General features: G+C 70.3%; 374 protein-coding genes, 2 tRNA genes, 3 rRNA genes and 4 pseudogenes (1 of these 383 only partly in view). 193 read left to right on the forward strand and 190 right to left on the reverse strand.

What is annotated here, in order from left to right; translation table 11 throughout:
• The first annotated feature begins 60 nt into the window (after positions 1–60).
• The gene (gene dnaA / locus ACX114_RS00005) at positions 61–1419 is read left to right on the forward strand and encodes a chromosomal replication initiator protein DnaA (RefSeq protein WP_459293441.1); all 1359 of its coding nucleotides are present in this window, start codon (positions 61–63) and stop codon (positions 1417–1419) included.
• Positions 1420–1425: 6 nt separating this feature from the next.
• Here dnaA and ACX114_RS00010 read toward each other — a convergent pair whose 3' ends face one another.
• Positions 1426–1866, reverse strand: coding sequence for a CBS domain-containing protein (locus ACX114_RS00010; protein ID WP_014392860.1), 441 nt, complete (start codon positions 1864–1866; stop codon positions 1426–1428).
• 183 nt (positions 1867–2049) lie between these two features.
• On the opposite strand from ACX114_RS00010, the gene ACX114_RS00015 reads away from it, so the two are divergent.
• Both ACX114_RS00015 and ACX114_RS00020 read left to right on the forward strand, forming a co-directional pair.
• Positions 2050–2865: a hypothetical protein gene (locus tag ACX114_RS00015; protein WP_459293443.1), complete on the forward strand. Its 816-nt coding sequence runs from the start codon at positions 2050–2052 to the stop codon at positions 2863–2865.
• 40 nt (positions 2866–2905) lie between these two features.
• The gene (locus ACX114_RS00020) at positions 2906–3637 is read left to right on the forward strand and encodes a hypothetical protein (RefSeq protein ID WP_459293445.1); all 732 of its coding nucleotides are present in this window, start codon (positions 2906–2908) and stop codon (positions 3635–3637) included.
• 9 nt (positions 3638–3646) lie between these two features.
• Here the strand turns inward: ACX114_RS00020 and ACX114_RS00025 are convergent, their stop codons facing one another.
• Positions 3647–4456 carry a hypothetical protein gene (locus tag ACX114_RS00025; protein ID WP_459300409.1) on the reverse strand — a complete coding sequence of 270 codons (810 nt, stop codon included), beginning with the start codon at positions 4454–4456 and terminating at the stop codon, positions 3647–3649.
• A gap of 144 nt (positions 4457–4600) precedes the next feature.
• On the opposite strand from ACX114_RS00025, the gene ACX114_RS00030 reads away from it, so the two are divergent.
• Positions 4601–6007 (forward strand): M16 family metallopeptidase, encoded by a 1407-nt coding sequence (locus tag ACX114_RS00030; protein ID WP_459300411.1) that lies wholly within the window; start codon positions 4601–4603, stop codon positions 6005–6007.
• A 2-nt stretch (positions 6008–6009) separates the two neighbouring features.
• Positions 6010–7515, forward strand: coding sequence for a M16 family metallopeptidase (locus ACX114_RS00035; RefSeq protein WP_459293447.1), 1506 nt, complete (start codon positions 6010–6012; stop codon positions 7513–7515).
• Between the two features lie 65 nt (positions 7516–7580).
• Here ACX114_RS00035 and ACX114_RS00040 read toward each other — a convergent pair whose 3' ends face one another.
• Positions 7581–7862 (reverse strand): hypothetical protein, encoded by a 282-nt coding sequence (locus ACX114_RS00040; protein ID WP_120589462.1) that lies wholly within the window; start codon positions 7860–7862, stop codon positions 7581–7583.
• A 457-nt stretch (positions 7863–8319) separates the two neighbouring features.
• Between ACX114_RS00040 and thrA the strand changes: the two genes are divergently transcribed.
• The gene (gene thrA, locus ACX114_RS00045) at positions 8320–10776 is read left to right on the forward strand and encodes a bifunctional aspartate kinase/homoserine dehydrogenase I (RefSeq protein ID WP_459293450.1); all 2457 of its coding nucleotides are present in this window, start codon (positions 8320–8322) and stop codon (positions 10774–10776) included.
• 36 nt (positions 10777–10812) lie between these two features.
• Here the strand turns inward: thrA and ACX114_RS00050 are convergent, their stop codons facing one another.
• On the reverse strand, positions 10813–11295 hold the full coding sequence (locus ACX114_RS00050) for a hypothetical protein (protein WP_459293452.1): 483 nt from the start codon (positions 11293–11295) through the stop codon (positions 10813–10815).
• A 60-nt stretch (positions 11296–11355) separates the two neighbouring features.
• On the opposite strand from ACX114_RS00050, the gene sitA6 reads away from it, so the two are divergent.
• A complete protein-coding gene (gene sitA6, locus ACX114_RS00055; protein ID WP_459293454.1) occupies positions 11356–12006 on the forward strand; it encodes a SitA6 family polymorphic toxin lipoprotein in 651 nt (216 codons plus the stop codon).
• Positions 12007–12012: 6 nt separating this feature from the next.
• Positions 12013–12738: a SitI6 family double-CXXCG motif immunity protein gene (gene sitI6 / locus ACX114_RS00060; protein WP_459293456.1), complete on the forward strand. Its 726-nt coding sequence runs from the start codon at positions 12013–12015 to the stop codon at positions 12736–12738.
• 5 nt (positions 12739–12743) lie between these two features.
• Here sitI6 and ACX114_RS00065 read toward each other — a convergent pair whose 3' ends face one another.
• From ACX114_RS00065 to ACX114_RS00085, 5 genes are all read right to left on the reverse strand, one after another.
• Positions 12744–14537, reverse strand: coding sequence for an alkaline phosphatase D family protein (locus ACX114_RS00065; RefSeq protein ID WP_459293458.1), 1794 nt, complete (start codon positions 14535–14537; stop codon positions 12744–12746).
• 49 nt (positions 14538–14586) lie between these two features.
• A complete protein-coding gene (locus ACX114_RS00070) occupies positions 14587–14988 on the reverse strand; it encodes a VOC family protein (protein ID WP_459293460.1) in 402 nt (133 codons plus the stop codon).
• 65 nt (positions 14989–15053) lie between these two features.
• Positions 15054–15911 (reverse strand): helix-turn-helix domain-containing protein, encoded by an 858-nt coding sequence (locus ACX114_RS00075; protein ID WP_459293462.1) that lies wholly within the window; start codon positions 15909–15911, stop codon positions 15054–15056.
• Between the two features lie 9 nt (positions 15912–15920).
• On the reverse strand, positions 15921–16940 hold the full coding sequence (locus tag ACX114_RS00080; protein WP_459293464.1) for an alpha/beta fold hydrolase: 1020 nt from the start codon (positions 16938–16940) through the stop codon (positions 15921–15923).
• A gap of 69 nt (positions 16941–17009) precedes the next feature.
• Positions 17010–17447 (reverse strand): SRPBCC domain-containing protein, encoded by a 438-nt coding sequence (locus tag ACX114_RS00085; protein ID WP_459293466.1) that lies wholly within the window; start codon positions 17445–17447, stop codon positions 17010–17012.
• 56 nt (positions 17448–17503) lie between these two features.
• Between ACX114_RS00085 and ACX114_RS00090 the strand changes: the two genes are divergently transcribed.
• Positions 17504–17839, forward strand: a complete 336-nt coding sequence (locus tag ACX114_RS00090) for an ArsR/SmtB family transcription factor (protein ID WP_459293468.1) — start codon at positions 17504–17506, stop codon at positions 17837–17839.
• Positions 17840–17851: 12 nt separating this feature from the next.
• Here the strand turns inward: ACX114_RS00090 and ACX114_RS00095 are convergent.
• From ACX114_RS00095 to ACX114_RS00130, 8 genes and pseudogenes are all read right to left on the reverse strand, one after another.
• Positions 17852–19131: pseudogene (locus tag ACX114_RS00095) on the reverse strand (MFS transporter).
• Positions 19132–19345: 214 nt separating this feature from the next.
• The gene (locus tag ACX114_RS00100; protein ID WP_459293470.1) at positions 19346–21418 is read right to left on the reverse strand and encodes a CapA family protein; all 2073 of its coding nucleotides are present in this window, start codon (positions 21416–21418) and stop codon (positions 19346–19348) included.
• A 111-nt stretch (positions 21419–21529) separates the two neighbouring features.
• A complete protein-coding gene (locus ACX114_RS00105; protein WP_459293472.1) occupies positions 21530–22036 on the reverse strand; it encodes a DoxX family protein in 507 nt (168 codons plus the stop codon).
• A 115-nt stretch (positions 22037–22151) separates the two neighbouring features.
• The gene (locus tag ACX114_RS00110) at positions 22152–22931 is read right to left on the reverse strand and encodes a tRNA1(Val) (adenine(37)-N6)-methyltransferase (RefSeq protein WP_459293474.1); all 780 of its coding nucleotides are present in this window, start codon (positions 22929–22931) and stop codon (positions 22152–22154) included.
• A gap of 2 nt (positions 22932–22933) precedes the next feature.
• Positions 22934–23887: a glutathione synthase gene (gene gshB / locus ACX114_RS00115; protein WP_459293476.1), complete on the reverse strand. Its 954-nt coding sequence runs from the start codon at positions 23885–23887 to the stop codon at positions 22934–22936.
• A gap of 110 nt (positions 23888–23997) precedes the next feature.
• A complete protein-coding gene (locus ACX114_RS00120) occupies positions 23998–25761 on the reverse strand; it encodes a serine/threonine protein kinase (protein WP_459293478.1) in 1764 nt (587 codons plus the stop codon).
• Between the two features lie 308 nt (positions 25762–26069).
• Positions 26070–26396 (reverse strand): hypothetical protein, encoded by a 327-nt coding sequence (locus ACX114_RS00125; protein ID WP_459293480.1) that lies wholly within the window; start codon positions 26394–26396, stop codon positions 26070–26072.
• Positions 26397–26405: 9 nt separating this feature from the next.
• A complete protein-coding gene (locus ACX114_RS00130; protein WP_459293482.1) occupies positions 26406–26732 on the reverse strand; it encodes a hypothetical protein in 327 nt (108 codons plus the stop codon).
• Positions 26733–26883: 151 nt separating this feature from the next.
• Here ACX114_RS00130 and ACX114_RS00135 point away from each other — a divergent pair, with 151 nt between their 5' ends.
• Entirely contained in the window at positions 26884–29058 is a 2175-nt protein-coding gene (locus ACX114_RS00135; RefSeq protein ID WP_459293484.1) for a tenascin-X, read from the forward strand.
• Positions 29059–29070: 12 nt separating this feature from the next.
• On the opposite strand, the gene ACX114_RS00140 is transcribed toward ACX114_RS00135, so the two are convergent.
• Complete coding sequence (locus ACX114_RS00140) at positions 29071–30009, reverse strand: hypothetical protein (RefSeq protein ID WP_459293486.1); 939 nt, start codon at positions 30007–30009, stop codon at positions 29071–29073.
• A gap of 70 nt (positions 30010–30079) precedes the next feature.
• A complete protein-coding gene (locus ACX114_RS00145; RefSeq protein ID WP_459293488.1) occupies positions 30080–30796 on the reverse strand; it encodes a DUF429 domain-containing protein in 717 nt (238 codons plus the stop codon).
• Between the two features lie 78 nt (positions 30797–30874).
• On the opposite strand from ACX114_RS00145, the gene ACX114_RS00150 reads away from it, so the two are divergent.
• Positions 30875–31894, forward strand: a complete 1020-nt coding sequence (locus ACX114_RS00150; protein ID WP_459293489.1) for an aldo/keto reductase — start codon at positions 30875–30877, stop codon at positions 31892–31894.
• Positions 31895–32325: 431 nt separating this feature from the next.
• Here the strand turns inward: ACX114_RS00150 and ACX114_RS00155 are convergent, their stop codons facing one another.
• Together ACX114_RS00155 and ACX114_RS00160 are read right to left on the reverse strand one after the other, a co-directional pair.
• Positions 32326–33048: a head GIN domain-containing protein gene (locus ACX114_RS00155; protein WP_459293491.1), complete on the reverse strand. Its 723-nt coding sequence runs from the start codon at positions 33046–33048 to the stop codon at positions 32326–32328.
• A 122-nt stretch (positions 33049–33170) separates the two neighbouring features.
• The gene (locus ACX114_RS00160) at positions 33171–36434 is read right to left on the reverse strand and encodes a protein kinase domain-containing protein (protein WP_459293493.1); all 3264 of its coding nucleotides are present in this window, start codon (positions 36432–36434) and stop codon (positions 33171–33173) included.
• 272 nt (positions 36435–36706) lie between these two features.
• Here ACX114_RS00160 and ACX114_RS00165 point away from each other — a divergent pair, with 272 nt between their 5' ends.
• The 5 genes from ACX114_RS00165 to ACX114_RS00185 are packed head-to-tail and all read left to right on the forward strand — an operon-like array spanning position 36707 to position 40581.
• Positions 36707–37693, forward strand: coding sequence for a hypothetical protein (locus tag ACX114_RS00165; protein WP_459293495.1), 987 nt, complete (start codon positions 36707–36709; stop codon positions 37691–37693).
• 34 nt (positions 37694–37727) lie between these two features.
• Positions 37728–39626, forward strand: coding sequence for a ribonuclease R family protein (locus ACX114_RS00170; RefSeq protein WP_459293496.1), 1899 nt, complete (start codon positions 37728–37730; stop codon positions 39624–39626).
• Between the two features lie 2 nt (positions 39627–39628).
• A complete protein-coding gene (locus ACX114_RS00175; RefSeq protein WP_459293498.1) occupies positions 39629–40063 on the forward strand; it encodes a hypothetical protein in 435 nt (144 codons plus the stop codon).
• A gap of 46 nt (positions 40064–40109) precedes the next feature.
• Complete coding sequence (locus tag ACX114_RS00180) at positions 40110–40388, forward strand: hypothetical protein (RefSeq protein ID WP_459293500.1); 279 nt, start codon at positions 40110–40112, stop codon at positions 40386–40388.
• Positions 40378–40581: a hypothetical protein gene (locus ACX114_RS00185; protein ID WP_459293502.1), complete on the forward strand. Its 204-nt coding sequence runs from the start codon at positions 40378–40380 to the stop codon at positions 40579–40581. Before ACX114_RS00180 ends, ACX114_RS00185 begins: the two co-directional genes overlap by 11 nt.
• Before the next feature lies 1 nt (position 40582).
• On the opposite strand, the gene ACX114_RS00190 is transcribed toward ACX114_RS00185, so the two are convergent.
• On the reverse strand, positions 40583–41320 hold the full coding sequence (locus tag ACX114_RS00190) for an FG-GAP repeat domain-containing protein (RefSeq protein WP_459293504.1): 738 nt from the start codon (positions 41318–41320) through the stop codon (positions 40583–40585).
• 39 nt (positions 41321–41359) lie between these two features.
• A complete protein-coding gene (locus ACX114_RS00195; RefSeq protein WP_459293506.1) occupies positions 41360–41851 on the reverse strand; it encodes a YkgJ family cysteine cluster protein in 492 nt (163 codons plus the stop codon).
• Positions 41852–42273: 422 nt separating this feature from the next.
• Here ACX114_RS00195 and ACX114_RS00200 point away from each other — a divergent pair, with 422 nt between their 5' ends.
• Entirely contained in the window at positions 42274–44316 is a 2043-nt protein-coding gene (locus ACX114_RS00200; protein ID WP_459293508.1) for a PilZ domain-containing protein, read from the forward strand.
• A gap of 21 nt (positions 44317–44337) precedes the next feature.
• On the opposite strand, the gene ACX114_RS00205 is transcribed toward ACX114_RS00200, so the two are convergent.
• Complete coding sequence (locus ACX114_RS00205) at positions 44338–45324, reverse strand: NYN domain-containing protein (protein WP_459293510.1); 987 nt, start codon at positions 45322–45324, stop codon at positions 44338–44340.
• 205 nt (positions 45325–45529) lie between these two features.
• Here ACX114_RS00205 and ACX114_RS00210 point away from each other — a divergent pair, with 205 nt between their 5' ends.
• Complete coding sequence (locus tag ACX114_RS00210) at positions 45530–45961, forward strand: hypothetical protein (RefSeq protein ID WP_459293512.1); 432 nt, start codon at positions 45530–45532, stop codon at positions 45959–45961.
• On the opposite strand, the gene ACX114_RS00215 is transcribed toward ACX114_RS00210, so the two are convergent.
• From ACX114_RS00215 to ACX114_RS00230, 4 genes are all read right to left on the reverse strand, one after another.
• Entirely contained in the window at positions 45958–46974 is a 1017-nt protein-coding gene (locus ACX114_RS00215; protein ID WP_459293514.1) for an ABC transporter substrate-binding protein, read from the reverse strand. The two genes, ACX114_RS00210 and ACX114_RS00215, sit on opposite strands and share 4 nt — an antisense overlap.
• Before the next feature lie 68 nt (positions 46975–47042).
• The gene (locus tag ACX114_RS00220; protein ID WP_459293516.1) at positions 47043–47804 is read right to left on the reverse strand and encodes an ABC transporter permease; all 762 of its coding nucleotides are present in this window, start codon (positions 47802–47804) and stop codon (positions 47043–47045) included.
• A 13-nt stretch (positions 47805–47817) separates the two neighbouring features.
• Positions 47818–48735 carry an ABC transporter ATP-binding protein gene (locus ACX114_RS00225; protein ID WP_459293518.1) on the reverse strand — a complete coding sequence of 306 codons (918 nt, stop codon included), beginning with the start codon at positions 48733–48735 and terminating at the stop codon, positions 47818–47820.
• 134 nt (positions 48736–48869) lie between these two features.
• Positions 48870–49415, reverse strand: coding sequence for a hypothetical protein (locus tag ACX114_RS00230; protein ID WP_459293520.1), 546 nt, complete (start codon positions 49413–49415; stop codon positions 48870–48872).
• A gap of 164 nt (positions 49416–49579) precedes the next feature.
• Between ACX114_RS00230 and ACX114_RS00235 the strand changes: the two genes are divergently transcribed.
• The 4 genes from ACX114_RS00235 (at position 49580) to ACX114_RS00250 (ending at position 54385) form a co-directional block, all read left to right on the forward strand.
• Complete coding sequence (locus tag ACX114_RS00235; protein WP_459293522.1) at positions 49580–50674, forward strand: glucose 1-dehydrogenase; 1095 nt, start codon at positions 49580–49582, stop codon at positions 50672–50674.
• The gene (locus ACX114_RS00240; RefSeq protein ID WP_459293524.1) at positions 50671–52524 is read left to right on the forward strand and encodes a glycoside hydrolase family 15 protein; all 1854 of its coding nucleotides are present in this window, start codon (positions 50671–50673) and stop codon (positions 52522–52524) included. Before ACX114_RS00235 ends, ACX114_RS00240 begins: the two co-directional genes overlap by 4 nt.
• 32 nt (positions 52525–52556) lie before the next feature.
• Positions 52557–53699, forward strand: coding sequence for an App1 family protein (locus ACX114_RS00245; protein ID WP_459293526.1), 1143 nt, complete (start codon positions 52557–52559; stop codon positions 53697–53699).
• 125 nt (positions 53700–53824) lie between these two features.
• A complete protein-coding gene (locus tag ACX114_RS00250; protein WP_459293528.1) occupies positions 53825–54385 on the forward strand; it encodes a hypothetical protein in 561 nt (186 codons plus the stop codon).
• 1 nt (position 54386) lies between these two features.
• On the opposite strand, the gene ppk1 is transcribed toward ACX114_RS00250, so the two are convergent.
• On the reverse strand, positions 54387–56552 hold the full coding sequence (gene ppk1 / locus ACX114_RS00255; RefSeq protein WP_459293530.1) for a polyphosphate kinase 1: 2166 nt from the start codon (positions 56550–56552) through the stop codon (positions 54387–54389).
• Positions 56553–56763: 211 nt separating this feature from the next.
• On the opposite strand from ppk1, the gene ACX114_RS00260 reads away from it, so the two are divergent.
• On the forward strand, positions 56764–57264 hold the full coding sequence (locus tag ACX114_RS00260; RefSeq protein WP_459293532.1) for a hypothetical protein: 501 nt from the start codon (positions 56764–56766) through the stop codon (positions 57262–57264).
• 14 nt (positions 57265–57278) lie between these two features.
• Here the strand turns inward: ACX114_RS00260 and ACX114_RS00265 are convergent, their stop codons facing one another.
• The 3 genes from ACX114_RS00265 to ACX114_RS00275 all read right to left on the reverse strand — a co-directional run bounded on the left by ACX114_RS00265 (position 57279) and on the right by ACX114_RS00275 (position 61961).
• The gene (locus ACX114_RS00265) at positions 57279–58487 is read right to left on the reverse strand and encodes a trigger factor (protein WP_459293534.1); all 1209 of its coding nucleotides are present in this window, start codon (positions 58485–58487) and stop codon (positions 57279–57281) included.
• 146 nt (positions 58488–58633) lie between these two features.
• Positions 58634–59647: a hypothetical protein gene (locus ACX114_RS00270; RefSeq protein WP_459293536.1), complete on the reverse strand. Its 1014-nt coding sequence runs from the start codon at positions 59645–59647 to the stop codon at positions 58634–58636.
• Between the two features lie 148 nt (positions 59648–59795).
• Positions 59796–61961, reverse strand: a complete 2166-nt coding sequence (locus ACX114_RS00275) for a tryptophan synthase alpha chain (protein WP_459293538.1) — start codon at positions 61959–61961, stop codon at positions 59796–59798.
• 270 nt (positions 61962–62231) lie between these two features.
• On the opposite strand from ACX114_RS00275, the gene ACX114_RS00280 reads away from it, so the two are divergent.
• Positions 62232–64502, forward strand: a complete 2271-nt coding sequence (locus ACX114_RS00280) for a sensor histidine kinase (RefSeq protein ID WP_459293540.1) — start codon at positions 62232–62234, stop codon at positions 64500–64502.
• Between the two features lie 7 nt (positions 64503–64509).
• On the opposite strand, the gene ACX114_RS00285 is transcribed toward ACX114_RS00280, so the two are convergent.
• The 4 genes from ACX114_RS00285 to ACX114_RS00300 form a co-directional block, all read right to left on the reverse strand.
• Entirely contained in the window at positions 64510–65409 is a 900-nt protein-coding gene (locus ACX114_RS00285) for an MBL fold metallo-hydrolase (RefSeq protein WP_459293542.1), read from the reverse strand.
• A 172-nt stretch (positions 65410–65581) separates the two neighbouring features.
• Positions 65582–66019, reverse strand: a complete 438-nt coding sequence (locus ACX114_RS00290) for a cupin domain-containing protein (protein ID WP_459293544.1) — start codon at positions 66017–66019, stop codon at positions 65582–65584.
• Between the two features lie 408 nt (positions 66020–66427).
• Positions 66428–68044, reverse strand: coding sequence for an ATP-binding protein (locus tag ACX114_RS00295; protein WP_459293546.1), 1617 nt, complete (start codon positions 68042–68044; stop codon positions 66428–66430).
• A 137-nt stretch (positions 68045–68181) separates the two neighbouring features.
• A complete protein-coding gene (locus tag ACX114_RS00300) occupies positions 68182–68664 on the reverse strand; it encodes a hypothetical protein (RefSeq protein ID WP_459300413.1) in 483 nt (160 codons plus the stop codon).
• A gap of 158 nt (positions 68665–68822) precedes the next feature.
• On the opposite strand from ACX114_RS00300, the gene ACX114_RS00305 reads away from it, so the two are divergent.
• Entirely contained in the window at positions 68823–69896 is a 1074-nt protein-coding gene (locus ACX114_RS00305; protein ID WP_459293547.1) for a hypothetical protein, read from the forward strand.
• Between the two features lie 50 nt (positions 69897–69946).
• On the opposite strand, the gene ACX114_RS00310 is transcribed toward ACX114_RS00305, so the two are convergent.
• Positions 69947–71383 carry a metallophosphoesterase gene (locus ACX114_RS00310; protein ID WP_459293548.1) on the reverse strand — a complete coding sequence of 479 codons (1437 nt, stop codon included), beginning with the start codon at positions 71381–71383 and terminating at the stop codon, positions 69947–69949.
• Positions 71384–71503: 120 nt separating this feature from the next.
• On the opposite strand from ACX114_RS00310, the pseudogene sitA5 reads away from it, so the two are divergent.
• Together sitA5 and ACX114_RS00320 are read left to right on the forward strand one after the other, a co-directional pair.
• A pseudogene (sitA5, locus tag ACX114_RS00315) lies at positions 71504–71997 on the forward strand (SitA5 family polymorphic toxin); the annotation flags it as partial.
• Positions 71996–72085, forward strand: a complete 90-nt coding sequence (locus ACX114_RS00320; protein ID WP_459293549.1) for an Imm52 family immunity protein — start codon at positions 71996–71998, stop codon at positions 72083–72085. The pseudogene sitA5 and the gene ACX114_RS00320, both read left to right, overlap by 2 nt.
• Before the next feature lie 5 nt (positions 72086–72090).
• Here the strand turns inward: ACX114_RS00320 and ACX114_RS00325 are convergent, their stop codons facing one another.
• Positions 72091–73023 carry a TIGR02266 family protein gene (locus ACX114_RS00325; protein WP_459293550.1) on the reverse strand — a complete coding sequence of 311 codons (933 nt, stop codon included), beginning with the start codon at positions 73021–73023 and terminating at the stop codon, positions 72091–72093.
• A 76-nt stretch (positions 73024–73099) separates the two neighbouring features.
• Positions 73100–74458 carry an RtcB family protein gene (locus tag ACX114_RS00330; RefSeq protein WP_459293552.1) on the reverse strand — a complete coding sequence of 453 codons (1359 nt, stop codon included), beginning with the start codon at positions 74456–74458 and terminating at the stop codon, positions 73100–73102.
• A gap of 235 nt (positions 74459–74693) precedes the next feature.
• Here ACX114_RS00330 and ACX114_RS00335 point away from each other — a divergent pair, with 235 nt between their 5' ends.
• Positions 74694–74975 (forward strand): hypothetical protein, encoded by a 282-nt coding sequence (locus ACX114_RS00335; protein ID WP_459293554.1) that lies wholly within the window; start codon positions 74694–74696, stop codon positions 74973–74975.
• Positions 74976–75212: 237 nt separating this feature from the next.
• Here the strand turns inward: ACX114_RS00335 and ACX114_RS00340 are convergent, their stop codons facing one another.
• Positions 75213–76295 carry a BTAD domain-containing putative transcriptional regulator gene (locus tag ACX114_RS00340; RefSeq protein WP_459293556.1) on the reverse strand — a complete coding sequence of 361 codons (1083 nt, stop codon included), beginning with the start codon at positions 76293–76295 and terminating at the stop codon, positions 75213–75215.
• Positions 76296–76541: 246 nt separating this feature from the next.
• Between ACX114_RS00340 and ACX114_RS00345 the strand changes: the two genes are divergently transcribed.
• Positions 76542–76868, forward strand: coding sequence for a pilus assembly protein N-terminal domain-containing protein (locus tag ACX114_RS00345; protein WP_459293558.1), 327 nt, complete (start codon positions 76542–76544; stop codon positions 76866–76868).
• A gap of 1 nt (position 76869) precedes the next feature.
• On the opposite strand, the gene ACX114_RS00350 is transcribed toward ACX114_RS00345, so the two are convergent.
• Positions 76870–77322: a PaaI family thioesterase gene (locus ACX114_RS00350; RefSeq protein ID WP_459293560.1), complete on the reverse strand. Its 453-nt coding sequence runs from the start codon at positions 77320–77322 to the stop codon at positions 76870–76872.
• Positions 77322–77771, reverse strand: coding sequence for a PaaI family thioesterase (locus tag ACX114_RS00355; RefSeq protein WP_459293562.1), 450 nt, complete (start codon positions 77769–77771; stop codon positions 77322–77324). The genes ACX114_RS00350 and ACX114_RS00355 overlap by 1 nt, the downstream gene beginning before the upstream one ends.
• Before the next feature lie 160 nt (positions 77772–77931).
• On the opposite strand from ACX114_RS00355, the gene ACX114_RS00360 reads away from it, so the two are divergent.
• Positions 77932–81375 (forward strand): amidohydrolase family protein, encoded by a 3444-nt coding sequence (locus ACX114_RS00360; RefSeq protein ID WP_459293564.1) that lies wholly within the window; start codon positions 77932–77934, stop codon positions 81373–81375.
• Positions 81376–81806: 431 nt separating this feature from the next.
• Positions 81807–82190 carry a hypothetical protein gene (locus ACX114_RS00365; protein WP_459293566.1) on the forward strand — a complete coding sequence of 128 codons (384 nt, stop codon included), beginning with the start codon at positions 81807–81809 and terminating at the stop codon, positions 82188–82190.
• Positions 82191–82194: 4 nt separating this feature from the next.
• Here the strand turns inward: ACX114_RS00365 and ACX114_RS00370 are convergent, their stop codons facing one another.
• Positions 82195–85563, reverse strand: a complete 3369-nt coding sequence (locus ACX114_RS00370) for a hybrid sensor histidine kinase/response regulator (RefSeq protein ID WP_459293568.1) — start codon at positions 85561–85563, stop codon at positions 82195–82197.
• A gap of 513 nt (positions 85564–86076) precedes the next feature.
• On the opposite strand from ACX114_RS00370, the gene ACX114_RS00375 reads away from it, so the two are divergent.
• On the forward strand, positions 86077–87591 hold the full coding sequence (locus ACX114_RS00375; RefSeq protein WP_459293570.1) for a M20/M25/M40 family metallo-hydrolase: 1515 nt from the start codon (positions 86077–86079) through the stop codon (positions 87589–87591).
• A gap of 8 nt (positions 87592–87599) precedes the next feature.
• Here the strand turns inward: ACX114_RS00375 and ACX114_RS00380 are convergent, their stop codons facing one another.
• Positions 87600–89498, reverse strand: coding sequence for a DHA2 family efflux MFS transporter permease subunit (locus tag ACX114_RS00380; protein WP_459293572.1), 1899 nt, complete (start codon positions 89496–89498; stop codon positions 87600–87602).
• Positions 89499–89600: 102 nt separating this feature from the next.
• Between ACX114_RS00380 and ACX114_RS00385 the strand changes: the two genes are divergently transcribed.
• The 4 genes from ACX114_RS00385 to ACX114_RS00400 all read left to right on the forward strand — a co-directional run bounded on the left by ACX114_RS00385 (position 89601) and on the right by ACX114_RS00400 (position 96330).
• Entirely contained in the window at positions 89601–91586 is a 1986-nt protein-coding gene (locus ACX114_RS00385) for a lysyl oxidase family protein (RefSeq protein ID WP_459293574.1), read from the forward strand.
• 101 nt (positions 91587–91687) lie between these two features.
• Entirely contained in the window at positions 91688–93703 is a 2016-nt protein-coding gene (locus ACX114_RS00390; RefSeq protein WP_459293576.1) for a lysyl oxidase family protein, read from the forward strand.
• Positions 93704–93855: 152 nt separating this feature from the next.
• The gene (locus ACX114_RS00395; RefSeq protein WP_459293578.1) at positions 93856–95082 is read left to right on the forward strand and encodes an ABC transporter permease; all 1227 of its coding nucleotides are present in this window, start codon (positions 93856–93858) and stop codon (positions 95080–95082) included.
• 21 nt (positions 95083–95103) lie between these two features.
• A complete protein-coding gene (locus ACX114_RS00400; protein ID WP_459293580.1) occupies positions 95104–96330 on the forward strand; it encodes an ABC transporter permease in 1227 nt (408 codons plus the stop codon).
• 87 nt (positions 96331–96417) lie between these two features.
• On the opposite strand, the gene ACX114_RS00405 is transcribed toward ACX114_RS00400, so the two are convergent.
• On the reverse strand, positions 96418–96591 hold the full coding sequence (locus ACX114_RS00405) for a hypothetical protein (protein ID WP_014392946.1): 174 nt from the start codon (positions 96589–96591) through the stop codon (positions 96418–96420).
• Positions 96592–96757: 166 nt separating this feature from the next.
• Positions 96758–97540 carry a hypothetical protein gene (locus tag ACX114_RS00410; RefSeq protein ID WP_459293582.1) on the reverse strand — a complete coding sequence of 261 codons (783 nt, stop codon included), beginning with the start codon at positions 97538–97540 and terminating at the stop codon, positions 96758–96760.
• A 210-nt stretch (positions 97541–97750) separates the two neighbouring features.
• Here ACX114_RS00410 and ACX114_RS00415 point away from each other — a divergent pair, with 210 nt between their 5' ends.
• On the forward strand, positions 97751–98995 hold the full coding sequence (locus ACX114_RS00415; RefSeq protein ID WP_459293584.1) for a phospholipase D-like domain-containing protein: 1245 nt from the start codon (positions 97751–97753) through the stop codon (positions 98993–98995).
• On the opposite strand, the gene ACX114_RS00420 is transcribed toward ACX114_RS00415, so the two are convergent.
• Positions 98976–99512, reverse strand: coding sequence for a DUF7919 family protein (locus ACX114_RS00420; protein ID WP_459293586.1), 537 nt, complete (start codon positions 99510–99512; stop codon positions 98976–98978). The two genes, ACX114_RS00415 and ACX114_RS00420, sit on opposite strands and share 20 nt — an antisense overlap.
• Before the next feature lie 132 nt (positions 99513–99644).
• Between ACX114_RS00420 and ACX114_RS00425 the strand changes: the two genes are divergently transcribed.
• The 3 genes from ACX114_RS00425 (at position 99645) to ACX114_RS00435 (ending at position 104421) form a co-directional block, all read left to right on the forward strand.
• The gene (locus ACX114_RS00425; RefSeq protein ID WP_459293588.1) at positions 99645–101606 is read left to right on the forward strand and encodes a DUF4091 domain-containing protein; all 1962 of its coding nucleotides are present in this window, start codon (positions 99645–99647) and stop codon (positions 101604–101606) included.
• An 875-nt stretch (positions 101607–102481) separates the two neighbouring features.
• On the forward strand, positions 102482–103006 hold the full coding sequence (locus ACX114_RS00430) for a GNAT family N-acetyltransferase (protein WP_459293590.1): 525 nt from the start codon (positions 102482–102484) through the stop codon (positions 103004–103006).
• 179 nt (positions 103007–103185) lie between these two features.
• The gene (locus tag ACX114_RS00435) at positions 103186–104421 is read left to right on the forward strand and encodes an AAA family ATPase (RefSeq protein WP_459293592.1); all 1236 of its coding nucleotides are present in this window, start codon (positions 103186–103188) and stop codon (positions 104419–104421) included.
• A 6-nt stretch (positions 104422–104427) separates the two neighbouring features.
• Here the strand turns inward: ACX114_RS00435 and ACX114_RS00440 are convergent, their stop codons facing one another.
• Both ACX114_RS00440 and ACX114_RS00445 read right to left on the reverse strand, forming a co-directional pair.
• The gene (locus ACX114_RS00440; protein WP_459293593.1) at positions 104428–105174 is read right to left on the reverse strand and encodes a hypothetical protein; all 747 of its coding nucleotides are present in this window, start codon (positions 105172–105174) and stop codon (positions 104428–104430) included.
• Positions 105171–106910, reverse strand: a complete 1740-nt coding sequence (locus ACX114_RS00445) for a PilZ domain-containing protein (RefSeq protein WP_459293594.1) — start codon at positions 106908–106910, stop codon at positions 105171–105173. The genes ACX114_RS00440 and ACX114_RS00445 overlap by 4 nt, the downstream gene beginning before the upstream one ends.
• Positions 106911–107180: 270 nt before the next feature.
• Here ACX114_RS00445 and ACX114_RS00450 point away from each other — a divergent pair, with 270 nt between their 5' ends.
• From ACX114_RS00450 to ACX114_RS00490, 9 genes are all read left to right on the forward strand, one after another.
• The gene (locus ACX114_RS00450) at positions 107181–107621 is read left to right on the forward strand and encodes a hypothetical protein (RefSeq protein ID WP_459293595.1); all 441 of its coding nucleotides are present in this window, start codon (positions 107181–107183) and stop codon (positions 107619–107621) included.
• A gap of 180 nt (positions 107622–107801) precedes the next feature.
• A complete protein-coding gene (gene mmsA, locus ACX114_RS00455) occupies positions 107802–109286 on the forward strand; it encodes a CoA-acylating methylmalonate-semialdehyde dehydrogenase (protein ID WP_459293596.1) in 1485 nt (494 codons plus the stop codon).
• A 73-nt stretch (positions 109287–109359) separates the two neighbouring features.
• On the forward strand, positions 109360–110613 hold the full coding sequence (locus ACX114_RS00460; RefSeq protein ID WP_459293598.1) for a GTP cyclohydrolase II: 1254 nt from the start codon (positions 109360–109362) through the stop codon (positions 110611–110613).
• Positions 110606–111814 carry a URC4/urg3 family protein gene (locus ACX114_RS00465; protein WP_459293600.1) on the forward strand — a complete coding sequence of 403 codons (1209 nt, stop codon included), beginning with the start codon at positions 110606–110608 and terminating at the stop codon, positions 111812–111814. Before ACX114_RS00460 ends, ACX114_RS00465 begins: the two co-directional genes overlap by 8 nt.
• 24 nt (positions 111815–111838) lie before the next feature.
• Positions 111839–112483, forward strand: coding sequence for a uracil phosphoribosyltransferase (gene upp, locus ACX114_RS00470; protein WP_459293602.1), 645 nt, complete (start codon positions 111839–111841; stop codon positions 112481–112483).
• A gap of 55 nt (positions 112484–112538) precedes the next feature.
• A complete protein-coding gene (locus ACX114_RS00475; RefSeq protein ID WP_459293604.1) occupies positions 112539–113312 on the forward strand; it encodes a serine protease in 774 nt (257 codons plus the stop codon).
• 357 nt (positions 113313–113669) lie between these two features.
• Positions 113670–114827 (forward strand): golvesin C-terminal-like domain-containing protein, encoded by a 1158-nt coding sequence (locus tag ACX114_RS00480; protein WP_459293606.1) that lies wholly within the window; start codon positions 113670–113672, stop codon positions 114825–114827.
• Between the two features lie 63 nt (positions 114828–114890).
• Positions 114891–115649: a class I SAM-dependent methyltransferase gene (locus tag ACX114_RS00485; RefSeq protein WP_459293608.1), complete on the forward strand. Its 759-nt coding sequence runs from the start codon at positions 114891–114893 to the stop codon at positions 115647–115649.
• Positions 115649–116923 (forward strand): CapA family protein, encoded by a 1275-nt coding sequence (locus ACX114_RS00490; protein ID WP_459293610.1) that lies wholly within the window; start codon positions 115649–115651, stop codon positions 116921–116923. The genes ACX114_RS00485 and ACX114_RS00490 overlap by 1 nt, the downstream gene beginning before the upstream one ends.
• Here the strand turns inward: ACX114_RS00490 and yjjJ are convergent.
• Positions 116908–118233 (reverse strand): type II toxin-antitoxin system HipA family toxin YjjJ, encoded by a 1326-nt coding sequence (gene yjjJ / locus ACX114_RS00495; RefSeq protein WP_459293612.1) that lies wholly within the window; start codon positions 118231–118233, stop codon positions 116908–116910. The two genes, ACX114_RS00490 and yjjJ, sit on opposite strands and share 16 nt — an antisense overlap.
• 532 nt (positions 118234–118765) lie before the next feature.
• Here yjjJ and ACX114_RS00500 point away from each other — a divergent pair.
• Both ACX114_RS00500 and ACX114_RS00505 read left to right on the forward strand, forming a co-directional pair.
• Positions 118766–118987, forward strand: coding sequence for a hypothetical protein (locus ACX114_RS00500; protein WP_459293614.1), 222 nt, complete (start codon positions 118766–118768; stop codon positions 118985–118987).
• A 34-nt stretch (positions 118988–119021) separates the two neighbouring features.
• Positions 119022–121325, forward strand: coding sequence for a membrane dipeptidase (locus tag ACX114_RS00505; RefSeq protein WP_459293616.1), 2304 nt, complete (start codon positions 119022–119024; stop codon positions 121323–121325).
• A gap of 7 nt (positions 121326–121332) precedes the next feature.
• On the opposite strand, the gene ACX114_RS00510 is transcribed toward ACX114_RS00505, so the two are convergent.
• On the reverse strand, positions 121333–122619 hold the full coding sequence (locus ACX114_RS00510; RefSeq protein WP_459293618.1) for a chloride channel protein: 1287 nt from the start codon (positions 122617–122619) through the stop codon (positions 121333–121335).
• Positions 122620–122846: 227 nt separating this feature from the next.
• Here ACX114_RS00510 and ACX114_RS00515 point away from each other — a divergent pair, with 227 nt between their 5' ends.
• The gene (locus ACX114_RS00515) at positions 122847–123932 is read left to right on the forward strand and encodes an SGNH/GDSL hydrolase family protein (RefSeq protein WP_459293620.1); all 1086 of its coding nucleotides are present in this window, start codon (positions 122847–122849) and stop codon (positions 123930–123932) included.
• Between the two features lie 72 nt (positions 123933–124004).
• Here ACX114_RS00515 and ACX114_RS00520 read toward each other — a convergent pair whose 3' ends face one another.
• Positions 124005–124601 carry a macro domain-containing protein gene (locus ACX114_RS00520; protein WP_459293622.1) on the reverse strand — a complete coding sequence of 199 codons (597 nt, stop codon included), beginning with the start codon at positions 124599–124601 and terminating at the stop codon, positions 124005–124007.
• Between the two features lie 852 nt (positions 124602–125453).
• On the opposite strand from ACX114_RS00520, the gene ACX114_RS00525 reads away from it, so the two are divergent.
• The 6 genes from ACX114_RS00525 (at position 125454) to ACX114_RS00550 (ending at position 131607) form a co-directional block, all read left to right on the forward strand.
• A 16S ribosomal RNA gene (locus tag ACX114_RS00525) occupies positions 125454–126991 on the forward strand.
• A 214-nt stretch (positions 126992–127205) separates the two neighbouring features.
• Positions 127206–127282, forward strand: a tRNA-Ile gene (locus ACX114_RS00530).
• A gap of 45 nt (positions 127283–127327) precedes the next feature.
• Positions 127328–127400: transfer RNA gene (locus ACX114_RS00535), tRNA-Ala, on the forward strand.
• Between the two features lie 292 nt (positions 127401–127692).
• Positions 127693–130659: ribosomal RNA gene (locus tag ACX114_RS00540) — 23S ribosomal RNA — on the forward strand.
• A gap of 181 nt (positions 130660–130840) precedes the next feature.
• A 5S ribosomal RNA gene (gene rrf / locus ACX114_RS00545) occupies positions 130841–130957 on the forward strand.
• The 16S, 23S and 5S rRNA genes sit together here with 2 tRNA genes alongside, the layout of an rRNA operon.
• 203 nt (positions 130958–131160) lie before the next feature.
• Positions 131161–131607 carry a hypothetical protein gene (locus ACX114_RS00550; protein WP_459293624.1) on the forward strand — a complete coding sequence of 149 codons (447 nt, stop codon included), beginning with the start codon at positions 131161–131163 and terminating at the stop codon, positions 131605–131607.
• A gap of 9 nt (positions 131608–131616) precedes the next feature.
• Here the strand turns inward: ACX114_RS00550 and ACX114_RS00555 are convergent, their stop codons facing one another.
• Complete coding sequence (locus tag ACX114_RS00555) at positions 131617–131817, reverse strand: SlyX family protein (RefSeq protein WP_014392968.1); 201 nt, start codon at positions 131815–131817, stop codon at positions 131617–131619.
• A gap of 31 nt (positions 131818–131848) precedes the next feature.
• Here ACX114_RS00555 and ACX114_RS00560 point away from each other — a divergent pair, with 31 nt between their 5' ends.
• Positions 131849–132148 carry a tetratricopeptide repeat protein gene (locus tag ACX114_RS00560; protein ID WP_014392969.1) on the forward strand — a complete coding sequence of 100 codons (300 nt, stop codon included), beginning with the start codon at positions 131849–131851 and terminating at the stop codon, positions 132146–132148.
• A 15-nt stretch (positions 132149–132163) separates the two neighbouring features.
• Here the strand turns inward: ACX114_RS00560 and ACX114_RS00565 are convergent, their stop codons facing one another.
• The 3 genes from ACX114_RS00565 to ACX114_RS00575 form a co-directional block, all read right to left on the reverse strand.
• Positions 132164–133132: a tetratricopeptide repeat protein gene (locus tag ACX114_RS00565; protein WP_459293627.1), complete on the reverse strand. Its 969-nt coding sequence runs from the start codon at positions 133130–133132 to the stop codon at positions 132164–132166.
• A gap of 9 nt (positions 133133–133141) precedes the next feature.
• A complete protein-coding gene (locus ACX114_RS00570; protein WP_120567845.1) occupies positions 133142–133486 on the reverse strand; it encodes a DUF7577 domain-containing protein in 345 nt (114 codons plus the stop codon).
• A gap of 100 nt (positions 133487–133586) precedes the next feature.
• Entirely contained in the window at positions 133587–134003 is a 417-nt protein-coding gene (locus tag ACX114_RS00575) for a hypothetical protein (RefSeq protein ID WP_459293629.1), read from the reverse strand.
• A gap of 217 nt (positions 134004–134220) precedes the next feature.
• On the opposite strand from ACX114_RS00575, the gene ACX114_RS00580 reads away from it, so the two are divergent.
• Positions 134221–134412 carry a hypothetical protein gene (locus ACX114_RS00580; RefSeq protein ID WP_459293631.1) on the forward strand — a complete coding sequence of 64 codons (192 nt, stop codon included), beginning with the start codon at positions 134221–134223 and terminating at the stop codon, positions 134410–134412.
• 55 nt (positions 134413–134467) lie between these two features.
• On the opposite strand, the gene ACX114_RS00585 is transcribed toward ACX114_RS00580, so the two are convergent.
• The 4 genes from ACX114_RS00585 to ACX114_RS00600 form a co-directional block, all read right to left on the reverse strand.
• Positions 134468–135298, reverse strand: a complete 831-nt coding sequence (locus ACX114_RS00585; RefSeq protein WP_459293633.1) for a hypothetical protein — start codon at positions 135296–135298, stop codon at positions 134468–134470.
• Entirely contained in the window at positions 135295–136041 is a 747-nt protein-coding gene (locus tag ACX114_RS00590; RefSeq protein WP_459293635.1) for a hypothetical protein, read from the reverse strand. Before ACX114_RS00590 ends, ACX114_RS00585 begins: the two co-directional genes overlap by 4 nt.
• The gene (locus ACX114_RS00595; protein WP_459300020.1) at positions 136041–138122 is read right to left on the reverse strand and encodes a TonB-dependent receptor; all 2082 of its coding nucleotides are present in this window, start codon (positions 138120–138122) and stop codon (positions 136041–136043) included. Before ACX114_RS00595 ends, ACX114_RS00590 begins: the two co-directional genes overlap by 1 nt.
• A 180-nt stretch (positions 138123–138302) precedes the next feature.
• Entirely contained in the window at positions 138303–138650 is a 348-nt protein-coding gene (locus ACX114_RS00600; protein WP_459293637.1) for a hypothetical protein, read from the reverse strand.
• A gap of 253 nt (positions 138651–138903) precedes the next feature.
• On the opposite strand from ACX114_RS00600, the gene glpD reads away from it, so the two are divergent.
• The 4 genes from glpD to ACX114_RS00620 all read left to right on the forward strand — a co-directional run bounded on the left by glpD (position 138904) and on the right by ACX114_RS00620 (position 143863).
• Positions 138904–140601, forward strand: coding sequence for a glycerol-3-phosphate dehydrogenase (glpD, locus tag ACX114_RS00605; protein ID WP_459293639.1), 1698 nt, complete (start codon positions 138904–138906; stop codon positions 140599–140601).
• A 273-nt stretch (positions 140602–140874) separates the two neighbouring features.
• On the forward strand, positions 140875–142686 hold the full coding sequence (locus ACX114_RS00610) for a S8 family serine peptidase (protein ID WP_459293641.1): 1812 nt from the start codon (positions 140875–140877) through the stop codon (positions 142684–142686).
• Between the two features lie 192 nt (positions 142687–142878).
• Positions 142879–143589, forward strand: a complete 711-nt coding sequence (locus tag ACX114_RS00615; RefSeq protein ID WP_459293643.1) for a hypothetical protein — start codon at positions 142879–142881, stop codon at positions 143587–143589.
• A 64-nt stretch (positions 143590–143653) separates the two neighbouring features.
• Positions 143654–143863, forward strand: coding sequence for a hypothetical protein (locus ACX114_RS00620; RefSeq protein ID WP_128794198.1), 210 nt, complete (start codon positions 143654–143656; stop codon positions 143861–143863).
• 10 nt (positions 143864–143873) lie between these two features.
• On the opposite strand, the gene ACX114_RS00625 is transcribed toward ACX114_RS00620, so the two are convergent.
• Positions 143874–144476 carry a CDP-alcohol phosphatidyltransferase family protein gene (locus ACX114_RS00625; RefSeq protein WP_459293645.1) on the reverse strand — a complete coding sequence of 201 codons (603 nt, stop codon included), beginning with the start codon at positions 144474–144476 and terminating at the stop codon, positions 143874–143876.
• Positions 144477–144669: 193 nt separating this feature from the next.
• Between ACX114_RS00625 and ACX114_RS00630 the strand changes: the two genes are divergently transcribed.
• The 8 genes from ACX114_RS00630 (at position 144670) to ACX114_RS00665 (ending at position 154965) form a co-directional block, all read left to right on the forward strand.
• Complete coding sequence (locus ACX114_RS00630; RefSeq protein ID WP_459300022.1) at positions 144670–145563, forward strand: DUF4846 domain-containing protein; 894 nt, start codon at positions 144670–144672, stop codon at positions 145561–145563.
• A 254-nt stretch (positions 145564–145817) separates the two neighbouring features.
• Positions 145818–149237: a PAS domain-containing protein gene (locus ACX114_RS00635; protein WP_459293647.1), complete on the forward strand. Its 3420-nt coding sequence runs from the start codon at positions 145818–145820 to the stop codon at positions 149235–149237.
• Entirely contained in the window at positions 149234–149698 is a 465-nt protein-coding gene (locus ACX114_RS00640; protein WP_207053556.1) for a response regulator, read from the forward strand. Before ACX114_RS00635 ends, ACX114_RS00640 begins: the two co-directional genes overlap by 4 nt.
• The gene (locus ACX114_RS00645; protein ID WP_459293650.1) at positions 149695–151269 is read left to right on the forward strand and encodes a PAS domain-containing sensor histidine kinase; all 1575 of its coding nucleotides are present in this window, start codon (positions 149695–149697) and stop codon (positions 151267–151269) included. Before ACX114_RS00640 ends, ACX114_RS00645 begins: the two co-directional genes overlap by 4 nt.
• Before the next feature lie 30 nt (positions 151270–151299).
• Complete coding sequence (locus tag ACX114_RS00650; protein WP_459293652.1) at positions 151300–151944, forward strand: EcsC family protein; 645 nt, start codon at positions 151300–151302, stop codon at positions 151942–151944.
• Positions 151945–152000: 56 nt separating this feature from the next.
• The gene (locus ACX114_RS00655; protein WP_459293654.1) at positions 152001–153284 is read left to right on the forward strand and encodes an ABC transporter substrate-binding protein; all 1284 of its coding nucleotides are present in this window, start codon (positions 152001–152003) and stop codon (positions 153282–153284) included.
• Positions 153281–154159, forward strand: a complete 879-nt coding sequence (locus ACX114_RS00660; protein ID WP_459293656.1) for a carbohydrate ABC transporter permease — start codon at positions 153281–153283, stop codon at positions 154157–154159. The genes ACX114_RS00655 and ACX114_RS00660 overlap by 4 nt, the downstream gene beginning before the upstream one ends.
• Positions 154156–154965 (forward strand): carbohydrate ABC transporter permease, encoded by an 810-nt coding sequence (locus ACX114_RS00665; RefSeq protein WP_014392992.1) that lies wholly within the window; start codon positions 154156–154158, stop codon positions 154963–154965. The genes ACX114_RS00660 and ACX114_RS00665 overlap by 4 nt, the downstream gene beginning before the upstream one ends.
• Before the next feature lie 2 nt (positions 154966–154967).
• Here ACX114_RS00665 and ACX114_RS00670 read toward each other — a convergent pair whose 3' ends face one another.
• The 4 genes from ACX114_RS00670 to ACX114_RS00685 all read right to left on the reverse strand — a co-directional run bounded on the left by ACX114_RS00670 (position 154968) and on the right by ACX114_RS00685 (position 157569).
• Complete coding sequence (locus tag ACX114_RS00670) at positions 154968–155285, reverse strand: type II toxin-antitoxin system RelE/ParE family toxin (RefSeq protein ID WP_459293658.1); 318 nt, start codon at positions 155283–155285, stop codon at positions 154968–154970.
• Between the two features lie 16 nt (positions 155286–155301).
• Entirely contained in the window at positions 155302–155526 is a 225-nt protein-coding gene (locus ACX114_RS00675; protein WP_459293660.1) for an addiction module protein, read from the reverse strand.
• 84 nt (positions 155527–155610) lie between these two features.
• Positions 155611–156267: an NAD(P)-binding oxidoreductase gene (locus ACX114_RS00680; protein ID WP_459293662.1), complete on the reverse strand. Its 657-nt coding sequence runs from the start codon at positions 156265–156267 to the stop codon at positions 155611–155613.
• 111 nt (positions 156268–156378) lie between these two features.
• The gene (locus tag ACX114_RS00685) at positions 156379–157569 is read right to left on the reverse strand and encodes a phospholipase D-like domain-containing protein (RefSeq protein ID WP_459293664.1); all 1191 of its coding nucleotides are present in this window, start codon (positions 157567–157569) and stop codon (positions 156379–156381) included.
• Positions 157570–157791: 222 nt separating this feature from the next.
• On the opposite strand from ACX114_RS00685, the gene ACX114_RS00690 reads away from it, so the two are divergent.
• The 5 genes from ACX114_RS00690 (at position 157792) to ACX114_RS00710 (ending at position 162762) form a co-directional block, all read left to right on the forward strand.
• On the forward strand, positions 157792–158142 hold the full coding sequence (locus tag ACX114_RS00690; protein ID WP_459293666.1) for a YciI family protein: 351 nt from the start codon (positions 157792–157794) through the stop codon (positions 158140–158142).
• Positions 158143–158146: 4 nt separating this feature from the next.
• Positions 158147–159385 carry an RNA polymerase sigma factor gene (locus tag ACX114_RS00695; protein WP_459293668.1) on the forward strand — a complete coding sequence of 413 codons (1239 nt, stop codon included), beginning with the start codon at positions 158147–158149 and terminating at the stop codon, positions 159383–159385.
• Between the two features lie 47 nt (positions 159386–159432).
• A complete protein-coding gene (locus ACX114_RS00700) occupies positions 159433–160752 on the forward strand; it encodes a hypothetical protein (protein ID WP_459293670.1) in 1320 nt (439 codons plus the stop codon).
• Positions 160753–160894: 142 nt separating this feature from the next.
• Positions 160895–162295, forward strand: a complete 1401-nt coding sequence (locus ACX114_RS00705) for a DUF2380 domain-containing protein (RefSeq protein WP_459293672.1) — start codon at positions 160895–160897, stop codon at positions 162293–162295.
• A complete protein-coding gene (locus ACX114_RS00710) occupies positions 162292–162762 on the forward strand; it encodes an NUDIX hydrolase (RefSeq protein WP_459293674.1) in 471 nt (156 codons plus the stop codon). Before ACX114_RS00705 ends, ACX114_RS00710 begins: the two co-directional genes overlap by 4 nt.
• Here the strand turns inward: ACX114_RS00710 and gor are convergent, their stop codons facing one another.
• On the reverse strand, positions 162763–164193 hold the full coding sequence (gor, locus tag ACX114_RS00715; protein WP_459293676.1) for a glutathione-disulfide reductase: 1431 nt from the start codon (positions 164191–164193) through the stop codon (positions 162763–162765).
• A gap of 260 nt (positions 164194–164453) precedes the next feature.
• On the opposite strand from gor, the gene ACX114_RS00720 reads away from it, so the two are divergent.
• A complete protein-coding gene (locus ACX114_RS00720) occupies positions 164454–167933 on the forward strand; it encodes a protein kinase domain-containing protein (RefSeq protein ID WP_459293678.1) in 3480 nt (1159 codons plus the stop codon).
• Between the two features lie 7 nt (positions 167934–167940).
• Positions 167941–168804: a methyltransferase domain-containing protein gene (locus ACX114_RS00725; RefSeq protein ID WP_459293680.1), complete on the forward strand. Its 864-nt coding sequence runs from the start codon at positions 167941–167943 to the stop codon at positions 168802–168804.
• On the opposite strand, the gene ACX114_RS00730 is transcribed toward ACX114_RS00725, so the two are convergent.
• Positions 168794–169627 (reverse strand): SDR family NAD(P)-dependent oxidoreductase, encoded by an 834-nt coding sequence (locus ACX114_RS00730; protein WP_459293682.1) that lies wholly within the window; start codon positions 169625–169627, stop codon positions 168794–168796. The genes ACX114_RS00725 and ACX114_RS00730 overlap by 11 nt on opposite strands.
• 55 nt (positions 169628–169682) lie before the next feature.
• A complete protein-coding gene (locus tag ACX114_RS00735) occupies positions 169683–170420 on the reverse strand; it encodes a 3-keto-5-aminohexanoate cleavage protein (protein ID WP_459293684.1) in 738 nt (245 codons plus the stop codon).
• A gap of 168 nt (positions 170421–170588) precedes the next feature.
• Here ACX114_RS00735 and ACX114_RS00740 point away from each other — a divergent pair, with 168 nt between their 5' ends.
• Positions 170589–171131, forward strand: coding sequence for a DUF2378 family protein (locus ACX114_RS00740; RefSeq protein WP_459293686.1), 543 nt, complete (start codon positions 170589–170591; stop codon positions 171129–171131).
• A gap of 14 nt (positions 171132–171145) precedes the next feature.
• Here the strand turns inward: ACX114_RS00740 and ACX114_RS00745 are convergent, their stop codons facing one another.
• Positions 171146–173413, reverse strand: a complete 2268-nt coding sequence (locus ACX114_RS00745) for a hypothetical protein (protein WP_459293688.1) — start codon at positions 173411–173413, stop codon at positions 171146–171148.
• 221 nt (positions 173414–173634) lie between these two features.
• Between ACX114_RS00745 and ACX114_RS00750 the strand changes: the two genes are divergently transcribed.
• Entirely contained in the window at positions 173635–174183 is a 549-nt protein-coding gene (locus tag ACX114_RS00750; protein WP_459293690.1) for a DUF2378 family protein, read from the forward strand.
• Here ACX114_RS00750 and ACX114_RS00755 read toward each other — a convergent pair.
• The 9 genes from ACX114_RS00755 to ACX114_RS00795 form a co-directional block, all read right to left on the reverse strand.
• Positions 174165–174917 carry a lysophospholipid acyltransferase family protein gene (locus tag ACX114_RS00755; RefSeq protein ID WP_459293692.1) on the reverse strand — a complete coding sequence of 251 codons (753 nt, stop codon included), beginning with the start codon at positions 174915–174917 and terminating at the stop codon, positions 174165–174167. The genes ACX114_RS00750 and ACX114_RS00755 overlap by 19 nt on opposite strands.
• Complete coding sequence (locus ACX114_RS00760; RefSeq protein ID WP_459300024.1) at positions 174914–175882, reverse strand: 3-oxoacyl-ACP synthase III family protein; 969 nt, start codon at positions 175880–175882, stop codon at positions 174914–174916. The genes ACX114_RS00755 and ACX114_RS00760 overlap by 4 nt, the downstream gene beginning before the upstream one ends.
• Positions 175883–175944: 62 nt before the next feature.
• Positions 175945–177672: a cyclic nucleotide-binding and patatin-like phospholipase domain-containing protein gene (locus tag ACX114_RS00765; protein WP_459293694.1), complete on the reverse strand. Its 1728-nt coding sequence runs from the start codon at positions 177670–177672 to the stop codon at positions 175945–175947.
• A 206-nt stretch (positions 177673–177878) separates the two neighbouring features.
• On the reverse strand, positions 177879–181076 hold the full coding sequence (locus ACX114_RS00770; RefSeq protein WP_459293696.1) for an efflux RND transporter permease subunit: 3198 nt from the start codon (positions 181074–181076) through the stop codon (positions 177879–177881).
• A 9-nt stretch (positions 181077–181085) separates the two neighbouring features.
• Positions 181086–182294 carry an efflux RND transporter periplasmic adaptor subunit gene (locus ACX114_RS00775; protein ID WP_459293698.1) on the reverse strand — a complete coding sequence of 403 codons (1209 nt, stop codon included), beginning with the start codon at positions 182292–182294 and terminating at the stop codon, positions 181086–181088.
• A complete protein-coding gene (locus ACX114_RS00780) occupies positions 182282–183904 on the reverse strand; it encodes a TolC family protein (RefSeq protein ID WP_459293700.1) in 1623 nt (540 codons plus the stop codon). The genes ACX114_RS00775 and ACX114_RS00780 overlap by 13 nt, the downstream gene beginning before the upstream one ends.
• 314 nt (positions 183905–184218) lie before the next feature.
• Positions 184219–184758, reverse strand: a complete 540-nt coding sequence (locus ACX114_RS00785) for a hypothetical protein (RefSeq protein WP_459293702.1) — start codon at positions 184756–184758, stop codon at positions 184219–184221.
• Positions 184759–184790: 32 nt separating this feature from the next.
• The gene (locus ACX114_RS00790) at positions 184791–185387 is read right to left on the reverse strand and encodes a hypothetical protein (protein ID WP_459293704.1); all 597 of its coding nucleotides are present in this window, start codon (positions 185385–185387) and stop codon (positions 184791–184793) included.
• A 131-nt stretch (positions 185388–185518) separates the two neighbouring features.
• Positions 185519–187570, reverse strand: coding sequence for a HEAT repeat domain-containing protein (locus tag ACX114_RS00795; RefSeq protein WP_459293706.1), 2052 nt, complete (start codon positions 187568–187570; stop codon positions 185519–185521).
• Between the two features lie 162 nt (positions 187571–187732).
• On the opposite strand from ACX114_RS00795, the gene ACX114_RS00800 reads away from it, so the two are divergent.
• Complete coding sequence (locus ACX114_RS00800; RefSeq protein ID WP_459293708.1) at positions 187733–188560, forward strand: alpha/beta fold hydrolase; 828 nt, start codon at positions 187733–187735, stop codon at positions 188558–188560.
• Positions 188561–188594: 34 nt separating this feature from the next.
• On the forward strand, positions 188595–188879 hold the full coding sequence (locus tag ACX114_RS00805; protein ID WP_459293710.1) for a DUF427 domain-containing protein: 285 nt from the start codon (positions 188595–188597) through the stop codon (positions 188877–188879).
• 2 nt (positions 188880–188881) lie between these two features.
• Here the strand turns inward: ACX114_RS00805 and ACX114_RS00810 are convergent, their stop codons facing one another.
• Positions 188882–189928 carry an oxygenase MpaB family protein gene (locus ACX114_RS00810; RefSeq protein WP_459293712.1) on the reverse strand — a complete coding sequence of 349 codons (1047 nt, stop codon included), beginning with the start codon at positions 189926–189928 and terminating at the stop codon, positions 188882–188884.
• 196 nt (positions 189929–190124) lie between these two features.
• Here ACX114_RS00810 and ACX114_RS00815 point away from each other — a divergent pair, with 196 nt between their 5' ends.
• On the forward strand, positions 190125–191138 hold the full coding sequence (locus ACX114_RS00815) for an ABC transporter ATP-binding protein (RefSeq protein ID WP_459293714.1): 1014 nt from the start codon (positions 190125–190127) through the stop codon (positions 191136–191138).
• Here the strand turns inward: ACX114_RS00815 and ACX114_RS00820 are convergent.
• From ACX114_RS00820 to ACX114_RS00830, 3 genes are all read right to left on the reverse strand, one after another.
• Entirely contained in the window at positions 191096–191860 is a 765-nt protein-coding gene (locus tag ACX114_RS00820; RefSeq protein WP_459293716.1) for a WG repeat-containing protein, read from the reverse strand. The genes ACX114_RS00815 and ACX114_RS00820 overlap by 43 nt on opposite strands.
• The gene (locus ACX114_RS00825) at positions 191857–194238 is read right to left on the reverse strand and encodes a glycosyltransferase (RefSeq protein ID WP_459293718.1); all 2382 of its coding nucleotides are present in this window, start codon (positions 194236–194238) and stop codon (positions 191857–191859) included. The genes ACX114_RS00820 and ACX114_RS00825 overlap by 4 nt, the downstream gene beginning before the upstream one ends.
• A 214-nt stretch (positions 194239–194452) precedes the next feature.
• Positions 194453–194650 (reverse strand): hypothetical protein, encoded by a 198-nt coding sequence (locus ACX114_RS00830; protein WP_459293720.1) that lies wholly within the window; start codon positions 194648–194650, stop codon positions 194453–194455.
• Between the two features lie 153 nt (positions 194651–194803).
• Here ACX114_RS00830 and ACX114_RS00835 point away from each other — a divergent pair, with 153 nt between their 5' ends.
• The 4 genes from ACX114_RS00835 to ACX114_RS00850 all read left to right on the forward strand — a co-directional run bounded on the left by ACX114_RS00835 (position 194804) and on the right by ACX114_RS00850 (position 198359).
• On the forward strand, positions 194804–195139 hold the full coding sequence (locus ACX114_RS00835; protein ID WP_459293722.1) for a DUF2171 domain-containing protein: 336 nt from the start codon (positions 194804–194806) through the stop codon (positions 195137–195139).
• A 178-nt stretch (positions 195140–195317) separates the two neighbouring features.
• Positions 195318–196418, forward strand: a complete 1101-nt coding sequence (locus tag ACX114_RS00840; protein ID WP_459293724.1) for a Kelch repeat-containing protein — start codon at positions 195318–195320, stop codon at positions 196416–196418.
• Between the two features lie 74 nt (positions 196419–196492).
• Positions 196493–196810, forward strand: coding sequence for a hypothetical protein (locus tag ACX114_RS00845; protein WP_459293726.1), 318 nt, complete (start codon positions 196493–196495; stop codon positions 196808–196810).
• Between the two features lie 106 nt (positions 196811–196916).
• Entirely contained in the window at positions 196917–198359 is a 1443-nt protein-coding gene (locus ACX114_RS00850; protein ID WP_459293728.1) for a M24 family metallopeptidase, read from the forward strand.
• 5 nt (positions 198360–198364) lie between these two features.
• Here ACX114_RS00850 and ACX114_RS00855 read toward each other — a convergent pair whose 3' ends face one another.
• From ACX114_RS00855 to ACX114_RS00865, 3 genes are all read right to left on the reverse strand, one after another.
• On the reverse strand, positions 198365–199528 hold the full coding sequence (locus ACX114_RS00855; RefSeq protein WP_459300026.1) for a cytochrome-c peroxidase: 1164 nt from the start codon (positions 199526–199528) through the stop codon (positions 198365–198367).
• A gap of 151 nt (positions 199529–199679) precedes the next feature.
• Complete coding sequence (locus ACX114_RS00860) at positions 199680–200084, reverse strand: hypothetical protein (RefSeq protein WP_459293730.1); 405 nt, start codon at positions 200082–200084, stop codon at positions 199680–199682.
• A 219-nt stretch (positions 200085–200303) separates the two neighbouring features.
• Entirely contained in the window at positions 200304–202058 is a 1755-nt protein-coding gene (locus ACX114_RS00865) for a S8 family serine peptidase (protein ID WP_459293732.1), read from the reverse strand.
• Positions 202059–202405: 347 nt separating this feature from the next.
• Between ACX114_RS00865 and ACX114_RS00870 the strand changes: the two genes are divergently transcribed.
• Positions 202406–204769 (forward strand): serine/threonine protein kinase, encoded by a 2364-nt coding sequence (locus ACX114_RS00870; RefSeq protein WP_459293734.1) that lies wholly within the window; start codon positions 202406–202408, stop codon positions 204767–204769.
• Positions 204770–204808: 39 nt separating this feature from the next.
• Here the strand turns inward: ACX114_RS00870 and ACX114_RS00875 are convergent, their stop codons facing one another.
• Both ACX114_RS00875 and ACX114_RS00880 read right to left on the reverse strand, forming a co-directional pair.
• Entirely contained in the window at positions 204809–205486 is a 678-nt protein-coding gene (locus tag ACX114_RS00875) for an RDD family protein (protein ID WP_459293736.1), read from the reverse strand.
• Between the two features lie 87 nt (positions 205487–205573).
• Positions 205574–206545: a PDR/VanB family oxidoreductase gene (locus ACX114_RS00880; protein ID WP_459293738.1), complete on the reverse strand. Its 972-nt coding sequence runs from the start codon at positions 206543–206545 to the stop codon at positions 205574–205576.
• A gap of 306 nt (positions 206546–206851) precedes the next feature.
• Here ACX114_RS00880 and ACX114_RS00885 point away from each other — a divergent pair, with 306 nt between their 5' ends.
• From ACX114_RS00885 to ACX114_RS00905, 5 genes are all read left to right on the forward strand, one after another.
• Positions 206852–207496, forward strand: coding sequence for a hemerythrin domain-containing protein (locus tag ACX114_RS00885; protein ID WP_459293740.1), 645 nt, complete (start codon positions 206852–206854; stop codon positions 207494–207496).
• Positions 207497–207622: 126 nt separating this feature from the next.
• Positions 207623–208372, forward strand: a complete 750-nt coding sequence (locus tag ACX114_RS00890) for an SIMPL domain-containing protein (protein ID WP_459293742.1) — start codon at positions 207623–207625, stop codon at positions 208370–208372.
• A 45-nt stretch (positions 208373–208417) separates the two neighbouring features.
• On the forward strand, positions 208418–209626 hold the full coding sequence (locus tag ACX114_RS00895) for a Tox-REase-5 domain-containing protein (protein ID WP_459293744.1): 1209 nt from the start codon (positions 208418–208420) through the stop codon (positions 209624–209626).
• On the forward strand, positions 209527–209916 hold the full coding sequence (locus ACX114_RS00900; RefSeq protein ID WP_459293746.1) for a Tox-REase-5 domain-containing protein: 390 nt from the start codon (positions 209527–209529) through the stop codon (positions 209914–209916). The genes ACX114_RS00895 and ACX114_RS00900 overlap by 100 nt, the downstream gene beginning before the upstream one ends.
• Before the next feature lie 12 nt (positions 209917–209928).
• Positions 209929–210675 carry an immunity 52 family protein gene (locus ACX114_RS00905; RefSeq protein ID WP_459293748.1) on the forward strand — a complete coding sequence of 249 codons (747 nt, stop codon included), beginning with the start codon at positions 209929–209931 and terminating at the stop codon, positions 210673–210675.
• 26 nt (positions 210676–210701) lie between these two features.
• Here ACX114_RS00905 and ACX114_RS00910 read toward each other — a convergent pair whose 3' ends face one another.
• From ACX114_RS00910 to ACX114_RS00935, 6 genes are all read right to left on the reverse strand, one after another.
• A complete protein-coding gene (locus tag ACX114_RS00910) occupies positions 210702–211598 on the reverse strand; it encodes an alpha/beta hydrolase-fold protein (RefSeq protein WP_459293750.1) in 897 nt (298 codons plus the stop codon).
• Positions 211595–212689: an FtsW/RodA/SpoVE family cell cycle protein gene (locus tag ACX114_RS00915; protein WP_459293752.1), complete on the reverse strand. Its 1095-nt coding sequence runs from the start codon at positions 212687–212689 to the stop codon at positions 211595–211597. The genes ACX114_RS00910 and ACX114_RS00915 overlap by 4 nt, the downstream gene beginning before the upstream one ends.
• Positions 212690–212709: 20 nt before the next feature.
• The gene (locus ACX114_RS00920; RefSeq protein WP_459293754.1) at positions 212710–213021 is read right to left on the reverse strand and encodes a PadR family transcriptional regulator; all 312 of its coding nucleotides are present in this window, start codon (positions 213019–213021) and stop codon (positions 212710–212712) included.
• A 98-nt stretch (positions 213022–213119) separates the two neighbouring features.
• Complete coding sequence (locus tag ACX114_RS00925) at positions 213120–213731, reverse strand: cysteine hydrolase family protein (protein WP_459293756.1); 612 nt, start codon at positions 213729–213731, stop codon at positions 213120–213122.
• 54 nt (positions 213732–213785) lie between these two features.
• A complete protein-coding gene (locus ACX114_RS00930; RefSeq protein WP_459293758.1) occupies positions 213786–214424 on the reverse strand; it encodes an SCO family protein in 639 nt (212 codons plus the stop codon).
• Entirely contained in the window at positions 214421–214957 is a 537-nt protein-coding gene (locus ACX114_RS00935) for a hypothetical protein (RefSeq protein ID WP_459293760.1), read from the reverse strand. Before ACX114_RS00935 ends, ACX114_RS00930 begins: the two co-directional genes overlap by 4 nt.
• 90 nt (positions 214958–215047) lie before the next feature.
• Between ACX114_RS00935 and ACX114_RS00940 the strand changes: the two genes are divergently transcribed.
• The 3 genes from ACX114_RS00940 (at position 215048) to ACX114_RS00950 (ending at position 217427) form a co-directional block, all read left to right on the forward strand.
• Complete coding sequence (locus tag ACX114_RS00940; RefSeq protein WP_459293762.1) at positions 215048–215467, forward strand: FixH family protein; 420 nt, start codon at positions 215048–215050, stop codon at positions 215465–215467.
• A 95-nt stretch (positions 215468–215562) separates the two neighbouring features.
• Positions 215563–216960, forward strand: coding sequence for a DUF2380 domain-containing protein (locus ACX114_RS00945; protein ID WP_459293764.1), 1398 nt, complete (start codon positions 215563–215565; stop codon positions 216958–216960).
• Complete coding sequence (locus ACX114_RS00950; RefSeq protein WP_459293766.1) at positions 216957–217427, forward strand: NUDIX hydrolase; 471 nt, start codon at positions 216957–216959, stop codon at positions 217425–217427. Before ACX114_RS00945 ends, ACX114_RS00950 begins: the two co-directional genes overlap by 4 nt.
• 15 nt (positions 217428–217442) lie before the next feature.
• Here ACX114_RS00950 and ACX114_RS00955 read toward each other — a convergent pair whose 3' ends face one another.
• Positions 217443–217883, reverse strand: coding sequence for a hypothetical protein (locus tag ACX114_RS00955; protein ID WP_459293768.1), 441 nt, complete (start codon positions 217881–217883; stop codon positions 217443–217445).
• A gap of 149 nt (positions 217884–218032) precedes the next feature.
• On the opposite strand from ACX114_RS00955, the gene ACX114_RS00960 reads away from it, so the two are divergent.
• Positions 218033–218854 (forward strand): DODA-type extradiol aromatic ring-opening family dioxygenase, encoded by an 822-nt coding sequence (locus ACX114_RS00960; RefSeq protein ID WP_459293770.1) that lies wholly within the window; start codon positions 218033–218035, stop codon positions 218852–218854.
• Positions 218855–218856: 2 nt separating this feature from the next.
• On the opposite strand, the gene ACX114_RS00965 is transcribed toward ACX114_RS00960, so the two are convergent.
• The gene (locus ACX114_RS00965; protein WP_459293772.1) at positions 218857–219573 is read right to left on the reverse strand and encodes a type 1 glutamine amidotransferase domain-containing protein; all 717 of its coding nucleotides are present in this window, start codon (positions 219571–219573) and stop codon (positions 218857–218859) included.
• Between the two features lie 103 nt (positions 219574–219676).
• Here ACX114_RS00965 and ACX114_RS00970 point away from each other — a divergent pair, with 103 nt between their 5' ends.
• Together ACX114_RS00970 and ACX114_RS00975 are read left to right on the forward strand one after the other, a co-directional pair.
• Positions 219677–220582, forward strand: coding sequence for a LysR family transcriptional regulator (locus ACX114_RS00970; protein WP_459293774.1), 906 nt, complete (start codon positions 219677–219679; stop codon positions 220580–220582).
• A 145-nt stretch (positions 220583–220727) separates the two neighbouring features.
• Complete coding sequence (locus ACX114_RS00975) at positions 220728–221261, forward strand: hypothetical protein (RefSeq protein ID WP_459293776.1); 534 nt, start codon at positions 220728–220730, stop codon at positions 221259–221261.
• Here the strand turns inward: ACX114_RS00975 and ACX114_RS00980 are convergent, their stop codons facing one another.
• The 4 genes from ACX114_RS00980 to ACX114_RS00995 all read right to left on the reverse strand — a co-directional run bounded on the left by ACX114_RS00980 (position 221262) and on the right by ACX114_RS00995 (position 228787).
• A complete protein-coding gene (locus ACX114_RS00980) occupies positions 221262–223520 on the reverse strand; it encodes a lamin tail domain-containing protein (RefSeq protein ID WP_459293778.1) in 2259 nt (752 codons plus the stop codon). It abuts the gene before it with no gap.
• A gap of 170 nt (positions 223521–223690) precedes the next feature.
• Positions 223691–225640: a lamin tail domain-containing protein gene (locus ACX114_RS00985; protein WP_459293780.1), complete on the reverse strand. Its 1950-nt coding sequence runs from the start codon at positions 225638–225640 to the stop codon at positions 223691–223693.
• Positions 225641–225783: 143 nt separating this feature from the next.
• Entirely contained in the window at positions 225784–227205 is a 1422-nt protein-coding gene (locus ACX114_RS00990; protein ID WP_459293782.1) for an IgA Peptidase M64, read from the reverse strand.
• Between the two features lie 43 nt (positions 227206–227248).
• A complete protein-coding gene (locus ACX114_RS00995; RefSeq protein WP_459293784.1) occupies positions 227249–228787 on the reverse strand; it encodes a PEGA domain-containing protein in 1539 nt (512 codons plus the stop codon).
• Between the two features lie 288 nt (positions 228788–229075).
• Here ACX114_RS00995 and ACX114_RS01000 point away from each other — a divergent pair, with 288 nt between their 5' ends.
• The 7 genes from ACX114_RS01000 to ACX114_RS01030 all read left to right on the forward strand — a co-directional run bounded on the left by ACX114_RS01000 (position 229076) and on the right by ACX114_RS01030 (position 236706).
• Positions 229076–230080, forward strand: coding sequence for an SDR family NAD(P)-dependent oxidoreductase (locus tag ACX114_RS01000; RefSeq protein ID WP_459293786.1), 1005 nt, complete (start codon positions 229076–229078; stop codon positions 230078–230080).
• Between the two features lie 85 nt (positions 230081–230165).
• Positions 230166–231167 (forward strand): diacylglycerol/lipid kinase family protein, encoded by a 1002-nt coding sequence (locus tag ACX114_RS01005; protein WP_459293788.1) that lies wholly within the window; start codon positions 230166–230168, stop codon positions 231165–231167.
• A gap of 67 nt (positions 231168–231234) precedes the next feature.
• The gene (locus ACX114_RS01010; protein WP_014393057.1) at positions 231235–231924 is read left to right on the forward strand and encodes an NUDIX hydrolase; all 690 of its coding nucleotides are present in this window, start codon (positions 231235–231237) and stop codon (positions 231922–231924) included.
• A 183-nt stretch (positions 231925–232107) separates the two neighbouring features.
• Positions 232108–232911 (forward strand): protein phosphatase 2C domain-containing protein, encoded by an 804-nt coding sequence (locus tag ACX114_RS01015; protein WP_459293790.1) that lies wholly within the window; start codon positions 232108–232110, stop codon positions 232909–232911.
• 4 nt (positions 232912–232915) lie between these two features.
• Positions 232916–234784 carry a hypothetical protein gene (locus ACX114_RS01020; protein ID WP_459293792.1) on the forward strand — a complete coding sequence of 623 codons (1869 nt, stop codon included), beginning with the start codon at positions 232916–232918 and terminating at the stop codon, positions 234782–234784.
• Positions 234785–234805: 21 nt separating this feature from the next.
• Complete coding sequence (locus tag ACX114_RS01025) at positions 234806–235873, forward strand: cysteine hydrolase family protein (protein WP_459293794.1); 1068 nt, start codon at positions 234806–234808, stop codon at positions 235871–235873.
• Between the two features lie 38 nt (positions 235874–235911).
• A complete protein-coding gene (locus ACX114_RS01030; protein ID WP_459293796.1) occupies positions 235912–236706 on the forward strand; it encodes a hypothetical protein in 795 nt (264 codons plus the stop codon).
• A gap of 10 nt (positions 236707–236716) precedes the next feature.
• On the opposite strand, the gene ACX114_RS01035 is transcribed toward ACX114_RS01030, so the two are convergent.
• On the reverse strand, positions 236717–237154 hold the full coding sequence (locus tag ACX114_RS01035; protein WP_459293798.1) for a tetratricopeptide repeat protein: 438 nt from the start codon (positions 237152–237154) through the stop codon (positions 236717–236719).
• A gap of 29 nt (positions 237155–237183) precedes the next feature.
• Here ACX114_RS01035 and ACX114_RS01040 point away from each other — a divergent pair, with 29 nt between their 5' ends.
• Both ACX114_RS01040 and ACX114_RS01045 read left to right on the forward strand, forming a co-directional pair.
• Positions 237184–238515 (forward strand): restriction endonuclease fold toxin 5 domain-containing protein, encoded by a 1332-nt coding sequence (locus ACX114_RS01040; RefSeq protein ID WP_459293800.1) that lies wholly within the window; start codon positions 237184–237186, stop codon positions 238513–238515.
• Positions 238512–239231: an immunity 52 family protein gene (locus ACX114_RS01045; RefSeq protein WP_459293802.1), complete on the forward strand. Its 720-nt coding sequence runs from the start codon at positions 238512–238514 to the stop codon at positions 239229–239231. Before ACX114_RS01040 ends, ACX114_RS01045 begins: the two co-directional genes overlap by 4 nt.
• Here the strand turns inward: ACX114_RS01045 and ACX114_RS01050 are convergent.
• The 9 genes from ACX114_RS01050 to ACX114_RS01090 form a co-directional block, all read right to left on the reverse strand.
• A complete protein-coding gene (locus ACX114_RS01050) occupies positions 239214–239972 on the reverse strand; it encodes a PIG-L deacetylase family protein (protein WP_459293804.1) in 759 nt (252 codons plus the stop codon). The genes ACX114_RS01045 and ACX114_RS01050 overlap by 18 nt on opposite strands.
• Positions 239969–241255: a glycosyltransferase family 4 protein gene (locus ACX114_RS01055; protein ID WP_459293806.1), complete on the reverse strand. Its 1287-nt coding sequence runs from the start codon at positions 241253–241255 to the stop codon at positions 239969–239971. Before ACX114_RS01055 ends, ACX114_RS01050 begins: the two co-directional genes overlap by 4 nt.
• On the reverse strand, positions 241252–242103 hold the full coding sequence (locus ACX114_RS01060) for a sugar phosphate isomerase/epimerase family protein (RefSeq protein ID WP_459293808.1): 852 nt from the start codon (positions 242101–242103) through the stop codon (positions 241252–241254). The genes ACX114_RS01055 and ACX114_RS01060 overlap by 4 nt, the downstream gene beginning before the upstream one ends.
• A 3-nt stretch (positions 242104–242106) precedes the next feature.
• Positions 242107–243582 carry a YcaO-like family protein gene (locus ACX114_RS01065; RefSeq protein WP_459293810.1) on the reverse strand — a complete coding sequence of 492 codons (1476 nt, stop codon included), beginning with the start codon at positions 243580–243582 and terminating at the stop codon, positions 242107–242109.
• Complete coding sequence (locus ACX114_RS01070; protein WP_459293812.1) at positions 243579–244412, reverse strand: MBL fold metallo-hydrolase; 834 nt, start codon at positions 244410–244412, stop codon at positions 243579–243581. Before ACX114_RS01070 ends, ACX114_RS01065 begins: the two co-directional genes overlap by 4 nt.
• Positions 244403–245437 carry a Gfo/Idh/MocA family protein gene (locus ACX114_RS01075; protein WP_459293814.1) on the reverse strand — a complete coding sequence of 345 codons (1035 nt, stop codon included), beginning with the start codon at positions 245435–245437 and terminating at the stop codon, positions 244403–244405. Before ACX114_RS01075 ends, ACX114_RS01070 begins: the two co-directional genes overlap by 10 nt.
• Before the next feature lie 41 nt (positions 245438–245478).
• Positions 245479–246411: a hypothetical protein gene (locus tag ACX114_RS01080; RefSeq protein ID WP_459293816.1), complete on the reverse strand. Its 933-nt coding sequence runs from the start codon at positions 246409–246411 to the stop codon at positions 245479–245481.
• Between the two features lie 4 nt (positions 246412–246415).
• Complete coding sequence (locus tag ACX114_RS01085; RefSeq protein WP_459293818.1) at positions 246416–247642, reverse strand: inositol-3-phosphate synthase; 1227 nt, start codon at positions 247640–247642, stop codon at positions 246416–246418.
• Between the two features lie 199 nt (positions 247643–247841).
• Positions 247842–249194 (reverse strand): MATE family efflux transporter, encoded by a 1353-nt coding sequence (locus ACX114_RS01090; protein ID WP_459293820.1) that lies wholly within the window; start codon positions 249192–249194, stop codon positions 247842–247844.
• Positions 249195–249372: 178 nt separating this feature from the next.
• On the opposite strand from ACX114_RS01090, the gene ACX114_RS01095 reads away from it, so the two are divergent.
• Positions 249373–250566, forward strand: coding sequence for a glycosyltransferase (locus ACX114_RS01095; protein ID WP_459293822.1), 1194 nt, complete (start codon positions 249373–249375; stop codon positions 250564–250566).
• Here the strand turns inward: ACX114_RS01095 and ACX114_RS01100 are convergent.
• The 4 genes from ACX114_RS01100 to ACX114_RS01115 all read right to left on the reverse strand — a co-directional run bounded on the left by ACX114_RS01100 (position 250497) and on the right by ACX114_RS01115 (position 254602).
• Positions 250497–251720: a glycosyltransferase family 4 protein gene (locus ACX114_RS01100; RefSeq protein ID WP_459293824.1), complete on the reverse strand. Its 1224-nt coding sequence runs from the start codon at positions 251718–251720 to the stop codon at positions 250497–250499. The two genes, ACX114_RS01095 and ACX114_RS01100, sit on opposite strands and share 70 nt — an antisense overlap.
• A 53-nt stretch (positions 251721–251773) precedes the next feature.
• The gene (locus ACX114_RS01105; protein WP_459293826.1) at positions 251774–252994 is read right to left on the reverse strand and encodes a hypothetical protein; all 1221 of its coding nucleotides are present in this window, start codon (positions 252992–252994) and stop codon (positions 251774–251776) included.
• 89 nt (positions 252995–253083) lie between these two features.
• Positions 253084–253839, reverse strand: coding sequence for a DUF5953 family protein (locus tag ACX114_RS01110; RefSeq protein WP_459293828.1), 756 nt, complete (start codon positions 253837–253839; stop codon positions 253084–253086).
• A gap of 1 nt (position 253840) precedes the next feature.
• On the reverse strand, positions 253841–254602 hold the full coding sequence (locus ACX114_RS01115; RefSeq protein WP_459293830.1) for a DUF5953 family protein: 762 nt from the start codon (positions 254600–254602) through the stop codon (positions 253841–253843).
• A 36-nt stretch (positions 254603–254638) separates the two neighbouring features.
• Here ACX114_RS01115 and ACX114_RS01120 point away from each other — a divergent pair, with 36 nt between their 5' ends.
• Complete coding sequence (locus tag ACX114_RS01120) at positions 254639–255460, forward strand: hypothetical protein (protein ID WP_459293832.1); 822 nt, start codon at positions 254639–254641, stop codon at positions 255458–255460.
• On the opposite strand, the gene ACX114_RS01125 is transcribed toward ACX114_RS01120, so the two are convergent.
• A complete protein-coding gene (locus ACX114_RS01125; protein WP_459293834.1) occupies positions 255461–256504 on the reverse strand; it encodes a pirin family protein in 1044 nt (347 codons plus the stop codon).
• A 276-nt stretch (positions 256505–256780) separates the two neighbouring features.
• On the opposite strand from ACX114_RS01125, the gene ACX114_RS01130 reads away from it, so the two are divergent.
• The 7 genes from ACX114_RS01130 to ACX114_RS01160 all read left to right on the forward strand — a co-directional run bounded on the left by ACX114_RS01130 (position 256781) and on the right by ACX114_RS01160 (position 262952).
• A complete protein-coding gene (locus ACX114_RS01130) occupies positions 256781–257773 on the forward strand; it encodes a hypothetical protein (RefSeq protein WP_459293836.1) in 993 nt (330 codons plus the stop codon).
• 32 nt (positions 257774–257805) lie between these two features.
• The gene (locus tag ACX114_RS01135; protein WP_459293838.1) at positions 257806–258774 is read left to right on the forward strand and encodes a hypothetical protein; all 969 of its coding nucleotides are present in this window, start codon (positions 257806–257808) and stop codon (positions 258772–258774) included.
• A gap of 32 nt (positions 258775–258806) precedes the next feature.
• Positions 258807–259781 carry a hypothetical protein gene (locus ACX114_RS01140; protein WP_459293840.1) on the forward strand — a complete coding sequence of 325 codons (975 nt, stop codon included), beginning with the start codon at positions 258807–258809 and terminating at the stop codon, positions 259779–259781.
• 61 nt (positions 259782–259842) lie between these two features.
• Positions 259843–260856, forward strand: a complete 1014-nt coding sequence (locus tag ACX114_RS01145; protein WP_459293842.1) for a hypothetical protein — start codon at positions 259843–259845, stop codon at positions 260854–260856.
• A complete protein-coding gene (locus ACX114_RS01150) occupies positions 260853–261527 on the forward strand; it encodes a hypothetical protein (RefSeq protein WP_459293844.1) in 675 nt (224 codons plus the stop codon). The genes ACX114_RS01145 and ACX114_RS01150 overlap by 4 nt, the downstream gene beginning before the upstream one ends.
• 13 nt (positions 261528–261540) lie before the next feature.
• Positions 261541–261954 (forward strand): hypothetical protein, encoded by a 414-nt coding sequence (locus ACX114_RS01155; RefSeq protein ID WP_459293846.1) that lies wholly within the window; start codon positions 261541–261543, stop codon positions 261952–261954.
• A 2-nt stretch (positions 261955–261956) separates the two neighbouring features.
• Positions 261957–262952, forward strand: coding sequence for a hypothetical protein (locus ACX114_RS01160; protein ID WP_459293848.1), 996 nt, complete (start codon positions 261957–261959; stop codon positions 262950–262952).
• Here the strand turns inward: ACX114_RS01160 and ACX114_RS01165 are convergent.
• Positions 262949–263335: a hypothetical protein gene (locus ACX114_RS01165; protein WP_014393086.1), complete on the reverse strand. Its 387-nt coding sequence runs from the start codon at positions 263333–263335 to the stop codon at positions 262949–262951. The genes ACX114_RS01160 and ACX114_RS01165 overlap by 4 nt on opposite strands.
• A gap of 279 nt (positions 263336–263614) precedes the next feature.
• Between ACX114_RS01165 and ACX114_RS01170 the strand changes: the two genes are divergently transcribed.
• The gene (locus ACX114_RS01170; protein WP_459293850.1) at positions 263615–265111 is read left to right on the forward strand and encodes a sensor histidine kinase; all 1497 of its coding nucleotides are present in this window, start codon (positions 263615–263617) and stop codon (positions 265109–265111) included.
• Positions 265112–265213: 102 nt separating this feature from the next.
• Complete coding sequence (locus ACX114_RS01175) at positions 265214–265825, forward strand: tudor domain-containing protein (RefSeq protein WP_459293852.1); 612 nt, start codon at positions 265214–265216, stop codon at positions 265823–265825.
• 13 nt (positions 265826–265838) lie between these two features.
• Here the strand turns inward: ACX114_RS01175 and ACX114_RS01180 are convergent, their stop codons facing one another.
• On the reverse strand, positions 265839–266204 hold the full coding sequence (locus ACX114_RS01180) for a response regulator (RefSeq protein WP_459293854.1): 366 nt from the start codon (positions 266202–266204) through the stop codon (positions 265839–265841).
• Positions 266205–266285: 81 nt separating this feature from the next.
• Positions 266286–266669: a helix-turn-helix domain-containing protein gene (locus tag ACX114_RS01185; protein ID WP_459293856.1), complete on the reverse strand. Its 384-nt coding sequence runs from the start codon at positions 266667–266669 to the stop codon at positions 266286–266288.
• 414 nt (positions 266670–267083) lie between these two features.
• Between ACX114_RS01185 and ACX114_RS01190 the strand changes: the two genes are divergently transcribed.
• The 3 genes from ACX114_RS01190 to ACX114_RS01200 all read left to right on the forward strand — a co-directional run bounded on the left by ACX114_RS01190 (position 267084) and on the right by ACX114_RS01200 (position 272181).
• Positions 267084–268475, forward strand: coding sequence for a GDSL-type esterase/lipase family protein (locus ACX114_RS01190; RefSeq protein WP_459293858.1), 1392 nt, complete (start codon positions 267084–267086; stop codon positions 268473–268475).
• Entirely contained in the window at positions 268472–270784 is a 2313-nt protein-coding gene (locus ACX114_RS01195; protein ID WP_459293860.1) for a serine hydrolase, read from the forward strand. Before ACX114_RS01190 ends, ACX114_RS01195 begins: the two co-directional genes overlap by 4 nt.
• Positions 270785–271296: 512 nt before the next feature.
• Positions 271297–272181, forward strand: a complete 885-nt coding sequence (locus ACX114_RS01200; protein ID WP_459293862.1) for a YIP1 family protein — start codon at positions 271297–271299, stop codon at positions 272179–272181.
• 16 nt (positions 272182–272197) lie between these two features.
• Here ACX114_RS01200 and ACX114_RS01205 read toward each other — a convergent pair whose 3' ends face one another.
• The gene (locus tag ACX114_RS01205) at positions 272198–273268 is read right to left on the reverse strand and encodes a hypothetical protein (RefSeq protein ID WP_459293864.1); all 1071 of its coding nucleotides are present in this window, start codon (positions 273266–273268) and stop codon (positions 272198–272200) included.
• A gap of 238 nt (positions 273269–273506) precedes the next feature.
• On the opposite strand from ACX114_RS01205, the gene ACX114_RS01210 reads away from it, so the two are divergent.
• Positions 273507–275063, forward strand: coding sequence for a serine hydrolase (locus ACX114_RS01210; RefSeq protein ID WP_459293866.1), 1557 nt, complete (start codon positions 273507–273509; stop codon positions 275061–275063).
• Between the two features lie 10 nt (positions 275064–275073).
• On the opposite strand, the gene ACX114_RS01215 is transcribed toward ACX114_RS01210, so the two are convergent.
• Both ACX114_RS01215 and ACX114_RS01220 read right to left on the reverse strand, forming a co-directional pair.
• On the reverse strand, positions 275074–275730 hold the full coding sequence (locus ACX114_RS01215) for a metallophosphoesterase (protein WP_459293868.1): 657 nt from the start codon (positions 275728–275730) through the stop codon (positions 275074–275076).
• 85 nt (positions 275731–275815) lie between these two features.
• Positions 275816–276676 (reverse strand): sigma-70 family RNA polymerase sigma factor, encoded by an 861-nt coding sequence (locus ACX114_RS01220; RefSeq protein WP_459293870.1) that lies wholly within the window; start codon positions 276674–276676, stop codon positions 275816–275818.
• Positions 276677–276994: 318 nt separating this feature from the next.
• Between ACX114_RS01220 and alr the strand changes: the two genes are divergently transcribed.
• A complete protein-coding gene (gene alr, locus ACX114_RS01225; protein WP_459293872.1) occupies positions 276995–278212 on the forward strand; it encodes an alanine racemase in 1218 nt (405 codons plus the stop codon).
• A gap of 6 nt (positions 278213–278218) precedes the next feature.
• On the opposite strand, the gene ACX114_RS01230 is transcribed toward alr, so the two are convergent.
• Positions 278219–279253, reverse strand: coding sequence for a lysophospholipid acyltransferase family protein (locus ACX114_RS01230; protein WP_459293874.1), 1035 nt, complete (start codon positions 279251–279253; stop codon positions 278219–278221).
• Positions 279254–279351: 98 nt separating this feature from the next.
• Between ACX114_RS01230 and ACX114_RS01235 the strand changes: the two genes are divergently transcribed.
• Complete coding sequence (locus ACX114_RS01235) at positions 279352–282105, forward strand: M1 family metallopeptidase (protein ID WP_459293876.1); 2754 nt, start codon at positions 279352–279354, stop codon at positions 282103–282105.
• A gap of 79 nt (positions 282106–282184) precedes the next feature.
• On the opposite strand, the gene ACX114_RS01240 is transcribed toward ACX114_RS01235, so the two are convergent.
• Together ACX114_RS01240 and ACX114_RS01245 are read right to left on the reverse strand one after the other, a co-directional pair.
• Positions 282185–282937 carry an enoyl-CoA hydratase gene (locus ACX114_RS01240; protein WP_120590073.1) on the reverse strand — a complete coding sequence of 251 codons (753 nt, stop codon included), beginning with the start codon at positions 282935–282937 and terminating at the stop codon, positions 282185–282187.
• Between the two features lie 11 nt (positions 282938–282948).
• Complete coding sequence (locus ACX114_RS01245) at positions 282949–283869, reverse strand: ribose-phosphate diphosphokinase (protein ID WP_459293878.1); 921 nt, start codon at positions 283867–283869, stop codon at positions 282949–282951.
• Positions 283870–284002: 133 nt separating this feature from the next.
• Between ACX114_RS01245 and ACX114_RS01250 the strand changes: the two genes are divergently transcribed.
• The 3 genes from ACX114_RS01250 (at position 284003) to orn (ending at position 285857) form a co-directional block, all read left to right on the forward strand.
• Positions 284003–284689: a phosphoribosyltransferase gene (locus ACX114_RS01250; protein ID WP_459293880.1), complete on the forward strand. Its 687-nt coding sequence runs from the start codon at positions 284003–284005 to the stop codon at positions 284687–284689.
• 54 nt (positions 284690–284743) lie between these two features.
• Positions 284744–285199 (forward strand): archease, encoded by a 456-nt coding sequence (locus ACX114_RS01255; protein ID WP_459293882.1) that lies wholly within the window; start codon positions 284744–284746, stop codon positions 285197–285199.
• A 106-nt stretch (positions 285200–285305) separates the two neighbouring features.
• The gene (gene orn, locus ACX114_RS01260) at positions 285306–285857 is read left to right on the forward strand and encodes an oligoribonuclease (RefSeq protein ID WP_014393105.1); all 552 of its coding nucleotides are present in this window, start codon (positions 285306–285308) and stop codon (positions 285855–285857) included.
• Positions 285858–285866: 9 nt separating this feature from the next.
• Here the strand turns inward: orn and ACX114_RS01265 are convergent, their stop codons facing one another.
• The 4 genes and pseudogenes from ACX114_RS01265 to ACX114_RS01280 form a co-directional block, all read right to left on the reverse strand.
• A complete protein-coding gene (locus tag ACX114_RS01265) occupies positions 285867–286235 on the reverse strand; it encodes a response regulator (protein ID WP_206786153.1) in 369 nt (122 codons plus the stop codon).
• A gap of 177 nt (positions 286236–286412) precedes the next feature.
• Positions 286413–286784, reverse strand: a complete 372-nt coding sequence (locus ACX114_RS01270) for a class I adenylate-forming enzyme family protein (RefSeq protein WP_459300028.1) — start codon at positions 286782–286784, stop codon at positions 286413–286415.
• Positions 286785–286912: 128 nt separating this feature from the next.
• Positions 286913–287974, reverse strand: a pseudogene (locus ACX114_RS01275) (AMP-binding protein); the annotation flags it as partial.
• 52 nt (positions 287975–288026) lie between these two features.
• A complete protein-coding gene (locus ACX114_RS01280) occupies positions 288027–289115 on the reverse strand; it encodes a hypothetical protein (RefSeq protein ID WP_459293885.1) in 1089 nt (362 codons plus the stop codon).
• A 218-nt stretch (positions 289116–289333) separates the two neighbouring features.
• Here ACX114_RS01280 and ACX114_RS01285 point away from each other — a divergent pair, with 218 nt between their 5' ends.
• The 5 genes from ACX114_RS01285 (at position 289334) to ACX114_RS01305 (ending at position 296761) form a co-directional block, all read left to right on the forward strand.
• Complete coding sequence (locus ACX114_RS01285; RefSeq protein ID WP_459293887.1) at positions 289334–290578, forward strand: HlyD family secretion protein; 1245 nt, start codon at positions 289334–289336, stop codon at positions 290576–290578.
• The gene (locus ACX114_RS01290; protein ID WP_459293889.1) at positions 290578–291321 is read left to right on the forward strand and encodes an ABC transporter ATP-binding protein; all 744 of its coding nucleotides are present in this window, start codon (positions 290578–290580) and stop codon (positions 291319–291321) included. The genes ACX114_RS01285 and ACX114_RS01290 overlap by 1 nt, the downstream gene beginning before the upstream one ends.
• A 19-nt stretch (positions 291322–291340) precedes the next feature.
• Positions 291341–293761, forward strand: coding sequence for an ABC transporter permease (locus tag ACX114_RS01295; RefSeq protein WP_459293891.1), 2421 nt, complete (start codon positions 291341–291343; stop codon positions 293759–293761).
• Positions 293762–293792: 31 nt separating this feature from the next.
• Positions 293793–295211, forward strand: coding sequence for a sigma-54-dependent transcriptional regulator (locus ACX114_RS01300; protein WP_459293893.1), 1419 nt, complete (start codon positions 293793–293795; stop codon positions 295209–295211).
• 239 nt (positions 295212–295450) lie between these two features.
• Positions 295451–296761, forward strand: coding sequence for a sensor histidine kinase (locus ACX114_RS01305; RefSeq protein ID WP_459300030.1), 1311 nt, complete (start codon positions 295451–295453; stop codon positions 296759–296761).
• Here ACX114_RS01305 and ACX114_RS01310 read toward each other — a convergent pair.
• From ACX114_RS01310 to ACX114_RS01330, 5 genes are all read right to left on the reverse strand, one after another.
• Positions 296730–297248, reverse strand: coding sequence for a hypothetical protein (locus tag ACX114_RS01310; protein WP_459293895.1), 519 nt, complete (start codon positions 297246–297248; stop codon positions 296730–296732). The genes ACX114_RS01305 and ACX114_RS01310 overlap by 32 nt on opposite strands.
• A gap of 143 nt (positions 297249–297391) precedes the next feature.
• Positions 297392–298669, reverse strand: coding sequence for a hypothetical protein (locus ACX114_RS01315; protein ID WP_459293897.1), 1278 nt, complete (start codon positions 298667–298669; stop codon positions 297392–297394).
• A 1-nt stretch (position 298670) separates the two neighbouring features.
• The gene (locus ACX114_RS01320) at positions 298671–301451 is read right to left on the reverse strand and encodes a TonB-dependent receptor domain-containing protein (protein WP_459293899.1); all 2781 of its coding nucleotides are present in this window, start codon (positions 301449–301451) and stop codon (positions 298671–298673) included.
• Between the two features lie 102 nt (positions 301452–301553).
• The gene (locus ACX114_RS01325) at positions 301554–302837 is read right to left on the reverse strand and encodes a hypothetical protein (RefSeq protein ID WP_459293901.1); all 1284 of its coding nucleotides are present in this window, start codon (positions 302835–302837) and stop codon (positions 301554–301556) included.
• A gap of 1 nt (position 302838) precedes the next feature.
• The gene (locus ACX114_RS01330; RefSeq protein ID WP_459293902.1) at positions 302839–305613 is read right to left on the reverse strand and encodes a TonB-dependent receptor domain-containing protein; all 2775 of its coding nucleotides are present in this window, start codon (positions 305611–305613) and stop codon (positions 302839–302841) included.
• 413 nt (positions 305614–306026) lie between these two features.
• Here ACX114_RS01330 and ACX114_RS01335 point away from each other — a divergent pair, with 413 nt between their 5' ends.
• From ACX114_RS01335 to ACX114_RS01355, 5 genes are all read left to right on the forward strand, one after another.
• A complete protein-coding gene (locus tag ACX114_RS01335) occupies positions 306027–307136 on the forward strand; it encodes a GRAS family protein (RefSeq protein WP_459293904.1) in 1110 nt (369 codons plus the stop codon).
• On the forward strand, positions 307133–307624 hold the full coding sequence (locus tag ACX114_RS01340) for a CinA family protein (RefSeq protein WP_459293906.1): 492 nt from the start codon (positions 307133–307135) through the stop codon (positions 307622–307624). The genes ACX114_RS01335 and ACX114_RS01340 overlap by 4 nt, the downstream gene beginning before the upstream one ends.
• Before the next feature lie 84 nt (positions 307625–307708).
• Complete coding sequence (locus ACX114_RS01345; RefSeq protein WP_459293908.1) at positions 307709–308107, forward strand: hypothetical protein; 399 nt, start codon at positions 307709–307711, stop codon at positions 308105–308107.
• A gap of 12 nt (positions 308108–308119) precedes the next feature.
• A complete protein-coding gene (locus ACX114_RS01350; RefSeq protein ID WP_459293910.1) occupies positions 308120–309424 on the forward strand; it encodes an AHH domain-containing protein in 1305 nt (434 codons plus the stop codon).
• Between the two features lie 161 nt (positions 309425–309585).
• Positions 309586–310683: an imm11 family protein gene (locus ACX114_RS01355; RefSeq protein WP_459293911.1), complete on the forward strand. Its 1098-nt coding sequence runs from the start codon at positions 309586–309588 to the stop codon at positions 310681–310683.
• Here ACX114_RS01355 and ACX114_RS01360 read toward each other — a convergent pair whose 3' ends face one another.
• Both ACX114_RS01360 and ACX114_RS01365 read right to left on the reverse strand, forming a co-directional pair.
• The gene (locus tag ACX114_RS01360) at positions 310684–311310 is read right to left on the reverse strand and encodes a hypothetical protein (protein WP_459293913.1); all 627 of its coding nucleotides are present in this window, start codon (positions 311308–311310) and stop codon (positions 310684–310686) included.
• Positions 311310–312227, reverse strand: coding sequence for a fatty acid desaturase family protein (locus ACX114_RS01365; protein WP_459293915.1), 918 nt, complete (start codon positions 312225–312227; stop codon positions 311310–311312). The genes ACX114_RS01360 and ACX114_RS01365 overlap by 1 nt, the downstream gene beginning before the upstream one ends.
• Before the next feature lie 105 nt (positions 312228–312332).
• Between ACX114_RS01365 and ACX114_RS01370 the strand changes: the two genes are divergently transcribed.
• From ACX114_RS01370 to ACX114_RS01400, 7 genes are all read left to right on the forward strand, one after another.
• Positions 312333–315170, forward strand: coding sequence for an FG-GAP-like repeat-containing protein (locus ACX114_RS01370; RefSeq protein ID WP_459293917.1), 2838 nt, complete (start codon positions 312333–312335; stop codon positions 315168–315170).
• A gap of 4 nt (positions 315171–315174) precedes the next feature.
• The gene (locus ACX114_RS01375) at positions 315175–315936 is read left to right on the forward strand and encodes a hypothetical protein (RefSeq protein WP_459293918.1); all 762 of its coding nucleotides are present in this window, start codon (positions 315175–315177) and stop codon (positions 315934–315936) included.
• A gap of 276 nt (positions 315937–316212) precedes the next feature.
• Positions 316213–317856, forward strand: coding sequence for a GH3 auxin-responsive promoter family protein (locus ACX114_RS01380; RefSeq protein ID WP_459300032.1), 1644 nt, complete (start codon positions 316213–316215; stop codon positions 317854–317856).
• A complete protein-coding gene (locus ACX114_RS01385) occupies positions 317853–319001 on the forward strand; it encodes a Rieske 2Fe-2S domain-containing protein (protein WP_459293920.1) in 1149 nt (382 codons plus the stop codon). The genes ACX114_RS01380 and ACX114_RS01385 overlap by 4 nt, the downstream gene beginning before the upstream one ends.
• A gap of 76 nt (positions 319002–319077) precedes the next feature.
• Positions 319078–319377: a hypothetical protein gene (locus ACX114_RS01390; protein WP_459293922.1), complete on the forward strand. Its 300-nt coding sequence runs from the start codon at positions 319078–319080 to the stop codon at positions 319375–319377.
• Positions 319378–319431: 54 nt separating this feature from the next.
• Complete coding sequence (locus ACX114_RS01395) at positions 319432–322761, forward strand: sacsin N-terminal ATP-binding-like domain-containing protein (RefSeq protein ID WP_459293924.1); 3330 nt, start codon at positions 319432–319434, stop codon at positions 322759–322761.
• A gap of 54 nt (positions 322762–322815) precedes the next feature.
• Positions 322816–322941 carry a hypothetical protein gene (locus ACX114_RS01400; RefSeq protein WP_459293925.1) on the forward strand — a complete coding sequence of 42 codons (126 nt, stop codon included), beginning with the start codon at positions 322816–322818 and terminating at the stop codon, positions 322939–322941.
• Positions 322942–322973: 32 nt separating this feature from the next.
• On the opposite strand, the gene ACX114_RS01405 is transcribed toward ACX114_RS01400, so the two are convergent.
• The 3 genes from ACX114_RS01405 to ACX114_RS01415 form a co-directional block, all read right to left on the reverse strand.
• Positions 322974–323840, reverse strand: coding sequence for a hypothetical protein (locus ACX114_RS01405; RefSeq protein ID WP_459293926.1), 867 nt, complete (start codon positions 323838–323840; stop codon positions 322974–322976).
• A gap of 78 nt (positions 323841–323918) precedes the next feature.
• Positions 323919–324302, reverse strand: a complete 384-nt coding sequence (locus tag ACX114_RS01410; protein ID WP_459293928.1) for a hypothetical protein — start codon at positions 324300–324302, stop codon at positions 323919–323921.
• A 43-nt stretch (positions 324303–324345) separates the two neighbouring features.
• Positions 324346–325401 (reverse strand): DapH/DapD/GlmU-related protein, encoded by a 1056-nt coding sequence (locus tag ACX114_RS01415; protein ID WP_459293930.1) that lies wholly within the window; start codon positions 325399–325401, stop codon positions 324346–324348.
• Between the two features lie 239 nt (positions 325402–325640).
• On the opposite strand from ACX114_RS01415, the gene ACX114_RS01420 reads away from it, so the two are divergent.
• The gene (locus tag ACX114_RS01420) at positions 325641–327080 is read left to right on the forward strand and encodes an MATE family efflux transporter (protein WP_459293932.1); all 1440 of its coding nucleotides are present in this window, start codon (positions 325641–325643) and stop codon (positions 327078–327080) included.
• Between the two features lie 3 nt (positions 327081–327083).
• On the opposite strand, the gene ACX114_RS01425 is transcribed toward ACX114_RS01420, so the two are convergent.
• Positions 327084–328190: a GNAT family N-acetyltransferase gene (locus ACX114_RS01425; RefSeq protein WP_459293934.1), complete on the reverse strand. Its 1107-nt coding sequence runs from the start codon at positions 328188–328190 to the stop codon at positions 327084–327086.
• A 95-nt stretch (positions 328191–328285) separates the two neighbouring features.
• Between ACX114_RS01425 and ACX114_RS01430 the strand changes: the two genes are divergently transcribed.
• From ACX114_RS01430 to ACX114_RS01440, 3 genes are all read left to right on the forward strand, one after another.
• Positions 328286–328546, forward strand: a complete 261-nt coding sequence (locus tag ACX114_RS01430) for a GlsB/YeaQ/YmgE family stress response membrane protein (protein ID WP_120567008.1) — start codon at positions 328286–328288, stop codon at positions 328544–328546.
• A gap of 208 nt (positions 328547–328754) precedes the next feature.
• The gene (locus tag ACX114_RS01435; RefSeq protein WP_459300034.1) at positions 328755–329582 is read left to right on the forward strand and encodes an FKBP-type peptidyl-prolyl cis-trans isomerase; all 828 of its coding nucleotides are present in this window, start codon (positions 328755–328757) and stop codon (positions 329580–329582) included.
• A 193-nt stretch (positions 329583–329775) separates the two neighbouring features.
• Positions 329776–330609, forward strand: a complete 834-nt coding sequence (locus tag ACX114_RS01440; protein WP_459293936.1) for a dienelactone hydrolase family protein — start codon at positions 329776–329778, stop codon at positions 330607–330609.
• A gap of 23 nt (positions 330610–330632) precedes the next feature.
• On the opposite strand, the gene ACX114_RS01445 is transcribed toward ACX114_RS01440, so the two are convergent.
• Complete coding sequence (locus tag ACX114_RS01445) at positions 330633–331241, reverse strand: CAP domain-containing protein (protein WP_459293938.1); 609 nt, start codon at positions 331239–331241, stop codon at positions 330633–330635.
• A 114-nt stretch (positions 331242–331355) separates the two neighbouring features.
• Here ACX114_RS01445 and ACX114_RS01450 point away from each other — a divergent pair, with 114 nt between their 5' ends.
• From ACX114_RS01450 to ACX114_RS01460, 3 genes are read left to right on the forward strand one after another with little or no spacing between them, the layout of a single operon-like run.
• A complete protein-coding gene (locus ACX114_RS01450) occupies positions 331356–331568 on the forward strand; it encodes a hypothetical protein (RefSeq protein WP_459293940.1) in 213 nt (70 codons plus the stop codon).
• Between the two features lie 8 nt (positions 331569–331576).
• Positions 331577–332254, forward strand: a complete 678-nt coding sequence (locus tag ACX114_RS01455) for a tetratricopeptide repeat protein (protein ID WP_459293942.1) — start codon at positions 331577–331579, stop codon at positions 332252–332254.
• A 59-nt stretch (positions 332255–332313) separates the two neighbouring features.
• Positions 332314–333270: a WD40 repeat domain-containing protein gene (locus tag ACX114_RS01460; RefSeq protein ID WP_459293944.1), complete on the forward strand. Its 957-nt coding sequence runs from the start codon at positions 332314–332316 to the stop codon at positions 333268–333270.
• On the opposite strand, the gene ACX114_RS01465 is transcribed toward ACX114_RS01460, so the two are convergent.
• The 4 genes from ACX114_RS01465 to ACX114_RS01480 all read right to left on the reverse strand — a co-directional run bounded on the left by ACX114_RS01465 (position 333264) and on the right by ACX114_RS01480 (position 339244).
• Positions 333264–333917, reverse strand: coding sequence for a CAP domain-containing protein (locus tag ACX114_RS01465; protein ID WP_459293946.1), 654 nt, complete (start codon positions 333915–333917; stop codon positions 333264–333266). The two genes, ACX114_RS01460 and ACX114_RS01465, sit on opposite strands and share 7 nt — an antisense overlap.
• 87 nt (positions 333918–334004) lie before the next feature.
• Complete coding sequence (locus ACX114_RS01470; RefSeq protein WP_459293948.1) at positions 334005–335330, reverse strand: DUF1552 domain-containing protein; 1326 nt, start codon at positions 335328–335330, stop codon at positions 334005–334007.
• Positions 335327–336970: a DUF1592 domain-containing protein gene (locus ACX114_RS01475; RefSeq protein ID WP_459293950.1), complete on the reverse strand. Its 1644-nt coding sequence runs from the start codon at positions 336968–336970 to the stop codon at positions 335327–335329. The genes ACX114_RS01470 and ACX114_RS01475 overlap by 4 nt, the downstream gene beginning before the upstream one ends.
• Positions 336971–337285: 315 nt before the next feature.
• Complete coding sequence (locus ACX114_RS01480) at positions 337286–339244, reverse strand: M3 family metallopeptidase (RefSeq protein ID WP_459300036.1); 1959 nt, start codon at positions 339242–339244, stop codon at positions 337286–337288.
• Between the two features lie 354 nt (positions 339245–339598).
• On the opposite strand from ACX114_RS01480, the gene ACX114_RS01485 reads away from it, so the two are divergent.
• The 5 genes from ACX114_RS01485 (at position 339599) to ACX114_RS01505 (ending at position 344620) form a co-directional block, all read left to right on the forward strand.
• On the forward strand, positions 339599–340495 hold the full coding sequence (locus ACX114_RS01485; RefSeq protein WP_459293952.1) for a hypothetical protein: 897 nt from the start codon (positions 339599–339601) through the stop codon (positions 340493–340495).
• A 22-nt stretch (positions 340496–340517) separates the two neighbouring features.
• The gene (locus ACX114_RS01490; protein WP_459293954.1) at positions 340518–340886 is read left to right on the forward strand and encodes a hypothetical protein; all 369 of its coding nucleotides are present in this window, start codon (positions 340518–340520) and stop codon (positions 340884–340886) included.
• Between the two features lie 12 nt (positions 340887–340898).
• Complete coding sequence (locus ACX114_RS01495; RefSeq protein ID WP_459293956.1) at positions 340899–341429, forward strand: hypothetical protein; 531 nt, start codon at positions 340899–340901, stop codon at positions 341427–341429.
• Between the two features lie 263 nt (positions 341430–341692).
• The gene (locus ACX114_RS01500) at positions 341693–343036 is read left to right on the forward strand and encodes a DHA2 family efflux MFS transporter permease subunit (RefSeq protein ID WP_459300038.1); all 1344 of its coding nucleotides are present in this window, start codon (positions 341693–341695) and stop codon (positions 343034–343036) included.
• Positions 343037–343168: 132 nt separating this feature from the next.
• On the forward strand, positions 343169–344620 hold the full coding sequence (locus ACX114_RS01505; RefSeq protein WP_459293958.1) for a sialidase family protein: 1452 nt from the start codon (positions 343169–343171) through the stop codon (positions 344618–344620).
• 122 nt (positions 344621–344742) lie between these two features.
• On the opposite strand, the gene infC is transcribed toward ACX114_RS01505, so the two are convergent.
• Positions 344743–345405, reverse strand: coding sequence for a translation initiation factor IF-3 (gene infC / locus ACX114_RS01510; protein ID WP_459293960.1), 663 nt, complete (start codon positions 345403–345405; stop codon positions 344743–344745).
• A 366-nt stretch (positions 345406–345771) separates the two neighbouring features.
• Between infC and ACX114_RS01515 the strand changes: the two genes are divergently transcribed.
• Together ACX114_RS01515 and ACX114_RS01520 are read left to right on the forward strand one after the other, a co-directional pair.
• Entirely contained in the window at positions 345772–346932 is a 1161-nt protein-coding gene (locus tag ACX114_RS01515; protein ID WP_459293962.1) for a S1 family peptidase, read from the forward strand.
• Between the two features lie 98 nt (positions 346933–347030).
• On the forward strand, positions 347031–347633 hold the full coding sequence (locus tag ACX114_RS01520) for a transglycosylase SLT domain-containing protein (protein ID WP_459293964.1): 603 nt from the start codon (positions 347031–347033) through the stop codon (positions 347631–347633).
• A gap of 103 nt (positions 347634–347736) precedes the next feature.
• Here ACX114_RS01520 and ACX114_RS01525 read toward each other — a convergent pair whose 3' ends face one another.
• Both ACX114_RS01525 and ACX114_RS01530 read right to left on the reverse strand, forming a co-directional pair.
• Positions 347737–348033 carry a hypothetical protein gene (locus ACX114_RS01525; RefSeq protein WP_459293966.1) on the reverse strand — a complete coding sequence of 99 codons (297 nt, stop codon included), beginning with the start codon at positions 348031–348033 and terminating at the stop codon, positions 347737–347739.
• 180 nt (positions 348034–348213) lie between these two features.
• The gene (locus tag ACX114_RS01530) at positions 348214–348729 is read right to left on the reverse strand and encodes a hypothetical protein (RefSeq protein WP_459293968.1); all 516 of its coding nucleotides are present in this window, start codon (positions 348727–348729) and stop codon (positions 348214–348216) included.
• A gap of 213 nt (positions 348730–348942) precedes the next feature.
• Between ACX114_RS01530 and ACX114_RS01535 the strand changes: the two genes are divergently transcribed.
• Positions 348943–349401: a DUF2267 domain-containing protein gene (locus ACX114_RS01535; RefSeq protein ID WP_459293970.1), complete on the forward strand. Its 459-nt coding sequence runs from the start codon at positions 348943–348945 to the stop codon at positions 349399–349401.
• A gap of 26 nt (positions 349402–349427) precedes the next feature.
• Here ACX114_RS01535 and ACX114_RS01540 read toward each other — a convergent pair whose 3' ends face one another.
• The gene (locus ACX114_RS01540) at positions 349428–350921 is read right to left on the reverse strand and encodes an HAD-IG family 5'-nucleotidase (protein WP_459293972.1); all 1494 of its coding nucleotides are present in this window, start codon (positions 350919–350921) and stop codon (positions 349428–349430) included.
• A 169-nt stretch (positions 350922–351090) separates the two neighbouring features.
• Between ACX114_RS01540 and ACX114_RS01545 the strand changes: the two genes are divergently transcribed.
• Together ACX114_RS01545 and ACX114_RS01550 are read left to right on the forward strand one after the other, a co-directional pair.
• Positions 351091–351723, forward strand: a complete 633-nt coding sequence (locus ACX114_RS01545) for an SRPBCC family protein (RefSeq protein ID WP_459293974.1) — start codon at positions 351091–351093, stop codon at positions 351721–351723.
• A gap of 39 nt (positions 351724–351762) precedes the next feature.
• On the forward strand, positions 351763–352602 hold the full coding sequence (locus ACX114_RS01550; RefSeq protein WP_459293976.1) for a DUF5131 family protein: 840 nt from the start codon (positions 351763–351765) through the stop codon (positions 352600–352602).
• On the opposite strand, the gene ACX114_RS01555 is transcribed toward ACX114_RS01550, so the two are convergent.
• On the reverse strand, positions 352580–353476 hold the full coding sequence (locus tag ACX114_RS01555) for a LysR family transcriptional regulator (protein WP_459293978.1): 897 nt from the start codon (positions 353474–353476) through the stop codon (positions 352580–352582). The two genes, ACX114_RS01550 and ACX114_RS01555, sit on opposite strands and share 23 nt — an antisense overlap.
• Positions 353477–353563: 87 nt before the next feature.
• Between ACX114_RS01555 and ACX114_RS01560 the strand changes: the two genes are divergently transcribed.
• Positions 353564–354397 (forward strand): oxidoreductase, encoded by an 834-nt coding sequence (locus tag ACX114_RS01560; RefSeq protein WP_459293980.1) that lies wholly within the window; start codon positions 353564–353566, stop codon positions 354395–354397.
• A gap of 908 nt (positions 354398–355305) precedes the next feature.
• Here the strand turns inward: ACX114_RS01560 and ACX114_RS01565 are convergent.
• The 3 genes and pseudogenes from ACX114_RS01565 to ACX114_RS01575 form a co-directional block, all read right to left on the reverse strand.
• Positions 355306–355455, reverse strand: a pseudogene (locus tag ACX114_RS01565) (GntR family transcriptional regulator); the annotation flags it as partial.
• 160 nt (positions 355456–355615) lie between these two features.
• Positions 355616–356092, reverse strand: coding sequence for a hypothetical protein (locus ACX114_RS01570; protein ID WP_459293982.1), 477 nt, complete (start codon positions 356090–356092; stop codon positions 355616–355618).
• A gap of 8 nt (positions 356093–356100) precedes the next feature.
• On the reverse strand, positions 356101–357879 hold the full coding sequence (locus ACX114_RS01575; RefSeq protein ID WP_459293984.1) for a serine/threonine protein kinase: 1779 nt from the start codon (positions 357877–357879) through the stop codon (positions 356101–356103).
• Positions 357880–358141: 262 nt separating this feature from the next.
• Here ACX114_RS01575 and ACX114_RS01580 point away from each other — a divergent pair, with 262 nt between their 5' ends.
• The 3 genes from ACX114_RS01580 (at position 358142) to map (ending at position 360568) form a co-directional block, all read left to right on the forward strand.
• Positions 358142–359173 carry a hypothetical protein gene (locus ACX114_RS01580; protein ID WP_459293986.1) on the forward strand — a complete coding sequence of 344 codons (1032 nt, stop codon included), beginning with the start codon at positions 358142–358144 and terminating at the stop codon, positions 359171–359173.
• A 157-nt stretch (positions 359174–359330) separates the two neighbouring features.
• A complete protein-coding gene (locus tag ACX114_RS01585; RefSeq protein ID WP_120552755.1) occupies positions 359331–359570 on the forward strand; it encodes a hypothetical protein in 240 nt (79 codons plus the stop codon).
• Positions 359567–360568, forward strand: a complete 1002-nt coding sequence (gene map / locus ACX114_RS01590) for a type I methionyl aminopeptidase (protein ID WP_459293988.1) — start codon at positions 359567–359569, stop codon at positions 360566–360568. Before ACX114_RS01585 ends, map begins: the two co-directional genes overlap by 4 nt.
• Positions 360569–360654: 86 nt before the next feature.
• Here map and pulA read toward each other — a convergent pair whose 3' ends face one another.
• The gene (gene pulA / locus ACX114_RS01595; RefSeq protein WP_459293990.1) at positions 360655–364068 is read right to left on the reverse strand and encodes a pullulanase-type alpha-1,6-glucosidase; all 3414 of its coding nucleotides are present in this window, start codon (positions 364066–364068) and stop codon (positions 360655–360657) included.
• A gap of 417 nt (positions 364069–364485) precedes the next feature.
• Here pulA and ACX114_RS01600 point away from each other — a divergent pair, with 417 nt between their 5' ends.
• From ACX114_RS01600 to ACX114_RS01645, 10 genes are all read left to right on the forward strand, one after another.
• Positions 364486–366060, forward strand: coding sequence for an alpha-amylase family glycosyl hydrolase (locus ACX114_RS01600; RefSeq protein ID WP_459293992.1), 1575 nt, complete (start codon positions 364486–364488; stop codon positions 366058–366060).
• 82 nt (positions 366061–366142) lie between these two features.
• Entirely contained in the window at positions 366143–367237 is a 1095-nt protein-coding gene (locus tag ACX114_RS01605) for an ABC transporter ATP-binding protein (RefSeq protein WP_459293994.1), read from the forward strand.
• Positions 367238–367257: 20 nt separating this feature from the next.
• A complete protein-coding gene (locus ACX114_RS01610) occupies positions 367258–368481 on the forward strand; it encodes an extracellular solute-binding protein (protein WP_459293996.1) in 1224 nt (407 codons plus the stop codon).
• A 13-nt stretch (positions 368482–368494) separates the two neighbouring features.
• The gene (locus ACX114_RS01615) at positions 368495–370543 is read left to right on the forward strand and encodes a carbohydrate ABC transporter permease (RefSeq protein ID WP_459293998.1); all 2049 of its coding nucleotides are present in this window, start codon (positions 368495–368497) and stop codon (positions 370541–370543) included.
• A 5-nt stretch (positions 370544–370548) separates the two neighbouring features.
• Positions 370549–371436, forward strand: coding sequence for a sugar ABC transporter permease (locus ACX114_RS01620; protein ID WP_459294000.1), 888 nt, complete (start codon positions 370549–370551; stop codon positions 371434–371436).
• A gap of 57 nt (positions 371437–371493) precedes the next feature.
• Positions 371494–372462 (forward strand): glucodextranase DOMON-like domain-containing protein, encoded by a 969-nt coding sequence (locus tag ACX114_RS01625; protein WP_459294002.1) that lies wholly within the window; start codon positions 371494–371496, stop codon positions 372460–372462.
• Positions 372463–372604: 142 nt separating this feature from the next.
• The gene (locus ACX114_RS01630; protein WP_459294004.1) at positions 372605–374806 is read left to right on the forward strand and encodes a hypothetical protein; all 2202 of its coding nucleotides are present in this window, start codon (positions 372605–372607) and stop codon (positions 374804–374806) included.
• Between the two features lie 125 nt (positions 374807–374931).
• Entirely contained in the window at positions 374932–376008 is a 1077-nt protein-coding gene (locus tag ACX114_RS01635; protein ID WP_459294006.1) for a glucodextranase DOMON-like domain-containing protein, read from the forward strand.
• 81 nt (positions 376009–376089) lie between these two features.
• The gene (locus ACX114_RS01640) at positions 376090–377451 is read left to right on the forward strand and encodes an AHH domain-containing protein (protein ID WP_459294008.1); all 1362 of its coding nucleotides are present in this window, start codon (positions 376090–376092) and stop codon (positions 377449–377451) included.
• 12 nt (positions 377452–377463) lie between these two features.
• Entirely contained in the window at positions 377464–378714 is a 1251-nt protein-coding gene (locus ACX114_RS01645) for an imm11 family protein (protein ID WP_459294010.1), read from the forward strand.
• Here ACX114_RS01645 and ACX114_RS01650 read toward each other — a convergent pair.
• Positions 378711–380375, reverse strand: coding sequence for an alpha-amylase family glycosyl hydrolase (locus ACX114_RS01650; protein WP_459294012.1), 1665 nt, complete (start codon positions 380373–380375; stop codon positions 378711–378713). The genes ACX114_RS01645 and ACX114_RS01650 overlap by 4 nt on opposite strands.
• A gap of 90 nt (positions 380376–380465) precedes the next feature.
• Here ACX114_RS01650 and ACX114_RS01655 point away from each other — a divergent pair, with 90 nt between their 5' ends.
• Positions 380466–381752: a DUF4032 domain-containing protein gene (locus ACX114_RS01655; RefSeq protein WP_459294014.1), complete on the forward strand. Its 1287-nt coding sequence runs from the start codon at positions 380466–380468 to the stop codon at positions 381750–381752.
• Between the two features lie 161 nt (positions 381753–381913).
• Positions 381914–382741: a hypothetical protein gene (locus ACX114_RS01660; RefSeq protein ID WP_459294016.1), complete on the forward strand. Its 828-nt coding sequence runs from the start codon at positions 381914–381916 to the stop codon at positions 382739–382741.
• A gap of 43 nt (positions 382742–382784) precedes the next feature.
• Here ACX114_RS01660 and ACX114_RS01665 read toward each other — a convergent pair whose 3' ends face one another.
• On the reverse strand, positions 382785–384617 hold the full coding sequence (locus ACX114_RS01665) for a metallophosphoesterase (RefSeq protein ID WP_459294018.1): 1833 nt from the start codon (positions 384615–384617) through the stop codon (positions 382785–382787).
• A 166-nt stretch (positions 384618–384783) separates the two neighbouring features.
• On the opposite strand from ACX114_RS01665, the gene ACX114_RS01670 reads away from it, so the two are divergent.
• Both ACX114_RS01670 and ACX114_RS01675 read left to right on the forward strand, forming a co-directional pair.
• Entirely contained in the window at positions 384784–385239 is a 456-nt protein-coding gene (locus tag ACX114_RS01670) for an acyl-CoA thioesterase (protein WP_459294020.1), read from the forward strand.
• Between the two features lie 92 nt (positions 385240–385331).
• Entirely contained in the window at positions 385332–386549 is a 1218-nt protein-coding gene (locus ACX114_RS01675; RefSeq protein ID WP_459294022.1) for a GAF domain-containing sensor histidine kinase, read from the forward strand.
• On the opposite strand, the gene pfkB is transcribed toward ACX114_RS01675, so the two are convergent.
• Positions 386546–387502: a 1-phosphofructokinase gene (gene pfkB, locus ACX114_RS01680; RefSeq protein ID WP_459294024.1), complete on the reverse strand. Its 957-nt coding sequence runs from the start codon at positions 387500–387502 to the stop codon at positions 386546–386548. The two genes, ACX114_RS01675 and pfkB, sit on opposite strands and share 4 nt — an antisense overlap.
• On the reverse strand, positions 387499–389994 hold the full coding sequence (ptsP, locus tag ACX114_RS01685) for a phosphoenolpyruvate--protein phosphotransferase (RefSeq protein WP_459294026.1): 2496 nt from the start codon (positions 389992–389994) through the stop codon (positions 387499–387501). The genes pfkB and ptsP overlap by 4 nt, the downstream gene beginning before the upstream one ends.
• Positions 389995–390183: 189 nt before the next feature.
• On the opposite strand from ptsP, the gene ACX114_RS01690 reads away from it, so the two are divergent.
• Positions 390184–390954 (forward strand): class I SAM-dependent methyltransferase, encoded by a 771-nt coding sequence (locus tag ACX114_RS01690; protein ID WP_459294028.1) that lies wholly within the window; start codon positions 390184–390186, stop codon positions 390952–390954.
• Here ACX114_RS01690 and ACX114_RS01695 read toward each other — a convergent pair.
• From ACX114_RS01695 to ACX114_RS01705, 3 genes are read right to left on the reverse strand one after another with little or no spacing between them, the layout of a single operon-like run.
• Complete coding sequence (locus ACX114_RS01695; RefSeq protein WP_459294030.1) at positions 390935–391153, reverse strand: hypothetical protein; 219 nt, start codon at positions 391151–391153, stop codon at positions 390935–390937. The two genes, ACX114_RS01690 and ACX114_RS01695, sit on opposite strands and share 20 nt — an antisense overlap.
• A gap of 58 nt (positions 391154–391211) precedes the next feature.
• Entirely contained in the window at positions 391212–392345 is a 1134-nt protein-coding gene (locus ACX114_RS01700; protein WP_459294032.1) for a hypothetical protein, read from the reverse strand.
• Positions 392346–392350: 5 nt separating this feature from the next.
• The gene (locus ACX114_RS01705; RefSeq protein ID WP_459294034.1) at positions 392351–393397 is read right to left on the reverse strand and encodes a hypothetical protein; all 1047 of its coding nucleotides are present in this window, start codon (positions 393395–393397) and stop codon (positions 392351–392353) included.
• A 219-nt stretch (positions 393398–393616) separates the two neighbouring features.
• On the opposite strand from ACX114_RS01705, the gene ACX114_RS01710 reads away from it, so the two are divergent.
• Positions 393617–393991: a DUF962 domain-containing protein gene (locus ACX114_RS01710; protein ID WP_121722863.1), complete on the forward strand. Its 375-nt coding sequence runs from the start codon at positions 393617–393619 to the stop codon at positions 393989–393991.
• Positions 393992–394013: 22 nt separating this feature from the next.
• Here ACX114_RS01710 and ACX114_RS01715 read toward each other — a convergent pair whose 3' ends face one another.
• The gene (locus ACX114_RS01715; RefSeq protein WP_459294036.1) at positions 394014–394859 is read right to left on the reverse strand and encodes a pirin family protein; all 846 of its coding nucleotides are present in this window, start codon (positions 394857–394859) and stop codon (positions 394014–394016) included.
• 21 nt (positions 394860–394880) lie between these two features.
• A complete protein-coding gene (locus ACX114_RS01720) occupies positions 394881–395969 on the reverse strand; it encodes an alkene reductase (RefSeq protein WP_459294038.1) in 1089 nt (362 codons plus the stop codon).
• A gap of 55 nt (positions 395970–396024) precedes the next feature.
• Here ACX114_RS01720 and ACX114_RS01725 point away from each other — a divergent pair, with 55 nt between their 5' ends.
• On the forward strand, positions 396025–396993 hold the full coding sequence (locus ACX114_RS01725) for an AraC family transcriptional regulator (protein WP_459294040.1): 969 nt from the start codon (positions 396025–396027) through the stop codon (positions 396991–396993).
• A 4-nt stretch (positions 396994–396997) separates the two neighbouring features.
• Here ACX114_RS01725 and ACX114_RS01730 read toward each other — a convergent pair whose 3' ends face one another.
• The gene (locus ACX114_RS01730) at positions 396998–398263 is read right to left on the reverse strand and encodes a Gfo/Idh/MocA family protein (RefSeq protein ID WP_459294041.1); all 1266 of its coding nucleotides are present in this window, start codon (positions 398261–398263) and stop codon (positions 396998–397000) included.
• A gap of 133 nt (positions 398264–398396) precedes the next feature.
• Between ACX114_RS01730 and ACX114_RS01735 the strand changes: the two genes are divergently transcribed.
• The gene (locus ACX114_RS01735; protein WP_459294043.1) at positions 398397–398921 is read left to right on the forward strand and encodes a hypothetical protein; all 525 of its coding nucleotides are present in this window, start codon (positions 398397–398399) and stop codon (positions 398919–398921) included.
• An 87-nt stretch (positions 398922–399008) separates the two neighbouring features.
• On the opposite strand, the gene ACX114_RS01740 is transcribed toward ACX114_RS01735, so the two are convergent.
• The 4 genes from ACX114_RS01740 to ACX114_RS01755 form a co-directional block, all read right to left on the reverse strand.
• On the reverse strand, positions 399009–407747 hold the full coding sequence (locus ACX114_RS01740; RefSeq protein ID WP_459294045.1) for an amino acid adenylation domain-containing protein: 8739 nt from the start codon (positions 407745–407747) through the stop codon (positions 399009–399011).
• A gap of 63 nt (positions 407748–407810) precedes the next feature.
• Positions 407811–408935, reverse strand: coding sequence for a hypothetical protein (locus ACX114_RS01745; protein ID WP_459294047.1), 1125 nt, complete (start codon positions 408933–408935; stop codon positions 407811–407813).
• Positions 408936–408963: 28 nt separating this feature from the next.
• Entirely contained in the window at positions 408964–411810 is a 2847-nt protein-coding gene (locus ACX114_RS01750; protein ID WP_459294049.1) for a non-ribosomal peptide synthetase, read from the reverse strand.
• Positions 411807–420503, reverse strand: coding sequence for an amino acid adenylation domain-containing protein (locus tag ACX114_RS01755; protein WP_459294051.1), 8697 nt, complete (start codon positions 420501–420503; stop codon positions 411807–411809). The genes ACX114_RS01750 and ACX114_RS01755 overlap by 4 nt, the downstream gene beginning before the upstream one ends.
• 184 nt (positions 420504–420687) lie before the next feature.
• Between ACX114_RS01755 and ACX114_RS01760 the strand changes: the two genes are divergently transcribed.
• Positions 420688–421761, forward strand: a complete 1074-nt coding sequence (locus ACX114_RS01760) for a cupin-like domain-containing protein (RefSeq protein ID WP_459294053.1) — start codon at positions 420688–420690, stop codon at positions 421759–421761.
• Positions 421762–421835: 74 nt separating this feature from the next.
• Here ACX114_RS01760 and ACX114_RS01765 read toward each other — a convergent pair whose 3' ends face one another.
• The 4 genes from ACX114_RS01765 to ACX114_RS01780 form a co-directional block, all read right to left on the reverse strand.
• The gene (locus tag ACX114_RS01765; RefSeq protein WP_459294055.1) at positions 421836–424385 is read right to left on the reverse strand and encodes a DUF5916 domain-containing protein; all 2550 of its coding nucleotides are present in this window, start codon (positions 424383–424385) and stop codon (positions 421836–421838) included.
• 54 nt (positions 424386–424439) lie between these two features.
• Positions 424440–425537: an ABC transporter permease gene (locus ACX114_RS01770; protein ID WP_459294057.1), complete on the reverse strand. Its 1098-nt coding sequence runs from the start codon at positions 425535–425537 to the stop codon at positions 424440–424442.
• Positions 425530–426402, reverse strand: coding sequence for an ABC transporter ATP-binding protein (locus ACX114_RS01775; RefSeq protein WP_233586025.1), 873 nt, complete (start codon positions 426400–426402; stop codon positions 425530–425532). The genes ACX114_RS01770 and ACX114_RS01775 overlap by 8 nt, the downstream gene beginning before the upstream one ends.
• Before the next feature lie 108 nt (positions 426403–426510).
• Positions 426511–427368 carry a class I SAM-dependent methyltransferase gene (locus tag ACX114_RS01780; RefSeq protein ID WP_459294059.1) on the reverse strand — a complete coding sequence of 286 codons (858 nt, stop codon included), beginning with the start codon at positions 427366–427368 and terminating at the stop codon, positions 426511–426513.
• Between the two features lie 46 nt (positions 427369–427414).
• On the opposite strand from ACX114_RS01780, the gene ACX114_RS01785 reads away from it, so the two are divergent.
• Positions 427415–428170, forward strand: coding sequence for a thioesterase II family protein (locus ACX114_RS01785; RefSeq protein WP_459294061.1), 756 nt, complete (start codon positions 427415–427417; stop codon positions 428168–428170).
• Positions 428171–428176: 6 nt separating this feature from the next.
• Here the strand turns inward: ACX114_RS01785 and ACX114_RS01790 are convergent, their stop codons facing one another.
• The 6 genes from ACX114_RS01790 to msrA form a co-directional block, all read right to left on the reverse strand.
• A complete protein-coding gene (locus ACX114_RS01790) occupies positions 428177–430489 on the reverse strand; it encodes a M20/M25/M40 family metallo-hydrolase (protein ID WP_459294063.1) in 2313 nt (770 codons plus the stop codon).
• 10 nt (positions 430490–430499) lie between these two features.
• Complete coding sequence (locus tag ACX114_RS01795; protein ID WP_459294065.1) at positions 430500–431759, reverse strand: ATP-grasp domain-containing protein; 1260 nt, start codon at positions 431757–431759, stop codon at positions 430500–430502.
• On the reverse strand, positions 431759–432841 hold the full coding sequence (locus ACX114_RS01800) for a cysteine synthase family protein (protein WP_459294067.1): 1083 nt from the start codon (positions 432839–432841) through the stop codon (positions 431759–431761). The genes ACX114_RS01795 and ACX114_RS01800 overlap by 1 nt, the downstream gene beginning before the upstream one ends.
• 48 nt (positions 432842–432889) lie before the next feature.
• Positions 432890–434413, reverse strand: coding sequence for an argininosuccinate lyase (argH, locus tag ACX114_RS01805; protein WP_459294069.1), 1524 nt, complete (start codon positions 434411–434413; stop codon positions 432890–432892).
• Positions 434410–434913 (reverse strand): aminoacyl-tRNA deacylase, encoded by a 504-nt coding sequence (locus ACX114_RS01810; protein WP_459294071.1) that lies wholly within the window; start codon positions 434911–434913, stop codon positions 434410–434412. The genes argH and ACX114_RS01810 overlap by 4 nt, the downstream gene beginning before the upstream one ends.
• Before the next feature lie 110 nt (positions 434914–435023).
• Positions 435024–435680: a peptide-methionine (S)-S-oxide reductase MsrA gene (msrA, locus tag ACX114_RS01815; protein ID WP_459294073.1), complete on the reverse strand. Its 657-nt coding sequence runs from the start codon at positions 435678–435680 to the stop codon at positions 435024–435026.
• 112 nt (positions 435681–435792) lie between these two features.
• On the opposite strand from msrA, the gene ACX114_RS01820 reads away from it, so the two are divergent.
• A complete protein-coding gene (locus ACX114_RS01820) occupies positions 435793–437421 on the forward strand; it encodes a Sapep family Mn(2+)-dependent dipeptidase (RefSeq protein ID WP_459294075.1) in 1629 nt (542 codons plus the stop codon).
• A 7-nt stretch (positions 437422–437428) separates the two neighbouring features.
• Here ACX114_RS01820 and ACX114_RS01825 read toward each other — a convergent pair whose 3' ends face one another.
• Positions 437429–439459: an ATP-binding protein gene (locus ACX114_RS01825; protein ID WP_459294077.1), complete on the reverse strand. Its 2031-nt coding sequence runs from the start codon at positions 439457–439459 to the stop codon at positions 437429–437431.
• Positions 439460–439727: 268 nt separating this feature from the next.
• Here ACX114_RS01825 and ACX114_RS01830 point away from each other — a divergent pair, with 268 nt between their 5' ends.
• Complete coding sequence (locus tag ACX114_RS01830; protein WP_459294079.1) at positions 439728–440690, forward strand: ornithine cyclodeaminase family protein; 963 nt, start codon at positions 439728–439730, stop codon at positions 440688–440690.
• A 23-nt stretch (positions 440691–440713) separates the two neighbouring features.
• Here the strand turns inward: ACX114_RS01830 and ACX114_RS01835 are convergent, their stop codons facing one another.
• From ACX114_RS01835 to ACX114_RS01845, 3 genes are all read right to left on the reverse strand, one after another.
• Positions 440714–441901: a tetratricopeptide repeat protein gene (locus tag ACX114_RS01835; protein WP_459294081.1), complete on the reverse strand. Its 1188-nt coding sequence runs from the start codon at positions 441899–441901 to the stop codon at positions 440714–440716.
• A gap of 112 nt (positions 441902–442013) precedes the next feature.
• Positions 442014–442952 carry a hypothetical protein gene (locus ACX114_RS01840; RefSeq protein WP_459294083.1) on the reverse strand — a complete coding sequence of 313 codons (939 nt, stop codon included), beginning with the start codon at positions 442950–442952 and terminating at the stop codon, positions 442014–442016.
• Between the two features lie 123 nt (positions 442953–443075).
• Entirely contained in the window at positions 443076–444605 is a 1530-nt protein-coding gene (locus tag ACX114_RS01845) for an FAD-binding oxidoreductase (protein ID WP_459294085.1), read from the reverse strand.
• A gap of 102 nt (positions 444606–444707) precedes the next feature.
• On the opposite strand from ACX114_RS01845, the gene ACX114_RS01850 reads away from it, so the two are divergent.
• A complete protein-coding gene (locus tag ACX114_RS01850) occupies positions 444708–445055 on the forward strand; it encodes a hypothetical protein (protein ID WP_459294087.1) in 348 nt (115 codons plus the stop codon).
• On the opposite strand, the gene ACX114_RS01855 is transcribed toward ACX114_RS01850, so the two are convergent.
• Complete coding sequence (locus ACX114_RS01855; protein ID WP_459294089.1) at positions 445056–445778, reverse strand: putative periplasmic lipoprotein; 723 nt, start codon at positions 445776–445778, stop codon at positions 445056–445058. It abuts the gene before it with no gap.
• A gap of 96 nt (positions 445779–445874) precedes the next feature.
• Entirely contained in the window at positions 445875–446801 is a 927-nt protein-coding gene (locus tag ACX114_RS01860; protein ID WP_459294091.1) for an NmrA/HSCARG family protein, read from the reverse strand.
• 159 nt (positions 446802–446960) lie between these two features.
• On the opposite strand from ACX114_RS01860, the gene ACX114_RS01865 reads away from it, so the two are divergent.
• Positions 446961–447566, forward strand: a complete 606-nt coding sequence (locus ACX114_RS01865; protein WP_459294093.1) for a hypothetical protein — start codon at positions 446961–446963, stop codon at positions 447564–447566.
• A gap of 10 nt (positions 447567–447576) precedes the next feature.
• On the opposite strand, the gene ACX114_RS01870 is transcribed toward ACX114_RS01865, so the two are convergent.
• The 8 genes from ACX114_RS01870 to ACX114_RS01905 form a co-directional block, all read right to left on the reverse strand.
• Complete coding sequence (locus ACX114_RS01870; protein WP_459294095.1) at positions 447577–447981, reverse strand: DUF2203 family protein; 405 nt, start codon at positions 447979–447981, stop codon at positions 447577–447579.
• 97 nt (positions 447982–448078) lie between these two features.
• Positions 448079–448843 carry a hypothetical protein gene (locus tag ACX114_RS01875; RefSeq protein WP_459294097.1) on the reverse strand — a complete coding sequence of 255 codons (765 nt, stop codon included), beginning with the start codon at positions 448841–448843 and terminating at the stop codon, positions 448079–448081.
• A 120-nt stretch (positions 448844–448963) separates the two neighbouring features.
• The gene (locus tag ACX114_RS01880) at positions 448964–451429 is read right to left on the reverse strand and encodes a hybrid sensor histidine kinase/response regulator (RefSeq protein ID WP_459294099.1); all 2466 of its coding nucleotides are present in this window, start codon (positions 451427–451429) and stop codon (positions 448964–448966) included.
• A gap of 102 nt (positions 451430–451531) precedes the next feature.
• The gene (locus tag ACX114_RS01885; RefSeq protein WP_459294101.1) at positions 451532–452257 is read right to left on the reverse strand and encodes a c-type cytochrome; all 726 of its coding nucleotides are present in this window, start codon (positions 452255–452257) and stop codon (positions 451532–451534) included.
• Positions 452254–453492, reverse strand: coding sequence for a YncE family protein (locus ACX114_RS01890; RefSeq protein ID WP_459294103.1), 1239 nt, complete (start codon positions 453490–453492; stop codon positions 452254–452256). Before ACX114_RS01890 ends, ACX114_RS01885 begins: the two co-directional genes overlap by 4 nt.
• The gene (locus tag ACX114_RS01895; protein ID WP_459294105.1) at positions 453489–454133 is read right to left on the reverse strand and encodes a hypothetical protein; all 645 of its coding nucleotides are present in this window, start codon (positions 454131–454133) and stop codon (positions 453489–453491) included. Before ACX114_RS01895 ends, ACX114_RS01890 begins: the two co-directional genes overlap by 4 nt.
• 2 nt (positions 454134–454135) lie before the next feature.
• Complete coding sequence (locus tag ACX114_RS01900; RefSeq protein ID WP_459294107.1) at positions 454136–455461, reverse strand: WD40/YVTN/BNR-like repeat-containing protein; 1326 nt, start codon at positions 455459–455461, stop codon at positions 454136–454138.
• Positions 455462–455584: 123 nt separating this feature from the next.
• Complete coding sequence (locus ACX114_RS01905; protein ID WP_459294109.1) at positions 455585–456376, reverse strand: hypothetical protein; 792 nt, start codon at positions 456374–456376, stop codon at positions 455585–455587.
• Between the two features lie 279 nt (positions 456377–456655).
• Here ACX114_RS01905 and ACX114_RS01910 point away from each other — a divergent pair, with 279 nt between their 5' ends.
• A complete protein-coding gene (locus ACX114_RS01910) occupies positions 456656–457834 on the forward strand; it encodes a cyclic nucleotide-binding domain-containing protein (protein ID WP_459294111.1) in 1179 nt (392 codons plus the stop codon).
• Positions 457835–457916: 82 nt separating this feature from the next.
• Positions 457917–457929: the 5' end (the start) of a cyclic nucleotide-binding domain-containing protein gene (locus ACX114_RS01915; protein WP_459294113.1), read on the forward strand. It continues 1157 nt past the right edge of the window; only the first 13 of its 1170 coding nucleotides appear in the window; it begins with the start codon at positions 457917–457919; its stop codon lies beyond the right edge, outside the window.

A 457929-nucleotide genomic window follows, 5' to 3' on the forward strand; every position in this document is an offset into this window, starting at 1 on the left:
GTGTTAGCACCGCCGAACGCCCGCGGGTTCCCTCCTTCCGCTGCGTTTCCGAGCCCTCAAGTGAACGCCCTCGCCCAAGCCCCTTCGCCTTCGCTTCCCAGTGCCGGCGTCATCTGGACCCGCACGCTGGAAGCCATCCGTCAGGAGGGGCTGCACTACGCCCTCACCTGGCTGGAGCGGATGCGCCCCATGGAGGTGCGCGAGAACGCCCTGGTCCTGGGCGTGCCGGACCGCTTCTTCCGCGACTGGGTGGATGACCACTACCGCTCCATGCTGGAGACGCACCTGGCCCGGCTGGAGCCATCCCTGGGCCGCGTCGCCTACGAGGTCGTCGTGGGCCCGCCGCCGTCGTCCGCGGACCTGCCGCCCACGCCCACCGTCAAGGTGAACTCGATGCGGCCCGCGCGGCTCAACCCGCGCTTCACCTTCGACACCTACGTCGTCGCGGACAGCAACCAGCTCCCCGCCGCCGCCGCGCAGGCCGTGGCCCACCGGCCGGGCCACAACTACAACCCGCTCTACATCTACGGCGGCACCGGTCTGGGCAAGACGCACCTGCTCCAGGCGGTGGGCAATCACATCTGGGAGAAGGACCCCACCCAGCGCATCGTCTACCTCTCCAGCGAGCAGTTCACGAACGAGTACGTGGAGAGCGTGCGCGAGCACCGCATGACGGACTTCCGCCGGAAGTTCCGCGAAGAGTGCGACGTGCTCCTCATCGACGACATCCAGTTCCTGGGCAAGCGCGAGGAGACGCAGAAGGAGTTCTTCTACACCTTCGAGACGCTCTTCGGCCTCAACAAGGCCATCGTGCTCACCAGCGACATGGTGCCCGCGGAAGTGCCCGGCATGGAGGACCGCCTGCGCAGCCGCTTCGCCATGGGCCTGATGGCGGACATCCGCGAGCCCACCTACGAAACGCGCGTCGCCATCCTCCAGAAGAAGGCGGAGCAGGAGGGCCTCAACCTGCCGGACCCCGTGGCGCACTTCATCGCGAAGCACGTGCAGAAGAACGTGCGCGAGCTGGAAGGCGCGCTCGTGAAGCTGTCCGCGATGCACAGCCTCACGAAGCAGCCGGTGACGGAGGAGTTCGCGTCCCAGGTGCTCCGCGACATCCTTCCCGCGCAGCGCACCGTGGACGTGGAGGCCATCCAGCGCGAGGTCGCCCGCTTCTACAAGGTGACGGTCGATGCGCTGAAGGAGGACCGGCGCCACAAGGCGCTCGCGCACGCGCGCCAGGTGGCCATGTACCTGAGCCGCAAGCTGACCAAGAGCTCCTTCCCGGAGATCGCCTCGCGCTTCAACAAGGACCACTCCACCGTCATCTCCGCCGTGCGCAAGGTCGAAGGCCTGCGCGAGACGGACGCGGCCGTGCACCGCGACCTGTCGGAGCTGGAGACGAAGCTCGGCGGCATGTAGCCCGCGTCAGGGCTGTGCCGGTTGTGACGGGGCGGACACCTCTTCCAGCGTCCTGCCGCTCTCCTGGTCGCTGAGTTCCGCCGAGACATCTCCCAGCGAGAGGATGCCCACCAGCCGCTTGGCCCGGTTCAACACCAGGATGCGGCGGATCTGCGAGGCCCTCATCTTCTGGGCCGCCTGGGTCAGGTCGTCATCGTCGTAGACGAACTCCACGCCCCGGGTCATCGCCTGGGCCACCTGGGTGCGCTCGGCGTCCAGCCCCTGCGCCACCGCGCGGATGACGATGTCCCGGTCCGTGACGATGCCCACCAGCTGGTCGCCGTCACACACGGGGATGGGGCCCACGTTCAGCAGGCGCATCTTCTCCGCGGCCATCCTCAGGGAATCAGACGGGCGGACGACCTCCACGTCGGATGTCATTACGTCACTCACTCGTTGCGTTGCCATGGCGTCTCTCCTGTGGGGTTCCTCCTCAGCGTGAGCACCGGCCTGTCCACTGGCATGAGCCGCCATCGCGCGCGTCTGTCCATTTCCCCAGGCCTCGGGCATGCTGGGGCTTCGCGAGTCCTTCGGGGCTCGCGCATCGGGACGCCCGGCCGGAGGCGCTCCCCCTCGTGCAGTGCTTCCGACATGCCCTCCATCCCCTGGTTGCGTGCTTCCGGCCTTGCTGTCGCCGTGCTGTGTCTGCCTGCCTGTGACAGCGGCTCGGACATCACCGAGCTGCGCTTCGGCATCAATCCGTCGATTTACACGCGTCCGCTGGCGGAGGAGTCCTCGCCATCCCGGCGGACGGCGATGGACGCCCCGCTCGCGGCGCCCACCTTCTCCTCGGATGACGGCCTCGTGTTCACGGTGGAGTCCGCCAACGCCACGCTGTTCGACGTGCGTCTGTATCTGCCGCCCGGGCGCGAGTGCTCGGACTACGAGGGCCAGCTGGATCCATTGGTCAGCTGCACCGACGCGGCGGACGGCAAGCCCGGGACGCTGAGCGTGCGGGAGCCCCTGGATGTGGATTGGATGAACGCCACCCTCCTTCCGGACTGGCCGCTCCGCATCCCCCAGGGGACCTATGGCTCCGTCGAGGCCCGCCTGGGCCAGAACACGCCCGCGCTCCCCAGCTTCAGCATGGCCGCGAGCTTCACCTGGAAGGACCAGCGCCATGTCCTGAAAGTGGCCTTCCCCTCCACCGCGGCCCTGCGCTTCGAAGCACGAGATCCCCTGGATATCCTCAGCGGGGGCGAAAGCGCGCTCGTGGTGGGCAGCCTGGATTTGACCACGTGGCTCGACTTCATCCCCGTGGAGGCCTGTCTGGAGTCGGGGGACCTGACCCTGGACGGCACCACGCTGCGCCTGGAGACAGGGAAGGGTGATTGCGCGGGCGCCGCCGAGCGGATGCAAGACCAGATCGAAACCAGCACCAGGCTGTTCCGCGCCTCCCACCGGTGAACCCATGCCCATGCCTTCCCGTTGGACGTGTCTGTCTTTGATGGCCCTGGGACTGTCCGGCTGCAACACCGGAACCCATACCCGGCTCGTCTTCTCGCTGAACTCGAACTCGCCAGGCGGGGCTTCCCTGGCGGTCCCGGCCTCCGGCGTCCGGGCCATGACGGATCCGGCCAGGCCTCCCGAATTCGGGTCCGGCGACGGCATGCGCTTCCAACTGCAGGACGCCAGCGTCCGGGTGACGGACATCCGTCTGGAATTGGCCGGGGGGCTCGGCTGCGACGACGTGCGCGAACAGCTCCCGGAGGGCACCGGGTGCGTGCAGCCCGAAGGTTCCCCGGCCACGGTCACGCTCGCGGGTCCGTTCAGCATCAACCTGGCATACGGGCAGGTCTCCCCCGGCGTGATGGAGCTCCCTCCCGGCACCTACCGGCGGATCGACTTCGTGTTGGGGGAGAACGGCTTCACGGCCCGGTGCCTCCACCTCGGGGATCGCTCCTGGGAAATGGACCTGGACCTGCCGGAAGGCACGGCCATGAGCTTCGAGGCCGCCTCTGACCTCAGGCTGCGGGAGGGCGGTTCCCTGCTTGTGATCTTCGACCAGGACCGCTGGCTGAAGGGGCCGCCGCTGTCCGCGTGCTACCAGAACGGGGACTGGCCCCATCCGGGCCCCAATCGGAGCCTGGACGAGGTGGGCGGCGCGTGCCAGGGCGCCGGGGACCAGGTGCGCGACGCCATCCGCACCCAGCTCAAGCTGCAGACCCGCTCCTTCTGAGCACCGCGGTCAGGTGTGGATCAGGCCGGACAGCAACGGCTCCAGGACGAGCCACCACAGCAGCGGGCTGGCCAGCCCCAGGACCAGGCCCGCGAGGGCCTGACCCCGGCGGCCGATGGGCGGCGTGGCCTCCGGGTCCACGCGCTGGAGCGCCACCGCGCCGCAAATCACCGCGAAGGGCGCGAGCAGCGGCATCAGCACCGAGCCAAAGCCATACCGCAGGGCCTGGTGCGCCATCGGGTTGTTGTAGCGCTGGTCCCACAGCGCCTTCAGCGCCCCGGGCGACACCGGCAGCCGGAAGAAGAGCTGGTTGCGCACGTCGCGGTGGATGCGCATCCCGGTGAGCAGGCCGGGGATGGCGCACACGAAGTAGAGGAAGCGCCCGTCCCGGTTCATGGCATCCGCCACCACGGCCATCACCAGCGGCGTCACCAGCATGGCGTGCCTCGCCCAGCGCTGGCCCAGGAAGAAGGCCACGCCCACCGGCACGGGCAACAGCAAGAGGAGCGTGAAGAGCGACTCCCGCTTCGCGCGCAGCCCCCACTGCGCCAGCGCGGCGGCGGTGGCCACGCAGAGCAGCAGCGTCACGCCCCCCACCACCCACGCCCACTCATCCCGCCTGCCCCAGTAGCGCTGGCGCAGGGTCTCCAGGTAGTTCACCTCCGGGCGCGCCGCGCAGGCCCGGCAGTACAGCCGGACGCCCAGGCCCGCCACGGACGTGGCGCAGTCCGCGCAGAAGAAGCTCCCGCAGCGGGAACACGTGCCGCCCGCGGGCAGGTCCGGGTGGACCGCGCAGCGGCCCTGCGAGGACAAGGGCACCTCCAGGCTCATGGCCGCAGTGTCGCACGGCGAGCAAGACCCGGCACCCCCAGGCCCACCCCGTCTCCTTCCGGCTTACAGGCCCTGGGGCGCGTGCTAAGCGCGCGACAGACCGTCCTGAACCGTGGAGGAACCTTGTCCCGATTGAAGGCCCTCGCCGCAGCGGCCCTGTTCGTGGGGCTTCCGGCGCTCGCGCAGACCCCCGAGGCGAAGCCGCTGGAGCCCGGCCGCGAAAACCTGGCCATCCCGTATGAGAAGTACACGCTGCCCAACGGCATGGAGGTCATCCTCTCCGTGGACCGCAAGCTGCCCGTGGTGGCCGTCAACGTCTGGTACCACGTGGGCGCCTACGACGAGCAGCCGGACCGCACCGGGTTCGCGCACCTCTTCGAGCACATGATGTTCCAGGGCTCCAAGCACGTGCCGGACGACGTGCACATCGGCCTGCTGGAGCAGGCGGGCGCCACGGACCTCAACGGCACCACCAGCTTCGACCGCACCAACTACTACGAGACCGTGCCCAGCAACCTGCTGGAGACGGCGCTGTGGTTGGAGAGCGACCGCATGGGCTTCCTGCTGGACTCTCTCACGGAGAAGAGCCTCCAGACGCAGAAGGAGGTCGTGAAGAACGAGCGCCGCCAGGGCGTGGAGACGGCGCCCTATGGCGAGGCGCAGGAGAAGGCGTGGCAGGCGCTGTTCCCCGCGCCGCACCCGTACTCCGGCAACGTGATCGGGTCCATGAAGGACCTGGACGCGGCCACGGTGGATGACGTGAAGGCGTTCTTCCGCAAGTGGTACGCGCCCGCCAACGCGACGCTCGCCATCGTGGGCGACTTCGACCCCGCGAAGGCCAAGGCGCTGGTGGAGAAGTACTTCGCCACGCTGCCCTCGGGGCCCAAGCCCCAGCGTCCGGACGTGAAGCCGGTGAAGGTCACGCGCGAGACGGTCATCCGCCACGACGAGAAGGTGGCCACGCTGCCCCTGCTCACCATGTCCTGGCTCACCGCCCCGTACCTGAAGCCCGGAGACGCGACGGCGGACGTGCTGGCCACCGCGCTGGGCACGGGCCGCGCGAGCCGCCTGTTCCGCCGGCTGGTGCTGGACAAGCAACTGGCGCAGACCGTGGAGGCCGTGCAGCAGAGCCAGGGTGCGCAGTCCGTCTTCTCCATCGAGGCGGTGGCCCGCCCCGGCGTCACCACGGACACGCTGAAGAAGGAGATCGACGCGGTGCTGGACGAGGTCCGCAAGAACGGCGTCACGCAGGAGGAGATCGTCCGCGCGCGCACCCGCTATGACACACGCCAGCTGGCCGGCCTCCAGGCCGTCGGCGGCTCCGGCAGCAAGTCCGACACGCTCCAGAGCTACAACCAGTTCGTGGGTGAGCCCAGCTACGTCGCGCAGGACCTGGCGCGCTACCAGGAGGTGACCCCCGACACGGTGAAGCAGTTCGCCAACGACGTGCTGCGCCCCGACGCGCGCGTCGTGCTCCACGCGGTGCCGTCCGCCGGCAAGGCCGCGCCGTCTTCCGCCCCGGGCAAGGAGGCCCGCTAGTCATGCACCGCCGAATCCTCACTGCCCTCCTCACGCTGTCCGTCGCCGGCTGTGCCACCACCAAGCCCGCGGAGACGCCGGCTGAAACGGCGCCGGCCGCGCAGCCGCAAGCCCAGACACCCGCTCCGGACGCGGAGGCGTTCCGCGAGCAGCAGCCCAAGCCCGGCAAGCCGCCGGAGCTGGTGCTGCCCACCTTCGAGCAGGCGAAGCTGGACAACGGCCTCACCGTCATCGTCAGCACGCGCAAGGAATTGCCGCTGGTGTTCGTGGGCATCGCCTTCGCCGCGGGCGTGTCGCAGGAGCCCGCCGCGAAGCTGGGCATCGCGGACCTGTCCTACCGCATGCTGTTGGAAGGCGCGGGCAAGCGCGACACGGTGGCGCTGGACAACGCGTTCGCGGACCTGGGCGTGTCGCCCGCGCTGTCGGTGGACCCGGACGGCGCCTTCGTGGGCGCGCGCGTGCTCACGACCAACGTGGACGCGGCGATGAGCCTGCTGTCGGACGTCGTCCTGCGGCCCACCTTCGACGCGAAGGCCTTCGAGCGCCGCAAGAAGCAGCAGCTGGGTGAGCTGGTGCGCCGCATGGGCGACCCGAACTTCCTGGCTCAGCAGGCCTACTACCAGGCCGTGTTCGGCGCGGACCACCCGTACGGCCACACGTCCGGCGGCACGCCGAAGACGGTGGAGTCGCTCACGCTGGCGGACGCGAAGAACTTCTACACGAAGAACACGGGCCCTCGCGCCGCCGCGCTCATCATGACGGGCGACGTGACGCTCCAGCAGGCGGTGGAGTGGGGGAAGAAGTACTTCGGCGGTTGGAAGGGCGGAGCCGTGGCGCCCAAGCCGCCGCCCGCGCCGCCCGCGCCGCCGCGTCAGCAGGTGCGCGTGGTGCCCAAGCCGGGCCTGGAGCAGACGGTGGTGCTGGTGGGCCGTCCCGGCCTCGCCGCGGGCCACCCGGACGAGTACCCGCTGGAGCTGGCCACCACGGTGTTCGGCGGCTTCTTCGGCAGCCGGCTCAACATGAACATCCGCGAGGACAAGGGCTACAGCTACGGCGCCAACGCGCACCTGGGCACGCGCCTGGGCGTGGGACCGCTCACCGCGTACGCGGCCGTGCGGCAGGACGTGACGGGTCCGGCGCTCAACGAGTTCATCAAGGAGCTGGCCGGCATCAAGTCCAACCCCATCACGGAGAAGGAGCTCGCCGCCGCGCGCGAGGGCCTCATCCGCGCGTTCCCGGGCGCCTTCGAGACGGTGGAGGGCCTGGGTGGCAGCGCCGCGCAGCTCTACTTCCACCGCCGGCCGATGGATGAGTTCAAGCGCACCGTGGAGGGGCTGGAGAACGCCAACGCCGCGGAGGTGCAGCGCGTGGCCGAGTCCTACCTGGATCCGGCCAACATGCAGGTGGTGCTCGTGGGCGACCCGCTGGTCATCCAGGAGCAGGTGACGCCGCTCAACCTGGGCAAGCTCACGCTGGCGGAGACGCCGGCGTCGGACGCTTCCAAGTAGGCGGGCGTTTCACTTCGAGGTTCTGAAGCCGGGGTCCCGACGTGGGTGTCGGGGCCCCGGTTTTTTCATTCCCGGGTGGGCTCGTTCTCTTCCTGGCGGGCTTCGGCCTTGAGGCGGCCGCGCTCCTCGCGCTCCTCGTCATCCACGTCGTCGAGGACGCTCTGGGGGTTGTTGCGGGGGCCGCCGACGGGGCCGTCGCTGTCGAGGGCGAACTTCTGCTCCTCGGTGGAGTGCTTGGCGTCGTCCGCGTACAGGGGCTTGGTGTCGTCCGCCTCCAGCCCCCGCTCCACGCGGTCCTTGGCGAAGCCAGGCTTGTGGGCGGTGTCGCTCTTCTTGCGGGTGGCCATGGGTTGCTCCGGAAGGTGGTGGGACAGCTCACACACGCTCAATGTCGGCAGCCCTGGCCATGAGCACCACGGTGGGGACCGTGGGGCAGGGGATTGGTTGCCTGCCCCCTGACCTCAGCGCGCGGAAGCGGCTAGGATGGGGACTCCATGGTCGGACGCAGCGGGAACAGCCAGCGGCACGAGGGGACGACGTCCTCCGTGGGCGCGCGCGTCCAGACCGTGCTGACCGAGACTTGCACTCGCACCGGCCTGACTCCTCGCGGAGCGCGGACCGCCTGACTTCCGAAGTGGACCTCCTGAAGGTCCCTCCTTCCGAACCCGGCCCCGCGCTCCTCCCGAGCGCGGGGCTTTTTCGTTGCCCCACCTGCCAGTCGCCAACCCCGAGGACCCGCATGACGCCGCTTCCGATGTGCCGCCCCAGCCACCGAGTCCCGCCGTTCCGGAAGGAGGCCGTGTCATGCGCGTGATGAAATTCGGTGGCACCAGTGTCGGAGATGCGGAACGGATGCGCGGCGTGGTGGCGCTGGTGGAGGAGGCGCGCAAGACCGAGCGGGTGATGGTGGTCGCTTCCGCGGTGTCGGGCATCACGAACCTCCTGGTGGAGGCGGCGAAGGTCGCGGAGGAGGGCGAGTCCGTGCAGGAGGCCTGCGCCCGGTTCGACGACACGCACTCCGCCATCGCGAAGGCGCTGAGCGTGGACCTGAAGCCCGCGCAGACGCGGCCTCTCGCTGAAGGGCTGGTGGCGCTGGGCGTCGAGCTGCGCGGGCTGTTGCAGGGCGTGGGGCTCCTGCGGGAGTGCTCGCCGTCGGTGCTGGCGCACCTGTCGGGGTTGGGGGAGCGGGCGTCGTGCCTGCTGCTCGCGGCGCTGATGGAGGCACGGGGATTGGCGCCCGTGAGCGTGGACCCGAGGCAGGTGCTGCTGTGCTCGGGGGATCCGCTCCAGGCGACGCCCCGGGCGGAGGAGATCCGCGCGCGGTTCGCGCCGCTGCGCGAGGACGGGCCGGGGCTGATGTTGATGCCGGGCTTCTTCGGTGGGGATGCGCGCGGCAAGACGATGTCGCTGGGGCGGGGAGGGTCGGACTACTCGGCGGCGCTGGCGGCGGCGGCGCTGGACGCGCGGCTGTTGGAGATCTGGACGGACGTGGACGGCATCTTCAGCGCGGACCCTCGGCTGGTGCCGGAGGCGTTCGCGCTGGAGGAGGTGAGCTTCGAGGAGGCGATGGAGCTGGCCTACTTCGGAGCGAAGGTGCTGCATCCAAAGACGATTGCCCCCGCGAGGGAGCGGGGCATCCCGGTGCGGGTGTGCAACAGCTTCCGGCCGGAGCACCCGGGCACGCGGGTGACGGCCACGGCGCCGGCTTCGCGGCACCCGGTGCGGGGGTTGTCGTTCCTGCCGGACATCGCGCTCATCAACATCGCGGGCGCGGGGTTGAAGGGTGTGCCGGGCACGGCCGCGCGCGTCTTCGAGGCGATGTCGCTGGCCTCCATCTCCGTGGTGCTGATCACGCAAGGCTCCAGCGAGTCCTCCATCAGCTTCTGCGTGGGGGAGGCGGAGGCCCGGCGGGCGGTGCTGGCACTGGAGGACGCGTTCGAGGTGGAGCGCGAGGCGGGGAAGGTAGACCCCATCGAGCACCAGCCGGGGCTCGCGGTGCTGAGCATCGTGGGAGACGGGATGCGGCACCGGGTGGGCGTGGCGGGGACGTTCTTCAGCGCGCTGGCGGACGTGGATTGCAGCATCGCGGCCATCGCGCAGGGGTCGAGTGAGCGCAGCATCTCCGCGGTGATTTCTCGCGAGGACGGTCCGCGAGCGATGGCCCACGTGCACCGCAAGGCCTTTGGCACCACGGAGGTGGTGGAGCTGCTGGTCGCGGGCGTAGGCACGGTGGGCGGAGAGCTGCTGCGGCAGATCCACCAGCAGGCGCCGAAGCTGCGGGCGCATGGATTGGATTTGCGGGTGTGTGCCATTGCCAATAGCAGACACAGCCTGGTGGCGCCGGAGGGCGTGGCGCTGGAGGGATGGAAGGCGCGGCTGGATGCGAGCGAGTCGGGTTTCACGCTGGACACGTTCCGGGCGTGGGCGAAGGCGAGGCGGCCGGGCCGGCCCATCTTCGTGGACTGCACGAGCAGCGAGGACGTGGCGCTGGGGTATCCGGCGTTGATGTCCTCCGGGCTGCATGTGGTGACGGCGAACAAGAAGGCCAACGCGGGGCGGCAGGAGCACTGGAAGGCGCTGCGGGAGACGGCGGTGCGGCACCAGCGCAGGTTCCTCTACGAGACGAACGTGGGGGCGGGGCTGCCGGTCATCGACACGTTGAAGAACATGCTGCGCACGGGAGACACGGTGCACCGGGTGGAGGGCATCCTGTCGGGTTCGCTGTCGTTCATCCTGGGGCTGACGGAGGCCGGGGTGCCGCTGTCGAAGGCCGTGGGCACGGCGATGGAGAAGGGCTTCACGGAGCCGGATCCGCGGGACGACCTGGAGGGCACGGACGTGGCGCGCAAGGTGCTCATCCTCGCGCGAGAGCTGGGGCGGTCGCTCGAGCTGGAGGAGGTGGCGCTGGCGTCGCTGTTGCCGGAGGAGTTCGACGCGAAGGGACCGCTGCCGGAGTTCCTGGCGCGGCTGCCGCAGGCGGACGAGATCTTCCAGAGGCGGGTGGACGCGCACCGGAAGGAAGGAAAGGTGCTGCGCTACGTGGGCAGCGTGGGACCGGAGGGCGTGCGCGTGGGCCTGGTGCCGGTGCCACTGGAGCATCCGCTGGCGGCGGTGAAGGGCGGCGAGAACGCGCTGAGCTTCCTGTCGGAGCGGTACAGCCCCACGCCACTGGTGATTCGAGGGTACGGCGCGGGCGCGGCGGTGACGGCGGCGGGAGTGCTCGCGGATGTGTTGCGATTGGTGGAGGGGCCGCTGCCCTGAGCGTTGGGCGGCGGCGTGCGCAGCCAGCACGCCGCTTTAATTTCGAAGGTCTTCGGCGGCTCGTGTGATCAGTATTTCCTGGAGCGTTCCAGGAAGGCGGACGAGGCCATGGTGCGTAAAGACGCGATAACCCGCGTTGGGCGCATAGCCTTCGGAGGAGATTCGTCCGGCTTCGATGGTGAAGGAGCCGATGATGTCCTCTGGAGGCACACGCTCCTGACCAGGAGGCAGCCGTTGATCCGAGATGACGAGCCACCCCCTGCCGAGACGTTGTGCCACGGCCTGGGCGGCTGGGTCGGCGGGCGCGCACTCCCGGACGACCTGGTGGAGAAGTGCCACGAAGGCTGGGTTCACCTCGAAGCCATCGGGCCCTCCGTGAGGGTCATGCAGCGTGCTCGCGATCGCGTGTATCGGGAGTCCTCCGGTCAGGACCCGCTCTGGAGGCAGCACGGAGATGACCCTCGAAGTCACCCGCTGCTCGTTGCTCTTCTTCCCGAATAGCGTCTTCCAGAAGCCCATGGGCTGACGTTACCACCGTGATTGGGATGCACTGTCAGGGGTATGAGTAGGCTTTCCTGCATGAGGAAAAGCCTGACGTTCTGTGCGCTGGCGCTGTGGTTGGGAGCGTGCGCGTCCAGCACGCCGCTCCAGCAGCGGTGGGACGAAGCCGAAGCAGAGTGCGGTGACGCGAGCAGCGACGCCTGCGTGACCCTCGTGTGCGGGGACACGGCCTGCGGCTTCTTCCGGTGTGAAGACGTGCACGGAGAGGTGGTGCTCGCACGCGGACTGCCACCCCGGCCGCCACCCGTAGCCGTGGCTCCCGCGCCAGGAAGCGGGCCCCGGCGCAACTGGGGCGGCAGCATGGGGCTGCCGGGCGATGCGGAGCCCGTGATGGTGTTCCCCTGGCACGGGAACCCCAAGCCCGTGCCTCCTCAGCGGCAGCTGCCAACGGGCAAGTTCGAGAAGCACCACATCTTCCCGCAGGAACGGCGCCTGGCTGAGTGGTTCAAGGAAAGAGGCATCGACATCCACCAGTACACGATCCCCATTCCCGTTCATGTCCACCGGCGCATCCACAGCAACGGCCCCAAGGGAGGCATGTGGAACGAAGCCTGGCGTGAGTTCCGAGAGACGAACGAAGCCGCCCAGGCTCAGGAGATCTTCAAACACGCCGGGGAACTCATCTACCGCTTCCAGCTTCTGGGCGGGCCCATCGAGAAGTACAACTGACCCTCCATGACCCGGTTTTTCCGCCTTCGCCACGACAAGACGGTCGATTTTCGCCGCAACGGCCTCGTCGATGCCACGCACAAATGGGGATTGCCGGGCCTGAAGAATTGTCCGGGATGTGGAGCCACCTGGGGCACCTCCGCTCAGTCCTATTCAGGGGTCGACCTGTCCGAACTGCCAGAACGGGCGGAGTTCGAAAAACCCCGCGCAGAGCCACTCCCCGAATTCATCCGTCTTCGTGAGTTGGTGCGTCCCCTGGTACCACCCAACATGCAACTTCCACCTGCCACCCACTTCGGCCCGCTGGTAGGCCGCGCTTCCGGTCAGTTCGAAGGCTTCGTCGGACTTGAGGATTGTCTGATCGTCTTGCGGCGCGACACGCTCGAAGCCCTCCAGGCCGCGGGCATCCGAGGACTTCTCGGCTGCAAGACGGAGCTGCACTTCCGTCAGAAGACACCCCCGGAAATCCTTGAGCTCCAACTCGAACTGCGCGGCCGGATGCACCGCGACTGCCTTCCTCCCGACCTGGAGCCGCCCTGTCCCACCTGTGGTCGCGTAGGCCTTCGCCTCCCGGAGGACCTCATCCTCGACGCGGCCTCGCTGCCCACGGACATCGACCTCTTCCGCCTGGGCGACTACGGCACCGTCCTCATCGGCACGGACCGCTTCAAGGACGCGGTGGAGCAGGGCGGTTGGACCGGTATCTCCTTCCGTGAGCTCCCGGTCCGCTGAAGCGCTCAGCCCACGGTGGGGAAGGGCGGTGGCTCCACCACCACCTCCATGGGCAGGTTCTCCTTCTCCGCGATCCACTTCACCCACAGCTTCGGGCGCGCGATCGTGTCCCGGTGCTTGGGCCGCTCCAGCCGGATGGACAGCCAGTTGCGGTCCCGCAGGTACAGCTCCTTGCCCACGGGCAACAGCTCCGTCTGCAGGAACCCTGGCAGGTCCTCCCTGGAATCCTCCGACATCGCCAGCATCCCCTTGAACGCGAGCCACCCCGGCGGCGGATGCACGATGGGCGAGGATGTCGCCTGTTCGATGAACACCTCGCCCACTGTTCCCAACGCGGGCACCAGGTGGTCCGGATTGCGTGAACGCACGCGCGCCCTCGCTCCCACGTGCACGTCCCCGGACAACACCGTCACCGCGCAGTAGGACTTCTTCGCCAGCGAGAACAGGTTCATCAACAACCGCGTGCGCTCGCCCCGGTGCACCGAGGACTCCCACTGGTCCAATAGGTCGTCGCGCAGCTCGATGCCCCCTCCGGTCATCCGCTCCATCGCTGGACCGAAGCGCAGGTGCACCAGGGGCACCGACGACACCACCAACACATGCCGCGCCTTCTTGCCGTTCTCCGGCCGCTGGCGGTGCTCCTCGCGCCATGCGTCGAAGGCATCCCACTGTGACCGGCTCATCACCGTGAACTCGGTCTGCGGGTGCGCGTCCCCGGTGTCCAATACCCGGCTGGTCCGGCCGCTCCTCAAGTCCAACAACACCACGTCCAGGTCGCAGTCCGCCGTGGAGAAACAGAACGTCTGGAAATAGTGCCGCGCGGGCTTCACCACGCCCCGGTCGTCCGGCTCGCGTGCCATCGCCGGCTGCTCCAAGAAGCCCCGCTGGAAGGCTTCGAATGCCCTCGCCGCCGCGCTGTAGAGCGCCCGGTACCAGGGCGCCTGCTGGAGGTCCTCGTGCGAACCCCACCCGTCGAAGATGTCGTGGTCGTCCCACATGAACAGGCCCGGCACCCGCCGCAGCACCGGCGCGATGCCCTGGTTCCCGCCCCACCGCTCCCGGTAGAGCCAGACGTATTCCGCGAACAGCTTCTCCGAGAGCCCGTCCGGCACCGGCAGCTTCAACCGCTCCGACCGGGGCAGCTTCATGAACGCGTTCAACACATCCAGCGTGTTGTGCAGCGAGTCCGCGTAGAGCTGATCGCCTCCCCCGAGCAGCAGTTGGAAGCCCGGCGTCTTCGCAGGATCCACCGGGTCGCCCTGATGCTGCTGGAGCATCCGCTCCCAGAGCGCGAAGGGCTGCGCCAGGTTGCTCCAATCACTCGCACGGCTGGCGCCGTTGCAGGAGAAGAACGCGATGTTCGGCGACACGCCCTTCGCGGGGACGACCACGTCGGACACCACCAGCGGCTCGGGCGGAATCACCTTCGTGGACCACGGCCGGTTGTCTCGCGGCGGGGGACGCTCGAAGGTCACCGGCTTGCCGGGCGTGTCGGGTGATTCGAAGTGATAGGACAACCGCTGGGCCACGTCCGTGCGCGGCAGGATGACCTCCCAGCGCCACACCACGCCCCGGGTGTCCTTGGGCAGGGCGGTGAGGTCCGCGGCGGGTTTCACCTCGTCGAAGACGGCGACCCGCTTGCCCTTCGCGTCCCGGAAACACAGCCTCAACGCCGGAGGCTTCCTCACCGACGTGCTGTCCAGGAACACGTTGACGAAGAAGCTCCACACGTCGTGGGACTTCGGGTCCGGCGTGGCCTGCGCCCGGGCGTACAGGATGGGTCCCAGCAAGAGCTTCATGGGGAAAGCCTTGCATGGACGCCCCGTCCCGTCGACGAAGGCACCCGGTTCACCCCTTCAGCGGCTGGTACGTGCCGAAGCTCCAGACATTCCCCTCGGGGTCCAGCGCGCTGAAGTCCCGCGAGCCGTAGTCCGTGTCGTGCAGCTCCATCGCGATGGCCGCGCCCGCTGCCTTCGCTCGCGCGTACAGCGCATCCGGGTCCGTCACCACCACGTAGATGCCCTGGTTCTTCAACGGCACGTCCTTCGACGCGGCCATCTTCAGCCGGCCACCCTCCGCGCCGCCGAACATCACGAGCCCGTGGCCCAGCGTCAGCTCCACGTGGGCGATGGCGCCGTCAGGCTTGCGGTAGACGACGCGCTCTTCACAGCCGAAGGCCTGCTTCAGGAAGCGCAGGGCGGACTCGGGGTCGGCGTAGTGGACGAAGGGATACAGGCTGGGCAGGGACATGGTGTGTCTTCCTTTCACCACGCATCCTGCCCATCCGCCCCCGGACCTTCTTGGACGGATTTTACCTACGCGCCGGATTCGAACCCGCCCGCGTCCGGCAGCGCCCTGCGCAAGAGGGCGGACGGCGGCCCGCCGGTGAACTGGCGGAAGTCCCGGTTCAGGTGCGCCTGGTCGAAGTAGCCCAGCTCCAGTGCCAGCTCCGCCCAGCGCACCGGGCCTCCGGACTTGATCCGCTCCACCGCCCGGTCGAAGCGCAACAGACGCGCGAGCCTGCGCGGAGGCAGCCCCACCTGTTCGTGGAACTGGTGGATGAGGTGCTTGTGGCTGTGGCCCAGCTCGCTCGCCAGCGTGGCGATGTCCACCTGGCCTCCCGTCCGCTGGATGCGCTCCACCGCCCACTTCACGCCCGCATCCACCGCCGGACCTCGCTCCGCGCGCTTGAGCAGGAACGCGTCCGCGAGGGCGAAGCGCGCCGCCCAGTCCCGCGCCTCCGCCAGGGACTCCACCAGCCGCCGCGCCTCGCCGCCCCACAGGTCCTCCAGGCCCGTCACCCGGTGGGCCAGCTCATGCATGGGCAGACCGAAGAGGCGCCTTGCTCCCAGCGGCGTGAGGTTCACCTGGAGCCCGTGGGACTCGCCGTTGTGCTCGGTGGTGCTCCAGCGCTCGTCCAGGTCCGCGACGAAGCCGGAGCGATGCCGCGTCACCCCGCCCGCGTCGTCCAGGTGCTTCAGCAGCGGACCGAACTCCAGGATGAGCACCACCTGCACCCCGGGCAGCTCCTGCCGGCGCATGGGCTGGGGCATGGCCTCGCGAAAGCCGCAGTAGTCCCGGATGAGCGGCGCCAGCGCCGGGGGCGGCGTGGCCAGCGCCATCTCCCAGCCGCCCCGCTCGGACGCGTGGCGCACCACGCGGATGCGATGCATGCCGCGAGGTTACTTCGAAACCTTCCGCAGGAAGTCCAGCAGGGCCGAGTGCCACTTCTCCGGCGACTCGAAGTGGGGGATGTGGCCCACGTTCGGAAGCTCCACCAGCGTGGCGCCCGGGATGGCCGCGGCGGTCTTCTTCCCCAGCGCCGGGTACTGCCCCAGCTTCGGCAACAGCGCGGGCGGCACGCTGCCCTTGCCCACCACCGTGCGGTCCTCCTGACCAATCACCACCAGCGTGGGGACCTTCACGAACGGGAACTCGTGCACCACCGGCTGCTCGTAGATCATCGTCTGCGTGGCGGCGGAGACCCAGGCCAGGCGCGGGTACTCACCGCTCAGCGTCTGGCGGTAGAGGACCTGGACGTATTCGTCGTACTCGGGCTTCCACTTCACGTAGTAGCCGCGCTGGTACTTGCGCAGTCCCTCCTCCGTGGCCTTCAGGTTCTCCTGGTAGAGGTCCTCGGTGGACTTCCAGGGGACGGACTCGCGGTAGTCCTCCAGGCCGATGGGGTTCTCCAGCACCAGCTGCGTCGTCACCTCCGGGTACATCAGCGCGAAGCGCGTCGCGAGCATGCCGCCCATGCTGTGGCCCACCACCACGGCCTGCTTCACGCCCACCGTGTCCAGCACCTGCTTCGTCAGCGACGCGAGCGTGTGGAAGCTGTACGCGATGGCCGGCTTGGACGACTTGCCGAAGCCGATCTGATCCGGCACCACGACGCGGTAGCCCGCGGCGGTGAGGGCGCGGATCGTGTCCTTCCAGTACGCGCCGAAGAAGTTCTTCCCGTGCAGCAGCACCACCGTGCGCCCGTTGGCGTTGCCCGTGGGCTTCACGTCCATGTACGCCATGCGCAGGTCCTGGCCCTCCAGCTTGACGGGCAGGAACTGCACGGGCGCGGGGTAGGGGTAGCCCTCCATGCCCAGGCCCAGCGCCTCCGGGGCGCGTTTGGATTCCTGCGCGTTCGCGGCGGGCGCGGAGAGCAGCAGGGCGGACAGGAGCAGGGCGGGGACGCGGACGGACGACATGGGGCTCCTTCGGCAACGGGACGCGAGGGAACGGCAGTCTGGCCGCGACATTCCCCCGCGTCGCGGATTTCAGAACGCCCCGCCCTCCCGAAGGTTGATTCCGTACTCCAGGTAGCCCTTGAGGCAGAGCATCATGTGCATCCAGCCACCCGCGTTACCGTAGGACGCCGCGATGCCCTTCTCATCCGGCCTCCAGCCGGACTCGCTGATCTTCACCATCGTGTTGCTTGCGTCCAACGGCACGAAGTTCATCTCCACGCGCGTGTTGTAGCCGTCCTCCGAGGGCCACTCGAAGACGATGCGCTCGTTGGGAGTCACCTCGCGCGCGATGACGTCGAACTCGCCCGGCGCCTCCGCGAAGCTCCACTTCACCGTGGTGCCCGCCGCCAGCGGACCGCTGCTCGTCTTCACGAAGTAGCCGCTCAGCTTCGCGGGGTTCACCACCGCCTCGAACACCTGCGCCACCGGCTTGCGGATCTTCAACTGCACCTGGAACTTCGGCTCCATGGGGCACCCCTGGGCGTGAACTGGTCCTGCCCGCAAATAGGTTATAGAAATATAACATGTCAAGGAGTGACGACCGGGACGACCTCATCTTCAAGGCGCTGGCGGACTCGCGCCGCCGGGCCATCCTGGACCTGTTGAAGGACGCGCCCCGGACCACCGGGGAGCTGTGCGAGCACTTCGAAAAGACCCTGGACCGCTGCACCGTGATGCAGCACCTCAAGGTCCTGGAGAAGGCGGAGCTGGTGCTGTCCCACAAGGAGGGACGCACGCGGTGGAACCACCTCAACGCGGCGCCCATCCAGGACATCCACGCTCGGTGGATCAGCTCCTACGCGACCCACGCGGTGAAGCTGCTGACGAAGCTGAAGCGGGACCTGGAGGAGGACGACTGACGGCGCGCGCGCTCAGTGCGCGCTGTCGGAGAACGGCTGGACGTCGGCCTGGGCCGGGGCCAGGGGCTCGTTCTCGAAGCGCGCGGGCTTGAGCAGGCGCGTGGTGAGCACCAGCGCGAGGAAGATGGCGCTGCTCCCGATGGTCACGAAGCGCAGGTGCATGCGGTCCGCGAGCGCACCCTGGAACCAGACGCCCAGCGAATAGCCCGCGCCCAGCACCATGCTGTAGAGGCTGCCCATGCGCGCCTGGAGCTCGCGCGGCACGCGGCCCTGGCAGGACGCGCTCAGGCTGCTCATCAGGATGAGGTAGTTGGCGCCGAGGAAGAAGATGCACACCGCCGCCACTTGCAGCGTGGGCGCCAACCAGTACACGCCCGCCAGCACCGCGATGGTCGTGGCCGAGTAGCCGCGCAGCTTGCGCTGCCCGAAGAGCTCCGCGAGCGTGCCCACGCACAGCGCCGCCGTCACCGCGCCCGCGCCCTGGCACGTCACCAGCAACGACGTGGCCGCCGCGCCCTGGCCCAGCTCGCGGATGGCGAACACCGGCACCAGGCCGATGAAGGGCGCCACCAGCGCGGCCACGAAGAAGGTGGCCACCAGCACCAGCGAGATGTCCTCGTCATCGCGCGCCACGGTGATGCCGCGGCGGATGCCATCCCAGAGGGGCTCGCGCTTCACGGAAGCGTCGCGCGCGGGCGGCACCACGCGCCACAGCGCCACCAGCACCGCGAAGAAGGACAGCGTGTTCGCGAGCAGCGCCCACGCGGGCCGCCCGCCTGCAACACCACCGCGGCCAGCGTGGGCCCCATGATGCGGCCCAGGTTGAACTGCGCGGAGTTGAGGCTGGTGGACAGGTGCAGGTCTTCCGGCGGCACCAGCTCCGCCAGCAGCGCGGAGAAGGCCGGATAGGTGAGCGTGCTCACGCATCCGTTGAGGAACGAGATGACGCCGATGGTGGACACCGTCAGCTGCCCGCGGAACGCCAGCACCGTCAGCACTGCCGCGAGCACTGCCTGGAGCAGCGCGCCCAGCCCCGCGTACGCGCGCCGGTCGAAGCGGTCCGCCAGCGCGCCGCCCACCGGCGCCAGCACCACCGCGGGTAGGAAGGACAGCGCGACGATGGCGCCCGTCCACTCCGCGCGGCCGGTGGTCTGCGTGACGTACACGCCCATCGCCACCGTCTCCATCCAGGTGCCGATGTTGGAGATGAGCGCGCCCAGCCACACGGCGAAGTAGCCGGGGTATTCGAAGGGGCGCAGCGAAGTCAGTCGTGGGAGTCGATGGGCAGGCACGTCGATGGCTGTCTTAGCGCACGTCGCCCACGCATGCCTTGCACGGCGCGGCACGCTTGGAGGCGCAATGAAGCGCACGGCAGCCGAGGCAGCAGCCCGGCTTCAACGAAGCGCGCATTCCCCGAGGGTGATGCGCGATGCGTGACATACAAAACACCCACGGAGGCCGTGGCGTCCGTGGGTGCGGGTGCGGCGTTGTCGTGAAGGCTCGGCGCTACGGCGCGGTGCTGGAGGCGGTGACCGGCGACTTGCGCGGAGAGAGGCGGCCGTCGTCGGCGATGCGGGCGCCCGTGTCGGGGAAGTCCTCGGTGGTGAGCTTGCGCACCAGTGAGACGACGTTGGCGGCCGGGTCCGGCTGGGTGATGCCTTCGCCAATCTGCTTCGTCGGCAGGATGCGGCCGTTGGAGAAGCCGCCACGGCCATCCAGCTCCACCTCCAGGATCATGCCCAGGCCCTGCGGGCCCTTGAGGTTGAAGCGGCCGTAGGTGGCGAAGTTGCCCATGGAGTAGGCGATGAGGCGGCCCTGGTAGAACTCCATGGCGCGCGCGACGTGCGGGCCGTGGCCGAGCACCAGGTGCGCGCCCGCGTCCACCACCGCGTGGGTGAAGACGCGCAGGTCGCCGCGGTCCTCGCCGAAGAACATCTCCTTGCCGGCCGGGACGTGCAGGGCCTTGCCGCCCTCGGCGCCGCCGTGGAAGGAGACGATGACGATGTCGTGCGTGGCGGCGGTCTGCTTCACCAGCGCGGTGGCGGTGGGCAGGTTGTTGAGGTGGTTGCAGCCCGCGGACGTGTGGAAGGCCACGAGTCCAATCTTCAGGCCGTTGCGCTCCACGGTGGCCACGCTGCCCGGCGGACCGCTCCAGGCGATGCCCAGCGCGTCCAGGGTGGACTCGGTGGCGCGGCGGCACTCCTCGCCGAAGTCACCGGAGTGGTTGTTCGCGGTGGAGACCACGTCCACGCCGGCCTCCTTCAGGTAGTCACCGAAGGACGTGGGGGAACGGAACGCGTAGCAGTTCGCGGGCGAGCGGCACTTGGTGGTCTTGCCGGTGTCGCAGAGCGGCCCTTCGAGGTTCACGAAGGTGAGGTCCGCGTCCTCCAGCAGGGGGCGCACGGCCGCGATGACGCTGCCGCCGCCCTCGGGGGGAAGGTAGCCCTCCGGCACGGTGGTGCCGAGCATCAGGTCACCGGCGGCGCGGATGCGCAGCTTCGCGCCCGGCGGCGGGGGAGGGCGGGGCGTGCCGTCCACCGGCTGCGCGAGCTTCGCCTGGAGCGCGGCCTGGTTGCGGGCCTGCGTGAGCGCGCCCTCCAGGTCCGGCTGGTTGGGATTGAGCGCGCGCACCTGCGTCCACTGCGTGAGGGAGTCCGCCCAGCGGCCTTCCACCGAGTAGGCCCAGCCGAGCTCCCAGCGGCAGTCAGCGCGGGACGGCGCGGCCTGCACGCACGCGGACAGCTCCGCGATGGCGGTGCGCGAGTCCTTGGACTGGAGGGCGGCGACGCCCCGGGCGTAGTGCTCGTCCGGGTTGCCCACGGCGGCGAGGCCGGACGCGCCGGCCTTGCCGTGCATCGCGAGGCCCGCGGCGCGCAGGGCACCAATGCTGGCCTCCACGGCGATGCGGCCCGCTTCGGAGAGGGATTCTGTCTGGCTTTGCGCAGCGCCCGTGGCTGGGACCGTGTTCGACTCGGGGGGCGGCGTGGGAATGGACTCCGCGACGCCCGCGGGCATCCGCACCGCGACGGGCGCGGCGGAGTCGCTGGAGGCCGAGCCATCCGCGAAGGTCACACCGCCGGACGCGCCCCGGGACGCGAAGCTCGCGGTGCTCGCGATAGCGGACCGGTTCCGCGTGGCGGCCGTCACGGACGCAAGGCCCGCCGCATCCAGCCGCTGCATGCCGCTCGGCTCTCCCATCGCGCCGCGCACGGACGCAAGGCCCGCCGCATCCAGCCGCTGCATGCCGCTCGGCTCTCCCATCGCGCCGCGCACGGACGCCAGGCCCGCCGCATCCAGCCGCTGCATGCCGCGCGGCTCTCCCATCGCGTCGCGCACGGACGCAAGGCCCGCCGCATCCAGTTGCCGCGTGCCACTCGACGTCCCCATCGCTCCCCGCACGGACGCGAGGCCCGCGGCTTCGAGCCGGCCGGTGCTCGCGTCCCGGATGACGGAGCGCACGGAGGCCATGCCCGCTGCGGTGAGGCGCGCGGTGCTGGAGGACTCGGCTGTGGAGAAGTTGGGGACAGACGCGGCGGGCGCGGCGAGCGCCAGCATCAGCAGGAGGGACGGGGGGGCCATGGCCCGCGCATCTTACGGGATGAAGCGGGGGCGGGGGCGCCACCGGCAGGCCCGGTTCGCTGGCAGCCGGGCAGGCGACACCCCCACACCCCTCGAAGCCCCTGGCCCCTGCTACCCGAGCGCGTCGAGCAGCACCGAGCCCCGGCGCTGACGCGGCAGCAGCCGGAAGTGCTTCAGCTCCCGGCGCTTCACCCGCCGCTCCAGCGCGCTGTGCAGGGACAACCGCCCCGGCCCGCGCATCAGCGTCCCGAGCGCGATGGCGATGAGCGCCACGTTGAACTCGTAGCCGCCCTTGGTCATGTCGAAGCCGTTCTTCCCATGCACCTTCGCGATGGCCATCGCCTGCGTGACGATGACCCCCAGCGCCGTGAAGCGCGTCGCGATGCCCAGGATGGAGCTCACCCCGGCCGCCAGCTCCGTGATGCCCGTGGCCAGCAGCCACACCTTGCCGGGCTTGATGCCCAGTTGCTCGAACATGCCCGCTTGCTGCTCCATGCCCTCCTTCTTCAGCTTCGCCAGGCCGTGATGAATCATCGTCGCGCCCAGCGACAGGCGCGGGGGCAGCAACGCGGCCGACTTCAGCAGCGACGGTTGTTCGTTGAGCAGGGTCACGTTCATGGAGCTCTCCTCGTCGGGACGCGGACGTCCGCTGGGTGAAGTGCCCCTTACGTTGTGACGCATCCGCCCATCCGGCCCCGACGCTCGCAGGGCCCCACGCCCGGCGGCCGGGCGCTCAACCCCCGTTCCGCTCCGCCAGCGGCACGTCCATCAGCGCCGCCACTTCCGCGCTGTACCCGCCGGGCCCCTCACCGTGCACGATGAGCGGCGCACGCACCGACAGGCCCCGGTCCTGGTCTCGCAATGCCTGCACCAGGAAGCGCGTGGCGGGCGCGTCCACCCGCGCGTGCACGGCTCGCAGCACCCGGGGGAACAACCGCGCGCTCGCGAGCACCCCCAGCACTTCCGCCAGCCGCGCCGCCGGATACACCAGGCTCACACCGCCCCCGGGCCGCAGGGCATGCCGTGCCGCCGCGACCACGGACGGCGCATCGCAGGCCACCTCCGACTTGGACACGGCCCGCTCGGCGTCCGGGCTCACCACGCCCGCCTCGGCCCGGCGGAATGGCGGGTTGGACACCACCTGCCCGTAGGCCCCGGGCGTGAACAACGACCGCGCCTGCCGCAGGTCCCCGAGCACCGGCCGCACCCGGCCCTCGCACCCGTTGAGCGCCACCGCGCGCGTCAGCCGTCCGTGCACCGCGGGCTGCAACTCCAGCGCATCCACCGGACCCGCGACGCCGAACTGCTTCACCAGGAGCAGCGACACCACGCCGCTGCCCGCGCCCAGCTCCAGCACGGTCCCGGGCAGGTCCTGTCCTTCCGTGGCCGCGAAGTGCGCCAGCAGCACCGCGTCCAACGTGAAGCGGTAGCCCGTGCGGCGCTGGAACACGCGCACGTCCGCGGTGCCAATGGAGTCCAGCGTCTCGCCGTCCTCCAGGGTGACGGGCTCCACGGTCAGCGCGCGCCGTGCATCCGCTCGGCGACTTCCAGCACGCGCGCCTCGCAGGAGACGCCGTCCAGGTGGCTGGCCTCCACCAGGCCCGTGGGGCTGGTGACGTTCACCTCCGTGAGGTAGTCGCCCAGCACGTCGATGCCCACCAGCGTCAGCCCCTTCTCCTGGAGTGACGGCTTGAGGCGCTTGCAGATGTAGAGGTCGCGCTCGGTGATGGCCGCCTTCATCGGCGTGCCGCCCGCGGCCATGTTGCCCCGGTGGTCCGCGTCCGAAGGCACGCGCAGCACCGCGCCCACCGGATCTCCATCCACCAGGATGATGCGCTTGTCGCCCAGGCGGCTCTCCGGCACGTACGCCTGCGCGAGGATGGGCTCCTTCCCGCCCTGCGTGAGCAGCTCCACCATGGAGCGCGCGTTGCGGTCCCCCGGCGCGAGGAAGAGGATGCCCTTGCCCCCGAACCCGTCGATGGGCTTGAGGATGGTGCCCTGCGCGTTCTTCGCCGCGAACTCCAGCACCACGGACAGCTCGCGCGTCACGCGCGTCTCCGGCATCAGGTCCGGGAAGTTCAGCGTGAAGAGCTTCTCGTTCGCGTCGCGGATGCCAGACGGGTTGTTGATGAAGATGGGGGCGCGGTCCGGACACAGCTCCACCAGTTGCGTGGCGTGCAGATAGTCCGCGTCCACCGGCGGGTCCTTGCGCAGGAAGAGCACGTCCAGCTTCGACAGCGGCCGCACGTCCTCGCTCAGCACGTCGAAGTGGTGCCCCACCTCACGCCGCACCTTCACCCGGCGCATGCGCGCCTCCGAGCACCGGCCGTTGAAGCGCAGCCAGCCCTGCTCGAAGTAATAGACGTCGTGCCCCCGCCGCTGTGCCTCCAGCATCAGCGAGAACGTCGTGTCGTGGTCCACCCGCACGCTCTCGAGCGGGTCCATCAGGAAGCCAAGGGAGAGGGCCATGTGGGGGCGGAAGATAGCGGACGCCCTCCGCCCGTGCCGCTCCTTCGAGCAGGTCCGTCCACGCCGGAACGGACACGGCCCCCTCCGTCAGGACAGGGGGCCTCGGGCCCCTAGCGGCCCGGCAGCTCCCTCAGCTTGAGGTTGAGGCGCACGGGCTTGCCCGCCTCCACCGGCACGGCGAGCACGCGGCGCTTCTTGTCCCCGCCCACCAGAACCAGCTCCGCCTGTCCCACCGGCAGGGAGTGCTTCACCAGCGGCGCGGGGCCCAGGGACTTGTTCTTGAAGAAGATCTCCGCGGGCTCATCCAGGAAGAGCGTCACCTCGCCCCGGGCCTTGCCCTTGCGGCTGCTCCGGCTGGCGGTGGCGTCGTCCCGGTCGTTGTCCCGGTCCTTCGTGCCTGCCCGGTCGCGGTCCTTGGTGTCCCTGGTGTCGCGGTCCTTGGTGTCCTTGTCCGCATCCACGACGGCCACGTCTCCGCCGGGCACGGGGGCGTTGGGCGGCCGGATGGGGACCATGGCGCCCAGGTTCATGGGCGAGGGTGGGGGCGCCTTCTCCTCGGCCTCCAGCAACTGGGTGAGCCGGAACGCGCCATAGGCCAGGCCCAGGAACAGCGACAGCGACAGGAGCGCCCACACCGCGCCCAGCTTCGAGCGCTTCACCGGAGGCGCGGTCTCGTCGCTGCCGGGGCTCTCCTCGCGCAGCTTCGCGATCTCCGCCTTCCTGCGCGCCTCCACCACGCTGAGCGCGGTGCTCTTGCGCTCCGGCAGATAGGGGCCGTCATCCTTCTGGAGCGCCCGCTTCGCCGACGCCAGCACCTGGCTGCTCGTGGTGACGTCCGCGCTCTCCAGCAGGGACCGCGTGGCCGCCATGCGCTCCGCGAACAGGCTCTTCATGAGCGCGGCGCGCTGGTCCGCGTCCATCAGCTTGCCGCCGGCCGCCTTCTCGATGGCGCGCGCCATGTCCCGCCCGGACGGGTAGCGGCGGTCCACGTTGCGCTCCAGCGCGCGCATCACCACGCGGGAGATGTCCTCGGAGATGTGCGGCAGCAGCACGGACGGCCACGGGATGGCGTCCTCGAGGATCTTCACCATCTCGTCGCGCTCGGTCTTGCCCGCGAAGAGCCGCTCGCCGGTGATGAGCTCGTGCATCACCACGCCCACGGAGAACAGGTCGCTCCTGCCATCCAGCGGATCGCCGCGCACCTGCTCCGGGGACATGTACCCGGTGGTGCCCTTCACCGTGCCCACGCTGGTGCGCTCCAGGCTGTTCTTCGCCTTGGCGATGCCGAAGTCGAGCAGCTTCACGGTGCCGTCGTACGTCACCATGATGTTCTTCTGCGCCACGTCGCGGTGGATGACGGGGCTGGGCTGGCCGCCGGGGGACGTGAAGGTGTGCGCGTAGTGCAGGGCCAGGCACACGTCGCGGGCCACGGACAGGGTGAAGGCCAGCGGCACCGGCTGGCGCTTCTTCAGGCACGCGCTGGTCACCTGGTTGAGGTTCTGCCCGCCGATGAACTCCATGGCCAGGTAGAGCCCGTCGTCCTCCTCCCCCAGGTCGAACACCTGCGCGATGTTCGGGTGGTTGAAGGCCGCGGTGATGCGCGCCTCGTCCAGGAACATGCGGACGAACTGATCATTGGAGCGCGCGTCCGGGAGGATGCGCTTGAGGACCACGTACTTGCGGAAGCCGCCCGGGCCCGACGTGTAGCCCAGGAACAGCTCCGCCATGCCGCCCACGGTCAACTGCGTGAGCACCTCGTACTTCCCGATGCGCTCGCCCCGATGGAAGTCGATGAGCTCATCCTCCAGCGCCTTCGGAAAATGGCGCCCGCGTCGTGAAGAAAGCCGGGCCGGACCATAACAGGGCTGTTGCATCCCGGGTCCTTCTTGCCGGCGTGATGCCTGCCAGGTCCCTGTGGATCACCTGTGGATGGTGTGGATGTCCCTGTGGACAACCGGGGGCCTGGAAGCCCCCCTGTGGATGCCCGGGGGAAACCGGCAATTTGCCCACATGTAGCAGATCGCGGATTCGTGAATGATTCCCGAAGCTTGCTGACTTGTCCCCAACTCGGCTTCCCCTACCTCTTCCACCAGTTGATCAACACTCCAATTAGACTGGTGAAAAGAAGCAGGGCCCGTGCACAAGTCGGAAACCGACAGGCATCCGGCGCAGGGACACGCTGCTACAGGAGCGTGGCGCGGAGCCGCTCCAAGAGCCCGGGCAGTTCCTGGAGCAGCTGCCGGTCCAGGTCCTCCAGCGCGGCGCGGTGCATGACCAGGTCCTCGGGCTCCCGGTCCGCGGCCATCATGCGCTGCAGGCCCCGCAGGCGCTGGTTGCGCATGACCAGGCGGGCCAGGGTGTCGTCCAGCTCCTCCGCCAGCGCCGAGTCCAGGTGCAGCTCCTGGCCCACCAGCTCCCGAAGCTGCTCCACGCGGTAGGTGAGCTCCCAGCTCTCCTCGTAGCCCGCGCGCCGGGGCAGCATCTGCCCATACGTCCACCGCTCGTTCACCAAGGTCCTCTAGTGCGGCCGGGGCCGGGTGAGGCCCGTCAGCGACAGCCGGGTGCGCATGGGGTCCAGCTCCACGTGTATCCGGCAGTCCGCCACGTCCAGGCGCAGGGTGTAGGGAGGGCAGGGCGTGTGCCCCGAGTGGTTCTCGGAAGCCTGGGTGCCCATGCGGAACAACTCGGCCAGCACCGCCCGCCGGACCTCCGCCGACAGCCCGTCCACGGTGGATTGCACACCCCGGGCGATGAGCACCGTGAAGGCCTGCAATCCTGGAGAATCGTGCGGCGGTCCGGCCAGGGTCATGTCCGCGCCCGTTGCCAGAACCGTACCCTGCGACATGCCTGTCGTTCCGGGGGGTTGGAAGCACTCGAAACCCTTGGGGCTGAAAAAAACTCAGGCACGGAAGTGCCCAATCCTGAAACCCCGGGGGGTGGGGTGCCGTGGGACACGGGGATGGAGAGGGGTGTAAAGGCAGGGGCAGGAGGGCTTGATGGCGCGCACGCGGACGGTGGGCAGTGGGGGCCGGATGGCCCTGGCAATGGCCCTGGCGGCCCTGGTGGCCTTCGGGAGCTCCTGCCGGGAGGAACCCCCGCTGACGGGCGCCCGGAGCCTTCTGAGGGTCTCCCAGGAGGCCGTGGCGTTCCCGCCCAGCTACCCCCAGGTGGAGCGGGTGGTGGAGCTCCGGGTGGTGAACGCGGGCCGGACGACGCTGGACGTGGAGTGGACGGCGCTGGCCGCCCCCTTCGCCGCGGACGGGCTGCCCACGCGGATGGCCCCGGGCGAGGTCCCGGTCCGGCTGTCCTACCGGCCGCAGGCCACGGGCGTGCTGACGGCCACGCTGGTGGGCCGGGCGCCGGGGGGCGGGGAGGTGCGGGTGGAGCTGCGCGGGGAGGCGAACCCGTACCCGGACTGCCCCACGCCGGTGGCCTGCCATACCTCCACGTTCGATGTGGCGACGGAGAAGTGCGTGGAGACGCAGGAGCCGGACGGCACGGCCTGCGACCCGGGCAACGCGTGCATCCAGGACGCCACGTGCGCGGCCGGGCGGTGCAAGGGGGCGGAGCGCGTCTGCGACGACGGCAACGCGTGCACCACGGACGTGTGCAACCCGCTGGATGGCTGCACGTCGGTGCCGGCGCCGCCGTGTCCGGGGGATGGGAAGTGCCAGGTGGGCGCGTGCGACCCGAAGGTGGGGTGCACGCTGGCGAAGGCGCCGGACGGGACGTTCTGCGGCCCGGAGCGCGGCTGTGACGCGGCGGACGTGTGCCTGGACGGGACGTGCCAGCGCCGCGACCCGCCGGACAACTTCACCTGCGCGCCGGCCAGCCCCTGCCAGGGGCCGGGCAGGTGCAAGGGCTCCGTCTGCGAGCGCCCCACCGCGACGGCGCTGACGCCGGACTGGACCTACGACGCGGCCTCCAACGGCGAGTCGCTGCACGACCTGTTGGTGGGGCCCACGGGGGACGTGACGCTGGTGGGCTTCTTCGTGCCGGCGCTGCTGGACGCGGCGGGTCCGGTGCCGGTGCGCGCGAGCGTGTCCGGGCGCCGGTGCATGCTGTGGAACGACCGGCTGTTGTGCATGGACCTGCCGCTGTCCGGGCAGGTGTCGCTGTTGGACCGGGTGACGGGCTCGCCCCGGTGGACGTTCGATTTGACGACGGCGCGGCCGGACTTCACGCAAGGGCTGACGACGGTGTTCATGGCGCGGCTGGGGGTGATGCAGCCGGACCGGCTGGCGGCCCTCTTCGAGGCGTACCCGGCGGGCACGTCGCGCGACACGCTGTGCCGGCAGTACTTCCTGGTGGTGTTGGATGCCTTTGGCGGCATGGTGTCCGCGCAGGCGTTGCAGGATCCGCTGCTCGCGGAGTGCAACCACCCGCATCCGTATGGCGTTGCCTCCGACGCGGCGGGGGACCTGTACGTGGCGTTCGGGCCCACGCAGAACGTGGGGGCGCCGCTGTATCCGGGAGCGCCGACGTTGTTGATGGCGTTCTCGCAGGACGGGGTGCCACGCTGGCGCAAGACGGAGGCCTTCGCCGCGGGCGAGCTGGCCATCGTGAACGGGGTGCTGCTCAACGAGCGCTCCACGCAGGCGCTGCGCACGCAGGACGGGCAGGCGGTGGGCTCACAGACCTTCCCGAGGACGCTGGGCCGCGCGCTGGCGACGTCCGCGCACGTGATCCCCTCGCCCTCCGAGGACGACACCGCGGGCGGGTGGACGCTGGAGGGCTACGCGTTGCCGGAGCTCACGCCGTCCTGGACGCACGGGTTCCAGGGGTGGCCGGGGCCGGTGGCGCCGGAGGTGCGGCTGGCGAGCTGGACGACCTGGCCGGGCCAGCCGCCGGAGACGGTGGTGGTGGGCACGGGCATGAACGCGACGGGGCCGGTGCTGTTCGCGGTGAGCGCGAAGGACGGCAGCGAGGTCTTCCAGTGCCCGATGCCGAACGCGGCCACGCCCGCGCAGTTCCTGGAGCTGGGGCCGGACAGCATCGTGATGATGGATGGAGCGGAGACGTGCGGCGATTGCGATCCGCCGTATGCCTACAGCCAGGGGCGCTTCCGGCGCTTCCCCATCCCCGGCCTGAAGCCCGCGGAGGAACCCTGGCCCGGGACCTTCGGCGGGCCAGGGCACGACCATCACGAGGACCCGGTGCGCGGGCGCTGAGTCCTCACGGGCTCACGGCGTGAGCGCGGTCCAGTCGCTGTTGGGCACGGCGACGGAGAAGTTGTACGTGCCGTTGGTCCAGCACAGGCCGTAGGGCCCCAGCTGGCTGCTGTTGCTCGCGTCCAGCGCGGGCCAGGCGCTCACGGTGTAGATCTGGATGCCGGAGGAGCGCACGCGCGGGAACGCGGGGCAGCGCTGCGCCACGTCCATCAGGTAGTGCGACTCCCACATCGTCCAGCCCGTGGCGAAGCCGGAGTTGCCGCAGATGGGCGTCAGCTTCTCCTCCCAGACCCCCAGGGTGAAGTTGTAGAGCAGACCGTGCGCGCAGCCGCTGCCGTCCTTGTAGGCCTCCGTGAAGTAGCGCTCCTCGCCGTCCAGCACGCGCACGTACTTGCCCTTCCACGTCGCGTCCATGCCCTCGAAGGTCTGCCAGCCGGTGGCGCCGTCGAAGCCGCAGTGGTCCCAGAAGCCGTGCGCGTGCGCCGTGGTCGCCATGCCCGTGTAGCGCCAGTGCGCCGTCACCGTCTCCACGCATGAGTAGTTCGCCGGCATGTGCGTGGGCGCATAGATGGTCGTCCCGATCGCGTTGTCCGGGATGACCAGGTCCGTCTGCGCGTCGTTGGCCGCGAAGATGCCCTGGCCCTGGTTCACCCAGAAGCCCCGGTCGCCGGAGCCCGGGAAGATGTCCGGGATGGGGTCTCGCGGACGCGGACGGCTGGAGCGCTCCGGCAGCCGCGCCGCCGCGCCCTTCAACACCTCGTTCGCCTGCGGCTGGGTGTTGGGAATCGCCTGGCCGTGCACCTTCTCGTCGAAGGGCTGCGGCGTCGCCGTCAGCTCCTGACCCTCCGGCACCGGCACGCCGTACGGCAGATGGGCCGTCTCCTCCGCCAGCACCGGCGCGCCCACCAGACCCACCACCACCGTCACGGCCTTCCACGACGTTCCACGCATGTGTTGTCCCTCTCCGGTTGGAGTTGAGAGGGATTAAAACAGCTTAAACAGTAAAATTAGCAATAGTGGATTACCGTCTACTGCTCAGGTCCAGGATGCGCCCCTCGCGCAATGTTCCATCCGCGTCGTGCGTGAGGGGCAGGCCCACCGTGATGACATGCTCAGGCCGTATGCGCGTGAGCCATCCCAGCCACGCGCAGAGTGCGGCATCCAGTTGGTCGTGCGTGCACGTCCCCGCGTCCTCGAAGCGCAGTCCGGATGCCTCCAGCAGGGCCTGTCTCCGGGCGCGTCCCTCCGGCGTGGACTTTGCCCCCAACTTCTCCACAGCCAGCGCGCGCCAGGTGGCACCGGGGAAGGCTTCGAACAGGCGCGCGTGTGACAGCGACGGCGTGTCCAGGTCCAGCATCGGCACCCGGGCCTGGGCCCGCAGCGCGGCGAACAGCAGCACGCTGCCGCGCACGAAGCCCGCGAAGGGCGCACCGGGCAGGGGCAGCACGTCCGGGGTCCGGCCCGGGGCGCGCAGCCGCGCTTCCGCGTCCCGCACCTTCGCGCCGGGGTTGGCCAGCGCCTGCGGTCCGTCCACTACCACCACGTCACCGGGTCCCACGGCGAAGGCCTCCGCGAGCGCCTCCGGGTCCAGCCCATGCCCGGCCCGTGCCGGGGGCCAGACGCGTTGGGAGAAGCGCACGCGGCCGTCACCGTCCACGAGGGCCTCGTCCACGGGGCGGGGAGAACGGGCGAAGGGGTCCGTCAGGTCCCAGCCCACGAAGCGGCGCGCGTGCGTCATCGCGTGCCTTCCTGCTGCGGGTTCGCGCACCGGACGTTAAGAGGGGCCGCCTTCACTTCCACCCAAGGTGACACGCACATGCACTACCGTCCGCTGGGCCGCACCGGCCTGTTTGTCTCTGAACTGTGTTTCGGCGCCATGACCTTCGGTGGCGAGGGCTACTGGAAGAACATCGGGCAGCAGGGACAGGCGGAGGCCGACGCGCTGGTGGGCCGGTGCCTGGACGCGGGCATCAACTTCTTCGACACCGCGAACGTGTATTCGTACGGGCAGTCGGAGGAGCTGCTCGGCAAGGCGTTGGCGCAGAAGCGTTCGCAGGTGGTGCTGGCCACCAAGGTGCGCGGCCGGATGGTACCGGGCCAGAACGAGACCGGCCTGTCGCGCTACCACATCTTCGACTCCGTGCACGCGAGCCTGAAGCGCCTGGGCACGGACCACATCGACCTCTTGCAGATCCACGGCTACGACGTGGCCACGCCGCTGGAGGAGACGCTGCGCGCGCTGGACGACCTCGTGCGCCAGGGCAAGGTGCGCTACCTGGGCGCGTCCAACCTGGCCGCGTGGCAGTTGATGAAGGCGCTGGGCATCAGCGACCACCGGGGCCTGTCCCGCTTCGAATCGCTCCAGGCCTACTACTCCATCGCCGGCCGCGACCTGGAGCGCGAGCTGGTGCCGCTGATGAAGGACCAGCAGGTGGGCCTGATGGTGTGGAGCCCGCTCGCGGGCGGCTTCCTCTCCGGCAAGTACCGCCGAAACGCCGAAGGCCCCGAGGGCGCGCGCCGCACCACGTTCGACTTCCCGCCCGTGGACCGCGAGCGCGCGTACAACGCCATCGACGTGATGGATGAGGTCGCGAAGGAGACGGGCACCACCGTGGCGCGCGTGGCGCTCGCGTGGCTGCTGCACCAGCCGCACGTGACCACCGTCATCCTCGGCGCGAAGACGCAGGCCCAGTTGGAGGACAACCTGGCCGCGTCCGAGCTGCGCCTCGGCGCCGAGCAGCTCGCGAAGCTCGACGCCGTCTCCAGGCTGCCCCCCGAGTACCCGGGCTGGATGGTCGAGCGTCAGAACGCGGACCGCTTCCCTCCGGCCCGCTGAACGGGTTGCTCTCGGACTCCCGCGCGTGCGGAGTTTTCCATTATCGCTGGATGGACCCGACCTGACGCGTCTCAACGACGCACCGTGTGATGGCGGTGCGTTCGTTTTTACAGTCCGTCAGGGACGGCAGGCGCGGCGGGACGCGGGTTCCCCTGCGAGTCTCGTGGCGAAAGCGACGCTGGGTGTTTGGGATTGGGACCGACTTCCAATATCTTGGGGACTGCGAAGCGTTCGGTCACTCGAGCGCGTTCCATGGGGCCCACGCGCCTGTCCGTCAGCACTCCGGTGCGGTCGGCATCCACGTGGAAGGTAGGACGGTCGCCCGGATGACCTTGGAGGTCCGGTGTGCGGCGTCTCTTTTAGCTTCGTGGGGGGCCTATCCGGGCCCCGGGTGTTCCCCGGGGCCCGGCTAACCTTTCCCGCTACCGCTGCTAGTTCGAGGCGTCGAGGCGCGAGCCGCCGCTGACCTCGACGCTGGCGTTCTGGGGCCGCTTCGACAGGCGGATGATGCTGCCGCCGGAGGCGTCACCGGAGACGCTGGCGGGGGCATCGGCCTCCACGATGGAGCCGCCGCTGGCCTCCACCTGGAGCGCGGAGAGGCCCTGGAGTTTCTGGGCATGCACCTGCGCGCCGCCGCTGGCCTCGGCGTCCAGATGGGTGGCGCGGCCGCTGAGGGTGATTTCGGAGCCGCCGCTGGACTCGGCCTCCACGTTCTTGGCGTCCACGCCGCTCACCCTGAGCACCGCGCCGCCGCTGGCCTCCGCGTCGAACTCATCGGACGCGGTGACCTCCGCGTTCATGTGGCTGCCGCCGCTGGCCTCCACGTGGTCGATGCGGGGCGAGGACACGATGAGCCTCACCGTGCCGTTGAGGCGGCTCCAGCCCTTGCGCTCGACGTTCGTGGTGAGGATGCCGTCCTCCACCTCCAACTTGATGCGAGAGAGGTTCTCGGGGGAGCCCTCCAGGCGGACGGACTTGGGGCCCACCTTCACCTCCGCGTGCATGCCGTGACCCACGGAGACGCCGTGGAAGTCCTCCACCTGGCGCGTCTCACCGGAGCCCTGGGAGGGCTTGACCGCGTCCTCCGCGTGGGCGGTGCAGGCGGTGGTGGCGAGGCAGCAGGCGGCGAGCAGGGACAGCGAGGACATCCTCATGGGCGGCTCCGGGCGAGGCGCGAGGACGTGGGAGCACGTCCCGGCGGAATGCCTCGGGTACGGAGGACCCCCGCAGTTGATTGCGTGAGGGGGGGCGAAACCTGTCCGGCAGCCGGACGGGTTCAGGGGTTGGCCAGCATCTCCAGGGGAACCCGGACGGAGGTGATGTCGTCGGGTTTGATCTCCACGAGGAGCTTCAGGGGGCGGCCGGTGCCATCCATGAGCTTCAGGGTGTGCCTGCCCACCGGGAGGGCGACCTTGGTGAGCGGGGTCTCGCCCAGGGAACGGCCGGCCAGGGACACGCGGGCGGAAGGTTCCGTGACGAGGGTGAGGAAGCCCTGGGGCGCGGCTGCTTCGGTGGCGCTCTCATCCGGGGCGGGGAGGTCGCCTTCCGAGTCGTCGGCGGGCGCGGCGGTGCGGGGCTTGCCGCGGACCGGGGTGGCCGCCGGGTCGCTGGCGTCGCGCTTGGCCTTGCGGACGGGGGTGCGCGTCTTGGCCTTCGGGGTCTGGGAGTCGTCGGTGTCAGCGCTGGGAGGCGACGGGTCCGAAGGAGCCTCTTCCGTGGGAGCCTCGGGTTCGGCGGGAGGCGTGGCCTGGGCGACCGCGGTGGAGGGTTCCGGCTCGGTGGGCGCGGGCTTCTGGGCCTCGGGCTCGGAAGGAGGCGGTGGAGAAGTTGTGGATGGGTTCGCGTCCGGCTTGCGAGAGAGCGCGGAGCTCCACAGCGCGGACACGCGGCCACCGTCGAGTCCCAGGGCGACGGTGGTGCCGAGGCCCGCGATGGCGAGGAACACGATGCCGGCCGCGATGAGTGCGCCCTTGCCACGGCGGGGGGCGGGGGCGTCGGCGAGGAAGTCGTGCGGCTCGGTGGGACGGCCGGAGGCGCGCGCCGGGGTGGAGCGGGAGGGAGGCGAGGACTGCTTGCGGGAGGACGGCGAGCGGCGGACCGCGGGAGTCTTCTCGGGGGCCTCTTCGGGAGGCAGGGACGGCACGCGGGAGATGGCCGTCTCACCGTCGTTCAGCAGGGCCTGCGGCGCGGTGTGAGGCTGGGTGACGCGGAGGCTGTCCTGCGTGGCGGACCGTGAGGGCCGGGGACGGGAGTCCTCGGCGCCGGTGTTCGAGGCGTCGCGAGGAGGGCGGGGACGGGAGTCTTCCGCACTGTTGTTCGAAGCATCGCGACCCGACCGGGCACGTGCGTCGGCGGATCCGTTCGCGGCATCACGGCCAGACCGGGCACGTGCATCGTCGGTGGATCCATTCGTGCCATCGCGGCCAGCACGGGCGCGCGCATCGTCGATGGATCCATTCGCGCCATCGCGGCCAGCACGGGCGCGCGCATCGTCGGTGGATCCATTCGCGGCGTCACGGCCCGAACGAGCGCGCGTATCGTCGATGGATCCATTCGCGCCATCGCGGCCAGCACGGGCGCGCGCATCGTCGGTGGATCCATTCGCGGCGTCACGGCCCGACCGGGCACGTGCATCGTCGGTAGGTCCATTCGCGCCATCGCGGCCCGAGCGAGCACGCGTATCGTCGGTGGGGCCAGCCGCGCCATCGCGAGAAGGACGGGAACGCGAGTCTTCGGCACCACCGTTCGCGGCATCGCGAGGCGGACGGGGACGGGAATCCTCGGCGGACCCATTCGCGCCATCCCGCGCGGACCGGGACCGCGCATCCTCACCCGACGTGCTGAAGGCCTCACGCGGCGGTTTGGGCCGAGCCTCCTCGGAAGGGGCGTTGAGGGCTTCACGCGGCGGACGGGGCCGCGAGTCCTCGGCCGCATCCCGTGCGTTGCGCTGCCGTGCATCGTCCGAGGCTCCAGACCGGGCACGGCCCTCCTCGGACTCCCGTCCACCCCGGGCGCGGGGCTCGTTGGACGGCGGCACGAAGGCCGGAGGCCGCGCCTTCGATTCCTCGGGAGGCTGCGTGCCCACGCGCGACAGCGGCGTGAGGATGGTCTCGCTCTCGATGTGGCCGGGGGACGCCGTCACGGGCGCCGTGATGCGCAGCGACGAATCCAGCATCACCGGAGGCAGCGCCGGCTGGGTGCGCACGCCCGGTTCGGAGTCCTCGGGCTGCGCCGACATCTCATTCGTGGGCGGAGGCGGCCGGGGCGTCTCCGCGGGAGGCGACACCCGGCGAGAAGACGGCAGCGGCGCGGGCTTGCGGACCGCCAGCTCCTCCGTCGTGTTGCGGCGGCCCCCCACTCCAGCAGCGGGAGCCGGCGGAGCCTTCGCCGGAGCAGGAGCCTTGGCGGGCGCCGCGGGCGCGCGAGGCGGCAGCGTGGAGGAGATCTGCGGCAGCCCCCCCGCGGGAGGAAGCGTGGCCGGCTCCGGAACGTCCCCGCCCCGGGCAATCGCCTGCGCCACCTGCGTCTCGCTGGAGGTGCCATCCCCGGACGACTGCGCGCTCATGAGCAGCAGGCGGGTCTGGTCGCGGCGCTCGGTGAACAGCCGCAGCATCAACTCGCTGCTCTGCTCGGGGTGCCAGATGCGCTGTCCCACGGCGCGCTCGATGGCGCGCGCGAACTCCAGCGTGGTGCCGTAGCGGTCCTCGCGACGTTTCGCGAGCGCCTTGAGGACGATGGCGTCCAGCTCCGGCGGCACTTCCTTGTTCACGCGCGAGGGCGGAGGCACGTCGCCGCTCAGCACGGCGTTCATCATGGCTTCGGCGCTCTTCGCGTAGAAGAGGCGCATGCCGGTGAGGCACTCGTGCAGCACCACGCCCAGGCTGAACAGGTCGCTGCGGGCGTCCAGCGGGTCGCCCATGATCTGTTCCGGGGACATGTAGCCGCTGGTGCCCTTCACCATGCCCACCTGCGTGCGGCCCGCGCGCGCCAGGCTCTTGGCGATGCCGAAGTCGAGCAGCTTGGTGACGCCCTCGTACGTCACCATGATGTTCTTCTCGGCGACGTCGCGGTGGACCACGGGCGAGGGCCGGCCCAGCGGGTCCGTGAAGCTGTGCGCGTAATTGAGCGCCACGGCCGTGTCGCGCACGGCCATCAGGCTCAGGCCCATGGGGATGGGCTCATGGGCGGTGCGGCACGCGCGGGCCACCTCCACCAGCGTGGCGCCCGGGACGAACTCCATGGCGAGGAACAGCTCACCATCCGCCACGTCCAGGTCGTACACGTGGGCGATGTGCGGGTGGTTGAACGCGGCCGTGACCTTGGCCTCGTCCAGGAACATCCGGACGAACTCCTCCTCGCCGCGGATGTCGGGGAGGATCTGCTTGAGCACCACCAGCTTGCGGAACCCAGCCGCGCCCTTCTGGGCCGCGAGGAAAATCTCCGCCATCCCGCCTGTCGACAGGCGGCAGAGCACCTCGTACTTGCCCAGCACCCGGCCGCGGAACCCGTCCGGGGTGAGCGTCAGCGTCGTCCCAGCCATTGAAGGGGTCCGACTCTACACCGGTGCAGGCACCGGCGCGAAAGGCCCGGGACCCCGTTTCTGGCCGGATGCCAGGGTTTACGAGGATGCGCCTCCGTCCAGGCGAGGACAGGGTTTCGGGAACCAGGGCGCGCGAACTGTCCGACACCGGAGGGCCGCCTCCGGGACGGAGGGACAGCGCGAGGGGCACCAGTACTGTGCGTGCCATGGGGCCGCGAGGGCATCAGGCAGGGACGTGGGGCCGGTGCGTGGGGGCGCTCCTGGGAGTGCTCATGGGGTGGGGTGGGGCGGAGGCGAAGGGGCTCCAGGTGGAGTACGACCTGCAGACGCCGCTGTTCCTGGACCGCACGTACCTGTTCGTGTCGCCCAACCGCATCCAGCGGCAGGGGGACCCGGACTCGCCCCTGCCGTTGGTCTTCGAGGGCCAGTTCGCGCCGAACCTCTTCCTGCCGCAGTTGAAGCTGGACGACTTCAAGCAGGACGGGCGGGAGACGCTGTTCTCGGCGGTGTTCACGCCGAACATCCGGCTGCGGATGGCGAACACGGACAGCAACCCCATCCTGCCGCCGTCGTACCTGATGAAGCTGACGCTCCAGGCGGCGCACCTGCGGCTCCTGCACGGCCCGGACAAGGACGCAGCGCCCCGGGTGCTGGCGTTGGGGTTGAACGTCATCGCGGGGCACTACTCCAACGGCGAGAACGGGTGCTTCTTCGCGAACCAGACGGGGACGGACCCGAACTGCGAGCCCGCGGAGGGGACGCTGCCGTTGAACGAAATCACGGGGAGCTTCTCCACGAACCTGCTGCGCTTCGAGCTGCACAGCCGCCTGGGGTTCGGAGTGGATCCACACCGGCTGAGCGCATGGCTGGTGGGAGCAAACGCCTTCTACGAATTGAACTCAGCGATTGGGCCCGGAGGGATGAGCCCGGCGCAGCGCCACGTGTATGGGAATGGGCACTGGGGAGTGGGGCTGGTGGGGGAGCGAGCGGTGAACGGGAACCGCTTCCGGCTGGAGGGGACGTTGTCGCATCCGTTCGGTGAGACGCCGGCACAGCGGAGCACGCTGAGCGTGGAGGTGGCGGCGAATCCCCGCTGGGCGGCCGGCTTCGGCGTGTTCGCCCGGTACGTGCGAGGGCAGGACTACTACAACATCCTCTTCCTGGAGCGAATCAGCCTCTGGCAGTTCGGCCTGGTCTTCGAACTGAACCCGGGCGCGAGGTTGAAGACAGACAGTGGGAAGCCCCCTGGCTTCCAGTGACGTTCGCCCCGCCGTGGGCTAAGCACGCGTCGACATGGACACCTCCGCTTCCCCGCGCACCGTCACCGGCCGCGTCGACGTGCATCCCCGTGGCTTCGGCTTCCTCACCGTGCAGAAGCCCGGCACCCCGGAGGTGCTGTCCGCCTTCATCCCTCCTCCGGACCTGAACCCCCTCTTCGCGGGGGACGTCGTCTCCGCCACCGTGACCGCGTCCGGCGAGGGCCGGTGGACCGCGTCCGGCCTGTCGCTCGTGGAGCGCACCCGCACCGTCGTCTATGGCGAGGTCGTGTCGCGCAAGGGCGCCTTCTTCCTGCGCATCGACAAGGAGGTCTCCAACACCGACTGGCCCCTGGACCCGGGCACCACCGCCGTCCAGCACAACGACGCCGTCGTTGCCCGCATCGCGGACGGCAAGGTCGTCCTCCTCTACAAGCTGGAGCCCGGAGCGGACCGTTCCCTGGAGCGCGTCATCGCCCGCCACGACCTCCACCGGGACTTCCCCGCGGAGGTCGTCCAGGAAGCCCTCCGCGCGAAGGAGACCCCTCACGCCCTGGGCGGCGCCCGGCGCGACCTGCGCTCCATCCCCACCGTCACCGTGGACGCGCCGTCCACCCGGGACATCGACGACGCCATCTCCGTGCTGCCCGCGGGCCCTGATGGCGCCGTGCGCCTGCTCGTGTCCATCGCGGACGTGAGCGAGTCCGTGAAGGAGAACACCCCCCTGGACCTGGAGGCCCGTGACCGCGCCACCAGCGTCTACCTGGCCGGCCGCGTGCTCCCCATGCTCCCGGAGGAGCTGTCCGCGCACTGGCTCAGCCTGGTGCCCAACGAGGAGCGCCACTGTCTCACCGTTGAATTGCGCATCGACCCCGACGGCCGTGTCACCGCCGCGGATGTCTATGAAAGCCTCATCCGTTCCTGGGCGCGGCTGAACTACGACGAGGTCGCGGCCTTCCTCGACGACAACTCCATCTCTCCCGCCATGGAGCCCGTGCGTGAGGCCATGCCCTGGTTCCGCCTGGCCTCCGCGCGGCTCGCGGTGTCGCGCGCGGCCCGAGGCGGCATGACCATGTCCCGTGACGAGGCGCGCTTCACCTTCGACACGGCCACGGGCGCGGTGTCCGGGCTCGCCGGGGAGAAGGACACCTCCGCGCACAACATGATCGAGCGCTTCATGGTCGCGGCCAACGAAGCCATCGCCACCTGGCTGATGACCCGTGGCGTGCCCACCGTGTATCGCGTGCATGAACAGCCGGATCCGCAGCGCGTGGCGGACGTGAACGCGTTCGCGTTGCACTCGGGGTTCGCGGCGGGCTTTGGCACGCAGATCACCCCGCTGGCGCTGGCCGCGTTCGACCGGCAGATCTCCGGAGCGAAGGCGGAGCCCGCGCTGCGCTCCGTGCTGCGCCGTTCGCTGGGTCCGTCCCGCTACACGGTGAAGCCGGGCCCGCACTTCGGGCTCGCGGCGCCGCTGTATCTGCACTTCACGTCGCCCATCCGCCGGTACGCGGACCTGGCCGTGCACCGGCTCATCAAGGCGTACCTCCACGGCCGGCGCGACTTCGTGCACGAGGACCCGGAGATTGAAAATCTCTCCCAGCACATCAACGTGCGCGCCCGCTCCGCCAGCCGCGCGGAGGTGGATCGTCACCACGAGCTGGAAGCGCGCTTCATGTCCACGCGCATCGGACAGCAGTTCCCCGCGCGCATCGTGCGTGTGAAGCCCTTTGGCCTCGTCGCGCAACTGGATGGCATGTGGGTGGAGGGCATGGTGCCGGCGGAGGGACTCGCCGGCGGCCCCTACCGTCCAGACACGCGCGAGCTGTCCATGGTGGGCAAGACGCGGACCTTCACCGTGGGCATGCCCATCAACGTGAAGGTCGTCTCCACGGATGAGCAATTGGGCCGGGTGGAGTTCGCCCTGGTCGAGTAGTCATGAGCGCGAAGACAGCCAGGGACATCAGTGGATACGAATTCGATTGGCTCGCGTGCGATGGCGTGGGCCACGTCGGATTCTTCAGCACCGCGGGTGGGGGCTATGCCCCCGAAGCATTTCTTCAAGACACGGACGCTCACGAAACCGCGATTGAAGCGATCCTTGCATCGCAGGGTTCCGCGGATGGCCAAACGAAAACACAGACACTTTCGCCGTTCCATCACACCTGGCAGTTGATGGCGGCGCGGGGCGTGTTCGCGTTCGACGCGGATCCGAATGGAGGTCCCTACCGGCTGGAGGCGGCACCAGCGAATCCTATTCGTGTCACGGACCTTCCCGAGCCTGTCGCCACGGTGGCGCGGCGAATCACCCTGGAAGGCCTCGACTTCTCCAGAGTGAAGGTGATTACTGAGGATACCCTCAGGCACGGATAACGCATTCCCAATGACTAGATTGGTCAAGCCTTCGGAAATACTGATCATGAAGTACGACGCTGTCATTGATTCCATTCGCCCGGACGTCCAGCGAGGCCTCTCCAGGGAGGATGCTGTCGTGGCGCTCCATGCCGCTGGGCTGAGCATTGTCTACAGCATCAAGGGGATCTCACAGCTCTATGGCCTGTCCATCAGTGATGCGAAATCCACGGTCGCGGGCCACCCTGTCTGGCGCGGCATCGTCAAGGCGACGGAGCCACTGCACCAGGACCTGGAGGACTACGCGGAGAAGATGAAGGGGGGCGGTAATCCCGATGATCTCTGAGACAAGCAAGGCCTGGATTCAAGCCGGGAAGATCCTCGCGGAGAATCCAGACGCGCAGGTCCGTTGCCCGGAAAAGGCAGACGGCTTCCTCTCCGTTCAGGATGTGACCGCTCCGACAGACCCGACCCGGTTCGAGCGGTATCTGGTCTGCGACGTCTGCGGCGCACGCAACGTGATGCTCATGCGGGAGTAGCTCACCCCGCGAGCGGCAGCCCGTCCGTGGACTCCACCAGCACGTTGCCGGGCACCCAGCCCATCAGCCCGGTGGACGACCTCACCAGGTACTGGACCTCTCCCTTCGCGGGGACGCTCGCGGCCAGCACCTTCACCTTCGTGCCCTGCGCCGTCGTGGCCACCACCGCGGAGCCCGTGCGGCTCTGCGTCAGCGGGAAGGACTTCTTCACCGTGGCCGTGACCTCTTCGCCGGGCGCGTACGTCACCGCGTACAGTTCCTGCGGCACGTGCACCAGCTTCCACGCCTTGCGGTCCAGCGTGTACTTGTCCCGCTTCTGCCAGAACCCCATCCACCGGTCGACCAGGACGATGCCGTTGCCCTTCGCCTCCGTCATCGCGTGCACGTCCCCCAAGAGCTTCACCGCCTTGCCGTCGTAGCCGTAGACGAAGTAGCGGTGACCGTCGTCCATCTCCCCCAGCGTCTGGACCAGCAGCTCCTTCCACTTGTCGCCCGTGTCCAGGTCCACCACCTGGAAGCCCGGGACCTCGTTGCCGGACGCATCGCCGTTCGACGTCGCGCCGCCCACCTTCAACGTGAACTTCCCGTCCTTGCCCGGCGTGAGCGACACCGCCTCCGGCTTGCCGTCCCCGTCCAGGTCCACCTGCGCGGACTTCACGAACTCACTGTTCTGAGCGGCGGCGGGCACACCCGCGAACAGGGCGGCGGACGACAACACGGTCAGCAGGGACGTCTTCACGGGAGCAGGACCTCGGTCGGAGAGCAGGACCCCGCCACGCTAGCCGCCCGAGCGGCGGAAGCGACCCCGGAAGTGCTGGTCCAGATACACCTCCGCGCGCGCCAGGGATTCTCGTGTCTCGGGAGCCAGGGTCAGCGAGGCCGCGGCCACCCGGGCCTGACGCATCGCGGGACCCCTTCCACCCTCAGCGGAACCCACATCGCGCACCACCGCGTCCACCTTCGCGTGCGCCGCATCCACCACGCCCTTCGCCTCCTCCAGGGACACCTCTCCCTCCGCCAGCGCGTTGAACAACTGGCAGCGGTAGCGGCGGCAGGCCTCCGGACGCTCCTCGTAGACGGTGCAACACAGGCCCTCCAGCGCGGCGCAGCGCTGGGGCAGCACCTGCGTGCCGTCCTCCTTCACTGACAGCGACAGGCCGCGCTGGCGCAGGGCTTCCGCCTCGGGGGGCTTGAGCGGCACCTGGGTGAAGAGGGTGCCGTCACAGCACATGCCGCAGTGGAGACAGAGGGTGGAGAGGGCGGAGGACATGGGGTGCCTGCGGGATAACGCCTCGCGGGGAGGCGAGTCATCCCCGACGTGTGTCGCGACGGCCTCCGTCCCTCGAAGGCAGGTCATGTGTCACCAGTAGACATGCGACAGTCCCTCATGTTCCATGTGTCGGAATCACCCTGAGTTTCCGGGTTCCGCACGACCCGAGGGGAGGGACAGGGCTGCACCTGTCTTGGAAGGCCATGCGCCTGTCCGTAAAGGAAATCCTCAAGTGGTGAGAAGCCAATTCGAGACAATCCAATGCGTGGCCGGCAATCCAGCCCGAAGGTCTAAGTGCACAAGGGATGAAGGATCTCCACTCTGTGGGAATCCGAGTTCCCCGGGTCGCGCGTAACTGGGGACAACACAGTTTCTTCGGACGTCGTAGGATCATGCCCCGTAGGACATCAGGGAGCCCCCGCATGCACACCGACACTCACGACGCGCCGGCCGGCCGCGAAGCCCTCCTCGGATACCGGGTGGGAACGGAACTCAGCGCGGCGGCTTCGTTTGGCGCGGACTTCTCTCCCGGCCGTCTGGTGCAGCTGTCCCTGGAGCACCTGACGCTCCGCCTGGAGTCGCGCGCGGTGCCCCGCAAGGGACAGGCCGCGTCCGTGGTGGTGGGTGAAGGCGAGCGGTGGGCCACCGCGCTGGACGCGGAAGTGATTGGCGTCAATGCCATGCGCCCGGAGGTGAGCCTGCGCTTCGTCGCGCCGCCGCTGGACGCGGGCCGCCGCATCGTGGGCCTGCTGGAGTCGCTGCGTGACAACGGCCTGCTGCTCACGCCGGAGACGCGGCCCGTGTGGCGCGAGCAGATCGACCACGCGGACCGCGTCGCGCGCATCTGCGAAGCGCTCGCGTCCCGCCAGGCCCGCGGCGTGCTGCGCTCGCGCGATGGCCAGGCCGTGGTGCAGGTCACCTGCGCTTTCTTCGAGCCGCTCCAGGACGCGTTCGGCTGGCAGTTGCACGGCACGCTTCCCCCCGGGCCCCTCACCCTGGAGGCGTTCGGCTACTCCAGCGTGGTGCACTTCAACGCGGACGCCGCGCGCGTGGAGGGTGGCCTGCTCCTGATGCCGGCGCCCACGTCGCTGGTGCGCTTCCGCCACCGCTGGCTGCGCCGCACGCAGGCCCACGCGTCCTGCACGGTGGAGTTCGACCATCCGCTCTGGCCCCAGGTGCACGTGCACCGCGGCCTGCTGGATGTCTCCTACGAAGGCCTGTCCTTCCTCACCGAGCCCGGCGAGGACCTGATGTACCCGGGCCTGCGCCTGCCGGTGATGGAGGTGGGGCTGGAGGGCCACGCGCCGGTGCGCCTGCGCGCGGAGGTGCGCAACATCTCCAGCACGCCCCATGGCCGCCGCTGCGGCGTGAGCGTCCGGCCCCTGGACGCCGAAGGGGCCCGCGCGTGGAGAGCGCTGGTGGAGGCCCAGGCCCATCCCACCACCAAGGTGGAAGGCGACTGGAACGACGCCACGTGGAAGCTCTTCGAGCGCTCCGGCTACTTCCGCCTCCCGGGCAAGGAGCCGGAGAAGTTCACCAGCCTGCGCGACCAGTTCGACCGCGCGCAGAACAAGCTCCAGGAGGCGCCGCTGATGGGCTACCGCGTGGTGCGCCCCGCGGACGAGGGCATGGAGGCCACGCTGTCCGTGCTCAAGCCATACGCGGGCAGCTGGATGGCGCACCAACTGGCGCGGCACCAGCCCCCGGGCAGCCGCTCCACCGCGCGCGAGGCCCTGCGCGACATCTACCTGCGCGGCTACGAGCCCACCCAGGCGGACCCGGAGGTGAAGTGGTTCTTCGCCTACTGCGAGGCGAACGTGCGCTGGGTGCGCTACACGAAGTTCGACTTCGCCACCTGGTACGCGCACACCGGCCAGACGTGCCTCGTGCCCTTCCGCCTGATGGAGGGCGAGGTGGACAGCACCTGGACCCGGCCCGCGAACATCACGACGGGCGCCCCCACCCAGGAGGAGCGCGCGAGCTTCTTCGCCCGCGTGGCCCACACCCGCCCGGAGGCTTATCGAGAGGCGCTGGACCTGGTGCCGGAGCGCTTCGACCTGGAGACCACGCGCACCGGCTGGGGTGACGCGGGCCTGTCCCGCGAGCGCGAGCTGGTGGTGGCCCGCCATGAGGGCCGCGCCGTGGCCTTCGCGGTGTTCGAGTCCGCGCAGCCGGGCCTGAACCTCTTCAACGTGCTGGACGGCGTGCGCCTGGTGCCGCTGGAGGACGACGCGCGGCCGGAGGTCCAGGACGCGTTCGTGGCGCTGCTGGGCCAGGCGGCGGAGTGGTACCGCGCGCGCGACCGCAAGGTGTTCGTCCACTACGTGGAGGCCACCTGCGTGGAGTACGCGGAGCGCGTGTCCCTGGCGGACCTGGGCGACGGCAAGCTGTGGGTGATGTCCGCCCGCCTGCTGCCGGAGTTCCTGGAGCACCTCTGTGAGTCCACCACGCCGCGCGCGGCGTAGTGGCTCACGAAGGCGGGGGGCCTACAGCCCCTCGTCGTCCGGGTCCGGATAGGACTCCAGCTCCTCTTCCTCCTCCTCCACCGGGGCGGGCGCCTTGCCGTGGCGCCCCTTGCCGCCCTTGCCCTCGGGCGCGGGAGCGCCGAAGTCCGAGTCCGGGCCCACGATGTAGCCCTGGCGCCCCTGCTGGATGCGGCGCAGGAGCCCCTCCTGCTCCAGCGCCTCCAGGAGCCGCGCGAAGGTGGAGAAGCCGTGGTCGCGCTCGTCGAAGTCGGGCTCCTTGCGGACGATGGTCTCCTTGATGAGCGACGGGTTGAGCGGGCCCGTGGCCCGGCGCAGCAGGCTCTGCACCACCTCGCGCGCGACGGCGGGCACCTCCGCCTTGGGCTTGCCGCCCTTGCCCTCGCCCTTGGACTCGGCCTTGGCGTCGTGGCCCTTGTCGTGGCCCTTCCCGCCCCGCTTGCCGCCCTTGCCCTCGTCGGACTTGGAGCCCCGGCCGCCGTGGTCCTTGTCCTTGTCCTTGTGCGAGGACTCGCCCCGGTGCTTGGGCTTCATGTAGATGAACTGGTCGCACGCCCGCACGAACATCTGGGAGCTGGCCTCGCGCACGGCCAGGCCAATGACGGTGCGGCCGTTCTCACGCAGCTTGTACGCCAGCGGGCAGAAGTCGCTGTCGCCGGAGGCGATGACGAAGGTGTCGATCTGCTCGCGCGCGTAGCACAGCTCCAGCGCGTCGATGACCAGGCGCATGTCCGCGCTGTTCTTGCCGGCGCGGGTGGAGGGGGGCACGTCCACCAGCTCCACGCCCACGTCGTGCAGGCGCTGCTTCGCGTCCTCGAAGCGCGACCAGTTGCAGTAGGCGCGGCGGAACACGACCTTGCCCTGCTCCAGGAGCTGGTCCAGGGCGGGCTGCAGGTCGAAGTTGTTGGCGCTGATGCCGGTGTTGGTGACCAGGTTCTCGAAGTCGATGAAGAGGGCGATGCGGTGCTGCTCGTCGGTACGTCCAGCCAAAGGTGCCTCGTAGTCATGTGCGAGCGGTCCTTGGCTCGCGTGCGCTCCACCCTACTGTGTGGACGCTGCCGCGCGCACGGTCCGTGTTCCGCCGCTGAACATTCAGTGCTGCCCACCCTACGTTTGAGCCTGAGCCCGGGGGCAGCGCCCCCGTGACACGGGAGGTATCACCATGATGCACGGATTCCCCAGACGTTGGCGAGCCATGGCGTGGACCGCGCCGACGCTCGGTCTCTTGTTGCTCGCGGGTCCCGCCCTGGCGCGCGAACCCACGGTCAGCAAGGGTGGCGACCAGTCCGGGAGCCAGCCGTCGACCAACATCGAGCCCTCGAGCACCAGCCCCTCGAACGTCGTGAGCACGGTCCCCACCACGTCGCCGGAGCTCATCTCCCCGGGCCAGTCCGTGCGGCAGATCACCCCGGACCCGGACAAGGTCCGTCAGGTCAGCGGGCCGGTGGTGAAGCGCTCCGGGATGATGCTGTACGTGAAGGACGTGACCGGGCCGGTGGTGCCGCTGGACATGAGCGCGCTGACCATCCTCAAGCAGCCCGAGAAGGGCCAGCAGGTCCAGGCCCTCTACCAGGTGGACGAGACGGACAACGTGGCCCTGTCCCTCCAGGGGGAGAAGCAGGACTAGTTCGGCTTCGCGCCGCCGCGCACCTCGTCCAGGACGCTCAGGTCTACGAGCCCCGTAAGGTCATCACTGGGGATGAACCCCAGTGACTTCGCGTGCTCCGCGGACGTCTTCAGCGCGGCGGGCACCGGGTCCAGGCCCGGCTCCAGGCGGGAGAACGCGTCCTGGAGCACGGGCGCGGGCAGGGGCTTGCGCGTGAGCTGACCGAAGGCGGCGTTGACGGACGTGGCGAAGGCCGCCGGGTCCGCGCGCCAGCGCTCGGTGAGGGCGACGTGGATGCGCAGGAGCGCCGCGATGCGCGGGCGCTGCGTCTCCAGCACCTTCTTCGTCGTCACCACCACCGTGGTGGGGAAGCGCTTGTCCGGCCAGAGGTCGCGCTCGTCCACCAGGATGTGGCCGCCCCCTTCGGCGAGCATGCGCGCGCCCCAGGGCTCGGGCACCCACGCCCCCTCGATGGCGCCCTGGAGGTACTGGGCCAGGATGTCCGGGTTGCTGATGGGAATCACCTGCACGTCGCCGCCCGCGTCCGCGGTGATGTTCAGCTTCTGCGCCTTCAGCCAGGTGCGCAGGGCGATGTCCTGGGTGTTGCCAAGTTGAGGGGTCGCCAGCTTCTTGCCCTTGAGCTCCGCGGCCGTCTTCACGTTCTTCACCACCAGCACCGCGCCGCCGTTCACCGCGCCCGCGATGATGCGCAATTCCTTGCCGGCCTTGAGGTACGTGTTGATGGCGGGGCCCGGGCCCACGTAGGCCACGTCCACGGATCCCGCCACCAGCGCCTCCATGGCCGCGGGGCCCGCGTTGAACTGCCGCACCTCCACGTGGCCCATGCCGGGCTGCGACCCGAAGAGCCCCTCCGAGTTCGCCACCAGCGCCTGCGCGTGCGTGATGTTGGGGAAGAAGGCCACGCGCAAAGGCGCGTTGGCGCCGGAGGGCGTGTCCTTCTTGCAGGACGTGACGCCCATCAGCAGGACGGTGCAGACACCCAGGAGCAGGGACAGCGGACGCGCGGAAGACATGGTGCGTCACGCTAATGGAGATTCCCCGGCTGTTATCAATGCCCGTGAGGGTAGAAGCGTCTTTCGGCTCACACGGACGCCGTCAGGCCCCACCGGCGCCTCAGGCGCGTCTCCACCGTCTGGAAGAGGACGCGGTCCACCGTGATGCCGATGAGGATGATGGCCAGCATCACCGCCATCACCTGCGACACGTCCATCAGCTCACGGCCCATGGTGAGCAGCTGGCCCAGGCCGCCGGAGACGAAGAGCAGCTCGCCCGCGAGCAGCGCGCGCCACGCGAAGCTCCACCCCAGCTTGAGGCCGGTGACGATGCCGGGCAGCGCGCCGGGCAGGAGCACGCCGAAGTAGAAGCGCAGGCCGCGCACGCCCAGGGTGCTGGCCACGCGGGCCAGCTGCGGGTCCAGGCCGTTGACCGCGTCCTCGGTGGCGATGGCGATGCCCAGCACGCTGCCCATCACCACCACGAAGAGGATGGCGCTGTCGTTGAGGCCGAACCACAGGAGGGCCAGCGGCAGCCAGCAGATGGAGGGCAGGGCCTGAAGCCCCATCACCACCGGCTTCACCGCGTTGCGGAAGAAGCCCAGCCGCGCGATGCACAGCCCCAGCGGCACGCCGATGCCCACGGACATGAGATAGGCGTGCGTCAGCCGGCCCAGGGAGCGCAGCGTGGCGCCGCCCAACTGTCCGTCGCGGGCCATGACGCCGAGCGTCCGGACCACCTCCAGCGGCCCGGGAAACAGGTGCTTGTTCCACACGCCCGAGCGCGACAGCCCCTCCCAGAGCGCGAAGAGCAGCGCGATCATCCCCAGCTTCTGCGCCCACTTCAGCATGGCGGTGTCCCCTCTAACGGCCGGTCACGACGCTCGGGCGAGGCAGGCTGGACGGCGTGCGCGTGCGGCGCTGCGCGGGCTCCACGGGCGGGGCCTCCTCGGCATGCCCCTCCGAGGCGCGCAGGCGGTGGCGGATGTCGCGCGCCATGGCGTCCAGGGACGGGTCCTCCAGCGAGCGCGGCATGGGCAGGTGGATCTCCAGGTCCTCCACCACGCGGCCCGGCCGGGGCGCCATCAGCACCACGCGGGTGCCCAGCATCAGCGCCTCCTGCACGTCGTGGGTGACGAAGACCACCGTCTTGCCGGAGCGCAGCCAGATGGCCTGTAGCATCTCCTGCATGTGCACGCGCGTCTGGGCGTCCAGCGCGCCAAAGGGTTCGTCCATCAAGAGCACGGTGGGGTCCACCGCGAGCGCCCGCGCCAGGCTGGCGCGCATCTTCATGCCGCCGGAGAGCTGGTGGGGCAGCGTGTCCTCGAAGCCCTCCAGGCGCACGCGCTGGATGAAGGCGTTGGCCCGGTCGCGGCGCTCGGCGCGGGGCACGCCCCGGGCGGCCAGCGCGAAGGTGATGTTGCCGCGCACGGTGAGCCACGGGAACAGCGCGGCCTCCTGGAACATCAGGAGCCGGTCCGGACCGGGCCCGTGGATGGGTTTGCCGTCAATGGCCACCCGGCCGCCGGTGGGCACCACGTGGCCGGCGAGCGCGTAGAGCAGCGTGGACTTGCCACAGCCGGAAGGGCCGAGCAGGCAGACGAACTCACCCGAGCGGACGTTGAGGTTCACGTCCTTCAGCGCCACGACCTTGTTGGCGTAGTGGTGGTCCAGCTGGGCGATGGAGATCTTCGCCCGGTCCGCTTCCACGTTCGCGGGCCGCAAGAGGTGCGGCGCCGCCCGGCGCAGGCCCCGCATCCGCTCGATGAGGCGTCGAAACATTCGCCACAACCTATTCACCTGCCCCGCGGTCGCACAGGAGGGGCCTGGAAGCGGGCAGGCGCCTTTCACTGTAGGACAGGAAGTGAAATCCGCGGCGCCCTGTCGGCTGCTTTTTCAGCGCGCTCCGTCGTCCGTCAGGAGACGGTGGCCCGCTCCGCCTTGCGGTGCGCCAGCGTGCGGGAGAGCAGCCACAGGCTGACGGCGAGCACGCCCAGGCCCACGACGGTGAAGGCGCCGCCCACGCGCAGCGACGCCTGCCGGTCGTCCTGGAACACCGCGAGCGCGTCCGTGCGGGGACCCGTGAGGTAGCGCCGCACGGTGTCCGCGAAGGCCTGGGCCTCCGGCTCGGACTCCGTCCACTGGTAGGCGAGCGGCTGGACGCCGGAGGTCGTCTGCAACTGGGCCCGGAAGATGGGCGCGGCGCCCCTGCGGGTGCTGCGGCTTCGGGCCACCTCCACGCCCTGGAGGTCCCCGGGCGCGTAGCGGCCCACCTCCTCCTGGCCCAGCCAGCTGGAGCGGCTGAGGACACACGGGCCCTGGGGCTCGCAGCGCAGGTCCATCCGCGCCTTCTGGCCGAGGAAGAACACCCCCAGCACCAGGAAGGGCAGGGCGAGCATCAGGAAGGCCGTGGCACCGATGGCGGTGGCGCGGCTGCGTCGGGAGGCGGGGGGCGCACGCACGGCCTGTTTCTATAGACCCGCGCGCACCCGGGGGGCAGCCCTTTCACGCGGTCCCAAGAGTGTCGACCTCCAGGCAGGCGGGCGGTCACTTGCGACATGGGGCCCAAGTCCGCACCCCTTGTCCTGGGACATTCAGCACTTCGCCCGGAAGGAGTCCTCCACCCATGAAGGCCGTGGCCGTCATGTTCCCCTCGCGCGAGGTGCGCGTCCTCGACGTTCCCGAACCGCGGCTGCACTCGCCCACCCAGGTCAAGGTGCGCACGCTGGAGGTGGGCGTGTGCGGCACCGACCAGGAGATCCTCAAGGGCCAGCACGGCGCGGCGCCCAAGGGGGAGGACCACCTCATCCTGGGCCACGAGTGCCTGGGCGAGGTGATGGAGGTGGGCGCGCACGTGCAGGGCCTGAAGCCGGGGGACCTGGTGGTGCCCCGGGTGCGCAGGCCCTGTCCGCACGCGCACTGCCCCGCGTGCAGCCATGGCTACCCGGACTTCTGCGTGACGGGGGACTACACGGAGCGCGGCATCCAGGGCGCGCACGGCTTCTGCTCGGAGCACTTCGTGGAGGACGCGGCCTACCTGCACAAGGCGGAGGACTCCCTGCGCGGCGTGGCCGTGCTCACCGAGCCGCTCACCATCGCGGAGAAGGGCCTGCGCTCGGTGGCGCACATCCAGTCCCGCCTGCCGTGGAAGGTGAATCCCGGCAAGGCGCTGGTGCTGGGCGCGGGGCCGGTGGCGCAGTTGGGCGCCATGGCGCTGATGCGCGCGGGCTTCGACGTGACGGTGTACTCGCGCAGCCCCAAGCCCAATGAGAAGGCCGCCGCGTCCGAGGCGGTGGGCGTGCCGTACATCTCCTCCAAGGAGGTGACGGTGGAGGCCTTGAAGAAACAGTTGGGCGGCGTGGCCGTCATCTACGAGGCGACGGGGGCGTCGAAGGTGGCCTTCGACTCGCTCCAGGTGCTGGAGGAGAACGGCGTGCTCATCTTCACCGGCGTGCCCGGACGCGAGGAGCCACTGGAGCTGAAGGGGGATGAGGTCCTGGGACAGCTCGTGCTGGGCAACCGGGTGATGTTCGGCACGGTGAACGCGTCGGACAGCGACTTCCGTGAGGCGCTGGAGGACCTGGCCCGCTTCCGCGCGAAGTGGCCGGGGAGGGTGGAGGCGCTCATCACCCAGCGCCACCCGCCGTCGGAGTTCGCCAGGGTGGTGGAGGCCAAGGGCGGCATCAAGCACGTCATCTCGTTCCAGGAGCATGCCCGGTGAATCCCCACCACGAGGACCTGAAGGGCGGCATCGCCATCGAGGACCACGGCATCATCGGCGACCTGCGCACGGTGGCGCTGGTGGGCAACGAGGGCACCATCGACTGGCTGTGCTTTCCGCACTTCGACAGCCCCAGCATCTTCGCGGCGCTCCTGGACCCGGAGAAGGGCGGGTACTGGCGCGTGTCCCCGGAGCCGGACGGGGTGATGAAGCGGCAGTTCTACTGGCCGGACACCAACGTGCTGGTGACGCGCTTCTACACGCCGGACGGCGTGGGGGAGCTCATCGACCTGATGCCCCTGGGCAAGGGGGCGAAGGCGGAGGGGCGCGAGGTGCTGCGGCGCATCCGCGTGGTGCGCGGGGAGATGTCCTTCCGCATGGAGTGCTTCCCGGCGTTCAACTACGCGCGGGACGAGCACGAGACGCACGTGGTGAAGGGCGGCGCGGCCTTCGTGTCCAGGGGCCTGAGCATGCAACTGGTGACGCCCATCCCCCTGAAGCAGGAGAAGAACGGCGTCACCGCGCATTTCACGCTGAAGGAGAGCCAGTCCGCGGTCTTCACCCTGCGCGAGGGCGGCGTGGAGGGCTGCCACCACCACCTGCACACGCACGACTCCGCGGAGAAGCTCTTCCGCGACACGGTGGACTACTGGCGCCACTGGGTGTCCAAGTGCAAGTACACGGGGCGGTGGCGGGAGATGGTGCAGCGCTCGGCGCTGGCCCTGAAGCTGATGACCTTCGAGCCGTCCGGGGCCATCATCGCCGCGCCCACGTGCAGCCTGCCGGAGTCCCCCGGCGGCACGCGCAACTGGGACTACCGCTTCTGCTGGCTGCGCGACGCGGCCTTCACCGTCTACGCGTTCATCCGCATCGGCTTCAACGAGGAGGCCGAGGCGTTCATGCGCTGGGTGGAGGCGCGCTGCGCGGAGAATGGAGACGGGCCGCTGCCCCTGATGTTCCGTCTGGACGGCACCCGGGTGCCGGACGAGCAGCAGTTGCATCACCTGCGCGGCTATGGCGGCGCCAGCCCTGTGCGCATTGGCAACGCGGCGGCGGACCAGCTGCAGCTGGACATCTACGGCGAGCTGATGGACTCCGTGTACCTGTCCAACAAGTACGCGGTGCCCATCTCGTATGACTTCTGGAGTCACCTGCGGCGGCTGGTGGATTGGGTGTGCGACCACTGGCAGCGGGAGGACGAGGGCATCTGGGAGATCCGCGGCTCGCGCCGGCACTTCGTCTATTCGAAGCTGATGTGCTGGGTGGCGGTGGACCGGGCCATCCGGCTCGCGGACAAGCGCAGCCTGCCGGCGGACCGGGCGAAGTGGCTGAAGACGCGCGACGCCATCTTCGAGGAGATCATGGACAAGGGCTGGTGCAAGGAGAAGGGCGCCTTCATCCAGGCCTATGGGTACGACGCGCTGGACGCGGCGAACCTCCTGATGCCGCTGGTGTTCTTCCTGTCCCCGGTGGATCCGCGGATGCTCTCCACGCTGGACGTCATTCGCAAGGCGCCTCGGGACGGGGGCCTGACGTCGGACGGCCTGGTGTTCCGCTACGACACGGACAAGGAGCTGGATGGGATTGAAGGCAGCGAAGGCACCTTCAACCTGTGCAGCTTCTGGCTGGTGGAGGCGATGACGCGCGCGAGCCCGGTGCGGCCGGACCTCCTGGACGAGGCGCGGCTCATCTTCGAGCGGATGCAGGGCTACGCGAACCACCTGGGGCTGTACGCGGAGCAGACGGGCATGTCCGGCGAGGCGATGGGCAACTTCCCGCAGGCGCTCACGCACCTGTCACTCATCAGCGCCGCATACAACCTGGACCGGACGTTGGGCCGCCACGATTGACGGAGGGGACGGTAGACTCGCGCGCACCCGCCATGCCCGACCTGTACCCGCTGCTGTTCCGTTTCGCCGTCAAGGCGGATGCCCACTACGACGTGCTGAGCCGCCGCGTGCGCAAGGGGCTGGGCATCGCCCCGCCGCTGCGCATCCTGCCGTACCGGGGCTACGGCACCCCGGAGCGCGTGGTCATCAAGGCGCGCGTGCTGGAGGAGCGCAAGGTGACGCCCCAGCGCCAGCGCCACACGCTGTGGAGCAGCGCCGTGGCCTCCTACAAGCGCTACATGACGCGTGAGATCTCCAGCGCGCACGTGGCGGTGCGCTGGGGGGACAAGCGCTGGGAGGGCGTGACGGACGAGGAGGGCTTCCTGGAGCTGTGGGTGCCGCCTCCTGAAGGCGTGCGCTCCGGCTGGCACATGGTGGAGCTGGAGCTGCTGTCCCCGGAGGCGGAGGGCGTGCCGCGCGTGTCCGCGCCGGTGCGGGTGGCGGGCACGAGCGCGGAACTGGGCGTCATCAGCGACATCGACGACACGGTCATCGCCACGGGGGTGACGGATCCGCTCAAGCGCGCGTGGGCGCTGTTCCTCACGGAGCACCGGGTGCGGCTGCCCTTCCCGGGCGTGGACGCGTTCTACGCGGCGCTCCAGGCGGGCGCGAGCGGCGGGGCGGACAACCCCATCTTCTACGTGTCCAGCAGCCCGTGGAACCTCTACGAGCACCTGGACGAGTTCCTCGCCATCCACCGCATCCCCATTGGCCCGCTGCTCCTGCGCGACTGGGGCCTGTCACGGCACGGCTTCGCGCCGGGCGGGGGGCATGGGCACAAGCTGGACAAGATTCGCGGCGTGCTGGAGACGCTGTCGCATCTGCCCTTCGTGCTCATCGGGGACAGCGGCCAGGAGGACGCGGAGCACTACCGCACCATCGTGCGCGAGTACCCGGGCCGCATCCGCTGCGTCTACATCCGCAACGTGCCGGGGCGCTCCAAGCGCGGCGAGGAGATGGAGGCCATCGCGAAGGACATCCGCGACGCGGGCAGTGAGCTGGTCGCCGTGGACGACACGGTGGCCGCCGCGAGGCACGCGGCGCGCGCCGGGTGGATCCGCTGGGAGGAGGTCCCGGAGGTGGAGGCCCACCGCCGCGAGGACGCCGCGCGCAGCGCCCTGGGCGAGCGGGGCTGAAGATTTCCAACCGCACGTGTCACGGCGCGGTGACACGTGCACAGGCGGCGTGTTGTGGCTTGAGGGCGGGGAGGGGGCTGTGGCAGACGCGGGCCTCCCTCGTTTCATCCCTTGAGGTCGTGAACATGTTCCGACACACCGTGCTGGCTTCCGCGCTGTTCCTGGCCGCGTGCAACAACGCGCCGTCCGAGCCGGCTCCCGAGTCCACCCAGTCCGTGCGCACGGTGGAGTCGAAGCTGAGCCAGATCGAGCTGGAGTGGGAGGGCCCCACGCCGCTGCTCGAGTCCATCATGGAGGCCGGCAACGACGAGTGCGACACGCACAACAACTGGTGTGACGGCACGCTGGACGTGTACGGCTTCCCGTGGTCGTCCCCGCAGGCGCCCACGCTGTCGGACGCGGTGGAGTCCGTGTTCGCGCTGTCGCAGGACTACGGCTACTACCCCTGGCAGGACAAGGGCACGGTGCCGTTCAGCACGCTGTCCGACCAGCTCTTCTTCTTCGACGCGCTGGACCCGCACCTGCTCACGGAGATTGGCAACGGCACGGAGCAGGTGCAGATCCGCTACTTCTACTCCTCCTACCTGGTGGCCGCGGGCGCGCACGACTGGAACCACCTGTTCATCGTGCTGTTCCCCCAGTCGCACCGCGTGGCGGTGTTCAACCTCGTGAACCACGAGACCTGATTCAGGCCACGGGGCGCCCGCTCTGCATCTGCACCATGCGGATGGCGCGCTCCATGAGCTCCCCCTGGGCGGAGCGCTTGTCGTTGGGCGTGGCGGCGGTGCGCCGCCGCCACGTGCCGTCCGAGCCCAGCTCCCACGCGCCGCTGGTGTCCACCATGCAGCGCTCCACCACGTCCTTCACCTGCGCGGCCAGGGTGGGGTCCTCCACCGGCGCCAATATCTCCACGCGGTGGTCCAGGTTGCGCGGCATCATGTCCGCGGACCCGATGTAGCACCGCGACGCCGCGCCCCGCTCGAAGGCGTAGATGCGCGGGTGCTCCAGGAAGCGGCCCAGGTTGGACACCACCCGGATGTGCTCCGACACGCCCGGCACTCCCGGCCTCAGGCAGCAGATGCCTCGCACGTTGAGGTCCACGCGCACGCCCGCGCGGGACGCGTCGTAGAGCGCGCGGATGATGCCCGGGTCCACCAGCGCGTTCATCTTCATCATGATGCGCGCGGGTGACTCCGGCGTGTGCGCCGCCTGGGTCTTCTTGATCTCCTCCATCAGCCCTTCGCGCATGGTCAAGGGCGCCACCAGCAGCTTGCGGAAGGAGCGCGGCCGGCCGAAGCCGGTGAGGAAGTTGAAGACGTCCGCCACGTCCGCGCCAATCTCCGGGTCCGTGGTGAACAACCCCAGGTCCGTGTAGAGCCGCGCCGTCTTCGGGTTGTAGTTGCCCGTGCCGATGTGCACGTAGTGCCGCACCCGCTCGCCCTCGCGCCGCACGATGAGGATGGCCTTCGCGTGCGTCTTCAGGCTGGGAATCCCATACACGACGTGCACGCCCGCCTCTTCCAGCGCGTTCGCCCAGCGGATGTTGGTGCGCTCGTCGAAGCGCGCCTTCAATTCCACCATGCACACGGCCTGCTTGCCGTGCTCCGTCGCGCGGATGAGCGCGGGCACCAGCGGGGAGCTGTCCGACGTGCGGTACACCGTCTGCTTCAGCGCCAGCACGTCCGGGTCCTCCACCGCCTCGCTCACGAAGCGCTCCACGGAGGAGGCGAAGGACTCGTAGGGGTGGTGCACCAGCAGATCGCCCCGGCGCATCGCGGACATCACCGTGCCCCCGCCGTCCGCGGACTCGTTGTCCGTGCGCAGCCGCGCCTGCGTCACCGGCGTCCACGGCGGGTCGCGCTGCTCGCTGAAGCCCGGCGTCATCGCCAGCGACATCACGTCCGCCAGGTCCAAGAGGCCGTGCTCCTCGTACACCTGCCGGGGCTCCAGCGTCAGCGCCTCCACCAGCGGCTCCAGCAGCTTCGCGTTCATCCCCGCCTGAATCTCCAGGCGGATGACGTCCCCGAAGCGGCGCTGGCTGATCTCCGTCTCCACCGCCTTGAGCAGGTCCTCCGCGTCCTCGGACACGGTGTAGTCCGCGTCGCGCGTCACGCGGAACAGGCTCCAGTTGAGGACCTCCATCCCGGGGAACAGGTCCCCCAGGTGCTGCGCGATGATCTCCTCCAGCGGCACGAAGAGCGTGCCCCCCTTGAGCGGCACGAAGCGGGGCAATATCTCCTTGGGCACCTTCACCCGCGCCACGCTCTCCTCCTCCGCCACCGGGTCGCGCAGCAGCACCGCGAGGCTCAGGGACAGGTTGGAGATGTACGGGAAGTGCCGCCCCAGCCCGATGGCCAGCGGCGTGAGCACGGGGAAGATCTGCTCGCGGAAGCGCTGCTCCACCTGCGCGCGCTGGTCCGCGTCCAGTTCCTTCATGGACAGGATGCGCAGCCCCTTGTCCGCCAGCGCGGGGCGCAGGACCTTCTCGAAGCAGTCCGCGTGGCGCCGGCCCTGCTCCAGGATGCCCGTGTGCAGCTTGTCCAGCGTGTCGCCCGGGGACGCGCCGTCCGGCACCAGGCGGCCCACGCGCGCGGCGATCTGCTCGTGCAGCCGCGCCACGCGGATCATGAAGAACTCATCCAGGTTGCGCGCGTAGATGGAGATGAACTTCAGCCGCTCCATCAGCGGCACCTCCGGCGACTCGGCCAGTTGCAGCACCCGGTCGTTGAAGGCCAGCCACGACAGCTCCCGGTTGAAGAACAGGTCGCTGTCCGGCACCTCCGTGCCCGGGGGAACGACGTCCCGGTCCAGGGTCTTCTGCGTGGTGCCCTTCGCGGCGGCGCGCTTCGCCATGATGTGTGACTCCTCGAGATGAGCCTCTGGGTGTGCCCTCTAGCAGTCCCGCAGCGCGCCGATTGTGAACTCGCACGCCTGGCCCGGAACCGGACATCCGGGCGTATCCCACCCTGAACGACCCCGTCAGTGGCCGGCGAGGCGTACGGGCTGTGGACTCCCCGGCAGTCCATCGCTTGAATCCGGCGCCCACTGACGGCATTCAAGAAGGGTGAGCACTCCCAATGCCTCCTTCCCGGTCACCCCGGACGGTGCCCCGGCGGACACCTCCCCGGACGCCCTGTTCACGGCCTTCCGCGAGGGGTCCAAGAAGAAGTCCAACCGCTTCACCTTCACCTGGTTCGTGGCCGCCGCGGTGCCAGTGGTGCTCGCCCTGGGCTTCTTCGGCCTTTGGCGTGCCAACGGAACGTCCTTCTCCGTCGTGACGCCGCACGGCATCAAGGTGGTGCGCGCGGGGATGACGACCCAGGAGGTGGGGGGCCTGCTGGGCCACCCGCTCACGCTCCAGAAGAAGGGCGAGCAGGACTGCTACCGCTACGGGCGGCCCAACTTCGTGAACGAGGTCTTCGTCGTGTACTCGGTCTGCTACGAGCAGGGACAGGTGCGTGACGTGCTCACGCACCAGTACTCGGCCTGGCAGATCGACCCCGCGACGGGGGCCTTCATCGCCCCCGGTCAGCAGCCGCCCGCGCCCAAGAACCCGGCGGGGTAGCCGCTCCCGGCGCCTTAAGCGAGCCCCGCCTCGGCGCCCTCGAAGGTCACCCGGGCCTGCGTCATCACGTGCTCCACGGCGAGCAGGTGCCACGCGACGTCCATCATCTGCGCGGAGGCGGCCGGGTCCAGCATGGACTCGCGCAGCTGCGCCTCGGTGATGCCGAAGGGCTCCGAGGACTCCTTGAGCAGCTCCAGCGCGTACTGCGGCGTGAGCTGGAGCTTGTCCCGCTGCGCGATGGCGCGCAGCACCAGGGCAATCTTGAGGCGGCGCTCCACGTCGTCGCGGATGCCCGGGTGGTGCAGCCAGCCGTCCAGCGCCTCCTGCTGCTCCTCCAGGCTGAAGAACTTCTGGGCCAGGATCTCGCCCTCCGCCTGGTGCCAGCGGCGGCGGATCTCCTCGTCCACCAGCGGCTTGGGCACGGAGACGTCGGCGCGGGCGATGATCTCGTCCAGCACGCGGTTGCGCGCGTCCACCCAGAGCATGTCGGCCATTTCGTTCTCCATCTCCTCCACGATGGAGCTCATGACCTCTTCATGCGTGGAGCCGCGGCCCAACTGCTGGAGGAACGCGTCCGACTCCGTGTCGGGCATGCGCACCTCGCGCGCGGCGCGCACGTCCACCAGGAAGCGCGCCGGCATGCCGCGCAGCTGCTCCGCCGGGTAGTTGTCCGGCAGCACCAGCCCCACCTCCACGCTGTCACCCACGCTGGCCTCCGCGATGACCTCCGCGAAGCCGGGCAGCATCACCTGGGGGGCCAGCTCCATCCAGTAACCCATGCGAGTGCTCAGCGGGATGAGGCGGCCGTTGGCGTAGCCCAGGATGTCCAGCCGCACGTCGTCGCCCATGGCCAGGGCTTCGCCTTCCGCGCGCTCGCGGACCTGCGCCTTCGCGCGGGCCAGCTCGTGGAAGCGCTCCAGCAGGTCCTCCTCCGTGAGGTCCTCGCCCTGGGGCACGCGGATGTGGAGGTTCTCCAGCGACGGGGCCTTCACCTGCGGCAGGTCCGCCTGGTGGCCCAGGCCGGGCGCCACGGGCAGCCGCTGCACCAACTGATGCACGGGAGCCTGCGGCGGGGCGGCGGGCGCTTCCGGGGGCTTGGGGCTGGCCGGGGACTTCGGAGTGGCGGCGGCGGACTTCGCCGGCTTCGCCGGGGCGGAAGACGGGCCGGGCGCCTTGGCGGCGGGGGCGGCGGGCTTCGCGGGAGGGTTCTTCTTCGTGGCCACCGGAGGGCCTCCTGGCAGGTAGCGACCGTGGTCCCAGAGGGGATTGAAACGTGCGCGTCTCACACGGCCACGGTTGCTACCAGAAAGGACCCCCCGGGGACATCCCCGGGCGTTCACCGCCCGGGGCCCTGCGTGACTTCAACGGCTCACCCGAACAGGCCGCCGACGAAGCTGGAGACCGCGGAGACGGCGGCGCCCACCTGGCTGACCACCGGGATGTTGGTGGCGGCGGCGATGGAGCCCACGGCGGTGATGACGCCCGTGACCTTCGCGGTGGTGCTGGCGTTCGGGTCGCGCAGGGTGGAGACCGCGTTCGCCGTGTCGAAGGCGGCGATGGCGATGTTCGCGCCCGGGGCGAAGCGGCCTGCGGCCTTGGCCAGGGTGCCCCCGGCGGCCTTGGCGGCGGCGGTCGCACCGGCCTTGGCGGCGGCCTTGCCACCCTCGGACAGCGCGGCCTTGGCGGCGGCGCGGGTCGCGGTGCCCGTGGCGGCCTTCAGGGCCACGCCGGACTCGCTGACGGCGGTCTTCAGGGCGGAGCGCACGCCGCTCTTGATGGCGGAGGAAGCGCCACCCTCGAAGGCGGCCTTGGCGGCGGCACCGGCGGCGGCGCGGGCCAGCTTGGGGCCGGCGCCCGGGACCGCGGCCTTGAAGGCGCCGCTGGCGGCCTTGTACGCGCTGCCGAACTTGTTCACGTCGCGGGCAATCTCCAGGCCGCCCTTGACGGTGCTGACCGCGGTCTTGCCGGCGGTGGCGACGGAGCCCAGCGCCTTGTTCCAGTCCTCGCTGCTGCCGGAGCGCACGGCGTTGCGCACGTCGGAGATGGCCGTGCCGGCCTGGCCCACCAGCTTGGTGGCGTTGGTGATGGTGCCGAAGGCCTTGCCCGCGATGCCCAGCTTGCCCTTGAGGTCGAGCTTGGTCTTCGGGTCCATGGCCTTGGAGACCATCTTGTCGACGTTGCCCTTCAACGTGGCCTTGAAGCCGTCCGTCTTCAGGCTCTTCACGTTGTCGAAGCCGTCCTTCACGGCCGTCTTCACCTTCGTGAAGGTGTCGTAGCCCTTCTTCGCCTGCGTCCCGATGTCCTTCGCCGCCTGGATGGGGTTCTGCTGCACCTGGCGGATGGTGTTGGAGACGGCACTGCGGGCGCGGTCGATGAGGCTCATGTGGGGCTCCCTCGTCGGAGTTCGAGGAAAGGATTTGGAAGGGCTGCGGACGACTTGCGGGGATTATCGCATCGGCCGTCGATCAGTTGCGTAGCACCTCACATGTAGTGAGAAGGTGGGTGTGTGGCGCTGGTTGTGGCACGGTGCGTCAGCGGCCGGCCTCGGCCGGGACCCACTCCGTGACGCGGAGGGTGTAGCGGATGGGGGTGTCCCGGTCCGGCCGGGCCATGCCGTCCACCACCACCAGCACCGACTGCCCCTGGGCCAGGGTGAGCTTCAGCGCCGGGGCATCCTTTGTCGTAGGATGTGGGTTCGCGGCGCAGCCCAGCTCCGTGCCCCGGCAGCCGGTGAGGAGGTACAGGGCGTGGCCGCCCGCGTCCGGGTCGTCGCCGGGCGAGGTGTCGAAGACGAAGGTGCCGGCCTTCGGCGCCGTCCACAGGTGGGCGCGGTCCTGCTGGAGCAGCGCGCCGCAGGTGCCCTGGAAGCCGTCGCCGGAGAGGGCCGTCTCGCCCTGGAAGGTGAGGGGCAGGGCGCTGCCCAGGTCGTGGTGGGCGCAGCCCTGGCCCTTGCAGCGGGGCTCGTCGCGGCACTCGGTGTCCGCGCAGTCCACCCAGCGGTCTCCGTCGTTGTCCATGCCGTCGAAGCAGGCGCCGGCCTCGGTGGCGCGCAACTCGTCGATGTGCAGCTCGAAGGCGCCCTGCGTGAAGGACCCGCCGGCCACGGCGTCCACCGTCACCAGGACCCGCTGGCCCTGCGTCAGCGCCACCGCCACCCGGGACCCGCCGCCGTAGCTGATGCCGCCCGTGGCGCACGCCAGCTCCTCGCCGCCGCAGCCGTCCGCGTACACGGCGATGACGGACCGGATTGCCGAGCGGGCCGTGTCGAAGGTGAAGGTGCCCGCGCGGGGTGCCGTCCACAGGTAGCCCCGGTCCGGCGCGCCCGCGCCTCCGCACGAGGCGGCGTGGTCATCCCGGGCCTCCACGGTGGAGCCCTTCAGTGACACCGGCAGCGCGCTGCCCAGGTCCCGGTCCACGCACACGGGCTCCGGGGGCGCGCAGACGTTGGGCACGCCCGTGCCTCCGCAGGTCTCCGGCGCCGCGCACGCGCCGCAGTCGAGCGTGCCACCGCAGCCATCCGCCACCGCGCCGCACGTCGCGCCCAGGAATCCGCAGGTGGCCGGCCGGCACCCGGGGACCGCGCAGACGTTGGGGACGCCGCCCGCGCCGCAGGTGAGCCCCTCGCCGCAGGCGCCGCAGTCGAGCGTGCCACCGCAGCCGTCCGAGACCTGGCCGCAGTCCTTGCCCAGGGCCTCGCAGGTGGACGGCGTGCACGCGGCCTTGCCACAGACGTTGGGCGTGCCCGCGCCGCCGCAGCTCTGGGACGCGAGGCAGCCTCCGCACTCCAGCACCGCGCCGCAGCCGTCCGACACGCGGCCGCAGTTCGCGCCCAGGGCCGCGCAGGTCGTGGGCACGCAGGTGCCGGCGCCGCAGACATTGGCCTCACCCGCGCCGCCGCACGTCGCGTCGGCCTCGCAGGCGCCGCACTCCAGGACGCCGCCGCAGCCGTCCAGCACCTCGCCGCAGCTCTTCCCCAATGCGGCGCAGGTGGCCGCCTGGCACAGCGGGGCCGCGCAGACGTTGGCCACGCCGCCCGCGCCGCAGGTGAGCCCCTCGCCGCAGGCGCCGCACTCCAGGACGCCGCCGCAGCCGTCGGACACGGCGCCGCAGTTCTTGCCCAGCGCCTCGCAGGTGGTGGGGACGCACGGCGCGCGGCCGCACACGTTGGCGGTGCCGCCTCCGCCGCACGTCTCGTCCGGCCCGCACGCGCCGCAGTCGAGCACGCCGCCGCAGCCGTCCGCGACCTGGCCGCAGTTCTTGCCCGCGGCCTCGCAGGTGGTGGGGACGCAGGCCGGGGGGCCACAGGCGTTGGGCACGCCGGCGCCGCCGCAGACCTCCGGGGTCGCGCACGTGCCGCAGTCGAGCACGCCGCCGCAGCCGTCCGAGAGCGGCCCGCAGGTGGCGCCCCGCGCCTCGCAGGTGCTGGGGACGCAGGGCCGGGGGCCGCAGACGTTGGGCATGCCGCCCCCGCCGCAGGCCTCGTCCTCGGAGCACTCGCCACAGTGGAGCGTGCCGCCGCACCCGTTGATGGCGTAGCCGCAGTTGAGCCCCTGGGACTCACACGTCATGGGCACGCAGGTGGACGGGGGCCTCCAGGCCATCCTGGCGGAAGCCGTGTCCTCCGGCAGCGTCTGGCCGCACGCCGCCCACAGCCCCAGAAGCAGCACCCAGCCTGGCCAAACACCCGTCCGCCCCATGCCCCGTTCCCGCCGCCCGTGAAGGCCCCACCCGCCATGGACCTGGGGACAAGGGTGGGGAGCGGTCGGGTCCTCGCGAAGCGGCGGCAAGCCCCGATGCGTCTCCAGCGGTCGGAAAGGCGTCACTGTCCCACCCCGCCCGACGGGAAGGCGCGCACTGGTGGACATCCGCCGGGCCAGGGAGGGGGGTGGGCGCGAGGGAGGCAGGGCCCCACCGTGAGGGGACGCGGAGGCGCGAACGGACACGTGCGTCCAGCGGGAAGGGGAGGCATGGCGGCAGGTCCCAGGCGTGCGCGGCAGGAGGAGGGGTGGGGGCTCGCGGCGAGCCTCCTGGTGGCGCTCGTCCTGCTGGTCCTGGCCGTGGTGGCGCTGCTCCTGACGCGCGCCTCCGTGCGGTCGCGGGTGATGGAGCGCTCGCTGGACCTGCAGGAGGTGGGGCTGCTGGGGCGGGCCTTCAGCGACAAGGTGTCCCTGGCCAACAGCGCGCTGCTGGCGGGCGGGCAGTCGCTCTCCCGGGACACGGCGCAGGCACGGCGGCGCTTCCTGGACGCCGCGGAACGCCTGGCCGCGCGGCTGGACATGCCCGAGGACGAGGAGCTGGTGTGGGAGGTGCGCGCCGCGGAGCAGGTGCATGAAGCGGCCCTGCGCGCGCTCATGGACACCCCGACACCCCAGGATCAGAAGCTGGCGCGCGAGCGGCTCGCCCGGGCCCATGGGCGGGTGCGCGAGGCGCAGGCCCAGTTGGAGCGCAAGGTGCAGGAGCGGCTGGCCGTGGAGAACCAGTCCTCGGTGCGGGTGGACCGGTGGGAGACGGCGCTCTTGCTGCTGGCCTCCCTGCTGGGGCTGGCGGTGGCGGGGGTGCTGGCGTGGGTGCTCCACCGCCGGCTCCACCCGCTCCGGCGCGAGGCCGCGGCCAGCGCGCACCGCTTCCAGGCGCTGGTGGAGGGCGTGCGCGACTACGCCCTGGTGCTGCTGGACACTCGCGGGCGGGTGGCCAGCTGGAACCCGGGCGCCGAGCGCATCAAGGGCTGGAGCGAGGCGGAGATCCAGGGCCGGCCCATCTCCGTCTTCTACACGTCCGAGGACGCGGCGGCGGGCAGGCCGGAGCGGGACCTGTCCCGGGCCCTCCAGGAGGGGCGGCTGCGCACGGAGGGCTGGCGGCAGCGCAAGGACGGCTCGCGCTTCTGGGCGGAGGTGTCCATCACCGCGCTGCGCGACGAGGACGGCGAGCCCCAGGGCTTCTCCGTGGTGACGCGCGACATCACCGAGCAGCGGCGCCAGGAGCGGGTGCAGGAGCTGCTCGCGGAGGCCGGCCGCGTCTTCCACCAGTCCCTGGACCCCGACCTGACGGCGGCGGAGGTGGCGCGGCTGCTGGTGCCGGAGGTGGCGGACGGCTGCATCCTCTACCTCCTCACGCCCGCGGGTGAGCTGCGGCCCCGCGCGGTGACGCACGTGCAGCCCGAACGCGAGGCGAGCCTGTGGGAGGCCCTGCGGCGCTTTCCGCCCCGCTCGGGCATGCCGTCGGTCGTCTGGGAGGTGATGCGCACCGGACGCTCGCGGATGGACGTGGAGGTGGAGATGGACGACCTGGCCGCCTATGCGGAGACCGACGAGCACCGGCTGCTCATGGAGCGCGTGGCCATTGGCTCCTCCATGGTGGTGCCCCTGCGCGCGGGCAGCGACACGCTGGGCGCCTTCGTGCTGCTGACGGCCCGGGGCCACCGCCGCTTCACGCAGGCGGACCAGGTGCTGGTGGAGGAGCTGGCCGGCCGCGCGGCGCTGGCCCTGGAGAACACGCGGCTTCTGCGCGAGGCGCGCGAGGCGGTGGACCTCATCGCCGTCACCGCGCACGACCTGGGCAATCCCTTGCAAGCACTGCAATTGCTGCTCAGCAAGGTGCAGCGCTCGCAGGCGGCCGGCCGCGACGAGGAGGTGCGTCAGGGATTGGTGGTGGCGCGCGGGCAGGCGCAGCGGCTGGGCCAGCTGCTCCACAACCTGTTGGATTTGTCCCGGCTGTCCTCCGGCAAGCGGCTCCTGGACGCGGCGCCCATGGACCTGGGAGAGCTGGCGCGCGAGGTGGTGGAGCGCTTCGCGGACGCCGCCGCGGAGGCGGGCTGCGACCTGCGGCTGCAGGTGGAGGAGGGGCAGGTGGGCCAGTGGGACCGCATCCGGCTGGACCGGGTGGTGACCAACCTCCTGTCCAACGCGCTGAAGTTCGGCCGGGGCCACCCGGTGACGGTGTCGGTCTGCGCGTTGGACGCGGAGCACTCCCGGCTGCGGGTGCGCGACGAGGGCGTGGGCATCGCGCCGGAGGCCCAGCGCCGCGTCTTCGAGCGCTTCGAGCGGGAGCGCGCCGCGCGGACGAAGGCCGGCTACGGGCTGGGGCTCTACATCGCCCGCCAGTTGGTGGAGGCGCACGGCGGCGTCATCCGCCTGGAGAGCATGCCGGGGCGGGGCGCCACCTTCACGGTGGACCTGCCGCGCGTGCCCCGGCTGATGGAGGAGACGTCCGTGGCGGAGTCGCCTCCCATCCATCAGTGACGCGAAGCTAGAGGTGCAGCGAGGGCACGGGGGCGACGAGGCCGGGCTGGATGGGGAAGTCCGAGGGCAGCTTCTCGCGCTCCTCCAGCCGCTCGAACTCCAGCGAGTCGTGCGCGCAGAACACCGTCACCTGTTCACCGTGGCGCTGCACCAATTCGCGCAGCCGGCGCATGTTGTACCAGCGCATCCACCCGTCCTTCTGCATCAGCTTCTGGTAGGCGCGCAGGCCGGCGGTGCACCGGTAGCGGTCCAGGTCCATCTCGCCGTGGTAGAAGTACGCGTCGCCCGCGTGCAGCAGCCACCCCTCCCCGGTGTCGATGGCCACGCCCGCGTGCCCCAGCGTGTGGCCCACGAGCGGCACCAGCAGGATTTCAGGCGGCAGCCCGGTGAGCTCGCGCACGCAGTCGAAGCCGAACCAGCCCTCGCCCCGGTTCGGGACGTACGTCTCCCAGCGCGTCTCCTTGGACCACTGCTGCGGGCGGAAGCGCGCGCGGTCCAGCCAGGTCTTCTGCGCGGTGGCCACGCGGTACTCGTCCGCCAGCACGTGCACGCGCGCGTGGGGGAAGTCATCCAGGCCGCCTGCATGGTCGAAGTCCAGGTGCGTGAGGACGATGTCGCGCACGTCGCTGGCCTGGAAGCCCATGCGCTCCAGTTGGCGGATGGCGGTGGACTCCTCCGCCAGGGCGGGGCGGCAGAGCATGTCGCGGAACAGGCCATTGAGCCGCACGCGCGGCGCGTACACGTCATTGAGGCCGAAGCCGGTGTCCACCAGCACCAGGCCGCGCGGCGTCTCCAACGCCAGACAGTGGCAGGTGAGCGCCGCCGGGCCGGTGAAGCCGCGCCGTCCGTCCATGAGCCGCCCGCCGGGCGGGCACATCGTGGTGCAGTTCAGGTGGTGGATGCGCATGGCGGCTCCCGCTCCTCGTGAAAGGCGGCGGCCGTCCAGCGGCGGATGAACCGACGCGGGAAGCCCCCTTTCCGTTCGTTCAGGGCAAAAGTGCGCCGTGGACTCCCTGGGAGGAATCACCGCGCCCGGGCAGGGCGGGGGCTCGCCCGCCCGGGGGGCGGCGGAACGCCGCTCAGGGGGCGGGAGACTGCCCGGCCGCCTCCCCCGCGAGCGATGGAGCCGACGTCAGCACCAGCGCCTCCACGTCAGCGACCGGCCGGTGCTCGACGCCCCGGGGGACGATGAGCAGCTCGCCCTCCTCCAGGTCCACGGCGCGCTCGCGCAACTCCACCCGCAGGGTGCCCCGGGTGACGAAGAACAGGGCATCGCCGGTGGTGTGACGGCACCAGGGGCCGGTGCCCGTCAGCCGCACCAGGTGCACGGGCTGGCCATGGAGCATGCCCACGGGCCGGGCAATGCCAGGCGCCGGCAGGTCGGTGGAGGCGTGGGCCAGGTTCACCTTCTCCACGCGAGGAAGGGACGCGGAGGCCTGCGCGGGGGGACGGCGGCGCGAATCCCAGCGAGGGGGGCGGCCACCGGCGAGGGGTGGGGTCCGGAGAATCGTGCTCATGCGACAGGGACTCCTTCAGGGGGGACGCGGTCCCACCCCCTCATGGGTTGTCTTGCTTTCTGCCAGAGACAGGGCCTGTGTTTCACCCCCTGCCACGGGGGCCGGTCCGGTATCCGACGGATGGCGCCGGTAAGATAGGGATTGCTCCGCCGGCATGCCGGAAGCCTGATGTCCAATGACGGAGAACCCACCGTGCGGTGACGAACGGCGGCCCTGGGGGGCGACATCGTCCCGGGCCGCAAGGTGTTCCGGGACCAGGCCGGGGCTCAACACGCTGCACCTGGCCGGAGACAACAGGCTGCGGGGAATCGTCGTGGAGCCGGTGCACGTGTACCGCGACACCTTCGAACTGCTGGGCATGCTGAGCTTCTGAAGGCCATCCGGCGCATGCTGGAGGAGCACCTGTCGTCAGCCCCTGCGCGTGGCCCGGTAGGCCTGGGCGGGATGCTTGGGGTTATCGGGGTGAGTCCGTTCGAGGAGACCCTCGTCGACCATGGCCTTGAGATGCCGCTCCGTCAGCTTGTCAGGACTGTAATGCAGCGTCCTGGCAAGCTCCGTGGGGGACCACGGTCGGAGCGAAGCGAGTGCCACGATGGCTTCGCGCAGGGCTGCTTTCCTGGGTCGGACGCCTATCTTTTCGATGATTTCACGCGTCTTCGCGTCGATTTCCTTGCGGTCCGGAACTCCCCCCAATCCGTCCGGAACTCCCCCCAATCCGTCCGGAACTCCCCCCAATCCGTCCGGAACTCCCCCCAATCCGTCCGGAACTCCCCCCAATCCGTCCGGAACTCCCCCCAGAACGGGCGCGAGCTCCCCCCAATCCGCTGACAGCTCCCCCCGATCCGCGGTCAGGGTCTGTCCCACATTCACCCGCAGCGTGACGACCACAGCGCCCGTGATTTCAGCGAACTCAGGGACGGAGAGCCCGGCGGCACGGCACATCTCGGCGACGCGGTTCGTGCCTCGACCCCATTTCTCGATGAGTCCGGCGCGGTGGAAGACCTCCGCAATGATGGGATTGCGCTGCACCGACAGATGCGGCCGTGTGAGCGATTCAGGCGTGATGCCTTTCGGATATCGCCCCGCGCTCCATATCTCCACGCGGTCGTCGAAGATGGCGAGCGACACCGCGCCACCCGCGATACTGTAGTCACGGTGGATGAAGGCGTTGACCAGGAGCTCGCGCATCGCATCCGGTGGGATGAGCGGACGGTCGACACGCTGCAGGCGGCCCGGTTCGATGCGGCCGGCCAACGGGAAATGCCGCTGACAGAACAGCTCGGCTTCCTCGAGCAGCCGGAAAGCCGGTCCGCGCACGTTGCGTTGGTCGAGGAACTCGGTCTTGTCGGTGCCTCGAAATCGGGCCATCCGTAGCTCGCATTGGGGATGGTGGGGAAGGAACGTCTTGCCAAAGAGCACGACCGCCGCGCGCAAGAGCCTGCCCTTGTGGCGTACGCCAAGGCGATCAAGCAACTCGGGCAGGCTCCGTCCCACCGGTCCCACGAGACGCCCCGCTGATCGCGCCGCCTCGACGATGCGCAGCACCTCCTGACGGTCGAGCTCCTGGAGCGGAACCTCATCGGCCTCCTGGTTCTCCCAGCGACGGCGGCTGTGCGCGCGTTCCAGCAACAGCAGCTCATAGCGCTCCTGCGCCATCTTGCGTGTCGTGTTGCCCACCCGCTCATAGGCGCGGCCGTCGAAGGTGTATGGCACGGAATCGCTGATACCGCCCACGGTGAGCACGAGCACGCTCCGCCCGGAAGCGACCTCCACGCTCTGGATGTGGAGGTCCAGCGGAGGCTCGAAGCGCTCCCGCGCGGTCGCGATGTCATGCAGGGTCTGTTCGCTCACCTGCTGGCCGATGAGCTCTCCGCCAGGCTTCACGCCCAGCAGTACCTGGCCGCCCTGTCCGTTCGCGAAGGCGCAGAGCGTGTGCATCGCTTCGCGCAATTCACCGCTCGAGCGTTTCAGCTCCAATGTGGCGGATTCACCGCTGGCGGCGAGGCGGGCGAGGTCTGGGATCATGGCGGGCCCGCCTCTGCACCATCCGGGCCCGCCATGTCCGGCGCTGTTCCCTCCGGACCGGCGCCTCTCCCGAGCGTGAGGCGTCCGGACCCGGACCCTGCGTTCACGCAGGGAGACGGTGCGCCGCCGTCCGCCGGCTACAAGCAGTCGACCAGGCCGTCGTAGAGGGTCGTGCTGGTGCCGGGCAGCGTGGCGTAGAGGGGCGAGGTCCCGGAGAGCGCCGTCAGCAGCGAGGTGATGGGGGTGCCGCTGGCCAGCGGGCTCTGGCAGGTCCAGGTCTGCGTCTGCACGGAGATTTCACCCGTGGACGGGTTGAGCTCCTCGTTGCTCGCGGCGAACACCCAGACGCACTGGCCAATGACACCCGTCGCGCTGTTCACGGAACACTGGAAGCGCAGTGACTGGATGTTGCTGTAGTCGCCCTCGCAGAACGTGTCCCCACAGATGTCGTCGAAGTTGTCCCTCAGGTTCGAGCGCAGCTCCAGCCACGACAGGTACTCCGGCTGGGACGACAGGTAGGACGTGGCATCGACATAGCTGGACCGGGGCCGCGCCTCGCCTGGCGGAGCGGACAGGACCCATCCCAGCATCGACAGCGCCAGCCACGAACGGATGTTCATCACGGAGCACCTTCCTGGAAATGACCGCCCCACGGACGGAACAGTCACCCGCAAGGCCATCCGGGTTTGACAAGAAGTTCAAGCAAACCTTCTTTCACAAAGATTTCACGGTGATGTCTGATGAGCGCCTTCCCCTCGCAAGGAAAGGCCGGTTCCCCATGCGGTCATCGCTGCGCCGTCTTCCCTCTGTCCTGAAGTTCACGGCGGTCACTACCGCCCTGACGTTGCTTTCCGCCTGCGGTGAGGGCGTGCTGGAAGAAGAGGAGCTGTTCGCGCAGGGCCGGCAGGCGCTGTTGAACGGCGTGGGTTCGTCCGCGGCGCGGGCGGCGCTGACGAAGCGGTGGGCGCCCATCCACTACCAGGATGTGGACGTCACGGGCTCGCACTCGCTCAGCGGCAGGTCCGACTTCATCACCCGCGTGGACTTCGACGGGGACTGGAGCGGGACGAACAACTGGGACAACACCGGCTCGCGAGCGCTCACCGCGCACGCCTACCAGTCGGTGGTGGAGACCTCCACGCACTGGTACCTGCTCTACACGTTCTTCCACCCTCGGGACTGGTCCGACTCCATCTTCGACACCGAGCACGAGAACGACGGCGAGGGCGTGCTGCTCATCGTGAAGCGCGACGGCAGTGAGTACGGCTCGCTCGTGGGCGCGGTGACGGTGGCGCACAAGGACTTCTTCTCGTTCGTGCCGTCGGGCAGTCCGCTCGGGTCGGGGACGGAGTCCATGGACGGCACGCTGTCCATGGCCTCCTTCGAGGGCGAGCTCCACCCCATCACCGCGCAGGAGGCCAAGGGCCATGGCCTCAAGGCGTGGCCGTACTACGACATCAATGGAGACGGCGTGAAGTACTACCCGTCGCTCACGCTGGCGGAGCAGCCGTCGTCCGCCACGGATCCGGACGTGCGCTACAAGCTGCTCGACATCTACAGCCCCACGGAGGGCCTGTGGACGCGCCGCGACCTGAGCTCGCTGTTCTCCTCCGATGGCACGTTCCGGGGCGATACCAGCGGCGGCTGCGGGCTGGTGGCGGGCAACTGCGGCACCAACTCCGCGAACGCGCCCTGGGGCTGGGACGACCAGAACGACGGCCCCATCCTGCGTGGAGAAATCGCCAAGGACCCGGCGAAGCTGGCCGCGTACTACTTCAGCCCGTCGTCGCAGTTCTCCACGACGTACACGTTCAATCCCTTCCAGAACATCGGCGATCCCAACCAGCCTTGAGCTGGCAGGGCCCGCTCCTTCGCCGAAGGAGCGGGCTCGCATGTCCCGGCTCAGCGCACCCAGTTCACGTTGCTGTACGCCTTCGCGCCGTCCGCCCGCTCCGTGTTCGTCAGCGGCGCGTAGACGCGCGTGCTGATGGTGTTGGCGGCGGTGTCCACCTCCACGAGCCGCGTCGGATTGGTGGTGCCGTCGTGGAACGTGTTGAGCATCTGGTAGATGGTGTTGCCGTTCACGCCGGTGTCGGTGCGGTAGGCGGCGTTGCCCACGTGGCCGGAGAAGACGAAGCGCACGTTGGCGTACTGCTTGATGAGGTTGTCGAAGACGTACTGGGGGCTGTTGTTGCCGTAGCCGCCGTTCGACTGCTCGATGCCGCCGCTGCCGTTCAGGTGTGAGTGGGTGATGATGATGACGTTGTGCTGGGGGAACTGGGCCAGCACGGTCTTCGCCCAGTTCACGGCGTTCGTGCGGGCCCACAGCTCCAGGTTCAACACCAGCCAGTTCAGGCCGCCGGCGTTGAACGTGTGGTAGGCGTTGTCACACTTGCCGGACTCGAACACGCCGCCCAGGGCCTTGAAGCGGGACAGCGGGAAGTAGGTGTTGAAGGTGGTGGTGTTGCGCAGGTTGGCGTTGACGTTGCCGGGGCACGCGCTGCCGCCCTGGCACACGGCCGCCGTGTCGTGGTTGCCCAGGGCGATGGCGTAGGGAATCTGGGCGGTGTCGAGCACCTGATACGAATCACTGGCGCGCTGGTAGTGGATGTGGTCGGGCGTGTCCCAGTCCATCAGGTCGCCGGTGTGCAGCACGAAGCGGATGTCCTGGGCCGTCTTGTTGTCGGCGATCCACTGCATGCGGTGGGTGAGCCGGGTGGGGGCGTAGACCGTCTCCTGCTGCGTGTCGGGGATGACGACGAAGGTGAACTTCGTGTCCACGGTGCTGGGCGCGGCGTAGAACTTGATGCCCTCGTTGGTCCAGCCCGAGGCGGTGAGCGCATCGCGCTCCGCCTGGGTGACGGCGTGGCGGTGTTTCTTCAGGCCCGGGTTGTCGAAGCGGTAGACGGGCACGAGGCACGTGTCCGCCGTCTTGGACGCATAGAAGCCCACGCCCTCGTCGGTGGTGAAGCCGGAGGCGATGAGGTTCGAGCGCTCGGTGGCGTCGATGGTGACGATGTGTTCACCCCGGCTGGGGCTGTAGAGCCGGTAGACGGGGGACAGGCCGGTGCCGGTGGAGCTCGCGGCCTTGAAGGGCGTGCCCCGGTCGTCGGTATAGCCGTAGGTGGTGGCCGCGTTGGCGGCCTCGTTCGCGTTGAGGGTGAGGAGGCTGTCGCCCGTGGACGGACGCACCCGGTGATACACGGGCTTGCTGAGCGCGGCGCAGTCCAGCGCCGCCGTGGTGCTGCCCAGATGCTGGGGTTCAGGCGCCTCGCCAGGACCGCAGGCGGACAGCACGCCGGCCAGGGCCAGGGCCGCGAGGAGGGAAGAAGGCTTCAAGATGTGCTCCCAGTGAAGTCAAGATGTTCAACTTAAAAATGAATTGCTGGGATGCGCATAGCATTGGAGGAAGGGCGGGAGAAGGCACCTGTCGAGGAGTGTCGCGAGTGTCACAGGGGCGTGGTGCGCACGGTCGCGAAGAAGGGGCGCAGCTGGACCTAGGGCTCGGGTTCATGCTGCGGGACGGATACGGGCGGTGGTGCCGCGCGCATGAGGCTTCCGGGGACTGTCTGTCGTTGCTGGAGGATGGGGCGGGTTTCGGTGAGCTGGACCGGCTGACGCTCGCGGTGGGCATGTCGCTGGACCCGTTGCGCGCGAGCATCGGCGCCGCGCTGCGGGACACGCTGAACCCGGAGTTCTTCGTGTCCGTGGTCTCGGGAGCGATTGCGTCCTGGGTGGTGCTGGCCGCGGCACCAGAGCCTGTGTTCACCAAGGCCGCTGCGGTGATTGCCGCCGTGTTCCTGGCCTACGTGGGCGTGCAGTCGTTCCTTGCGGTGGTCCGTGCGTGCGGGGCGCTGAAGGATGCGACGGACAGGGCGCGGACGTTCCAGGAACTGGAGGAGGCAGCGGAGGTCTTCGCTCAGGCACTGGGACGGGAGGTGGCGCGCGTCTATGCCGGCCCACGTCGCCCTGGCCGCGGACGTCCAGGCGCGCCTCCAGGACGCGGGGCTGCTCAGGCCCCTGCGCCCCTGGGGCACCTGAGCCCCTCAGTCCGGGTAGAACATCGGGTCGCGCGTCGCCACGAACGACGAGATGGCGTGCGCCACCTCCGGCGGCAGCGTGGTGAACTGCACGCCCACGCCCGGCATCAGGTCCGGCGTGCGGTCGTTGCCGTCGCGCGCCCAGCGCACCACGCCATTCACCGTCAGCGGCCGGCCTCCCGGCAGCGTGAAGTCCAGCTCCACCGGCGTGCCGCGCGGCACCGCCTCCACCGTGGCGATGAAGATGCCGCCCTCGCTGATGTCCATCGAGAAGCCGGTGAAGAAGTTGGAATCACTGCGCGTGTCGATGGTCGTGTGCATCCGCACCCGGCCCGCCTTGCGCGCGTCGCTCTTCGCCGGAGTGGCGGCCACGGGCGCGCGCGCCGGGAGCCGCTCCGCGCGCGTCGGCGCCTCGGTCGACAGCTTCTCCTGGGACGGCCGCAGGCCCGGGGGAGGGACGACCTTCTGGGTCTCCGCCTCCGCCGCGCGGCGGGCCTTCGCCTCGGCCTCCGCGCGGGCCCTGGCGGCCTCCTCCACGCGCTTCAGGTCGGACTCGGCGGACGTCAGCGCCTTCTCCACCCGGGCGGCGTCCTCCTGCTGCACGCGCAGCGCGGACTGGAGGTCCAGCCCGGCCTGGCGGCGCGTGTCCAGCGCGGCCTCGCGCGCGTCCAGGGCCTTCTCCCGCAGCCGTGAGAGCTCCGGGGACGGCTCGGGGGACTCGGTGTCCTCCAGGCGCATGGCCCACTGGGACAGGCGCGAGTCCCCGGCATGCTCCGGCCGGGCCAGGGCCTGGCGCATGCGGACCAGCCGCTCGCTCAACGCGGCGGCATCAGCGGCGGCGCGAGCCACCTGTTCGGCGAGCTGCGCTTCCAGCCGGGCCATGTCGGCTTCGGCGCGAGCGAGTTCGACTTCCCGGGAAGGAGTGGGGGACGGGGGCATGGGTGGGGCTCCAGGCTGGCGCCCACTCTAGCGCCGCCCGGCCTCCCCCACGAGTCCCCCTTCCAGGGATACCCCGTCAGTCCGCGCCCTTGATGCAGGCCACCGGCTTGAGGCGGTGGGCCACCCGGGCGAGTCCGGCCTGCTCCACCGTCTCCAGGACGTCGTCCAGGTTCTTGTAGCAGGGCCCGGACTCGTCCAGCGGCGTGGTGCGGGTGTTGAGCAGGATGCCGGCCTCCGCCATGCGCCGGTCCGTCTCCTCCTGCTGGAGCTGCCGGCGCGCCGCGGCGCGGGACAGCCGCCGGCCGGAGCCGTGGTTCACCGAGTAGATGGACTTCTCCGCCCCCGGCTCCGCGAAGAGGATGGCGCTGCCCGTCTCCATGGAACCCGGGATGAGGATGGGGTGCCCGGTGGCCTCCCACGTCGTCCCCTTGAGGGCCGGGTGTCCGGCGGGGAAGGCCCGCGTGGCGCCCTTGCGTGCGACGAACTTGCCGCCCTCGCGCTGGATGAGGTTGTGGCTGATCTCGTAGTAGATGTTCGCGGTGCCGCCGAACACGTCCTCGAGCGCCCCGCACACGGCCTCGCCGATGAGCAGCCGGTTGGCCACGGCGAAGTTGGCCGCCATGTTGTGCAGGTTCCAGTAGCTGCGGCCCAGGGCGCTGTCCGCGTCCAGCCAGACGAAGTCCTCGCTGCGGCTCTTGAGGCCCAGCTGCGCGGCGCCCGCCACGAAGAAGTGCTTGGCGATGTTCCAGCCGAAGCCCCGGCTGCCGGTGTGGAGCATCACCCAGACGCGGCCGGTCTCATCCACCTGCATCTCGGTGAAGTGGTTGCCACCGCCCAGGCTGCCCAACTGCCCGCGCTTGTCGAAAGCGCGCTCAGGAATGGACACACCGGTGTCCTCCACGGGGATGAAGTCGCGCTCGGTGACCGAGCGGCTCCGGCCCAGGGCCTTGGCGCCATGACGGAGCACTTCCTTGAGGGTGGGCTCGCTGAGCCGGCGCTGCTTGCGCGCCCGGGTGGCGCCCACGCCCACGGCGATGCGGTCGGTCACCTCGTCGATCCACTGGCGGCGCTTCGCGGGGTCGGCGACGTCCTCCACGGTGAGGGAGGTCTGGAGCTGCACCATGCCGCAGCCGATGTCGTAGCCGGCGGCGGTGGGCAGCAGGGTGCCGTCCGTCTCCACGATGGTGCCGATGGGGACGCCATAGCCCACGTGACAGTCGGGCGTGACGGCGACGCGGGTGACGCCGGGGAAGGTGGCGGCGTTGACGACCTGATCGAAGACGGCGTCTTCCAGCGGGGGGGCTTCCGGATTGCCTTCCTCCCCCCAGAGGAGCTTGTCGGAGAGGAACAGGTCCGCGTGCACGCGCATGGTCTTGGTGCGCGGCAGGACGTAGTGGCCCTCGGAGACCTTTTCCAGGTGTTGCTTCCAGCTCATGGTGAATCCCCCAGGTGGGTGAACCCGCGGCAGGGACGAAGCCCTCCCTCATCCCTGACGGTGCCGGTTTCCGGACACACGATTGGCTGCCTGCCTGGCGTGCGTCGAGAGGAAACCCCGTGAGGTGGACGGAGGGAACGGCCGGGAGTGCACGGAGCGGCATTCAGACAAGCCTGGGGGTTGCGGCAGCCGATCGGCATTCCCATTTCTGCAGCGTGCATCAAGGGGGTGGGCGATGGGGTTTTTGACGGGGATGGTGCTGGCGGTGGCGTTGCAGGCGGGGCCGGTGGAGATGAGCGCGGCTCCGGTGTTCAATCCCTCGCTGTGCGCCAAGAAGCGCGTGGATCCATGCGGGTGCCATCACGTGTACGGCATCCGGCACTGCCATCAGAACCGGAAGAGCAATCACTGCGAGGCGCAGGTCCGCGCCTACCAGCCGGACGTGGAGCAAGAGACGGCGGAGGCCACGAATCCGCTCCAGAGCCTCATCGACCCGGCGAAGTCCGTGTCCATGTAGGACGGAGCGGTTCCTGAGCGCAGTGGAATCACCGGGCGTCCTTCCCTGAAGAGGGGAGGGCGCCACGGTGCGTTGTGGGGACGGCTATCCCGGGTCCGGGTCCAGGGACCAGGTGCCTTCGTCCCAGCGCTTCAGTGCTTCCGAAGCTTCGAAGGGAACGAGTCCCTGACCCTTCGGGATGGTGAGTCGACGGAACGCGGCTCAACCACGAAGGCAGGCGGGAAACCCTATCCAAACTCAATGCGCGGCGGCGGGTTCTCCAGGGAGCTCCTCGGAACGGCTCACCTCGAGCTCGCTCTCCGAGCGGATGATGACCCAGCGTGCCTGCGGCGACACGCGCAGGGCCACCACGTTGGGAGCCAGGCGGCGCATCTCCGGCTTGTAGGGCATCACCGCGGACGGAGGCGGCGCCGGTGGGGCCGCGGGCGCGCGATTCATCAGCGCGAGGACCTTCACCGTGGGGCGCTCAGGTGTCGGAGCAGGCGGTCCGCTCGGAGAACTCCTGGGCAGCGCGGGCAGACCCAGCGGCACGGCCGGCAGGACCTTCTGGGGCACGTTCCTACCCACCGTGACGGGCGTGATGCGTGGAGGCGTATTCCCTCCCGGCGGATCTCCGAAGGCGGACACCGACACGATGACCTTCGGCAACGGCGCGGCCTCCGGCGCACCCGCCGCCACCTGCGACATGGAGCGCGACATCGTCTCCGTCGCTGAATCCCGCGCCGGCGTGGTGGGACGCGGATGGGGCAGCACCGCCTGCCGCCCTGGCCCCGGCATCGCGCTGGGGGTCCCACGGACGCTCACCGGCGTGATGGACGGCGGCACGTTGCGCATCCGCCCGGGCGGCGGCGTCGGCGGTGGCAGCCGGTCGAAACGGTAGAGCTCCTCGTCCTCCAGCGCCGTCGGCGTCACCGCGCCTTGGCCCATCCGCGCCAACTCCTGCTGCAACGTCGGGTCGCGCGGATCCAACTCCAGCGCGGCCTTCAGGGCGCCTCGCGCGCGGGACTCGCAACCCAGTGACAACAGCACCTGCGCGGCCTTGCGGTACGCGGCAATCGCTTGCTCCTTCTGCCCCGCGCGGCGGCAGGCCTCCGCCAGCCGGACGCGCACATTCGCGTCGCGTGGCAGCAGCTTCGCGAGCTGCGCGTACGTTTCCACGCACTGCGCATACCTCCCCCGCTGGTACAGCGCATGGGCGACTTCCTTCAACTCCCGCAGCTTCAACGACTCGCGTTCGCTCATGGGGGTCTCCGCGTCGGTGCCGCTCGCTTGAGCTAGCAGGCGACGTGCCGCGCCCCCGTGACGTGCGCTCGCGTTCACTGGCGCGCGCCCACCGCGCCCCCAGGCTGGAAACCCTGTCCTCCACCCGGCGGACCCCAAGGCAATCCACCGTGCCCCTGTTCACGCTGTTCGCTGAAGGACCCGGCAGGAACCCTGTAGAAATGGGAACCACGCTGTAACAAGGTCAGTGGCCGCAGCGCGGGGGCTCTCAGGAGACGTCGGATGCCCACGCATGGGACATTGGGGCAGCTCCGGACTCCCCGGAGTCACCCGGAGGTCGCATCCATGGCTTCACGCATCATGGCCCTGACGTTGGGAACCCTGCTGCTCAGCGCCCTGCCCGCGGGGGCCAGGGAGCCCGCCGCTCGCGCCGGGGACTCGAAGGAGCTTCCTGCCGCGGACGAGACGCTCACCCTGAAGAAGGGCGCGAAGAAGGTCCTCACGGTGCCGGGGATGAGCCGCGTGGCGCTGGGCGACCCGTCCGTCGCGGACGTGAAGACGACCGGAGCGGACGGCGTGGAGGTCTCCGCGCTGGCGAAGGGGACGACCACGCTCATCATCTGGGGCGGTGACGGCAAACGCCGCACGTACCGCATCGTGGTGGACGGCTAGCTCACGGCTCCGACAGCAGGAACAGCGCGTGCGAGCTGGCGATGGGCCGCGTGCGGTCGTCCTGCCAGGTCTCCACGCGCACGTTGGCCACGCGCCGTCCCTGCCGCGTGATGAACGCCTTCGCGAAGGTGTCCTGCGCCTTGCCCGAGCGCAGGAAGTCCACCGTGGTGGAGATGACCTTGGGCACGCGCTCGGTGTCCGTCTGGAGCAGCAACTCGAAGATGGCGCTCGACTCCAGGAGCGCCCCCAGCGTGCCGCCGTGCAGCGCGGGCAGGATGCTGTTGCCAATGAGGTGCGGCGCGTAGCGCATGCGGCAGAGCATCTCGCCGGCCAAGTTCTCCACGCCAATGCCCATGAAGCGCGTGTAGGGGATGGCGTCCGTGAGGCGGTGGTACTCGCGCGACTGGCGCACCAGGCGCACCAGGTCCGCGAGGGGAAGCGAAGGCGTGCTCATCAGCTCTCCACCCGCATGAAGGTGCCCTGTGATGAAGCCACCGGCGTCGCCGGGTCGCCCTGGTGCACCCGCGCGCGCACGAAGGCGACCATGCGGGTGACCTTGTAGCACTCGGCCTGCGCGGTCAGCGGCAGGCCCGGACGCGCGGGGCGCAGGTAGTCGATTCGCAGGTCCAGCGTGACGATGGCCGCGAACGCGTTCAGCGCCGCCATCACCGCCGTGCCGCTCGCCGCGTCGATGAGCGTGGTCACCGCGCCGCCCGCCACCACCCCCGTCTCCGGGTTGCCGACGAGCACGTCCGCGTAGGGCATCACCACCGTCGCGTCCGTGGCCCCCACCGCGTCCAGCCGCAGCCGGAGCGCGTGGTTGTGGGGCACCGCCTCGGTGAACAGCACGGAGAGCTGCTCGCGCCGCTTCTCCGGATCCGTGGGGAGACTGAAGTCCGACATGGGCTGGATGCAGTAGCAGATTCGGACCGCGCCGGGGGAACGCACCGCGGCACGCCGCGCCCAGGAACACGCCTGCCCGTCCGCGAGTTCACGGGCGCCCTGTGAGGGCATGCATCCTGGCAGGATGCCGCGCCCCGCGTCTTCCCCGAGGACACTTCCGGTGAACCGACCCCTCTCCTCCCTCTGCTTCGCACTGCTCGTCCCAGGCATGCTCCTGGCGGCGCAGCCCCTGCCCAAGCCCGCGAGTGCACCCGAGCCCGCACCCCCAGGGCAGGGTGAAGCGCCTCCGCAGGAACCGCCCAAGCCGCCCGCGCCCAAGGACACCGCGCGCGAGGCCGCCCGGGCGAGCGAGGGCGACGGCGGCACCCTGGCCCCCGTCGCCACGCCGGAAGCACCCGACGCGAAGAAGGACGAGTGGAAGGTGGACGCGCCCCCGGGCGTGGCCAGCAGCCAGGTCCCCATCGACGTGCGCGAGGGCACGTGGATGAACGTGGACGTGAGCCCGCGCGGGGACGAAATCCTCTTCGACCTCCTGGGGGACATCTACGCGCTGCCCATCGCGGGCGGCGAGGCGCGCGCGCTGACGTCCGGCGCCGCGTGGGACATGCAGCCGCGCTACAGCCCGGACGGGAAGTCCATCGCGTTCACCAGCGACCGGGGCGGCGGGGACAACGTCTGGGTGATGGACCGCGACGGCAAGAACCCGCGCGCGGTGACGCAGGAGAAGTTCCGCCTGCTCAACAGCCCGGCATGGAGCCCGGACGGGCAGTTCCTGGTGGCGCGCAAGCACTTCACCGGCCGGCGCTCGCTGGGCGCGGGCGAGGTGTGGATGTACCACCGCGCGGGCGGTGAAGGCGTGAAGCTCACCGAGCGCGCCAACGACCAGAAGGACCTGGGCGAGCCCGCGTTCTCCCCGGACGGCCGCTACGTCTACTTCAGCCAGGACGTCACGCCGGGGAAGTCCTTCGAGTACGACAAGGATCCGAACAAGGAGCTCTACGCCATCCAGCGGCTGGACCTGGACACGAAGGAGGTGGAGCCCTTCGTCACCGGCCCGGGCGGCTCCATCCGGCCCACGCCGTCGCGGGACGGCAAGCAGCTGGCGTTCGTGCGGCGCGTGCGCGGCAAGAGCGTGCTGTACGTGGCGGACGTGAAGTCCGGGGCGGAGCGGCCGCTGCATGACCGGCTCGACCGGGACATGCAGGAGACGTGGGCCATCCACGGTGTGTCCCCGGTGATGGCGTGGACGCCGGACAACAAGTCCCTGGTGTTCTGGGCGGGCGGGACGCTGCACCGCATCGACGTGGCGACGAAGAAGGTGTCGCCCATCCCCTTCCACGTGAAGGGCACGCGCACGGTGTTCGCGGCGGTGAAGGGCACGCGGCCCGTGGCGCCGGACCGCTTCGACGTGAAGATGCTGCGCTGGATGCAGGTGTCACCGGATGGCAAGAGGCTGGTGTACCAGGCGCTGGGCAAGCTGTACGTGAAGGACCTGCCGTCGGGGCAGCCCCGGCGGCTGACGCGGCAGAACGAGCACCTGGAGTTCCATCCGTCGTTCTCCCGGGACGGGCGCTCCATCGTCTACACGACGTGGGACGACGACGCGCTGGGCGCGGTGCGCGTGGTGGCGGCCACGGGCGGCGAGGGCCGCGTGGTGACGACGCAGCCGGGCTTCTACGTGGAGCCCGCGCTCAGCCCGGATGGCAGGTGGGTGGTGTACCGGACGACGGGCGACGGCTACCTGATGCCGGGCACGTGGAGCCGGGAGACGGGGCTGTTCGTGGTGCCGTCCACCGGTGGGGGCGTGGCGAAGAAGCTGACGCGGGACGGGGAGCAGCCGCACTTCGGCGCGAAGTCGGACCGCGTGTACTTCCTGCACGTGGAGTCCAAGGACGTGGAGGACGTGCGCACGCTGCGCAGCATCGGCCTGGATGGCGGCGAGCCGCGCACGCACCTGACGAGCGGGGGCGCGCTGGAGATGCGCGTGTCGCCGGATGACCGGTGGGTGGCCTTCCGCGAGGACTTCAACGCCTACGTGACGCCCTTCGTGCGCGGCGCGAAGGAGGCGCGGGTGGGGCCGTCCACCAAGGCGATGCCGGTGACGCAGGTGAGCCGTGACGCGGGCGAGTACCTGCACTGGTCCGGCACGGACGCGCGGCTGTCGCTGCACTGGGCGCTGGGGCCCAGGCTCTACACGCGGGCGCTGAAGGACGCGTTCACGTTCATGGACGGCTCTCCCAAGACGCTGCCGCCGCCGGAGGCGGACGGGGTGGAGGTGGCGTTCTCCCAGAAGTCGGACGTGCCGGAGGGGACGCTGGCGCTGGTGGGCGGGCGCATCGTCACGATGAAGGGCGAGCAGGTGGTGGAGGAGGGCGTGGTGGTGGTGAAGGGCAACCGCATCGTGGCGCTGGGCCCGGTGGGGAAGGTGAACGTGCCCGCGTCCGCGAAAATCGTGGACGTGAAGGGCAAGACGCTGATGCCGGGCCTGGTGGACGTGCACTGGCACGGGGCCATGGGCGTGGATGGGCTGATGCCGGAGCAGAGCTGGGTGCAGGCGGCGTCGCTGGCGTTCGGGGTGACGACGCTGCACGACCCGTCCAACCACTCGGAGACCATCTTCGCCGCCAGCGAGCTGGGCAAGGCGGGGATGCTCACGTCGCCGCGCATCTTCTCCACGGGCACCATCCTGTACGGCGCGGCGAGCGCGGACGCGCACGTGGAGATCGACACGCTGGACGACGCGCGCCGGCACCTGCGGCGGATGAAGGCGTTGGGCGCGTTCAGCGTGAAGAGCTACAACCAGCCCCGGCGCGACCAGCGGCAGAAGGTGCTCCAGGCGGCGCGTGAGCTGGACATGCTGGTGGTGCCCGAGGGCGGCTCGCTGCTCCAGCACAACCTGACCATGGTGGTGGATGGGCACACGGGGCTGGAGCACTCGCTGCCGGTGGCGCGCATCTACGACGACGTGCGCCAGCTCTGGAAGGGCACGCAGGTGGACTACACGCCGACGCTGGGCGTGGCCTACGGCGGGCTCATGGGGGAGAACTACTGGTACCAGAAGACGAACGTCTGGGAGGACACGCGTCTCTTGTCGTTCGTGCCCCGGCGCGTGGTGGACGGGCGTTCGCGTCGCCGCGTGATGATTCCGGACGAGGAGTTCAACCACCAGAACGTGGCGCGCGTGGCGAAGGAGCTGAACGACCTGGGCGTGAGCGTGCAACTGGGCGCGCACGGTCAGCGTGAAGGCCTGGCGGCGCACTGGGAGCTGGCGATGTTCGTGCAGGGCGGCATGTCGCCGATGCAGGCCTTGCGCGCGGGCACGCTCAACGGCGCGCGCCACCTGGGCATGGACAAGGACCTGGGCTCGCTGGAGGTGGGGAAGCTGGCGGACCTGGTGGTGCTGGACAAGAACCCGCTGGAGGACATCTCCAACAGCCGCACGGTGCGCTACACGATGGTGAACGGCCGGCTGTACGACGCGAACACGCTGAACGAAGTGGGCACGCGGCAGCGCACGCGCGCGAAGTTCTACTTCGAGAAGGACGGCAACGAGGGCTGGAGCCCCCGCGCCACCACGCACGCCACGGAGCAGGTCTGCGATTAGGCGTCGTCCTGATGTTGATTGGAGCGCTCGCGGGCTGCGCAGGCGGCCCGCGGCAGCTCCGTCAATCCCTGGGCCCGGGGCCGGGCCCGGGGTGTGTCAGCACGGTGGATTGCCAATGCAAGAGCGGCTCGGCGGCGGCGTGCGAGACGGTGGAGGCGATGAAGCCGCCCCGGCCCCGAAAGCCGAACCCGTTGCCTCCACCTGGGACGGCGGTGTGTCGACGCGGGTGGGGACGTCAGACCCGGACGCGTGAAGGGGGAAAGCGTGTGTGAGTCCTGCCGGGCCTACTGTGCTGCGAATGGTTTCTGGCCCGTCGCCATCTACAGCTGGACTGGGGTCCGAGAGCTATGTCGCGGAAAATGAAAGAAGCTTTCAAGGATCCCACCCTGCACGACCCGGCTTGGCGTGCCTTCATCGAGGATGTGTCGGGCGTGACTGGCCTCGCGCCCAGGGATTGGCCCCGCTTCCGCGCGGGCATCAAGCAGTTGGAGCGGCGTCATGCAGGGCGGGTTCCGGTGGCCTCGCTGCGTCGCCACCTTGCTGAATCGGTGTTCTTCTGCGCCGCGCATTGGGGGCAGACCCCACGGATCGTCAAAGGCGCCCTGCGTGCCTATTTGAAACACCCGCTGGACACCCGGATGTACTCGTACATGGCCGCGGAGTACTGGCAGTGGGCGCTCAAGGTCTCCCCCGAGGACCTGCCCGCAGCGGAGGCCATGCTCGCGGAGGTCCGCGAGTACCTGCCGTCCCTGGACGACCACGAGCGCCGCAACACGGAAGGCATGCTGGCCTTCCTGGAGCGCCAGCGCGGCTGAACCCTCAGCGGGCCGTCGCGGCCACCTGGGCCAGGGCCTGCTGGATCTGCGGCAGCGCGTAGGGCTTGGGCAGCACCACCACGCCCAACCACTGCTGCGGGTCTCCCTCCAGCGCCGCGCGACCGTGGCCAGACGCGATGATGATGCGCATCGCGGGCTTGCGCAGCGCCACCTCGCGCGCCAGGTCCACGCCGGACATGCCCGGCAGCGTGACGTCCGTGAAGAGCACGTCGAACCGCTCCGCCGCCAGCGCCACCCGCGCCTCCTCCGCGCTCGCCACCGGCATCACCGCGTGGCCCAGCAGCCCCAGCAGCTCACTGGCGGACGCGCGGATGTCCTCGTCGTCCTCCACCAGCAGCACGTGCATCCGCCTCGCGGCCTCCTGCGCCGCCGGCGTCTCCCCGGTGCGCGGCGCCTCCGGCCACTGGAGCTTCGGCGTCGCCATCCGCTGCTGCCGCTGGTCCAGCAGCGCCCGCACCTTGCGCGCCAGGTCCTCGCGCCGGTACGGCTTGGACAAGAGGTTCACGCCCGGGTCCAGCCGGCCGCCGTGCACGATGGCGTTCTCCGTGTAGCCGGACGTGAAGAGCACCTCGATGTCCGGCTGCAGCGCCTTCGCCTGCCGCGCCAGCTCCGGACTGCGCACCGGCCCCGGCATCACCACGTCCGTGAAGAGCAGGTCCACCGCCACGCCGCTCTTCAGGATGGACAGCGCGCTCTGGCCGTCCACCGCGCGCAGCACGCGGTAGCCCAGCTCCGTCAGCATCTCCACCACCGTCGCGCGGACCTCCGCGTCGTCCTCCACCGCGAGGATGGTCTCCCGCCCGCCCTCCACCGGCCCCGTCACCACCTCCGTCACCGGCGCCTCCGGCTGGAAGGCGCGCGGCAGGTACACCTTCACCGTCGTGCCGTGCCCCAGCTCGCTGTAGAGCTTCACGTGCCCGCCGGACTGCTTCACGAAGCCGTACACCATGCTCAGCCCCAGGCCCGTGCCCCGGCCCTCCGGCTTCGTGGTGAAGAAGGGCTCGAACGCGCGCTCCATCACCTCCGGAGACATGCCCCCGCCCGTGTCCGACACCGCCAGCAGCACGTATGCCCCGGCCAGCACCTCCGGGTGCGACTGCGCGTAGTGGTCATCCAGCGCCGCGTTGCTCAACTCCAGCGTCAGCTTCCCGGCGCCCCCCATCGCGTCGCGCGCGTTGATGGCCAGGTTGAGGATGACGTTCTCCAACTGGTGCGGATCCGCCAGCGTGTTCCACAGCCCGCCGCCGATGACCGTCTCCAGCTCCACGTCCTCGCCCAGCGCGCGGCGGAGCAGGTCGTCCATGCCCCGCACCAGCCGGGCCAGGCTCAGGGAGCGAGGCTCCAGCGGCTGCCGCCGTGAGAACGCCAGCAACTGCCCGGACAGCCGGGCCCCGCGCTCCACCGCGCTCAGCGCCGAGCGCACCCGGCTCAAGCCCCGCTCGTTGCCCGCTACGTCGCGCTGGAGCAGTTGGAGATTCCCGCCCACCACCTGGAGCAGGTTGTTGAAGTCGTGCGCCACGCCGCCCGTGAGCTTGCCCACCGCCTCCATCTTCTGCGCCTGGCGGAGCTGCTCCTCCGTCTGCCGCTGCGCGGTGACGTCACGCCCGGCGGCGTACAGCACGCCGTCCTCCGGCACCGGCACCGCCGTCCAGGAGATGCGCCGGTAGCCGCCGTGCTTGCACCGGTAGGCGCTCTCGAAGTTCAGCGTGGGATTGCCTCCCTCCAGGCGGTGCACCTCGGCGCGCGACCGCGCGTAGTCCTCCGGGCGCTCCAGCCACTCCGACGTGCGGCCCAGCAGCTCCTCCTCCGTCCACCCCAACATCCGCGTCCAGGCCGGGTTGACGCTGAGGAACTTCCCCTCCGACAGGCTGCCCACCACCAGCAGGTCCTGGGACACGTTCCACACGCGGTCCCGCTCCCGCGTGCGCTGCGCCACGCGCTGCTCCAGCGTCTCGTTGGCCTGCTTCAGGTCCGCCAGCGCCTTGAGCCTGGACAGCGTCGCCCACACGCGGTCGGCCACGTTGCGGCACAGCTCGATCTCCTCGTCCGTCCACGGGCGCGGCTGCACGTCGTGCAGGAAGAGCACCGCCACGAACCGGCCGTGCTCCAGGAGCGGGATGTTGAACAGCGCCCGGATGCCCACCTGCTCCAGCGTGTCCGCCTGGGGCGCCGTGCGCGGGTCCTCCCGCACGTCCGGGATGGCCACGACCTCGCCCTTCAGGAGGTCTTCCAGGAACACGCCGTAGTCGTGGAAGCGGTGCACGCCCTCCACCCGCACCACGTCCGGCGAGGCCACCCAGTTCGGGTGCATCAGCACCAGCGCGTGCGCCACGTCCACCGTGCCGTAGCCCGCGCGCGGGACACCCAGCAGCCGCCCCACCACCTCCATGGCCAGCTGCGCGGCGGCATCCGGGGACGAGGCCTCGCGCAGCCGGTCCGCCATCTCCAGCAGCGCCGTCTGCCGCAGCTCCGCCCGCTTGCGCGCGTCGATGTCCACCAGCACGCCGGGAAAGCGCAGCGGCGTGCCCTGCGCGGAAAGCTGGCAGTGGCCGCTGGCCTCCACCCACCGGTTCGCGCCGTCGGCGTGGAGCACGCGGTACTCGGCGCGGTACGGCCCCCCCGTCGCCAGCACGCGGGCGATGGCCGCCTCCACCCCGGGCCGGTCCTCCGGGTGGATGGCGGCCACGAACTGGGAAAGGGGTAGACCTTCGCGCGCCCGCACGGGGTCCAATGAGAAGGAATGCGCGAAGCGCTCGTCCGCGATGACGCGATCGCCGGGCACATCCCACACCCAGGTGCCAATCATTGCCTCGGCGTTGAGCGCCAATTGCACGCGCTCGTTCGCCTCGCGCAAGGCATCATCGGCCTGGTGGCGCTCGGTGATGTCCTGGGTGACGCCCACCAGTTGCACCGGCTTGCCGGCCGCGTCGTACACCAGCGACGCGCGCCGGTGGATCCACCGCACGGCCCCGGTGTCAGGACGGCGGATGCGGTACTCCACCGACGGCGTGACCTGCCCCGCGGCCCGCGTGCGCGCGTTGGACACGTGGCGCCGGTCCTCCTCCAGCGCGAGCGCCTCGATGACCGGCGCGGGCAGGTTCTCCGAGACCGGCACGCCGTACAGCCGGCAGAACTCCGGCGTCACCGTCATCTGGTTGGTGGCGATGTCCAGCGTGAACACGCCAATGCCCCCCGCCTCCTGGGCCAGCCGCAACTGCTCCTGCTTCACGCGCGCGTCGGCCTCGGGAGCCGCGCCAGCGCCGTCATCCAGACCCGCGGCGCGCAGGCGGAATCGCAGACGTTCGACCTCGGCCCTCAGGGCCTGTTCCGTTTCGGAAAGGGGCGCGCTCATGAGCGGGGGGGACCGCGGGTCGGGGGGACGACCTCCAACCGTGGCACTGTCGCCCGGGTCCTCCGGGGTGGGCAACGGAGAATTCCGAAGGAGTCATTCCCTCCGTCCCGACGCCTTGACGCAGGGCAGCCAGGGCGTCAGGAGCTGGGGAATACCGTCCGCGGCGGTATGTCCAGGGCTTGTAGAAACGAGAAGACGTCACGGGTTACCCAGGGCCCATGCGCGCCAGGGGACGTCCCGCGTAGCGGAGAGTCGTGAACACTCACATCACCCGCGGGTCGCAATGCTCACTTCCCGCCTTGACGCTGCCAGGAATTTCTTTAAAGAATGCACGCACGTCCTCTTCTTCTTGGAAGATGGCGTATGTACCGGGCCTCGCGTTCCCCAACCGCGGAACCGGTGCGTGACGTCCCAGTTGAGCCCCGCGCGCCGCGTTCCCCCTCTCGGCGCGCGGTGGCCCCTGGGACTTCCACCCCGCCCCTCATCACTCATCAGGTCCCCTCGAGGATTCGAGTGTCCACGTCCGCCTTCGTCCTGCCCGTCTCGCTGGCCCTGCAGCTGCTCACCTCGGCATCGCCTTCCCCCCAGAACACGGCGACCGCGCCCTCCCAGGAGCCCGCGCCGAAGTCCCCGGCCACCTCGTCCGTGAAGGCCACGCCCCCGGCCGTGACGAAGCTGAGCGCCGCGCAGCAGGCCACGGCGGCGAAGCTGGTGGGGCCCGCGCTCGCGGAAGGCCATGCGTACGCGCGGCTGGCGGAGCTGACGGACGGCATCGGGCCGCGGCTGTCCGGCTCCGAGTCCGCGGAGGCCGCGGTGCAGTGGGCCCTGCGCTCCTTCCAGGCGGACGGAGTGAAGGCGTGGAAGGAGCCGGTGAAGGTGCCTCGCTGGGTGCGGGGCGAGGAGCACGGCGAAATCCTCGCCTCCGAGCGCACGCGCGGCCTGCCCCTGGCGCTCCTGGCCCTGGGCGGCAGCGCCCCCACGCCGCCGGAGGGCATCACGGCGGAGGTGGTGGAGGTGGGCTCCCTGGAGGAACTGGCGGCGCTGGGCGACAAGGTGAAGGGCCGCATCGTGTTCTTCAACCACACCATGTCGGAGGCGGCGGACTACGGCCGCTTCGCGGGGCTGCGAGGCCGGGGCCCGGCGGCGGCGGCGAAGCAGGGCGCGGTGGCCGCGCTGGTGCGCTCGCTGGCCACGGCGTCGCTGCGCTCGCCGCACACGGGGTCCACGCGCTTCGATGAAGGCGGCCCGCGCCTGCCCGCGGCGGCGGTGTCGGTGGAGGACGCGCTCACGCTGCACCGGATGCTCCAGGGAGGGGCGGTGAAGGTGCGGCTGGTGCTGGGGTGCTCGGAGCTGCCAGACGCGGACTCGTCCAACGTGGTGGCGGAGGTGCGGGGCCGCGAGAAGCCGGACGAGGTGGTGCTGCTGGGCGCGCACCTGGACTCGTGGGACGTGGGCACGGGCGCGCACGACGACGGCGCGGGCGTGGTGATGGTGATGGAGGCCGCGCGGCTCATCGCGAAGCTGCCCCAGGCGCCCCGGCGCACGGTGCGCGTGGTGCTGTTCATGAACGAGGAGAACGGGCTGCGCGGCGGACGCGCGTACGCGCAAGCGCACGCGAAGGAGCTGCCCAAGCACGTGGCCGCGATTGAAATGGACGCGGGCGGCGGGCGGCCCCTGGGCGTGAGCCTGCACGCGGGGCCGGGCGGTGAGACGCTGCTGTGGCCGTGGCTGGCGCCCCTGGAAGGCCTGGGCGCGGCCAGGTTCCTGGTGGGGCACGCGACGGGCGCGGACCTGAGCCCCATGGAGCCCGCGCATGTGCCCTTCGTGGGCGTGCGCGTGGACAGCAGCCGCTACTTCGACGTGCACCACTCCATGGCGGACACGCTGGACAAGGTGGACCCCCAGGACCTGGCGCGCAGCACCGCCGCGGTGACGTGGGTGGCGTACGCGCTGGCGGAGTCACCGGGCACGCTCGCGCGTCCCACCGCGCCGGAGTCGGACGACCCGCCGGCGGCGAAGAAGAAGTAGGCCGCGGCTCAAGCCTCCGCGGCGGCCTTGCGTGGACCGCCCTTGCGCATCGGCAGCTCCGGCAGCAGCAGCGTGACGAGCAGGGCCGCCAGCGCGACGAAGATGGCGAAGCGGTACACCGCCATCGTCGCGCGGGTGAAGGACTCCTTCATCGCGCGCTCCACGCGGTCCACGGTGGACAGCGCGCGGGCCTCGTCCGCGTCCACGCGGGCGCGGGCCTCGGGCCCTTCCTGCAAGGCCTGCCGCCGCTCCTCGGCGAAGCCCTCGCGCATCTTCGCCTTCACCTGCTCCGGCTGGAAGCGCTGCCCCTGCGGCGCGCCTTCCTCTCCGCCCAGGCCCGCCGGCGCGGATGCGTGCAACTCCTGACGCACCTCCGGAGGCAGTCCGCGCGTGGCCTGTTGCGTGCGCACGTGCATCTCCCGGCCCAGCGTGCCCGCGAACACGGTGCCCAGAAGGGCCACGCCCACCGTCATGCCCAGTTGCCGGAAGAACGTCGCCGCGGACGTGGCCACGCCGATGCGTTGGGGCGGCACGGCGTTCTGCACGGCCACGGTGTAGAGCGGGATGGACGGGCCCAGGCCCAGGCCCACCAGCACCATCTTCACCGTCACCTCGGCTTGGCTGGAGTCGGGCGTCAGCGTGAAGCCCATCACCGCGAAGCCGCCCATGAGGAACAAGAGCGCCCCCACCATCAGCGCCTTGTAGCGGCCCAGCCGCGACGCCAGCTGCCCGGACAGCACGTTGCCCGCCACCACGCCCAGCGTCAGCGGCGTCAGCGTCAGCCCGGAGTGCGTCGCGGACAGCCCCACCACGTTCACCATGAACAGCGGCAGGAAGGTGACGGACGCCAGGAACACCGCGCCAATGATGAACACCGCCGCATTGCCCGCGGAGAACGCGCGCAGGCGGAACAGCGAAAACTCCAGCAGCGGCTCCTTCGCATGGCGCTCCCGCCACACGAAGAGCCCCACCCCCACCGCCGACAGCGCGAACAATCCCAGGATGGGCGCGGAGCCCCACGGGAACCCGCCGGCCCGGGGCGCCGCCGCGCCATGGCCCAGGCTGAGCGCGAGCAGGAGCGGCACCACGCCCACCGCCAGCGCCAGCGCGCCCCACACGTCCAGCTTCCCGCCGTGCACGCCCTCTGGCTTGAGCGGCGGCATGCGCAGGAAGATGAGCGCCAGCGCCAACGCGCCCACCGGCAGGTTGATGAAGAACACCCAGTGCCAGCCCAGCGAGTCGGTGATGAAGCCGCCGGCCAGTGGGCCAATCACGCTGGACAGGCCGAACACCGCGCCGAACAGGCCCTGGTACTTGCCCCGGTCTCGCGGCGGGAACAGGTCCGCCACCACGGCCAGCGAGCCGGTGAAGAGCGCCGCGCTGCCCAGCCCCTGCACCGCGCGGCAGAGGATGAGCACGAGCGTGGAGCGGGCCGCGCCGCACAGGAAGCTGCCGGTGAGGAACACGGCGATGCCCGCCACCAGCACCGCGCGGCGGCCCAGCAGGTCGGACAGCTTGCCCCACACGGGCACCATCATCGTGGAGGCCACCAGGTACGCCGTGGTGAGCCACGGGTAGTGCTCCGGCGCGATGTGGAGGTCCGCCTGGATGGTGGGCCCCGCCGTGGCCACGATGGTCTGGTCCAACGCCGCCAGCAGCAGCCCCAGCAGCGCCCCCGCCAGCGTGAAGGCCTTCTGGGAACGGCTGAACCGCTCGGACGCCGGTGCGGCGTGGGAGTCCAGGGCGGTGTCGGCGGCGGTGTCGGCCATGGCTCGGGCACGCGCCCGGGGCGCATGCACTCGCGCGAATCTGGGGACGGCGGTGGAGGCCTGCCACGTCCGCCTGCCCGCCCGCTCTCCGTCCCGGAGGCGATGCGCCGTCGGGCAGCCACCGGAAGTACGCTCCATCCGGCAAGGGGCTTTCGGGGAACGGGGCGCGCGGACCTATCCTGCGCACCCCTTCATGCCGGACGCGGACGCGCCGGGGATGCGTCCCGCCGAGGAGCGAACATGCGGATCCGTGGTGCGCTGACCTGCGCCGTGATGCTGTCCCTGACGGCGGGCTGCAAGGACGACCCGAAGCCCCAGCCCGACGCGGGAGTCCCGGACGCGGGCTCCTCCGACGACGCCGGCACCGCCGGGCCCATCATCTCCGAGACGCCGCGCTGGGAGGTCCAGGGGGATGGCCTCGACCCGAAGGAGTGCTTCGGCCGGGGCGTGGCGCTGGGCGACCTCAACGGGGACGGGCGCAAGGACCTGCTGGTCATCTCTCCGCCGTGCACCAGCGGCCCCACCAACCCCGGCCGCGTGATGGTGTACCCGGGCGAGGCGCCCTGGTTCTCCAAGACGCCCGTCACCTCCACGCTGTCGTGGGTGCACCCCAGCCCGCGCACGTCGGGCTACCAGATGCTGGTGGCCACGGGTGACGTCGACGGGGACGCGTACGCGGACGTGCTGGTGAAGAGCTACTACGGCGTCAGCGTCTTCAAGGGCGGGCCGGACCTGTCCCAGGTGTTCGCCCAGCCGCTGTTCCGCGTGCCGGACTCCTCGACCACGCGCTTCGGCAACGCGCGGCTGCTGGACCTGGATGGCGACGGGCTGGATGACCTCATCGTCTCCACCTTCACCGGGAGCACCACCCTCTACCGCGCGACGCCTGGCGGGAAGGAGGGGCCCTTCACCAACGTGCGCGTGCTGTCCGGCTACGTGCAGCCCGCGGGGGACACGGACGGGGACGGCGCCCAGGACCTGCTCATCACCCTGTTCGAAGAGGAGAACAGCCAGGGGCTCTTCCTGGGCTGCAAGGCGGACAGCACGCGCGTCTGTGATGGACCGCTCACCACGCAGCCCGTGTGGAAGGGCACCGCGGAGAGCATGCGGGGGGTTCCGGACCTGAACGGGGACGGCCGTCCGGAGGTGCTCGCGGCGCTCCGGGGCAGCGTGCGCCTGCACCTGTCCGACGCCTCCGTCCAGGGCTACTCCGCCGCGCCCGTGTGGACGTTGATGGACGACCCGGCCTTCCCCAGCGTGGCCGCCCAGAGCGCCACGGTGGGCACCATGTCGGTGGCGAGCAAGGGCCGCGACTTCGTGCTCGCCTCACTGGGGCGCGTATACCTCTTCCGCCCCCAGGAGAACGTGTCCGGTCCGCTGACGCCGATGTGGGCGTGGCCGCGCGCCAACCGCCTCCTGCCCCAGACGATGCTGGGCTTCGTCGTCCCCAGCGTGGCCAGCCCTGGAGACCTGGACGCGGACGGCTTCGACGACCTGGTGGTGGGCCTGTCGCAGGAGAACGACGGCACGCGCGCCCCGGGCCGGGTGGTGGTGTTCGGTGGCGGAGTGGATGGGCACTCGGAGGAGCCCGCGCCCCTGGTGCTACCCGCGAAGATGTGCAACCTCCGGTTGGATCCGGTGAACGGCAAGCCGGACCTCGTGGTGGATCGGGACATCATCGCGCGCACGCTCTACATCGAGCGGCGCTCCTTCGCGGCGGACTCCTGCGAGGTGCGTGAAGGCTGCGTGCCCGCGGGCGGCGAGCGGCGCCTCTTGCGCTTCACCACCTCCATCGTGAACCTGGGCACCGCGCCCGCGGTGGTGCCCTCGCCGCAGGAGCGCCCGGACCTCTTCGTCTACGACGAGTGCCACCAGCACGACCACCTGGTGAACTTCGCTGGCTACGACCTGAAGGACGCCTCCGGCAACTCCCTGGCCGTGGGGCGCAAGCAGGGCTTCTACATGGTGGACTTCACCCAGTACTGCGCGGATGGCACCCCGTTCGCCTGGTACGACCCGGGCACGGGCATCTCCCCTGGGTGGTCGGACGTCTACACCGCGGACACCGCCTGCCAGTGGCTGGACGTCACGGACACCCCGGATGGCGACTACACCGTGCGGGTGGGCGTGGATGAGAACCACATCATCGATGAGCTCGATGCGCTCCCCAACGAGGCCACCGTCAAGGTGCGCTTGAAGGGGGACACGGTGACCGTGCTGCCCTGAGGCAAAGGGGCCGCGCCGCGCGCATCGTTTCGCCGCGAGGGGACTCCTGGGAATGGGGCCGGTGGAAGGCCGGCCGGTCCATTCCCGGGGAGAACGACACGATGCGGATGCGATACGCGCGGGCCTGCGCGGTGGTGGGGCTCCTGGCCCTGACGGGCTGCAAGGATGATCCGAAGCCCCAGCCGGATGCGGGCACAGCGGATGACGGTGGCACCTCCACCGGTTCCACCCTCTCCGAAACGCCGCGCTGGCAGGTGACCGGCGATGGCGCGAACCCCCGCGAGTGCTTCGGTCGCACGGTGGCGCTGGGCGACGTCAACGGCGACGGGCGCAAGGACCTGCTGGTGTCATCCGCGCCCTGCGCGAGCTTCCAGCGGGACCCGGGCCGCGTGATGGTGTACGCGGGCGAGGCGCGCGACTTCTCGACGACACCGGTCGCCACCACGATGACGTGGGTGCACCCCAGCCCCCTCTCCTCCAGCTACAAGATGACGGTGAGCACGGGCGACATCGACGGGGACGCGTACGCGGACGTGCTCGTCGCCACCTCCTTCGGCGTCAGCGTGTTCAAGGGCGGGCCGGACCTGTCCCAGGTGCTGACGCAGCCGGTGTTCCGCGCGCCGGACTCCGCCACCCTGCGCTTCAGCGGCGCGCAGCTGCTGGACCTGGACGGGGACGGGAGGGATGAGCTCACCGTCTCCACCACGCCCACCAGGAACCTCACCGTGTACCGGGCGACGCCGGGCGCACCGGAGGGGGCCTTCACCGCCGTGCGCACGCTGACCGGCGTCCCCGTCCCCGCGGGCGACGCCGACGGGGACGGGGTCCAGGACCTGGCCGTGACCCACCCCGACGCCACGGTGGACCTCTACCTGGGGTGCAAGGCGGGCGGCGCTCGCGCCTGTGAAGGGCCGCTCACGGCGCAGCCCGTGTGGACCGGCCAGGCCGAGGCCTTCGCCGCGCTGCCCGACCTGAACGCAGACGGCCGCTCGGAGGCGCTCCTGCTCCTGAACGGCAGCCAGCGCCTGCACCTGTCCGACGCCGCCGGCCCGGGCTACGCGCCAGAAATCACCTGGCAGGTCATGGACGACGCGGCCTTCCCCCTCTTCGGACAGTCCTTCCTCACCTTCAGCGAGACCGTCGTCCCCGTGGGCTCCATGGTGGGGGGCGGCACGGGCCATGACTTCGCCATTGGCGCCATTGGCCGCGCGTATCTCTTCCGCCCCACCGCGAACGTGTCCGGCCCGCTGGAGCCGGTCTGGGCGTGGCCGCGCGCCAACCGGCTCGACCCCCGCACGTCCATGGGCACCGACTACCTGGGCATGGCCTCCGCGGGCGACCTGGACGGGGACGGGTATGACGACCTGGTGGTGGGCGTGGCCCGGGGACTCAGCGGCACGCCCTCGGGAGGCGACGGCACGCCCGCCCCGGGCCGGGTGATGGTGTTCGGTGGCGGCGCGGTGCCGGACCCGGCGGAGCCCGCGCCCGCGCTGGCGCCCACGAAGACGTGCGACCTCCAGGTGGATCCGGTGAACGGCAAGCCGGACCTCACGGTGGACCGGGACGTCCTCGCGCGCACGCTCTACATCGAACGGCGCGCCTTCACCGCGGACGCGTGCGAGGTGCGCGAGGGCTGCGTGCCCGCGGGCGGCGAGCGGCGCCTCCTGCGCTTCACCACCTCCATCATGAACATGGGCACGGGCCCGCTGGTGGTGCCATCACCGGAGGAGCGGCCGGACCTCTTCGTCTACGACGAGTGCCACGACCACCACCACCTGACGAACTTCGCCGGCTACGACCTGAAGGACGCGTCCGGCAACTCCCTGTCCGTGGGGCGTAAGCAGGGCTTCTACATGATTGACTTCACCCAGCACTGCGCGGACGGCACCCCGTTCTCCGTGTACGACCCGGGCACGGGCATCTCGCCTGGCTGGTCGGACGTCTACACCGCGGACCTGCCCTGCCAGTGGCTGGACGTCACGGACACCCCGGACGGCGAGTACACCGTGCGCGTGGGCGTGGACGAGAACCACATCGTGGACGAGGCCGACACGCTGCCCAACGAGGTCACCGTCAAGGTGCGCCTGACCGGTGACACGGTGACCGTGCTGCCCTGAAACGGGAAAATCCCGCTGTGAAACGCCGTCCGGTGAAGGCCGCGTGCAATGGGCGGCCCTCCTGGGCGTAGAGTGCCTGACGCGGCCCGTCCGCCGGGGACCCTCCCGGTGTGCGCCAGGCCGCGCGGCTTCCAGCGTGAAGGGGTGGTTTCGTGAACTTCCGGGTCGACGTGTGGGAGGGCGCGCGCATCGCGCTGACCTCGCTGCGCTCCAACCGGCTGCGGACGGTGCTCACCACGGTGGGCATCGGCGTGGGCGTGTGCACCCTGCTGGCCATCGTCGGCATCATCCAGGGGCTGAACAGCTCCTTCGCGGACCAGCTCAGCAAGATCGGCTCCAATACGTTGCAGGTGTCCAAGTTCCCCTGGGTGATGAACGGGGACTGGTGGGCGTACCGCAACCGCAAGAAGCTCTCGCTGGACCTGGTGGAGCCCATTCGCGGCGCCTCCGAGCACGTCATCGCCGTGGCCCCCATGATGTTCGTCAACGCGGAGGTGTCCTTCCAGAGCCGGAAGCTCGCCTCCGTGCAGACCATGGGCACCAGCCCCGACTACGCGATGACGTCCTCCGTGGAGATGGCGCAGGGGCGCTTCCTCACGCAGGCGGACGTGGACAACCGCTCCGCCGTCGTGGTGATTGGCGCGGAGATCGGCAAGGTGCTCTTCCCGGGCATCAACCCCGTGGGCCACCGCATCCTCGTGGACCGCCGCCCCTACCGCATCGCGGGCGTCATCGTGGAGCGCGGCACGCTGCTGGGGCAGAACGTGGACCTGGTGGTGATGCTGCCGTACACCGCGTTCCAGGGGCACTTCGGCACCCAGCGTGACGTGACCCTGGTGCTCGCGGTGGACCAGCAGGAGAACGTCCCCCGCGTGCAGGACCGCCTCACGGAGACGCTGCGCCGCGAGCGCAACACCAAGCCCGGCGCGCCGGACGACTTCGCCATCAACCGGCCGGACCAGTTGGCCAACATGTACGCGCAGCTCACCGGCGCGCTCTACGGCGCGGCCACCGGCGTCGGGCTCATCACCCTGCTCGTGGGCGGCATCGGCATCATGAACATCATGCTGGTGTCCGTGCGCGAGCGGACCCGCGAGATTGGCGTGCGGCGGGCGCTGGGCGCTCGCAAGCACACCATCATCCTCCAGTTCCTCATGGAGGCGGCCAGCGTGTCCGCGGTGGGCGGCGCCATGGGCACCGCGGTGGGCATGGGGCTCGCGTGGCTGGTGAACTACCTCACGCCCCTGGCGGCGGCGGTGCAGCCCATGACGGTGGTGCTGGGCGTGGGCTTCTCCGCGGTGGTGGGCCTGCTGTTCGGCATCTGGCCGGCGGCGCGCGCCGCGAACCTGGACCCCGTGGAAGCGCTCCGCCACGACTAGGCGCGAGCGGGAGACCTGACCATGTGGATGGCTTTCTGGGACACGGTGCGGCTGGCGTTCGGCACGTTCCGCTCCAACCCCCTGCGCTCCTTCCTCACGCTGCTGGGCATCGTCATCGGTGTCACCACCGTGGTGTCCATGATGGCCCTCATCGAGGGCCTCAGGAACCAGGTGAACGACCAGATGTCGGAGCTGGGCAGCGACTGCTTCCAGGTGCAGCGGCTGCCCTTTGGCCAGGGTGAGCTGTCCATCGCGGAGCTCGCGCGCCGGCCGCGCTTCACCTACGCGGACCTGGACGCCATCCGCACGCAGCCCTCCATCTCGCAGGCCGCCGGCGAGGACTCCAAGGGCGGCCAGAAGGCCTCCACCGCCGACCGCGAGTCGCGCCCCAACGTGAACGTCTGGGCCGGCACGGCGGAGTACTTCAACACCAACTCGGTGAGCCTCGCCACGGGGCGGCCCTTCACGGACGCGGAGTTCGTGGACGGCCGGCGCGTGGCGGTGATTGGCCAGGACCTGGCGGACACGCTGTGGCCCGGACTGGACCCCCTGAACCGCGAGTTCCGCCTCCTGGGCCGCACCTTCCAGGTGGTGGGCACGCTCAAGCGCCGGGGCGGGTTCCTGGGCGGCGGCAGCCAGGACAACCAGGCCATGATTCCGCTGTCCACCTTCGCGTCCATGTTCGGCGTGCGCGACTTCCGCATCAGCATCCAGGCGAAGTCCCCGGAGGTGCTCCAGCGGGCCCAGGACGAGGTGACGCTGCTCATGCGCCGCCGCCACGCGCTCAAGCCGGACGAACCGGACGACTTCTTCCTCTACAACAATGCGTCCGCCACGCAGATGTTCAACAGCCTCTCCGCGGCGGTGTCCGCGGCCAGCTTCGGCGTGTGCATCCTGTCGCTGCTGGTGGGCGGCATCGGCATCCTGAACATCATGCTGGTCGCCGTGACCGAGCGGACGCGGGAGATTGGCATCCGCAAGGCGCTGGGGGCCAAGCGCTACCGCATCCTCGCGCAGTTCGCGCTGGAGGCCGTGGTGCTGTCGCTGGTGGGCGGCGCGGTGGGCGTGGCGCTGGGCGTGGGCCTGGCGCACCTGGCGCGGTGGATGATCAACCTGCCCACGGAGGTCCCCATGTGGTCCGTCATCGTGTCGCTGGTGATGAGCTGCGGGGTGGGCCTGGCGTTCGGCATCTACCCGGCGGCGCGCGCGGCGAAGCTGGACCCCGTGGAGGCGATGCGCACGGAGTAGCAAGTGCTCATTCGCGCATGAAGAAGGCCCCGACCCGGCATGAAGCGGGTGGGGCCTTTTTTCATCACGGTCGTGGCCGGCCCGGAACTACGGGCAGGGGTACGTACAGGTGATCTGCCCGGTGATGGGGTTCTTGAAACACGTGGGCGTGCAGTCCTGCGCGTCGGCGGAGGACGGCGTGGCGGCGATGCCCAGGCCCATCACGGTGGCGGCGGCGGCGAGGACGAAGGCGATGCGACGGACGTTCTTGCGAGCCTGCATGGTGTCGTCTCCCTGCGATGTGTTGGCGCTGCACGGAGCACTCTAGGGAGCGGGGCTGACAACGCCACTGTCGAGATTGCAGGCACGCGCGCACGCGCGGAGGGCGGGGCGCCAAGGCGCCGCATGCGGGAAGAAATTTGAAACACCGATGCGGCGAAACGATGCGTCAATGCCTGGGAGTGGGGGTACGGCTCCACTGGTAGCCCACCGTCGCGCCGCTGCCGATGAGCGAGTACGCGAGGTATTCGCGCAGGAAGCTCAACCGTTCGCTGGAGCCGGCCAGGTGGCGCAGGCCTTCATGCGCGGCGAGGCCCAGCAGCATTCCCACGGTCGCGCCGCCGAGCGCGCCCAGGTACGCGTGGCCGCGATCCTGGCTGTCGCCGAAGGCAATCTCGCCCATGCCCCACGTGCCGAGCGCGGCGACGGGCGGCGTGACGACCATGGCGGCGCCGAACGCGCCCACTTCCAATTCCATCCACCGTCCTTGTGGATAGGAGGGATGCACGAAGAGGAAGCGTCCCGGAAGCGACGCGAGCACGGTGCCCGCGGCGGCCTCCGCGGCGGTGGCGCCCAGGCGCGTGTCACCGCCCACGCGAGTCGCGGCCCAGACGGTGCCCAGGGGCAGCAGCGTGACGCCGCCATGCGCGGCCCAGGTACCGGCGGACAGAGGGGCCTCCGTGTAGGGCTCGCCGTGCGGAATGAAGGGCCGCAGCGGGCGAGGCGGCACGGCGGGAGGCGGAGGATCCGCGTCCAGGAGCGGCGCATCCAGCACGGTGGGCTTCAGCGGCGGTGGTGGAGGTTCAGGCTCGGGTGACGCGGGCGTCTGTTCCTCTTGAGGCGCGGGTGAAACATCCCCCGAGGCAGGCACCTCCTGCATCCACACCGAGGCGGACGCGGCCGGTGCCCCCAGCAGGACCCCTGACAGGAGCGCCCCGCGCGTTGCCGCCATCCCCCGTCGCCCCATGCCGTGTCCGTCCTCCCGTGCACCCGGTGTCCGCACCCAGCAGTGCGCACGCGGCGCGTCCAGCACCACCGGCCTCTCGTGCCGTGGGGCTCAAGCGTCGGCGGGTGGACGGTGTCGCTGTCCATCCACGCGCTTCCTCGACTCCGGGACACACGGCGGATGCGGAAGGGCAGGGGCTGCCCTAGCTTCCGGACCGTGCGGCTGGTCTGGCCCATCCTGCTCGCCCTGCTCGCCGCGGGGTGTCCCTACCCGAACCACCGACAGGACCTGCGCCTGCGCGCGCTGCCGGAGGACCCGGCGGAGCGGGACCTCGCCATCGAGCAGACGATGGGCATCCCGATGGAGCCCGGAAACGGCGTGGAGTTGGTGCAGAACGGCCAGGTCTTCGACGTCATCGAGGAGGAGATCCGCGCCGCCCGCTCCAGCATCCACATCGCCAGCTACATCTGGCGTCCGGGCATCCCGTCGGACCGGTTGCTCATCGCGCTGCGCGAGCGGGCTCCTGGCGTGCAGTGCCGGGTCATCGTGGATCCGCTGGGCAGCGTGAACTTCGAGGTCGTGGCCCCGGTGCTCGCGGACGCCGGCTGCGACGTGCGCATCTACCGGCCCTACCAGGGCGCGGTGACGTCGCTGGACGCGGTGCGGATCCGCGCGCGCATGCACCGCAAGATGGTCATCCGCGACGGCGAGGTCGCGCTGACCGGCGGCTTCGGCATCTGGCGAAGCTGGCTGGGCAGCGGCGACGCGGCGGAGACCTGGCGCGACACCAACGTGCGCGTGCGAGGCCCTGTCGTGCGAGGCATGCAGCTCGCCTTCGCGCAGAACTGGCAGGAGTCCGGCGGCCCCTTCCTGCCCCCGGAGTCCTTCCCGGAGCTCGCGCCCGCGGGCAACGCGCGGGCCCTCTTCGTCGCCAGCACGGGGCACCGCTTCCTGTCGGAAGCCACGAAGATGTGGCTGCTGTCCATCGCGTCCGCGAAGCACCGGCTGTGGATCGCCAACTCGTACTTCATCCCGTCGGAGGCCATCAGCGACATGCTCATCCTCAAGGCGCGTGAGGGCGTGGACGTGCGGGTGCTGGTGCCGGGCCGCTACCACGACGTGAGGCCCGTGCTCAACGCGCAGCGGGCGTCCTACGCCCGGCTCCTGGAGGCCGGCGTGCGCATCTACGAGTACGAGATCTCGATGATGCACTCCAAGACGCTGGTCGCGGACGACGTGCTGAGCGTCGTGGGCTCCACCAACCTGGATCCGCTGGCGCTCAGCCACACCGACGAAGGCTCGGTGATGGTGGAGGACCCGGTGCTGGCGGAGGAGCTGGCGAAGTCCTTCGAGGCGGACCTCACGCACTCGGCGGAGGTCCACTGGCACGGCTGGAAGCAGCGAGGCCTGCTTCAGAAGCTGGGCGAGCAGTTGCCGTGGTTCATCGGCGACTTCCTATGAGCCGGCGCGTGCGGCGCGAACGGGCCCTCAGCCGGGCGCCCGCGGACATCCGGGGCAGGGGACCCGCTTCCAAAAGCCACGGCGGCGCCACGTCGCGCAGCGCGGCCAGGTACGCGGGGGAGCGCATGGGCGGGCACACCAGCACCGCCTTCACGAACTCGTCCGGTGGCGCGTAGCCGTGCGCATCCACGGAGTGCACCATCATCGACGGGGCGATGTAGAGCCGGTCATACGCGGGGATGAACAGGTTGCTGGTGCCCAGCTTCACGCGAGGGCCCTCTTCCAGCTCGAAGGTGCGGGGCCCCTCCGTGAACCGGCACAGGCCGCAGGCGTGCCACCCGAGCGAACGCCGGGGCTGCCACGGGTCCTCCAGCAGCTCCACCAGCCGCATCACGAAGCGCCGTGACGCGTGGCCGCGCGGATACGGGTGCAGGTGGTCGATCCACCCGACCGCGAGCACGGGCTTGCCGCCCTCGCCGGGGTCGGAACACGGGGTGAGGTCTTCGAACCAGGCCATGAGGCCGGAAAGCGTCTCACCGGGCTCGGCGTGGGAGCAAGCCAGCGCCCGGCTTCTGTCCGGCTGCCTGACAGGCTGACAGGGGCGCCCGGTGCGGGAAGGCAGGCAGGGCCGGGTCGCGTTGGTCTCTTCATGCCTGTGATTCGACCGTTCCGTGCCGCCGCCCTGTTGTCGCTGACCGTGGCCCTGCCGGTGTACGCGGCCGGGCCCGCCGTGTGGGGCGAGGGGATGATGGTGAAGGTGCGGCCGGGGACCGCCGCCCGGAGCGCCACCGAGGTGCGGCTCACCGCCGCGCGCAACGAGTTCGTCTCCTTCCAGGTCGCGCTGCAAGGCGGCGACACGGGCCTGAAGGGCGTGCGCGCGAAGCTGCCCGCGCTGGAGGGCCCGGGCTCCACGACGCTGACGGGGCCGGACGTGACGCTGTACCGCCAGGCGCTGGTCACCACGAAGCAGGCGTCGGTGGCGGGCGAGTCCGTGGGCGCATGGCCGGACGGGCTGGTGCCGGACACGGATGAAATCGCCGGTGAGACGCGAAGCGCCTTCCCCTTCGACGTGCCGGCGAAGGAGGCACGGGCGCTCTGGGTGGACGTGCACGTGCCGAAGGACGCGCCGCCCGGGGACTACACGGGCACGGTGACGGTGGAGGCGGACGGAGGCTTCCAGCGGCAGGTGACGGCCAGGCTGACGGTGGTGGACGCGGAACTGCCGAGCACGTCCTCGCTGTCCTCCGCGTTCCTGCTCTGGCCGCCGCACGTGTGCCGCGCGCACACGGGCCGCGAGGACTGCACGCCGGAGGAACTGCAGCCGCTGCTCGCGCGCTACCAGCGCATGGCATTGGAGCACCGCTTCACGCTCTCCAGCCTCTTCCCACGCAAGCCGTGGCCGCCGGAGTGGAGCAGCTTCGACGCGACATGGGGACCGTACCTGGAGGGCACGGCGCCCAACCGGTTGCAGGGCGCGAGGATGACGAGCCTGGAGTACGTGGGTCCGCTCGACGCGGCGAACCTGAAGGACTTCACGGCGCACATGAAGGCGAAGGGCTGGCTGGACCGGGCCTACGTGCAACTGGGAGACGAGCCGCCCTACGGCACGCCCTTCGCGCAGGTGCACAAGACGGGAGAGTTGGTGCGCCAGGCAGCGCCCGGGCTGCGCACGATGCTGACGACGAACTCGCGCGAACTGAAGGCCAACAACCTGGAGGACGCGGTGGACCTGGCGGTGCCGCTGGTGAACCACCTGGACGGCACGGACGCGAACTTCCGGGGCGATCAGCGGGGGACGTACACGCACTTCCTGGAGCGTCCGGGAACGGCGTTGTGGATGTATCAGAGCTGCATGAGCCACGGCTGTGCGTATGGAACCAACGCGCCGGAGAACAAGCCGGGCGCGGGCTGGCCGTCGTACATGCTGGACCGGTCGGCGGCGAAGGCGCGCGCGATGGAGTGGGTGACGTTCCTGCAGGGAGCGACGGGCGAGCTCTACTACCAGTCGGTCGGCATGCTCTCCACGGCATGGACGGACCAGTACCGCTTCAACGGCAACGGGGACGGGACGCTCTTCTACCCGGGCACGCCGGAGGCCATCGGCGGCAAGACGGACGTGCCGGTGGCATCGCTGCGGCTCAAGCTCATCCGCCAGGGCATGCAGGACTACGAGTGGCTCAAGGCGGTGAGTGACGCGGGAGACCCGGGCTTCGCGCGCAAGGTGGCCCGGGACCTGATCCCCGCCGCGTCGCGAGTGACGGACGACGGAGCCGCCTTCGACGCGGCAAGGCTGAAGCTCATCCAGCGTTACGAGGAGCTGACCGCGACCCAAACGCCGGACGCGGGAACGCAGCCGCCGGACGCAGGCACGCCGGCGGACGGAGGCACGGAGCCCCTGCCGGACGAAGCCGCGGGAGGCCCCTCGAAGGGCTCACCCGGCTCACCGTCCGACGTGACGCCGGACGCGCTTGATGACGCCGAAGCAGGAGGCTGCACCACGGGCGGAGGCGGAACGGCGGCGGTCGCTGGAGGCCTGCTCTTCGCGGCCTGGGCGCTCGGAGGCATGCGTCGTCGTCACGCTCGCGTGACCGTGCCCGCCCGGAAGAGGTAGGCGCAGGGCAGGACAAGCGCGCCTGCCGCAACGCGCCAGGGTGGAGGCCCCTGCCGGAGGCCCAACGCACGAACCTGCCCGACAGTTGGACAGGTTTCGGAAGACCGTCGCCCGGACCCCTTGGCCCCTTCGAGTTGGAGGCCCTTCGCGCGAACTTGTCCGACAGTCGGACCGGTTTTGAAGCGCTGCGGCCCAGGCTCCCGGGCCCGCCCTGCTGGAGGCACTCCAGATGAACCTGTCCGACAGTCCGACAGTCGGACAGGTTTCGGAAGACCGTCGCCCGGCTCAGGGCCCGCCCTGCTGGAGGCACTCCAGATGAACCTGTCCGACAGTCCGACAGTCGGACAGGTTTCGGAAGACCGTCGCCCGGCTCAGGGCCCGCCCTGCTGGAGGCACTCCAGATGAACCTGTCCGACAGTCCGACAGTCGGACAGGTTTCGGAAGACCGTCGCCCGGCTCAGGGCCCGCCCTGCTGGAGGCACTCCAGATGAACTTGTCCGACAGTCGGACAAGTTTGGAGCGTCGCGGCCCGACCTCTCGTCCCCGCCCTGCCGGAGGGACAACGCGCGAACCTGTCCGACAGTCGGACAGGTTTTTGGAAAACCGCGTCCCGGCCCCAGGCCTGCCCTGCCGGAGGCACTCCGCGCGAACTTGTCCGACAGTCGGACAGGTTTGGGACGCCCACGGCTCGGGGGCTCCCGGTCCAGCCGGCAGCGGAAACCTGTCCGACAGTCGGACAGGTTTTGGAGCGCCGCGTCCCGGACTCTGGGGCCTGGTCGCCGGGTCGGACCCATGTCGGACGAGGGAGGTACAACGCTGGCTGCCTGCCCGGAAGCGCCGCGCGGGCTCCGGGGCGTCATGCTAGAGGGCGGCGCATGAGCACGGACGTGGTGAAGCGAGCTGTCATCCGCGAGGCGCGGCCCGAGGACGACAAGGCGATTGGCGACCTGTTGGTGGACGCCTACGTCACGCAGTACGCGAAGAAGCTGCCGGAGGTCGTCTACTCCGAGGAGCGCAAGGCGTTCCTGCGCGACGTCGCCGCCAGGCGCAAGGTGTGCACCATCATGGTGGCGGAAGTGGACGGAGAGGTCGTGGGCACGGTGGCCCTGTACCCGCCCGGCGCACCCGGCACGGAGGCCTGGCTGCCCCGCACGGCGGACCTGCGCGCCCTGGCCACCTCGGTGCGCTACCACGGCCAGGGCCTGGCCCAGCCGCTGCTGGCGGAGGCGGAGGTCCTGGCGAAGCGCTGGGGCGTGGACGCCATCTCCCTCCACGTGCGCCGGGGCGCGGAGGGCGTCGCGCGCATGTACCAGCGCCGTGGCTACCAGCGTGCGCCGGAAGGCGACATGGACCGCCTCCCGGACGTGTTCCTGGAGGCGTACCTGCTGCCCCTGAAGTGACGCATGTCAGGCGGGAACGCGTTCATCCGTGGAGAGCGCATCCCGTCTGACGCCGGAGGGTCCGCGAACGCTCGCGTGACCCGGGCACCGGAAGGGATCGCGCGCTGGAGTCGTGGCGTGCGCCCTGCCCCGGAAGGGGCGCCGGTCGGCACGCCGACCCACACCCCGGTGTTCAAATCATGATGATTCCCATTCCCGAGCAGTCGCTCGTGCTGCTCCTGGGCCCCTCCGGCTCCGGCAAGTCCACCCTCGCGAACGCGCACTTCCTCCCAGAGGACGTGCTGCCCGGCACGGGCAACGAAACGAAGCTCCACGACGAAGTGGCCCGAAGGCTCACGAAGGGCACGCTCACCGTCATCGACGGAGTCCCGCTCAGCGCCGAGTCCCGCCGGCACTACGTGACCCTGGCGCGCGAGCACCACGTCGCCCTGGTCGCGGTGGCCATGGACACGCCGGAGGCGCTCTGTCTGGAGCGCAACCGCACGCGCTCCGGGTCGGCCAGTCCCAAGGCCCTGCGCAACCAGGTGCAGCAGCTCCAGAACGCGCTGAAGGGGCTGACCAAGGAAGGCATCCGGCACGTGCACGTGCTCACGCCGGAGACGGTGGGCGCGGTGGCCTTCGAGCATCAGCCACTGCGCTGCCATCGTCAGTACGAGCACGGACCCTTTGACATCATTGGAGACGTCCACGGGTGCTTCGACGAACTCAAGGCTCTGCTGACGAAGCTGGGCTACGTCATCGGGCCGCGCCTGGGCTATCTGCGCTACAACGAGGGCTTCGAGGTGGGGGGCAACGAAGGACGCATGGTGGTGTTCCTGGGCGACCTGGTTGACCGAGGGCCAGGAGTAGTGGAGGTACTGAAGCTGGTGATGGGGATGGGGTATGCGGGCAGGGCGCTATTCGTGCCGGGCAACCATGAAATCAAGTTGCTCAAGAAGCTGCGTGGCAAGGACGTGCGAGTGGGGCGCGGGCTCGCGATGACGCTGGAGCAACTGGAGCGCGAGCCTCCAGCTTTCGTCCAAGAAGTGGCGGATTTCATTGAGGCCGGACCTACGCACTACGTCCTGGACGACGGCCGCCTGGTGGTGGCGCACGCGGGCCTGAAGGAACCCATGCACGGCCGGGACACCCCGGAGGTGCGCGACTTCGCCCTCTACGGAGAGACGACGGGAGAAGCGGACGCCTACGGCCTGCCGGTGCGAGCCGACTGGGCGGCGCGGTACAGCGGACAGGCCACGGTCGTGTACGGCCACACTCCCGTGCCGGAATCCGAATGGGTGAACAACACCGTCTGCGTGGACACGGGCTGTGTGTTCGGAGGCAAGCTGACCGCGCTGCGCTATCCGGAGCGTGAGCTCATCTCCGTGCCCGCGCAGCGCGAGTACTGGAAGTCACGGAGCCACACGGCCCCGTGAGTCCCCTCAGGCGGCCGCCGCCGTGACGCCGCCCACGCTCCGGCGCGCCGCCTCCATGCAGTCGTCCAGGAAGCGCAGGTAGCAGTCCAGCCCGCGCGAACCGAACGACGCCAGCCGCCGGCCCTCCTCGGGATGGGTGCTCAGGAGCCCCTCCATCATCCGCTCGTTGAGCGCGGTGTGGCCCACGTCCACCTCCGCGTGCTCGCGCAGGAAGGTGAGCGTGTCCAGCGTCCCCTGTCCCAGCACCTCACGCACGCGCGCCAGGATGCGCGGCACCAGCACCACCGCCAGGTAGCCCACCTCGTACTCGATGGCGGCCTGACCCAGCGGCAGGTCACCGGTGATGGCCTCGTCGTGCACCTGCCGGTACTCGCGCATGGCGGCCGTGGGCGCCTGTGCGACCAGCGCATCCGCGTCCAGTGGCTGTGCGTGGCTCGCGTTCCACTGCGCCGTCAGCACGCGCGCGTCCTGAATGGTCATCAGGTGATGGCCGGCCTCGTGCTTCGCGTGGGTGATGAGCTGCCGGCCCACCTTCTCCTGGCCCAGCGCGATGCAGCGCTCACCGGCGCCGCGGATCCACCCGTCCACCGGCTCGGTCATGTACGCGCCCCGGGCGGACCACTCGATGAGGAAGCGCGCCATCAGGTCCGGCGTGATGTCCGGCGACAGGAGCGTGCGCACGACGGCGTCCGTGTCCAGGCGGGCGCGGGTTTCCTTCGTGTGCGGCAGGTAGTGGGTCTGGATGAGGGTCATGACAGCTCCTTCTGGGGATGGGAGAGCGGACGGGGAGCCGTCTGCTCGTGGATGTGCTCCAGGAATTCGGGAGCGAGCTCGGCGGGGATGAGCCACAGGTACGGCTTCGCGTCGGGCGCCGGGTCGTGCAGGCCCGAGGCCTCCACGTCACCAGCCTCTTCGGCCAGGAAGGTGAAGACGTCGCGGCCCCGGTCCGCGAACCAGCGGCGAGCCCCATCCATCAGCGCCGGATAGGCCTGCCGCGCACGCGGCGACAGCGCGAACACCCGCACGGAGTCCAGCAGCCCGAAGGGATTGGTACCGGGAGGCCCCGACTCCAAAACGGCCACCGCCACCGGCTTCGCGCCCTCGCGAGCGACCAGCAGGTGCCGCTCGCGCTCCAGGCCCACCGACTGCCAGGTCCGCGTCACGTCCCGCAGGTCCAGCGTCTCCAGGCGCAGGTCCAACGCCTCGGCGTAGCAGGCGGGCCGGGTGAGGGCGATCCGCTCCACCAGCAGCCGCCGCTCCGCCTCCGTCGCGGGGCCCAACTCCAGACCCGCCAGCGGCGGGGCAGGGGGATGGCCACACTCGACGTCAATCATTCGCATTGGCAGCATCAGCGTCCGGCCCGTCGCCGCCATGCGGTCGGCGAAGCCGACGTGCGAGCGGTACGTGAAGGGCACGGTCGATTCGATGTACGCCGCGAACCATCGGAACCCGCTGTCCCGCTGCGCGTGCTCCACGCAGTGCACGTACAGCTCACGCAGCATCTGGCCCCTGAGGCGCTCGAACCGCGTGGCGTCCTGGCGCCGCGCCAACTGGTGCACCATCCACACGGAGCGGTAGGGCTTCATCGCGGAGAGGGTCGCCTCCACGCCGCGCTCGGAAGGCCACACCACCTCGGTGAGGACCGAGCCCATCGAACCGGCCTGGCGGCCCAGCTCGATGAAGCTCCGCCGCCGCGACTCGAAGTCCTCCGCGGACCGGCCGGCCAGGTTGAAGTAGCCGGAGTCGATGAACAGCCGCCACTGCTCCTCCGCCCGCGCGCCATCGACACAGGTCGTCGGATGAAGGGCCCGAGCGACCAGCGCCTGCCATCGCTCGCCATCCTCGACGGACAGCGGCGTCACCTGGAGCCCGCACTGGAGCTCCCCATCGGCGCGGTCCGACACATGGCGCACCTCTCCGCGCAGAGACACGACCTCACCCGTCGCCGTGCGCAGCTCGATGGGCTGGAGCACCCGGCCCGGCGAGAGGCGTTCTCCGGTCCCCAACCGCAGCGCCATCCCATGCAGGGACACATCCACCGCGTCGCGCTCCCGGCCCAGCCATCCCGGCAGCGGCAGACGCAAGCGCAGGTCCGCGGGCGCGGGAGCACGCCGATGCGCCCGGCGGCGCACCTGGATCAACTGACGGGGCAGCGGCGTCACCCACGTCCCCGGCTCCGCTGTCTCTCCGGACAGGAGCATCCGGTAGACGCAGCCATGGCCAAACACCTCCACCTCCCAGGCGTCCGCGCCTGGATCCACCGTCAGCCCGGACCAGTGGAGGACTCCGCCTTCCCCCTCCAGCGTCTCCAGCCGCAGCGGCGACGCCATGTCTCCCCGTCGCAGCAATGCGGCCGAGCCCAGCGCGGCGGCGGTGGCGAGGATGATGCGGATGCGCTCGGAGTCGGTGATGTCCCACCGGATCTCCCATTCCAGGACCGGTGCCTCGGACAACGGACGCAGCTGTGCGCGAGCGAAAGGCGCTCCCACGGTGAACTCTCCAGATGAATGACGTCGGGGGGTGCGCGAATCACCCGGGACCGCCGTGGATCCGCGCTCGAAATGGATACGGAACCGGGCCACCCGGTTGGTCATCGAATCCCGGGGGGACACGAACACCGGCGGTGCGGTCCGCGGCTTTCTCGTTGTCTCACCTGACGGTGAAACCACGTGGAACCTCACGGGTTTCATGTGACAGGGGGGTGCCGTCACGGTGGGAAAGGTGCGTGCGCCCCAGGTCGGGCTTACCCTGTGGGGCCCATGTCCCTCCGCAAGGACTTCATCGAGCGCGCCGCCGAGCAGTTCGCCGCCGCCATCGCCAGCATCCTCAAGGCCCGGAAGGAGAAGCGGTACGGGGACGCACGCAACCACATCCGCGACACCGCCCTCACCGTGCTGGGCATGGAGTACGGCGCACTCACTCTCGCGGACGCCGAGTCCACCTCGCGCCTGCTCGGCACCGCCTCTCGCGTGCGGATGCTCGCGAAGCTGGTGCGCGAGGACGGCGAGCTGATGCGCGAGCAGGGCGACCCGCTCACCGCCGACTCGCGCTTCCTGCTGTCGCTGGAGCTGTACCTGGAGGCCATCTCGCTCGGCCTCAACCCGGACACCGAGGACGCCACCGCCATCGCGGAGCTGCGCGCCCTCACGGACCCCTCCGCGCTGTCGGAGCGGCACCAGCGGATGCTCTCCCAGGCCTGACGAAGCGCGGCGCGCACGTTCGCGCACCCACGCATCGGTCGGGTTTGCGACACAGCAACATGGGGAGATCCATTGCTTCCGATCAAGCAATGACACGGTGACGCCCCCCGCCTTGCCCTGGCTTCCGGGTTTGCGTCTATCCTTGCCGTCCATTCGTCACGCAACACCGGGGGGGTGCGCGTGTCCTTTGTTCGGTTACCCGAGAGCGTTGTCTCTTGTCGCAACCTCGTGGGCGGAGAGTGGGTCTCTCCCGCCGGAGCGTCCGCGCAGGAGGTCCGCAGTCCCTACACTGGCGCGCTCATCGGCCGCGTGCCGCTGACGACCGCCTCGGGTGTCGCCCAGGCCGTGGAGGCCGCGAAGGCCGCCGCGCAAGGCTGGCGCGTCACCCCGCTGCGCGAGCGCACCCAATTCCTGCAACGCTTCCGCACGCTCCTGGAGACGCACCTGGAAAGGCTCGCGCACCTGGCCGCGAGCGAATCCGGCAAGACAGTGGCGGAGGGCCGCGCGGGCCTGCTCAAGGGAATGGAGGTCTGTGATTTCGCCCTGTCGCTGCAGAACCTGGACAGCGGCGCGCACCTGGAGGTGAGCCGGGGCGTCACCTGTGAATACCGCCGCGAGCCCCTGGGCGTCGTCGCCGGCATCACGCCATTCAACTTCCCCGCGATGGTGCCCCTGTGGCTGTTCCCCATCGCCATCACGGTGGGCAACGCCTTCATCCTCAAGCCGTCGGAGAAGGTGCCGCTCACCGCGACCGCCATGGGCGAACTGATGGTGGAGGCCGGCTATCCACCCGGCGTCTTCTCCGTGGTGCATGGAGCAAAGCCCGCGGTGGACGCGCTCCTGGAGCACCCGGACGTGAAGGCCCTGGCCTTCGTCGGCTCGTCCCCCGTCGCGAAGCACGTCTATGTCGAGGGCAGCCGTCACGGCAAACGCGTGCTGGCGCTGGGCGGCGCGAAGAACCACCTCATCGTCGTGCCGGACGCGGACCCGGAGCTCACGCCGCAGGCGGTGGTGGACTCGTTCACCGGCTGCGCGGGCCAGCGCTGCATGGCGGCCAGCGTGATGCTCGCGGTGGGGGACGTGCAGCCGCTCGTGGACGACATCCTCCGGCGGGCCTCACGTCTGGAGGTCGGCCCGGGCATGGGCGCGCTCATCGACCGGGGCGCGGTGGATCGGCTGGAGACGGCCATCGCCAGGGCGCAGGCGGACGGGGCGCGGGTGCTCCTGGACGGGCGGGGCAAGCGGCCCGCGGGCGAGGCCTACGCGAACGGCCACTGGCTGGGGCCCACGGTGCTGGACCACGTGCGCCCGGACATGGAGGCCGCGCGGCGTGAGCTGTTCGGCCCGGTGCTGTCCATCGTGCGGGTGCCCACGCTGTCGGCGGCGCTCGCGGTGGAGAACGCGTCGCCCTATGGCAACGCGGCGTCCATCTTCACCACCAACGGCGCGGTGGCGCAGACGGTGGTGGAGGGCGCCAGGGCCGGCATGGTGGGCGTGAACGTGGGCGTGCCGGTGCCGCGCGAGCCCTTCTCCTTCGGTGGCACGGGCGAATCGAAGTTCGGCCACGGGGACGTGACGGGACCGTCGAGCCTCGACTTCTGGAGCCAGCTCAAGAAGGTGACGCGCAAGTGGTCCGCGCGCACCGACGGCTCCTGGATGAGCTGACACAAGCCGCTGCTTCGCCCCCATTCCCAGACATCTGTCCTTTCCCACGCGCCCCGCGAGGAGGGTGCACCCCATGGCTGACAAGAAGCCGGTCAATCACATCCGTCTCACGTCCCATCCCGATGGTCAGGCCCCCGGAGTCCCCCTGCGCTGGGGCGAGCCGGAGCCGCTGCGCCGGGGCCCGGTGGTGGCCACGCTCTCCGACCCCGCGAACCGGAACGTCATCGGCACGCACTCGGGCGCGTACTCCATCTACCGCGCGCTGGCGGTGTCCGCGGGCAAGCTGCCGCAGGACCACAAGGCGGACCTGACCAACACCTCGCCCGCGGCGCAGGTGGGGCCCCATCCGGCGTGGAGCGACCCCAAGCGCATCGTGTCGCTGGACCCCTGGGGCGCGGTGGCCTCGCAGGTGTTCCGCGCCTACGCCGAGCAGGGCGTGGACTACCGGCCCACCATCGCCGTCACCCGGGCCCACATCAACATGCCGGAGGTGCGCGAGGCCATGGCCGCCGGGCGCCTCAAGGTGGACGGCGACCTCGTCGCGGCGAACGGCGACGTGAAGGTCGTGAAGGCCGCGGTGGAGCCCGTCTGGTACCTGCCCGGCATCGCCGAACGCTTCGGCCTCACGGAGGGCGCGCTGCGCCGCGGCCTCTTCGAGCACACCGGAGGCATGTACCCTGAGCTCATCACCCGCCCGGACCTGCACGTCTTCCTGCCGCCCATCGGCGGTCTGTCGCTGTATGTCTTTGGCGACATCACCTCGCTCGCGGACCGGGACGTGCCGCTGGCGGCGCGGGTGCATGACGAGTGCAACGGCTCGGACGTCTTCGGCAGCGACATCTGCACCTGCCGGCCCTACCTGGTGCACGGCATCGAGGAGTGCGTGCGGATGGCGCAGCAGGGCGGGGTGGGGCTCATCGTCTACCACCGCAAGGAGGGCCGGGCGCTGGGCGAGGTGACCAAGTTCCTCGTCTACAACGCACGCAAGCGCCAGGAGGGCGGAGACTCCGCGGCCACGTACTTCCACCGCACGGAGTGCGTGGCGGGCGTGCAGGACATGCGCTTCCAGGAGCTGATGCCGGACGTGCTGCACTGGCTGGGCATCACGCGCATCCACCGCTTCATCTCCATGAGCGACATGAAGCACGACGCCATCGTGCGCTCGGGCATTGAAATCCTCGAACGGGTCCCCATCCCGGACGGGCTCATCCCCGCCGACGCGAAGGTGGAGATGGAGGCGAAGAAGGCCGCGGGCTACTTCACGCGCGGGCCGGTGGCGGACGCGGGGGAACTGGCGCAGGTGAAGGGACGGGACCTCGATGCTTGACGCGATCCGGGTACAGGAGGTGTCCCCCACGGTGGCCTGGCTGCGCAGCCCGGCGGCCATCCGCGAGCGCTGTCACCAGGTATTGGACCTGGGGCTCGCCGGCCGGCTGGAGTACTTCCGGGTGGAGCCGTCCCGGCTGCCCACGGTGGTGGACCGGGTGCTGGCGGTGACGCACGAGGCGTACCCCCGGCTGGACATCCCGGTGCACAGCCGCTGGAGGCACTTCGACGCGGGAGGCGTGCCCAGGCTCGCGCAGCTGGAGGCGCGCCTGGCCCCGCTGCCGCCGGAGGAACGCGCACGCGCCAAGGTGGACCTGGGCGTGGTGAGCGTGCTCCTGGACGCGGGCAGCGGCCCCGCGTGGCGCTACCAGGAGCCCGGAGGCGCGTCCTACGTGCGCTCGGAGGGGCTGGCGGTGGCGTCGCTGCGCATGTTCATGGCGGGCGGCTTCTCGTCGGATCCAGACCGGCCGCTGCGCGCGGACGCGGAGGCGCTGGGCCGCATGACGCGCGAGCAGTTGGAGCGCGGCTTCCAGGTGTCGGAGTCCAATCCGCTCCTGGGCGTGGAGGGGCGGCTGCACCTCATGCAGGCGCTGTCGCGCGTGCTGCCCAGGCCCGGGACGCTGTTCGACATGCTGGCCGCGCACCGCCGCAGCGTGAGGGCCGCGGAGGTGCTGGGCACGGTGCTGGAGGTGCTGGGCCCCATCTGGCCGGGTCGCACGACGGTGGACGGCGTGAACCTGGGCGACGTGTGGCCGCATCCGGCGCTCGGGCCGCCGGGCAGCGCGGACTCGCTGGTGCCCTTCCACAAGTTGTCCCAGTGGCTGGCGTACTCACTGGTGGAGCCGCTGGCGGAAGCCGGCGTGACGGTGACGGAGCTGGACGCGCTCACCGGCCTGCCGGAGTACCGCAACGGCGGCCTCTTCGTGGACCTGGGCGTGCTGGTGCCGCAGGACCCGCGCCTGACGACGGAGGTCTACGGCCCGGGTGACCCGCCCATCGTGGAGTGGCGGGCGCTGACGGTGGCGCTGCTGGACCGCGTGGCCGCGCTGGTGCGAGGGCGTCTGGAATTGAGCGCGGAGGAGCTGCCGCTGGCGAAGGTGCTCCAGGGCGGCACGTGGACGGCGGGGCGCCGGGTGGCGGCGGAGCTGCGCCCCGGGGGCGTACCGCCCATCCGCATCCGCAGTGACGGCACGGTGTTCTGAAACACAAATCCAAGAGGAGGACGCATGGACTTCCCGAACTGCACGGTGGTGGATCACCCGCTGGTGAAGCACAAGCTGACGGTGATGCGCAGGACGGACACGAGCACGGCGGCCTTCCGGGCGCTGCTGGAGGAGATCTCCCTCCTGCTCGGGTACGAGGCGCTGCGAGACCTGAAGCTGCGCGAGGAGGAGATTGAGACGCCCATGGCGCGCACCACGGGCTGGGCGCTGGACGGCAAGAAGCTGGTGCTGGTGCCCATCCTGAGAGCAGGGCAGGGCATCCTGGACGGCCTGCTCCAGCTCGTCCCGTCCGCGCGAGTGGGCCACATCGGCCTGTACCGCGACCCGGAGTCGCTCGGAGCCGTGGAGTACTACTACCGCGTGCCCGCCAACCTGGAGGACCGCGACGTCATCGTCTGCGACCCGATGCTCGCGACGGGCAACTCCGCGGTGGCGGCGCTCCAGCGGGTGAAGCGAAGCCGCCCGGGCTCACTGCGCTTCGTGTGCCTGCTCGCGTGTCCGGAGGGCCTGATGAACCTGCGCGAGCACCACCCCGACGTGCGCGTCTTCACCGCCGCCATCGACGAGAAGCTGGACTCGCACGGCTACATCCTGCCCGGCCTGGGCGACGCGGGAGACCGCCTCTTCGGCACGAAGTCGGTGGACTGACTAGTCGCGATTTACAGGATTGACGGTGAGACGTGAATCCTTCATGTCTCACCGCATGAAGACATCCCGTTTCGCGTCCGCGTTGATGGCATTGGGGTTCCTCGCCTGTGGAGGGGAGCCGGAAGAGGTCTCGGTCCCCGGCGTCCAGACCCAGGAGATCCTCGGCGGAGGCCTCGCGGCCCGGTACGAGCTGCCCCACCAGGTGCGCCTCCATGTGTCGGGCGCGTTCACCTGCGGGGGCACGCTCATCCGGGCCGGCTGGGTGGTGACGGCCGCCCACTGCGTCCAGGGCGTCACGCCCGCGTCCATGCGCATCTACGCGGGAGACCTGCGGTTGGGCACGGTGGAGGTGGACGAGCAGTACCGCGCGGTGTCGCGCAAGGTGCTGCACCCGTCCTATGACGGGTCGGCCCACGACGTCGCGCTCCTCCAGCTCGCCCAGCCCTTCAACCTCTCCCAGGCGATACAACCGCTGACGCTGCCGGACGCGCCCGCGCCCACGGGCGTGCCGTACGTCGCGAGCGGCTGGGGCCGCACCCCGAACGCGCCCACCTCCGATGGGCTCAAGCGCCTGAACCTGAGCATCACCTCCACGGCCACCTGCCGCGACCTGGTGGGAAGCGACTACGTCAACGGCGCGATGCTGTGCACGGCGCCGAGCGCCACCGCGAACGTCTGCACGAAGGACGACGGAGGCCCTCTGGCCTTCAACGGGAAGCTGTATGGGATTGTGAGCGGGTTCGGCTCCAGTCAGTGCAACACGTTCTCCGTGTTCACCAACGTGGCCACGTACACGCCGTGGATCCGCAACGTCATCAACGGGACGTGATGCACCGAGCCAACGCTGTTTCACGCCTTGGCTCTTGAGAACCGGGAAAGACGGATTTAAACGTTGAACGGTCTAAACGTTTTTGTCCATTTCCCGGGAGTCCAGGCATGCGCGCGTCGTGGCGGTCCACCCTGATGGCGGTGATGTTGGGCGCGGTCTTCGCGGAAGGAGCGGAGGCGGCGGAGCCCGGCGCGCAGCACTGGACGGAGAACCTCTCCGCCGGAACGGGCACGTCGGAGCTCGTGGGCACCCGGGACGGGCTGCTCTACGAACCCAACGCCGTGATGCGCCGCCCGGAAGACGCTGAGCCGGCTCACGGGCCTCTTCGAGTTCCCGGCGCGCACGCTCGAGCAGCCCGTGGACACCTTCCGCCCGCGCGTCCAGGCAGCCGTGGGCCTGGGGCAGGGTGTCGAAGTCGACGTGCGCGTGAGGACCCCCGGAGGCGCCTGGACCGAATGGCGCACCGCCACCGAAGGCGAAGCCGTGCGCCTGCCCCGCGCGGGCACGGAGGTGCAGGTCCGCCTCGCGCTCATCGCCGACGAGCGAGGCCGCGGTCCGGTGGTCCAGGAGGTGGGCCTGGAAGGCTGGCGCGAAGGCACCGGCACGGAGGAGGCGCTCCAGACGCTCGCGCCGCTGACCTACCGCGTCTACGCCACCCGTGAGGGCCTGGTGGGCGGCACGACGGCGAACGGCCACGTCATCAAGACCAACGACCGCTTCGTCGCGCTGCCTTCGCGGCGTGGCCTCGCGTCCAACGGAGGCTCCGAGTACCAGGTGCGCGTCTGTTATTCGAAGACGGCGAAGTGCACGACGACGTCCGTCTGGGACGTGGGCCCGTGGAACACGAAGGACGACTACTGGAACCCGTCCAGCGTGCGCGAGATGTGGAAGACGCTGCCGCAGGGCAAGCCGGAGGCGCAGGCGGCGTACCAGGACAACTTCAACGGCGGGTTGGACCAGTTCGGCCGCCGGCCGTCGAACCCCGCGGGCATCGACCTCGCGGACGGCACGTTCTGGCTGGACCTGGGCATGTCGAACAACGACTGGGTGGACGTGACGTACCTGTGGACGTCCGGCGGCGGCTCGTCGACGGGGCTGGTCATCGACAGCAACAACGCGAACAACGACCAGTCCAAGGGCTACATCCAGCTCACGGGCACCAGCTGGGCGTCCTCCACGAACGTGGCGGGCTACTACGGCACCAGCTACCTGGTGTCCCCGGGCGCGGCGGTGTCGGAGCCGGCGACGTTCTGGTTCTACATGGCCGCGGCGGGAACGAAGACGGTGGACGCGTGGTGGACGGCGGCGAGCGACCGCTCCACGGCCGCGCCCTTCATCGTCACGAACGCCTCCGGCACGCAATTGGCGAACGTGAAGGTGAACCAGACAATCAACGGCGCCAGGTGGAACACGCTCGGCACGTGGAGCTTCCCGGCGGGGTGGAACAAGGTCCAGCTGAGCCGCTGGGTGACGGCGGGGACCTACGTGGTCGCGGACGCCATCCAGGTCCGTTAGGCCTCATGGACGCACGGGTTGTCCGGGCGGTAGAACGGTGCCCCGTCTCCGAGGAAGTCATCCATGGCGTCGTTGCGCACCGTGCTCCCGCCCCCCGTGGAGGAGCCACAGCTCTACACCGACCTTGCCTCCTGGTGGCCGATGTTCTCGCCACCGGAGGAGTATGGGGAGGAGGCGGAAGACCTGCTCCCCATGCTGCGCCCGGAGGAGGGCCCGGCGCGCACGATGCTGGAGCTGGGCTCGGGCGGAGGCAGCCTGGCCTTCCATCTGAAGAAGCACTTCACGCTGACGTTGACGGACCGCTCGCCGGAGATGGTGGCGGTGAGCCGCAAGGTGAATCCGGAGTGTGAGCACCGCGTGGGGGACATGCGCACGCTGCGGCTGGGGCGCACGTTCGACCGGGTGATGGTGCACGACGCCATCATGTACGCGGTGGAGCGCGAGGACGCGCGGGCCACGGTCCTCACCGCGGCGGCGCATTGCCGTCCGGGAGGCCGGGTGGTGCTGCTGCCGGACTGCGTGCGTGAGACCTTCGAGCCCCTCACCGAGTCCGGAGGCCACGACGGTCCGGACGGGCGAGGAATGCGCTACCTCATGTGGACCTGGGATCCGGATCCGGACGACGAGACGTTCGAGACCGCGTTCGCCTATCTGCTGAGGGAAGCGGACGGGACGGTGAGCATGTCGCAGGAGCGCCACCGCTTCGGCCTGTTCCGTCGGGACGACTGGCTCGAATGGATGCGAGAGGCCGGCTGTCCCGCGACGACGCGCAGGGACCCCTGGAACCGGGAAGTCTTCATCGGAGTGCGGGAGCAGGACTGATGCGAGGGTGGGGGGCCCTGCTGGTGTTCATCCCGTTGTGGGGGATGGCCGCGCCCGCGCGAGTGGAGCTCGTCTTTGGCGGAGACGTGATTCCGCACGGCGAGGTGAAGTCCGTGGCGAAGGCCCACGCGCGTACTGGAAACCACGAAGGCTGGGACCACGTCTTCGGCCCGCTGTCGGACGTGCTGCGAACCGCGGACGTGGGCGTGGTGAACCTGGAGACGCCAGTCACCGCCAACACCAAGGCCTTCACGAAGGAGCTGGTCTTCAACGCGCCCCCATCCATGGTGCAGGCATTGGTGAACGCCGGAGTGAAGGTGGTCTCCACGGGCAACAACCACGCAAGGGATCAGCACGTGGAAGGCCTGGTGGAGACGCTGCGTCACCTGGACGCGGCGGGACTGCGCCACACGGGAACGGGAACGACAAGAGACGCGGCCTGGGAGCCGGTCTTCATGGAGGTGCGAGGCATCAAGCTGGGCTTCCTCTCCTTCACGAGGAGCCTGAACGGCTTCAGCAACCCGAAGGAAGCGGACGCGCCGCACGTGGCGCTGTTGCCCTATCCGGAGCACGCCTCGAGAAGGGGACTGAAACCAGAGGAGGCCCTGGAGCGGGTGCGAGCCGCGGCAGCGAAATGCGACGCGCTCTTCGTGATGGGGCACTGGGGGCGCGAATACACGGACACGCCGCACCCGTTGGACCGGGCCTTGGGTCAGTCCTTCCTGGAAGCAGGAGCCTTCGCGGTCATCGGCCACCATCCGCACGTGCTCCAGCCACTGGAGGCCTACACGACGAAGTCCGGGCGCCGGGGTTTCATCGCCTACTCCTTGGGCAACCTGGTGGCGAACCAGGCGCGCTTCTACCGGCACGTGAAGGGGCAACTGGGCAAGGACGGAGACAAGCGGGACACCCTGCTCCTGAGAGTCGGAGTGACCCGGGCGGATCCCGGAGCCCCGGTGTCCCTGGCGGATGTCTCCGTGTTGCCGGTCTGGATTGAAAACAACGCCCAGGGCCGCAAGGCGAAGGCGAAGCGGAACATCCAACCCGTGCTCATCGACCGTGAGATGGAGGAAGTCTCGCGAAGGTTGGCCGCCCTCACCCAGCGCACCGCGACGCCCGACAAGGCGACCCGAGCCGAGAAGGCCGCCCTGGAGCAGCGCCTGACCAACGCCCGTCACCGCCGCGAACGCATCCTGAGGATGCTGCCCGCGGAGTTCCAGGTGGCCACCCCGGAGCTGAGGCGAAGAGCGCTGACGGCTCAGACCGTACCCTGAGCCGGCACGCGGGCAATGAGTTCCGCGAGCTGTCCCCTGCAGGTCACACAGCGCTGACGGAACTCCTCGCTAAGGTCCTGGGAGGAAATGAGCGTGTCCCAGTACGCCAGCGCATGGCGGGAGGCATCGGCCCAGACATCCAGGGTGCCCAAGGTCGGAGGCGCGGGCTCGAATGGTCGAGAGACAAGGTGCGTCCCACCCGCGGGGGCGAACACCATGGGCAGCATGTCGTAGATGGGAGCCAGTCGGAAACGCCTCGGGGCGTCCATGAAAAAGGAGATGTTTCCGTTGTGCCGGTCGGTGTTTCCGATGAGCTGACCGAAAGTATCCAGCCATCGTATCCTTCGAGCATCCTCTGGCGTGATGAGCCGCTCGGCGAGAAGCCGTTGGGACACCGGGATCCATTTCCCGCCATCGCCAATGTGCTCATGGTCGATGGCGCCAAGCGATAGCAAGGGACGCCGGCCACGAGGGCCGACCCTGTCGAAGCGGTTGACCTCCAGAAAGCGCTGGGCTCCCACGGTGAACCATTCAGCTTCGGCGGCATCAAGACCCGCAGCGCGAACCGCTTCCAATGCGATGTACTCGCATACCAACAGGTCACACCAGCGTTGGCCGGCGGTGCCACTGCTCGCATCCGCGAACTTCACGAGAACGTGCCGGCCCTGCGAGTAGCCGGCGAACTTGGGCTGCTCGCCTCCTGCCGACGAACCCGCACCCGCTGCGAGATGATCAACCGCTCGCTGGGGATAGTCGTCCCGGTTGATTGGCTGGGGAACGGAGTTGAGGAAGCGGTTCAGTGACTCTTCGCCAAGGATGAGGTCTCCCGTGCAGTCATCACCACGCGCGCAGAGCGCGAGGAAGACTTGATCGTCGGTCCAGAATTCGGGGCGGGAAGGAAGTGCCAGATCCTGATGCCTTTGGAGGAACCCCTTCCCCATGTAACCCTGGGGTCTCATCTCTTCGGCAAAATGGGGACGGCCCTCGAAATGCTGACCCGGACCCGTCAGGCGCTCCAGCCATGCTCCCTGAGGCGATAGGAAGTGAAGGGTCCCTTCGGGCTGCCAGTTGCCTGCTTCGTCGACCCGGTGAACGGGGACCTGGCGGCCCAGGGATGGGATGACTCGAGTCAGGTGGTACTTCGCTCCCCGGGTTCGCCCCATCCGACAGACCTCGGTTCCCAACGCCTTGAGCCAGCGAGACATGGTTTGCTGGGAAACCTTGAAATGCTCCTTTAGAGCCTCCGCCGAAACGGGTTGAATCCGTCGGATGACCTCAAGGAGCTGTGCGAAGTCAGGGGGAGGAGCCATGAGTAGATACGTGAGTAGATAACTAGGGGTGTCCCTGCCTTCAACCTATTGATCTAGCTGCTGAAGACCCAGAGTAGACCCCGTTCAAGTGAGTAGATATCGCCCGGGGTTGACCCCCTGGACCTTGGGGGCCCTTTACCGTGTAAAGCCCGGTCCTTCCTTGGCTCGTAGGTGGGGCAGTTCTATGGGGGGCCCAAGGCAGGAAGAGGGCGTTTACCGCACGGTAAACAGGCCTGTTCTCGCCATCTTGCCACTTGGCAAATCCGCGCCAGCACGCTGGGAGTGCAATCGATTGCAGTCATGGATGGGTTCTTTATGACCCATGTCTTTTTTACGGCTTTGTCTTGAAAATATGGATTTATCTTTTGGGCTTGTTACCCCAGCGGGCGCCCGGACCCACGTCCTCCCCACCCCAGAGCCACCCCACGATTCCTCTTCTTCGCACCGCCGCAGCCGTCGCGCTGCTGGGCATCGCCACACCCCGGACGGCCAGAGCACCGGCCTGCCCAACCTCGACGCGCTGGCCTCCTCCGTGAAGAGCAACCTCATCGACGCCCACCTCACGGACGTGGACAGGCACGATCCCAAGGTGGTGAAGGCCGCGCACGCGAACGTGGATGCCGTCACCCGCCAGCTCACTGAACGCTCCCTGCTCCTCAAGGCGAAGGTCGACGCGGGTGATCTCGCGGTCGTCTCCGCCGACTACTCGAACGCACTCTGGGACACCGCGTCTTGCACGCGGCGTCCGGGCTGAAGCATGTGAACGCTCCCCTCATCCCGGAGCGTTCGTGTCCCATCCCCTCCCATGGTTCCGCTGGAGTCCCCTGGCCCTGACGCTGGCGGCCTCCCTCTCCTGTGCCCCCACCGAGGACCTGGAGCCCCCGCCACACCCCACCACCCAGAAGCAGGGCGTGGACGTGCCGGGCTTCGCCGAGCTGCACCACCACATGTTCGCCGAGGAGGCCTTCGGAGGCGGCTGGTTCCACGGCGGCGTCAACGGAGCGCTCGACACCTGTGACGGAGGCTGGCCCGAGAGCGACCACGCCCGCGTCCGCATGGACCTGAGCGGCCTGCTCAACCTGTGTCCCAACTCCGGAGGCGTGGACCTGAGCGGGGTCCCCGTCCTGTCCCAGCTCTTCGGAGTCGCGGGAGCGGTGGGCTCGGAGTTCATCGGGAAGATTGAAGGAACACAGGGGGACACCGGCCTGCACATGGGCCGCCGCCAGCCCGGCACGGAGTGGCCCCGCTGGGACACCATCGCCCACCAGCAGTCCTGGGGCGGGTGGCTCAGGCAGGCGCACCAGGGAGGCATGTCGCTGGTGGTGGTGTCCGCCGTGAGCAACGGCTTCCTCTGCGAAGCGCTGCCCCCGCAGAACCGCAAGCGCGCCTGTGACGAGATGATGGACGTGGAGGTCCAGCTCCAGATGGCCCACGCCTTCGACGCGGCCAATGACTGGGTGGAGATCGCACTGTCGCCTGCGGACGCGAGGCGGATCATCTCGCAGGGCAGGCTCGCCATGGTCCTCTCCATCGAGACCAGCAAGCTCTTCGGCGCGAAAGACTGGCGAGCGGAGCTGAACCGCTTCCACGCGCTGGGCGTGCGCACCCTCCAGCCCGTGCACCAGCTGGACAACCGCTTCGGCGGAGCGGCTCCGCACAACGCCATCTTCCAGGCCGCGCAGTTCTTGGAGAACTGCCACATCGACACCGACTGCGGCCTCACCGGCTCCGGCTTCACGCTGGGCTTCGACGTGGACGCCCAATGCCGCAACGTGAAGGGCCTCACCGCGGACGGCCAGCAGCTCCTCCAGGCGATGATGGACAAGGGCATGCTCATCGACCTGGCGCACTTGTCGGAGAAGGGCGTGCGTGACGCGTACGCCGTCTCCCAGGCGAACCGCTACTACCCGCTCTTCATCAGCCACGGCCACTTCCGCGAGGTGATGAACGGCAAGCTCGCCCAGAACGAGAAGACCACGCCCGCCTGGGTGGTGCAGATGCTCCGCCGCACGGGAGGCATGTTCGGCCTGCGCACCGCGCACGACGAGACGCGCACGTATACGCCCGCGAACATCGCCAACGACTGCCAGGGCTCCAGCCGCTCCTTCGCGCAGGCCTACGAGTACGGCCGCCAGGGACTCAAGGTCCCCATGGCCTTCGGCGCGGACTTCAACGGCTTCATCCAGCAGACCCGGCCTCGCTTCGGTCCCAACGGCGCATGCTCCGCGGGCTTCCAGGCGGAAGCGGACGCGCAGGCCCACCAGCAGGAGCTGGAGGCGCCGGGCCGGCTGGGCACGCCGTTCGACGAGCAGGGCCTGGCCCACGTGGGCCTCCTGCCGGACCTGCTCCGGGACGTGCGCAACCTGGGCGCGGACACCACGCCGCTGGACCGCTCGGCGGAGCTGTTCATCCGCATGTGGGAGCGCACCGTGAGCACCGCGCGCAACGGCGGCATGGCGGACCCGGCGCTGGACATCGACACGGGAGGCATCGCGCCGTGGGTGCCGCCGGAAGAGCGCGAGCAGGCGTACCCCACCGTCTGCGGCAAGGCCTACGCACCGGACTCCAAGACGCTGGGCCAGGGCTGCCGCTTTGACGACGAGTGCCAGAGCGAGCAGTGCACCTCCGTCCTCTGCGCCACCTTCGACGGCCGCTGCGTCTGCAATGACGACGGCGACTGCGGCACGTCCCGCTACTGCCAGAACGACATCCCGGCCAACCCCGGCGACAACGACTGCGTGGACCGCAAGACGGACGGCACGTCGTGCAGCCGCGACGGCCAGTGCCTCTCCGGAGCGTGCGGAGGCTGCTTCAACGCGGTGGGCTGGTGCTACACGCCGCGCTCCAAGGCCTACGGTCAGACCTGCAAGTCCGACCGCGAGTGCACCACCGACCGCTGCAGCGCGGACTGCTACGTGAATCCCACGGGCAGCTGCCTCTGCGACAGCGACTCGCACTGCGGAGCGAACCAGTTCTGCGGCTGGGGGCTCAACTCCGGCAAGTGCGTGAACAAGCGAGGCCGGGGCGCGGCCTGCTCCAGCGATCGCGAGTGCGCCTCCGGCACCTGCCGCTGGTCCTTCACCTGCAAGTAGCGCCTGCTTAGCGAGGCGCCTCGGGTTCCTTCCGGGGCGCCGAGTGCAGGTCGCGCAACGCGACGATGCGGTCCAGCAGAGGCCCGCCCAGCTTCCTCCGGGCGATGCGCTGCGACGGATAGATGCCCCGGTGGCCGGTGAGCAGGTACGCCACCGTGGCGACGATGGCCACATGAGGCAGCACGGAGGCGCCCACCAGCTCCACCGCCATCAGCGACAGCGCGAGCGGCGTATTGGCCGCCGCCGCGAACAGCGCTGCCATGCCCACCGCCGCGCCCAGGTCCACCGGCAGTCCCAACAGCCGGGCGAGGACATTGCCCAGCGCCGCCCCAATGAAGAACAGCGGAGTCACCTCTCCGCCCAGGAACCCCGCGCCCAGCGTCACCACCGTGAACACGAGCTTCCAGGCGAACGCGCCCCAGGGCAGTGACACATCCTCGAACGCGCGAAGGATGCCGGGTACGCCCAGGCCCAGGTAGTCGCTGGTGCCCGCGAGCTTCCAGAGCCCCACCACCCCCAGGCCGCCCAGGGCCATGCGCACGGGAAGCCACGGCACACGGCGCTCCAGGACCCGCTTCAGTCCATGCGTGCCCTCGATGAAGGCCACCGCCACGCCCGCGATACCCACCGCGAACACCAGCCACTTGCCCAGCACGGGCAACGTCAGCGCCAGCACCTGGGGCACCGGATACGCGGTGTGATGGATGCCCAGCCCGCGAGTCACCAGGTCACCCACGACGGCGGCCGTGAGCGCGGGCAGGAGCGCCTCGTAGCCCAGCCGGCCCACGCACACGACCTCCAGCCCGAACACCGTGCCCGCCAGCGGCGTGCCGAACACCGAACCGAAGCCGCCCGCGATGCCCGCCGCCAGCAGCTCGCGCCGGGTCTCCGGAGTCACGCGGAAGCGCCAGGCAATCTGGTCCGCCAGGCTCGCGCCCATCTGCACCGCGGTGCCCTCACGTCCCGCGCTCCCGCCGAACAGGTGCGTGAGCAGCGTGCCCAGCAGCACCATGGGCGCCATGCGCAGGGGAATCACCGCGTCGCCCGCGTGCACCGTGTCCAGCACCAGGTTGTTGCCGCCCCGGATGGACGCGCCCCACCGGCCGTAAATCGCACCCAGGACGAGTCCCGCCACGGGCAGCGCGTACACCAGCGATTCATGCGCCACCCGGAACTCCGTGGCCGCTTCCAGCAGCGCCAGGAACACCGCGGACGCCACGCCACACACGCCCCCCACGATGGCGCCCAACAGCAGCCATTGGCCCAGGGCTCGAGCACTCCCGGAGAGGTTCATTGCCGGACTCTAACCGTGAAACATCGCGTCAACCGGAAGCGCCGCGTCAGCGAAGAGCGAACAACGGCGCCACTCTGACGCACCATGGCGGAATTCATGTTCAACATGGAATACATACTGCGGGGTTAATTCAGGTCTGAGGAGTGATTCCAGAGTCAAACCCGTGTACCGTGCGCGGCCTCTCCCCATTGCCGGGGCGGGAACCCCCTACCTCTTCAGGAGCCGGTATGTCCGTTCGTCGCAGCGGGCTGTCCCTCGCCGCCGTCCTCGCCGCCACCACCCTCAGTGGCACCGCGATGGCCAGCACCATCAACCAGAACACGTCGTGGACCATCAACCGCTCGGCGTCGCAGACGTACCGGGTGGTGGCCTACGGCGACTCCATCTTCGCCGGCTACAACGGCGGCATCGGCAGCGTCGCGCGCCGTGCGGCCCCGGTGGTGGAGGGTGAGTACGCGGCGAAGAAGTGGGGCACCAACGTGGAGGTCATCCGCCGCACGAAGTCCGGCGCGAAGGCGGACGACATCTACAACAACAAGATCGTCAACGAGCGCTCCTACATGCAGGACTCCCGGACGCGCGTCGTGATGTTCGAGATGTGCGGCAACGACTACCTGCAGGCCCGCAGCGCGTTCACCGACCAGACGGGGACGTGCAACTACAGCGGCCTGCAGAACGCGCTGGCGACCTGCACCACGTACATGGAGCGGGCGATGCAGACCATCAACCAGTACGCGACCACCGCGAAGGTGAAGGTCATCTCCAACATCTATTACCCCGGCTATGACGCGGACAACGTGCTGACCTCCTGCACGGACTCGGCGACGGGCCAGAAGGTGAACAAGCAGCAGTACTTCCTGCCGCTGCTGGCGCGCAGCAACTGGCGCGCCTGTAACCTGGCGGCGAAGTACGGCTTCAAGTGCGCGGACGCCTTCGCGGAGATGATGGCCTCCGACTACGACCGCAACGGTGACGGCCAGATCGACTCCGCGGCCATTGCCTACCGCGCCGGCGAGACCGAGGACGCCTACGTGCAGCGCATCAGCGTCACCCTGCGCGGCACCCTGCGCGACGCGAACGGCCACCTGGCGAACAGCAGCACCAGCTACGACTACATCCAGTCGGATAACACGCACCCGACGTACACGGGCTCCACCATCAGCGTGAACATCTTCTCCGGCTCCGGTTCAGGCTCCGGGGCGCCGTCCTACACGGACGGCCAGGTCGTCAACGGCAAGAACCCGGACTGGAACAAGTTCGGCCACGAGCGCATGGGCTACAGCATCTCCACGTTCGACCCCGCGACGCCGTGACGTAAATCGGCATCCGTAGGGAGAAAGGGCCTCTGACCTGTCACCGGGTCGGGGGCCTTGTCGCGTCTGGACCTATCCGGTGCGCAGTGCCCGGTGGGTGAGATGGATGTCGCGGAAGGAGGGGATGCGTGCCGGCGCGAGCACATGCTTCAGCGCCAGCAGCATCTGTGTCGCGCACCGCCGGGCATCCATCCCGCCAATGCCGGTGCCCAGGCCGGGACACACCAGCGTCCGGATGACGGGAGCACCCGCGGCTTCGTTGTGCCGCTTCACCGCGAGAAGAGCGGCCCGGAACGCCAGGTACGCATTGACGGTCTGCGAGACGCTCTCCGGGATGCGCATGGTCGGCGCGGCAACGAGGAACGGCCAGCGGTCATGGCCCGAAGGCACGACCACGGCGGCGCCAACCGGGAGCTCACCATGATGGTGCTCCACGATGGACCGCTGGACGGCGTCTTGTACCTGGAGGCCCAGGGTGTCCCGGATTGCCAGGTCGAGCCCGCCATCCATGATGCCGAAGCTGTTGGCCGGGCTGACCATCGCGTCCGCGGGGACGGCGAAGAAGTCCTCCTTCCGCACGGAGACGAAGTCGAATGCGTCGAAGGCCTCGTCCCAGGCCCTCACCAGCTGAGGCTGAAGGTCGATGAGGTAGATCTTCTCGGGGAGCATGGTCCGACCCTCTAGCACCAGGGAAGGGAACACCCCGCTCAGCAGCCAGGCGTTCAGGCCTCCGCCCATCCGGCCACCCGAGAAGTCGGGACTCCAATGATCAGGCTCGGCGCAACGAGTGTTTGACGTCCTCGGCCCGAAGCGTTAGAGAGTGGACCCCCCGCGACGAACCGCTGGCCTCCGGGCCGTGGAAAGTCCGCAGGGGGAAGAAAAGGATCGACGAAGGGTGTTGATCCCGAACGCGGTGAAGAGGTAGAAGCCGCGCCCCTCACCTCGAAGCCCGCGCACTGGCGCGGAAGGCACTTCGGGGAGAGAGCAGCACCGAAAAGGAAATAGGGCAGTCAACGAGCGGGTTGACAGCGAACGCGGCGAAGAGATAGAAGCCGCGCCCCACCGAAGAAGCAGCAGTCCGGCAGGCAACACGACGGACGCAAAGCGGTGAGGGAAGCTGACAGCAGGCGGTTGACAGGGAACGCGGCGCTGAAGTAGAAGCCGCTCCCCTTCGAAAAGAAGCGGCGGAAGTCACTGGACGGCGCCGACGAACTTCGAAGCAGCCCGCAGGACGCAAAAGCGAAGTTGACGCTGACTGCGAACTGAAATAGAAGCTGCAACCCCGCCGGACGGAACAAGCCGGCAAGCAACAAAGTCGTAACAAGCGGCTCGGTCTTTGAAAACCAAATAGCAAGCCCAAGCAGTAATGGATTGCGGAAACCGCAGTCAATTTTTTGAGGGCATCTTCACCTCCAAGAGCAGCGCTGAAAAGCGCAGCGAGGAGGGGAGTGCCGACGAATCAGCGAGCCGAGACTCCTTAGCCGGGTCTCGGGGAACGCCGGTTCAAGCAAACCAAGAATACAATTGGAGAGTTTGATCCTGGCTCAGAACGAACGCTGGCGGCGTGCCTAACACATGCAAGTCGAGCGCGAATAGGGGCAACCCTTAGTAGAGCGGCGCACGGGTGCGTAACACGTGGATAATCTGCCTGGATGCCTGGGATAACCAGTCGAAAGATTGGCTAATACCGGATAAGCCCACGGTTTCTTCGGAGACTGAGGGAAAAGGTGGCCTCTGTATACAAGCTATCACAACCAGATGAGTCCGCGGCCCATCAGCTAGTTGGCGGGGTAATGGCCCACCAAGGCGACGACGGGTAGCTGGTCTGAGAGGACGATCAGCCACACTGGAACTGAGACACGGTCCAGACTCCTACGGGAGGCAGCAGTGGGGAATTTTGCGCAATGGGCGAAAGCCTGACGCAGCAACGCCGCGTGTGTGATGAAGGTCTTTGGATTGTAAAGCACTTTCGACCGGGACGAAACCGTAAAGCCTAATACGCTTTGCCTTGACGGTACCGGGAGAAGAAGCACCGGCTAACTCTGTGCCAGCAGCCGCGGTAATACAGAGGGTGCAAGCGTTGTTCGGAATTATTGGGCGTAAAGCGCGTGTAGGCGGCTTTGCAAGTCGGGTGTGAAAGCCCTCAGCTCAACTGAGGAAGTGCGCCCGAAACTGCAGAGCTTGAGTGCCGGAGAGGGTGGCGGAATTCCCCAAGTAGAGGTGAAATTCGTAGATATGGGGAGGAACACCGGTGGCGAAGGCGGCCACCTGGACGGTAACTGACGCTGAGACGCGAAAGCGTGGGTAGCAAACAGGATTAGATACCCTGGTAGTCCACGCCGTAAACGATGAGAACTAGGTGTCGTGGGAGTTGACCCCCGCGGTGCCGTAGCTAACGCATTAAGTTCTCCGCCTGGGAAGTACGGTCGCAAGACTAAAACTCAAAGGAATTGACGGGGGTCCGCACAAGCGGTGGAGCATGTGGTTTAATTCGACGCAACGCGCAGAACCTTACCTGGTCTTGACATCCTCGGAATCCTTCAGAGATGAGGGAGTGCCCGCAAGGGAACCGAGAGACAGGTGCTGCATGGCTGTCGTCAGCTCGTGTCGTGAGATGTTGGGTTAAGTCCCGCAACGAGCGCAACCCTCGCCTTTAGTTGCCACGCAAGTGGATCTCTAGAGGGACTGCCGGTGTTAAACCGGAGGAAGGTGGGGATGACGTCAAGTCCTCATGGCCTTTATGACCAGGGCTACACACGTGCTACAATGGCCGGTACAGAGCGCTGCAAACCCGCGAGGGGGAGCTAATCGCAGAAAACCGGTCTCAGTTCAGATTGGAGTCTGCAACTCGACTCCATGAAGGCGGAATCGCTAGTAATCGCAGATCAGCACGCTGCGGTGAATACGTTCCCGGGCCTTGTACACACCGCCCGTCACACCATGGGAGTCGATTGCTCCAGAAGTCATCTCACCAAGAGATGCCCAAGGAGTGCTCGGTAACTGGGGTGAAGTCGTAACAAGGTAGCCGTAGGGGAACCTGCGGCTGGATCACCTCCTTTCTAAGGAGACCGGGTGTTGGACTCAGCCTTCGGGCGAGTAGGCAACACCAGCAGCCTTCGGGCTGTCAGGTCATCTCTAGGTCAATGTTTCCGATAAACAATCCATTATGAACTTCGGGCTTGCTGTTTGGTTTTGAAGGACCGAGCGAAGCAGTGCTCGGCTCTTTGAGAATGAAGGACGCTGTAGGGTTCTGCCGATGCTTTAGCCCCGCTTGGGCCTATAGCTCAGCTGGCTAGAGCGCGCGCCTGATAAGCGCGAGGTCGGTGGTTCAAGTCCACCTAGGCCCACCATTCTCCCTCAACGGAGGGATGCGAATGGGAGCCGACGCGAAAGTCGGGGCTGTAGCTCAGCTGGGAGAGCGCCAGCTTTGCAAGCTGGATGTCGTCGGTTCGATCCCGATCAGCTCCACAAGTTTCCTGGAAGTCGCAGGGACGTTCTTTGACAAGTGCATACGAAGGGTAAGTTGCAATTTCTGCTGAGTGAAGTTCTCAACAGAAGTGCCGACTTCGAAATGAGTCTCACCTGGCGCCGCGAGGCAGTTGGGCGGGACAAAAGCGAAGTCTCCCACACAAGAAGAAGCAGTGAGAAACAGCAATAAAGAATGTCTTCCGGACCTGCTAGCGAAGAGCAGAGGTCTGGGCCTTGGTCTCCGAGTTTCGACAATCCGCCGGGAGGCGGGCGTTAGACAAGAGATTAGGGCAAGTAAGCTACTAAGGGCGTGCGGTGGATGCCTAGGTGCCAAGAGGCGATGAAGGACGTGGGTGGCTGCGAAAAGCTTCGGGGAGTTGCCAACCAAACGTTGATCCGGAGATGTCCGAATGGGGAAACCCAGCGCGGCGAATAGCTGCGTTACTGCAACCTGAATTCATAGGGTTTCAGAGCAAACCAGGGGAAGTGAAACATCTCAGTACCCTGAGGAAGAGAAAACAATGAGTGATTCCCAAAGTAGTGGCGAGCGAAATGGGAAGAGGCCAAACCAGCGCCATGCAAATGGCGATGGGGTAGCGGGTCCGCGGTAGGACTTTGAGAGGCTAGTGGAAGCGTCCTGGAAAGACGCACCAAAGAGCGTGATAGTCGCGTACACGAAAGCCTTTTGGAGCTGAGCGGGTTACCCAAGTAAGACGGGACACGTGCAATCCTGTCTGAATCTGCCGGGACCATCCGGTAAGCCTAAATACTCCTTGGCGACCGATAGTGAACAAGTACCGCGAGGGAAAGGTGAAAAGAACCCCGGTGAGGGGAGTCAAAAGAACCTGAAACCGCATGTCTACAAGCAGTTCGAGCACTACGGCGCAAGCCAGTGCGAGAGCGTACCTTTTGCATCATGATTCGGCGACTTAATATACGTAGCGAGGCTAAGCCGTTAGGTGGAGCCGGAGCGAAAGCGAGTCCGAATAGGGCGCTAAGTTGCGTGTATTATAACCCGAAGCGGGGTGATCTACACATGGCCAGGTTGAAGTGCGGGTAACACCGCATGGAGGACCGAACTCATGAAAGTTGAAAATTTCTGGGATGAGCTGTGTGTAGGGGTGAAAGGCCAATCAAACTCCGTGATAGCTGGTTCTCCCCGAAAGATATTTAGGTATCGGCTCGGGTAATTCAATGCCGGAGGTAGAGCACTGAAACGGCTAGGGGTCTCACCAGATTACCAAACCGTATCAAACTCCGAATGCCGGCAATTGTTATCCCGGGACGCAGTCAGTGGGTGATAACGTCCATTGGCAAGAGGGGAATAACCCAGACCGACAGCTAAGGCCCCCAAATCTAGTCTAAGTGAACACTAGAAAGGATGTGGCAGGTCATTGACAACCAGGAGGTTGGCTTAGAAGCAGCCATCCTTTAAAGAAAGCGTAATAGCTCACTGGTCAAGACAGACCGCGCCGAAAATGTAACGGGGCTCAAGACTAGTGCCGAAGCTTCGGGTCATGCATGTTTGGCATGCATGGCGGTAGGGGAGCGTCCCAGTTGCAGCGAAGGTGGACCGAAAGGGCCGCTGGAGCGACTGGGAGTGCTGATGCCGAAATGAGTAGCGATAAAGGGGGTGAGAAACCCCCTCGCCGTAAACCCAAGGTTTCCTGGGTCAAGTTAATCTTCCCAGGGTTAGCCGGGTCCTAAGCCGAGGCCGAAAGGCGTAGGTGATGGCAAGCAGGTTAATATTCCTGCGCCATCTTGCAGACGTTGAACTGAGGGAGGACGGAGAAAGCTAGGCGAGCTGACCGGTGGTTGTGTCAGTCTAAAGGCGTAGGGGTGTCGCGTACGAATAAAGGCGCGGCAGCTATCCCCGAGACCCCATGGCGCCCCGCAAGGGGTAAGTCGCTGATGCTCGGCTTCCAAGAAAAGTCCCGCAGGGAGTCTGCAGGGTGTCCGTACCGCAAACCGACACAGGTGGGTGAGGAGAAAATCCTAAGGCGCTTGAGAGAACTCTCCTCCAAGGAACTAGGCAAATTTCCACCGTAACTTCGGAAGAAGGTGGGCCTCTGGTAGGTGTAGGCGTACAGCCGAAGCCGAGAGAGGTTGCAGAGAAATGGCGGTAGCGACTGTTTACCAAAAACACAGGACTCTGCGAAGGCGACAAGCCGACGTATAGGGTCTGACTCCTGCCCGGTGCTGGAAGGTTAAGGGGATTCGTCAGCCGCAAGGCGAAGCGATGATCCGAAGCCCCAGTAAACGGCGGCCGTAACTATAACGGTCCTAAGGTAGCGAAATTCCTTGTCGGGTAAGTTCCGACCTGCACGAATGGAGTAACGACTTCCGCACTGTCTCGGAGAGGGACTCAGCGAAATTGAAATAGCTGTGCCGATGCAGTTTACCCGCAGCAAGACGGAAAGACCCCGTGAACCTTTACTACAACTTGACAGTGACACTAGGGATTGACTGTGTAGGATAGGTGGGAGCCTTTGAAGCCGGGCCGCTAGGTTCGGTGGAGGCAACGGTGAAATACCACCCTGTTGATTTCTGGTGTCTAACCACGTCTCGTCAGCCGGGACTGGGACACTGTCTGGTGGGTAGTTTGACTGGGGCGGTCGCCTCCCAAAAAGTAACGGAGGCGCGCGATGGTTCCCTCAGCCCGATTGGAAACCGGGCGTCGAGTGCAATGGCATAAGGGAGCTTGACTGCGAGACCGACAGGTCGAGCAGGTGCGAAAGCAGGTCATAGTGATCCGGTGGTCCTGAATGGAAGGGCCATCGCTCAACGGATAAAAGGTACTCCGGGGATAACAGGCTTATCTCCCCCAAGAGTTCACATCGACGGGGAGGTTTGGCACCTCGATGTCGGCTCATCGCATCCTGGGGCTGGAGCAGGTCCCAAGGGTTTGGCTGTTCGCCAATTAAAGCGGTACGCGAGCTGGGTTCAAAACGTCGTGAGACAGTTTGGTCCCTATCTGCTGTGGGCGTAGGATACTTGAGAGGCTCTGACCTTAGTACGAGAGGACCGGGTTGGAGGCACCGCTGGTGTACCAGTTGTCTCGCCAGAGGCATCGCTGGGTAGCCATGTGCCGATTGGATAACCGCTGAAAGCATCTAAGCGGGAAACCGACCTCAAGACCAGGTATCCCGGGCGCAAGCCCCTGAAGACTCGTGGAAGACTACCACGTTGATAGGCTGGGTGTGTAAGCGCGGTAACGCGTTAAGCTAACCAGTACTAATAAGTCGAGCGGCTTACTTCCCCCATTCTCTTGCATGCCCCCTCAAGGGGAGTAAGGGACTCGGGGCCAAGGCCGAGGCCAGGACGTCATGCACGTCCGCCCGGAAGGCAGCTGTTTCAATTGCTTCTTCGACTTCTGTCCAAGAAGCTTCACTCAAGCGGAAGCTTGCAACTTACCCTTCGTATGCACCGTCATTCGTTTTTCCGGTGGCAATGTCGGAGGGGTCACACCCGTTCCCATCCCGAACACGGAAGTTAAGCCCTCCAGAGCCGATGGTACTCCGCGGGAAACCGCGTGGGAGAGTAGGTCGCTGCCGGATTCTTTTTGAAAGCCCCTGGTGCCGCAAGGCGCCAGGGGCTTTGTCTTTGCGGGCTTGTGACACGGATCTCAGGCGTGCGCTTCTTCGTGGATTGATCCGACGGGATGCGAACGTACAGGTGCCTGGCTTTGAGGCTGGCCTGACCCTGGCTGGTTTTGCTTGAGTGGCGCTCCTTCCCCCCTCTCTGGACAGGAGCCTCTCGCATGCATCTGCTTCGAATCTACGCCGCTGGTCTGTTCGCGCTGGGGCTCCTGCTGGCGCCCGCGGAATCCAAGGCGCAGCAGTCCGGCGTACGCCTGGGCGTGGGCGCGGACTACTGGGTCGACACCAGCGCCGCGTTCAACTTCACGCTGGGCGTTGAAGGGCATGTCGCGGGTCCACTCTTCGTGGGTGCCCGGTTCGGCGCGGTGCTCGTCACCGACGGCAACATCATCGGCGTTCCGTTGGACATCTCGCTTCGCGCGACGGTGGGCCGGACCGTCTACATCGAGGGCCTCGCCGGCCCGTGGATCTTCTTCAAGGGTGACACCTTCAAGGTCCATGCGGCGTTTGGCTTTGGCCTCCAGGGAAAGGCCGCGAGCATTGGCGTCGAGGTGGGTTACCTCGATCCGAATCCCATCATTGGATTGCGGCTGGGCTACAAGTTCTGAGGCCCTGCCTCAGTAGTGCGGGGGACGCTCCTGCTGGCGGGCGTCCACCAGGCCCGGCTCGGCGTCCAGCTTGCGCTTGAGCTGGTCCAGCTCCGCTCGGAGCGCGTCGATGACGCGCCCCTGCTGATAGAGCACGTCACTGAGCTCCTGCAGCAGCTCCTGCTGCTGCGTGTAGCGGATTTCCAGCTCGACCAGGCGCTTGTCTTCCATTGCTGTCTTCTCCGCTCGGGGACCGTGCCCCATGAATACGCTTGAACACCTGCAGCGCGCCCGCGAGCTGCTTGGACGCGGACAGCCCGAGCTGGCGGAGTCCGCGCTGAGTGACGCCATTGATGCGGCCGTGGCGGCGGAGGACCTGGTCCTCCTCACCCAGGCGCGGTTCGCGCTGGGGGAGTTGCTCTTCCAGCAGGGCCGCGATGAAGAGGCAATCCCCTTCCTCCAGGCGGTGGTGCGCACCGAACGGGCTGACGGGTCCGTGGACGCGCCGGTCATCGCCTCCGCACGGATGCTTCGCCAGATTCGGGGGCAGGAGCCGCGCTGAGCGTCCCCCTGTGCCTCAGGGAAGCCGGCACTGCTCCCGGATGGCGTCCATCCGCTGCGGGAAGCGCCGCTCCAGGTCCGTGCGTGTCTGGCGTGCTCCCTCGAGCTTCCCTGCCTTCACCTGGAGGGTGCAGAGGGTGGCCAGCGCCCGCGTGTCGGACACGTTCAGCCGGTCCGCCTGACGGAGGGCTGCCTCGGCGGCGGTCTCGTTTCCCAACTGAAACCAGGCGATGCCCAACTGGAAGTGGCCTTCCGCGAGCTTCGGGTCCTTCTGCACCGCTTGCTGCAGGAGCCCTACGGCTTCGCGGCTCCGGCCTTCCTTGGTGAGCACCAGCCCTTGTTCCACCAGGAGCCGGGCCGCGGGGACCTTGCCCTCCAGGGAGGTGAAGACCTTCAGGGCGTCCTCGGGCCTTCCCATCCGGCTGAGCATCCGGCCGTAGCGCACGCCGATGAGGGGATCGCCTGGAGTGCGGCTGTAGGCCCGGGACAGGGCCTCCGTGGCGCCCTCGACGTCGCCCTTCTGTTCGCTCAGGTCCGCCCGGAGCAGCTCCGCCCGTGGGTCCGCCGGCGCGAGCCTTCCCGCCTTCGCGAGCGACTGGTCCACACAGCGGGACATCCGCTCCCGGTCGCAGATGCGCGCGAGCAGGAGCTGGGTCTCCAGGGCGTCCGGGTCCCGCCGCTCGGCTTCCAGGGCCAGGTCGTGCGCCTCCGCGGGTGCTCCTTCGCGCAGGAGCTCGGCCGCCTCGCGCAGGTCCGCCGCTGTCGCCTTGTCGTTGTGCTTCAGGGGCACCAGGAACCGCAGACGGCCTTCCACGTTCTCCGTGGCCCTCGCGATGGCCAGCTCCTGGTCGGGCATGTTTCGGGGCAGGAACAGGGGGATGACGTGGATGACGAGCGCCACTCCGCAGACCCAGAGGACGCCACGGAGCCCCTGGTTCCGGCGCTGGCCACTCCGCTCCCTGGGTTCAGTCGATGGGTCGCTCATGGGGCGTTTCTAAACGGCCCGGAGGTGTGGACGCAGCCCCGACGGAAGTTCCAGTTCACAGCTCCAACAGAGCTCGAAGTTGGCGGGGTTCTCTTCTCCACAGCGTGGACAGGTCACCGAACGGTTGGCGGCTTCCTGGTTGGCCTGGAGCTCCGCGAGGACCTGGCGCCCGGCCTCCAGTTCCTGGGGCCACAGCCACAGCTCCACCCAGGCCTCGGTGCTGGGAATCTCTCCGCTCAGCGGGACCAGGGACTCGCCTCGGATGTCGACCGAGAGCCCGGCCGATTCCAGGGCCCCCGCCAGCATCCGTGCCTCTCCGACCGTGCGGTGCACGGAGAACTGCACGCGCTTCATGCTTCTTGTCTGTCAGAACCGGGCCTCCAGGGCAACCGGCCCCGGCTGCTCCCCTGCTGTGCCCTGTCCGACGCGGCCTCCACGGACCGTACGGCCTCCGTCATTCGTCGTGACGGAGCTGGTGGGGCAGGACGGCGTGGGCGTGGCGGGGGGCTCGCGCGTGGAGCTCCGCTGAGAGCAGGGCATCCAGCTCCGCGAGCAGGCGATCATACCCGCCTCCCTTCGCGGGCAGCCGCTCGGTGGCGAGTCTCAACCGGGGTGTCTCCTCGTCCTCGAAGGCGAGGGTCACCGCCAGGATGTCCGGGCTTCCCGCCTGGGGCGCGAGGGCAGCGGGTTCGGGCTCCCGTTGCAGAGGTTCCAGCAAGGGGGCCAGCCGGTGGATCTCCTCCGGCGTCAGGTCCCGCTCCACCACGGGTTCGCCCTGTTCCAGGACGCGCAGGTGCTTGAGGCCTTCCACTCGCAGCGCCTGCGCTCCAGTGTTCGTATGCCCACTGCGCTCGTAGGTCACGGTCTTCACGCGCCGTACCTCCCCAGGGTCAAGGATTAGGCATTCGCCTCGTCCCTGGCATCCGTCGGCGTGCGCGGCGGGAGCTCCCGGTCCGAAGAGGACGGCCCGAGCGACCGGTGCCGGACATTGGGCAGCGCCCCCTGGGCCCCTGCGCTTCCCGGGGGCGTCTCCCTACCGTGCCTTCCGTCCGGGCGCCCATGTCCGGACACACGGAGGACGCAGAACGATGAGCAAGCACAAGAACCCGACCCCGAATGATCAGCGCTCCAACACGAAGAACCCGGAGCGCCCGGAGCACAAGTCCGCGCAGGACAACCGCTCCAACCAGATGAACCCGAACCGTCCTCCGAACACGCCGTCCAACATGCCCTCGCACGGCGGTGGGATGACGGGCGGGGACGATTCCTCGAAGCGCTGAGTGAAACAGGAGAGGCCGGCCGCGCGTTCGGGCCGGCCCCTCCGGGGTGTTTGTCCTAGCGGACGCGCGGCGAGCACTCGCCTTCGCCGCGGTAGTGGCCCACGGTGCGCACGAGCGCCGTCACGAAGTCGCGCAGCGTCCGCACGCTGCCCGCGCCTCCCGTGCCGTACTGGCCCGAGGGCAGCGACGTCAGGTTCACCAGCCCCAGCTCATCCAGGGTGATTTCGCCGTCCGGACCGACGATGCCCGTGCTGTCCGCCGCGGCGATGGCGTCGAAGCGCATCTTCGCGTCCGGCGACTGGAGGTCGTCGAAGAACAGGTGGTCGCCGTGGATGGTGAGCTGCACCGTCTCCGTGCTGCCCTTGGGCACCGTCACGCCGTTGCCGATGTCCTCGTTCTCGCAGTGCTCGTAGAGGGTGTTGGTGGCGAAGCCCCAGTGGAAGTTCTTCGTCACGGTGCCCTTGGTGGCCGAGCCCTCGACGTAGACGGACCAGCCTTCGGTGTTCATCCGCGTCACGTCCTCCGCGTCCGCGTTGCCGGCGGTGGCGTTCGTGACGGGGGCGATGGCGTAGCTCACCTCGTCCCATTCCTCCGAGGCCAGGTCGTTGAACGTCACGACGTCCACGGGGCCCGGACGGTGCACGTCGTACACCTTCGCCGCCGTCTGTTCGGCGGCGGTTTCTCCCTCGTGGTTGGCGACCTTCACCTCGCCCAGCTTCACGAGGAACCTGGTGTACTTCACCGTCCAGCCGTCCTCGAAGGCGCTGGCGGGGATCTCCTTCTCGATGAAGTCCTCTCCGTACGCGGTGAACGTCACGTTGCCTTGACCCGACGAGCAGGCGACCAGGGCCAGGCAGGACACTCCCATCAGCCAATGCTTCTTCATTCCGCTGCTCCTTCCACCCACGTCACGACGTAGGCGCTGGTGTCTTCCACGCCGCGCACCAGGCCGTTCTGGGCCTGGCTGCTGGCGGGGAAGGTGGAAACGCCAGTCGCGTCCGGAAGCGACGCGGTGGCGAAGTCGATGCGGTCCATCCATTTCCCCAGGTCCACCGCGATGCGCACGAAGCCGGACTCCTGCTGGAGGTCGCGCTCGAAGCGCACGCCTTCGATGGCCTTGGGCAGGTCCACCACCGCGTCGAAGCGCACCGTGGCTCCGGACGTGTGGGTCGCGGTGCCTCGCACGTGGGCCTGGTGGCCTCCGAGGACGTTCTGCGCATCCGTGCCCGCCGTGGGCGTCACGAGCGTCAGCTCCAGCGAGCCGTACGAACCGGTGACGGCGTTGGCGTTGCCCAGGTTGCCTCCCGCGAGCAGATCCACGGTCTGGGCGTTGAGCACCTCTCCCAATGCATCGCCGGGGACGTAGTGGCCGGGGTGCGCGTGCGCGGTGCCTCCGATGAGCGAGTACCAGTCGAAGCGTCGGGACAGCAGGACGCGGCCTTCGAAGAAGCGCACCGAGCCCACGGAGAGATGCGCGGCTTCGGGCGTCACCGTCCAGCCGTACTCGTTGGGGGCCGTGGGCGCTGTCGCCGTCATCGTCACGGCGAAGGTGCGGCGCTCGGCTTCGGTCTTGCCGCCGCAGCCCAGGCTCATCAGGGCCACGAACAAGGCCAGTGCAATCGGGTTCATCACAGGTGGACCTCCAGGGTGAGCGAGGCCACGCGTGGCGCCCCCGCGGTGAAATGTCTGGCTGGAACGAGGCTGGGCTGGGCGGTGGGGTCGAAGCGCGAGCTGTAGACGAACTCGCCGTCGCGCCAGCGCGTGTTGAGCAGGTTCTTCACGTCGAGCCGCAGCGCGAGCGCTCCCCGTCGCAGCGCGGCCTGCACGTCCGCGAGGAACACGGTGTGGCTGTATTCGCCGTAGGGCAGGGGCCTGGGGCCGATGAGCGTGAGGCCCGTGCCCAGGGACAGCACGGAGTCGATGCCAGGCAGTGGCTTCTCCCAGCCGAGGTCCGCTCGGGCCACCAGCGGCGCGAAGTAGGGGAGCTTCGCGTCCGTCCTCGTCACCGTCGCGTTCGCCACCGTGGCGCTCAGCGCGGCCGTGACGCCTTCGAGCGGACGCGCCTGGAGGGACGCGGAGATGCCGGTGCGCAGCGTCTCTCCCGTGAAGACGGTGGTGCCCACCGTGTGGTCGAAGAAGAAGTCGTCCGCCACCTGCGAGCCGAAGATGCTCGCCTGGAAGGACAGACGTTCTCCGTCCTTCCGCGTGCCCAGCTCCGCGCCGTGTACGTTGACGAAGGGGGCCTGCTCTCCCTCCGCGAGGCTTCGTGCCTGCGGCGAGCGGAAGCCGTCTCCGTAGCTGGCGAAGAGGGCCCAGGTGTTCGTGAGCGCGTATTCGATGCCGGCCTTCGCGCCCCAGTGCACCCCGAAGGCGCTGCGCGAGTAGCCCTGCCCGTCGTAGTAGCGCGGGTCCCGGAAGGCGAGCGCGTCGAAGACCTCCACGCCCAGCGCGTCGGCTCGGCCTCCCAGCCGGAAGGCCCAGCGGCCCAGCGGGAGCCTGGCTTCGGCGTAACCCCAGACGTCCGTCTGGGTGATGTCCGCGTCCACTTCGTCCGCGAAGAAGGTGCCGTCCGTTTCGCGGTAACGGCGTTGCGTCTGGTGGATGCCGTCACGCCGTGCGCCGAGGCCGAGCTCCAGCGCGACGGGACGGTCGAAGAGCGTGACCTGGCGGCGGTGCTCGGCTCGCAGGCCCAGCGTGGTGCCGTCGTGGGTCTGCTCCAGGCCGTCGCCCCGGTCGTCCACCCGGTAGCCCGTGAAATTATTGCGCAGGCGCAGGTCCGAGAGGATTCCGAAGGCCTCGAGGCGCGTTCGCGCGGTGCCCTCGCGTGGCAGGTCCACTCCGATGAGGAGCTGGTGCCTGGAGACCGTGCCTCCCTGACGGTCGAAGGAGCCGGAGTAGAAGGTGCGGCGGCCGGCTTCGAGGTCGTCCTCTCGCACCACTCCGGGTGAGTCGAAGCGCGTGACGTAGCTGCCTCCCAGGATTCGCGCGCTCACGCCCTGGCCCAGGTCCAGGTTCGCCTGGGCGAGGAGGGCGGCCCGGCCGTAGCCTCGCTGGGGGCCGAAGCCGTCGCTCTCGCTGATCTCCGCCGCCGCGAAGGTGCCGGGGTCTTCGCCCGGGCGGACCGTCACGACGAGGCGGCGCGTGTTGAACTGGCCCAGTGTGCCGGCGAACTCCACGCCCTTTTCGCGCGCGCCCAGGTCCATGCGCACTGTTCCCGCGACCGCGAAGTCGCCCTGGAAGGCTCGGTAGGAGCCTTCCGTCACCTCCAGGGATTGGACGAGCTCCGGGATGATGAAGTTGGTGTCCGCGTAGCCGAGCGCGTGGATGTGGCTCACCTCGTTCACGGGCAGGCCTCCGACGTTCAGCTCCACGTCCTGGCCGTGGAGTGCGTCGAAGCCTCGGAGGAAGAGCTGCTGCGCCTTGCCCTCGCCGCTGTGCTGTGAGGCCACCAGACCCGGGACGACTCGCAGCACGTCCGTCGCGTTCGTTCGCGGTGCCGTGTCGAGGATGTCCCGACCGATGGTGACCTCGGCGGCGCTCTGGGCCGGACGTGTGCCTCTCACGACCGTGGAACGCTGCTTCCCTTCAGCCTCCGTGGGCTGTTGCGGTTCGGGTTGCTGCTGTTCCTGTGTGGCTTCCGGCCCTTCCTGTGCCTCGGGCATGGCCGAGGGAAGACACGTCGAGAGCGTGGCGAACGCGATGAGCAACATGGTCACGGTGGGGAAGACATGAAGAGACGACGACACGTCCCCGGCTCGCGTCGGGACGCGTTCCGGGGCGTGCGGGTTGAAGGACGGATTCGGGACGCACGCTCACGCAGGCCCGTGCCTGGCGCTTGGGCCAGACGGTCCGCGTGCTCGCGAGTCTTTCTTACGGAGGTCCGAAGGGGCCTATGGGCCCTGCGGCATCGCCGCGGACCGCAAGCGCTGGCCCGGCGACCACTCCGGGCTTCGCTCCGGCTCCACGCGCCAGGACACCCAGCGCGGCTTCGGCGGCACGAAGATCGTCCAGCTCGCCGCCACCGCCAGCAGGTGCTCCACCGAGCCCGTCAGGTGCTGGTGGCCATGGCCCTGCTTCGGCTCCTTCGGACACGCGGCCTTCGTCGCGTCACATGCACCCTGGGTGCGGTGGACGTGGGTGCTGGCGCCGTGCTCGTGGCCGTGGCTTCCCAGGCTCCGCCGTGGCCCACCACCGCGTGCAGCACCGGCGCCACCGCGAGCCCGTACACCAGGACCCACAGTCCCAGGAACGCCAGGTCTCGTCGGTCTCGGGAATCCCACACGGCGATTCGGGGGTACGGCGGCGGAGCGTCCAGGACGGGGGAGGTGAGGCGGTCGCCTGCCTATCCGTCCTCCCCACGACACGCAAGGCCGCCTCCGCCGCCCGCTGCGAGACAGTTCCCTGCCGCCCGGTCCCATCACCCCGTGGACCTCTTGACGCATCGCAGCGGAATCCGCTGCGGCCACAGACTTCCCGTCATAGACTCGTCACGTGCGTTCCGAATCCGCCGCGCTTCGTTCCCTGCCTGCCTCCACGGAGGTTCCTGCCCCGCCCTCGCGCGCCGACCGTCTGCGTGCGCTGGGGGCTGAGTCCTTCGACCTGCTCGTCATTGGCGGCGGGGTGACGGGCGCGGGGGCTGCGCGGGACGCGGCGCTGCGGGGCCTGAAGGTGGCCCTGGTGGAGCGCGAGGACTTCGCCAGCGGGACGTCCAGCCGCTCGTCGCGCCTCATCCACGGAGGCCTGCGCTACCTGGAGCACGGCCACCTGGGGCTCGTCTTCGAGTCGAGCATCGAGCGGCGCCGCCTGCTCCACCTGGCGCCCCACCTGGTGCGCCCGCTGGCCTTCGTCTGGCCCGTCTATGAGGGGGCTCGCGTTCCGCGCTGGAAGCTCAACGCGGGCCTGATGCTCTACGACGCCCTGTCCCTGTTCCGGAACGTGAAGGCGTATCAGCGCCTGTCGCTCAAGCAGGTGGTGGAGGCCGAGCCCGGCATCAAGTCCGAGGGGCTCAAGGGCGGCGCCCGGTACTACGACGCGGCCACCGATGATGCCCGCCTCACGCTGGCCAACGCGCTGGGGGCGAGCGAGGCCGGCGCGGTGGTGCTCAACCACGCCTCCGTGAAGCGGCTGGTGCTGGAGGACGGCAAGGTGAAGGGCGCGGTGGTGGTGGATCACCTCACCGGCCTGGAGCACACCGTGCGCGCGCGCGCCGTCGTCAACGCGACCGGGCCCTGGAGCGATGAGATCCGCCGGCTGGATTCGCAGCAGGAGCGCACGGGGCCTTCGGTTCGCGGCAGCAAGGGCGTGCACATCGCCGTGCCCCGCTCGCGGCTGAACATCGGGGATGCGCTCACGCTCCTGTCGCCCGTGGATGGCCGCGTGATGTTCATCCTGCCCGCGGAGGCGTTCACGCTCATCGGCACGACGGAGACCGCCACCCGCGCCCACCCGGCCGAGGTGCGCGCGAGCGAGGCGGACGTGGCCTACCTGCTCTCCTCCGCCAATGCCTTCTTCCCCGAGGCGAATCTCACCCGCGAGGACATGGTCAGCGCCTGGGCCGGCATCCGCCCGCTCGCGGCGAGCGGCTATCACGGCAACAGCGACGCGGGCAGCGCGAGCCGCGAGCACTCCATCGACGTGAGCCCTTCCGGCGTGCTGGCCATCAGCGGCGGCAAGCTCACCACCTTCCGGGTCATGGCCCGCGACGTGGTCAACGCCGTGGAGCGCCACCTGTCCCTCCCGCACAAGAAGCCCGTCACGCACGAGCAGCCCCTTCCGGGCGGCGACATCCTCAAGCTGGACGCGGAGCTCGCGGCGGCGAAGCAGGAGGTGGGGGACGCGGCCACGGGTGAGCACCTGGTGCGCGCGTACGGCAGCCGCTGGCACGCGGTGTGGGCGCTCACTCGCGAGTCGCCCGCGCTGGCCGAGCCGCTCGTGGAGGGCCTGCCGTACCGCCGCGCCGAGGCCGTCTGGGGTGTGACCCACGAGATGGTCCAGACGCTGGCGGACCTGCTCATCCGCCGCCTCAAGGTCGCGTTCGAGACGCGCGACCAGGGCCGCGCCGCCGCCGTCCGCGCCGCGGAGGTGATGGCTCCTCGCCTGGGCTGGGACGCGGCGGAGACCGAGCGGCAGCTGGCGGCCTACGCCGTGGATGCCCAGCGCATCTTCGGCGTGGATCCCTCCGACGCCTGACGTCCTGCTGGGAGGACAGGCCCGGTGCGTCATGCCGGGCCGGAGGTCCTGCCGCGAACGAGGCGCTCGCCGTCAGCGTTGGGCGCCTCACGTTGGACCGGCACCGGATGGCCGTCGGGCGCACGACAGCCGCCCGAGCAGTCGTCCTGCGTCCATGCTTAAATCGTCGTGGGAACGGGATGCAGGGTCGGCCCGTTCTTTCCGGCCCCCCTTCCGGGGGCGGCGGGTCACGGCGCGGTATTCCACGTTGGCCGGGCGAAGGAGATACACCCCATGAAGCGTTGGCTTTGGCTTGGGCTCGGGTTGTCCGGACTGGTGGCGAGCGGCTGTGGCAGTGACCCCGATCCCATCGACGTCCTGCCCCAGGCGTGTCCTGGCACCGCGGAGGTGTCTCTGCCGAAGCCGGGGGTCTCCCCGCTGAGCACGGACGAGGCGCCGGACGGCGTCATCATCACCTACAAGCCGAAGGTGTCCGCGAGCGCGCTGGCCGCGTCGGCGGACATCGCGGCGGCCGTGGAGCGCGAGGGCGGCACGGTGAAGCGCCGCATCCCGAACATGAACGTGGTGTCCGCCCGGCTGTCGCCGGAGGCCATCTCCGCGCTGAAGCTTCGCCCGGACGTGCTCTCCGTGACACCCAACCGCCGCGTGCGCGCGCTGGGGCTGCCCACGCCTCCGCCGCTGGCGTCGTGGCAGGGCGCGTACAGCACGCAGGGGTCGGTGGGCGAGTACACGGAAGGGCTGAAGCTGATCCAGGTCCCGCAGGTGTGGGACGCGAACAACGACGGCGTCATCGACCCCGGCGCGCCCACGGGCGAGGGCGTGAAGGTGTGCGTCATCGACAGCGGCTGGGACAGCAAGCACCCGGAGCTGAAGGCGGCGTTCCTCATGGGCAAGGACTTCGTCGACAACGACGATGATCCGTCCGACCAGAGCGTGTCCCAGGGTGTGGTGACGGTGGGCGGCGGCCACGGCACGCACGTGTCCGCGACCATCCTGGCGCAGTTGGGCGCGGCCTCCGGTGCGCGCGTGGCGCCCGGGGAGGAGCCGAACGGCGTGGTGGGCGTGGCGCCGGGCGCGTCGCTGCTCGTCGCGCGCGTGCTGGACACGGACGGTGGTGGCAGCACGGACGACGTCATCGCGGCGGTGGACTGGTGCCACTCGCAGGGGGCGAAGATCGCCTCGCTGTCGCTGGGCGCGCCGGATCCGTCCGAGACCGAGCAGCTCATGTTCGAGAAGGTCTGGGAGAACGGCAACGGCATGCTGTCCGTCGCGGCCAGCGGCAACGACGGCAAGCGCGGCATCGCGTATCCGGCCGCGTACCTGCCGACGGTGATGGCGGTGGGCGCCGTGGACCTGCAGGGCGAGTACGCGCCCTTCTCGCAGTTCGGCCAGGAGCTGTCCGTGGTGGGGCCGGGCGTGAACGTGCTGAGCGCCACGGTGCTGGGGGCGGCGTCGCTGTCCTCGGTGACCGCGGCGTCGTCGCCCATCACCTCGTCGCCGCTCACGTACACCGCGCAGGGCACGTACACGGGCCGGCTGGTCAACTGCGGCCTGGGCGCGGACCGCGCGTCGTGCGGTGAGTCCGCCACCTGCGAGGGCTTCGTCGCCTACGTGGACCGCGGCGACCTGTTCTTCGAGGAGAAGGCGCGCAACGTCATCCAGGCCGGCGCTCGCGCGGTCATCATCGGCAACAATGTGGAGGACGACGGGGAGGGGACCTTCACGCTGGGCTCCGCGAACTCGCACTGGGTGCCCACGGTGTCCATCTCCATGGCGGCCGGCGCGTCCCTCAAGAAGATGGTGGGCCAGGAGGTCACGGTGTCCATCACCGGCCTGGACTACCAGCGCGAGTCGGGCACCTCCATGGCCACCCCGCACGTGTCGGGCGTCGCCGCGCTGGTGTTCAGCGCCCGGCCGGACCTGAGCGCCGCGCACGTGCGCGCGGTGCTGGAGAAGACGGCGAAGGACGACAAGACGACGCCGGGCCAGGACGAGAAGTACGGCTACGGCCTGGTGCAGGCGGCCAAGGCCGTGGAGCTGGCGAAGACGCTGCCCCAGGGCGGCGGTCCGCTCCCGCTGCCGTAACGGCCGCGCCTCCGCGCCCGTGGGCCTGACGCCCCCGTGTCCCTTCGTGGGACCGGGGGCGTTCCCTTTTCTTCCGAGCAGGCGCCGGGCCGTGGGTTGGTAGTCCGGACGGGCAGGCGAACGCCAGGCGTCCGGGCCGGTGGTTCGCGCCGCGTGCGCGTGCACCTTCCCAAGAAGGGAGGCGCGCGGCGCATGAGGCGAGACACCTGGCTGGGATTGGGGATCGCGGGTCTGGCCTGCCTGCTGATGTGCGCCGGGACCCAATCCGGCGGCATGGAGGATGACGCCGCGTCCGAGGAGACCCCCGCTCCCCCGGGCTCGCGGGTGATCACGCCGCAGGCTCCGGCGACGACACCCCAGCAGCAACCCGGGACGGGCGGCTCCGGGACGAACACGCAGGCCCCCGCTGGGACGGCTCCTGGCACCGCGCCCGCGCAGGGCACCGGGGGGAGCGCGGGGGAGATCCCGACGGATCCGAACAGCCCCAGCGCGGAGCCGAACCCCGAAGGACAGACGACTCCGCCCAACCCGGGCCCGGAGACGAACACGGGCACGGGGGGCACGGGCAACACGGGCACCGGGGCTCCCGCCGCGACGAAGCCTCCCGCTTCAGGTGCCCAGCAGCAGGGCGTCGCGGTGGTGGACGCCATCTACCGGGGAAAGGTGCGCTCGGTGTCCGACAAGGAGGTCGTCATCGACAACGACGGCTTGGGCCTGCCGCTGGAGATCAGCACCCAGACGCGCATCGTCCGCGACGGTGAGGACATTGGCGTGACGGAGCTCAAGGAGGGCGAGCGCGTGCGCGCCACCGTGAACCTGGTGGGCCGGAGCCACACGCGGGAGATCGCCGTGCTGACCGGCGACGAGGCCCGCCGTGACGCCGAGACGCAACGCCGCCGGTAGCCCAGGGCCCCTTGCCGTCAGCCGCATGGCCCCGTCCGCGTCTCCCGGACGGAGGTTTCCCATCATGACGGTCTACGACCGATACCGAACCCTGTTGCACAAGTTGGCCCTCGTCCGCGCCCGCGCGCCCGGCGGGGATTCACCCGAAGCGGATGCGCTGCTCGACACGATGGACGAGGTCTGGGACGCGCTGTCCGATGGCGAGCGCGCCGCCATGGAGCGCGAACGTGCCCGGTTGGCCGTCGCCGTGGACACGCGCGCCGTGCCCGCGTGAGGCGTTCAGGTCACTCGCGCACGGACCCCATGGGCGCACCCGTGGGCCCATGGGGAATGTGCGAGGACGGCCGGGACGGAGGCAGCTCCCGGCGCTGACGCTGACGCCACACCGCCCGCGTGTAGTCCACCACCGACGCCAGCGACAGCAGCGCGACGAACGCCACGAGCGGCCGCACCAGCGGCGGGTAGAGCAGGACGCACAGCAACACCGCGAGCTGCAACGTCGTGACGACCTTGCCCAGCATCCGCGCCTTGAGCTCGATGGCCCGCATGTCCGGCCGCACCCTGGCGACGATGAAGCCGATGGCCGTGCCGATGTCCCGCAGGAGCAGCAGCGTCAGCTCCACGGGGTCGATGAGCCCGTCCAGCAGACACACGATGAAGGCCGTCACCATGAAGGCGCGGTCCGCCACCGGGTCGATGAGCGCTCCCAGGCGCGTGGCCAGTCCCCGGTGCCGGGCAATCCAGCCGTCCAGGAAGTCCGTCGCCGCGGCCAGCACCACCAGGAACGCCCGGATGCGCAGGTCCGATACCGCGATGAACACCGCGGCGAGCGGCAGTCGCGACAGGGACAGCGTATTGAGCAGCACGAGGCTTGCCCGACGGTGCATGGCCTTCAAAAGGTAGTGCTCGCCCCCCGGGGCGCACCTGCCCGGCATGGCGAGCGTCCAGCGAAGAACTCCTCCGGTGCCCTCGTGGATCCACGCCCGGCGAAAGGACCCCGTGGCCCGCGTGCGGTGTCCCAGGGCAAGGTCCGGGATTGTCCCTGGCCCTGGTCCTCCTGGAGTCCGCCTCTTGAACGCGATGGCACCCTTCCGCCCCCTGCTGGCCCTGGCCACCCTGCTCACCGTGGCGCTGCCGCTGGTGAGTTGTGAAGCTGCCGGGCGGGCAAAGGTCGCGCCTCGCACCCCCACGGCGGAGGAGCGGACGCGCTACCCGTGGCTGACGACCTCCGCACGGGTGCGCTCGCTGGAGGAGACCTTCGCGCCTCCCGAGGGCTACACGCGCGTGACCCTGGAGGCGGGCTCCTTTGGCGCCTGGCTGCGCGGTCTGCCCCTGCGCCCGGAGGGAACGCCGGTGCGAGACTTCCAGGGCAACACCGTGCTGACGGCCTCCGACGCCCGGCTGGCGGCGGTGGGGGAGCTGGACGTGGGCACCGCGAACCTCCAGCAGTGCGCGGACTCCATCCTCCGGCTTCACGCGGAGTGGCGCTGGGCGTCCGGCCAGCCGGAGCGCATCGCGTACCGCTTCACCAGCGGCCATCTGGCGTCCTGGCCCCGGTACGCGGCGGGCGAGCGGGCGCGTGTCTCCGGCTCGAAGGTGACGTGGGTTCCGGGGAGCGCGGCGGCGGACAGCTCGCGGGCGGCCTTCCGGAGCTACCTGAACCTGCTCTTCACCTACGCGGGCACCCTGTCGCTCCAGGCGGAAGGCGCCCGCCCCACGCGGGAGCAGCTGCGGCCCGGGGACTTCTTCGTCCTGGGCGGCAGCCCCGGCCACACGGTGCTCGTGCTGGACGTGGCCACCAACGCGAAGGGGGAACGGCTGGCGCTCGTGGGGCAGGGCTTCACCCCCGCGCAGGACTTCCACGTCCTGGCGGGAAGGGACGGGCCCTGGTTCCCCCTGGAAGGGGAGAGCCTGGCGACGCCCTTCTGGGCGCCCTTCCCCATGACGTCCCTGCGCCGGCTGCCCTCGCCCTGATCGGCCTGGAAGCCTGAAACACCCACGAGGCACGGCCTGGGGTGGGGGCGCCCTCCCGGTACGTCTCCCAGCGGACGGGGAGGCGGTAAACGGAGGACTTCCGAGGGTTCTGCTGGAATCGACAGGGGGGAGGAGGCAGGTTGCGGCGTGGAGTGTTGTCCTGCCGTCACCGGGCACACTCCGAAGCCGGGCCCGTCCCCCACCGCGTGCCTGCCAGCCTAAAGGGAAGAGGAGCCCGTCCCCCGAGCCCCACCATGTCCTCCGCCGCCGTGTCCGCGCCCGCGTCTTCTCCCCGGGCCAGCATCCTCCTTGTCGACGACACGCCCGGGCACCTCCTGGCGCTGGAGGGCATCCTCACGCCCCTGGGGCAGCGGCTGGTGCGCGCCACCTCCGGACGCGAGGCGCTGCGGCGCGTGCTGGACGAGGACTTCGCCGCCGTCCTGATGGACATGAACCTGGGGGACATGACGGGCGTGGAGGTGCTGGGCCTCTTGCGCGAGCGCGAGCGCAGCCGGCGCCTGCCCGTGCTGCTGATGACCGCGGGCGACGGCGACGAGAAGGAGTGGCTGGCGGCGTACGCGCACGGCGCGGTGGACTACCTGCGCAAGCCGCTGCGGCCTGAAATCCTCCTGGCCAAGGTGTCCATGTTCGTGGAGCTGCACCTGGCGCGCGAGGCCGTGCAACGGCGCGAGGAGTCGCTGCGCGAGCGCGAGCGCCACGCCCTGGAGGCCGTCCACCGCGAGCGGCTGCACGCGTTCTTCATGCAGGCCCCGGTGGGCATCTCCATCACGCGCGGGCCGGACTTCGTCTTCGAGCTGGCGAACCCCTACTACGAGCTGCTGGTGGGCCGGCGGGTGACGCCGGGTCAGGCGCTGCTGGACGCGTTCCCGGAGATGGCCGCGCAGCCGGAGGTGATGGAGGTGCTGCGCGGGGTGGTGCGCACGAAGCAGCCCTTCGTGCGGCCGGAGTTCGAGGTGAAGCTGGAGCGCGACGGGCAGCTGGACTCCGTCTTCTTCAACGTCATCTACCACCCGATGATGGAGGTGGACGGCACCGCGTCCGGCATCATCACCCTGGCCACCGACGTGACGGAGTTCGTGCGCGCGCGTCGGCACACGGAGGCGCTTACCCAGGATTTGCGGAAGCAGCAGGCCGCGCTGGTGGACAGCGAGCAGCGCCTGCGCCTGGCGCTGACGGCCACCCAGCTGGGCACCTTCGACATGGACGTGGTGACGGGCGAGCTCAAGTGGGACGCGCGCTGCAAGGCGCTCTTCGGCCTGCCGCCCGACTCGGAGTCGTCCTACGACCTGTTCCTCGCGGGCCTGCACCCGGAGGACCGCGACGCCGTGCAGCGCGCCATCGCGCTCAGCTGGGACCCCACCGGCAAGGGCGACTACGACGTGGCCTACCGCACCGTGGGGCTGAAGGACGGCATGGAGCGCTGGGTGCGCGCCACGGGCCGCACGCACTTCCAGGACGACAAGCCGGTGCGCTTCGTGGGCACCGTGCAGGACATCACCGCGCGCAAGCGCGCCGACGCGGAGCGGGCCCGGCTGATGGCGGGCGAGTTGCGCCGCACGGAGCAGCTTCGCGGCCTGTCGCGCGCGAGCCTGGCGCTCAATGCGGCGGGCAGCGTGCCGGCCATCCTGGAGCTCGTGACGCTCAAGGCGCGCAAGCTGATTGGCGCGAACCAGTCCTTCGTGCAGGTGGCGGATGGCCGGGATGCTCCGCCGCTCGCCTCGCTGTCCGCGGTGGATCATGAGCCGCTGGCGCCCGGCGCCGCCCAGCCAGTCGTGGACGAGCGCGGCCTCTTCGCCCGGGTGTGCCAGGAGAACCGGCCGCTGCGCCTGACGCGCGCGGAGCTGCGCCAGTACCCGGACTACGCCGAAGCGCCCCCCGCGCCGCCGCCCGCGCTGCCCCTGAAGGGCTTCCTGGCGGTGCCGCTGGTGGGCCACGATGGCCGCAACCTGGGCCTGATGCAGGTGTCCGACAAGCTGGAGGGCGACTTCGACGCGGAGGACGAGACCATCGCCGTGCAGCTGGCGCAGATGGCCAGCGTGGCGCTGGAGAACGCGCGTCTGTACGAGACGGCGCAGGCGGAGCGGCGCAACCTGTTCGCGGTGCTCAAGCAACTGCCCGCCGCCATCACCGTGCTGCGCGGACCGGACCTGGTCTTCGAGATGGCCAACGACCTGCGCCTGAAGCTCACCGGGTCCCGGCCGCTGCTGGGCCTGACCGTGCGACAGGCGCTGCCGGAGCTCAAGGACCAGGGGCAGGTGGCCCAACTGGAGCACGTCTACCGCACCGGCGAGACCTACCGCGGCCACGAGGTGCCCATGCGCCTGGGCCGTGACGTGGGGCAGGAGGCGCCCGAGGGCTACTTCAACCTCACCTTCCAGCCGCTGCGCAACGCCGAGGGCAAGGTGGACGGCATCGTGTCCGTGTCCTGGGAGGTCACGGAGCAGGTGCTGGCGCGCCGGCGCATCGAGGCGCTGGCCGCGGAGCTGAAGGAGCGCGAGCAGCAGTTCCGCACGCTGGCGGACTCCATCCCCCAGCTGTCGTGGATGGCGGATCCGGACGGGCGCCTCTTCTGGTTCAACCAGCGCTGGTACGACTACACCGGGACGTCGCCCTCGCAGGTGGGGGAGACGGACTGGAACGCGCTCATCGAGCCGGAGGACGCCGGGCGCGTGCTGGAGCACTTCAACGCGGCCCTGCGCGAGGGGACGCTGTGGGAGGACCAGTTCCGCCTGCGCCGCGCGGACGGCAGCTACCGCTGGTTCCTGTCGCGCGCCATGCCCGTGCGGGACGGCGAGGGGCGGATCGCCCGCTGGTTCGGCACCAACACGGACATCGACGACGAGCGCCGCACGCTGGAGAGCCTCAAGCGGGCGGAGGAGGAGATCCGCCACCTGAACACGGGCCTGGAGAAGCGCGTGCGCGAGCGCACCGCCCAGCTCCAGGAGGCGAACAAGGAGCTGGAGTCCTTCAGCTACTCCGTGTCGCACGACCTGCGCGCGCCCTTGCGCCACATCACCGGCTTCGCGCAGTTGCTGGAGCGGCGGGCGGGAGCGAAGCTGGACGACGTGTCGCGCGGCTACCTCTCCACCATCGCGGGCGCGGCGAAGCAGGGCGGCACGCTGGTGGATGACCTGCTCGCCTTCAGCCGCATGGGCCGGGCGGAGCTGCGCCAGTCGCGGGTGGACCTGGGCCAGTTGGTGGAAGAGGCCCGGCGCGACCTGATGCCGGAAGCGAACGGGCGGCAGGTGGAGTGGCGGGTGGGGAGCCTGCCCACGGTGGAGGGCGACCCGGCGCTCCTGCGGCAGGTCATCCACAACCTGTTGGCGAACGCGCTGAAGTATACCCGTCCCAAGCCGGAGGCCCTCATCGAGGTGGGGGTCCGGGAGACGGACACCGAGGTCGCGGTGTGGGTGCGCGACAACGGCGTGGGCTTCGAGATGCAGTACGTGGACAAGTTGTTTGGCGTCTTCCAGCGCCTGCACACGGCCGAGGAGTTCGAGGGCACCGGTATCGGGCTCGCGAACGTGCGGCGCATCGTGTCGCGCCATGGTGGACGGACCTGGGCGGAGGGCGCCGTGGGGCAGGGCGCGACCTTCACCTTCACCCTGCCCCGGGCTTCTCCGTTGGAGAAGAAAGTCGAGACGCACGCGTGATCGAGCTGAAGCGGATCCTCCTGGTGGAAGACAGCGCCAACGACGTGGCGCTGACGCTGGCGGCGCTGGAGGAGGTGCACCTGGCCAACGAGGTCGTGGTGGTGCGCGACGGACAGCAGGCGCTGGACTACCTCTTCCGCAAGGGCGAGTACGCGGGCCGGCAGGACGGCCACCCGGCGGTGGTGCTGCTGGACCTGAAGCTGCCGAAGGTGGACGGGCTGGAGGTGCTGGAGAAGGTGAAGGGCGCCCCGGAGCTGAAGGCGGTGCCGGTGGTGATGCTTACCTCGTCGCGCGAGGAGCGAGACCTGGCGCGCAGCTACGGCCTGGGCGTGAACGCCTACGTGGTGAAGCCGGTGGCCTTCCCGGACTTCGTGTCCGCGCTGCGGGAGCTGGGGTTGTTCTGGGCGGTGGTGAACCAGCCGCCGCCGGGCTCGCCTGGCACGTCCGGAGCTCCCAAGTGAGCGCTCGCGGCGGTGCCGCATTGGACCTGACGCCCATGCCATCGGCGGAGCGGCCCCTGTCCATCCTCTTGCTGGAGGACAGCCCCCTGGACGCGCAGCTGGTGGCCGCGCAGCTGGAGGAGGGCGGGCTGCCTTCGACGCTGGAGTGCGTGCAGGGACGGGCGGCCTTCGTCGCGGCGCTGGAGAAGGGGAAGTTCGACCTCATCCTGTCGGACTACAACGTGCCGGGCTTCGACGGGATGAGCGCGCTGGAGGCGGCGAAGGCCGTGTGTCCGGACACGCCGTTCCTCTTCGTGTCCGGCGCGCTGGGCGAGGACCGCGCCATCGAGCTGCTCAAGCGCGGCGCCACGGACTACGTGCTGAAGGACCGGCTGGAGCGGCTGGGCCCCAGCGTGCGGCGGGCGCTGCGCGAGGCGGAAGGCGTGCGGCTGCGCAAGCGCACGGAGGAGGCGCTGCGCCGCTCCGAGGAGCGCTACCAGTTGGTGGCGCACGCGAGCTTCGACGCCATCTGGGACCTGGAGCTCCAGACGGACGCGATGCACTGGATTGGCGACGCGACGGAGGAGGTCTTCGGCTTCCCGCTGGAAGAGGTGGGCGCGGACGGGGGCTGGTGGCGCCGGCACATCCACGGCGAGGACCGCGAGCGGGTGCTGTCAGGGTTGCAGCGGGCGTTCGACTCGGACGACGACCGGTGGCAGGACGAGTACCGCGTGCTGCGCAAGGACGGGGACTACGCGTACGTGGCGGCGCAGGGCTCCATCCTGCGCGGAGAGAACGGGAAGGCGCGGCGCATCGTGGGCGCCATGCGCGACATCACGGAGCGGCGGCGGGCGGAGGAGGAGCGGCAGAAGCTGGTGCACGAGGCGCAGGCGCGGGTGGAGTTCGAGCAGCAGCTCATTGGCATCGTCAGCCACGACCTGCGCAACCCGCTGGGCGCCATCCTCACCGGCGCGTCGCTGATGCTCCGGCGCGACGACATCCAGCCGTGGCACGCGAAGGCGGCGGCGCGCGTGCTGTCCGCGGCGGAGCGGGCCACGCGGATGATCCGCGACCTCCTGGACTTCACGCAGGCGCGCATGGGCGGCGGCATCCCGGTGCACGCGGCGCCGTGTGACTTCCACGCGCTCACGTTGCAGGTGGTGGAGGAGGCGCGCACGGCGCACCCGGAGCGCACCATCCAGGTGGAGCAGGTGGGGGACGGGCAGGGGGCGTGGGACTCCGACCGGATGGCGCAGGTGCTGTCCAACATCCTGGGCAACGCGCTGAAGTACAGCCCGGAGGACACGCCGGTGCGCGTGGAGAGCCGCGGCGAGCCGGACGCCGTCGTGGTGCACGTGCGCAACGGGGGCGACCCCATTCCCCCGGAGATGCTCCCGCGCATCTTCGAGCCGCTCCAGCGCGGGACGACGGTGGGGCGCTCCGAGCGCAGCATCGGGCTGGGGCTCTACATCGTGCGGCAGTTGGTGCTGGCGCACGGCGGGACGGTGGACGCGCGGTCCTCCGCGGCGGAGGGCACGGTGTTCACCGTGCGCCTGCCGCGTTCATTCACCCGGGACACGGTGTCGCCGTAGGCCCTTGCCAGCCACGTGGAAGGTGGACGCATGTCGAAGCCGCTGGAAGTCGTGAACGCCGTGCTGGACGCGGGCTTCGAGGGCCTGGGGCCGCTGTGCAGCGCGACGGCGCTGGCGGACGAGTACCTGCGCGACACGCGCTACGCGCACCACGACGCGCGCGTCGATTCGCTCATCCACTGGGAGACGGGGAAGCTGTTCACCACGGGCTTCCTGTCCGGGCTGGGCGGCCTGCTCACGCTGCCCGTGTCGCTGCCCGCGGGCCTGGGCGTGTCGTGGGCGGTGCAGGCGCGGCTGGTGGGGGCCATTGCCCGCATCCACGGGCATGACGTGGAGGAGGACCGCGTGCGGACCCTCACGCTGCTGGCCATCGTGGGGGACATTGGCAAGGAAGTGGTGAAGCAGGCCGGCATCGAAATCAGCCAGCACCTGGGCATGCGCGCGCTGGAGGCCGTGCCGAAGCAGGCGCTGAGCAGCATCAACCGCGCGGTGGGCTTCCGGCTGGTGAGCAAGGCGTCGCAGAAGGGCGTCGTGAACCTGTCCAAGGTGGTGCCGCTGGCCGGTGGGCTGGTGGGCGGCGCGGTGGACGCGCTCGCGTGCCGCGCGGTGGGGGCCACGGCCCGGCGGTTGTTCGCGCCAGGACCGGGGGCCCTGGTGCCCGTGTCGCCTGGATGACCGGGCGCGGGGCTTGTCGTTGACGGTGGGCCTGCGCGCTGGAGTCATCCGGGCGCATGGGCCGCCTCCTTGTCCTCCTCGTCGCGCTGGGCCTCTGTGTTGGAGGGTGCCGGCGCTCGTCCGAGGAGTCGGGCACCGGAGGCCGCACCCGCATCGTCTTCAAGTTCCAGCCGCTGTGGGGAGACCCGAAGCCGTTCCGTGAGTTGCTGGCGCGGTACGAGCGCGCCAATCCGGACGTGGAGCTGGTGACGGAGGCGCTGCCGAACGCGTCGGACCTGGCGCACCAGTTCTTCCTCACGTCGTTGCAGGGCGGGGCCACGGACTTCGACGTGCTGGTGGCGGATGTCGTCTGGGTGCCGGAGTTCGCTCGCGCGGGCTGGGTGGCGGACCTGTCCGAGGAGTTTCCTCCCGAGCGCCTGCGCAAGGAGTTCCTGCCCGGGCCGGTGGACGCCGTCGTGATGAACGGGCGCACGTACGCGGTGCCCTGGTACGTGGACGTGGGCGTCCTCTACTACCGCACGGACCTGGTGCCTCGCGCGCCGCGCACCTACGAGGAGCTGCGGCGCTTCACCCGCGATGCGATGGCGAAGGCGCCCGGCATCCAGGGCTATGTGTGGCAGGGCCGGCAATATGAGGGCCTCACCTGCAACGTGTACGAGGCCATCTGGGGCCACGGCGGCCAGTCGCTGGGCGAGGACGGGCGCGTGCTCCTGGAGACGGAGCCCGCGCGCGAGGCGCTGGCGTATCTGCATGGGCTCATCGCGGACGGGCTGTCTCCCCAGACGGTCACGGGCTTTGGCGAGGAGGAGTCGCGGCGCGTGTTCCAGGAGGGGCGCGCGGTGTTCATGCGCAACTGGCCCTATGCGTGGAGCGAGGCGCAGGCGGAGGGCTCGCCCATCCGGGGCAAGGTGGGCATCGCGCCGCTGCCGACGAAGGATGGACAGCCGGGGTGGGGGACGCTGGGCGGGTGGCAGCTCGCGGTGAACGCGCATGTGTCGCCCGCGCGTCGCAAGGCGGCGGCCCGGCTCATCGCGCACCTGACGTCGCCGGAGGCGAACCGCGTGCTGGCGCTGCACTACGCGCGCAACCCGCCCCGCCTGGCGCTGTATGACGACCCGCAACTGCGCGCGGAGGAGCCGTTCATCGCGAGCCTGAAGGAGGCGCTGGTGCGGGCGCGCCCCCGGCCGGTGACGCCGTACTACCTGCTCATCGCGGACGTGCTCCAGAGCGAGTTCTCCGCCGCCGTGGCGGGCCTGCGGACTCCGGAGGTGTCGCTCACGCGCGCGCAGAAGCAGGTGGATCACCTGACCGGTGAGCAGCCACGGGAGGAGCCGGAGTGAGGGGCGTGGGTTCGCAGGCTCGGGAGCGGCGGCAGGCGTACCTGCTGGTGGCGCCGGCCGTCCTGGTGCTGGCCGTGGTGGCGCTGTACCCGGTGCTGGCCGCGATGTGGCTGAGCCTGCACCGCTTCATCCTGGTGTTCGGTGAGCGGCGCTTCACGGGGCTGGAGAACTACGTCTACCTGATGGGGGACTCGCGCTTCTGGTCCGCGCTGGGGAACACGGCGTACTTCACGGCGGTGGCGGTGACGGTGGAGTTGCTGCTCGCGGTGCCGCTGGCGCTGCTGCTCAACCGCGCGTTCCCGGGGCGGGGCCTGCTGCGCGCGTCGGTGCTGGTGCCGTGGGCGATTCCCACGGTGGTGAGCGCCCGGCTGTGGGCGTGGATGTTCAACCCGGACTACGGGCTCATCAACCGGCTGCTGGGGGGCGCGGAGATCAACTGGCTGGGAGCGCCGGGGTATGCGTTGCACGCGGCCATCCTGGTGGACGTGTGGAAGACGACGCCCTTCGTGGCGCTGCTGGTGCTGGCGGGGCTGCAGGGGATTCCGGAGGACCTCTACAAGGCGGCGCGCGTGGACGGGGCGTCGGGGTGGCGGCAGTTCCGGTCCATCACGATTCCCCTGTTGAAGCCCGCGCTGCTGCTGGCGGTGCTGTTCCGGTCGCTGGATGCGTTCCGCGTGTTCGACGCCATCTACGTGCTGACGGAGGGCGGGCCCGCGAACACGACGGAGACGCTGAGCATCTACGCGTACAAGACGCTGATGCGCTCCGGGGACTTCGGGTACGGCAGCACGCTGTCGGTGGCGACGTTCCTGGGCGTGGTGCTGCTGGCGGTGGTGTGGCTGCGCTGGCTGGGGCGCGAGGAGGGGCGGCGATGAAGCGGCCAGGGCTGGGCACGGCGCTGGCCGTGGTGGCGTTCCTCACGTTCTTCCTGGGGCCGTTCCTGTGGCAGGTGCTGACGAGCCTGTGGCCGGACGGCGAGCTGACCCGGCCGTGGCCTTCTCACCTGACGGGGGCGAACTACGAGAGCGTGTTGTTCGGGCGGCCGTTCCTGTGGGCGGTGTTGAACTCGCTGGTGGTGGCGACGCTGACGACGGTGTTCTGCCTCACGGTGGGCGCGTCCGCGGCGTTCGCGCTGGCGAAGCTGGAGTTCCGGGGGAGGGGGCTGCTGCTGTCCGCGGCGCTGGGCGTGTCGATGTTCCCGCCCATCGCGACGGTGAGCCCGCTGTACCTCATCCTCAACGCGGTGGGGCTGCGGGACAGCCTGGTGGGACTGGCGCTGCCGTACACGACGTTCGCGCTGCCGTTGACGCTGTGGGTGCTGACGTCGTTCTTCCGCCAGCTGCCGGACGAGCTGTACCGGGCGGCGCGGGTGGATGGGTGCACGCCGGTGGGCGCGTTCCGGAGGGTGCTGTTGCCCCTGGCGGCGCCGGGCCTGGCGACGACGGCCATCCTGGTCTTCATCTTCGCGTGGAACGAGTTCCTCTACGCGCTGACGTTCCTCTCCACGCCGGAGAAGCGCACGGTGCCGGTGGCCATCAGCCTCTTCGCCAGTGAGTACAAGGAACCGTGGGGAGAGATCGCCGCCGCGTCGGTGGTGGCCACGCTTCCGCTGGTGGTGCTCACCGTGCTGTTCCAGCGGCGCATCGTGTCCGGGCTCACGGCCGGCGCGGTGAAGGAGTAGGCCTACGGACGGCTTCGCGCGCGGGGCAGCCAGTAGTCGGGCTTGCGACGCAGGTGCGCGATGGCGAGCACCACCACGTCTTCGTCGTGGACGAGGTAGGGCAGGGCGAAGGGGTGGTCCGGAAGCAGGAAGCGGCGGATGGGTGGCGTGTGATGGAGCAGAGGCCAGAGGGGCCAGCGGTCTGGATGCGCGTGGATGGAGTCCATCGCCAGATACACGGTGTCGGAGAAGCGGTCACCGAGGCCTGTGCGCTGGTCGTCGTACCAGTCGATGACCTCGAGCAGCTCCGGTTCGGCAGCGCGATGCAGTCGGATGCCCATACGGGGTGGAGTGCACCTAGCGCTGACGTCGCCTCTGCTCGCGCCGCTCCTCTATTCTTTTTTTCACGTCGTCCCAGTCGAGAAGCTCCGCCGTCCCATCAAGGACTTCCTGGGCACGGCGGCTGATTTCCTCGCCCCAGGAAGCCTCGATGTCAGGGGCATCCGCGTCTGACACCTCACGCATGAGCCGGGCGCGGTCTTCCGGCGAAAGTTGCAAAACCTGGGCAATCAGCTCGTCCACGGTCGCCATCCACATCATTGTAGCTCCTCCATGCGTTACGTGCTCGTGCGGTGGAGGAGCCTTCCTACCTGGAGGGTCTGACAGTTAGCGGCCTACCGCCTCGACCTCCGCCCAGAGGCGCTTGTCCTCCAGCGCCGTGTCCAGCGGCGCCCGTCGCTCCGCGATTCGCAGGAGCACGGCGGCCAGCTGGTCCAGGTGCATGGGCTTCAGCTTGTGCAGCAGCGGCAGCTTGCCCAGCGTGTGCAGGATGCCGGGCGGCGCGTGGTATTCGCCCTCCAGCGCGGGGGGCCGCACCATCGTGTAGGGGAGGCCGCTCTCGCGGACGATGCGCTCCGCTTCCGCCTTGGCCTTGAGGTACGCGCCCACCGGGCTTCCCGCTCCCACCGACGTGAGCAGGATGAAGTGGTCCACCCCCGCGGCCTTCGCCGCGTCCACCAGCTGCCGCGTGGTGCCGATGTCGCTTGTCTCGTAGGTGTCGCCCGCCGCGAAGCGCTTGCGCATCGTGCCGATGAGCTGGAGCACCGTCGTGCTGCCCTTCATCGCCTCCACCAGCGCGGGCCCGTCCGCCAGCTCCAGCACCGCCTTCTTCGGCCAGTGGTTCGCGGGCTCCGTGTTCGCGCTCTTGGGGCGTACGTGCGGCGTCACGGAGACGCCCTGGGCCAGGGCCTGCCGCATCAGCGTGCGGCCCGTCGCGCCCGTGGCGCCCGCGACGAAGAGATGACGAGGCGCTGCACTGCTCATGGCGATGCCTCCCGGGCCCTGGCTGCACGGCCCTGGAGCACTTCTTGAGCACACAGCCCGTCCCTTGCCCACTGTTTCCAGGGGGCACGCGTGAAAGCGGACAGCCGGCCTTCAGCGCCCGGCGCGCTCGGCCTGGACCTCGCGCGCCTTCGTGAGGTCGTCCAGGAAGATGGCTTCCAACTGACGTGCCGCCTCCACGTCCTCCAGGACCAGCGAACCTTCCTCCAGCAGATTGAACGACAGCGCGTCGTAGTTGATGGACCCCACCAGCACGAGCCGGTCATCCACCAGCATCGTCTTCGCGTGCATCATCGACGGCTGGTACTCCCAGAGGCGCACGCCCGCCGCTCGCAGCGTGTCGTAGGTCTGGCGCTGGAGCACCGTGATGGCCCGCTGATCATTCTTGTCCCCCGGCGCCAACACCCGCACGTCCACGCCCGCGCGTGCCTTCTCCACCAGCAGCGCCGTCAGCGCGTCGTTGGGCGTGAAGTACGCCTGCGAAATCCACAGCCGCTTCTTCGCCGCCTTCACCATCAGCTGCGTCAGCCGCTCCGCGCGCGTCACCTCCGGGTTCGCCGTGCTGCTGACGAAGGCCGCCCAGCCTTCACCCGCGGCGTCCAGGCCGGGCTGCTCCACCGACAGCGTGGGGAAGTCCGTCTGGGGCAACAGCTCGCCCGTCGTCTCCTGCCAGTTCTCCGCGAACGCCTGCTGGAGTTGCGCCACCACCGGGCCCTGGACCCGCACGTTGGTGTCGCGCCATTCCTTTTCGTTGCGCGCGTCGCCCAGCCACTCGTCCTGGATGGCGAGCCCGCCGGTGACGGCCACCTTGCCGTCCACCACGAGAATCTTGCGGTGGTTGCGCGCCAGGTTCTCGTCCGCCGGCAGCGGGCGGAACAGGTGGGCCTCGCAGCCGGCCGCCTCCAGCCGGGGCTTCACCTCCGTCTCGAAGGGACCGCTGCCCAGCGGATCCACCAGGACGCGGCAGTGCACGCCCTTCTTGGCCCGCTCGGCCAGTGCTTCAATCATGCGGTCGGACGCACGGCCCGGCCGCCAGATGAACATCACGATGTGGATGGAGGCGCGGACCCGGCCGATTTCTTCCACCATCACGTCGAATACGGCGCCGTTGTTCGCCCACCGGATGCGGTTGCGCGGCTCCATCCGCACACCCGTCGTCTGGTACAGCGCCGATGCGAAGCCCGCCCCACGCGAACCCACCTGCCCCGTGAGCTGGAATGGACGGGACGACTCCTTCGTGTTGCACGCGGACGGACATCCCGCGAGCAGCAACGCCCCCAACATTCCCCCCAACCATCGCCCGCCCTTGCCCACGTCCGTTGCCCGCGCCTCCTGACCTTCAGGGGTAGGCACCCCCGGGTGACGTGTCACCCGTCAGCGCGAGACGAGTGTTCTCTGTCCACGGAGTGGGTGTGCGCACAGGGAGGTGAGGTAGGCATGTCGATCTCCGGCGACGTGGGCCGTCTTTTTCGACGAAACCCCGCTGTCCCCCGAAAGGTCCGTCCCATGGCCCGCTACCTGATGCTGCTGCACGAGAACCCCGCCACCTTCGCCGCCATGTCCCCCGCCGAGTCGCAGGCCATCGTGGAGGAGTACGCCCGGTGGAGTGACGGGCTGCTCCAGGAGGGCCGCCTGCTCCAGGGCGAGAAGCTGCGCGACGAGGGCGGCCGGCGCCTGAAGCCGCAGGGTGGACAGGTGCTCGTGTCGGACGGGCCGTACGCGGAGGTGAAGGACGTGGTGGGCGGCCTCTTCATCCTGTCCGCGGATTCGTATGACGCCGCCGTGGCCCTGGCCCGGACGTGCCCGCACCTGCGCTACGGCGGTGAAGTCGAGCTTCGCGCCATCGAAGAGGTCTGACGGCGTGTCCTCCGTGACGCAGGCGCTGGAGCTGGCCTTTCGCGAGTGGTCCGCGGGGCTCGTCGCGGCCCTGGCCCGGCGCGTGGGGCTGGGGCGGTTGGACCTGGCGGAGGACTCGGTGCAGTTCGCCATGCTCCAGGCGGCGCGGACGTGGGGCTTCCACGGCATCCCGGAGCAGCCGCGTGCATGGCTGCTGCGGGTGGCGTTGAACCGGCTGACGGACCTCTTGCGGCAGCGCGCGCCGGAGGTGCCGGAGGGCTCGGAGTCCGTGGAGGAGGCCGGGCCTCCGGAGGAGCCCACGCGCTTCGCGGCGGAGCTTCCGGATGATGCGCTGCGGTTGCTCTTCGCGTGCTGTCATCCGGCACTCTCCCGCGAGATGCAGGTGACGCTCACGCTGAAGGTGGCGTGTGGCTTCTCCGTGCGGGAGGTCGCGGCCGCGCTGCTCGCGGACGAGCCCACCGTGGCGCAGCGGCTGGTGCGCGCGAAGCGGACGCTGCGCACCTGCCGCGCCGCGCTGGAGGTGCCGTCTCCCGAGGAACTGCCGGAGCGGCTGGACGCGGTGCACGCCGCGCTCTACCTGCTCTTCAACGAAGGCTACGAAGCCTCCGAGGGGCATGACCTGTCCCGCGCGGAGCTGTGCTCGGAGGCGCTGCGGCTGGCGGAGGTGCTGCTGTCGCATCCGGGAGTCGTGACGCCGGAGGGCCATGCGCTGGCGGCGCTGTTCTGCTTCCGCACCGCGGGGCTTCCAGGCCGCGTGGATGCGCGGGGCGCGTTCGTGCCGCAGGAGGCGCGAGCCGGGACGGAGTCGTCGCCCCTGTTGATGGCGCGAGGGCTGTGGCACCTGCGCGCTTCCATGGGGACGGTGCTGACGCCGCTGCACCTGGAGGCGGAGATCGCCCTCGTGCACGCGAAGACGTCCACGCCGGGGCCGGAGGACAGCGCCCGGTTGCTGCGGCTGTACGACGCGCTGCTTGCGCTCAAGCCGTCGCCCATCGTCGCGCTGGGACGGGTGGTGGCGCTGTCGCGCGTGCGTGGGCCGGCCGAGGCGCTGGAGGCGTTGGGCCGCCTGCGCTGGGAACCCGTGCTGCGGCGGTATCCGTACCGCTTCGCCGTGGAGGGCATGCTGCTGGAGCAGGCAGGGGCGCGGAGCCGGGCGGCGGATTGCTTCCGTCAGGCCGCGGCGCTGGCGCGGACACCTCCGCAACGGGAGTACCTGCTCTCCCGGGCCCGAGCCTGCGAGTAGGAGGCCGCGTGCTACCGTCCTTCCCGGTCGAGATACCGGGAGCGGACATGGCGTTGAGCACGTCGGCGGAGTTCCAGGCGCAGCTGAGGCGGGAGGCCCATCCGCTGGCTCCCATCGCGTCGCGGCGGGATGAGTTCGTCCAGCCATTCTGCGCCGCGCTCGATGCGTTCCATGCGGACTGGAGCGGGTGGGGAAAGACGACGTACTACTTCACGGGGAAGCAGACGTGGGTGGACGCGAAGCTGAGGGCGCTCGATGCGGCGGAGCACCTGCTGTACCTGCTCTGCGACCTGGAGCAGGAGCGGCTCGCGGGTTCGAAGGCGTCCCGTCTGGTGTTGATGCGGCTGCTGGTGGAGATCCAGGAGAAGCACATCGAGATGGTGGACTACGTCCACACGAAGAACCTGAAGCTCTACACGCCGGACCGCGCGACGTTGGACCCCGACGAACTCGACCAATTGGACGAGGACTGGGACGCACTGCGGAACGGGACGGGCGCGGTGCGGCTGCCCGTCGGTCCCGAGTACGCGCGCGGCAACCGCGAGGTGCGTGCCATCCACGCCCGGCTGTTGTCGCGGCCTCATGGCCGGGAGTTGATGCGGTGGATCCTCGAGGACACGGAGGAACAGCCGGAGTGGCCGGTGACGCTGGTGCTCACCCAGGCCTTCACGCCCTCCGCCAACTTCCGGCAGAAGGTGGAGGTCAACAAGCTGCGACTGGCGGCGACGGCCGAGGAGCTCGAGCGCTTGAAGGCCGAATACGAGGAGATGGACCAGGAGCTGACCCGCCTGGAGGAGGCCGCGCAGCAGGACAATGAAAGCTGGGGCGAGCTGCGCAAACGTCTGATGTCGTCGTCGAAGCCCTACGCGGACCTGAGGACTCGACGCGATACCGTGGGCGCGCGCATGGGGGAGCTGGAGGTGGAGCTCGGTTGGTATGACGAAGACGGCCACGGCGAGGACTATCTGCTGAGCGAACCGGCGCCAGGGCTCGCGGGAAAGGGTTCCGGACGCGGCTCCCGGCTCAGCCTGCGCTCCGGGCTGCGCGACAGCACGCAGCGCAACTATTCCCGCGCCCAGCATCCCATCCCCGCGCCGGCGTTCATCGTCTACGGGCACGAGCTCATCCACGTCCTGCAGAACCGCTATCCGACACGGATGGTGCTGGAGCCCCAGGCGTACGCGCGCGAGCACACGAAGCACCGCTACAGCAACAGCACGGAGCACGAGACCATCCGCGCGCTGCGCAAGCTCCGCACGAATGCGCACCTGCCCTTCTACGAGAACAAGCTCCGTGAGGAGCACCAGCTCACGATGCGCAAGCACCACACGGGCACATCGGCTTTCGAGCTGGGCGAGACGGACTGAAGGGGCTGCTGCGGCCCCCAGCTATCGGAAATAGTGGGATGGCCTGCGGCGGCGCGACCGCTTGGTGCTCGTGGGGTTCTTGCTCTTTCCGCTCATCCCTGTCGTGGGGTGGTCCTTGCAGGGACGTCCTGGAGAGGTGCGCATGCGAATGACGTTGCTGGTGCTGGTTGTGGTGGTCGCGGCATGTGCATCCGAGCCGCGTGCGCGGAGCTTTGGCTACGCGCCGGGTGGAACGTCCGTCTTCTCTGGGGCGGAGCAACGACAACGACCCGTGCATCGCCAGGGCGCACGTGAAAGCGATGCACTGACGCGCGATGCGGTCCTCGCGGGCATTGCCGATGTGAAGGGCTCGCTCGGTAGCGTTGAGGCCGCGCTTTCCAAGCTGTCGAATCGTCCTCCGCCTCTCTTGGGATGGAGCCTCAAAGGCGTCTTCACCCGCTACCTCGACCACGGCTCCAGTCAGGTGACGTGGATGAAGGGTTCGCTTGGGAGTGCCGCCGGGCTGACTCGCGTGGCTTCGGAGGTGGAAGACGCGGACATGGAGCAGGGGCTCCTGCGCATGACGGGGCCGAAGCTCCAGGCGGCCATGTTCGGCACTCTGCTGCTGGCCACCTGGGTGGACTTCCTCCAGCTCGCGGACGCGGTGCTCCGGAACTGTCCGACGTGCAGTGTCGAGAAGCTTTTCGTCGACCTGTATCGCGTGCAGGAGTTGATGGATCCCGCGCTGGCGGACCTTGCATCCCAGGACCCGGCGCGGGTGGAAGCAGCGGCGGTGGCGATGCCCGAGTTGATGGGGAAGCTGACCCGTGAGTTCGACGCGATCCATCGGGAGACCCGCGCGAGCATGAAGCTTGGTGGGCAGGTCGTCGCGGCGGTGCGGGCGGTGGAGATGGTCGCGATGATTTCCATGCTGAAGGTGTCCCTGCCGCGGCTGCCTCCCTCAGCCCCCGCGACGCTGGGCGTGGGCTTCGTGATGAGCTCAGGCGGAGTCATGACGGGCTCACGGCTGGTGGTCTCCGCCGAGTGGGTGGAGATGATGCGAAGGCTGGTGCGGGCGGGCGTCATCTCCGTCCCCGCTGTCAGCTCGGCTGTGCTCATCCACGGTGGCCAGGTGCTGATGGCGCAAGCGCCTCGGGACCTGCCCAAGGGCGTGCGTGAAGCGCTGGGTGACAGCCCCGAGGTGCGCGGGATGCATCAAACCGGCAGGGCAGGGGCGGGGATGTCCGATGCCCCGAAACATCATGTGCTGCCGCAAGAGCACCGTGAATGGTTCGAGCAGCGCGGCTTCAAGGGAGACATGGACATCGACCAGTTCTGCGTTCGCTTGGAGCAGGCCCACCACGAAGCGATTCACGGCGGTGGTCACTGGGGGATGGGCCGCGAATGGCCCGGCGAATGGAACCGGATGATCATGCGGGCACTCAGCAGGGCTGAGAGCGAGACAGGACGGATGTTGACGCGAAATGAGATCCTGCAGATTGTCGCAAGGAACATGAGGACTCATAAGCTCCCGATGAACTTCGTTCCTGGGAGAAGGAGATGATCGGAGACCGTTCCTGGGAGGGCAATTGGAAGGCTCGGCTGTTCGAGCGGGTCCGCGAGCGTGGGTTCAGCTCAGTGACGGCCTTTGCCGAAGCGCGACCTGCCGTCCCGCTGTACCTCCTCGCCGAGGAGCTCGGGAAGGATGACATCGCAGGGGTTCAGGTATTGAGAGGGCTGCTCGACGAAGCGAAGCGTCGCAAGCAAGTCACGCGCTTTGTTCGTGATGTGCTCGTGCGCGAATTGTCCGAAGGGCTTCCTGACGGTTGGCCGCCCACGATGGACGACGAAAACCGCTTCCAGATCGCCCAGGCACTCGGCTGCTGGTACGGGCACATTCCAGAGACCCACCTGGAGCGTGCCGATCAGCTCATGGCAGCGCTTCGCGCCAATCCGCCCCCAGCGGGCTGGCGCCCGCTGGGCCCTGACGACGAACTGCTCCGCACGCTCCTCCCCGACGACGAAGCGTGATTACTTCCGAGTATCCCCCGGCGGCGTGGCCACCACCTCGCGTCCCAGCTCCAACATCGTGGCGCTCTCCGACGGATCCGGGCGCTTGTCTCGCAGGGTGACGAACTCCTCCGCCGCCGTGGGGTGGATGCCCACCGTGGCGTCGAGCTGCTTCTTCGTCACGCCGCACTTCAGCGCCACCGCGAGCCCCTGGATGATCTCCGGTGCGTCCGCTCCCACCATGTGGAAGCCCAGCACCCGCTCCGTGCCTCGCTCCACCACCACCTTCATCATCGACCGCTCATCCCGGCCCGTCAGCGTGTGCTTCATGGGGCGGAAGCTGGAGACGTAGACGTCCACCTTGCCGTACCGCTCGATGGCCTCTCGCTCCGTGAGCCCCACCGTGCCCACCGGCGGCTGACTGAACACGGCGGACGGGACGTTCTCGTGGTCCATCGTCACCGGGTTGTTCCGGTACAGCGTCTCCACCATCGCGCGCCCCTCCGCGATGGCCACTGGCGTGAGGTTCAGCCGGTCCGTCACGTCCCCCACCGCGTAGATGCTCTCCACCGAGGAGCGCGACTGCGCGTCCACCACCACGGCGCCGCGTTCGTTCAGCTTCACCCCCGCCTCCTCCAGGCCCAGGCCCTGCGTGTTGGGCACGCGGCCGGTGGAGTACAGCACCGCGTCCACCTCCAGCGTGTCCCCCATGCGCGTCAGCAGGCTGAGCGTGCCGTCCTCGCGCTTCTCGATGTCCTGCACGAAGGTCTCCGGGCGGATGTCCACGCCCTTCTTGCGCATCTCCTGCGTCAGCGCCGCGCGGATGTCGTTGTCGAAGCCTCGCAGCACCGTGTCGCCGCGAATCAGCATCGTCACCTTCGCGCCCAGCGCCGCGAAGATGCCCGCGAACTCCACGCCGATGTAGCCGCCTCCCACCACCGCCACCCGGCGCGGCAGCGCGGGCAACTCCAGCGCCTGCTCGGACGTGAGCGCGTGCTCGATGCCCGTCACCTCCGGCAGGTAGGGCCTCCCGCCCGTGGCCACCAGGATGCGCTCCGCCGTGTAGCGCTTGCCCGAGACCTCCACCGTGTGCGCGTCCACCACCCGGCCCCGGCCCTCCACCAGCGTCACGCCCGCGTCGCGCAGGAGCCGCCCGTAGATGCCCGTCAGCCGGTCCAGCTCCTTCGCCTTCACCGCCTGGAGCTTCTTCCAGTCCAGCGCGGGGCCGTTCGCCGTCCAGCCGTAGCCGGCCGCGTCCTCGAAGTCGTAGCGGTAGTGCGCCGCGTACACGAGCAGCTTCTTGGGCACGCACCCGCGCAGCACGCACGTGCCGCCCACGCGCCCCTCCTCGCAGATGGCCACCTTCGCGCCGGAGGCCCCCGCTCGCCGGCTGGCCGCCACGCCGCCCGACCCCGCGCCCACTGTGAACAAGTCGAAGTCGTAGCCCGCCATCCGGTGTCCTCCCTGCGTCAAAAGTGATGTTTCAGCGCTCCAGAGGGAAGGAACCCTGCCGGGCCCCGCCCGCCGGGCTGCTCCCCAGGGTCCGAAGCGCCTCCTGCTTCGGCTGCCCCCGATACATTCAATCCCCCTCTCGCACGAGAAGGGGGGATATCCTTACCCGCGCGTAAGGGCGGCTCCCCCTCATGTCTCACCCCCCCTCCTGTCAGACCTCCCCCAGGGCGGATGCCCTGGATGCCGACACGTCTCCGGGCATGGATCCCGAAGTCGTCGGGCGCAGGTACCGCATCCTCGACCTGCTGGGTCGCGGGGGCGCGGGCACCGTGTGGCGCGCGCAGGACGGACTGTCCGGACCGGTGGCCCTCAAGCGGCTGCACAAGACGGTGGCGGACCTGGCGCGGCGTCCCGGCCGGGGCACCCCTTCCGCCTTCGCCACGCAGGGTATGGCGCTGTCGCTGGCCCATGAGTTCCAGACGCTGGTGTCGCTGCGCCACCCGCACGTCATCCGCGTGCTGGACTACGGCTTCGACTCGGAGGGCCGGCCCTACCTGGCCATGGACCTGCTGGAGGACGCGCGCACGCTGGTGGAGGCCGGCACGGACGCGCCCCTGGCGGTGCAGGTGGGGCTGCTCATCCAGACGCTCCAGGCGCTCGCGTACCTGCACCGGCGCGGCATCATCCACCGCGACCTGAAGCCCGGGAACGTGCTGGTGGTGCGCGGCCAGGTGAAGGTGCTCGACTTCGGCCTGGCCGTGGGCCGCGACCAGCAGGGCCGCCGCGCGCAGCCCGCGGGCACCCCCGGCTACCTGGCCCCGGAGCTCTTCGAGGACCAGCCCCCGTCCGAGCTGACCGACCTGTTCGGCTTCGGCGCCATGGCGTGCCAGATGTTCTTCGGCCGGCTGCCCCACGCGGGCCAGGTGTTCGCGACGCCGGGCTTCCCGCCCGCGCTCAAGGCGCTGCTGGAGCAACTGGTGGCGCCCGAAGCGCACCGCCGGCCGCGCGACGCGGAGGCCGTCATCACCGCGCTGAGCGACGCCGTGGGCCAGCCCCGGCCCGCGGAGTCCGCCGCCACGCGCGAGAGCTTCCTCCAGTCCGCGCGCTTCGTGGGCCGCGTGGCGGAGCGCGAGCACCTGACGGACGTGCTCGACGCGGCGCTCGCGGGCCAGGGCAGCGCGTGGCTCATCGGCGGCGAGAGCGGCGTGGGCAAGTCGCGCCTCCTGGAGGAGGTGCGCTCGCTGGCGCTGGTGCGTGGCGCGATGGTGCTGCGCGGCCAGGCGGTGGACACCGGCGGCGTGCCCTATCAGGAGTGGCGCGCGGTGCTGCGCTGGCTGCCCATGCTCACGGAGCTCTCCGACCGCGAGGCGCGCGTGCTCCGGCCGCTGGTGCCGGACATGGAGGCGCTGCTGGGCCGCGAGGTGCCCGCCGCGCCGGAGCTGGACGCGGACATGGCGCAGCTGCGCCTGCACCAGACGGTGGAGGACCTCTTTGCCCGCCTGTCGCAGCCCACCGTGGTCATCCTGGAGGACCTGCACCAATCGCACGCCGAATCGCTCCAGCTCCTCGCGCAGCTCGCGGCCCGGGCGCCGGGGCTGCCGCTGCTCTTGCTCGTGAGCTTCCGCGACGACGAGTCCCCGCAGCTGCCAGAGCGCCTACCCGGCACGCGCGTGCTGCGGTTGCAGCGGCTGAACGCGGAGGAGATCGCCCAACTGGGTGAGTCCATGCTGGGCGCCATCGGCCGCCGGCCCGACGTGGTGGAACTCTTGCGCCGCGAGTCGGAGGGCAACCCGTTCCTGCTGGTGGAGGTGGTGCGCGCGCTGGCGGAGGACGCGGGCGGCCTGGACCGGCTGGGCGCCGTCGCGCTGCCCCAGCGCGTGTGGGCGGGCGGGATGCGCGCGCTGGTGCAGCGCCGGCTGGAGAAGGTGCCTCGGGACGCGCGGGAGCTGCTGGACGTGGCGGCGCTCCTGGGCCGGGAGCTGGACCTGGCGGTGCTGGAGCGGGCCGCGCCCGGCGTGGACGTGGAGGCGTGGCTCACCGACTGCGCGGCGGCGGCGGTGCTGGACGTGGCCGACGGCCGCTGGCGCTTCGCGCACGACAAGCTGCGTGAGCGGTTGCTGGAGGACCTGTCCCCGGCGATCCGCCCCGTGCTCCACCGGCGCGCGGCCCTGGCGCTGGAGGCGGCGCATCCCTTGGGGCATGCCGCCGCGCTGTCGTACCACTGGGGGCAGGCCGGGGACGCGGCCCGTGAGTCGCATCACGCGCGGATCGCGGGCGAGGAGGCGCTGGCGGTGGGGGCGTGCCGCGAAGCGCTGCCGCTGCTCTCGCGGGCGCTGGCCGTCGCGCCCCAGGCCACGCCGCTGGAGCGGGGCCGCGTGGAGGCGCTGCTCGCGGAGGCGCAGTTCCAACTGGGAGACCTGGAGGCCTTCCGCGCGCACGCGGAGTCGGCGCTCGCGCACTTCGGCTGGCGCGTGCCCTCGTCGCGCGTGGCGTGGGTGCTGGGCACGCTGACGCAGGCGCTGGCCCGGCTGGCGCAGAGCGCACGGCCGGATGCGTACGTGGATGACTCCCGGCGGCGCCGGGAGTCGCGGCGGGTGGCGGGCCGGCTGCTGATGCGGCTCACCGACGCGTTCATCTACGCGCAGGAGGCGCTGCCGGTGCTCTGGAGCGGCCTGCGCATGCTCAACCTGTGCGAGCCCGCGGGGCCCACGCCGGAGCTGGCGCGCGGCTACACGGTGATGGCGGTGGTGGCGGGCACGGTGCCGGTGCACCGCGTGGCGGACGCGTGGGTGAAGCGGGCGCAGGAGGTGGCCGAGAGCGTGGGCCGCCCGGCGGACCTGGCCTACGTGCTCAACCGCAACGCGGTGTGCGCGGTGTACCAGGCGCGCTGGCAGGACGTGGAGACGTGGCTCGCTCGGGCGACGGCCATCGTGGACTCGGTGGGGGACCTGCGGCTGGCGGAGGAGTGCCGCGCGCTGCTCACCGTGTCCGCCATGTACCGGGGCCAGTTCTCGCGGGGCCTGCCGCTGATGGACTGGCTGGAGGCGTCCGCGGTGCGCCGGGGCTCGGCGCAGACGCAGCACTGGGCCCAGCACTACCGCGCCCACATGTTGCTGCGGCTGGGGGAGCACGCCCGGGCCCGCGTGGCGCTGGAGCCGGCGCTCGCGTGGACGGACGCGCATGGCGGCGCCACCGACCGCATCATCACGGACGGCACGCTGGCGCTCCTGTGCCTGCGCGAGGGCGACGCGGCGGGCGCGCGCGCGGCGGCGGAGAAGGCGCTGGTGCAGCTGTCCGCGGGCAAGCCGGTGGCGCACTTCGTCTACTTCGGCGCGACGGCGGTGGCGGAGGTGCTGCTCACGCTGTGGGCGCGCGAGACGCCCGGGCCCGGCTTGCAGGCGCTCACGCACAGCGCGCGGGCCGCGCTCCAAGAAGTGGAGCGCTTCGCGAAGGTGTTCCCCTTCGGTGAGCCCGCCGCGTGGCTGTGGCGCGGCTGCGAGGCGTGGCTCGCGGGCAAGCCCCGCAAGGCCTTCCGCGCGTGGAAGCGCTGCATCGCGGAGTCGGGCGCGCGGGGCATGCCCTACGAGGCGGCGCGCGCGCGGCTGGAGTGGGCGCGGCACCTGCCCTCGGGCGACGCGGAGCGCGCGGAGTTGCTCAAGCGGGCAGCGGAGGACTTCACCCGGCTGGGGGCGCGCGAGGACCTGGCGCGGACCCTGGCCGAACAGGGGACGGCAGGGTGACGAAGCGATGATGTGGCTGCGGGATGTGGCGTTGCTGGCATGCCCGGACTGCCGGGGCCAGTTGGTGTGGCACGGGCAGAGCGAGGACGACCGGCTGGACGAGGGACGTCTGCTCTGCGGCGGCTGCGGCGAGACGTGGAAGGTGGAGGACGGGCTCGCCCGGCTGTACCGCGAGGACCGCGTCCAGGGCACGGACCGCCTGATGCGCCACATCTACGACGGGCTGCCCGCGCTGCACGACCCGCTGACCACGGTGCTGACGCCGCTGTTCCAGTCCGTCTCCGAGTCGCGGATGCGCGACGGGTACATGCGCAGGCTGGAACTGGGCGCGCTGAAGCCTCGCGACGACGGACAGCCCGTGCGCGTGCTGGAGGTGGGCGTGGGCGCGGGCGCGAACCTGCCGCGCATCCGGGGCGCGCTGCCGCCGGGCCTGCCCGTGGAGGTCTGGGGCCTGGACCTGAGCACCGGCATGCTGGCGCAGTGCGAGAAACGGCTGCGCAAGGGCCGCGGTGTGAAGGACACGCGGCTGCTGGTGGCGGACGCGCACTCGCTCCCGTTCAAGGACGGCCTGTTCGACCGCGTCTTCCACGTCGGCGGGATTGGGAGCTACCGCCAGCCCGCGGTGGCGCTGCGGGAGATGGCGCGCGTGGCCCGGCCCGGCACGCCGCTGGTGGTGGTGGACGAGCAACTGGACGCGGCCTTCCGTCCGTCGCTGTTCCAGCGCGCCGCCTTCCGCGCCCTCACGTTCTACACGCGCGAGGCGAAGAGCCCTCGCGACCTGCTGCCGCGCAACGCCGAAGACGTCATCGAGGAACAGGTGTCACCGTTCTACTACTGCCTCACGTTCCGCGTTCCGGCCGTCACGGGTTGAGCACCAGGTCCAGCAGCTTCAGCGTCATGCCGCCCGTGAAGTCGATGGTGGCGCCGTTGAACCACGCGGCGTCATCCCCCACGAGCACGGTGACGAAGCGGGCCACCTCGTCCAGCGTGGCCATGCGCCCCGCGGGGGTCATGGCCGCGTGGCGCGCCTCCAGGTGGGCCAGCGCCTCCGGCGAGTAGACGTGCCGCAGCGCGGGCGTCATCACCGTGCCGAACTTGAGCAGGTTGACGCGGTGGCCCTTCGGGCCCAGCTCCATGGCCAGGTGGCGCACGTACATCTCCAGCGAGGCCTTGGCGGCGCTGATGAGCCCGGTGTTGCCCAGGTGCGTCTCATCCAGCGGGTTCTGCAGCCCCAGCAGGCGCGCGTCCGGGGCCAGCAGGTCGCGTTGCACCAGCGCCTGCGTCCAGTACACGAACGAGTGCGCCATGCAGTCGAACGTGCGCTGGATGCGGCGCGGGTGCAGCCGGTCCGGGCCCTCGGAGAGGAAGCGCCCCACGGACGCACCGGCGATGGCGTGCACGAACAGCTTCACGCTGCGAGGCCCCGCGCGCTGGAGCAGCTCGTCCGCGCCGGCCTCGGCGGCCTCGGGCGTGGAGGCATCCGCCTGGCGCAGGTGCACGTCCCGGCCCGCGTCGCGCACGCGGGCCTCCAGCTCACGCGCGGTGTCCGGATAGCGGCCCCGGTGCACGCCGAAGACGTTCAGCCCCGGCTTGCGCGCGACGGCCTCCGCGATGGCCGCGCCCGACCCGGAAGAGGCGCCGAGGATGAGCGCCCACGCCGGAGAGGGTCCGCCTGCTGCTGGAGGCTCGTGCATGGTGCTTCCATCATAGGAACCCCGACGCGGCGGGGCTGGGAGATCACGCAAAGACTCACTGGCCGCGGAGGGTCCGAACGGCCTCGGCCACCAGCGCGGCGTTGTCCTCCGCGCGGCGTCCATCCCGCAGCGTGAGCGTGTCCTCCAGCCCGATGCGCGTGTCGAAGCCCTGACGCACGGCGTGGTCGAGCACGGCCCACGCGCCTCCTTCCGAGCCGTGGACGAGCAGGGGACGCGCAAGCCCCGTGGCGCGCAGCAGCTCCACCAGCGTCCGCGCCTCCCGGCACGCGGCCTCCGGTTGGGACGACTGCGTCTCCACGAGGATGCGCAGGCAATTCGAAGCCCGGGGCCACGCGGTCAGCCGGGGCACGTCCTCCGGGAACCACACCCCCGCCTCCACGCCGATGCCCGCGTCGAGCAGCGCGTCCGCGATGGATTCCCAGCCGGGCTCGGACAGGTTGACGGAGGCGAAGTCGGGCCGGGTGTCGGCGGACAGCGCCTTCCAACGGGCGACACGCGCGTGGCGGGCCTTCACGTCCGGGACCATCCACGCGCCGGTGCTGACGCCCACGGGCACGCCCGGACAGGCGTGGCGGATGGCGGACACCGTCGCGCCGATGTCCGCCGCGTCCAGGGACTCGCCGCCGTGCGCCGCGCGCGGATGCACGTGGAACGCTCCCGCACCGGCGGCGTGGCAGGCGGCGGCGTCCCTCGCGAGCGCTTCGGGGGTGACGGGCAGCCGGGGATGATCCGCGGCCGCGCGGGCTCCGTTGAGGCAGACCTTGAGCAACATGCGCGGGATGAAGCCACGGATGGCCCCGGGTCCACGGGCTTCGTGAAGTTGCTTCGTCCGCTGGTGGAAATCCCGCTGCACGAAGGGATGGGTGGGTTGTTCCCGGGTCCGTCCGGGTTTACCGAAGAAGGACGCATCCCCAGCGCCGTGGAGAAGGAGCTTCCCATCGTGCGTCCCCCGGAAAAGGTCGTGTTCGGCCACACCGTCGAAGGCCTGCTGGTGACCCTGGACGGGCATCTGGAAGGCCCGCTCCGGACGCGATTGAAGGCCGTGGGGCTGGACCTGGACCAGAAGCTGGCGCCCGCCTATCCCCGGGACCAGTGGCACCAGATGCTGCTTTTGGGCGCGCAGGTGCTCTTCCCCCACCACTCCGTCGCGCAGGCGCACTGGTACCTGGGCCAGCGCTTCGTCACGGCCTACTTCTCCACCCGCATCGGCCGCGCGCTGCAAGGCGTGCTGAAGTTCCTGGGCCCCGCGCGCACGCTGGAGCGCACCACGCGCAACATGGCCTCCGGCAACAACTACCTGCAGGTGGACGTGGAGCGCCTGGCCGCCACCGACTACCGGCTCCGGGTGAACGAAGGCGGCATCCACCCGGAGTTCATCGGGGCCCTGTGCCACTTCGGCACGCTGACCACCGGCGTGAAGGGGCTCACCACCGTGGTCGAGGGCCGCGAGGGGCCCGCCGCGACGTACCGGATGCGCTGGTAGCGGGCCCCCTTGCCTCAGCCGTGGGAGACGACGAACTCCTGGTCTCCCACGCGCACCTGGAGCAGGCGCTGGATGCCCGACCCCAGCTTCCACCGGACGGCGAGCTGATCCATCCACGCGACGAACGCGGTGACGCGGAAGTCGTCGCACGCCAGGTCATCCAGGGCCGTGAACACCTGCTGCACGGCGGAGGTCGAGTCGTTCTCCGCGATGACGGCCTCCGAATGGATGGCCTTGTTCAGCGCGATGAGCTTGTCGAGCAGGTCCTTCCAGAACACGTACACCTTCCCGTACGGCCGGCCCCCGATGTCGCCTCCGTAGCGCGAGGACTGCACGAGCACGTCCGCGAACGTGCCCGTGCCGCCGGTCTGCTCCCAGTGCGACGCGACGAAGCCGTCCGCTCCCGCCTGCGTCTTCAGGTGCCAGGCCACGCTCGCCTTCGCCCGGTCGAGCGTCCAGTCCTTCGCCCCGTCCTTGAGGTACGCGTCCCAGAGGGGCATGTAGAGCTCCTCCCGGCGCTGGAGTTGGGTGCGCACGGGCTGGTTGGCCCGGGGCAGGGCGCGCGCCAGGGCGCGTGCGAAGGCGTTGCGTTCGAAGGCGGGTTCGGAGCCCAGCTTCGCCAGCAGCCGCCGGAAGCTGGGGTTGTCCACGCGCAGGTCCAGCCGTGTTTCGGTCTTCGTGCCGGCGGGCGCCGCGCGGAAGAGCCGGTCCACCAGCGCTGGCGCGTCCTCCGGACGGACCGCGCCCCAGACGATGGCCCCGTCCACCGCGCGTTGGATGAGCTCCTTGGACAGGCCGTCCTCCACCTGGCTCTGGGCGAAGAAGGAGTACTCGAATTCGTCCGCGCTGGGCGTGAGGCTGAAGCGCGGCATCTGGGCGCTGAAGTCGAGCCCCCAGCGGGAGGTCTTCCCGTACAGCACCCCCGAGCTCGTGTAGCTGCGCGCCCCCAGGAACGCGTAGCGGCGCGGGCCCTGCCGGTGGTCGCGGGACGCGTGCTGGACCACGGCCTTGAGCTTCCGCCGGTCCTCCTGCGAGGCGAAGTTCACGTCGCGCCAGCCCAGGCCCAGGCCCCACACGCGCTGGGACTCCACGGACCTCATGTGGAAGTAGCGCCGCAGCCAGGCGTCATTCACCCGGCGCTGGATGGAGGCCAGGTCGCCGGAGACGAACGCGCCGTGCGTGCCCGCCAGCTCCTCCACGGGCACCTCCAGCTCCAGGAGCGTCGCGTCCTCGGTGCTGCGCGCGTATTCGTATTCGAAGCCGGCCTTGAGCGAGCCGCTCACCACGCTCTCCACGAAGTCCTTCAGTTCCTCATACGCGGCCGTCACCGCCGCGAGCGTGGGCTCCACCGACTTGAGGAACCCCAGTTGCTTCAGCAGCGCGGCGGCGACCTGGAGGAGCGCGGGTTGGAGCGAGCCCTGCTCCATGCCCTCCACGATCTTCAAGGCGTCCTGCACCTTGGCGTCCACGGCGCTCAGGATGGAGGCGAGCAGCGGCGACGAGTACTCCAGCGACACGCCCGCGGACACGTGGACCGCCGCGGCGTCCGAGGTGGCCTTGCGGACCGACACGCGGAACGCTCCGCCGTCCTTGGGCCGGGAGAAGACGATGCGGAACTCGTCCTGGAGCGACACGGTGCCGCCGATGGACGCGCCGGCTTGCGCCTTCAGCTCGAACACCAGCTGCCCGGCCAGCCGCTTCGCGAGCGCCGCCACCAGGGACGTGCTGATGGCGGACCAGGACACCTTCACCCCGGCCTTCAGCGCCACGCAGGTCTGGAACGACAGGGCGTCACCGGGCTGGAGCGCCTGCACATCCCCCAGCACGAAGGGCAGGCGCAGGGACTTCGCGTCCGAACCCAGCGCTGCCTCCAGCGTCTGGGTGGCGGCGTGGCGCCGGTAGTCCGCCACCTTCACCTGGAGTGATCCACCGCCGCTCAACTCGACGAAGGGGAAGTTCCCCTGGCCGTTGGCCTCCGCGCTCAGCTCCGCCGCGTACTTCAGCCAGCACGCGGCCCCGTCCGGGGAGAAGAGGGGCTCCACGGAGGAGCCGTCCAGCACCTTCGGGGGCACGCCGATGATGCCGTACGCATCCTTGTCGTTCCGGTCGTTGAAGAGCTCGACGGGGACCTTGAGTGTGCCCGTCAGGGCCACCTGGCCTCCCTGGATGGGGATGGCCTTGTTTCCGTTCAGCTCCGCGTGGCCCAGCGCCTGTTCGTGCGCGGCGTTGCCCAGCGCGAGCTTGAGCGTGTTCACCGCCGGAATCTGGATGCTCCAGCTCATGATGCTCCCCCCACCGTGGAATGCCCCCGTCTCAGGGACAGGTGAGCAATCATTGCCGTGGGGCCTGCCTGGACGCTTCTGACGACAGGGAGGTGAGACTGTCCTTGGCGTGAAATCGTCATCACCCCGAGGATGTAGGGGTTGTTCACAAGTCGGTATCCGGTCTAACCAGGGGGCACCCAAGCCACGTCATCCCCCGAGCCGTGGCGGAGGAGCCCCTCGTGTCGAACCCGTCGGAGATCGTCTTCGGCCATACGGTCGAAGGACTGTTGTTGGCCTTGAAGGGCCGGCTGGAAGGCCCCAGTCCGCTGCGCGCGAAGCTGAAGGAAGCCGGGCTGGACCTGGACCGGAAGCTGGAGCCCGCGTATCCCAACGCCATCTGGCAGAGGCTCCTGCAGATTGGCGCGACGGAGCTGTTCCCGAACGTGTCCATGAACGAGGCGCAGTGGCTGCTGGGTGAGCGCTTCGTCGCGGGCTACTTCGAGACGAACATGGGCCGCGCGCTGCAGACGGTGCTGAAGCTCCTGGGCCCCGCGCGCGCCCTGGAGCGCACGTCGCGCAACCTGGCCTCCGGCAGCAACTTCCTGCACGTGGAGGTGGAGCGGCTGGCGGACACGGACTACCGCATCAAGGTGAACGAGGGCGGGACCTACCCGGAGTTCATCGGCTCCATCTGTCACCACGGGACGCTGACCACGGGGGTGAAGGGCCTGACCACCGTGGTCGAGTCCCGCCAGGGCCGCGCCGCCATCTACCGCGTGCGCTGGTAGTCCCGCGCCGCGTCCAGCAGTCCCTGCACCGCGCCCGTCACCTCGCGGTGCACCGTGAGCAGGGCCTCCCGGTCCGCCGCGTCGAAGCCCGGGGTCAGGTGGGTTGTCAGGGGATTTCCAACCCATTGGGTCATCTTCACCGGGAAGGGGAGGGACAGGGGCCACAGGCCCGTGGCGCCTACGCCCAGCCATAGCGGCAGCCTTCCGGGCATCCCCACGCGCTTGCCCCACGCGTAGCCGTCGTTGAGGCCCACGTAGGCGTCGTCCATGCCGTGGCCCGCGATGGGGATGATGGGCAGGCCGTAGCGCACGGCCAACCGCAGGTAGCCCAGCCGTTCTCCCCAGTCCACGCGGTAGCGGTGCCGGAAGTCGCGGCAGCCCTCGCGTGTGCCTCCGGGCTGCACGAGGACGTGTTCGCCCTTCTTCACCGCTTCGGCCAGCAGTGGCCCGTCCCCGGTGACGAAGCCCAGTCCGTCCGCCACCTGTCGCATGCCCGGGATGCGGTCGAACGCGCCGTGCGCGATGCCGTGTGGCAGGTAGCCCAGATGGTCGTGCAGCGTCACCGTCAGCATGCACAGGTCCACCGCCAGGGGCCGGCCGTGGTAGCCCACCAGCAGCTTCGCTCCGGGGCGGAGCAGCGGCTCCAGGTTCACCACCTCGTAGCGGTGGTAGCGCTGGAGCAGGCGGAAGGTCGTCAGCCACGCGGCCCGGGCCGCTGACGCGGTGAGTGTCACCCGCCCACCCGGTACAGCACCGCGCCGTGCGCCACTCCCGCGCCCACGCCCACCATCAACACGCGGTCTCCCGGCTTCACCGGCCGCGTGCGCCACAGCCGGTCCAGCCCCGTGCCCAGCGACGCGGAGCCCACGCTGCCCACCGTGTCCACCACCGTGACGCTCTTCTGCTCCGGCACCTCCAATGCCTGGAGGATGGCCGCGAGCATGCTCCCGTTCGGCTGGTGCGTGAGCACCCACTCCACGTCCGCCACCGTCAGCCCCGCGCCCTGGAGCACCTCCGACGCCGCGCGCTTCAGCGCTCCCAGCGCCACGCGCGTCATGTCGCGCGATGGGGTGAGGAAGCGCATGCCCTCGCGCTGTCCCGTCTGGTGCGGGTTCTCCAGCACGACGTCCGGCGGCAGCGTGCCGTCGTTGCCGAACGCAGCCCCCAGCACGCCTTCGCCGGGCCGTGCCTCGCCCAGCACCACCGCCGCCGCCGCGTCACCGAGCACCAGGTAGGGACGCGGGTCTTCCGGCCGCGTGGTGCGCGACAGCAGCTCCACGGACACCACGCCGACAGGCCCCAGGCCCGTCGCCACCGAGCGCGCCGCCAGGTCGAACGCGCTCAGGAAGCCCATGCACGCGTTGCCCACGTCCATCGCATCGCAAGTGCCGGACAGCCCCAGCGCCGCCGCCACCCGGCTGCCGTTGGCCGGCGTGGTGACGTCCCCGCCCATGGACGACACGAACAGGATCCGCCGGAGCGCCGTCGCCGGAAGCCCCGCCGCCTCCAGCGCGCCCCGCAGGGCCTGGGCTCCCAGGTCCGCGGCGCGCGTCCCCGCCGGAGCGAAGTGCCGCGTACGGATGCCCGTCTTGCGTTCGACCTCCGCCGCGTCGCGGCCCACGCGCGCGCAGACCTCCGCCGTCGTCACGGCCGGACCGGGCAGCACGCTCGCGGTGCCGAGGATGCGGACGGGAATCACGCGGCCCTCCTTCCGCTGGCCGTGTTCCGGCATCCGCGCGGCGCCGTCCAGGCCCGTGGGACTCACGCGGCCCTCCGGCCACCGGCTGCGTTCCGGCGCCCTCGCAGTGCCTCCCAGGCCTGCTTGAGCTCCAGGAGCTTCTGCTCCAGGCCCATGTCTCGCGCGGCTTCGTCCAATACCTGATCCACGTGGGTGAAGCGCATGGAGCCGAGCAACGGATGCTCGCGCGTGCCCACGTCGTAGCGGAGGTCTCCTCTCGCGGACTCCAGGTCTCCGTTGCGGTGCAGGAGCAGGACTCCGCTGGCCAACAGGTCCTTGGCCCGCGCCACCGGGTTGAGCGCGGAGAGGAACAGCCCCACCGCTCCGGGCAACAGTGGCCGCGCGGCGTGATGATGGCCCGCGGGGAAGATGTTGCTGGAGAAGACCAGGTCCGCGCCCGCGTGGAGCAGCACGTCCACCGGCACCATGCTGGTGAAGGCCCCGTCCACGTAGCGCGCGGGCGGCTGGAGCGTGGGCGCCCACACTCCCGGCGCCGAGCCGCTCGCGCGCACCGCCAGCGCCAGCGGCCCCTTCTCCAGCACCACGCAGCGGCCCGTGGTCAGGTCCGTCGTCACCGGCAGGAAGCCCATCGGCAGCTCCTCCAACGCCAGGTCCCCCAGGTCGCCGCGCACCAGCCACTCCATGGCCTGTGTCGTCACCACCGAGGACAGCGCCGCGGCGGACAGGTGCCCGCCCCGCGCCCGGTGCTGGAGCCGGCGCAGGCCATCCAGGCCTTCACGCCCATCGCGCGCGGTGCCGCAGTAGTACGCGCCCACCAGCGAGCCCATGCTCGCGCTGCTGAGGAAGTCCACCGGCACGTCCAGCGCCGCCAGCCTCCGCAACAGGTGCACGTGGTAGAAGCCCCACACGCCGCCGCCGCTGAGCGCCAGTCCCACGCGCCGGCCGGTGATGGCGCGCGCCCACCGCGACAGCGCGTCCCGCGTCCCCGCGTCCAGCCCCAACGCCGCCAACGGCCGCGAGTCCCCGGGCCGCACCACCAGCCGCTCCCAATCCAGCCGCAGCCGGCACCCGGGTGGCGGCGCGTCCTCGTCCCAGCCGTCCTCGTCCGGCAGCGAGCGCCCCCGCAGGGTCGGGCTGCCCTGCGGCCGCCACGGCGACAGCAGCACGGTGGGCAGCACCGGCGTCCCCACGCTGTCCGCCTCTCCTCCCGGCGGAACGAGCCGCACCTCGCGCGGCGTCAGCGACTCCGGCACCGGCACGCCATCCACCAGCACGCAGTCGAAGTCCTCACCCTCGGGGAGAAGGGGCGCTCCCGGCGTCACCGTGCGGCGGAACACGCGGTCGGCTCCGCGCACCGCGCCCTCCATGCGCTTCGTCCCCGGGCGCACGAGCAGCACCCGGTCCCCGAAGTCGTGGACCATCACCTTCGCCACCAGCTCCACCAGCACGGACAGCATCGCGGGGGGCAGCTCCAGCCCCTGCTGCACGCGGAACGTCACCACGTCCAGCCGCGGCGCCGCGTTCCCTCCAGCGCTTCCGGGGCGGGGCACCACCGCCACCGACTCCAGCTCCTCGCGAGGAAGGAAGAGGGCCTGCGACGCGGACGCCGCCGTCACCGTGACGGGCCACGTGCCGCGCGCGAGCGCCTCCACGCCCAGCGACATCCCCGAGCGCAGGTGCAGGAGCACCGTCCCGCCCGTCGTCACCCGCCACTCGCCCGAGCGCAGAAGGTAGATGCCGTCCACCGGCTCGCCCTCGCGGCAGATGCCCTCGCCCGGCTGGGGCTCCACCGGCCGGCCCGCTCCAGCAGACGGAGCAGGGCGGACGCACGCGCGTGGCGCAGCACGGGGGCTTGCTTCAACGTGTACAGCCACCGACGCCGCTCATCGACAGTCAGAGGAGAAGGCATGCGTCGCTCAAGGATAACCAGGACGCTCCGGCGCGGGGTAGCGCGCCGGAGTGCCTGCCCGCTCCGTGCGGGTCCTTCGCGACGCGTTTACGCCGGCTGGGGTCGCGGCGGCTCCCCCTCGGGAGGGATGGACGGCGGCGGCGGATTCTGGGGTCCGCTTGGCGAATTGCCGTGCTTGCGGTCCTTCAGGAGCTTCGTGCGCGCGCCTTCCACCAGCGCGTAGAGCACCGGGATGAAGATGAGGTTCACGAAGGTGGAGAAGAGCATGCCGCCGAAGACGGCCGTGCCCAGCGACTTGCGCGCGGACGCGCCCGCGCCGGTGGCCAGCATCAGCGGCACCACGCCGAAGAGGAACGCGAAGGACGTCATCAGGATGGGCCGCAGGCGCGTCTCCGCCGCGTTGATGGCGGACTCCACCACGCCCTGACCCTGCGCGCGCAGCTGCTCGCCGAACTCCACGATGAGGATGGCGTTCTTCGACGCGAGGCCCACCAGCATCACCAGCCCCACCTGACAGAACACGTCGTTCACCAGCCCGCGCAGGTTCTGCAAGAGCAGCGCGCCCATCATCGCGACGGGCACCGCGAGCATGACGACGAAGGGCAGGGCGAAGCTCTCGTACTGCGCGGCCAGCACCAGGAACACGAACACGATGCCCAGCGCGAAGATGATGAGCACGGTGTTGCCCGCGCTCTTCTGCTCCTGGGACAGGCCCGTCCACTCGAAGGAGAAGCCCGGCGGCAGGGCCTGCTTCGCCACCTCCTCCATGGCGGTGAGGGCCTGGCCGGTGGAGATGCCGGGGGCGCCCTGGCCGTTGATGTTCGCGGAGCGGAAGAGGTTGTAGTGGGTGATGTTGGGCGCCGTCGTCATGGGCGTCACCTTCACCAGCGCCTCCAGCGGCACCATGGCCCCGGTGTCCGAGCGCACGTAGAGGCTGCCGATGTCCTTCGGGTTGTCCCGGAAGGGCGTCGCGGCCTGCACGAACACGCGGTAGACGCGGTTGGAGAAGGTGAAGTCGTTCACGTACTGGCTGCCCAGGTACACCTGGAGCGTGGAGAACAGCGAGGACAGGGGCACGCCCATGGCCTTGGCCTTCTCCCGGTCCACGTCGATGTTGAGCTGCGGCGAGCCCGCGGTGAACGCGGAGAACACGCCGCGCAGCTGCTGCTCCTGGCTCGCCTTGCCCACCAGCGCCTGCGTGGCCTGCGCCAATTCCTCCAGCGTGCGGCCGCCCTGCTGGTCCTCCAGCACGAACTCGAAGCCGCCCACGCTGCCCACGCCGCGGATGGCGGGCGGTTGCAGGGGCAGCACGCGCGCGCCGCCCACCTGGGACAGTTGGGGGCGCAGGCGCTCCACCAGGCCCGCGACGCTGGACTCCTTCGCCTTGCGCTCCTCCCAGGGCTTCAGGTTGATGAAGAGCGAGCCGTAGTTGGCGCCCGTGCCCAGCAGCGAGAAGCCGCCCACGGTGAAGATCTGCGTCACCTCCTCCTGCTGCTTGATGATGCCCTCCACCTGGATGAGGACGTTGCGCGTGTATTCCAGCGACGTGCCCTCCGGGCCCTGCACCGCGACGATGAGGTAGCCCTGGTCCTCGTCCGGGATGAAGCCCGTGGGCGTGGCCCGGTAGAGCAGGCCCGTGGCCACGAGGAACACCGCGAAGATGCCCACGACGACCCACCGTATCTTGCCCAGCATCAGGCGCAGGAGCTTCCCGTAGCCGCGCCGGAGCGCGTCCATGCCCTGGTCGAACTTGCGCGCCAGGACGAACTTCTGGCCCTCGTTGGGGCGCAAGAGGCGCGCGCACAGCGCGGGGGACAGGGTGAGCGCGACGAGCGCGGAGAGGCTGATGGAGAACGCGATGGTGAGCGCGAACTGGCGGTAGATGGCGCCCGTGGTGCCGGGGAAGAAGGACACCGGGATGAACACCGCGGAGAGCACCAGCGCGGTGGCCACCACCACGCCGGCCACCTGCTGCATGCCCCGGTGGGTGGCCTCCTTCGCGTCCACCTTCTCGTGCTCGATGACGCGCTCCACGTTCTCGATGACCACGATGGCGTCATCCACCACCAGGCCCGTGGCCAGCGTCAGGCCGAAGAGGGTCAGCGTGTTGAGCGAGAAGCCGAACGCGTTGACGAACATGAACGTGCCGACCAGCGACACCGGCAGCGTCGTCACCGCCACCAGCACGCTGCGCCAGCCGTGCAGGAAGATGAAGATGACCAGGACGACCAGGAGGATGGCCTCGCCCAGCGCCTTGAGCACCTCCTCGATGGAGGCGCTCACCGCGGCCGTGGTGTCGAAGGCCACCTGATACGTGAGGCCCGGCGGGAAGTTGGCGGACAGCCGCTGGAGCTCCGCCTCCACGCCCTCGCGCACGTCCAGCGCGTTGGAGCCGGGCAGCTGCGTGATGCCCAGGCCCACCGCGTCCTGGCCGTTGAAGCGCAGGAGCTGCTGGTAGTTCTCCGCGCCCAGCTTCACGTCGCCCACGTCGCGGATGCGCACCAGGGCGCCGTCCGCGCCGCGCTGGATGACGATGGCGCCGAACTCTTCCGGGGACGTCAGCTGGCCCTTCACCTGGAGGGACAGCTGATACGCCTGCTCCTTGGAGGACGGGGCCTGGCCCACCTTGCCCGCGCCCACCTGGACGTTCTGCTCCTGGAGCGCGTTGAGCACGTCCTGCGCGGTGAGGTTGCGGCGGGCCAGCTCCGTGGGGTCCAGCCACAGGCGCATGGCGAAGCGGCGCTCGCCGAAGATGCGCACGTCGCCCACGCCCTTCACGCGCAGGAGCGCGTCGCGGATGTAGACGTCCGCGTAGTTGCTGATGAACTCCGTGTCGTAGCGCTTCTCCTTGTCATAGACGCCGAAGGAGACGAGCAGCTGCGTCTGCGCCTTGCGCACGGTGACGCCCAGCGCGTTCACCTGCGAGGGCAGCTGCGGCGTGGCGGTGGCCACGCGGTTCTGCACGTCCACCGCGGCCAGGTCCACGTCGCGCGACGGGTCGAACGTCGCGGTGATGGTGGACTGGCCGTCGTTGGTGCTGGTGGAGGACATGTAGCGCATGCCCTCCATGCCGTTGAGCTGGCGCTCCAGCACGGTGGTGACGGCGCTCTCCACCGTCTCCGCGGACGCGCCGGTGTACGTGGCCGTGATCTGCACCTGCGGCAGCGCCAGCTCCGGGTACTGCTCGATGGGGAGGCTGGGAATGGAGATGGCGCCCACCAGCGTGATGAGGATGGACAGCACGCTGGAGAAGACGGGGCGCTTGATGAAGAAGTCGGTGAACATGGCAGCCCCCTACCGACCCGCGTCCGCGCCGCCGCCCATGCCCTGGGCAGGGGGGAGGGGCATGCCTTCGGTCTGGCCCTTCGCCCGCGGCGCGGGCTTCGGCTGGATGGGCATGCCGTCCCGCAGCTGCTGCACCCCGCTGATGATGACCTGGGTGCCCGCGTCCAGGCCCTTGAGCACCTCGTAGTCGTTGCCCTCCACCAGCCCCAGCGTCACGGGCTGGCGCTTCACCACGGTGCCGGCGTCGCCTTCGCCCACCACCATGGCGAAGGACTGGCTGCCCTGCCGCGTCACCGCGGTGGTGGGCATCTTCAAGGCGTCGCGCACGTCGTAGACGAGCTGCGCGCGCACCAACTGGCCGGCCCGCAGGCCCACGGTGTTGTCGAAGGCGGCCTGCACCTCCACCAGCTGCGTGTTGGGATTGGGGGTGGTGGCGACGAAGAAGGCGGGCGCGCGGACGATGGGCTCGCCGTCCTCGTTGAGGATCTCCAGCGGCGTCTCGCCAATCTTCACCCGCGCCGCCTGGTCCACCGGCACCTGCACGGACAGCTCCAGCGCGCGGCTCTGGTCCAGGATGGTGAGCGCCGTTTGCGGCGTCACATAGTCGCCCAGCTTCACCGGGATGTCGCCCACGACGCCGTCGAAGGGGGCGCTCACGTTGAAGAAGCCCAGCTGCACCTGCTGGTTCTGGATTTGTGCCTCCGCGGCCTGGGCCTGGGCTTCGGATTGCGCCGCCTGGGCCACGGCCTGTTCGTAGTCCTGGCGGCTGACGAGCCCTTCCTTGAGGAGCTGCGCGCTGCGCTCGCGCGTCCTGCGCGCGAACTCGCGGTTGGCGACGGCGGAGGCCTTCTGGGCCTGGGTGGCGCGCAGGGAGGCCTGCTCCTGGCGTGGATCCACCACGAGCAGCACCTGGCCCGCCTTCACCGTCTGGCCCTGGCGGACGGGAATCTTCTGGATGTAGCCGGCGACCTGCGGGACGACGGTGATGCTGCTGCGGGAGATGAGCGTGCCCACGTACTCGCTCGTGTCGCGCACCGGGCCGGGCTTCACCGCCATCACCTGCACGGGCGTGGGCTTGCCGCCGCCCTGGCTCTGCTGGCCCGACTGGGGGCCGCCTCCGGGCGCGGCCTGGCCGGGGTCCTTGCCGCCACTGCACCCGCCCGCCGTCAGCGCGAGGACGAGTCCCCACGCGCCCCAACCGCCCCTCACCAATCGCATGCCGCCTCCGACAGGAATGCATCCACCTGGGCCTGGCGGAACTGGAAGTCGCGGATGACGAGCTCCAGTTCCGCCTGCCGCAGGGCCCCGGCCGCGTCCACCAGCTCGAGGCTCGTTCCGGTGCCCACCTCGAAGCTGCGGCGGGTGAGCCGGTCATTCTCCTCCGCGAGTTTCCGCTCGCGGTCCGCCAGGTCGCGCGTCGCCTGGGTCACCTGCACGGCGCGCTTCGCCTGCGTGACCTCGATGACGACGTTGCGCTCCCGGTCGGTGTAATCCGCGCGGGCCTGCTCCAACTGGCCGCGGGCCTGGCGCAGGCGGCCCTCGCGCGCGCCGCCGTCCCAGAAGGGCAGCACCAGGCTGGCGCCGACGTTCCAGATGGGGACCTCCGCGAAGCCCGGGTTGACGGTGAGCGCGGTGGTGGTGCTGGTGACGTCCAGGGTGGGCGCGTACTGGCGATACACCTCGCCGATGGCGCGCTCGGCCACCACCTGGCGCGACTTCGCGGCGGCGATGTCCGGGCGGTTCTCCAGCGACTCCAGCGTGCGGCAGGCGGCCCTCGCGCCCTCGAAGAGGGTGGTGAGCTCCAGGCCCGGCTTGATTCCCACGGCGGACGGGGTGCCAAGGGCGAGGCCCAGCGCCTCGCGCGCCTGGCGCAGGTTCTCGTCGCCGGTGACGACGTTGCGGCGGGCGGTCTGGGCGTCCTGCTCCACGCGGACGACGTCCAGGCGGGTGCCGGCGCCCAGCTCGAAGCGGCGCTGCGCGAGGGCCAGCCGCTCCAGCGCGGTGCGCAGGTTGACGCGGTTGACCTCCGCCAGGCGCTCGTTGGAGGACACGGAGACGAGCGCCTGCGCGAGGCCCCGGGTGAGCTGCCGGCGCGTCTCCGCGAGCGACAGGGCGGCGGTGCGGCGCGACTCCTTGGCGCTGCCCAGGGCGTAGAGGCTGGCCAGGTCCACGACGGGCACGTTGGCGTTGAGCACGCCGATGCCCAGCAGCTCCGTGGGCGTGAAGCCCGCGGCGCCGCCCACGCCACCGCCCACGCCGCCGCCGATGCCGCCACCGACCGCGGGGACCGACGGGTTGAGGACGTTGTATTGGACGGACAGGGTGCCGGAGACGGAGGGCAGCAGGTTGGCGAGCGCGATGCGCCACGTGCCCGCGGCGACCTCCACCTGGCCCAGGACGGCCTGGAGGTCGGTGGAGCGCTGGCGCAGGAGCGTGAGCGCTTCGTTCCAGGACTGGATCTGCTGGGGCGCGGGAGGCGCGGGTGTGAGCAGCGGATCCGACACGTTCGCCTGGAACGGCGGTGGCACTTCGGGGACGTCGTCCGGGTTCTGGGCCGCGGGCGTGCTGGCGCGGCCGGGCTGGGGCGGAGCGGGAGCGCGGGGTGTGTTCGGAGCCGGAGCGTTGGGCGCGGGAGCGGCGGGCGCTTGCGAGGACGCGGCCGGCGGCGCGACGGAAGGCGAGGGAGGCGGAGGCGCGGGTGGAGCGCGCTGTGGAGGCGCGGTGTATTGCGCGAGGACGGGACGGAGGGGTCCGGAGCCGTGGGGCGCTGGCGCCTCGCCGGGAACTCCGGCGGGAACCAGCAGGGCTGCGAACACGAGCGCGTTCATAAGGGGTGCTCCCCAGGTAGGGGCGATGCCAGCCCCCGGCCACAGGTCGCGCCCCCCGGCGCTCCAATGGACAACACAGCAGGGCGAGGAAGTGCTCAGCAGTCGATGAACAGGCCTCCGGCCAGGGGCTGGAAGTCCGGGATTGCCCTTACGGAAGCAAGGGCAGGGAGGCTGGAGGGGCTCGTGGAGACATGGCGCGTCCTGACGCTGGCTGGGGAAAGGGAAGAGCCAACGTGCGTCGCGACCGCCGAGCAGGCGTCTGTCTTCAAGGGAGGGCGGGCGTTCAGCAGGCCACGGCCGTCATGACTGCCTGGTCAGGGGCCCTGAAGGAACGGCAGGGGCACGGAGCCATCGGGTGGCTCGAAGGACCGGCCGACTTCTGACGTAGGAACCAGGATGCCGGGCCCTGCATCCGTCGGCGCCAGCGATTCATCCGGCTCGCCATCCCGAAGGCGGCGGAGGATCCGGCCATCGCTGCCGACCGCGTACTGCGCGCCCGAATGCAGCGCGGGGACGGTCAGGCCGCAGGCCCGGGGATCCTCATCGATCCGGATGAAGAGGATGCCTTGCCGCTGAATGACCCTGTACCGGTGTGACTCGCGCCGGTCGACGCACGGAGTGTTGGCATCTTGTGGGCCCAGGAAGTCAGCGGCGGCGACTTCGAGCGCGCGCAGGACACTGCCGCTCAACTCGACCATTCCGCCATCCGCGCCTGCTTCCACGGCGGGCTGCTCGAAGAAGCGGGGAAACTCGATGGACGCGTCGTTCGTCCAGGCATCACGCGTTGGCGTGGACGACCGCAGGCAGCCCGCCAGGAGCAACGCTGCGGGAAGCAAGATGCGCTTTGTCGCCATGAGCCCTCTTCGTGAATGCGCCGACTCCGCGCCTAATGGCGGTCGACCCGGTAGTGCTGCGCGTCGATCCACTTCACGCTGCCAATGGACTTGTGGCGCCATTGATTCCGCTCCTGGGTCCACTTCGACAGGTCACCGGTGGTGGGCGTGTACTGGAAGAAGCCATCGCAGGTGGGATTCGCGGGGTCGCTCGATGCCGAGAAGAAGGCCACGAGAGACAGCCGCAGCATCCCCGCTTTCGTCTTCACCTCCCAGCCATGCTCCAGTCCCATGGCGACGATGTAGCGGATGTCCTGCTCCGTGAGCTCGCCTTCGTAGGGATGCGTGTGGAGCAGATACACGTAACCCAGGCTCTCGGGAGGATAGCGGGCGTCGTCCACCTTGGGCGGCAGGCGGCAGCTCCGTTTGCCACGCGAGTCCTGGATCGTCGTCACGGACATCATGCTCATCTCGAATCGCTCGTCGGGCGTGTAGTAGACCCATGCGCAGTACTCCTGCGACAGGTCCCACCTGAGCCGGAAGTTCACGTCCGACTTTCGTCCCGCCGTGGCATGCGGCTGCTTCAGCATCATCGAGCAGGCGGAGATGAGCGCATCCGAGTACGTGTCGAAGGGCCCGAAACCTGGCATCGGGCCTGGGATGTGCTCGGGAATGTCGCGCGCGTTGATCCGCACGACCCCGGGTGTCGCTGAGGGCTGGGCGCAGGCCAGCGCGAGGAGCAGCGGCGATACGCCCAGAACCCTCGCCCAGGCTCCCATCCCTACTGCACCGGCAACATGCCCAGCCGCTGCTTCGCGAACTTGTTCTGCGGATCAAACCGGAGCGCCTCCTCCAGCCGCTCGCGGCCCTTCGCCGGGTTGCCCTGCACCACGTAGAGGTCCGCCAGCCGCACCAGCACGTCCGCGTTGTAGGGCTGCAGGTCCAGCGCCTGTTCGAACTCGCGCGTCGCCGTGGTCACGTCCCTGCGGCGCATGGCCAGTTGCCCCAGCATCACGTGCGGCTGCACCAGCCCGCGCGTCTCCGGCTCCGTCGCCAGCGCCTGCAACGCGGGCATCGCGCGCGGGTCTCCGAACGCCGCCAGCGTCAGCGCCGCGCCCTGCCGCACCCACAGCGAGCCGTCCTTGAGCAGCGCCGCCAGGTCCTCCGTGGCCTCGCGCGCGTTCGCCGCGCCCAGCCCGTCGATGATGTCCGAGCGCAGCGTGGGGTCCGTCGTTCCCTTCAGCGCCGCCCGCAACGCCGGCACCGCGTCGTGCTTGAACCGGCGCGCCAGGAACTTCGCCGCCGCGCCCCTGAGCGTGCCCGCCTCCGACGTGTCCGCGAGCACTGCCTCCAGCGCCCCACGGCTCTGGGCCGCCGTCTTCTCGTCGAACGCGTCCGCCAGCCGCAGCCGCCGCGCCTGCCGCGCCTCCGCCTTCGGCCACCACTTCACCAGCGACGCCTGCATCGCGTCCGGCGTCTGCTTCGCGTGACAGCTGTTGCACGCGTTGGGGATGTCGTGGCGCGCCGTGTTCTGGGGCGCCGGCACGTCCAGCGCGTGGTCCGCGAAGTGGTCCAACACGCCCGACACCACCGGCGGCATGTGGCACGCCAGGCAGTCCTGCGCCGCCGCGGCCTTGTGGTGCGTGTGCTGCTCGCCCTGCGCCACCACCTCCTGATGACAGCCCTGGCACGTGGACGCGTTCACCGACGTGCGCGCCGCCACCGGCTTCTGCTTGCGCACCTCGTTGGGCGCGTTCGCGTCGTGCGGCGCCGTGTGGCACGTCAGGCACGTGGCCCCGCCCTTCATGTGGCACTGGGACTGGATGAGCGCCTGGTACTCGAAGCTGGAGGTGCTGGGACGGCCGTCCGCGAAGAAGTCCCCGGAGCGCTCGTTGCCCACCAGCAGCACCATGGGCTGATAGCTCGCGTCGTAGCGCTGGCCGGGCAGGAAGTGGTGCTTCGCGTCCAGCATGGGGAACAGCGTGCGGCGCGGCCCGTGGCACTGCGCGCACACCGCGAAGCCCTCCTCCTTCGACAGCTTCGCCGGCTGGATGATGTCCGCCGGCAGCTGCGACTCCGCGTGCAGGCCGCCGGGCCCGTGGCAGGACTCGCACGCGACGCCCGCGTCCGCGAACTTCGTCTCCCACTGGTGGCTCGCCCGGTCATAGCGCGCGTCCAGCCCCGTCACGTGGCAGTCCAGGCACGCGTGCTGCGCGCTGCGGCGGAAGTTCGTCCAGAAGAACGGGTGGTCCGGCGACAGCGCCCCCTGCTTCTTCTCCGAGTAGTCCACCCACTCGCCCTTGCCCGTGACGTGGAAGTACACCGGCATCACCTGCCAGCGGCCGTCCGGCAACAGCGTGATGGGGTCCTGCATCCGCTTGCCGCCCACCACCCACTGCACCGGCCACTCGCCCAGGTTCCCGTCCGCGCCCTTGGTGCGCATCAGGTACTGGCTCCCGTCGCGGCGCATCCACGCCTCGCTGGACTCGCCCTTGAAGTGCGTGCCCGCCGTGAACGTGCCCACCACGTACGGCTTCGCCGCCGGCGACAGCGCCCGCGCGTGCCAGTCGTGCTTCCAGCCCGTGTGCTGCTCCTCGTGGCAGTCCGCGCACACCTGCGAGCCCACGAAGTGATTCGGCTTCGAGGGCGGCGCCTCCACCGTCTTCACCGGCACGGGCGCGGCCACACTGCCCGCGTCCACGGGCGCCGCGGGAGCCTGCGTCACGGGCGGGGACGCGGCGGGCGTGGGCGCCGAGGGGCGCAGGAAGAAGAACAGGCCCGCCGCGAGAACCACCACCGCGAGGGCGACAAGGACAGGGCGAGAGGAGCGCATCCGGAAGGTACCCAAGTCCATGCTCCTCCCAAGCGCCGGGCGGCACAAGCGGCGCTCCGCGCAAGCCCGTCTCCTCCAGTGGACAACGACCTCCCAGGGAGGGCTGCGGTCCTGGCGAGCCATGGATTAGGGTCTCCCTGTAAGCGAAGGGAGGCCGTGCCCATGCCCATGCGGTCCGTGAATGGAACCCGGCTGTACTACGAGGACACCGGCGGCTCCGGAGACGTGGTCCTCTTCAGCCACGGGCTCCTCTGGAGCACCCGGCTGTTCGACCCGCAGGTGGAGGCCCTGCGCGGCCGCTTCCGCTGCATCTCGTACGACCACCGGGGTCAGGGCCAGAGCGACGTGCCCCCGGAGAAGGTCATCGACATGGAGACGGTGTACGCGGACGCGGTGGCGCTCATCGAGTCGCTGGGCGTGGCCCCCGTCCACTTCGTGGGCCTGTCCATGGGCGGCTTCGTGGGCCTGCGGCTCGCGGCGCGCCGGCCGGACCTGGTGCGCTCGCTGGTGCTCCTGGAGACGTCCACCGACCCGGAGCCCACCGCCAACGTGCCGCGTTACACCGCGCTCAACCTCATCGCGCGTTACGTGGGCCTGGGCCCCGTCACCGCGCCGGTGATGCGCATCATGTTCGGCACGTCGTTCCTCACCGACCCGGGCCGGGCGGAGGAGCGGGCGTTGTGGCGCACGCGCCTGAAGAACAACCGCCGCGACATCTACCGCGCCGTCAACGGCGTCATCCAGCGCAAGGGCATCCCGGAGGAGCTGCCGCGCATCCGCACGCCCACGCTCGTCATCGTGGGGGAGGAGGACCGCGCGACGGTGCCCGCGAAGGCGGAGCGCATCCACTCGCTCATCCCGGGCTCGAAGCTGGTGCGCCTGTCGCGCGGAGGCCACTCCTCCACCGTGGAGGAGCCGGCGCTCGTGAACGCGGAGCTCGCTCCCTTCCTCACCCAGCACGCGTCCAACCAGGCCGCGCAAGTGGGCTGACGCGCCGTTAACCCACACCCAGGAGGGTTTCCCCATGCCAGTCGCGAAGTGGAATGGCGTCGTGCTCGCGAAGAGCGACACCTACGAGACCGTGGAGGGCAACGTCTACTTCCCGCCGGACAGCCTGGCGCGCGAGCACTTCAAGCCCAGCGCCACGCACACCACCTGCCCCTGGAAGGGCGAGGCCAGCTACTACTCCGTGGAGGTGGACGGGAAGACGAACGCCGACGCGGCCTGGTACTACCCGGAGCCCAAGCCGGCCGCGTCCAACATCCAGGGCTACGTGGCCTTCTGGAAGGGCGTGACGGTGGAGCGCTGACGTCAGCGGCCGATGAGGTACTTGCCCCAGCGCAGGCTGTTGCGCAGTTGGGTGACGATGAAGGCGGGCACCCACTGGAGCAGGTTCGCCTCCGGCTGCACGTCGTAGCCGTTCCACAGGTCGTCGGCGATGCGGTTGGCGTCCAGCGTCGTGGGGTAGGGCGCGGGCATGCCGCCGAAGCACTCCCCTTGCGAGAAGAAGAGGTCCCACAGCGTGGCGGCCTCCGCGTGGTCGTCCGCGATGAGGCGCGTGTCCACGCCCAGCAGCGAGCCCAGCAGTTTCCAGAAGAAGTACCAGCGCTGCTCGTTGTACTCGTAGCCCTTGTCCACCCACGCCTGCGCGACGACGTACGCGAACGTCAGCAGCGTGAACGCGACCCCGCTCTGGTTGTAGCAATGCTGCCGCCCCGTATTGAGGGACCGGTAGTGGCCGAGCGCGGAGTTGTGCATCTGCGCCAGCAGCAGCGTGGTGGACAGGGTGCGCGTGCTGTAGAGGCTGCCCCAGCCCATGTTCATGTTGCCGTAGAGGATGCGCAGCATGATCTGCGCCGTCTCGATGACCCGGCGGGACACGATGGTCTTGAGCTTGCTGTGGGGGCGCTGCTCGAACAGCGACGACACGTCCTTGTGGTAGTACGTGGCCCGGAAGGACACGCCCGCCAGCTGGTTCACGGACGCGCCCTGGAAGAAGACGTAGAAGGCCTCGTCGCGCGCGGCCTCGAAGTCTCGCAGGAACTGCGCGGAAGACCCCACGCCCGTCACCGCCTGCGTGGCCACCGAGTGCGCCGGCCCGTAGAGCACCTTCGCGATGCGGTGGTCGCTGTACGTGTTGCCCCAGTAGCCCTCGATGGCGGAGAAGGCCTTCAGCGCGGGCCGCCACGCGGTGCCGTTCACGCCGGGCGTCTCGCGGATGTGCTTCTTCCAGTGCTGCCGCAGGTCCTCCATGAACTGCGGCTCCGCCGCGCTCATGATGCCGTACAGGCTGTTGGCCGCGTTGAGCGGGTCGCCCAGGATGGCGGTCAGGTTCTGACCACGGAAGGTGAAGGGCATGGGCGCGGGCTCTCCAGCGGACGGCGTTCCCGGCCCAGTCTAGAGAACTGTTGAACCTGTAACAAACCGTCCGCCCTGGAAAACCCGGCACGTAGGGGATGTGACGGGGCGGGGTGGACCGGACTTTCAGCGCGGACGCGAGCGGCGATGCTGGGGCTTTTCGCGAGGCGTGGCCCTCGCGTGGAGGAGCGGAGCCTTGGCGACGGTGTCCCTGCAGGACGTGCGCAAGGTGTACCGGGGTGGGGTGGCGGCGGTGAAGGGCGTGACGCTGGACATCGCGGACGGCGAGTTCGTGTCGCTGGTGGGCCCTTCCGGCTGCGGCAAGTCCACGACGTTGAACCTCATCGCCGGGCTGGAGGAGCTGTCCGGCGGCGAGCTGCGCATCGACGGGCAGCTGGTGAACGACCTGTCGCCGCGCGAGCGCGACATCGCGATGGTGTTCCAGAGCTACGCGCTCTACCCGCACCTGGACGTGGCGGGGAACCTGGCGTTCCCGCTGAAGGTGGCGGGAATGGACGCGAAGGACGTCGACGCGCGCGTGCGCGAGGTGTCCGGCGTGCTGGGACTGGAGGCACTCCTGTCGCGCCGGCCGAAGGAGCTATCGGGCGGGCAGCGGCAACGTGTGGCGCTGGGGCGCGCGCTGGTGCGCAGGCCCAAGGTGTTCCTCTTCGACGAGCCCCTGTCCAACCTAGACGCGGCGCTGCGCACGCAGATGCGCGGTGAAATCAAGAAGCTGCACGAACAACTGAAGGCCACGTTCATCTACGTCACGCACGACCAGGCGGAGGCGATGACGCTGTCGGACCGCGTGGTGGTGATGAGCCAGGGCGAGGTGCAGCAGGTGGCCCCACCGCGCGAGCTGTACGACGCACCGGCGAACCTCTTCGTGGCGGGCTTCTTCGGCTCGCCGCGCATCAACCTGGTGAAGCCCCAGACGCTCGGCCTGTCCGACGGGGACTCGGTGCTGGGCCTGAGGCCGGAGCACCTCCAGGTGGGGCAGGGCGCCCGTCCGGACGACGCGCGCGAGGGGCGCGTGTACCTGGTGGAGCCCATGGGCGCGGAGGTCTGGGTGACGGTGGAGACGGGCGGCGAGCGCATGGTGGCGCGGGCGCCCGGCGACTTCCACGCCGCGAGCGGAGACACGGTGTGGCTGCGCCACGACGCGCGCTACCTGCGCCGGTTCGACGCGAAGACGGGGCGCGCGGTGTGAGTCAGGGGCGGAGCCGCACGCAGCTCGCGCACGGTGACGCCCTGCTCGTCGATGACCTGGAGCGCGCCGTCCAACGTCTCCACGCGGGCCTGCCCGTTGTAGAAGGGCTCCACGTTGGCGAAGCGCAGGGGGTAGAGCGCGTCTCCCGCGGCGTCGACGTGATGCCAGCCGCCTGCGTCCCGCGCACGCGCGAAGCCCTTGTGGAAGACATCCAGGTCCAGGAACCGGCGCGCGTTCAAGGGGCGCCCCTGCTTGTCGATGTGCAGGTGGAGGCCCGAGGCCTCCTGCACCACCGCGTAGCCGTCCCGGAAGTCCCCCGCGTAGGCGTACCGCTCGTCGTAGATCGGCTCGCCCTGGCCCTGGATGTGGAAGTACCGGCCGTCCTTCGCCCGGACCGGGCAGCGCCCGTCCTGGAAGTTGCCGCACCACGCGTGGCGCTCCGACGTGAGCTCCTGCCCATCCACGCGCAGGTGGAACGCACCCTCCGCATCCACCACGGCCGCGAGCCCCTCATAGAACCCGAACGTCCGGATGAAGCGTCGGGAAGACAGCGCGTTGCCTCGCAGGTCGATGTGGAACGCGCCCGATGCGTCCCTCACGGCCGCGAGCCCTGGCTCGTGAAAGGAGAGGACCTCGATGAAGCGCGCGGCATAGAGCGGCTTGCCGTCCAGGAGATGATGGGTCCTGTCGGGCGCGACTCGCGTATTGGACCCGGGATTCAAGCGGACTCCTTCACCGGCTGACGCATGTTGCAGCCACGGCACAGGGGATGGTCCTGGTACGTGGTCAGCAGCCGTTGATAGGCCGGGCCCGTCCACACCTCCTGGATGCCCACCTCGTTCAGGTTGCCCAGATTCCCGAGCGTCCTGCGTTCCTTGTCGGGAGCGCAGCAGGGGTCGAAGCGGCCCACGGCGCTCACCCAGGCCTCCTTCCCCAGGAAGGGACAGCGCGCCCCGGGCGCGAGATCCGTGACGGCCTCCGCTCCCAGGGGATGGATGTTCTCCAGCAGCACCTTGCTCCCATCCGGCCGGCGGCACTCCTCCGCGACGGCATGGGCCTGCCGCGCGGCCTCGTTCCAACGCTGGATGGCGGAGGCGTCGCGCCTCATGGACAGGGGCTGGATGGCGGCGAAGTGGGCCCAGAGGTGATGCCCCTTCACCCGGTCCACGCCCATTCCGGCCGCGAGCCGCACGATGTCCGCCAGCTCCCCCACGTTCGACTCCAGGAAGGTGAGCTGGAGCGTGACCCGGCAGCGATGGCCTCCCTCGCGGGCATGCGCATCCCGCTCGGCCAGGAACTGGCGGAGGTTCTCCAGGACCTGCTCCCAGCGCGTCCCGGGCATCACCGCTTCATGGGTCTGCTTCGTGGCCCCGTTCCACGACACCTTCACGTCGGAGGTGATGGGGACCAGCCGGCGCGCCCATGCGCGGGCTCCTCGCCTGGGAAACGTCCCGTTGGTGGTGAGGTTCAGCCACACCCCGTGCGCCATGCACAGGTCGATGATGTCGTCGAAGTGGGGATAGAGCAGCGGCTCGCCCATGGTGGACGGAATCACCTCCCGCAGGGGCGTGCCGTCGCTGTCCTCCATGACCCTGCGCAGCAGCTCAAGGGGCATGCGCCGCTTCGGCTGGCCCGCCTCCCTGCGCAGCCGCTGGGTGTCGCTGTGGGGCGAGTGGTCCTCGCACATGATGCAGTGCAGGTTGCAGTCGTCGGGGTTGGTGTCGAAGGTGATGCGCCAGGGGCCGGGCCGGGTGGGGGCACGACGGGCACGGTGCTCCCGGATGGCGCGTGCATACAGGGCCTCCACGGCCTCCACGTGGGCCTGCATCCCCTGCACGTCGCCCCCTTCTCCAAAGAGGTGCCCGCGACCGCCCAGTCGCACCGCGAGGTCCGGCGCATCCACGAGTCGTTGCATGGCCCGGGCAAGCGACCCGGGGTCGCGGTGGGTGAAGAGCAGGCCGTTGTCTCCATCGTGGACGTACTCGCGCATCCCTCCCGCGTCCGCGGTGATGACAGGCACCCGCGCCTGGAGCGCCTCGTGGATGACCAGCGGAGAGTTCTCCACCCAGATGGAGGGCACGACGATGGCGTCTACGTGGTTGAAGACCTCCCGCACGATGTCCGCGTTGCGGTACTCGGGAAGCCACTCCACGCGCGTGCTGGCATCTCCCGGGAGGCTTCGGGCCAGGGCCTTGAGCGTCTCCGTGTGTTCGCCGCGAGGCCGTCCCCATATTTTCAGCCGCGCCTTGCCGCGCACCTGCCCGAAGGCCTGGAGGAGGTGGTGGATGCCCTTGGCCGGGATGTGGGTGCCGATGTAGCCGAAGACGACGTCGGGCTCGGGCGTTCGCTGCCGGTGGCGCAGGCGCTCCAGGTCGAAGCCGTAGTCCAGATACACCGCCTTGCTGGCGGGCAGCCCGAAGTCCCGCTGGAATCGCTCCAGCAGGTAGCGCGAGGGCGCGATGAAGAGGTCCACGTGCTCCATCATCCGGCGCACATGCGCCATCCGGTCGTGCACCCACTGACTCCAGTGCGCGACGTCCTGCTCCCGTGTTTCGGGAGCTCCAGAGAAGTAGCGCGCGTAGCAGCGCTCCGCGCACTTCCGGTCCTCCTGGCCCGAGCACGCGGACCAGGGCTCGCTCCCGGGAGCCGGATGCGTCTGCATGAACTGCCCCCGGGGACACATGAGCCAGTAGTCGTGCAGCGTGAAGACGATGGGGATGCCGCGGGCCGCGCCCACCTCCAGCAGGGACGTGGACAGGTGGTTCAGATGGCCCACGTGGATGACGTGGGGACGGAAGCCGTCCAGCACCTCCGCGAAGCGTTGATCCACCTCCTCGTGCCGGTAGCGGTCACGGCTGTTGGGGAGGTTGACCAGGTGGAGCAGGACACGCGGGTCATCTGGATCCCGCTCCTGCGTCAGCTCGTAGTCCGGGAGGAACGGGTCCTCGCGGCGGGTGAAGACCTGGACCTCGTGACGGTTCGACAGGCCTTGTGAAAGTGCCTGGGTATACACCTCCGAGCCCGCGTTGAAGCGCATGGGGTAGCCATGGATGACCTGAAGGACTCGCAGGAGTGGGGGCTGCTTCGAAGACCTGCTCATGGCAACTCCAGTGATGGATTTGCCGGCGGTGCATCGGGGTCATGCCGGATTCAACGGCCGACAAGGCCTCCGTCCAGACGGACGGCCACGGACCCCCGTGGAGCTTCCTGGCCAGGTCGGGTTGCTGCGGGACTGCATGTAAAGCCTGTGCGGACGGAATGTGAATGGCAATCCGGCGCGTGGAGCGCTGATGAGGGATTGGGCGGGGAGGTTGTCAGGCGTAGACCTGTTCGCTCTCCACCACGGGTTCCAGCCGGCGCTGGAGGGCGGCGAGCCGTTCGTAGCGCTGGTGCAGCGCTTCCTTGTGCTCGCGTTGATCCGCCCGGGCGATTTCAGCCAGCAGCGTTTGCAGCGAGGAATCCACGGCGTCCTTCAGTACGCGCGATTCGTCGTTCGACAGTTCCAGCAGCATGGGGGTCTCCTTGAGGCAACGTTAGGCACCGCGTGACGGGGCCGCGCGCAGGGCAGGCACACAGGCGTGGAAGAAGGCGGCCCGAGGGCCCACCGGGCTGCCTGCCACCTCGCGCACGGCGGCGGGAGCGACCCCACTCTTGGTGAGGACCCCATGAGCGCGAGGAGCGACGCGATGATTCACGCGGGAGAGGTTCGCGAGGGCATGTCGGTGCGCACCGCCGACGGACAGCAACTGGGCCGGGTGGCCGGCGTGGGCGACACGCACTTCGAACTGGAGCAGGGATTGGTGCCCATTCCCCGGCGCGACTACCTGGTCGAGTACAGCGACGTGGAGGCCGTGAGCGGGGATGAGGTCCTGCTCAAGCCGGCGGACCATCCGCAGCTCACGCTGGAGGAGGACGACGACGGCGGAGCCCTGCCGCCGCGCCACAGCGAGGGCCTGGAAGCGGAGCCCACGAACGACCCCGTGGGTCCCCCGCGGCACTGATGTGGAAGGGCCCTGCGCTGCCTCCGGGAGTTCGGGATTTCCAACCCGGAGGGCAGGGCAAGGCCCTGGAATCACAGGGCCTTGCGGTGGCTGGGGTGTCAGACCGGCGCGTTAAACGGACCCCTCGACCAGACGTCCCGGTGGGGCCATGCGACGGTTTTCGACTTCTTGCGTCACGATGATGTGGTTGGGAGTGGTGTTCGCGTGCGGCCCCGCGCCGCGAGCGGATGCGGGGGGCGTGGAGGCGCCGGTGCCGGGCGTGTTGTCCACGCCGAGGCGGCTGTTGCCGTACATCGCGTTGGAAGACGGGCGGGTGCTGGCGGCCGGAGGGCATGACGGCAACCGCACGCTGGGCAGCAGTGAGGTCTTCGATCCGGACACGGGGCGTTGGAGGTCCACGGGGGCGCTGCGCACGGCGCGGCGCAACCACGCGGCGGTGCGGCTTGCGGATGGCCGCGTGCTGGTGGTGGGCGGCTCCAACGGCGTGACGGTGGGTGCGCTGGCGAGCGCGGAGCTGTACGCGCCGGACACGGGGGCGTGGACGCAGACGGCGCCCATGAGCGATGCGCGCAACGACCCGGCGGTGGTGGTGTTGCCGGACGGGCGCGTGCTGGTGGCGGGAGGCACGGACGTGGATCTGCGGCCGGTGCGTTCAGCGGAGCTGTTCGACCCGGTGACGGGGACGTGGAGCGCGGCGGAGGCGCCCGCCTACGCGCGGGGCGGCGCGGGGACGGCGGTGGTGCTGCGCACGGGCAAGGTGCTCTTCGCGAGCGGCCTGCAGTCGGAGCTGTACGACCCGGTGACGGGCCACTGGGAGAAGGCGGGGGCGGTGGGCGGCGCGGCGGGGACGCACCGGCTGGGGCACACGGTGACGCTGCTCCCGGACGGGCGCGTGTTGGTGGTGGGCGGCACCACGACGCAGGCGGCGCGGACGGCGGAGGTGTACGTGCCGGAGCGAAACGACTGGGAGCTGGTGGAGGCGCCAGCGGTGCCGCGCGAGCACCACGCCGCGCTGCTGACGGCGGAGGGCGCGGTGCTGGTGGTGGGCGGCGAGCACTCCTCCAGAGGCACGCTGGACTCCGCGGAGCGCTTCGACCCGGCGAAGGGCCTCTGGACGCAGGCGCCCACGCTGCATGAGCCGCGAGGCGAAGCCGGAGCCCTGTGGCTGCGCCGGGGCACGGTGCTGGTGGTGGGCGGAGTGAACGAACTGGGCACCCTGGCCACGAGCGAGGAATACGTCCCCGCCCCCGCCGTGGCCCAGGTCGCGCCAGGAGAGTAGGGAAGGAGCCCGGCACCAAAGGGTGATGTTGATTCGAGAAGCATGGCAGCCGCGGCTCTGCTGATCTTCCATCCATGAACCCTGGCCCTCCGCAGCACGCGTCCATCAGCGACCCCGTGGCCGACGACTACTGGTCCTTCGAGGATGACCATGGCCGCCAGCATGTCTCCCGCGTCACCCTGGGGCGGCCCGCGCCCATCCCGCGGGATGCGAATGGGGACTGGTATTGCCCGCTGATCATCGGCCATGCGGTGCCCATTACCGTCAGCATGGTGGGCGTCGGCCCCGTGGATGCCCTGCTCAACGCCGCGCGGTTCGTCCGCGAGCACTTCCACGAGCTGCGCAAGGTCAGCCCCCGCGCTTCGCCCCCAGGCTCCACGAATTCGAAGTGAAGCCGGGACAGTGTGTCTGGCTTTTCCTTGAATGACTGACAACGGCGGTTCCTGGAGCCCTTTTGCTCCGCGCGGCGCGTCTGGGCGCGTGACAGACTGCGCGCCCATGCGCTCCTGGAAACACCTGCTCGTCGTCCCGCTCGTCTGTTCCTCCGCCTGCGCCACCGCGCCCGCCGCTCCCTCGAAGCCCGAGGCCCCGGCCGCCGCCGCTCCGGCCGCTCCCGCTGCTGTCGCCGCTCCCGTGGCTCCCGCCGCGCCCGTGCGCCCCTTCGGCACGCTGCGCGAACAGGCCGCCCGCCAGCAGGCGTGGCTCAAGGAGCGGCTGGAGACCGGCGTGCCCCAGCTCATGCGCAAGTACGGCGTGCGCATGTGGGTCGTCCCCATGCGCGAGTACAACGAGGACCCCGTCTTCAAGGCGCTCGTCGCCCCCACCACCTTCGCCGCCCGCCGCCGCACCATCTACGTCTTCTTCGACCGTGGCGCGGACAAGGGCGTGGAGCGGCTGGCGCTGGGCGGCAGCACCCAGGGCGGCCTCTATGAGGCCCGCCGCGCCCCCATGATGGTGGACCGCGGCGGCTCGCAGCGCGCCGCGGAGCTCCTGGGCCCCGAACAGTGGCAGCTCCTCAAGCAGGTCGTGGAGGAGCGCAAGCCGGACTCCATCGCCATCAACGTGTCCCCCGCCATCGCCTTCGCGGACGGCCTCACCCACGGCGAATACGAAGGCATGACCCAGGCCCTGGGCCCCACCTGGACCAAGCGCCTCAAGCCCGCCGGCGGCCTGCCCCTGGACGTGCTCGGCTGGCGCGGCGCCGACGAGGTCCGCTTCTACGAGGACCTCACGAAGTACGCCTGGAACCTCATCCAGACCGCCTTCTCCAACGCCGTCATCACCCCCGGCACCACCACCACCCAGGACGTGGAGTGGTGGATGCGCCAGCGCCTGGCCGACGAAGGCCTGGACACCTGGTTCCAGCCGGACGTGGACGTGCAGCGCCAGGGCGCCACCGAGGAACAGGTGGGCGACAACCCCGTCATCCAGCGCGGCGACGTGCTCCACTGCGACTTCGGCGTCACCGCGCTGCGCCTCAACACCGACACCCAGCACATGGGCTACGTGCTGCGCGATGGAGAGACGGACGCCCCGGAAGGGCTCAAGGCCGCGCTCAAGGCGTCCAACCGGCTCCAGGACATCGTCACCGGTGAAATCAAGCCGGGCCGCACCGGCAACGAAGTCCTGCGCGCCTCGCTCGCGCGCATGAAGTCCGAAGGCATCAACGGCACCGTGTACTCACACCCCATTGGCCTGCACGGCCACGGCGCCGGCCCCATGATTGGCATGTGGGACCGCCAGGAGGGCGTGCCCGGCAACGGCGAGCACAAGGTGATGCCCGACTCCTGGTTCTCCATCGAGTTGCAGGCGACGAGCCCCGTGCCGGAGTGGAACCAGCAGCCCGTGCGCTCCGCCCAGGAGGAGGACGTCGTCGTGGACTCGCAGGGCGCCGTGCACTGGGCCTTCCAGCGCCAGACGACCTTCCACCTGGTGCGCTGAAGGGACTACTTCGCCACGCCGGTCATGGACTTGAGCAGCGTCACCAGCGCCTGCTTCTCCTCGCTGCTCAGGTCCAGCTTGACGATGGTCTCCGTGCGCACGCCCACGAAGGTGCCGTCCGGGTCGCCGCCCTCGTTGTAGAAGTCGACCACGTCCTCCAGGGTCTTCTCCGCGCCGGTGTGCATGTACGGCGCGGAGAGCGCCACGTTGCGCAGGGTGGGCGTGCGGAACGCGCCCTCCACCTCCGTGGGCTTGCTCTGCGCCTGCGCCTTCAGCGTGGACAACCGCGCCGCGTCGATGCCGGACGGCGCGTCGCTGTAGGCGCCCGCGGCGTTGAACGGCCAGGACACCAGCGCGTCCACCGCGTCCGCCTGCCCGCGCCGCCCCGCGCCCGAGTCCTTCAGCCCCAGGTTGTGGAACTTGTCGTCCGACAGCGAGCGGCCCTTGTGGCACACCACGCACTGGCCCTTGCGCACGAACGTCTTCAGGCCCAGGTACGCCGGGTCCTTCTCCTGCGTGCCCGCCTCCACCGCCGCCAGGAAGCGCCGCACGTCCGCGTCGAAGGGCGCGTCGGTGCGGTTGAGCGTGCGCTGGTACGCCGCCAGCACCTTGCCCACGTTCGCCATCAGCCGGTCCGGATCCGACTCGTCCGCGGGCGCCTTGCCGAACAGCTGCGCGTACGCCGCCGTGTACGTGGGCTCCGCGGACAGCCGCGTGCGCACCACCGTCGCGTCCGAGTCCATCTCGATGGGGTTCGTCAGCGGCAGCACCGCCTGCGACCAGAGCCGGTCCGCCCGCCCGTCCCACATGAACCAGCGGCTGTAGCCCACGTTCAACAGGCTGGGCGGGTTGCGCTCGGACTGGTGGCCTCCGCAGCCCTCCGCCGTCGCCGTCTCCACCGTGTAGGACTCACCCGCGTGGCAGCTCTTGCAGGACACCGTCCCGCAGCGCGACAGCCCCGGGTCCTCGAACAGCCGCTGCCCCAGCGCCGCCGCGTCCGCGTTGTCCGCCCACTTGTTGGTGGGGTCCGCCTCCGGCTTCACGCTCTGCGTGTGCAGGGCGCTCAGCTGGTCCAGCTCGTCTTCGGTCGGAAAGGGCACTTCGGATTCGCAACCCGCCCCCAGCAGGGCCAGGGCGAGCACGGCGGTACGCGGACGGAAGACGGTCATGGGCCGGAGCAGCTTCGCGCCCTTGTGTTCAGCAATCAATGGTCCCTGTCCCCCCGCCGGGCATGCGGCCATCCACGCACGAAGGCCGGGGACCCACCTGGGTGCGCCCGGCCTTCACGGCGTGAAGCACTTCAACAGGACTTCGGGAGCGCTACTCGCAGGCCAGCTTGAAGCTCACCACCGGCGCCGCGAACTTGGCGATCTTCATCTTCGTGGGGCCCGGGGTGACCGTGGGCGCCGCGCCGTTGGCGCACTTGAGGCCCGCGTCCACCATCAGCTCCACGTTCAGCTCCTTGTCCTCCGGCAGCGAGCCGACGGTGTAGCTGCAACGGTTGTTGCGGCTCTGCTTCACCTCGCCCCGGCCCAGGGCCACGGCGTCGCTCTCCGTCACCTTCACCCCGACCGACGTGCACGGATCACCCTGCAGGCCGCTCGCGGGGTACGCGATGCTGCCGGTGACCGTGGCGTTGCCCCCGCGACCCGCGGCCGCCGCGCCACTCGAAGAGGCGCAACCCGTGGCGGCAACGACGAGGGCGGCAACAGCAATTCGCAACATGGATATCCTCAATTCAAGAATGAGATGGTTTTCGCGCCGGTCTGGCCGCCTTCCCGGCGGCCATCGGCGCGCGCCACGTACAATTCCGGCGCGCATTCATTCCACGCAGCAGCGCATTCTCGATTTCGTCACGCGGAGCATTTTTTCGTACTCCAACAGCCACGCTCCGCGTCCGTGATGCGCTGCTTACGGTTCCCATGAATTGAGAAGCGAGATGCGTCACGGCAGCCGCTGCAGGGCGTCCTTCGCGTGCACCAGCCCGCGGCCGAACACGGGGTCCCGGCCCGCGGTGCCCAGGTCGCGCGCGGAGTCCTCCAGGGCGTCGCGCACCTGCTGGGGCGTGAGCTCCGGCCGGGCGCTCCAGAGCAGCGCGGCCACGCCGCTCACGTAGGGCGCGGCCATGGAGGTGCCGGAGACGTGGGTGTAGTCCACGGGCACCAGGGACAGCCGCGCGTCCGCGCCCAGCCGCTCGCGCAGCATGGTGCTGGCGGCCTGGTTGATGCTGACGGCGGGAGCCCAGCGGCCGATGCGGGGCAGGGAGAGGATGTCCACCGCGCCGCCCGCCGGGCCGTCGTCGGAGCCGAAGACGACGGCGCGCGCGCCCTGCATCATCACGTTGGCCATGGCCTCGGACACCGGCACCGCGCCCGGCCGCACGTAGGCGACGAAGCCGTCACAGGTGGCCTCGAAGCACGACGCCAGCGAATCCCCCAGGCCGCAGTCCACCAGCCGCCCCGCGGTGTCGCCCGTGGGCGAGTACAGGAGCGAGCGCGACATGGGGGACGTGCCGTCCAGGGACATCTCCGCGAAGGCGCCCATGCCCCGGGGGAAGGTGGACAGCACGTCCACGCCCGGCGCCACCAGCGCGAGCTCCGGGCCCGCGTTGGAGAAGCCCGCGCGCCGCTCGTTCGCGTCCACCGCGCCCACCGCGAGCACGGACGGGTCGGACGCGGGGTACAGCACCGGGCCGCCCTGGTTGCCCGCGGCCGCCACCACCAGCAGGCCGTGCTCCTCCAGCGCGCGGAACGCCTCCACCGTGCTGCGGGTGGCGTTGCCTCCGCCCAGGGACAGCGACACGACGCGCGCGCCCTGGGACTCGCACCACTCCATGGCGGAGAGGACCACGCTCATCTGCGTCTGCCCGGACAGGTCCAGCACGCGGGCGATGAGCAGCGACGCGTTGGGCGCCACGCCCACCATGCCGCCCGGCGTTCCCCGGGGACCGGTGTCGGCGCCGTGGCCCATGCGCGCCGCGATGATGCCCGCCACGTGCGTGCCGTGGCCCTGGCCCCACTGGCCCTGGGGGCCGCGGTCATTGGCGTCGTCGTCTTCATCCAGGAAGTCGTGGCTGCCCACCACCGCGCCCTGGAACTCCGGGTGGTCCATGTCCAGCCCGCTGTCGATGACGCACACCCGCACGCCCTCGCCCGTGGGCGCCCCCACGTCCAGCACGCCGTCCCGGTCCGTGTCCCACACGTCCGGGGTCTGCACCAGGCGCAGGCCTTCCGTGTACTCGTCCTCCGGCGTGGGCGTGGCGGCCGTCACCTGGCGCGGCAGCGGCGCGAGCAGTCCGGGCGTCACGCCCTGGGCGAACCAGATCTGGTCCACCTCGATGCTCTCCACCAGGCTGCTGCGCTCCAGCATGAGCCGCTCCTCGGGCGTCACGCGCGCGGCCACCGCGGGGATGTTGCGGTAGACGGCGCCCACCTTCGCGCCGGTGCTCGCCGTGAAGCTGGCGCCCGACGCCGTGACGCTCGAGGCCTGGGTGCGGTCGCCCCGGCGGAAGCGGATGATGACCGGCTCGCGCCCATCCGCCTGCACCCGGGAGGGCTGGTTTGAATCCAGTCCCTGACGGGCCGTCATTCCTCCGGCGACGACACCCGGGCACACCTGCCCCTGTGCGGCGGTGCGCGAGGACGACTCCGGCGCACACGCGGCCAGCGCCAGCAACCCGACGAATGCCCAATGCCTCATGATGCGACTCCTTCCAAGCAGGACGCCCCTCCAGAGGGCGGTCCCCCCACATGGCGGAGGACCGGGAGGTGCCCGCCCCCCTCACAGAGGAAGGAAGCGGCGTGCTTCGATGAGGGAACGCATCGCCGCGCGGACTCGCATCGTCCCCAGGCCCCAGGTGCATCCCGGACGTGCGGGGGTGCACAACAGACCTGTTGTCCGTCGGAACACAGGGTCGGGAATTCCGTTATCCCCGGGACTTTCTCTTTTTCGCGCCAGGGGTGTCCGAAGGCTGGCAAGGAGGGGTGGCGCGAGGTGCGCGGCTTGATTCCATGGGGGAGTCCATGCTGCGCTCCGGAGCCGAAGCCATGAGCACCGCACCCACAGAGTCCCCCCGTTTCTTCGGGCGCTACGAGCTCGTCCACCTCCTGGGCCAGGGCGGCATGGGAGAGGTGTACCTGGCGAAGCTGTCCGGGGCGGCGGGCTTCGAAAAGCCCTGCATCGTGAAGACCATCCTGCCGGGGCTGGTGAAGGACCGGCAGTTCCTGGACCGGTTCCACCACGAGGCCAAGGTGCTGGTGCACCTGGTCCACTCCTCCATCGCCCAGGTGTACGACATGGGCGAGGCGGACGGCACCTACTACATGGCCCTGGAGTACGTGGCGGGCGTGGACCTGGGGTACCTGCTGGAGCAGGCCCGGGTGCAGGGGCGGGCGGTGCCGGCGCCGGTGGCGCTCTACATCGGTCAGCGCATGGCGGAAGGCCTGGGGTACGCGCACCGCAAGACGGGCACGGACGGCGAGCCGCTGGGCATCGTCCACCGCGACGTGTCCCCGCACAACGTGATGGTGTCGTACGAGGGCGAGGTGAAGGTCATCGACTTCGGCCTCGCGAAGTCCACCGCGCGCAGCAAGTACACGCTGCCGTCCACGGTGATGGGGAAGCTGGGCTACATGTCCCCGGAGCAGGTCCGCGCGGAGCCGCTGGACCACCGCAGCGACATCTACTCCTGCGCGGTGGTGGTGTGGGAGATGCTGGCGGGCCGTGGGCTGGTTCCCCACGGCACCGTGGGCGAGATGATGGCGGCGATGTCGCACCCGGTGGTGCCGCCGCTGACGGAGTTCCGTCCGGACGTGGAGCCGTCGCTGGAGGCCGTGCTGCGCCGCGCGCTGGCGCCGTCTCCGGCGGACCGGTACGCGCGGGCGGATGAGTTCGCGCGGGCGCTCAACGCGGAGCTCCTGCGCTCGGGGAATCCCATCGGGGCGGAGGAGGTGGGCGAGTTCGTGCGCGCGCTCTGCCCGGAGGCCTTCGCGGAGCAGCGCAAGCTGACGTCCAGCGTGCACGGGGAGCGGCGCACGCCGTCGCCCGCGCCCCGGAGCGGTTCGGGCACGGGGCTGTATGGCGGATCCGGAAGCGGTGCGACCCCGGGCGCGGCGGCCTCTCCGGAGGAGGCCGGGAACAGGCCCAACACCGGGCGCATCGACGTGGGGGACCCGGCGCTCGGGCCGGGGGGCACGTTCGTGTCCCATCCCTCGGGCTCCGGTGGTGTGCCGGGCACGCCGGGCTCCGGTGGCGTGGCCCTGCCCACGCCGGGCGCTGCCTCGCCCGGCTCAGGCGGTGTGGCGCGGAGCACGTCGGGATCCGGTGGCGTGGCGCGGAGCACCGACGAGGTGGACGCCGCCGCGCTGGGCGCGACGGCGGTGCACCTGTCGCCCGCGCCGCCCAAGGGCGCCGTGGTGGCGGGCACGTCCGGACAGCTGCCTGCGCAGCCCGAGCCCCGCAGGCCGGTGGCGCGGATCGCCGTGGCGGCGCTGCTGCTGGTGGGCGCCTCCGTGGGCATCACCGCCTACGTGCTGCGCCCGCGCACGCCCGAGCAGCGCCTGATGCCCCGGCCACTCCCGCCGTCCGAGCCGGTGGTGGCCGCCGCGCCCCCGAAGGTGGAGGAGCCGCCTCCCGCGGCGGTGACGCCTCCCGAGGAGCCCCCTCCCGAGGCGGCGGTGGACGCGGGCGTGGTGGCGGGCGCGGGGGAGCCGGAGGTGAAGCCGGTGACGAAGCCCGTCCCCGGACCGAAGCGGCCCGCGCAGCCCCAGGTCGAGCTGGTGCCCGCGCATCTGCCCGTGGCGAAGATCGGCGTAACGGGCGGCGGCCAGCGCGTGGTGAACGCGTCGGTGCCGTCCGGCATCAACGCGGGCACGGTGTTCAAGGTGGTGGGCCCGCCGCAGAAGGGGACCCGCAAGCGTCCGGTGCTGGGGACCGCGACCGTGGAGTTCATCAACCCGAACCGCGAGCGCATGACCCTGCGGCTGGACGCGGACGCGGACGCGGCGAAGGAGCCGCGCTTCGTGCTGATGGCCATGCGCCCGTCGGGGCCGGCGCTGCCCACGTCCGCCTCCGTGCCCGAGGTCCCGCAGGCCGCGCCGCCCGAGGAGAAGCCCGTGGAGCGCTCACGCCTCCTGGGACAGGCGGAGATCGACGGCATCCTGGGGACCGGCTTCAACAGCACCCTCTATGTGATCAGCTCCGACACCCGGACCTGGCACAACTGCGCCATCGTCCTGAACGGACGCAAGGAAGCGCGGATGGCGCGGCTGGAGCCCTACCAGACACACAAGGTCCCGGTGGAGATGCCCAAGTACTTCCGGGTGAACAACAAGGCGCCCGCGGTGGGAGAGAAGGCCGTGTGGGTGAGCTGCGACGAGGGCGAGGACATCTTCGCGCTGCGCAAGCGCTGAGGCACGAGGACGCGAGCCCAAGCCGGCTCGCGTGACGCCTCAGGGCTTGAGCCGCGTGGCGGCCACGGGGCACTCGTTGCGCAGGAACTCGGAGACCTCCGAGTCTCCGCCGTTCGCGTTGCGCACCGCGCGGGACAGGGACGTGCGGCATTGCCAGGTGACCTCGCGTGTTCCGTGGCAGCAGTGCCACCCGGTCAGCGTGCGGTCCAGGTACTGGAGCATCTCGTCGCGCGTGGGCGTGACGATGCTCCACACCGCTCCCACCAGCAGCACCAGCCCCACCAGCGGCAGCGGCAGGCGCCGCGCCCAGCCCCGAAGTCCGCCCGGAATCACGGCCGCGTGCACGCCCAGCTGCGCATCCAGCGGCCGGCGTTGCAGGACCACCTGCAGCAGCAGCTCCACCGGCGCGGTGAGCGCGCGCAGGAGCCCCGCGCCCAGGCCCGGCACCTGTCCTTCCGCTCGCTCCAGCTTGAGCCCCAGCGCGTGACGGCCCGGGGTGAGCCCCGTCAGCCCGCCCACGCAGGACAGCACCACCCAGGCGGCCCCCATGGCGAACCCCAGCAGCGCCGGCGTGGACACCCACTCCGCCGCGCGCACCGCCCCCCAACCCACGAGCGCCGCGCCCGTGAGGTCCAATGCATCCGCCACCCAGAGCCGGTTCTGGAACCGGGCCTCGGTGGGCGGAGTGTCCATGGAGAACAACGTCCCGTCGCTCATCAGCCTCTCTCGTGTACGAGCGGGGCGCGAGCATAGGCGGCCCGCCGCGCACAGGCGCGCTTCAAAACGCCGTGCCCGGGGGTGTCACTACAGATCCAGCACCAGCCGCTTGGACCGGGCGCGTGACACGCAGACCAGCATCCGCTCATTTCCCGCGGGCTCTTGCTGGAAGAACGTGTCACGGTGCTCCGGAGTTCCCTCGCAGACGCGGGTGACGCAGGTTCCGCAGGAGCCTGCCTCGCAGTCGCTCTCCACCTTCACGCCGTGGGTGCGAAGCACGTTGAGCACGCTCTTGCCGGCCGGCACGCGCAGCACCTGGCCGGTGCTCTTGAGCGACACCTCGAAGTCCTCCTCCGGGGTCGCGTGGGTGGCGGACGTGCCCTCCGCGGTGAATGCCTCGAAGTGCACCTTCTCCCAGGGCCACTTGTGCAGGGTGGCCGCCTCGCGCACGGCCTTCATCAGGCCCGCCGGGCCGCAGCAGTACAGCCGGGTGCCCGGGCCGCGCGTGGCCAGCAGCGCCCGCACGTCCAGCCCCTTCGTGGGGTCGCCCCCGTCGTGGTGGATGTGCACGCGGCCCGCGAAGGACGGCGTGGACAGCAGCTCCCGGAAGGCGGTGCGGTCCGCGTCGCGCGCGCAGTAGTGCAGCACCCACTCCGCGCCGGTGCGCTCCAAGAGGCGCGCCATGGCCAGCAGCGGCGTGATGCCGATGCCGCCCGCGATGAGCACGTAGCTGCGCCCGTACAGGAGGGGGAAGTCGTTGACGGGCTCGCTCACGGTGAGCACGTCGCCCTCGTGGACGTTCTCGTGCATCGCCTTGGAGCCGCCGCGGCCGTTGGCGTCGCGCTGCACGGCGATGACGTAGCGGTGCGTCTCGCTCGGGTCGTTGCAGAGCGAGTACTGGCGCATGCCGTCGAGGCCCGGCACCTGCACGTCCAGGTGGGCGCCGGCTTCGAACTCGGGCAGGGCGCCGCCGTCCTGGGAGACCAGCTCGTAGGACTGGATGCCTTCGGCTTCACGGGTGATGCGCGCCACCCGGAGGCGCAGCGTGTTCGTCGTCACGGTATTGCCCCTGTTCCCTTGCCCGCCGCCCGCGCGAGACCGATCTGGCCGCGCACGGTGTGCACTCCCGGGCCACCCGGGGAGTGGGGCCGGGTGCGGTTTTTCCGACCGGTTCTGGACAGAAGGGGCCCTCCGCCCGGCTGCCCTCCGTCCTGACGCGGAGGCCAGGGCGGCGGGGGTGGGCACGGCCGGGAATCCATCCCCACCCTTCACCCCGTGCCGCGCTGCGCCAGGGCCCTCCTGGGCCCGAGCGGCTTCGCGATGGGGGAGGCGCGGCCCCCCGATTCGATGGAAGGGAGACGGCCCATGGATGCCATCACGTTGCTGAAGGCGGACCACAAGACGGTGGAGCAGCTGTTCCGCAAGTTCGAGAAGGCGGGGGACCACGCGCTGGCGCACAAGCGCAAGCTGGTGGACGAGATGGTGCGCGAGCTGTCCATCCACGCCGCCATCGAGGAGCAGGTCTTCTACCCCGCCGTGCGCGCGCGTTCGGAGGACCTGTCCCCGGACGTGCTGCGCGCGCTGGAGGAGCACCACGTGGTGAAGTGGGTGCTGTCGGAGCTGGACACGCTGCCGCCGGAGTCCGAGCGCTTCGACGCGAAGGTGCACGTGCTGATGGAGAACGTGCGCGCGCACGTCACGGAGGAGGAGCAGTACCTCTTCCCTGAGGTGAAGAAGGCCTTCAAGCCGCAGGAGCTGCGGCAGGTGGGCGAGGCGCTGGAGCTGGCGAAGAAGGGCGCGCCCACGCACCCGCACCCGGCCGCGCCGGACACGCCGCCGGGCAACCTGCTGACGGGCGCGGTGGCGGCGGTGATGGACATGGGCCGGGACGCGCTGCGCACGGCGCGCCGCAAGGCCGTCACGCAGGTGCGCAAGTCCGCGCCGCGCCCCCTGCGCAAGCCGTTGGAGTCCATGATGTCGCTGGACCAGACGGGTGAGTCGCTGCACTGAGCGAGCGTCCGGCGCCGGACGCCTCGGGCCCGGTGAATGTCCGCCGGGGCTGGGGCGTCCGAAGGGGCATGAGAGGCTTTCGCGCCAGGAAGCGCGAAGGTTCTCCCGCCTTGGGAAGGAGGCGCCATGTCCGCTGTTCGCAGGATGTTGACGACGCTGGTGGTGCTCGCGGGGTTCACGGCCGCGGCGCAGACGCAGGGCCCGGCCGGTTCACCGCAGCCCCGGCCGCCGGTGGATCCGCAGGTGCGCACGCTGCGCGTGGAGGGCACGGGCGAGGTGAAGGCGCAGCCCGACGAGGCCTTCATCGACGTGGCGGTGGAGACGTCCGCCCAGAACGCGAAGGCGGCGGGCGAGGAGAACGCGAAGCGGATGGAGAAGGTGCTCGCGGCGCTCACCGGTGCGGGCATCCAGAAGCGCGATTTGCAGACGCGCAACTACAACGTCTATCCGGAGTACACGCCGTCGCCGCCGCAGGGCGGTGAGCCGAAGCTCAAGGGCTACCGGGTGAGCAACCTGGTGAGCGTCCACGTGACGGACCTCTCCAAGGTGGGGAGCCTGTTGGACAAGGCGCTGGCGGCGGGGGCGAACCGGGTGGACTCGGTGCGCTTCGGGCTGAGCCGCCAGGACGCGGTGCAGGGCGAAGCGCTGCGGCAGGCGGTGGCGCGAGCGCGCAAGTCCGCGGAGGTGCTGGCCGCGTCGCTGAACGTGAAGCTGGGAGCAGTGCTGGACGCGAGCACGGTGACGGAAGCCCCGCGCCTGTACCCGGCCACCTTCGCCATGGACATGGCGGAGTCGCGAGCCGCGCCCACCACGCCCATCCAGCCGGAGGAGCAGACGGTGCAGGCGAAGGTGACGCTCATCTTCGCCATCCAGTAGGCCATGCGAGACACTCCAAGCCGCGTCCGGGCTTGGAGTGTCTCCATGCGTACAGGTGTCCTGGTGTGTTGCGCGGTCCTGCTCTTCACGGGCTGCGCGCCGGCTGTCTCCAGCAGGACCCTGCGCTATTCGCCTCGGGACTCCGCGAGGGCGCGAGCTCCCGGAACGAATGCCGGCCGCGCCATCGCGAGCTCCGGCGTGCGCACGGATGCCTGGGAGCAACTGCTGACGGACGCGGGATTGGACGCACGGGACGAGCAGCCCCTCTGGGGAAGCACGCTCACACCCACGCAAGCCGTGCGGCTGCTGGACGTCCTCTTGCGCAAGCCTGTCACGCTGGATTCGCTGCCGCCCCGCATGGTGGCGGGCTTCCTGCTGCGAGAGGTGCTGGAGCGAGGCGAGACTTCGCGCGAGGAGTTGCTGCACCGGGTGGAGCGCTTCTCCCGGGAGCAGGTCGCGGTGTTGCGGCCGGATGGTTACCTCGCCTGGGCACTCACCGGCCGCACCCAGCAGAAGGTGGCACCCGTCGAGTGGAGGGACGGAGCCTTCCGCGCGCACGGCTTCGAATTGGGGCGCTTCTACAGCGGCAGGGGCGGTGTCTTCCGCGCCATGGATGCGCGGCTCCAGGTCTCGGATGGGCGTCCCCTGGCCGAGGTGTACGACGACGCGGACGTCATCGGCCGCACCCTGGATGGAGCCGAGGATGCCTTCGTGGAGCTGTACCACGCGCTGGGACAGGTGCTCACGCGGCCCGCGGACAGCATCGCGGGACTGAGGCATCTGCCAGCGGGCGTGGCGGCCCTCATCACGTCATCGCCCGCGTACTGGGAGCGCTTCCAGTCCATGACGCGTGGCGAGCAGATCCGCGAAGTGTCCCGGCTGACGACGGGGATGCTCGTCACCTGGGGAGCGGCCTCGGCCACGACGCGGACGCTGAAGGGGATGGCCGTGGGCGCGGAAGCCACGGTGCCGGTGCTCTCGCTGTCGGCGGAGGGCGCGCTGGCGCTGGAGCGCGTCTCGGTGCCAGCAGGGCGCGCGGCGGCGGTCCTCAGCGGAGGGCCTGGGGCGGCCATCATCCTCCAGCGGGCGAGCACGACTGGCAGTAGCGCGGCTCCGTCCAAGGGCCCCGGGCAGTGGGGACCGCGAAGGAGTCGATGTCCACGCGTGCCCGGCGCTACCAGGAGCAGATCACCGGGCACACGGCGGATGAGGCGTACTGGGTCGGAGGCACGAGTCCGAAGGATGGTGGCGTGAAGTTCGACGGCTTCAAGGACGACCTGCTGCTGGAGGCCAAGGGCCCCGGCTACGCTGAATTCTTCGAGGACAACCTCGACCCCAAGAGCTGGTTTGAAGCGTCAGGCAAGCTCCAAGACCTCGTGGATCAAGCCGAGCGGCAACGCCGCGTCGTCCAGGGCATGGGCATCCGCATCGAATGGCACATCGCCGAGAAACATGCAGCCGATGCGATGCGGAAGCTGCTTGAGACCAGGGGCTTCACGGAGATTACCGTCATCCATACCGCGGCCCGCTCCCTGGTACGCTGATCCGTGCGCGTCATGACTACCCAGCCCACAGCTGCGCTCCATCCTGACTCCTTCTTCGCGGGTGCCTACTGGGGGCCCCGGAAGGAGTCTCCCGAGGAGTGTGCCCGTCGAGCGGCGGCATTCCTCGACTTGCTGGCCGCGTGTGACCCCCTGCTGGCGCACTGGAACAAGATCCCCAAGCCTCGCGGCAAGGGACGCAAAACCCCACTCATGCCGCCCTCGCTCCCTGCTTTGACGGAAGCATTCCGGCGCGGTGTGAATCGGGAGCCCGGTGGGCCTCCCATCGAGGATCTGGGCTTCCGCGTCGGGGCATACAACGACGGCACCGGCCCGGACTTCGCCTCCGTCAATATGAAGTGCGGAAGTGACGCAGCGTTCCGCGTTGCCAATTCGTGCGTCCTGTCGCTACCGGCCAAGGGGGCGAACGCGGAGCGAATATTCACGGCCTCCGTGTTGATCCAGGTGGTGCGCGCCATGGCACTGACCTGGGAACCTGATTGGGCGGTGGCCATGTCTCGTACGCATCAGGAAATGGATGACGAGGACGGCAAGGCTGATATGTGGCTCGGCTGGGTGACGTACCTCCCCAGTCACCGGGGCACGGTGCCTCCGCTTCCCGCTCCGGTGCGCATCGAGCCCGTGGAGGACAGGGGCACCCTGATCATCCTCACCCCCGAGCGCTTCACCGTGGCCAACCCCGAGCACATCGCGCTGGCGCGACGTGTGCGCGAACTGTTGGCCCGAGCAGGGCTCCTGTAATCCGCGTCACCCCACGGTCCCGGCTGTCATTTCACGAGGAAGTCGGCCAGCGAAGCCACGTCTGATGCGCAGTGGCCGCCATAGAGCGGGTGCCACTCGGTCCTGACGCCACGCTGACGGGCAAGGTGGGCGAGGCGCTCGGTGCCTTCGTAGTTGCCGTAGGCATCGTAGAGGCCGCAGGAGAGATAGAGCTCCGGATGGTCCGGCCCCGCCTGCGCGACCAGGTGCAGGGGCGAGACGCGGCGCCATTCAGCTTCGTCGGCCACGTACTTGCGCGCCATCAACCAGACCCCGAACACGATCTTGGGATCGGCTCCGGTGCGCTCCATCGAGGCGTTGATTGTGTCGAAGGAGGAGAACGGAGTGTCGGTGTAGACGCCCGGGCAGAGCGCCGCGACCTTCGCGAACTGCTCCGGATGGGAGAGGCCCGCGACCAGGACATTGAGCCCACCCATCGATTCCCCCAGCAGCATCCGCCGCCGGGGACGCCCGGCCTTCGCTTCGATCGCGGGCAGGCGTGCCATGAAATCATCGAGCAGTCCGCTGTCCTCCTGCTTGCCCTTCGGCGTCAGGATCCAGGTCGGTCCATAGGAGATCGTGACGACCGTGGGAGGGAGGACTCCAGCGGCTCGCCACTGCGCCTGCACCATGCCGGTGAAGTAGGTGTCGTCGTTCCAGATCGTCTCGTCGAGATTGCGCCCGTGGTGGTGATAGACGATGTCGCCGTTGGTGCCGCTAGCGGCCTTGTTGATGCAGTAACGCAGGGGGCCCTGCGCGTCGCACTGCTGACTCGCGGGCGTGAACGAAGCCCGCTGGTCGCCGCGGCTGCGCGTGAGCCGCGTCCACGTGAACCAGAGCCCGAGTGCAAGCAGTACCACCGGCAGCAGGTATCGAACCCGCCGTCCTGGACGAGGCAGGGTCATGGCCGGGCGAGCGCGATCCTGGAGTGGAGGTCGTGCGAATCCAGCGGCGCGTCGGGCGGGGCGGTCACCAGGCCGGCCCGCGATTTCACCGGCCTCGGCAGGGTCGCGAGGCTCAGGACATAGCCGAGGATCGCGCTGCCGCCGTAGCCCACGACCGGCGTCGGATGATGGCCAAACGCGGCGGCCAGGGTCGCCGTAAGCCACGCAGCCCCGAATGCGAGGGAGGTCGCGCGGCTGTCCTCGTCACCGGACGCACCGATGAGCACGGGGACGAGCAGCATGGCAGAGCCGGCCACGACGGCCAGCCCGGCAAGGGCATGGACCTGGAAGGACGAAATGAGGACCTGGTCGACGAAGGGCGCGGCTGGAAGCGAGTCGGGCCGCAGCAGCGTCACCCCGAACGCCACGAGGCTGGCCGTGAAGGCCAGGGACGCCGGCCGGTCCGCGCGCGTCGCCGCGACGGTCGCCAGCGCCGCTGTCATCATGGCCGCCATCGCGCGATCGGGCTGGAGCGCCAAGGCCAGCGCGGCAACGACCATCCCCATCGCCGCGAGCGGGGTGCGCGTCCGGGAGAATCCGGCAAGCATGAGCGGCAGAAGGACCAGGCTCGGTTGCACGCTCACGCCGCCGAGTCTGGCCCAGCGAGCTGCCCCCTCGACGCGGAGGCCGGCGAATGCGGTGGCGAGCAGGAGGACCGAGAGGCCGAAAATCAGGGCTCCGGACATGCGCTCACCCGCCTCCGGGATGCGGCTGACGAGGGCCAGCAGGATGAGACCGAGGACGAGCGCGCCAGCGTTGATGCCGAGGTAGCTGACAGGCGCGCCGGCAAGCGTCATGTAGACGAGCCCCATCGCGACCGCGCCGGCCGCGCAGAGCGCACCGACGGCACGCGGGCTGTGCAACGCGCCGAAGGGCTGCATCAGGAGCATTCCGAGGGCACGCGGCGCCAATCCACGGACGCTCGCGAGCGCGAACAACAGGGCCTGGGTGTCATCGGGGATCTCCGCTGTCTCGTGGCGGATGGCCAGCCCCCAGTCGCGCAGCTGCGGGGGCAGGATGGATTGCAGGGCGCGGCACAGCAGGTTCGCCACACGGCGTTGGACTCGGACGCTCATGTCGGTACCTCGCGAAGGCCGGAGCGAGCCGCCACCTTGCCCTCTGGCGGGTTTTCGCGCGCGAGCTGGACCCCGGTCCTGGTCAGGCGATAGGCGTGCCTGGGCGGCCGCCCACCCTCCGTCGGCTGCTGCCACTCGGCTTCGAGATAGCCCTGGGCTTCCAGGCGGATCAGCAGCGGATAGAGCGTGCCCGACTTCACGTCCGCGATGCGGCACAGCTCATACCCGTGCGACCAGCCCGTGCCGGCCTCCAGCAGTGCGGCAAGAACGGAGCGGGCGTGGTTCGACAACGCACGGGTGCGTGGCATGCCTATAAATCTACCTATGTAGATTTAAAGTCAAGGCCTCCTGAACGCGGAAGAAAGCGGGCCCGTCCTGTGCGGCGAGCCCGCTGACTTCCGTCACGTCAGCGGACGTTCAGGTTCACGATGGCGTTGGTGCCCATGACGGCGCCAAAGGTGTCCGCGATGGTCACCAGCGCGGACTTGTGCAGCACATCATGGGGAATGGTGCCGCCGCCGGGCGCATCGATCTCCCGGGTGGCCGAGGCGTCTTCCGCCACGATGACGTTGTAGCCGAGGGGAACCGCATCCCGCGCCGCGCCGGACACGCAGGCGTGGGTCATCAGGCCGGAGATGATCAGCGTCTTGATGCGGGAGATTTGAAGCTCGTGATGGAGCTCCGTGCCCTGGAACACGCTGATCTGGTTCTTCTTCACCACCTTGTGGTGGGAGGCCGGCTGGAGCTCCTTGTGGCAGAAGACCGTCGCGCTGTCGTGCGCGAAGACGGGAGCGCCGGACGGGCTCACGTGCCACACGTGGAAGACGGGCAGCTTGTGCCGATCCGCGAAGGCGATGAGCCGCTTGGCGTTGTTCAGCGCGCGCATCCCGTCCGGGATGGGGAGCTTTCCGCTGAAGTACTCCTCCTGGAAGTCGATCACCAGCAGTGCGGTGCTGAAGGGGTCAAGCGAGTCCGGGGCGGATGCGCCGAGGATGGTGCGGATCGTGGGGTGCGACACTCTGTTCTCCGGGTCGGGGATGGACGGCCGCACGAGTCTATATTTCCTGAATTCCTAGTTGTCACTCCGGGCCTGGGCCAGCAGCGCGGCGTCCCGGAGCAGGGCTTCCAGGCCCCCTTCGCCCTCGGTGACCCGGTAGTAGCCGCGGAGCTGTCCCCGCGCGTCCACGAGGACGAAGTGCTCTCCGTGGAAGACGCTGAAGAAGTCGTCCTCGCCCGCGTCGGCGTCGCGGCCCATCATCACCCGGAAGCCCTCCAGGACGGTCGTCTCCACCTGGTCCAGGGGGCCCGTGAGCAGCGTCCAGTTGGACGTGTCGATGCGGTGGTCGCGCGCATAGGCGGTCAGCCGCTCCGGCGTGTCGTGGCGCGGGTCCACGCTGAACGAGGCGAAGCGCACGTCCAATCCCTGCTCCCGGGCCTGTCGCTGGACCCGCAGCATCTTCTCCGTGAGCAGCGGGCACACGGTGGGGCAGCGGGTGAAGAAGAAGTCCGCGACGTAGAGGTGGCCCCGCATGTCGGCGTCGGAGAAGGGACGTCCCGTCTGGGCGGTCAGCTCGAAGCGCGGGAGCGGCCCGTACTGGGGAAGGTTCTCCGCGGCGACACGCGCGCGTTCGCGTTGAATGTGGGGCCACGCGGTGAACAGCAACGCGACGATTCCTGCTCCGGCGAGCACGAAGAGGGATGGGGTCTTCATAGAGGGGGGCAGGAGCGCAGGCAGCGCGCGTCCGTGATGACGCGTTCGGAGGTGGATGGCGCCTGGCTCGAGTCGTAGACGCCCCGGACCTGGAGGCGTGGGTCCACCAGCAACAGGAGGCGTCCGCGGTCCCGCAGCGGCTGCCAATCCGGGTGGAGCACCGTGGAGTCGCGCGACGTCGCGATGACGACCTGGACGGGAACACCGTCGATCTCCAGCCGTTCCTGGACCTGTCGCAGGAAGGGGAGAGGCTCCAACGCGAACTGGAGCAGGGTGAGCTGTCCCTGAAGCTGCTGGGGCTCCAGCGGCTGTCCTCGCGCATCACGAAGGGTGAGCGCGGGCAGCGGGCCATACACCGGGGGCGGTACCTCCAGCTCCCACGAGGCGTTCGAAGGGGGCGCCTCCGACCAGGCGAAGTCCAGCACCAGCACGAGCGCCGCGCAGGCCAGCGCGGACACGGTCAGCCCCGCGGCTCCCAGCACCACGAACACCCACGAACGCGGCTGTGCCGAAGAGGACGAAAGGGCGGACATGACAGCGGCACCCTCTCGCATCCGGACCGCATGCGCGATGCGACACCTTGTCGCAGAACCCAGGCGGGCCTCTTCCGGTACACGGCAGGGATGATGAAGGCACTGCTGATGGGAATGCTGTTGCTGGGCGCGACGCCCTCCGTCGCGCCAGACGCGGGGCAGGTGAGCGCGGCCACCTCCGTGGGGACCGTGGCCAGCGCCTCCGGGCGGCTCCGCGTCGAGGTCCTCTCTTCAACGACACCGCTCCGAAGAGGCGTCCAGACGTTCCAGGTGCGAATCACCGACGCCGCGTCGGGAAAGCCGGTGTCCGGAGTCGTGCTGTCCGTCCATCCCTGGATGCCCGCCATGGGCCACGGCATCTCCGACGTTCCCCGCGTCACCGCGCGAGAGCCAGGGAGCTTCGAGGTCTCCGACACGGACCTCTTCATGCCCGGCGTCTGGGAGCTGCGCTTCACGTTGAAGGGGACGGTCGAGGACTCAGCGACCGTGACCCTCAAGCTGGGACGGTAGGTGGGCCATCCAGAATCATGAAGCACGGCCGGCGAGGCTGAACGTCAGACGCGTATCCTTTGCCACGCTCGCTAGGGCATTCCTGGGAGGCGCGGATGCGAATGACATTGCTGGTGGTTGTCGTGCTGCTGGCCACGGGATGTGCCTCCGCGCCACATTCGCGGGGCTTGCGCTACGCGCCGGGTGGAACGTCCGTCCTCTCCAGGCCGGAGCAACGGCTGCCGCGCCAACAGGGCGCACGTGACAGCGATGCACTGACGCGCGATGCAATCCTCGCGGGCATTGCCGAAGTGAAGGGCTCCCTGGGCCGCGTTGAAGCCGCGCTGTCAAAGCTGGCGGACCGTCCTCAGCCACTCATGGGATGGAGCCTCAGCGGCGTCTTCACCCGCTACCTCGACCATGGCTCCAGTCAGGTGAAGTGGATGAAGGGCGCGCTTGGGAGTGCCACGGTGCTGACGCGCGTGGCTTCGGAGGTGGAGGACTCGAACATGGAGCAGGGGCTCCTGCGCATGACGGGGCCGAAACTCCAGGCGGCCATGTTCGGCAGCCTGCTGCTGGCCACCTGGGTGGACTTCCTCCACCTCGCGGACGCGGTGCTCCGGAACTGTCCAACGTGCAGCGTGGAGAAGCTCTTCGTCGACCTGTATCGCGTGCAGGAGTTGATGGGGCCCGCGCTGACGGAGCTCTCATCTCAGGACCCGGGGCGGGTGGAGGCGGCGGCGGTCGCGATGCCCGAGTTGATGGGGAAGCTGACCCGTGAGTTCGACGCGATTCATCGGGAGGCCCGCGCGAGCATGAAGCTTGGCGGGCAGGTCATCGCGGCGGTGCGGGCGGTGGAGATGGTCGCCATGATTTCCACGCTGAAGGTGTCACTGCCAAGGCTGCCTCCCTCGGCACCCGCGACACTGGGCGTGGGCTTTGTGATGGGCTCGGGCGGAGTCATGACGGGCTCCCGGCTGGTGGTCTCCGCCGAGTGGGTGGAGATGATGCGGAGCCTCGTGAGGGCGGGCGTCATCTCCGTCCCCGCTGTCAGCTCCGCGGTCCTCATCCACGGTGGGCAGGTGCTGATGGCTCAATCGCCCAACGACCTGCCCAAGGGCGTGCGTGAAGCACTGGGGGACAGCCCCGAGGTGCGCGGCATGCATCAGACCGGCAGGGCAGGGGCGGGGATGTCCGATGCCCCGAAGCACCATGTGTTGCCGCAAGAGCACCGTGAATGGTTCGAACGGCACGGCTTCAAGGGCGACATGGACATCGACCAGTTCTGCGTCCGGTTGGAGCAGGCCCACCACGAAGCCATTCACGGCGGTGGCGACTGGCGCTTGGGGCGCACCTGGCCCGGTGAATGGAACCAGATGATCATGGGAGAGTTGCGGAGGGTCGAAGCCAGGACCGGCCGGGCGTTGACGCGCAATGAGGTCCTGGACATCGTCGCGGCGCGGATGCGGGCCTATGAAATCCCGCCGCGGTTCACCAAGGGGAGTAGCCGATGACCGATGGACGCTCATGGCAGGGAAACTGGAAGGCCCGCCTGTATGAGCGCGTCCGGGAGCGCGGTTACGAGTCGCTGACTGCCTTCGCGGAGGCGCGGCCCAGCGCATCCCTGGTGGCGCTGGCCGAGGAACTCGGACCCGATGACGTCGCTGGAGTGCAGGTGTTCAGCGGACTGGTCGCCGAAGCAGAGCGCACCCACCGGGTCACGCGCCTGGTGCGTGGACAGCTCGTACGCGAACTGAGCGAGCATCTCCCGGCCGGCTGGCCGGCCGAACTGGATGACGCGAACCGCTTCAAGGTCGCCCGCGCACTCGCCGGTTGGCACTCCTTTACTCCGGAGACCCACCAGGAGCGCGTGGACCGGGCCGGGGATGTGCTCTTCGCCAGTCCCCCTCCCGCGGGTTGGCGCCCACTCGGGCCGGACGATGAGCTGCTCCGCACGCTCCTGCCCGACGAGGAGGTCTGAACAGGAGCGTGGGGCTCAGGACTTCATTGCCGCGCGCGGCATCAAGCCGCTGAACTCGTAGATGAACGCGCCGTTCTCCGTGACGTCCACGGTGCAGGCGCCCGCGCGGGAGAGCTCCTCGAGCACCTCCTTGGCTTCGGTGAAGGAGAGGTGCGTGCTCGCCGCTACCTCGGCGATGGTGACGCGGCCCCCGTGCTCCTTCGCGCAGGCGAGCACGGCCCGCTCGACGTCGCGGGAGTCCAGCGCGGACCGCACGATGGGCGCATCCCTCAGTTCAGGCGGCAGCTTCGCGCGTCGCGCGGAACGGACGAGCGCCAGGCCTCCGAGGATGAAGACGGCGCCGAGGATGATCCCCGCGATCGTGTGTTCCGCGGTGCCACTGATCAGCTTGTCGATCTCGCTGCCAATGCCAAAGACGCCGAACGCGGTGAGCGCCCAGCCGATGATGCTCTTCATGTCACCCCCATCGCGACGGGACCACGCCTCCGTCCCCCGCGCCGTTTCATAGCAGAAGCCGGCGTGTCTCAAGTGAACGGGATGCTCCACTCCGAGTGTGTTGGCGCGCCAGTCCACCCGTGGAGTTGAATGGCACCGAGAGGCCCCCCATGCCAACCGACACGTCCCATCCCTCCGCGCGCCTGCCCGTCGTCTTCATCCCGCACGGCGGCGGCCCCTGGCCCTTCGTGGACATGGGTTTTCCGAAAGCGGAGGTCCAGGCGCTCGCGACCTACCTTCGCCAGGTGGGCCAGCAGCTCGCGACGCCGCCGAAGGCGCTGCTCGTCATCTCCGCCCACTGGGAGGAGCCCGTGGCCACGGTGATGACGTCCGCCGCGCCCCCCATCCTGTATGACTATTACGGCTTCCCGCCGGAGTCGTACCGCATCCCCTGGCCGGCGCCGGGCAACCCACGGCTCGCCGCGCGCGTGCGCGAGCTGCTCTCCTCGGCGGGCTTCGCCACGTCGGAGGACCCGGCGCGCGGCTACGACCACGGCACCTTCATCCCGCTGAAGCTGACCTACCCGGAGGCGGACATCCCCTGCGTCCAGCTCTCGCTGAAGCAGGGGCTGGACCCCTCGGAGCACCTGGCCATGGGCCGGGCGCTCGCGCCGCTCCGAGACGAGGGCGTGTTCATCATCGGCAGCGGGATGACGTTCCACAACCTGCGCGCCTTCGGAGACCCTCGCGCGCATGAGGTCTCCGCGAAGTTCGACGCGTGGGTCCAGGACGCCGCGACCTCTCCCGCGGCCGAGCGGGACGCGAAGCTCACGCAGTGGACGCAGGCCCCCTACGCGCGGCTCGCCCATCCGCGCGAGGAGCACCTGCTCCCCTTGATGGTCGTCGCCGGTGCCGCCGGTGGGGACCGGGGCACCACCGCCTGGTCCGGGGCCATGATGGGGGCGCGCATCTCCGGCTTCCAGTTCGGCTGACCTCAGCCCTTGGGGGCCGGGGCCTGCTTCTTCTCCGCCAGGACCTTGAGGACCTCCTGCGCGGTGGCGGCGGAGGACGCCGGGTTCTGCCCCGTGACGAGCCGCCCGTCGCGCACCGTGAAGCTCTTCCACAGCGGGCCGGACTCGTAGCGCGCGCCCAGTTCGCGCATCCGGGTCTCCAGCGGGAAGGGGACGATGGCGTCGAACTTCGCCGCCTGCTCCTCCGCGTTGCTGAAGGCCGCCACGCGCTTGCCCGCCACCAGCGGCTTGCCGTCCGGCCCCTTCACGCCCACCAGCGCCGCCGGGCCGTGGCAGACCGCCGCCACCACCGCGCCCCGCGCGTAGCCCGCGGACAGCAACTGGTGCGTCGGCACGTGCCGCGCCAGGTCCCACATCACGCCGTGCCCGCCCACCACGAAGTACGCGTCGTAGGTGTCCTTCACCTGGGCGAGCACCTTCGTGTTCGCCAGCTTCTTCGTCGCCTCGGCGTCCGCGAGGAAGGCGCGTGTGTCCTCCGTCTGCTCCTTCTCGCTGCGCGGATCCACGGGCGCCTTGCCGCCCAGCGGCGACGCGATGTCCACCTGGGCCCCGGCCCGGGTGAACTGCTCATACGGCGCGGCCAGCTCCTCCAACCAGAAGCCCGTCTTCTCCCCGGTGTTCCCGAACTGCGAGTGGCTGGTGACGATGAGCAGCACCTTCACGGCGGTGAGCGCTTCCATGGGACGTCCTCCTTCGAGCCCCTCTCCATGGGGGCGATGGGCGATGAGATACGTCCCGGCGGTCCCCAAGAAAACCGAGAGCCCCTTCACATAAACTGAAGCCATGCTTGGCAATCACGAAGCGCTCTGGACGCTGTGGGAGGTCAGCCGGGCGGGCACGCACGCGGCCGCCGCCACGCGCCTGGGCATCACCGCGTCCGCCGTGGGCCAGCAGCTCAAGGCCCTGGAGCGGCACGTGGGCGTGGCGCTGTTCGAACGGGTGGGGCGCCGGGCCCGGCTCACTCCGGCGGGGGCCGCCCTTGTCGCTCGTCTGGGGGAGCACCTGCCCGCGGTGGACGCGGCGTTGGAGGCGGCCTCCGAGGCCCAGCGCGCCGTGCGCGGCGAGGTGTCCCTGGGCGGTCCCTGGCCCTTCTTCCGGTACTGGCTCCGCCCCCGGCTGCCGGGCCTGCTGGCGCGCCACCCCGAGCTGCGGCTGGACGTGCGCTTCGACGTGCCCAGCCGCGTGTCACGGCTGTTGCTGGACGGCGCGTTGGACCTGGGCCTCGTCGGGCTGTTGCCGGACGCTCCGGGCCTGGAGGTCCGGCCGGTGGCGCAGGAGGAGTTCGTCGCCGTGGGCGCGCCCGCGTACCTGAAGCGCTGGGGGACGCCGCGCGGGGCACGCGACTTCGGTGCGCACCGGTTCATCGCCTTCGACGCGGACCTGGCCATGCTGGCGCCGTGGTGGCGCGCCGCCTTCGGGCCGAAGGAACCCCTGCCCGCGCAGGTGGTGTGCCGCGTCGCGAACCTGGACGAGATGCTGGCCCTGGTGGAGGCGGGCGTGGGGCTGGCGGTGCTGCCCGACTACCTGGTGGCCCCCGCCTTGCGCGAGAAGCGGGTCGTGACGCTCACGCCAGAGCCGGGCCGGCGCTCCGCGCGAAGGCCTCGGGGAACGCTCTATGTCGCGTGGCGCAGGAGCGCGGCACCCACGGCCCGCTTCCTCGCGGTGCGTGACTGGCTCCTGGGCGGATAGGCAGCCAGGCCCCGGACGGAGCGTTCGTGGTTCCCGGCGGGGCAGGGTGTCCCCATCTTTACCGGGGGAGAGCGGGCCCGCGCGCCATGGAGGGGAACTCCGTTGGGATGCGGGCTCCTTCGCACGACGCGGGAGGACGTGGCCAATGCGAAGAACGCGCGGGACAGCGGGCCTGCTGGTGCTGGGCCTGGTGGCACTCGGGGGGCTGTCGGCGTGCAACGGCGGCGAGCCGGGCGCGGACGCCCCTTCCGCGAAGCACCGCGAGGGACGTTCGGAGGTGCTGCGCGGGCTGATGGCCTCCAAGGAGACCGTGGACCCCAAGGCCCTGAAGACCGCGGGCGCGGAGGTGAAGGGCGGACCCGCGCCCGCACCCGAGGGAACGGGCGGCTCCGGTCAGCAGCCGCGGCCCATGGGCTGGACCGCGGGCCGCGTGTCCTGGGTGGGCGACGACGAGCTGCTCTTCGTGGACGGCCACGGCCAGGAGCAGGAGGTCGTCGTGGACGAGGCCACGCGGCTCAAGCGCGCCGACGAGAACGTGCAGCTGCGCGACATGTCCGAGGGTGACGAGATCCGCGTCACCTACGAGGACCATGGCCAGGAGTGGATCGCCCGGGACGTGGAGGCCGTGCCCGTGGTCAAGGAGCCCGGGCCCAACCCGCAGTCCCCGCCGCTGCGCTGACTAGAACGCGCCTCCGTCCGCGCGCCGGCCCGGCGAGGACTGCAGTCCGGGCGTCAGCGTGGTGTGCAGCACGAAGCCCGCGTCCGGCGTCAGGTCCGGCGAGCGGTTGATGGACACCGCGTCCACGGTGCTGAAGTACTCCACGCGGTCCACGCCGCCGCCGTCCGGGAGCTTGAGCTGCACGGTGTCCGACGCGTTGTTGAGCGCCAGCGTCCCGCTGGAGGCCGCGACGGTGTCGGGCGTGCCGGCCGGGAAGCCCGCGGGCCCACCGAAGACGACCAGGGGCCGGCCCGGTTGCAGCACCGTGCCCGCGGCGAAGACGTGCTGCGGGTTCAGGGCATCCCACAGGGTCCAGCCGGACAGGTCCATGGGGGCGGTGCCCGTGTTGTAGAGCTCCACGAACTCGTGCGCGGTGCCGCCGGGGAGCGCGGGCTCGTTGGCGAGCACCTCGTTGATGATCACCCGGGGCGCCGTGCGCGTGAACCAGACGCGGCCGGGGATCATGTCGAAGCGCGACGCGTTGGCCGTGTCCACCACGCGCACGCGCACCAGGTCGCTCTCCACGTCGGGCACGGTCCACGTGAAGGTGCCCGCGCTCGCGCTCACGGAAGGGGCCACGACGTTCCAGAGGTCGCCGCCGTCGTAGGTGGCCTCGATGCGCACGGTGCTCATGCCCGCCGAGCGCCACGTGAGCGTCAGCGGGGTGCCCACGATGAACGTGCCGCCCAGGGGCGCGGTGACCCGCACGCGCGGACCGGGAACGCCGCTCAGGTCGTAGCGGGTGAGGACGGGGTAGTGGTCGCTGACGGTGTGGGCGTAGTCCGGAATCGTCGCGTCGGGCCGGAGCACCTGGACGCCGCCGGGCACCGCGTCCACGGCGACCTCGTCGGTGACGAGCGTGTGGTCGATGACGTCGTTGTACTCCGTGGTGGTGCGGATGGTGGCGTCGGTCAGCACCTTCGTGAGGAAGGTGTAGTGCGTGGGGTCGTCCAGGAAGTTCTGGTAAGGCGTGGGCAGCGCGACGCCGTTCTGCGTGGAGATGGAGTGGTCCAGGTCATCGTTCCAGTCGCCGATGACGAGCACGCGCGCCTCGGGCAGCCACTGGTCCAGGTAGCTCTTGAGGGCGGTCGAGGAGCGCTGGCGCTGGCCATAGGACGTCATGTCCTCGAAGGCCTTCATGTGCGTGACGATGACGACCAGCGGCGCGTCCTCGCCGTGGATGCGGGTGGTGAAGTCCACGCGCAGCGGCGGGCGTCCGCCGAAGTCGGCGGCCTGCGCGGTGAGGATGACCTGGGCGCTGCGGTAGGTGAGCGAGCTGTCGTAGACGATGCCGGGCTTCTGCTCGCCCGCGGAGTACAGCGACGCGCCGCTGAGGACGTAGGTGGTGTTGTTGGCGAGGAAGCCGCTGTAGCCGCCGGGCAGCCCTGCCACGAGCGTGTTGAAGTCCGCGGTGTCCACCATCTCCACCAGGCCCCAGACGTGGGCCCCCGCGTCGCGGAGGACGCTCGTCGCTCCCGCGACCTGGAGGTCGTCGGCCACGCCGCCATCGGAGGTGGAGTTGGCCGGGCCCTGGTTGGGCGCGCCGAACCACTCCAGGTTCCAGTGGCCCACGGTGAACAGCGAGAGGGGCGGCTGCACCAGCACGATCAGCCGCGCGGACGCGGTCCGGCCATCCGCGTCGCGCACGGTGGCGGTGAAGAGCGTCGAGCCCGCGGCGGTGGGCGTGCCGGACAGGGCGCCGTTGGTGGAGAGGGTGAGCCCCGCGGCCAGCGTCCCGGTGAAGCTCCAGGTGAGCGGCGCTCGCCCGCCGGAGGCGGTGAGGTTGAAGGCATAGGGCTGTCCCACGCGCCCATCACCGAGCCCCAGGGACGTCACGGTCAGCTCCGCGATGCTGCCTGCATCCGGCGCTCCCGCATCGGGGGGCATGCTGCCGCCATCGGAAGGCACACCGCCGTCATCCGACGCGCCGCCATCGCCGGAGGTGCCACCGTCCCCGGACGCACCCGCGTCGCCAGGCACACCGCCATCGACGGGCACGCCACCATCGTCAGGCTCACCGCCATCCGCGCTGCCACCGTCGGAAGACAGGCCGCCGTCGCCCTGCTCGCCGCCATCGGCTTGCGTACCCCCACCGTCGGACGCGCCGGCATCGGCTTTCACCCCGCTGTCGGAAGGCTCGACCGGCGTCGGCGGCGTGGAGCCGGGACACGCGGTGAGCAGCAGGGCGACGAGGGGCGCGACGATTCGAGGAAGAGCCATGGATGCCATCCGGTCCGGACGCCGGAAGGAAAGCACGACCCACCGCGATGACGGGCGGTGCCTCCCCCTGTCTCCAAGAGTGACACATCCCCCTGTCATCCAAGAAGAAGGGCCGCGCTCCCCGGTGGGGAACGCGGCCCTGAGTCACATCAAGGTGCCAGACGCGGCGACTACGGCGTCGGCGCGCCCGGGGTCAGCGTGGTCACGAACGCGAAGTCCGCGTTGTTGTTGTTCGTGTCGTTGCCGTTCGGCGAGCGCTGCAGGGAGCCCACGGCGCCGTTCGAGTCCGAGGCGGAGGTGCGCGTGCCCTCCTCGAAGTTCAGCGACTTGGCGCCCGCGGCCGTGGTGATGGTGAACGTGGCGTTCTGGGCGCCCGGCTCGTAGAACACGCTGTCGAGGAGCGTGCCCGCCGCGTCGTCGACCAGGCCCACGCCGTCACCGCTGCCGTTCTGGATGATGTCGGTGTTCGCGTTGGAGGCCGACTTGATGATCAGCCGCAGCGTGCCCGCCGGCAGGGTCGCCGTGGTGAAGTACGGCTCGGGCGCCGCGACGATGTAGCCGCCCGCGGGCAGCGACGTGACCGCGTTGCCCTGCGCGTCCTTGACGTCGGACAGGTTGAACTTCAGGTACTCGATGCGCGGGTTGGCGGTGGAGTCGCCGTTGACGAACACCAGCTTGACGTTGGTCAGGTCCGCCGCCGCGGTGCCGCGGTTGTAGATCTCCAGGAACTCCGCGTTGTCGGTGCCCTGGTTGTCATAGTCGATCTCATTGATGACCAGCGACGGGCCCGTCGGAGGAGGCGTCAGGCCGGTGAAGGTCGCGGTCTTGGCGTTCGCGTCCACGGCCTTGCCGGCCAGGTCCGTCACCTCGCCGTTGACCGTCACCGTGTACTGCGTGCCAGCCGCCAGGTCTCCCGTGGTCAGGGCGACCTGGTTGCCCGTCGCCGTCGCCGCGGACACGGCCACGGTCGGCGTGATGCCGAAGTCCGCCGCCTGCACGCTGGACGCGTTGAGCTTGCGGTCGAACGTCAGCCGCACTTCCGTGCCGCTCAGCGGACGCGCCTCGGTGAGCTTCGGCGCGGGGCAGGAGGTGACGGTGAGCTGCTCGGGCGCGAACACGGACACCTGCGGCTGGGCGTTGAAGCGCCAGACCACGCCGGTGGGCACGGTCACGTCGCAGCCCAGGACCAGGTCCAGGTCCGTGGACAGCGTGGTGGGCACGCGCAGGCGCAGGGGGCTGGGGGACTGCTCACCCGTGGTGATCAGCGGGAAGGCGGTGAAGGCCGCGCCGCTGCCAGCGCCCGCCTCCAGCGTGCCGGACACGGTGACCAGGCGGCTCTCGTAGACGCCGGTCGTGCCGCCGTCCTCGAAGGTGCTGACGGTGTTCGCCTCCACCTTCAGGCCCGCGGGCGTCGCGGTGCTCAGGTTCCACACGCCGTGGTTCTTGCTCACCACGGTCAGGTCCGTGACGGTCTTCGCCACGTTGAGCCCGCTGATGATCTCCTTCTCCGTGACGTTCAGCGTCACGCGGTCACCCACGGCGACCGCCGTGGTGGACGCGGAGTCGCGCACGAACATCGCCGGGCCGTTGGCCTCGGCCTGGAGGAAGAAGCCGGAGGCCTCCGTGGCCGCGCTGCCCGCCACCGCGGGCTTGATGAAGGTCACGAACGCGCCGCTCACGATCTGCGGCGTGGTCAGCGCGCCCGCCGGGGCCGAGATGAACGCGGCGATCTGCGCGCTCGTGTCCGCCAGCGGCGTGGTGACGCTGGACGGCGTGCAGGTGTTCGCCGCGATGTCGCAGGACTCAGTCAGCGCGCAGGCCGGGTTGCACGCCTGGGGACCCGTGCCGCCGTCCGTCTCCGTGCCGGCGTCGGTGCCCGCGTCCACGTCCGTGCCCGCGTCCTCCTCCGTGCCCGCGTCCTCCTCGGGAGGAATGTTCAGGTTGCGCAGCTCGCACTTGTTGTCCGCGTTGCAGGTCCACGTCTGGCCCGCGGGGGCCGCGCCCTTGTCACGACAGTCGAACTGATCGACACACTCGTCGCCGCAACCCGTGCCGACCGTGACGAACACGGTGGTCACGAGCGCCGGCAGCCAGCTCCGCTTCAGGCTCTGCTTCAGCATGTGAATGCCTCCCAGATGGGGTGGTCCAGATTGCAGGTGCGGTCCCCCTTACACCCGAAAACAGAGGGGCGTCCATTTGCCCAACCACCTGCCACGTCCCTGTCACGCGAAAGGACGCCCAGGGGCCTGGGAATCGAAGGAAGTCAGGGAGTCTTCCGTGCAGGGGTGGACGCTGGACCCGCGTACAGGTCGATGACCTCGTTGATGCCGCGCTGGCACACCGCGCAAAAGGGCACCCGGTCGCGGGTGAACATCACGCAGTCCGTCTGGGGCCGGAAATAGCCCTTCGCCTCGTAGTGGGCCCCCTCGAAGGCCCCCACCTTCCCGGAGACCTTCTGGGTGCCCAGGAATTTCTCCTCCCAGTTGCGCTGCTCCGTGAAGAGCGCGTCCATCTCCGCCTCGGGTTTACGCTCCGCGCGAATCTTCTGCCGGCGTTGCTGCACCTGCAGGGCATGCGCGTCATAGGTGGGCTGATTCCAGGGCGTGGGCAGCGGGGTCCCCGGCGCCACCAGGTCCTTCCACTTGAGCTGGGCGGGGTCGTGGAGGGCGGTGACGTTCTTCTCCCAGGGCTCCATCCGCTCGGAGGGCGCGGCGCCGTAGACGGGGGCGGACGTGTAGTACTCGTCCGCCAGCCCCGCGAAGTGGTGGCCGAACTCGTGGACGAAGACGTACGGGGCCCAGAGGCTGTCGGAGGCCACGGTGCTGAAGAGGTTGAAGATGCCTCCGCCGCCGTAGGTGTTGCCGTTGGACAGGATTTCGATGAACTCGTAGGGCGCGAAGGCGGCGGTGTCACGCAGCGCGGCGTTGTCGAAGGTGAGGATGTAGCGCTCCGCCCCGAAGGCGTCGTAGGTGGAGCCCAGGGGCGGGCGGCGGTGGACGCCGGTGGAGGGCCGGGAGATGCCGGACTCGGCCGCCGCGGGCATCAGGCCCCAGACGTTGAAGTCCGCCTTGCGCTCCTTGAAGGGGGAGAAGCTGAAGAGGGTGTCCACCAGCTTGCGCGCGTCCTTCTCGAACTTGGCGCGCTCCGCCTCCGTGTAGCCGTCCCCCAGGATGAGGAAGTCCACCTTGTCCTGCGGCGGCCCGTTCTCCAGCAGCTTCAGCAGCGGGCCCGGCGCGGGCGGCGAGGACGGATCCACGGTGGGGTCCTTCGGATCCACCACCAGCGACCAGATTTCGCGGAAGGCGTTCTGCGCGTCGCGCTTCTTCAGGATGACCTGGACGGGGCTGGCCGGCGCGGGGAAGCGCAGTGATTCGCTGAAGGTGCGGTGGGCCTGCTTCGCCTCGTCCGTCAGCTCCCACTCGCCGAAGATGGAGGCGAAGCCGCGCGAGAACAGGAGCCGGTTCGTCTTCCGGTCCCGCACCTCGTAGAGGTACTTGCCCAGGTTCGTCTCGTCGAGGGCCCGCGCCGGGTGGCCCGGCCAGGGCAGGGGCTCCACCACCAGCCGCTCCAGGCTGAAGCGCTCCTCGGTGGCGTTGCCGGTGTGGAAGTAGTCGACGCGGAACGTCCGGGGCGCGGCGAGGGCGGTGCTCGCCGTGAGCAGCAACAGCAGGAGGGAAGCGCGCATGGGGCGCGACTCTACGCGCCCGGCGCCTCCCGGCCAGCAACGGTCAGAACGAGCCCGACACGCTCGCGGCCGCGCCCGTCTCGTCCGCCGTCACGCCCAGCGTCACGGGCGCGGGCTTCGACGGTGAGGAGACGAGGAAGAGCACCGCGCCGGTGACGACCGCCGCGCCTCCGCCCACGAGCAGCCCCGTCATGGCGTGGCTCTTGCCCACCAGCGAGTCGCGCAGCGCGACGGCCCGCGCATCCGTGCTCACCAACTGGCCGCCGTTGGCCGCGCGGCGGTCCTCCAGGCCGTTCAGGTCCTTTTGGGCCAAGAGCCGCACCACGCCCGCGCCGCCCAGGGCCGCCACGCCCGCGCCCATCGCCACGTACGACGCCGTGCGCAGGCCCGCGCTGGGGGCGCCGCCGTCGGAGACGTCCTCCGACAACAGATTCGGCGCGGTGAGGTCCGCGCCCGTGCCGGAGGCGCCGGCCGTGGTCCGCGCGCTGCTCGCGTCCCAGGGCGCCTTGCCGTTGGCGTTGTTCATCACCACGAGGTTGGAGGGCGAGCGCCCGGTGGTGACGAAGTCCACCAGCGCGGAGAGGGCCTCGCCGGGCGCGTCCAGGCCCTGCGTCTTGAAGCCGCCCTCGCGCAGCTTCTGTCCGCCGTCCACGTTGAGCACCGTGGCGGCGAACCACTTGGGCCCGCTGCTCGGGCGCTCCAGCCGCACGACGATGACCTCCTCCACGCCCAGCGTGCCGCCCAGGCGCACCGCGTGGCTCCAGGTGCGCTCCTCGTTGCCGTCCGTAGCGGAGAGGCACGGGAAGGGCGCGGCCGTCACCGACCCCTCGTAGGCCAGGTCCACCAGCAGCGGCGTGTCCGCCCCCTGCGCCTGCACCTGCCGGGGGAAGCTCACCGCGTCCCCCTTCACCATCGTCAGCTCGTACGCGCCCGCGGGCAGCTCCAGCGTGAGCGGCGTCTGCCCCACGCCCAGGCCCTCCAGGTACACGTCCGCCGCGGGCAGCGTGGACTTGAGGGACAGCTTCACCTTGGGCGTCCTGGAGAGGTCGCGGCGCAGCTTCTCGAAGGCCTGCCGGATGGAGGGGGCGTACTGGTCCGGGTCCAACTGGTACTTCGGCTGGAGGCGCAGCACCTGGAGGAAGGCCGCGTCGCTGTCCTTCGTCTTCCCCTGCGCCCGGTGGTTGAGCCCGTGCAGGAGCTGCGCGTGGGCGAAGAGCTTCCAGCGCGGCTCGCCCGGCGGCAGGCGGCGGATGTCGCTCAGGGCGTCGTCCAGGAGCTGGGACGCGCGGGCGTTGCGGCCCTCGTAGAACTGGTCCTGCGCGGCGTCCAGCTGGCGCTGGAGGTCCTCGAAGGAGCGCGAGGAGGCGGGGAAGAGGCGCTCGGCGAACTCGGGCGCGCTCAACACGCGCTGTTCGGGGCGGGCGCGGAGCGCGTCGTAGAACGCCTTGGACTGGCCGCTCAGCTCCGCGTCCCGGCAGTCACCGCTGGAGACCACCAGCCGGTGGGGCGCGGCCCCCGAGGCGGAGGCGCACAGCAGGCACAACAGCAGCGCGAACGCGGACGGCTTCGGACGGAAGGGCATGGTCACGTGGGAGTGAAAGGGATGGCCGGACCGGCGATGCAGGCCGCGTTCCGTCCTCTACCGGACTGTCCACCCTCCAGGCCAGCGACCCCCGGCCCCTGACTCCCGGTCCCGCGTGTGGACCCCCGTCCGGATTCGGAGGCCCCCTGCCTCGCTGGCTGCCCTCCGGGTGAGTCACCGGCGGCCCGGGTGCGACGCCCGGCGTCATCCCCACCTTTCCGTGCACGAACCCTTTCTCAACGCTCGGGCCGTCCAGAGCCGGCGGGCCCGCCAACAAGGACCCACTCCATGGATCGCATCTGGAAGAAGAAGGTCATCGTCATCACGGGCGCCTCCAGCGGCATCGGCCGGGCCACGGCGCTGCTCCTGGCGAAGAAGGGCGCCCACGTGGTCCTCGCCGCGCGGCGGGAGGAGCCCCTGGAGGAGCTGGCGGCCGAGTGCGAGTCCCACGGCGTCCAGGCCCTGATGGTGCCCACGGACGTGTCGGAGGCGCCGGCCGTGCGGATGCTGGCGGAGGCCGCGGTGGAGGCCTTCGGCCACTTCGACGGCTGGGTGAACAACGCGGGCGTCTACATGCTGGGCAGCCTGGAGGAGACGCCGGACGAGGCGTTCCGCCAGCTCATGGAGACCAACTTTTTCGGCACGGTGAGCGGGGCGCGCGTGGCGCTCTCCCAGTTCCGGCGCCAGGGCTACGGGACGCTCGTCAACGTGTCCTCCACCTTTGGCACCGTGCCCGCGCCGTACCTGAGCGCCTACGTGGCCTCCAAGTTCGCGGTGCGCGGCTTCTCCGCGTCGCTGCGCCAGGAGCTGCTGGGCACGGGCATCGACGTGTGCACGGTGATGCCCGCCGCCATCGACACGCCCCTGTGGCGCCACACCGCCAACTACACCGGCTGGCGCGTGCGCCCGGTGGAGCCCGTCTACACGCCGGAGCGCGTGGCCCGCACCATCCTCCGCGTGCTGCGCCACCCCCAGGACGAGGTGATTGTCGGCCCCGCGGGGAAGAGCTTCGCGGCGATGCACGGCCTGTTCCCCCGCACGTACGAGCGCACCATGCGGGTGGGCACGGAGGTGCTGCACTTCCAGGACGAGCGGCAGGGCCCCACCCCCGGCAACGTCTTCCAGCCCATGGAGGAGGGGGACACGGCCTCCGGCGGTTACCACGGCACCGGAAAACAATGGCTGCGTCGTCTGTTGGTAGCCGGAGGGCTGGCCGCCGCGGCGGTGACGCTGCGCCGGCGTGCGGCCGAGCGGCACCTGGACGCGCGGCTCATGCACGCCCTGGGGGTGTGATGCCCATGTTTCCGGGGGAGTCCCCATGCCGGGGCTCTTTTCGTGACGGGGCCATGACATGAACTGGGGAAGAGTCGCGCCCGCCATGAACATCGCCGTTCTCGTCAATCTGCGCGCGCGTAAAGGGACCGAGGGGATGGGGGGGCTCGTTCGAGACCTGCTCCCCCGGGCCCGGGTGGCCCTCACCCGTTCCCTGGAGGAAGCCCAGGAGTGGGTGGACCAGCTCCGCCATGACCCGCCCAACCTGCTGCTGGCGGGCGGAGGCGACGGCACCATCACGGGCCTGCTCAACGAGCTGCGCTCCCAGGGCGTGGCCCTGCCGGCCATTGGCGTGCTGCCGCTGGGCACGGGCAACGCCTGGGCCCGCGTCACCGGGGCGCCGCGTCCGCAGGTGGCCCTGAAGCAGATCGCCGCGTACGGCGAGCGCCTGCCGCCCCTGCGTCCCTTCTCCCTGGTGCGGGTGGAGGGCCGGGTGGCGCCCTTCGCGGGCACGGGCTGGGACGCGGAGATGATTCAGGACTTCAAGAACCAGCTCGCGTCCGCCGGTCCGCTGAAGAAGGCGCAGTCCGGTCTGCGCGGCTACCTGGGCGCCATGTTCACGCGCACGGTGCCGCGCCACCTGTTCGGCGAGGGCAACCCGAACGTCTCCGTCTACAACCTGGGCGCGTCCGCGCTGACCATCGACGCGACGGGCGCGGTGCGGCCGCTGCCCAACGCCGGCGCGGGGCAGCTCTTGTACCAGGGCCCCGCGGGCGTGGCGGGCGCGGCGACGACGCCGGAGTGGGGCTTCGGCTTCAAGGCGTTCCCGTTCGCGCAGGCGGTGCCGCACCGGCTGTCCGTGCGCGTGTACGGCGCGGGCGTGCTGGAGGCCACGCGCAACATGTTCCGCCTGTGGCGCGGTGAGCACCCCATGCCGCGCATGCACGACTTCTTCGTGGAGCGCCTGCGGATGGACTTCGACCGCGAGGTGCCCTTCCAGATGGGCGGCGACGTGCTGGGCATGCGCCGCTCGCTGGAGTTCGACCTGGCGGAGGAGAACGTCAACCTGGTCGACTGGCGCCGCCTGGGCCGGCTCGTCGCCGTCTAGCGTCCCCGCACCTTCCGCTTGCCGGCACCGTGTCCTCTGGACACGATGCTGGCCGGAGGGTTTCCCATTGAGCCACACCTATGAGTACCCGCGCCCGGCGGTGACGGTGGACTGCGTCGTCTTCGGGTTGGACGAGGAGGACCTCAAGGTGCTGCTCATCCAGCGAGGCGTGGAGCCGTACCAGGGCCGGTGGGCGCTGCCCGGTGGCTTCGTGCGCATGGACGAGTCCCTGGAGGACGCAGCGCGCCGTGAGCTGGAGGAGGAGGCGGGCCTGCGCACCAGCCACCTGGAGCAGCTCTACACGTTCGGTTCTCCGGACCGCGACCCCCGGGGCCGCGTCATCACCGTGGCGTACTTCGCGCTGGTGAAGCTGTCCCAGCACCACCTCCAGGCCTCCACCGACGCGCGTGAAGCGGCGTGGTTCTCCGTCTGGGACACGCCGAAGCTCGCGTTCGACCACGCGGACGTGCTGGCCACCGCGCTGCAACGGCTCAAGGGCAAGGTGCGCTACCAGCCCATCGGGTTCGAGCTCCTGCCGCCCAAGTTCACGCTGTCGCAGCTCCAGCGGCTGTACGAGACGGTGCTGGAGCGCGAGCTCGACAAGCGCAACTTCCGCAAGAAGATCCTCGCCATGGACCTGCTGGAGGAGCTGGACGAGGTGGAGCAGGACGTCTCCCACCGCGCCGCGCGCCTCTACCGGTTCGACCACAAGAAGTACAAACAGCTCGAGAAGGCCGGCTTCAACTTCGAGCTCTGAACACCCCCACCTCCCGGATGTACCCATCAGCGCCCGCTGACAGGTTGTCCCACGTCGCCTTGACTTCGTGTCATATGGACACTATGTTGGTGTCGTAGATACACGAAGTCGGGCGGCGCGGGGCCGCTCACTCGCCAGCAGGTTCTTGCGTCGTGCGTGCCCTTCGAGGGCCACGGGAGAGCCATGTCCACGCTGCCCTTCGATGTCGCGGTGGGTTCGGTGCAGGGCCGGGAGCACGCGCGCTCGGGTCGCAACAACCAGGACGCCGCCTGCGTCCGGGAGAGCGAGCACGGGCTGGTGGTGGTGGTGGCGGACGGGTGCGGCAGTCAGCCATGCAGCGAGCTGGGGGCGCAGTTGGGCGTGCGGCGGCTGGCGCAGGCGGCGCAGGCGAGGCTTCAGCGCGGTGAGGCCGTGGATGGCGCGGACTTCCTGCCGGGGCTGAGAGGGGACCTGCTGGAGTTGATGGAGGGCTTGGCGTCCACGCTGGGGCGGGACGTGCTGGGGGACCTGCTCTTCACGCTGGTGGGCGCGGTGGTGACGCCGGTGCACACGCTGGTCTTCTCGTCGGGGGACGGCGTGTGGATGCTCAACGGCGAGGTGCATGCGCTGGGGCCGTTCCCGGGCAACGCGCCGCCGTATCTCGCGTATGCGCTGCTGCGTGGCGAGGACGTGCGGCTGGAGCCCCGGGCGCTGGTGCCCACGGAGGACGTGCACGCGCTGCTGGTGGGCACGGACGGGGTGGGGGACCTGCTGGGCCTCTCGCAGGCGCGACTGCCGGAGCGCGATGAGCCCGTGGGCCCGCTGTCACGCTTCTGGACGGACGACCGGTACTTCACGAACCCGGACGCGGTGCGACGGCGGCTGGCGCAGCTCAACCGCGAGTCGGTGCGCGCGGACTTCGCGGAGCGGCGGCTGCTGCGCACGCCGGGCCTTCTGACGGACGACACCACGCTGGTGGTGCTGCGCCGCCGGATGGGGAGGGCGTGAGGCCATGGACGTCTGGCTGGAGGGAAAGAAGGTCCGGGTGGATCCGCGGCAGGCGCTGGGCAAGGGCGGCGAGGCGGATGTGTATGACCTGGGCGATGGCCGCGCGCTCAAGGTCTTCAAGCAGCCTGAGCACCCGGACTACTTCGGACTGGTGCCCGAGCAGGCCGCGGCGAAGGCACGGCTCGTGGAGCACCAGCGCAAGCTGCGCGCGTTTCCCTCGGGGCTTCCGGCGCGGGTGGTGACGCCGCAGGCCCTGGCTACGGACAAGAAGGGCGCGGAGGTGCTGGGCTATGCGATGCGCAAGCTGGACGGCGTGGAGCCGCTGCGCCGGTGGAGCGAGCCCGCGTTCCGGCGCGCGGGAGGCAAGGCCTCGGACGCGGTGACGGTGCTGGCGGGGCTGCACCGGGTGCTGGCGGCGGTGCACTCGGCCCGGGTGGTGGTGGGGGACTTCAACGACCTGAACGTGCTGACGGTGGGCGCGGACGCGTACTTCATCGACGCGGACAGCTTCCAGTTCGGTCCCTTCGTGTGCCCGGTGTTCACGGAGAAGTTCCTGGACCCGCTGCGGTTGGACCCGGGCGCGCAGACGCTGACGCCCGCGCGGCCGGCGACGGTGGAGAGTGATTGGTATGCCTTCGCCGTCACCGTGATGCAGTCGCTGCTGTGCGTGGGGCCGCAGGGCGGCATCCACAAGCCGAAGGCGCAGGCGGCGCGGTTGAACGCGGTGGGACGGATGCTCCAGCGCGTCACGGTGTTCCATCCGGATGTGCAGTACCCCAAGCCCGCGCTGCCTCGGGCCTCGCTGCCGGATGAGCTGCTGCACCTGTTCCACCAGGTGTTCGTGGAGGACCGGCGCGGCGCGTTCCCGCTGCCGGTGCTGGAGGGGCTTCGCTTCACGGTGTGCGCGTCGTGTGGCCTGGAGCACGCGCGGGCCGCGTGTCCCACGTGTCAGCCGCACGCGACGGTGGCGGCCACGCCGGTGTCGGCGGTGCGCGGGCAGGTGACGGCGAAGCGGACGTTCACGACCCGTGGCGTGCTGGTGCACGCGAGCGCGGAGGACGGAGCGGTGCGCTTCGTCTACCACGCGGACGGCGCGTACCGGCGCGAGGACGGCCGCACGGTGATGCGCGGCGCGCTGGATCCGACGCTGCGCTGGGCGGTGCAGGGGGACGTGACGCTGCTGGGGCACAAGGGCCGCGTGGCGGTGTTCACGCCGGGCCGGGAGACGGAGTACCTGGGCGTGGATGTCTGCGACCACCGGCCGGTGTTCGCGGCCAATGCCAGACACCGGTTCTGGGCGGCGGGCGGCGGGCTGTGGCGCGACGGGGCCTATGGGGCCGAGCAGTGGGGGGACGTGCTGCAGGGACAGACGCGGCTGTTCGTGGGACCCCGGTTCGGCCTGGGGTTCCACCGCGCGGCGGGGCTGCGGGGGGCCTTCCTGTTCAACGTGGAGCGCAAGGGTCTGCGGGACGGGCTCGCGCTGCCGTGGCCGTCGGGGCAGTTGCTGGACGCGGAGGCCGTGTTCGACGCGGACTCGGTGTGGCTGCTGCTCGCGGAGGAGGCGAATGGCCGCACGGTGCACCACGCGGTGCTGCTGGGGGCGGACGGAGCGGTGCGCGCGAGCGCCCGGGCTGACGCGGGGGATGGCTCGTGGCTGGGGACGCTGCGTGGAAAGTGCGCCGTGGGGGGCGCGCTCTTCTGCGCCACGGACGCCGGGCTGACGCGCGTGGAGCTCCAGCAGGGCCAGTTGGTGGTGGTGCGCGAGTTCCCGGACGCGGAGCCGTTCGTGGACGCGGGCCGGGGGCTCCTGCTGTCGCGCGAGGGATTGACGGTGGTGGGGGCCCAGGACCTCACCGTGCTTCGGATGAAGTGAAACACACACAGGGGGCTGGACATGAAGAAGACGACCGTGAAGGAACTGCCGCTGCCCGGGTTCTACAATTCCAACCACGCGGCGGAGTACGGCTACGGCCCGAACGCCGGGAAGCTCCAGCGCGACGCCGGGGCGTGGAAGGCGGCGCAGGGCGTGACGGCGGCGGCCACGGACCGCTTCAACCTGCACCTGCTGCTCATCGACGTGCAGAAGGACTTCTGCTTCCCGGATGGCTCGCTGTACGTGGCGGGGCGCAGCGGGCGGGGGGCCATCGATGACAACCGCCGCATCGCGGAGTTCATCTACCGGAACCTGGGGACGCTGACGAACGTCACGGCGACGCTGGATACGCACTTCGCCTACCAGATCTTCTTCCCGTCGTTCTGGGTGGACCAGGACGACCAGCCGCTCCAGCCGTACCGCGAGGTGACTCGCGAGCAGATCGAGCGCGGCCAGGCGAAGCCGAATCCCGCGGTGGCGAAGTGGCTGTGCGGCGGCAACTACCCGTGGCTGCTCAAGCAGGTGAAGTTCTACTGCGAGGAGCTGGAGCGCGCGGGGAAGTACACGCTCTACCTGTGGCCGCCGCACTGCCTGCTGGGCAGCGATGGGCACGCGCTGTCGGGCGTGGTGCAGGAGGCGCGGCTGTTCCACTCGTACGCGCGCGGCGTGCAGTCGTGGGCGGAGGTGAAGGGCGGCAACCCGCTGACGGAGAACTACTCGGTGCTGCGGCCGGAGGTGCTGATGCGGCATGACGGCCAGCCGCTCGCGCAGCGCAACACGCAGTTCCTGAAGACGCTGCTCACGTCGGACGCGGTGGTGATTGGCGGCCAGGCGGCGAGCCACTGCGTGAAGAGCAGCATCGATGACCTGCTGGGAGAGATTGTCGCGCAGGACGCGGCGCTGGCCCGCAAGGTGTACCTGCTGACGGACTGCATGTCGTCGGTGACGGTGCCGGACGGCAAGGGCGGCTTCGCGGCGGACTTCACGCCGCAGGCGGACGCGGCGCTCAAGCGCTTCGCGGACGCGGGCATGCACCTGGTGAAGTCGACGGATCCGCTGGCGAGCTGGCCGGACCTGCACCTGGCGTGACGTCTGGCATTGGCACTCACACGAAGGGAGACACGGACATGAGCAAGGCGAACGGGACGGGTGTCACGAAGCTCTTCGAGGACGCGCACGCGGAGGGCATCCTCAGCCCCGCGGGGTTGCAGACGCTCACGGTGGTGGACCTGGGGGCGCAGATCCAGGCGGACCTGGGCATCCATGTGGACGACGTGCAGGCGAGCGAGGTGGTGCTGGTGACGGTGATGCCGGATGACTCCGGGAGCATCGCGCACTCGGGGCACGAGAAGACGGTGTGTGACGGGCACAACCTGGTGTTGGACGCGCTGCTGGCGAGCCAGCAGAAGGACGGCGTCCTGTTCCACACGCGCTACCTGAACGGACACGTGCTCAATCCGTTCCGGCCGCTGGAGGACGTGGTGCGGATGCACTCCAAGAACTACTCGGCGGACCAGGGGACGCCGCTGTACGACCAGGCGGTGGTGCTGCTGGGCACGGTGCTGGCGAAGGCGCAGGAGTTCAGCGGCAATGGGGTGCCGGTGCGCACGGTGACGCTGCTGATTACGGACGGCGCGGACGCGGGCTCGCAGAAGGCGAGGGCGAAGGACGTGGCGGCGCTGGTGAAGGACCTGCACCGGGTGGAGAACCACATCGTCGCGGCGATGGGCATCGACGATGGGGTGACGGACTTCCGGCGCGTGTTCCAGGAGATGGGCATCGCGGACCGGTGGATTCTGACGCCGGGGCAGAGCGCCCAGGAGATCCGCGCCGCGTTCCAGGTGTTCAGTCAGTCCGCCGTGCGCGTCAGCCAGGGCGCGGCCAGCTTCAGCCGCACGGCGCTGGGCGGCTTCGGCGCCTAGCGCGCGGGATTCATGCGTCCTGGGGCGGTAGCAGGCGGGACTGGATGAACTCCAGGTACTTCGCGTCGTCGCCTTCGAAGAGCTCCTCGCCTCCGCCCATGAAGGCGCGGGCGAGCTCGTCGGCCGCGCGGGCTTCGTCTCCCAGTTCCAGGGCGCTCTGACCGAGCCGCAGGTGGATGAAGGGATTGCCGAGCCCTCCCGGCGAGTGGACGGCTTCGCGGAAGTGCTCGCGGCAGTCCTCGAAGCGCTCGAGCTGGAAGTACATGTCGCCGATGGCCGCGCGCACCCAGGTGTTCTGCTGATGGTCGCGGGTGGGCTCGGGAATCAGCGCGAGGGCGGCCTTGAAGTGTTTCAGGGCCTGATCGAAGTCGCCCTGTCCCGCGGCGGTGTCTCCCTGGGCGCAGAGGTCGGTGATGCGCTGGTGGGTCTCATCCGATATCGACGTCATCCGTGCTCCGGGGACCGGGGGACGTTTAGATGACACGTCTTGGGTGGAGACGCTACTTGAGCACGAAACCGTGGGGACGGGCTGGCTGCTGGTGGATGCTGCTGGTGTTCTGGGTGGGCTGCGCCAGCGGACCCACGGTGCGGCTGCGCACGGAGCAGGGGACCCGGACGTATGCGCCGGTGACGTGGGACCGGCGGGTGCCGGTCAGCGCGCGGGAGTTCGAGGAGGCGCTGACGCGGTTGGTGCTGGAAGTGCCACTGACGGTGCGTGCGCCGAAGGTGGTGCGCGCGGTCGCGAAGAAGGGGGCGCAGTTGGACCTGGGATTCGGGTTCATGCTGCGGGATGGGTACGGGCGGTGGTGCCGGGCTCATGAGGCTTCCGGGGACTGTCTGTCATTGCTGGAGGATGGGGCGGGTTTCGGTGAGCTGGACCGGCTGACGCTCGCGGTGGGGATGTCGCTGGACCCCTTGCGCGCGAGCATTGGCGCCGCGTTGCAGGACACGCTGAACCCGGAGTTCTTCGTGTCCGTGGTCTCGGGAGCGATTGCGTCCTGGGTGGTGCTGGCCGCGGCACCAGAGCCCCTGTTCACCAAGGCCGCTGCGGTGATTGCCGCCGTGTTCCTGGCGTACGTGGGCGTGCAGTCGTTTCTTGCTGTGGTCCGTGCGTGCGGTGCGCTGAAGGAGGCGACGGATAGAGCGCGGACGTTCCAGGAACTGGAGGAGGCGGCGGAGGTCTTCGCGCAGGCGCTGGGACCGGAGGTGGCACGGGTCTTCGTGCTCGCGGTGACGATGCTGGTGAGTCACGGCGTGACGATGGGGTTGTCGTCATCACTCGCGTTGATGCCGCGTTTCCCGGATGCCGTGCGGCTGGGCCCGGTGCAGGTGTTGGACGTGAGCGCGGTGGCGGTGGTGGGCGAAGTGGTGGAGGTGACGCTCGCGTCCACGGCGGTGGCCATGGCCGCGGCAGGCGGCCCGGGCAAATGGGTGCAGGTGAATGAGTCGATGTCCGACCGTGCCCGCGATTACCAAGCCCAGGTGACTGGGGCTCCAAAAGGCTCCGCGTACCGGGTCAAGAAGGGGGACGAGGAAGTCGACTTCGACGGCTTCGACCCGGAGGAGCCTGTTCTGCTGGAAGCCAAGGGCCCGGGCTACGAGCACTTCTTCGGTATTGATCTGAAGGCGAAGAAGTTCTTCCAGGGCGCGGATGCCTTGGTTGAGCAGGCTCGGCGGCAAATCGAAGTGGCTGGAAGTGCTCGCGTTCGATGGGTGGTCGCCGAGAAGAAATTCGCGGATGCCTTGCGTGCGCTGTTCAATCGCCAGAGCGTTAAGGTGGAAGTGCGTTATCTCGCTCCCACGAAATGAGCACCGCCGACCACATGACGGACCGTTACTACCTGGGGGCTTACTGGACGGCACGGCACGAGTCCGCTGAATCTTGTGCCCACAGAGCGGAAAGTTTGTTCGAGCGCCTGAGCCGCCTTGAACCGACGTGGCGTCAGTGGCACGAAACCGGACGCACCTTCAAGCACGCGAAGGAACGTCAGGTCCAGACCGACCGGGCCTCCTTCCTGGAGTTGTTCGCTCGAAAGAAGAACCGCATCGGTGACGGCTTCCAGTATTGGTTGTGGGCGGGCCCGAACCCGGACGAAACAACCTCAGTCAATGGCTTCTGCGGCTCCGTGGACGCTGTGCCGACTTCGGTCTGTGTCGTCGATCCTCCATCTCAAGGAGAAGTGGCTGAACGCGTGCTGACAGCATCCGTCTTGCTCGAGGTACTTCGTGCCGTGGTGCATTGTTGGGAGCCCGCCTGGGGCGTCGTTGCATCCGAGCAGTACCGCGACGAAGCGTCTTCATCAGGGGACGCGGGCACGTTCGTGGGCTGGATGACCTACTTCTCCCGGCAGTGGGGAGAGGTTCCTCCGCTCCCTGCTCCCGTGCGCGTCGAGCCCGTGGAGGACCTGGGCACCCTGGTGATCCTCACGGAGGAACGGTTCACGGTGACGAACCCGGAGCACGTCCGGCTGGCCACGGAGGTGCACCAGGTTCTGGATGCAGCGGGCCTACTGCGCGCCTTGTGACAGGAACACCTCCGCGGCTCCGGGCTGGCCGCGTGCCTGGGCTTCCATCCGGTGGAACGTCGTGAGCGTCCTTGCCAGACCTTCCACTCCGCCGAACTGGAAGCCCAGCTGCGTGCCGTAGCGGACGCAGCCCTCTACCTTCTTCGACAGGTGCTCCGTGATGTCCACGGCCAGGGGACTCAGGCCCTGGGGGACGGCGGCGTCGGGGTGGGCCTTGGGCTGTCGCACGGCGTAGGGCGTGTCCCGGTAGTAGAGGATCCGGTTCGTTGGGATGCCCAACCCCTTCACGGCTCTCACCACCTGCACGTGGTCCACGTGGCTCCCCAGCGCCTGGGGCACGAAGACCCGGTCCGGCTTCAGGTCCCACAACACCGGCTTCAAGCAGCTCGCCACCTTCGCTTCGATGACGTCGTCCGCTCGCGGTGGCTGGAACAGCGCTTCCGGGCTCGCGTAGCCCCGGTGCGGCGCTTCCTCCAGGTCTCCCCACTTCACGTGGTCCACGCCCATGCAGGCCGCGAAGGCCCGGTCCTCGTTCCTTCGCAGGGCCATGTAGTCCACCTCCGGCCCCAGCCCCTTGGATGTCTGACATTGCAGCGCGAAGCCCTTCGGCTCTGGCACCGACCTCGTGAAGACGGTGACGAGCGCCACCGTCCACCCCTTCGCCTTCAACGCCGCCAACGTGCCTCCACAGGAGAAGGCCACGTCGTCCAGGTGCGGCGATACGAACAGGGCCGTGCTCATAGGAGATGCGGCGCCGCCCGGAACCGGCACGTGTGGTCCGCGCGTTCCTCCGTCATCGCCGGGTCGTAGAGGTGCGTCCACCGCGTGTCCGGCCGCGTGCCCGTCAGGTTCCTGTAGACGCCCTGGATCCTCCGCCCCACCGCCCGCCACGAGTACAACTCCCGCACCTCGCGCAGCGCCGTCGCCGCCAGCCGCTTGCGCAGCGGCGCGTCGTCCATCAGCCGGCCCATTGCCTCCGCCAGCGCGGCGCTGTCCTTCGGCGGCACCAGCAGCCCATCCCTGCCGTCCTCCAGGCAGTCCACCACGCCCACCGCTCGCGTCGACACGATGGGCAGTCCGGACGCCATCGCCTCCAGCAGCGTGTTGGAGAACCCCTCTGAGTACGTGGGCGACACGAACAGGTCCCCGCTCCGGTACAGGTCCGGCGCCTCCGCGTAGGTGGACACCCCCGTCAGCTCCACCACGCCTTGGAGCCCCTCCGTCGCCACCCTCGAACGCACCGCCTCCAGGTCCGGTCCAATCCCAGACACCCGCAGCTTGAACCTCCGCCCGTCCGCCACCAGCCGATGCGCGGCATCCAGCAGCTCCATCACCCCTTTCCGGGCGTCCACCCGGCCGTGGTACAGCCACACCGGCACGTCCCGCATGTCTCCCACCGTCGACTCACCGCGCGGATGGAAGCGCTGCGTGTCCGTGGCGCCAGGGACGATGGTGAACCGCTCCAGCGGAGTGCCGTGATGCTCGCTCACCTCTTCCGCGAAGGACCTGCTCCCAATCAGCAGCGCCCCCGCGTGGCCCAGCACCGCGAGCATCGCCTGCTTGTGCGTCGCGCAGCAGGTCCCCACCCAGTGCCCGTCCCCGCCCTGGATGGAGACGACGTTGGGCAGTCCCAGGAGCCTCGCCGCCTGAAGCGCCGCCAGGCCGCACGGATAGCCGTACTGCGCATGGATGAGGTCGAACGGACGGCGCCGGTGCTCGCGCACCACCGTGTCCACCATCACCTCCAGGTCGTGCTCGAAGCTCGCGGGCTGGCCCTGGTTGATGCGCTGCTCGCCCACCGACTCGCAGCCCAGCACGTGCGCGCCCGGAATGCCCGGCGGCGGCCCGCCCCCGTACACCGCCATGCCCGCCGGGTCGCTGCGGTACTGGCTCACCATCGTCACGTCGTGCCCGCACGCCACCAGCTCCCGCACCAGGTTCAGCGCATAGACGCTCATCCCGGAGATGGCCGGGAAGAAACGCCGGGAGATGAAGCAGATCCGCAGTCCATTCACGCTGTTCACGCCGCCACCTCCGCGCCCGTCGGCAGGCGCTCCCTCAACCATTCCAGCGCCCGGGGCACCAGCTCGTGCGCCCGGTGCGCGTCCCGCGACAGCTCCACGCAGACCAGCCGGTCGTAGCCCACGCGCGTCAGCTCGCGCAGGACCGACGGCACGTCCACGTCGCCTTCGCCAAAGGGCAGGTGCTCATGCACGCCGCGCTTCATGTCCTCCAGCGCCACCGTGCCCAGCACCGGCGCGAACTCGCGCACGGCCTCCGCGGGCGTCCGCTCCTGCGTCACCAGCAGGTGCCCCACGTCCAATGCCAGACGCACGCCGGGCACCTGGGCCTGCAACTGGCGCCAGCCGTCCACCGTCTCCACCAGCATCCCCGGCTCCGGCTCCACCGCCAGCACCACGCCGTGCGCCGCCGCGTACTCCGCCAGCCGCGTCACGCCGTCCACCAGCCACGGCCACGCGGCTTCCTCCGTCACGCCCGGACGGGGCACTCCCGCCCAGAAGGACACCGCTTCCCCCCGGCACGTCGCGCACACGTCCACCGCGCGCTTCAGGAACTCCAGCCGCCGCGCGCGGCCCCCCTCGTCCGGGGTGATGAGCGTGGGCTCGTGCTTCCTCCGGGGGTCCAGCAGGAAGCGCGCCCCCGTCTCCACCACCAGCCCCAGGCCCAGCCGCTCCAGCCTCGTGGCGAGCTGTTCCGTGCGCCGCTCGAAGTCCGGCGCGAACGGGTCGAAGTGGTGGTGGTCCAGCGTCAGCGCCACGCCGTCGTAGCCACTGTCCGCGATGAGGCCCAGCGCGTCCTCGAAGCGGTGGTTCGACACGCCGTTGGTGTTGTACGCGAAGCGCAGGGCCATGGCTCACTGCCCCCCGAAGCGGCGGCTCGCGAGCACCTTCGGCACCGCGTGGCGGTCCGGCTCCCGGTAGAGCGCGTACAGCCGCCCCACGCGCGCCTCCGCCAGCCGCACGTTGAACCAGACGGGGCCGCCCAGCCGGGACTCGGCCTCCGGCGTCAGGCGCACCGGCTGCGCGCCCGGCGGCGGCGCTCCCAGGCCCACCAGCGGATCCCTGCGCTCCAGGAGCCGCGCCGCGTTGCGCTCGCCCAGGCGGTTGTACGTCATCGTCTCCACCTCCAGGCCCGGCACCAGCGCCTTCACCACGTGCACCTGGCGGCCCGGCGGCGACAGGTCCGCGACCAGGATGTCGAAGCCCGCCGCGTGCAGCTGCCTCACCACGTGGTCGCACCGCAGCGACGGGTCCTCCACGGTGGGCGAGCGGGGCAGGTCCTCGAAGCGCACCTTCTGGCGGACCGTCAGCGTGCACGCCGTCAGCTCGCGCAGCGCCTGGGCCGGCATCCGCGCCCACTCCACCATCGCGTTCAGCGCGCGCGGCTCCTCGGCGTCCAGGTCCACCTGGGGCACGAAGCGGTCCATGTATTCCGGCGGCGCCACCCGGGCCACCTCACCCAGCGGCCCGTGCATGAAGGCCTTGCGCGCGCGTGAACAGGCGTACTCCAAGAGCGCCTTGCGCAGCGCCCGGTCCCGGTCCGGGTCGGCCGCCTCTCCGCACGCCGTCACCATCAGCGGCTGGTCCCCCACGGACAGGTCGCGGCCCACCACGTACAGGTTCACCAGGCCGAAGTCCGTGCTGGCCAGCTTCGCCATCACCTCCACGCCCGCGCGGCGGTAGAGCTCCAGCAGCTCGCGCACGTCCGGCGCCAGGTCCGTGCCCTCCAGGTCCAGCACCACGCCCTGGTCCATGGCGCGGTACATCAGCCCGTTGCCGTCGCGCTGGATGAGCTCCAGCAGGCCGTGCGCCAGCGCCTGGGGCCGCGTCAGCCCCGCGCCCTGGCCGTTGGTGATGGGCGTGATGAGCGGCGTCTTCCCCTGCAACTGCCCCGGATGGATGGCGACGTACTCCTCCGGCACCAGCACCCGCTCGCCGGTGGCCAGCCGCTGTAGCTCCACCCAGACGAGCGGCATGTCCGGCTGATACGGACTGCCCGCGGGCAGCCCCAGCGTGAGCGGATCCGCCACCGCGGTGGGGCCTCGCGCGCGCACCAGCGCCGCGTAGCTGCCGTGCACGCGCGGCATGCGGTGCATCGCGAGCTCACAGAAGGTCTCCTCCACCAGCTCGCCCAGCGCGCCCACCCGCGCCTCTTCGTCCGTGCGGCCGTAGCCGTTGCCGTGCAGCACCGCGCCCGGACCGTCCCCCAGCCGCAGGCTGGCGGAGGCCACGGGAATCCCCAGCCGGTCGATGGGGTCGATGCGGAACATCTGCAGGGCGCCGGTGGACACGGCCTGGTGATACGCGTCGATGGCTCGGGCAATGCTCATGACAATTCCTCCAATGGCAGGGGACGGGTGTGCGGCATGCCCGAGAGCAGCCGGTCGAACAGCGCCAGTGCGTGCTCGCGGGTGACGCCTCGCGCGAACTCGAACGGGGTGAAGACGTTCTCGAAGGGGAGCTGCTTGAGCACCGCGCGGTAGCGGCGCAGCTCGCCGTGGCTCAGCGGAATCGCGTAGTGGAAGCCCTTGTGGCACGACAGGCCCGTGGGCCTGCCCCGCGCGTCCAGGTCCACCTTCAGCGCGTCGCCGCAGAACAGCGAACGGGTGCGCGCGTCGTAGAGCACCGTCTGGCCCTCGTAGTGGCCGCCCACGCAATGCAGCGTCAGGTCCGGCGCCAGCGCGTGCTCGTCATCCACCGGCCAGCGCACCTGGAAGGCCTTGCTGTACGGGACGGCGTCCCGGTGCAGCACGAGCAGCGGGTCGAAGTGCTCCTGCAACTGCCACAGCGCCCCGAAGCCGTGCGGGTGCGACGCGGACAGCACCTGGAGGCCGCCCATCACCTCGATGAACTCCAGCGCGGGCTTCGAATACCAGGGCGCGCCCTCGAAGCCGACGTTGCCTTCCGGCCTGCGCAAGAACCACCCCGTGGAGCCCAGGCCGAAGGACGGCGTGCAGGTGAAGCCCCAGATGCCGGGCAGCGCCTCCTCCCAGCGCGTGGTGAGCCGCTCCGACACCTGGCCCGCGGTCTGGAAGTCCCAGCCGTCGCGCGGAAGCGCGTTGCGCACGTCCAGGCAGGTGGGGCAGCCCGTGGGCCGCTCGCGAGGGAACCCCGGCTGCCACGTGCCGCAGTGGGTGCAGGCGTAGCGGGTCAGTGACATGGCGGAAACGCCTTTCCCGTCTGCGTCGCCTGCGTCAGCAGCCCCACGAGCCGCACGTCGCGCTCCGGCGCGAACGGCTGCGGACGGCCCTCCAGCACGCACGTGGAGAAGACCTCCACCTGGTGGAGGAAGGGGCTGCGGTCCTCTTCCGGCGACAGGGGGACGAACGTCTCCTCTCCCGTCTTCGCGTCGATGAGCGACAGGGAGCCGCCGGGCGTCTGGCCCATCGTCTTGTACGCGAGCGCTCGCGCCCGGGTGCCGATGAGCTCCAGCGTGCGCCGGGGGTATGCATCCGGGCAGTTGTAGGCCACCTGCAACAGGCCCAGCGCGCCGCTCTTGAACTGGCCCATCAGCACCGCGCCGTCATCCACGGCGTAGCGGTGCACGCGCCGCTGCGTCATGGCGGTGAGCGACTCCCACTCGTCGCCCAGGAGCACCTCCAGCAGGTCCAGGCCGTGCGGCGCCAGGTCGATCATCGCGCCGCCGCCGGCCTGCTCCGGGTCGATGCGCCAGTTGTCCGGCGTCCAGTCCTCGGGCAGCCAGCAGGCGTAGTGGATGCGCGCCTGGGTGACGGTGCCCAGCACGCCCTCCTTCACCAGCATGCGCAGCTTTCGGTGCGCCGCGTGGTGGCGCTGGTCGAACGCGGTGGCGTAGTGCACGCCCGCGCGCTGGCACGCGGACACCATGCGCAGGCCATCCCTGGGCGTGACGGCCATGGGCTTCTCGCACAGCACGTGCTTGCCCGCGGCCGCGCACGCCTCCGTCATCGCCGCGTGCAGGTGGTTGGGCGTGGCGATGTAGACGGCCTGCACGTCCTTGTCCGCCAGCACCGACCCCAGCGCGGTGTAGCGCTTCACGTCGTCCGCGGGGATGCGCATCAGCGCCTCCGCGTTCGCGTCGCACAGGGCCACCAGCCTCGCGTTGCTCGCGCCCTGGAGCGCCGGGATGACGTAGTCCCTCGCCACCCAGCCACAGCCCACCACCGCCCAGCCCAGTCTCCGGGCCCCCGGCTTCGCCTCGAACATGGTCACCGCCTGTTGGGAAGGTTCAGGAGCCGCCGGGCGGCTCATGGCCACACCGCCGCTTCACGCAGGACGTCGTTGCCGAACGTCTGGAGCGGGCCGGGGTGGATCAACTCCAGGTCCTCCATCGCCTGGCGCAGGGTGAAGCCCGCCGCGCGGGCGTGGGCCTCCAGCTCCAGCACCCGGTCCAGCGCGTCCGCGGCGTTGAAGGCGCGCGCCTCCGCCGAGTCCACGTTGCCGGTGAGCGCCAGCGCCTGCCGCACGACGCCGGCCAGCCGCTCCGGCAGTGACGACAGGGCCTTCTCCGTGAGGCGCTTCATCACGGGCTCCAGCAGGTCCCCCAGGAGCGCCTCCCCGCCATAGCCCGCGTCCGGCAGCACCGCGTTGAAGAGGTGGTGCGAGAGCCCCGCCACGAAGGGCAGGGCAGGGGACGCGCCGAAGCAGGGCGCGACGAGCACCGCGCCCACCGCGACCGCGTAGCAGTGGTCCGCGTGGCCCTCCTGGGGTGACACGATGATGCGCGGCCGGCCGGGGAACGTGGCCCCGGCGCGGGGCTGGCGCACCAGCCGGTCCACGAACAAGGGCGGCGGCACGTGGCAGGCCTCCTCCGGCGTCTGGGAGAGCGCCACGGACAGCCGCTCCCTCAGGCGGGGATCCAGCGGTCCGGCCACCGCCTCCAGGCCCCGGTGCAGCACCCGCGTCGCGTCCAGCGGGGACAGCCCCGCCCGCTGGAGGACGTCCATGTCCAGGCCGCCCAGCCGTACCGCCGCCACCGCGCGCGCCGTCTCCTGTAGCGCCACGATGCGCGGGTCCATGCCGGAGGCCAGCGCGGCCCAGGCCCGGCGGAAGCCATGCGCCGCCAGACCGTCCGGGTGGTCCGGGGTGCGGATGCGCTTGAGGTCCATCAGCTCCGAGAGGAGCGGACGGAGCTCCGCCAGACGGCTCGGGGACGCCGTGTCACGCGCGGGTGCGTTCATGGCTTCAGCCCCTGATGCGTTCCGGGATGCGCTCCGCCTGCTGCGGGCGGCCCTTGGAGAGCCACGCCATCAAGCGGCGCTGCTGCTCCGCCATGGCGTGCTCCACGGGCTCTCCGTCCTGCGACATGGGGGCCTTGAAGAAGCAGCCCAGCGCGTCGATGACGCCGCCCTCTCCCCGGCGCTTGGCCAGGTCCAGCGTGCGCGCCAGCTCCACGACGAGCGGCGCGGCGAGGATGGAGTCCTTGCAGAGGAAGTTGAGCTTCAGCTGCATGGGCTGCCCCAGGAAGCCCGTCACGTCGATGTTGTCCCAGGCCTCCTTGTTGTCCCCGCGCGGGCGGTAGTACTGGATGGAGACGATGTGGTCCGGGACCTTGTAGCCGAGGATGCTGTCCAGCGCGGCGCCCTTGGTGTCGAGCTTGTTCTGCTTGGACGCCGGGTCGTTGAGCGCCTCGCCGTCGCGGTTGCCCAGGATGTTGGTGGAGTACCAGCCGTCCACGTGCAGCGCGCGGTCGCGCAGCGCGGGGGCGAGCACCGTCTTGAGCAGCGTCTGCCCCGTCTTGCCGTCCTTGCCCGCGATGGGCGCGCCGGTGCGCTTCGCCAGGAGCAGCAGGGCGGGCACGTCCGCGGCGACGCTGGGCGTGAAGTTGGCGAACGGGATGCCGTCCACGATGGCCGCGTACGCGTAGAGCATCGCGGGGCCGATGTCCGGGTCGTTCGCGTCCAGGGCCTTCTCGAAGGCCTCCGGCGTGGCGAACTCCGGGCGGGTGAGGTCCACGGCCTTCTCCGTGGAGGCCAGGTTCACCACCACCACGCGCTCCAACTGCTCACGCTGCTTGAAGCGGGCCAGGTCGTCGCGGATGGCCCGCACCTGTTCGCGCAGGGTGCGCGCCTTCTTCTCGCCAGTGCCCACGACGTTCTTGCAGAACCTGGCGTTGGAGGCCGCGGGCCACGGCCGCATGCGGCCCAGCGTGGGCGCCACCGCCTCCAGCTGTGCCTCCGTCAGCACCGCGTGGTTGCGCGCCGCGTGCGCCAGGTCGTCCTCGAACAGGTCCCAGCCGCCGAACGTCAGCGCGCCATATTCGGCCAGGCCCATGCCCTTCGCGTCCGCCAGAGGCAGGCCCCGCGTGTCCACCCGCCCCCGGCGCAGGAGCTCCATGCCCGCCACCGCCGTCGTCGCCACCGCCCCGCCCAGTCCCACCACCGCCACGCCCAACCGCTCGTTGCCCGCCATGTGTGAAGCCCCTCCCCCACCGTTGTGCCCCGTGCTCTCGCGATGACACCTTGGCGGCGCCCCGGGGTGACGGGAGCCCCGTGGCTGGAAGCGCTTCCTGCGCCCACCCGCTGCGAGAGTTTCGGGAAAGTCCGCACTCCCCCAGGGCTTTCAACTCAGCCCCCGGACGGTGCGAACTGTCGGCTGGTGGAGGGCGGTCTCAGACGTGTCGCAGCTTCCAGCCACCGCGCCGGAAGAGGGCGGCGCTCGCCAGGCCGAGTGCTCCATACGTGACGGCGATGGCGATGAACGCGCCCGAGGGCCCCAGGCCCAGGGGATGGGAGAGGACCCACGCGAGCGGCAGCTGGAGGCCCCAGGAGAAGAGGGCGTTCACCACGGTGGGCGTGGTGGTGTCCCCCGCGCCGTTGAAGGCGTGGGGCAGCACGGTGACGAAGGCGTAGAGGGCCAGGCTGCAGCTGACGATGCGCAGGCAGCGCACCGCGTGCAGGCCCACCTCCGGCTCCGTGGTGAAGCGGTGGATGAGGGGCTCCGCGAAGACGAGGAAGCCCACCGCCACCAGGCCCAGGAACGCGAGCGTGTAGAAGCTGGCGCGCCACGCGGCCCGCTCCGCGCGGTCGGTGTCGCCCGCGCCCAGGCTCTGGCCCACCAGCGTGCCCGCCGCGTGGGACAGGCCCCACGACGGCTGCTGCGCGAAGAGCAGGATGCGCATGGCCAGCGTGTAGCCCGCGAGCGCGGTGCTGCCGAAGGTGGCCACGATGCGCATCAGCACCAGCCAACTGGACATGCCCAACAGCGACTGGAGCGTGGCGCCTCCCGACAGCTTCAGCAGCGAGCGCAGCGTGGACGCCTCCACGCGCAGGTGGCGGCGGCGCAACTCCAGACGTCCGCTGCCCTTGAGCAGGCGATACACCTGATACACCACGCCGGTGGAGCGGCCCACGGTGGTGGCCAGCGCGGCGCCGGTGACGCCCATGGCGGGCACCGGGCCCAGGCCGAAGATGAACAGCGGCGCGAGCACGATGTTCACGGAGTTGGCCAGCCACAGCGCGCGCATGGACGTGGCCGCGTCCCCCGCGCCACGCAGGATGGCGCTGATGAGGAACAGCAGCATGATGATGGGGAAGCTGGCCAGCATCAGCCGCGTGTAGCCGGCGCCGTGCTCGATGACGCCGGGCGCGGCGCCCAGGGCCGTGAGCAGCGGACGCGCGAAGTAGCTGCCCGCGAACGCCAGCGGCACGGCCAGCGCGAGCCCCAGGCCCAGGGCCTGCACCGCGGCGCTCGCGGCGCGCTCCGGGTCCTTCTGCCCGATGCGGCGCGCGATGAGCGCGGTGGCGCCGATGGACAGACCCAGCGGCAGGGTCTGGAGCAGCGTGAGCATGGACTCGGTGAGGCCCACGGTGGCGATGGCGTCCGCGCCCAGGCGCGACACGAAGAGCACGTCCACCAGGGCGAAGACGGACTCCATCACCATCTCCAGCACCATGGGCACGGACAGGAGCAGGAAGGCGCGGTCCACGGGCCCGGTGGCCAGGTCCTCGGTGGAGCCCTTCACCGCCAACCACAGGGAGGCAAGGAGGCCCCTGGCTCCAGTCGTGGAGGGAGAGGCGTCCGGGGCGAGGGTTTCAGTCGGGGGTTGCGTCATGGATTGGGCGTTGCAACGGGACGGCTTCTGGCTTTCATCCCTCGCGGTTCCCCGCCTGCCGGCGCGCGCGGCCGGGTAGATTGAGGGCATGGCTTCCGGTCCCCGCGTCCTCCTCCTCGCCGAGCGCTTCCCCCCTGACATCGGAGGGCTCGCGCGCAGCGGGGCTCGCACCGCGGGCTCGCTCGTGCGGCTGGGCGCACGCGTGGACGTGGTCGCCTGGACCCGCACGGCGCAGCCCGGAGCGCTGGAGACGGTGCCGGACGCGGGGGAGGTGTCGCCGTTCGCGAAGGGCGTCACGCTGCACCGGCTGGGGTTGTTTGGCAGCGCGGACCTGTCCATGCAGCACACGCTCGATGTGCTCGGCCACCTGCACTCGCGGCGGAAGTATGACCTGGTGTGGGGGCACTACCTGTACCCGCCGGGCTTCCTCGCGGTGGTGTTCGCGCAGAGCGCGGGGCTCCGGTCCATCCTCAGCGCGCGAGGCAATGACGTGGATCAGCTGATGTTCCCGCCGGGGGACTTCGCCCGCCTGCTCTGGACGCTTCAGCGGGCGGACGTGCTCACCGCGGCCTCCGCGGACCTGGGCCGGAAGATGGCGATGCTGCTGGGCCGGGACCCGGGCGTGGAGGTCATCCCCAACGCGGTGGACACGGCGCTGTTCTCACCGGGGCCGGCGGACGCGGCGCTGCGTGAGCGCTTGGGCATCCAGCCGGGCGAGGCGGTGCTCGGCTTCTCCGGGGAGCTGCGCCACAAGAAGGGGCTGCCGTTCCTCCTGTCCGCGCTCACGGAGGTGCGGCGCGTGCGGCCCGCGTGCCTGCTGGTGATTGGCGAGGTGCGCGCCCGGGACGCGGAGCACCTGGTGGCCTACCGGGCGGAGCATCCGGAGGACGCGGCGCGCATCCTCATCTCCGGCGCGCTGGAGTCCCCGGAGCTCATCGCGGAGCACCTGCGGCTGTGTGATGTGTATCTCCAGCCGTCGCTGTGGGAGGGCATGCCCAACGCGCTGCTGGAGGCGATGGCGTGCGCGCGGCCGGTCATCGCCAGCGACGCGGGCGGCATCCCGGAGGCGGTGGAGTCCGGGGTGAATGGCTTCATCGTGGAGAAGGCGCTGCTCAACCACCTGGGGCAGGCGTGCCTGGACGTGCTGGGCATGCCCGAGGCGAAGCGCGCGGCGCTGGGGACGGCGGCGCGCGCTCGAATCGAGGCGGGCTTTCAGGCGGACGCGGAGGCGGCGGTGTTGTCGCGCGTGCTGAGCCGCGCGATGCCCAGATCCTCCGCATAGGCGTTCACCAGCGCCTCCTGCGCGCGGCCCCATGGGAACTCACGCTCCACGCGGCTGCGGGCGTTGGCGCTCAGCGCGGCGCCGAGGGCGGGGTTCGCGATGAGGTCCTTCACGGCCTCGGCGATGGCCTTGGGCGAGCCGGGGCGGATGCGGTAGGCCTCGGTGGCTTCCGCGAGCGCGCGCACCACGGGCAGGTCGCTGACGACGACGGGCGTGCCGGTGGCCATGGCTTCAATGAGCTTCAGGGGGCAGCAGCCCTGCACGCAGTTGCGGTCGTTCACGGGCAGCGGCACGAGCACGACGTCGCAGGCGTGGTGCAGCCGGGCGAGCTCCTCCTGGGGCAGGGGCTCGAGGATCTCAACCGCGCCCTGGAGCACGAGGTCGCCGCAGCGGTCCAGGAGGGCGCGGCGCGCGTGCTTGCGCAGGGGACCCACGAGGGTGAGCGTCACCGGCAGGTCGCGGCGCAGGATGCGGCAGGCCTCGATGGCGTGGTGCACGCCCTGCCACGCGGTCATGGTGCCGCTGTAGAGCATGCGCAGGGGGCGGCCGGCCTCCGGGGCTCGCGGCGGGGCGTAGCGGAACACGTCCAGGTCCACGCCGTTGGGGATGACGCGCAGGCGCTTCGGATCCGCGCCGCGGGAGATCAGGTGCTCGGCGGTGACGGCGCTGGGCGTGACGAGGAGATCCGCGGCCTGGAGACAGGCTTCTTCCTGCGCGAGGAGCTTGCGCATCAGCTCCACGTCATCGGAGACATCGGGGTGGTGGTACTTGAGCTCGATGGAGGGCAGGCCGTTGACCTCGTAGACGAGCGCGTCCGTGAGGGCGTCCTTGCGCCGGGCGATGGGGTAGCCCTCGAAGATGGAGCGGACGTGGACGACCTTCGCGCGCGGCCGACCCCTCCACCACGCACCCAGGTGCGAGCGGAATGTCAGCGCCTGCGCGACCAGGTCTTTCCCGCGGGCACCCAGCGGGTGGTAGGTGATGTGAGGGCTGAGGGCAGGCGGGGGAGCACCGGGCACATCGCCAATGGCCACCAGGTCCACCGGACCGAAAGCGGCGCCCAGGGCCTCCACGAAGGCGCGGATGTGCACGGCGGCGCCCTTGGGCGCGGGGAAGCGGTCGAAGGACGCGTAGACGATTCCGGATGAGCCCACGCCCCGGTGCTACCGCGACGGCGGCCCGGCGGCAAACGGGCCCGGTCCGCGACTCAGCCGCGGACGCGTGACGGCCGGGTGCCCTGCTCCTGGGAGTCCTGGGGCGCGAAGGGCTCCTGCATCGGCCGCAGCCCCGTCCGCTCCGCCTCGTTGACCGAATCGAGCGCCTCGCTGATGGCGGCCAGCTCTTCCCGCACGCGGCTCAAGCCCTGCTCGGCGTCGGCGGGCGCGGCCGTCGGTCCGCTCTGTCCGTGGACCTGGACGAGCTGGGTGGCCACGCCCTCGATGCTCCAGCGCAGGCGGGTGAGCTCGGCATCCAGGCGGTCGGCGTTGCGCGCCAGCCGCTCGCGCTGCGCCCGCTGGGCATCGATGGCATCCACGGCGCTCTGGAGCGAGGCGCGCACCTGCGGATCCGTTGAAGCGGTGATGCGCGCGGAGAGCGTCGTGCGCTCCGCGTCGAGCCGGTTCATCAACTCCGGGCTGACCTCGCGGCGCAGGCCCTGCTCGCGCTCCCGCAGGTCGTGGCACGAGCGGCGCAGCGCCTTCACGGACTCCTCGCCCCCGCTGAGGAAGCCCCGCACGGCCGGGGACGCCTTGCGGAAGGCGTCCTCCAGCCGGTCGCAGACCTCGTCCAGTTCGCGCAGCCGCGCATCCTCCTGGAACACCGCGACCGCGTCCGGAACCCGCTTCAAGGGCGCACCGGGGCCCTCGGTCGAAGCGATATGCCCACCGGCGCCCAGGTGACCGCCCGCGGACAGCCGCGCGTTCCGTCCGACGGTGGCCCCCGCACCGACGCTGGCGGCGCGCTCCACGGTCGCCCCCTCCTGAATCGTGGCGCCCCAGCCGACCACGGCCCCCCGCTGCACCGTCGCGCCGCGCTGCACGGTGGCGCCCATGCGGATGACGGCGCCGCTTTCGATGACTGCCTCCGCCTGCACGGTGGCGCCCATCTCGATGACGGCGCCGGGCTCGATGCGCGCCGAGCTGGCGATCTCCGACCCCAGGCCGATCCGCGCGGCACCCGCCACCTGCGCCCGTGCGGCGCTCGCCGCGCCCAGGGCCCCACGCACGATGAAGAGGACGCCGGAGCCGACGGCGAGCGCGCCCGCGGGGATGAAGAGCCAGGGGGTGAGGAGGGCGCCCATGACGCCCACGCCCGCGCCCCCAAGGAGGAGACTTCCGCCCACCGTCCCCAGGACCCGCCGCGTCACCTCCCGGCGCTCCTCGGTCCTGGCCAGTGCGCGCTCGGATGCCGCCAGTGCCTTCTGCTCCATGGTGCCTCCCATGTTCCCCACAGGGCGGGGTTCTAGCGCGAACTGGCGTGCCTTGCCCCACGCGCCCACTCGCGCGAAAGAGTTCGGGCTCAGGGCGCCGCGCGCCCACCGATTTCCGGGAAGCGTGCGTAGGCACGCAGCAGAGCATCCAGGTGCGTGGGGTCGTCCAGGTCCAGCGGCGTGTCGGTGAGCTTCACGAGCCAGCCTCCCAAGGCCGTGGCGCGCGAACGGGTCCGCAGCTCCGCGTCGCGTGACTTATCCGGGAACCCGAGCCTCTGCACGGTGGCGGCGGACCAGTAGTTCACCCAGCCCAGGTGATGCGGCACGACGGGCGTGGGCGTCATCTCCAGGGGTTCGAGCACCGGCAGCCCCCGAGGCGGTTCCGGCGCATCCTGCCAGCGACGGCGAGTCTGCCGGGACAGCTCCACGACGGTGCTCGTGGTGAGCACCCGTCCCCACCAGGCCCGAGAGCTTTCGGACAAGGCCTCCAACACCCGCGCCGCCATCGAGATGCCGCGCGCGTCCAGGGGCAGCTCCGCGTGGATTTCGAACAGCGGCTCACCGCCGGGAGACAGGTGCCCGGCCCGCTCCCAACCGCTCAGGGTCACGAGGTGGCTTTCGTCCCCGTTGCAGAGCGCGGGCAGCTCCCCTTCTTCGGCGGCATTGTCCAGCCACGCATCCCGCTGGGACAGCGGCTGGATTCCCTCCGCTTCGGAGAGGGTCCAGTCCAGATGCAGCTCCAGCGCGTGCTCCAGGGCGTAGACAATGGCGCGCACCCGCCGTGAATCACCGTCGAGCTCGGGCGCGTGGACGAGCAGATGCAGGGATGGGTTCGGAGGATTCATTTCAGGGCGTGTCGCGTCCGCCAATTTCAGGGAAGCGCGCGTAGGCGCGCAGCAGGGCGTCGAGGTGCGTGGGGTCGTCCAGGTCCAGGGGCGTCTCCGTGAGCTGGACGAGCCATCCCCCGGAGGTCGTGCGCCGCGAACGGGTCAGCAGCTCCGCGTCACGCGCTGCATCCGGGAACCCGAGCCGCCGCGTGGTCGCGTCGGACCAGTAGTTCAGCCAGCCCAGGTGATACGGAACCTCCGGTGCTCGAAGCTCATCGGGGTGCTTGAGCAGAGGCAGGCCTCGTCTTGGATTGCCGGGCACCCCTTCGAGAGGGGAGCGCTGCATCGAGATGTCCAGGGCCGCGTGGTTGGGCGTCACATGGGCCCAGAAGGCGCGGACGGCTTCCGCCACCACGGCGAGCACGGGCCTGGCCACACGGAGGCCAGGAGGCTCCATGGGCCATTCCGCGTGAACCTCGTAGTGGGGGCGCTGGCTCGCGGAGTCATCCCGGGGCCGGAGCTGGCTGTAGCTGTTCAGGGTCACGAGGAACGCATCGTCACCGTTGCAGAGGATGTCGATTCCGCCCGCGCGCAGTTGTTGGGCAATCCAGGCATCCCGTTGCGTCACCGGAACGAACTGTCCCTCTTCGCCGGTCGTCCACGAGAGATTCAAATCCGGGAACGCCTGTTCCATGGCGCGAACCGCCAGGACTCCCCGGTCATCCCCTGGCACGAGCGCGGGTCCATGGGCCCCGAGCAGCAGGGTGAAGCCGTCTTCCATCAGTTCATCCCCCGGTTCGCCGAACGGGTGCATAGCATGGCGCGCATGCTCATGAGCTCCGTGGTGATGGTGGCGCTGCTCGCGGCCGCGCCTGCTCCCAAATCACAGCCTCTCACGTGGAAGGTCACCGGCACCGACGTCACGTTCGAGATGTCGTCCAAGGACCTGCGCGCCCTGCGCGGCGGCAAGGAGGTCTTCGGCCTCCAGTCGCGCAAGAAGGAGTTCCTCTCCAGCGTCACGGAGGGCGTGGATGCCACGCAGGACACGTCCGACTGGGAGGCCACGCAGTCCTTCACCGTGCTGTCCGTGGTGGGCCCGTATGTGAGCTACGAGGAGTCCAACGGCGGCTACACCGGCGGCGCGCACCCGTACGCGAGCCGCATCTACGCCACCCGGGACGTGACGAAGGGCAAGGACGGCTTCAACCTGCTGGAGGTGTTCCCGGAGAAGGACGTCCTCCAGGCCCTCAAGGCGGACGGCTACGTGCGCAAGTTCATCGGCGACCCGAAGGCCTTCGAGAGCGCGAAGACCGTGGAGGCGCTGCTCCAGACCCTGGAGGCCGGCGAGGACTGCGTCGGCTTCGAGTACGGACTGGACAACGTGAAGCGCTCGGTCGCGTTCCACCACGTCGAAGGCGACAAGGTCGCCGTGCGCATCTCGTTCGGCTACGCGGCGGAGATGTGCCGGGGGAACATGTACGTGGTGGGCCTGCTGCTGCCCATCCCCGCGTCCCTGAAGCCCGCCCTGGAGCGCGCGAACACGCGCCAGGAGGGCTTCCTCATGAAGGACGCCAAGGCCGTCAAGGCGCCCTCCGTGAGCTTCAAGTGGGAGGGCGCCGAGGCGAAGAAGAAGCCCTGATCAGGCCGGCTTCTCGATGTGGCCGTCCGCGTGCCGCGCGAAGCGGCCTTCCTCTCGTGCGTGCACCGGGTCGTGGCTGGGCCAGGGCCAGCCGCCGAAGCCCGTGCGCTGGTAGTCCGCGAAGGCCTGCTGGATCTCCTGCCGCGAGTTCATCACGAACGGGCCGTACTGCACGACCGGCTCGCCGATGGGCCGCCCCTGGAGCAGCAGCAGCTCCGCCGTCTCCGGGCCGTTCTCCAGCACCACGTCCACGTCCGCGCGCAGCTCCACGGCGTTGCGCGCAGGCACCGCCCGGCCGCCGACCTTCATCCCGGCGCCCAGGAAGAAGTAGAGCATCCGGTTCGTGCCGCGCTTCGCCGCGGGCAGCGTCCAGCGCGCGCCCGGCTCCATCTTCAGCGTCCAGATGGCCACGTCCGCGTCCGGGTTCGCGGCCCACGACTTGGGCGGCGACGGAGGCGCCTGGATGTCACCCAGGTTGCCCGCCACCACGGTGATGTTCGTGGCGCGGCCCGCGTCGTCCTTCGCCACGTGGCGCGGGATGACGTGGTCCCACAGCATGGAGAAGTGCGCGGGCACCATCTTGTTGGCGCGCGGCAGGTTGAGCCAGATTTGAAACAGCTCGATGTGGTTGCCCTGGTCCTGCTTGAGCAGCGGGAACATCTCCGAGTGGTTGATGCCACCGCCCGCGGTGAGCCACTGCACGTCGCCCCCGCCGAAGCGCGCCGCAGCGCCCAGCGAGTCCGAGTGGTCCAGCAGCCCGTTGCGCACGATGGTCACCGTCTCGAAGCCCCGGTGCGGGTGCTGCGGGAAGCCCGGCACCACGGTGCCGTGGTACATGTTCCAGCCGTCCCGCCCCGCGAAGTCCTGGCCGATGTCCCGGCCCGCGAGCGACGCGTTCGGCCCCAGCTTGTCGTTGCCCTGGGGGTAGCGGTCGTCATGGTGCACGCAGAAGAGGAACGGATCCGGCGTCCGCCACGGGGTGGGGGACGGCCCGAGCGGATCCACCCGGACGATGGCTTCGGGTTGCTGTGCCTGCTGACTCATCTTCGACTCCTCTGCCTTTCCCGAGCCGCGTGAACACCCCGCGACGGTGGTGACACCCGCCGCCGCGATGAGCTTCAGCGCTGCCCTCCGGCTCACTTCATCCACGGTCCACCTCGCGCTCCATGCCGTTGGGGCCGTCCATCCTACCTAACGCCCGGGCCTTCCCGGCGCTCGGCCTGCCTGCATGGCTGGCGGTTCACCCCTGGTAGGACGGCCCGGAGCCCCCTACGCTCACGCACAGGTCCGCCCGATGGGCATCGCAGGGAGTCCACCGCCTTGGCGGTCAACGTCAGCCGCTTCCACGATCGCTTCACCTACCAGTTCCGCGCGCCGGTGCCGGACCTGCTCGAGGACATGGAGGTCCTGGCCGGACTGGATGCCCGCGCGGAGAAGCAGCGGCTCGCGCTGGCGTGGGGCGGGTGGTGCACCGCGGTCCCGGGCGGGCTGATGGTCATCCTGACGTACATCACGTGGGCGAGCACCGGGGAGCGACACTCGCTCACCGAGGAGGGCGAGCAGCTCCTCCAGGTCACGGGCGCGGTGGGCGGAGCGCTGCTCGTCCTGGGGCTCCTGCTCTTCCTGTGGCGTCACACCCTCAAGCCGCGCGACCTGGACAACCGGCGCTACGGCCTGGCCCAGGTGCTGCTCCGGCGTCTGGAGATGGACCTGGCCCCGGACGCGCCGGTGTGGCTCAAGCTGGACCTGCGTCCGCCCGACGTGCTCGACAAGCGCGTGAAGCACGACATGGTGGGCTGGTGGAGCACGGACTTCTTCGTCGATCCGTGGTTCAAGCTGGAGACCCGGCTGGCGGACGGCTCCTTCGTGCGGATCCACATGGTGGAGCGGCACCAGAAGCGCGAGCGCTCCAAGACGAGCGCCAGTGGCAAGACGCGGACGAAGACGAAGCGAAAGGGCTTCGCGCGGCTGGACGTGTCCGTGCGGGTGAAGCCGGAGCGCTACCCCGGCCTGGAGCGGCTCAAGCCCCGCGCCGCGGCCGCCGTGCGCCTGCCCCGGAAGGTCGAGCTGGAGCGCGTGCGCGTCGCCGCGGACCGGCTGTCCCTGCGCGCCCGGCTGTCCGACGAATGGGTGGCGAGGCCGGGGCGCGAGCCGGGTGAGCCGGAGTCCCCTGTCTTCTGGAAGAAGGCGCTGGAGAAGGACGATGCGTCCCGCACCGCGACGATGATGCTCCTGAGCCTCTACCAGGTGCTGGGATACGCCCGGCGGCGCGCGAAGCTCCAGGCCGCGCGCCAGCGCCGCACGTCGGTTTGACCACCCGGGAGCGGCTCCCTACGCTCCCGGCCGTGCCGCTCGAGCTCTCCGAATTCCAGAAGACGTACGTCTATGAAACCCGCGCTCCGGTGGCGGAGGTGCTGGCGGACCTGAAGTCGCTGGCGGAGCTGGACGCGCGGGCGGAGCGGAGGCGGCGCGCGCTGTGGATCGCCGCCTGGGGCTTGATGGCCTTCAGCGTGGCCGGCTGTGCCCTCCTGTCCGTCGTGGTGGCGCAGTTCTCGTCCGCGAAGCAGGACACCTGGGGCGGACTGCCGGCCCTCGTGGCCGCGGCGAGCTTCGCGGCGGGCATCGTGCTCTTCATCGTCCGGTCGCGCGCGGGCCGCACGGACCTGGACAACAGGCGCTACGGGCTGGTGTCCACGCTGCTCAAGCGCTTCCAGGTGGACCTGGACGCGAACGCGCCGGTGGACGTGAAGCTGGACCTGGCGCCGGTGGATGAGGCGCGCAAGTGCGTGGGCAAGCCCAAGCGGGGCCGGTGGGAGTGCGAGGACTTCACCGACGCGTGGCTGTCCCTGCACGGCCGCTTCGCGGACGGCACGCACCTGCACCTGTCCGCCGTGGAGCACCTGCAGAAGCGCAAGCGCTACGGCCGCAGCCGCAGCGGAAAGACGAAGCTCAAGACCAAGCGCAAGGGCAAGACGCTGCTCCAGGTGGGGCTGCGCGTGAAGCCGGAGCGCTTCCCCGGGCTGGCGGGCCTGGGCGCGAACGCGAAGCGGGCCGCGAAGCTGCCTCCGGGCGTCGCGCTGTCGCGGCTGGACGTGGCCGAGGACCGCCTGGCGATGCGCGTCCTCCTGGATCGCGAGTGGAGCGTCGTGACGACGAAGCCCGCCCCACCCGAGGGAAAGAAGCCCAAGGGGCGGGGGCCTCCCGCGACCCAGGACGCGGCGCGCGCCGCGACGATGATGCTCCTGAGCCTCTACCAGGTGCTGGGCACCACGCGCCGGCGGAACACGGCGCCGGGCCGCGCACAGCCGCTTTGACCCGGCCGGGAGCGGCTCCTACGCTGCCCTCCGTGGCGCTCGAACCCGAAGCCTTCCAGAAGACCCAGCGCTACCAGGTGCGCGCGACCGTGCCGGAGGTGCTGGAGGCCCTGTCTCCGAAGCCCGAGCGCGCCCCGGAGCCGGAGCCGGAGCCCGTCAGTCCCCCGAGGAACACCCCCGCGCGTGTCGGGGTGGGACTGCTCGTCGCGGCCGGGGTGCTCCTCGCGGTCCTCTGGTTCCTGCCCTCGGACCAGAAGGAGCTGGCGAGCCTGGCGGTCCTCCTGTTCTTCTTTTCGGTGTTGGGCGGCGTCTTCCTGCTCATCGTGGCCTGGGTGACCCATCAGGAGGCCGCGATGAAGCGGTCATGGCCGACGAACGACTGGGTCGTGAAGCCTCCGCACCAGGAGCAGCGCCGCCTGCTGCTGGCCACGGTGCTCCAGCGCTTCCAGGTGGACCTGCTGGCGGACGCGCCCGTGGACGTGACGCTGGACCTGACGCTGCCCCTGGACTCCAGCAAGCGCGTCCGCACGGAGAACCTCGAGGGGAAGCGCGGCCCGGGGACCCGCGCGGACTTCGTCGACCCCTGGCTGTCATTGCAGGGCCGGTTCGCGGACGGCACGCACCTGCACCTGTCCGTGGTGGATCAGGTGCGGGTGGTCGAGCGCATGAAGGTGATGCCGCTCAAGACCCGGACCAAGACCAAGCGGAGCGGGGTCAGCCTGATGACCGTCGCGCTGCGGGTGAAGCCGGAACGCCATCCCGGGCTCGCGATGCTGGAGGACCCCGCCCGGAACGCCGTGCGGCTGCCCCCGGGCGTCAAGCTGAAGCGGCTGCGCGTGGCGGAGGACCGGGTGGAGCTGCGCGTCCTGATGGGTGAAGGCTGGGGCGTACAGGGCACGGGCAGGCCGGTGGACGCCCACAAGACGGATGCGGCGCGCACCGCGACGATGATGCTGTTGAGCCTCTACCAGGTGCTGGGTGCCACGCGGCGGCGAGAGGCGGTTTGACCTGCCAGGGGGCGCCTCCTACGCTCCCTCGCGGCTCCCGCCGGACAAGGTCTTCCTCCCAGTGCCGCTCGACTTCGACGCCTTCCAGAAGACCCTGGTCTACCAGGCGCGCGCGACCGTGCCGGAGGTGCTGGAGGACCTGCGGGCCATGGAGCCTCGGCTCGAGCTGGCCATGGACGCCCGGGTCGCTCAATCCAGCTCCGTGAGTCGCACGCTGCGGCGGTGGGGCGTGGGGTTGCTCCTCGGCGCCCTGGGAATTTTCGGGGGCATCCAGTTGCTGCCGACAGGACCGGGCGTGGTGCTGTCCTTCCTGCTGGTCATCCCGTGCTTCTTCGCGGCGTTCGGGGGCGTTGTCGCGCTCTGCGTCGGCGCGCTGGGAGGCAAGACGCCGAGGGCCCTGTCGCCCGATGAGCAACGCGAGGTGCAGCGCCGCCTGCTGCTGGCCACGCTGCTGAAGCGCTTCCAGGTGGACCTGGTGAAGGACGCGCCCGTGGACGTGACGCTGGACGTGGCGCCCGTCCTGGACTCGCGCAAGCGCGTCCACCAGGGGCCCCAGGGCCCGTGGGATCGCCAGGACTTCGTCGACCCGTGGCTGTCGCTGCGGGGGCGGTTCGCGGACGGCACGCAGCTGCACCTGTCCGTGGTGGATCAGGTGTGCAAGCGCCATCGCGTGGCGCGCAGCGCGAGTGGCCGGAAGAAGCACAAGCACAAGCGCAACGGCGTCAGCCTGATGACGGTGGCGCTGCGCGTGGATCCGGAGCGCCACCCCAGGCTCGCGGTCCAAGAGAAGCGCACGTCGGACGCCGTGCGGCTGCCTCCGGGGGCCCGCCTGAAGCGGCTGCGCGTGGCGGAGGACCGGGTGGAGCTGCGCGTCCTGCTGGACGAGGACTGGGTGGCCCGGCCCCCCAAGGCGGTGCCGCCCTCCGAGCCGCGGTCCATTGCCAGCCCCCGGCTTGAAGCCCCGTCGAAAACAGATGCGTCGCGCACCGCGACGATGATGCTCTTGAGCCTCTATCAGGTGCTCTACCACTCCAGCTCCCGGGTCCAGCCCGGGAAGATGAGGTCCACGTCGTGAAGCTTCGTGTCCTGTTCCTCGTGGACCTGGGAGTGCTGGGGGCCTCGGCGTGCCAGCAGGGAAGTGCCCCCGCGCCCGCGCCGCACACCCAGGCGATTCCCGCCAACGCCGCCGCCTCCGCCGCCGAGCCGAAGGAGGCGGGCGCCAAGCTCAAGTTCAAGGATGGCGACGACCGCGAGCGCTTCTCGCTCAAGCCCAAGGACGACGGCGCGAAGCTCGTCGACGGCGAGGACAAGGAGGTCGCCCGCTACAAGTGGAAGGGCGGCGAGCTCAAGGTGTCCGGTCCGGACGACACGGTGCTGGCCTATGTCACGGGCGGCCCGGACGCGTACCAGGTGAAGGACGCCGCGCGCTCGGCCGTGCGCTACACGCTCACGCGCGAGGGCTCCGGGTGGGTGCTCACGGATGCCCAGGACATGCTGCTCTACACCGTGGTCCCCGACGGTGGCGGCGCGTCCGTGAAGGGCGCGTCCGGCGCGGAGGCCATTCACGTGAAGGTGCGCGACGGCAAGCTGTCCCTGCGCGACCCGTCCGGCAAGACGGTGCTCGCCACCAAGCAGCCGGTGTCACCGGAGGCCGCCGCGTGCCTCGGCTTCGACTCGCTGGACCTGCCCCTGCGCATGGCCCTGCTCTTCCGCCTCCAGACCCCCGCGGGCGCCGCGTCGCCCTGAGCCTTCAAGAGCCATGTCCCCTTCCTTCGCTTCCGCAGAGCAGTGCCTGGAGACCTCCGGCTTCCTCTTCTCCCACCCGTGTGAGCGGGGGGCGACCACGCAGTGCATGCGCTGTCAGAAGCCCATCTGCCTCCTGCACATGCGCACGCTCGATGGCGGCGAGGCGGTCTGCGTGACGTGCGCGCGCGCCGCGGACAACGGCGACGAGAACCGCGACCCGTCCGACACCTCCGACTCCGACGAGGACGACCCCAGCTACTACTACGAGGACTACGGCTACTACGGCCGCGACGCGTGGCGCGGCTCCGGGTCCTCGTCCTCCTCCTCGTCCTCGGGCAGCGACCCCAACGACTTCACCGAGGCCGACGGCGAGAGCGTGCGGCGCGAGGACGACGCCTCCTTCGAGGAGGACCTGGGCGGGAGCTGAGCGTGGCCGCGCGACGCCGGCACTGGCGCCTCTACGCGCTCGGCGGAGGCCTGGGGCACCTGACGCGCGCCGCGGCCCTGGCCCGCGTGGCCGTGGCCCGGGGCCACGCGGTGGACCTGCTCACCAACAGCCCGTTCGCCCCCGGCCTGCCCCTGGAGTCGTGGCTGGGCCCCGGCGCCACCGTGCACCGCGTGGACGCGCGGCTGGACAAGGCCGCCACCGTGGCGGCGGTGGGCGCGTGGCTCGCGGAGTCCACGCCGGACGTGCTGGTGGTGGACACGTTTCCGCGAGGGCTCGCGGGCGAGTTGGTGGCGCTGCTGCCCTCGGTGCGCGCGCCGCGCGTGCTGGTGCACCGCGACCTGAACCCCGTCTACGTGGAGCGCTTCGACGTGGCCCGCGCCGTGGACGCGTTCGACCTGCTCGTCGTGCCCGGTGAGGACGCGCCCTTCGCGCACCACCCGCGCGCGGTGCGCACGGCGCCGTGGCTGCTGCTGGACCCGGACGCGCTGCTGTCCCAGGTGGACGCGCGGCGGCGGCTGGGCCTGGATGACGGGGACTCGAGCCCCGTCGCCGTGGTGATGGGCTGTGGCCGTCCGGAGGAGGTGGTGGAGGCCGGGGAGACGGTGGCCCGGCTGCGCGCGTCGCTGGCGGGACGGGCGGCGGTGCGGTGGCTCGTTCCCACGCCCCATGAAGGCGGGCTGACGGTCTGGCCGGCACTCGAAGTGCTGCGAGGCGTGGACGTGCTGGTGGGCGCGGGGGGCTACAACACCGTGCAGGAGGCCCGGGCCACCGGGACGCCGCTGGTGGCCTGGGCCCGGCCCCGGCTCTATGACCGGCAGGCCCTGCGACTGACGGAGGGGGAGCGGGTGGGGGACGCGGCGGAGCTGGAGGCGAAGGTCACGTCCCTGCTCCTGCACCAGGCCGGGTCCGCGCGCCCCTCGACCTGGGTCAACGGCGTCCACGCGGCGGTGGAGGCCATCGAGCGCGTCGCGCGCTAGTGCTTGAAGCCCTGGTGGCCGGTGGCCGGCTCGATGCCGTGGGCCATGATGAAGTGGTACATCACCTGCGGGTCCTCCTTGGGGCCGCCCATCAGCTCCACCAGGAAGTGGCCCGCCTGCGGATCCGCGTCCGGATCCGGGGAGATGGAGACCTCGGAGACCTCGCGGCCCACCATCACCATCTCGCCCACCAGGGACTTGCCCTTGATGAGCTGGAGGACGTGCTGGCGCTCCTCCTCCATCAGCATCCAGTGGAAGTCGTCATGGTCGAACAGCGTCATGTCGGGGGAGCCACACCGCAGGATGCAGTTGGTGTGCTCCTGGAGCCAGCGCCAGAAGGCATCGAAGTTCAGGGTGCGGGCCGGTGGTGCGAGCAGATCCATCGGGTGACCTCATCGAGAAGAGCGGGCGCCCGAACGCCGGGGGACGCATCGGGCCGCGTGTCCGTGCTGACTAACATGGCCGGGCCTCGGAGGGCCGGCTCCTTTTGGGGGCGGTATCCCGGAGGGTCGGCCACCCACCGGGGCGCGAATCCACGATATCGGACGCTTGTTGCTTTCCTGGGAAGAGGGCGGCGACCACCTGGGTTGGCGCGGCCCGGAGGGAGGATGCGCGACCATGACAAAGCGGGACGCCAGCCGGGGGTTCGCGAGGGAGGCGCGATGAGCCTGCGCGCCTTCTTTTCCACCGTGGTGGGTGGGTTGGTCCTGCTCACCGTGGTGTCCGCCACCCTGCTCGTGGTGCTGACGACCGCGCTGGAGCGGATGGCTTCCACGCTGAGTGAATCCGTGGAGGGTGTCCGGCAGGCCGAGGAGCTGGAGGTGGACCTGCTCGTCCACTCGCGGCTGCTGGCGTCGCCCGGTGTTCCCATGGTGGCGGACCCGTCGCGCGGGCGCTCGCCCACCCAGCTTGAGGCCGACCTGCGCCGCCAGTTGCTGGAGATGCACGCCATCGCGTCCACCCAGGAGGAGCGGCAGACGGTGGCGGAGGTGCAGCAGCGGGTCTACGCCTACCTGGCCGCGCAGCATGCGCCGGTAGGGCCCGGGGTGACTTCGGCCCAGCACGACACGACGGCGATGGCCTCGCTGGACGCGTCGCTGCGCTCGCTGGAGCGCCTCATCCAGATCAACGTGGACCAGGCGCAGGAGGCCCGGCAGAGCGCGGCGCACTGGAGCGAGATGGCCGACCTGCTGGGTCTGCTGCTGGGCCTGCTGCTGCTGACGACGCTGGGGCTGGTGGTCTTCTGGCTGCGGCGCTTCGCGCTGCGTCCGGTGACGGCGCTGCGCAGCGCGATGGCCGGCTTCGGCCGGGGCGGGCGGCACCTGCGCGCGCCCGAGGAGGGCCCGTTGGAGATCCGCGACATGGCCCACACCTTCAACGAGATGGCGGACAGCCTGACCCACCAGCAGGAGCAGCAACTGGCGTTCCTGGCGGGCGTGGCGCACGACCTGCGCAACCCCCTGTCCGCGCTGAAGCTGTCCACCGCGCTGACGGGCCGCGGAGAGGTCACCCCGGAGCGGATGCAGCGAACGCTGTCGCTGGTGCGCCGTCAGGTGGCGCGCCTGGACCAGATGGTGGGGGACCTGCTGGACGCGACCCGCATCGAGGCCGGCAAGCTGGACCTCCAGCCGGAGGTGCGCGACACGCGCGAGCTGGCGCGCTCCGTGGTGGAGCTCTACCAGTCCAGTGACTCCGGGCACACGCTGGAGCTGGTGGTGCCGGACCACGCGGTGCTGGTGCGCGCGGATCCGTCCCGGCTGGAGCAGGTGCTCAACAACCTGGTGAGCAACGCGCTCAAGTATTCCCCTTCCGGCAGCCGCGTGGAGGTGTCCGTGCGCGGCGACGGCGACCACGTGGTGCTGGCCGTGGCGGACCAGGGCATCGGCATGTCGCCGGAGGATCTCCAGGGGCTCTTCATCCCCTTCCAGCGCGCGGGCAACGCGAAGCAGCGCGCCCCGGGCGTGGGGCTGGGGCTGTCGGTGTCGCGGCGGATCATCGAAGCGCACGGCGGCCGCATCGAGGTGGAGAGCCAGCCCGGCCGGGGCTCCGTGTTCCGCGTCCACCTGTCCCGGGTGTCCGCCGGCCCTCCGAGGCCGCCCGCGCCCTCCGACGAGGAGGAGCCCGCCCCCGAGGAGTCCGGCTCCGGCGCGGTGCACTGAAGGCCGGGGCAACCGTTGCCTGAAGCGGGCCCGGGTGAAGCGGAGGGATGCGCACGGGCGGGGCAGGGCGTACCTTGCGGCCCCATGTCAGGAGCCGTCTGGATGATGAAGCGTTCCTACCGGGCCGTGCCGCTGGCCGCCGCCCTGCTGGTGCTGGGAGGGTGCGCGGGGCGCACGCAGACCGAGCCCCCCGTGTCCCCCGCCGAGCCCGTGCGGGAGGCGCCGTCCTCCGTCGTCCAGTCGCGGGAGGGTGGCTTCAGCGTGACGTTCCCCGGCCCCGTCAGCGAGGAGCGGCGCGTGCAGCCCACGGACGTGGGCGAGGTGACGCTGCACACGTTCATCGCCGCGAGCACGCAGGAGGACACCGCCTACTACGTCTCCTATACGGACTTCCCGCTCGCGGCGGTGGCGCAGGTCAGCCCGCGCGACGTGGTGGACCGCGCCAGCCAGGGCGCGCTGGAGGCCCTGGGCGCGACGTCCATCACCGCGAAGCCGTTGCAACTGGAGGGTGGCTACCCCGGCCAGGAGGTAGGGGGACTGTCCGGTCCGCGCCGCCTCCGGGGCCGCTTCTTCATGGTGGGCCCGCGCCTGTACCAGCAGCTCCTGCTGCACCCGGAGGGACGCGCGCCGCGGGACGCGGACCGCTTCTTCGATTCCTTCCGTCTGGACCCGGCGGTGGCGGGCCAGCTGGGGCAACAAACGACCGGCGGCTGACGGCCGCGCTCTTTCAGTGCAGCGGGTGCACGAAGCGGCGCACCCCGGCGAGCAGGGCCTCGCGGTCGAAGGGCTTGGAGAGCACCTCGCGGATGGAGGGGTGGCGCTCCTCGCTGGAGCTGATGGCCATGACGGGCATGTCCGCGAAGCGGGGCTCGCGCTGCACGGTGTCCAGGAGCCGCCAGCTGTCCTTGCGCGGCGTCCACATGTCCACCAGGAGCAGCGCGGGGCACGGGTGCGCCTCCAGCCACGCGAGGGCCTGGTCCCCGTTCTCCGTGGCGGTGACGGTGTGCCCCTCGCTCTGGAGGATCTCCACGAGCGCGTCGCGCAGGTCGCAGTCGTCCTCGACGAGGAGGAGGGTGGGGGGCGCGCGGCTCATGAGCCCCGACGCATAGGGCAAGCCCGCGGGGAGTGACAGGGAACATCTGCCGGGTGCGACCGGCAACGCGGGGACCGCGCTTCAGCGCTCGTCGAACATGGCCTGGAGCACGCGCCAGGCGAGCTTCAGCTCGGAGCCGGAGCGGCACGCGAGGAAGTCGCAGATCTCCGCCACGCCGTCGGTGCGCTCCAGGTCGAAGGAGTGGAAGAGCGTCTTGAGGGACACGTCCAGTCCCACGGACAGCTTGCCCAGCGTGTCGAGCGATGGAGAGAAGGCACCGCGCTCGATGCGGCGGATGGCATCCACCGACAGGTCGCTGCGTTCGGCGAGCGCTTCCTGCGTGAGTTCACGGCTGTTGCGCATGCGGCGCACGTGGTCGCCAAATCGCCGGTGGAGCTTCGTCCACGTTGTGAGCCGGTTCTTCGCCATAATCGCGGCGGATAATTTGGGGGCGCGCCGCGCCATGTGAAGGGACCATGTTCGCGGCCGGACCTTGCATTTGCGCTGGGGTGCGGGAAACCGGTTCTTCCCAGGGGACACCCGCCCTGGACGTGCGGTCCAGGACGGATGCGATGTCCGGGATGCCACGCCGGGGCGGCTCGCGAGGCGGCCGAGCGTGGGGTCCAGAACATGCGTGTCCCCGGGCTTTCGTCTACGCTCGCGGGCCACATGACGGTTCTCGATGTCTCGCGCGGGCTCCGGCGGGCGGGGTTGCTCGCTCTCCTGGCGGGGGCTCTGCTCCCCGGGTGCGAGTCCCGCACACCCCCTCACCGGTTTCCCCTGACGACTCCCGCGACGGACTCCGTGCCGCCGCCGGAGCCAGGTTCCACGCGACCCGCCTCCGAGGAGGCGCAGCCTTCCGCGCGTCCCGGGTCCGCGGTGACGGGCGCGGCTTCGCCCCAGGTGGTGCCCGCTTCCGCGAGCCTGCCTGCGCAGGCGCCGGGCAAGGCGCGTCCGTTGCCGCGCTCCGCGTTCCGCGCGCTGCCTCCCGCCACCGAGCGTGCCGGACAGCTGCACGCGCTGGCCACGCGGTTGAAGGCTCCGGGCGGCACGGTGGAGGACCCCTGTCTGGAGCCGGGTGACGCCGGCTGCGCGCGGTCCGCGCTGACGCCGTTCTATGCCGCGCTGGATGGGCTGATGCGGACGCCGGGGACGGCGCCCACCGTCATCGCCGCGTTCGGCAACTCGCTCATCGCGGGGGACCGCATCGTGGACGTGGTCCGCGACGAGCTGGTCGCGGGCTTCGGTGGCGCGGGCCGGGGCGTGCTGCTGGTGGACCGCATGGCGCCCTACGGTGGACGGGGGCGCACGGCCGCCGTGAGCAACGGCTGGCAGCCGCGCACGCTGGGCGAGCTGAAGGCGCCGCCGCACCCGTTCGGCATCACCGGCGTGTACCACCTGGCCACGGAGAACCGGGCCCGGGGCCGCTTCAAGCTGGAGGGCGAGCCGCGCGGGACGCTGTGGTGGAAGGACGTGAAGGGCGCGGGCCGCCTCGTCGTGTCCGTGGACGGCACGGTGCTGACGCGCACGGAGCCGCAGGAGGACGGGGCCAGCCGCACCACGTCCTTCGACCTGCCCGAGGGCGCGAAGTGGCTGGACATCACCGCGGAGGGCAAGGGCGCCATCGTGCAGGGCGTGGTGTTGCAGAAGGCCGGGTCCGGCATCGTGCTGGACATGCTCGGCGTGCCGTCCGCGGATGCCACGCTGTACGGCCGGATGGAGGAGGACGCGCTGAAGGCGCAGCTGTCGCAGCGCGACCCGAAGCTGCTGCTCTTCTTCCTGGGCGGCAATGAGTCCAAGCGCCTGGAGTGGAAGCGCACGGACCTGCCCACCGTGCGCCAGGACCTGGCCGCGCTCTTGCGTCGCGCCCGCGCCGCCGCGCCGGGCAGTGCGTGCATGGTGGTGGGCCCCATGGACGCGGTGCAGGACGGGCACGCGAAGGGCAAGCCCCTGACGCAGCGGCCGTTCCTGGAGGCCGCCATCCAGGCCGAGCGCGAGGTGGCGCTCGCCGAGGGCTGCGGCTTCTTCGACCTCTACACGGCGATGGGCGGCGCGGGTTCGCTCGCGCGGTTCAATCAGGCGGGGTTCATGCACGATGACCTGGTGCATCCGCGCGGTCATGGCCTGGACCTGCTGGGGCAGCTCGTCTCCGACGCGCTGCTCGCGGGCTGGGTGAACGAGGGCGCGGTGCCGGCACCGGCGCTCACGAGCTCGCGTGAAGAGGCATCGGACACCGGTGCGAGCGGCCAGACCGCGGAGGCGGTGCCATGAAGCGGCTCTTCGTCGCGCTGTGGGTGTTGCTGGAGACAGGGCCCGCGTTCGCGCAGGCCTCCGCCGAGAAACCGACGTCCGTGGTGCAGGCGCCCGCCACGCCCGCGCCATCCGAGTCCGCTGAGAAGCCCGCGTCCCCGCCGGAGTCCAGCGCGAAGGTGGCGCCGGAGCCGGACGCGAAGGCCTCTGAGTTCCCGCCGGAGGTTCAGCGCGCGTTGGACGCGCTGGTGCGCGCGGACCTGAAGCAGGGGCCCACCGCGGGCCTGTCCGTGGGCGTGATGCGGGGCGGCCAGCGGTGGATGAACGGCTACGGCTACCGCGACGTGGCGAAGAAGTTGCCCGCCACGGTGCGCACCACGTACCGCATGGCGTCCATCACCAAGTCCTTCACGGCGGTGGCCGTGATGCAGTTGGCGCAGGCGGGCAAGCTGGACCTGGACGCGGACATCCACACGCTGGTGCCCGAGTACCCGGTGAAGCAGTGGCCGGTGACGGTGCGCCAGTTGTTGGGCCACCTGGGCGGGGTGCCCACCTACGACAGCCCGAGCGCCGGCAACAACACCAAGCCGGTGACGACGAAGGAGGCCATCGGGCTGTTCGCGGACCGGCCGCTCGTGTCGGAGCCGGGCACGCGTTACCTGTACACGACGTGGGGCTTCAACCTGCTGGGCGCGGCGGTGGAGACGGCCTCCGGCCAGTCCTATCGCGAGTACCTGCGCGACCACGTCTTCGGCCCCGCGAACATGAGTCACGCGGACGTGGATGAAATCAGCACGCGCGACGCGCAGCAGGCGGTGGGCTACCGCGTGTCGGGTGCCACGCTGAAGACTTCGCGCTTCCTGGATGTCACCAGCCGCTTCGCGGGCGGTGGCACGCGCGCGACGGTGGAGGACCTGCTGGGCTTCGCTCGCGCGGTGCTGGACCACAAGCTGGTGACGCGCGAGACGATGGGCCGCATGCAGGCGTCGATGGTGACGCGCGACGGGCACATCACCGACTACGGCATGGGCTTCGCGACCTATCCGCTGAGGGGCCACTACATCGTGGCGCACGCGGGCGGGCAGCCGGAGACGACGACGCTGCTGGTGCTGCTGCCGGCGGAGGACACGGCCATCGCGCTCGCCACCAACGTGGAGGACGAGGCGAAGCGGCTGCGCCGGCTGTCCATCCGGTTGATGGAGACGGTGCTGGACGAGGGCGCGCCGGCCCGGGGCGGCCACTTCACGGACCCCGTGGACGCGGTCGTCTACGAGGGCATGGGCCGGCTGGCGAGCTACGGGCTCGCGTACCACGACTGGGCCACGCGCGGTCCGGGCACGCTGCCGGCGGAGACGGACCTGGCGGGAGCGTTCGCGAAGGTGTCGTCGCTCTTCGACCGGGCGGCGATTGCAAGGGATGGCCGGGGCGCGATGGAGCGGATCCGCGGCGCGCACGAGCCTCGCGCCGAGTCGCTCTTCATCCGCGTGGGCGCGCACATGGCGGCCACGGTGGAGAAGGCGATGGGCGCGGAGCGGCTGCGCTCGTACCGGACGCAGGGCGCGGCGGGCTTCTTCGCGGACTACCTGGCGGCGTGCGAGACGCTGAAGTGTCCGGAGGCGGAGCGCTTCAGTCCGTCCGTGCGGAGCGACGTGGTGCGCTTCGTCGCGGGGTGGAAGCGCGCGGAGGTGCCGGCGCTGAAGCGCACGCGCCTGGAGGCGACGAAGGATCCGGAGAAGCTGTGGCCCTCGTTGAAGGAGGCGGCGGTGCGCGCCCCCGCGGTGCGGCCGGACTACACGGATGAGTTGCTGACGCTAGCGGACCGCGCGAAGCGCAAGCCTGCGGACCGGATGCGCTGGCTGGAGCGAGCGACGGAGCTGCATCCGGAGTCGATGGACGCGCACCTGGCGCAAGCGGTGGGGTTGATGGAGGCGGACCGGGAGCCGGAGGCGATTCCCCACGTGCGTGAGGCATTCGAGACGCCGGAGGGCTCGCTGGTGCTGTCGCCCACGGGTTTCCTGAAGCGCCTCTTGGACACGCGTTCGCCGAAGGTGGCACGAGGCCTCTTGCGAGCGGCGGTGACGCTGCATCCGGACGCACCGGAACTGTGGGACGCGCTGGCGAAGCGCGAGCGGGCTCTGGGCGACGCGGGCGCGGCGAAGACAGCACTGGCCCAGGCGAAGCGAGCCCGTCAGGTCCGGGCCGCGCAGGAGGCCCGGGCTCCGAAGTCGCAGGGCGTCGTGGCGCCGGCAGGAAGCGCACCAGCGCAGGACAAGGCCGGGAGCACGTCCCCCACGGTGCCAGTGGATCCGGAGTCCGCCCCGGAGCCGTAGCGCCAAGGCACGGCACCCGAACCTCCGGACACGGAAGCGGTTCCCAAGCCTGAGAAGGTGAGAGCTGCGGGGTCCGCCCGGCGGCGGACCGTGAAAACCTGTCCGACAGTCGGACAGGTTCTGGAGCCCCGCGACTGGCGGTCTCCGCTCCGACCGGACCGCGAAAAGCTGTCCGACAGTCGGACAGGTTCTGGAGCCACTCGGCTGAGGACCTCTGCTCCGACCGGGCTGCGGAATTGAGTCAAACAGTCGGACAGGTTCTGAAAGGGCTCAGCCGCGAACCTCCGCGCGAATCGCGGAAACTTGTCCGACAGTCGGACAGGTTTTGGACGACCGGGGCCGGGGACCTCCGCTCCATTGAGCCGCGGAATCGAGTCCGACAGTCGGACAGGTTCTGGATGGGCTTGGCCTCAGGGCCTTCGCTCCGACTGGACCGCGAAAAACCTGTTCGACAGTCGGACAGGTTTTGGACGACCGCGACTGGAGGCCGAGCCGTGCGAGGATGCGCGGCGATGACGCCTTCCTGTCCCTCCTGTCAGGCCCCCTTCACCCCCGGCGCGGAGACGTGCTCGAGGTGCGGGGCCTCGCTGCTGGTGGCCCCGGCTCCCGGTGGCGCCGACCCTGTCTGCGCCGTGCACCCCGAGTGGCTCAGCGTGGCCACGTGCCCTCGCTGTGGCGTGTTCGCCTGCGCCCGCTGCTTGCGCCAGGGCCCCGAAGGCACCGTCTGCGCTACTTGCCTCGAACGTGAACCCCTGGGGCAGTTGCCCTGGGACCAGCGCGCGGAATTGGGGACGCTCAAGGCGTTCTGGCGGACGTGCTTTGGCATGTTGATGCGGCCCACGGAGACCCTGAAGGGCGTCAACCCCGACGCACCCGTGAGCAGTTCCATGGGCTTCGTGATGCTGTCGGCCATCGCCGGCTTCCTGTCGACAGGCATCGTCTACACCGCGCTCATCGGCGTCATCCTCGGGTTCATGCCCGAGACGGAGACGAACGGCGCGGATCCGAAGGACGTGAAGCTGTGGATGACCATCGGCATGGCGGCCTGGACGGTGCTCATGCCCATCTTCAGCACCGGCATGACCCTGGTGAACGCCGGCCTGGACCACCTCGTCCTGCGCATGGGCGGCGTGGAGCGCGGCTTCTCCGTGACCATGCGCGCGCACGCCATCTCCCAGGCGCCGTACATCGTCGGCGTGATTCCCTTCGTCGCCGTGTACGCCGCGCCCTTCTGGGCCATGGGCCTGCGCGCCTTCACCTACCGCACGCTGCACCGCACCAGTTGGGGCACGGCGCTCGCGGGCGCGCTCCTGGTGCCCCTGCTCTCCTGCTGCCTCTGCGGCGGCGTCTACGGCGCCATCGTGTTCGCGGCCCTCAAGAGCTCGGGCCAGGTCTGAGGCGCGGTTCGCGCGGCTACCGCTGTCCGGTCGCCGCCGTCGCCCCGTGCGGCACCAGCGACGACGGCTCCGGCCAGAAGCGCGCGCTCCGGACGCCGTCGAAGGACGCCGCCAGGCGCCGCGTGCCCAGGTCGTAGACGCGCGCCTGCGTCTCGCCCGCGAGCATCAGCAGGTCACCGCGCGCCAGCGCCCGCACGGGGCTTCGGGCGGGCAGGGCGAGTCCCTCGGGTTCGCCCAGGTGGCCGTCCTCCGCCTCCCAGCGCACCGGCATCATCAGCGCGGTCTGCTCGCCCGCGGTCTGCCACGCGAACAGCGGGCCTCCGCGCGACTCCATGCGCGCCCAGCCGCCGAACACGTCGTGCCCCCGGTTGGACACCACCGCGTCCAGCCGGACCGCGTCCTGGCTGCCCTCGTCCAGGCCCTGCGCCACCAGCGCGTCCAGGTCCCCGGCCACCGTGGAGGACACCAGCATCTCCGTGGTCGCGAGCGCGAACACCGCGTCCCAGTCCCCGCGCGTGGCCACTGTCTCGATGCGCTTCCATGCCCCCGCCTCCAGCCGGTACGCGTGCGCGAGCCCCGCGCCCTCGTCCAGCTCCGGGATGGGGATGCGCCGGCCCTCGAAGAGGAAGACGTCGTCGCGCCGCACCAGCTCGCCCGTGTGCGCCGTCAACGCCACCAGCCGCCCCACCGAGTCGAACCCCACCGCGCCCGTCAGCCCCTCCTCCGGCAGGAGCTGCGCCGAGCCCTGTCCGGACGTCAGGTCCACCGTCCACACGCGCCCGGGCCCCCGCGCGCTGCCAGCCGGGTCGCGCACCGCCGCGTGCCTGCCATCCGGGCTCCACGCGAGCCGCAACCCGTCACACGCCGCGTCCACCGTGACGAGCGCCCTGCGTCTGCCGTCTGACTCCAGTCGCAGCCAGGTACAGCCCGCCGGCGCCGCGTCCTGGAGCACCGACAGCGAGAACGGCGCCACCTTCACCGGCGCGGCCACCGGCACGGCGGGGACCACGGCCGGAGCGGCCTCCGGGGGCTTCTGGCAGGCGCTCACGAGGAGCAGGGCGCTGAAGAGGCTCGAGGTGCGGACCATGTTGAACTCCACCCGGAAAAAGTTGACCTCAAAGGAATATGTCAGAGCCCCGGGTGCGAGCGGAAGTCACTCGGGGTCCAGATGGTGGGGACCGGACGGAGCCCTCCCTCCCTGCTCAAGCCATGGCCAAACCATGACGAACCCAGGGAGGAGCCAAGGCCCAAAGCCAATCATGGCCTCGTAGGTTGACCCTCCGCATCCGCGGGTCCCCTCCCGCGGGTCGACCCTGGAGCCCGTCATGCCCCAAGCCGTCCCTCGCTTCGTCCCGGTGTTGTTCCTGGGCTGTACGGCGGTCGCCCTGCTCACGGCGGCTGACGCACCCAAGCCCATCACGCAGTGGACGGCGCGGCCCTCCGAAGCGGACCGCATCGCCCGGGTGGAGGCGCGCCTCGCGCCGCTGGCCCTGCCGGGGGAGAAGCCCCAAGCCCTCTCCGTGCGGCGCTGGATGGAGCTGTACCGCGTCCCGGGATTGAGCGTGACGGTGTTCGACAAGAACGCCGTGGTGTGGAGCAAGGCGTATGGCGTGACGCAGGCCGGCGGCAAGGACCCCGTCACGCTGGAGACGCTGTTCCAGGCCGCGTCCATCAGCAAGCCGGTGACGGCGCTGGCCGCGCTGCGCGCCGTGGAGCAGGGACAGGTGTCGCTCGACGCGAACGTCAACTGCGCGCTGAAGTCCTGGAAGGTCCCCGACAACGACTTCACGCGCGAGCAGAAGGTGACGCTGCGCCGGCTGCTCAGCCACAGCGCGGGGCTCACCGTGCACGGCTTCCCCGGCTATGGCGTGGGCGAGCCCCTGCCCACGCTCCAGCAGATCCTCGACGGCGGGAAGCCCGCGAACACGGAGCCCGTGCGCGTGGACACGGTGCCCGGCACGGAGAATCGCTACAGCGGCGGCGGCTACGTCGTCGTCCAGGCGCTGCTGACGGACCTGGCGAAGAAGCCCTTCCCGCAGCTCATGAAGGAGGCGGTGCTGGACCCGGTGGGGATGAAGCACAGCACGTTCGAACAGCCACTGCCTCCGGCGCTCGCCGCGCGCACGGCCTCGGGCACGCGCGCGAACGGAGAGGCCGTGGAGGGCCGCTGGAAGGTGTACCCGGAGCTGGCGCCCGCGGGGCTGTGGACAACGCCGTCCGACCTGGCGCTCCTCCAACTGGAGGTGGTGAAGGCGAAGGCCGGCAGGTCGAAGCGCGTGCTGTCGCAGGCGATGGCGCGGCAGATGCTCACGAAGCAGTCCGGGCCCTCCGGGCTGGGCTACATGCTGGGGGACTCGCCGGAGCGCTTCGAGCACGGCGGGTGGAACGACGGCTTCACCGCCACGGTGGTGACGCTGGGGGACAGCGGCAGCGGCGTGGTGGTGATGGCCAACTCGGACAACGGCGTGCTGTTCTTCGAACGGCTCATCGCGAGCATCGCCGCGGAGTACGGCTGGAAGCCCCTGCCGGACCACCTGGAGTCGCCGGAGATGACGGCGGACCTGCTCTCGCGGGTGAAGGGCGCGGACGCGGTCATCGCCTGGGCGCGGAAGACGAAGGGCGAGGGCCTGCCGCCGCGGGTGCTCAACCACGTGGGCTACGGGCTGTTCATGTCCGGCAAGGTGGAGGACGGCCTGAAGGTGTTCCAGGAGAACGCGGCCCTCTTCCCGGACGACGCGGAGGCGCAGGACGGCCTGGGCATGGCCTACATGAAGGCCGGCAAGAAGGCCGAAGCGCTCACCGTGTACCAGAGGCTGCTCAAGGCGGATCCGAAGAACGAGAGCGCCTTGCGGGCCGTGAAGGCGCTGAGCGCGAAGCCCTGAGCGCCCGCGCCTACAGCGCCATGTACGCGCGGGCCGCCGGCACGGAGTAGAACCGCCCCTCCGGCAGGACGTACGCGGTGAGCTTGCCGCCGTAGACGCAGCCGGAGTCCAGCCCCACCGCGAAGGGGTGCTTCTGCAGGCCGCGCATGGCGTCGTGGCCGAAGATGACCAGCTCCGGGCCCTGCCACAGGCTGCCCCAGGGCTCGCCCGCCTCCAGCCGCTTCGACGGCGTCCCGTCCGCCGCGATGCTGCGCAGGTTGAAGAGGAACTCCTCCCGCTGCTCCTCGAGCGGCACGCCCGGCACCAGCCCCGCGTGCACCGCCAGCGCGTTCAGGTCCGGGAAGCGCAGGTAGGAGGGCAGCCGCTCCATCCAGGCCCAGTCCTCCGCCGTCAGCGTGTCCAGCACCTGCCGGTGCTCCGGCTTGAGCTTCTTGCCCTTGGACGCGTGGCCTCCGTGCCAGCGCAGCACGTGCGCGTCGTGGTTGCCCTTCACCGCCTGGAAGCCGTGCTCGCGCGCCCGCCGCACCACGCCCGCCGAGTCCGGCCCCTTCGCCACCAGGTCGCCCACCAGCACCACCCGGTCGCTGGGCGTCCAGTCACACGCCTTCAGGAGCGCGTCCAGCTCACTGGAACAGCCGTGGACATCTCCGATGAAGAGCGTTCGCATCCTCCACCCTCTTTAACGCACTGGCCCCGAATGCCCCGCCCGGAATCTCCGGACCTCGCGCGGGGACGAGGCGTCGCGCGCCGCGTTACTCGGAGGGCGTGCGCAACAGCCGGCTCAGGCTCACGTCCAGTTGGCTGGAGATGAGCCGCAGCACGCTGTCCAACTGGGAGCGCGTCAGCCGCAGCCGCTCCGTCAGCCGCTGGCGCGTCCCGTCCAGCAACTCCTCCTGCGCGCCCACCACCCACCGCGCCGCCGTGGAGCGGTGCACGCCGTACAGCGCCCCCAACTGGTCGATGCCCAGCCCGTCCAGGTACTTCAGCCGCAGGAAGTTGCGCTGCCGCGCGGACAGGGCCGCCAGCGCCGCCTGGAACGACGCGCTGAACTCCGCGCGGTACGTCTGCTTGAGGTACGCCAGCTCCGGGTCGTCCCCCGGCGCCACCAGCATGGACAGGTCGCCGTCCTCCGACTGCGCCTGCCCCGAGCGCTGCCGCTGCCAGTCCAGCGCCAGCCACAGCGCCGCCGCGCGCACCCAGCCCGCCAGCGGCCCCGTGCCCGGGTACGCCGCCAGCCGCGCCGGGGCCTCCGCGCTGCCCACCAGCATCCGCTGGCGCAGCGCCTGACGGACCTCATCCAGCCCGGCCGGGGGCAGCTTCAGCCGCGCCACCGCCGCGTCCACTTCCGGCATCAGGCGCTCCTCGAAGGTGGCCAGCGCCGAGGGCACGCCGTCCGCCGCCGCCCGGGCCAGGTACACGTCCGCCATGTGCAGCCGGCCCCAGGCGTCCTCATGGCCGTCCGCGGGCACCAGCCGGGCCAGGTGTGCCGCGAAGCGCGGCCCCTCCAGCGCGATGCCCGGCCAGGACTGCCGGGCCGCTTCCAGGGCCTGGGCCAGCCGCTCCTGGAGGACGGAGAGGGCGCCTGCCGGCTCCGTCTTTCCCCGGGCGGTCATGAAAGCCTGGGCTAAGGGCAATTCAGGTGCGGCCACGGCAGGGGACACTATCACCGGCCCCTGTCGCGACGCCGGGTCACCCGACATGGCGCGCAGAGGCTCCCACCCGTCAGGTGTCCCCCGGGACACGCTCCCGAGCCGCGCGTGTCCACCCGAGCACGCCCCCCTGGCCGTGCGGGGCGCCCCCTTCCGCCCTCGTCCGCCCGGGCGGCATCCAGCCGGTGTCCGGCCCTCCGTGGCCCTCTGGCCACGGCCGCCCATGGCCTGCGCTTTGCTGGTAGAGCCATCCGGGACGCGTGCTGGTGCGGAGGTGTGAACGTGGAAGAAGTCGGTGTGGGGCTCGGAGCCGGGCCTGGTGATGCGGTGTACTCCTCGTGGCTGGAGGTGAGCGCGTCCCACCTCAGGCACAACGTGGCGGCGTTCCGCGCGTTGGAGTCCACCGGCCCCACCCCCCGGGCGCTGGGCGCGGTGCTCAAGGGCAACGCCTACGGCCACGGCCTGGCCCAGGTGCTGCCGCTGGTGCACGCGGGCGTGGACGTCCTCTACTTCATCGCGCCGCAGGACGCGCTCACGGTGCGCGCGCACGAAGCCCGGCACGGCCTGCCCGCGCGGCAGGTGGTGGTGCTGGGCGCGGTGGCCCCGGAGGAGGCCGTGGTGCTGGCGCACCAGGGCATCGACGTGGTGGTGGCGGACCGCTCCTGGGCGGACGCGGTGCCTTCATTGCGCGCGGCGAAGCTGGTGCGCCCCTTGCGCGTGCACGTACACATCGACACGGGCCTGGGCCGCGAGGGCTTCACGTTGGATCAGCTTCCGCGCGAGACGCAGTTCCTCGCGGAGGCCGCGGACGTGTTCGAGCCGGTGGGCGTGCTCAGCCACTTCGCCAACACGGAGGACGTGACGGAGCAGGCGTACGCGCTGGCGCAGCTGGACGCGTTCGAGACGGCGCTGGGGCACCTCACGGCGCAGTTGAAGCCCGCGAAGCCGTTGCAGCGGCACATCGCCGCGAGCGCCGCGGCGCTGGTGCTGCCCCGGGCGCGCTACGAGGCGGCGCGGGTGGGCATCTCGCTGTACGGCCTGTGGCCCTCGCCGGAGACGCGGCTGTCCGCGCGGCTGGTGCTGGGTGAGCTGCCGGTGCTCAAGCCGGTGCTCTCGTGGCGGTGCAAGAGCCAGGTGGTGAAGTGGCTGCCGGCGGGTGCGTACGTGGGCTACGGCTGCACGTACCGTTGCCCGGAGCCCACGCGCATCGCCGTCCTGCCGGTGGGCTACTACGACGGTTATCCGCGCCTCGCGTCCGGCAAGGCGCACGTGCTGGTGAACGGGCGGCGGTGCGCGGTGCTGGGCCGCGTGATGATGAACCACCTGATGGTGGACGTGACGCGCGCCACGTCCGACGAGCGTCCCATCACGGCCACGCTCCTGGGCCGCGATGGAGAGGAGTCCGTGTCCGCAGAGTCCCTGGCCGGCTGGGCGCAGACCATCCACTACGAGCTGGTGACGCGGCTGGGCGCGCACCTGCGCCGCGTCGTCGTGGAGTAACGCGGGCTACTTCTGCGGCGTGCCCTCGGTGAGGCCGGGCGACGGTGCCGTCGTGAGCGCCGGGGGCTGCACCTTCCAGCGGCGGTGCAGCCACAGCCACTGCTCCGGATGCCGGCGGATGGCGCGCTCCAGCGCCGCGGTGACGCGCGCGGTGTGCTCGGTGATGGGGTCCGCGCACTCGCCGGGCTTCGGCGGAAGGATGGGGCCCTCCACCTCCAGCTTGTAGCGCGCCCCCGGGCCCGGAGGCCGCACGCCCATCACCACGAACACCGGCACGCCCGTGCGCTCGGCGGCCACCGCCATCGCTGGCGTCGTGGACGCGAGCCGGCCGAAGAAGGGCACGAACACCGCGGACTTCGCGGGCAGCGCCTGGTCCAGCAGCATGTACGCGGACTCGCCGCGGTTCACCGCGTCCGTAATCTCTTGAATGGCGCCCTTCGGGTAGATGAGCCCCGCGCCCGCGCCCAGCCGGTTCTCCGCGATGCGCGTGTTCAGCGCGCCCTTGAGCGGACGCACCAGCGCGTTGAGCGGGATGCCCCAGCGGATCAGCATCTGGCCCACCAGCTCCCAGTTGCCGAAGTGCGCCGTCACCAAGAGCGCGCCCTTGCCCGTGGCCACGTGCGCCTTCAGCGCCGCGAACGCTTCCTCACCCACGATGCCCTGCTGGTCCCAGTCCGGCGTCATCCGGTCCCCGGACGGCAGCGACTCCACCACCACGCGCGCCATGGTGAGGTACGCCCCCCGCGCGATGTCGTGGCGCTCGGCTTCACTCTTCTCCGGCATCGCCTGCGCCAGGTTGTCCAGCGCCACCTTGCGGCGGATGCCCAGCGAGTAGGCCAGGTTCGCCACGAAGCGAGCGAGCGCATCCCGCGCCTTCGGTGACAACGCGGTGAGCAACGCCCAGACGCCGCGCGTCAGGAACGCCACGATGGGCCCGGGCGGTGAGCCGATGATGCGGCGCAGGTGCTCCGGTGGCCTTTTCCCCTCGGGAGGGGTGTTCGTTTGCGGTGACAGCGGATGCGAGGAGAGGGGAGCGGACACGGCGGCGCACTCCATCGCGAACGCGACCTGACAGCAAGGCCACGCGTCGCACGCTCGTCGCTACCTTGCCAGGCTGCTCTGGTCCACACTGCGCGGCCATGCCCAACCTGCTCCGTCCGGTGGCCCTGGCCACCGCAACCTTCCTTGCGGCATGCGGTGCCCGACAGGGCAACGCTCCCGCTCCCGGTGCCGTTGATGCGCCCCCCACCATCCAGGCAGCCACCGCGCCCAAGCCTCCCGAGCTGCGGCTGCCAGACGACGTGCGGCCCACGAAGTACTCCATCGTCCTGAAGATGGATCCGAAGGCGGAGGCCTTCGAAGGCACCGTCGACGTCATGCTGGAGGTGGCCAAGGCCACGAACGTCATCTGGATGCACGGCAAGAACCTCATCGTGAAGGAGGCCACGCTGGAGCAGGGGGGCGTCACGCAGACGCTCAAGGCCTCCTCCGCCGGAGACGACTTCCTCGGCCTGACGCTGGAGAAGCCGCTGGCCGTGGGCGGCGCGAAGCTGCACCTCGCGTACACGGGCATCGCGTCCGAGCGTGAGAACTCCGGTGCCTTCCGCGTCAACGAGGGCGGCGACTGGTACATCTACACCCACTTCGAGCCGCTGGACGCCCGCCGCGCCTTCCCGTCCTTCGACGAGCCCGGCTTCAAGGTGCCGTGGCAGCTCACCTTCCACGTGCCGGAAGGCAACGTGGCCGTCACCAACACGCCGCAGCTCGCGGACGAGAAGGGCGCGGACGGCTGGCACATCTACCGCTTCGCCCCCACGCAGCCCCTGCCCAGCTACCTCATCGCCTTCGGCGTGGGCCCGTTCGACTTCCTGCCCGCGCGCGACGCGGGGCAGAAGCAGGTGAAGACGCGCATCATCACGCCGCGCGGCCGGGCGAGTGAGGGCGCGTGGGCGGCGAAGGTGACGCCGGAAATCCTGGAGCGCCTGGAGGCCTACTTCGGCATCCCGTACGCCTACGAGAAGCTGGACGTGCTCGCGGTGCCGCTGATGGGCGGCGCCATGGAGAACCCGGGCCTGGTCACGTTCAACTCGCGCCTCGCCCTGGCGAAGCCGGAGGAGGACGCCATCTGGCGCCAGCGCGCGTTCGCGAGCGTGCAGGTGCACGAGCTGGCGCACCAGTGGTTCGGCGACCTGGTCACCCTGGCGTGGTGGGACGACCTGTGGCTCAACGAGTCCTTCGCCTCGTGGATGACCCCGCGCATCGTGGAGTCGTACCAGCCCACCTGGGACGCGCCGGTGGAGCGCGTGCAGGAGCGCAACGGCGCGCTGGAGGCGGACAGCCTCGTGGCCGCGCGCTTCATCCGTCAGCCCATCCAGAACCCGGGCGACATCGAGAACGCCTTCGACGGCATCACCTACAGCAAGGGCAGCGCGGTGCTGGCCATGGCGGAGACGTGGCTGGGCCGCGACGTCTTCCAGAAGGGCATCCAGCGCTACATCCGCGCGCACGCGGGGAAGAACGCCACCGCGAAGGACTTCCTGGACGCGCTGTCCGCCGAGTCCGGCAAGGACGTGTCCCAGGTGATGAACAGCTTCCTGGACCAGACGGGCGCGCCCTTCATCACCGCGACCCTGCTGTGTGACGGCGGCAAGCCGCGCGTGGCCCTCACCCAGCAGCGCTACGTGCGCCTGGGCTCCAAGGCCCCGGAGGCGCAGTCGTGGAAGGTGCCGGTGTGCGTGAAGTACCCGGGCGCGGGCAAGGACGCCACCGCGTGCACGCTGATGACGGAGCAGAAGGCGGAGGTCGCGCTGCCGGAGGCCAAGGCGTGCCCGGCGTGGGTGTTCCCCAACGCGGACGGCGCGGGCTACTACCGCATGCGCCTGTCCGACGACACGCACGCGAAGCTGATGAAGTCCGGCCTGTCGAAGCTGTCGCGCGCGGAGCGGGTAGTGCTCCTGAGTGACTCGCTGGCGCTCGCGCAGGCGGGGCTGATGCCCGCGGCGGACGCGCTGCCGCTGCTCACCGGCGTGGCGGAGGACCCGGACCGGCAGGTGCTGGAGGCGGGCCTGGACCTGATGGACCTGGTGTCGTCGCGGCTGATCACGGAGGCGCAGGAGGCGGACCGCGCCCGCTACGTGCGCGACACCTTCGGGCCGCGCGCGCGCAAGCTGGGCTTCAAGCCGCGCGCCGGGGAGAGCGAGGACATGCGCCTCTTGCGTCCGCGCCTGCTGGAACTCGCCGGCAACGAGGGCGACGACCCGAAGCTCATCGCGGAGGCGCGCACGCTGGCGGAAGCGTGGCTCAAGGACCGCAAGGCGGTGGCGCCGGACGTCGTGGGCCCGGTGCTCGCCATCGCGGTGGAGCACGGGGACGCGGCCCTGCACGCGAAGCTGATGGAGGCCCTGCGCGTGGAGACGAGCCGCGTCCAGCGCCAGCAGCTCCTGGGCGGCCTGAGCCACGTCTCGGACCCCAAGCTGGTGAAGGCGAACCTGGAGCTGCTGCTCGACCCGAAGCAGGACATGCGTGAGAACCTGTGGCTGCTGATGGGCGCGTCGCGCGACCCGCGCACCCGCGACACCGCCGTGGAGTTCCTGAAGGCGAACTTCGACACGCTGGTGGGCACCGACGACAAGCCGGGCCTCTTGCCGGAGGGCATGGGCTCGCGGCTGCCGTACATGGGCGCCGGCTACTGCGACGCGGCCAAGCGCCAGGAGGTGGCCGCCTTCTTCGAGCCGCGCGTGAACCGGGTGCCGGGCACCGAGCGCGTGCTGCGGCAGGTGCTGGAGATCGTCGACCAGTGCATCGCGCTGAAGGAGGCCCAGGGCGCGAGCATCGGGGCCTTCCTGTCCGGCAAGCCCGCGAAGACGCCGCAGGCGCCGCCCGCGCCCCGGTAGTCCGTCCCTGAAACGACACCGGGTCCGCGTGACATGCACGCGGACCCGGGAGTGCTGCCTTCGTCGCGGCGAAAGAGGACTACTTCCGGCCGCGCGACATGAAGGACATGAAGGCTTCCTTCGCCTCGTCGGACGCGAGGCGCTGGACGAACTCGGCGCCCTCGCGCTTGAGGGCGGCGTCCACCTGCTCCCGCAGCGGACCGCGGATGAGCGCCTTCGTCACCTTCAACGCCTGGGCGGGGCGCTGGGCCAGGGCGCGGGCGCGCTCGGTGGCGACCTCCTTCAGCTGCGCCTCCGGGACGGCCTTGTTGATGATGCCGGCGCGCAGCGCGGTGGCCGCGTCGAACGGGTCACCAAAGAGCAGCAGCTCCGACGCCAGCGCGAAGCCCGCCGCGCGCGGGAGCAGCAGGCTGCTGGCGCCTTCCGCGCACAGGCCCAGGTTGACGAAGGGCATGCTGAAGCGCGCCTTCTCCCCGGCCACCACGTAGTCGCAGTGCAGGAGCATGGTGGTGCCAATGCCCACCGCCGCGCCCTCCACAGCCGCCAGCACCGGCTTGCTCAGGCCGGCCAGGGCGCGCAGGTACTGGAACACCGCGCTGTCCTCGCCCGTGGGCGGGTGCTCCAGGAAGTCGCCAATGTCGTTGCCCGCGGTGAACGCACCGCCCGCGCCGGACAGGAGCACCACCCGGACGTCCTCGCGGCGCTCCGCCTCCTGGAGGGCGGCGGTGGCGGCCTCGTACATGGCGTGGGTGAAGGCGTTCTTCTTCTCCGGCCGGTTGAAGGTGACGGAGAAGACCCCGGCGTCGAGCTGCGTCAGAAGCGTGTCGGACATGGCCGGGCAGACTAACGCGCGTCGGGCCGCAGTGCGCGCAAGAGCAGCGGGGCCAGCGTCACCACCTGGTGCGGGAAGGGCAGGCCCGTCCGGGGCTCCACACTGTCCGTGCTGACCAGCCGCTTCACCGGCACGCCGTGCAGGCGCTCCAGCGCGGGGCCCACCAGCAGCGCGTGCGTGGTGGCGAGGATGAAGTCGTCCACGCAGCCCTCGCCCTTCAGCTCCTTCGCCGCCGCCGCCAGCGTGCCGCCGGTGGACACCATGTCGTCCACCAGGATGGGGCGCATGCCGCGCACCTGGCCCAGCAGGCCCAGCGTCTCCACGTCGTTGCCGCTCAGCCGCGCCTTGTGCACCACCGCCCACGGGCGGCCGAGCAGCTTCGCCAACGCCTCCGCCCGCTTCACCGCGCCCAGGTCCGGCGCCACCACCACCGTCGTATCGCTGACGTGGGGGCGCAGCGCGTCCGCCAGCAGCGGCAGCGCGGACAGGTGCTCCAGCGGGGCGCCGAAGCAGCCCTCCAGCGCCGGGTTGTGCAGATCCACGGTGAACACGCGCGTGAAGCGGCCGTGGGACACCATGTCGGCCACCAGACGGCCGCCCAGGGGCTCACCCGGCCGGGCCCGCCGGTCCTGTCGCGCGTAGCCCACGTAGGGAATCACCGCCTCCAGCGAGGCCGCGCCCGCCCGCCAGCACGCATCCGCGAGCAAGAGCAGCTCCATCAGGTTCTCGCCCACGGGCGGCGTGGAGGACTGGAGGACGACGACGCGGCGGCCCCGCACCTCCTCCGGGGGCACCTCGATGTGCAGTTCTCCATCCGGGAAGCGCTCCCGGTTCACCCCCACCGGCTCCGCGCCGAACGCCTGGGCGAGCGCACGGCCGAGGTGGGGACTGGCACTGCCGACGACGAGGGCGATGGGCGTCATGGGCGTCATGGGGCCGCACCCTAGCGCGGGAGGCACTCGCGGTGCCCTGGCCCCCCGGGCATGCCGCCAGGAGAGCCACTGAACGTGCCTCCGCCGACACACTCCGGAGGGAAGAGCACCTTCCGGGGGTGGAGGCTGGCCAATGCGTTTCCGGGACAGGGCGGAGGCGGGACAGAAGCTCGCGGGGGTGTTGACGCCCTACCGCTCCGGGGACGTGTGCGTCCTGGGGCTGACACGCGGCGGGCTGCGCGTGGCGTACGAGGTGGCCCGGGCCTTGAGGGCTCCTTTGGACCTGTGGGTGGCGCGCCGGCTGCGCGTGCCGGGGGGCCGCCTCACGCTGGGCGCGGTGACCGAGGGCGGCGGGCTGTACCTGGACCCCCAGGCCGCGGTCCAGGCGAAGCTGCCCGGGGAGGCGCTCCAGCGCTTCGTGCACGACGAGGTGGACGACGTGGAGCGGCAGGCCCGGCAGCTGCGCGGCGGCCTCACGCCGCGGATCCGCGGGTGCATGGCGCTGCTGGTAGATGACGGGATGGTGACGGGCGCCACCATGGCCGCGGCGCTCCTGGCGCTGAAGCAGCAGGGCGCGCGCCAGCGCATCGTGGCGGTGGGCGTGGCGACGCCGCGCTCGCTGGAGCTCGTCCGGAGCCGCGCGGACGCGGTGCACGCGCTGACGCTGGACCCCACGCTGCGCGAGGTCTCCGACGCCTACGACACCTTCCCCGCGCTCAGCCAGGACGAGCTGCGGCGCTGGCTCACGCGCGCCCGGGAGGCGAGCCCCGCCCGGGCGGAGGGACTGGCGCCGGACTTGGCGGGCGGGTGGTGGTTCTGACGGGGCTTTCCGGAAGAACGGAAGCGGATGACGACGAGGACATGAGGAGGACGTATGGACGTGGAAACCGTGCACGCGGAAGACCGCAGGCCCCGGACGCACTGGGAGCACTTCACCCACGATGAGCTGCTGGGGGTGCGGGGCGTGGGCCGCTCCATGGAGCAGGCCTTCGAGATGGCGGCGCTGGGACTCTGCGCGTTGGTGACGGACCCTCGGAGCGTGGAAGCGCACGAGGAGCTGGAGGTGGCCTGCCAGTCCGCGGACCATGACCAGCTGCTCGCGGACTGGCTGCGCGCGGTGGTGGGCGCGATGGCCGGACGGCGCCTGCGCTTCCAGTGCTTCGTGGTGCGGCTGGACGGGCTGAACCTCTTTGGCCACGGCTTCGGTGAACGCGCGGGACAGGCACGCCATGGCACGAACGTGGCGGTGACGGGCGCGTCGCTCACGGAGGTCTCCGTGCGCCAGGGGCCGGAAGGCGTGTGGACCGCCGAGGCGCTGGTGGACTTCTAGGGAGGCAGGCGGGCGCGGCGGGAGGATTCGTCCACGCAAGGGATGCGCCGGGGCTCCGGGCTGCTATAGGGACGTTTCCCTCTTCGCGACCAGGACCCTTCCGGACATGGCTTCCCGTGACATCCGCTTCGTGTGGCTCGACCTGGAGATGACCGGGCTGGACCCCAATACCTGCGGCATCATCGAGGTGGGCATCATCGTCACCGGCCCGGACCTGCGCCCCCTGGGCGAGTTCGAGCGCGTCGTCTGGCAGCCGGAGGAGATGCTCCAGCGCATGGAGCCCGTCGTGCGTGAGATGCACACGAAGAACGGCCTCCTGGAGAAGGTGCGCGCGTCCACGTCGTCCCTGCGCGTGGTGGAGCGCGAGGTGACGTCCTTCATCGCGGACTACTGCGACCTGGGCGAGGGCATCCTCGCGGGCAACTCCATCCACACGGACCGGCGCTTCCTCATCGACCACATGCCCATGGTGGACCGCTACCTGCACTACCGCATGGTGGACGTGACGAGCCTCAAGGTGATTACCCGCGCCTGGTATCCGGCGCTGGTGGAGCCGCGCAAGCCGCCCTCCGGGCACACCGCGCTCGCGGACCTGCGCTCCAGCATCAGCGAGCTGCAGTACTACCGGGACGTCCTCTTCCGCGCGACGCCGGGCTGAAGGCCGGCTTCAGGCGAGGGCCCCGTCCGCGGGCAGCTGCTTCTGGATGGTGCCCAGCAGGTCGTCCAGCTCGAAGGGCTTTGCGAGGAAGTGGGAGCTGGCGCGGCGCTCCTCGTCCGTGAGGCGGCCCGCGCTCATCACCACCACGGGCAGGTCGCACAGGTCGGGGTGGGCGCGGATGCGGCGCAAGAGCTCGCCGCCGTCCATCACCGGCATCATCAGGTCGAGCAGCACCAGGTCCGGCTTGGACGCCAGGAGCCGCTGGAGGCCCTCGTCGCCGTTGTACGCGGTGACGATGTCGTAGCCCTCCAGGGACAGGATGTCCTCGAGCGCCTCCACGATGGCGAGCTCGTCGTCCACGATGAGCAACCGCTTCATGCGCGGGCCCCCTCCACTGCCCGCACCCGGCCCGGGCCCCCTGTCGGCCGGGAGGCCGGGGGCGGGCTGGACGGAATGCGGGCGGGATGGGACTTCACGCGGTGGCTCCATTTTCTCTCGCCGGAGAAGGTAGGTCCGCGCGCCAGTTCGGCCAGGGGCCGGTGTGGGTTCTGTTGGTCAGGTGGCGGTGGATGTGTCCGGGGAGGCGGCCAGGCGCTCCTTGAGGATGTGTTTCTGGACCTTTCCGAGCGCGTTGCGGGGAAGGGCGTCGGTGAAGACGACGCGGCGGGGCTTCTTGAAGGCGGCGAGCCGTTCGCGGCACCAGTCCACCAGGGCCTGGGCGTCGGTGGGGGCGCCGGGGTGGGGGACGATGACGGCGACGACCTGCTCACCGAAGTCCGGGTCGGGCAGGCCCAGGACGGCGGCCTCGGCGACGGCGGGGTGCGCGGTGAGGACCTCTTCGACTTCGCGGGGGTAGATGTTGAAGCCACCGCTGATGATGAGCTCCCGGGCCGGCCGGTGATGCGCAGGAATCCGTCCGGATCCCATTCGCCCAGGTCGCCGGTGCGGAACCAGCCGTCCGCGTCGAAGGCCTCGGCCGTCGCGTCCGGGCGGCGCCAGTAGCCGGTGAAGACGTGGGGGCCGCGGACCTCGATCTCGCCCGTCTCGCCGCGGGGCAGGGGCTGACGGGAGCGCACGTCCACGACGCGGGCCTCCTGGCCGGGGAAGGGCATGCCCACGGTGCCGGGGCGGCGTTCGCCGTCGTAGGGCTGGGTGGTGTTCATGATGGTCTCCGTCATCCCGTAGCGCTCCAGGATGCGGGCGCCGAAGCGCGCCTCGATGTCCAGGCACAGCTGGGGGCTCAGGGGGGCGGAGCCGGAGACCCACAGGCGCAAGGGGTGCGGCGTCACGCCGGTGCGGCGGGACTCCTCCAGCAGGCGGCCGTACATGGTGGGCACGCCGAAGAAGAGGGTGAGGGACGCATCGTCATGCAGGGCGGTGAGCGCCTCGGAGGCGACGAAGCGGCGGCGCAGGTCCACGCTGGCGCCGGTGAAGAGGGTGCCGTGCAGGCCCACCATGAGGCCGTGGGTGTGGAAGAGCGGGAGGGTGAGCAGCAGCCGATCCGCGTCGGTCCAGCGCCAGGCTTCGGTGACGGCGCGCACGTTGGAGAGCAGCTGCCGGTGCTGGAGCATGGCGCCCTTGGAGCGGCCGGTGGTGCCGGACGTGTAGCCCAGCACGGCCAGGTCCTCCGCGCGAGGCAGCGGCAGGGACGCGGTGGACGCGGAGCCGAGCGCGAGCACGTCCTGGAACGCCACGGTGGGGAGTGGGAACTCCGCTGGGGGCGGCTCCACGGTGATGAGCCATTGCAGCGAGGGCAGTTGGTCGCGCAGCGGGGCCAGCTCCGAGGCGCCAGAGGTCCCGGTGACGCAGACCTTCACCTCCGCGTCGGAGAGGATGTGGGCCAGCTCCACCTGGCGGTAGGCCGTATTGACGAGCACGGCGACGCAGCCCGCGGCCTGGACACCGAGCCAGGTGATGACGAACGCGTCGCTGTTCTCCAGGAAGAGCGCGACGCGGTCACCCGGAGCCAGCCCCCGGGCCTTGAGTCCGCGAGCAAACGCGGTGACCCGCTCCGCCAACTGACCGCGCGTGTACGTGGTCCCCTCGAAGGAGAGCAACGGGCGCGAGGGCTCGTGACGGGCATGGTCCAGGAACACTTCAAGCAGGGAGGCCGGCATGGCGCGCGAGCCTACCCGGGACGGGATACGCCAGGCGCGGCGTTCCTCTCGCCTAGAACAGCGAGACGCCCAGCGTGACGCTGGCCAGGAAGCCGCCGTGCTGGCTGGTGGCGATATCCAGGTCGTCGATGATGTTCGGGTCGCGGCCGTCCGACGTGCGCCAGTTGTCCTCACGCAGGCGGAAGCCCCAGCCCGCGCGCAGGCCCAGGTACATGGGGCCCATCGACTGACGCATGCCCACCGCCAGCGTCGCCACCGGCGTGAACAGCTTCTCCGTCCTCCACTCCTCCGACTCGTCGCCAATGGTGAGGGTGGTCGTCGACGTCGTGCCCATGTTGAAGCTCATGCCCGCCTCCAGGAACGGGCTCGTGCGCACCTCGCCCAGCGGATACAGACGCGCCACCGGACCCACGCGGAAGCCCCAGGCTCCCGTGCCGGCGCTCAGGTTGAGCCCCAGGACGGGCGCCACCCGGTACTCCAGCTCACCGCCAAAGATGCCGGACGGGCTGTTGAATCCCAACGCGAGGCCCAGGTCCATGTTCGTCCGGCCACCGCGCCGGGGAGGCCGCTGCGGGCCCTCCGTCTCGCGCCCCATCGAGTCCCCGGACATGCCCTCATCACGGGGCGCGTCGTTGCTCAGACGCTCCGACACCAGCGAGTCCGAGCCCGCCGCGGCGGGCACCTCCGCCGCCGCCACCGGCATCTCCTGGCTCGCGGCCTCCAGCTTCTGGGCCTCGGCCAGCACCGCCTGCGCCATCACCACCGAGCCCTTGTCGCTCAGGCTGGGATTGACGAACTCATACGCCAGCGTCTTGGTGCGCACCGGCGTGTGCGTCGTGGCCAGTTGATACGTCAGCCGGTACTTCTCCCCGGCCCGCGTCACCTTCGCGCTCACCGTCACGTCGGGCGAACCCTCGTGCTGAGGGTCCATCAGGATGGCTTCCGTGGTGGCGCTCTTCAGCGCCTCCTCGATGCCGTAGCGCGTGCGCTCCGCCACGGTGCTCGCGGTCAGCCCGCTGGCGTCCACCTCGCTGCCCACGTCCGTGAGCTGGAGATACAGGGCATCCGCGAACGCGGAGAAGGGCAGAAGGGTGGCGGCCAGCAGCATGCCGGCGCGCGTCCGCAGGGCGGTGGAGCGCATGGGGTGTTCCTCGAAATTGTGTGGGAATTGAACCGAGCAGGCAGACGGCCTGACGCTGTTTCTATTCAGCCCCAGTGCACTCTTTCGCGGTGTCCGTTCCTGGGACGCGCCCTTCGCGCAAGCGGTCAGCGCGCCCGCGCAGCCCTCCGCCGCCCTCGTGTTTCCGGGGGCTTGGCCCGGCTCGAAGCCCTGGCACACGGCTCGCTATGGACCGGGGCGTGGACATCCCGAAGCCCAAGGCCCCGCGCCGCAAACCCTACCTCCTGGCCGCCCTGGGCCTCGCCGCGCTCGTGGCGGTGACGGTGGGCCTGTCCCGGCTGCGCCCCGCCGCGCCCACCGTGGACAAGGCCTCGGTGTGGCTGGACACCGTGAAGCGCGGCCCGCTGGTGCGCCAGGTGAAGGGCACCGGCTCGCTGGTGCCCGAATCCATCCGCTGGCTCACCGCCGACACCGCCGGCCGCGTGGAGCGCATCCACGTGAGGCCCGGCGCCACCGTCACCGCCGGCACGGTGCTGCTGGAGCTGTCCAACCCGGACGTGCAGCTCCAGGCCCTGGAGGCCGAACGCCAGCTCGCGAGCGCCGAAGGCGACTTCCTGGAGCTGCGCGAGCTGCTCCAGACGCAGCGGCTGTCCCAGCAGGCCACCGTGGCCACCCTCACCGCCGAGTCCGCCGACGCCACCCGCCGCGCCCAGGCCAACGCCGAGCTCTTCCAGAAGGCCTTCGTCGGCGACCTGGAGACGCGCCAGGCGCAGGAGAAGGCGCAGGAGGCGAACCAACGTCTGGAGTTGGAGCGCCAGCGCCTGGATGTCATGTCCCAGAGCCTGCGCCAGCGCCTCGCGTCCCAGCAGGAGCAGGTGGAGCGGCTCAAGGCCGTGGCGCGCTTCCGCCGCCAGCAGGTGGAGTCCATGAAGGTGCTGGCGGGCGAGGACGGCGTGCTCCAGGAGCTGCCGCTGGAGCTGGGCCAGTGGGTGACGCCCGGCGTGCTCCTGGCCAAGGTGGTGAAGCCGGAGCGGCTCAAGGCGGAGCTGAGAATCGCGGAGACGCAGGCGCGAGACATCCTCCCGGGCCTGAAGGCGCAGGTGGACACGCGCAACGGCGTGGTGGAGGGCACCGTGGCGCGCGTGGCCCCCGCGGCCAGCCAGGGCACGGTGCGCGTGGAGGTGTCGCTGCCGGACGCGCTGCCCAAGGGCGCCCGGCCGGACCTCACCGTGGAGGGCACCGTGGAGCTGGAGCGGCTGGACGACGTGCTGTCCGTGGGCCGTCCGGCGGGAGCGCAGGCGGAGAGCACGCTGGCGCTCTTCCGGCTGTTGCCCGGAGGCGACGAGGCGGTGCGCATCCCCGTGAAGCTGGGCCGAGGCTCGGTGAACGCGGTGGAGGTCGTGCAGGGACTTTCAGAAGGCGATCAGGTGGTGCTGTCGGACATGGCCGCGTGGGATGCGGTGGAGCGCGTGAGGCTGCGATGATGACGACGATGACAAACGACCGCGAGGCGAAGGCCGTGGCCCCGGGCGCGGTGCCGGGCAAGACGCTGCTCCAGCTCGACGGGCTCACCAAGGTGTTCGAGACGGAGGAGGTGGAGACGCACGCCCTCTCCAACATCCAGCTCACCATCCGCCAGAACGAATGGGTGGCCATCGTCGGCCCGTCCGGCTCCGGCAAGTCCACGCTGCTCGCGGTGCTGGGGCTGCTCGATACCGCCACGCGCGGCAGCTACCTGCTGGATGGCAGGAGCGTGCTGGAGCTGTCGCCCACGGACCGGGCGAAGGTGCGCAACCAGCACATCGGCTTCATCTTCCAGAGCTTCAACCTCATCGGAGACCTCACCGTCTTCGAGAACGTGGAGCTGCCGCTCACCTACCGGGGACTGCCCGCGCAGGAGCGCAAGCAGCGCGTGGAGCGGGCCCTGGAGCGCGTGGGCATGGCGCACCGGGCGCGGCACCTGCCGGGGCAGCTGTCCGGCGGCCAGCAGCAGCGCGTGGCGGTGGCGCGCGCCGTGGCGGGAGACCCCCTCATCCTCCTGGCGGACGAGCCCACGGGCAACCTGGACTCGAAGAACGGCGAGGCGGTGATGCAGCTCCTGTCCGACCTGCACAAGGCGGGCTCCACCCTCTGCATGGTGACGCACGACCCGGCGCACGCGCGCATCGCCACGCGCACGGTGAGCCTGTTCGACGGCCGCGTCGTGCAGGACGAACAGCTTCGCTGAAGGACGGGGGACAAAGGCCATGGAACACCTGCTCGGTGACTTGCGCTACGCGTGGCGCTCCCTGAAGAACGCCCCCGGCTTCGTGGCGGTGGCGGTGCTGACGCTGGCCCTGGGCATCGGCGCGAACAGCGCCGTGTTCAGCGTGGTGAAGGGCGTGCTGCTCACCCCGCCGCCGTTCACCCAGCCGGACCGGCTGGTGCTGCTGGCCCCGAACTTCGACGCCTTCGGCCTGAAGGAGGTGTCGAACTCCATCCCCGAGTACCGGGACCTGACCACGCACACGCAGGCCTTCACGTCGCTGGCGGCCTTCCGGCCCGACGACATGACGCTCACCGGCGGGGACTCACCCCGGCGCCTGCACGTCGTCGTCGCCACGGCGTCCTTCCTGCCCACGCTGGGCGTCGCACCGGTGCTCGGCCGGGGCTTCACGCAGGAGGAGGAGACGCCGGGCCAGGACAAGGTCATCGTGCTCACGGACACCGCGTGGCGCACCCACTTCGCGAAGGATCCGGAGGTGCTGGGGCGCGTGCTGCGATTGGACGGCGTGCCGCACACGGTGGTGGGCGTGCTGCCCCCGGGCGCCGTCTATCCGGAGGACACGGAGGTGGTGCTGCCCCTCGCGCCCACGCCCGAGCAGCAGGCGGAGGCCCGGCGCGGCAACCGCTTCCTCAACGTGATGGCGCGGCTCAAGCCGGGGATGACGCTGGACGGAGCGCGCGCGGACCTGGTGCGCATGGGCAACGCGCGCCCGGCGGACCTGGTGAGCCGGTACCGGGAGTGGGGCTGGTCCATGAGCGTGAAGCCGCTGGAGGACCAGATCGTGGGCGGCGTCCGCGAGACGCTGTGGCTGCTCTGGGGCGCGGTGGGCTTCGTGCTGCTGGTCGCGTGCTCCAGCGTGGCCAACCTGCTGCTCGCGAGGGCGGTGTCCCGGGGCCGCGAGGTGTCCATCCGCGCGGCGCTGGGCGCGGGCCGGCTGAGACTGGTGGCGCAGTTCCTCACGGAGAGCCTGGTGCTGTCGCTGGTGGCGGGCGCGGTGGGATTGCTGCTCGCGCTGTGGGGCACGGACGCGCTGGTGGCCACGGTGGGCGAGGGCCTGCCCCGGGCGCAGGGCGTGAAGCTGGACGTGGCCTCCGTGCTCTTCACCCTGGGGGTGTCGGTGCTCACGGGCGTGCTCTTCGGTCTGGTGCCCGCGCTCCAGGCCAGCCGCGCGGACCTGCACGCGGCGATGCGCGAGGGCGCACGCGCCACGGGGAGCCACCGCACGGGCCGGCTGCGCGCGGCGCTGGTGGTGGCGCAGGTGTCGCTCGCGCTGGTGCTGCTGGTGGGCGCGGGCCTGTTCGTGAAGAGCTTTCTCGCGCTCCAGCGCGTGGACGCGGGCTTCGAGTCCGACGGCGTGCTCACCGGAGCGCTCGCGCTGCCCAAGGTGCAGTACCCGGACCCGGCGAAGCAGGCGGCCTTCCTGCAGGCCCTGGTGCCCCGGCTCCAGGCGCTGCCGGGCGTGGAGTCCGCGGGGCTCACGAACCTGCTGCCGCTGGGGGGCTCCGCGGACCGCAGCTTCGACATCGAGGGGCGTCCGCGCCAGCCGGGTGAGCAGTGGAAGGCGGTGGAGTTCCGCGCCGCCACGCCCGGCTACCTGAACGCGCTGCGCGTCCACCTGCGGCAGGGCCGGCTGCTGGAGGACTCGGACGGGCCGGGTGCGCCCTGGGCGGTGGTCATCAACCGCTCCTTCGCGGACCTCTTCTGGCCGAAGGGTGACGCGCTGGGGCAGCGGGTGAAGCTGCACGGCCAGGACATGCAGTGGGCCACGGTGGTGGGCATCGTGGACGACCTGCGCGAGTGGGGCCTGGACGTGCCGTCGCGCCCGGCGGCTTACTACTCGCTGTCGCAGTTGCCGGACGTCTCCATGGGCCTGGCGGTGCGCGTGAAGTCCGGGGACCCGGAGGCGCTGCGTGTCCAGGTGGAAACGGAGGTGCGCGCGGTGGACGCGGACCTGCCGCTGTTCGACGTGTCCTCGCTCACGCACCGGATGGACCAGTCCACGGGGCCCCGGCGGTTGTCCGCGCTGGTGATGGGGCTGTTCGCGGGCGTCGCGCTGCTGCTCGCGGCGCTGGGGCTGTCGGGCGTCATCGCCTTCTCGGTGACGCAGCGCACGCGGGAACTGGGCATCCGCATGGCATTGGGCGCGGCGCGAGGCGACGTGCTGCGGCTGGTGCTGGCGCAGGGCCTGCGGCTGTCGCTCACGGGCGTGGCGGTGGGGCTGTGCCTGTCATTGGGATTGGCGCGGCTCTTGGGGTCGCTGCTGTATGGCGTGTCGGTGGACGACCCGTGGACGTTCGGCGGGGTGGCGCTGCTCCTGACCGGGGTGGCGCTGGGGGCGTCCTGGCTGCCGGCCCGGCGGGCGACGCGCGTGGACCCCATCATCGCGCTCCGGGCCGACTGACCTTCCTCCTTTTCTGGCACAGTCCCGAACCGTGGCGTCCTCCGTGTCCGAACCCACTGCTCCTCTTCCGCGTACCACCCGCATCCTCGTGGCCGACGACCAGCCGGACGTGCTGGAGGCGTTGCGGCTGCTGCTCAAGCGCGACGGCTACACGGTGGTGAGCGCGCAGTCCCCCGCGGGCGTGAAGGCCACGCTGGACGCGGAGGACGTGGACCTGGTGTTGATGGACTTGAACTACGCGCGCGACACCACGTCCGGGCGCGAGGGCCTGGACCTGCTGGGCGAGCTGCGCGCGAGGGACGCGCTCTTGCCCGTGGTGGTGATGACGGCGTGGAGCAGCGTGGAGGGCGCGGTGGAGGCGATGCGCCTGGGCGCGCGCGACTACGTCCAGAAGCCCTGGGACAACACGCGCCTGCTGGCCACGCTGCGCACGCAGTTGGAGCTGTCCCGGGCATTGAAGCGCGGCCGGCGGCTGGAGGAGGAGAACCAGCACCTGCGCCGCGAGCAGGGCGGACGCTCGCCGCTGGTGGGTGAGTCGCGGGCGATGCAGCCGGTGCGCAGGCTCATCGAGCGGGTGGCGCCGTCGTCGGCGCCGGTGCTGGTGACGGGGGAGCACGGCACGGGCAAGGAGGTGGTGGCGCGGCTCCTCCATGCGGCGAGCACGCGCGCGGACCGGCCCTTCGTCGCGGTGAACTCCGGCGGCCTGTCCGAGGGCGTCTTCGAGAGCGAGCTCTTCGGTCACGTGAAGGGTGCCTTCACGGACGCGAAGACGGACCGCATCGGCTGCTTCGAGCTGGCGGACGGCGGCACGCTCTTCCTGGATGAGATCGGGAACATGCCGCTCACGCAGCAGGCGAAGCTGCTGCGGGTGCTCCAGACGGGGGAGTTGCACCCGGTGGGCTCGTCGCGGACGCGGCGCGTGGACGTGCGCGTGGTGAGCGCGACGAACGTGGACCTGGGCCGCGCGGCGGCGGAGGGCCGCTTCCGCGAGGACCTGCTCTACCGGCTCAACACGGTGGAGGTGCAGTTGCCGCCGCTGCGGGAGCGGCGCGAGGACATCCCGCTGCTCGCGACGCACTTCCTGGCGGCGCAGGGGCAGCGCTACGGCCGTCCCAACATCCACCTGGCCCCGGGAGCGCTGGAGGCGCTCATCGCGTACCCCTGGCCGGGCAACGTGCGCGAGCTGGAGCACGCGGTGGAGCGTGCATTGCTGATGGCGGTGGGGGACCGCGTGGAGGCGGAGGACCTGCTGCTCAAGCGGATGGCCCCTCCGGGCGGAGGAAGCACGCGCCTGGAGGAGATGACGCTGGAGGAGGTGGAGCGCTACCTCATCGAGCGAGCCCTGGGCCGGCATGACGGCAACGTGAGCGAAGCCGCGAAGGCGCTGGGCCTGTCGCGCAGCGCGCTCTACCGGCGGCTCCAGTACTACGGCATCAAGGGCGCAAGGTGAAACGCGGTCCCGCGGAGCCGCACGACCCTGGCGTCACGACGCTCGCTGAGGAGCGCCGGGCGCCATCGCCGAACGGCCCGAGCGCCACGACGCACGCAGAGGCGAGGCAGGCGCCTGCACCGCAAGACTTGAGCGCCACGACGCACCCGGAAGAGCGGCAGGAGCCGGCGCCGCAAGACTCGCGCATCACCAAGCACGCGCACGAACCGAGCGCACGCGTGCCGTATGACCTGCGGGTGATGTGGCTCGCGGTCCTCGCGGGCCTGCCCGCGGTGCTCGTGACGCTTGCGCTCCTGTGGACGGGGGACTTCACCGCCAAGGTGCGCTGGACGCTGTCCGTGCTCGTGGTGGGCATCCACGCCGGAGCCTGTCTGGCGCTGCGCGAGCGCGTCGTGCGGCCCCTGCACACCGTGGCGGGCCTGCTGGCCGCGCTGCGTGAAGGCGACTACTCCGTGCGCGGCCGGGGCGGACGCGCGGGGGATCCGCTCGGGGAGGTGCTCCTGGAGGTCAACGCCCTGGGGGACACCCTGCGCGAACAGCGCCTGGGCGCCATGGAGGCCGGCGCACTCTTGGGCCAGGTCATGGAGGCCATCGACGTCGCGGTGCTCGCCTTCGACGCCGCCGGCACCCTCAAGCTGGTGAACCGCGCGGGCGCCCGGCTCGTGGGCCTGCCTCGCGCGCAGTTGTTGGGCCAGCGCGCCGAAGCCCTCGGCTGGAGCGACCTGCTGGAAGGCCCCGCCCCCCGCCGCCTCACGCGCGTCTTCGCGCAGCAGGACGGCGGCCCCTACGAGCTGTGGCGAGGCACCTTCCGCGAAGGCGGCCAGCCCCACCAACTGGTCGTGCTCACCGACCTGCGTCTGGCATTGCGCGAAGAGGAGCGCGAAGCCTGGCGCCGGCTGGTCCGCGTGCTCAGCCACGAAATCAACAACTCCCTCACCCCCATCCAATCCATCGCGGACGCCCTCCGGGACACCGTCGCCCAGGTGCCGCGCCCCGCGGACTGGGAGGAGGACACCCGTCACGGCCTGGGCATCATCGCCCGCCGCGCGGAGGCCCTGTCCCGCTTCATGTCCGCCCACGCGCGGCTCGCGCGCCTGCCGCCCCCCACCCTGGGGCCCGTGGAGGTGGAGCCCTGGGTGCGGCGCGTGGTGGCCCTGGAGCCGCGCCGCCCCGTCGCCGTGCGCCCGGGCCCCGTCCTCACCGTGTCCGGTGACGGCGACCAACTGGAGCAACTGCTCATCAACCTGGTGCGCAACGCCGTGGACGCGGTCCTGTCGGAGGGGAGCACGGGCGGTGTCTGGGTTTCCTGGGCGGTGCACGCCCCGGGCGCCGTGGAGGTCTGGGTGGAGGATGAAGGCCCCGGCCTCGCGGACACCGCGAACCTCTTCGTGCCCTTCTTCACCACCAAGCCCCAGGGCAGCGGCATCGGCCTGGCGCTCAGCCGGCAGATCGCCGAAGCGCACGGAGGCAGCCTGCGCCTGGAGAACCGCACGGACGGCCGGGGCTGCCGCGCGAGGCTCAAGCTCCCGCTGGACGCTCCGCGCGCCTGAAGCCCTTCTTGCCGGACGAGGACTCGGGGCCCGTGGGCCCGGCGGGAGCGGCCTCGGGCTCCGGCACGGGCGCGGCCAGCCGGTAGAGCAGCGCGGTCGCCGCCCAGAAGAACAGCACCGTGAAGCCCACGTGGATCCACCGCGCCCCGGACCACTGCTGGAGCGAGCGGGGCAGCGCCTCCAGCGCGACGAAGCCGCCCATCCACTGCCCCAGCCAGCACAGCGCCGTCACCCACAGCACACGCTGCCACGACGCCACCCGCGTGCGCCCGAAGGCATAACGGTGCAGCGCCCACAACAGCCCCGCGGCGCAGCCCCACAGCGCCAGACGTGTCAGGGAAAGGCCCCGGTGCGAAGGACCCCATGGGTCCAGCTCCAGCACCCCGAAGCTCGGCGCCAGGATGAGCACCTGCACCAGCAGCACCCGGCGCACCCGCTCCGTCAATCCCTTGAGGAGCTGTCCATACGTCCAGGTCAGCGCAATCATTGGAGCCCTCCTCGGGCACGAATGAGCGGTGCTGCAAGAGAAGAACGGTTCGCCCTTTATTTCTTGATTTATTTGATTGGGAAGGACTCCCCGGCTCCCCCCAGACAAGCAACTTCCGGAGGTTGGAGGGTCACCCGCAATGACTATTCAAAGATGGACAATTCGGAGAGGGTATAGAACTCAGCAGGTGGGGTGGTCCCGTTGTAGGTAAGGGATTCCACGGACAGCCGCACGAAGCGCACGGGGCCGGTGCCGGAGAGGGGCACGTCCTGGAAGGCCGGCTCCTGGACGCCCAGGCGGAGCATCCCGTCCCCATAGGGAGATGCCCCCTCGGCAGGCTCGGTGTAGAGGCCGAACGTCGCATCGCGCAGGGACTGCTCCAGCGGGCTCATGTCCCGCAGTACGACGCGCGCCAGGGATTGCCACTGTTCGCCGTCAGCACTGCCCTCCAGGACGAGCCAATCCTTACCGCCACTGCCTTGCAGGTAGTACAGCCCGCGCACCACCGCGCGGCGCGGCAGGGCCGGCTGGGGCAGGGTGATGACGACGTTGTGGAAGCGGGGGTCGGTCTCCTTCTCCCAGAAGTCCACCGGGGTGAGCAGGCCATCCGTCCATGGACAGACATCCGGAAAGGACGGCTCGCACGTCGCGCCGCGACTGATGGGGCGCAGCGTCCCCGCGGGCAGCGGTTCGGCGCCGGTGCGCCATTCCTGCCGGAAATAGACGGAGCTGGTCTCACCGCCCAGCGGAGAGAACAACCACGAGCCCATGCTGGCGGCGCGCAGCCGCACCTGGGGCGCGGCGAAGTCCTCCATCACGTACGGGCTCGGCGTCCATGGGGACTCCGTGCCCTTCTGCCGCCAGAGCAGCTCGCCGCCGGACGTGACCCACAGCAGGGGCTCCGGGGCGGTGGGCAGCAGGGGAATCGTCGAACCGTCCTCGGCGAGCAGCTCCAGCGTGTCGCCGGTCTCCGGCACGGGAGGTGCCGGGGGCGCGGGCGGGAAGGCCACGGTGGGGCCCTGGTCGCTGCTGCCCACGATCGGGCGCGCATCCCATGGCTTCAGCGTGGGCAGCTCCACGTCGTCCTGCATGGTGAACGAGAGGAAGGTGCCGCTGCCGTCCGCGTCCAGCGGCAGCGCCAGCCGCAGGCGGTTCGAGCGCCTGTAGTAGTCCTCCTCGCGCACGGCGTCCCCGGACAGCATCTCCAGGGTGAAGTCGCCCGAGGCCTCCGTGGTGGCGGTGGTGAGCGGCGTGAAGACGTCGTCCTCCAGCCGCTCCAGGGTCAGCGTCTCGCCGGAGCGCGGCGTGCCGTCGAGGTGGAGCGCGCGGCCGTACGCGAAGATGGGGTCCTCGGGATAACGGTCGCAGCCAGCGGTGGTGAAGGCCAGCAGTCCCAGGGAAGTGACGAGTGCGCGCCGCATGTCAGTAGGTCGCCTTGAGCCCGAAGAGGGGGAGGATGACGGGGATGCGCATGGGGACCCGCACGGGGCGGACGTCCTTGTGGGGGGAGCCCTCGTAGTCGCCGCCTTCGGAGCGGTACTCGTAGGCCACCACCTCCTGCTGCGCGGAGAGGTTGAGCACGTCGAGCGACGCATCCAGGGTGAAGTCCTGGTAGGCCCACGACTTCGCGATGCGCGCGTCCACGCGGAAGAACGGCGCCAGCCGCTGCGTGCGGTCCAGATCCTGCCGCACCCATTCGGTCGAGCCGTCGCCGTTCGTCACCCAGCGCTGCGTCTGCGAGGTGATCTGCCCCGTCTCCGGACGGCCGGTGTTGAAGTGCACCACCGTGCCCACGGTCCAGTTGTTGCCGAACTTGTAGCTGAGCGCGGCGTTGAAGGTGTGCGCCTGCTCGAAGGCGAAGGGCAGCGTGCCCTCCACCGTCTTCAGCACGCGGTTGTCATCGCCGATGCGGCTGAAGCGAGCCTTCCGCTTGCTCTGCAGGAAGCTGTAGGACACCCAGCCGAACCAGTGGCGGCCCAGCGGGTGGCGCGCCATCAGGTCGAAGCCGTAGGCATGGCCGGTGGTGGCGGGGTCCTCGCCCAGGCCGCCCCGGCGGCGGCGGTTCTCCGCCACGTCCACCAGGTCGAACTCCACCGCGCGGGAGAGCGGGTTGAAGTACGCGTCCGCGCTCAGCTCCAGCCCCTCGAAGGCCTTCCACTCAGCGCCCACGTCGAACTGCGCGCCGGACTGGAGGCCGTAGCGCAGGCTCGCGGTGTCGATGGCGGGCACGTGCACGAGCACGGTGGGCGGCTGGTGGTACAGGCCCGCGCCGCCCTTGAGCGTGAGGGTGTCCGTCAGCGAGTGACGCACGGACAGGCGTGGCTCCACCGCGGTGAAGGTCATGCCCGGCACCAGGTGGTACGCGTCCACGCGCAGGCCCGGCGTCACCACCCAGTCTTCCGAGGGCTTCCACGTGACGGACGCATACGCGCCGGAGAAGGTGGCCAGCGCGCTGGGCCGCTTGAGCGGATCCGCGTCGTCGGAGGGCCGCCAGCCCGGAGGCCGCGCGGTGCCGATGAGCGTGGTGGCGGAGCGGCGGTGCTCCACGTCCGCGCCCACGGCGATGTCGAGCGACGGCGTCAGCGCGCGCCGCCACCCCGCGCGAGCGGCGACGCTCACCTGGCTCAGCCCGTACTCGCCCACGTCCTGGCGGACGAGGGTACCCCCGGCGTTTTGCGTCTCCTCGCCGGTGAGGTCCAGGCCGTCCCAGCCCAGGGTGACGCCGACCTCGCCCTCGCCCTCCGCCACCGGGTGCGTGCCGCGCAGGTCGATGCGGTGGAAGCGCGACACGACGCCGCCGCCCTCCGCCCCTGCCAGCATCTCCGGCGCGATGCCCACGTCGTCGGAGCTTCCCAGCGCGAACAGGCGCAGGCGTCCCTGGCCTACCTTCTGCTCGATGCGTGCCTGGTAGTCCCAGAATCCCGCGCGCAACTGCTCCGCTTCCGGACGCTGGAGCGCGTTGGCCGCCAGCGAGATGAGCAGCGCGGAGTAGCTGAAGCGGCCCGCGAGGCTGACGCTGGTGCCCGTGGATTCAAAGGGCTGTTCAATGAAACCGCCCGCGTTGAGCAGGTCCGCGTACGCGGTGAAGTGCAGCCGGTCCTCGCGAGGACGGCTGAGGCGGCCCTCCACCGCGCCGCCGAGCACGCGGCCGTACTGCACCGGCGGCGCGCCGGGATAGAAGTCCACGGTGTCGATGAAGTCCGGGTGCACCACCGCGGGCCCGAGCAGCAGGTGGTACAGCATCGGGATGCGCACGCCATCCAGGAAGAAGCCCGTGGCGGCGGGCTGGCTGCCGCGCACCACCGGGTAGCTGATGCCGGAGGCGAGGCTGCCCACGCCCGGCATCAACATCACCACGCGGAAGGGGTCGCCCAGCGTGCCGGGCACCTCGCGGATCTCCTGCTCATGCAGGCTGATGCGGGTGACCTCCGTGCGAGGACGCTCGTCGCGCACGACGGTCTCGTAAGGGTTCACCTCGCGAGGCTGGAGCCGGTAGATGACCTGGAGTGTCTGTCCCTGCGTCAGCGTCTCCGTGAACGTCGTCGTCGCATGACCCGGAGCGCGGACCTCCAGCGTGTGCGGACCCGGCGGTAGATCCACGGTGAAGAGGCCCTGCGCGTCCGTGGTGGCGGAAGGCTCCGGAGCGCCGTCCAGGAAGAGGGCTGCGTCGGAGAGAGGCTTGCGCGTGCCGCGTGCGCGCACCTCGCCGGTGAGGCGCGTGGTGGAGGCAGGGACCTGCACGGGCGGCGTGAAGCGATAGACGAAGGGCAGCCGCACGGCCACGGGAGTGCCGCCCAGCGTGGCCGGGGTGAAGCGCAGGCCCGGGGCCGCGGCGAGCGCCGCGTCGGTGAGGCGCGGCTCGGAGGCGGAGCGGACCACCTTCGCTTCCGCGACGCGGCCCTCCACGTCCACCAGCAGCTCCAGCTCCACCTCGCCGGGCGTTCCCTCCAGGCCTTGTGGCCACGCGGCGGGCGAGTCAGCGGTGAGGCTGGGAGGCACGAGCGTCGCATCGCCCGCGTCGGGGGAGAGACCCAGGCGGAGGGCGTCCTCGGTGGAGAGGGCCTGACCCGCGTCGGTGGCGTGGACGTCCACCTCCACGGCACGCGGCTCGCTGGTGGCGGAGGGCACGCCCTGGGCGTGGGCGGTGGCGGCGGACAGGAGCGCGAGCGCCAGCGCCAGGGGGACGGCACGGGGGAGGAACATGGGCGGGCGCTTCAACACCGGACCGCCGCGAATGTGTCACTCGCGCTGGCGCCGGACGGAAGTCGGTTCACGCAGGGCATCCGGACCGGGGCGCGAATCCCCCTACTCGAAGATGGACAGCTCGGAGAGGGTCCGGAGCTCAGCGGGTTGGATGGTGCTGTTGTAGCCAAGGGTTTCCACGGTGAGCCGCACGAAGCGCACGGGGGCCGTGCTGGTGAGGGGCACATCCTGGAAGACCGGCTCCTTCCTGCCCAGGGGAAGCGGCCCGTCGCCGTAGGGGGAGTCACCGGTCGACTGGACGTTGAAGCCGAACTGGGTGTCGAGCAGGTTGCGCTCCAGTGAAGTCAGGTCCTGGAGCGTGACGCGCGCCAGGGGCTGCCACTGCTCGCCGTCCGCGCTGCCCTCCAGGAGGAGCCAATCCTTGCCCTCCGGTCCCGGCACGTAGGTCAGCCCGCGCACCACCGCGCGGCGGGGCATGCCCGGCTGGGGCAGGGTGATGGCGATGCTCTTGGCCCGAGAGGCGGCCGGCTCCTGGGGGAAGTCCACGGACGTGAGCAGGCCATCCGTCCAGGGACAGGCACCGGAGGGAGACGGCTCGCACGTCGCGCTGCGGCTGAGGGGGCGCAGCGTCCCCGCGGGCAGCGGTTCGGCGCCGGTGCGCCACTCCAGTTGGAACTCCACGGAGCTCATCTCGCTGCCCAGGGGGGAGTAGATCCACGTGCCGCGACTGGCGGCGCGCAGCAGGACGCGAGGCTGGACGAAGTCCTCCAGGACGTACGGGCCCGGCGTCCACGGTGACGTCATGCCGCGCTCGCGCCAGAGCAGCGCGTCGCCGGACATGACCCACATCAGGGGCTCCGGGTCGGTCGCCAGGAGAGGGATGAAGTCGCCGGTGGCCCCGTCCTGCAACTCCATCGAGTCCGCCGTCTTGGGCTGGGCAGGCGCTGGGGGCGCTGGGGGGAAGGCCACCAGGGGGCCCTGCTCTCCCATGCTCACGGCCGGGTGCGCGTCCCAGGGCTGCAACGTGGGCAGCTCCACGTCGTCCTGGAAGAGGAACGAGACGAAGGCACCGCTGCCGTCCGCATCCAACGGCAGCGCCAGGGTGAACCGGTTCATGTCCCTGAAGGCATACGTATCGCTGACGGCCTCGCCGTAGAGCAGCTCCAGGGTGAAGTCGCCGGAGGGCTCCGGGAGGACGGTGCCGAAGGGCTGGAAGACCCGGGTGTCCCGGTCCATGCGCTGGACGCTCAGCGGTTCGCCGGAGTGCGGCGCGCCGTCCCGGCGGAGCGCGCGGCCGTACACGAAGACGGGGTCCTCGGGATAGCGCTGGCAGCCGGTGGTGGCGGAGGCCAGGAGCGCCAGGGAGGTGACGAGTGCGTGTCGCATGTCAGTAGGTCGCCTTGAGGCCGAAGAGCGGAAGGATGATGGGAATGCGGATGGGGACCCGGGTGGGCTGGATGTCCTGGGGCTCCGAGCCGCTGAACCCGGACTCGAGGCGGTACTCGTAGGCCACGACCTCCTGCTGCGCGGAGAGGTTGAGCACGTCGAGCGACGCATCCAGGGTGAAGTCCTGGTAGGCCCACGACTTCGCGATGCGCGCGTCCACCCGGAAGAAGGGCGCCAGGCGCTGTGCGCGGTCCAAGTCCTGCCGCACCCAGTTGGACGAACCGTCCGGGTTCGTCACCCAGCGCTGCGTCTGCGAGGTGATCTGCCCCGTCTCCGGGCGGCCGGTGTTGAAGTGCACCACCGTGCCCACGGTCCAGTTGTTGCCGAACTTGTAGCTGAGCGCGGCGTTGAAGGTGTGCGCCTGTTCGAAGGCGAAGGGCAGGGTGCCCTCCACCGTCTCCAGCACGTGGTTGTCGTCGCCGATGCGGCCGAAGCGAGCCTTCCGCTTGCTCTGCAGGAAGCTGTAGGACACCCAGCCGAACCAGTGGCGGCCCAGTGGATGGCGGGCCATCAGGTCGAAGCCGTAGGCGTAGCCGGTGGTGGCGGGGGACTCGCGCAGCGCGCCCCGGCGCCGGTGGTTCTCCACCACGTCCATCAGGTCGAACTCCACCGCGCGGGAGAGCGGGTTGAAGTACGCATCCGCGCTCAGCTCCAGGCCCTCGAAGGCCTTCCATTCCGCGCCCACATCGAACTGCGCGCCGGATTGGAGGCCGTAGCGCAAGCTCGCGGTGTCGAAGGCGGGCACGTGCACGAGCACGGTGGGCGGCTGATGGAACAGGCCCGCGCCACCCTTGAGCGTGAGGGTATCCGTCAGTGCGTGACGCACGGACAGGCGCGGCTCCACCGCGGTGAAGGTCATGCCCGGCACCAGGTGATACGCGTCCACGCGCAGGCCCGGTGTCACCACCCAGGTGTCGGACGGCCGCCACGTGGCGGACGCATACGCACCGGAGAAGGTGGCCAGCGCGCTGGGCCGCTTGAGCGGATCCGTTTCGTCGGTGGGACGCCAGCCCGGTGGATACGCGTTGCCGGTGATGGTGGTGGCGGAGCGGCGGTGCTCCACGTCCGCGCCCACGGCCAGGTCCAGCGAGGACGTCAGCGCGCGGCGCCAGCCTGTACGCGCGGAGACGCTCACCTGCTTCAGCCCGTATTCACCCGCCTTCTCGATGAAGAGCTGGCCTCCGGCATCGCTCCGCGTCTCCTCGCCGTTGAGGCCCAGGCCATCCCAGCCCAGCGTGACGCCCACCTCGCCCTCGCCGCCCGCCACGGGGTGCGTGCCGCGCAGGTCGATGCGGTGGAAGCGGGACACGACGCTGGCCCCGTCTGCCCTCCTGCGCAGCTCCGGAGCGATGCCCACGTCATCGGAGCTGCCCAGCGCGAACAGGCGCAGGCGGCCCTGGCCCACCTTCTGCTCGACGCGCGCCTGGTAGTCCCAGAACCCCGCGTGCACCTTGTCGACTTCCGGCAGGACCTGGGTTGCCAACGAGATGAGCAGCGCGGAGTAGCTGAAGCGGCCCGCCACGCTGACGCTGGTGCCGGTGGACTCGAAGGGCTGTTCGATGAAGCCGCCCGCGTTGATGAGGTCCGCGTACGCGGTGAAGTGCAGCCGGTCCTCGCGAGGCCGGCTGATGCGTCCCTCCACCACGCCGCCCAGCATGCGGCCGTACTGCACCGGCGGCGCGCCCGGGTAGAAGTCCACGGTGTCGATGAAGTCCGGGTGCACCACCGCGGGCCCGAGCAGCAGGTGGTACAGCATCGGGATGCGCACGCCGTCCAGGAAGAAGCCCGTCGCGGCGGGCTGACTGCCACGCACCACCGGGTAGCTGATGCCGGAGGCGAGGCTGCCCACGCCCGGCATCAACATCACCACGCGGAAGGGGTCGCCCAGCGTGCCGGGCACCTCGCGGATCTCCTGCTCATGCAGGCTGATGCGGGTGACCTCCGTGCGAGGACGCTCGTCGCGCACGACGGTCTCGTAGGGGTTCACCTCGCGAGGCTGGAGCCGGTAGACGACCTGGAGCGTCTGGCCCCGCGTCAGCGTCTCGGGGAACGACATGCTCTCGTGACCTGGAGCACGGACCTCCAGCGTGTGCCGGCCCGGCGTCACGTCCAGCGCGAAGAGGCCCTGAGCATCCGTGGTGGCTGAGGGCTCCGGAGCGCCGTCCAGGAAGAGGGCTGCGTCGGAGAGAGGCTTGCGCGTGCCGCGTGCGCGCACCTCGCCGGTGAGGCGCGTGGTGGAGGCAGGGACCTGCACGGGCGGCGTGAAGCGATAGACGAAGGGCAGACGCACGGCCACGGGAGTGCCGCCCAGCGTGGCCGGGGTGAAGCGCAGGCCCGGGGCCGCGGCGAGCGCTGCGTCGGTGAGGCGCGGCTCGGAGGCGGAGCGGACCACCTTCACTTCCGCGACGCGGCCCTCCACGTCCACCAGCAGCTCCAGCTCCACCTCGCCGGGCGTTCCCTCCAGGCCTTGCGGCCACGCGGCGGGCGAGTCAGCGGTGAGGCTGGGAGGCACGAGCGTCGCATCGCCCGCGTCGGGGGAGAGGCCCAGGCGGAGGGCGTCCTCGGCGGAGAGGGCCTGACCCGCGTCGGTGGTGTGGACGTCCACCTCCACGGCGCGCGGCTCACTGGTGGCGGAGGGAACTCCCTGCGCACGGGAGGTCGCGCCGACCAGGAGCACGGCGGCCAGCACCAGGTGAACGGAATGAGAGGGGGCCATGACGGGCGGACGCTTCAAGCAGCGGCCACCCGACAGGTTGTCACCCAGGCCGAGCCCGGAAGGCTCCGGCGCGACGTGGGTCCCGCACGCATTCATGGCTTCAACCCCTGGTGTCCGTGACATCCCTGGCGGGTCGGAAGTCGGCCCGCGGGGGGCATACGTTCCGGGGGAGGAGGCTCGGCTGTTCCTTCTGACGCGGAGCTCGCGGGCGCCCGACCCCGGATGCCGTCAGGCCCGTGCGTCCCCTGCCATGGCCTCCGCGTCGCGCTACTCCGTCCCCAAGGGCGGCGCGCTGTGCGAACGCGCACGGCCCTCTGTCCCGAGGTGCCGCCCCCTGGAGCCGCGACAAGAGCGGTCGTTACACTTTTTCATGTCGAGCGGAAGCCACGGCCAGGGTTCCGCGGGGAGGGCGCATGCGGACGCCGAAGGACGAACTGCTGCTCCGGGCGATGGACCATGCGTTGTCAGCGCGAACGATAGAGGCGGTCGAAGCGCTGGCCGCGCTCTACCGGTTGTTGGACGCGGAGCGCATTCCCGAGGACGAGAACTACGCCGTGTTCGCCACGGCCCTGTCGCGCCGCCTGGAAGGCGCGACGGGGGCGCTGCACCCGTACCGGGCCTCCGAGGTGGACGGAGGCGCGCCACAGATTGAGCTCTTCCGGCGATTGATGAAGCACCTGCCGCTCGCGTCAGCGGCGGACGCGGTGGCGAACGCGCTGCTCGCGGACCTCCTGCGAGGACACGCGGAGGCGACGCTGCTGGACGTGGGCATCGGGCAGGGGCGGCAGGAGTGCAACCTGCTGCGAGCGCTGGCGAAGGCGGGCGCGCTGCCCCGGCACCTGACGGTGGTGGGGGTGGACCCCAGCGGCACGAGCTTGGTGGAGGCGCGAGACGCGGTGCTGGCGGTGGCGGAGGAGGTGGGGCTGTCGCTCGAGTTCGTGAAGCTGGAGTCGCCGGTGGAGGACCTGGACGTGGCGACCTGGGCGGCGTTGCGAGCCGTGCGCCGGCCGCTGGTGGTGAACGCGGCGTTCGCGCTGCATCACGTGGCGGAGAAGGAGACGTCGGGCATGGAGGCGCGAGACGCGGTGCTGGCGAGGCTGGCGTCGCTGGGCCCGGTGGGCGTGGTGATGTGCGAGCCCCACGTGGACCATCACCGGGCACCGGCGCGGGAGCGGTTGAAGAACGCGTGGAATCACTTCTCCCGGGTGTTCCAGCTGCTGGATACGCTGGAGATACCGGGCGCGGAGCGCCGCGCCATCAAGCGGTTCTTCGGCCGGGAGGTGGATGACATCGTGGGCACGGTGAACGAGTCGGAGCGGTGTGAGCGCCACGAGCCGGCGCTGGCCTGGTGGGAGCGGTTGCGGCGCGCGGGCTTCACGCCAGGAGGCGGGCTGGAGGCGCTGTGTCCGGACGACGTCCACCCGGCCGTGGGCCTGTGCGTGGAGGAGGGCACGGTGGGCATCACCTTCCGGGGCGATGTGCTGGTGTCGGTGCTGGCGGCGGTGCCAGGGGAGGGCGCGTGAGCGACCTGGATGCGTTGGCGCCAAAGGTCATCGCGAGGTGCCGCGAGGCCAGGGTGCGCCTGGTGCTGGCGGAGGCGTGTACGGGAGGGCTGATGACGGCGGCGCTGACGGAGGTGCCGGGGGCGTCGGCGGTGGTGGAGCGCGGGTTCGTGCCGTACTCGAACGAGTCGAAGGGAGAGCAGCTGGGAGTGCCGCTGGCGCTGTTGCAGGCGCACGGCTCGGTGAGCGCGGAGGCGGTGGGCGCGATGGCGGCGGGGGCCCTGGAGCGTTCGTGGGCGGACTGGGCGGTGGCGGAGACCGGCATCGCGGGGCCCGGGGGAGGGACGGAGGCGAAGCCGGTGGGGCTGGTGTTCATCGCGGTGCAGCGGCGCGGGAGGGCCGCGGTGGTGGAGCGTCACCGGTTCGAAGGGGACCGGCGCCAGGTGCGGCAGGCCGCGGCGGCGCGAGGACTGGCCCTCCTTCTGGAGCAGGTGGGCGTGGAGTCCTGAATAGGGGACTCATCCCTCCGGACGTTGGCACATGGAGGCCTGATGGAGGACAAGGTTTGACGCAGTCTCACGAAGGGGGCCTCGATGTACCGAATCGACGTGGACCGAGCGGAATCCATCGTGAGCTTCGCGCTGGAGGGCTACATCCGGCTGGAGGAGATGAAGCGCTTCGTGGAGGACCTTCGCGCCGCGACGGATGAAGTGGCGGGGCAGGCCATCAAGATCGAAGCGGACCTGCGCACGTTCCGGCCGGCGTCGCCGGAAGCAGCGGATCTCATCCGGAAGGTGCAGGAGTACGGGCTGCGCTCCGGGGTGACGCGGGTGGCGGAGCTGGTGCAGAACCAGATCGTCGCGTTGCAGTTGAACCGGGTGGCCTCCGGGAGCGGCACGGACAAGATCCTCCGCCGTTTCTGGCAGGAGTCCGCGGCCAGGACCTGGCTGAAGCACGGAGACGCGGAGCTGGGCGTGGCGCTGCAAGGCTGAGCGGAAACGGACATGCCAGCGCGCGGGTGGTGCGTGCTGTGGGTGTTGTTCGTGACGGGCTGCGCGACGTCACGGACGGTGCGGTTGGACACGGGAGAAGGCCGGGCGCGTGAGCACACGCCGCGCACGGACACGAGGCCCGTGGCGCTGGAGGCAGACACCTTCGAGAAGGCGGTGCGGACGCTGGCGCGCGAAGCGCCGGTGTCGCTTCGGCTGTTGAATCCCGGAGCGGTTCGTCCAAGGGCCTCACTGGGCGTCGTGTCGGTGGACGACCCGAGGCAGGGCCGCGTCCGCGTGGCGCAAGGGAGCACGGAGCTGGAAGCCGCCTACGGGCGCTGGTGCGTGCGCAAGCGACTGTCCGGAGACTGCCTTCACCTGTTGGACCGGAGCCTCACGCTGGATGAGGAGGGCAAGCGGACGCTGGCCTTCCGCATCGCGTTGGACTCGGTGTGGGAGGAGACGGCCGAAGCGCTGGAGGGGATGGTGGACCCCGAAGCGACGGTGTCCCTGCTGGTGATGACAGGAGCGGTGTACTTCAGCCTGTGGCTGGTGCCGGAGCCGCTGTTGTCAAAGGGAGTCGCGGCGACGCTGACCGTGGCCCTGATCGCGTACCTGGGCTGGGACACGGTGTGGAGCCTCATCCAGGGCTGGAGGGTCCTGGCGGCGGAGGTGAAGGAGGCAGAGACCTTCGACGGCATCCGAAGCGCGGGAGAGAAGTACGGCGAGGTGATGGGAAAGCAGGCGGCACGGGCCTTCGTGATGCTCGCAATGGCCGCGCTGGGAGGCACGGCGCAGACGCTGGCGACAAGGGTCGCGACGCTGCCCGGTTCAGCACAGGCCGCGCTGGTAGGAGCGGAGCAGGGAGGCTTCCGGCTGGTGGCCGCGGCGGAGGTCTCCGCAATCGCGGTGTCCGCGAGCGGAGAGGTGACGATTGCCCTGGCGCCCAACGCGGTGGCGATGTCCGCGAAGGGGCCGAATGTCCCGGCACCGGTCGATGTCCACGAGCACCACATCGCCACGAACAAGTGGTGGGAGGCCACGCACAACGGTGGGCCATGGTCGCCTCAGTTCCAGAGGCTATTCGACCGGGCAGGAATGTCCCTGGATGACCCCGCGAACAAAGTCCGTGTCCCGGGCCATAAGGGGCCTCATCCCGAGGCGTACCATCAAAGAGTGCTCTCCCGGTTGAACGAAGCAATGGAGGACTGTGGCAGCATCCATCAATGCCGCGAGGCGCTCACCAACGAGCTTCGTCGGCTCGCCAGCGACATCTTGAACACGAGCACGACACTCAATAGGTGGGTCACGAAGTCATAGATGGGCGGGAGTCTCTCGTGGCGATGCGGTACTTCGAGCTGATCGATGATCTGTATGTCCCCGGTCGTTGGTCGCTGGGCGATCCCATTGATGCGTCCGGCCGGGAGGTCGCCAATCCATGGATGTTCAGGAAGGGTGAACCCGTCAGCTTGGATACGCCCTTGAAGATTCCGGTCGACCATGTCGGCCAGCCGTTGGACTTCACGCTGGTGGGCGTCGGCTTGGCGCCCGTCATTCAGGCTGAAGCGGCAGACATCCTGACCAGGCTCGCCCCGGATGATGTTCAGTTGCTGCCCGTGACGGTCGCGTCGGAGCCCGGACCGCACTTCCTCGTCAACGTGCTCCGTCTTGTCAGATGCATCGACGACGAGGCTTCCGAAGAGGTGCTGTATTGGAAGCCTGAAGATGGGCGTCCAGAGAAGGTGGGGAAATACAGGGACGTCGCTGGCATGCGCATCGATCCGACGAAGGTGGGCGATGCCAAGGTCTTCCGCACCTGGGGGTGGACCGTTGCGCTCATCGTCTCCGAGGACATCAAGGAGGCCCTGGAGCACGAGAACATCACTGGAGTGAAGTTCCGGGAAGTCACCGGTCCCAGCGAAGTCAGCCCGGAACAGCGCGAACACAACCGCAAACTTCAGGTGCTCTACGAGCGAACGGATACAGCCCGCACCGCGTTCTGGCGCACGCTGGGCACCCTGGACGAGGAAGCCATCCTCCCCATCGTCGTCGGAGGAGGCTGGCCCGCGAGGCGCCAGGTCTGGCGCGTCATCCACCGTCCCGAAGGGCGCACGCTCTTCGTGACGGATGGCCTCTCCGACTTCTTCGTGGACACAGTGGAGCCCTCCGTGGGCTTCGGCCTGGAACTCGCGCTCGAAACCGACGAGCCCGTGGAGAACGTGGCGAAGAGCTGGCAACAGCTCTTGCTGGAACGCATCGCCAACGAGCTCGTGGGCCACGAACACCTGCGCGAACCCGCCAGGACCGGCATCCTCTCCATGGAAGTGGATGGAGAGCGCATGCCCGAACCTCTCCTGACGAAAGAAGGCCGGGTCGCCGTGCTCCTCGGCATGGACACCCCCACACTCCCGGGTCACTTCACGATGCCAGACGGACAGGTCCGGCTCGTCACCGTGAAGGCGCTGATGCCTCGGGAGCTCACGTACCTGCTGGAGCACGGCCGGGAGGAGCTGATCCACCGCTTCAACCAGTCCCACCCGGGCCATCTGTCCAAGGCCTGGCGCCAGCCCGTGGTGTAGCTACCGCATCCCCAACACCAGCCACACCGCCAGCGCTCCATACAGCGGCACGTTGAGCGCCAGCGTCAGCCGGTTGATGCGCCGGAACCGCTCCTGCTCCGCGTCCGCGAACCACACCCCGTCCTCGCCCGTCGTGCGTCCCTCCACGGCCTGATGGAACAGCGCCGCGTACGCCACCTCCACCAGCAGGGTCACCAGCACCAACCCCACCAACGCCAGCGCCCACACATCGCGCCCGTCGAGCACGCCGGCCCACTTCTCCCCGGTGTACACAAGCCCCGCCCCCACCAGCGCGATGCACCCCAGGTCATGGCCCACGCCATACGGCGGCCGCCAGTTGCGCGACACGTAGAGCATGTAGAGCTCCGCGGCCCCGCGCAGCCACATGGACACCGCGAACGCCCCCAGCACGATGCGCGCCTCCACCGGCACGGACGCATCCAACGCCACCAGCGGGCACACCACGAACCAGAGGAACACCGCGTACAGCAGCCACGCCAGCTTCGGCCCGGAGATGCGCCCACCCCGGCCGCCCTGCGCGTTCTGCCGGCGCCGGAACGCCACCGCCGCGCTCGCGCACGCCAGCAACGCCACCACCAGGAACACCCGTGTCAACGAAGTGAGCATCAGGAGGAACGAGGATAGTCGTGGGGAAACCGTTCGACGTACCACGCGCGAAGCCGGGGCAGGTGCGTGAGGGACACTTGCGGGTGCAGGTGATGCACCACGTGCATCCCGATGTGCCGGGGCGCCAATCCCAACCGCCCCCACCACCCGAGCCCATGGTCGCGAGTGCACGCGAACACATCTCCCAGCGTCCGCCCTTGCACGGGAACGGCGGTGTGCTCCGCGAGCAACCGGTACGCGTTGAACCCAGACGCCACCAGCAACGGCACCCCATACCCCCACAGCACCGCGGAAGGCCACCGCACCGCCAGCGCCAACACGCCCAGATGGAACAGCACCTGCCCCGCCTCCGCCCGAGCACACGCCGCCACCTCCGCATCCCGCGTGAGCACACGCCTGGAGCGGTCCTGAAGGAACACGCGCCCATACGCCGTGCGCAGCGAAGGCAGCACCCAAGCGCAGAGCCCCACCGGTCCCCGCAGCACCCAGCCGGGAATGACGCTCAGGAGCAGGAACCACCGCCACGCCGTGCGCAGCCGTCCTCCATCCGGAGGCTTGCGGTACGGATCCGACGGCAGGCCCGCATCGCGGTGATGGCGAAGGTGGTGGTAGCGCATCGCCGCCAGCGTGGACGCGATGAGGTAACCCGCGACGGCCTCCAACAGACACAGTCTCCATTCGCGTCTTCGCGAAGGCAGGTGGACCGCGTCATGAAGCAGGACGCCCAATGCATGCAGCCGTCCCGCGACGACGAGCACCGCCAGCGGCATCAGCACCGGAGGAGCCCAAGCCATGACCGCCCACCCCAGGGCCATCCCCGCCCACTCCACGGCCGCCAGGCGCAGCAGTCCGGAGGGCGTGGCGGGAACGAGCAGCTCGCGAGGCACCGCCGCGCGGCGAGGCAGGGAAGAGGACATCGGGCGCCAGGACTCCACGCATGGGCCCCGGACGCAAGCCCCGTGCGGATTGGACACCCGGAGACGGGCGCGGCACGCTCCGCGCGTGCACCGGGACGGTCAATCATGAGTGTGGATGTGCCGACGCAGCCGGCCCTCGCGGGCACGCGCGTGGAGTGGGGCGGCTGGGTCTTCCCCCGCTGGAACGACCCGAGGCTGCCCTTCGCGGCGCTGCTCACGCTCTACGGCGTGCTCGGCTTCACCTTCTTCGGCTTCAACCGCAGCCCCGGGCAGATGGCCTTCCTGGTCGTCTCCGGCACGCTGCTGGACGCGGTCCTGGGCTGGGTGCTCAAGCGGCGCAAGGAGCTGCCGCTCTCGGCGTACATCTCCTGCTGCTCGCTGGCGCTGCTCCTGAACTACTCGCACGCGAGCACGCTGCTCTGGCTGCCGGTGTGGCTGGCCATCGGTTCGAAATACGTGCTGACCTTCCAGGGGCGGCACGTCTTCAACCCGTCGATGTTCGCGGTGGCCGTGTCGCTGCTCACCACGCGCGAGCTCATCACCGCCGCGCCCGCCTACCAGTGGGCGAACGGAGAGGTCGCGCTGTCGGCCTTCATCGTGATGGCGGCGATGGTGCTGTTCTTCTTCCGGGTGGGGCGCGGTTGGCTGGTGGTGAGCTTCCTGTCCTTCTACGCGCTCCAGACGGCGCTGCGAGCCTTCATCCTCCGCCACCACCTGCCGCCGGAGGTGCTGTTCCTGGGCACGCTGGGCGCGCCGTCGTTCTTCATCTTCGTCTTCTACATGCTCACCGACCCGGCGACGTCGCCCGCGACGCCGAAGGCCCAGGTGCTGGTCGCGCTGGCCATCACCTGCGTGGACCTGGTGCTGCACCTGAAGGAGAGCGTCTACACGTTCTTCTACGCGGCGCTCACCGTGGCCACCTGCCGCTTCGTGTTCATGCACGCGCGCGAGCTGTGGCGCACGAAGGGCGCGTCGCTGCGCCGGCTCCTGGCCCCGGACATGCTCAAGCGCGTGGGGGTGGTGGGGGGGCTCGGGGCGGTGCTGGCCACGGGCTACTCGGTGTCGGCGGCGCAGGGGGAGCGCCAGGCGCCGCTCGCGTTCCACCTGGAGGCGCAGGACCTCGAGCAGGCGGGCCTGGATTCCCAGATGGGGCACACGCTGGAGGAGCTGGATCCGCGCGTGGCCCACGTCGCCAAGTGGCTGGTCGCGGTGGGTGACGCGGTGGCCACCGGAGACTTCGACGGGGACGGCAGGCTGGACCTGTTCCTCACGCACCCGCTGGGCACGCCGGAGCACCACGCGGGCCTGTATCGCAACCTGGGCGGGATGCGCTTCGAACGCGTCCCCGTGCCCGCGCTGGAGCGCTTCGCCACCCGCTACAAGGAGGAGGGCCTGGCGGGCGGCGGGACGTTCGTGGACTGGGATGGGGATGGCGACATGGACCTCGCGGTGGCGGTGGCCTTCGGGCCGGTGCGCCTCTTGCGCAACACGCTGCGCGAGACGGGCACGGCGGGCTTCGAGGACGCGACGGAGTCCGCGGGCGTGACGGACCACGCGGTGAGCCTGGGGCTCACGTTCCTGGACTACGACCGGGACGGGCACCTGGACCTGCTGGTGCTCAACGCGATGACGACGCACCTGCCGGACTACCCGGAGCCCACGCCGCCGCTCAACCTCTTCAAGCTGCCGGAGCCGGAGTCCGCGGGGGACCGCCGCATGCTGCGCTTCATGCATGACGGCTGGCACAACGCGACCAACGGCGGAAAGAACGCGCTCTACCGGGGTCGAGGGGACGGCACGTTCGAGAAGCAGGACGTGGACGCGCTGGGCCTGAAGGAGACGCACTGGTCGCTCGCGGTGAGCACGGTGGACCTGAACCAGGACGGGTGGACGGACCTCTATGTGGCCAACGACTTCGGGCCGGACGACATCTACCTGAACGAGGGCGGGCGGCACTTCCGCCACCTCGTGGGCAACCGCTTCGGGGAGATTGGCCGCGACACGTACAAGGGCATGAACGCGAGCGTGGCGGACTTCGACCGCAACGGCTGGTTGGACGTGTACGTGTCCAACGTGCACCACTCGCTCCAGGCGGAGGGCAGCCTCTTGTGGATGGTGGGGCCGGGCGAGGACGCCTTCGTGCCCCGCTTCCAGGACGAGGCCACCTTCCGGGGCGCGCTGAACGAGCGCCGCTTCGGCTGGGGCGCGGCGGCGGGGGACCTGGATGACGACGGGTGGCCGGACCTGGTGCAGGCCAACGGCATGGTGGACGCGCGCCTGGACGCGGAGAAGTGGCGCATCCCGGCGGGACAGCGCAACGACTACTGGTACGTGAACCACAAGTTGATGCAGTCCGGCCCGGAGGTGCACACGTACGCGGACAAGTGGGGCGACATCCGGGGCCGCGTGCTCTATCCGAACGAGGCGCGCCGCGTGTACCTCAACCTGGGCGACGCGAGGCCGGGACACTTCGTGGACGTGGCGAGGGAGGTGGGCATCGAGGCGCCGGACAACTCGCGAGGCGTGTTGATGGCGGACCTGGATGACGACGGCGACCTGGACGTGCTCATCACGAACCAGCACGCGCCGGTGTCGCTGTACCGCAACACGCTGCGAGCCGGCGCCACGGACGCGCACTTCGTGGGCCTGTCGCTGGTGGGGGACGGGCAGCGCACGCACCGCAGCGCGGTGGGCACGCGAGTGGTGGTGTCCTACGAGGAGAACGGCAAGCGCGTGGAGCAGGTGCGCGAGGTGGGGCTGATGGGCGGGTTCTCCGCGTCGGCGGACCCTCGGTTGCACTTCGGCCTGGGCCGTCACGCGGGGCCGGTGAAGGCGGTCATCCACTGGTATGGCGCGCAGCCGCAGGAGGTGACGTTGGAGGCGGACCGCTACCAGGAGGTGCGCCAGCCTCCCGCGCCCACGGCGCAGCGGGGAGGGCGCTGAAGCGATGCTCTCCGCGATGAAGGGCACCACGGTGCGGCGGGAGGACCTGGACGCCGGCACCCGGGCGCGGATGTTGGCGCTGATGCAGTGCTGCTACGTGGGAGTGAGCCCCGAGCGTTTCCACGCGGACCTGGACGCGAAGCAGTGGGTGTTCCTGCTGCACGCCCGGCGCACGCGGGAGTTGGTGGGGTTCAGCACGGTGCGGGTGGCGGAGGAGGACGGGGTGGAGGTGCTGTACTCGGGCGACACGGTCATCCACCCGGACTGGTGGGGCCACAAGACGTTGCAGGTGGTGTTCGGAAGGTTGTTGCTCGCGCGCAAGCTGCGTCGGCCGTGGAGGCCGCTGTATTGGCTGCTCTTGTCGGGCGGGTACAAGACGTACCTCCTGGCGGTGAACTACTTCCCGCGCACGCATCCGCGCCGGGACTGGGCGCCGCCGGAAGGGCGCTCGGAGTTCCTGCACGGGCTGGCGAAGCGGTGGTTCGGCGCGCAGTACGACGCGGCGAAGGGCACGCTGCGCTTCGACGGCGCGCACTACCGGGTGCGGGACGGCGTCTCGCCCATCGACCGGGACGCGGCGGTCCATCCACACATCGCCTACTTCGCGGAGCGCAACCCCGGCCACGCCGAAGGCGAGGAGTTGGTGTGTCTGGTGGAGATCCGCGGCTGGGACCTGGCAAGGGCGCTGGCGCGAAGCGTCTGGGGACAGCTGCGCCGTTGGGCCCGCCGTGAGCGGGATGCCTCACGGGTCCGCGTGGGGACGTGACGTGCTGACCGCGACAATGGCACCAGGGGCGCCGGCTTCCCGCAGGGAGCCGAATGCGATGGTGGCGCTGGGAGTGCTGAGTTCTCGCGCGATGCCATCCACCAGGATGGCGTCATCTCGTGAGGTACAGACCGCGATGATGGCTGCGCTGAAGCCGCTGTCCCTTTGTAGGTGGCTGACCGCGATGATGAGCGCACAGAGGTCGACCGCGTTGCGCCTCTGTCACGCGCTGCTCGCGAATCCGCGCGAGGACGTGCCGTGCTGACTTCCCGCACGATGTTGTCCGCCACGATGGCGGCGCTGACGCCGTCCGCGCTGCGCTTCCGTCATGCACTGCGCGAGCCCGAAGCCGCGCAAGCCGAGTGTCTGGCGCGCATCCTCCGCGCCGTGGAGGGCACGGCACAGGCAGCACGGGTGCCGCACTTCGGCCGTATCCGCACCGCTCGGGAGTTCCAGGACGCGGTGCCCATCACGACTCCAGACACGGTGGCGGAAGACGTCGAGCGCATCGCGCGAGGAGAAGCGCGGGTCCTCACGCGCGAGCCCGTGCTGCGCTTCGAGCTGTCCGGTGGCTCATCGGGCGCGTCCAAGCGGGTGCCGGTGACACAGGGCCTGCTGCGCGAGTTCCAGCGCGCGCTCGCGCCCATGCTGCACGAGGTCTTCCTGCGCCGCCCCGCCGTGCGCGAGGGCCCCAGCTATTGGTCCATCTCTCCTCTGGGCCGGAGACAGCACCGGACGCCAGGAGGCATCCCGATAGGCTCGGCGGAGGACAGCGCGTGGTTCCCGCGTCCGTTGCAGCCGTTGCTCTCGCGCGTCTTCGCGGTGCCGGGCTCGGTGGGCCAGGCTCCGCACGTCGAACCGTGCCGTTACGTGACGCTGTGGTACCTCGTGCGGTGTTCGAACCTGTCGTTGATCAGCGTCTGGAATCCCAGCTTCCTCACGCTGCTGATGGACGCACTGGAGCGGCACGGCGAGCGGCTCGCGGAGGACCTGGAGCGCGGCACGCTGCGGCCCCCCGAACAGGACGCGGACGGTGCACCCGTGGCCCGAGACCCTGCCTGGACGGCGCTCGTGCAGGGGCTCCAGGGCGTGCGTGACATCCCGAGAGCCCAGGCACTTCGCGCAGCCCTGCGTGACGGACTCCCCTCCGCATGCACGCTGTGGCCAGGGCTCGCGCTCCTGAGCATGTGGACGGACGCCCAGGCCTCGCACGCCGTGGCGGGCGCATGCCGCCGCTTCCCGGGCGTCGAGGTCCAGGGCAAAGGCCTGCTCGCCACAGAGGGCGTTCTCACGGTGCCCCTCTTCGAAGCGCCCGCGCCGGTGCTCGCGGTCCGGAGCCACTTCATCGAATTCATGGATCCGGAGCGCCCCGACGCCCGCCCACTCCTGGCGCACGAGCTGACGGCGGGCCGCACCCATGCGGTACTCCTCTCCACGTCCGGGGGACTGCTGCGCTACCGGCTGGGGGACCTCGTCCGCGTGGAGGGCTTCGTGCACGCGACGCCATGCCTGCGGTTCCTCGGCCGGGCGGACGCCGTCTCGGACCTCGTGGGCGAGAAGCTCTCCGCCGCGCGAGTGGGCACGGTGCTGGACGCCACGCTGGGCCCCACGCGTCCCGCCTTCGCCATGCTCGCGCCGGAGTGGGGGACACCGCCGGCCTACCGTCTGTTCCTCGAGACGGATCAACCCGCCGACGCCCTGGCCGCGAGCGTGGAGCGTGCCCTGTGCGAAGGCCATCACTACCGCTACGCACGGGAGCTGGGACAACTCGGTCCGGTGCGCGCGATGCGCGTGACCCAGGGGGCCCGGCGTTACGAGGCCCGATGCATCCAGCTCGGTCAGCGCGCGGGCGACATCAAGCCCGTGGACCTGCACCGCCAGGCCGGCTGGGCGGAGTGGTTCGGAAGAGGGACGTCATGACGATGCTCACGGTGGACCTGGACGCGGAGGCGGACCTCGCCCGCTGTGGCGCGCTGAAGGACTTCTGGTACGTGGCCTGCCTCTCCACGGAGCTGCCCGCGAACAGACCCGTCGCGCGCACCGTGTTCGGCACGGGACTGGTCCTCTTCCGCGGACCCGACGGCGCACCCACCGCGCTGCGAGACCGCTGCCTCCACCGCAACGCGCGCCTGTCCCAGGGCGACGTGTTCGACGGACGGCTCGGCTGCCCGTACCACGGCTGGGTCTACGACGCGTCCGGCGCGGTGGTGGAGATCCCCGCCCTGGGCCCGCCCCAGCGCGGAGAGAAGCTGGACGCGCACGCCTGCGCGCACGAAGGCCTCAAGCCCGCGCCCTGTGACCTGGGGCGGCTCGCGCGCTTCCCCACGCGGGAGCAGGACGGGCTCGTCTACGTCTACCTGGGCAAGGACGTGACCCAGGCCCGCGCGGAGCCCTTCCGGGTCCCCTACTGGGGCGAGCGCGGCTGGACCGTCTACTTCATGGTCACGCGCTTCACGAACGGCGTGACGAACCTGGTGGAGAACTTCATGGACGTGCCGCACACGTCCTTCGTGCACCGGGGCTGGTTCCGCAATCCCACGCGCAAGCGCGTCCCCTCCACGGTGAAGCGTCACGCGGGCCGGGTGCGGATGACCTACCACCAGGAGGAGGACGCGCTCACCGGCCTGGGGCGGCTGTTCAATCCGCGAGGCCTGCCACTCGTGCACACGGATGAGTTCATCGTCCCCAACGTCACGCGCGTGGACTACCAGTGGGGCGACAGCGGCTTCGCCATCAACTCCCAGTGCACGCCCATCGGGCCCACGGACACGTTGGTGTACACGGCCATCAGCTACCGGTTGCCGGTGGACGTGCCAGGGGCGTGGGTGGGGAGGGCTCTGACGCCGCTGGTGCGCTGGTACACGCGACAGGTCATCCAGCAGGACGTCCGCATCATGGAGACGCAGCGCCAGGGACTGACGGATGGCCCCGGCGGCGGCGTGTACTCGAGCACGGAGGCGGACCTGCACCACGCGGACATCGAAGCGTACCGCCGCTGGCTCCGCGAGGACGCGCACGGCCCCGGTCCCGAGGACGCGGAGCGCGACGTGGTCTTCTGGGTTTGAGCCAGCCCACCTGATTCCGTTCAGGGGTAGCGACTCAGGTAGGCAGTTTGCTGCGGCTGCGGACACGGCGCAGCAGGTGGACTGCCACGGCATAGAAAGAGTAGCTGTTGGTCGTCAGCATGCGGCTGAAGTAGGCGGACTTCAACTGCTCCCAGAAGCCCTCAATCCATCAGACTGGTTTGCACGGTATGCTCTCAACGTCGAGGACGCGCGTATCCGCACCGACCACGAGCGCCGCCAACTCCGCGCCATCGTCGAGTACCTGAATCCCGTGCACACGCACTTCGTGGACCTCATCAAGTCCCTGCCTCCAGTTCTGCCGAACCATTGGGAGTTGGCCTTCGGCGACCTCGGTGAGACGACCAACCTGCAATGAAAGGCGCCGAACGTTTCCGCTAGCTCCAGTATGATGCAAGGAGGAGGGGACGCAGTGCCTTCGAACTACAATGCGATAGGCGAAGAGAACCAACGGCGTTACGGGACAGACATCGGCCGGATAGGCCCGATGTTGCTGGTTGACCGGTACGACGACCGCACTCACTTCATTTTCGAACTGCTCCAGAACGCGGAAGACGCCCTCGGCCGGCGCGGCGACCGGCAGGGGCCTCGCAAGGTTATATTCGAGCTGACGCCAACCAGCCTGACGTTGTCCCACTTTGGCATGCCTTTCGATGAGGCTGATGTCCGAGGCGTATGCGGCATCGCGGAGAGCACGAAGGACCGTTTCTCGATTGGCAGGTTCGGCATTGGCTTCAAGTCGGTCTACACGTTCACGGACCGCCCGGAAATTCACTCCGGCGACGAGGACTTCGCCGTCGAGAACTACGTGCAGCCGAGAACTGCAAAGCGCACGGTCCGTGCGGCAGACGAAACGCAGATCATCTTGCCCCTGAAGTCGGAGGACGGAACTGCGTGGCAGGAGATTACGGCTGGCTTCCAGCACCTAGGACCTGGAGCGCTACTGTTCCTGCGGCACATCGACGAAATTAACTGGAGCGTTCAGGGCGGCGCGTCCGGTGTCTATCTGCGGAGCGACCCGGATGCACTTGGCTCGAACGTTCAACGCATTACGGTGATTGGCCAAGAGAGCGACAAGCCCGATGTCGATCAGAATTGGCTGGTATTCCACCGCGACGTGTTCTCGACCACTGCGACCACGCGAGAAAAGGTCGGTCGCGTGGAGGTCGCCTTCTCGCTGGTCGCCATTAAGGATTCGCCCGGGCGCTGGTCGGTGCAGCCCGTGACTGCGTCGCCGTTGGTGGTGTTCTTCCCTACGGTGGTTTCGACCAATCTTGGCTTTCTCGTGCAGGGGCCGTTTCGCACGACGCCCAGCCGGGACAACATCATGCGTGACGAGCCGTGGAATCAGCACTTGGTCCAGGAGACGTCGGGCCTATTGCTGGAATCGGTGCGCTGGATGCGCGACAAGGAAATGCTGGACGTGTCCGCATTGCTCTGCCTGCCGCTCGACCGAGAGAAGTTCCCCGAAGGGGAAATATTTGCGCCGATCTTCAAGGCGGTCCGACAGGCTTTCTTGGACGCGCCGCTGCTGCCCTGCTTCGACGGCGGCTTCGCCGTTGCTGGGCAGGCAAGGTTGGCACGTACGCAGGAACTGAGAGAGTTGTTCAGCGCGGATCAGATCGCGGTGCTGTTCGGCGCTAAGGGATGCACGTGGCTCACGGGAGATATCACTCAGGACAAGGCACCCATACTTCGGAAATACCTGCTTCAGGAACTGCACATCCCTGAAGTTACGCCTGAACAGATCGTACCTAAGCTGGATAGGGCATTTCTCGAAGCGCAGTCGGATGCCTGGATTGCGAAGCTGTACTCGTTCTTGAACGGTCAGAAGGCATTGGTGAGCCGTCTAAGCACGATTCCGCTGGTCCGCCTCGATGACGGAACGCACGTCGTTGCTCGCGAGAACGGTAAGGCGAAGGCCTTTCTGCCGAATGCAATCGAAACCGGCTTCCCAACGATCCGCCGTGCAGTTTGCGGGACCGCAGAGGCGCGCAGCTTTCTAGTTTCGCTCGGGCTTACTGAGCCTGATCCAGTAGACGACGTGGTGTGGAACGTGCTGCCGAAGTACCAGGGAGCCGAAGTAGATGTGGACGACAAGGCCTACTCCGCCGACATCGACCGCATCCGCGCTGCCTACAGCACCGACTCAAAAGCGCAGCGGGAAAAGCTACTTGCTGCGCTGCGCGCAACATCCTTCGTGATGGTGGTCGATACCGGGGACGGGAATGGCTACGTCGACAAGCCTAGCAACGTCTACATCGCCACGGACCGAATGAAGGCGCTCTTCGCGGGTGTGCCCGATGTTTTCGTCGTCGATGACGGGTACGACTGCTTGCGTGGTGACAACATGCGTGAGTTGCTCGAAGCGTGTGGTGCATTGAGGTACCCGCGGCCCGTGGAGGCCCCGAATGCACTTACGCGCGACGAGCGACTCGAACTCCGGCGCCAAACCGGCCACGAGGGGACGTCCGGCATCAACGACGTGGTGGTTGATTGGGTGCTGCAGGGCTTCGATGCGCTGCTCGCACTGCTGCCGAGCCTTAAGCCTGAACAACGCGCTGAACGCGCTCGCTTGATCTGGGAGAGCCTGGGAGACCTCGAAGAACGCCGGGGTCGCGGCGTGTTCGATGGCTCGTATAGTTGGTCCCACTACGGCGGTCGCAGGACGCCGCCATTCCCGGCTGCTTTCCTGCGTCGCCTCAACAAGGCGGCTTGGGTGCCCGATGCCAGCGGTGAGTTGGTGCCGCCGGGATTGGTGGTCTTCGACAGCCTAGAATGGAAAGCCAATCCCTTCCTGTTGAGCAAGATTGCTTTCAAGCCGCCGATCATCGACCAACTGGCAAAAGAAGCAGGCATCGATCCAGCAGCTCTCGACTTGCTGAGAAAGCACGGCATCACCAGCGCGGCTGACCTTGCAAGCCGGCTTGGCATCACCAGTTTGCCGCCCGAGGACGATGTGGGGCGTGATGCAAAAGCAGACGATGGCCGCGCGGCAGAACAAGGTCCCAATGACGATACGGACAATCGCGATGCTGCAAACGCTGGCGGTAAGAGTGGGGGCGGGTCGGTCCCTCAAGGGGCAGCCCGCGAGACCGCTGGCGCGGGGCACGGCGTGGGAATTGGCGACCAGAGCCGTACTGACAGTGGGACACCTCGTGGGGGCATGCAACGCCACAGTGAAGCGCATGACGACTCAGGCATGCATCCAGCCGGTGCCAACAATGGAAAGACAACTGACAGTGCCCTAAAAACATACTCGCCTTCTCAAGAGGCAGGGCAATACTTCATCTCCTATGTCGGAACTCACCCCGACGATGGACCCGACCCGGATGGGCTTGAGCATGCGGCACGTATGGAGATTGAGGAGCAAGCCATCGCCTTGATCATCTCGCTCGAACCCCAGCTGCATCGTACGCCGGAGGGCAATCCCGGCTTCGACCTCTACGAAGCCAACGACGGCGGACAGATGGTTCGATGGGTCGAAGTTAAGTCGATGATGAGAAGTTTAGAGGAACGGCCCGTCGGTCTTTCCCATACACAGTTCGATTGTGCGCGTGAGAAGGGTGATGCGTACTGGCTGTATATAGTCGAGTACGCAACCGACCCAGCGAGAGCGCGAGTGCTCAAGATTCAGAACCCTGTAGCTCTCACGCGGACGTTCACGTTCGATCGTGGCTGGAGGAATGTCGCAGCGGAGACCCGACCACCGGTCGCCGTGAGGGACAGCGTCGGTGAATGACTGAACAGCGTAGCCGACTGTCCCCTAACGCCTCGCTGAGGTCCCGGCGGCGGCGTGTACTCGAGCACGGAGGCGGACCTGCACCACGCGGACATCGAAGCGTACCGCCGCTGGCTCCGCGAGGACGCGCACGGCCCCGGTCCCGAGGACGCGGAGCGCGACGTGGTCTTCTGGGTCTGAACCTGGGCCCGAGGGAGCCGGCTCCCGGAGTATCAGCCGCCCTCCGGGGCCCGCTTCAGCGTCGACACATGCTTCAGCACCAGGGAACCCGACCTCTCCGCCGTCAACCGGTAGCCAGCCTGCCCGAGGCGATCGACCCAACCTCCATCCATCCCATCCCGGCCGCCTTCGAGGAGCCATACGCCGTCCTCCTTCCAGGAAAGCGTCAGCGCAGGCTCGACGGCGGCATCGAGGAGTCCCTTGAGCAACGGCAGTTGACCCGTCAGGTACCCAAGCCCGTCCAACTGTTGGTTCCGGCGGCGTTCAAACAGGGCCAGGCGGGAGTTCAGCCTCGCCACGCCTCCCGCCAACACGGTGGACTCCCATCGCTGGATGTCATGCTCCATGGCGAGGATCTCCGCCCGCAGCTTCCTGCTGGTTCCGCGCCAGAACACTCCTTCGGGCGGAAGTGGATATCGGGTGACCGTGGCCGCGTCTGCCTCAAGCGTCGGACAGGCCGGCCCTGGAGCGAGGTCCATCGACCACGCCTCGCGACGGAGGGAGAGCCGCTTCAGAGAAAGAAAGGGTGCGCTCTTCCCCAGCGTCTCCACTGTCTCGACGAGGTCGCTTGCCGCTCCCGTCCCTTGGATCCGAAGCAGCCTCCCCTCGCCGCTCTCGCGGAGCACCGACACCTCCGCTCCACCCACGGCTTGCGTCAGCCGTGAGCGCAGTTCGGTCTCGTCGTTCGGGGGACAGTGGAGGCGAAGGGCGTGCTCCACGACCTGCAACTCACGCTTCCGCTCCTCGCGGTTCGCGATGAGCTCCATCTTCTCGGCACGATCGAGCCGCGCGAGCCGCGACAGCGTTTCCAGTTGCCGAATCTCCTCCGTCTCGCAGGCACAAACACCCAAGGCAACCATGACGAGGCCTGCCCGCGCCCACATGGAGCGACCCGACCGCTGGCCTCTTTCGCCAACACCTTCCATGCGAGCGGTCATTCAGGCTGGGGTGCCTGAGGTCTGCTCCTCCTCGGAGCCCGAGGAGGGAAACATCGCCAGGTAGTACCCGGAGAAGAAGGTCGCCCCCAGGAAGAACCCGTGGAGCAGTTCCTGCGTCAGCGCGAAGGGCGGCGCGGGCAGGTGCTCATGCAGCCACATCAGCGTCGCGACGGCATTGGACGCATGGCACGCGGCCGCCACGCCCAGCGCGATGCAGAGGTGCCCGAACAGCACCCACGTGTTGGCGGCGGAGGTCACCCACGAGGCCAGGCTTCCCATCCGCGCGAGGACGCGCGGGTAGACGAACTTCCGGAAGAGCGCGCCGCTGGCCAGGCCCAGCAGCAGCGGGCCCGCGATCTCGATGATTGAGTTGACCTGTTCCATGGCCGCGACCCTGCCAGAGGGCGCACGGCCAGTGCAAATCCCCTCACCCCATGCGACGCAGGCCCGGCAGGTCCTCGGGCCGCAGCACCCAGCGCGGCGGCTCCGGCGGCGACGTGCGCGTGCCCACCTGCGCCGCGGGGAAGCCCTCCACCAGCGCGTAGTCCGGGAACACCGCGCGCGCCTTCACCAGGCTGCCGGCGGCCACGTGGCAGCCTTTGCCCAGGTGGCTGCCCTCGCAGAGGATGGCGCCGGGCTCCACCACCGTGCCCGCGCCCAGGTTGCACGCGTGCAGCACGCAGCCCGGGCCCACCACCACGCCTTCATCCAGCACCAGCATGGTGTCCGGCTGCAGGTGCAGCACCGTGTTCTCCAGGATCTGCACCCGCGCGCCAATGCGCACCGGGCCGTTCAGGTCGCCGGTGATCTTCACACCCGCGCCGATGATGGCCCCCGCGCCGATGACCACGTCACCGGACACCTCCGCGGAGGAGAAGAGCGTGGCGGTCGGGTGGACGAAGGGGTGACGGTCGCGAAAGGCATACAGCTGTCCCATGGGGGCGTCCTCGGCGCGGTCACGCGCGGAGAAAGGGGTCAAAGGCGCTGCGGGCAGCGACAGGTCGCCGCCCCGGCGCTGTTGCAGGTGGGTCAGGTCCTCGGAGGAGAGCATCCTCAGGACCTGTCCCGGCCGGCCCAGCACCACGGATTGATCCGGCACCGTCATGCCGGGCGGCAACACGGTGCCCTCGCCCACCAGGCAGCGGTCGCCCAGCGTCACGCCGGGCATCAGGATGGCGCCATCACCGATGTCGCAGAGGGATCCCACGCGCGCGCCCATCACCAGCGAGCGCGGACCGAGCACGGTCTTCTCTCCAATGGACGTGGGCCGTTCGGGCGTGCCCACCACCACCGCGTCCTCGCGCAGCGTGGAGAAGGCTCCCAACATCACGGAGCCCCCCACCGAGCGCACCACGGCGCCGCGGGAGATGATGGCCCCGGGCCCCACTTGCGTGGTGCCCAGCAGTCGCGCGGACGAGGCCAGGGTGAAATGAGGACCTACCGCGGTGGGCAGGAGAGAAGCGGTCGCGGGTAAGGGACTCATCGGGATGCAGCAAGCTACTCCCGGCCTTCGTAGGGGCATCATGTCCAAAGGCACGACTCCGCCGTCCAGCAGCGGACGCTCGCTTGCTGAGTCGATGAGGGTGGGTGCGGCACCTTCAGATGTCAGGAGTGGGGGACGGGGGGCGTAGGAAGCCAGCGTCGCTGGGCGCCACGTGTGGGCGTTTCGCGGTAGGAAGTCCCCTCGCTCTCGAAAGGCCTCACCCCGTGGAAGAGACACCGTTGGCGGACCGCCACGCCCAGGCTCCCGAGCTCGTGGCCAGCGGCGACGCCGTGAACAAGGGGCTGTGGTCCCTGATGAAGGAGGCCCTGCACGGTACGGAGCAGGACCTCACCCAGCTGCCGCTCGGGAGGGCCATCTTCCTCCTGGCCGTGCCCATGGTGCTGGAGATGTGCATGGAGTCGGTGTTCGCCGTGGTGGACGTCGCCTTCGTCGGCCGGTTGGGCGCGGAGGCGGTGGCCACGGTGGGACTCACCGAAGGCATCCTCACCATCATCTACGCGGCCGGCATGGGCCTGAGCATCGGCGCCACGGCGATGGTGGCCCGGCGCATTGGAGAGAAGGACTCGGAGCGGGCGGCGCGCACGGCGGTGCAGGCCATTGGCCTGGGGGTGATCATCTCCACGGTGCTGGCCGTGGCGGGCATCATCTTCGCCCGGCCGATGATGGCGGCGCTCGGCGGCTCGCCGTGGGTGCTGGAGCACGGCGTGGGCTACACGCGCGTGATGATGGGCGGCGTGGTGAGCATCCTGCTGCTCTTCCTCATCAACGCCATCTTCCGGGGCGCGGGTGACGCGGCCATCGCGATGCGCGTGTTGATGCTGGCCAACGGGCTCAACATCGTGCTCGCGCCGTGTCTCATCTTCGGCTGGGGGCCGTTCCCGGAGATGGGCGTGGTGGGCGCGGCGTGGGCCACCACGCTGGGCCGCAGCGCGGGCGTGGTGTACCAGCTCTACCGGCTGATGCGGTCCAACGGCCGGCTCCAGGTGCGGCGCGAGCACGTGTCGCTGGAGCCCGCGACGATGCTCGCGATGCTGCGGCTGTCGGGCGCGGGCATGGTGCAGGCGCTGGTGACCACGTCCAGCTGGGTGGTGCTGGTGCGCATCGTGGCGACCTTCGGCAGCACGGCGCTGGCGGGTTACACCATCGCCATCCGCATCGTGATGTTCGCGCTGATGCCCGCGTGGGGCCTGGGCAACGCGGCGGCCACGCTGCTGGGGCAGAGCATGGGCGCGGGCGACCCGGACCGGGGCGCGAAGGCGGTGTGGCTGGCGGGCAAGTACAACCTGATGGTGCTGGGCAGCATCGGCGTGGCGTTCTTCATCTTCGCGCATCCGCTGCTGGGCGCGTTCACGACGGACCCGGCGGTGGTGGACACGGGGGCCACGGCGCTGCGCATCTTCAGCCTGAGCTTCCTGTCGTGCGCGTACGGCATGGTCATCACCTCCGCGTTCAACGGCGCGGGGGACACGCGCACGCCCACACTCATCGACCTGGGGTGCCTCTGGGCGCTGGAGCTGCCGCTGGCGTGGGTGCTGGCCCATCCAGTGGGGCTGGGCGTGGTGGGAGCGTACTGGGCGGTGCCCGCGGCCTTCGCGGTGATGTCCGTGGTGGGCATCGTCCTGTTCCGGCGTGGGCGCTGGAAGACGCGCGTGGTGTGAGCGTCAGGGCAGGCAGATTTCAAAGCCGGTGCGTCCCCCCGGGAAGGTCCTCGGGGGACGCGAGGCGGGCGTGACGGCGTAGAGGTGGAAATCCAACCTCCGCTGGATGAAGCCATCGAAGGCGGAAGTCAGCGGATCACCGGCGTCCTGCTGCACGGTGAAGAAGTGGAAGCCCCGGCCGTGGAACGCGGCGTAGACGGCATCCAGCAGCGCGCGCAGGACGGCGGGGTCCTCCGAGGGGATGCTGGTGTTGCAGAGGTAGAAGTAGCGGAAGTCACCGCCGGGCGCGGGCAGGCGGGGCGCGCCGGTGACGGTGGCGAGCGCGTTGAAGCCCCGGCGCACCCACTTCATGCCGCCCCGGTACGCCATCACGCGGTAGCGCTTCACGGCGTCGGGGTTCCACGCGGAGGTGCAGCCGACGAGCTGCCCCGCGGCATCGAACGCGAGGAACGAGTCCTCCACGCGAAGCCCCGGCCAGTGAGCGAGGCGGTGCTCCAACTCACCCGTGTCGAAGCGGTAGCCGAAGGGACGCGAGCGGTGATCCGCGTCCAGCAGCGCGGCCATGGCGGGCACATCCGCGGCGGTGGCCCGGCGCACGGTGTAGCGGCTGGGGCGTGGCTTGCGGCGCAGGACGAACTGGAGTGACACGGCGGAGAACGCGCGCATCAGGTGGTAGTGCGGCTGCGCTTCCCGGGACGCGCCCCGGCGCACGAGTGATTGGAGCGCGGCGGCGTTGGAGGCCATGACGGCGGTGAGGAACACGTCCACGCCGTGGCGGCGGGAGGTCTCCTCCAGGACGGGCCCATAGAACCGGGCCAGGCCCCGGGCGCGGCGCGCGGAGAAGCGGGTGCGAAGGTCGCCCAGATAGCCCACACGGCACGGCTTGCCGTCCAGCCAGCCGTCACGGACATGGATGGCGCCCATGCCATCCAGGCGGGATGTTTCCCCGTGGGCCCAGACCTCCGCCTCCCCGCGCTGCATGGTGAAGAGGCCGAAGTAGTCCGGCGACCGCTGCGTGCTGAGCACCAGGTCCCCGGTCATGGGCACATCGCCGAACAGGTCCAACAGCGCGGCGTTGTCGTCCCGGGTGGCTCGGCGGAGGGGGCTCATGGGTCGCGCGGCAGCCTATGCGACGGGGTGGACTTCCGCCCCCGCTTCCCGTGCGCCACATTGCGGGCCTTCACTCGCCGCACGGGGAGGACGTCATGGGGCTGTTGGGGTGGATCATCTTCGGCTTCTTCGCGGGGCTCATCGCCCGGGCCGTGCTGCCGGGGAACCAGCGCCTGGGGTGCATTGGCACGACGCTCCTGGGCGTCGCCGGGGCCTTCGTGGGCGGCTTCCTCACGTCCGTCTGGCGGGGCACCGACTGGCGCGACCCGGAGCCCACCGGCTTCCTGGGCGCCATTCTGGGCGCCATCGTCCTGCTCCTGGTCTCCCAGGCCGCCTTCGGCGGCCGCTCCCGGTAGGGGTTCCCACCATTCCCGCCGGGAATCCGGGGCCTTCCCGCCGGTTGGGCGGCCGGCGGCCGGTTGTCCTACCTGCATGGACCCCCATCCGGGGAAAGCACGGTTCCCAAGAGGATACCGGGCACTTTCTGTAGTAGACCGCGCCCCCAGGCATGCAGCGGGGGGCGGTCGGCCGCCGCTGAGCCAAAGGAAAGGCGACGACATCATGATGAAGAAGACGATCCTGATCGCGGCGATGCTGAGCCTGACGGCCTGCCAGGGCCAGGGCGCGAAGCCGGGCGACACCTCCGCCACCGGCACCTCCACGGCGGCGGCCACCGCCGGCGCTCCTCAGACCGAGGAGCAGAAGACGCTGTACGCGCTGGGCCTGTCCATCGGCCGCAGCATCAGCGTGTTCGACATGACCCCGCAGGAGCTGGAGTTCGTGAAGGCCGGCCTCACGGCCCAGGTCACCGGTCAGAAGACCGACGTGGACCTGGAGACCTACGGTCCCAAGCTCCAGGACCTCGCGCGCGAGCGTTCGCTGCGCAAGGCCAACGCGGAGAAGGAGAAGTCCGCGAAGTTCCTCGAGGAGAAGGCCAAGGAGCCCGGTGCCGTGAAGACCGAGTCCGGCCTCATCTACAAGGAGACCCAGGCGGGCACCGGTCCCCAGCCCCAGGCCACCGACATCGTGAAGGTGCACTACAAGGGCACGCTCGCGGACGGCAAGGAGTTCGACTCGTCCTACAAGCGCGGTGAGCCCACGCAGTTCCCGCTCCAGGGCGTCATCAAGTGCTGGACCGAGGGCCTCCAGAAGATGAAGGTCGGCGGCAAGGCGCAGCTCGTGTGCCCCTCCGACATCGCCTACGGCGACCGCGGCGCGCCCCCGAACATCCCCGGCGGCGCCGCCCTGGTGTTCGAGGTCGAGCTGCTCGAGATCGTGAAGCCCCCCGAGCCCACCCCCGGCATGCAGGGCATGCCCCCGGGCATGGGCGCTCCCCCGGCCCCCGGCGCGAAGCCGCCCCCGGCCGCCAAGCCGCCCCCGGCGACGAAGTAGTCACCGCCTCCCCTGACCGGGAGCGCTGAAGAACGAGGGCCGACGTGAGGGACTTCCCCTCGCGCCGGCCCTCTTCGCGTCCGGGGCTCAACGCGCTGGCGCCTCCGCCTCCAGCGCGCTACGCCCCAAAGGCACGCGAAAGAGCGGCCCGGACAGCCCGGGCCCCGAAAGGACACGGACGATGAAGCCGGACATGAAGAGGCTCACGTGGGTGCTGGCGGCGGCGCTGATGTTGGGCGCCTGCGCGACGAGCAGTCCGGCGGAGGTGGGCCGTGCGCCGTCCGCCACGGGCGCCGTCTCCGAGGAGGAGTTCAAGGCCATGCACACCCTGCGCACGGACTCCGCCCCCGAGCGCCGGGGTCAGCCGGTGGAGCTGTCCGACGGCTCCAAGGCCTACCTGAGCCTGCCGCCGGACGCGAAGGGCCCCCTGCCCGCCGTCATCGTCATCCACGAGTGGTGGGGCCTCAACGAGCACGTGCAGGCCTGGGCCGACCGGCTGGCGGCGGAAGGCTACGCGGCGCTCGCGGTGGACCTCTACGGCGGCAAGGTGGGCACCAACCCCGACGAGGCGCTCGCGCTGGTGAAGGCCGTGGACGACGACCAGGCCACGAAGACGCTGCTGGCCGCGCACGCGTTCCTCAAGGGCGACCCGCGCATCCAGGCCGTGCGCACCGGCAGCATCGGCTGGTGCTTCGGCGGCGGCTGGTCGCTGCGCACCGCCATGGCCATCCCGGAGCTGAGCGCGGCGGTCATCTACTACGGCCACCCGGTGACCGACCCCCAGCAGCTCTCCACCATCAAGGCGCAGGTGCTGGGCATCTTCGGCACCAAGGACAAGTCCATCCCGCCGCAGACGGTGCAGACCTTCGAGAAGGCGCTGGACGAGGCCGGCGTGCGCAGCCGCATCGTGGAGTACGACGCGGACCACGCCTTCGCCAACCCCTCCGGCGCCCGCTACGACGAGCGCTCCGCCGCGTCCGCCTGGGCGGAGACGTCCGCCTTCCTCGCGCGCACGCTCAAGCGCTGAAGGACGCGCGGGGCCAGCGGCCTTCAGTAGGGACGCTGGCCCGTGAAGTTGCCCGGGGGCGCGTAGTTGCACACCCAGAAGTCCCAGGGAGAGGTGCCGCCAAAGGGAGAGTTGGTGGTGCAGCGCTTCGTGGCGCAGCCCAGGCGGCGCGTGTTGCGCCACACCACCTGCGTGTAGTGGCCGCAGACCTCGCCCGCCTTGCAGGTGTTGCTCGCGTAGTCGTAGTCCACCGCCTCGTCCACCCAGCCCTTCACCGCGCCCTTCGCGTCCCAGAGCCCCGGCGTGGCGGCGGCGATGTTCTCTCCCGCGTTGCCCCGGCCGTCGTTGTGCTTGAACTGGCACTGCTCCACCCACTTGCGCGCGGTCTCCTCCACCGTGGGGTCCCACGTGAGCGGCTCCAGCGCGGGGGACGGCGTGGGCTTCGCGGCGGCGCGGGCCGCGTTGTGGGCGTCCAGCATGTCGCGGGCGAACTGCGTCAGCTCCACGCCGCCGCCATCAGGGTTGGTGGTGCCGCCGTCCTCCTGGACGCCCGCGTCCGTGGGCGCGTCGTCCGGGTCCCCGTCAGGGATACAGGCGAGCAGGAGGAACGGGCTGAGCAGGGACAGGGCGCGGAACAAGGAAGGGCGTCGCATGGCGGGGATTATCCGCGCGCGGGTGGGTGTGCGGGCAAGCGGACAGCGGGGCGGCGAGGATGGGGAGCGGCGGGGACCCCGTGGTAGGGTGAAGGTCCGGTCAGGAGACGCGACATGAGCCACGACGAATCCCGCGCGAGGAAGATCCAGACAGCCCTCGATGGGAACGATGAGTTCAGCACCTTTTCCGTCGACCCGGACCTCAAGAAGCTGAAGCAGAAGCTGGACCTCCAGTCGGAGGCGCAGCACCAGCAGTCCGGCCGCCCGGAGACCGCCCCCAAGTCGGGTATGTTCATGCGGCTGTTCCACAAGATGTTCCGGGGTTGAGGGGCACGATGGTCAAGGAGTCCTACCGCGCGCAGTGGGAACGCTCGCGGGCGTATCTGGAGACGGGGGACCTGGGGCTCGCGCTTCAGGAGCTGCGGGACGCGCTGACGCTGGCGCCGGACGACGCGGTCCTCTGGGAGGAGATCTTCAACCTGTCGCTGCTCGGGGGCCTCACGCAGAACGCCCTGGCCGCCGCGCTGCGGCTGCGCCAACTGGCGCCGGAGAACCCCAACTTCATCGGCCTGCACGCCATGGCCGCGCTGCTCGCCGGCAAGCTGAACGAGGCCCTGCCCCTCTTCGAGGAGGTCCTCCAGCGCGACCCTGAGTCGGTGGAGGCCCGCCGGCAGCTCGCGCGGGCGCTGGACATCGCGGGCCAGCGCGGCCGGGTGCGCACGCTGCTGGAAGAGGCCGTCGCGAAGGCGCCCACGGACACGGGCGCGCCCAACGACCTGGCGGTGCACTACCTGGAGCACGTGCCCCAGGAGGGCCCGGCGCTCGCCGCGTCCGTCCTGGCGCCGGTGCTGGAGGCGCACCCCCAGGACTCCACCACGCACTTCAACCTGGCGCTGGCGCTGCGCCTGGGCGAGCCCGCGAAGGCCCGCCACCACGCCCAGCAGGTGCTCCAGGGCGGTGACAAGGAGCTGCGCGCGAAGGCCCAGCAACTGCTGTCCATGATCCCCGCCTGAGCCGTCAGGCCGCGCCGGGCACCTCCGTCCCCGGCGCCATGGATTTCCAGAGACAGACCTTGAAGACCCCGGGCGCCGTGTCCTCCCTCTGCTGGAGCGGCGACGCCCTGGTGGACCCGGTGGGCGGCATGGTGCGCTACCACCTGGACGGCAGCACCGATGACCCGCACATCCGCTACGCCTACCGCTTCGACCGCGCGGTGATGTCCCCGGATGGCCGCTACAGCGTGCTGTACGAGTCGCTGGGGACGGCGGGCCTGCTGCTCGACGGCACGCGCGTGGTGCGGCAGCTCATGCGCGACTTCTACCAGGCGCACGTCCACGACTACCCCGTGGCCCTGTACACGCTCCCCAGCGGACGCACGCTGCTGGCGCACTGCCCGGAGTCGTACTGCGTGGTGGAGCTGGAGGACGCCGCCACGGGTGAGCGCCTCACGAAGCGCGACAACACCCCTGCGGACATCTTCCACTCGCGGCTCCAGTTCAGCCCGGACGGGCGCTACCTGGCGAGCGCGGGGTGGATCTGGCACCCGGTGGACGCGGCGTCGGTGTTCGACGTGCCCCGCGCGCTGGAGGAGCCCGCGTCGCTGGACAGCGCCGAGCTGATGGAGGGCGTGGAGAACGGCATCTTCCTCACGTCCGTGGCCTTCGGGGCGAAGGACACGCTCGTCTTCGTGCGGATGGAAGAGTCCCGCGACGACGCCGGGTTCTTCCTGGGCACCTACTCGCTGACGGAGAAGAAGGTGCTGTCGGAGGTGGTGCTGGAGGAGCCCGCGGGCCCGCTGATGGTCGTGGACGCGGAGCACGTGGTGGACTTCTTCGGCCACCCGAAGCTCGTGTCGCGCACCACCGGCCGCGTCGTTCAGCGCTGGGAGGACCTGGACACGGGGAAGGTGCTGGCCAGCATCCGCCACCACCTGCCGCCCCCGCCGCACTTCGCGCTGGACGCCGCGAACCGCCGCTTCGCCGTGGGCACGGCGAACGGCATTGAAGTCATCACGCTCGCGGCTCAGTAGGGCTTCTCGCCCACCCAGTTGCCCGGCGGCGCGTAGTTGCACACCCAGAGCTGCCACGTCTTCACGTTGCCGCCGAAGGGCGAGTTCTTCGTGCACAGCTGCGTCGCGCAGCCCACCGCCTTCGTGGTGCGCCACACCACCTGCGTGTAGTGGCCGCACATCTTCCCGGCCTTGCACTTGCCGGTGGCGTAGTCGTAGTCAGCGGCTTCGTCCGCCCAGCCCTTCACCACCTGCGCGGTGTTCCACGTGTCCGGCGTCGCGGCGGCCAGGTTCTCTCCGAAGCTGCCCCGGTCCGGGTTGTGCTCGAAGCGGCACTCCTTCACGTAGGCCTCCGCCTTGCGCGCCGCCTCGTCGGACCAGGTGAGCGCGGGCAGCGCCGGCTTCGGCGTGGGACGTGACGCCTTCGCGCGCGCCTGATTGTGCGCGGCCACCATGTCGCGCTTCAGCTCCGCGGCGGACGGCACCGGCTTGCGCGAGCCCTCGGAGGGCGCGGGCGTGGCCGCGGGGGCCTTGCGCGCGACGGCGGTGGCCGCGTCCTTCTTCGTGGAGGCGGAGACGGGCCGCTGCGCGTTCGCGCTGGAACCACAGCCAAGCAACGGGGCCAGCAGCAACACGGCGAGCCCGCGACGGAACACAGGAGGTGCCATGCGCGGAATCATTCCGCACCTGGGCCCCGCGCGCAGGAGAACCGAACGGGGCAGGCGGCCCCCAGGGGGCCCGAGCCCCCTCCTGCCCTACGCTCCCAGGCCCGGAAGCGGCCCGGTGCCGTCGTCACCGAAGGTCGTCCCGGCCACGCCGAACATGTTCAGCAGCGCGATGTAGAGGTTCGCCAGCGGCTGGCCCCCGTAGCGGATGTGCCGGCCCGGGGAGAGGGCACCGCCCGCGCGGCCCGCGAGCAGGACGGGCAGGTTCTTGTGCTCGTGCATGTTGCCGTCGGCGATCTCACTGGAGAAGTACACGGCGCTGTGGTCCAGCAGCGTCCCGCCCTCCTCCTGCACGGCCTTCATGCGCTGGAGGAGGTACGAGAACTGCTCCACCTCCCACTTGTCGATCTTCGCCAGCGCGTCGTAGTTGGCCTGGGAGCGCTGGTGATGCGAGTACGTGTGGTGCTCGCCGGACAGCCCCAGGAACGAATACACGCGCTGGCTGCGCGCGTTGCCCAGCATGAAGGTGCACGTGCGGGTCAGGTCGCACTGGAACGCGAGCACGATGAGGTCCAGCATCGCCTTCGTCTTCTCCCGCACGTCCTCGCTGTCCCCGGGCGTTGTGGCAGTGCCGCACGTGGGGCCGGCGCCGTCCATCGCGTTCACGCGCAGCTCCAGCTCGCGCACGCCGGTGAAGTACTCGTCCAGCTTGCGCTTGTCCGTGGTGCCCAGCTTCCCCTGGAGCGACTTCGCGTCGTCGCGCACGGCGTCGATGATGCTCAGGCCATACGCCTTGCGCTTCGCCAGCTCCGCCTGCGTGACGTTCGGGTCGAAGTCCGCGAAGAGCCGCTCGAAGGCCGCGCGGGGCTTCGTCTCCTTGGGCACGGGCGTGGACGGCCCCGCCCACGCGATGTTGTTCGCGTACGGGCACGCGTAGCCGGAGTCGCAGTTGCCAATGCCCTTGCCCTGGTCGATGCCCAGCTCCAGCGACGGGTAGCGCGTGGCCGTGCCCACCGCGTTCGCCAGCACCTGGTCCATGGAGATGCCGGTGCGGATGTTGGTGCCCTCCGTCTTGCGCGCCTTCACGCAGGACAGGAACGCGGCCGTCGCGGCGGCGTGGTGGCCGTCGCCGTCCGGCCTGCCGGGCAGGTTGTCCAGGCCGCTCAGCACCAGCAGGTCGCTCTTCACCGGCGCCAGCGACGCGAGCGTGGGCGTCAGGGACCAGTCCGCGCCCTCCCCACCGGGCGTCCACTTGGGCATGTGGATGCCGCAGGGCGTGTAGAAGGCCACGAAGCGGCGCGGGGCCGGCGTGGCGGCGCGGGCCGTGGTGGGGCGCATGACGTCCAGGAGCGGCAGCGCCATCAGCGCGCCCATGCCGCGCAGGAGTGTCCGGCGGGAGAGGGCAGTGTGACTCATGGCGTGTGTCCCTCCGCTTCGCCCCGCCGCTGCAGGAACGCGTCGCTGCGGACGATGGCGAGGATGTAATCGGTGAGCCGGCCGCCCCGGCCCTCGGCCTGCTGGGAGATGTCGCGCACGGTGCAGCGGTCCTCGCCCTCCGCGCCGCGTCCGAGCGCGTAGGTGAGCAGGTGGCGCGTCATGCACGCGGACAGGTCCGGGTCCTGCTTCACCACGGCGCGCATCTCCGCCACGCCGTTGAACACCTTGCCCCCGGGCAGCTCGCCGCTGGGGTCCACCACCGCGCCGCCCTCCTCCTTCGTGCGCCAGCGGCCCACCGGGTCGAAGTTCTCCATGCCGAAGCCCAGTGGATCCATCAGAGTGTGACAGCCCGAACAGGTGGGGTCCACGCGGTGCTGCGCCATGCGCGCCTTGATGTTGAGCGTGGGGTCCACCGCCGGGGCCAGCCCGCCCGCGTCGGGGGGCGGCGGAGGCGGCCCCTTGCACAGCAGTTGCTCCAGCACCCAGACGCCGCGCTTCACCGGCGACGTGCGGTCCGGGTTGGCGGTGACGGTGAGCAGCGCGCCCTTGCCGAACAGGCCCGCGCGCTCCGGGTGGTCCTTCAGCTCCACGCGCGTCATCGCGGTGGTGCCAGGCTTGGGCAGGCCGTAGTGCGAGGCCAGCCGGTCGTTCACGTAGGTGAAGGGCGCGTCCAGCAGGTCCTTGAGGCGGTGGTCCCCGGTGACGAACTCATGGAAGACGAGCTGCATCTCCTGGCGCATGGCCTCGCGCAGCGGCTCGTCGAAGCCGTAGCGCGACTCCGGCTGGGAGAAGTCGAGCGCGCGCGTGTAGAGCCACTGCCCCGCGAAGTTGTCCACCAGCGCGCGGGCCTTGGGGTCCGCCAGCATGCGCCGCACCTGCGCCTCCAGCACCTCCGGCTCGTGCAGGTGGCCGCCCTCCGCTGCTTGCAAGAGCGCCTCATCCGGCATGCTGCTCCAGAGGAAGTAGGAGAGACGGCTCGCCAGCTCCAGGTCGCTGATGGGATGCGGCGCGGTGGACGTGGGGGCCGGGTCCAGCTCCACGCGGAAGAGGAAGTGCGGCGATACGAGCACCGCTCGCAGCGCCAGCTTCACGCCCACCTCCGGCGCGTCGCCCTGCTGCCGGGCCAGCGACACGAACGCGACCAGCCGCTCCACCTCTTCCGGCGTGACGGGCCGGCGCCAGGCCTTGCGCGCGAAGGTCTTGAGCAGCTCGCGCGCGCACGTCTCCGGTTGGGCGGGGTCGAGCCCGCACGCGTTGAACGCGCCTCGCGTCCACGCGGCCTCCACCAGCGCCTCCGCCGCGTGGGAGTACTTCTCCATCAGCAGCGGGGACATGCTGAGCACGTCCGCGTTGTTGTCGAAGCCGAAGCCGTGGTCGTCCGGCGGGAAGCTGCTCGCGGGCGAGCCTGTTTCACCCAGCAGGTCGCGCACGGTGTTGTTGTATTCAGCGCGGTTGAGGCGGTGCAGCGTGACGCGGCCCGGGTCTCGCGCGGCCGAGCGGCACAGTACGTCCTGCGGGTCCACGTTGCCGGGCGCGTCCGGCCCCGGCAGCACCCGCGCCTTGGGGGGAGAATCGTTGCAGCTCGCGGTCAACAGCGCCGCCATTGCCGCCAGGCCCACCCTCCGCCATCTCCGACCGCAGGCCGTCACCGCGCGCACGCCTCCTACCGGTCCGCGAAAGGGCCCCGGCGAGCGCGCTCCAAAGCAAGACGCTCTCCAACCGCCGCGTGACGACAGACGGACGTCAGGCTCCGTCCCCGGGGTGGAGATGGGCACGCGCGAGGCACTTGAAGGGGAAGGGGAGTTCCGCGACCGGGCAGGGCCCGGGGTCCAGTGAGGCACCGCGCGCCGACTCCTGCCTCGAAGGGCGGGTCAGGCGGCGAGGCGCTCCCGGAAGCGGGCGGCAGGGGCCCGCTCCCGGGGAAGCGACTTTCGCTACTTCGTTTCCTTCGCGGTGCCCGTCGTCTTCGCGGTGCCGTCGAGGTACGCGCGGTAGGCCTCGAAGCCGTACGGCCGGCCGAGGAAGTCCTTCACCTGCTCCGCGGCGGGCTTGGAGCCGCCGGGCTCCAGCACCGTCTTGCGGTAGTGCATGGCCGTGTCACGGTCCAGGTAGCCGTTCTCCTGGAACTTCGACTCCAGGTCCTTCGCGATGACGGAGGACCAGAGGTACGTGTAGTACGCGGCCGAGTACCCATCCAGGTGCCCGAAGGCGAGCTCGAAGTGGGTGCCGTCGCGGTACTCGTGGCGGAAGGGCGACAGCTTCTTCTGCAGCTCGGAGAGCACCGCGGACGTGTCGAAGCCCGGCGCGCGCGAGTAGTACTGGAGGCTGACCGCGGACAGGAACAGCTGGCGGCGCGCGAACAGGCCCTGGCCGAACTCCTTCGACGCGCGCAGCTTCTCCACCATCTCCGCGGGGATGGGCTCGTTGGTCTCGTGGTGCTTGGCGAAGCTCTTGAGCACCTCCGGCTGCTCCGCCCACTGCTGCAGGAGCATGGACGGCGTCTCCACGAAGTCGCGCTCCATGGAGATGCCGGAGATGGGCGTCCACTTCTGGTGGCCGGAGAAGATGGTGTGCATCAGGTGGCCGAACTCGTGGAAGAACGTCCCCACCTCGTCGTGCGTCATCAGGTCGCCGGGGCGCGGGAAGTTGCACACCAGCACGGCCTCCGGCAGCCGCTTGTCCATCTCACCCGTCACGAGGTCGAACTGCGCCGCGTGCTTGTACTTGTCGTCACGCGGGTGCATGTCCAGGTAGATGCGGCCCAGCGGCTTGCCGTTGTCCACGACGTCATACGCCTCCACGTCGCCGTGCCACGTCTTCGCGTCCTTCACCGGCTGGAAGGCCACCCCCCACAGGCTGGAGGTGATGCCCATCACGCCGTCCTTCACCCGCGCGTACTCCAGGTAGGGCCGCACCGCCTGCGAGTCGAACCCGAACTTCTCCGCGCGCAGCCGGTCCTCGTAGTAGTCCTGGTCCCAGGGCTCCACCACGGTGGCGCCCTTCACGTCCTTCTTCTTGCGCGCCAGCAGGTCCGCCATCTCCTTCTTCGCGCGGGCCTCCGTGGCCTGCGCCAGCTGGTCGATGAAGTCCGCCGCGGCCTGCTGCGTGCGCGTCATGCGCGTCTCGGTCGTGAAGGCCGCGTAGGTGTCGTAGCCCAGCAGCTTCGCCAGCTCGTCGCGCTTCGCGATGAGCTGCGCGAGCACCGCCTGGTTCTTGGGGAACGCGCGCTGACGGTAGGTGCGCCAGAGCTTCTCGCGCGCCTTCGCGTTCTTCGCGTACGTCATGAACGGGAAGTAGTCCGGGTAGTTGCTGGTGATGACCACCTTGCCGTCCGCGCCGGGCGCGTGCGCCTTCTTGTAGTCCTCCGGCAGCCCGTCCAGCTCCTTGGGCGTGAAGGCCACGCTGCGCGTGTCCTCCGCGATGTTCTGCCCGAACTGCTGGCCCAGCTTCAGGATCTCCTCGTTGAGCGCCTTCACCTTGGCGCGCGTGGCCTCGTCCCGGTCCACGCCCGCGCGGCGGAAGTCCAAGAGCGTGCGGTCCACCCAGTGGCGCGTGGCCGCGTCCTCCTTGGACAGGTCCACCAGCGACAGCGCGTCGTAGACGCCGCGGTCCTGCGACAGCGCCACGTTGGCGGCGTCCACCTGCTGCTCGCACTCGCGGGACGCGTCGCGCATGGCGGCGTCCGGGTGCACTTCACGCGTGAGGCTGGAGCGGTTGGCCGCGTTGAGGATGGCCGTCTGCGCTTCGTTGTAGGCCTTGAGGACGCCCTGGCCGTTCGTCTTCGGATCCAGCTTCTTCAGCGCGGCCACCTGCGCCTGCGCGCGGTCCAGGTCCGCCTTGCACAGGGCCTTGAAGGCGTCCGGCGTGCCGGCCAGCGCTTCCGAGCCCTTCATGGGCGCCACCTGGGGCTTCGCCGTATTGGCGGCGATGCGGGCCATGGCCTCGCGGTTCTGCGTGATGCTGCCGTTGGAGCAACCCGTCGCGGCGAGCGCCGCCACCACGGTGAGCGCGGGGATTCTCAAGGGGACTTCCTCCACTGGGGAAACGACCTGCTTCGTGGGCCCGTCATGCCACATCCCCACCCCTCCGCGCCCGTCCGCCGTGAACAGGCAGGGTGTCCCCAGGTACAGGTCGGATGCTTGGAGGCCCCAGCTGACGCACCCCGCCTTGTTCGCCGTTCAGTCGCCCGGTAATCCCGCACTCGCCTCGAATTCTTGGAAGTTGTCCTGGCCGGAGGGTGAACACGGATGCGCAAGGCACTGGGTGGTGCGGTCGCGGCGTTGTTGCTGTGGGGCTGTGGTGGTGGGGCCGGCACGGAAGCGCCGCCCGCGTCTCCGGACGGGCTGTCCCTCACCTCCGGCACGGGGCTGACCGAGGGCACCTGGGCGCACGACGGGCAGACGGTGTCCTTCGCCTCGCGCGAGGTGGAGCCCGGGGTGTACCGCCTGGAGGTGCGCATGCACGGCATGACGCTGACGGGCCTGATGGACCCGGCGTCGGGCGTGACCACGCTGGACGGCTTCGCGGACGCGAACGTGCAGGACACGCAGGTGGTGGACGCGGACCGCCAGGTGCTGAGCGCGTTCTACGGCGCGCTGAACCAGGGGCTGCCCCAGGGTGACGCGGCGGCGCCGGAGGCCATGTACCTGCGCCGCGCGGTGGGCATGTGGGCGCAGCAGCCCACGAGCGTCACGCTCAAGCGCACGGTGATGGGCGAGCAGGGCCGCGGCTACACGATGCTGTGCAGCTACGCCAAGTGTGCCGGCAAGTGGACCGGCAGTTGTGGCGGCACGTACAACTGGTACTCGTACGCGAAGCACGACTGCAACGTGGGCGGCTTCGACAACGCGCGCAACCAGCAGATCGCCCAGCTGGGTGACCACACGACGTGCGGCGGCGACGAGTACTACATGAACGGCAGCACCTGGGTGTGCGGCGAGCCGGACCACTGGTCGCGCCCCAAGGTGATGGGCAACTGCTTCGGCCGCTGCGGCGGCGGCTGCGGTGGCGACACGCAGTACACGCTGGACGCCACCAACCACGACGGCTGCGTGCGCAACGGCCACGTGCTGGCCTCCGGCTACTGCGATGATCAGTTCGTGTCCGCGTCGGACGACGAGCTGTTCGCGCCCAACTGCTACTGAAGGCCGGATGGGACGACGCGCGATGAGGCACGCGGTGGGGGCGGCGGGGCTGTGGCTCGCCGCGCTCGGCTGCACTTCGACGACGTCCTCCAAGGCGGAGGCCGGGGAGGCGGTGGTGCGCCGCTTCTTCCAGGCCCTGCCGTCCGGGGACTGCGCGGTGCTGGGCCCCATGCTGGTGACGGGGCAGGGCGTGCCTCCGTGCGAGGAGACGGTGAAGGACCTGCGCGAGCACGGCATGGGCCTGGTGGACGTGCTGGACGCGAAGGTGGATGGCCGCGACCCGAACGCGGTGGTCGTGCGGGCGCGGGTGTCGCAGGGAGGATCGGAGCGCGCGGAGCCGTTCCTCTTCCGGGTGGAGCGCCAGGGTGACGGGTGGCGCCTTCGGTTGTAGGGGGAGTGGACGATGCGGAACCGTGAGCGGGTGATGCTGGGGAGCGCGGCGGTGCTGGTGGCCGCGCTCATCGCCGTGGCGCTGTGGCCGTCGCGAGAGACCTCTTCTCCCGCCGCGCCGCCGGTCTCGAACGCGGGCCCCGGCCCGGTGACGGCGGCCCAGGTGTCGCCGAAGCGCGCGGTGCCGGTGCGGACGCCGGACCCCGCGCCGCCCCACGCCACGGTGGTGCCGCCCTCGCCCGGAGACGTGCCGCCGGAGCCGGAGGTGGCCAACGCGCCGCCGCAAGCGAACGACCCCATCGAGGACGAGCAGCCACAGACCGCGCGCTGGAAGCTGGAGAAGACGGAGCACATCGCCAGGCTGCTGGGGCGGGACGTGTCGCGCCTGGAGGGCGAGCGGCAGGAGGCGAAGTCACGCGGGGACAAGACCCGCGTCGAACAGGTGGACGCGCTGCTCCAGCGTCACCGCGTCCGCCTGGACGAGCTGCGCGAGGAGGCCCGCACCCTGGCCGAGGCCGCGCGCGACGAGCCGCCGGAACCCTGAATCCCCGGCGGCCTGCCCGCCCGCCCTGCGGCCCACCGGACGCGGGCTTCACGTGAAGGCCCCCACCGCTTCGCGCTGGGAGTACAAGCGCTTCTGACGGATGCGGCGCGGCCTTCACACAGGCGTGACAGGCACGGCGCCGCGTGCGCATAGAAAAAGACGTGTCCGTTTCCTCCACCGCGACCGCCTCCACCGCGCCTTCCAGCACCCCCTCCACCCGAGGCTCCCGGCTGGCATCCATCGCGGTGGCCAGCGCGCTGTTCATGGAGTTCCTGGACTCCACGGCGTTGTCCACCGCGCTGCCCACGCTGTCCGTGGCGTTCGGCACCGACCCCGTCCACCTCAAGCTCGCGCTGACGTCGTACATCCTGGCCCTGGCCGTGCTCGCGCCCGCGAGCGGGTGGATCGCCGACCGCTTCGGTCCGCGCCGCGTCTTCATGACCGCCATGGTCGTGTTCCTCGCGGGCTCCGTGCTGTGCGGCTTCTCCCAGACGCTCGCGCAGCTCGTCGTCTTCCGCACGCTCCAGGGGCTGGGCGGCGCGCTGATGGTGCCGGTGGGCCGGCTCATCGTCGTGAACTCGGCGCCGCGCGAGAAGCTGGTGTCCGCGATGAGCTGGTTCACCATGCCCGCGCTGGTGGGGCCGCTGTTGGGCCCGCCGCTCGCGGGCCTCATCCTGGGCGTCGCGGACTGGCCGTGGATCTTCTTCATCAACGTGCCGGTGGGCCTCTTGGGCATGTGGGCCGTGGCGCGCTTCGTGCCCCCGCTGGAGCAGCCGGACCCGGGCCCCTTCGACACGAAGGGCTTCGCCATCGCCGTGGTCGCCATCACCGCGCTGATGGGCGCGGCGGAGACGGTGGGCATCGGCCTGGTGCCGTGGCCCGTGCAGGCGGCCATCACCGGGGTGGCGGTGGGGGCGCTGGTGGCCTACGTGCGGCACGCGCTGCGCACGCCGCGCCCGGTGCTCAACCTGCGCCTGTTCAAGGTGGACACCTTCCGCGCCAGCATGATGGGCGGCGCGCTGGTGCGCATCGGACTGGGCGCGACGCCCTTCCTCCTGCCGCTGCTCTTCCAGGTGGCCCTGGGTTGGGGGCCGCTGGAGGCGGGGCTCGTCACCATCGGGACGGGGCTGGGCGCCTTCGCGTGCAAGCCGGTGGCGCCCGCGCTCATCCGCCGCGTGGGCTTCCGTCAGACGCTCATCGCCTCCAACCTGCTCACCGCCGCGGTGACGGCCGTGCCCGCCTTCTTCGGCGTCACCACGCCCATCCCGCTCATCATCGGCACGCTGATGTTCAGCGGCTTCATGCGCTCCTTGCAGTTCACCGCCACCAACACGATGGCCTACGCGGACCTCCCCAAGGAGTCGGTGAGCAACGCCTCCACCCTCGCGGTGGTGACGCAGCAGATGGCGCTGAGCGTGGGCATCAGCTTCGGCGGCCTGATGCTGCACGTGGCGCGAGGCGGCGGTGACGTGCGCCTCACGCCGGACCGCTTCCTCCTGCCGTTCCTCGCCATCGGTTTCGTGTCGTCGCTGGCCGGGCCGCTCTTCCGCCGGCTGCGTCCGGACGCGGGAGAGCACATCGGCGGCCGGGCCGCGGCGCGCGGCTGAAGCGTCGGGCCCACGACACCGCTGACGCCCCTTCGTAGGGCAGGCGGGCAGGCGGAAACCCTTTTTCCCACCTTCTTTCGTCCCTCCCTGCCCACCAGTTTCCCGGCGGGGAATCCAACGGAGGGGGTGGGAATGGGTTGGGCGGCACTCACAGGGCTCCTGCTGGCGGGCATGACGGCGGCGACACCGCCCTCGGCCATCCCGGTGAGGGGCGGCAACGCGCTGACGCTGCCCGCGCACCGGCACATGGTGCGCGTGTCCCGCAGCGAGGGCTCCGTGCTGCTCACGGCCGTGCAGCAGGGCGGGCAGGACGGGCACGGCCTGCGGCTGTTCCGCAGCGACAACGGCGGCAGCACCTGGAAGCAGGAGGGCGTCATCCACGACGGCTCCACCTATGACCGCGCGGACCTGGTGGTGGTGGGCAAGGACGTGGCGCTCGTCTACGCGGTGGAGACGCCGGACAGCGCGGGCATCAGCGGCTCCACGTCACGTGACGTGTACTTCCAGTGGTGGCGCTACAGCGCGTCCAAGAACCACTGGCTTGCGGACAAGCCCGTGCGCGTCTTCGACTCCACCAGCTCCAGCACCGCGTACTACCGCGCGGAGCTGGCGCGCGACTCCAAGGGCCGGCTCTGGGTGCAGGCCTTCTTCCGGGAAAAGGACGCGAGCAACACGCTGGTCATCTCCGTGAGCAGCGACGGCGGCTCCACCTTCCGCACCCAGTCCGCGCTCGCGAGAAACGTCCCGAAGCGCGGCGGCGGGCGGCTCATCAGCCTGGGCAGCCGGCTGATGATGCTGTGGAGCTCGCACGACGGCCGCGACACCACGCACTACCGCATCCGGGATGACAGCGCGTCCGTGTCCAGCTGGTCCTCCACGCGCACCGCCTTCTCCGACGGCATCTACCACGGCGCCGCGATGAGCGCGGTGGCGGACGGGAAGGGCGGTCTGCACCTGGTCTACAAGGACAACTCCGAACGGCTGATGTACCGCCGCTTCGACGGCAACGCCTTCGGCTCCGCGGTGAGGGTGCTGGAGGACGGGGACTGGGCCACGCAGCCGGCGCTCGTGCGCGCGGGCAGCAGCCTGTACCTCTTCTACAACCAGCCTCGGAGCGACGGCTCCGGCTACCGGCTGTGGGTCCGCGCGCTGTCCTCCAGCGGCAAGCCGGGCGCGGGCAAGGAGCTCGCGTCGGTGTCCGGCTTCGCGGGCTACCCGGCGGCGCCGGACGTGCTGCCCTCGGGCGTGCCGCTGGTGTGCTTCTTCGGCATCGAGCCGTCCTCCGGCTCCAGCTACCGGCTGTCCTTCTTCTCCACCTCCGCGTCGTCGCTCAAGTCGCAGACCGTGGCGGCGAAGCAGGCCCCGGCGGAGGAGGACGCGGACCGCGAGCGGTTCACCGCCACCGGCGGCTCCGGGTTCGAGCCCCCGCTGGACCCCGGCGCGGGGGTAGGCGCCGCGACGAGCCCCTCCCAGCAGGCGATGGCCGCCGGGTGTGGCGGTGCCAGCGCGATGCTCGCGGTGGGCGTGACGTTCATCCTGATGGAGTGGGGCCGCCGCCGGCGCACCCGCTTCCTGCCCGGCTAGCGGCGCGGTCCGGCGTCACGGCGGCGGAAACGAACGCGGGCGGTCTCCCCGGGACGGAAATCCCGAGGGGTACCGCCCGTGGGCGCGTCTCCCGGCGAGGAGAGACGCGAGCCTGCGTACGGCTACGTCGTCGCGGGCGCGGCGTCCGGCGCTTCGTCCGTCGAGTCGTCGGTGGCGTCGCTGGCTCCGTCGGATTCGACCGGGGCCGTGGAGGCACCTTCCGCACCCGGAGCACCGGCCGCCTGGGGCTTCTTGCCAGCACCCGGGGGCGGGGACTTGCGGGCGGCCGCCGCGGCCTGCCGCGCCTGCTCGCGCGCCTTCTGCGCGACCTTCGGCGTGGGGGCCAGGATCATGTACATCTGCCGGCCTTCCATGCGCGGCAGCTGCTCCGCCACGGCCACGTCCTTCAGGTCCTTGATGACGTCATCGAGGATGGCGCTGCCCAGCTCCTTGTGCGTGATTTCACGCCCGCGGAACTGGATGACGACCTTGGCCTTGTTGCCCTCTTCGATGAACCGGCGGGTGTTGCGCACCTTGAACTCGTAGTCGTGCTCCTCCGTCTTGGGACGGAGCTTCACTTCCTTGAGCTGGATGACCACCTGCGTGCGCTTCGCGTCCGAGGCCTTCTTCTTCTCCTCGTACTTGAACTTGCCGTAGTCCATGATCTTGCAGACCGGCGGCTTGGCCATCGGGCTGACTTCGACCAGGTCGAGCGACTCGGAGCGGACCTTCTCCAGCGCCGCCTCGATGGTCATGACTCCGAGCTGCGAACCATCGGAGCCCACGACACGGACTTCCCGCGCGCGGATGCGGCGGTTGGTTCTCTGGTCCCGGTTGGGACCGCGGCTGCTATTTCTCTGTTCGCGAATGATGTGAACATCCTCCAAAAAGGGTTAGCGGACCCACCACCCGTGAAGATGTGGCGGACCCTCCAATGTGGCAGTCCCCTCCGGCGGAGAAGGCAGGCAGGCGTGCCTTCCGCCCCTAGGGGCAGGGAGACGTGCAACGGACTCTATCCGGTTCACGTCCCCCAGGGGCAAGGTAACGCGGGGCACCCCCCATTCCCATGACCCCTGTTGCCTATGATGCGCCCCATGGTGAAACGGTCCGCCGGGTCCGCCAGGGAGAGGACAGGATGCCGACCCCGGAGGGTGGTTGCGCTCGGGACGTGGCTGGCGCTCGCCTGCCTGCTCGCCTGCGGCCCTATGGAGTCCGGGCCCTCCGAAGCCCTGGGGGCTGGAGGGCAGGCCCTGGTCCAGGGGACGGACGCGCCCGGGGACCCGGCGGCGGTGGCGCTGGTGGCCCGGCGCACGCGCTGTGGAGGGGAGACGCCGGTGCTCCTCTGCTCGGGGGCCCTCATTGCCCCGGATGTGGTGCTGACGGCGGCGCACTGCCTGGCCGTCTTCGGGGAGGCGGGCCCCTACGAGGTCTACCTGGGCCCCACGCTGCTCCCGGAGCCCGGGCCCGGCGGGCGGTTCGTGCGGGTCACCCGGGCGGTAGCCCACCCAAAATTCGTCCCGGCCACGCACATCTGGGACGCCGCGCTCCTGCGGCTGGCGGTGCCCGTGACGGACGTCCCGCCCCTCCGGCTTCCCCAGGCGGGGGACGCCCCGGTGGCGCCGGGAGACCTGGTGCGGGCGGTGGGCTACGGCGACACGAAGGATGCGGCCCGGCCCATGGGCCAGCGGCGGCAGGGTTTGCTCCAGGTGACGGGCGTCACCGACAGCGCCTTCCAGGCCGGCCCCGCCCCGGCCATGACCTGCGTGGGGGACAGCGGAGGCCCGGTGCTGGGAGGCCCGGAGGGGAACGAGGTGCTCCTGGGCCTCACCATCAGCGGGGACGTGGCCTGCCGCACGGAGGCGGTCCAACTGCGGGTGGACGCGCTGGAGGACTTCGTCCGCCCCTTCCTGGAGGAGGCCCCACCCCCCGCGCCTACCGGCACGCTTCCCCTGGACGCCCTCTGTGAGGCGTCCTGCGCGAGCGACGCGGACTGTCCCTCGGGCCTGCTGTGCGTCACCGCCTGGGACGCCCCCGCCCGGTGCGTCCTGCCCTCGCTCCAGGCCGGGACCTTCGGCGCGGTCTGCACTCAGGACGCCGCCTGTGGCGCCCAGGGCGTGTGCGCCCGGCTGGAGGTGGACGGGGACGACGCCTGCCGCTGCTTCACCTCCTGCGAGACCATCGTCGACCCGCTGACACCGGACTTCGACCGGCCGGACGTCAAATGCGGGTGCGGCAGCGGCCCCGGTGGCCTGGGCGCTACACTCGCCGTCCTGATGGGGCTGTTCTGGCGACGGTCTCGTGACTCCGCGTGAAAGTGCCTACAGAACCGCAAATGTAGGCGAAACTCCGCGAATCAAACTCCGAGAATCAAGCAACGACGTTTTCGGCAATCACAAAGGTCCCTCCCCCCATGGACTACAAGATCAAGTCGGGCGACACGCTGAGCGCGCTGGCCAAGCGGTTCAACACGGATGTGGATTCGCTGGTGAAGGCGAACCCGAACATCACGAACAAGGACCTGATCTACGCCGACGCGAACCTGAACATCCCGGGCAGCAAGGATGACTTCCAGGCGCAGGGTGTCTCCAAGGGGCCGGACCTGACGGGCGGCGCGCAGCAGACGCAGGGCGCGCAGGCGGTGGGGGACGTGCCCCCGGGCCAGGTGGGCGACTGGATCAAGCAGGCCATGGACATCCTCAAGGCCAACGGCGTCCCGGCGGACAAGATGAACCCCCAGGACATCGCGAAGATCATCCAGCACGAGTCCAGCGGGAACCCGAACGCCATCAACCTCTGGGACTCCAACGCGAAGAAGGGCACGCCCTCCATCGGCCTGATGCAGACCATCCAGCCGACGTTCGACGCGCACAAGCTCCCCGGCCACGACAACATCCGCAACCCGGTGGACAACATCATCGCCGGCGTCCGCTACTCCATTGAGCGCTACGGCTCCGTGTCCAACGTCCCCGGCATCAAGGGCCTGAACAGCGGCAGCGGCTACGTCGGTTACTGATCGGCGCGCGACAGAGCCCAGACGCACCGCGCCCCGCGGTGGAAGACGGTCGTTGCCGTCTCCCACGCGGGGCGTCGTCATTTCCGTGGCGAAGAGCGGGCCGTCAGCCCCCGTGCAGCGGTGAGCGCTCCCGTGGGCCACCCGCGCTCTTGATGTGGATCTGGCTGGGCGCCTTCTTGCGCCCTCTCAGCCCAGTGCCCCGGTTGTTGCGCTTGGGGCCGTGGTCGCCAGCGGCGGGGCCCAGCGTCACGCGCTTGAGCTCCTTCTGCCGCAACAGCGCCGCCTCATCATCATGGGCCAGTGTCTTGCGCCCATTGCTGGCCTGCACGCTCGCCTGGGCCGCATGGGGATCCACCCGTCGCTTGTTCTTGATGCCTGCCACTCGGGTCCGCACGGACATGAAGTCCTCCTTTGAGCTGAGGTAGGGACCCCGGCGGAGTGTTGCCATCCCTGGCGACGGGCGGGACAGGGGCCGCCCCGGGAGCATGCGGGTCGCGGGCGCCCGGTGGCGCGGGATGACAGGGGGCGCACGAGCGGCGCTCATCCATGGGCGGGAATCACGCCCGGACCCCACCGCGACTCAGGTGAGGTCTTCGTTGTCGCGGCGGGCGCGCTTCTTCGCCTTGGGCTTGCCAGGCTTGGCTGCCTTGGCCTTCTTCTTCTCCGTGGCCTCCGGCGGGAACAGCCAGCCGTCCTCGGGGCGGGGCTGGGAGGCGTTCACCGGCTCCAGGTGCTGGCCACGGCAGCCACGGCACCAGGACTGCGGGCGGCGCTGGCCCCGGCTCATGATGCGGAAGCCGAAGTCCTGCTCCGTGGGCCCCACGTGGCCGCAGCGCGGGCAGCGCGTCATCGACGTGGTGCCCGTCTCCCGGGCCTTCTCCTTGCCGTGCTCCACCACCAGCGCCAGCGCGGCGGCGAACCCCAGCTTGCGCTCCGAGGGCACGTGGAACTGACGCGCGCGCTTGCGGTTGCCCCGGCCCATCACGGGCAGGAGGTCCAGGCCTCCCAGGAGGTTGCGCTGCTCCAGGACTCGCGACGGAGACGATGGCGGGGTCGAGTGGCTCACGCGATCATTTCTACGGGAGGGGTCTGACATGCCCGGTTCACGCGCCGGGTCGCCAGGTCCCGCTCCGTTCGGAGGTCTGGACACGTGTTCAGTAACCCCTGGCATTTCCAGGGGATTCCCCCGGCGGCCGGGCGGGGGTGGGGCGCCGGGGGGCGGGGCCCGCCTGCCTGCCGGGCGCGAACCGGGGCTCCGGTGCCCACCTTCCAGGAGGTCCCGTCCCCCTTACCCGCCGGAGGTGTGCCCATGGCCCAGGCCCACGAAACCGAAACCGAGAAGCAGGAACGCCACGCGCGGCGGCATGAAGCCCACCTGCGCGCCACCTACGCGGCGTTCATCCACCACCTGTGTGACTTGAGCGCCCTGCCTCCCGCGCTCGCGGAGTCCGCCGCCGTGTCGGTGCTGAGCGCGCTGGAGCGCAGGCTCATGCCCAACGGCGCGCGCAACCTGGAGTCCCAACTGCCCCGGCTGCTGGTGGAGTTCCTGCCGCCGCCGGAGGAGCGCCCCCGGCACCCCCACCGCTTCGGCCGCGAGGAGCTCATCGCCTCCGTGGCGGAGGACCTCCAGATGCCGGTGGACCGGGCGGAGGTGGTGGTCCGCGCGGTGCTGCGCGCCTTCCAGGACCAGATCTCCGAAGGCGAGGCGGACAAGGTCGCCAGCAACCTGCCCGCGGACCTGCAGGCCCTCTGGCGCCTCACGCAGTAGCGCGCGAGGCGCCTTGAGCCCGGGCGCTACTCCGCGGGGCCGCTGCCCGCGCCGTCCCCGGTGGTGAACACCGGGGTGCCGCCGGGGATGCTGGGGTCGTGCGGGAGGCTGCCGCGCGGGCTGCGCAGGTAGACGAACGGCGTGGCGAAGAGGAAGTTGCTCACGCGCGACGTGTAGATGTCCGCGTAGCGCTCCACCTGCCGCGCCAGGTGGCTCTTGTCGTTGCCGGCGCGGGTGAGCAGGCCCCAGTGCGGATTGGACAGCTCACCGGCCGCGCGGGCCATGGGGCCCAGCTCCGCGTCCAGCGCCTCCAGCTCCGCGCGCAGCTCCGTGAGCCGCGTCACCAGCTCGCCCTCCGTCACGTCCGAGCGGGGGCCGTACTGGTGCCTGCGCCGCTGGAGCTCCAGGCGCACCTGGCAGCTCTCCGCCTCCAGGCGCTCCTTCCTGAGCATGCGCTCGCCAATGCGCACCTCGGTGGCGCGGAAGGCGGCGATGGCGCGCACCTCGTCCTCCAGCTCGCGCAGGATGAGCGCGGTGCGCCAGCGCAGCACGTTCTTGCTCACGTGCACGTCGCCGAACATGTGGTCGCCCACGTAGAGGATCTCGTCGCCGGACAGGCCCAGGTGCCGCTCCAGCTCCAGCGCGCTGCCGCCGAAGTAGGGCTTGTTCTTGTCGAGCGGTCCGGAGTGCGGCCGCAGCAGCGCTTCACCATTCGCCTCCACCACCTCGAAGAGGGTGGAGCGCGTGGTGAAGAACTCGGGCTTGCGCGCGCTGACGATGACCACGTCGAAGAGCTGGCGCCAGGTCATGCCTTCGGGCAGGTGCCGGTCGAAGGCGAAGTGCATCATGGGCTCCGTGTAGGCCCACTCGCTGTTGGTGATGAGCAGCACCTTCTTGCCAGCGTTCTTCTGGTCCAGCAGCGCGAGCGGCGTCTCCGGGTCGTCGATGACGTAGCGCTCGGGGTCCGCGATGATCTCCGCCTTGAGGCGCCCCTGCATGTGCGTGGCGTCCAGGTTCTTGCGCACGTGCTCGTAGAGGTCCGCGTAGCCCATGGGACCGGGGAGCTGGCCGGCGTCCAGGCGGTCCACGAGCTGCGCGTAGATGCAGGCCTCGGAGAGGGAGAACAGCGTGTTGAGGAACACCCAGCGCCGGTCCGCCAGGTCGATGACGGTGCGGGTATAGGCCTCGCGCTGGGACTCGAAGTCCATGGGGCGGCTGCCGTGCAGGGCCTTCTTCACGAAGCCGAAGCGGTTGGCCTTGAGCAGGTTGCCCTTGGCGGTGTCGATGATGAGGCCGCGGATGGCGAGCATCGGGTCGAAGGTCAGGTCGGCCACGGGCCAGCCCTGCTCCACCAGACGGTCGCGAATGTATTCGTAGGCGCGGCGTTCCCACGCTTCCACGCGGTAGTGGATGAGCGTGTAGTCCATGTCGTAGCCCACGGCCTTGATGGCGCGCATGTTCAGGGTGCGGTTGCAGAACAGACCGCGTTCGGGCGGGGGACCGGAGAAGTGAGGAGCCATGGGAGCAAGGCTTGCCAAGGCTTGCTCGCAAAGTCGAGCGGCCCGTGTGTCCAAGTCGTCTCGTGGGCAGGCCCGGGTCGTTCGGGTGTCGGAAAGATGGGATACAGGTGACGTACGCGCCGCGAAGGCCGGGCACGCGCGGAACCAAAGGGCAGAAGACATGTCGGGAATGACGCGGCGCTGGGGCCTGGCCCTGGCGGTGGTTCTGGCGGCGGGCGTGGCGGGGGCACAGGAATGGGAGACGGTGGCGACGAAGCCCTTCGTGATCAAGGTCCGGCCCCGTCCGGGGACGAAGGCCAAGGACATCTGGGCGGAAGGCGAACTCAAGGCGAGCGCGCTCCAAATCCAGACGGCGCTGGAGGACCAGGACTCGTACCGGCTCTTCATGCCGTACGTGAAGGAGTCGCGGGTGGTGCGGCCCACGGATGACGGCGGGCGGCTCACGTACACGCGGCTGGACCTGCCGGTGGTGTCCTCGCGCGACTACATCTGCCACGTGGTGACGGAGTCGAAGGTCGCGCCGGATGGGTCGGGTGTGTACCAGCAGCGCTGGAAGGCTGAGCCGGACGCGTTCCCCGGCAGGCGGGACGTGGTGCGCCTGCGGCTGAACGAGGGCAGCTGGAAGGTGGAGCCGAAGGGCGAGGACACTTCCTGGGTCGTCTATAAATTCACGGTGGACCCCGGAGGTTCCGTCCCCGGGTTCCTGGCCAGCGTGGGGCAGAACGACGCGGTGGTGGACACGCTGCGCGCGGTGGAGAAGCGGGCGAAGTCGCTGCCCATGGAGCCGCCGCCCGCGAAGTAGGGATGGAGGCAGGCGGGCCGGGTGTTCCCTTCGGACGCCATGGCTGACAACTCCAAGATCGAGTGGACGGACGCGACGTGGAACCCGGTGCGCGGCTGTGTGAAGCTGAGCCCCGGGTGCAAGCACTGCTACGCGGAGACGTTCGCGGAGCGGTTCCGGGGCGTGCCCGGGCACCCGTATGAGCAGGGCTTCGACCTGAAGTTGATTCCGGGGAAGCTCGCCGAGCCGCTGCGCTGGAAGGCGCCCAAGCGCGTGTTCGTGAACTCGATGAGCGACCTGTTCCTGGACGACGTCCCGGAGGCGTACATCGAGACGGTGGCGCGGGTGATGGCGCTTGCGGACTGGCACACGTTCCAGGTGCTGACGAAGCGCGCGGAGCGGATGCAGCGGCTGCTGTCCACGCGGCTCGCGTTCGCGGCGAGGCTGCCGAACGTCTGGTGGGGCGTGAGCGTGGAGGACCGCAAGTACGGCCTGCCGCGAGTGAAGCACCTGCAAGCGGCGCCCGCGCGGGTGCGCTTCCTGTCCATCGAGCCGCTGCTGGAGGACCTGGGTCCGGTGGACTTCACGGGCATCGACGGTGTGATTGTCGGAGGCGAGAGCGGCGCGAAGTCTAGGCCGCTGGACCCCGAGTGGGTGCGCTCGGTGCGCGAGCAGTGTGACGCGGCGGGCGTGGCCTTCTTCTTCAAGCAGTGGGGCGGCAAGCGCAAGGCGGCGGCCGGGCGCGTGCTGGACGGGCGCACGTACGACGCGCTTCCCCGAAGCACGGCGGCTCCGTTCCCGGAGGACGCCCGGCGCCTGCGCTTGCTGGAGGAAGCCGAAGCGCTGGCGGCCCCGTGGCTGAGGCCGCCAGTCCTGGTCAGCGCCGCCGCTTCAGCTTGAAGAAGTCGATGAGCGCCTTGAGCTTGGGCGCCACCTGGACGCGGCTCGGGTAGTAGAGGAAGAAGCCGGGGAGGGTGGCGGAGTACGGTTCGAGCACGCGCACGAGCCGCTTCTCCGCGAGCAGCTTCTGGACGCGGCTCTCCGGGACATAGGCGAGCCCCAGCCCGGAGACGGCGGCGTCCAGCACCAGCTCCGCGTCATCGAACGTCACGCGGCCCTCGACGGCGGCCTCGATGCGCTTTGCGCCGTCGCTCAGCCCCCAGCGGAGGAGCCCGCCGGTGGTCCGGCTGCGGTAGTTGATGCAGTCGTGGTCGCGCAGGTCGCGAGGGTGCTTCGGCTTGCCGCGGTTGGCGAAGTACGCGGGCGAGCCCACCACGTGCATGACGATGTCGCCGCTCACGGGGATGGCGATCATCTCGCGGTCCACGAGCTCACCGACGCGGAAGCCCGCGTCGAAGCCCTGCTGGACGATGTCGACCAGCGCGTCTTCCAGGTGGATGTCCACGCGGATGTCGGGATGGGCGGTGAGGAACTCCGCCAGGCGCGGGCCGAGCACCTCCTGGTAGCCGTAGCGGGGCAGGGTCAGGCGCAGCAGCCCCGCGGGCCGGTCGCGAAGCTCGCCCAGGGACTCGAAGGCATCCTGCACGCCGTGCATCGCGGGTTCGAGCCGCGACAGGAAGCGCGAGCCGGCCTCGGTGAGCCCCACGCTGCGGGTGGTGCGCTGGAGGAGCCGCACGCCGACGCGCTCTTCCAGGGCCCGGAGGCTCTGGCTCACCGCGGAGGGCGTGACTCCAAGCTCCGACGCGGCGGCGGTGAAGCTGCGTCTGCGAGCCACCGCGAGGAACGCCATCAGGCCGGAGAGGTCGTCGCGCATTCCTTAGCGTAGCTACAAAGTGCATCCAGTGACGACGCGTTTCGGAGCGAAAGGCCGGGGCGTACTTCATGGGCCATGGAGGCAGTCATGAACGCACAGGGCAAGGTCTGGTTCATCACGGGGTCGTCGTCTGGGTTTGGCCGCAACATCGTGGAGGAGGTCATCGCCAGGGGGGAGCGAGTGGTCGCGACGGCGCGAGACCCGCGCACGCTGGAGGACCTGGTGGCGAGGGCTCCGGACCGGGTGCTCGCGCTCCAGTTGGACGTGACGAAGCCAGGGCAGGTGGAGGAGTCCATCACGGCGGCGCTGAAGCGCTTCGGGGCCATCGACGTGCTGGTGAACAACGCGGGCTACTCGGTGTTGGGCGCGGTGGAGGAGACGAGCGACGCGGAGCTGCGGGCGGTCTTCGAGCCGCTCTTCTTCGGAGCGGTGGCGATGACGCGAGCGGTGCTGCCGCACCTGCGCGAGCGGCGGACGGGCATCATCGTGCAGGTCTCGAGCCTGACCGGACTGGTCGGATACCCGGGCGCGGGGGCGTACAGCGCGGCGAAGCACGCGCTGGAAGGCATCTCCGAAGCACTGGCGAAGGAGGTCGCGCCCTTCGGAGTGAAGGTGCTTCTCGTGGAGCCGGGAATGTTCCGCACGAAGCTGCTGGACACCGGGTTCCGGTCGATGCCGGAGCTGCCCGCCTACGCGGAGTCGATGGGCCCCACGAGAGCCTGGGTGGCGCAGTCCGCCGGCACGCAGCCCGGGGACCCGGTGAAGGCCGCGAAGGCCATCGTGGACGCGGTGGCCGCCGGAGCCCCGACACTTCGCCTGTTCCTGGGGTCGGACGCCCCCGGCCCCATCCGCGAGAAGCTCGCGCAGGTGCAGGACGACGTGAACCGCACGGAGCAAGTCGCGTTGTCGATGGGCTTCTGAGGCGGGAGCCCCAGGAAACGGGCAATGAACCGCCAGACGCGCGGAGCCCACCGGCCCACGTGAAGCAGTCCGCCCTCCCTTGGATGTTCCACGGCACGGGGGCGTTCACGGTCGTTGTCAGGTGGGGCATCTGACAAGCCTTCCAAGACCGTGCCCATCATGCCCTCGGCGCACGTCCCACCGGATTCGGATGGGACGCGCTCCGCGAGTGCTGGAATCACCGACATCCCGTTGTCGGACTCCACGGGGGAGGCCTTCTCGTCGGGGCGAGTTGAGACCCCAGGCACCTCGGTGTCCCCGGTGACTGGCTCGCAGTGACTGTCCGGAGAGGGAGAGGCAGGCTCCTTGGGGGGAGGAGCGAAGGCGTTCAGCACGCGCTCGTCGCGCGCCTTGAGCAATGCCGGTAGCTCGTGCTGGAGGGGCTGTGGGTCGCGCTCGGACAGGATTCTCATGGCGCAGAGAGCCCACTCGCGCAGCGCCTCGCCACCCATGAAGGGCTGCAGCCGGGCCGCTCCTCCCAGGAAGGCCCGATGCAGGGACTGCACGAGGAGCACATACCCGGGACGATCCGCCACCCGGGCCGCCAGCCGCAGCAACTCGAATTCCACCTGTGCGCAGTAGGCCCCATCCTCCCAGTGCGCCGCGTCCTGGAGTTGGAAGCACGTGTACCTCAGCCGGTCCAGGTCGACGTCCGAGGCCCTCGCGCAGCAGTCGGCCAGAAGCTCCACCAGGACCTGCCGCCTGAGGCTGAAGTATCCCTCCAAGAGCCGCCGTGCGTTCGGCGCGCGCACGTCATGCAGCCCCAGCCCCAGGTTCTCCAGCGTCAGCGACTCATCCATGGCCACCGCGCGCGTCCTGCGGCCAGGGTGCTGCTCCACCAGACCCCGCGCCGCCAGTCGCCGCACTGCTTCGCGGAGGGTGCCTCTGCACACGTTGAAGCGACGCGCCAGCTTCGCTTCCGGGTCGAGCTGCCCACTCGGATGCACCCGTCCCAGCGCGATATCGCGCTCGAGCTGCTCCTCCACGTACGCCACGAGTCCGCCTCGTCCCATCCCCATCCCCTCCTCGAATCAGCATGGCCATCCAACCACAGGGGTCTGACATGGACGTGCGGGCCCACCCTCCGGCGGCCCAGGCAGCGAAAACCTGTCCGACAGTCGGACAGGTTTCTGGAAAGCGCCTCCGGCGGGCGGCCCCTGTCCGTGCGGCGTGGATGGATCAGATGGAAGGAAACCGCACTCCCGGCAGGACGAGCAGCTTCGTGCCCTCCGCGTCCTGGAGTTCCAGCGTGTAGACGCCGCGAGCCTCCTGCGGTTGGGCTTCGGCTTCCACGATGATCTGGGCCGTTCTGGCTTCGGACCTGGGGTCCACCTCAATCACTTCCACGACCTTCAAGGTCTGGTGATTCGGACCGCTGAGACTCGCCCTGGCGACCCTGCTGGGCAGAGGCATCCTCCCTGGGAACTCCAGTTGCACCGCGATCCGGCGGGCGGAACGGAAGCTCCTGACCTGGAAATCCGTGTCCGAGGGACCCTTCAGTTCCAGCGTCTGGACTCCCCGTTGCTCCAAGATCTCCGTGGAGAGCATCGTCGCCAATCCCGCGTCGGGACAGACCTGCACGGGAAGTGGAGTGGCTGCGTCGCCGGACACGCCTCCATCCGCGGCTGCCAGAAATGGAAGCAGGAACAGGAGCACGCGTCCTCCTATTCGTCGTATCGCCACACTCCCCGCACGGACATCTTGTTGGGAACGATGGCGGTGTTCTCGTCTCCCCCTTTGCTGCGCGGAACGCCCCTCGTCCGGTCTTCGATGAACCAGAGTTCGATACAGACAGGAAATGTGTCACCGGTCTTGTTTCGGCGCAGCTGGGTGAATCGGCCGTAGACCCGTTTGGAACCGACGTAGAGCGTACCGGTCAGCATGGAACCGTGTCTGACTTCCCCCATGCCGCCGTGCGTGTATACAGCGGCACGTCCCTCGCGGACGGTGACGAAATCGGATTGTGTATTCGGGTCGAATTTGGCGGCCCACTGCATCTGGTCGATCTCCAACGTCTTCATGGCTGCGAGTGCATCCGCCGGACAGTCTTCGGCGGGAGGCGTGGGCCGGTCCACCAGGGGCGCGCTGGCGCAGGCCATGCCCGCCATGCAGGACGCAAGCGTCGCGGCCTTGAGCGCACGGACGGGCTTCGGAGACGGTGGGGCAGGGGGCTTGGTCGTCACGGGAGCGTGTTCCTCTTTCTGTGCCGGCACGGGGGCGGCGACGGGAACACTGTGCGGGCGGTCTGGCGGGCTCGCCAGTTTATGACCAACCGGGGCGGAAACACTCTCTGAGACCTGGGGGGTTGTATGGCGAGTCCAGCCCCGAAGCAGGACCTCCCAGGTCCGGGGTCCCGCCAGCAGCAATCCCAGGCATGCCACCACTCCCACCCAACCCCAGGCCGGGAACCGGCGCGGGGCCACCGGCTCGGGAACGGGCCGGGGCCTTGGCGCGGGCGTCAGGTAGGGCCGCGCGGGCCACGCCGGGCGGCGGATCTGCTTCGGCGTGCCCGGAATCTCATCGAAGAGGTGCGCCTCGAACGCCGCCGCTCCTCCCGAAAGCAGCCCGCGCATCAGCTCCGAGTGCGCCGCCTCCCCCGTGCGCGGCCGCTGCTCCGGCTCCTTTTCCAACAGCCGCAGGATGGCCCTCGACAGGGGCTCCGGCACCTGGGGATTGATGTCCCGGGGAGACGGCGGCAGCCGCTCCGTGATGGCCACCGCGAGCAGCTCCGGCTCCTGCCCCGGTGGGAACGGATAGTGCCCCGTGACGGCCCGGTACAGGCACACGCCCAGGGCATACAGGTCATCCGCCTCCCGGTAGGGATAGCGCAGCTCCGGCTGCCTCCAGTGGCGCTGCTGGAAGCGGATGGCCTCCGGACTGCGCAGGTGCAGCGTCCCCGGGGGCAGGGTGGTGGTTGTCAGCGTCGCGGCCCCCGTCTGGTCCCCGGCCCCGAAGTCGATGAGCACCGGCACCTGCTCCCTCTCGCGGACCAGGATGTGCTCCGGCTTCAGGTCGCGGTGCAGCACGCCTCGCGCATGCAACACCCCCAGCGTCATCGCCACCGAGCCGCCCACCATCGCCACCTGCCGGAACGTGGGGTTGACCGTCTCCGCCCAGAGGTGGAGCGCCATCCCCTCCACGCAGTCCATGACGAAGTACGGCAGCCCCTCCACCGGATCCGGCCACCGCCCCGTGGCATGCACCCGCACCACGTTCGGATGCCACGCCCGGTCCAACAACAGCGCCATCTCCCGCAGCGCCCGGGCCGGATCCGGATGCAGCGACAGCTTGAGCGCGAAGCTCCGCCCCGGCGCGTCCAGCGGCTCCACCCGGTAGACGGCGCCGTATCCGCCCACCCCCAGTGTCCCCTGCACACGCCAGCGCCCCACCTCCGCGCCGGGCTGGAGCGCCCCCGGGAACACCTGTGACCCTTCCTGACCCATGGACCTCCAGGGTCGCATGAAGTCCACTCAACCTGGAAGGTCAGTTGGGGCAGGAGGCCGGAGGCAACCCTGGGGCCGTGTGTTCCTACGTCAGGAAGTCTCGCCTCGTGGAACCAGACGGAATGCTCCCAGCGGAACACGTCTGCGGTGACTGAAATGTGACATGAACAAAGCGCGTATCAGGCCGGTGGTGTCAGACGGATTTGATGTATTAAGCCGCGTCTCATCGCAGCTCCCCCCCCCCCTCATCCAGGAGTTCCTGATGCGTCGTCTTGGCTCAGCCCTTCTCGCCGTGGGCATGCTCGTTGGTTGTGGTCCTGGTACCCAGGCGGAGACTCCCCCCGAGTCCGCCCCGTCCGCCGAGCAGCAGCAGCAGGCCCCCATCCTCACGACGACGAACGTCGACGTGGCCATCGAGTGCTCGGGCATCCTCGAGTTCGCGAACACGGCGTCGTACTCGCTCCTCGACCGCTACCTGCCCAGCAACGTGGTCACCAACATCGTGAACCGCCGCGCCACCGCGCCGTTCACGTCGCTGGCGGACCTGTCCACCGTGCCGCTCGTCGGCCCGGCCCGGCTCAAGCAGTTGGAGGGCGGCGCCCGCACGATGGACTTCATCGACGCGGACTGTGTCGGCATCCTGGATGGCATCGCCATCTCCCGTGACGACCAGACCGCCATCGTCGCGCTGGTGAACAGCATCGACGACTCGGAGCTGCACGACGTCCTGCCGGACGCGTGGAACGGCGCCGTCAACCTGCTCAACACGCGCCCCTTCACCACCGCGCAGCAGATCGCCGACACGGCGGGCATCGGTGACGTGAGCTTCCGCAACATCCGCAACTCCGCCACCCTGAGCCGCCCGCTGGAGGCGCTCTTCTCCGCCATCAACGCCATCCCGAGCAACGGCTCCTATGGCGCCACCACCCTGCGCCACTTCGACTGGTGGAACATCGCGTCCGCGAACCACTACTACCGCGATGACAAGACGTGCTTCGGCCTGGAGCCCACCAGCGTCCCCTACGGTGCCTCCATCCGCCCGAACCTGGCCGACGCCGCCGAGGTGCGCGCCGAGGTCCAGCGCGCCTTCAACTACGTTGGCGGCAATACGAAGGTCTCCGCCGCGGTCCGTGACGCGGGCTTCGCGAACCTGGACGCGCTGACCCAGGGCCGCTCCTTCAAGGGCTGCATCCTCACCTACGAGAACGACCCCTGGAGCCGCAACACCGTCCACATCTACGTGGACACCGTGAACGGCTTCAGCGTGATGACCGAGACCTGGTGGGCGGAGTAGTCCTCCCCACCTGACGTCCCCGCCGTCCCGAAGCCCCGGGTTCCCTCATGGAGCCCGGGGCTTTGTCATGTCCGGAAGCAGGCAGGCCCCTGGCGGGCAGGCGGGCCCGGGAAGGAAACCGTGCATCCCCGCGTGTCTATGGGTATAGACACGCCCCATGTGCCCCCTGGTGAACACGAAGGACCTGATTGACGCCCAGGAGGTGGCGGGCCTGCTGCGCCTTGCCCACCCCAACAGCGTCAGCACGTACCTGCGCCGGTACCCGGACATGCCGCGTCCGGTGCTCGACCTGGGCGCCGGGCGCCCGCGCCTCTGGCTCAAACCCCAGATGCTCCGCTGGGCCCGCGCCCGCCAGGCCGCCGCCAACACCGACACAAGCTCCCGAGGCTCCCGATGACCACCGCCACCCCCCGAACCGCCCCCGCCGTCCTCCCCGGGCCCAATGACGCCTGCTGGTGCGGCAGTGGCTCCAAGTACAAGAAGTGCCACCGCGGCGCGGACACCGTGGAGGCCCGCCGCAAGGGCTCCGACACCAACCGCAAGGGCATCCGCCCCGGCATCGTCAGCCCCCGCCGCGTGGTGCCGCTCACCATCGCCCGGCCGGACTACGCGGACTCCATGGCCGGCCGTCCCTCGCGCTCGCGCAACGAGCCGGACGTGAAGTCGCCGGACGTCATCGCCCGCATGCGCCGCGCCTGCCAGGCCGCCGCGCAGGTGCTGGTGGAGACCGCGCAGCACGTGCGCGTGGGCATCACCACGGATGAGCTGGACGCCATCGCGCACGAGGCCTACCTCAAGCGCGGCGGCTACCCCAGCACGCTGAACTACCACAAGTTCCCCAAGTCGCTCTGCACCTCGGTCAACGAGGTCATCTGCCACGGCATCCCCGACAGCCGCGCGCTGGAGGACGGCGACATCGTCAACCTGGACATCACCATCTACCTGGATGGCGTCCACGGCGACTGCTCGGCCACGTACCTGGTGGGCAACGTGGAGCCCCAGCACCAGCGCCTGGTCCAGATTGCGAAGGAGTGCCTGGACATCGGCATCGCCGCGGTGAAGCCGGGCCGGCCCATCAGCGACATTGGCCGCGCGGTGGAGGCCCACGCCGTGAAGAACGGCACCAGCGTGGTGCGCGCCTACTGCGGCCACGGTATCGGTGAGACCTTCCACACCGCGCTCCAGATTCCGCACTACTACGAGCCGGAAGCCGACACCATCATGCAGCCCGGGATGATCTTCACCGTGGAGCCGATGATCAACCAGGGCCACTGGGACCACCGCACGTGGAACGACGACTGGACCGTCGTCACCGCGGACGGCATGCGCAGCGCCCAGTTCGAGCACACCCTGCTCGTCACCGACACGGGCGCGGAGATCCTCACCGTCCCCTGAGCTTCTCCATCCCCTGAGACACCACGGGCCCCGGACGCGCTTCGCATCCGGGGCCCGCTTCATTTCCAGCCGTCCGCCTCGCGGCCCTACGCCCGGCGGCGGCGCAGCTTCAGCGCCAGGCCGCAGAGCATCAGCAGGCTGGTGGCACCCAGGGGGCCGGGCACCGTGCTCTGGCAGTTGCAGCCGTCGGACTCGTCCGGCTCCTGCGGACCCGGATCCACCGCATCGTCGGTGACGAACACGGCGGTGCTGCGCGCCGGCACCGTGAAGCCGCCCGTGGCCGCGTCGTACGCGGACGTGCGCACCACCGTGTCCGAGGACGCCCGCAGCACCGGGTGCAGCACCAGCTTCAGGGACTTGTACCCGTCCGCCTTGAACGTCTGGGCCTCGTCCGTGCCGTTGAACAGCACGATGGCGCGCTTGCCCTCCGCGTTCGTGCCGTGGTCCTGCATGGCCATCACGATGAGGCCCGGGATCTGGTCCGGACCGGTGTTCTCGAAGCGCACCAACTGCTTCACCTCGTCACCGGTGCGCAGGCGGAACAGCCGCGAGCTCTTGCGGATGGTCAGCATCTCCTCGAAGTGGTTGCGCGCCCGGAGGATGTCCTCCGACGACGGCTTCAGCGCGGGGTCCGCCAGCAGCGGCCCGAAGAGCGCCCAGTTGCCCTGGTTGTCCGCGGCCGGGGGCAGGCCCACGCCCCAGTTGTTGGACTGGTAGGTCCAGTCCACCTTGTTGAACCAGTCACCGGAGTTGTAGCTGTTGCGGTCCAGCGACTTGGAGCGCAGCAGCTCGTCCCCCGCGTGGAAGAACGGGATGCCCTGGCCCAGCGCCACCAGGGAGATGCCCAGGTTGTGCATGCGCACGCGCTCCGCCATGGGCAGGTCGCGTCGCGCCTTCAACTGCACCGCGTCGAACAGCGTCTCGTTGTCGTGCGCGGAGACGTAGGTGATGACCTCCTGCGGGTCCAGCGTGTAGCCGGCCTTGGCGCCGTTGTAGTCCACTCCTTCACCCGTGACGGTCGCGCCGGTGCGGTCCACCAGCGAGTAGTCCTTCAGGTTGCCGGTGAGGCCCACGCGGATCCAATCGCTGTAGCGCAAGAGCTTGTCCTTCTGCGCGGCCTCCGTGCCCTGGTCGATGCCGTTCGGGTCGGACAGGAGGCCGGTGATGAAGCCCTGCTCCTGCAGCCCGCTGAAGGGGCCACCGCCGCGAGCGCCGTCGCGCAGGCGGTCGTTGAACGAGCCGATGCCCGTGCCCGCCATGTTGGCCTGCGTGGCGTTGGTGCCGCGCGCGTTGTTCTGCACCTCGCCGAAGTCCCAGCCCTCGCCGTAGACGTAGATGGCCTTGCCGTCCACGCCGTCCTTCTCCACGGTGAGCGCGTCCAGCGTGGCGCGCAGCTTCACCATGTTGGACTTCATGTGGTGGCCCATCAGGTCGAAGCGGAAGCCGTCCACCTTGTATGCCTTGGCCCACGTCACCACGGAGTCGATGAGCAGCTTCTCCATCATCGCGTTCTCCGACGCGGTGTTCTGGCAGCAGGTGCTCATCTCCACGTTCCCGTCGTCGCTGAGGCGGTGGTAGTAGCCGGGGACGATGCGGTCCAGCACGCTCTTGGCGTCCTGGCCGGCGGAGTTGGTGTGGTTGTAGACCACGTCCATCACCACGCGCAGGCCGTGCTGGTTGAGCGACTGCACCATCTCCCGGAACTCCACCGTGCGCGTCGTGCCCTGCGCGTTGGTGGAGTAGCTGCCCTCCGGCACCGTGTAGTGGAACGGATCGTAGCCCCAGTTGAAGCCGTCCAGGTCCGCCACGGCCTTCACCGCCGCCTGCTGCTGGTCGGAGTCCGGCGGCAGCGACACCAGGTCACCCTGGGGGTGCTGCTGCGCCGCGCGGTCCTCGTTGATGGTCGCGATGTCGAACACCGGCAGCAGGTGCACGTGCGTCAGGCCTGCCTTCGCCAGCCGGGTCAGGTGCTTCATGCCGTCCGATTCCCGCGTGAAGGCCTTGAACGTGCCGCGCTCGTTCTCCGGCACCGTCAGGTCGTTGATGCTGAAGTCGCGCGCGTGCAATTCGTAGAGGACGATGTCCTCCGGGGCTTCCAGCGCGGGCTTCGCCAGCGTGCTCCAGCCCTGGGGCGCGAGCGCCGGGTCCGCAAGGTCGACGATCTGGCTCAGCTCGCTGTTGGTGGAGAGGGCCACCGAGTACGGGTCGGTGACGCGGTTGGTGACGACCTTGCCCTCCTTGCGGGCGTAGACCTCCACCTCGTAGAGGAAGAAGCGGTTCTTCCAAGAAGCGTCGCCCGTCACGCTCCAGACGCCCTTGTCGCCGGCCGTCATGGGCACGCGGGTGGGGGTGGACGTGGGGGTGCCGTCCGCGAACAGCAGCAGGTTCACGCTCTTCGCCGTGGGGGCCCACAGGCGCAGCGTGGGGATGCCGTTCTCGAACGTGGCGCCCAGCGCGCCGTCATACGTGTCCAGGTCGTCCAGCACGCCCGCGAACTGCGCGCTGGTGGCGTCCAGCATCACGCCCTCCGCGTTGGTCGCGGACACGGCCACCTGGCCCTTGAGCCACGTGGCCGCGTTGGCCACGTCCGCCTGCGCCAGCTTCAGCACCGTGCGGCCCACCAGGTTGGGGAAGCGCGCGGCCTGCGCGGCGGTGAGGCCCGCGGCGTCCACCGTCAGCGTCACCGTGGTGCCGCCCTGCACGCCGGTGCTGTTCAGCGTCATGCCGCCCGTGGGCGACGTGTGCAGCTTGAACACCGTGCCGGCGGGCGCCGCGACCTCCGGGCTCCACACCACGGTGTCGCGCGAAATCCAGTGCGCCCGGGCCAGCAGCAGGTTGCCCGCCGGAGCGCCCGCGGCGCGGATGGTCACCTTCTTGGACGCGCCGGAGTCGAAGGTGATGATCATCTCCTGACCGTCCTCCTCCACCGCGAAGGCCGCGTTGCCGCCGGGATAGGCGGTGGTCCACTGCTCATCGAGCGCGACCTTGCACTCATAGTTGCCCGCGGGCAGCGCCTTCGTGGTGAAGGTGAAGATGCCGTCGCCGTCCAGGTCATGCATCATCGAGCGCAGGCAGTCCGGCTTCCAGTCCTCCGGGCAGCCCAGCTCGCTCTGGAAGCTGCCCGCCACCGTGGCGATGGTGCCGGAGCGGCTGCTCGTCACGTAGTTCGTGGTCGCGTCGAAGTAGAACTTCACCGCGCCCGCTGACGGATTCGTCAGCACCACGTCCGCGCCGCCCGGGCCGCCGTACGTCTGCGCCAGCGACCCGTCCAGCGCGACCTTGAAGTGCCAGGTGCCCGCCGGCACGCTGAACGTGGCCGTCCACTTGTCGTCGTCCGTGTCGTACGCCAGCGCCGTCTGCGCGCAGGTGGGGTCGTTGTTGGTGGCACAGCCGGCGCCCGTCTGCAGATCGCCAATGACAGTCACCGACGTGGGTGCCGCCAGCGACGACAGCGGCACGAGCGTGGCCAACAGCCCGCTGAACGCGAGCGCTCGCGTCATGCGGGGAACCGCGAATGGAACTCTCAGGGGAAACCTCCAGGGGGGTTGAAATCCCGGGCACGGTACCAGCCGGTCCTGTCATGGGAGACCCCTGGGTCGTTTTCGGGGTTTGCACGACCCCCTGGATGATCAGAGTTGGGATCGGCGCATCCACCCCGTGACGTCGGATGGGAAAGGGCGACCAACCGAGACGCGGTGCGGCAGGAATCGCGCGCTCCGTTGAGTCCGCTCGCGCCATGCGTCACACGGATGTGCAGAGGAAGACATCCGGGACATGCCGCGTTGCGGCATCAGCCGATTGTTCCGACGACCCTTCACCCCTTTCAAGACTGTTGGATACAGTGCCGCGCCTAGATGTCCTCACGCCTCCCCTGCCCACAACCGAACGCTGTCTCCCACCGTGGTCGGTGGCGCCCGATGCTCCAGGGACTTGCCGCCCTGTGTCTGGCGGGGTGCGCCACGGCTCCCACCCCGACGCAGCCCGCGCCGGAGTCCGCCGCGACACAGCCCGCCACGCCGGCGGCGCCCGCTCCCGCCCCCGAACCCGTGAAGGAGGCCGCGCCCGCGCCGCCTGCTCCGGCTTCTGAGAAAAAGGAGCCCGCGCGGCCCTGGGCGGATGAGGTCCTGTACTTCGTGGTGGTGGATCGCTTCGCGGACGGCGACCCCTCGAACAACGAGAAGGGCGACGTGACGGCGCCGGGTACCTTCCACGGCGGCGATCTGAAGGGGCTCACCGGGAAGCTGGATGAGCTGTCATCGCTGGGCGTGACGGCGCTGTGGGTGACGCCGCTCCTGAAGCAGATTCCGGGCTTCGTCACCGGCTCCGGCTTCCCGGACTGGGGCTACCACGGCTACTGGGCGGACGACTTCCACGCGTTGGATCCGCGCTTCGGCACGGAAGAGGACTTCAAGGCGCTGGTGGACGCGGCGCACGCGCGCGGCATCCGCGTGCTGCTGGACGTCGTCTACAACCACCCGGGCTACAACTCGCGCTACCTGAAGGACCACCCGGACTGGCTGCGCTCGGAGGACAAGGGCACCTGCGGCTCGGATGACCTGACGACGTGCGTGGCGGGCCTGCCGGACTTCAAGACCGAGCGCCCGGAGGTGGCGAAGTACCTGCTGGACGCGCAGATCGACTGGGCGAAGCGCTCCGGCGTGGACGGCTTCCGGCTGGACACCGTGAAGCACGTGTCCCACGACTTCTGGAAGGAGCACCGCCGCCGCACGCGCGCGGAAATCTCCCCGGACTTCTTCCTCCTGGGAGAGGTGTGGGGCGGCGACGTGGAGGTGCTGGCGCCGTACTTCACCCCCGACGAGATGGACGCCGGGTTCGACTTCGCCTTCCAGGGCAACGCGCTGGCCTTCGTCCAGGGGCGTGGCCGCGCGGTGGCGTTCGACCGCTACCTCCAGTCGCGCGCGAAGGTGACGCCGAACCACCACCTGTCGCACTTCCTGTCGTCGCACGACGTGGACGGGGCGCTGCATCAGTTGCAGGGCAACGTGCCCCTCTTCCGCCTGGCCGCCACGCTGCAACTCACCACCAGCGGCATCCCCGTCATCTACTACGGCGAGGAGGTGGGCCGCGCGGGCGGTGACTGGCCGCAGAACCGCGGCGACATGCCGTGGGGCAAGCAGGCGGTGAAGCCTGGCGCGGGAAAGAAACGCGACGAGGCATTGCGTGAGTATTACAAGCGCCTCATCGCCATCCGCCGCGCGCACCCGGCCCTGTCGCGGGGCACGCACGCGCCGCTCTCCACCGAAGGTGATGTGTATGTCTTCCAGCGGCGCGACGAAGCGTCCGGCGACACGGTGGTGGTGGCGGTGAACCGCGCCAAGACGAAGGGCACGGTGTCGGTGCCGTGGCCGGAAGGTTGGACGGGCGTGGGCGAGGTGGAGGATCTGCTGAACGGAGGGCGGACGAAGGCTGGCGCCACGCTGGACCTGGCGCTTCCGCCGCTGTCCGCGCGCATCCTCGGACGCGTGCCGTGAGGCACCCGGCGGTGCATGCGCAGAACCTGACCCGGACGTGCTGTTGTCACCGGCGCGAGCGGGGCTCTTGCTGGAGGGCCTGATGGCCGGCGTGTCGTTCAAGGACGTGGCGAAGCGGTACGGAGACGTGTCGGTCATCGAGGGGCTCAACCTCGATATCCGCGACCATGAGTTCATGGTCCTCGTGGGGCCGTCCGGTTGCGGCAAGTCCACGGCGCTCCGGATGATCGCCGGCCTGGAGGAGATTTCGGGAGGCACCATCTCCATCGGTGAGCGCGCGGTGAACGCGCTGCCCCCGAAGGACCGCGACGTCTCCATGGTGTTCCAGAACTACGCGCTCTATCCGCACATGTCCGTGCGGCAGAACCTGGAGTTCGGCCTCAAGATCCGCAAGACGCCCAAGCCGGAGATGGACAAGCTGGTGGACGAGGCGGCGGAGATCCTCGGCATCACGCACCTCTTGGACCGCAAGCCCAAGGCGCTCTCCGGCGGCCAGCGTCAGCGCGTGGCCCTGGGCCGCGCCATCGTGCGCAAGCCGGCGGTGTTCCTCTTCGACGAGCCGCTCTCCAACCTGGACGCGAAGCTGCGCGTGCAGATGCGCTCGGAGATCAAGAAGCTCCAGCACCGGCTCCAGGTCACGTCCGTCTACGTCACGCACGATCAGATCGAAGCGATGACCATGGGCCACCGCATCGCGGTGATGAAGGACGGCAAGCTCCAGCAACTGGGCACCCCGCTGGAGGTCTACGAGAAGCCGGTCAACGTGTTCGTGGCGCAGTTCATCGGCACGCCGCCCATCAACATGCTCAACGCCACGCTGGACGCGGATGGCGCGTCGCTCACCGGTGAGGGCTTCAAGCTGCCGGTGCCGCAGAAGCTGCGCGCGGCGACGGCGGGCAAGGGTGGCCGCAAGGTGAAGGTGGGCCTGCGTCCGGACAACGTCCTGCCCGCGGGCACCGCCGCGCGCGGTGAGTCCGCTCCGGCGGAGGCGCGCGTGGAGCTGGTGGAGCCGCTGGGCAACGAGCTCATCGTGCACGCCCGCCTGGGAGACAACCCGCTGGTCTTCCGCCTGCCGCCCCAGGCCACCCCGGAGCCCGGCGCCGCGCTCCCCGTGACGGTGGAGCTGGAGTCCCTGCATCTCTTCGACGCTGAATCCGAGCTTCGGCTTTCCGTTTGAGTATCCGGAGGATTTTCCCCATGACGAACCTGCGAACGTTGCTCGCGGCCCTCTGCCTGTGCGCAGTCGGCCTGTTGCCCGTCCCGTCCTTCGCCGCCACGGAGCTGGTGCTCTGGCACGCCTACCGCGCGGAGGAGAAGGCCGCGCTGGAGAAGGTGGTCGCCGAGTACAACAAGGCCAACGAAGGCAAGGTCAAGGTCACCACGCTGGCGGTGCCCTACGACGCCTACGCGGACAAGATCTCCGCCACGGTGCCGCGCGGCAAGGGCCCGGACCTCTTCATCTTCGCGCAGGACCGCCTGGGCGGCTGGATTGAAGCGGGCAACACGGTGGAGCCCATCGACTTCTTCCTGGATGACGCGACGAAGAAGCGCTTCATCCCCACGACGATGGAGGCGATGACCTACCGCGGGACGGCGTACGGCCTGCCGCTGAACTACAAGGTCATCACGCTCATCTACAACAAGAAGCTGGTCCCCACGCCGCCCAAGACGTCCGGCGAGATGGTGACGATGGCCAAGAAGCTCACCGACGCGAAGGCGGGCCGCTTCGGGCTGGCGTACGCGTACAACGACTTCTACTACCACGCGGCGGTGATGAACGGCTTCGGCGGCGGCGTGTTCGACGCGAAGAACGCCCCCACGATGAACTCGCCCGCCAACGTGAAGTCGGTGGAGCAGGTCCTCAAGTGGAAGAACAAGGACGGCATCCTCCCCGCGGAGCCCTCCAGCGCGCTCATCACCTCGCTCTTCAACGAGGGCAAGGCCGCGATGGTGTTCTCCGGCCCGTGGTTCCTGGGCGAGGTCTCCAAGGATGTGGACTACGGCCTGGCCCGGCTGCCCACGCTGGATGAGAACAAGGGCACGCCGATGAAGCCCTGGATGACGGTGGAGGGCGTGTACGTGGCCGCCCCGTCGAAGAACAAGGAAGCGGCGTACGACTTCGCGAAGTTCCTCACCGACGCCGGCCCCGGCAAGACGCTGGCCCTGGAGGGCCGCCAGAGCCCCGCGAACCAGGCGGTGTACCAGGACGCGAAGGTGTCCGCGGATCCGCTGCTCAAGGCGATGAAGGACCAGGTGGACGTGGCGGTGCCCATGCCCAACCTGCCGGAGATGTCGATGGTCTGGACCCCGGCCACCAGCGCGATGAACACCGTGTTCAAGAACACCGCCACCCCCAAGGCGGCCCTGGACGCGGCCCAAAAGAGCGTGGCGAAGGACGTCGCCGGCCTGCGCAAGAAGTAAGTGAGGAGCTGAAGTGAGCCAGAACGCCCCCCAGCAGCCCCCTTCCGCGGCCGGCGCCCCCACGCCGGTCCGCGTCTCCCCGAACGACTCCGTGAAGGACCCCTCGACTCCGGGGCCCTCCGGCCGTGCGGGCGGATACCGGGGGCGCGTGCTGGTGGGGCTCGCCCTGGCCTTGGGTGTGTCCCTGTTCCTGGCGCACGGCCTGCTCGCGCGCGCCAACCAGGAGCGCGCGGCGGAGCGCGAGCAGCGCACGGCCACCGTGTCCCTGCTGGGGCTGGCGGACCTGGTGCAGCGCGCGGGCGGCACCGGCGACGGCGTGAAGGCCGTGGTCGCGGGCTGGCCGGGCGTGCCGGGAAGCTCCGTGCGCGTCATCGCCTTCAGTGGCATCAAGCTGGAGGCCTCCACCTTCCCCAATGACACCGGGGACAAGGCGGCGCCGCGCCGGCTGTCGCGCGAGGAGAAGCCGCTGTACGACCGCGGCCAGCGCCTGCGCGCCGCGGTGGAGACGAACCGCGAGGAGGGCAGCGCGCGCAAGGCGGAGGTGGAGTCGGAGCTGCTCGACAACGGAGCGAGCCGGCTGCTCTCCGCGCCCGTGGAGGTGGACGGGCAGGTGGTGGGCTCCGTGGAGTCCCTCACCCCGGTGGTGGTGAAGGGCGAGACGCCCTCCTGGACGCCGGTGCTGCTGGCGTTCCTGCTGCCTTTGGCGGCGTGCGCGGCGGCGGTGTTCGCGCTGTCGCGCCAGGGCGTGCGCGTGGCGGTGGCGGCGGCGCTGTTCCTGGCGGGCCTGGGTGGCTACACCGTCTATTCGCTGCGCGCGCTGGACGCGGAGCTGCGGCAGACGGAGGACGCGGTCAGCGCGGAGCTGCGCACGCGCGGTGAGAAGGCGCAGGCGCTGATCGCCGCCAACAACCTCGACGCGGAGCCCGCGCTGAAGCCCGGCGCGTGGGACGCGGACTCCATGCGCCGCCCGCTGGGCAACCTGACGGAGTCCGGAGCACCGGATGAGGCCCGGCTCGCGGCGGCGGGCGCCCAGGTGCGCGGCAACGCGACGAAGGCGCTGGGCGCGCTGGGCGTGGTGGGGCTGGCGGTGCTGCTGTTCATCGGCCTGGGCGCGCTGCACCGGGCGGTGGCCACGGCGGTCGAGTTCCGGCAGGCCTACGCATACATCCTGCCCGCCATGGTGGGCATGGTGGTGCTGGTGTTCTTCCCCTTCGCCTACGGCATCACGCTGTCGTTCACGGACGCCAACCTCTACAACAGCAGCCAGCCGCTGTCGGAGTTGTGGGTGGGCTTCCGCAACTACGTGGACATCCTGGGCGACTTCAGCTTCGCGAAGACGGCGGCGGACGGCTCGCTGGTCTTCAACTACCTGAACTTCTATTACACGCTGCTCTTCACCATCGTGTGGACGGTCACGAACGTGACCATCGGCGTGACAGTGGGCCTGCTGCTCGCGCTGGCGCTCAACGTGCCGAACCTGAAGATGCGGCCGGTGTACCGCGTGCTGCTGATTCTTCCGTGGGCCATGCCCAACTACATCACCGCGCTCATCTGGAAGGGCATGTTCCACCAGCAGTTCGGCGTGGTGAACCACGTCATCCGCATGTTCGGCGGGGATGGCCTGGCGTGGTTCGATTCACCGCTCACGTCGTTCTTCACGGCGCTGGCCACCAACGGCTGGCTGTCCTTCCCGTTCATGATGGTGGTGTCGCTGGGCGCGCTCCAGTCCATCCCCGGTGAGCTCTACGAAGCGGCGCGCGTGGACGGCGCCAACCGGTGGCAGCAGTTCACCGCCATCACGCTGCCCGCGCTGAAGCCCGCGCTGGTGCCGGCGGTCATCCTGTCGGTGGTGTGGACCTTCAACATGTTCAACATCATCTTCCTGGTGACGGGCGGTGACCCGGGCGGCTCCACCGAAATCCTGGTCACCCAGGCGTACAAGTTCGCCTTCGAGCGCTACCGCCACGGCTACGCGGCGGCGTACTCCACCGTCATCTTCGGCATCCTGCTGCTCTACAGCATGGTGCAGAACCGCGTGAGCCGCGCCACGGAGGCCGCGTAAATCCCATGGCGCTCTTCTCTGAACGTCGCGAGGGCATCCCCCACCTGCCGCTGCACGTGGTGCTGGTGACCTTCACCCTCTTCACCATCTATCCCATCCTCTGGGTGGTGAGCCTGGCCTTCTCCGGCAAGCAGAGCCTGGCCATCGCCACGCTGCCGGAGAACCCCACCTTCTGGGACCGGCTGCGCGCGGTGACGCCGTGGCCGGAGACCTTCAGCGTCTCCAACTTCGCGTCGGTGATGGCGGATCAGCCGTTCGCCAAGTGGATGCTCAACAGTGCCATCGTGGCCATTGGCACCACGGTGCTGGGCGTCTTCATGGCGTGCACGGCGGCGTATGCCTTCAGCCGCTTCAAGTTCCCCGGCCAGCGCGCGGGCATGATGGCGTTCCTCGTGTCCCAGATGTTCCCGGGCACGCTGATGCTCATTCCGCTCTACATCATCCTGGTGCAGTGGCTGGGACTGGGCAGCAGCCGGCTGGGCCTCATCATCGTGTACGCCACCACGTCCATCCCGTTCAGCGTGTGGATGCTCAAGGGCTACTTCGACACCATCCCCAAGGACCTGGAGGAGGCGGCGCTGATGGACGGCGCGTCTCCGGGGCGCATCTTCTGGAGCATCATCCTGCCGCTGGCGAAGCCCGCGGTGGCGGTGACGGCGCTGTTCAGCTTCATGACGGCGTGGAACGAGTTCATCCTCGCGGCGACGTTCATGGACCAGGAAGCCATGTACACGGCGCCGGTGGGCCTGCGCTTCTTCGTGGGCGGCTTCAGCCAGCAGTGGGGCTACTTCGCGGCCGGCTCCATCATCGTGTCCGTGCCCGTCGTGTTCCTCTTCCTCTTCCTGCAGAAGTATCTCGTCTCCGGGCTCACCGCCGGTGGCGTGAAGGGTTAGTCCCGCGGTCTTTCTTCGCAGTCCTTTTGTCTGTCGTTGCAAGGAGCAATCACCCCCATGATCAACCCCCGCATCGCAGTCCTCACCCTGGCCGCTTCCCTGTCCGCGGCGCCGGCCCTGGCCGAGAAGGTGCAGTTCAAGGACCCCACCGGCGACGACAAGGGCCCGGGCAAGTACACCTACCCGACGGACCCCGTGTACAAGCCGGGCTCGTTCGACCTGACCGGCTTCAAGCTGGACCAGGGCGGCAACAAGACGGACGTGGAGATCCAGCTGAAGGCGTCGCTGGAGAACCCCTGGAAGATGGCGGACGGCTTCTCCGTGCAGGAGGTCTTCATCTTCATCGACACGGACCACAAGGCCGGCAGCGGCTTCACCGACAGCCCCCCGGGCCTGAACGTCTCCTTCGCGCCGGAAGACGCGTGGGACAAGGTCATCATCATCTCGCCGCAGGGCTCGTCGCGCGTGCGCGCGGAGGCCAACAACAAGGCCGGCGCGATGAAGAACGCCGTCGTGGTGCCCACCAAGGTGCGCGCCTCCGGCAACAAGATCACCGCCACGGTCATGAACTCCGACCTGGGCGCCGGTGACCCCTCCACCTGGGGCTACCAGGTCGTGATGCAGTCCAACGAGGGCTTCCCCGCGGACAACGACCTGCTCACCCGCCGCGTCAACGAGTACGAGGGCCAGCACCGCTTCGGCGGCGGCTCCGACTTCAACTGCGATCCGCACGTCATCGACGTGCTCGCGGGCCAGGGCAAGGGCGACAGCTCTGAAATCAAGGCTCAGTACGAAATGCTTGCCTATGAGTGCGCGGGTGACGGTTCCGCCACGAAGAAGGCCACGCTGAAGATGGTCTCCGGCGAGAAGCGCCCGGCGGCGCAGGGTGGCGCGGCGGCGGCCCCGGCGCAGGCTCCGGCCGCTCCGGCTCCCGCGGCTCCGGCCCCGGCTCCGGCGCCCACGCCGGCCGCTCCGGCTGGAACGACGGTCGCTCCGGCGCCGACGACGGCCACGCCGACGAAGTAGTCGGCGGCGGACTGTTCAAAACAGTCCGTTTCAAGGTTTGATGCAACACGGGGAGGGCTGCCGTGGAGACCCCGCGGCGGCCCGGGAGAGGGGATGACCCCCCTCTGGTTCAAGGCTTTCTGAGAAGGGTTTTCCGGACATCATGAAGAATCGCAAGAACGTGGTGCGGGGAGCGTGTGCGCTCACCGTTGCGGTCGGCCTCATTCCTGGGGCGGCCATGGCGCAGGACAGCGGCCCCAAGCTCACCATTGGTGGCACGACCTATACGAAGTACCTCTGGGGCACGCAGCGCGACCAGGGCGCGATGTACAACTTCACCACGGTGCCCGGTGAAGGCTACGGCGACAACGGCATCGGCACGGAGCTGGAGCTCCTGCTGAACGCGAAGATCTCCCCGCAGGTGGAGGTCAACGGCCGCATCCACAGCCGCTTCAACCAGAACTTCTGGACGAACTTCGGCGGCTTCGGCGGCAGGAACCCGCCGACGAACTGCACCGCGGGCGACTGCGGCGAGTTCGATCCCCGCTCCAACCAGTACATCAAGCTGCGTGGTATGTCCGTGACGCTGCGTCCGGGCTACCTCATCGACTCGGCGCTCATCGGCGCGACGGACCTGGGCCAGTTCGACCCGTTCGTCATCGGCCGCGTCCGTTACATCGACCGCGACAACGCGGCGGCCATCATGCTGCAGGGCTCCAACTTCGAGCGGCGGCTCACGTGGGATGCGGCGCGCATCTCGCTGCCGCGCTTGTGGGCGGGCCCGAACTTCAGCACGGGCGCCTTCCACGCGCGTGACGCGGCGTACGGCTTCCAGGCGAAGTTCACGCCGAACGAGCTCTTCGACGTCGGCGGCATCTTCCAGTACGCCAACGACCAGGAGGTGAACGCGGAGGACACGAACGTCGATGACGGCCGTGACCTGACCCCGCGCTACCGCAACGGCGTGGGCGGTCTGAAGGCGGGCCTGCACATGGGCTCGTGGCTGGACGTGCGCGGTGCCGCGTACACGTCGTACTCCAACGCGGACCCCGTGCTGTCGCCGGCGAACTTCGGCGGCATCGGCGGTTACAGCGCGGTGCTGGCCGGCCGTCACACGGACCAGACGTACATGTTGAACGCGTCCCTCAACGACCCGCTGGACGTGGGCCTGTCGCTGAACTTCCAGCTGTTCAGCATCGGCGCGGACTACGTGGCGGTGATGGCGAGCCGCCGCGAGGCCGACGTGCTCCTCACGGAAGGCCATGACGGCAGCTTCGCGTTCCCCGGCCCGTCCAACGCGTCCTACGGCATCTACAAGGGCAACCCCACCCGCATCGGCTACGGCGGCTGGACGAGCGAGGCCCAGCAGGTCGCGACCATCAACGTGGACAACGACTTCACGGACTTCGACGAGCCCATGGCGGAGACGGCCATCGGTTGGAAGGGCGTGACGGCGAACCCGGTCTACACGAACGGCGCGCTGGAGCTGGGCGGTGAGTACTCGTTCATCACGTACAACACCAACTGGCAGGCGTACGGCGACGCGTCCAAGTCGCTGAACGAGAGCCAGTACCCGGGCACGGAGCTGGACTCCGGCGTGGGCCACAACTTCCGCACGGCCTACCAGCCCTTCCAGGACAAGAAGACGCACCTGGTCGCGCTGCGCGCCAAGTACGTGGTGGACGTGCTGAAGGGCATCGATGTGTTCGGCAAGTTCAAGTACATCCACGAGACGGACAAGCGCATGAATGATCCGCGCTTCCTGCCCTACGCGTCGGGCGCGTGCGCCGGCGGCGGCGTGGCGTGCGACAACACGCTGGTCAACGAGTACAGCGCTGGCAACAGCACGTCCGGCATCTACAGCAACCCGAACGTCATCACGAACAGCCAGGGCGACACGGGCTACCAGTTCAAGCCGTTCGACAACCTGGCGGACGACGACCGCCTGCTGGACTACACGACGTTCACGGCCGGCGCGGGCTACCAGTTCACGGACGACCTGTACGTGTCCGCCAGCTACTCCAAGTTCTTCGCGGACCTGCTGGACGGCAACACGGCGTTCCAGGCGTACAACAACCACGAGATGGCGTCCGGCAAGCACAACAAGAACCAGGTGCTGGTGAAGGCGCGCTACATCCTGTCCGGCGTGGAGTTCGGTCTGGAAGGCCAGTACGCGTTCGGCACCTTCCGTCCTGACTTCGGCGACGGCTACGTGGTGCAGTACGCGGACGACACCATCGCGGCCGACCACGGCGTGGCGGTGGGTTCGCGCGGCTTCACCAACCGCAACGGCGGTTGGAACAGCCTGGAGGAGCGCAACTTCGAGCAGATGCGCGTCAAGGCGTTCATGAAGGCGCAGTTCTAGTCACCGCTCGCGGTTGACGTGAGAGGAGCCCGGGGCGCCTGTGAAGGCACTCCGGGCTCCTTGCGTTTGGGACACCGCGCGGTACACCTGGACGGGCCGTCCCTTCGTGCATGAGGTGCCCTTCCATGTTCGTGCGTCCCCGCGTGTCCGCGCTCCTGCTCGCCTCCACCCTGGCCGCGTGTTCCGGCGGCAAGACGCGCGAGGACGCGCTGCTGTTCCGGCTGACGGATCCGGTGGGGGATGACCACGGCGATGGCGAGCTGCTGTATCCCCGCCGGAACGACCTGGGCCGCGGGGACCTGGACGTGGTGTCGGTGGCCGCGTTCGCGGATGGAGCGGCGACGCGGTTCGAGGTGACGTTCGCGCACCCCATCGCGAGGCCCTCGCGCGCGCAGTCGGTGGACCTGGAGGGCGCGACGGTCGCGGAGCGGGCGCGGCACGGCTTCTACACGTTCAACGTGGACCTGTACGTGGACCAGGACCGGGTGCCCGGCTCCGGGCGCACGGACACGCTGCCGGGGCGTGAGCTCACGCTGGCGGCGGACTCGGGGTGGGAGAAGGCGGTGGTGCTGACGCCGCGTCCCTATGAGGCGCGTGAGGCGTTGCGCAAGACCTGGCGGCAGGCGGCGCTGGCTGCGTACGAGAAGAAGTCCGGGGGCATTGGCGGCAAGGTGGAGTCGGAGCTGAACGCGGCCACGGAGCAGGAGCTGGAGGCGCGGGTGTTCTTCCCCACCCTCATCCAGGTGAGCGGGCGCACGGTGGTGTTCCAGGTGCCTGACCGCTTCCTGGGAGGACACGCGAGCGCGGACTGGGGCTACGGCATCGCGGTGACGGGCGCGACCATCGAGCGGCGCGTGTCGCTGGGCGGGATGTTCGGTGGGGACACGAACGCGAACCCGCGGCTGATGGCGATGGGCATCGTGCCCGGGGAGCCGCCGTCCGCCGACCGCTTCGGCGGTGGGCGGAAGGGAGATCCGTCACAGTCGCCGGTGGTGGACCTGCTGGTGGCGCCGGGGACGACGCAGGAGGAGGTGCTGGGGGCCTCGAAGCCTGCGTGGAGCGCGGTGGTGCCGTCTGGGAAGGCCGTGGCTGCTCCGGCAGTGGGCACGGTGGAGGACGCCGGTGTTCCCGTGGACGCGCCGGACGCCGGGGCTGTGGTCGAGGACGCCGGAGTCGTGGGTCCTGTGTCGCCCGCCCCGTGACGGTTGGTTCCCGTGCTGTGCGCGGGAGGTCCTGGTTGCGGTGAGTCCACGCGGCCGAGGATGGATGCTCTGGAGGCATCCATGTCCTCGTGCCGGAGCTGGGCGGTCGCGGTGCTGCTGTTGCTGCTGGGCACGGGGTGTTCAGCGACGCGTGGCGTCCGGCTGAAGACGGGGCAGGGGGCGCCGGTCGTCCATGTGCCTCGGGCGGAGGTCGAGCCCGTGGAGCTGGATGGCGATGCGTTCACGGAGGCGGTGCGGACGCTGGCGGAGGATGCGCCGGTGTCTCCGCGTCCTCGTGAGGAGGCGTATCGGCTGTTCGCGGGTGCGTTCTCCTCGAAGGCCTATGCCCATGTGCGTGGACGCTTGGGGCTGGTCTCCGTGGAGGAGCCGTCCCGTGCCCGGCTCCTGGTGGATGACGCGGACCGGGAGCTGGCGAGCGCTTATGGGCGGTGGTTCCAGCGCAAGCAGACGCCGGGTGACTGTCTTCAATTGCTGGAGGCGGGTGCCACGCTGGATGAGGACGGACGGCGTTCCCTGGCGTTCGCCATCGCGCTGGACTCGGTGTGGGAGGAGACATCGGAAGCGCTGGTGGGGATGACGGACCAGCGCGCGGTGCTCACCACCCTCGTCGCGACGGGCACGGTGTACCTGGCGCTGTGGTTGCTGCCCGAGCCCGTGTCGAAGGGCATCGCGGCGACGATGACGGTGGTGCTCATCGCCTACCTGGGCATCGACACGGTGTGGAACCTCATCCAGGGATGGATCGAGTTGTCCGAACAGGCCCGGGTGGCCCGGACGTTCGACGAGCTTCGTGACGCGGGGGAGGAGTACGGCGAGGTGATGGGGAAGAACGCGGCACGGGCGTTCGTGATGCTGGCGCTGGCGGCGGTGGGCAGCACGGCGGAGACGTTCGCCGCGAAGGTCGCCACGCTCCCGGGCTCAGGGCAGGCCTCGCTGGTGGCCGCGGAGATGGGCGGCTTCCGGCTGGGCGCGGCGGCACAGGTGGAGTCCGTGGCCGTGTCCTCCGAGGGGACTGTCACCCTGGTGCTGCCGCCGAACGCGGTGGCCATGTCCGCGCGGGATGAGAAGAGTCCCGTCGCGAGTGACGCGGATGCGGAAGGGCATGAGCACCACATTGCTTCCAACAAGTGGTGGAGCGCCACGAACCGTGGTGGCCCGTGGTCTCCGCAGTTCCAGAAGATCTTCGACAAGGCCGGGATGTCGCTTGATGATCCCGCGAACAAGGTCCGTGTGCCGGGACACAGAGGGCCGCACCCGCGGCAGTACCATGAACAGGTCCTCGATACCTTGAGTCGGGCGACCCGTACATGCAACTCCATGGCGAGCTGCCGAGCCCAGTTGACGAAAGCGTTGGATAGACTCGCCGCGGAGATCATCAAAAAGGGCTCGGACCTGAATCGAATGGTCACAGGCCTTGAGTGATGAGCGGACACGATGGCAACGAACTATTTCAAGCTCTCCGAGGATGTCGCTGAAGGGTTCTGGTGCCTGGGGCACCCGCTCGACTCACAGCGGCGAGAACTCGATGACCCCTGGCAATTCACAGGGGGAAACCCCGCTTGCTTCAAGGGGCAGATCCGATTCCCGTTGAGCCTTGAGGGAGAATCGCGTGATTACTCCCATGCGGCATTTAGCACTCCTGTCGTTACGGAGAAGTTGGCGGCGCTCTTCCGGGAGTTGGCTCCGAATGACGTGGAGTTGATCCCCGTTGAGGTCGACTCACACGTGGGTCCGTACTTCATCCTCAACTCCATCCGTGCCATTCCATGTGTCGACACCGAGTCTTCCTCCGAGGTGGCCTACTGGACCGAGGAGGATGGGTTTCCAGAGAAGGTTGGCACATTGTTCACAATCTCAGGGATGCGCATTGACCCGTCGAAGGTGGGCGATGCGAAGGTGTTCCGTCCCTCGGAATGGGAGGTCTCTCTCATCGTCTCCGAGGACATCAAGGATGCGATGGAGGGTGCAGGCATCACGGGAGCGGTGTTCGAGGCCGTCACCGGGCCACCGGCCTTCGATCCCGTTCGGCGCGCGGAAACGAAGCGGCGCGCCGAACTGTGGCATCAGGCACGCCATGCCCGTGCAGCCGTGTGGCGCGAGCTCGGTACCACGTCGGACGACCTCTACATTCCGCCGGTCGTTGGCGGCCCCTGGCCCGGCGAACGGCAGTGGTGGGAGGCCATGCGCCGTCCTGATGGCGGCATGCTCATCGTGACCGACGGCCTGTCCGACCCGTTCAACGACATCCTGGACCGTCCCACCGCGGGCTTCGGACTGGAGCTCGCCATCGAGACTCCGGAGCCGCTCGGGGAGGTGTGGAAGAGCTGGCCGGTGCACCTGCTCGAACGCGTTGCCTATGAGGTCGCTGAGTTCGAGAAGCTCCGTGTCTCCTTGTCCAATGGCACTCTGTCCATGGAAGTGGACGGCGTGGGCATGCCCGAAACCCTCGTCACTCCCGAGGGCCGTGTGGCCGTGCTCATCGGTATGGAAACGGACTCCTTGCCCTCACGCTTCACGCTTCCCGGGGGAGAGGTCCGGCTCCTCACCGTGAAGGTGCTGATGCCCGCGGAGCTGAAGTGGCTGCTCCAGCAGGGCAGGGGCGCGGCGGCGGAGCTCATCCGCCGCTTCAAGGCCGCGGGAGAGACGCATCTCTCCCGCTCGTGGCGTCAGCCTGTCGTCAGCTAGCGCAGCCGCCAGATGCCCGTGGAGCGCGCGGGCAGGCTCGTCTTCCACGCTCCCGTGCCGCCCGCGAGCTGTGTCACTCCGGGGTCCACGAACAGCGGCTCCGCCGTGGTCGCCTCCACGTCGAAGGGGCCCACCGACTCCTGCGAGGTGGAGAAGTTGTGGACCACCAGCACCTGCTCGTCGCCCAGCGTCCTCACGAACGCGAGCGTGCGCGACACTCCCGTCGTCGCCGTGAACAGCCGCAGGCCTCCGTTCCGCAACGCCTCCGAGCCCTGGCGCGCGTGGATGAGCGAGCGGTAGCGCGACAACAGCGACCCCGGGTTGCGCTGCTGCGCCTCCACGTTCGCCGTCTCCCTTCCGCTGGAGAACGCGTACCAGGGCGAGCCCGTCGTGAAGCCCGCGCCCGCCGCGCCGCTCCAGGGCATCGGCGTGCGCTTGGACTCGTCGTTGTTGGCGTTGCCGTTCCCCAGGCCCACCTCTTCGCCGTAGTAGAGGAACGGCGCTCCCGGCAGCGTCAGCAGCACCGCCGCCGCCAGCCCCAGCCTCGCCCCGTCGTTGGCGAACTGCGTCGCCAGCCGCACCTGGTCATGGTTGGTGAGGAAGGGCGCGTCCGCCACGCCGGCCGGATAGTTGTTCTTCATCTCCAGCAGCTTCGCCGCCACGCCCCCGCCGTTGCCCGCGTTGATGCCTTCAATCACTCGCGCGGACATGGGGAAGTTGAAGTTGAGCGGCAGCTCGTCCCCGCCCGGCACCGTCGCCGTGGAGCCGTAGTACTTGCCCACCGACGGCGTCTCGCTCCAGACCTCACCCACCAGCACGGCGTCCGGCTTCACCGAGCGCACGTGCGCGGAGAACTCCTTCCAGAAGGCGTGCGTCTCCGGCGTGTCCGCCTGCCCCACGCCGCCGCCCGTCTCGATGAGGTAGCGCGCGGCATCCAGCCGGAAGCCGTCCACGCCGCGCTGGAGCCACAGCGTCGCCAGGCGCTTCACCTCCTCGCGCACCGCGGGCGTCTGCAGGTTCAGGTCCGGCATGCCGCCCCAGAAGACGCCGTAGTACCAGCCGCTGTCCTGCTGATGCCACGTATTGGTCTGCGAGTAGATGTCCCACGGCTGCGCCCACGCCGGGTTGTTCCCGCGCCACTGGTACCAGTCTCGCTTCGCCGACTGCGCCGAGGACGCCGAGTCCACGAACCACGGATGCGATGAGCTGGTGTGGTTGATGACGAAGTCGAGGATGACGCGCATGCCCCGGCGGTGCGCTTCGTCACACAGCCGTTGCAGGTCCTCCAGCGAGCCGTACGCCGACTGGATGCGCTCGTAATCCGTCACGTCGTAGCCGTGGTAGCTGGGTGACGCGAACACCGGCATCAGCCACAGCGCGTCCACGCCCAGGTCGTCCGTCGTCGCCGGGTCGCCGTCGTTCAGGTAGTCCAGCCGCGAGATGAGCCCCGGCAGGTCTCCCACGCCGTCTCCGTTGGAGTCCTGGAAGCTGCGGACGAACACCTCGTAGAACACCGCGCCCCGGTACCACCCGTCTCCCGCGGGCGCGGCGAGCGTGATGCTTCCAGGCGCGGCCGGAGCCGGCGCGGGCGTGGGCGAGGAACCGGCGCAGGCCGACAGCAGGGCCGCGCTGCAGAGGGAGAGTCCGCGGAGGGGGCGCATGGCTTCTTCCTCTAACAGCGAACGTTCCACGCGGGCCAGCGCACCCCCTGGATGAAGCGCGCTCACCCGGACGGTAGGCTTGTGGCCAACATGTCTCACCCCTCGCGACGCCTTCATTCCCTGCATATCCGGCAGGGGCACCCGGACTTCCTCGACCTTCCGTGGGAGCTGCCGCTGGAGGCGTGGACCGAGCGTTCACCGCGCGTGGTGGAGGTGCCGCGCGGTCTGTCCCGGCACGTGGTGGTGTTCGTCTCCTACGGCGCCACCATCTACGCCTTCAAGGAGACGCCCGCGCGCGTGGCCCAGCGCGAGTACGACCTGTTGCGCGGCCTGGAGGAGCGCCGGCTGCCGTCGGTGTGTCCCGTGGGCCTGGCGGTCCAGACGGAGGAGGGATTGGAGGCAGCGCCCGGGGACAGGCCCGGGATGCTGATCACCCAATACCTTGCATCGTCGCTGCCGTACCGCGCGCTGTTCATGCACCAGGGATTGGAGCGCTACCGGTCGCGGCTGCTGGACGCGATGGCGGGCCTGCTCGTGCGGCTGCACCTGGGCGGCTTCTTCTGGGGCGACTGCTCGCTGTCCAACGTGCTCTTCCGCCGCGACGCGGGCGAGTTGCAGGCCTACGCCGTGGACGCGGAGACGTCCGAGTTGCACGAGCAGCTCTCCGCCGGTCAGCGGGAGATGGACCTTCAGATCATGGAGGAGAACGTCGCTGGCGGCCTGGCGGACCTGGCCGCTCGCGTGGAGCTGGCGGAGGAGCTGCCGCAGGAGCTGGAGGCCTGGCAGGAGACGGCCGCGAGCATCCGCCAGCGCTACGAGCGGCTGTGGGCCGAAATCAACCGCGAGCTCATCCTCCAGCCGCACGAGAGCTACCGCATCCACGAGCGGATCCGCACGCTCAACGACCTGGGCTTCTCCGTGGGCGAGGTGGAGTTGCTGGCGAGCGGGCAGGGCAGCCAGTTGCGCATGCGCACCATCGTCACCGACCGCGAGTACCACCGGCACCAGTTGCACTCGCTCACCGGCATCGTCGCGGAGGAGCGCCAGGCGAGCCTGCTGCTCAACGAGATGCAGGAGATGAAGGCCACGCTCACGCGCAAGCTGGACCGCAGCGTGCCCCTGAGCGTGGCCGCTTTCCGCTGGCTGGACGAGCGCTACCACCCCACGCTGTCACGCCTGCAGAAGGAGCTGGGCCGCGCGGCGGACACCGCGGAGCTCTACTGCCAGGTGCTGGAGCACAAGTGGTTCCTGTCCGAGCGCGCGAAGCGCGACGTGGGCCTGGACGCCGCCGTGCAGGACTACGTGACGCTCACCCTCAAGCAGCCCGGCATCGCGCCGCTGCTCGAGGACGCGGCGCGGGACCCCAAGGCGCTGTAACCCCTCGCGCCACAGGACCCCACGGGACTGTGACACCCAATGCCACACATTCCAGGGATGGGGTGCCCCAGGCGCACTGCGAGTCATTGGCATAACTGGTGAATGCAGGCGCTGGCCGTCTTCCTGGGATTTTCCCCCGGAACCCATCAGGAGCCTCCACCATGCGTCTGTTCCGCCGTCTTGCCCACTCCAGCCTCGCCACGTTGTTCGTCCTGGCCCTGCCGCTCTCGCAGGCTCGGGCGGAGGATTGCGTCCAGTTCTCCGGAATGAAGCACTGTGCCGTGGGCGCCGCGAAGCTGGTGGTGGACGGCAAGGAACTGCTCGTCCAGTCCGCTGACCCGTCCGGCAAGGACGGCGTGGCCGTGGACACCGCGCAGGCCAAGGGCTGGAGCGCGGGGCTGGCCCACGAGCCCTCCGGCGAGGCCCGGGAGACGACCGTCAAGACCGTCATCTCGGACGGCAAGGTGGTCGCCGCCTCGGTCGTCACGGAGACGTCTGAAGGGCAGGAGTTCGCGGCGAGCTTCGTGGACGCGAACGGCAAGCCGACCACCTACTCGGCGATGGTGTTCCGCGAGGGCCAGCTCGTGGCCTCCGTGAGCGGAATTTCCAGTGGCTCCGTGGGCGCCAGGTCCGTCGCGGGGCTCGGCAAGAAGAGCTGCACCACCCTGACCTACAAGGCGTGCATGAAGCTGTGTCTGGACGGTCCCATCGGATGCGCCTACTGCAAGGTCCCGTGCATCGGCAGCGTGAACCAGGAGGAGTGGGTGCTCAGCAACGGCAAGTATCCCTACCTCGACTTCTCGCTCCAGTCGCCCTTCGGCGCCTTCTCCGTGGGGGATGTCGCCAAGGCGGCTCCGCAGATCGTCGTGGGGGACCAGTTGGTGCTGATCTCCGACGCGCCGAGCGAGGGCGCCCAGGGCATCGACCAGGTCGTCGTGCAGAGCACGGCGAAGGCGGTGTCGCTCTCCAACGAGACCGTGTCCCGGTAACCCGCTGTCCGGATGTCCTCCCGCCACGAACGGCGGGAGGGCGTCAGCGGCAGACGCGGATGGGCGGTTCGATGAGGAACGGCTCGGTGGCGTTCGGGTCGTCCGGGTCGAACGCGGGCGCCATGGGCCCCGCGCCGGTGGGCTTCCACTTGCGCGGCACACGCTCGATGCCCACCGGGTAGATGGTCAGCGCCCCGTCCTTGCCGATGCGCATGCGCAGGAAGTTCTTCCAGTCCGGCAGCGCGAGCGACCCGAAGGCCTCGTTGGAGTGCGCGCCGAAGAAGTTCACGCTCATCCAGAGGTACAGGCCCGTGATGAAGGGGCCCACGAGGAAGCCGCCCACGAAGGTGAACGTGCAGGAGAAGAAGAACTTGCCCGCGAGGTGCAGCCAGCCGTCCGCGCAGTGAGCGCCATCCGGTGACAGCACCGGACAGACACCCAGTTGGCTCACCGTGAAGTACGTGGCACCCCAGGCGACGAAGAACGCCGCCACGATGTGCGCCACGCCGTGCAGGCTGCCCAGCAGCGCGCGCCACTTCCCCAGCGCCGCGTCCGCCAGCCCCGCGAGTCCTCCCACCGTCACCATCCCGAGGATGAGCGTCCAGGGCCGGTTGACCATGCTGTTGGCCACCGCCGTCACCACCTCCGGCAGGCGGGAGATGCCCAGCGAGCCCACTTCCGCGTAGGCGGCCAGCGCGAGCAGCAGGTACCACAGGCCGGTGATGAGCCCGAACAGCGGGCTGTGGCGGATGAGCAGCAGGTTCTTGCGCGCGAGCTTCCGCGACGTGGCCTCGTCCGGGAAGCTCTTGCGCAGCGTGGAGCCGTCACGCAGCACGGGCGCCGCGGGCGCGTGCGTGGGGTGCATGAAGGCGCCGCCTCCGCCCGCGGTGATGCGGTGCTGGCCGGTGTCGTCCTCGTGCCGGCGGTAGTGGTGCAGGTCGCCCGCGAGGAAGACAGCGATGCGCCGCCCGAGCACCTTCTCCTCCAGGTACTCCAGGTTGTTCTCCAGGTAGCTGCCCTTGTGGCGCCGGGCCGCCGCGGCCAGCACCCACGCCGGCTCCGCGTTGCAGAGGATGACGCGGTCGTCCGGGCCCATCTGCTCCGCGACCTGGCGGAAGTACTCCACCTGGGGCACGTCGATGTCGCTGTTGAGCTGCACGTCCGTGCCGATGAGCCACCAGTTCTTCGGCAGCTTCAGCGCGAAGTAGCTGCGGCTCTGCCGCGTGCGGCGCCCGGCCAGCCAGCGCTGCGCGCAGAACAGCCGCATGAAGGCGGACAGGCCGTCGTACCAGTCGTGGTTGCCCGGGATGACGAACAGGTCCGGGTGGGGCGCCTGCGAGCGGCGCATGGCGGCCTCGTAGGGCTGCACCGTGCGCTCCTCGTACGTCTCACGGCTGGCGCCCGGGTAGACCTCGTCGCCGCCGAACACCAGCACGCGGCCTCGCGGCGTGACGTGGGCTGTCTTTCCGTCCTCCTCCGGCAGCCGCAGCTCCGGCAGCGCCAGCAGGCGCGCCACCGCGTAGGTGGAGTCCCAGCCGTCACCGATGTCGGAGACGTAGTCGAGCCAGAAGTCGCCGTCCGCGCCGGACTCCTCCGAATAGTCGAAGTAGGGCTGCTGCGGACGCACCACCGCTTCGATGAGCCGGTGGTCCGCTCGCGCGCCGAACACCGTGGCCACCACCGCGTCCAGGCCCGTGCGCAGCACCTGCCCGGGATGCAGCCAGCGCACCATGTCCGCGTGCTTCTGGGGCCTGGTGGCGGTGGCGGTGCCGCGCTCGCGCACCAGGTGCGGCTCGGGCTTGGGGCCCGGCTCCTCCCAGGGCGCGGGCGGGTCGTAGCGGCGGTCCCCTTCGGGCCGCGTGGGCTCACCGGCCATCGCGGAGACCCCGGACGGCGGAAGAAAGGGATGGGACGGCGGGCGGCGCCAGCGTGGACCGGAGAGCCATGGACCCCTGGCTTAGCATGCCTGCGCGGGACTCCTGGAGGGCAGGCAGGCGTGGTTTCCGTTCCCTGGCGGGATGGTCCCTGCGACCCTGGGGGGCATGTCGAACGCCGCCCTGAAGGACTTCCCCGTCGTCGTGCCCTTCCCCGTGCACTGGAGCGAGATGGACGCGTACGGGCACGTCAACAACGCCCGCACGTTCACCTGGTTCGAGTCCGCGCGCATCGCGTACATGGCCCGCGTCGGGCTGGTGGGGCCGTCCGCCGCGGGCGCGGACACGACGTCCGCGGACGGGGTGGGGCCCATCCTGGCCAACACGCACGCGGACTACCTCAAGCCGGTGGTGTTCCCGGTGAACCTGGTGGCGGGCGCGCGCGTCACGCGCGTGGGCAACTCCTCCATCACCTTCGAGCACGTGGTGGCCGGCGCGGACGACGGGGTGCTCTACACGCGCGGCGGTTCCATCATCGTGACGCTGCGCTACGCCACGCATGAGAAGGTGCCGGTGCCACCGGCGGTGCGGGCGGCCATCGAGAGGCTGGAGGGACGCGCCTAGTCCGGGCGTGCGTGCGGGTGGCTGGGGGGACTGCCCCAGGGTCCAACAGCGACAGGCCCGCGCGGCCGTTAAGCTGGATCAGAGCCCCACCCATGCCCTCATTCCTCTCCGAGAATCCCCGCCTCCGCGCCGCCAACGCCCCCAACGAGGATGTCGCGGCCGTGGGCCGCATCGACGCGGTGAAGACGGTGCTGCGCGTGCTGACGCGCACCACGGGGCTGCGCCTGGCGGTGGTGGCGCGCGTGACGCCGGAGTCGTGGACGTGCTGCGCGGTGCTGGACGAGATGGGCTTCGGGCTGAAGGCAGGAGACACGCTGGCCGTCAGCACGACGTTCTGCAACACGGTGCGCAACCTGGGCGGTCCGCTGCGGGTGAACCACGCGAGCAAGGACCCCCTCTACCAGAACCATCCCGCACCGAAGATGTACAACGTGGAGAGCTACATCGCGGTGCCGCTGTACCGGCGCAGCGGCGAGTTCTTCGGCGTGATGTGCGCGCTGGACTCGAAGCCGGCGGATCTCACTGACGACGCGCTGGAGATCTTCCGCCACCTGGGCGACCTGGTGGGCCACCAGCTGGAGCAGCAGGATGCGCTGTCCGACCGCGACTCGCAGCTGCTGGGGACCCGGGAGACGTCCGTCCTGCGTGAGCAGCTGATGGGCATCGTCAGCCACGACCTGCGCAACCCGCTCAACGCCATCTCGCTGGCGGCGGCGACGCTGATGCGCAGGACGGACCTGGATGACCGGGCGCGCCGGGGGCTGCGGCGCATCCTCGACTCGTCGGACCGGGCGAACCGGCTCATCCGCGACCTCCTGGACTTCACCCACGTGCGCACGGGCATGCCGCTGCCGGTGAAGCCCCAGCCCATGAACCTGCATGAGCTGGCCGAGCAGGTGGTGGACGAGGTGCGGCTCACCGCGACGGGGCGCTCGCTGGACCTGGTGTGCGAGGGCTGCGGGAAGGGGAGCTGGGATCCCGACCGCATCGCGCAGGTGCTGACCAACCTGCTCACCAACGCCGTGCAGTACAGCGCGCAGGATGCCTTGATTCGCGTGGAGGCACGCGGAGACGAGCGGGAGGTGGTGCTGGCGGTGACGAACCCGGGGACGCCCATTCCGCCCGCGCTGCTGCCCGTGCTCTTCGAGCCGATGACCCGGGGCACCACCGAGGGCAGCGAGCACCGCAGCGTGGGGCTGGGGCTCTTCATCGTGAATCAGATCGTCCGCGCGCACGGCGGCGCGGTGGACGTGGTGTCCACCGAGGAAGCGGGCACCACCTTCCGGGTGCACCTGCCGCGCGGCTGTTAGCCCGTGCCCAGCGGGTGCATCCTTACCGCGCGGAGCAGCTCCGCGACCCGCTCGGGGGCGGGGGGCACCGGGCCGACCCTGGCGAGCTTCCCCGCCGCGAAGGCCGTGCTCCTCCGGGCGCAGGTCTCCAGGTCGTGGCCCTCCAGCCTCGCCGCCAGCAATCCGGCGACCAGCGCGTCGCCCGCGCCCACCGTGCTCGCCACCTCCACGGGAGGCGGCAGGGCCCGCCAGGCGCCGTCGTTCGACACGAAGAGGGCGCCGTCCGCTCCCAGCGACACCACCACCAGCCCGATGCCTGTCGCGTGCAGCTCGCGCGCGGCTCGCGCGATGTCGCCCGCGTTCCTCAGCGGGCGTTCGACCAGCTCTTCCAGTTCGTGCGCGTTCGGCTTCACGAAGTCCGGCCTCGCGGCCACCGCGTGGCGCAGCGGCGCTCCGCTCGTGTCCACCGCCACCACCGCGCCCCTCGCGCGCAGGCGCTCCGTCAGCGTGGCGTAGATGGTCGCGGGCACTCCCGCCGGCACGCTGCCTGACAGCACGAAGCAGCCGTTCTCCTCCGCGAGCGCCTCCACCGTCTCCAGCAGCGCGTCCAACGCTTCCACTGGCACGCTCGGGCCCGGCAGGTTCAGGTCCGTCACCGCGCCGCTCGTGCGGTCCACGACCTTGATGTTCACGCGGCTGGAGCCCGGCAGCCGGAGGCAGCGGTCGTGGATGCCTCGCTCGCGGAACAGCGTCTCGAACAAGGGCACCGTGTCCTCGCCCAGGAAGCCCGTGGCAGTCACCTGCCGGGTGCCTCCCGAGAGAAACGCCGCCACGTTGATGCCCTTGCCTCCCGGCGTGCGCGTCTCCGCCACCACGCGGTTCACCGCGCCCGCCGTGAACCCCGGACACTCCAGCGTCTGGTCGATGGCCGCGTTCAACGTGACCGTCACCACGCCCGGCTTCGTCGGCCTCACGCCTTCGCTCCCCTGCGGGCCAGCAGGCCGCGCACCAGCCCCCGCACCTCGGCGGCGTTGCCGCATGCGAGCGCGGCCAGGGCCACGACCTCCGCGTCCGCCATGGAGATGCCCCTCAGCAGCGCCTTCACCGCGGGGATGCTGGGGATGGCCACGCTCAGCTCCGTGACGCCCAGGCCGGACAGCACCACCGCGCCGGACGGGTCTCCCGCGATGCCGCCGCACGCGCCCACCCAGATGCCCGCCTTCCTCGCCGCCTTCACCGTGAGGTCCACCATGCGCAACACCGCCGGATGCAGGCCGTCCGCCTGGGACGCGAGCACCGGATGCTGCCGGTCCATGGCCAGCAGGTACTGCGTCAGGTCGTTGGTCCCGATGGAGAAGAACGACACGTTCCGCGCCAACTGCTCCGCCATCATCACCGCCGAAGGGACTTCCATCATGATGCCCGTCTCCACCGGAGCCGCGCCCACCTCGCGGCGCACGGACTCGGTGATGGCCTGGGCCCTCGCCAGCTCCTCGGGCATCGCCACCATCGGATACATGATGCGGATCGGGCCCTCCATCGACGCGCGCAGGATGGCACGCAGTTGCGTGCGGAACAGGTCCTCCCGTTCGAAGCACAGCCGGATGCCTCGCACGCCCAGGAACGGGTTCGCCTCCGCGGGCAGCGACAGGTAGGGCACGTGCTTGTCCCCGCCGATGTCCAGCGTGCGCAGGATGAGCGGCTGGCCGTTCAGCGCGCGCACCATGGTGAGGTACGCGTCGAGCTGTTCCTCCTCGCCGGGGGGTTCGTCGCGATCGAGGAAGAGGAACTCCGTGCGCATCAGGCCCACGCCGTCGCCGCCCGCGTCCACGGCCTTGCCCGCCTCCGCGGCATCGCTGATGTTCGCGGCCACCTCCACGCGCTGGCCGTCGAGCGTGATGGCGGGCCGGTGACGCTCCCGCTGCTCCTCCTTGCGACGCGAGCGGATCCGCTCGCGCTGGTGCGCGGCCTTGGCCCGGTCCCGCTCCGACGGCTGCACGACGAGCACGCCCGCGTCGCCGTCCAGGATGCAGTGCTGTCCGTTGCGCAGGTCCAGCACCGACGGCCCCAACGCCACCACCGCCGGCAGGTCGAGCGAGCGCGCGATGATGGCCGTGTGCGACGTGGTGCCTCCGCCCGCCGTGCACAGGCCCAGCACCATGGCGGGGTCCAGCTTCGCGGTGTCCGACGGCGCCAGGTCCTCCGCCAGCAGCACCACCGGGTGATGGGGGAAGGTGGGCTCGCCCTCCAGCACCCGGGCCAGGGGCCGCAGCACGCGCCGGCCCACGTCCCGCAGGTCGGCGGCCCGCGAGGCCAGCACCGGTTCATCCATCGCGGCCAGGGCCTCCGCGCGGCTCTCGAAGACGCGGAGCCAGGATGCGCCCGCGCTCAGGCCGGTGTCGATGAGGCCATGCGACTCCGCCAGCATCTCCGGGTCGTCGAGCAGCTCCAGGTGCGCCTTGAAGATGGCGGCCCGCTGCGCTCCGGCCTTCTGGAGGAAGCCCTCGTGCAACTGGCGCAGCTCCGCCGCCGCTCCGGCCAGGGCCGACTCCAGTTGCTGATGTTCCCGCGCGGCGTCGGCGGCCCGCTCCTCCACCTCCAGCCGTTCGCGTTGAAAGGCCCACACGGGTCCGGCCGCGATGCCCGGCGACGCGGACAGGCCCGCGACCAGCGTCCCCTCGTAGTCGAGCACGGGGGCGGGCATGGGCTCCGGTGCCCGGGTGCGAGCGGCGGGCGGCCCTTCTCCCAGGCCGAGGTCGAAGGCCTCCTGCAACGCGAGGAGCACCGCCGCCGCGTCGTCCCCCGCCGCGGTGAGCGTCAGCGTGGAGCCACCCCGGGCGCCCAGGCGCAGCAGCGACAGGAGGCTGCGGGCGTTCGCCTGCCGGCCCTCGTGGTGGATGGTGACGTCCGCGCGGAAGCGGCGCACCACCTCCACCACCGTGGTGGCGGGGCGCGCGTGCAGGCCGTTCGGGGAAGGGGAGAGGACCTGGAGCGAGAGGCCTTCGAACGCGGGCGCGTCCTGTTCTTCCAGTGGAGCGGCGGAGCCCTGGAGCGCATGGATGATGGCGGCCGCGTCCAGGGTGGAGGCCAGGGCCACGGCGCGGGCCTCGTCGTCCAGCACGCCGGTGAGGTTGGCGAGCACCTGGAGGTGTTCGTCGGACCTCGCGGCGATGCCCACCACGAGGTGCGCGTGGCCGTCCTCGCTCCAGACGACTCCGGCGGGGAACTGCACCACGACGACGCCCGTCTGGTGCACGAGGTGGCGCGCCTCCGGCAGGCCGTGCGGAATGGCGATGCCGTGGCCGAGGAACGTGGCCGACACCTGCTCGCGCTTGAGCATGCTGTCGACGTAGTCGGGCGAGATGAAGCCGGACTCCACCATCACCTGTCCGACCAGGCGGATGGCCTCCGCCTTGTTCGTGGCGGACCATCCCAGGCGGACCTGTGACGGTGTCAGCGACAGCATCGGTGCTCCTTGCCTCGGGTGCGCGCGAGCTTCACGCGGGGAACGACGGTGCATCCTGCCCGGTGTCGTCCGCACACGCCCGCGCGGGCTTCCCGAGCCCCGTCTTCCGGGTAACAGCTCACAGAGGCGAAGACGTCCAGCGTCCTCGTGCGTGACGGCCCGCATGGGGGTGTTAAAGGGGAAGCCGTCATGTCTGACAGCGTCCTGGACTTCTACGAAGGGCTGGCCGAGGAGTACCACCTGCTCTTCGCGGACTGGGAGCAGTCGGTGGACCGGCAGGGCGCGGTGCTGGACGCGCTCCTGCGCCGCTCGGGCATGGCGCCGCCTCGCCGGGTGCTGGACTGCGCGTGCGGCATTGGCACGCAGGCGCTGGGGCTGGCGTCGCGGGGCTATTCCGTGCACGCCACGGACCTGAGTCCTTCGGCCGTGGCTCGCGCGGAGCGGGAAGCCCGCGCCATGCACGTGAGCATCACCACCGGCGTGGCGGACATGCGGATGCTGGACTGGCAGGTGCCGGGCACCTTCCACGTGGTGATGTCGTGCGACAACGCCGTCGCGCACCTGTTGGAGGACTCGGACCTGGAGGACGCCGCGAACGCGATGGCGTCGCGCCTGGTGCCCGGGGGCCTGCTGGTGGCGAGCCTGCGCGACCACTCGGCACTGTTGGAGAAGCGACCGCGTTTCACGGCGGAGCGCGTGCTGGACACGCCGATGGGCCGCCGTGTGCTGTTCCAGGTCTGGGATTGGGCGGTGGATGAAAGGCAGTACACGGTGCGCCAGTTCATCCTGCGCCAGGAGTCCGGCATCTGGCACACCACCGAGCACACCGGCGTCTACCGCCTGCTGCAACCCGTGGAGCTGGAGCAGGCGCTCACCAAGGCAGGGCTGGTGGATCCGCGCTGGTACACGCCGGAGGAGACGGGCTTCAACCAGCCGCTCATCACCGCGCGGAAACCTTGAGCATCGCGGGGAGGAGCGGCGCCCCGTGACGGCGCACGGTGTCCGCGGCCTTCCACCAGATGCGGGCCTTGTGTGCTCCCGCTTGCAGCGTCTCCCCCAGATGCAACGAGGGCATCAGCGCGAGCAGGAGGTGCAGGGCCAACAGCCAGCCCAGGGCTTCCCGGATGAACGACGGGACTTCGGAACCTGGTCTGGCCACGGCATCCCTCCTGACGACAGTTGTAGTCAGGAGCGATATGCCATGGCTACAGTTGTAGTCAAGAGGCCTTGTCGCGGGGCAGGGCCCAGACGTCTTCCGCGGGGCGGTAGGCGCGGGCGTCCTTGCCGGCGGTGCCGTGGGCCTTGGTGTCGAGCAGGCCCGCGTGCCAGAGGTTCTGTTTGAGTTTGAAGACGGTGGACGGGTTGATGTCCGGCCCTCGCAGCCCGGGCTTCAGCGTCGCGGAGGGGTCCGCGAGGAAGAGGGCTGTGGCCAGCGCCGGGTCGTCGTGGCCCGCCGCCACGGCCAGCTCCGGCAGCGTGAGGCTTCCGCCGTGGTCCGTGAGCGTGCGGTGGATGAGGCGCACCGCGGGCTGACGGATGAGGACGAAGCGCGCCACGGCTGCGAAGGCCGCGTTCACGTCCAGCAGGCGCTTGCGCTTGTCGTAGCGGGTGTCGGGGTCGAACTGGAGCGCGGCCAGGAGGTCCGCCACGGTGCGCCCTTCGAGCGTGGGCTGCCAGTCCAGGTCCAGCAGCCCGAGCGTGTTGTCGCCCGTGGCCGCGTGGCGCCGGGAGCTGTCGCTTCCCAGGTCCTTCCAGTGCGCGGCGAGCGACTTCAGCAGCTCTCCGGCAGGAGCACCCCGGTCCGCGAGGAACGCGGCGGCGAGGTAGTTGAGCGGATGGTTGAGCTGGAGGCTGCGCGCGGCGGGGACGCCTTCGAGCAGCGAGGAGGCCTGGCTGACGGCGCGAGGCAGCGGAGATGGATCCGCGGGCGCGACGACCTCCACCCAGTGCTTCGCGTCCCGGGCGAGGATGCCGACCCCGATGCTCTTCGCCTGCGCCAGGGTGGGGGCGCGGAGGTCGGCGGCGGAGGACGGCAGCGCGAGGTACGCGTGATGGACGCCCGGGCGATAGCTGTGCGCCTGGCCCAGGCCCTGGACCCAATCCCTCTCAGAGGCCTTCACTTCAATGCCCGTGACGAGGACGCCCTCGGGCCGCGCCACGCTGCACAGGATGTCTGGCCTTGTGCCCTCCAGCGTGAGCCGTGTCATGGGCTCCAGGTCCCGGGCGAACGGGCTGCGGACGTACGAGGGATGCGCGTCCACCAGCAGGTGCAGGACGCGCGATTCGCGCAGCCCATGCGTGAGCAGGTGGTGCTTCAGCTCGCGGACGACCCTGGCTTCGGCGTGGGGCATGCGGCTCAGGTGCGCTTCGCGTCCGCGGGCGCGTTGGGGTGGCGCGCGAGCATCATGCGCAGCTGGGGCTGACGGCGGACCAGCTCCTGCTTGAGCAGGTGCGCGATGAGCGCGGGCGGCGCGGCGCTCCAGCGCGCGATGTTCTGGATGAGCATGGGTGAGCGGTACGTGCGCCCGCACAGGAGCGACGTGGTCTTGCCGTCCACCGGCAGGCCCACGAGCGCGCCCAGGGCCCGGCCTTCCGTGTTGAGGATGAGCTCCACCTTCTCCTCGGAGGGGCCGGTGGAGAAGCGCTGGCGGAGCAGCTCGCGCGCGGTGCGGCGGGTCTGCTCCGGGACGTCCCGGTCCACCGTGAGCTTGTGGTGCTCCATCAGGCGGCGCATCGCCCACATGCGGCGGAAGAGGGCGGCCGGCAACTGCGGGTTGCGCACGAGGAAGCGGCGCACGCCTGTGTCCGATGCAAACGCCGCTCGGGCCACCATCGCCTCCAGGCCCACGGGGTTGCGGTGGTGCCTGGCGATGAGGCGCGCGTGTGCGAGGCCCACTCGCGAGTTCTCCAGCACGGCCTTGATGACGGCGGGCACCGGGTCGAAGCACAGCGCGGACAGCTCCGGGTCCTCCGCCCCGTGCGCGAGCGCCACACGCTGGTCCTCTGGCAACGCGTGCAGCCGCGTTTCGAAGAGCTTGCGGTAGTCGCCCTGGATTGCTTCAGGCACGTCGTCCGCAGGGGCGGCTTCGTCTTCCGCGTCGTCCGTGGCCTCCGCTTCCGGTAGCGGCTCCGTGTCGCTCGCGTCGAGCGCCGGGGCTGGTGCTTCCGGTGGCCTCACCGTGTTCGCGGGACTCGGGGTCTCCGTGCCCGGCAGCAGCGCTCCCTGGGACACCAGCCTCGTGAGGATGTCCCGCAGCTTGTCGGGCGGGAACCCTGTCAGCGCGGGCAGGTCCTTCTCTCGCGTGTGGCCGTCCAGCCGCGACAGCACGAAGCCTTCTTCCGCGTTCAGCGGGAGCCGCCGCAGGTCCACCGCCGGGTTCAGCTTGGGCGTCCAGTCACTCATGCGCGCCCCCGAGTCTTTCACGACACGCTCGGTTCGCGCTTCTCTCCGTGCTCGCCGTCCGCATCGGATTGTTCCCGGTCCGTCCGAAAACGACGGGCCGCGTCGAGGACCGCCTGGCTGCCCTCCTGCCCACGGTCCCTGTCCTCCGGTGTCGCGGCCGGCACGAAGAGGGCCCGCATGGGTTGACGAGAGGCGGGCAGCTGGACACAACTTCACTTCATGTCCGACCGCATCCAGACCTATGGCGAGTTCTGGCCGTTCTATCTGCGCGAGCACTCGCAGGCGTCGACACGCTGGCTGCACTTCGCCGGCACCAGCCTGGGCGTGGGCCTGGGCATCACCGCCGCCGTCACCGGACGCGGCGCGCTGATTCCCGCCGCCCTCGTGTGCGCCTACGGCTTCGCGTGGGCCAGCCACTTCAAGATCGAGCACAACCGGCCCGCGACCTTCAAGTACCCGCTCTGGTCGCTCATCTCCGACTTCCGCATGGCCGCGCTGATGCTCACCGGCCAGCTGGGTCCGCACCTGGAGCGCGCGAACTCCGGCGCGACGGCCGCCGCCACCCTGGCGCCGGCCCCCGTCCAGAGCCGCTGACGCTCGCGGCTTCTTGGGTCCGCTACCTCGGCGGTGGCGGACCGAAGCGGCCCGCGCGGTACCCCGCGAAGGACCTCAGGATGTCGTCCTGGGTGTCTCCGATGAACGGCCCGTGGCTCACCAGCGGCTCGCGCTGCGGTTGGCCCGCGTACAGCAGCACCCTCGCCCGCGTCGTCCCGGTGACGCGGACCGTGCTGTCGCCTCCCGACACCGGCCGGTCCAGCCAGCCCACCTGCCCGGGCTTCAGCGACTGGCGATCCGGCCCCACCGCGACCTCTCCCTCCAGCACGAGGAAGAAGCCGTTGTACGAAGCGGGCAGCTCCTGGTTGATTGACGCACCCGGCTCCAGCCGGAGCTCCGCCAGCGTGACGGGCACGTAGTTCTTCGTCGCCGACCGCACCGTCCCCGACGTGCCGCTGTAGAGCCGCACCTCCACGCCCGGCTCGCGCCGCACCGGCAGCTCCGCGTACGACAGGTCCTGGTAACCGGCGGGCACCCAGCGCTGTGCCTTCGGCAACGTGAGCCAGAGCTGGAGGATGCGTGCCTGGCCCATGTCGCCCTCCAATCCCTCGCCGTGGATGACGCCGCTGCCCGCCGTCATCCACTGCACGTCGCCTTCACCCAGCTTGCCGCTGTCGTGGGTCATCCCGCCCTTCACCACGAGGGTCACCGTCTCGAAGCCCGCGTGCGGGTGCGGCCCGCCGATGGGCTTTCCGTCGATGCGGTCATCCATCAACAGGATGAACGGATCCGACCGCGCGTAGTCCTCGGGTGAGATGACCGGCACCACCGTGTGCGCGGGCCCGAACTGGCCCTGCGTGGGCTCAGGCAGTTGGATGATCCGCTCCAGCCTTCGCTGCGTGCTCATGACGGTTCCCTCCTTTCCGGCTCAGCTCAGCGCCGGGTAGCTGGTGAAGCCCTGCTCCTCGCCCTGGAAGAAGGTCGATGCGTCGGGCGTGTTGAGCGGGGCGGACCGGCGGAAGCGCTCCGGCAGGTCCGGGTTGGCGAGGAACGGCACGCCGTACGCCACGAGGTCTGCCTCGCCGCGCTCGATGACCGCTTCACCGGCCTGCGCGTCGTAGCCGCCGTTGGCGATGATGAGTCCCGGGAAGGCCTTGCGGATCGCCGGGGTGATGCGCTGCTCGGGAGCAGGCGCGGCGGGGCCCGTGACCAGCTCCGTCACGTGCAGGTAGCCCAGGCCCAGCTTGCCCAGCTCCCGCGCGATGTACGTGAAGGTCTCGGTGGGCGTGGAGTCGTGCATGCCCGTGTACGGGAAGTTCTGCGGGAAGAGCCGGTAGCCCACGCGGTCCGCGCCGAACACCTCCGCCACCGCCCGCGCCGCCTCCAGCGGGAGGCGCGCCCGGTTCTCGATGCTGCCGCCGTACGCGTCCGTGCGCTGGTTGGAGCCGTCCCGCAGGAACTGGTCCAGCAGGTAGCCGTTGCTGCCGTGCAGCTCCGCGCCGTCGAAGCCGGCCTCCTTCGCGTTGCGCGCGGCCTGGCGGAACTGCTCGACGATGCCGGGAAGCTCATGCGTCTCCAGGGCCCGGGGCGTCACCGCGGGCTTCTTCCCCTGGAACGTGAAGACCTCCTGCTGGACGGCGATCGCGGAGGGCGCCACCGGCAGCTCGCCCCCGTGGAAGTCCGGGTGCGAGACGCGCCCCACGTGCCACAGCTGCGCGAAGATGAGGCCGCCCGCCGCGTGGACCGCGTCCGTCACCTTCTTCCAGCCCGCCACCTGCTCCGGCGAGTGGATGCCCGGTGTGCGGATGTAGCCGACGCCCTGGGGGCTGACCTGGGTGCCCTCGGAGACGATGAGGCCCGCGCTTGCCCGCTGCGCGTAATAGGTCACCGCGAGGGGGTTGGGGACGTTGCCGTCCACCAGCGCCCGGCTGCGGGTCATGGGGGCCATCACCAGCCGGTTCTTCAGTTCGAGCCGGCCCAGGCGCAGGGGGGAGAGGAGCTTGAGTGTATTTGCCATGGCCGTTGAATGCTCCAGGCGCTATGGACGTGCCATGGCATCCAGTCCAAATAAATTGACCGATCGTCCATACACGGTGGAGGCGCAGGGGGCGGATGTCCTGGCGGAGGTGCTGGACACCCTGCGCCTGTCCACCCGGATGCACGGCCGCTTCGAGCTGTTCGCCCCGTGGGGGCTCCAGTTCGGGACGTCCCCGGGCGCGCACATCATCCTCGTCGCGCGCGGCGGGGCCCGGCTGGAGGTGGAGGGTGTTCCGGGAGCCCTGGTGCTGTCCGCGGGGGACCTGGCGGTGCTGCCGCATGGCGGAGGCCACACGCTGCGCGACGCGGAGGACAGCCCCGTTCATGTCCTGGAGCACGGCGCCTGCGCGAACGCCCGCGGCAAGGGCTCCATCCGGCTGGGTGGCGAGGGTGAGCGGACGACGCTGGTGGCGGCGTCGTTCCAGCTGGGCGTCGCGCCGCGCACGCTCCTCTTCAAGGAACTGCCCCACGTCATCCACCTGGCCGCGGACGACGCGGCGACGGCGCCGTCCCTGGCGTCCACGGTGCAGTTGCTGCTGACGGAGAGCGCGTCGTCGCATCCGGGCGCCACCGTCATCATGAGCCGGCTCGCGGACATCCTGCTGGTGCAGGCCCTGCGGGCGCACATCATGAAGTCGGAGGGGTCGTGCCGGGAGAGCGGGCTGCGGGCGCTGGCGGATCCGCAGATTGGCAAGGCGCTCGCGCTCATCCACGAGCGCCCCGAGGAGCCCTGGACGGTGGAGAGCCTGGCGTCCGCCGTGGGGCTGTCGCGGTCCGGCTTCGCCGCGCGCTTCAGCGAGCTCGTGGGGGAACCGCCGCTGGAGTACCTGGTGGGGTGGCGGATGATCAAGGCCGCCCAGCTCCTGCGTGAAAGCGAGCTGCCCCTGAGCGAGGTCGCTCCGGCCATCGGCTACCAGAGCGAGGCGTCCTTCAACCGGGCCTTCAAGCGCTGGGACGGGACCGCTCCCGGCGCGTACCGGCGCAGCCACCGCCGGGCGTCGTGAGGCTTCAGCCCTCTTCCTTCGGAGGCGGGCCGCGAAAGGCATCCAGCTTCTTCGCGGCCTCCAGCTTCACCGCCTTTCCCTCCTGCGCGGAGCGGTAGAGCGCTTCGATGATGCGCACGTCCGCGAGTCCCTCCTCGCCCGGCGTGTGCGGCACGACGTTCTCCTGCACGCAGCGCGAGAAGTGGTCCATCTCCCGGGCGAACTGGCTGGGCTGGCTGAAGCTGCGCTCCACCGTGTCGTCCGCCTTGGGGAAGCTCTTGGACTTCATGCCCACGCGCAGGCGCAGGCCGCTGTAGGAGAAGCCGGGGTCCATGGAGGCCCAGCCGTCCGTGCCCATCAGCCGCAGGTCCTTGGTCTCGTGCGTGCTGTAGTGGCTGGTGCAGTGCGCCTGGAAGCCGGAGGGGAAGCGCAGGTGGAAGGCGAAGGACTCCTCCACCTCCTTGAAGCGCGGGTCATTGGGCGTGCTGTGGCTGAAGCCCTGCACCTCCGTGGGCTCCTCGCCGCTGAAGTAGCGCGCGGCGGAGAGGCAGTAGATGCCCACGTCCGGCAGCGCTCCTCCGCCCGCCAGGGCCTTCTTGTGACGCCACTGGTTGGGTTCGCCCTGGTTCTGGCCGTTGTTCGCGGTGAAGAGCTTGAGCGTGCCCAGTTCCTTGTTGCGCGCCATCTGGATGACCGCGCGGTGGTGCGGTTCGTACTGGAGGCGGTAGGCGATGCCGAGCTTGCGGTCGGCCTTCTTGCACGCGTCGATCATCTGCTGGCACTCGGCCGAGGTGTTGGCCATGGGCTTCTCGCAGAAGACGTGCTTGCCCGCCTGCGCCGCGCGCACGGTGAACTCCGCGTGCATGCTGTTGGGCAGGACGATGTAAACGACCTGCACCTCTGGGTTGTCTTTGATTCGGTCAAACGACTTGTAGTCGTAGAGGCCTTTGTCCGGGACGCCGTACTGCTTCGCGATGGCCTGGGCCTTCGCGCGGTCTCCGCTCACCAGCGCCACGAGCTTGCCGCGCTTCATCTGTCCGAAGGCGGGGAGGAGCTCGTCCAATGACAGATGGCCCAGGCCGACGATGGCCCAGCCCACGCGCTCGGATTCTGGCTGGGGGTTGGGCGGACCGGGGCGTTCGCGCTCCGTCTTCGCGTAGGTGTCCGGCAGCTTCACCTGCGGCGCGGTGGCGGCGAGCACCGGAGGCATCCAGGCGCTCGCGGTGAGGAGTCCCCCCGTGGCTCCCAGCATGCGCCTGCGGGTCCACAGCCGGGGTGCGTCGTCCATCATTCGCGGGCCTCCTGATGTCAGTGAGTGAAGCGGCCGGAATCCAAGCGTCGGATGGGATGAAAGGGGTGGGCTTCGCATGGCCCGACGTGGGGGGCTGTTGGAAACAGGATCGAGGCGGCGTGTGCTTCCGCCCATGACGACCTCTCCTGAACAGCGCGGTGATGCCGCGTCCTTCGCTTCGTATTTCGCCGGCTGCGCCGTCGCTGAGCGCGGCTTCGTGTGGGGCGCGCCCGATGGAGCCCAGGCCCTGGCGGATGCGTCGGATCTGATGATCCACCGGTGGGACGCACGGGGGCTGAAGCTGGCGTGCATGGTGGACCGCGCGCGGGACCCGGCGCGGCGCTTCGCCCTGACGCGTGAAGAGGTGATGGCGCTGGCTTTGCGCTGCCTCGATGCCGGCGCGGCGCGATCCCCGACGCGGCGTGCGTCCATCGAGGTGTTCGAGCTGGGAAGGTCGCCCACGCCCGAGGACCGGGCACGGCTGGGGCCGCTGCGCAGGGCCTCGGACGCGGAGGGCGTCGACATCACGCCGTGGATCCTCGACCCGGCCACCGGAGCCCTCTGGTCCGGGGCTCCGCTAGGCGGCTTCTTCGTCGGACGGCGCTTCTTCCAGGAGGTGATGCGCGGTTACTCCGCCGCGCATCGGCTTCCCGCTTGAGGATGCGTCAGGCCGGCTCCTGTCGTGACCGGAAGGTAATGCGCGGCTGCTACCCTGCCGCGCACCAGCCTCCCGCTTGAGGATGCGTCAGGCGGAGGCGGGCCGGCTCCGGTCGTGGCTGGAGAAGCGCCACGTGTCGGGGAGGCCCCGCTCCGCGAGGAGCGCCTGGCACTTCGACAGCCGCGCCTCCACGTCGGGCGTGCTCGGGTCGAAGAGCAGGCCCGCCACCGTTCCGCTGTGCGCCACCTGGAGCCCCACCGCTCCGGAGGCCTCCATCACCTCCAGCAGCAGGTCGAAGTGGGGCTTGGGCAGGAAGCGCTGGTTGATGCGCGCGCTGGTCGTGGCCACCTCGCCCAGCAGCCGGTAGTCCCCCGTCGCGAGCGCCCGCTCCAGTGAGACACGCAGGCGCTGGAACTGCTCGATCTCCTCGTTGTCGTAGCGGGCGGGCGCGTAGGCCAGGGTGTCCACGCCCTTGCCTCCGGGATCCAGGTTGATGCTCACCACGCGCAGGTCGAGCACCTCGCCGCTGAAGCGTTGGAGCACCACGCCCTCGCGATGCGCGAAGATCAGCGCGCTGTTGCCGAAGATGGTGGAGTCCGACGCCGTCTCCGCCTTCACCGCCAGCTTCGCGGTGTCCTCCGGCGTCAGCGGCCGGTTCAACGCCGCGGACACGGCGCGGATGGTGGCCACCACGTCGCTCGTGGAGGAGCCCAGCCCCCAGCCCACGGGGATGTTGCTGTGCACCACCAGGTGCGCGCCGCGCGGCTCCACGCCCGCCCATTCCATGGTGAGCGCCGCGGCCCGCGCCGCCTTCGTCTTCCACGAGGGCTCCACGGTGAGCCCCGCGCCGGACGTGAGCTGGAAGCGCGCATCCGAGCGCAGCATGCCGCAGGGCAGCGACAGCAGGCCCCGGTGCAGGCGCCCGTCCGCGTCGCGGAACACGCCCTGGAGCAGTTCTCCGTGGTGGCCCACGGCGTCGCCCCGGCCCTCGGGAGAGAGCACGGAGGCCGCTTGCACCACGGGCACGGCCGCGATGGGGGCTTCGGCCACGTCCTTGGTCGTGGCCAGGGCTTCGCCGACGAGCTTCTCCAGACGGTGGATGGTGCGGTGCTTGAGGAGCTGCCGCAGGCCCAGCGTCACGCCGAACTGGTCGGTCATGCGCGCGAGCAACTGGAGGGCGCGCATGGAGTGCCCTCCCAGCTCGAAGAAGTCCGCGTGGATGCCCACGTTGGGCAGGCCCAGCACGTCCTTCCAGAGCTCCGCGAGCCGCTCCTGGAGCGGCGTCTGGGGCGCGACCATCGGCGCGGCGGGCCCTTCGTCACCGAAGGCCGGGGGCAGGGCGCGCTCATCCACCTTGCCGCTGAGGTTGCGGCGCAGGCGCGAGACGAACTGGTAGCGCTCCGGCAGCATGTAGTCCGGCAGCGTCTTCGCGAGGAAGTCCTGGAGCCGTGCGCCGTCCAGGAGCTGCCACGCGGCGGATTCACCTTCCGCGTGCGGGTGCTCCATCCACACGCTCGGGTCGAAGTACTCGGCGAAGCCCCGCTCCACGTCCACCGTCACCGGCTGCATGGTGCCCGGGAGCGCGTACTCGCCGGACGCGGTGAGCCGCTGGCCGCTCCACTGCTCCCACGAAGCCAGGTCCGCGCGGATGTACTGCGAGCGCGGCTCCACGTGGAGCATCCGGCCGCCCACACGCTCGTGGATGCGCAGCCACGGGTCCTGGAGCTGTCCGTCCTCGCGGCGCGCGTGGCACCATTGTTCGAAGGACAGGTCCGGACGCGACGCCTTGCCCGTGGGCCGCACCGGGACGACCACCCGGCCCAGCCCGTGCGCGCGCGCCAGCGCCTTGAAGCCCCGCAGGATGAGCGTGGCGAGCCCCCGGCCCAGGGCGTCCTCGGCCACCACGCCGGTGAGGATCATCAGCGTGTCGGCGGGCACGCCGCGCGCCGCGTCCTCGAAGCCCTGCCGCAGCCCCGCGTCCCAGCCGGCGGGCAGGCCATCGCGCGTGCCGTCCCAACGGATGGGCAGCGCGTTGCCGGCGGCCACCACCGCGTCGTCCTCGTCGACGAGCGCGAACTGGTGCGCGGCGAACTCCTCCGCGAGCCTCGGCCAGAACTCGCGCAGGACGGTGTCCCCCGCGAAGAAGTCCGGCCATGCGCCCACGTGCAGGTCGTCCATGGCCCGCTTCAGCTCCGGGCGCTGGGCGAGCGTGAACATCCGGTAGCGCAGGCCCTCGCCCTGGAGCGTGCTCGCGGCCTCGTGCAGCTCCACGGTGGCCACCAGGCCGTCTCCGCCGCCGGGCTTCTTCGCGTGCCGTACGATGCAGCCCGCAACCGCCGGGTGCGCGGCGAGCCGGGACTCGATCTCCTCCAGCTCCACGCGGTTGCCGCGGACCTTCACCTGCTTGTCCACGCGGCCGATGAACTCGACGTCGCCCGCCTCGGTGTACCGGCCCAGGTCTCCCGTGCGGTACATCCGCGCGCCCGGCTCCTGGCCGAAGGGGTCTGGCAGGAAGGCGCGAGCGGTGCGCGCCGGGTCGCCCAGGTAGCCGCGTGCGAGCCCCGGCGTGCTCACGTACAGCTCACCGGTGACGCCGAAGGGCACGGGGCGCAGCGCTTCATCCAACAGGTAGAGGCGCGTGTTGGCGATGGGCCGGCCCAGCGGGACGATGTCGCCCTCCACCGGCCGCGCGCAGTCGAAGCGGCTGGCGTCCACGGTGACCTCCGTGGGGCCGTAGTGGTTCGCCAGTCGGGCGGGGAACGTCGCGAGGAACGCATCGCGCAGCTCGCGCGGCAGGTACGCGCCGCCGGAGAGGACCCGCCGCAGCGACGGCAGCTCCGGGATGCGCCCGGCACGCCGCGCGTCCACCAGCTCCCCCAGCATCAGGGGCACGCACTGGAACAGGGTGATGGACTCACGGCGCACGACCTCCGCCAGGTGCTGGGGCGAGCGGGCCGCGGCGTGCGGCGGAATCACCACGCGCGCGCCCACGGTCAGCGGCCAGTAGAGGTCCAGCACGAACGGGTCGAACGTGAACGAGGTGAGCAGCAGCACCGCGTCGCTCGCGTCCAGCGCGTAGTCCCGCTGGGTGGAGGCGACGACGTTGGCGATGCCCCGGTGCTCGATCTCGATGCCCTTCGGCACGCCCGTGGTGCCCGACGTGAACAGCACGTAGGCCAGGGCCCTGCCGCCCAACGAGCCCTCCAGGGAGGTGGAGGGCCGGGACGCCACGGCCGCGCGCTCCGCGTCCATGGAGAGGACCGTGAGCCCCGGGCGCTGGAGGCTTGTGGCCACCGCCCCCTCGGTGATGAGCAGCCGGGCTCCGGCGGTGTCGAGCACCTGGGCCTGGCGCTCCTCCGGATGCTCCGGGCTGACGGGCACGTACGCGGCGCCCGCCTTGAGCACGGCCAGCAGCGCGAGCACCAGCCGCGGTGACGGCTCCAGTCGCACGCCGATCCGGTCCTCGGGGCCCACGCCGTGTGCCCGCAGGTGGTGGGCCCAGCGGTTGGCCTCCTGGTCCAACTGCCGGTACGTGAGGTGTCCGCCCTCCCACGAGAGCGCCACCGCGTCCGGCGTGCGCTCCACCTGCGCCTCCACCAAGCGGTGCACGCCGGTGTCCGCGTCATAGGGCAACGCCGTGTCGTTGAACGCGTGCAGCAGCCGCTGCTCCGACGTCGTGGACAGCATCCGGTAGTCCGCGAGCGCGCGGGTGGGGTCCGCCACCAGTTGTTCGACGAGCGAGAGGTACTGCTCCAGCATCCGCTCCGCGGTCGCGGCCTTGAACAGGTCGGTGTTGTAGTTGAGCCGGACGATGACGCCCTGGGCGACGTGGTCCACGATGTACGTGAGGTCGAACTTGGACGTCTCGCTCTCGGCGACCTCGATGCCTCGCAGGAACTCCAACTGGAGTCCGTCGAAGCGGACCTCGTCCGCGAGCCGCAGCTTGTTGTTCTGCAAGCCGTACATCACGGAGAAGAGCCGGTTGCGGGACAGGTCCGTGTCCGGGTTCAGCTCCTGGATGGCCAGCACGCTGGGGTAGACATGGTGGTCATACGCCTCCGCCGCCGTCTGGCGCGTGTCCTCCAAGAGCTGCTGGAAGGTCATGCCCGGCCGGACCGTGCAGCGCATGGGCAGCGCGGTGGCGAAGAGCCCCAGGAGCGGCGCCACGCGCTCATCGTCGCGGTTGGCGATGGGCGTGCCCACCACGAAGTCCCGCTGTCCGCTCAGCCGGTGCAGTTGCGCGTGCAGCGCGGAGAGGAAGACGATGTTGAGCGTGGTGTGATGCCTGCGAGCGAAGGCGTCGATGGCGGCGCTGCGCTCTTTCGGGATGACGCGGTGGACCTCCGCGCCGTTGAACGTCTGGAAGGCGGGGCGCGGGAAGTCGAGCGGCAGCTCCAGGGGCTGCGGGAGCGTGGCGAACTTCTGGAGCCAGTAGCGGCGCTGGGGCTCCAGGGCGCCGGAGGCCACGGCGTCGTGGATCCACGCGGCGTAGTCCACGTAGCCCAGCCGCAGCTCCGGCAGGCGCGGGGCGCGCGCGGCGCGGAAGGCGTTGTAGAGCTCGCTCAGCTCCCGCGCCAGGTTCATGGTGGAGGTCTCGTCCCAGATGATGTGGTGGACGAGGAAGAGGACGAGGAAACGGCCGCCAGAGAAGTGCGCGAGCTTCACGTGGAACATCGGGCCGTTCTCGAAGTCGAGCGACATGCCGCTGTGCCGCCGCGCCAGCCGCTGCACCTCCGCGTGGAAGTCCGCGTCCGGCACGTCGCGCCGGTCCAGGTACAGCGACTCGCGGGTGACGGCGACGTGCGGGCGCACGTACTGCACGGGCTGGCCGTCCACGTAGCCGAAGTGCAGCCGGAAGATGTCGTGGCGGTCCACCAGCGTCTGCCAGGCGCGCGTGAAGGCGTCCAGGTCCAGGTCGCCGGTGAGCACCAGGTCGCCGATGCACACGTTGTAGAACGGGCTGTCCGGCTCCAGCTCGTGCATGTACCACTCGGGGAACTGGTACGTGGCCAGCGGGTAGTGCGCCCGGGGCTCCAGCCTGCGCAGGGGCGGCAGCGCCACCGCCGGCGCGGCGCCGTCAGTGGGGACGCTTTGCAGCGCCTCGATGCGCTGCGCGATGCGCGCCACCGTCTGGCCCTCGAAGAGGTCGCGCACGGACAGCTCCACGCCGGTGAGGGCGCGCAGCTTCGCGTTGGACTGGATGGCCACCAGCGAGTGCCCACCGAGCGCGAAGAAGTTGTCCTCCGCGCCGACGCGGGGCAGGCCCAGCAGGTCCGCCCAGACGTCCGCGACCCGCTGCTCCAGCGGCGTGCGGGGCGCCACGTAGGCGGTGAGCGAGCCCAGGTCGCCCTCTCCCGGCGCGGGGAGCGCGTTGCGGTCCACCTTGCCGTTGGGCAACAGCGGCAGCGCGTCCATCAGCACGAAGGCGGACGGCACCATGTAGTCCGCCAGCCGGCTGCCCAGGTACTCCGCGAGCGCGGCCGGGGTAGGGCCTTCCGCCTCCTTGAGGACGGCGTAGGCCACCAGCCGCTTCGCGTGGCCCTTGTCCCCGCGCGCGATGACCACCGAGTCCCGCAGGCCCGGGTGCTGGGCGAGCGCGGACTCCACTTCGCCAATCTCGATGCGGAAGCCGCGGATCTTCACCTGGTGGTCGATGCGGCCGAGCACCTCGATGCTGCCGTCCTCCAGGAAGCGCACCAGGTCGCCGGTGCGGTACAGCCGCTGGCCGGGCTCCGTGGCGAACGGATCCGGCACGAACGAGCGGGCCGTCTTGAAGGGGTCCCCCAGGTAGCCGCGCCCCACGCCGACGCCGCCGATGTACATCTCCCCCGCGACGCCGATGGGCACCGGCTGGAGGAAGGTGTCCAGGATGTACGCCTGGAGGTTGGGCAGCGTGCCGTTGATGGGCAGGCTGGCCCAGTGCATGGAGGGCGCGGACAGCATGGGGTAGTGCGCGCTGTCGTCGGAGACCTCCGTGGCGCCGTAGGCGTTCACCATGGGCACACCCGGCCACAGCTTGAACCAGCGCGCGCACAGCTCCGGCAAGAGCGGCTCACCGTTGACGATGAACCAGCGCATCCCGGAGATGTCGTAGCGGCCGGGGTTGGCCTCCATCTCCTCCAGCATGATGCGCATGTGCGTGGGCACCGTCTCCAGGACGGTGACCCGTTCGTCCCGCATCCTGGCCAGCAACTGGACGGGCTCCCACGCGGACTCGTCCTTGAAGATGGCCGTGCGCGCGCCCACGAGCAGCGCGCAGACGAACTGCCACACCGACACGTCGAAGCTGGGCGTGGCGATTTCGGCCACCACGTCCTTCGCGGTGATGCCCAGCGTGTGCTGCTTCGCACGCAGGTGGTTGAGCATCCCGACGTGTTCGATCATCACGCCCTTGGGCATGCCCGTGGAGCCCGAGGTGAAGATGACGTACGCGAGCGCCTCCGGCGGCACGTGCACGTCCGGGCGCGTCCACGGCGCGTCCTGCTCCAGCAGCTCCGTCACCCGCGCCACGGGGCGGCCGGAGGCGATGTCCCGCGCGTCCGCGAGGTGGCGCTCCTCCGTGAGGAGCATCACGCACTGGCTCTGCTCCACGACGGAGCGCAGCCGGTGCCGGGGCAGGGCCGGGTCGATGGGCACGTACGCCCCGCCCGCCTTCCACACGGCGAGCATGGCGATGAGGAACTCCAGCTCCCGGTCCAGGAAGAGCGCGACGATGCGGTCCGTGGAGACGCCCGCGGCGAGCAGGTGGTGCGCCAGCCGGTTCGCGCGCGCGTCCAGCTCCCGGTACGTGAGGCTTCGGCCTTCACAGGTGGCCGCGATGGCGTCCGGCGTGCGGTCCACCTGGGCCTCGAAGACCTCGTGGAAGCACTCGTCGCGCCGCCAGGGCACGTCCGTGCGGTTCCAGTCCAGCAGCTGGCGCTGGTTCTCCGCGGGGGTGAGCAGCGGCAGCCGGGAGAGGCGCTGGCGTGGGTCGCGCGCGGCGCCCTCCAGCAGCGTCTGGTAGTGGCCCGCGAGCCGCTGGACGGTGGCCGCGTCGAAGAGGTCGGTGTTGTATTCGAACCAGGCGACCAGGCCGTCCTTGTCCTCGGTGAGGCTCAGGGTCAGGTCGAACTGCGCGGAGCCGGTCTCCACGTCCACCGGCGTCAGCGTCAGGCCGTCCAGCTCCAGTCGGGGCGGAGGCATGTTCTGGAGCGCGAACATGACCTGGAAGAGGGGCGGGCGGCTCAGGTCGCGCGGCAGTTGCAGCGCCTCCACCAGCTTCTCGAAGGGGACGTCCTGGTGGGCGTAGGCGCCCAGCGTCGTCTGGCGCACGCGGGCCAGCAGCTCCACGAAGCGCGGGTCGCCGGAGAGGTCCGTGCGCAGGGCCAGCGTGTTGACGAAGAAGCCGATGAGCCCCTCGGTCTCCACGTGTCCACGGTTGGCGATGGCGCTGCCGATGACCACGTCCTCCGTGCGCGCGTAGCGGCCCAGGAGCGCGTTGAAGCCCGCGAGCAGCGTCATGAAGAGCGTCACGTCCTGGCGGCGCGACAACTGCTGGAGCGCGTCCGTCAGCGTCTTGCCCAGCTTCCAGGCGTGGCGCGCGCCCCGGTAGCGCTGCGCGGCCGGGCGGGGCCGGTCGGTGGGCAGCTCCAGCGAGGGCGGCGCTCCGGCCAGTTGCTGCTTCCAGTACGCAAGCTGCGCGTCCAGCCGCTCGCCGCGCATCCACTGGCGCTGCCACACGGAGAAGTCCCCGTACTGCACGGCCAGGGGCGCGAGCGACGCGGGCTGCCCGGAGGTGAAGGCGCCGTAGAAGGCGGCCAGCTCGCGCACGAAGACGCTGATGGACCAGCCGTCGGAGATGATGTGGTGCATCGTGACGAGCAGCACGTGCTCCATGCCGCCCAGGTCCAGCAGGCGCGCGCGCAGGAGCGGACCCGTGGCCAGGTCGAAGGGCCTGCGCGCCTCTTCCTCCACGCGCTGGCGCACGGCGTCCTCGCTGGCGCCGGACAGGACCTCCACGTGCACCGGCACCTCCACCGTGGGGTGCACGCGCTGCACGGGCTGGCCGTCCACCAGCGCGAAGGTGGTGCGCAGTGTCTCGTGGCGCTGCACGAGCGCCTGGAGGCTCTTCGCCATGGCCTGCACGTCCAGCGGGCCCAACAGCCGCACCGCGCCCGCGACGTTGTAGGCGGTGAGGCCCGGCTCCAGTTGGTCCAGGAACCACAGCCGCTGCTGGGCGAAGGACAGCGGCAGGGGCGCGTCACGCGGCGCGGGGACCAGCGGCGGCAGGGCTTCCCCCGAAGCCTCCGCGCGCGCGCTGTCCACGCGGGTGGCGAGCCCCGCCACGGTGGCCGACTCGAAGAGGATGCGCAGCGGCAGCTCGGTGCCGAGCGCGGAGTTGAGGCGGGACATCACCTGGGTGGCCAGCAGCGAGTGGCCACCCAGCTCGAAGAAGTTGTCGTGCCGGCCCACGCGGGGCACGCGCAGCAGGCTCGCCCAGGTTCCGGCGATGAGCTCCTCCGTCGCGCCCTGGGGCGGCAGGAAGGCCTGCGCCGCCAGTGGGCGCAGGGGCGCGGGCAGCGCGCGCAGGTCCACCTTGCCGTTGACCGTGAGGGGCAGCGACTCCAGCAGCATCCACGCCTGGGGGATGAGCGACTCCGGCAGCCGTTCCTTGAGGAAGCCGCGCAGCTCCTCGACGGTGGGCGCCGTCTGGCCCTGTCGAGGGACGACGTAGGCCACCAGCTCCCGGGAGGGCGCCGCGGGGGCGTCCTCCCGCGCCAGGTTGCGGGCCGGCGGTTCACGCTTTTCGGAAGGGGATTCGGAGAGCCGGTGGTGCGTGGACGACATGTTGGAGCGGTCCTGGGGAAGGGGGTCGGCGGAAAGGGCGGATGCGACGCGCGCGGCCCTGGCTCAGAAGTAGGACTGGAGGACGCCACGGCGGCGCACGTCGAGCGTGGCGCAGTGGAACGAGCCTCCCAGCCGGTAGAAGTTGGTGAAGTTGCAGGTGATGGGCTTGAAGCCCCAGTCCTTGAACGCGCGGATCAGCGTGTGCTCGTTCTTGTCCACGACGAGGCGCTGCTCATCGAGCATGAGGATGTTCATGCTCAGCCACTTGCCGCTGAAGTAGAGGATGAGGTCGTCCGACGCGCAGGGCGGCGGCGCGCGGAGGATGTCCCACGACTTGAACATCCGCGGCAGCTCGTCCACGCGCTCCGGGTTCACCAGCAGCTTGCCGGGCGCCAGCGGCATGAACGTCGTGTCGATGTGCATGGGCTTGGTGTCCCGGCACTTCAGCTCGTGGACGCGGTACTCGCTGCCCAGGTGGCGCCGCAGCCACTCCACGCCGAACGCGTTCGTCACGTGGCTGCGGATGTAGAAGAGGTCCCGGCCGCAGCGCACGAAGTCCGCCGCGTCGAAGAGCGGCTCGAACTCCGTGAGGGCGTAGCGCATGGGCTCGTCGTCACCCGGCACCTCCCAGGTGTCGTCGAACGACTCGTCCGTCAGCTGCGGCTTGGGCGCGGAGGTCCACCGCGCGCCCGACTGGAAGTACTCTTTCAATAGCTTCCGGTAGGGATGTACCTCGAAATAGCGGGAGCGCCACGGCATGGGCGTCTCGATGAGGTGGTCGCCCACGACGAGCAGCAGGTCGCGGGGCATGGCCGTGTAGAGGCCGCCCGGCGAGTGCCAGTCCGGCGTGGAGAAGGGCTTCGCGTGCGAGACGCGCTCGGGGCGGCGGACGCGGATGCCCTCGGCCTCCAGGATGTGCGCGAACTCGTCCAGGTCGCGGTTGGCCGCGTCCACCATGTCCTGGGGGAAGGGCTTGCCGCCGTGCTCCTGGAAGAAGCCCCAGTGCTTGCGGGGCATGGTCGACTTGAGGGTCACGTGCCACGAGGGCACCGTGGCGCCGTCCGCGACGCCGACGATGACCTCCTCGAGGGGATCCCATTCGGTGTGCGAGCAGACCACCGGCTGTGACTGGGGCTGCGGGACCAATGACGGCTGCTGCGAGGCCAGTTGGAGGTTGGTGCGTTGCATGGCGTGTCTACTCCTCGGGGGGTGAGGGTCAGGGCAGGGGATGGGGGGAAGGGCCGCGCGCGGGCGGCTCCAGCGGGAGCAGGCGCGGATCCATCGCGGCGGGCTCGGGCTCCACGGCCTGCTCGCGCGCGAGCACCACCACGTCCTGGATGGCGGGGTGCTGGCGGAGCGCCGCTTCAATCTCGCCCAGCTCCACGCGGACGCCGCGGATCTTCACCTGGTGGTCACCGCGTCCCAGGAACTCCAGCTCGCCGTCCGGCAACTGGCGGGCCAGGTCGCCGGTGCGGAACAGGCGCGAGCCCGGAGGACCGAACGGGTCCGGCACGAAGCGCTCCGCGCTCAGGTCCGGCCGCTGGAAGTAGCCGTGCGCGAGGCCCGGGCCGCCCAGGTAAACCTCGCCGGGCGCGCCCGGAGGAACGGGCTGTCCGCGCACGTCCAGCACGTGCATCTTCATGTTGCCCAGCGGCCGGCCCAGCGGCACCGCCTTGCGCGCCATGCCGGGCGCGCAGGTAAACCACGTGGCGTCGATGGACACCTCCGTCTGGCCGTAGAAGTTGAGGAGCGTCGCGGCGGAGTGCTGCGCGAGCCGGTCCACCAGGTCCGTGGTCAGCGCCTCGCCTCCGCAGACCACCGTGCGCAGCGCGTGGCAGTCCGCGATGCGGGGCTCCTCCAGCACCACGCGCAGCAGCGACGGCACCACGTTCATCTGCGTGACGCCGCGACGGGCCATGAGGTCCGCGATGTAGCGGCTGTCCTGGTGCGCGCCGTCGCGCACCATCACCGAGCGGGCCCCCGCGAGCAGCGCGCGGAAGAACTCCCAGATGGAGGCGTCGAAGCCGAACGAGGCCACCTGGAGGACGCGGTCCTCCGGCCCGATGGGCAGCGCGTGCTGTTCCCAGAGCATCCGGTTGGCGATGCCCGCGTGGGCGATCATCACGCCCTTGGGCACGCCGGTGGAGCCGGACGTGTGCACCACGTAGGCCAGTTGCTCCAGGTGGACGGTCCGCGCGGGAGGCGTCTCCCGCAGGCCTTCCTGCCTCCATGCGCCGGGCTCCAGACGCGCCTCCGGCGGCACCGGCAGCTTGACCGCGAGCGAGGCGGGCGCGAGCACGTAGCGGGCGCGGCACTCCGCGACCATCAGGGCCAGGCGCTGCGCGGGGGCTCCGGCGTCCAGCGGCACGAAGGCACCACCTGCCTTCATGACCGCGAGCATCGACACCAGCACCTCCGTCGAGCGGGGCAGGCACAACGCCACGCGCTCCTCGGGCTCCAGGCCGGAGGCGAGCAGCAGGTGCGCGAGCCGGTTGGCCCGGCGCTCCAGCTCCGCGTACGTGAGGTGGTCGTCCTCGCACTCCACCGCGATGGCGTCTGGCGTGCGCCGCGCCTGCTCCTCGAAGAGGACGTGCAGGGGGCGCGGGGACAGCGGCACCGCGGGCGGGTGGAAGGACTCCAGCGCCTGTTGACGGCCGGCCGCGTCCAGCAGCGGCAGCTCGGAGACGCGGCGCCGCGGATCCTCCGTGATGCCTTCCAGCAGGCGTTCGTAGGCCCGCGCCAGCCGGTCGGCCGTGGAGGCGTCGAAGAGGTCCGTGTTGTATTCGAGCCAGCCGGTCAGCGCGCCGGACGTCTCGACCAGCGTGAGGGTGAGCTCGAACTTGGAGGTGTCCGTCTCCAGGTCCAGGTTCGTCAGCGTGAGCCCCGGGAGCGCCAGCGGCTGGAGCGGCGCGTTCTGGAGGACGAACATCGTCTGGAAGAGCGGCGAGCGGCTCAGGTCCCGCTTCACGCGCAGGTCCATCACCAGCTTCTCGAAGGGGACGTCCTGGTGGGCGAAGCCGCCCAGGGCCGTCTCGCGCACGCGGCCCACCAGCTCCGTGAAGCGCGGGTCGCCGGAGAGGTTCGTGCGCAGAGGCAGCGTGTTGACGAAGAAGCCGATGAGCCCCTCGGTCTCCGCGCGGTTGCGGTTGGCGATGGGCGTGCCGACGACCAGGTCGTCCTGGCGCGTGTAGCGCTGGAGCAGCACCAGCCACGCGGCCATCAGGGTCATGAACAGCGTGGCCCCCTCCTGGCGGGACAGGGTGTTCAGCGCGGCGGTGACGGCCGGGGACACGCCCAGGTTCAGCTGCGTGCCGCGGAAGGTCTGGGCCGGAGGACGCGGACGGTCCGTGGGCAGGCCCAGCGCGGTGGGCGCGTCCGCCAGGTGCGCGCGCCAGTACGCGAGCTGCTCCTCCAGCACGTCGCCCTGGAGCCAGTCGCGCTGCCAGCGGGCGAAGTCGGAGTACTGCACCTTGAGCGGCGGCAGCGGCGAGGGCGCGCCCTGGAGGAAGGCCTCGTACAGCGCGGCCAGTTCGCGCACGAACACGCCGATGGACCAGCCGTCGGAGACGATGTGGTGCATCGACAGCAGCAGGATGTGTTCGGTGTCCGAGAGGCGCAGCAGCTTCCAGCGGATCAGCGGACCGCGCTCCAGGTCGAAGGGCGCGGCCACGTCCTCGGCGGTCAGCTCGCGCACGCGGCGTGCGGTCTCCTGCGCGTCGAGTCCGCCCAGGTCCACCACGTGCAGCGGCAGCTCGGGCGCGGGTCCCACGACCTGCACGGCTTCGCCCTCGCGGACCTGGAAGGTCGTGCGCAGGGATTCGTGGCGCTGGACGATCTCCTGGAAGCTCTTCTCCAGGGCGCCGCGCTCCAGCGTCCCGCTGAGGCGCACGGCGAAGGGGATGCCGTAGTGGTGGCTGCCCGGCTCCAGCCGGTCCAGGAACCACAGCCGCTGCTGGGCGAAGGAGGGCGGGAAGGCCCGGGGCTTCGCCGCGCGCTGCTGGATGAGGGCCCGGGCGCGGGCGCGCTTCTCCTCCAACGCGGAGGACTGCTTCACATCACTCATGATTCGATTTCTCCGCTTTCGAGCTCCGCGATGAGTGCGTCCAGCTCCGCTTCGGACAGCCCCTCCACCTGGGTCGGCGCCTCTGCTGGAGCGCGCGCCGTGAGGAGGGGCTGCTTCCGGACTTCCGCCTGCCGTGAGACGACCTGCGCGAGCGCGGCCACGGTGCGCGCCTCGAAGGCGCTGCGCAGGGGCACGTCCACGCCGAAGGACTCGCGCACGCGCGAGATGACCTGGGTGGCGAGCAGCGAGTTGCCGCCCAGCTCGAAGAAGTCGTCGTGGACGCCCACCCGGGGAGTCCCGAGCAGCTCCGTCCAGATGTCCGCCAGCCGCTGCTCCGTGGCGTCACGGGGGGCCACGCCGTCCGCGCGGGGCGTGATGTCCGGCGCGCGCAGCGCACGCCGGTCCACCTTCCCGTTGAGGGTGAGCGGGAGCGCGTCCAGGAACACGATGGCGGACGGCATCACGGACTCCGGCAGCCGCCGGCGCAGGTGGGCCTTGAGGTCGGCCTCCGTGCACGTCTGTCCCGGCGCCACCACGGCGTGGAGCACCAGCCGCTTGCCGCCAGGCCCGTCCTCGCGGACCGTGGCGATGGCCTGCCGCACGGCGGGGTGCTCTAGCGCGAGCGACTCCACCTCGCCCAGTTCGATGCGCAGGCCGCGCAGCTTTACCTGTGCGTCGGTGCGGCCCAGGAACTCGAGCGCTCCGTCCGGCAGGAAGCGGACCCGGTCTCCGGTGCGGTAGAGGCGGGCACCGTCGCGTGCGTCGAAGGGATGGGGCACGAAGGCGCGCGCGGAGAGCTCCGGCTGGTTCAGGTAGCCGCGCGCGAGCCCCAGGCCGCCCAACCACAGCTCGCCAGGGACACCCACGGGGACGGGCTGCTGGCGTGCGTCCAGGACGTAGGCCTGGGTGTTCACGATGGGGCGCCCGATGGGCGGATTCACCGCGCCCGCGGTGACCGGGCCACAGGTGGCGACGACCGTGCACTCCGTGGGGCCGTAGTGGTTGATCAGCTGGAACGGTGTGCCTTCGGGCGCGCCCCTGTGCAGGCGGTCTCCACCGGTGAGCAGCGTGCGCAGCGCGGTGTGCGCGGGCCACGGCTGCGTGAGCACCGCCTCCGCGAGCGGCGTGGGCAGGAAGCAGCGGGTGATGCGCTCCTCGGTGAGCCACGCGACGAGGCGCTCCGGCAGGGCGCGCACCTCGTCATCCACGATGTGGAGGCTGGCGCCGGCCGTGAGCGTGGGCCACAGCTCCCACACCGCGGCGTCGAACGCGGGACCGGCGGCCTGGGTCGTGCGGTCCTCCGGCGTCAGCGCGTAGGTCCGCTGATGCCAGTCCACCAGGTGGGCCAGGCCCGCGTGCTCCAGCTCCACACCCTTGGGACGGCCAGTGGAGCCCGACGTGTAGATGACGTACGCCAGGTGGCGCGGACCCGTGAGCTCCGGCGGGGCGTGCGCGGGCGCACCGGTGGCGCTGAAGCCGTCCTCCGCGAGCAGGCACTTGCAGTCCGGCGGGAGCGTCAGCGCGGTGGTGTTGCGCGAGGCCAGGAGCACCGGCGCGCGGACATCCTCCAGGATGGACTGGAGCCGCTCCGGAGGTGCGGAAGGGTCCAGCGGAACGTAGGCGCCGCCCGCCTTGAGGACGCCCAGCGCCGCTTCGACGAACGCGGTCGAGCGCTCCAGGCAGAGCACCACGGGGACGTCTGGCCCCACGCCCAGGCCTCGCAGGTGCCAGGCCAGCCGGTTCGCGCGGGCTTCGAGCTGACCGTAGGTGAGCGCATCCCCCGCGAAGGCCACCGCGAGCGCGTCCGGCGTGCGCTCCGCCCAGGCCCCGAAGCGCGCGTGCACGGAGACGTGGGACGGCGGCGCCACCGGACGCGGGTTCCACCCGTGGAGCAGCGTGTGCCGCTCCTCGGCCGTCATCAGGGTCAGGTCGCCCACGCGGCCGTCGGGATCCGCCGCGATGCTGGAGAGCAGCACCTGGAAGTGCTCCGCGAGCCTCGCGATGGAGGGCGCGTCGAAGAGGTCCGCGTCGTATTCGAAGCGCGCCGTCAGTCCTCCGTCCTCGCCACGTTCCAGCGCGAGGTCCAGGTCGAACTTCGCCGGAGCGGACTCGGACTCCAGCAGCGTCAGGCTCAGCCCCTGGAGGGCGCGGGAGGGCAGGGGCGCGTCCTGGTAGGAGAACGCGACCTGGAACAGCGGCGTGCGGCCCAGGTCGCGCTCCACCGCGAGCGCTTCGACGAGCTTCTCGAAGGGCACGTCCTGGTGCTCGTGCGCCGCGAGCACGGACTCGCGTACCCGGCCCAGCAGCTGGCGGAAGGTGGGGTTGCCGGAGGCGTCCGTACGCAGGGGCAGCGTGTTGACGAAGAAGCCGATGAGCCCTTCGGTCTCCACGCGGGTGCGGTTGGACAGCGGGCAGCCCACGACGAGGTCGTCCTGGCCCGTGTATCGCAGCAGCAGCGTCTGGAACGCCGCCAGCAGCGTCATGAACGGCGTGGCGCCTTCTCGACGGCCCAGCTCCGCGAGTCCCCCGGCGAGCGCCGCCGGGAGGTGGACCGCGTGACGGCCGCCCGCGAGCGTCCGCACCGCGGGCCGGGGCCGGTCCGTGGGCAGCTCCAGGACGCTGGGAGCGCCCGCGAGCCGCTGCTTCCAGTGCGTGAGCTGACGCTCCAGCACGCCGTCCGCCAGCCACTCCCGCTGCCACAGCGCGAAGTCGATGTACTGGAGCGGCAGCGGCGCGAGCGCCGGAGGGGTGCCGCTGGAGAACGTCGCGTACAGCGCTCCCAGCTCTCGCAGCAGCACGGCGACGGATTCGCCATCCGCGACGATGTGGTGGAGCGTCAGCAGCAGCACGTGCTCGTCCGGGCCCAGCCGCAGCAGACGGCCGCGCAGCAGGGGGCCCTGGGCGAGCGAGAACGGAGCGCGGGCCTCGTGCTTCGTGAGCTGGCGCACCTCCGCGTCGCGTGTCTCCGGGGGCAGGGTGCTCAGGTCCAGTTCGGGCAGTTCGAAGGGGACGTGTGCGTGGACGCGCTGCGTGGCGCGGCCCTGGTGCTGGGAGAAGGTGGTGCGCAGCGCCTCGTGGCGATGGACCACTTCATCGAGGCCCCGGCGCAGCGCCGCGATGTCCAGCGGGCCCTGGAGGCGCACCGCCGCGGGCAGGTGGTAGCGCGCGTCGCCGGGCTCCAACTGGTCCAGGAACCACAGCCGCTCCTGCGCGTAGGACAGCGGCGCTTCCGGAGCGCGGTCCTTCCGGTGCTTCAGCGCGGGACCGGGAGTCGGAGCGCGCACGCCTCCGTCGATGCGCGCGGCGAGCGAGGCCACCGTGGGCGCTTCGAACAGCGTGCGCAGGGGCAGCTCCACCCCGAACACCTCGCGCACGCGGGCGAGCAGCCGCGCGGCCAGCAGCGAGTGGCCGCCCAGCGCGAACCAGTCCTCGTGCAGGCCCACGGTGCCGCCGAGCAGTTCGGTCCAGAGGCCCGCGAGCTTCTGCTCCGTAGCGGTGCGCGGCGCCGCGTCCTCCGGGGACGGGGGACGCTCCAGCTCGGGCGCGGGCAGGGCCTGACGGTCCACCTTACCCGTGGGGGTCAGCGGCAGCGCGGGCAGGAGCACGAAGGCCGAGGGGCACATCACCTCCGGCAGCTCGCGACGCACGTGCTCGCGCAGCGTGGCTCCGGTGAGAGACGCGTCCGGCGCGGCGACGACGTAGGCGACGAGGCGCTTGCCCGTGGGGGGCTCGTCGCGCACCGCGACCACGCACTGCCGCACGTCCGGGTGATGCTGGAGGACGGATTCGATCTCCCCCAGTTCGATGCGGAAGCCGCGCAGCTTCACCTGATGGTCGAGCCGGCCGAGGAACTGGAGCTCGCCGTCCGGCAGCAGGCGCGCGAGGTCCCCGGTCCGGTACAGACGCGCGCCGGGAGCCGTGCTGAAGGGATCCGGCACGAAGGCGCGAGCGGTCAGGTCGGGGCGGTCCAGGTAGCCGCGAGCCACGCCCGGTCCACCGATGCACAGCTCACCCGCGACACCCAGCGGCTGGGGCCGAAGAGACGCGTCGAGCACGTGCACGTGCATGCCGTCCAGCGGCCGGCCGATGGTGGGCAGGCCGGCCGCCGCGTCTTCGGATCCGACCAGGGCGAAGGTGGCGGCCACGGTGCCTTCGGTGGGACCGTAGAGGTTGGTGACGCGGAAGGGAGTGTGCGCGGAGGGCCGCCGACGCAGCTGGTCGCCGCCGGTGGTCAGCTCGCGCAGCGCGAGCGCCTGGGGCCACTGTTGGGCGAGCACGCCCTCCGCGAGGGCCGTGGTGAGGAAGGTGTGGGTGATGCGCTCGGAGGCCAGCCACGCGACGAGCCGCTCCGGAAGGGCGCGCACGTCATCGCCGGGCAGGTGCAGGCTGGCGCCCGCGATGAGCGCGGGCCACACCTCCAGCACGGATGCGTCGAAGACCGGCGTGGACAGGTGTGTGGCCCGGTCCTGGGGCGACAGGGCAAAGGTCCGCTGGTACCAACCCGCGAAGTGGGCCAGGCCACCGTGCGTGATCTTCACGCCCTTGGGCCGCCCGGTGGAGCCGGACGTGTAGATGACGTAGGCGAGGTGGTCCGCGTCGGGCGTGACGTCCGTCACATCGTCCAGAACGCGCGCGGACGCAGGCACTCGTGAGTGCTGCTCCGGCGAGGCTTCCACCACGCCGTGGGTCGGAACCGTCACGTCGTCCAGTTCGCGCGCGGACGTGGGCAGTCGTGAGCGCAGCTCCGGCGAGGTGTCCACTACGCCGTGGGCCGCAGCATCCAGCACGCGCGCGGACTCAGGCGGACGTGAGTGTTGCTCCGGTGAAGCGTCCACTACGCCGTGGGCCGCCGCCGTCACGTCGTCCAGCACCCGCGTGGACGCGGGCAGTCGTGAGCGCAGCTCCGGCGTCGTGAGCACCACCACCGCGCCCACGTCCTCCAGCAGCGACTCCAGCCGCGCCTGCGGTGCGTCCGGATCCAGCGGCACGTAGGCACCGCCCGCCTTGAGGATGCCCAGCAGCGCCAGCACCTGCTCGGGCGAGCGGTGCATCAGCACACCGGCGCGCACGTCCGGTCCCACACCCAGCTGGCGCAGCCTTCGCGCGAGCACGCGGGCCTGGTGCTCCAGCATTCCGTACGTCCAGCTCCGTCCGTCCGAAGCGATGGCCAGCGCTTCGGGCGCGAGCGCTGCTCGAGCCGCGATGGCGTGGTGAACGGGCGTGAAGGACGCGGGCGCCAGAGCCCCCGCGCTGAACGTGCGCACGCGCTCCTGCTCCGCATCCGGCAGCAGCGGCAGGGCCGACACGCGCTGGTCCGCGTCCGCCGCGATGCCCGCGAGCAGGCACGTGAAGCGCGCCACCATGCGTCCGGCCGTGTCCGAGTCGAAGAGGTCCGTGTCGTAGCGGAGCGCGCCGTCCAGCCCGCTCGGCGCATCCGCCATCTGGAGCGCGAGGTCGAACTGCGCCGTGCCCAGCTCCACGGGCACGCTCTCCGCCTCCAGCCCCGCGAAGCGCACGCGCACGCCAGGCAGGCCCAGCACCAGCGGGGTCAGCTCCTCGCGCTGGTGCGGCTGCTCCCAGGCGAACACCGCCTGGAACAACGGAGACCGGCTCGCGTCGCGCGGACGCCGCAGCCGTTCCACGAGCAGGGGGAACGGGTACTCCTGATGCTCCAGCGCCTCCAGCACCGTGCGCCGGACCCGGCCCAGGTGCGCGCGGAAGGACGGGTCCCCGGACAGGTCCGCCACCAGCGCCACGGGATTGACGTGGTAGCCGACCACATCCTCCAGCCCCGAGCGCGTGCGCCCCGCCGCGGGCGAGCCGACCGCGAAGCGCTCCTGCCCCGCATGCCGGGCAAGCAGGACCTGCCACGCGGCGAGCAGCAGCGAGAACAGCGTCGTGCCCTCTTCACGCGCCAGCGCGCGCAGCCGCCGCGTCAGGTCCGCGTCCAGCCGGAAGGTGCGCGCGGCGCCCCGGAACGTCCGCACCGCGGGACGGGCGTGGTCGGTGGGCAGCTCCAGCACGTCCGGCACGCCGTCCAACTGCTTGTGCCAGTACGAGAACAGCCGCTCACCGTCCGGGTCCTCGAGGAACGGGCGCTGCCAGCGGGCGAAGTCCGAGGGCCGCAGGGCCGGAGCGGGGGACGCGGAGTCCCGTCCCTCCTTCAGCGCGGGGTAGAGCCCGTGCAGCTCCTCCGCGAGCAGCGCCAGCGACCACAGGTCCAGGATGAGGTGATGCGCCGCCAGCAGCAGCACCTGGCCGCCGCCCGCGTGGGCGTACAGCGAGGCGCGCAAGAGCGGCCCCTGCTCCAGGTCGAACGGGCGCGATGCGTCCGCGGCCAGCGCGTCCCGCAGCGGAGCGTCCTCCAGCGGCAGTGAGGTCGCGTCCTTCAGGAGCCCACGGCCACTGGCCGTGTCCGCCCGCTGCACGCGCTCACCGTGCTCCAAGTGGAGCGTGGTGCGCGGAGCCGGGTGCACCTGCTGCACGAGTTCACCGTCGTGCTCCAGGTGGAAGGTGGTGCGCAGGGCCGGGTGCCTTGCCACCAGCCGCGTCAGCGCCTCGCGCAGCACGGGCACGTCCGCCGGCGTGTGGAAGCGGACCGCGAAGGACAGGTGGTTGGCGGTGCTGTCCGGCGCCAGGCGCTGCGCCAGCCAGAGCGCCTTCTGTCCCTCGGACACCGGGTGGCGTCCCAGCGCATCCCCCGACGCCGTGGGCGCGAGTGGCCGCTGTCCCAGCGTGCCCACCAGCTCCCGCGCCAGGGCTCGGAGGCTCACCGCGTCCATCAGCCGCGCCAGGGACGTGTCCGTGCCCAGCCACGCGTCCAGGTCGCTCTTGAGCTCCACCGTCGCCAGCGAGTCCAGCCCCAGGCTGATGAGCGTCCGCTCCGGGTCGACGTGCGCACGGGGCAGGCGCAGCCGCGCCGCCACCGCGTCCACCAGCGACGCCTCCAGGAACGCCGCGCGCTCCGACTCCGGAAGCGCGAGCAGCTGCTCCGGGCTCAGCGTGGGCACGGACGGAACGGAGGCCTGGAGCGTGCTCTGTCCCAGCACCTCCAGCTCCCCGGCGAGCCACGCCTGACGGCACGCGTAGCGCTGCACCTTGCCGCTGGACGTCTTCGGCAGCGAGCCCGCCTGGATGAGCACCACGTCGTGGGCCTGGGCGTCGTGCGACTGCGCCACGGCCTCGCGGATGCTCCGAGCCAACGCCTCCAGATCCGTACCGGCGTGGCGCGAGTCCACCTCCTGCACGATGACCAGCCGCTCCTCGCCCTCCAGCTCCACGGAGAACGCCGCGGTGCAGCCCGGCCGCAGCGCGGAGTGCACGCGCACCGTGGTGGACTCCACGTCCTGCGGGTACAGGTTGCGCCCGCGCAGGATGATGAGGTCCTTGATGCGCCCGGTGACGAACAGCTCACCGCCGCGCAGCACGCCCAGGTCGCCGGTGCGCAGGTAGCGCCCGCCGTCCGAGCCCTCGCCCTCCACCTTCGCGCGGAAGACGCGCTCGCTCTCCTCCGGCCGCTCCCAGTAGCCCTGGCCCACACTGGCGCCCGCCACCCAGATCTCGCCCTCCTCGCCGGGCGCGCACTCGCGGGCGGTGCGCGCGTCCACCAGCCGCACCGTGTTCCCCTCCAGCACCCGGCCGGAGCCCACCAGGTTCACGCCGTCCGTCACCGGCGCGGTGCCCAGCGCGTGCCCGGTGACGATGAGCGTCGACTCGGCCAGCCCGTAGCAGGGGTAGAAGGCCTCCCTGCGGAAGCCCTGCGGCGCGAAGGCTTCGTGGAAGCGCTCCAGCGTCTCCGGCCGGATGGGCTCCGCGCCGTTGAAGGCCACCTTCCAGCGGCTCAGGTCCAGCGTCGCGCGCTCCTCGGCGCTCACCTTCCGGACGCACAGGTCGTAGGCGAAGTTGGGACCGCCGCTCGTCGTGGCCCCGTAGCGCGACACCGCCTGGAGCCAGCGGAAGGGGCGCTGCAGGAACGCGATGGGCGACATCAGCACGACGGGGAAGCCGCCATAGAGCGGCTGGAGCAGCCCGCCGATGAGCCCCATGTCGTGGTACGGCGGCAGCCAGATGACGCCCTTGCTGTCGCGCGAGTGGCCGAACGCGCGGTGGATGAGCGCCAGGTTCGCCAGCAGGTTGCGATGCGTCAGCATCACGCCCTTGGGGCTGCCCGTGGAGCCGGACGTGTACTGGAGGAACGCCAGCGCGTCTCCCGTGATGCCCGGATCCTTCCAGCCGTCCTCCAGCCCCGGAGCGAGCGCGTCCGTGGCCACCCAGGTGAGCCCCGCCAGCTCCGGCGCCTGCTCGAAGAGCATCCCGGCCATGCCGTGGATCATCTCCGTGGTGAGCACGAAGCGCGCCCGCGCGTCGCGCACCATCGCCTCCAGGCGCGGCAGGCTGCGGTTGAGGCGCGTCACGTCCGGCGGATACGCCGGCACCGCCACCACGCCCGCGTACAGGCACCCGAAGAAGGCCGTCAGGTACTCGTTGCCCGGCGGGAACAGCAACAGCGCCCGCTCTCCCCGCGCCCCGTTCGCCTGGAGCCACGCGCCAATGGCACGCGCCTGCCGGTCGAACTCGCCATAGGTGAGCGCCGCTTCCTCGGATTCGCCATCCACCAGGAAGGTGTAGCCCTGATCTCCTGGCGCCTCGGCTGAACGTAGACGCAAGAGTTCAATCAGGCTCGCCGGTGACATGTCGTTGGGCTCCACGCGATGTATGGCTTGGAAGACGACATTCATGTGTCATGGCTAAAGTGTGTCTGTCAAATCTTGCATTGATATACTTGAACCCTGTAAATTCCTTGATGACTGGTTTCTTCCGGCCCAAAGACAACCATCCAGGTTTCAATCCCAACACCGGGTCCCTCTAGGAGAGCGGATGTACGAGAACATCGAACGCATCAAGGCCCCTACTCGCGAAGTCTTCCTCAACGAGTACGTGCGGAAGCAGAAGCCCGTCATCATCACGAACCTGTTCGACGGGCAGCCCATCAGCCGGCTGTCCAGCCTGGACATCGCCCGCAAGGAACTGGGGGACATGCCCGTCGTGGTGCAGGAGGGCCACGAGGAATACTTCACCCGCATGCTGTCGATGCTCATCTCCAAGGACTTCACCTTCCAGGACATCGGAAAGAACCAGAGCACGGTGAACGGCTATCTGGAGATGGTGGCAAAGGACCCTGACAGCCGGCTGGTCTGCGCGGAGGTCCCGCGGTCGATGATCCAGAAGGTAGAGGCGGGATACACCATCCCCGAGTACTGCCATCCGGACTCGGGGGAACCCGACGAGTACACGTCGATGCTGTGGCTGGGGAATGCGGGCAACTTCACCCACATGCACTTCGACGCGGACTACAAGAACATCTTCCAGTACCAGCTCTGGGGGGAGAAACGCGTGGTGCTGGTCCCGCCCACGTCGTCGCGGAAGATCCTGCCCATGCGTAACAACAGCGCGCTCAGCCCGGAAGGACTCAGCCAGGAGGAAAATGACAACTTTGTCCGCTACGTCGGGGGTTATCAGGCGGTGGTGCGCACCGGCGAGACGCTCTTCATGCCCGCGCTGATGTGGCACTACTTCGAATACATGGACACCAGCATGGCCCTGACCATGCGCTTCCGCCGCAACAAGTACCTGCGCTTCCTGGCGGAGAACTTCCACACCGACTACCGGCTCCAGCACATCGCCTGGAAGCTGGCCAATGAGCGGGCGGTGGACGAGCAGGGGCTCAAGGCCTTCGCGCGGCTGGAGGCGGAGTTCCGCAAGCCCATGGACAACCCCATGGAGAAGGCGACCCACCTCCAGAAGACAATCAATGAGATCTACACCAGCTACTGCACGGATGGGCTGAAGGGCGACCTGAGCCGTCCCTTCCTGGAAGAGATTCGCGGAGCCATCCGGAACATGGATGTGCTGGCGGGTTCTCTGTATTCAGACGAGCGTCCCACCGCCTGAGTTTGTTTTTGGGCTGGCGCCCGCCCAATCCCTTGCATCCGAGGGGTTGTGGCGGGCGCCGCACCTGAGACGTCTCAAAGCCCCCACTGGTGGGACCACTTGAGCAACCAGGTGTCCGTGGTGGCGCCGTCCAGCAACTGGTTGGGCGCCAGGCGCGTCACCTGCGCGGTCCCCGGGGTGGTGGGCAGCTCCGTCTGGGCGCGTGAGTAGACGAAGTACAGCGTGGAACCCAGCCGGTACTCCCAACGCAGCACGGCGTTGAGGTTGAGCGCGGACTCGTGGAAGTCCGGGTCCAGCGCCGTGGTGGTGGGCGTCAGCCGCGCCAGGGGCAGCCGGCCGTTCGCGTCCGGGGTGCCTTCGAAGAAGGGGCCATAGCGGCCGTACGCGGAGAAGAACTGCGCGTACGCCTGGAGCGTGAGCCGCGGGGTGAGCACCAGCAACTGCCGCAGCGTGAAGGACATGGCGCGCGGGTGCAGCTGGCCGAACACGAGCCTGCCGTCCTCGTCCCCCACGTAGCGGGGACCGTCCAGGTTGGTCAGCAGCTCGCTGGTCAGCTGCGTCTCCAGGCGCGGCGTGGGGCGCCACGTCAGGGTCACCGCGCCGCCGCCGCCCGTCTTGGAGGGCAGGGGCGCCGGGGCGGAGATGCGGCCCACGTAGCCGTCCAACTGGAAGGAGAGGGCGCGGTTCTTGTCCGTGGAGCCCGCGCACGCCACGTACCGGTACGGCGGGCGCTCGTAGGGGATGCCGGTGAGGGGAATCTCGCGGATGTCGCTGCGCCCGGTGAGCTGGCCCAGCTCGCACTCCACGGCGTGGAAGCCGGGCAGCGTGGCCAGGGCGCCCACCGTGAGCTTGTGGCTGAGGCGGATGCCGCGCCCGTCCGTCGTCCAACTGGTGAAGCCCTGCACGGAGGAGGAGAAGTCCAAGAGCGGCCCGAAGCCGGTGGGCCGCACGAAGGAAACGCGGCCGGAGGCCTCCTGGAGGTTCTGGGTCGGCTGGTAGCCCGTGGTGCTCAGCTCCAGGCGCGGCGACAGGTACTCGTAGCCCACGTCGAAGCGGAAGGGCTCACCGCCCTGCTTGCCGCCGCTCACGTAGGCCCCCAGGCCCAGGTCGCCCGGGCGCAGGAGCGTGCCGTCGCGCAGGGGGCGCCCCGCCTCCGGGCCTCCTGCCACGCGCGAGCCGGTGAGCTGGCCGCGCACGCCCCAGGCGCCATCCGTGCCGCGCACGTCCCAGTCCAGCGCCGCCGCGTTCCCTCCGGCCACCCGGCACGCGTCGCGCTCGGCGGGGTCCGTGGGCAGGAGGCCCGAGCACAGGTCCGACAGGGGCGTCGCCGCCGCGAAGGTGCCGCCCACGGACACGCCGGTGACGGGCTGCTGCCGCAGCACGACGGTGAGGAAGTTCTGCGCGGGGTCCGCCTGCGCGGGCAGCTCGTTGTTGGGGCCCAGGTGCAGCGGCCGGGACGGGTGGAAGCGGATGCGCCGGTCCGGCGGCGCTTCGCCGTCCTCGCCCACAAGGTCCGTCCGGGGCGCGGAGGGGCCCATCACCACCGCGTCCAGCACGCCCACCTGGAGCGTGTCGGTGAGGTTTCCGGTCAGCTTCACCGCCGCCAGGATGGGCGTCTCCAGGCCGATGCGCCGCGTGTAGAAGAGCGTCTGCGAGGACTCGCCCACCGGTTGGAAGACGTCCATGCCCTGGAGGAAGAAGGGGCGCTTCTCCGGGAAGAACTGCTCGAAGGTGCTGAGGTTGAGGATGAGCTGATCCGCCTCCACCTGGCCGAAGTCCGGGTTCACCGTGGCGGTGAGCGTCAGGTCGCTGGTGAGCGCGGCGCGCAGGTCCACGCCCACGTCCGCGGAAGGGGAGCCCAGCCGGGGCGTGGGCCGCGCCGGGTCCGCGTAGCGGGGGCTCATGCCGAAGCGCGCGGCCACGTAGGGCGTCAGCTGCACGCCGGTGCGTTGGGGGATGCGCTCCAGGCCCTCCAGGTGCCCGAAGCGGGACACGAAGGCGTTGTCGTTGCGCGGCAGCAGGGTGGAGTCGATGACCTCGCGCGTGCGGGCCAACTGCCGGCGCACCGCGAGCCCGAAGGTGTGCGTGGGCGCCTCCGGGAAGCGCAGCAGGTGCAGGGGGATGACCAGCTCCGCGGACCACCCGTCCGGCAGGTCCGCGGCGGCGCCGTCCCAGACCGCGTCCCAGTCCTCGGTGTACTTGATGTCCTCGAAGTAGAGGACGTCGCGGAGGATGCCGCCCGCGTTCACCGTGAACGCGTACGCGGTGCGGTGGTCGTGCGCGCTGTCCACCATCACCGTGACGGAGTCCGACTCCGGAGGCCGGTCCCTGCGCCCCAGCTGGCGGTTGATGAGCAGGGGCTGCGAGTCGCGCGCCACGATGCCGACGTAGAGGTTGTCGTCGTCGTAGAGGACGCGCAGGTCGGTGCGCTCGCTGGGCGCCGCGCCGTTCTTCGGGAAGGTCTGCACGAAGCGGTCGTACAGCGGCGCCTGGGCCCACTCGGCCTCGTCCAGCCGGCCGTCCAACTGGATGGGCTTGAGCGTGCGCCGGGCCTGGATGGCGCTGGACGCGGGCGGACCTTCCGCGCGCGGCGAGGCGGCCCAGAGCACGGTGAGGAGCCCCATGAGCAGGGGCCCCGTGGAACTCGGACGGGAAACGAAAGACATGGTGAGGAGTGCTCAGGTCCAGCGGAACAGGCGCACGGCCAGGGCGAAGCAGGCGGAGCCCCACGTGCCCAGGATGGCCAGGTCCGGCAAGAGCGCGGACAGCGACGCGCCTTCGTTGATGACAGCGCGCATGCAGGCGTTCATCGCGCTCAGGGGCAGCGCCCGGATGAGCGGCTGGACCGCGTCCGGGAAGTGGCTGGAGGCGAAGAAGATGCCCGCCAGCCCCATCATGGGCACCATCACCACGTTGATGAGGCCCACGGCCGTCTCGCTGGTGCGCGCGCGCGACGCGCACAGGAACGCCAGCCCGCTGAAGGCGAACGTCCCCGCCAGGGCCACCGCCGCCACCGCCGCGAGCGAGCCGTGGATGGGCATGCCGAACGTCAGGCGCGCGAAGCCCAGCACCAGCGGCAGGTCCACGCACAGCACGAACACCACCCGCGCCAGCGCGAAGGACAGCAGGTACTCCGGGCGGCGCATGGGCGTGGCCGCGAAGCGCTTGAGCAGGCGGCGCTGCCGGGCCAGGACGATGACGAACGTGATGCCCCACATGCTGCCGGCCATCACGTTCATGCCGACCAGGCCGGGCACCAGCCAATCCACGTAGCGCGTGCCGGGCGCGCTCACCGCGTCGTCCTTCACGGGGCGCGCGTCGGCGCGGCCGGCGTCGCGCTGGAGCACGTCGTCCACGAAGGTGCGCGTGGCGGGGGACTCCGGGCGGGTGGGGTCGAAGCGGTAGGCCAGCGCGCCCCCGGTCTGCTCCGGGGGCGTCACCTGGAGCGCGAACCGGCCGGTCCGCAGGCCCGCGTTCGCCTCGGTGGCCGGGACGCGCTCGGGCGTGAGGCTCGGGTGGGCGGCCAGGGCCGCGGCGACGCGCTCGGCGCCGGGCCCGTCCACCACCGCCACGCGCGTGCGCGGCGTCACGCCCTGGTTGAACGCGCTGCCCAGCGCCACCGTGAGGAGGATGGGGAAGACGAACGTCCAGAAGATGGTGCCCGGCTCGCGGATGAACTCCCGCAGGCGGGTGAGCGTCAGGCGCGCCAGGGGCGGCATGCGCCGTCCCCGAGCGGGCCGCGCGCCAGCGAACGCGTCCAGGGTGGGCTCAGTCACGAAGGTTTCTCCCCGTCAGGGACACGAAGACGTCCTCCAGCGTGGCGTTGCGCGTGGTCAGCCCGGACAGCTCCGCGCCGCGCTCCGCGATGCGCGCCAGGATGGAGGGCAGCGCCAGGTGGGGCCGCGACACCGACAGCGCCAGGCGGCCCGTGAGCGTGGTGCGCGCGGCCGTCACGCCGGCCACGGATTCGAAGTCCGGCGGCCCCAGCGCGGGCTGCGTGGTGAGCTCCACCACGTGCTCTCCGCCCAGCGACGCGACCAGCTCCGCGGGCGTGCCCACCGCGATGACCTGGCCCTTGTCCACCACCGCCACGCGGTCGCAGAGCTGCTCCGCCTCGTCCATGTAGTGCGTGGTGAAGACCACGGTGCGCCCGCGCGCGCGGAAGGCGGAGATGAGCTGCCAGAGCGCCCGGCGCGACTGCGGATCCAGGCCCGTGGTGGGCTCGTCCATGAAGATGAGCTCCGGGTCTCCCGCCAGGCTGCACGCGATGGACAGCCGCTGCCGCTGGCCGCCGGACAGCCGCACCACCCAGCTGTCGGCCTTGTCCGTGAGCTGGAGCAGCGCCAGCAGCTCCTCCGTGTCCGGCCCCTGCGAATAGAAGGACCGGAAGAGCTCCAGCGTCTCGCGCACGGTCAGCTTGTCGGAGAGGAGGTTCTCCTGGAGCACCACGCCGATGCGCTGGCGCAAGGCGTTCCCGGCCTTCTCCCAGGTGCGCCCGAGCACCTCCACCTCGCCGCGGGTGGCCGTCTGGAGTCCCTCGAGGATCTCCAGCGTCGTCGTCTTGCCGGCGCCGTTGGGGCCCAGGAGTCCGAAGCACTCGCCGGTGCGGACCTCCAGGTCGAGCCCCCGAACCGCAGCCACATCACCGAACTCTTTGTGCAATCCCTGCACACGGATGGAAATCCCCACCTGTCCGGAAATAGACAAATTCCCGGATGCGAACAAGGAGGTGGGGAGTAGGCGCGGAGCTCAAGCGGGCTTGATCACCACGAGTCCGAACATCAGCGGCACGGAAGGCAACTCCTCGGGTGGCCACATGCGGCGGCCCTCGGTCTCGCGCATGCGTGGGAAGAGGCGCGCGCCGTTCGCGTACGGGTACTCGCGGAGGGCTTCGAGCCGCAAGCCCGCGGACAACAGGGCGGTGATGATCTCCCCCAGGCCCCACTGGAACGTGTGGTCCGGATGCGGGTTGCGGAAGTCCTTCACGCCCTCCTGGAAGCCCCAGGGCACGAGCGCGTCCTGCGCCTGCGCGACGTAGTCCGTCACGCCCGAGGTCTCCACATGCACGCCACCACCATAGGGGTAGTGGAGCCTCCACTGCTCGTCGAGCGTGAGCGCCAGCGGATGGAAATCGACGACGACGAAGCGGCCTCCCGGAGCGAGCACACCCGCGAGTCCCCGGGCCCACGCGCCCAGGTCGGACAGCCAGCACATCGCGCCGTAGGAGGAGAAGGCGACGTCGTAGCGCGTGCCTTCCGCGGAGGCGGCGGCGAGCCAGTCGTAGACGTCCTGCCGCACGAAGGTGCCCGGGAGGCCGGACGCCTCGGAGAGCGAGCGCGCGAACGCGATGGCCTCGTCGCTGATGTCCACGCCCGTCACCCGCGCGCCCTTCGCCGCGAAGCTCAGCGTGTCCTGCCCGCTGTTGCACAGGAGGTGCACCAGTGACTTGCCCCGCACGTCACCGACGAGCTCCTGCTCCTCGGGGAAGAGGGTGGATTGGCCTTCGCGCAGCACGCGGGCCTGGTCGCCCTTGTGACTGTTGTGGGCCGGGGTGGCCTCGTTCCACGAGCGCCGGTTGGCTTCATGCAGTTCTTTGGAGGGAGCCATGGGGCCATGATTCCAGGGGTGCAGGGTGCAAGGGTAGAAGAGAGGGGTGACTTCCTCCTGGTTGCCCCTGCACCGGGCCCGCGCCGGCACCCGCGTGCGCCTGTTCTGCTTCCCGTTCGCGGGCGGTGGCGCGTCCGTGTTCCGCCCCTGGGCCAGCGTGCTGCCCGAGGGCATGGAGCTGGCCGCGGTGCAGCCGCCGGGACGCGAGGAGCGCCTGTCGGAGCGGCCCTTCACGTCGCTGTCCGCGCTGCTGGAGGAGATGGACGCGGCGCTGTCGCCCCTCCTGGAGGACCGGCCGTTCGCCTTCTTCGGGCACAGCCTGGGGGCGCTGGTGGCCTTCGAGTGGACGCGGCGCCTGCGCCAGCGAGGTGGGCCCGCGCCGGTGCACCTCTTCGTGTCCGGAGCGCCCGCGCCCGGCCTGCCGCGCACGGGCCCGCTGCTGCACGCGCTGCCGGAGCCGGAGTTCCTCCAGGTGGTGCGCCAGTTGGGCGCGGGAGCCTTCGATGGGCTCCCGGACGCGGGGCTGATGGAGGCGTGGGGACCGCTGCTGCGCGCGGATCTCCAGTTGGCGGAGAGCGCGGCGCCTGGACCCGGTGAGCCGGTGGACGTTCCCCTCTCCGCGTTCGGAGGGCTGGATGACGCGGCGGTCTCCCGGGAGGAGCTGGCCGCGTGGCGCGAGCGGACGCGTGGCGCGTTCTCCCAGCACATGCTGCCCGGGGGGCACCTCTTCATCCGTGCCGCGTACCCCGCCGTCATCCAGGTGATGTGGCGGAAGCTGCGCGGGGTCGTGCCGGGACTCTGAGGCGCGTCAGTATTCGCCGGTCACGCTCACCAGTGTCTCGTCCGTGACCGCGAAGCCGAAGGGCACCGGCATGGTGTCCTCCGGGCGTTGGGACGCGGGCGCGCCAGGGGCCTGGTCCAGGTCGTAGCGCACGGCGGTCGCACGGAGTTGGACTCGCGTGCCTTCGGGCACGGTGAGCTCCAGTGGCAGGCCTCCTGGAGGCACGTCCCAGTACTCCAGCAGACCGCCGCCCGGCGCGTCGCGCAGCCGGGCCACGGCGCTTGCGTGCACCCCCTGGCCGGCGATGGTCAGCGCCCGCAGCGGCGTGCCCGCGCCGAACCGGACCTGGAGCAGGGGCGCGTGCTCCACGGACTCCACGTGGAGCAACAGCCGCCGCAGCCCGTCCCGCGTCTCGTCCTGGGTCACGCGCACGCTGGGGGCCGGGAGGGGACGGTGGGGCGCGGGCACCACGCGCACGTCGCGCCAGAAGCGGGGCAGGTAGCTGTCCAGGCGGCGCGCCGGAGCATCCGCGCTCACGAAGCGTGAGGCCCACGCGTCCACTTCGAAGTCGCTGGAGAGCCAGTACGCCTCGCCCTGAGTGGCATCCACGGCGTAGGCGACGCTGCTGGGGCGTGGGTCGCTCGCGTCGAAGCGCTCCCGCACCACGCCCACGCCCAGGAGCACGCACGCCAGCGCGAGCACGGGCAGCGCCACTGTGCGGCCGGGACGCGCCATTGGCGCGAAGACCTGCGGCCACAGCAGCGCGAAGAAGGGCGCCACCGCCAGCGTCGCCACGGATGCCATGGCGAGCGTCAGCGCGACGTAGAGGTTGAGCACCTGCGGCACCCACAGCAGCAGGGCCGGAATGGCGCTCATGGCCAGCAGCAGCCGGCCTCGCGCGGAGGGCTGCTCCGGCGATCCGCGAAGCCGTCCTCCGAGCGCGATTGCGCCCACGAGGGCAGGCACCGCGAACAGATAGCTGAGGCCCGGCGCCGCGAACGCACTGGCCGCGCCCAGCACGGCCCACACCGCGAGCGCCCCCGCCGACAGTTCCTCCGCGCGCGCCCTGCGCTGGAAGAGCGCCTGGACGCCAACTACCGTCGACAGCGTGAGCGCCAGCAGCCCCGCGATGAAGAAGGTGCCGTGGTAGGCGTCACCCTGCGGCAGCACGCCCAGGCCTCCGTCGATGCGCAGCACCAGCCACCACGCGGCCTGGACCGCCGCCGCGCTCGCCACCGTCGCCGCGAGCAATGCTCCCGCGCCCCATGCCAGCCCGGATGCGCGCAGCCGGCCCCTTCGCAGTCCCTGGGCAATCACCGCCGCCACCGCGAGCAGCGCCAGCAGCGCGATGGGCGCGGCCCAGGTGGCCGGGTGGTGCACGAGGACGGGCCCGGCGTTGAAGTAGACGGCGTCCTCCGGCGGCGCGGGCTCCAGCGCGTCGTTGCCCAGGTGCCGCGCTAGCGCGAGCATCACCTCTCCGTGGTGCTGGAGGCTGTCCAGGCCGAAGTGGGCGAGGTCGTCCGTGCGCGCGTGGTAGCGCATGAACCCGTCGAGGAAGCCGAAGTTGAGGCCCGTCTTCCCCCGCTGGAGGAAGACGGAGAAGTCCGTGTCGTTCTGCAACCGCCGGTACACCTCGTCGAACAGCGAGCTGGCCTGGGCGGGCGCACCCGAGCGCGCCAGATGCTGGATGAGCCAGCGGTTGCCGGGTCCCGGCTGGAACATCAGCGAGGGCCCCTGCGAGCCCCGGGCCTCGAAGTTGAGGACCACGGAGATCCGCTCCGCCAGCGGGTGATGAAACGCGAACGCCCGCGCCCCCACCAGCCCCGTCTCCTCCGCGTCCGTGAAGAGGAAGAGGACGTCGTTGCGCAGCGGCGGACCCGTGCGCAGCGCCCGCAGCGTCTCCAGCATCGCCGCCACGCCGGCCCCGTCATCCGAGGCGCCGGGCGAAGTGGGCACGGAGTCATAGTGCGCGACGATGGCGATGACGCCTCGGCTGTCCTGGCCCTTCACGTGGGCGAGCACGTTGTGGACGGTGGCGCCCGGGATGGACTGCTCCTCCATGTCCGGGTGGATGGCGGCCGTGGCCTGCACCTCCGGCGTGACGCCCAGGCCGCGCACGGTGTCCACCAGGTACTCGCGCACCTCGCGGTGGGCCTGCGAGCCCACGGGGTGCGGACGGGCCGCGATGCGCGCCAGGTGCTCGCGCGCACGCCCCGCGGAGAACACCTCCGGGGGCGCTGTCGCGGGCAGCGCCGTGGGCGCGGAGGCGAAGTGCAGCGCGAGCGCGGCCGTGAGCGCGGTGAGCACCACGGCCGCGAGGCTGGCGAGGCGGGAGCTCATGCGCGGACCTTCACGCCGCCGCTTCCGGGGCCACCACGTCGAAGCGGATCCGCTCCAGCGCCCGCGTCACCGCGCGCTCCACGTGGGCGCGGTCCTCGCCGCTCGCGATGACGTGGCCCAGCCGGTCTCCGGAGCTCTCCGGCGGACGCACGCTGACGCCCGGCGCCTTGTCCACGGACACCTCGCGCACGCCGTCCTCCTGGCGCGCTTCCTCCACGCCGTGCACCGCCGTAAGCCGCCCCGTGCTGGCCGCGGTGAGGAAGCGGATGGAGGCCGTGGCCTTCTGGCGGGGCGTCAGGTCCACGGGCCGCCCGAGCAGCTGCTCCAGCAGCACCGTCAGCAGGTCGATGCCGGTCGCGTGGCGCACCAGCTCCGGAATCATCCCGCCCGCGAGCCGCGGGTTGATCTCGATGACCACCGGGCCCTGGGCGCAGAGGCGGATCTCCGTGTGCGCGGGGCCCAGGTCGAAGCCCACCGCGTCCAGCGCGGCCACCACGGCGCGCTCCAGCGCCTGGCGCTCGCTGTCGGCGATGGGCGCCGGAAAGTCGTGGCCCATCTCCACGAAGTGCGGCGGCGCGGACAGGTGCTTGCGCGTGACGCCGATGACGCGCGTGTCGCCCCGAGCGAGCGTCACGGTCTCCACGCTGAACTCGGGCCCGGTGAGGAAGCCCTCCACCAGCACCTCGCCGGCCAGCGCCTGGCCGCGCTCGTTCACCCGGCGCGACGCGAGCGACCGGTAGTGCGCCAGCAGCGCTTCGGGTGTGTCCACGCGCCGCACGCCGGTGCTGCCGCTCTCCGCGGTGGGCTTCACCACGCAGGGATAGGTGGCCTCGCGGCTCACCTGGAGCGCCTGGGCCTCGGAGGAGACGAGCCAGAAGTCCGGCGTGGGCAGGCCCGCGTCGCGCAGCACCCTCCGGGCCTCGTGCTTCTCATGGCAGATGCGGGCCGCGTCCGGGTTCAGGTAGCGGAAGCCGTACCGGGCGGCCAGTTGCGCCACCAGCGGCACGTAGAACGTGGAGAAGGTGAGGAGCGCGTCCACGCGCGTGCGCGCCGTCAGGGCCCGCACGCAGGCGTCCATTGCCTCCTTGTCGTTCGTGTCCGCCTCCAGCACCTGGAGGCCCGGGCTGCCCGCGAGCTTCGCGAGGAAGGGGTACTTGCCGGGCTGACGGGTGATGAAGGTGACCTGCTGTCCCTGGGCCACCAGCCGCTCCACGGCGAGCTTGCCGGTGCCCGTGGTGTTGCTCTCGATGAAGGCGAAGTGCGCGCGCATCACAGCCCCAGCTCCCGGGTGAGATCGCCGCTGAGCGTGATGTCCGGCGCGTGGTACGGGACGCCGCCGTCATGGGGCAGCGGCGCGTGGCTCCAGCGCTCGGCCACGTCCACGCCGTAGCGGATGGCCTGTGGGGCCGCCGCGGCGGTGTGCTCCGGGCCCGCGATGTGATGCTTCGCCAGGTAGTCGTCCGAGTAGATGGTCTCCCCGTAGCGGTCGCCCTTGTCCGGGAAGATGCCCACGACGTGCGCGTCCGGACCGAACTGCTCCGCGAGCCACGAGCCCACGATGTAGACCGCGCCGGACGAGCCGCCCGCGAAGATGCCCTCGCGCCGGGCCAGCTCACGGCAGCCCTGGAACACCTCGCCGTCGGACAGCCAGTGGGCCTCGTCGATGACGCGGTAGTTGATGTTGCCCGCGATGATGCTGTTGCCGTGGCCACTCTGGAGCCGGGGGCGGTTGGGCTGGTGGAACTGCACGGAGCCCACCGCGTCCACGGCCACCACGCGCACGTGCGGCAGGCGCTGCTTGAGCGCGGCGGCCGTTCCGCTCAAGGACCCGCCGCTGCCCACGCTGGCCACCAGCGCGGCGATGTTGCCGCCCAGCGCCTCGGTCAGCTCCTGGGCCATGGCGCTGTTGTACGCGCCCGGGTTGCTGGGGCTGTCGTATTGGCGCGGCCAGTAGGCACCAGGCACGTCGCGCAGCACGTCCCGCAGGCGCGCCAGCCGCGACTGCTGCCAGCCGCCGGTGGGGTGGTAGGCGTCCACCACGAGGACCTCGGCGCCCAGCGCCCGCAGCTTGGCGGCGGTGCTCACGTCGATGCGCGGGTCGGTGATGATGATGACCCGGTAGCCCTTGACGGTGCCCACGCGGGCCAGGCCCTCCGCCATGGTGCCGGAGGAGCTCTCGACGATGGTGCCGCCGGGCCGCAGGTCGCCCCGCGCCTCCGCGTCGGTCACCATCTTGAGCGCGACCCGGTCCTTCATCTGACCGGGCATGGACAGCTCCAGCTTGCCCCACAGCGTCGCGCGCGGCCGGTTCACGGCGCGGCCTCGCAGCGAGACCAGGGGGGTGTTCTTCATCAACTCCAGGACGGACGAGACCTTGAGCATGGCGAGAGGACGGGCGGGTTAGGGGGTCGGGAATCCGGAGGCGGTGAGAAGCGCGGTGACGGCATGCTCCAACTGGCCACGCGCGTCTTCCTGTTCGGCGCGCCAGACATGGAGGGAGGTGGTGAGGCCCGGGTCCTCCAGCGCGGCGAGCTGGAGCCGGACGGAGTCGGGCGCGGGGCCTCCACCATGGGCGGCGGCCTCCACGCAGGTGGCGGGCTCCAGCGCGCGCGCCAGCTCCGCCTCGTCGAGCGTGAAGGCGCGCGAGGTGACTTCGAGCAGCAGCGCCTCCAACCCGCGCCGGGCCTCCGCGGCGGTGAGGGGCGTGTCGCCCGTCTTGCGCGCCACGAGCCGGGCCACCACGTCGTGGGCCGTGCGGAACGCGAGCCCGTGCCGTGCGACCAGGTGGTCCGCGACGGCGGTCATCGTCGTGTCCGCGTGGACCAGGAAGGCGCGCATCGCGTCCGGGCGGACGCGCACGTGCTGGAGCAGCAGGTCCATCAGCTGGAGCGCCTTGCTGATGCCCCGGAGCGCGGGCCACAGGTGCGCGGAGACTTCACCGCTGACCTCCACGCTGTTGGTGAAGGGCGTGTTCTTCAAGCCCATCAGGGCGTTCATCAGCGCGCCGGTGGGGTGCACCGCCTGCCCGCGGATGTGCTCCAGGACGAAGGCGTTGCGCTTCTGCGGCATGATGGAGCTGGTGCTCACCAGGTCATCCGGCCAGTCGAGGAAGCCGTAGGCCATGCTGGCCCAGGCCTGCAGGTCATTGGCCAGCCGCGTGAGCGTGGTGCCCAGGAGCGCCAGCGGCGCCAGCACCTGGATGACGAAGTCCCGCGAACCGACGGCGTCCGCGGAGTTGAGCACCGGCGCGGAGAAGCCCAGCAGCGACGCGACCTCGTGCGGATCAATCGGGAACGACGTGCCACCGCCGGCCGCGGCGCCCATGGGGCTGCGGTTGACCGTCGCGTAGCTGCCAGCGAGCCACGCGGTGCCCCGGACGAGCTCCGACAGCACCGCCGTCAGGTAGTGGCCGAACGTGGAGGGCTGCGCGGGCTGCTGGTGGGTGAAGGAGCTCATCACCGTGCCCGAGTGCGCGTACGCCTGTGTGCTCAGCGTGCGCGACAGGGACTCGCAGCTGGCGAGCACGCTCAGGAGCTCCGCGCGCAGCCGCATCCGCGTCACGGTGGCGTTGATGTCGTTGCGGCTGCGGGCCACGTGCGCGGATCCGCCGACCTCGCCTCCCAGCCGGTGGATGTATTCGTTCTCGTACGTGAGATAGAGGCCGCGGTGCGACGCGGGCGTCTCGAACACCAGCTCCCCCGCGTCCGAGCGCCGCCGCAGGTCGCGGTTGACGGACAGGAGGCGCGCCACGGTCTCCGAAGGAAGGATGCCCCGGTGCGCGAGCATCACCAGGTGCGCCGCGTCGATGCGCAGGAGGTGCGGCAGCACCGTGCGCTGGTCGTCCGCGAAGCCCGGCTCGTAGAACAGCCGGAAGAGGACGGGGTGGGGTGGCAGCGAAACGCGGCCCAGCGTCTGCGCGCTCATCGTGCGTCCTCCGCGGCGATGTCCGCCACCACCGCGCCGGTGAGCCGCTGGATGTCCCGCGGCGAGATGCGCAGCATGTGCTGATCATCCCCGCCGCCGCCGAAGACGATGTCGTACGGGAGCACGCGCGAGTCGATGACCACGGGCAGCGGCGTCGCGTGTCCCACCGGAGGGACGCCGCCCACGGCGTAGCCCGTCAGCCGCAACACCGTCGGCGCGCTGGCCAGCTTGAGCTGCGTGAGCTGGAGCGCGGCGGCCACCTTCGCGGTGGCGATGCGGATGTCGCCGGGCGCGATGGCCAGACACGCGCGGGACGCGTCCTTCTTCCCCTCGAAGACGATGGTCTTGACGATTTGCGCGGGGGCCACGCCCAGCGCCGCTGCCGCCAGCGGCACCGTGGGCATGTCCGCGCCAGGGTTGATCAGCGTCGCGGAGACCTGCGAATCACGCAGGTACTGCTCCAAAAAATCGCGTCGGGAAGGCGCATCCGTCGTGTGCATGACGGACGCGATTTTAAAGATTTCCCCTCTTGCGTACAGGGTGCCCGCGGAGCGGAACCCGTGACGGTGGATCCGCTCCGCGCGCGTGTTTCACGTCGTGCGCGCGAGCTTTACGCGCTCACGCCAATGCCAATCGGGCAGCTCACGCCGGTGCCACCCACGCCGCAATAACCCCCCGGGTTCTTCTGCAGATACTGCTGGTGGTAATCCTCGGCGTAATAGAAGGCCGGAGCGGGCAGGACCTCCGTGGTGATGTCGCCCAGGCCCTTCGCGTTGAGCGCGGCCTGATAAGCCTGCCGCGTCTCCTCCGCGGCGCGCTTCTGCGCGTCGTTCGCGAAGTAGATGCCGGAGCGGTACTGCGTGCCCGCGTCGTTGCCCTGACGCATGCCTTGTGTCGGGTCGTGGTTCTCCCAGAACACCTTCAAGAGCTGCGCGTACGTGACCTTCGCCGGGTCGAACACCACGCGCACGACCTCGTTGTGGCCGGTGAGCCCGGAGCAGACCTCTTCGTACGTGGGGTTCGGCGTCAGCCCGCCCGCGTAGCCCACCGCGGTGGAGTACACGCCGGGCACCTGCCAGAACTTGCGCTCGACGCCCCAGAAGCAGCCCATGCCGAAGATGGCTGTCTCAAAGCCCTCCGGCACCGGACCCTTCAGCGGGGTGCCCAGCACGGTGTGCTTCTGCGGAACCGGCATCTCCTGCGGGCGGCCTGGCAGCGCCTCCTGCGGAGTGGGGAGCCTCAACTTCTTCGGGGACGTGAAGAACATGCTCTAGCTTTAGCCCCGGGCCCTCCCGTTTTCACGCCCGGCGCACGCCCACCCGCCCGCCCGCCGTCCCACCAGGAATGCCCCGCCCGCCCGACGGTTTCCCAGGCCTCCCATGCGCACCCGCCTCCTCGCCGCCCTCTGTCTCCTGGCCCCCACCGCCGCCCTCGCCGCCAAGGACCCGCGCTGCGCCGGCAAGCCCGCCGCCCGCGCCGCCCGCTTCTCCGACACCGCCCTGAAGGGCAGCTCCGCCGCGGAGCGTTACGCCGCCTACGTCCAGGCCTGTGCACTGGATGACGTGGTGGCCCTCACGCAGACGCTCGTCCGCTTCAAGACGGTGAGCAGCGAGTCCCCCGCCGCGAAGAACCCGGAGGTGGCCGCCATGGGCCGCGCCCTGGAGGCGTGGGCGAAGCAGCACGGCTTCGGCTTCCGCACCGTGGGCGCCAATGACGTCTTCGAGCTGTCCTGGGGCGAGGGCGAGCCGCTGCTGGGGCTCGTGTTCCACGGCGACGTGGTCCCCGCGCCCGCGCATGAGTGGAAGCGCGCGCCCTTCAAGCCGGTGGTGGAGAAGGGCCGCCTGTACGGCCGGGGCGTGGAGGACGACAAGGGCCCCATCGCCTCCGGGCTCGTCGCGCTGGCCATGGCGAAGGACCTGGGCCTCAAGCCCCAGGGCAAGGTGCTGATCATCATCGGCAACGGCGAGGAGAGCGACTGGAACGGCATGAAGAACTACGCCGACACGCAGCCCAAGCCCACGCACGTCATCTCCGTGGACTCCGGCTACCCGGTGATGGCCGCGCAGTCCGGCTTCGTCGCGTGGACGCTGGAGGCGCCCGTGGGCGCGGCCCCCGCCACGCCGAAGGAGGGCATCGTCGCGCGCGCCGTGGACGTGAGCGCGGGCGAGTTCCTCACCCAGGTGCCCGGCACCGCCACGCTGAAGCTCGCGCCCGTGAAGGGCCAGACGCCGGAGACGGTGCTCGCCGCCGTGAAGGCCGCCATCGCGCAGGAGTCCTCCGCGCGCAAGGACCTGAAGGCCGAGGCGAAGCGCGTGGGCGATGCGGTGGTGCTCACCACCCACGGCGTGGCGGTGCACTCGTCCACCGCGGACGAGGGGCACAACGCGCTCTGGGACGTGTCCGCCGTGGCCTCGCGCCTGGCGCTGGAGGACAACGGCATCGCGGCGCTCTTGCGCGTGGTGGCGAAGCGCTTCGACGGCGACCACCACGGCGAGAAGCTGGGCCTGAAGTACCAGGACGCGCTGATGGGCCCGCTGCTGGTGGCGCCCACCGTGCTGCGCGTGAAGGACGGCACCGTGTCCCTGGGCGTCAACATGCGCCGGCCGCAGGGCCAGGACGCGGCGGCCTTCAACGCGTCGCTGGACGCCGCCGCGAAGCGCGTGGGCGAGGACTCCGGTGGCCAGGTGAAGGAGGGCGCCGGCCGCTACGTGGGTGACCCGCACGTGGCGGACACGTCCGGCCCGCTGGTGAAGACGCTGATGGACATCTACCAGCGGCAGCGCAAGGCGCCGGACGCGGTGCCGGGCTCCATCCGCGGCGGCACCTACGCGCGGCTCTTCCCGCGCGCCGTGGACTTCGGGCCCGCGTTCCCCAACGAGCCCTACACCGGCCACGCCCCGGATGAATCCATCGCGCTGGAGACGCTGGACCTGAGCACGCGCATGCTCGCGGAGGCGGTGCACACGCTCGCCATCGCGCCCGCGTCCGAGGTGAAGGCCGCGCCGTGACGGCGGCTCACGGCGGCAGGTAGCCCAGGGGCGGAGGGACGCGGGGCCAGCGCACGGTGAAGGTCGTGCCGTCCCCGGCGGCGGTCTCCACGCGGACGCTGCCCCGGTGCACCTGGACGATCTCGCTCACGATGTAGAGCCCCAGCCCCAGGCTGCGGTGCTTGCGGCCCTGGTCCGGCACGGTCGACTGCTTGAACGGGTCGAACAGGTGCGGCAGCAGCTCCGGCGGGATGGGGTCGCCCTCGTTGCGCACCCGCATCACCACGTCCACAGCCTCGCTCGTGAGCGTGGTGACGACGGGCGAGTCGTTCCGCGCGTGTTGCAGCGCGTTCACCACCAGGTTGCCCAGCACCTGCGTCACCCGGTCCGGGTCCCAGTCCCCCCACAGGTCCTCCCCCTGCACCTCCAGCACCAGGGGCCGCTCCGGATAGACGACCTGGAGCTCCTCCAGCATGCCCTGGCACAGCTCCTCCATGTTCACGTGCTGGCGCGTCACCGGGATGCCTCCGCCCAGGCGGCTGCGCGCGAAGTCGAGGATGTCGTTGATCATCCGCGTCATCCGCGCGGTGGCCTTGCGGATGCGGTCCACGGAGCGGCGCGCCGTCGTGTCCAGCGCCGGGACCTTCCCCAGCATGAAGGCCGACGCGTTCACCGCGTGCAGGGGGTTGCGCAGGTCGTGGCCCAGGACGGCGATGAGCTCCTCGCGGAAGTCGATGGCCTGCTGGAGCGCGGCCTCCGCGCGCTTGTAGTCGCTGATGTCCACCACCGTGTTGCCCACCCCCAGCAGCACGCCGTCCGGGGTTCGCACCGGGAAGTAGTCCACGCGCCAGGACCCCGCGCGGCCCCGCACCGGATCCGGCCCCTGGATGAGCACGTCCTGCACGGGCTGCCCGGTCTCCAGCACCTGCCGCATCGGCCGCTCGACGGATGCCACGAGGTCTTCACGGACCATCTCGCGCACCGTGCGGCCCCGGTGCGCCTCCACGGACCGGCCGTTGAGGCGCGCCAGCGTGCCGTTGATGCGCAGGTAGCGCAGGTCCGTGTCCATGAACGCGATGCCCACGGGCGCCGCTTCCAACAGCGAGTCCAGCAGCGCCAGCGACCGCTCGGCCTCCCTGCGCGCCTCGTGCTCACGCGCGTGCAGCTCCGTCTGGGCGATGTGCGCGGAGGCCCGCTCCGCGACGGCGTGGAAGAGCAGCACGTCCGAGTCGGAGAAGTCGAAGGCCGTGCGCGAGCCCATGTACGCCATGCCCAGCAGCCGCTCGCCGTCCATGAGCGGCAGGCCGTACAACGCGCGCAGCCCCGCGCGGCGCAGCGGACCGACGAGGACGCGCGGGTCCGTGGCGGCCGAGCGGACGAAGAAGGGCCGCCGCTCCAGCGCCGCCCGCCCGCTCACGCCCTGGCCCACCGGCACGCGCAGGCCCTTCACCTCGTGCATGCTCAGGCCCACCGAGGCGCGCACCACCAGCACATCATCCTCCAGCAGCATCACCGCCGCGGTGTCCACGGTGAGCGCGGACTCCATCAGCCGGGTGAGCAGGCGCTCCAGGAGCGTCTCCATGCCCGGGTCGTCCAGCGTCGCCTCGGACATGCGGTCCAGCGTCTGGAGGATGCGCTGCTTCATGTCCCAGAAGAAGGTCATGGTCCGGGTGACCACCCGGTCGAGCATCTCCTCCATGCGCGTGAGGTCTCCGGGACGCAGCCGCAGCTCCAGCGCCTCCAGCCGGTGGAGGATGCAGCGGCGCAGGAGCGCGTACTCCCGCGCCACCTCGCCCAGGTTGAAGCCCGCGTCCAGGCGGGCCGCCGCGTGCGCCGCCTCCAGGCGCTCATCCAGCGCCTCCGGCCCCGACTCCATCGCGTCCGCCAGGGCGCTGAGCAGCTCCGGCAGGTGGTCGATGAGCCAGGGCTGGCGGACGGTCTCCTTCCCGCCCAGGTCCTGCATCACCGCCTGCTGCCATTCCGCCAGCAGCACGTCGTGATTCGCGCGCAGGAACTCCGCCGCGGACGGACGGGGGCCGCCGCGCGCAAGCTCGTCCATGGAGTGTGAATCCGGCTCCTGCATCGCCAGTCTCCCCAGGCCAACGCCCGGTCGCGCCGCTCCTCGCGGAAAGTCTGCGCATGGTGGGCCCGGCGCGCTTCGTCCCTCCATCCAATGGAGGGGGCCGCCACGAGCCCTCGCCCGCCGGTTCCGGGCCGGGCCCTGGACGCACCGCCCGGCGGGCCGTTCACCTTCGTGCGCTCGGCCGGCCCTGGGGACGTTCGCGCCCCAGGGCACGCGCACGCTCGGGTAGGGTGGCTGGCACAGCATGCGCACCCTCCTGCTCAACCGCTCCGCCGTGGCCCGCAACATCCAGGCGCTCCTGCTCCTGGACGACCTTCGCGAGGCCTTCCGCACCGACGTCCTGGCCCGCACGGTGGCCCCGCAGCGCGTGCGCGCGCCGCTGCACTCGGTGGGCACCGCGCTGGTGCTCTTCCCCGGCTGCGTGCCCGGCATCCCCGCGTACACGGTGAAGGTGCACTCGAAGTTCCCCGCGCAGAAGCCCGCCATCCAGGGCGTGGTGCACCTGCACGACCTGGTGACCGGAGGGCTGCTCGCGGTGATGGACTCCGGCCACCTCACCGCCGTGCGCACCGGCGTGGTGGGCGCGCTGGCCGCGGACGTGCTGGCCCGGCCGGACGCGACGCGCGTGGCGGTGATTGGCGCCGGCCGCCAGGGCGTGCTCCAGCTCAAGCAACTGCGGCTGGTGCGCACGCTCAGCCAGGTGCGCGTCTACGACACGAACATCGCGCACGCGAACGCCTACGCGCAGCGCATGTACCAGGAGCTGAACCTGCCCGTGCGCGTGGAGACGTCCGTGGCGGACGCCGTGGCGGACGCGGACATCGTGGTGACGGCGACGTGGAGCCACCAGCCCTTCCTGCACGCGGGCATGGTGCGACCGGGCACGCACATCACCGCGCTGGGCGCGGACGAGCCGGGCAAGGCGGAGCTGTCCCAGGACCTGCTCGAGCAGTCGCTGTTCGTCTGCGACCACCGCGGCCTGAGCGTCTCCACCGGCGCGGCGGGCGCGGTGGGGCTCACGGAGGCCGCCATCCACGCGGAGCTGGGCGAGGTCCTCGCGGGCCTCAAGCCCGGGCGCACGTCCCAGGAACAGGTGACGGTGTTCGCCGGGGTGGGCCTGCCCTTCCAGGACCTGGCCGCCGCCTGGCATGTGTACCAGTCGGCGACCGGCGACGAGGACGTGCCCACGCTCGACTTCAACGAGTAGCGCGGGCCCCGTCCGGCTTTGCTTCAGGCCTTGGTCAGCGTCTTCGCGAGGCGCGTGGCCTCTTCGTGCAGGTCGGTGTCCTCCGCCAGCGGCATGGCGAGCACCTTCTGCACCAGCTCCTTCGCCTTCTGCTCCTGGCCCAGGCGCGCCTGCGCGAGCGCCAGGTTGAGCAGCGGCTCCGGGCGCTCCGGGGCGCGGCGCACGGCCTCCTCCAGCACCGTCACCGCGCGCGGCAGGTGGGTGTTCGCCGGCTCCGCGGGGACGCGCAGCAGCAACTGGCCCAGGTTGTTCGCCGCGCGCCAGCCGTCCGGCGCCAGGCCCATGCCCTGCTCGTACGCGGCGATGGCCTTGTCGTACGCGGGCGGCTCCTGCGACTCGTAGCAGGTGGCCTCCGCCATCTTCAGCGACTCGCTGGCGACGCCCAGCGATGCCATGGTCTGGCACAGGTGCCGGGCCTGCTCTATCTGACCGCGCGCCAGCATCAGCTGCGCCAGGTTCGCCTGGGCGTCCGCGTCCTTCGGGCGCTGGGCCGCGAGCGTGGAGGCCGCCTGGTAGGACGTGCGCAGGTCGCGCAGCGCCATGGACAGCACCGTCACGGAGGCGAGCAGGCGCGGCTGGTTGGGCACCGCCTTGAGGCCCTGCTCCAGCACCTTGCGTGCGTCCACCAGCTTCTCCTGGGCGGACAGCGCGTGCGACAGGCTCAGGTACGCGGGCACGAAGCGCGGCGCCAGCGTGAGGACCTCACGCAGGGTGGCGAGGCCGGCGTCCGTCTGGCCCGCCTCCAGTTGCACCTGGCCCAGCCGGTAGCGGAACACCGGGTTCTGGGGCGCCAGCTTCGCGGCCTGGGACAGGGCCTCCAGCGCCTGGGGCGCCTTGTCCTGCTTGATCAGCATCATGCCCTTGCCGAAGTGCGCCTCGGCGCGGTTGGGCTCCACCGCGAGCACGCCCTGGTAGGCCTTGAGGGCGGCGTCCAGCTGGCCCTTCTGGGCGGCGATGTTCGCGCGCACGAGGCCGGTCTCCGCCGTGGCGCCCTGGGCCTCCGCCTTGGCGAGCAGGCCCTCCGCCTGGGGCACCTTGTTCTCCACGAGCGCCAGCTTGGCCATCACCACCAGCGCGTCGCGGTGGTTGGGGTTCTTCGCGAGGAGCTTCTCGGCCTCGGCCTTGGCCTGGGCCACCTGACCCTGCGCGAGAAGGGTTTCCAGAGAGTTCATGATGGAAAGTGTCCCCCAGGGGGCGGGGGCTGTCGAGCAACGGGGAAAAGGAAAGGGCCTCGCCCGGATGGACGAGGCCCTGGGAAGAGCTGGGGGTGAAGAAGGCGGCCGACTACCAGTGGCTCAGCGCGTTCTTGATGCCCTCGCCGACGTTCTTGATGCCCTCGCCGACGTTCTGCACCGCGTTGCCCACGCTCTGCACCGCGTTGCCCACGTTCTGCACGGCGGCCTGGGCGGCGTCGCCAATCTTGCCCACGTCGACGGAGAAGCCGAACTCCACGCTGGCGCCGATGCCCAGCGCCGCGCCCACGTCGAAGTTGGCGGACAGCTTGCCGTCCTGCAGGCCGACGTTGGCCTCGAACTCCACGCCGATGCCGGCGAAGGCCTCCGCGCCGGCCGTGACGGTCGCGGGGCCAATCTCCTGGGTGACCTCCGCGCTGGCGCGGGCGCCGGCGAAGGCCTCACCGTGCACCGAGGCCGCGACCTGGCCGTGCAGCGGATCCACGACCACCTGGCCCGTGGCGGTCGCCTCGGCGCCCACGTTGCCCTCGGCGCCCCACTCGGAGCGGCCCAGCGCCGTGTCCGCGTGGCCTTCCACGGAGCCGCGCACCAGGTCGGCGCGCGCGTCCACGGAGCCCTGCGCGCCAATCCGGCCGTGCAGCGGGTCCACGGAGACGCTGCCCTGCGCGGCCACGTCCGCCGTCAGCGCCTGGCCTTCCACCGTGTTGTGGAAGCTGCCGTTCACGTCACCGGAGGTGTGGGAGCCGGAGGCCGCGGTCCAGCTGCGGTTCCACTCACCGGAGGCCACCGTCTGGTCGAAGCGGCTGGTCTCCAGCTGCTGCTGGATGTTCGACGTGGTGTTGGGGTTGGCCTGGTTGCTGGTGGTGACGCGGTTGCCCTGCACGCCACGGTTCAGGTCGATGGTCGCCTCGCCCTGGGCCCGGTTGTGCGTCTGGGCCTGCACCTCGCGGCGCACCTGCGTCCCGTTCGCGGGAGCGGGCGTCGTGGGGTTCCGGAACACGGGGCGGTAGCGGTTGGTCTCGATGGCCATGGAAGGGGGGCTCCGGCGGGCGCGATGATGCGCGGTGGGGAATCTTGTGACTTGAGAGAGTATCGAGCGCCCACCCGAGAAAGTTTCCGCGCCTCTTTTTCTTTCTGATCCGCGCGAGCGCCCTCAGGGCTCGGATCTCCCGGGAGCCAGGATTCCCTCGGGATCGAACGCGTCCTTCAGCCGCTGGCGCACCGCCGCGGAGTCGTCCCGCACCGCCGGTACGGCCTCTCGCGCCTGGAGTCCTGCGCGGGTCAGATGGTACCCGGCATCCGCCAGCTCGCGGGTGAGGGCGCGGTAGCAGGCCTGGGCGCGGGCGTCCTCGCCCTTCGCGTCGCGGTCATAGGCGAGCGCGGTGATGAGGTAGAGGCAGCGCGGGGAGAAGGCGAGGAGCGCGAGGTTGGGCTCGAAGCCGAAGAGGCGGGGGACGCGGTCGGCGATGTCCGAGGCGCGCTTCGCCTCCGGTCCGGTGAAGGGGACGGCGACGCAGCACCAGATGAAGCCGCAGCGGTCCCGGTCCGGGTGCGGGTCCTCCGGCTGGGGCGTGCGCTTGCGCCAGTAGGTCATGGCGAGGTTGGCCTCGCTGGGCACGCCCTGGAAGCCGCCGTCGCCGTCCAGCACCTCCGGGCCGAAGGACAGCGGGCGGAAGGCGCCATCGAGGGCGCGCGCGAGCCGCTTCTCCAGGAGGGCGCCGAACTCCGCGTCCGGGGCAGTGAGGGTGCCGCTGATGGCCCAGCGGCCGAAGCCCTCGCGGAACTTCTCGCGCGCCCAGTCCGGCAGGGGCGTGCGGCCCACGGCGGCGTAGGGGTACTGCTGCGTGACGCTGTAGGCCTTGATGTCGTTCCAGAAGAAGAAGCTGCCCTTGAGCGTGCCGTCCAGGGCCAGCGCCTGGAGCCGGTCCACGAAGCCCCAGAGCTGCGCGTCGTCGTTCACGGCGCAGACGAACTCGCGCAGCCAGGGCTGCTTGCGCGCGAGCCAGAACGTCATCCGCGTCACCACGCCCAGCGACGACTGGCTGAACAGGCCATCCAGCACCGGGCCCAGGCCCCAGCGGAAGACGGGCGCGGCGCGCGAGTCCGGGAATCTGGCGTGGCCCGTCTCCACGCGCTCGCCCGTGGGCAGCACTGCCTCCAGCGCGCACACGTGCTGGAAGATGTCCGCGTTCGGGCCGCGCCCGTCGCCGCGCTCCAGCGCGTTGCCCACCATGCTCGCGTCCGGAGAGCCGCCGATGGTGGTGATGAAGTTGGAGGACCTCTGCTCGCGCAGGTACGCGGCGGCCTGGCGGAACGTCACGCCGGGCTCCACGGTGATGTACGCGAGCTGTTCGTCGTACGCGACGATGCGGCTCATGCGCCCCAGGTCCAGCAGCACGCTGCCGTCGCCGGCAGGCACGCGCGAGCCGTAGCCCCAGTTGCGGCCGGCGCTCACCGGGTACACCGGCACGCGGTGCGCGCTGGCGATGCGCAGGCACGCCTGCACCTGCGCCGTGTCCGCGGGCCGCACGATGGCGGGGATGCGCTGGGTGGTGGCGAAGGTGGCCGTCTGGGCGGCCTCCAGCGCTTCGGGGTCCAGGATGACGTGCGCCTCGCCCACGGCCTGCCGCCACGCGGTCAGCGCCGCTTGCAGGTCCGGAGCCTTCCCATCGGTTTCGCTCACGGGGCCGCAGTATGCCCGCGCGAGCGTCCCCCCGCTGACTCCCCGGACGGCGAGCGGGCGGGCAGGCCCCGGGCTCAGAGGGTCGCCGGGTGGACACCGGCCGTGGTCGCCCCCTGTCGCGTGTTCATCTTCGGCGTGGGGAGGTTGTTCATGGTCGGCTTCATCAATTCGCGCAACGGACGGTGGATTCGGATTCTGGCGGGCACGGGCATGGTCCTGGGCGGGCTGGGCACGGGCACGCCCCGGGGCGCGATGGTGGCGCTGACGGGCCTGGTGCCGCTGCTGTCCGGCGCGCTGGACTTGTTCCTCCTGGGGCCGCTGATGGGCCTGCCCCTGAAGGGCGCGGACGTGCGGCGCGCGCTGGGGCAGCCGGAGGAGGCGCCGCTGCTCGACCTGGCGCACGACGGGGGGCGCTCTCCCTACGCGCCCCCCAGCACGCTCCTGCACTAGCTACTTCGTGCTCACCTCGAAGGGGATGCCCATCGAGCCGAAGGGCTCTCCTGTCTGGGCATCCACCAGGTTCAACTGGAGCGTCACCGCGTTCTCGCGGTGGGCCACGCCCTGGAAGTAGAGGAAGCCCTCCTGCGTGCCGCCGGGCTCCAGCGTGCCCTCGGGCAGCGCGTCGTTGAGCATGTCCTCGGTGGGCAGCGGCTGCTCGTAGTAGTACGGGTAGGGCCCGTAGAAGGGGCTGCCCCAGCCCCAGGGGCCGCCGTACCAGCCGGGTCCCCAGCCGCGCCAGGGCCCGTAGCCGTAGCCGTAACCGCCGCCCACCCAGACCCTGCCCGCGGGGTACATCGCCGGGCGGATGCTCGCGGGCTCCTCCGTGTCGCGCGACGAGCTGGCCCGCCGCAGCGATAGGGGCGCCAGCGCGCTGTAGCGGAAGCGCGACTCCTGGCCCACCAGCGCGAAGTCCTTGTACTGGAGGCGCAGCGGGCGGTCCCCGTGGTTCTCCAGCCGGACGTAGACGGGGGTGACCCGGCGTTCCAGGTCGGACGGGGAGCCCTGCCACGCCGAGCCGTCCGCCGTGAGCCGCACGCCCGCTTCCTCCGTGATGGCGCTGCTCTTGCCACCCTGGAGGATTCCCGCTTCCGGCACGGGCCGCAGCTTGGTCTCCGCCGCGCAGCCCGCCATCAGCATCAACCCCAGGGCCCCCACTCCCAATACTCCACGCATCGCATGCCTCCTCGTACTTCAAGGTAGGGCGTGCGGCGTTCAGGGGATGACATGCCCCGTGCTCCACCCCGTGCAGCGGGCGGCCGGACGGGGACTCTACGGCTGGGGCGTCACCGGTTCGGCGGCGGTGGCGGGCCAGGCGGGCGCGTTGACGAAGCCCCAGTCCTGGTGGCGCGCCCAGGTCTCGAAGGTCTGCCAGCCCACGCGCGGGTAGCTGTTGCGCAGGGTGAGGATGTCCGCGTGGTAGCCCACGCGGTCCAGCCACTCGAACATGGCCGCCAGGTCCTCGCTCTGCTGCTGGAGCTGATCCAACGGGACCTGTTCGAAGTTGATGCGGTGGCCGCCCACCATGGAGAGCAGCGCGGCGGCCTGCTGGCCCGTCACCTCGTCGGAGGCGACCTCGAAGCGCTCGCCGATGAAGCGCTCCGGGTCTCCCAGCACGTGCAGCGCGAAGCCGGCCAGGTCCTCGATGGCGACCATCTGAAGGCCGCGCGTCGCGGGCAGCCCCAGGGCCAGCTTCCCCGCCGCCAGCAGGTCGCGCGTGGGCGGCTGGAGGAGGTTCTCCATGAAGAAGGTGGGGGCCAGGATGGTGAAGGGCATGTCCCGGCGCCGCAGGTACAGCTCCACGGCGTGCTTGCTGTCGAAGTGCGGGACGCCGGTGAGCTCCGACGCGCCCGCCACGGACGAGTACACGAAGTGCCGCACGTTGGCGCGCTTCGCCGCGTCCGCCAGGTTCTTGCCGTGCTGGACCTCCGCGTCCACGCCGCCCGCGCCAAAGGGCGTGGCCATGGCGTAGACGGCGTCCACGCCGCGCATGGCGGCCTCCAGGGAGACGGGGTCGTCGAAGTCGCCCTGGGCCAGGGTGACGCCGGGCCTGCGCAGGGCGCGGGCGGCCGGGGCGTCCGCGTCCCGCACCAGGGCCACCACATGGTGTCCCCGGTCGGCGAGCTTGCGCAGGACGGCACCGCCCTGTTGGCCGGTGGCGCCAGTGACGAGCACGGTGATGGAGAAATCCACGGGCATGGGTTCAGACCTCCGGACGCGACGTGTCACGGAAAACTGGAGACGCCCCCGGCCAATGGCGAGGCCTGGAAGCCGCAGTGTCCTCCCCCGAGCACAGGCTCCCGAGGCAGGCAGGCGACCTCAAGGGAGGGGCGGGCGGCATGGCATCCTCCCGGCCCCATGAGCAAGCGTGACACGCCCCCGCCCTCCGAGCTGGTCTCCGCCGCCCAGGCGCTCGACGCCGAGCTGCTGCGCTTCGAGGCGCTGTCGGAGCAGTTGAAGGAGGCGCCCCTGACGTCGGAGAAGCAGTTGGAGCGCGCGTCGAAGACGCTCAAGGACCTGGCGGACCTGGACGACGCACTGCGGATGCGCGTGGGCGCGCTGGTGCAGGCCATCACCGGCGTACGCAACCGGCAGCAGGCGCAGGCGGACGCGGTCAACGTGTGCGCGCAGGAGCTTCAACAGCGCACGGAGGTGTTCAAGGACCTGCTCACGCGCTACGGCGCGCTGGGGCAGAGCGCGGCGGACCTCAACGGGCGCATGCAGGAGTTCGCGGCGCTGCGCCAGCAGGCCACGCGCACGGCGGAGGAGGACGCGCGGCTCACGGAGGTCTTCACCGCGCTCCAGACGCGCATGGCGGAGGTGGCGGACGAAGCGGCCACGCTGACGCGCGCGGCGGAGGAGGCGAAGTTCTCCGACATCGGCCGGCAGGCGGAGTCACTGCGCCAGCAGTTGCTCTCCGCGCGCAACAAGCTGGGCCTGTTGCACCAGAGCCTGTCGAAGTGACGGGGCGCCTTCAGCTCAGGTAGGTGGGCTCGAAGTCGTCCGGGCTGTCGATGGGGCGGCGTCCGGAGAAGCCGGCCTTCAGGTCATGCCAGTGCGCCACGGTGTTCTCGCCGAAGCGCCAGCAGAGGTACACGGGCTCCTCGCCGCGCCGCGCGTGGAAGTCCACCAGGCCGTCCGCGCCTTTTATCTCCAGGCCCATCTCCTGGAGCGGGCCCAGCTCTTCGCGGATGCGCTCCAGCAGCTCGTCGCGCTCCTCGCGGAGAGTGCGAACCTCCGCGGTGTCGGGTGGGGCCTCCGGGCCGTCCAGCACCTCCGCCAGTTTCTGCACGCGCTCCACCCAGGGGCGCACGCGCCCGAAGGTCTTCGTCAGCAACGGCACCAGCCGGCTGGCCTCTTCCACGCTGAAAAAGCGCATTGGAGGACAGCATGCAGTGGGAACCCCCCGCAGGCCACTCCCTTCGGGGTGGGGGAGGGAGGGCATGTCACACCGGCCGTGACATGTCTGAAACAGGTCAGCCGCGCCGCAGCGACGACAGATTGTCCAGGAGCCAGCGCCAGGCGGCTTCGCGCAGGGGGAACGCGGCCTCGCGAGCGAGGAAGTCAGCGGTGTGTTCCGCGGCGCAGCGTCCGGCGTCGTCGTGTGAGTCGTGTGAGTCAGGGCCCGCGTCGGTGGCGAGGTCCGCGTGCAGCAGGGCGTGGAAGACGATGAAGTCCACGACGAAGGCGGGCACGGTGGGACGGTCCAGCGCGGGGTGGACGCGCACCTCGCGCAGGCGAGCGTCATAGCCGCCCAGGTGGATGGTGCGGCGGGTGCGGCGTGCGGGGCGGCGGGCCCAGCCCACCTCCACGGCGTGCACGCGTCCATCGAAGTACGCCGCGTCCAGCCGGGCGTGGACGGCCTTGAGGTCGAAGCAGCGGCCGCGCGTGCGCAGCGGGGCGCCGGGTTTTCGCTCGCGGCGCACCTGATCCTGGTGCGCGTGGCTGAAGGCCTCCAGCACCTCGCGGGCGGCGGTGTCGCCGGACACATAGAGGGCCAGGGCGCGCACCACGGTATCGGGAGCGTCCAGGAACAGGTGGTGCAGGCGCAGGCGCACGCCTTCGGGGAGGCGGCGGTAGCTCACCAGGGTGGCGCGGTTGTCCGTGAGGCGCAGGTGCACGGGCCGGCCCAGCAGGGCGGACACACGGCGGGCCAGCTCCGCGGCCCGGGGCAGCGCGTCCTCGCGCGAGGGCACCCGCGAGCGCGCCGGTTCACGCCCGGGCACCGGGGCGTCGAACATCGCCATTTGTCCGGGCGGCGGACGCATTGACGGAAAGGTAAGCCCTGCCCCCGCCCGATGGCCAGGAGGATGCGTGGCACCGTGTCCGGCGTCTCACGCGGGCCGAGGGCTGATCGGCTGTCACGCCTTCGGGAGCGCGGGGTAGCGGTCCGCGAGCGAGGCGATGACGGCGAGCAGCTCCCCGGGCTCCACCGGCTTGGGCACGTGGCTCTGGAAGCCGGCGCGCAGCACGCGGGTTCGGTCCTCCGAGCGGGCGTAGGCGGTGATGGCCACCGCCGGGGTGTGGCCTCCCTTCGCGGCGGGCAGCGCGCGCACGCGCTCGATGAAGCCGTAGCCGTCAATGCCCGGCATGCCGATGTCGGAGACGAGCACGTCCGGATGCTCCGCCTGGAGCACCTGGATCCCTTCCATCGCGGAGCCCGCGGTCACCACGTGGGCTCCGCTGTCCTCCAGCAGCGTGCGCAACAGCTCGCGCGCGTCCTCCTCGTCATCCACGACGAGCACGCGCACGCCGCCCAGCTCCGGCGGGGGCGAGGGGATCCGCTCCGCCGCGGGAGGCCTCGGTGACGGCGGCATGGCGGGGTCGCGCCGCTGCGTGACGGACAGGGGCAGCCGCACGGTGAAGATGGCGCCCCGGCCCTCGCCGTCGCTGGCGGCGGTGACGGTGCCGCCGTGCATCTCCACGATGTGCCGCACGATGGACAGCCCCAGCCCCAGTCCGCCCGTCTTGCGCGTGCTGCCGCTGTCGGCCTGGCGGAAGCGCTCGAAGACGTGGGGGAGGAAGGCCTCGGAGATGCCCTGGCCGGTGTCCTCCACGGTGAGCTCCACGATGGAGTCGTGCCGCGACACCACCAGCCGCACGTTGCCGCCCTTGGGCGTGAACTTCACCGCGTTGGACAGCAGGTTCCACACCACCTGCTGGAGCCGGTGCGGATCGCCCATCACGCTGCTGGAGGTGTCCACCGTGGCCCGCACGTCGATGTGGCGTGCGTCCGCCGCGGGTCGCACGGACTCGAGCGCCTGCTGCACTGCCGCGGACAGGTCCACGGGCTCCACGTCCAGCTTGAGCTTGCCGGACACGATGCGGCTGACGTCGAGCAGGTCCTCGATGAGCTGTCCCTGCGCGCGCGCGTTGCGCTCGATGGTCTCCAGCGCGCGCTCCTGGCGGGGCGGGGGCAGGTTGCCGGTGCGCAACAGTTGCACCCAGCCGAGGATGGCCGTGAGCGGCGTGCGCAGCTCATGGCTGATGGTGGCGAGGAACTCGTCCTTGAGCTGGTTGGCCTCCTCGGCCTCGCGGCGCGCGGCGCTCTCTCGGGCGAGCAGGGCCTCGCGTTCCACCTCCGCCTGCTTGCGGTCGGAGATGTCGATGACGCTGCCGATGTAGCCCAGGAAGTGTCCGTCCGCGTCGAAGCGGGGCGAGCCGGTGTCCACGGCCCACCGGTATTGGCCGTCCGTGCCGCGCAGCCGGTAGTCCAGGCGGAAGGGCCGGCGGGCGGCGTTGGCCTCCGTGAAGGTCCGCCGCGTGCGCTCCAGGTCGCCGGGGTGGATGGCGTCGAACCAGCCCAGGCCCAGGCCGGTGGCCTCGGTCTGGCCGGTGAAGGCGTACCAGCCCCGGTTCATGTACGTCGTGGAGCCCTGCGCGTCCGTCACCCAGAGCATGACGGGGGCGTGGTCCGCCATGTTGCGGAAGCGGGCCTCGCTGTCGCGCACGGCCTCCAGCAGTTGCTCGCGCTCTTGAGCGACGGTCTTCTGTTCGGTGATGTCGCGCGCGGCGGCGTAGATGAGGCCCAACTCCGGCACGGGGCGCGAGGCCCACGCGAGCCACCGGTAGTGGCCGTCGCGGGCGCGGAAGCGATTCTGGAAGCGCAGGGTGGGGATGCCCTGGGACAGCTTGCGCATCTCCTCGCGGGTGGCCGCCTGGTCGTCGGGGTGGACCAGGTCCATGAAGGGGCGCTGGAGGAGCTCCGCCTCGCTCCACCCGAGCACGTGGACGAAGTACGCGTTCACGCGCTTGAAGTACCCGTCCATGCCCGCGATGCTGAACATGTCCGGGGACAGCTGGAAGAAGCGCTCGCGATCCTCGGCTTCGGCGTGGCGGCGCTCGGCGCTGTCGAACGCGAACGGGATGACGGCCTGGGCCAGCGCGTTGTCGATGCAGGCGCCAAGCACGCGCAGTTGATGAAGCGGCACGTCCATGTCGGCGCGCTCGGCGCGGGTCAGGATGCAGTCGCGCAGGAGGGCGTATTCGCGCGTGACGAGGGACACGTCGGCGCCCAGGCGCAGGCGCTGGCGGCCGTGGGCTCCAGAGATCTCACTGTGGCGGAGCGCGAGGTGGCCGTCCGCGTCCTCCTCCGCCTCCACGAGCATGTCGTGAAGCTCCTCCAGGAAGGAGGGCAGGGCATCGACGATCTGCTCGCGTGTCAGGCGCAGGGCGGTGAAGAGGGGTGACACGCGGGCGACCCAATCCTCCAGGAGCGCCTCGCGGTCGGCAACGAGCAGTTCGGCCAGGGACGCAGGGGGCCTGCCCCTCGTGGGCAAAGGCCCTTCGGAAGAAGGGCCGTGCTCCTGTGAACCCGACGAGGACATGAATGTTCTTGAAGTGCGGCGGCCGGGTGCGCATGGGCAGGGGCGGTACGCCCTGCGCCACCCTCCTTGCCTGCGCACCGGTCAGCCGGGTTCAGCGCACGGCTACAGCCCCAGGTACATGAGCAGCGCGCCCAGGTCCGCGTCGGACAGGGCCTCCGTGCTGTAGAGCGGCATGTTGCCGCCCACGCCGAAGAACGGCCCGTGCCGTACCTTTTCGATGACCACCTGCGCGTGCGGGATGCCTGGGAACGCCTGGTCGTAGGTCTGCGTCACCTCCGGCAGCACCGACGCGAAGTTCGTCAGCCGTCCTTCGCCCGTGTGCGTGGCGCCGTGGCAGCTCTGGCACGCCGCCCGGTACACCGCTTCGCCTCGCGTGACGTCGCCCCGGGGCACGTCCTGGATGTCCTTCACCACCGTGAAGGGCAGCGCCGGTGCCTGCGCGTCCGGGCTGATCCGCGACAGGTACTCATACAGCGCGCGGGAGCGCGGATCCTCCGCCTCCAGCTTCGTCACCCCGCGCATGAAGTTCACGTAGCAGACGTTCACCGCGTCCAGCAGCCGCGTCTCGCTGCCGCCCCACCAGCTCGGCCGCGCCGCCACGTTGAACAGCGTGTGCCCTGAGTCGATGCGCCCCGCCGGTGTCTCCGCCGTCGTCACGTGGCACGTCGCGCACGAGAACTTGTTGTACTCGCTCGGCGACAGCCACGCGTCCTGGAACAGCGCCTCCCCGTAGTCCGCCGCGGCCTGGGGCCCCTCCTCCTCGTCACCCCCGCACCCGGCCAGCACCCCCACGAGCAGCGCCGCCACGCCTCCACGCAGGCCCCTCACGGCTGCCCCCGCAGCAGGCTCACCGAGTCCGGGAAGATGCCCATCTTCACCGTGGACAGCACCGTGCCCTCCGTCAGGTCCACGACGTGCAACGTGCCCGGGCCGATGTGGTCCCCTTCGCAGACCGCCAGCCCGTGGCGCTCGTCCGGCGTCAGCATGAACTGGTGCACGTTGAGACAGCCCGCCTGCGACAGCTCCACCGTGCGCAGCACCGTGGACGTCGCCGCGTCGATGACCGCCACCGCGTCCTCCTGCTGATAGGGCATGTACAGCGTGCGCCCGTCCTGCGTGAACGCGCCGAACATGGGCGCGCCGCGCAGATACACCGTGCGCTCCGGGTTCATCGCGCGCGTCCCGGGCTCCAGCACCTGCACCTGCTTGCTCGCGAGCGAGCTGACCCACACGTCCCCCGTCGTGGGCGACACCGTGAGCGCGTACGGCTGATGGCGCGGACTCACCGCCGTGCCCGAACCCGCCGCCACCTTCACGCGCGTCACCGGCATGCCCGCCGTCGCCAGGGCCACCACCGCGACCTCGTCCGACCAGCACGCCACGTACGCCGTGCGCTCATCCGCGGACAGGCGCACCGCGTGCGGCGCGGGGCACACCTTCACCCGCTCCTTCACCGTCATCGTCTCCGCGTCGAGGATGACCATGCGCGCGGCCATGTCCTCCTCCGTCCCGCCCTTGCGCGCCACCTCCGCGATTCGCAGCAGGTCGAAGTGCGTCTGGTACAGCGTGCGCCCGTCCGCGCTGACGATGACGTCCCCCGGGTTGCGGTCCACGCGCGTGGACGCCACCAGCCGGTTGTCCTTCGCGCTCAGCTTCAGGCAGTAGCCGTCCGCCGTCCCCGTCCCATGCGCGCCATGCGGACCCGAGCCGCCACCAGGCACGTAGTTGGAGATGCCCACGTAGTAGGAGTCGCCAGCGGGCGACACCGCCGTGTGGTGCGGCCCCTCCAGCTCCACCGGGTGGAGCCCCACCGGCACGCGCGCCAGCTCGCCCCAGCCCGGCGTCCCCAGCCCGTCCAGGTCCAGCAGGCTCACGGAGTCATCCAGGCTGTTCGTCACCAGCAGCCGCCCGGACGGCCCCGGTGGAGGCACCGTCGTGCCTCCCCGCGTCCACGGGTTGGGGTCCGCGTACGTCAGCTCGGGCACACCCTTGCCCGGCTCCGGCGGTTCGGCCTCCGTGCACGCGCACAGCGCCAGGACACCCAGCCAGGCGGCGCGCCTCACCTGGCCATCCCCATCGTGAAGCCCACCGGAGCCCCCAGCGAGTACGGCCCCTCCGTGATGCGGTTCTGCACCAGGTACGCGCTCACCACCTGCACGGACAGCTCCTTGCCCGCCGCGTCCTTCACCGTCTGCCAGGAGCCGTCATCCAGTTGCCACTGCAACTCGGACGTCAACACCTGCGCGATGGGGCACTCGCGCCCGGCGACCTGGACCTTCACCCAGTAGATGTCGCCCGTGTACGGAGGCAGGTGGGCCTCGGCGGTGGGCAGGACCCAGTTCCCCAGCCACGCGAGCACCGAACGCTTCGACTCGCGCGGGCGGCCCTCCAGGAAGGGCGCCGTGCGGCCCGGGCGCTCCAGCGACGCGCGCAGCGGGGACGTCCACTGCCACAGCGGCGCGGCCTGATCCGTGAAGTACGACTGCCCGGACCCGGGCGACACCAGCGTCACCGCGCGCGAGCCGTCCTGGGGCTGGTTGCGCGCGTCCAGCAGCGCGCGCCACACCTCGTCCGTGGCGCCGCCCGCGTAGAGCGGCTCCTCGCACTCGGTGGGCTGGGGGTCGGTGTCGTCGCCATCGCACGCGCTCAGGGCGAGCAGCGCGACCGCGGCGGTACTCCACGGCAGGGAGGTCTTCAGCTTCATGGTCATGGGGCCTCGCGCCGCCGGCCGCGGCGCAAAAGGGGAATCAGGAGCAGCGGAAGCAGCATGCCCGCGGGCGCGGCGGCACAGCCGGAGGACGGCTTCGGCTTCGGGTCGGAAGGCGTGCCCGCGTCGTCGGAAGGCTGCACGCCAGCATCGGGCGTGCCCGCGTCCGGAACGCCATCCGGGTAGAGCGGCGCGCCAATCGTCTCCGCGACCTGGGGCCAGCGCGACGGGCACAGCTCGCGCACGGGCGTCCCCACCGGGCACTGATGGCTGCCTTGAATCTGCTCCAGGCTGAAGAGCGGCTCCCAGGTGGTGCCGTCGTCGCTGCTGCGCGCCAGCGACCAGTCATGGAGCCACGGCGAGCCGCAGCCGTAGAGGACGTCTCCCACGCGCGTCACGCACGCGTTGCCCGTGGGCAGCACCAGCTTGGAGAAGGGCCCCCCCGCCTGGCTGCGGAAGAAGGAGTTGTACGTGGACACCCACGCGGTGCCTCCGTCGGCGGAGACATCCATGTTGATGAACACATCGTCGATGCCGGCGCCCGTGCGCGCGCTGAAGGTGCGCCCGCCGTCCGTGCTGTGCAGGATGTGCGTGTAGCCCTGCGCGGACACGCGCGCCCAGACCTTGAGCGGATCCACGGGGTCCGTCGCCGTCACCACGAAGTCGAACGGGCGCACCAGGTCCGGGAAGGCCTGCGGCAATTCCTCCCACGTCTCGCCCGCGTCGTCGCTGCGGAACAGGTACATGCGCGTCGTGTCGGACGCGGACACGTAGAGCGTGCGGGGATCCGCGGTGGACACGCGCACGGCGGAGAAGAGGACCCCCGCGCGCTGGAGTCCCAGGGGCCGCCACGTCTCCCCGCCATCGTCCGAGCGGAACACCCCGTTCGTCGCCGACGTGGAGCGGCCCGTGGCCACGTACAGCACCGCGTCATCCGTGGGGTGCGGCGAGAGCCCCGTCACCCAGGTGTCCTTGAACGCCGGATGCGACGACCACGAACACGCGCCGTCCTTCGAGGACAGCAGCGCGTTGCCGGTGGCCGCCAGGATTTCTCCCGTCCCGCGCCAGACGAAGGACTCCGGGCGCCAGCCGCCATACCCCATGGCATCCGGACACACCCAGCGCCACGTCCGCCCACTGTCGCGCGAGATGACCGCGCCGAACGTGGCCCCCACGAAGAAGTCCTCGGAGTGGCCCCGCCGCAGCGTGACGTTGGACGTCTCTGGCAGGCCCGCGTGCGCCCAGGCCGCGCCCGAGCCCACCGAGCCCAGGAGGCCGGCCACCGCCGCCCCCCGCCAACCCCCCGTGATTCGTCGCGTTCGCATCCGGCGCTCCGCGGCAGGCCTCATGGCCCCCCACGATAACGCCCGGCCCGCGCATGCATAGCGGTGCGTGCGGACTGAAAGCCGCCCCTCCCCGAAGCGCCCGGCAGGGGAGCGGCCGCGCGGTCACTGTTTCCCGGCGGGCACGTCCATGACGGTGGGCAGGTCCAGAACGGTGAGGGTGGCGACGCCCATGTTCGCCGTGAGCCCCGACGGTTGGACGCAGGCCGCCAGCGTTGTGAGCGTGGGCACGGCGGTGACCAGGCGCACGCCGTGGCCCGCGTGACGCCCGGAGCCGATGGTCCCCTCGGACGTGAAGACCTGCATCCCTCCGTCCACGACGGCCGCCACGCGCTCCAGCGCCACGGAGGACTTCTCCCCGTTGGACCACGTCACGGTGGCGGTGGCCGCGCCGCCCGTCTTGCCGATGCAGGTCGCGCGCTTCAGGTGCTGCGTCTCCATCCCCACGGACGTCATCACCACGCCGTCGTTGACGGGGCAGCCGCTGAACTGGAGCGACTCGCGCTGCACGGCGTTCCGGGGCGAGGTGAGCAGCAGCCCGGGACGGTAGGCCTGATGGAGCGACCCCGAGCACACCACCACCGGCGCCTCCTCCAGCGTCCGCGCCGCATCCGTCATCGAGTCCGGTAGCTCCGCCTGCGCCAGCGCCTCTTCGCCCCACACCGCGTCATCCGCCGGGGCCGCGTCCCCCGCGGGCACCGGCGCCTCGGCCCGCCCCCGAGCTTCGGGCACCTCGGCCCGCCCCCGAGCTTCGGGCGCCTCGGGCTCGTTGGCGCGGGCCGCTCCGGACGCGAGCATCAGCAGGCAGCCGCCTCGCGCGAAGAGGTTCAGCGCGCGGCGCGAGTGGGACGACTCCAGGACCTTGAGAGAACGGAAGGAAGCGGGGCGCGACGTCATGGGGGAAGACACCTTGGGTAGGAGTCCCTGGGGCAGGGATGCCTGAAGGTGGGGAATCCCTCTCACGCAAGACAGCCACCCCGAAGCGCAGGGTTCGAGCCCACCCCAACCTCTCAGGTTTTGCGCATCCGATTCACGCGGTGGACAGTGTGTCCAAGGCCTGCCGCTCTTCACCGCGCTGGCTGGCTTTCCCTGTTTCAGAATGCTACGGAATCAGGGTCCCGGACCCAGGCGTGGACCCCCTTGTCCGCCGGGGCGTCCGGGAGGAACGACAAGGCCGTGACTCCAAACGATTCGAACGTGGGTGACGTGGCCGCGGGTCCTGGCTCCAGCGTGACGCGGGGCGTGTGGGCACGGGTGTTGAAGGGCGCGGTGGAGGACGCGGTGCGCGCCTACGAGGCGATGGGCGCGGGGCAGCGCGAGCGGGTCCTGGAGGAGGCGCTGGCGGTGCCCTCGGACACGCGCGCCCGGCTGGTGGAGGTGCTGCGGCAGGCGCGCGACTTCGCGGGCGCGGCGCGGCTGTTGGAGGCGGATGGCGACGACGGGGGCGCGGCGCCGCTGTACGAACAGGCAGGAGCGCCGCTGCTGGCGGCGGAGGCGTGGCTGAGGGTGGGGGAGCAGGCCCGCGCGGCGGCGGCCTTCGAGCGGGCCGGTTCGCTGGAGCAGGCGCTGTCGCTGTACCAGGCGCTGGGCGCGCGCGAGTCGCTGGCGCACCTCTTGGGCCGCATGCACCGGCCCATGGAGGCGGCGCAGGTGTTCCGGGTGCTGGGCAACGCGCACGCGGAGCTGGAGATGCTGCGCGCGGTGCCCGCGGACGACGCGCAGCGGCCGGAAGCCGTCTTGCGCATGTGTGAGCTGCTGGACGCGGAGGGCGCCACGTGGCGCGCGCTGGTGCTCCTGGCGGACGGCATCAAGCACGCGTCCGGGGCGGGGCTGCTCCTGCTCCAGGCGGAGCAGGCGCGGCTGCTCCAGCAACTGGGGCTCGCGTCGGCGCCGGAGGGCTCGGTCGCGGCGGAGAAGGCGCCGCCGGTGGTGGATGGCTATGGCTATCTGAAAGCCATTCCCATCTTCGATGGTCTGTCTTTGGAAGACATGCGCGACCTCTACCGCCTGGCCAGACCCGTGCTGGTGCCGGCGGGGACGACGGTGCTGGAGAAGGGCGCGAAGGGGATGGGGCTGGTGGTGCTGCTGGAGGGCATGGTGAGCGTGTCCACCGGCCCGGGGCGGGACGCGCGCCAGCTCAACATGCTGGGGCCGGGCGCGTTCCTGGGCGAAATCTCCCTCATCCTGGACGGCCCGGTGTCCGCGCACGTGCGCGCGCACACGGTGGTGCGCGCCCTGCGCGTCACGCGGACGGACTTCCAATACTTCCTGGAGACGCACGAGGCCGCGGCCCTGCGCATCTACCGCCTCTTCACCCAGAGCCTGGCGGAGCGCGTGCGGGACTTGAGCAGCTGAGGGTCGGGGGTGTGACAAGGGACACCCCGCCGGGACCTCCGAACGGATGCGTGCGCCGCGCGGCTGGGTTACAGAGGCCCGCATGGCGGACTCCC

The sequence above is a fragment of the Corallococcus sp. M7 genome, assembly GCF_054512695.1.

Bases quoted from the DNA above. Each gene is read 5' to 3' on its own strand.
- ACX114_RS00355 (WP_459293562.1), bottom strand. From the start codon at position 77,771: ATGTCGGACTTCAGTCTCCCCACGGATCCGGAGAAGCGGCGCGAGCAG.
- argH (WP_459294069.1), bottom strand. From the start codon at position 434,413: ATGAGCGCGCAGACGCTGGGCCGCGTTTCGCTGCCACCCCACCCCGTC.
- ACX114_RS01670 (WP_459294020.1), top strand. From the start codon at position 384,784: ATGTCGAACGCCGCCCTGAAGGACTTCCCCGTCGTCGTGCCCTTCCCC.
- ACX114_RS01635 (WP_459294006.1), top strand. From the start codon at position 374,932: ATGTTCGTGCGTCCCCGCGTGTCCGCGCTCCTGCTCGCCTCCACCCTG.
- ACX114_RS01735 (WP_459294043.1), top strand. From the start codon at position 398,397: ATGACGACCTCTCCTGAACAGCGCGGTGATGCCGCGTCCTTCGCTTCG.
- ACX114_RS01410 (WP_459293928.1), bottom strand. From the start codon at position 324,302: ATGGAACAGGTCAACTCAATCATCGAGATCGCGGGCCCGCTGCTGCTG.
- ACX114_RS00285 (WP_459293542.1), bottom strand. From the start codon at position 65,409: ATGCGCATCCACCACCTGAACTGCACCACGATGTGCCCGCCCGGCGGG.
- ACX114_RS00385 (WP_459293574.1), top strand. From the start codon at position 89,601: ATGCGGATCCGTGGTGCGCTGACCTGCGCCGTGATGCTGTCCCTGACG.
- ACX114_RS00350 (WP_459293560.1), bottom strand. From the start codon at position 77,322: ATGAGCACGCCTTCGCTTCCCCTCGCGGACCTGGTGCGCCTGGTGCGC.
- ACX114_RS01380 (WP_459300032.1), top strand. From the start codon at position 316,213: ATGTTGTCCGCCACGATGGCGGCGCTGACGCCGTCCGCGCTGCGCTTC.
- ACX114_RS01740 (WP_459294045.1), bottom strand. From the start codon at position 407,747: ATGTCGTCCACGCACCACCGGCTCTCCGAATCCCCTTCCGAAAAGCGT.
- ACX114_RS01050 (WP_459293804.1), bottom strand. From the start codon at position 239,972: ATGAGCACGGCCCTGTTCGTATCGCCGCACCTGGACGACGTGGCCTTC.
- ACX114_RS00950 (WP_459293766.1), top strand. From the start codon at position 216,957: ATGACCGATGGACGCTCATGGCAGGGAAACTGGAAGGCCCGCCTGTAT.
- ACX114_RS00910 (WP_459293750.1), bottom strand. From the start codon at position 211,598: ATGACCCTGCCTCGTCCAGGACGGCGGGTTCGATACCTGCTGCCGGTG.
- ACX114_RS00665 (WP_014392992.1), top strand. From the start codon at position 154,156: ATGAAGCGGCCAGGGCTGGGCACGGCGCTGGCCGTGGTGGCGTTCCTC.
- ACX114_RS01895 (WP_459294105.1), bottom strand. From the start codon at position 454,133: ATGAAGCTGAAGACCTCCCTGCCGTGGAGTACCGCCGCGGTCGCGCTG.
- ACX114_RS00770 (WP_459293696.1), bottom strand. From the start codon at position 181,076: ATGTTCACCGACTTCTTCATCAAGCGCCCCGTCTTCTCCAGCGTGCTG.
- ACX114_RS01325 (WP_459293901.1), bottom strand. From the start codon at position 302,837: ATGCGACACGCACTCGTCACCTCCCTGGCGCTCCTGGCCTCCGCCACC.
- ACX114_RS00975 (WP_459293776.1), top strand. From the start codon at position 220,728: ATGCGAAGAACGCGCGGGACAGCGGGCCTGCTGGTGCTGGGCCTGGTG.
- gor (WP_459293676.1), bottom strand. From the start codon at position 164,193: ATGGCGGGCTACGACTTCGACTTGTTCACAGTGGGCGCGGGGTCGGGC.
- ACX114_RS00490 (WP_459293610.1), top strand. From the start codon at position 115,649: ATGCGAGGGTGGGGGGCCCTGCTGGTGTTCATCCCGTTGTGGGGGATG.
- ACX114_RS01690 (WP_459294028.1), top strand. From the start codon at position 390,184: ATGTCTGACAGCGTCCTGGACTTCTACGAAGGGCTGGCCGAGGAGTAC.
- ACX114_RS01840 (WP_459294083.1), bottom strand. From the start codon at position 442,952: ATGGCCATCGAGACCAACCGCTACCGCCCCGTGTTCCGGAACCCCACG.
- ACX114_RS00295 (WP_459293546.1), bottom strand. From the start codon at position 68,044: ATGATCCCAGACCTCGCCCGCCTCGCCGCCAGCGGTGAATCCGCCACA.
- ACX114_RS01080 (WP_459293816.1), bottom strand. From the start codon at position 246,411: ATGAACGCACCCGCGCGTGACACGGCGTCCCCGAGCCGTCTGGCGGAG.
- ACX114_RS01120 (WP_459293832.1), top strand. From the start codon at position 254,639: ATGGCGCGCATGCTCATGAGCTCCGTGGTGATGGTGGCGCTGCTCGCG.
- ACX114_RS01205 (WP_459293864.1), bottom strand. From the start codon at position 273,268: ATGGTCCGCACCTCGAGCCTCTTCAGCGCCCTGCTCCTCGTGAGCGCC.
- ACX114_RS01620 (WP_459294000.1), top strand. From the start codon at position 370,549: ATGGCGCTCTTCTCTGAACGTCGCGAGGGCATCCCCCACCTGCCGCTG.
- ACX114_RS01440 (WP_459293936.1), top strand. From the start codon at position 329,776: ATGAAGAGGCTCACGTGGGTGCTGGCGGCGGCGCTGATGTTGGGCGCC.
- ACX114_RS00325 (WP_459293550.1), bottom strand. From the start codon at position 73,023: ATGCCCCCGTCCCCCACTCCTTCCCGGGAAGTCGAACTCGCTCGCGCC.
- ACX114_RS01295 (WP_459293891.1), top strand. From the start codon at position 291,341: ATGGAACACCTGCTCGGTGACTTGCGCTACGCGTGGCGCTCCCTGAAG.
- ACX114_RS01330 (WP_459293902.1), bottom strand. From the start codon at position 305,613: ATGGCCCCCTCTCATTCCGTTCACCTGGTGCTGGCCGCCGTGCTCCTG.
- ACX114_RS01550 (WP_459293976.1), top strand. From the start codon at position 351,763: ATGGCTGACAACTCCAAGATCGAGTGGACGGACGCGACGTGGAACCCG.
- ACX114_RS01095 (WP_459293822.1), top strand. From the start codon at position 249,373: ATGGCTTCCGGTCCCCGCGTCCTCCTCCTCGCCGAGCGCTTCCCCCCT.
- ACX114_RS00220 (WP_459293516.1), bottom strand. From the start codon at position 47,804: ATGCTGAAGTGGGCGCAGAAGCTGGGGATGATCGCGCTGCTCTTCGCG.
- ACX114_RS00195 (WP_459293506.1), bottom strand. From the start codon at position 41,851: ATGTCCTCCGCCCTCTCCACCCTCTGTCTCCACTGCGGCATGTGCTGT.
- ACX114_RS00550 (WP_459293624.1), top strand. From the start codon at position 131,161: ATGCATCTGCTTCGAATCTACGCCGCTGGTCTGTTCGCGCTGGGGCTC.
- ACX114_RS01765 (WP_459294055.1), bottom strand. From the start codon at position 424,385: ATGGGGCTCCTCACCGTGCTCTGGGCCGCCTCGCCGCGCGCGGAAGGT.
- ACX114_RS01645 (WP_459294010.1), top strand. From the start codon at position 377,464: ATGGCAACGAACTATTTCAAGCTCTCCGAGGATGTCGCTGAAGGGTTC.
- ACX114_RS01280 (WP_459293885.1), bottom strand. From the start codon at position 289,115: ATGCGCTCCACCGCCCTGCGGACGCGCGCCGGCATGCTGCTGGCCGCC.
- ACX114_RS00270 (WP_459293536.1), bottom strand. From the start codon at position 59,647: ATGAGCCTCATCGACCGCGCCCGCAGTGCCGTCTCCAACACCATCCGC.
- ACX114_RS00175 (WP_459293498.1), top strand. From the start codon at position 39,629: ATGAGCGCGAAGACAGCCAGGGACATCAGTGGATACGAATTCGATTGG.
- ACX114_RS00275 (WP_459293538.1), bottom strand. From the start codon at position 61,961: ATGGGGCGGACGGGTGTTTGGCCAGGCTGGGTGCTGCTTCTGGGGCTG.
- ACX114_RS01220 (WP_459293870.1), bottom strand. From the start codon at position 276,676: ATGACCGCCCGGGGAAAGACGGAGCCGGCAGGCGCCCTCTCCGTCCTC.
- ACX114_RS00150 (WP_459293489.1), top strand. From the start codon at position 30,875: ATGCACTACCGTCCGCTGGGCCGCACCGGCCTGTTTGTCTCTGAACTG.
- ACX114_RS00075 (WP_459293462.1), bottom strand. From the start codon at position 15,911: ATGCATCGCATCCGCGTGGTGCGCCACGCGTCCGAGCGGGGCGGCTGG.
- ACX114_RS00520 (WP_459293622.1), bottom strand. From the start codon at position 124,601: ATGCTCCCCGAGAAGATCTACCTCATCGACCTTCAGCCTCAGCTGGTG.
- ACX114_RS00835 (WP_459293722.1), top strand. From the start codon at position 194,804: ATGAGCGCGAGGAGCGACGCGATGATTCACGCGGGAGAGGTTCGCGAG.
- ACX114_RS01155 (WP_459293846.1), top strand. From the start codon at position 261,541: ATGTCCCCTTCCTTCGCTTCCGCAGAGCAGTGCCTGGAGACCTCCGGC.
- ACX114_RS01860 (WP_459294091.1), bottom strand. From the start codon at position 446,801: ATGCCCGTGGATTTCTCCATCACCGTGCTCGTCACTGGCGCCACCGGC.
- ppk1 (WP_459293530.1), bottom strand. From the start codon at position 56,552: ATGGCGAAGCGCGCCGCCGCGAAGGGCACCACGCAGAAGACCCTGGAC.
- ACX114_RS01715 (WP_459294036.1), bottom strand. From the start codon at position 394,859: ATGAGCACGCAGCGAAGGCTGGAGCGGATCATCCAACTGCCTGAGCCC.
- ACX114_RS01795 (WP_459294065.1), bottom strand. From the start codon at position 431,759: ATGCGCGCGCACTTCGCCTTCATCGAGAGCAACACCACGGGCACCGGC.
- ACX114_RS01255 (WP_459293882.1), top strand. From the start codon at position 284,744: ATGGACGTGGAAACCGTGCACGCGGAAGACCGCAGGCCCCGGACGCAC.
- ACX114_RS00960 (WP_459293770.1), top strand. From the start codon at position 218,033: ATGCCAACCGACACGTCCCATCCCTCCGCGCGCCTGCCCGTCGTCTTC.
- thrA (WP_459293450.1), top strand. From the start codon at position 8,320: ATGCGCGTGATGAAATTCGGTGGCACCAGTGTCGGAGATGCGGAACGG.
- ACX114_RS01500 (WP_459300038.1), top strand. From the start codon at position 341,693: ATGGAGTTCCTGGACTCCACGGCGTTGTCCACCGCGCTGCCCACGCTG.
- ACX114_RS00475 (WP_459293604.1), top strand. From the start codon at position 112,539: ATGAAGACATCCCGTTTCGCGTCCGCGTTGATGGCATTGGGGTTCCTC.
- ACX114_RS01780 (WP_459294059.1), bottom strand. From the start codon at position 427,368: ATGGCTCCCTCCAAAGAACTGCATGAAGCCAACCGGCGCTCGTGGAAC.
- ACX114_RS00785 (WP_459293702.1), bottom strand. From the start codon at position 184,758: ATGGCGACAAAGCGCATCTTGCTTCCCGCAGCGTTGCTCCTGGCGGGC.
- ACX114_RS00935 (WP_459293760.1), bottom strand. From the start codon at position 214,957: ATGTCCGCCCTTTCGTCCTCTTCGGCACAGCCGCGTTCGTGGGTGTTC.
- upp (WP_459293602.1), top strand. From the start codon at position 111,839: ATGGACTTCCCGAACTGCACGGTGGTGGATCACCCGCTGGTGAAGCAC.
- ACX114_RS00680 (WP_459293662.1), bottom strand. From the start codon at position 156,267: ATGAGCAGTGCAGCGCCTCGTCATCTCTTCGTCGCGGGCGCCACGGGC.
- ACX114_RS00425 (WP_459293588.1), top strand. From the start codon at position 99,645: ATGCCTGTGATTCGACCGTTCCGTGCCGCCGCCCTGTTGTCGCTGACC.
- ACX114_RS01750 (WP_459294049.1), bottom strand. From the start codon at position 411,810: ATGAGTGATGTGAAGCAGTCCTCCGCGTTGGAGGAGAAGCGCGCCCGC.
- ACX114_RS00070 (WP_459293460.1), bottom strand. From the start codon at position 14,988: ATGTCCCTGCCCAGCCTGTATCCCTTCGTCCACTACGCCGACCCCGAG.
- ACX114_RS01360 (WP_459293913.1), bottom strand. From the start codon at position 311,310: ATGCTCACTTCGTTGACACGGGTGTTCCTGGTGGTGGCGTTGCTGGCG.
- ACX114_RS00845 (WP_459293726.1), top strand. From the start codon at position 196,493: ATGAACCCTGGCCCTCCGCAGCACGCGTCCATCAGCGACCCCGTGGCC.
- ACX114_RS01005 (WP_459293788.1), top strand. From the start codon at position 230,166: ATGAACATCGCCGTTCTCGTCAATCTGCGCGCGCGTAAAGGGACCGAG.
- ACX114_RS00010 (WP_014392860.1), bottom strand. From the start codon at position 1,866: ATGGCAACGCAACGAGTGAGTGACGTAATGACATCCGACGTGGAGGTC.
- ACX114_RS01045 (WP_459293802.1), top strand. From the start codon at position 238,512: ATGAGCACCGCCGACCACATGACGGACCGTTACTACCTGGGGGCTTAC.
- gshB (WP_459293476.1), bottom strand. From the start codon at position 23,887: ATGGCCCTCTCCCTTGGCTTCCTGATGGACCCGCTCGAGAGCGTGCGG.
- ACX114_RS00035 (WP_459293447.1), top strand. From the start codon at position 6,010: ATGCACCGCCGAATCCTCACTGCCCTCCTCACGCTGTCCGTCGCCGGC.
- ACX114_RS00380 (WP_459293572.1), bottom strand. From the start codon at position 89,498: ATGGAGCGTACTTCCGGTGGCTGCCCGACGGCGCATCGCCTCCGGGAC.
- ACX114_RS00215 (WP_459293514.1), bottom strand. From the start codon at position 46,974: ATGTCTTCCGCGCGTCCGCTGTCCCTGCTCCTGGGTGTCTGCACCGTC.
- ACX114_RS01215 (WP_459293868.1), bottom strand. From the start codon at position 275,730: ATGCGAACGCTCTTCATCGGAGATGTCCACGGCTGTTCCAGTGAGCTG.
- ACX114_RS00065 (WP_459293458.1), bottom strand. From the start codon at position 14,537: ATGAAGCTCTTGCTGGGACCCATCCTGTACGCCCGGGCGCAGGCCACG.
- ACX114_RS01490 (WP_459293954.1), top strand. From the start codon at position 340,518: ATGAGGCACGCGGTGGGGGCGGCGGGGCTGTGGCTCGCCGCGCTCGGC.
- yjjJ (WP_459293612.1), bottom strand. From the start codon at position 118,233: ATGGCTCCTCCCCCTGACTTCGCACAGCTCCTTGAGGTCATCCGACGG.
- ACX114_RS01180 (WP_459293854.1), bottom strand. From the start codon at position 266,204: ATGAGCCGCGCGCCCCCCACCCTCCTCCTCGTCGAGGACGACTGCGAC.
- ACX114_RS00100 (WP_459293470.1), bottom strand. From the start codon at position 21,418: ATGGCCCCCCCGTCCCTCCTGCTGATGCTGGCGCTCGCCGCGCCCGCC.
- ACX114_RS01720 (WP_459294038.1), bottom strand. From the start codon at position 395,969: ATGGCAAATACACTCAAGCTCCTCTCCCCCCTGCGCCTGGGCCGGCTC.
- ACX114_RS00300 (WP_459300413.1), bottom strand. From the start codon at position 68,664: ATGAACATCCGTTCGTGGCTGGCGCTGTCGATGCTGGGATGGGTCCTG.
- ACX114_RS00870 (WP_459293734.1), top strand. From the start codon at position 202,406: ATGAGCACCGCACCCACAGAGTCCCCCCGTTTCTTCGGGCGCTACGAG.
- ACX114_RS01170 (WP_459293850.1), top strand. From the start codon at position 263,615: ATGAGCCTGCGCGCCTTCTTTTCCACCGTGGTGGGTGGGTTGGTCCTG.
- ACX114_RS00875 (WP_459293736.1), bottom strand. From the start codon at position 205,486: ATGAGCGACGGGACGTTGTTCTCCATGGACACTCCGCCCACCGAGGCC.
- ACX114_RS00615 (WP_459293643.1), top strand. From the start codon at position 142,879: ATGAGGCGAGACACCTGGCTGGGATTGGGGATCGCGGGTCTGGCCTGC.
- ACX114_RS00290 (WP_459293544.1), bottom strand. From the start codon at position 66,019: ATGAGCACGATTCTCCGGACCCCACCCCTCGCCGGTGGCCGCCCCCCT.
- ACX114_RS01210 (WP_459293866.1), top strand. From the start codon at position 273,507: ATGCCCCAAGCCGTCCCTCGCTTCGTCCCGGTGTTGTTCCTGGGCTGT.
- ACX114_RS01870 (WP_459294095.1), bottom strand. From the start codon at position 447,981: ATGCGCTTTTTCAGCGTGGAAGAGGCCAGCCGGCTGGTGCCGTTGCTG.
- ACX114_RS01505 (WP_459293958.1), top strand. From the start codon at position 343,169: ATGGGTTGGGCGGCACTCACAGGGCTCCTGCTGGCGGGCATGACGGCG.
- ACX114_RS00430 (WP_459293590.1), top strand. From the start codon at position 102,482: ATGAGCACGGACGTGGTGAAGCGAGCTGTCATCCGCGAGGCGCGGCCC.
- ACX114_RS01425 (WP_459293934.1), bottom strand. From the start codon at position 328,190: ATGAGCCCCCTCCGCCGAGCCACCCGGGACGACAACGCCGCGCTGTTG.
- ACX114_RS00920 (WP_459293754.1), bottom strand. From the start codon at position 213,021: ATGCCACGCACCCGTGCGTTGTCGAACCACGCCCGCTCCGTTCTTGCC.
- ACX114_RS01450 (WP_459293940.1), top strand. From the start codon at position 331,356: ATGAGCCACGACGAATCCCGCGCGAGGAAGATCCAGACAGCCCTCGAT.
- ACX114_RS00165 (WP_459293495.1), top strand. From the start codon at position 36,707: ATGGGGTGGGGTGGGGCGGAGGCGAAGGGGCTCCAGGTGGAGTACGAC.
- ACX114_RS01875 (WP_459294097.1), bottom strand. From the start codon at position 448,843: ATGTTCGACGCCCCGGTGCCCGGGCGTGAACCGGCGCGCTCGCGGGTG.
- ACX114_RS00595 (WP_459300020.1), bottom strand. From the start codon at position 138,122: ATGTTGCTCATCGCGTTCGCCACGCTCTCGACGTGTCTTCCCTCGGCC.
- ACX114_RS00905 (WP_459293748.1), top strand. From the start codon at position 209,929: ATGACTACCCAGCCCACAGCTGCGCTCCATCCTGACTCCTTCTTCGCG.
- ACX114_RS01830 (WP_459294079.1), top strand. From the start codon at position 439,728: ATGCGCACCCTCCTGCTCAACCGCTCCGCCGTGGCCCGCAACATCCAG.
- ACX114_RS01240 (WP_120590073.1), bottom strand. From the start codon at position 282,937: ATGTCCGACACGCTTCTGACGCAGCTCGACGCCGGGGTCTTCTCCGTC.
- ACX114_RS01485 (WP_459293952.1), top strand. From the start codon at position 339,599: ATGCGCAAGGCACTGGGTGGTGCGGTCGCGGCGTTGTTGCTGTGGGGC.
- ACX114_RS00145 (WP_459293488.1), bottom strand. From the start codon at position 30,796: ATGACGCACGCGCGCCGCTTCGTGGGCTGGGACCTGACGGACCCCTTC.
- ACX114_RS00440 (WP_459293593.1), bottom strand. From the start codon at position 105,174: ATGACCCTCATCCAGACCCACTACCTGCCGCACACGAAGGAAACCCGC.
- ACX114_RS01865 (WP_459294093.1), top strand. From the start codon at position 446,961: ATGAGCAAGCGTGACACGCCCCCGCCCTCCGAGCTGGTCTCCGCCGCC.
- ACX114_RS01030 (WP_459293796.1), top strand. From the start codon at position 235,912: ATGAGCAAGGCGAACGGGACGGGTGTCACGAAGCTCTTCGAGGACGCG.
- ACX114_RS01195 (WP_459293860.1), top strand. From the start codon at position 268,472: ATGAAGCGGCTCTTCGTCGCGCTGTGGGTGTTGCTGGAGACAGGGCCC.
- ACX114_RS00690 (WP_459293666.1), top strand. From the start codon at position 157,792: ATGGCCCGCTACCTGATGCTGCTGCACGAGAACCCCGCCACCTTCGCC.
- ACX114_RS00580 (WP_459293631.1), top strand. From the start codon at position 134,221: ATGAGCAAGCACAAGAACCCGACCCCGAATGATCAGCGCTCCAACACG.
- ACX114_RS00555 (WP_014392968.1), bottom strand. From the start codon at position 131,817: ATGGAAGACAAGCGCCTGGTCGAGCTGGAAATCCGCTACACGCAGCAG.
- ACX114_RS01430 (WP_120567008.1), top strand. From the start codon at position 328,286: ATGGGGCTGTTGGGGTGGATCATCTTCGGCTTCTTCGCGGGGCTCATC.
- ACX114_RS01270 (WP_459300028.1), bottom strand. From the start codon at position 286,784: ATGGGATCCGGACGGATTCCTGCGCATCACCGGCCGGCCCGGGAGCTC.
- ACX114_RS01665 (WP_459294018.1), bottom strand. From the start codon at position 384,617: ATGGCCGGTGAGCCCACGCGGCCCGAAGGGGACCGCCGCTACGACCCG.
- ACX114_RS01700 (WP_459294032.1), bottom strand. From the start codon at position 392,345: ATGCCCCACGCCGAAGCCAGGGTCGTCCGCGAGCTGAAGCACCACCTG.
- ACX114_RS00130 (WP_459293482.1), bottom strand. From the start codon at position 26,732: ATGTCGCAGGGTACGGTTCTGGCAACGGGCGCGGACATGACCCTGGCC.
- ACX114_RS01185 (WP_459293856.1), bottom strand. From the start codon at position 266,669: ATGGCGCGGCGCGCCCCCAAATTATCCGCCGCGATTATGGCGAAGAAC.
- sitA6 (WP_459293454.1), top strand. From the start codon at position 11,356: ATGAGGAAAAGCCTGACGTTCTGTGCGCTGGCGCTGTGGTTGGGAGCG.
- ACX114_RS01655 (WP_459294014.1), top strand. From the start codon at position 380,466: ATGTCTCACCCCTCGCGACGCCTTCATTCCCTGCATATCCGGCAGGGG.
- ACX114_RS00390 (WP_459293576.1), top strand. From the start codon at position 91,688: ATGCGGATGCGATACGCGCGGGCCTGCGCGGTGGTGGGGCTCCTGGCC.
- ACX114_RS00485 (WP_459293608.1), top strand. From the start codon at position 114,891: ATGGCGTCGTTGCGCACCGTGCTCCCGCCCCCCGTGGAGGAGCCACAG.
- ACX114_RS01245 (WP_459293878.1), bottom strand. From the start codon at position 283,869: ATGACGCCCATGACGCCCATCGCCCTCGTCGTCGGCAGTGCCAGTCCC.
- ACX114_RS00085 (WP_459293466.1), bottom strand. From the start codon at position 17,447: ATGGAGCCGAAGTTCCAGGTGCAGTTGAAGATCCGCAAGCCGGTGGCG.
- ACX114_RS01465 (WP_459293946.1), bottom strand. From the start codon at position 333,917: ATGGCACCTCCTGTGTTCCGTCGCGGGCTCGCCGTGTTGCTGCTGGCC.
- ACX114_RS00620 (WP_128794198.1), top strand. From the start codon at position 143,654: ATGACGGTCTACGACCGATACCGAACCCTGTTGCACAAGTTGGCCCTC.
- ACX114_RS01535 (WP_459293970.1), top strand. From the start codon at position 348,943: ATGGCCCAGGCCCACGAAACCGAAACCGAGAAGCAGGAACGCCACGCG.
- ptsP (WP_459294026.1), bottom strand. From the start codon at position 389,994: ATGCTGTCGCTGACACCGTCACAGGTCCGCCTGGGATGGTCCGCCACG.
- ACX114_RS01710 (WP_121722863.1), top strand. From the start codon at position 393,617: ATGTCCGACCGCATCCAGACCTATGGCGAGTTCTGGCCGTTCTATCTG.
- ACX114_RS01560 (WP_459293980.1), top strand. From the start codon at position 353,564: ATGAACGCACAGGGCAAGGTCTGGTTCATCACGGGGTCGTCGTCTGGG.
- ACX114_RS01755 (WP_459294051.1), bottom strand. From the start codon at position 420,503: ATGTCACCGGCGAGCCTGATTGAACTCTTGCGTCTACGTTCAGCCGAG.
- ACX114_RS00515 (WP_459293620.1), top strand. From the start codon at position 122,847: ATGTCCGTTCGTCGCAGCGGGCTGTCCCTCGCCGCCGTCCTCGCCGCC.
- ACX114_RS00710 (WP_459293674.1), top strand. From the start codon at position 162,292: ATGATCGGAGACCGTTCCTGGGAGGGCAATTGGAAGGCTCGGCTGTTC.
- ACX114_RS00775 (WP_459293698.1), bottom strand. From the start codon at position 182,294: ATGCGATTGGTGAGGGGCGGTTGGGGCGCGTGGGGACTCGTCCTCGCG.
- ACX114_RS00160 (WP_459293493.1), bottom strand. From the start codon at position 36,434: ATGGCTGGGACGACGCTGACGCTCACCCCGGACGGGTTCCGCGGCCGG.
- ACX114_RS00655 (WP_459293654.1), top strand. From the start codon at position 152,001: ATGGGCCGCCTCCTTGTCCTCCTCGTCGCGCTGGGCCTCTGTGTTGGA.
- ACX114_RS01445 (WP_459293938.1), bottom strand. From the start codon at position 331,241: ATGCGACGCCCTTCCTTGTTCCGCGCCCTGTCCCTGCTCAGCCCGTTC.
- ACX114_RS00720 (WP_459293678.1), top strand. From the start codon at position 164,454: ATGGATCCCGAAGTCGTCGGGCGCAGGTACCGCATCCTCGACCTGCTG.
- ACX114_RS00965 (WP_459293772.1), bottom strand. From the start codon at position 219,573: ATGGAAGCGCTCACCGCCGTGAAGGTGCTGCTCATCGTCACCAGCCAC.
- ACX114_RS01305 (WP_459300030.1), top strand. From the start codon at position 295,451: ATGTGGCTCGCGGTCCTCGCGGGCCTGCCCGCGGTGCTCGTGACGCTT.
- ACX114_RS00330 (WP_459293552.1), bottom strand. From the start codon at position 74,458: ATGAGCTGGAAGCAACACCTGGAAAAGGTCTCCGAGGGCCACTACGTC.
- ACX114_RS00120 (WP_459293478.1), bottom strand. From the start codon at position 25,761: ATGCAACAGCCCTGTTATGGTCCGGCCCGGCTTTCTTCACGACGCGGG.
- ACX114_RS01470 (WP_459293948.1), bottom strand. From the start codon at position 335,330: ATGAGTCACACTGCCCTCTCCCGCCGGACACTCCTGCGCGGCATGGGC.
- ACX114_RS01605 (WP_459293994.1), top strand. From the start codon at position 366,143: ATGGCCGGCGTGTCGTTCAAGGACGTGGCGAAGCGGTACGGAGACGTG.
- ACX114_RS00105 (WP_459293472.1), bottom strand. From the start codon at position 22,036: ATGAACGTGACCCTGCTCAACGAACAACCGTCGCTGCTGAAGTCGGCC.
- ACX114_RS00630 (WP_459300022.1), top strand. From the start codon at position 144,670: ATGGCACCCTTCCGCCCCCTGCTGGCCCTGGCCACCCTGCTCACCGTG.
- ACX114_RS00335 (WP_459293554.1), top strand. From the start codon at position 74,694: ATGGGGTTTTTGACGGGGATGGTGCTGGCGGTGGCGTTGCAGGCGGGG.
- ACX114_RS01060 (WP_459293808.1), bottom strand. From the start codon at position 242,103: ATGGCCCTGCGCTTCGCGTACAACACCAACGGCGTGTCGAACCACCGC.
- ACX114_RS00410 (WP_459293582.1), bottom strand. From the start codon at position 97,540: ATGGCGGCAACGCGCGGGGCGCTCCTGTCAGGGGTCCTGCTGGGGGCA.
- ACX114_RS01320 (WP_459293899.1), bottom strand. From the start codon at position 301,451: ATGTTCCTCCCCCGTGCCGTCCCCCTGGCGCTGGCGCTCGCGCTCCTG.
- ACX114_RS00185 (WP_459293502.1), top strand. From the start codon at position 40,378: ATGATCTCTGAGACAAGCAAGGCCTGGATTCAAGCCGGGAAGATCCTC.
- ACX114_RS00940 (WP_459293762.1), top strand. From the start codon at position 215,048: ATGATGAAGGCACTGCTGATGGGAATGCTGTTGCTGGGCGCGACGCCC.
- ACX114_RS00795 (WP_459293706.1), bottom strand. From the start codon at position 187,570: ATGCGCTCCTCTCGCCCTGTCCTTGTCGCCCTCGCGGTGGTGGTTCTC.
- ACX114_RS01070 (WP_459293812.1), bottom strand. From the start codon at position 244,412: ATGTCACTGACCCGCTACGCCTGCACCCACTGCGGCACGTGGCAGCCG.
- ACX114_RS00585 (WP_459293633.1), bottom strand. From the start codon at position 135,298: ATGAAGAAGCATTGGCTGATGGGAGTGTCCTGCCTGGCCCTGGTCGCC.
- ACX114_RS00305 (WP_459293547.1), top strand. From the start codon at position 68,823: ATGCGGTCATCGCTGCGCCGTCTTCCCTCTGTCCTGAAGTTCACGGCG.
- ACX114_RS01290 (WP_459293889.1), top strand. From the start codon at position 290,578: ATGACGACGATGACAAACGACCGCGAGGCGAAGGCCGTGGCCCCGGGC.
- ACX114_RS00590 (WP_459293635.1), bottom strand. From the start codon at position 136,041: ATGAACCCGATTGCACTGGCCTTGTTCGTGGCCCTGATGAGCCTGGGC.
- ACX114_RS00805 (WP_459293710.1), top strand. From the start codon at position 188,595: ATGCCAGTCGCGAAGTGGAATGGCGTCGTGCTCGCGAAGAGCGACACC.
- ACX114_RS00250 (WP_459293528.1), top strand. From the start codon at position 53,825: ATGTTCCGACACACCGTGCTGGCTTCCGCGCTGTTCCTGGCCGCGTGC.
- ACX114_RS00635 (WP_459293647.1), top strand. From the start codon at position 145,818: ATGTCCTCCGCCGCCGTGTCCGCGCCCGCGTCTTCTCCCCGGGCCAGC.
- ACX114_RS00885 (WP_459293740.1), top strand. From the start codon at position 206,852: ATGGATGCCATCACGTTGCTGAAGGCGGACCACAAGACGGTGGAGCAG.
- ACX114_RS01405 (WP_459293926.1), bottom strand. From the start codon at position 323,840: ATGGTTGCCTTGGGTGTTTGTGCCTGCGAGACGGAGGAGATTCGGCAA.
- ACX114_RS01110 (WP_459293828.1), bottom strand. From the start codon at position 253,839: ATGAATCCTCCGAACCCATCCCTGCATCTGCTCGTCCACGCGCCCGAG.
- ACX114_RS01035 (WP_459293798.1), bottom strand. From the start codon at position 237,154: ATGACGTCGATATCGGATGAGACCCACCAGCGCATCACCGACCTCTGC.
- ACX114_RS00090 (WP_459293468.1), top strand. From the start codon at position 17,504: ATGTCAAGGAGTGACGACCGGGACGACCTCATCTTCAAGGCGCTGGCG.
- ACX114_RS01000 (WP_459293786.1), top strand. From the start codon at position 229,076: ATGGATCGCATCTGGAAGAAGAAGGTCATCGTCATCACGGGCGCCTCC.
- ACX114_RS00625 (WP_459293645.1), bottom strand. From the start codon at position 144,476: ATGCACCGTCGGGCAAGCCTCGTGCTGCTCAATACGCTGTCCCTGTCG.
- ACX114_RS00745 (WP_459293688.1), bottom strand. From the start codon at position 173,413: ATGAGCTGGAGCATCCAGATTCCGGCGGTGAACACGCTCAAGCTCGCG.
- ACX114_RS01435 (WP_459300034.1), top strand. From the start codon at position 328,755: ATGAAGAAGACGATCCTGATCGCGGCGATGCTGAGCCTGACGGCCTGC.
- ACX114_RS00955 (WP_459293768.1), bottom strand. From the start codon at position 217,883: ATGAAGAGCATCATCGGCTGGGCGCTCACCGCGTTCGGCGTCTTTGGC.
- ACX114_RS00685 (WP_459293664.1), bottom strand. From the start codon at position 157,569: ATGTTGGGGGCGTTGCTGCTCGCGGGATGTCCGTCCGCGTGCAACACG.
- ACX114_RS01555 (WP_459293978.1), bottom strand. From the start codon at position 353,476: ATGCGCGACGACCTCTCCGGCCTGATGGCGTTCCTCGCGGTGGCTCGC.
- ACX114_RS01730 (WP_459294041.1), bottom strand. From the start codon at position 398,263: ATGATGGACGACGCACCCCGGCTGTGGACCCGCAGGCGCATGCTGGGA.
- ACX114_RS01480 (WP_459300036.1), bottom strand. From the start codon at position 339,244: ATGAAGGGCTCGGAAGCGCTGGCCGGCACGCCGGACGCCTTCAAGGCC.
- ACX114_RS00155 (WP_459293491.1), bottom strand. From the start codon at position 33,048: ATGAGGATGTCCTCGCTGTCCCTGCTCGCCGCCTGCTGCCTCGCCACC.
- ACX114_RS01175 (WP_459293852.1), top strand. From the start codon at position 265,214: ATGATGAAGCGTTCCTACCGGGCCGTGCCGCTGGCCGCCGCCCTGCTG.
- ACX114_RS00865 (WP_459293732.1), bottom strand. From the start codon at position 202,058: ATGAGGCATTGGGCATTCGTCGGGTTGCTGGCGCTGGCCGCGTGTGCG.
- ACX114_RS00560 (WP_014392969.1), top strand. From the start codon at position 131,849: ATGAATACGCTTGAACACCTGCAGCGCGCCCGCGAGCTGCTTGGACGC.
- ACX114_RS00890 (WP_459293742.1), top strand. From the start codon at position 207,623: ATGTCCGCTGTTCGCAGGATGTTGACGACGCTGGTGGTGCTCGCGGGG.
- ACX114_RS00050 (WP_459293452.1), bottom strand. From the start codon at position 11,295: ATGGGCTTCTGGAAGACGCTATTCGGGAAGAAGAGCAACGAGCAGCGG.
- ACX114_RS01235 (WP_459293876.1), top strand. From the start codon at position 279,352: ATGCCCAACCTGCTCCGTCCGGTGGCCCTGGCCACCGCAACCTTCCTT.
- ACX114_RS00980 (WP_459293778.1), bottom strand. From the start codon at position 223,520: ATGGCTCTTCCTCGAATCGTCGCGCCCCTCGTCGCCCTGCTGCTCACC.
- ACX114_RS01365 (WP_459293915.1), bottom strand. From the start codon at position 312,227: ATGTCCTCTTCCCTGCCTCGCCGCGCGGCGGTGCCTCGCGAGCTGCTC.
- ACX114_RS01265 (WP_206786153.1), bottom strand. From the start codon at position 286,235: ATGAAGCGGTTGCTCATCGTGGACGACGAGCTCGCCATCGTGGAGGCG.
- ACX114_RS00140 (WP_459293486.1), bottom strand. From the start codon at position 30,009: ATGCGTGGAACGTCGTGGAAGGCCGTGACGGTGGTGGTGGGTCTGGTG.
- ACX114_RS01375 (WP_459293918.1), top strand. From the start codon at position 315,175: ATGCTCTCCGCGATGAAGGGCACCACGGTGCGGCGGGAGGACCTGGAC.
- ACX114_RS01495 (WP_459293956.1), top strand. From the start codon at position 340,899: ATGCGGAACCGTGAGCGGGTGATGCTGGGGAGCGCGGCGGTGCTGGTG.
- ACX114_RS00825 (WP_459293718.1), bottom strand. From the start codon at position 194,238: ATGAGCAGGTCTTCGAAGCAGCCCCCACTCCTGCGAGTCCTTCAGGTC.
- ACX114_RS01600 (WP_459293992.1), top strand. From the start codon at position 364,486: ATGCTCCAGGGACTTGCCGCCCTGTGTCTGGCGGGGTGCGCCACGGCT.
- ACX114_RS00730 (WP_459293682.1), bottom strand. From the start codon at position 169,627: ATGCACGAGCCTCCAGCAGCAGGCGGACCCTCTCCGGCGTGGGCGCTC.
- ACX114_RS01760 (WP_459294053.1), top strand. From the start codon at position 420,688: ATGTACGAGAACATCGAACGCATCAAGGCCCCTACTCGCGAAGTCTTC.
- ACX114_RS00930 (WP_459293758.1), bottom strand. From the start codon at position 214,424: ATGAAGACCCCATCCCTCTTCGTGCTCGCCGGAGCAGGAATCGTCGCG.
- ACX114_RS01350 (WP_459293910.1), top strand. From the start codon at position 308,120: ATGCCAGCGCGCGGGTGGTGCGTGCTGTGGGTGTTGTTCGTGACGGGC.
- ACX114_RS01825 (WP_459294077.1), bottom strand. From the start codon at position 439,459: ATGGACGAGCTTGCGCGCGGCGGCCCCCGTCCGTCCGCGGCGGAGTTC.
- ACX114_RS01525 (WP_459293966.1), bottom strand. From the start codon at position 348,033: ATGTCCGTGCGGACCCGAGTGGCAGGCATCAAGAACAAGCGACGGGTG.
- ACX114_RS00725 (WP_459293680.1), top strand. From the start codon at position 167,941: ATGATGTGGCTGCGGGATGTGGCGTTGCTGGCATGCCCGGACTGCCGG.
- ACX114_RS01250 (WP_459293880.1), top strand. From the start codon at position 284,003: ATGCGTTTCCGGGACAGGGCGGAGGCGGGACAGAAGCTCGCGGGGGTG.
- ACX114_RS00850 (WP_459293728.1), top strand. From the start codon at position 196,917: ATGCGCTCCTGGAAACACCTGCTCGTCGTCCCGCTCGTCTGTTCCTCC.
- ACX114_RS01640 (WP_459294008.1), top strand. From the start codon at position 376,090: ATGTCCTCGTGCCGGAGCTGGGCGGTCGCGGTGCTGCTGTTGCTGCTG.
- ACX114_RS00370 (WP_459293568.1), bottom strand. From the start codon at position 85,563: ATGAGCGCGCCCCTTTCCGAAACGGAACAGGCCCTGAGGGCCGAGGTC.
- ACX114_RS00860 (WP_459293730.1), bottom strand. From the start codon at position 200,084: ATGTTGCGAATTGCTGTTGCCGCCCTCGTCGTTGCCGCCACGGGTTGC.
- ACX114_RS01585 (WP_120552755.1), top strand. From the start codon at position 359,331: ATGTGCCCCCTGGTGAACACGAAGGACCTGATTGACGCCCAGGAGGTG.
- ACX114_RS01660 (WP_459294016.1), top strand. From the start codon at position 381,914: ATGCGTCTGTTCCGCCGTCTTGCCCACTCCAGCCTCGCCACGTTGTTC.
- ACX114_RS01105 (WP_459293826.1), bottom strand. From the start codon at position 252,994: ATGGAGCAGAAGGCACTGGCGGCATCCGAGCGCGCACTGGCCAGGACC.
- ACX114_RS01455 (WP_459293942.1), top strand. From the start codon at position 331,577: ATGGTCAAGGAGTCCTACCGCGCGCAGTGGGAACGCTCGCGGGCGTAT.
- ACX114_RS01880 (WP_459294099.1), bottom strand. From the start codon at position 451,429: ATGTCCTCGTCGGGTTCACAGGAGCACGGCCCTTCTTCCGAAGGGCCT.
- ACX114_RS01835 (WP_459294081.1), bottom strand. From the start codon at position 441,901: ATGAACTCTCTGGAAACCCTTCTCGCGCAGGGTCAGGTGGCCCAGGCC.
- ACX114_RS01165 (WP_014393086.1), bottom strand. From the start codon at position 263,335: ATGGATCTGCTCGCACCACCGGCCCGCACCCTGAACTTCGATGCCTTC.
- ACX114_RS01705 (WP_459294034.1), bottom strand. From the start codon at position 393,397: ATGAGTGACTGGACGCCCAAGCTGAACCCGGCGGTGGACCTGCGGCGG.
- ACX114_RS01125 (WP_459293834.1), bottom strand. From the start codon at position 256,504: ATGAGTCAGCAGGCACAGCAACCCGAAGCCATCGTCCGGGTGGATCCG.
- ACX114_RS00225 (WP_459293518.1), bottom strand. From the start codon at position 48,735: ATGTTTCGACGCCTCATCGAGCGGATGCGGGGCCTGCGCCGGGCGGCG.
- ACX114_RS00840 (WP_459293724.1), top strand. From the start codon at position 195,318: ATGATGTGGTTGGGAGTGGTGTTCGCGTGCGGCCCCGCGCCGCGAGCG.
- ACX114_RS01115 (WP_459293830.1), bottom strand. From the start codon at position 254,602: ATGGAAGACGGCTTCACCCTGCTGCTCGGGGCCCATGGACCCGCGCTC.
- ACX114_RS00900 (WP_459293746.1), top strand. From the start codon at position 209,527: ATGTCCACGCGTGCCCGGCGCTACCAGGAGCAGATCACCGGGCACACG.
- ACX114_RS00245 (WP_459293526.1), top strand. From the start codon at position 52,557: ATGCCCGACCTGTACCCGCTGCTGTTCCGTTTCGCCGTCAAGGCGGAT.
- ACX114_RS01065 (WP_459293810.1), bottom strand. From the start codon at position 243,582: ATGAGCATTGCCCGAGCCATCGACGCGTATCACCAGGCCGTGTCCACC.
- ACX114_RS00170 (WP_459293496.1), top strand. From the start codon at position 37,728: ATGGACACCTCCGCTTCCCCGCGCACCGTCACCGGCCGCGTCGACGTG.
- ACX114_RS01530 (WP_459293968.1), bottom strand. From the start codon at position 348,729: ATGTCAGACCCCTCCCGTAGAAATGATCGCGTGAGCCACTCGACCCCG.
- ACX114_RS01630 (WP_459294004.1), top strand. From the start codon at position 372,605: ATGAAGAATCGCAAGAACGTGGTGCGGGGAGCGTGTGCGCTCACCGTT.
- ACX114_RS00790 (WP_459293704.1), bottom strand. From the start codon at position 185,387: ATGCCAGGTTTCGGGCCCTTCGACACGTACTCGGATGCGCTCATCTCC.
- ACX114_RS01810 (WP_459294071.1), bottom strand. From the start codon at position 434,913: ATGCACACGACGGATGCGCCTTCCCGACGCGATTTTTTGGAGCAGTAC.
- map (WP_459293988.1), top strand. From the start codon at position 359,567: ATGACCACCGCCACCCCCCGAACCGCCCCCGCCGTCCTCCCCGGGCCC.
- ACX114_RS00320 (WP_459293549.1), top strand. From the start codon at position 71,996: ATGCCGGCCCACGTCGCCCTGGCCGCGGACGTCCAGGCGCGCCTCCAG.
- ACX114_RS01540 (WP_459293972.1), bottom strand. From the start codon at position 350,921: ATGGCTCCTCACTTCTCCGGTCCCCCGCCCGAACGCGGTCTGTTCTGC.
- ACX114_RS00180 (WP_459293500.1), top strand. From the start codon at position 40,110: ATGAAGTACGACGCTGTCATTGATTCCATTCGCCCGGACGTCCAGCGA.
- ACX114_RS00040 (WP_120589462.1), bottom strand. From the start codon at position 7,862: ATGGCCACCCGCAAGAAGAGCGACACCGCCCACAAGCCTGGCTTCGCC.
- ACX114_RS01745 (WP_459294047.1), bottom strand. From the start codon at position 408,935: ATGCAACGCACCAACCTCCAACTGGCCTCGCAGCAGCCGTCATTGGTC.
- ACX114_RS00895 (WP_459293744.1), top strand. From the start codon at position 208,418: ATGCGTACAGGTGTCCTGGTGTGTTGCGCGGTCCTGCTCTTCACGGGC.
- ACX114_RS01625 (WP_459294002.1), top strand. From the start codon at position 371,494: ATGATCAACCCCCGCATCGCAGTCCTCACCCTGGCCGCTTCCCTGTCC.
- ACX114_RS00015 (WP_459293443.1), top strand. From the start codon at position 2,050: ATGCCCTCCATCCCCTGGTTGCGTGCTTCCGGCCTTGCTGTCGCCGTG.
- ACX114_RS00405 (WP_014392946.1), bottom strand. From the start codon at position 96,591: ATGCAGGCTCGCAAGAACGTCCGTCGCATCGCCTTCGTCCTCGCCGCC.
- ACX114_RS01900 (WP_459294107.1), bottom strand. From the start codon at position 455,461: ATGCGAACGCGACGAATCACGGGGGGTTGGCGGGGGGCGGCGGTGGCC.
- ACX114_RS00610 (WP_459293641.1), top strand. From the start codon at position 140,875: ATGAAGCGTTGGCTTTGGCTTGGGCTCGGGTTGTCCGGACTGGTGGCG.
- ACX114_RS01650 (WP_459294012.1), bottom strand. From the start codon at position 380,375: ATGCGCCCCCTCCGCGGACTCTCCCTCTGCAGCGCGGCCCTGCTGTCG.
- ACX114_RS00970 (WP_459293774.1), top strand. From the start codon at position 219,677: ATGCTTGGCAATCACGAAGCGCTCTGGACGCTGTGGGAGGTCAGCCGG.
- ACX114_RS01200 (WP_459293862.1), top strand. From the start codon at position 271,297: ATGACGCCTTCCTGTCCCTCCTGTCAGGCCCCCTTCACCCCCGGCGCG.
- ACX114_RS01820 (WP_459294075.1), top strand. From the start codon at position 435,793: ATGCGCACCCGCCTCCTCGCCGCCCTCTGTCTCCTGGCCCCCACCGCC.
- ACX114_RS00345 (WP_459293558.1), top strand. From the start codon at position 76,542: ATGGCTTCACGCATCATGGCCCTGACGTTGGGAACCCTGCTGCTCAGC.
- ACX114_RS00700 (WP_459293670.1), top strand. From the start codon at position 159,433: ATGGCGTTGAGCACGTCGGCGGAGTTCCAGGCGCAGCTGAGGCGGGAG.
- ACX114_RS00830 (WP_459293720.1), bottom strand. From the start codon at position 194,650: ATGCTGCTGGAACTGTCGAACGACGAATCGCGCGTACTGAAGGACGCC.
- ACX114_RS01025 (WP_459293794.1), top strand. From the start codon at position 234,806: ATGAAGAAGACGACCGTGAAGGAACTGCCGCTGCCCGGGTTCTACAAT.
- ACX114_RS00565 (WP_459293627.1), bottom strand. From the start codon at position 133,132: ATGAGCGACCCATCGACTGAACCCAGGGAGCGGAGTGGCCAGCGCCGG.
- ACX114_RS00435 (WP_459293592.1), top strand. From the start codon at position 103,186: ATGATGATTCCCATTCCCGAGCAGTCGCTCGTGCTGCTCCTGGGCCCC.
- ACX114_RS00670 (WP_459293658.1), bottom strand. From the start codon at position 155,285: ATGGGCATCCGACTGCATCGCGCTGCCGAACCGGAGCTGCTCGAGGTC.
- ACX114_RS00460 (WP_459293598.1), top strand. From the start codon at position 109,360: ATGGCTGACAAGAAGCCGGTCAATCACATCCGTCTCACGTCCCATCCC.
- orn (WP_014393105.1), top strand. From the start codon at position 285,306: ATGGCTTCCCGTGACATCCGCTTCGTGTGGCTCGACCTGGAGATGACC.
- ACX114_RS00735 (WP_459293684.1), bottom strand. From the start codon at position 170,420: ATGTTGCTCAAGGTCTGCCTCAACGGAGCCCGCGCGGCCGCGGATCAT.
- ACX114_RS01905 (WP_459294109.1), bottom strand. From the start codon at position 456,376: ATGACGTCGCGCCCCGCTTCCTTCCGTTCTCTCAAGGTCCTGGAGTCG.
- ACX114_RS00210 (WP_459293512.1), top strand. From the start codon at position 45,530: ATGGCGTGGACCGCGCCGACGCTCGGTCTCTTGTTGCTCGCGGGTCCC.
- ACX114_RS00080 (WP_459293464.1), bottom strand. From the start codon at position 16,940: ATGTCGTCCGTCCGCGTCCCCGCCCTGCTCCTGTCCGCCCTGCTGCTC.
- ACX114_RS00990 (WP_459293782.1), bottom strand. From the start codon at position 227,205: ATGCGCGCTTCCCTCCTGCTGTTGCTGCTCACGGCGAGCACCGCCCTC.
- ACX114_RS01335 (WP_459293904.1), top strand. From the start codon at position 306,027: ATGCGGACGCCGAAGGACGAACTGCTGCTCCGGGCGATGGACCATGCG.
- ACX114_RS01575 (WP_459293984.1), bottom strand. From the start codon at position 357,879: ATGGGTCAGGAAGGGTCACAGGTGTTCCCGGGGGCGCTCCAGCCCGGC.
- ACX114_RS00400 (WP_459293580.1), top strand. From the start codon at position 95,104: ATGTGGATGGCTTTCTGGGACACGGTGCGGCTGGCGTTCGGCACGTTC.
- sitI6 (WP_459293456.1), top strand. From the start codon at position 12,013: ATGACCCGGTTTTTCCGCCTTCGCCACGACAAGACGGTCGATTTTCGC.
- ACX114_RS01800 (WP_459294067.1), bottom strand. From the start codon at position 432,841: ATGAAGAACACCCCCCTGGTCTCGCTGCGAGGCCGCGCCGTGAACCGG.
- ACX114_RS00800 (WP_459293708.1), top strand. From the start codon at position 187,733: ATGCCCATGCGGTCCGTGAATGGAACCCGGCTGTACTACGAGGACACC.
- ACX114_RS01310 (WP_459293895.1), bottom strand. From the start codon at position 297,248: ATGATTGCGCTGACCTGGACGTATGGACAGCTCCTCAAGGGATTGACG.
- ACX114_RS01085 (WP_459293818.1), bottom strand. From the start codon at position 247,642: ATGGCGGGCAACGAGCGGTTGGGCGTGGCGGTGGTGGGACTGGGCGGG.
- ACX114_RS00570 (WP_120567845.1), bottom strand. From the start codon at position 133,486: ATGAAGCGCGTGCAGTTCTCCGTGCACCGCACGGTCGGAGAGGCACGG.
- ACX114_RS00855 (WP_459300026.1), bottom strand. From the start codon at position 199,528: ATGACCGTCTTCCGTCCGCGTACCGCCGTGCTCGCCCTGGCCCTGCTG.
- pulA (WP_459293990.1), bottom strand. From the start codon at position 364,068: ATGACGCGAGCGCTCGCGTTCAGCGGGCTGTTGGCCACGCTCGTGCCG.
- ACX114_RS01855 (WP_459294089.1), bottom strand. From the start codon at position 445,778: ATGCGTGGAGTATTGGGAGTGGGGGCCCTGGGGTTGATGCTGATGGCG.
- ACX114_RS00280 (WP_459293540.1), top strand. From the start codon at position 62,232: ATGGCGGCAGGTCCCAGGCGTGCGCGGCAGGAGGAGGGGTGGGGGCTC.
- ACX114_RS01415 (WP_459293930.1), bottom strand. From the start codon at position 325,401: ATGAGTCCCTTACCCGCGACCGCTTCTCTCCTGCCCACCGCGGTAGGT.
- ACX114_RS00420 (WP_459293586.1), bottom strand. From the start codon at position 99,512: ATGGCCTGGTTCGAAGACCTCACCCCGTGTTCCGACCCCGGCGAGGGC.
- ACX114_RS01315 (WP_459293897.1), bottom strand. From the start codon at position 298,669: ATGCGGCGCGCACTCGTCACTTCCCTGGGACTGCTGGCCTTCACCACC.
- ACX114_RS01075 (WP_459293814.1), bottom strand. From the start codon at position 245,437: ATGTTCGAGGCGAAGCCGGGGGCCCGGAGACTGGGCTGGGCGGTGGTG.
- ACX114_RS01610 (WP_459293996.1), top strand. From the start codon at position 367,258: ATGACGAACCTGCGAACGTTGCTCGCGGCCCTCTGCCTGTGCGCAGTC.
- ACX114_RS00200 (WP_459293508.1), top strand. From the start codon at position 42,274: ATGCACACCGACACTCACGACGCGCCGGCCGGCCGCGAAGCCCTCCTC.
- ACX114_RS00945 (WP_459293764.1), top strand. From the start codon at position 215,563: ATGCGAATGACATTGCTGGTGGTTGTCGTGCTGCTGGCCACGGGATGT.
- ACX114_RS00020 (WP_459293445.1), top strand. From the start codon at position 2,906: ATGGCCCTGGGACTGTCCGGCTGCAACACCGGAACCCATACCCGGCTC.
- ACX114_RS00995 (WP_459293784.1), bottom strand. From the start codon at position 228,787: ATGCCCTTCCGTCCGAAGCCGTCCGCGTTCGCGCTGCTGTTGTGCCTG.
- ACX114_RS00235 (WP_459293522.1), top strand. From the start codon at position 49,580: ATGAAGGCCGTGGCCGTCATGTTCCCCTCGCGCGAGGTGCGCGTCCTC.
- ACX114_RS00450 (WP_459293595.1), top strand. From the start codon at position 107,181: ATGTCCCTCCGCAAGGACTTCATCGAGCGCGCCGCCGAGCAGTTCGCC.
- ACX114_RS00705 (WP_459293672.1), top strand. From the start codon at position 160,895: ATGCGAATGACGTTGCTGGTGCTGGTTGTGGTGGTCGCGGCATGTGCA.
- ACX114_RS00650 (WP_459293652.1), top strand. From the start codon at position 151,300: ATGTCGAAGCCGCTGGAAGTCGTGAACGCCGTGCTGGACGCGGGCTTC.
- ACX114_RS01580 (WP_459293986.1), top strand. From the start codon at position 358,142: ATGCGTCGTCTTGGCTCAGCCCTTCTCGCCGTGGGCATGCTCGTTGGT.
- ACX114_RS01040 (WP_459293800.1), top strand. From the start codon at position 237,184: ATGACACGTCTTGGGTGGAGACGCTACTTGAGCACGAAACCGTGGGGA.
- ACX114_RS01345 (WP_459293908.1), top strand. From the start codon at position 307,709: ATGTACCGAATCGACGTGGACCGAGCGGAATCCATCGTGAGCTTCGCG.
- ACX114_RS00780 (WP_459293700.1), bottom strand. From the start codon at position 183,904: ATGAACGCGCTCGTGTTCGCAGCCCTGCTGGTTCCCGCCGGAGTTCCC.
- msrA (WP_459294073.1), bottom strand. From the start codon at position 435,680: ATGTTCTTCACGTCCCCGAAGAAGTTGAGGCTCCCCACTCCGCAGGAG.
- ACX114_RS00810 (WP_459293712.1), bottom strand. From the start codon at position 189,928: ATGCCCTTCACCTTCCGTGGTCAGAACCTGACCGCCATCCTGGGCGAC.
- ACX114_RS01385 (WP_459293920.1), top strand. From the start codon at position 317,853: ATGACGATGCTCACGGTGGACCTGGACGCGGAGGCGGACCTCGCCCGC.
- ACX114_RS01015 (WP_459293790.1), top strand. From the start codon at position 232,108: ATGTCCACGCTGCCCTTCGATGTCGCGGTGGGTTCGGTGCAGGGCCGG.
- ACX114_RS01520 (WP_459293964.1), top strand. From the start codon at position 347,031: ATGGACTACAAGATCAAGTCGGGCGACACGCTGAGCGCGCTGGCCAAG.
- ACX114_RS00510 (WP_459293618.1), bottom strand. From the start codon at position 122,619: ATGAACCTCTCCGGGAGTGCTCGAGCCCTGGGCCAATGGCTGCTGTTG.
- ACX114_RS00985 (WP_459293780.1), bottom strand. From the start codon at position 225,640: ATGCTGAAGCAGAGCCTGAAGCGGAGCTGGCTGCCGGCGCTCGTGACC.
- ACX114_RS01020 (WP_459293792.1), top strand. From the start codon at position 232,916: ATGGACGTCTGGCTGGAGGGAAAGAAGGTCCGGGTGGATCCGCGGCAG.
- ACX114_RS00135 (WP_459293484.1), top strand. From the start codon at position 26,884: ATGGCGCGCACGCGGACGGTGGGCAGTGGGGGCCGGATGGCCCTGGCA.
- ACX114_RS01545 (WP_459293974.1), top strand. From the start codon at position 351,091: ATGACGCGGCGCTGGGGCCTGGCCCTGGCGGTGGTTCTGGCGGCGGGC.
- ACX114_RS01370 (WP_459293917.1), top strand. From the start codon at position 312,333: ATGAGTGTGGATGTGCCGACGCAGCCGGCCCTCGCGGGCACGCGCGTG.
- ACX114_RS01675 (WP_459294022.1), top strand. From the start codon at position 385,332: ATGCCCTCATTCCTCTCCGAGAATCCCCGCCTCCGCGCCGCCAACGCC.
- ACX114_RS01790 (WP_459294063.1), bottom strand. From the start codon at position 430,489: ATGAGCTCCCGCCTCGCCAGCCTCGCGGCCGTGGTGCTCACCGCGCTC.
- ACX114_RS00465 (WP_459293600.1), top strand. From the start codon at position 110,606: ATGCTTGACGCGATCCGGGTACAGGAGGTGTCCCCCACGGTGGCCTGG.